Source organism: Novosphingobium aeonii (genome assembly GCF_052279045.1).
GTDB lineage: Bacteria > Pseudomonadota > Alphaproteobacteria > Sphingomonadales > Sphingomonadaceae > Novosphingobium.
The window spans coordinates 1,998,072-2,444,729 of sequence record NZ_CP176832.1; the positions used below are offsets into that span (position 1 = coordinate 1,998,072).

At 64.0% G+C, this 446,658-nt stretch carries 418 protein-coding genes, 6 tRNA genes, 2 pseudogenes and 2 riboswitches; of the genes and pseudogenes, 198 read left to right on the forward strand and 228 right to left on the reverse strand.

What is annotated here, in order from left to right:
* Nucleotides 1-230 precede the first annotated feature (230 nt).
* The 5 genes from ACLIMP_RS09730 to infA all read right to left on the reverse strand — a co-directional run bounded on the left by ACLIMP_RS09730 (nt 231) and on the right by infA (nt 2,439).
* Nucleotides 231-306: transfer RNA gene (locus tag ACLIMP_RS09730), tRNA-Phe, on the reverse strand.
* Between the two features lie 100 nt (nt 307-406).
* Nucleotides 407-574 carry a DNA gyrase inhibitor YacG gene (locus tag ACLIMP_RS09735; RefSeq protein ID WP_082370555.1) on the reverse strand — a complete coding sequence of 56 codons (168 nt, stop codon included), beginning with the start codon at nt 572-574 and terminating at the stop codon, nt 407-409.
* A complete protein-coding gene (locus ACLIMP_RS09740) occupies nt 571-1,545 on the reverse strand; it encodes a ribonuclease E/G (protein WP_324694712.1) in 975 nt (324 codons plus the stop codon). The genes ACLIMP_RS09735 and ACLIMP_RS09740 overlap by 4 nt, the downstream gene beginning before the upstream one ends.
* A gap of 20 nt (nt 1,546-1,565) precedes the next feature.
* Nucleotides 1,566-2,189, reverse strand: coding sequence for a Maf family protein (locus ACLIMP_RS09745; RefSeq protein ID WP_443477809.1), 624 nt, complete (start codon nt 2,187-2,189; stop codon nt 1,566-1,568).
* Between the two features lie 4 nt (nt 2,190-2,193).
* Nucleotides 2,194-2,439 carry a translation initiation factor IF-1 gene (gene infA, locus ACLIMP_RS09750; RefSeq protein WP_054441495.1) on the reverse strand — a complete coding sequence of 82 codons (246 nt, stop codon included), beginning with the start codon at nt 2,437-2,439 and terminating at the stop codon, nt 2,194-2,196.
* A gap of 230 nt (nt 2,440-2,669) precedes the next feature.
* Between infA and ACLIMP_RS09755 the strand changes: the two genes are divergently transcribed.
* The 3 genes from ACLIMP_RS09755 to ACLIMP_RS09765 all read left to right on the forward strand — a co-directional run bounded on the left by ACLIMP_RS09755 (nt 2,670) and on the right by ACLIMP_RS09765 (nt 10,084).
* A complete protein-coding gene (locus tag ACLIMP_RS09755) occupies nt 2,670-5,216 on the forward strand; it encodes a TonB-dependent receptor (RefSeq protein ID WP_443477810.1) in 2,547 nt (848 codons plus the stop codon).
* Nucleotides 5,217-5,298: 82 nt separating this feature from the next.
* Nucleotides 5,299-7,242 (forward strand): excinuclease ABC subunit UvrC, encoded by a 1,944-nt coding sequence (gene uvrC / locus ACLIMP_RS09760; RefSeq protein ID WP_054441501.1) that lies wholly within the window; start codon nt 5,299-5,301, stop codon nt 7,240-7,242.
* Nucleotides 7,243-7,282: 40 nt separating this feature from the next.
* Nucleotides 7,283-10,084, forward strand: a complete 2,802-nt coding sequence (locus ACLIMP_RS09765; RefSeq protein WP_324694718.1) for a M1 family metallopeptidase — start codon at nt 7,283-7,285, stop codon at nt 10,082-10,084.
* Between the two features lie 37 nt (nt 10,085-10,121).
* On the opposite strand, the gene ACLIMP_RS09770 is transcribed toward ACLIMP_RS09765, so the two are convergent.
* From ACLIMP_RS09770 to ACLIMP_RS09805, 8 genes are all read right to left on the reverse strand, one after another.
* The gene (locus ACLIMP_RS09770; protein ID WP_324694720.1) at nt 10,122-10,982 is read right to left on the reverse strand and encodes a JmjC domain-containing protein; all 861 of its coding nucleotides are present in this window, start codon (nt 10,980-10,982) and stop codon (nt 10,122-10,124) included.
* Entirely contained in the window at nt 10,979-12,088 is a 1,110-nt protein-coding gene (locus ACLIMP_RS09775) for a GNAT family N-acetyltransferase (RefSeq protein WP_420719880.1), read from the reverse strand. Before ACLIMP_RS09775 ends, ACLIMP_RS09770 begins: the two co-directional genes overlap by 4 nt.
* A gap of 210 nt (nt 12,089-12,298) precedes the next feature.
* The gene (locus tag ACLIMP_RS09780; RefSeq protein ID WP_443477811.1) at nt 12,299-14,392 is read right to left on the reverse strand and encodes a sodium-translocating pyrophosphatase; all 2,094 of its coding nucleotides are present in this window, start codon (nt 14,390-14,392) and stop codon (nt 12,299-12,301) included.
* Between the two features lie 161 nt (nt 14,393-14,553).
* Nucleotides 14,554-15,513, reverse strand: a complete 960-nt coding sequence (gene thiL, locus ACLIMP_RS09785) for a thiamine-phosphate kinase (RefSeq protein WP_324694726.1) — start codon at nt 15,511-15,513, stop codon at nt 14,554-14,556.
* A gap of 82 nt (nt 15,514-15,595) precedes the next feature.
* Nucleotides 15,596-16,054, reverse strand: coding sequence for a transcription antitermination factor NusB (gene nusB / locus ACLIMP_RS09790; protein ID WP_054441504.1), 459 nt, complete (start codon nt 16,052-16,054; stop codon nt 15,596-15,598).
* On the reverse strand, nt 16,051-17,340 hold the full coding sequence (hisD, locus tag ACLIMP_RS09795) for a histidinol dehydrogenase (RefSeq protein ID WP_324694729.1): 1,290 nt from the start codon (nt 17,338-17,340) through the stop codon (nt 16,051-16,053). The genes nusB and hisD overlap by 4 nt, the downstream gene beginning before the upstream one ends.
* Nucleotides 17,340-17,996 carry an ATP phosphoribosyltransferase gene (gene hisG / locus ACLIMP_RS09800; protein WP_054441505.1) on the reverse strand — a complete coding sequence of 219 codons (657 nt, stop codon included), beginning with the start codon at nt 17,994-17,996 and terminating at the stop codon, nt 17,340-17,342. Before hisG ends, hisD begins: the two co-directional genes overlap by 1 nt.
* A 103-nt stretch (nt 17,997-18,099) precedes the next feature.
* Nucleotides 18,100-18,372: a BolA family protein gene (locus ACLIMP_RS09805; protein ID WP_185998801.1), complete on the reverse strand. Its 273-nt coding sequence runs from the start codon at nt 18,370-18,372 to the stop codon at nt 18,100-18,102.
* Between the two features lie 39 nt (nt 18,373-18,411).
* On the opposite strand from ACLIMP_RS09805, the gene ACLIMP_RS09810 reads away from it, so the two are divergent.
* The gene (locus ACLIMP_RS09810; protein WP_443477812.1) at nt 18,412-19,005 is read left to right on the forward strand and encodes a DnaJ domain-containing protein; all 594 of its coding nucleotides are present in this window, start codon (nt 18,412-18,414) and stop codon (nt 19,003-19,005) included.
* A 44-nt stretch (nt 19,006-19,049) separates the two neighbouring features.
* Here the strand turns inward: ACLIMP_RS09810 and ACLIMP_RS09815 are convergent, their stop codons facing one another.
* The 7 genes from ACLIMP_RS09815 to ACLIMP_RS09845 all read right to left on the reverse strand — a co-directional run bounded on the left by ACLIMP_RS09815 (nt 19,050) and on the right by ACLIMP_RS09845 (nt 23,256).
* Nucleotides 19,050-19,508: an SRPBCC family protein gene (locus ACLIMP_RS09815; RefSeq protein ID WP_324694735.1), complete on the reverse strand. Its 459-nt coding sequence runs from the start codon at nt 19,506-19,508 to the stop codon at nt 19,050-19,052.
* Between the two features lie 10 nt (nt 19,509-19,518).
* Nucleotides 19,519-20,184 carry a glutathione S-transferase family protein gene (locus ACLIMP_RS09820; protein ID WP_324694737.1) on the reverse strand — a complete coding sequence of 222 codons (666 nt, stop codon included), beginning with the start codon at nt 20,182-20,184 and terminating at the stop codon, nt 19,519-19,521.
* A complete protein-coding gene (locus ACLIMP_RS09825; RefSeq protein WP_324694738.1) occupies nt 20,181-20,681 on the reverse strand; it encodes a VOC family protein in 501 nt (166 codons plus the stop codon). The genes ACLIMP_RS09820 and ACLIMP_RS09825 overlap by 4 nt, the downstream gene beginning before the upstream one ends.
* Nucleotides 20,678-21,304 (reverse strand): glutathione S-transferase family protein, encoded by a 627-nt coding sequence (locus ACLIMP_RS09830; protein ID WP_324694740.1) that lies wholly within the window; start codon nt 21,302-21,304, stop codon nt 20,678-20,680. Before ACLIMP_RS09830 ends, ACLIMP_RS09825 begins: the two co-directional genes overlap by 4 nt.
* 85 nt (nt 21,305-21,389) lie before the next feature.
* Nucleotides 21,390-22,190 carry a VOC family protein gene (locus ACLIMP_RS09835; RefSeq protein ID WP_443477813.1) on the reverse strand — a complete coding sequence of 267 codons (801 nt, stop codon included), beginning with the start codon at nt 22,188-22,190 and terminating at the stop codon, nt 21,390-21,392.
* A 2-nt stretch (nt 22,191-22,192) separates the two neighbouring features.
* Nucleotides 22,193-22,579 (reverse strand): DUF1428 domain-containing protein, encoded by a 387-nt coding sequence (locus ACLIMP_RS09840; RefSeq protein ID WP_443477814.1) that lies wholly within the window; start codon nt 22,577-22,579, stop codon nt 22,193-22,195.
* 2 nt (nt 22,580-22,581) lie between these two features.
* Entirely contained in the window at nt 22,582-23,256 is a 675-nt protein-coding gene (locus tag ACLIMP_RS09845) for a glutathione S-transferase family protein (protein WP_443477815.1), read from the reverse strand.
* Between the two features lie 133 nt (nt 23,257-23,389).
* Between ACLIMP_RS09845 and ACLIMP_RS09850 the strand changes: the two genes are divergently transcribed.
* Both ACLIMP_RS09850 and cobS read left to right on the forward strand, forming a co-directional pair.
* Nucleotides 23,390-24,118 (forward strand): winged helix-turn-helix transcriptional regulator, encoded by a 729-nt coding sequence (locus ACLIMP_RS09850; RefSeq protein ID WP_324694750.1) that lies wholly within the window; start codon nt 23,390-23,392, stop codon nt 24,116-24,118.
* Between the two features lie 110 nt (nt 24,119-24,228).
* A complete protein-coding gene (cobS, locus tag ACLIMP_RS09855) occupies nt 24,229-25,233 on the forward strand; it encodes a cobaltochelatase subunit CobS (RefSeq protein ID WP_054441731.1) in 1,005 nt (334 codons plus the stop codon).
* A 108-nt stretch (nt 25,234-25,341) separates the two neighbouring features.
* On the opposite strand, the gene truA is transcribed toward cobS, so the two are convergent.
* Nucleotides 25,342-26,088, reverse strand: coding sequence for a tRNA pseudouridine(38-40) synthase TruA (gene truA, locus ACLIMP_RS09860; protein ID WP_324694753.1), 747 nt, complete (start codon nt 26,086-26,088; stop codon nt 25,342-25,344).
* Between the two features lie 96 nt (nt 26,089-26,184).
* Here truA and ACLIMP_RS09865 point away from each other — a divergent pair, with 96 nt between their 5' ends.
* Complete coding sequence (locus ACLIMP_RS09865; protein ID WP_324694755.1) at nt 26,185-26,697, forward strand: cupin domain-containing protein; 513 nt, start codon at nt 26,185-26,187, stop codon at nt 26,695-26,697.
* Nucleotides 26,698-26,724: 27 nt separating this feature from the next.
* Here ACLIMP_RS09865 and fmt read toward each other — a convergent pair whose 3' ends face one another.
* Nucleotides 26,725-27,633, reverse strand: coding sequence for a methionyl-tRNA formyltransferase (gene fmt, locus ACLIMP_RS09870; RefSeq protein ID WP_324694757.1), 909 nt, complete (start codon nt 27,631-27,633; stop codon nt 26,725-26,727).
* A 102-nt stretch (nt 27,634-27,735) separates the two neighbouring features.
* Here fmt and recR point away from each other — a divergent pair, with 102 nt between their 5' ends.
* The 3 genes from recR to ACLIMP_RS09885 all read left to right on the forward strand — a co-directional run bounded on the left by recR (nt 27,736) and on the right by ACLIMP_RS09885 (nt 30,625).
* The gene (gene recR / locus ACLIMP_RS09875; RefSeq protein ID WP_185997549.1) at nt 27,736-28,332 is read left to right on the forward strand and encodes a recombination mediator RecR; all 597 of its coding nucleotides are present in this window, start codon (nt 27,736-27,738) and stop codon (nt 28,330-28,332) included.
* 62 nt (nt 28,333-28,394) lie between these two features.
* Nucleotides 28,395-28,964, forward strand: coding sequence for a peptide deformylase (gene def / locus ACLIMP_RS09880; protein ID WP_185997548.1), 570 nt, complete (start codon nt 28,395-28,397; stop codon nt 28,962-28,964).
* Between the two features lie 68 nt (nt 28,965-29,032).
* Nucleotides 29,033-30,625 (forward strand): DNA recombination protein RmuC, encoded by a 1,593-nt coding sequence (locus ACLIMP_RS09885; protein WP_324694761.1) that lies wholly within the window; start codon nt 29,033-29,035, stop codon nt 30,623-30,625.
* Between the two features lie 3 nt (nt 30,626-30,628).
* Here ACLIMP_RS09885 and ACLIMP_RS09890 read toward each other — a convergent pair whose 3' ends face one another.
* The 8 genes from ACLIMP_RS09890 to ACLIMP_RS09925 are packed head-to-tail and all read right to left on the reverse strand — an operon-like array spanning nt 30,629 to nt 36,480.
* Nucleotides 30,629-31,060, reverse strand: a complete 432-nt coding sequence (locus ACLIMP_RS09890) for an META domain-containing protein (RefSeq protein WP_324694763.1) — start codon at nt 31,058-31,060, stop codon at nt 30,629-30,631.
* Between the two features lie 49 nt (nt 31,061-31,109).
* A complete protein-coding gene (locus ACLIMP_RS09895) occupies nt 31,110-31,940 on the reverse strand; it encodes a TrmH family RNA methyltransferase (protein WP_324694766.1) in 831 nt (276 codons plus the stop codon).
* A complete protein-coding gene (locus tag ACLIMP_RS09900; RefSeq protein WP_324694768.1) occupies nt 31,937-32,215 on the reverse strand; it encodes an HPr family phosphocarrier protein in 279 nt (92 codons plus the stop codon). The genes ACLIMP_RS09895 and ACLIMP_RS09900 overlap by 4 nt, the downstream gene beginning before the upstream one ends.
* Complete coding sequence (locus ACLIMP_RS09905; RefSeq protein WP_132263101.1) at nt 32,212-32,619, reverse strand: PTS sugar transporter subunit IIA; 408 nt, start codon at nt 32,617-32,619, stop codon at nt 32,212-32,214. The genes ACLIMP_RS09900 and ACLIMP_RS09905 overlap by 4 nt, the downstream gene beginning before the upstream one ends.
* Nucleotides 32,620-32,674: 55 nt before the next feature.
* A complete protein-coding gene (rapZ, locus tag ACLIMP_RS09910) occupies nt 32,675-33,622 on the reverse strand; it encodes an RNase adapter RapZ (RefSeq protein WP_054441540.1) in 948 nt (315 codons plus the stop codon).
* Between the two features lie 56 nt (nt 33,623-33,678).
* Entirely contained in the window at nt 33,679-34,113 is a 435-nt protein-coding gene (locus ACLIMP_RS09915) for an HPr kinase/phosphorylase (RefSeq protein ID WP_324694771.1), read from the reverse strand.
* 2 nt (nt 34,114-34,115) lie between these two features.
* Nucleotides 34,116-35,693: a sensor histidine kinase gene (locus ACLIMP_RS09920; protein ID WP_324694773.1), complete on the reverse strand. Its 1,578-nt coding sequence runs from the start codon at nt 35,691-35,693 to the stop codon at nt 34,116-34,118.
* Nucleotides 35,686-36,480 (reverse strand): response regulator transcription factor, encoded by a 795-nt coding sequence (locus tag ACLIMP_RS09925; protein WP_324694775.1) that lies wholly within the window; start codon nt 36,478-36,480, stop codon nt 35,686-35,688. Before ACLIMP_RS09925 ends, ACLIMP_RS09920 begins: the two co-directional genes overlap by 8 nt.
* Nucleotides 36,481-36,731: 251 nt before the next feature.
* On the opposite strand from ACLIMP_RS09925, the gene ACLIMP_RS09930 reads away from it, so the two are divergent.
* Nucleotides 36,732-38,339, forward strand: a complete 1,608-nt coding sequence (locus ACLIMP_RS09930) for a phosphoenolpyruvate carboxykinase (protein ID WP_165913194.1) — start codon at nt 36,732-36,734, stop codon at nt 38,337-38,339.
* 132 nt (nt 38,340-38,471) lie between these two features.
* Nucleotides 38,472-38,825 (forward strand): hypothetical protein, encoded by a 354-nt coding sequence (locus tag ACLIMP_RS09935; RefSeq protein ID WP_185997543.1) that lies wholly within the window; start codon nt 38,472-38,474, stop codon nt 38,823-38,825.
* A gap of 51 nt (nt 38,826-38,876) precedes the next feature.
* On the opposite strand, the gene ACLIMP_RS09940 is transcribed toward ACLIMP_RS09935, so the two are convergent.
* Complete coding sequence (locus tag ACLIMP_RS09940) at nt 38,877-40,742, reverse strand: DUF885 domain-containing protein (RefSeq protein ID WP_324694779.1); 1,866 nt, start codon at nt 40,740-40,742, stop codon at nt 38,877-38,879.
* A gap of 77 nt (nt 40,743-40,819) precedes the next feature.
* Here ACLIMP_RS09940 and ACLIMP_RS09945 point away from each other — a divergent pair, with 77 nt between their 5' ends.
* On the forward strand, nt 40,820-41,032 hold the full coding sequence (locus ACLIMP_RS09945) for a hypothetical protein (protein WP_324694781.1): 213 nt from the start codon (nt 40,820-40,822) through the stop codon (nt 41,030-41,032).
* A 51-nt stretch (nt 41,033-41,083) separates the two neighbouring features.
* On the opposite strand, the gene ACLIMP_RS09950 is transcribed toward ACLIMP_RS09945, so the two are convergent.
* The gene (locus tag ACLIMP_RS09950; RefSeq protein WP_054441549.1) at nt 41,084-41,740 is read right to left on the reverse strand and encodes an alpha/beta hydrolase; all 657 of its coding nucleotides are present in this window, start codon (nt 41,738-41,740) and stop codon (nt 41,084-41,086) included.
* Nucleotides 41,741-41,868: 128 nt separating this feature from the next.
* Between ACLIMP_RS09950 and ACLIMP_RS09955 the strand changes: the two genes are divergently transcribed.
* Genes ACLIMP_RS09955 through ACLIMP_RS09965 form a run of 3 tightly spaced genes read left to right on the forward strand, consistent with a single transcriptional unit; the run spans nt 41,869 to nt 44,322 of the window.
* The gene (locus tag ACLIMP_RS09955; protein WP_324694784.1) at nt 41,869-42,912 is read left to right on the forward strand and encodes a cysteine desulfurase family protein; all 1,044 of its coding nucleotides are present in this window, start codon (nt 41,869-41,871) and stop codon (nt 42,910-42,912) included.
* Nucleotides 42,909-43,988 (forward strand): cysteine desulfurase family protein, encoded by a 1,080-nt coding sequence (locus ACLIMP_RS09960; RefSeq protein ID WP_324694786.1) that lies wholly within the window; start codon nt 42,909-42,911, stop codon nt 43,986-43,988. The genes ACLIMP_RS09955 and ACLIMP_RS09960 overlap by 4 nt, the downstream gene beginning before the upstream one ends.
* Before the next feature lie 4 nt (nt 43,989-43,992).
* Complete coding sequence (locus ACLIMP_RS09965; RefSeq protein WP_369818345.1) at nt 43,993-44,322, forward strand: 2Fe-2S iron-sulfur cluster-binding protein; 330 nt, start codon at nt 43,993-43,995, stop codon at nt 44,320-44,322.
* A 41-nt stretch (nt 44,323-44,363) separates the two neighbouring features.
* On the opposite strand, the gene ACLIMP_RS09970 is transcribed toward ACLIMP_RS09965, so the two are convergent.
* On the reverse strand, nt 44,364-45,212 hold the full coding sequence (locus ACLIMP_RS09970; protein WP_324694790.1) for a DUF4349 domain-containing protein: 849 nt from the start codon (nt 45,210-45,212) through the stop codon (nt 44,364-44,366).
* 118 nt (nt 45,213-45,330) lie between these two features.
* Here ACLIMP_RS09970 and parC point away from each other — a divergent pair, with 118 nt between their 5' ends.
* Nucleotides 45,331-47,625: a DNA topoisomerase IV subunit A gene (gene parC, locus ACLIMP_RS09975; RefSeq protein WP_443477816.1), complete on the forward strand. Its 2,295-nt coding sequence runs from the start codon at nt 45,331-45,333 to the stop codon at nt 47,623-47,625.
* 54 nt (nt 47,626-47,679) lie between these two features.
* Here the strand turns inward: parC and ACLIMP_RS09980 are convergent, their stop codons facing one another.
* The 7 genes from ACLIMP_RS09980 to ACLIMP_RS10010 form a co-directional block, all read right to left on the reverse strand.
* Nucleotides 47,680-48,336 (reverse strand): retropepsin-like aspartic protease family protein, encoded by a 657-nt coding sequence (locus ACLIMP_RS09980; RefSeq protein ID WP_443477817.1) that lies wholly within the window; start codon nt 48,334-48,336, stop codon nt 47,680-47,682.
* 43 nt (nt 48,337-48,379) lie between these two features.
* On the reverse strand, nt 48,380-49,015 hold the full coding sequence (locus ACLIMP_RS09985; RefSeq protein ID WP_324699032.1) for a retropepsin-like aspartic protease family protein: 636 nt from the start codon (nt 49,013-49,015) through the stop codon (nt 48,380-48,382).
* 2 nt (nt 49,016-49,017) lie between these two features.
* Nucleotides 49,018-50,190 (reverse strand): CCA tRNA nucleotidyltransferase, encoded by a 1,173-nt coding sequence (locus ACLIMP_RS09990; RefSeq protein ID WP_185997534.1) that lies wholly within the window; start codon nt 50,188-50,190, stop codon nt 49,018-49,020.
* Nucleotides 50,183-50,776 (reverse strand): CoA pyrophosphatase, encoded by a 594-nt coding sequence (locus tag ACLIMP_RS09995; RefSeq protein ID WP_324694796.1) that lies wholly within the window; start codon nt 50,774-50,776, stop codon nt 50,183-50,185. Before ACLIMP_RS09995 ends, ACLIMP_RS09990 begins: the two co-directional genes overlap by 8 nt.
* Nucleotides 50,773-51,318 (reverse strand): DUF1285 domain-containing protein, encoded by a 546-nt coding sequence (locus tag ACLIMP_RS10000; RefSeq protein WP_185997532.1) that lies wholly within the window; start codon nt 51,316-51,318, stop codon nt 50,773-50,775. Before ACLIMP_RS10000 ends, ACLIMP_RS09995 begins: the two co-directional genes overlap by 4 nt.
* Before the next feature lie 75 nt (nt 51,319-51,393).
* Nucleotides 51,394-51,912, reverse strand: coding sequence for a GNAT family N-acetyltransferase (locus ACLIMP_RS10005; protein ID WP_054441574.1), 519 nt, complete (start codon nt 51,910-51,912; stop codon nt 51,394-51,396).
* A 65-nt stretch (nt 51,913-51,977) separates the two neighbouring features.
* On the reverse strand, nt 51,978-53,159 hold the full coding sequence (locus tag ACLIMP_RS10010) for a PQQ-dependent sugar dehydrogenase (RefSeq protein WP_324694800.1): 1,182 nt from the start codon (nt 53,157-53,159) through the stop codon (nt 51,978-51,980).
* Here ACLIMP_RS10010 and rnhB point away from each other — a divergent pair.
* From rnhB to folP, 4 genes are all read left to right on the forward strand, one after another.
* Nucleotides 53,158-53,790, forward strand: a complete 633-nt coding sequence (rnhB, locus tag ACLIMP_RS10015) for a ribonuclease HII (protein WP_054441577.1) — start codon at nt 53,158-53,160, stop codon at nt 53,788-53,790. The two genes, ACLIMP_RS10010 and rnhB, sit on opposite strands and share 2 nt — an antisense overlap.
* A 13-nt stretch (nt 53,791-53,803) precedes the next feature.
* Nucleotides 53,804-54,718 (forward strand): oxidoreductase, encoded by a 915-nt coding sequence (locus tag ACLIMP_RS10020; protein ID WP_324694802.1) that lies wholly within the window; start codon nt 53,804-53,806, stop codon nt 54,716-54,718.
* Between the two features lie 351 nt (nt 54,719-55,069).
* Entirely contained in the window at nt 55,070-56,203 is a 1,134-nt protein-coding gene (locus tag ACLIMP_RS10025) for a site-specific DNA-methyltransferase (protein ID WP_132468752.1), read from the forward strand.
* 175 nt (nt 56,204-56,378) lie between these two features.
* Entirely contained in the window at nt 56,379-57,503 is a 1,125-nt protein-coding gene (folP, locus tag ACLIMP_RS10030) for a dihydropteroate synthase (protein ID WP_324694805.1), read from the forward strand.
* Nucleotides 57,504-57,511: 8 nt separating this feature from the next.
* On the opposite strand, the gene ACLIMP_RS10035 is transcribed toward folP, so the two are convergent.
* Complete coding sequence (locus ACLIMP_RS10035) at nt 57,512-58,255, reverse strand: SDR family NAD(P)-dependent oxidoreductase (protein WP_324694807.1); 744 nt, start codon at nt 58,253-58,255, stop codon at nt 57,512-57,514.
* A 333-nt stretch (nt 58,256-58,588) separates the two neighbouring features.
* Between ACLIMP_RS10035 and ACLIMP_RS10040 the strand changes: the two genes are divergently transcribed.
* On the forward strand, nt 58,589-58,960 hold the full coding sequence (locus ACLIMP_RS10040; RefSeq protein ID WP_185997527.1) for a hypothetical protein: 372 nt from the start codon (nt 58,589-58,591) through the stop codon (nt 58,958-58,960).
* A 96-nt stretch (nt 58,961-59,056) separates the two neighbouring features.
* Here ACLIMP_RS10040 and ACLIMP_RS10045 read toward each other — a convergent pair whose 3' ends face one another.
* Nucleotides 59,057-60,481, reverse strand: a complete 1,425-nt coding sequence (locus ACLIMP_RS10045) for a sigma-54-dependent transcriptional regulator (protein WP_132468753.1) — start codon at nt 60,479-60,481, stop codon at nt 59,057-59,059.
* A gap of 247 nt (nt 60,482-60,728) precedes the next feature.
* Here ACLIMP_RS10045 and ACLIMP_RS10050 point away from each other — a divergent pair, with 247 nt between their 5' ends.
* The 12 genes from ACLIMP_RS10050 to ACLIMP_RS10105 all read left to right on the forward strand — a co-directional run bounded on the left by ACLIMP_RS10050 (nt 60,729) and on the right by ACLIMP_RS10105 (nt 71,441).
* Nucleotides 60,729-60,854 carry an aa3-type cytochrome c oxidase subunit IV gene (locus ACLIMP_RS10050; RefSeq protein WP_082370561.1) on the forward strand — a complete coding sequence of 42 codons (126 nt, stop codon included), beginning with the start codon at nt 60,729-60,731 and terminating at the stop codon, nt 60,852-60,854.
* Between the two features lie 2 nt (nt 60,855-60,856).
* The gene (locus tag ACLIMP_RS10055) at nt 60,857-61,990 is read left to right on the forward strand and encodes an NAD(P) transhydrogenase subunit alpha (RefSeq protein WP_132468754.1); all 1,134 of its coding nucleotides are present in this window, start codon (nt 60,857-60,859) and stop codon (nt 61,988-61,990) included.
* Nucleotides 61,991-62,041: 51 nt separating this feature from the next.
* Nucleotides 62,042-62,359: an NAD(P) transhydrogenase subunit alpha part 2 gene (locus tag ACLIMP_RS10060; RefSeq protein ID WP_054441587.1), complete on the forward strand. Its 318-nt coding sequence runs from the start codon at nt 62,042-62,044 to the stop codon at nt 62,357-62,359.
* Nucleotides 62,359-63,831, forward strand: coding sequence for an NAD(P)(+) transhydrogenase (Re/Si-specific) subunit beta (locus ACLIMP_RS10065; protein WP_324694815.1), 1,473 nt, complete (start codon nt 62,359-62,361; stop codon nt 63,829-63,831). Before ACLIMP_RS10060 ends, ACLIMP_RS10065 begins: the two co-directional genes overlap by 1 nt.
* 24 nt (nt 63,832-63,855) lie before the next feature.
* Nucleotides 63,856-64,173: a hypothetical protein gene (locus ACLIMP_RS10070; RefSeq protein ID WP_324694818.1), complete on the forward strand. Its 318-nt coding sequence runs from the start codon at nt 63,856-63,858 to the stop codon at nt 64,171-64,173.
* 41 nt (nt 64,174-64,214) lie between these two features.
* Entirely contained in the window at nt 64,215-65,375 is a 1,161-nt protein-coding gene (locus ACLIMP_RS10075) for a deoxyguanosinetriphosphate triphosphohydrolase (protein WP_324694820.1), read from the forward strand.
* Nucleotides 65,368-66,060 (forward strand): NAD(P)H-binding protein, encoded by a 693-nt coding sequence (locus ACLIMP_RS10080; RefSeq protein ID WP_324694822.1) that lies wholly within the window; start codon nt 65,368-65,370, stop codon nt 66,058-66,060. The genes ACLIMP_RS10075 and ACLIMP_RS10080 overlap by 8 nt, the downstream gene beginning before the upstream one ends.
* A 92-nt stretch (nt 66,061-66,152) precedes the next feature.
* Nucleotides 66,153-66,256, forward strand: a riboswitch (glycine riboswitch).
* A 1-nt stretch (nt 66,257) separates the two neighbouring features.
* A riboswitch (glycine riboswitch) is annotated at nt 66,258-66,380 on the forward strand.
* 34 nt (nt 66,381-66,414) lie between these two features.
* The gene (gcvT, locus tag ACLIMP_RS10085; RefSeq protein ID WP_292636667.1) at nt 66,415-67,548 is read left to right on the forward strand and encodes a glycine cleavage system aminomethyltransferase GcvT; all 1,134 of its coding nucleotides are present in this window, start codon (nt 66,415-66,417) and stop codon (nt 67,546-67,548) included.
* Nucleotides 67,549-67,559: 11 nt separating this feature from the next.
* A complete protein-coding gene (gene gcvH, locus ACLIMP_RS10090) occupies nt 67,560-67,931 on the forward strand; it encodes a glycine cleavage system protein GcvH (protein WP_054441594.1) in 372 nt (123 codons plus the stop codon).
* Between the two features lie 30 nt (nt 67,932-67,961).
* Nucleotides 67,962-69,320: an aminomethyl-transferring glycine dehydrogenase subunit GcvPA gene (gene gcvPA, locus ACLIMP_RS10095; RefSeq protein WP_443477818.1), complete on the forward strand. Its 1,359-nt coding sequence runs from the start codon at nt 67,962-67,964 to the stop codon at nt 69,318-69,320.
* Nucleotides 69,317-70,921 carry an aminomethyl-transferring glycine dehydrogenase subunit GcvPB gene (gene gcvPB, locus ACLIMP_RS10100; RefSeq protein WP_324694828.1) on the forward strand — a complete coding sequence of 535 codons (1,605 nt, stop codon included), beginning with the start codon at nt 69,317-69,319 and terminating at the stop codon, nt 70,919-70,921. Before gcvPA ends, gcvPB begins: the two co-directional genes overlap by 4 nt.
* Before the next feature lie 4 nt (nt 70,922-70,925).
* Nucleotides 70,926-71,441 (forward strand): CcdC protein domain-containing protein, encoded by a 516-nt coding sequence (locus ACLIMP_RS10105; protein ID WP_054441600.1) that lies wholly within the window; start codon nt 70,926-70,928, stop codon nt 71,439-71,441.
* Between the two features lie 98 nt (nt 71,442-71,539).
* Here the strand turns inward: ACLIMP_RS10105 and ACLIMP_RS10110 are convergent, their stop codons facing one another.
* From ACLIMP_RS10110 to ACLIMP_RS10120, 3 genes are all read right to left on the reverse strand, one after another.
* Nucleotides 71,540-71,668, reverse strand: coding sequence for a hypothetical protein (locus ACLIMP_RS10110; protein ID WP_292636669.1), 129 nt, complete (start codon nt 71,666-71,668; stop codon nt 71,540-71,542).
* A gap of 99 nt (nt 71,669-71,767) precedes the next feature.
* Nucleotides 71,768-71,902: an entericidin A/B family lipoprotein gene (locus tag ACLIMP_RS10115; RefSeq protein ID WP_054441740.1), complete on the reverse strand. Its 135-nt coding sequence runs from the start codon at nt 71,900-71,902 to the stop codon at nt 71,768-71,770.
* Between the two features lie 86 nt (nt 71,903-71,988).
* Nucleotides 71,989-72,942, reverse strand: a complete 954-nt coding sequence (locus ACLIMP_RS10120) for a DMT family transporter (RefSeq protein ID WP_324694835.1) — start codon at nt 72,940-72,942, stop codon at nt 71,989-71,991.
* A 44-nt stretch (nt 72,943-72,986) separates the two neighbouring features.
* Between ACLIMP_RS10120 and ACLIMP_RS10125 the strand changes: the two genes are divergently transcribed.
* Entirely contained in the window at nt 72,987-73,193 is a 207-nt protein-coding gene (locus ACLIMP_RS10125) for a hypothetical protein (protein WP_054441604.1), read from the forward strand.
* Between the two features lie 397 nt (nt 73,194-73,590).
* Here ACLIMP_RS10125 and ACLIMP_RS10130 read toward each other — a convergent pair whose 3' ends face one another.
* A complete protein-coding gene (locus ACLIMP_RS10130) occupies nt 73,591-75,111 on the reverse strand; it encodes a TadA family conjugal transfer-associated ATPase (protein ID WP_185997517.1) in 1,521 nt (506 codons plus the stop codon).
* Between the two features lie 141 nt (nt 75,112-75,252).
* On the opposite strand from ACLIMP_RS10130, the gene ACLIMP_RS10135 reads away from it, so the two are divergent.
* Together ACLIMP_RS10135 and ACLIMP_RS10140 are read left to right on the forward strand one after the other, a co-directional pair.
* On the forward strand, nt 75,253-75,546 hold the full coding sequence (locus tag ACLIMP_RS10135) for an HNH endonuclease (protein ID WP_292636670.1): 294 nt from the start codon (nt 75,253-75,255) through the stop codon (nt 75,544-75,546).
* A 73-nt stretch (nt 75,547-75,619) separates the two neighbouring features.
* Nucleotides 75,620-76,930 carry a sulfatase-like hydrolase/transferase gene (locus ACLIMP_RS10140; RefSeq protein WP_443477819.1) on the forward strand — a complete coding sequence of 437 codons (1,311 nt, stop codon included), beginning with the start codon at nt 75,620-75,622 and terminating at the stop codon, nt 76,928-76,930.
* Between the two features lie 95 nt (nt 76,931-77,025).
* Here the strand turns inward: ACLIMP_RS10140 and ACLIMP_RS10145 are convergent, their stop codons facing one another.
* The 5 genes from ACLIMP_RS10145 to ACLIMP_RS10165 form a co-directional block, all read right to left on the reverse strand.
* Nucleotides 77,026-77,283 carry an ATP synthase F1 subunit epsilon gene (locus ACLIMP_RS10145; protein ID WP_054441608.1) on the reverse strand — a complete coding sequence of 86 codons (258 nt, stop codon included), beginning with the start codon at nt 77,281-77,283 and terminating at the stop codon, nt 77,026-77,028.
* 6 nt (nt 77,284-77,289) lie between these two features.
* Nucleotides 77,290-78,747, reverse strand: coding sequence for a F0F1 ATP synthase subunit beta (gene atpD / locus ACLIMP_RS10150; RefSeq protein ID WP_054441611.1), 1,458 nt, complete (start codon nt 78,745-78,747; stop codon nt 77,290-77,292).
* A gap of 24 nt (nt 78,748-78,771) precedes the next feature.
* Nucleotides 78,772-79,653 (reverse strand): F0F1 ATP synthase subunit gamma, encoded by an 882-nt coding sequence (locus ACLIMP_RS10155; protein ID WP_185997515.1) that lies wholly within the window; start codon nt 79,651-79,653, stop codon nt 78,772-78,774.
* A gap of 103 nt (nt 79,654-79,756) precedes the next feature.
* Entirely contained in the window at nt 79,757-81,286 is a 1,530-nt protein-coding gene (gene atpA / locus ACLIMP_RS10160; protein ID WP_132468757.1) for a F0F1 ATP synthase subunit alpha, read from the reverse strand.
* Between the two features lie 13 nt (nt 81,287-81,299).
* Nucleotides 81,300-81,854 carry a F0F1 ATP synthase subunit delta gene (locus ACLIMP_RS10165; protein WP_054441615.1) on the reverse strand — a complete coding sequence of 185 codons (555 nt, stop codon included), beginning with the start codon at nt 81,852-81,854 and terminating at the stop codon, nt 81,300-81,302.
* 563 nt (nt 81,855-82,417) lie between these two features.
* Between ACLIMP_RS10165 and ada the strand changes: the two genes are divergently transcribed.
* Complete coding sequence (gene ada / locus ACLIMP_RS10170; protein ID WP_443477820.1) at nt 82,418-83,470, forward strand: bifunctional DNA-binding transcriptional regulator/O6-methylguanine-DNA methyltransferase Ada; 1,053 nt, start codon at nt 82,418-82,420, stop codon at nt 83,468-83,470.
* A 10-nt stretch (nt 83,471-83,480) separates the two neighbouring features.
* Here the strand turns inward: ada and ACLIMP_RS10175 are convergent, their stop codons facing one another.
* Nucleotides 83,481-85,646 (reverse strand): primosomal protein N', encoded by a 2,166-nt coding sequence (locus tag ACLIMP_RS10175; RefSeq protein ID WP_054441623.1) that lies wholly within the window; start codon nt 85,644-85,646, stop codon nt 83,481-83,483.
* 33 nt (nt 85,647-85,679) lie between these two features.
* Between ACLIMP_RS10175 and ACLIMP_RS10180 the strand changes: the two genes are divergently transcribed.
* The 6 genes from ACLIMP_RS10180 to ACLIMP_RS10205 all read left to right on the forward strand — a co-directional run bounded on the left by ACLIMP_RS10180 (nt 85,680) and on the right by ACLIMP_RS10205 (nt 93,467).
* On the forward strand, nt 85,680-86,423 hold the full coding sequence (locus ACLIMP_RS10180) for a DUF4197 family protein (RefSeq protein WP_443477821.1): 744 nt from the start codon (nt 85,680-85,682) through the stop codon (nt 86,421-86,423).
* 119 nt (nt 86,424-86,542) lie between these two features.
* Nucleotides 86,543-87,193, forward strand: a complete 651-nt coding sequence (fsa, locus tag ACLIMP_RS10185; protein ID WP_132468758.1) for a fructose-6-phosphate aldolase — start codon at nt 86,543-86,545, stop codon at nt 87,191-87,193.
* Between the two features lie 104 nt (nt 87,194-87,297).
* Entirely contained in the window at nt 87,298-89,112 is a 1,815-nt protein-coding gene (gene cobT, locus ACLIMP_RS10190) for a cobaltochelatase subunit CobT (RefSeq protein ID WP_324694852.1), read from the forward strand.
* An 82-nt stretch (nt 89,113-89,194) separates the two neighbouring features.
* A complete protein-coding gene (gene cysS, locus ACLIMP_RS10195) occupies nt 89,195-90,658 on the forward strand; it encodes a cysteine--tRNA ligase (protein WP_324694854.1) in 1,464 nt (487 codons plus the stop codon).
* A 120-nt stretch (nt 90,659-90,778) separates the two neighbouring features.
* A complete protein-coding gene (locus ACLIMP_RS10200; RefSeq protein WP_324694856.1) occupies nt 90,779-91,717 on the forward strand; it encodes a D-2-hydroxyacid dehydrogenase in 939 nt (312 codons plus the stop codon).
* Between the two features lie 76 nt (nt 91,718-91,793).
* Nucleotides 91,794-93,467 (forward strand): acetolactate synthase large subunit, encoded by a 1,674-nt coding sequence (locus ACLIMP_RS10205; RefSeq protein WP_324694858.1) that lies wholly within the window; start codon nt 91,794-91,796, stop codon nt 93,465-93,467.
* A 58-nt stretch (nt 93,468-93,525) separates the two neighbouring features.
* Here ACLIMP_RS10205 and ACLIMP_RS10210 read toward each other — a convergent pair whose 3' ends face one another.
* The gene (locus tag ACLIMP_RS10210; RefSeq protein WP_292636672.1) at nt 93,526-93,918 is read right to left on the reverse strand and encodes a hypothetical protein; all 393 of its coding nucleotides are present in this window, start codon (nt 93,916-93,918) and stop codon (nt 93,526-93,528) included.
* On the reverse strand, nt 93,908-94,096 hold the full coding sequence (locus tag ACLIMP_RS10215; RefSeq protein ID WP_054441636.1) for a hypothetical protein: 189 nt from the start codon (nt 94,094-94,096) through the stop codon (nt 93,908-93,910). The genes ACLIMP_RS10210 and ACLIMP_RS10215 overlap by 11 nt, the downstream gene beginning before the upstream one ends.
* Before the next feature lie 84 nt (nt 94,097-94,180).
* Here ACLIMP_RS10215 and ACLIMP_RS10220 point away from each other — a divergent pair, with 84 nt between their 5' ends.
* Together ACLIMP_RS10220 and ACLIMP_RS10225 are read left to right on the forward strand one after the other, a co-directional pair.
* Nucleotides 94,181-94,843: a LexA family transcriptional regulator gene (locus tag ACLIMP_RS10220; RefSeq protein ID WP_324694860.1), complete on the forward strand. Its 663-nt coding sequence runs from the start codon at nt 94,181-94,183 to the stop codon at nt 94,841-94,843.
* Nucleotides 94,844-94,919: 76 nt separating this feature from the next.
* Entirely contained in the window at nt 94,920-95,576 is a 657-nt protein-coding gene (locus ACLIMP_RS10225; protein WP_443477822.1) for an MBL fold metallo-hydrolase, read from the forward strand.
* 61 nt (nt 95,577-95,637) lie between these two features.
* On the opposite strand, the gene ACLIMP_RS10230 is transcribed toward ACLIMP_RS10225, so the two are convergent.
* Nucleotides 95,638-96,030 carry an MAPEG family protein gene (locus ACLIMP_RS10230; RefSeq protein ID WP_185997507.1) on the reverse strand — a complete coding sequence of 131 codons (393 nt, stop codon included), beginning with the start codon at nt 96,028-96,030 and terminating at the stop codon, nt 95,638-95,640.
* A 161-nt stretch (nt 96,031-96,191) separates the two neighbouring features.
* Here ACLIMP_RS10230 and rpmF point away from each other — a divergent pair, with 161 nt between their 5' ends.
* The 5 genes from rpmF to ACLIMP_RS10255 all read left to right on the forward strand — a co-directional run bounded on the left by rpmF (nt 96,192) and on the right by ACLIMP_RS10255 (nt 99,304).
* Nucleotides 96,192-96,371, forward strand: coding sequence for a 50S ribosomal protein L32 (rpmF, locus tag ACLIMP_RS10235; RefSeq protein WP_082370565.1), 180 nt, complete (start codon nt 96,192-96,194; stop codon nt 96,369-96,371).
* Between the two features lie 27 nt (nt 96,372-96,398).
* Nucleotides 96,399-97,460, forward strand: a complete 1,062-nt coding sequence (plsX, locus tag ACLIMP_RS10240) for a phosphate acyltransferase PlsX (protein WP_054441641.1) — start codon at nt 96,399-96,401, stop codon at nt 97,458-97,460.
* A complete protein-coding gene (locus tag ACLIMP_RS10245; RefSeq protein WP_324694866.1) occupies nt 97,460-98,428 on the forward strand; it encodes a beta-ketoacyl-ACP synthase III in 969 nt (322 codons plus the stop codon). Before plsX ends, ACLIMP_RS10245 begins: the two co-directional genes overlap by 1 nt.
* A gap of 112 nt (nt 98,429-98,540) precedes the next feature.
* Nucleotides 98,541-98,834 (forward strand): integration host factor subunit alpha, encoded by a 294-nt coding sequence (locus ACLIMP_RS10250; RefSeq protein ID WP_054441643.1) that lies wholly within the window; start codon nt 98,541-98,543, stop codon nt 98,832-98,834.
* Between the two features lie 29 nt (nt 98,835-98,863).
* Complete coding sequence (locus tag ACLIMP_RS10255) at nt 98,864-99,304, forward strand: MerR family transcriptional regulator (RefSeq protein WP_324694869.1); 441 nt, start codon at nt 98,864-98,866, stop codon at nt 99,302-99,304.
* Nucleotides 99,305-99,322: 18 nt separating this feature from the next.
* On the opposite strand, the gene ACLIMP_RS10260 is transcribed toward ACLIMP_RS10255, so the two are convergent.
* Complete coding sequence (locus ACLIMP_RS10260) at nt 99,323-99,868, reverse strand: SixA phosphatase family protein (RefSeq protein ID WP_324694871.1); 546 nt, start codon at nt 99,866-99,868, stop codon at nt 99,323-99,325.
* A 29-nt stretch (nt 99,869-99,897) separates the two neighbouring features.
* Nucleotides 99,898-102,618, reverse strand: a complete 2,721-nt coding sequence (locus ACLIMP_RS10265; protein ID WP_324694873.1) for an ATP-dependent DNA helicase — start codon at nt 102,616-102,618, stop codon at nt 99,898-99,900.
* Nucleotides 102,619-102,785: 167 nt separating this feature from the next.
* Between ACLIMP_RS10265 and ACLIMP_RS10270 the strand changes: the two genes are divergently transcribed.
* The 4 genes from ACLIMP_RS10270 to ACLIMP_RS10285 all read left to right on the forward strand — a co-directional run bounded on the left by ACLIMP_RS10270 (nt 102,786) and on the right by ACLIMP_RS10285 (nt 106,191).
* Complete coding sequence (locus tag ACLIMP_RS10270) at nt 102,786-103,568, forward strand: PadR family transcriptional regulator (RefSeq protein ID WP_443477823.1); 783 nt, start codon at nt 102,786-102,788, stop codon at nt 103,566-103,568.
* A complete protein-coding gene (locus tag ACLIMP_RS10275; protein WP_054441652.1) occupies nt 103,565-103,858 on the forward strand; it encodes a DUF2218 domain-containing protein in 294 nt (97 codons plus the stop codon). The genes ACLIMP_RS10270 and ACLIMP_RS10275 overlap by 4 nt, the downstream gene beginning before the upstream one ends.
* 177 nt (nt 103,859-104,035) lie before the next feature.
* Nucleotides 104,036-105,640: a lysine--tRNA ligase gene (locus ACLIMP_RS10280; RefSeq protein ID WP_324694877.1), complete on the forward strand. Its 1,605-nt coding sequence runs from the start codon at nt 104,036-104,038 to the stop codon at nt 105,638-105,640.
* A 20-nt stretch (nt 105,641-105,660) separates the two neighbouring features.
* Nucleotides 105,661-106,191, forward strand: a complete 531-nt coding sequence (locus tag ACLIMP_RS10285; RefSeq protein ID WP_324694879.1) for a DUF1003 domain-containing protein — start codon at nt 105,661-105,663, stop codon at nt 106,189-106,191.
* Nucleotides 106,192-106,222: 31 nt separating this feature from the next.
* On the opposite strand, the gene ACLIMP_RS10290 is transcribed toward ACLIMP_RS10285, so the two are convergent.
* The 3 genes from ACLIMP_RS10290 to ettA all read right to left on the reverse strand — a co-directional run bounded on the left by ACLIMP_RS10290 (nt 106,223) and on the right by ettA (nt 109,913).
* Nucleotides 106,223-106,888: a 2OG-Fe(II) oxygenase gene (locus ACLIMP_RS10290; RefSeq protein ID WP_324694881.1), complete on the reverse strand. Its 666-nt coding sequence runs from the start codon at nt 106,886-106,888 to the stop codon at nt 106,223-106,225.
* A 123-nt stretch (nt 106,889-107,011) separates the two neighbouring features.
* On the reverse strand, nt 107,012-108,025 hold the full coding sequence (locus ACLIMP_RS10295; RefSeq protein ID WP_443477824.1) for an RcnB family protein: 1,014 nt from the start codon (nt 108,023-108,025) through the stop codon (nt 107,012-107,014).
* Between the two features lie 208 nt (nt 108,026-108,233).
* Nucleotides 108,234-109,913 carry an energy-dependent translational throttle protein EttA gene (gene ettA, locus ACLIMP_RS10300; protein ID WP_132468762.1) on the reverse strand — a complete coding sequence of 560 codons (1,680 nt, stop codon included), beginning with the start codon at nt 109,911-109,913 and terminating at the stop codon, nt 108,234-108,236.
* Between the two features lie 400 nt (nt 109,914-110,313).
* Between ettA and ACLIMP_RS10305 the strand changes: the two genes are divergently transcribed.
* The 3 genes from ACLIMP_RS10305 to ACLIMP_RS10315 all read left to right on the forward strand — a co-directional run bounded on the left by ACLIMP_RS10305 (nt 110,314) and on the right by ACLIMP_RS10315 (nt 112,501).
* Nucleotides 110,314-110,553, forward strand: a complete 240-nt coding sequence (locus tag ACLIMP_RS10305; RefSeq protein WP_054441663.1) for a hypothetical protein — start codon at nt 110,314-110,316, stop codon at nt 110,551-110,553.
* Between the two features lie 15 nt (nt 110,554-110,568).
* Nucleotides 110,569-111,036, forward strand: a complete 468-nt coding sequence (locus ACLIMP_RS10310; protein ID WP_324694885.1) for a GNAT family N-acetyltransferase — start codon at nt 110,569-110,571, stop codon at nt 111,034-111,036.
* 79 nt (nt 111,037-111,115) lie between these two features.
* Nucleotides 111,116-112,501, forward strand: a complete 1,386-nt coding sequence (locus ACLIMP_RS10315; RefSeq protein WP_324694887.1) for a M28 family peptidase — start codon at nt 111,116-111,118, stop codon at nt 112,499-112,501.
* An 89-nt stretch (nt 112,502-112,590) separates the two neighbouring features.
* Here the strand turns inward: ACLIMP_RS10315 and ACLIMP_RS10320 are convergent, their stop codons facing one another.
* The 3 genes from ACLIMP_RS10320 to ACLIMP_RS10330 all read right to left on the reverse strand — a co-directional run bounded on the left by ACLIMP_RS10320 (nt 112,591) and on the right by ACLIMP_RS10330 (nt 115,479).
* On the reverse strand, nt 112,591-113,478 hold the full coding sequence (locus ACLIMP_RS10320; RefSeq protein WP_324694889.1) for an HpcH/HpaI aldolase/citrate lyase family protein: 888 nt from the start codon (nt 113,476-113,478) through the stop codon (nt 112,591-112,593).
* 311 nt (nt 113,479-113,789) lie between these two features.
* The gene (locus ACLIMP_RS10325) at nt 113,790-114,719 is read right to left on the reverse strand and encodes an SDR family NAD(P)-dependent oxidoreductase (RefSeq protein ID WP_443477825.1); all 930 of its coding nucleotides are present in this window, start codon (nt 114,717-114,719) and stop codon (nt 113,790-113,792) included.
* A gap of 28 nt (nt 114,720-114,747) precedes the next feature.
* A complete protein-coding gene (locus ACLIMP_RS10330) occupies nt 114,748-115,479 on the reverse strand; it encodes a TetR/AcrR family transcriptional regulator (protein WP_324694893.1) in 732 nt (243 codons plus the stop codon).
* A 75-nt stretch (nt 115,480-115,554) separates the two neighbouring features.
* On the opposite strand from ACLIMP_RS10330, the gene ACLIMP_RS10335 reads away from it, so the two are divergent.
* The 8 genes from ACLIMP_RS10335 to ACLIMP_RS10370 all read left to right on the forward strand — a co-directional run bounded on the left by ACLIMP_RS10335 (nt 115,555) and on the right by ACLIMP_RS10370 (nt 123,834).
* Nucleotides 115,555-116,904, forward strand: coding sequence for a hypothetical protein (locus ACLIMP_RS10335; protein WP_324694895.1), 1,350 nt, complete (start codon nt 115,555-115,557; stop codon nt 116,902-116,904).
* Nucleotides 116,901-118,322 carry an acyl-CoA reductase gene (locus ACLIMP_RS10340; protein WP_324694897.1) on the forward strand — a complete coding sequence of 474 codons (1,422 nt, stop codon included), beginning with the start codon at nt 116,901-116,903 and terminating at the stop codon, nt 118,320-118,322. Before ACLIMP_RS10335 ends, ACLIMP_RS10340 begins: the two co-directional genes overlap by 4 nt.
* A 104-nt stretch (nt 118,323-118,426) precedes the next feature.
* Nucleotides 118,427-119,281 carry an acid phosphatase gene (locus ACLIMP_RS10345; protein ID WP_324694899.1) on the forward strand — a complete coding sequence of 285 codons (855 nt, stop codon included), beginning with the start codon at nt 118,427-118,429 and terminating at the stop codon, nt 119,279-119,281.
* A 105-nt stretch (nt 119,282-119,386) separates the two neighbouring features.
* A complete protein-coding gene (locus ACLIMP_RS10350; RefSeq protein ID WP_185997494.1) occupies nt 119,387-119,617 on the forward strand; it encodes a biotin/lipoyl-containing protein in 231 nt (76 codons plus the stop codon).
* A gap of 77 nt (nt 119,618-119,694) precedes the next feature.
* Nucleotides 119,695-120,237, forward strand: coding sequence for a peroxiredoxin (locus tag ACLIMP_RS10355; protein WP_324694902.1), 543 nt, complete (start codon nt 119,695-119,697; stop codon nt 120,235-120,237).
* A 148-nt stretch (nt 120,238-120,385) separates the two neighbouring features.
* Nucleotides 120,386-121,513 carry a peptide chain release factor 2 gene (gene prfB / locus ACLIMP_RS10360; protein ID WP_132468765.1) on the forward strand — a complete coding sequence of 376 codons (1,128 nt, stop codon included), beginning with the start codon at nt 120,386-120,388 and terminating at the stop codon, nt 121,511-121,513.
* Nucleotides 121,514-121,585: 72 nt separating this feature from the next.
* A complete protein-coding gene (locus ACLIMP_RS10365) occupies nt 121,586-122,350 on the forward strand; it encodes a class I SAM-dependent methyltransferase (protein ID WP_132468766.1) in 765 nt (254 codons plus the stop codon).
* A gap of 77 nt (nt 122,351-122,427) precedes the next feature.
* Complete coding sequence (locus ACLIMP_RS10370; protein ID WP_054441687.1) at nt 122,428-123,834, forward strand: NAD(P)H-dependent flavin oxidoreductase; 1,407 nt, start codon at nt 122,428-122,430, stop codon at nt 123,832-123,834.
* Between the two features lie 168 nt (nt 123,835-124,002).
* Here ACLIMP_RS10370 and leuA read toward each other — a convergent pair whose 3' ends face one another.
* The 8 genes from leuA to miaA form a co-directional block, all read right to left on the reverse strand.
* Nucleotides 124,003-125,676, reverse strand: a complete 1,674-nt coding sequence (gene leuA / locus ACLIMP_RS10375) for a 2-isopropylmalate synthase (RefSeq protein WP_054441689.1) — start codon at nt 125,674-125,676, stop codon at nt 124,003-124,005.
* 248 nt (nt 125,677-125,924) lie between these two features.
* Complete coding sequence (locus ACLIMP_RS10380; protein ID WP_324694907.1) at nt 125,925-126,548, reverse strand: TMEM175 family protein; 624 nt, start codon at nt 126,546-126,548, stop codon at nt 125,925-125,927.
* Nucleotides 126,549-126,624: 76 nt separating this feature from the next.
* On the reverse strand, nt 126,625-126,942 hold the full coding sequence (locus ACLIMP_RS10385; protein ID WP_185997491.1) for an I78 family peptidase inhibitor: 318 nt from the start codon (nt 126,940-126,942) through the stop codon (nt 126,625-126,627).
* A 67-nt stretch (nt 126,943-127,009) separates the two neighbouring features.
* Nucleotides 127,010-127,657, reverse strand: coding sequence for a YceI family protein (locus tag ACLIMP_RS10390; protein WP_324694910.1), 648 nt, complete (start codon nt 127,655-127,657; stop codon nt 127,010-127,012).
* An 84-nt stretch (nt 127,658-127,741) separates the two neighbouring features.
* Entirely contained in the window at nt 127,742-128,761 is a 1,020-nt protein-coding gene (ilvC, locus tag ACLIMP_RS10395) for a ketol-acid reductoisomerase (RefSeq protein ID WP_054441697.1), read from the reverse strand.
* Between the two features lie 115 nt (nt 128,762-128,876).
* Nucleotides 128,877-129,395 (reverse strand): acetolactate synthase small subunit, encoded by a 519-nt coding sequence (gene ilvN, locus ACLIMP_RS10400; RefSeq protein WP_054441698.1) that lies wholly within the window; start codon nt 129,393-129,395, stop codon nt 128,877-128,879.
* Between the two features lie 31 nt (nt 129,396-129,426).
* A complete protein-coding gene (gene ilvB, locus ACLIMP_RS10405; RefSeq protein ID WP_324694914.1) occupies nt 129,427-131,169 on the reverse strand; it encodes a biosynthetic-type acetolactate synthase large subunit in 1,743 nt (580 codons plus the stop codon).
* A gap of 218 nt (nt 131,170-131,387) precedes the next feature.
* Nucleotides 131,388-132,389, reverse strand: coding sequence for a tRNA (adenosine(37)-N6)-dimethylallyltransferase MiaA (gene miaA, locus ACLIMP_RS10410; protein WP_443477826.1), 1,002 nt, complete (start codon nt 132,387-132,389; stop codon nt 131,388-131,390).
* Here miaA and serB point away from each other — a divergent pair.
* The gene (serB, locus tag ACLIMP_RS10415) at nt 132,382-133,266 is read left to right on the forward strand and encodes a phosphoserine phosphatase SerB (RefSeq protein WP_443477827.1); all 885 of its coding nucleotides are present in this window, start codon (nt 132,382-132,384) and stop codon (nt 133,264-133,266) included. The genes miaA and serB overlap by 8 nt on opposite strands.
* Before the next feature lie 14 nt (nt 133,267-133,280).
* Entirely contained in the window at nt 133,281-133,940 is a 660-nt protein-coding gene (locus ACLIMP_RS10420) for a DUF1345 domain-containing protein (protein ID WP_082370568.1), read from the forward strand.
* An 87-nt stretch (nt 133,941-134,027) separates the two neighbouring features.
* Here ACLIMP_RS10420 and purL read toward each other — a convergent pair whose 3' ends face one another.
* Nucleotides 134,028-136,199, reverse strand: a complete 2,172-nt coding sequence (purL, locus tag ACLIMP_RS10425) for a phosphoribosylformylglycinamidine synthase subunit PurL (RefSeq protein WP_324694920.1) — start codon at nt 136,197-136,199, stop codon at nt 134,028-134,030.
* A gap of 139 nt (nt 136,200-136,338) precedes the next feature.
* On the opposite strand from purL, the gene ACLIMP_RS10430 reads away from it, so the two are divergent.
* From ACLIMP_RS10430 to ACLIMP_RS10475, 10 genes are all read left to right on the forward strand, one after another.
* Nucleotides 136,339-136,593 carry an exodeoxyribonuclease VII small subunit gene (locus ACLIMP_RS10430; protein WP_054441751.1) on the forward strand — a complete coding sequence of 85 codons (255 nt, stop codon included), beginning with the start codon at nt 136,339-136,341 and terminating at the stop codon, nt 136,591-136,593.
* A 3-nt stretch (nt 136,594-136,596) separates the two neighbouring features.
* Nucleotides 136,597-137,505 (forward strand): polyprenyl synthetase family protein, encoded by a 909-nt coding sequence (locus ACLIMP_RS10435; protein WP_054441699.1) that lies wholly within the window; start codon nt 136,597-136,599, stop codon nt 137,503-137,505.
* The gene (gene coaD / locus ACLIMP_RS10440) at nt 137,505-138,023 is read left to right on the forward strand and encodes a pantetheine-phosphate adenylyltransferase (protein WP_054441700.1); all 519 of its coding nucleotides are present in this window, start codon (nt 137,505-137,507) and stop codon (nt 138,021-138,023) included. The genes ACLIMP_RS10435 and coaD overlap by 1 nt, the downstream gene beginning before the upstream one ends.
* 100 nt (nt 138,024-138,123) lie before the next feature.
* A complete protein-coding gene (locus tag ACLIMP_RS10445) occupies nt 138,124-138,810 on the forward strand; it encodes a peptidylprolyl isomerase (protein WP_185997486.1) in 687 nt (228 codons plus the stop codon).
* A gap of 66 nt (nt 138,811-138,876) precedes the next feature.
* The gene (queA, locus tag ACLIMP_RS10450) at nt 138,877-139,911 is read left to right on the forward strand and encodes a tRNA preQ1(34) S-adenosylmethionine ribosyltransferase-isomerase QueA (protein WP_324694925.1); all 1,035 of its coding nucleotides are present in this window, start codon (nt 138,877-138,879) and stop codon (nt 139,909-139,911) included.
* A gap of 42 nt (nt 139,912-139,953) precedes the next feature.
* A complete protein-coding gene (locus ACLIMP_RS10455; protein WP_324699033.1) occupies nt 139,954-140,889 on the forward strand; it encodes an ABC transporter ATP-binding protein in 936 nt (311 codons plus the stop codon).
* Nucleotides 140,886-141,659 (forward strand): ABC transporter permease, encoded by a 774-nt coding sequence (locus tag ACLIMP_RS10460; protein ID WP_054441704.1) that lies wholly within the window; start codon nt 140,886-140,888, stop codon nt 141,657-141,659. Before ACLIMP_RS10455 ends, ACLIMP_RS10460 begins: the two co-directional genes overlap by 4 nt.
* A 131-nt stretch (nt 141,660-141,790) precedes the next feature.
* Complete coding sequence (locus ACLIMP_RS10465) at nt 141,791-142,735, forward strand: DUF481 domain-containing protein (protein WP_443477828.1); 945 nt, start codon at nt 141,791-141,793, stop codon at nt 142,733-142,735.
* Between the two features lie 19 nt (nt 142,736-142,754).
* A complete protein-coding gene (gene tgt / locus ACLIMP_RS10470; protein ID WP_324694930.1) occupies nt 142,755-143,879 on the forward strand; it encodes a tRNA guanosine(34) transglycosylase Tgt in 1,125 nt (374 codons plus the stop codon).
* 71 nt (nt 143,880-143,950) lie between these two features.
* Nucleotides 143,951-145,948, forward strand: coding sequence for an alpha/beta hydrolase family protein (locus ACLIMP_RS10475; protein ID WP_443477829.1), 1,998 nt, complete (start codon nt 143,951-143,953; stop codon nt 145,946-145,948).
* 23 nt (nt 145,949-145,971) lie between these two features.
* Here the strand turns inward: ACLIMP_RS10475 and ACLIMP_RS10480 are convergent, their stop codons facing one another.
* From ACLIMP_RS10480 to rpiB, 7 genes are all read right to left on the reverse strand, one after another.
* Nucleotides 145,972-146,196: a hypothetical protein gene (locus ACLIMP_RS10480; RefSeq protein ID WP_324694934.1), complete on the reverse strand. Its 225-nt coding sequence runs from the start codon at nt 146,194-146,196 to the stop codon at nt 145,972-145,974.
* Nucleotides 146,197-146,312: 116 nt separating this feature from the next.
* On the reverse strand, nt 146,313-146,927 hold the full coding sequence (rpsD, locus tag ACLIMP_RS10485) for a 30S ribosomal protein S4 (RefSeq protein ID WP_054441709.1): 615 nt from the start codon (nt 146,925-146,927) through the stop codon (nt 146,313-146,315).
* Nucleotides 146,928-147,283: 356 nt separating this feature from the next.
* On the reverse strand, nt 147,284-148,024 hold the full coding sequence (locus ACLIMP_RS10490) for an RNA methyltransferase (RefSeq protein ID WP_185997484.1): 741 nt from the start codon (nt 148,022-148,024) through the stop codon (nt 147,284-147,286).
* Nucleotides 148,017-148,505 carry a transcriptional regulator NrdR gene (gene nrdR, locus ACLIMP_RS10495; protein ID WP_324694937.1) on the reverse strand — a complete coding sequence of 163 codons (489 nt, stop codon included), beginning with the start codon at nt 148,503-148,505 and terminating at the stop codon, nt 148,017-148,019. The genes ACLIMP_RS10490 and nrdR overlap by 8 nt, the downstream gene beginning before the upstream one ends.
* Nucleotides 148,506-148,536: 31 nt before the next feature.
* Nucleotides 148,537-148,761 (reverse strand): hypothetical protein, encoded by a 225-nt coding sequence (locus ACLIMP_RS10500; protein WP_054441713.1) that lies wholly within the window; start codon nt 148,759-148,761, stop codon nt 148,537-148,539.
* A gap of 4 nt (nt 148,762-148,765) precedes the next feature.
* Nucleotides 148,766-150,064: a serine hydroxymethyltransferase gene (gene glyA / locus ACLIMP_RS10505; RefSeq protein ID WP_132468771.1), complete on the reverse strand. Its 1,299-nt coding sequence runs from the start codon at nt 150,062-150,064 to the stop codon at nt 148,766-148,768.
* Nucleotides 150,065-150,079: 15 nt separating this feature from the next.
* Nucleotides 150,080-150,517, reverse strand: coding sequence for a ribose 5-phosphate isomerase B (gene rpiB, locus ACLIMP_RS10510; RefSeq protein ID WP_185997482.1), 438 nt, complete (start codon nt 150,515-150,517; stop codon nt 150,080-150,082).
* 166 nt (nt 150,518-150,683) lie between these two features.
* On the opposite strand from rpiB, the gene ACLIMP_RS10515 reads away from it, so the two are divergent.
* Nucleotides 150,684-152,396 carry a M28 family peptidase gene (locus tag ACLIMP_RS10515; protein ID WP_324694941.1) on the forward strand — a complete coding sequence of 571 codons (1,713 nt, stop codon included), beginning with the start codon at nt 150,684-150,686 and terminating at the stop codon, nt 152,394-152,396.
* A gap of 3 nt (nt 152,397-152,399) precedes the next feature.
* On the opposite strand, the gene ACLIMP_RS10520 is transcribed toward ACLIMP_RS10515, so the two are convergent.
* From ACLIMP_RS10520 to ACLIMP_RS10535, 4 genes are all read right to left on the reverse strand, one after another.
* On the reverse strand, nt 152,400-152,525 hold the full coding sequence (locus ACLIMP_RS10520; protein WP_443477830.1) for a hypothetical protein: 126 nt from the start codon (nt 152,523-152,525) through the stop codon (nt 152,400-152,402).
* 406 nt (nt 152,526-152,931) lie between these two features.
* Nucleotides 152,932-154,947: an RNA polymerase sigma factor RpoD gene (gene rpoD / locus ACLIMP_RS10525; protein ID WP_324694945.1), complete on the reverse strand. Its 2,016-nt coding sequence runs from the start codon at nt 154,945-154,947 to the stop codon at nt 152,932-152,934.
* A 40-nt stretch (nt 154,948-154,987) separates the two neighbouring features.
* A complete protein-coding gene (gene dnaG / locus ACLIMP_RS10530; protein WP_324694947.1) occupies nt 154,988-156,856 on the reverse strand; it encodes a DNA primase in 1,869 nt (622 codons plus the stop codon).
* Nucleotides 156,857-156,883: 27 nt separating this feature from the next.
* A complete protein-coding gene (locus ACLIMP_RS10535) occupies nt 156,884-157,336 on the reverse strand; it encodes a GatB/YqeY domain-containing protein (RefSeq protein WP_185997479.1) in 453 nt (150 codons plus the stop codon).
* Between the two features lie 163 nt (nt 157,337-157,499).
* Between ACLIMP_RS10535 and carA the strand changes: the two genes are divergently transcribed.
* The 4 genes from carA to greA all read left to right on the forward strand — a co-directional run bounded on the left by carA (nt 157,500) and on the right by greA (nt 163,188).
* The gene (carA, locus tag ACLIMP_RS10540) at nt 157,500-158,666 is read left to right on the forward strand and encodes a glutamine-hydrolyzing carbamoyl-phosphate synthase small subunit (protein ID WP_324694951.1); all 1,167 of its coding nucleotides are present in this window, start codon (nt 157,500-157,502) and stop codon (nt 158,664-158,666) included.
* Nucleotides 158,667-158,832: 166 nt separating this feature from the next.
* Nucleotides 158,833-159,210: a hypothetical protein gene (locus tag ACLIMP_RS10545; RefSeq protein ID WP_054435711.1), complete on the forward strand. Its 378-nt coding sequence runs from the start codon at nt 158,833-158,835 to the stop codon at nt 159,208-159,210.
* A 47-nt stretch (nt 159,211-159,257) separates the two neighbouring features.
* On the forward strand, nt 159,258-162,581 hold the full coding sequence (carB, locus tag ACLIMP_RS10550) for a carbamoyl-phosphate synthase large subunit (RefSeq protein ID WP_054435709.1): 3,324 nt from the start codon (nt 159,258-159,260) through the stop codon (nt 162,579-162,581).
* 130 nt (nt 162,582-162,711) lie between these two features.
* Nucleotides 162,712-163,188, forward strand: a complete 477-nt coding sequence (gene greA / locus ACLIMP_RS10555; RefSeq protein WP_054435707.1) for a transcription elongation factor GreA — start codon at nt 162,712-162,714, stop codon at nt 163,186-163,188.
* 91 nt (nt 163,189-163,279) lie between these two features.
* On the opposite strand, the gene ACLIMP_RS10560 is transcribed toward greA, so the two are convergent.
* From ACLIMP_RS10560 to ACLIMP_RS10580, 5 genes are all read right to left on the reverse strand, one after another.
* Nucleotides 163,280-163,501: a DUF4170 domain-containing protein gene (locus tag ACLIMP_RS10560; protein WP_054435705.1), complete on the reverse strand. Its 222-nt coding sequence runs from the start codon at nt 163,499-163,501 to the stop codon at nt 163,280-163,282.
* Nucleotides 163,502-163,627: 126 nt separating this feature from the next.
* A complete protein-coding gene (locus tag ACLIMP_RS10565; RefSeq protein ID WP_197282925.1) occupies nt 163,628-164,206 on the reverse strand; it encodes a hypothetical protein in 579 nt (192 codons plus the stop codon).
* Complete coding sequence (locus tag ACLIMP_RS10570; RefSeq protein WP_185997476.1) at nt 164,193-164,516, reverse strand: hypothetical protein; 324 nt, start codon at nt 164,514-164,516, stop codon at nt 164,193-164,195. Before ACLIMP_RS10570 ends, ACLIMP_RS10565 begins: the two co-directional genes overlap by 14 nt.
* Complete coding sequence (locus ACLIMP_RS10575) at nt 164,513-164,899, reverse strand: phage holin family protein (protein WP_324694960.1); 387 nt, start codon at nt 164,897-164,899, stop codon at nt 164,513-164,515. The genes ACLIMP_RS10570 and ACLIMP_RS10575 overlap by 4 nt, the downstream gene beginning before the upstream one ends.
* Nucleotides 164,900-164,920: 21 nt before the next feature.
* Complete coding sequence (locus ACLIMP_RS10580; protein WP_185997474.1) at nt 164,921-165,457, reverse strand: hypothetical protein; 537 nt, start codon at nt 165,455-165,457, stop codon at nt 164,921-164,923.
* Between the two features lie 172 nt (nt 165,458-165,629).
* On the opposite strand from ACLIMP_RS10580, the gene eno reads away from it, so the two are divergent.
* On the forward strand, nt 165,630-166,916 hold the full coding sequence (eno, locus tag ACLIMP_RS10585; RefSeq protein WP_324694964.1) for a phosphopyruvate hydratase: 1,287 nt from the start codon (nt 165,630-165,632) through the stop codon (nt 166,914-166,916).
* Between the two features lie 193 nt (nt 166,917-167,109).
* Here the strand turns inward: eno and ACLIMP_RS10590 are convergent, their stop codons facing one another.
* The 6 genes from ACLIMP_RS10590 to ACLIMP_RS10615 form a co-directional block, all read right to left on the reverse strand.
* A complete protein-coding gene (locus tag ACLIMP_RS10590) occupies nt 167,110-167,676 on the reverse strand; it encodes a helix-turn-helix domain-containing protein (RefSeq protein ID WP_054435696.1) in 567 nt (188 codons plus the stop codon).
* Between the two features lie 219 nt (nt 167,677-167,895).
* Entirely contained in the window at nt 167,896-168,060 is a 165-nt protein-coding gene (locus tag ACLIMP_RS10595) for a hypothetical protein (RefSeq protein ID WP_324694968.1), read from the reverse strand.
* Nucleotides 168,061-168,525: 465 nt separating this feature from the next.
* Nucleotides 168,526-168,948: a 6,7-dimethyl-8-ribityllumazine synthase gene (ribH, locus tag ACLIMP_RS10600; RefSeq protein ID WP_185997472.1), complete on the reverse strand. Its 423-nt coding sequence runs from the start codon at nt 168,946-168,948 to the stop codon at nt 168,526-168,528.
* Nucleotide 168,949: 1 nt separating this feature from the next.
* Nucleotides 168,950-170,257, reverse strand: coding sequence for a 3,4-dihydroxy-2-butanone-4-phosphate synthase (gene ribB, locus ACLIMP_RS10605; RefSeq protein WP_132468773.1), 1,308 nt, complete (start codon nt 170,255-170,257; stop codon nt 168,950-168,952).
* Between the two features lie 58 nt (nt 170,258-170,315).
* Nucleotides 170,316-171,119 (reverse strand): crotonase/enoyl-CoA hydratase family protein, encoded by an 804-nt coding sequence (locus tag ACLIMP_RS10610; protein ID WP_185997471.1) that lies wholly within the window; start codon nt 171,117-171,119, stop codon nt 170,316-170,318.
* Nucleotides 171,120-171,243: 124 nt separating this feature from the next.
* Nucleotides 171,244-172,071, reverse strand: coding sequence for a coniferyl-alcohol dehydrogenase (locus ACLIMP_RS10615; RefSeq protein ID WP_324694972.1), 828 nt, complete (start codon nt 172,069-172,071; stop codon nt 171,244-171,246).
* Between the two features lie 316 nt (nt 172,072-172,387).
* Here ACLIMP_RS10615 and ACLIMP_RS10620 point away from each other — a divergent pair, with 316 nt between their 5' ends.
* The gene (locus ACLIMP_RS10620; protein WP_324694974.1) at nt 172,388-173,167 is read left to right on the forward strand and encodes a kinase; all 780 of its coding nucleotides are present in this window, start codon (nt 172,388-172,390) and stop codon (nt 173,165-173,167) included.
* 12 nt (nt 173,168-173,179) lie between these two features.
* On the opposite strand, the gene ACLIMP_RS10625 is transcribed toward ACLIMP_RS10620, so the two are convergent.
* Nucleotides 173,180-174,229, reverse strand: a complete 1,050-nt coding sequence (locus ACLIMP_RS10625) for a YihY/virulence factor BrkB family protein (RefSeq protein ID WP_324694976.1) — start codon at nt 174,227-174,229, stop codon at nt 173,180-173,182.
* Between the two features lie 263 nt (nt 174,230-174,492).
* Between ACLIMP_RS10625 and ACLIMP_RS10630 the strand changes: the two genes are divergently transcribed.
* The 4 genes from ACLIMP_RS10630 to ACLIMP_RS10645 all read left to right on the forward strand — a co-directional run bounded on the left by ACLIMP_RS10630 (nt 174,493) and on the right by ACLIMP_RS10645 (nt 182,064).
* Nucleotides 174,493-176,679: an autotransporter assembly complex protein TamA gene (locus ACLIMP_RS10630; protein WP_443477831.1), complete on the forward strand. Its 2,187-nt coding sequence runs from the start codon at nt 174,493-174,495 to the stop codon at nt 176,677-176,679.
* The gene (locus tag ACLIMP_RS10635) at nt 176,679-180,935 is read left to right on the forward strand and encodes a translocation/assembly module TamB domain-containing protein (RefSeq protein ID WP_324694978.1); all 4,257 of its coding nucleotides are present in this window, start codon (nt 176,679-176,681) and stop codon (nt 180,933-180,935) included. The genes ACLIMP_RS10630 and ACLIMP_RS10635 overlap by 1 nt, the downstream gene beginning before the upstream one ends.
* A gap of 255 nt (nt 180,936-181,190) precedes the next feature.
* Nucleotides 181,191-181,532, forward strand: a complete 342-nt coding sequence (locus tag ACLIMP_RS10640) for a PilZ domain-containing protein (RefSeq protein WP_324699035.1) — start codon at nt 181,191-181,193, stop codon at nt 181,530-181,532.
* 277 nt (nt 181,533-181,809) lie between these two features.
* Nucleotides 181,810-182,064, forward strand: coding sequence for a hypothetical protein (locus tag ACLIMP_RS10645; protein ID WP_324694980.1), 255 nt, complete (start codon nt 181,810-181,812; stop codon nt 182,062-182,064).
* Between the two features lie 88 nt (nt 182,065-182,152).
* Here the strand turns inward: ACLIMP_RS10645 and ACLIMP_RS10650 are convergent.
* The 8 genes from ACLIMP_RS10650 to ACLIMP_RS10685 form a co-directional block, all read right to left on the reverse strand.
* A tRNA-Lys gene (locus tag ACLIMP_RS10650) sits at nt 182,153-182,228 on the reverse strand.
* Nucleotides 182,229-182,256: 28 nt separating this feature from the next.
* Nucleotides 182,257-182,332 (reverse strand) — tRNA-Lys (locus ACLIMP_RS10655).
* Between the two features lie 25 nt (nt 182,333-182,357).
* A tRNA-Lys gene (locus ACLIMP_RS10660) sits at nt 182,358-182,433 on the reverse strand.
* Between the two features lie 111 nt (nt 182,434-182,544).
* Entirely contained in the window at nt 182,545-183,657 is a 1,113-nt protein-coding gene (gene rodA / locus ACLIMP_RS10665) for a rod shape-determining protein RodA (RefSeq protein WP_185998785.1), read from the reverse strand.
* Complete coding sequence (mrdA, locus tag ACLIMP_RS10670; protein WP_054435678.1) at nt 183,657-185,771, reverse strand: penicillin-binding protein 2; 2,115 nt, start codon at nt 185,769-185,771, stop codon at nt 183,657-183,659. Before mrdA ends, rodA begins: the two co-directional genes overlap by 1 nt.
* On the reverse strand, nt 185,768-186,310 hold the full coding sequence (locus ACLIMP_RS10675; protein WP_054435676.1) for a hypothetical protein: 543 nt from the start codon (nt 186,308-186,310) through the stop codon (nt 185,768-185,770). Before ACLIMP_RS10675 ends, mrdA begins: the two co-directional genes overlap by 4 nt.
* Nucleotides 186,310-187,197: a rod shape-determining protein MreC gene (locus ACLIMP_RS10680; protein ID WP_324694982.1), complete on the reverse strand. Its 888-nt coding sequence runs from the start codon at nt 187,195-187,197 to the stop codon at nt 186,310-186,312. Before ACLIMP_RS10680 ends, ACLIMP_RS10675 begins: the two co-directional genes overlap by 1 nt.
* Before the next feature lie 135 nt (nt 187,198-187,332).
* Complete coding sequence (locus ACLIMP_RS10685; protein ID WP_132468775.1) at nt 187,333-188,379, reverse strand: rod shape-determining protein; 1,047 nt, start codon at nt 188,377-188,379, stop codon at nt 187,333-187,335.
* Nucleotides 188,380-188,640: 261 nt separating this feature from the next.
* Here ACLIMP_RS10685 and mutL point away from each other — a divergent pair, with 261 nt between their 5' ends.
* Together mutL and ACLIMP_RS10695 are read left to right on the forward strand one after the other, a co-directional pair.
* Nucleotides 188,641-190,467, forward strand: coding sequence for a DNA mismatch repair endonuclease MutL (gene mutL / locus ACLIMP_RS10690; protein WP_324694985.1), 1,827 nt, complete (start codon nt 188,641-188,643; stop codon nt 190,465-190,467).
* Nucleotides 190,467-190,958 carry a hypothetical protein gene (locus ACLIMP_RS10695; RefSeq protein WP_443477832.1) on the forward strand — a complete coding sequence of 164 codons (492 nt, stop codon included), beginning with the start codon at nt 190,467-190,469 and terminating at the stop codon, nt 190,956-190,958. The genes mutL and ACLIMP_RS10695 overlap by 1 nt, the downstream gene beginning before the upstream one ends.
* 4 nt (nt 190,959-190,962) lie before the next feature.
* Here the strand turns inward: ACLIMP_RS10695 and ACLIMP_RS10700 are convergent, their stop codons facing one another.
* Together ACLIMP_RS10700 and ACLIMP_RS10705 are read right to left on the reverse strand one after the other, a co-directional pair.
* Complete coding sequence (locus tag ACLIMP_RS10700; protein ID WP_443477833.1) at nt 190,963-192,213, reverse strand: alkaline phosphatase family protein; 1,251 nt, start codon at nt 192,211-192,213, stop codon at nt 190,963-190,965.
* A gap of 42 nt (nt 192,214-192,255) precedes the next feature.
* Nucleotides 192,256-193,035: a MauE/DoxX family redox-associated membrane protein gene (locus tag ACLIMP_RS10705; protein ID WP_054435669.1), complete on the reverse strand. Its 780-nt coding sequence runs from the start codon at nt 193,033-193,035 to the stop codon at nt 192,256-192,258.
* A gap of 41 nt (nt 193,036-193,076) precedes the next feature.
* On the opposite strand from ACLIMP_RS10705, the gene ACLIMP_RS10710 reads away from it, so the two are divergent.
* Nucleotides 193,077-193,493 (forward strand): MerR family transcriptional regulator, encoded by a 417-nt coding sequence (locus tag ACLIMP_RS10710; RefSeq protein ID WP_132468777.1) that lies wholly within the window; start codon nt 193,077-193,079, stop codon nt 193,491-193,493.
* 22 nt (nt 193,494-193,515) lie between these two features.
* Here the strand turns inward: ACLIMP_RS10710 and ychF are convergent, their stop codons facing one another.
* Nucleotides 193,516-194,616 (reverse strand): redox-regulated ATPase YchF, encoded by a 1,101-nt coding sequence (ychF, locus tag ACLIMP_RS10715; protein ID WP_132468778.1) that lies wholly within the window; start codon nt 194,614-194,616, stop codon nt 193,516-193,518.
* Nucleotides 194,617-194,756: 140 nt separating this feature from the next.
* Here ychF and ACLIMP_RS10720 point away from each other — a divergent pair, with 140 nt between their 5' ends.
* Nucleotides 194,757-196,286: a tetratricopeptide repeat protein gene (locus tag ACLIMP_RS10720; protein WP_324694993.1), complete on the forward strand. Its 1,530-nt coding sequence runs from the start codon at nt 194,757-194,759 to the stop codon at nt 196,284-196,286.
* 51 nt (nt 196,287-196,337) lie between these two features.
* On the opposite strand, the gene ACLIMP_RS10725 is transcribed toward ACLIMP_RS10720, so the two are convergent.
* The 5 genes from ACLIMP_RS10725 to ACLIMP_RS10745 form a co-directional block, all read right to left on the reverse strand.
* Complete coding sequence (locus tag ACLIMP_RS10725) at nt 196,338-196,721, reverse strand: PEP-CTERM sorting domain-containing protein (protein WP_324694995.1); 384 nt, start codon at nt 196,719-196,721, stop codon at nt 196,338-196,340.
* A gap of 182 nt (nt 196,722-196,903) precedes the next feature.
* On the reverse strand, nt 196,904-197,473 hold the full coding sequence (pth, locus tag ACLIMP_RS10730) for an aminoacyl-tRNA hydrolase (RefSeq protein WP_324694998.1): 570 nt from the start codon (nt 197,471-197,473) through the stop codon (nt 196,904-196,906).
* Between the two features lie 87 nt (nt 197,474-197,560).
* Complete coding sequence (locus ACLIMP_RS10735) at nt 197,561-198,172, reverse strand: 50S ribosomal protein L25/general stress protein Ctc (protein WP_054438835.1); 612 nt, start codon at nt 198,170-198,172, stop codon at nt 197,561-197,563.
* 151 nt (nt 198,173-198,323) lie between these two features.
* Nucleotides 198,324-199,178: a TraB/GumN family protein gene (locus ACLIMP_RS10740; RefSeq protein ID WP_324695002.1), complete on the reverse strand. Its 855-nt coding sequence runs from the start codon at nt 199,176-199,178 to the stop codon at nt 198,324-198,326.
* Between the two features lie 3 nt (nt 199,179-199,181).
* Nucleotides 199,182-200,141 (reverse strand): TraB/GumN family protein, encoded by a 960-nt coding sequence (locus tag ACLIMP_RS10745; RefSeq protein ID WP_324695003.1) that lies wholly within the window; start codon nt 200,139-200,141, stop codon nt 199,182-199,184.
* A gap of 179 nt (nt 200,142-200,320) precedes the next feature.
* Between ACLIMP_RS10745 and ACLIMP_RS10750 the strand changes: the two genes are divergently transcribed.
* The 3 genes from ACLIMP_RS10750 to ppdK all read left to right on the forward strand — a co-directional run bounded on the left by ACLIMP_RS10750 (nt 200,321) and on the right by ppdK (nt 206,155).
* Complete coding sequence (locus ACLIMP_RS10750) at nt 200,321-201,226, forward strand: glycine--tRNA ligase subunit alpha (RefSeq protein ID WP_132468782.1); 906 nt, start codon at nt 200,321-200,323, stop codon at nt 201,224-201,226.
* A 120-nt stretch (nt 201,227-201,346) separates the two neighbouring features.
* Nucleotides 201,347-203,431 (forward strand): glycine--tRNA ligase subunit beta, encoded by a 2,085-nt coding sequence (gene glyS / locus ACLIMP_RS10755; RefSeq protein WP_324695006.1) that lies wholly within the window; start codon nt 201,347-201,349, stop codon nt 203,429-203,431.
* 60 nt (nt 203,432-203,491) lie between these two features.
* Nucleotides 203,492-206,155, forward strand: coding sequence for a pyruvate, phosphate dikinase (gene ppdK, locus ACLIMP_RS10760; protein ID WP_443477834.1), 2,664 nt, complete (start codon nt 203,492-203,494; stop codon nt 206,153-206,155).
* 51 nt (nt 206,156-206,206) lie between these two features.
* On the opposite strand, the gene ACLIMP_RS10765 is transcribed toward ppdK, so the two are convergent.
* On the reverse strand, nt 206,207-206,965 hold the full coding sequence (locus tag ACLIMP_RS10765; protein ID WP_185997456.1) for a class I SAM-dependent methyltransferase: 759 nt from the start codon (nt 206,963-206,965) through the stop codon (nt 206,207-206,209).
* 106 nt (nt 206,966-207,071) lie between these two features.
* Here ACLIMP_RS10765 and ACLIMP_RS10770 point away from each other — a divergent pair, with 106 nt between their 5' ends.
* The 3 genes from ACLIMP_RS10770 (at nt 207,072) to ACLIMP_RS10780 (ending at nt 209,254) form a co-directional block, all read left to right on the forward strand.
* The gene (locus tag ACLIMP_RS10770; protein WP_324695010.1) at nt 207,072-207,851 is read left to right on the forward strand and encodes a ComF family protein; all 780 of its coding nucleotides are present in this window, start codon (nt 207,072-207,074) and stop codon (nt 207,849-207,851) included.
* A 335-nt stretch (nt 207,852-208,186) separates the two neighbouring features.
* Nucleotides 208,187-208,564 carry a phosphoribosyl-AMP cyclohydrolase gene (hisI, locus tag ACLIMP_RS10775; protein ID WP_054438839.1) on the forward strand — a complete coding sequence of 126 codons (378 nt, stop codon included), beginning with the start codon at nt 208,187-208,189 and terminating at the stop codon, nt 208,562-208,564.
* A gap of 411 nt (nt 208,565-208,975) precedes the next feature.
* Nucleotides 208,976-209,254 carry a hypothetical protein gene (locus tag ACLIMP_RS10780; RefSeq protein WP_185997453.1) on the forward strand — a complete coding sequence of 93 codons (279 nt, stop codon included), beginning with the start codon at nt 208,976-208,978 and terminating at the stop codon, nt 209,252-209,254.
* Nucleotides 209,255-209,307: 53 nt separating this feature from the next.
* On the opposite strand, the gene ACLIMP_RS10785 is transcribed toward ACLIMP_RS10780, so the two are convergent.
* The 6 genes from ACLIMP_RS10785 to tyrS all read right to left on the reverse strand — a co-directional run bounded on the left by ACLIMP_RS10785 (nt 209,308) and on the right by tyrS (nt 216,352).
* Nucleotides 209,308-210,027 carry a dienelactone hydrolase family protein gene (locus ACLIMP_RS10785; RefSeq protein ID WP_324695016.1) on the reverse strand — a complete coding sequence of 240 codons (720 nt, stop codon included), beginning with the start codon at nt 210,025-210,027 and terminating at the stop codon, nt 209,308-209,310.
* 2 nt (nt 210,028-210,029) lie between these two features.
* The gene (gene cysK, locus ACLIMP_RS10790) at nt 210,030-210,947 is read right to left on the reverse strand and encodes a cysteine synthase A (protein ID WP_185997451.1); all 918 of its coding nucleotides are present in this window, start codon (nt 210,945-210,947) and stop codon (nt 210,030-210,032) included.
* Nucleotides 210,944-212,260 (reverse strand): MFS transporter, encoded by a 1,317-nt coding sequence (locus tag ACLIMP_RS10795; RefSeq protein ID WP_054438843.1) that lies wholly within the window; start codon nt 212,258-212,260, stop codon nt 210,944-210,946. The genes cysK and ACLIMP_RS10795 overlap by 4 nt, the downstream gene beginning before the upstream one ends.
* A 63-nt stretch (nt 212,261-212,323) precedes the next feature.
* Nucleotides 212,324-214,444, reverse strand: a complete 2,121-nt coding sequence (locus tag ACLIMP_RS10800; RefSeq protein ID WP_443477835.1) for a TonB-dependent receptor — start codon at nt 214,442-214,444, stop codon at nt 212,324-212,326.
* Nucleotides 214,445-214,590: 146 nt separating this feature from the next.
* Nucleotides 214,591-214,929, reverse strand: a complete 339-nt coding sequence (locus tag ACLIMP_RS10805; protein ID WP_324695020.1) for a PilZ domain-containing protein — start codon at nt 214,927-214,929, stop codon at nt 214,591-214,593.
* A gap of 193 nt (nt 214,930-215,122) precedes the next feature.
* Nucleotides 215,123-216,352, reverse strand: coding sequence for a tyrosine--tRNA ligase (gene tyrS / locus ACLIMP_RS10810; protein WP_185997448.1), 1,230 nt, complete (start codon nt 216,350-216,352; stop codon nt 215,123-215,125).
* A gap of 150 nt (nt 216,353-216,502) precedes the next feature.
* Here tyrS and ACLIMP_RS10815 point away from each other — a divergent pair, with 150 nt between their 5' ends.
* Nucleotides 216,503-217,039, forward strand: a complete 537-nt coding sequence (locus tag ACLIMP_RS10815) for a DOMON-like domain-containing protein (RefSeq protein WP_185997447.1) — start codon at nt 216,503-216,505, stop codon at nt 217,037-217,039.
* On the forward strand, nt 217,036-218,235 hold the full coding sequence (locus ACLIMP_RS10820) for an exo-beta-N-acetylmuramidase NamZ family protein (protein WP_324695023.1): 1,200 nt from the start codon (nt 217,036-217,038) through the stop codon (nt 218,233-218,235). The genes ACLIMP_RS10815 and ACLIMP_RS10820 overlap by 4 nt, the downstream gene beginning before the upstream one ends.
* Before the next feature lie 49 nt (nt 218,236-218,284).
* Here ACLIMP_RS10820 and ACLIMP_RS10825 read toward each other — a convergent pair whose 3' ends face one another.
* Nucleotides 218,285-218,845: an outer membrane beta-barrel protein gene (locus tag ACLIMP_RS10825; RefSeq protein ID WP_324695025.1), complete on the reverse strand. Its 561-nt coding sequence runs from the start codon at nt 218,843-218,845 to the stop codon at nt 218,285-218,287.
* Between the two features lie 235 nt (nt 218,846-219,080).
* Nucleotides 219,081-220,262, reverse strand: coding sequence for a vWA domain-containing protein (locus ACLIMP_RS10830; RefSeq protein WP_443477836.1), 1,182 nt, complete (start codon nt 220,260-220,262; stop codon nt 219,081-219,083).
* A 265-nt stretch (nt 220,263-220,527) separates the two neighbouring features.
* Here ACLIMP_RS10830 and ACLIMP_RS10835 point away from each other — a divergent pair, with 265 nt between their 5' ends.
* Entirely contained in the window at nt 220,528-221,523 is a 996-nt protein-coding gene (locus ACLIMP_RS10835; protein ID WP_231635981.1) for an aspartyl/asparaginyl beta-hydroxylase domain-containing protein, read from the forward strand.
* Here ACLIMP_RS10835 and ACLIMP_RS10840 read toward each other — a convergent pair.
* The 4 genes from ACLIMP_RS10840 to ACLIMP_RS10855 all read right to left on the reverse strand — a co-directional run bounded on the left by ACLIMP_RS10840 (nt 221,511) and on the right by ACLIMP_RS10855 (nt 224,878).
* Nucleotides 221,511-222,359, reverse strand: a complete 849-nt coding sequence (locus tag ACLIMP_RS10840; protein ID WP_324695031.1) for a DUF817 domain-containing protein — start codon at nt 222,357-222,359, stop codon at nt 221,511-221,513. The genes ACLIMP_RS10835 and ACLIMP_RS10840 overlap by 13 nt on opposite strands.
* A 29-nt stretch (nt 222,360-222,388) precedes the next feature.
* Complete coding sequence (locus ACLIMP_RS10845) at nt 222,389-222,829, reverse strand: GFA family protein (RefSeq protein ID WP_132468787.1); 441 nt, start codon at nt 222,827-222,829, stop codon at nt 222,389-222,391.
* Nucleotides 222,830-222,839: 10 nt separating this feature from the next.
* Nucleotides 222,840-223,685 (reverse strand): AAA family ATPase, encoded by an 846-nt coding sequence (locus tag ACLIMP_RS10850; RefSeq protein WP_132468817.1) that lies wholly within the window; start codon nt 223,683-223,685, stop codon nt 222,840-222,842.
* 305 nt (nt 223,686-223,990) lie between these two features.
* Complete coding sequence (locus tag ACLIMP_RS10855; protein ID WP_054438862.1) at nt 223,991-224,878, reverse strand: LysR family transcriptional regulator; 888 nt, start codon at nt 224,876-224,878, stop codon at nt 223,991-223,993.
* Nucleotides 224,879-225,008: 130 nt separating this feature from the next.
* Between ACLIMP_RS10855 and ACLIMP_RS10860 the strand changes: the two genes are divergently transcribed.
* Nucleotides 225,009-226,202 carry an MFS transporter gene (locus tag ACLIMP_RS10860; protein WP_324695035.1) on the forward strand — a complete coding sequence of 398 codons (1,194 nt, stop codon included), beginning with the start codon at nt 225,009-225,011 and terminating at the stop codon, nt 226,200-226,202.
* A gap of 58 nt (nt 226,203-226,260) precedes the next feature.
* Nucleotides 226,261-227,346 (forward strand): alpha/beta hydrolase, encoded by a 1,086-nt coding sequence (locus ACLIMP_RS10865; RefSeq protein ID WP_324695037.1) that lies wholly within the window; start codon nt 226,261-226,263, stop codon nt 227,344-227,346.
* A 55-nt stretch (nt 227,347-227,401) separates the two neighbouring features.
* On the opposite strand, the gene ACLIMP_RS10870 is transcribed toward ACLIMP_RS10865, so the two are convergent.
* On the reverse strand, nt 227,402-227,785 hold the full coding sequence (locus ACLIMP_RS10870; protein WP_054438866.1) for a winged helix-turn-helix transcriptional regulator: 384 nt from the start codon (nt 227,783-227,785) through the stop codon (nt 227,402-227,404).
* Nucleotides 227,786-227,946: 161 nt separating this feature from the next.
* Here ACLIMP_RS10870 and ACLIMP_RS10875 point away from each other — a divergent pair, with 161 nt between their 5' ends.
* Entirely contained in the window at nt 227,947-228,369 is a 423-nt protein-coding gene (locus tag ACLIMP_RS10875) for a DoxX family protein (protein WP_443477837.1), read from the forward strand.
* Nucleotides 228,369-229,115: an SDR family NAD(P)-dependent oxidoreductase gene (locus ACLIMP_RS10880; protein ID WP_292636457.1), complete on the forward strand. Its 747-nt coding sequence runs from the start codon at nt 228,369-228,371 to the stop codon at nt 229,113-229,115. The genes ACLIMP_RS10875 and ACLIMP_RS10880 overlap by 1 nt, the downstream gene beginning before the upstream one ends.
* A 212-nt stretch (nt 229,116-229,327) precedes the next feature.
* Here the strand turns inward: ACLIMP_RS10880 and ACLIMP_RS10885 are convergent, their stop codons facing one another.
* The 5 genes from ACLIMP_RS10885 to ACLIMP_RS10905 form a co-directional block, all read right to left on the reverse strand.
* The gene (locus tag ACLIMP_RS10885; RefSeq protein ID WP_324695045.1) at nt 229,328-230,035 is read right to left on the reverse strand and encodes an energy transducer TonB family protein; all 708 of its coding nucleotides are present in this window, start codon (nt 230,033-230,035) and stop codon (nt 229,328-229,330) included.
* Nucleotides 230,036-230,091: 56 nt separating this feature from the next.
* Nucleotides 230,092-232,548 carry a TonB-dependent siderophore receptor gene (locus tag ACLIMP_RS10890; RefSeq protein ID WP_324695047.1) on the reverse strand — a complete coding sequence of 819 codons (2,457 nt, stop codon included), beginning with the start codon at nt 232,546-232,548 and terminating at the stop codon, nt 230,092-230,094.
* Nucleotides 232,549-232,669: 121 nt separating this feature from the next.
* A complete protein-coding gene (locus ACLIMP_RS10895; RefSeq protein WP_443478165.1) occupies nt 232,670-233,650 on the reverse strand; it encodes a FecR family protein in 981 nt (326 codons plus the stop codon).
* A 103-nt stretch (nt 233,651-233,753) separates the two neighbouring features.
* Entirely contained in the window at nt 233,754-234,263 is a 510-nt protein-coding gene (locus tag ACLIMP_RS10900) for an RNA polymerase sigma factor (RefSeq protein WP_324695049.1), read from the reverse strand.
* A gap of 226 nt (nt 234,264-234,489) precedes the next feature.
* The gene (locus ACLIMP_RS10905) at nt 234,490-234,987 is read right to left on the reverse strand and encodes a VOC family protein (protein ID WP_443477838.1); all 498 of its coding nucleotides are present in this window, start codon (nt 234,985-234,987) and stop codon (nt 234,490-234,492) included.
* Nucleotides 234,988-235,076: 89 nt separating this feature from the next.
* Between ACLIMP_RS10905 and ACLIMP_RS10910 the strand changes: the two genes are divergently transcribed.
* The 6 genes from ACLIMP_RS10910 to ACLIMP_RS10935 all read left to right on the forward strand — a co-directional run bounded on the left by ACLIMP_RS10910 (nt 235,077) and on the right by ACLIMP_RS10935 (nt 243,240).
* Nucleotides 235,077-235,688: a TetR/AcrR family transcriptional regulator gene (locus ACLIMP_RS10910; RefSeq protein WP_324695053.1), complete on the forward strand. Its 612-nt coding sequence runs from the start codon at nt 235,077-235,079 to the stop codon at nt 235,686-235,688.
* A gap of 570 nt (nt 235,689-236,258) precedes the next feature.
* Entirely contained in the window at nt 236,259-237,395 is a 1,137-nt protein-coding gene (locus ACLIMP_RS10915; RefSeq protein WP_443477839.1) for an ROK family transcriptional regulator, read from the forward strand.
* Nucleotides 237,396-237,496: 101 nt separating this feature from the next.
* On the forward strand, nt 237,497-239,989 hold the full coding sequence (locus ACLIMP_RS10920) for a TonB-dependent receptor (RefSeq protein ID WP_443477840.1): 2,493 nt from the start codon (nt 237,497-237,499) through the stop codon (nt 239,987-239,989).
* A 100-nt stretch (nt 239,990-240,089) separates the two neighbouring features.
* The gene (locus tag ACLIMP_RS10925; protein WP_324695057.1) at nt 240,090-241,040 is read left to right on the forward strand and encodes a glycerophosphodiester phosphodiesterase family protein; all 951 of its coding nucleotides are present in this window, start codon (nt 240,090-240,092) and stop codon (nt 241,038-241,040) included.
* A 248-nt stretch (nt 241,041-241,288) separates the two neighbouring features.
* A complete protein-coding gene (locus ACLIMP_RS10930) occupies nt 241,289-242,509 on the forward strand; it encodes a glycosyltransferase family 87 protein (RefSeq protein ID WP_324695059.1) in 1,221 nt (406 codons plus the stop codon).
* Between the two features lie 14 nt (nt 242,510-242,523).
* Nucleotides 242,524-243,240: an NYN domain-containing protein gene (locus ACLIMP_RS10935; protein ID WP_185997429.1), complete on the forward strand. Its 717-nt coding sequence runs from the start codon at nt 242,524-242,526 to the stop codon at nt 243,238-243,240.
* Between the two features lie 6 nt (nt 243,241-243,246).
* Here the strand turns inward: ACLIMP_RS10935 and ACLIMP_RS10940 are convergent, their stop codons facing one another.
* The 7 genes from ACLIMP_RS10940 to rsmI form a co-directional block, all read right to left on the reverse strand.
* Nucleotides 243,247-244,020 (reverse strand): hypothetical protein, encoded by a 774-nt coding sequence (locus tag ACLIMP_RS10940; protein WP_132468791.1) that lies wholly within the window; start codon nt 244,018-244,020, stop codon nt 243,247-243,249.
* Nucleotides 244,013-246,010, reverse strand: a complete 1,998-nt coding sequence (parE, locus tag ACLIMP_RS10945; protein WP_132468792.1) for a DNA topoisomerase IV subunit B — start codon at nt 246,008-246,010, stop codon at nt 244,013-244,015. The genes ACLIMP_RS10940 and parE overlap by 8 nt, the downstream gene beginning before the upstream one ends.
* Before the next feature lie 157 nt (nt 246,011-246,167).
* Nucleotides 246,168-246,566 (reverse strand): Rap1a/Tai family immunity protein, encoded by a 399-nt coding sequence (locus ACLIMP_RS10950; RefSeq protein WP_324695064.1) that lies wholly within the window; start codon nt 246,564-246,566, stop codon nt 246,168-246,170.
* 65 nt (nt 246,567-246,631) lie between these two features.
* On the reverse strand, nt 246,632-247,231 hold the full coding sequence (locus ACLIMP_RS10955; RefSeq protein ID WP_324695066.1) for a DedA family protein: 600 nt from the start codon (nt 247,229-247,231) through the stop codon (nt 246,632-246,634).
* 30 nt (nt 247,232-247,261) lie between these two features.
* Nucleotides 247,262-248,248, reverse strand: coding sequence for a glutathione synthase (gene gshB, locus ACLIMP_RS10960; RefSeq protein ID WP_054438888.1), 987 nt, complete (start codon nt 248,246-248,248; stop codon nt 247,262-247,264).
* Nucleotides 248,249-248,366: 118 nt separating this feature from the next.
* A complete protein-coding gene (locus tag ACLIMP_RS10965; protein ID WP_443477841.1) occupies nt 248,367-248,729 on the reverse strand; it encodes a YraN family protein in 363 nt (120 codons plus the stop codon).
* Nucleotides 248,726-249,553, reverse strand: coding sequence for a 16S rRNA (cytidine(1402)-2'-O)-methyltransferase (gene rsmI, locus ACLIMP_RS10970; RefSeq protein ID WP_324695071.1), 828 nt, complete (start codon nt 249,551-249,553; stop codon nt 248,726-248,728). Before rsmI ends, ACLIMP_RS10965 begins: the two co-directional genes overlap by 4 nt.
* A 41-nt stretch (nt 249,554-249,594) precedes the next feature.
* Between rsmI and ACLIMP_RS10975 the strand changes: the two genes are divergently transcribed.
* Nucleotides 249,595-250,755: a penicillin-binding protein activator gene (locus tag ACLIMP_RS10975; protein ID WP_324695073.1), complete on the forward strand. Its 1,161-nt coding sequence runs from the start codon at nt 249,595-249,597 to the stop codon at nt 250,753-250,755.
* A 32-nt stretch (nt 250,756-250,787) separates the two neighbouring features.
* Here the strand turns inward: ACLIMP_RS10975 and ACLIMP_RS10980 are convergent, their stop codons facing one another.
* Genes ACLIMP_RS10980 through ACLIMP_RS10995 form a run of 4 tightly spaced genes read right to left on the reverse strand, consistent with a single transcriptional unit; the run spans nt 250,788 to nt 251,873 of the window.
* Nucleotides 250,788-251,039: a hypothetical protein gene (locus ACLIMP_RS10980; protein WP_443477842.1), complete on the reverse strand. Its 252-nt coding sequence runs from the start codon at nt 251,037-251,039 to the stop codon at nt 250,788-250,790.
* A gap of 8 nt (nt 251,040-251,047) precedes the next feature.
* Nucleotides 251,048-251,326, reverse strand: a complete 279-nt coding sequence (locus ACLIMP_RS10985; RefSeq protein WP_054438895.1) for an antitoxin Xre/MbcA/ParS toxin-binding domain-containing protein — start codon at nt 251,324-251,326, stop codon at nt 251,048-251,050.
* A 60-nt stretch (nt 251,327-251,386) separates the two neighbouring features.
* Complete coding sequence (locus tag ACLIMP_RS10990; protein WP_054438896.1) at nt 251,387-251,605, reverse strand: hypothetical protein; 219 nt, start codon at nt 251,603-251,605, stop codon at nt 251,387-251,389.
* A gap of 58 nt (nt 251,606-251,663) precedes the next feature.
* Nucleotides 251,664-251,873: a cold-shock protein gene (locus ACLIMP_RS10995; protein ID WP_443477843.1), complete on the reverse strand. Its 210-nt coding sequence runs from the start codon at nt 251,871-251,873 to the stop codon at nt 251,664-251,666.
* Between the two features lie 440 nt (nt 251,874-252,313).
* On the opposite strand from ACLIMP_RS10995, the gene aqpZ reads away from it, so the two are divergent.
* Nucleotides 252,314-253,012, forward strand: coding sequence for an aquaporin Z (aqpZ, locus tag ACLIMP_RS11000; RefSeq protein ID WP_054438899.1), 699 nt, complete (start codon nt 252,314-252,316; stop codon nt 253,010-253,012).
* A 6-nt stretch (nt 253,013-253,018) separates the two neighbouring features.
* On the opposite strand, the gene ACLIMP_RS11005 is transcribed toward aqpZ, so the two are convergent.
* Genes ACLIMP_RS11005 through rph form a run of 4 tightly spaced genes read right to left on the reverse strand, consistent with a single transcriptional unit; the run spans nt 253,019 to nt 256,419 of the window.
* On the reverse strand, nt 253,019-253,915 hold the full coding sequence (locus ACLIMP_RS11005) for a tyrosine recombinase XerC (protein WP_443477844.1): 897 nt from the start codon (nt 253,913-253,915) through the stop codon (nt 253,019-253,021).
* Nucleotides 253,912-255,063: a radical SAM family heme chaperone HemW gene (gene hemW / locus ACLIMP_RS11010; RefSeq protein ID WP_324695083.1), complete on the reverse strand. Its 1,152-nt coding sequence runs from the start codon at nt 255,061-255,063 to the stop codon at nt 253,912-253,914. The genes ACLIMP_RS11005 and hemW overlap by 4 nt, the downstream gene beginning before the upstream one ends.
* A gap of 10 nt (nt 255,064-255,073) precedes the next feature.
* On the reverse strand, nt 255,074-255,706 hold the full coding sequence (gene rdgB / locus ACLIMP_RS11015) for an RdgB/HAM1 family non-canonical purine NTP pyrophosphatase (RefSeq protein WP_324695085.1): 633 nt from the start codon (nt 255,704-255,706) through the stop codon (nt 255,074-255,076).
* Nucleotides 255,703-256,419 (reverse strand): ribonuclease PH, encoded by a 717-nt coding sequence (gene rph / locus ACLIMP_RS11020; RefSeq protein ID WP_054438906.1) that lies wholly within the window; start codon nt 256,417-256,419, stop codon nt 255,703-255,705. The genes rdgB and rph overlap by 4 nt, the downstream gene beginning before the upstream one ends.
* 220 nt (nt 256,420-256,639) lie before the next feature.
* On the opposite strand from rph, the gene hrcA reads away from it, so the two are divergent.
* From hrcA to ACLIMP_RS11035, 3 genes are all read left to right on the forward strand, one after another.
* Nucleotides 256,640-257,683: a heat-inducible transcriptional repressor HrcA gene (hrcA, locus tag ACLIMP_RS11025; RefSeq protein ID WP_054438908.1), complete on the forward strand. Its 1,044-nt coding sequence runs from the start codon at nt 256,640-256,642 to the stop codon at nt 257,681-257,683.
* 16 nt (nt 257,684-257,699) lie between these two features.
* Nucleotides 257,700-258,275 carry a nucleotide exchange factor GrpE gene (gene grpE, locus ACLIMP_RS11030; protein WP_054438910.1) on the forward strand — a complete coding sequence of 192 codons (576 nt, stop codon included), beginning with the start codon at nt 257,700-257,702 and terminating at the stop codon, nt 258,273-258,275.
* Between the two features lie 141 nt (nt 258,276-258,416).
* Nucleotides 258,417-258,674, forward strand: coding sequence for a YMGG-like glycine zipper-containing protein (locus ACLIMP_RS11035; RefSeq protein ID WP_054438912.1), 258 nt, complete (start codon nt 258,417-258,419; stop codon nt 258,672-258,674).
* An 86-nt stretch (nt 258,675-258,760) separates the two neighbouring features.
* On the opposite strand, the gene ACLIMP_RS11040 is transcribed toward ACLIMP_RS11035, so the two are convergent.
* Together ACLIMP_RS11040 and ACLIMP_RS11045 are read right to left on the reverse strand one after the other, a co-directional pair.
* Nucleotides 258,761-259,267, reverse strand: a complete 507-nt coding sequence (locus tag ACLIMP_RS11040) for a vgr related protein (protein WP_185998780.1) — start codon at nt 259,265-259,267, stop codon at nt 258,761-258,763.
* The gene (locus ACLIMP_RS11045) at nt 259,267-259,803 is read right to left on the reverse strand and encodes a copper chaperone PCu(A)C (protein ID WP_324695091.1); all 537 of its coding nucleotides are present in this window, start codon (nt 259,801-259,803) and stop codon (nt 259,267-259,269) included. Before ACLIMP_RS11045 ends, ACLIMP_RS11040 begins: the two co-directional genes overlap by 1 nt.
* Before the next feature lie 205 nt (nt 259,804-260,008).
* Here ACLIMP_RS11045 and dnaK point away from each other — a divergent pair, with 205 nt between their 5' ends.
* The gene (dnaK, locus tag ACLIMP_RS11050; protein WP_324695093.1) at nt 260,009-261,919 is read left to right on the forward strand and encodes a molecular chaperone DnaK; all 1,911 of its coding nucleotides are present in this window, start codon (nt 260,009-260,011) and stop codon (nt 261,917-261,919) included.
* 81 nt (nt 261,920-262,000) lie between these two features.
* Nucleotides 262,001-263,131, forward strand: a complete 1,131-nt coding sequence (dnaJ, locus tag ACLIMP_RS11055; RefSeq protein ID WP_324695095.1) for a molecular chaperone DnaJ — start codon at nt 262,001-262,003, stop codon at nt 263,129-263,131.
* Between the two features lie 49 nt (nt 263,132-263,180).
* Here dnaJ and ACLIMP_RS11060 read toward each other — a convergent pair whose 3' ends face one another.
* Entirely contained in the window at nt 263,181-265,481 is a 2,301-nt protein-coding gene (locus ACLIMP_RS11060; protein WP_324695097.1) for a patatin-like protein, read from the reverse strand.
* A 71-nt stretch (nt 265,482-265,552) separates the two neighbouring features.
* Here ACLIMP_RS11060 and radA point away from each other — a divergent pair, with 71 nt between their 5' ends.
* The 11 genes from radA (at nt 265,553) to rnr (ending at nt 278,351) form a co-directional block, all read left to right on the forward strand.
* Nucleotides 265,553-266,926, forward strand: coding sequence for a DNA repair protein RadA (gene radA / locus ACLIMP_RS11065; RefSeq protein ID WP_185997417.1), 1,374 nt, complete (start codon nt 265,553-265,555; stop codon nt 266,924-266,926).
* 10 nt (nt 266,927-266,936) lie between these two features.
* A complete protein-coding gene (locus ACLIMP_RS11070) occupies nt 266,937-267,458 on the forward strand; it encodes a CvpA family protein (protein WP_185997416.1) in 522 nt (173 codons plus the stop codon).
* Complete coding sequence (locus tag ACLIMP_RS11075; RefSeq protein ID WP_324695100.1) at nt 267,458-267,877, forward strand: iron-sulfur cluster assembly scaffold protein; 420 nt, start codon at nt 267,458-267,460, stop codon at nt 267,875-267,877. The genes ACLIMP_RS11070 and ACLIMP_RS11075 overlap by 1 nt, the downstream gene beginning before the upstream one ends.
* Before the next feature lie 59 nt (nt 267,878-267,936).
* Nucleotides 267,937-269,565, forward strand: a complete 1,629-nt coding sequence (locus ACLIMP_RS11080) for an MFS transporter (protein WP_324695102.1) — start codon at nt 267,937-267,939, stop codon at nt 269,563-269,565.
* Entirely contained in the window at nt 269,555-270,598 is a 1,044-nt protein-coding gene (alr, locus tag ACLIMP_RS11085) for an alanine racemase (protein ID WP_324699043.1), read from the forward strand. The genes ACLIMP_RS11080 and alr overlap by 11 nt, the downstream gene beginning before the upstream one ends.
* A gap of 95 nt (nt 270,599-270,693) precedes the next feature.
* Entirely contained in the window at nt 270,694-271,251 is a 558-nt protein-coding gene (gene phaR, locus ACLIMP_RS11090; protein WP_054438930.1) for a polyhydroxyalkanoate synthesis repressor PhaR, read from the forward strand.
* A gap of 53 nt (nt 271,252-271,304) precedes the next feature.
* Nucleotides 271,305-272,888 carry a proline--tRNA ligase gene (gene proS / locus ACLIMP_RS11095; protein WP_420719838.1) on the forward strand — a complete coding sequence of 528 codons (1,584 nt, stop codon included), beginning with the start codon at nt 271,305-271,307 and terminating at the stop codon, nt 272,886-272,888.
* An 18-nt stretch (nt 272,889-272,906) separates the two neighbouring features.
* Nucleotides 272,907-273,491, forward strand: coding sequence for a DUF805 domain-containing protein (locus tag ACLIMP_RS11100; protein WP_443477845.1), 585 nt, complete (start codon nt 272,907-272,909; stop codon nt 273,489-273,491).
* A gap of 40 nt (nt 273,492-273,531) precedes the next feature.
* Nucleotides 273,532-274,872: a M20/M25/M40 family metallo-hydrolase gene (locus tag ACLIMP_RS11105; RefSeq protein ID WP_324695108.1), complete on the forward strand. Its 1,341-nt coding sequence runs from the start codon at nt 273,532-273,534 to the stop codon at nt 274,870-274,872.
* 288 nt (nt 274,873-275,160) lie between these two features.
* Nucleotides 275,161-276,036 (forward strand): sulfite exporter TauE/SafE family protein, encoded by an 876-nt coding sequence (locus tag ACLIMP_RS11110; protein ID WP_054438935.1) that lies wholly within the window; start codon nt 275,161-275,163, stop codon nt 276,034-276,036.
* A gap of 62 nt (nt 276,037-276,098) precedes the next feature.
* The gene (gene rnr, locus ACLIMP_RS11115; RefSeq protein WP_324695110.1) at nt 276,099-278,351 is read left to right on the forward strand and encodes a ribonuclease R; all 2,253 of its coding nucleotides are present in this window, start codon (nt 276,099-276,101) and stop codon (nt 278,349-278,351) included.
* A gap of 51 nt (nt 278,352-278,402) precedes the next feature.
* Here the strand turns inward: rnr and ACLIMP_RS11120 are convergent, their stop codons facing one another.
* The gene (locus tag ACLIMP_RS11120) at nt 278,403-278,858 is read right to left on the reverse strand and encodes a universal stress protein (protein WP_132468799.1); all 456 of its coding nucleotides are present in this window, start codon (nt 278,856-278,858) and stop codon (nt 278,403-278,405) included.
* A gap of 166 nt (nt 278,859-279,024) precedes the next feature.
* Here ACLIMP_RS11120 and ACLIMP_RS11125 point away from each other — a divergent pair, with 166 nt between their 5' ends.
* The 3 genes from ACLIMP_RS11125 to lpdA are packed head-to-tail and all read left to right on the forward strand — an operon-like array spanning nt 279,025 to nt 282,140.
* Entirely contained in the window at nt 279,025-280,335 is a 1,311-nt protein-coding gene (locus ACLIMP_RS11125; protein WP_324695114.1) for a pyruvate dehydrogenase complex dihydrolipoamide acetyltransferase, read from the forward strand.
* A gap of 43 nt (nt 280,336-280,378) precedes the next feature.
* Nucleotides 280,379-280,717: an acyl-CoA thioesterase gene (locus ACLIMP_RS11130; protein ID WP_054438984.1), complete on the forward strand. Its 339-nt coding sequence runs from the start codon at nt 280,379-280,381 to the stop codon at nt 280,715-280,717.
* Between the two features lie 4 nt (nt 280,718-280,721).
* Nucleotides 280,722-282,140, forward strand: coding sequence for a dihydrolipoyl dehydrogenase (lpdA, locus tag ACLIMP_RS11135; RefSeq protein WP_324695116.1), 1,419 nt, complete (start codon nt 280,722-280,724; stop codon nt 282,138-282,140).
* An 84-nt stretch (nt 282,141-282,224) separates the two neighbouring features.
* Here the strand turns inward: lpdA and ACLIMP_RS11140 are convergent, their stop codons facing one another.
* Nucleotides 282,225-282,737: a GNAT family N-acetyltransferase gene (locus ACLIMP_RS11140; RefSeq protein ID WP_054438939.1), complete on the reverse strand. Its 513-nt coding sequence runs from the start codon at nt 282,735-282,737 to the stop codon at nt 282,225-282,227.
* A 258-nt stretch (nt 282,738-282,995) separates the two neighbouring features.
* On the opposite strand from ACLIMP_RS11140, the gene acs reads away from it, so the two are divergent.
* A complete protein-coding gene (acs, locus tag ACLIMP_RS11145; protein WP_324695118.1) occupies nt 282,996-284,945 on the forward strand; it encodes an acetate--CoA ligase in 1,950 nt (649 codons plus the stop codon).
* A gap of 115 nt (nt 284,946-285,060) precedes the next feature.
* On the opposite strand, the gene ACLIMP_RS11150 is transcribed toward acs, so the two are convergent.
* A complete protein-coding gene (locus ACLIMP_RS11150) occupies nt 285,061-285,783 on the reverse strand; it encodes a spermine/spermidine synthase domain-containing protein (RefSeq protein WP_420719839.1) in 723 nt (240 codons plus the stop codon).
* 61 nt (nt 285,784-285,844) lie between these two features.
* Complete coding sequence (locus ACLIMP_RS11155) at nt 285,845-286,159, reverse strand: DUF6481 family protein (RefSeq protein WP_054438941.1); 315 nt, start codon at nt 286,157-286,159, stop codon at nt 285,845-285,847.
* 458 nt (nt 286,160-286,617) lie between these two features.
* On the opposite strand from ACLIMP_RS11155, the gene rsgA reads away from it, so the two are divergent.
* From rsgA to ACLIMP_RS11195, 8 genes are all read left to right on the forward strand, one after another.
* Nucleotides 286,618-287,652 carry a ribosome small subunit-dependent GTPase A gene (gene rsgA, locus ACLIMP_RS11160; protein WP_185997408.1) on the forward strand — a complete coding sequence of 345 codons (1,035 nt, stop codon included), beginning with the start codon at nt 286,618-286,620 and terminating at the stop codon, nt 287,650-287,652.
* Between the two features lie 4 nt (nt 287,653-287,656).
* Complete coding sequence (locus tag ACLIMP_RS11165; protein ID WP_165913197.1) at nt 287,657-287,812, forward strand: hypothetical protein; 156 nt, start codon at nt 287,657-287,659, stop codon at nt 287,810-287,812.
* A 133-nt stretch (nt 287,813-287,945) separates the two neighbouring features.
* On the forward strand, nt 287,946-289,082 hold the full coding sequence (locus ACLIMP_RS11170; RefSeq protein ID WP_443477846.1) for an SWIM zinc finger family protein: 1,137 nt from the start codon (nt 287,946-287,948) through the stop codon (nt 289,080-289,082).
* A gap of 23 nt (nt 289,083-289,105) precedes the next feature.
* A complete protein-coding gene (locus ACLIMP_RS11175; RefSeq protein ID WP_443477847.1) occupies nt 289,106-289,360 on the forward strand; it encodes a hypothetical protein in 255 nt (84 codons plus the stop codon).
* Nucleotides 289,353-290,777, forward strand: coding sequence for a DUF5691 domain-containing protein (locus tag ACLIMP_RS11180; protein ID WP_324695123.1), 1,425 nt, complete (start codon nt 289,353-289,355; stop codon nt 290,775-290,777). The genes ACLIMP_RS11175 and ACLIMP_RS11180 overlap by 8 nt, the downstream gene beginning before the upstream one ends.
* Nucleotides 290,774-291,853, forward strand: a complete 1,080-nt coding sequence (locus ACLIMP_RS11185) for an ATP-binding protein (RefSeq protein WP_324695124.1) — start codon at nt 290,774-290,776, stop codon at nt 291,851-291,853. Before ACLIMP_RS11180 ends, ACLIMP_RS11185 begins: the two co-directional genes overlap by 4 nt.
* A 4-nt stretch (nt 291,854-291,857) precedes the next feature.
* On the forward strand, nt 291,858-294,086 hold the full coding sequence (locus tag ACLIMP_RS11190) for a DUF5682 family protein (protein ID WP_443477848.1): 2,229 nt from the start codon (nt 291,858-291,860) through the stop codon (nt 294,084-294,086).
* The gene (locus ACLIMP_RS11195) at nt 294,083-295,246 is read left to right on the forward strand and encodes a VWA domain-containing protein (protein WP_324695128.1); all 1,164 of its coding nucleotides are present in this window, start codon (nt 294,083-294,085) and stop codon (nt 295,244-295,246) included. The genes ACLIMP_RS11190 and ACLIMP_RS11195 overlap by 4 nt, the downstream gene beginning before the upstream one ends.
* Here ACLIMP_RS11195 and ACLIMP_RS11200 read toward each other — a convergent pair.
* The 4 genes from ACLIMP_RS11200 to ACLIMP_RS11215 form a co-directional block, all read right to left on the reverse strand.
* Nucleotides 295,224-295,748, reverse strand: coding sequence for a (R)-mandelonitrile lyase (locus ACLIMP_RS11200; protein ID WP_324695130.1), 525 nt, complete (start codon nt 295,746-295,748; stop codon nt 295,224-295,226). The two genes, ACLIMP_RS11195 and ACLIMP_RS11200, sit on opposite strands and share 23 nt — an antisense overlap.
* Before the next feature lie 11 nt (nt 295,749-295,759).
* Nucleotides 295,760-296,176: a carboxymuconolactone decarboxylase family protein gene (locus ACLIMP_RS11205; RefSeq protein WP_324695132.1), complete on the reverse strand. Its 417-nt coding sequence runs from the start codon at nt 296,174-296,176 to the stop codon at nt 295,760-295,762.
* Between the two features lie 150 nt (nt 296,177-296,326).
* Nucleotides 296,327-297,412, reverse strand: a complete 1,086-nt coding sequence (locus ACLIMP_RS11210; RefSeq protein WP_185997401.1) for an alpha/beta hydrolase — start codon at nt 297,410-297,412, stop codon at nt 296,327-296,329.
* 133 nt (nt 297,413-297,545) lie between these two features.
* Nucleotides 297,546-298,544 (reverse strand): rod shape-determining protein, encoded by a 999-nt coding sequence (locus ACLIMP_RS11215; RefSeq protein ID WP_185997400.1) that lies wholly within the window; start codon nt 298,542-298,544, stop codon nt 297,546-297,548.
* A gap of 331 nt (nt 298,545-298,875) precedes the next feature.
* On the opposite strand from ACLIMP_RS11215, the gene ACLIMP_RS11220 reads away from it, so the two are divergent.
* The gene (locus tag ACLIMP_RS11220) at nt 298,876-299,016 is read left to right on the forward strand and encodes a DUF2568 domain-containing protein (RefSeq protein WP_443477849.1); all 141 of its coding nucleotides are present in this window, start codon (nt 298,876-298,878) and stop codon (nt 299,014-299,016) included.
* A 1,181-nt stretch (nt 299,017-300,197) separates the two neighbouring features.
* Here the strand turns inward: ACLIMP_RS11220 and ACLIMP_RS11225 are convergent.
* The 3 genes and pseudogenes from ACLIMP_RS11225 to ACLIMP_RS11235 all read right to left on the reverse strand — a co-directional run.
* Nucleotides 300,198-301,946: pseudogene (locus tag ACLIMP_RS11225) on the reverse strand (glycoside hydrolase family 9 protein); the annotation flags it as partial.
* 2 nt (nt 301,947-301,948) lie between these two features.
* Nucleotides 301,949-302,902: a 3-keto-disaccharide hydrolase gene (locus tag ACLIMP_RS11230; protein WP_324695143.1), complete on the reverse strand. Its 954-nt coding sequence runs from the start codon at nt 302,900-302,902 to the stop codon at nt 301,949-301,951.
* A 1-nt stretch (nt 302,903) separates the two neighbouring features.
* Nucleotides 302,904-303,212, reverse strand: coding sequence for a Dabb family protein (locus tag ACLIMP_RS11235; protein ID WP_185997398.1), 309 nt, complete (start codon nt 303,210-303,212; stop codon nt 302,904-302,906).
* Between the two features lie 392 nt (nt 303,213-303,604).
* On the opposite strand from ACLIMP_RS11235, the gene ACLIMP_RS11240 reads away from it, so the two are divergent.
* Nucleotides 303,605-304,246, forward strand: a complete 642-nt coding sequence (locus ACLIMP_RS11240) for a TetR/AcrR family transcriptional regulator (RefSeq protein ID WP_165913198.1) — start codon at nt 303,605-303,607, stop codon at nt 304,244-304,246.
* A gap of 91 nt (nt 304,247-304,337) precedes the next feature.
* On the opposite strand, the pseudogene ACLIMP_RS11245 reads toward ACLIMP_RS11240, so the two are convergent.
* A pseudogene (locus ACLIMP_RS11245) lies at nt 304,338-304,664 on the reverse strand (IS3 family transposase); the annotation flags it as partial.
* 20 nt (nt 304,665-304,684) lie between these two features.
* Nucleotides 304,685-304,774, reverse strand: a tRNA-Ser gene (locus ACLIMP_RS11250).
* Nucleotides 304,775-304,940: 166 nt separating this feature from the next.
* On the opposite strand from ACLIMP_RS11250, the gene ACLIMP_RS11255 reads away from it, so the two are divergent.
* From ACLIMP_RS11255 to mazG, 10 genes are all read left to right on the forward strand, one after another.
* Nucleotides 304,941-305,993 carry a lytic murein transglycosylase gene (locus ACLIMP_RS11255; protein ID WP_054437753.1) on the forward strand — a complete coding sequence of 351 codons (1,053 nt, stop codon included), beginning with the start codon at nt 304,941-304,943 and terminating at the stop codon, nt 305,991-305,993.
* Nucleotides 305,977-306,939, forward strand: a complete 963-nt coding sequence (locus ACLIMP_RS11260; RefSeq protein ID WP_324699048.1) for a septal ring lytic transglycosylase RlpA family protein — start codon at nt 305,977-305,979, stop codon at nt 306,937-306,939. The genes ACLIMP_RS11255 and ACLIMP_RS11260 overlap by 17 nt, the downstream gene beginning before the upstream one ends.
* Before the next feature lie 61 nt (nt 306,940-307,000).
* Nucleotides 307,001-308,164 (forward strand): D-alanyl-D-alanine carboxypeptidase family protein, encoded by a 1,164-nt coding sequence (locus ACLIMP_RS11265; protein ID WP_054437757.1) that lies wholly within the window; start codon nt 307,001-307,003, stop codon nt 308,162-308,164.
* A complete protein-coding gene (gene tmk / locus ACLIMP_RS11270; RefSeq protein WP_324695262.1) occupies nt 308,161-308,799 on the forward strand; it encodes a dTMP kinase in 639 nt (212 codons plus the stop codon). The genes ACLIMP_RS11265 and tmk overlap by 4 nt, the downstream gene beginning before the upstream one ends.
* Nucleotides 308,796-309,770 (forward strand): DNA polymerase III delta subunit-related protein, encoded by a 975-nt coding sequence (locus tag ACLIMP_RS11275; RefSeq protein WP_324695264.1) that lies wholly within the window; start codon nt 308,796-308,798, stop codon nt 309,768-309,770. Before tmk ends, ACLIMP_RS11275 begins: the two co-directional genes overlap by 4 nt.
* A 31-nt stretch (nt 309,771-309,801) precedes the next feature.
* The gene (metG, locus tag ACLIMP_RS11280; RefSeq protein ID WP_324695266.1) at nt 309,802-311,361 is read left to right on the forward strand and encodes a methionine--tRNA ligase; all 1,560 of its coding nucleotides are present in this window, start codon (nt 309,802-309,804) and stop codon (nt 311,359-311,361) included.
* Nucleotides 311,361-312,137 (forward strand): TatD family hydrolase, encoded by a 777-nt coding sequence (locus ACLIMP_RS11285; protein WP_324699049.1) that lies wholly within the window; start codon nt 311,361-311,363, stop codon nt 312,135-312,137. The genes metG and ACLIMP_RS11285 overlap by 1 nt, the downstream gene beginning before the upstream one ends.
* Complete coding sequence (locus tag ACLIMP_RS11290) at nt 312,134-312,913, forward strand: MBL fold metallo-hydrolase (RefSeq protein ID WP_324695268.1); 780 nt, start codon at nt 312,134-312,136, stop codon at nt 312,911-312,913. The genes ACLIMP_RS11285 and ACLIMP_RS11290 overlap by 4 nt, the downstream gene beginning before the upstream one ends.
* An 11-nt stretch (nt 312,914-312,924) precedes the next feature.
* Nucleotides 312,925-313,095: a hypothetical protein gene (locus ACLIMP_RS11295; RefSeq protein WP_324695270.1), complete on the forward strand. Its 171-nt coding sequence runs from the start codon at nt 312,925-312,927 to the stop codon at nt 313,093-313,095.
* Between the two features lie 68 nt (nt 313,096-313,163).
* Nucleotides 313,164-313,952, forward strand: coding sequence for a nucleoside triphosphate pyrophosphohydrolase (gene mazG / locus ACLIMP_RS11300; protein ID WP_324695272.1), 789 nt, complete (start codon nt 313,164-313,166; stop codon nt 313,950-313,952).
* Here the strand turns inward: mazG and hflX are convergent.
* The 7 genes from hflX to dusB form a co-directional block, all read right to left on the reverse strand.
* The gene (gene hflX / locus ACLIMP_RS11305; protein WP_443477850.1) at nt 313,929-315,269 is read right to left on the reverse strand and encodes a GTPase HflX; all 1,341 of its coding nucleotides are present in this window, start codon (nt 315,267-315,269) and stop codon (nt 313,929-313,931) included. The two genes, mazG and hflX, sit on opposite strands and share 24 nt — an antisense overlap.
* 22 nt (nt 315,270-315,291) lie before the next feature.
* A complete protein-coding gene (hfq, locus tag ACLIMP_RS11310) occupies nt 315,292-315,885 on the reverse strand; it encodes an RNA chaperone Hfq (RefSeq protein WP_132469776.1) in 594 nt (197 codons plus the stop codon).
* A 215-nt stretch (nt 315,886-316,100) separates the two neighbouring features.
* Nucleotides 316,101-317,498 (reverse strand): nitrogen assimilation response regulator NtrX, encoded by a 1,398-nt coding sequence (ntrX, locus tag ACLIMP_RS11315; protein WP_132469775.1) that lies wholly within the window; start codon nt 317,496-317,498, stop codon nt 316,101-316,103.
* Between the two features lie 58 nt (nt 317,499-317,556).
* Complete coding sequence (locus ACLIMP_RS11320; RefSeq protein ID WP_324699051.1) at nt 317,557-319,731, reverse strand: sensor histidine kinase; 2,175 nt, start codon at nt 319,729-319,731, stop codon at nt 317,557-317,559.
* Nucleotides 319,732-319,842: 111 nt separating this feature from the next.
* The gene (locus ACLIMP_RS11325) at nt 319,843-321,258 is read right to left on the reverse strand and encodes a sigma-54-dependent transcriptional regulator (RefSeq protein WP_185997387.1); all 1,416 of its coding nucleotides are present in this window, start codon (nt 321,256-321,258) and stop codon (nt 319,843-319,845) included.
* On the reverse strand, nt 321,255-322,382 hold the full coding sequence (locus tag ACLIMP_RS11330) for a two-component system sensor histidine kinase NtrB (RefSeq protein WP_185997386.1): 1,128 nt from the start codon (nt 322,380-322,382) through the stop codon (nt 321,255-321,257). Before ACLIMP_RS11330 ends, ACLIMP_RS11325 begins: the two co-directional genes overlap by 4 nt.
* The gene (dusB, locus tag ACLIMP_RS11335; protein ID WP_185997385.1) at nt 322,379-323,422 is read right to left on the reverse strand and encodes a tRNA dihydrouridine synthase DusB; all 1,044 of its coding nucleotides are present in this window, start codon (nt 323,420-323,422) and stop codon (nt 322,379-322,381) included. Before dusB ends, ACLIMP_RS11330 begins: the two co-directional genes overlap by 4 nt.
* Nucleotides 323,423-323,522: 100 nt before the next feature.
* Here dusB and ACLIMP_RS11340 point away from each other — a divergent pair, with 100 nt between their 5' ends.
* Genes ACLIMP_RS11340 through ACLIMP_RS11350 form a run of 3 tightly spaced genes read left to right on the forward strand, consistent with a single transcriptional unit; the run spans nt 323,523 to nt 325,804 of the window.
* A complete protein-coding gene (locus ACLIMP_RS11340) occupies nt 323,523-324,707 on the forward strand; it encodes a bifunctional 2-C-methyl-D-erythritol 4-phosphate cytidylyltransferase/2-C-methyl-D-erythritol 2,4-cyclodiphosphate synthase (protein ID WP_324695283.1) in 1,185 nt (394 codons plus the stop codon).
* A 10-nt stretch (nt 324,708-324,717) separates the two neighbouring features.
* Nucleotides 324,718-325,275 carry a hypothetical protein gene (locus tag ACLIMP_RS11345; RefSeq protein WP_443477851.1) on the forward strand — a complete coding sequence of 186 codons (558 nt, stop codon included), beginning with the start codon at nt 324,718-324,720 and terminating at the stop codon, nt 325,273-325,275.
* Between the two features lies 1 nt (nt 325,276).
* Nucleotides 325,277-325,804, forward strand: a complete 528-nt coding sequence (locus tag ACLIMP_RS11350; RefSeq protein ID WP_132469772.1) for a CinA family protein — start codon at nt 325,277-325,279, stop codon at nt 325,802-325,804.
* Nucleotides 325,805-325,846: 42 nt separating this feature from the next.
* Here ACLIMP_RS11350 and ACLIMP_RS11355 read toward each other — a convergent pair whose 3' ends face one another.
* Together ACLIMP_RS11355 and lipA are read right to left on the reverse strand one after the other, a co-directional pair.
* Nucleotides 325,847-326,287, reverse strand: coding sequence for a type II toxin-antitoxin system RatA family toxin (locus ACLIMP_RS11355; RefSeq protein WP_054437784.1), 441 nt, complete (start codon nt 326,285-326,287; stop codon nt 325,847-325,849).
* Nucleotides 326,288-326,303: 16 nt separating this feature from the next.
* Entirely contained in the window at nt 326,304-327,257 is a 954-nt protein-coding gene (gene lipA / locus ACLIMP_RS11360; protein ID WP_054437786.1) for a lipoyl synthase, read from the reverse strand.
* A gap of 84 nt (nt 327,258-327,341) precedes the next feature.
* Here lipA and ACLIMP_RS11365 point away from each other — a divergent pair, with 84 nt between their 5' ends.
* Nucleotides 327,342-328,010, forward strand: a complete 669-nt coding sequence (locus ACLIMP_RS11365) for a carbonic anhydrase (RefSeq protein WP_054437788.1) — start codon at nt 327,342-327,344, stop codon at nt 328,008-328,010.
* An 80-nt stretch (nt 328,011-328,090) separates the two neighbouring features.
* Here the strand turns inward: ACLIMP_RS11365 and ACLIMP_RS11370 are convergent, their stop codons facing one another.
* The gene (locus tag ACLIMP_RS11370) at nt 328,091-329,440 is read right to left on the reverse strand and encodes a hypothetical protein (RefSeq protein WP_324695289.1); all 1,350 of its coding nucleotides are present in this window, start codon (nt 329,438-329,440) and stop codon (nt 328,091-328,093) included.
* Between the two features lie 317 nt (nt 329,441-329,757).
* Here ACLIMP_RS11370 and gyrA point away from each other — a divergent pair, with 317 nt between their 5' ends.
* Together gyrA and ACLIMP_RS11380 are read left to right on the forward strand one after the other, a co-directional pair.
* The gene (gyrA, locus tag ACLIMP_RS11375) at nt 329,758-332,586 is read left to right on the forward strand and encodes a DNA gyrase subunit A (RefSeq protein ID WP_324695291.1); all 2,829 of its coding nucleotides are present in this window, start codon (nt 329,758-329,760) and stop codon (nt 332,584-332,586) included.
* Entirely contained in the window at nt 332,583-332,927 is a 345-nt protein-coding gene (locus ACLIMP_RS11380) for a DUF952 domain-containing protein (protein ID WP_324695294.1), read from the forward strand. Before gyrA ends, ACLIMP_RS11380 begins: the two co-directional genes overlap by 4 nt.
* A gap of 4 nt (nt 332,928-332,931) precedes the next feature.
* On the opposite strand, the gene ACLIMP_RS11385 is transcribed toward ACLIMP_RS11380, so the two are convergent.
* Nucleotides 332,932-333,561: a hypothetical protein gene (locus ACLIMP_RS11385; protein WP_324695296.1), complete on the reverse strand. Its 630-nt coding sequence runs from the start codon at nt 333,559-333,561 to the stop codon at nt 332,932-332,934.
* Between the two features lie 99 nt (nt 333,562-333,660).
* Here ACLIMP_RS11385 and trmFO point away from each other — a divergent pair, with 99 nt between their 5' ends.
* Nucleotides 333,661-335,010, forward strand: coding sequence for a methylenetetrahydrofolate--tRNA-(uracil(54)-C(5))-methyltransferase (FADH(2)-oxidizing) TrmFO (gene trmFO / locus ACLIMP_RS11390; protein WP_324695298.1), 1,350 nt, complete (start codon nt 333,661-333,663; stop codon nt 335,008-335,010).
* Nucleotides 335,011-335,050: 40 nt separating this feature from the next.
* On the opposite strand, the gene ACLIMP_RS11395 is transcribed toward trmFO, so the two are convergent.
* From ACLIMP_RS11395 to ACLIMP_RS11440, 10 genes are all read right to left on the reverse strand, one after another.
* The gene (locus ACLIMP_RS11395) at nt 335,051-335,518 is read right to left on the reverse strand and encodes an EF-hand domain-containing protein (protein ID WP_443477852.1); all 468 of its coding nucleotides are present in this window, start codon (nt 335,516-335,518) and stop codon (nt 335,051-335,053) included.
* Nucleotides 335,519-335,601: 83 nt separating this feature from the next.
* Nucleotides 335,602-336,282 carry a hypothetical protein gene (locus ACLIMP_RS11400; protein ID WP_324695302.1) on the reverse strand — a complete coding sequence of 227 codons (681 nt, stop codon included), beginning with the start codon at nt 336,280-336,282 and terminating at the stop codon, nt 335,602-335,604.
* A gap of 124 nt (nt 336,283-336,406) precedes the next feature.
* Nucleotides 336,407-337,768: a pyruvate dehydrogenase complex E1 component subunit beta gene (locus tag ACLIMP_RS11405; RefSeq protein ID WP_443477853.1), complete on the reverse strand. Its 1,362-nt coding sequence runs from the start codon at nt 337,766-337,768 to the stop codon at nt 336,407-336,409.
* Entirely contained in the window at nt 337,768-338,853 is a 1,086-nt protein-coding gene (gene pdhA, locus ACLIMP_RS11410; protein WP_185997376.1) for a pyruvate dehydrogenase (acetyl-transferring) E1 component subunit alpha, read from the reverse strand. Before pdhA ends, ACLIMP_RS11405 begins: the two co-directional genes overlap by 1 nt.
* 161 nt (nt 338,854-339,014) lie before the next feature.
* Nucleotides 339,015-339,341 carry an FtsB family cell division protein gene (locus tag ACLIMP_RS11415; RefSeq protein ID WP_243692748.1) on the reverse strand — a complete coding sequence of 109 codons (327 nt, stop codon included), beginning with the start codon at nt 339,339-339,341 and terminating at the stop codon, nt 339,015-339,017.
* Between the two features lie 176 nt (nt 339,342-339,517).
* Nucleotides 339,518-341,035 (reverse strand): efflux transporter outer membrane subunit, encoded by a 1,518-nt coding sequence (locus tag ACLIMP_RS11420; RefSeq protein WP_324695309.1) that lies wholly within the window; start codon nt 341,033-341,035, stop codon nt 339,518-339,520.
* Between the two features lie 17 nt (nt 341,036-341,052).
* Nucleotides 341,053-342,165 (reverse strand): ABC transporter permease, encoded by a 1,113-nt coding sequence (locus ACLIMP_RS11425; protein ID WP_324695311.1) that lies wholly within the window; start codon nt 342,163-342,165, stop codon nt 341,053-341,055.
* A gap of 4 nt (nt 342,166-342,169) precedes the next feature.
* Complete coding sequence (locus ACLIMP_RS11430; protein ID WP_443477854.1) at nt 342,170-343,312, reverse strand: ABC transporter permease; 1,143 nt, start codon at nt 343,310-343,312, stop codon at nt 342,170-342,172.
* A complete protein-coding gene (locus tag ACLIMP_RS11435) occupies nt 343,309-345,075 on the reverse strand; it encodes an ATP-binding cassette domain-containing protein (protein ID WP_324695315.1) in 1,767 nt (588 codons plus the stop codon). The genes ACLIMP_RS11430 and ACLIMP_RS11435 overlap by 4 nt, the downstream gene beginning before the upstream one ends.
* Before the next feature lie 38 nt (nt 345,076-345,113).
* Complete coding sequence (locus ACLIMP_RS11440; RefSeq protein ID WP_324695318.1) at nt 345,114-346,130, reverse strand: HlyD family secretion protein; 1,017 nt, start codon at nt 346,128-346,130, stop codon at nt 345,114-345,116.
* Nucleotides 346,131-346,269: 139 nt separating this feature from the next.
* Between ACLIMP_RS11440 and ACLIMP_RS11445 the strand changes: the two genes are divergently transcribed.
* Together ACLIMP_RS11445 and ACLIMP_RS11450 are read left to right on the forward strand one after the other, a co-directional pair.
* Nucleotides 346,270-348,147 (forward strand): ABC-F family ATP-binding cassette domain-containing protein, encoded by a 1,878-nt coding sequence (locus ACLIMP_RS11445; protein ID WP_324695320.1) that lies wholly within the window; start codon nt 346,270-346,272, stop codon nt 348,145-348,147.
* The gene (locus ACLIMP_RS11450; RefSeq protein WP_324695322.1) at nt 348,144-348,602 is read left to right on the forward strand and encodes a GreA/GreB family elongation factor; all 459 of its coding nucleotides are present in this window, start codon (nt 348,144-348,146) and stop codon (nt 348,600-348,602) included. Before ACLIMP_RS11445 ends, ACLIMP_RS11450 begins: the two co-directional genes overlap by 4 nt.
* A gap of 80 nt (nt 348,603-348,682) precedes the next feature.
* Here the strand turns inward: ACLIMP_RS11450 and ACLIMP_RS11455 are convergent, their stop codons facing one another.
* On the reverse strand, nt 348,683-350,494 hold the full coding sequence (locus tag ACLIMP_RS11455; RefSeq protein WP_054437818.1) for a DEAD/DEAH box helicase: 1,812 nt from the start codon (nt 350,492-350,494) through the stop codon (nt 348,683-348,685).
* 619 nt (nt 350,495-351,113) lie between these two features.
* Between ACLIMP_RS11455 and ACLIMP_RS11460 the strand changes: the two genes are divergently transcribed.
* The 4 genes from ACLIMP_RS11460 to ACLIMP_RS11475 are packed head-to-tail and all read left to right on the forward strand — an operon-like array spanning nt 351,114 to nt 354,926.
* Nucleotides 351,114-352,304 carry a glycosyltransferase gene (locus ACLIMP_RS11460; RefSeq protein ID WP_324695324.1) on the forward strand — a complete coding sequence of 397 codons (1,191 nt, stop codon included), beginning with the start codon at nt 351,114-351,116 and terminating at the stop codon, nt 352,302-352,304.
* 26 nt (nt 352,305-352,330) lie between these two features.
* A complete protein-coding gene (locus tag ACLIMP_RS11465) occupies nt 352,331-353,257 on the forward strand; it encodes a hypothetical protein (RefSeq protein WP_324695326.1) in 927 nt (308 codons plus the stop codon).
* Nucleotides 353,254-353,778, forward strand: coding sequence for a DUF2141 domain-containing protein (locus ACLIMP_RS11470; protein ID WP_324695328.1), 525 nt, complete (start codon nt 353,254-353,256; stop codon nt 353,776-353,778). Before ACLIMP_RS11465 ends, ACLIMP_RS11470 begins: the two co-directional genes overlap by 4 nt.
* Nucleotides 353,775-354,926 carry a glycosyltransferase gene (locus ACLIMP_RS11475; protein ID WP_324695330.1) on the forward strand — a complete coding sequence of 384 codons (1,152 nt, stop codon included), beginning with the start codon at nt 353,775-353,777 and terminating at the stop codon, nt 354,924-354,926. The genes ACLIMP_RS11470 and ACLIMP_RS11475 overlap by 4 nt, the downstream gene beginning before the upstream one ends.
* Nucleotides 354,927-354,934: 8 nt before the next feature.
* Here ACLIMP_RS11475 and ACLIMP_RS11480 read toward each other — a convergent pair whose 3' ends face one another.
* The 5 genes from ACLIMP_RS11480 to ACLIMP_RS11500 are packed head-to-tail and all read right to left on the reverse strand — an operon-like array spanning nt 354,935 to nt 359,970.
* The gene (locus ACLIMP_RS11480) at nt 354,935-356,380 is read right to left on the reverse strand and encodes an efflux transporter outer membrane subunit (protein WP_054437823.1); all 1,446 of its coding nucleotides are present in this window, start codon (nt 356,378-356,380) and stop codon (nt 354,935-354,937) included.
* The gene (locus ACLIMP_RS11485) at nt 356,380-357,333 is read right to left on the reverse strand and encodes an efflux RND transporter periplasmic adaptor subunit (RefSeq protein ID WP_324695332.1); all 954 of its coding nucleotides are present in this window, start codon (nt 357,331-357,333) and stop codon (nt 356,380-356,382) included. Before ACLIMP_RS11485 ends, ACLIMP_RS11480 begins: the two co-directional genes overlap by 1 nt.
* Nucleotides 357,330-357,545 carry a DUF1656 domain-containing protein gene (locus tag ACLIMP_RS11490; protein ID WP_054437824.1) on the reverse strand — a complete coding sequence of 72 codons (216 nt, stop codon included), beginning with the start codon at nt 357,543-357,545 and terminating at the stop codon, nt 357,330-357,332. Before ACLIMP_RS11490 ends, ACLIMP_RS11485 begins: the two co-directional genes overlap by 4 nt.
* Nucleotides 357,542-359,593 (reverse strand): FUSC family protein, encoded by a 2,052-nt coding sequence (locus ACLIMP_RS11495; RefSeq protein WP_324695334.1) that lies wholly within the window; start codon nt 359,591-359,593, stop codon nt 357,542-357,544. The genes ACLIMP_RS11490 and ACLIMP_RS11495 overlap by 4 nt, the downstream gene beginning before the upstream one ends.
* The gene (locus tag ACLIMP_RS11500) at nt 359,590-359,970 is read right to left on the reverse strand and encodes a MarR family transcriptional regulator (RefSeq protein WP_231635882.1); all 381 of its coding nucleotides are present in this window, start codon (nt 359,968-359,970) and stop codon (nt 359,590-359,592) included. Before ACLIMP_RS11500 ends, ACLIMP_RS11495 begins: the two co-directional genes overlap by 4 nt.
* Before the next feature lie 288 nt (nt 359,971-360,258).
* Between ACLIMP_RS11500 and ggt the strand changes: the two genes are divergently transcribed.
* The 3 genes from ggt to ACLIMP_RS11515 all read left to right on the forward strand — a co-directional run bounded on the left by ggt (nt 360,259) and on the right by ACLIMP_RS11515 (nt 364,964).
* On the forward strand, nt 360,259-361,932 hold the full coding sequence (ggt, locus tag ACLIMP_RS11505; RefSeq protein ID WP_443478166.1) for a gamma-glutamyltransferase: 1,674 nt from the start codon (nt 360,259-360,261) through the stop codon (nt 361,930-361,932).
* A gap of 100 nt (nt 361,933-362,032) precedes the next feature.
* Nucleotides 362,033-363,358 (forward strand): amino acid permease, encoded by a 1,326-nt coding sequence (locus ACLIMP_RS11510; RefSeq protein ID WP_324695337.1) that lies wholly within the window; start codon nt 362,033-362,035, stop codon nt 363,356-363,358.
* Nucleotide 363,359: 1 nt separating this feature from the next.
* Entirely contained in the window at nt 363,360-364,964 is a 1,605-nt protein-coding gene (locus ACLIMP_RS11515; RefSeq protein WP_324695339.1) for a phytoene desaturase family protein, read from the forward strand.
* Nucleotides 364,965-365,003: 39 nt separating this feature from the next.
* Here the strand turns inward: ACLIMP_RS11515 and ACLIMP_RS11520 are convergent, their stop codons facing one another.
* Entirely contained in the window at nt 365,004-366,413 is a 1,410-nt protein-coding gene (locus tag ACLIMP_RS11520) for a M20/M25/M40 family metallo-hydrolase (protein ID WP_443477855.1), read from the reverse strand.
* A gap of 189 nt (nt 366,414-366,602) precedes the next feature.
* Complete coding sequence (gene acpA / locus ACLIMP_RS11525) at nt 366,603-368,282, reverse strand: acid phosphatase (protein ID WP_185997358.1); 1,680 nt, start codon at nt 368,280-368,282, stop codon at nt 366,603-366,605.
* A gap of 349 nt (nt 368,283-368,631) precedes the next feature.
* Between acpA and ACLIMP_RS11530 the strand changes: the two genes are divergently transcribed.
* The 4 genes from ACLIMP_RS11530 to ACLIMP_RS11545 all read left to right on the forward strand — a co-directional run bounded on the left by ACLIMP_RS11530 (nt 368,632) and on the right by ACLIMP_RS11545 (nt 376,086).
* Entirely contained in the window at nt 368,632-371,361 is a 2,730-nt protein-coding gene (locus ACLIMP_RS11530) for a TonB-dependent receptor (protein ID WP_443477856.1), read from the forward strand.
* A gap of 155 nt (nt 371,362-371,516) precedes the next feature.
* A complete protein-coding gene (locus ACLIMP_RS11535; RefSeq protein ID WP_443477857.1) occupies nt 371,517-374,453 on the forward strand; it encodes a TonB-dependent receptor in 2,937 nt (978 codons plus the stop codon).
* 111 nt (nt 374,454-374,564) lie between these two features.
* The gene (locus ACLIMP_RS11540) at nt 374,565-375,083 is read left to right on the forward strand and encodes an RNA polymerase sigma factor (protein WP_082370342.1); all 519 of its coding nucleotides are present in this window, start codon (nt 374,565-374,567) and stop codon (nt 375,081-375,083) included.
* Nucleotides 375,076-376,086, forward strand: a complete 1,011-nt coding sequence (locus ACLIMP_RS11545; RefSeq protein WP_324695350.1) for a FecR family protein — start codon at nt 375,076-375,078, stop codon at nt 376,084-376,086. Before ACLIMP_RS11540 ends, ACLIMP_RS11545 begins: the two co-directional genes overlap by 8 nt.
* Before the next feature lie 46 nt (nt 376,087-376,132).
* On the opposite strand, the gene ACLIMP_RS11550 is transcribed toward ACLIMP_RS11545, so the two are convergent.
* Both ACLIMP_RS11550 and ACLIMP_RS11555 read right to left on the reverse strand, forming a co-directional pair.
* The gene (locus tag ACLIMP_RS11550; RefSeq protein WP_324695352.1) at nt 376,133-377,752 is read right to left on the reverse strand and encodes an alkaline phosphatase D family protein; all 1,620 of its coding nucleotides are present in this window, start codon (nt 377,750-377,752) and stop codon (nt 376,133-376,135) included.
* 22 nt (nt 377,753-377,774) lie between these two features.
* Nucleotides 377,775-380,087, reverse strand: a complete 2,313-nt coding sequence (locus ACLIMP_RS11555; RefSeq protein ID WP_324695354.1) for a TonB-dependent receptor — start codon at nt 380,085-380,087, stop codon at nt 377,775-377,777.
* Nucleotides 380,088-380,321: 234 nt separating this feature from the next.
* Between ACLIMP_RS11555 and ACLIMP_RS11560 the strand changes: the two genes are divergently transcribed.
* Complete coding sequence (locus ACLIMP_RS11560; protein ID WP_443477858.1) at nt 380,322-380,810, forward strand: GNAT family N-acetyltransferase; 489 nt, start codon at nt 380,322-380,324, stop codon at nt 380,808-380,810.
* Nucleotides 380,811-380,820: 10 nt separating this feature from the next.
* Here ACLIMP_RS11560 and ACLIMP_RS11565 read toward each other — a convergent pair whose 3' ends face one another.
* Together ACLIMP_RS11565 and ACLIMP_RS11570 are read right to left on the reverse strand one after the other, a co-directional pair.
* On the reverse strand, nt 380,821-382,314 hold the full coding sequence (locus ACLIMP_RS11565; RefSeq protein ID WP_443477859.1) for a S10 family serine carboxypeptidase-like protein: 1,494 nt from the start codon (nt 382,312-382,314) through the stop codon (nt 380,821-380,823).
* A gap of 39 nt (nt 382,315-382,353) precedes the next feature.
* Nucleotides 382,354-383,619 (reverse strand): aminotransferase class V-fold PLP-dependent enzyme, encoded by a 1,266-nt coding sequence (locus ACLIMP_RS11570; RefSeq protein ID WP_443477860.1) that lies wholly within the window; start codon nt 383,617-383,619, stop codon nt 382,354-382,356.
* Nucleotides 383,620-383,792: 173 nt separating this feature from the next.
* Here ACLIMP_RS11570 and ACLIMP_RS11575 point away from each other — a divergent pair, with 173 nt between their 5' ends.
* From ACLIMP_RS11575 to ACLIMP_RS11595, 5 genes are all read left to right on the forward strand, one after another.
* Nucleotides 383,793-385,253, forward strand: coding sequence for a S10 family serine carboxypeptidase-like protein (locus tag ACLIMP_RS11575; protein ID WP_324695363.1), 1,461 nt, complete (start codon nt 383,793-383,795; stop codon nt 385,251-385,253).
* Between the two features lie 161 nt (nt 385,254-385,414).
* Nucleotides 385,415-388,426: a TonB-dependent receptor domain-containing protein gene (locus ACLIMP_RS11580; protein WP_443477861.1), complete on the forward strand. Its 3,012-nt coding sequence runs from the start codon at nt 385,415-385,417 to the stop codon at nt 388,424-388,426.
* A gap of 80 nt (nt 388,427-388,506) precedes the next feature.
* Nucleotides 388,507-389,676 carry a pyridoxal phosphate-dependent aminotransferase gene (locus ACLIMP_RS11585; RefSeq protein WP_324695367.1) on the forward strand — a complete coding sequence of 390 codons (1,170 nt, stop codon included), beginning with the start codon at nt 388,507-388,509 and terminating at the stop codon, nt 389,674-389,676.
* Complete coding sequence (locus ACLIMP_RS11590) at nt 389,673-391,217, forward strand: S10 family serine carboxypeptidase-like protein (protein ID WP_443477862.1); 1,545 nt, start codon at nt 389,673-389,675, stop codon at nt 391,215-391,217. Before ACLIMP_RS11585 ends, ACLIMP_RS11590 begins: the two co-directional genes overlap by 4 nt.
* On the forward strand, nt 391,214-392,509 hold the full coding sequence (locus ACLIMP_RS11595) for an APC family permease (RefSeq protein ID WP_324695371.1): 1,296 nt from the start codon (nt 391,214-391,216) through the stop codon (nt 392,507-392,509). The genes ACLIMP_RS11590 and ACLIMP_RS11595 overlap by 4 nt, the downstream gene beginning before the upstream one ends.
* Nucleotides 392,510-392,570: 61 nt before the next feature.
* On the opposite strand, the gene ACLIMP_RS11600 is transcribed toward ACLIMP_RS11595, so the two are convergent.
* Together ACLIMP_RS11600 and ACLIMP_RS11605 are read right to left on the reverse strand one after the other, a co-directional pair.
* Nucleotides 392,571-394,661: an amidohydrolase family protein gene (locus ACLIMP_RS11600; RefSeq protein ID WP_324695373.1), complete on the reverse strand. Its 2,091-nt coding sequence runs from the start codon at nt 394,659-394,661 to the stop codon at nt 392,571-392,573.
* The gene (locus ACLIMP_RS11605; protein ID WP_324695376.1) at nt 394,661-395,623 is read right to left on the reverse strand and encodes an ornithine cyclodeaminase family protein; all 963 of its coding nucleotides are present in this window, start codon (nt 395,621-395,623) and stop codon (nt 394,661-394,663) included. Before ACLIMP_RS11605 ends, ACLIMP_RS11600 begins: the two co-directional genes overlap by 1 nt.
* 144 nt (nt 395,624-395,767) lie before the next feature.
* Here ACLIMP_RS11605 and ACLIMP_RS11610 point away from each other — a divergent pair, with 144 nt between their 5' ends.
* The 3 genes from ACLIMP_RS11610 to ACLIMP_RS11620 all read left to right on the forward strand — a co-directional run bounded on the left by ACLIMP_RS11610 (nt 395,768) and on the right by ACLIMP_RS11620 (nt 399,302).
* On the forward strand, nt 395,768-396,247 hold the full coding sequence (locus tag ACLIMP_RS11610; protein WP_231635872.1) for an Lrp/AsnC family transcriptional regulator: 480 nt from the start codon (nt 395,768-395,770) through the stop codon (nt 396,245-396,247).
* 91 nt (nt 396,248-396,338) lie between these two features.
* Entirely contained in the window at nt 396,339-398,051 is a 1,713-nt protein-coding gene (locus tag ACLIMP_RS11615) for a M61 metallopeptidase family protein (RefSeq protein ID WP_324695379.1), read from the forward strand.
* 87 nt (nt 398,052-398,138) lie between these two features.
* On the forward strand, nt 398,139-399,302 hold the full coding sequence (locus ACLIMP_RS11620) for a glycerophosphodiester phosphodiesterase (RefSeq protein ID WP_324695381.1): 1,164 nt from the start codon (nt 398,139-398,141) through the stop codon (nt 399,300-399,302).
* Between the two features lie 45 nt (nt 399,303-399,347).
* On the opposite strand, the gene ACLIMP_RS11625 is transcribed toward ACLIMP_RS11620, so the two are convergent.
* The 4 genes from ACLIMP_RS11625 to grxC form a co-directional block, all read right to left on the reverse strand.
* A tRNA-Arg gene (locus tag ACLIMP_RS11625) sits at nt 399,348-399,424 on the reverse strand.
* A 44-nt stretch (nt 399,425-399,468) separates the two neighbouring features.
* Entirely contained in the window at nt 399,469-399,984 is a 516-nt protein-coding gene (locus ACLIMP_RS11630; RefSeq protein ID WP_324695383.1) for a DUF1178 family protein, read from the reverse strand.
* Nucleotides 399,985-399,990: 6 nt separating this feature from the next.
* A complete protein-coding gene (locus tag ACLIMP_RS11635; RefSeq protein WP_324695385.1) occupies nt 399,991-400,821 on the reverse strand; it encodes a carbon-nitrogen hydrolase family protein in 831 nt (276 codons plus the stop codon).
* A 5-nt stretch (nt 400,822-400,826) separates the two neighbouring features.
* On the reverse strand, nt 400,827-401,090 hold the full coding sequence (grxC, locus tag ACLIMP_RS11640) for a glutaredoxin 3 (protein ID WP_324695386.1): 264 nt from the start codon (nt 401,088-401,090) through the stop codon (nt 400,827-400,829).
* A 157-nt stretch (nt 401,091-401,247) separates the two neighbouring features.
* Between grxC and ACLIMP_RS11645 the strand changes: the two genes are divergently transcribed.
* Nucleotides 401,248-401,718: an Hsp20 family protein gene (locus ACLIMP_RS11645; RefSeq protein WP_054437593.1), complete on the forward strand. Its 471-nt coding sequence runs from the start codon at nt 401,248-401,250 to the stop codon at nt 401,716-401,718.
* 165 nt (nt 401,719-401,883) lie between these two features.
* A complete protein-coding gene (locus tag ACLIMP_RS11650) occupies nt 401,884-402,819 on the forward strand; it encodes an AEC family transporter (RefSeq protein WP_324695391.1) in 936 nt (311 codons plus the stop codon).
* Between the two features lie 74 nt (nt 402,820-402,893).
* On the opposite strand, the gene pyrG is transcribed toward ACLIMP_RS11650, so the two are convergent.
* From pyrG to tpiA, 3 genes are all read right to left on the reverse strand, one after another.
* Nucleotides 402,894-404,522 (reverse strand): CTP synthase, encoded by a 1,629-nt coding sequence (pyrG, locus tag ACLIMP_RS11655; protein ID WP_132469010.1) that lies wholly within the window; start codon nt 404,520-404,522, stop codon nt 402,894-402,896.
* A 142-nt stretch (nt 404,523-404,664) separates the two neighbouring features.
* The gene (secG, locus tag ACLIMP_RS11660) at nt 404,665-405,084 is read right to left on the reverse strand and encodes a preprotein translocase subunit SecG (protein WP_185997336.1); all 420 of its coding nucleotides are present in this window, start codon (nt 405,082-405,084) and stop codon (nt 404,665-404,667) included.
* A 155-nt stretch (nt 405,085-405,239) separates the two neighbouring features.
* On the reverse strand, nt 405,240-405,998 hold the full coding sequence (gene tpiA / locus ACLIMP_RS11665) for a triose-phosphate isomerase (RefSeq protein ID WP_054437602.1): 759 nt from the start codon (nt 405,996-405,998) through the stop codon (nt 405,240-405,242).
* A gap of 323 nt (nt 405,999-406,321) precedes the next feature.
* On the opposite strand from tpiA, the gene ACLIMP_RS11670 reads away from it, so the two are divergent.
* The 9 genes from ACLIMP_RS11670 to lexA all read left to right on the forward strand — a co-directional run bounded on the left by ACLIMP_RS11670 (nt 406,322) and on the right by lexA (nt 415,545).
* Nucleotides 406,322-408,289, forward strand: a complete 1,968-nt coding sequence (locus tag ACLIMP_RS11670; RefSeq protein WP_324695395.1) for a peptidylprolyl isomerase — start codon at nt 406,322-406,324, stop codon at nt 408,287-408,289.
* Between the two features lie 23 nt (nt 408,290-408,312).
* The gene (gene trpE, locus ACLIMP_RS11675; RefSeq protein WP_054437606.1) at nt 408,313-409,824 is read left to right on the forward strand and encodes an anthranilate synthase component I; all 1,512 of its coding nucleotides are present in this window, start codon (nt 408,313-408,315) and stop codon (nt 409,822-409,824) included.
* A complete protein-coding gene (locus ACLIMP_RS11680; protein ID WP_324695399.1) occupies nt 409,824-410,600 on the forward strand; it encodes a phosphodiester glycosidase family protein in 777 nt (258 codons plus the stop codon). Before trpE ends, ACLIMP_RS11680 begins: the two co-directional genes overlap by 1 nt.
* Nucleotides 410,597-411,193 (forward strand): anthranilate synthase component II, encoded by a 597-nt coding sequence (locus ACLIMP_RS11685; protein WP_054437615.1) that lies wholly within the window; start codon nt 410,597-410,599, stop codon nt 411,191-411,193. Before ACLIMP_RS11680 ends, ACLIMP_RS11685 begins: the two co-directional genes overlap by 4 nt.
* Entirely contained in the window at nt 411,190-412,191 is a 1,002-nt protein-coding gene (gene trpD, locus ACLIMP_RS11690; RefSeq protein ID WP_185997332.1) for an anthranilate phosphoribosyltransferase, read from the forward strand. The genes ACLIMP_RS11685 and trpD overlap by 4 nt, the downstream gene beginning before the upstream one ends.
* A gap of 22 nt (nt 412,192-412,213) precedes the next feature.
* The gene (trpC, locus tag ACLIMP_RS11695; protein ID WP_324695402.1) at nt 412,214-413,002 is read left to right on the forward strand and encodes an indole-3-glycerol phosphate synthase TrpC; all 789 of its coding nucleotides are present in this window, start codon (nt 412,214-412,216) and stop codon (nt 413,000-413,002) included.
* Between the two features lie 62 nt (nt 413,003-413,064).
* A complete protein-coding gene (moaC, locus tag ACLIMP_RS11700) occupies nt 413,065-413,544 on the forward strand; it encodes a cyclic pyranopterin monophosphate synthase MoaC (protein ID WP_324695404.1) in 480 nt (159 codons plus the stop codon).
* Nucleotides 413,541-414,752, forward strand: coding sequence for a molybdopterin molybdotransferase MoeA (locus ACLIMP_RS11705; protein WP_324695406.1), 1,212 nt, complete (start codon nt 413,541-413,543; stop codon nt 414,750-414,752). Before moaC ends, ACLIMP_RS11705 begins: the two co-directional genes overlap by 4 nt.
* A gap of 97 nt (nt 414,753-414,849) precedes the next feature.
* Nucleotides 414,850-415,545, forward strand: a complete 696-nt coding sequence (gene lexA / locus ACLIMP_RS11710) for a transcriptional repressor LexA (RefSeq protein WP_132469009.1) — start codon at nt 414,850-414,852, stop codon at nt 415,543-415,545.
* A gap of 55 nt (nt 415,546-415,600) precedes the next feature.
* On the opposite strand, the gene ACLIMP_RS11715 is transcribed toward lexA, so the two are convergent.
* The gene (locus ACLIMP_RS11715; RefSeq protein WP_443477863.1) at nt 415,601-417,814 is read right to left on the reverse strand and encodes a ComEC/Rec2 family competence protein; all 2,214 of its coding nucleotides are present in this window, start codon (nt 417,812-417,814) and stop codon (nt 415,601-415,603) included.
* A gap of 29 nt (nt 417,815-417,843) precedes the next feature.
* Between ACLIMP_RS11715 and gltX the strand changes: the two genes are divergently transcribed.
* From gltX to ACLIMP_RS11730, 3 genes are all read left to right on the forward strand, one after another.
* Entirely contained in the window at nt 417,844-419,298 is a 1,455-nt protein-coding gene (gene gltX / locus ACLIMP_RS11720; protein ID WP_054437621.1) for a glutamate--tRNA ligase, read from the forward strand.
* A 13-nt stretch (nt 419,299-419,311) separates the two neighbouring features.
* On the forward strand, nt 419,312-420,595 hold the full coding sequence (locus ACLIMP_RS11725) for a citrate synthase (protein WP_054437623.1): 1,284 nt from the start codon (nt 419,312-419,314) through the stop codon (nt 420,593-420,595).
* A 267-nt stretch (nt 420,596-420,862) separates the two neighbouring features.
* Complete coding sequence (locus tag ACLIMP_RS11730; protein WP_324695412.1) at nt 420,863-421,087, forward strand: hypothetical protein; 225 nt, start codon at nt 420,863-420,865, stop codon at nt 421,085-421,087.
* 7 nt (nt 421,088-421,094) lie between these two features.
* On the opposite strand, the gene ACLIMP_RS11735 is transcribed toward ACLIMP_RS11730, so the two are convergent.
* The 4 genes from ACLIMP_RS11735 to ACLIMP_RS11750 all read right to left on the reverse strand — a co-directional run bounded on the left by ACLIMP_RS11735 (nt 421,095) and on the right by ACLIMP_RS11750 (nt 425,033).
* Nucleotides 421,095-422,471: a sensor histidine kinase gene (locus ACLIMP_RS11735; RefSeq protein ID WP_324695414.1), complete on the reverse strand. Its 1,377-nt coding sequence runs from the start codon at nt 422,469-422,471 to the stop codon at nt 421,095-421,097.
* Complete coding sequence (locus tag ACLIMP_RS11740; protein WP_443477864.1) at nt 422,471-423,424, reverse strand: hypothetical protein; 954 nt, start codon at nt 423,422-423,424, stop codon at nt 422,471-422,473. Before ACLIMP_RS11740 ends, ACLIMP_RS11735 begins: the two co-directional genes overlap by 1 nt.
* Before the next feature lie 35 nt (nt 423,425-423,459).
* Nucleotides 423,460-424,641 carry a hypothetical protein gene (locus ACLIMP_RS11745; protein ID WP_324695418.1) on the reverse strand — a complete coding sequence of 394 codons (1,182 nt, stop codon included), beginning with the start codon at nt 424,639-424,641 and terminating at the stop codon, nt 423,460-423,462.
* A gap of 89 nt (nt 424,642-424,730) precedes the next feature.
* Nucleotides 424,731-425,033, reverse strand: coding sequence for an Hpt domain-containing protein (locus ACLIMP_RS11750; RefSeq protein ID WP_185997323.1), 303 nt, complete (start codon nt 425,031-425,033; stop codon nt 424,731-424,733).
* 69 nt (nt 425,034-425,102) lie between these two features.
* On the opposite strand from ACLIMP_RS11750, the gene ACLIMP_RS11755 reads away from it, so the two are divergent.
* Nucleotides 425,103-427,760, forward strand: coding sequence for a coiled-coil domain-containing protein (locus ACLIMP_RS11755; protein WP_443477865.1), 2,658 nt, complete (start codon nt 425,103-425,105; stop codon nt 427,758-427,760).
* 40 nt (nt 427,761-427,800) lie between these two features.
* On the opposite strand, the gene ACLIMP_RS11760 is transcribed toward ACLIMP_RS11755, so the two are convergent.
* The 20 genes from ACLIMP_RS11760 to ACLIMP_RS11855 are packed head-to-tail and all read right to left on the reverse strand — an operon-like array spanning nt 427,801 to nt 446,232.
* The gene (locus ACLIMP_RS11760; RefSeq protein ID WP_054437634.1) at nt 427,801-428,091 is read right to left on the reverse strand and encodes a DUF1467 family protein; all 291 of its coding nucleotides are present in this window, start codon (nt 428,089-428,091) and stop codon (nt 427,801-427,803) included.
* Between the two features lie 10 nt (nt 428,092-428,101).
* Nucleotides 428,102-429,727, reverse strand: a complete 1,626-nt coding sequence (locus tag ACLIMP_RS11765; RefSeq protein WP_324695574.1) for a ribonuclease J — start codon at nt 429,725-429,727, stop codon at nt 428,102-428,104.
* Entirely contained in the window at nt 429,724-430,503 is a 780-nt protein-coding gene (locus ACLIMP_RS11770) for a type III pantothenate kinase (protein ID WP_054437641.1), read from the reverse strand. The genes ACLIMP_RS11765 and ACLIMP_RS11770 overlap by 4 nt, the downstream gene beginning before the upstream one ends.
* Before the next feature lie 10 nt (nt 430,504-430,513).
* Entirely contained in the window at nt 430,514-431,230 is a 717-nt protein-coding gene (locus tag ACLIMP_RS11775; protein ID WP_324695576.1) for a biotin--[acetyl-CoA-carboxylase] ligase, read from the reverse strand.
* Complete coding sequence (nuoN, locus tag ACLIMP_RS11780) at nt 431,227-432,690, reverse strand: NADH-quinone oxidoreductase subunit NuoN (protein ID WP_054437642.1); 1,464 nt, start codon at nt 432,688-432,690, stop codon at nt 431,227-431,229. The genes ACLIMP_RS11775 and nuoN overlap by 4 nt, the downstream gene beginning before the upstream one ends.
* Complete coding sequence (locus ACLIMP_RS11785; RefSeq protein WP_054437687.1) at nt 432,690-434,225, reverse strand: NADH-quinone oxidoreductase subunit M; 1,536 nt, start codon at nt 434,223-434,225, stop codon at nt 432,690-432,692. Before ACLIMP_RS11785 ends, nuoN begins: the two co-directional genes overlap by 1 nt.
* 4 nt (nt 434,226-434,229) lie before the next feature.
* Complete coding sequence (nuoL, locus tag ACLIMP_RS11790) at nt 434,230-436,332, reverse strand: NADH-quinone oxidoreductase subunit L (protein ID WP_132469006.1); 2,103 nt, start codon at nt 436,330-436,332, stop codon at nt 434,230-434,232.
* 4 nt (nt 436,333-436,336) lie between these two features.
* Nucleotides 436,337-436,642, reverse strand: a complete 306-nt coding sequence (gene nuoK, locus ACLIMP_RS11795) for an NADH-quinone oxidoreductase subunit NuoK (protein WP_054437643.1) — start codon at nt 436,640-436,642, stop codon at nt 436,337-436,339.
* A complete protein-coding gene (locus ACLIMP_RS11800) occupies nt 436,639-437,256 on the reverse strand; it encodes an NADH-quinone oxidoreductase subunit J (protein WP_054437644.1) in 618 nt (205 codons plus the stop codon). Before ACLIMP_RS11800 ends, nuoK begins: the two co-directional genes overlap by 4 nt.
* Before the next feature lie 12 nt (nt 437,257-437,268).
* On the reverse strand, nt 437,269-437,754 hold the full coding sequence (nuoI, locus tag ACLIMP_RS11805; RefSeq protein ID WP_054437645.1) for an NADH-quinone oxidoreductase subunit NuoI: 486 nt from the start codon (nt 437,752-437,754) through the stop codon (nt 437,269-437,271).
* The gene (nuoH, locus tag ACLIMP_RS11810; RefSeq protein ID WP_054437647.1) at nt 437,751-438,797 is read right to left on the reverse strand and encodes an NADH-quinone oxidoreductase subunit NuoH; all 1,047 of its coding nucleotides are present in this window, start codon (nt 438,795-438,797) and stop codon (nt 437,751-437,753) included. Before nuoH ends, nuoI begins: the two co-directional genes overlap by 4 nt.
* A complete protein-coding gene (nuoG, locus tag ACLIMP_RS11815; RefSeq protein WP_324695584.1) occupies nt 438,794-440,812 on the reverse strand; it encodes an NADH-quinone oxidoreductase subunit NuoG in 2,019 nt (672 codons plus the stop codon). Before nuoG ends, nuoH begins: the two co-directional genes overlap by 4 nt.
* Nucleotides 440,812-442,113 (reverse strand): NADH-quinone oxidoreductase subunit NuoF, encoded by a 1,302-nt coding sequence (gene nuoF, locus ACLIMP_RS11820; RefSeq protein WP_324695587.1) that lies wholly within the window; start codon nt 442,111-442,113, stop codon nt 440,812-440,814. The genes nuoG and nuoF overlap by 1 nt, the downstream gene beginning before the upstream one ends.
* A complete protein-coding gene (locus ACLIMP_RS11825) occupies nt 442,113-442,781 on the reverse strand; it encodes a complex I 24 kDa subunit family protein (RefSeq protein WP_185997316.1) in 669 nt (222 codons plus the stop codon). The genes nuoF and ACLIMP_RS11825 overlap by 1 nt, the downstream gene beginning before the upstream one ends.
* Nucleotides 442,774-442,974, reverse strand: coding sequence for a hypothetical protein (locus ACLIMP_RS11830; protein ID WP_054437656.1), 201 nt, complete (start codon nt 442,972-442,974; stop codon nt 442,774-442,776). Before ACLIMP_RS11830 ends, ACLIMP_RS11825 begins: the two co-directional genes overlap by 8 nt.
* Nucleotides 442,971-443,321 (reverse strand): nuclear transport factor 2 family protein, encoded by a 351-nt coding sequence (locus ACLIMP_RS11835; protein WP_054437657.1) that lies wholly within the window; start codon nt 443,319-443,321, stop codon nt 442,971-442,973. The genes ACLIMP_RS11830 and ACLIMP_RS11835 overlap by 4 nt, the downstream gene beginning before the upstream one ends.
* Nucleotides 443,318-444,529 carry an NADH-quinone oxidoreductase subunit D gene (locus ACLIMP_RS11840; protein ID WP_054437659.1) on the reverse strand — a complete coding sequence of 404 codons (1,212 nt, stop codon included), beginning with the start codon at nt 444,527-444,529 and terminating at the stop codon, nt 443,318-443,320. Before ACLIMP_RS11840 ends, ACLIMP_RS11835 begins: the two co-directional genes overlap by 4 nt.
* Nucleotides 444,526-445,272 carry an NADH-quinone oxidoreductase subunit C gene (locus ACLIMP_RS11845; RefSeq protein WP_054437660.1) on the reverse strand — a complete coding sequence of 249 codons (747 nt, stop codon included), beginning with the start codon at nt 445,270-445,272 and terminating at the stop codon, nt 444,526-444,528. Before ACLIMP_RS11845 ends, ACLIMP_RS11840 begins: the two co-directional genes overlap by 4 nt.
* 7 nt (nt 445,273-445,279) lie before the next feature.
* Nucleotides 445,280-445,861: a NuoB/complex I 20 kDa subunit family protein gene (locus ACLIMP_RS11850; protein WP_054437661.1), complete on the reverse strand. Its 582-nt coding sequence runs from the start codon at nt 445,859-445,861 to the stop codon at nt 445,280-445,282.
* Entirely contained in the window at nt 445,858-446,232 is a 375-nt protein-coding gene (locus ACLIMP_RS11855; RefSeq protein WP_054437662.1) for an NADH-quinone oxidoreductase subunit A, read from the reverse strand. The genes ACLIMP_RS11850 and ACLIMP_RS11855 overlap by 4 nt, the downstream gene beginning before the upstream one ends.
* Nucleotides 446,233-446,658: the final 426 nt, after the last annotated feature.

Genomic DNA, 446,658 nt, shown 5'->3' on the forward strand with positions numbered 1-446,658 from the left:
ACTGACAACTAATGGTTAATATCGTGTTTATACGTACAGGACCCTGCTGAAAAACCCCGTTTTTGCGGATTTTTCGCGGCTTCGGGCGGTTTTTTCGCAGAGATACTGCCCGGCGTGTTCACAAGGTAACGCAGCAAGGCGTTATCCTCCCACTTATCCAGGCACGTCTTTCCGGAGGGATTCGCAAGGGAGCGGGGCAAAGAAAAAGGCACCACCCTTCTTTCGAAGAGTGGTGCCCGGGGACGGGATCGAACCGCCGACACCATGATTTTCAGTCATGTGCTCTACCAACTGAGCTACCCGGGCATCTCTGCTAGAGTGGCCGCCGAAGCGACCGTCTCGTTGTCGGTGGCGGGCCTATGGCGAAGCGCGATCTGCTTGGCAACCCTAAAATGACGAGATGATTTCAATCGTCCTGTGGATAGTTTTGCGGGGCGGCCGGTCCGGGCAGGGCGTAACCGTCCTCAAGCCACTGGAGAAGGTCGCGGTCGCGGCAGCGCTTCGAACAGAAGGGGGTGTGTTCAGCCACGCGCGGCTTGCCGCAGATCGGGCATTTGCGATTGCTCAGGGTCATGACGAGACCGCCTGCGCGAATCCGCCCGTCAGCGCAAGGCCGGTATCCTCATGCCAGCGCAGGGTGCGCCCGGTGCGTCGGGCAAGCTCGGCTTCCCATTCCGCTGGGACTTGCGCACGCACGCGGGGGTGGGCGCTGAGCAGCAGCGTGCCGGGTTCCTGGACGCGCTCCGCCTGCCGCAGCAGGAGCCTTGCGCAGGCGCCTGCGCGATCGTGGCGCAGCCGGTGGAGAATCGAGGGGCGTTCCAGCCGTGCGACAAGCTGGACGAAACCGAAGCCGTTCATCGCCGTGGACTGGTGCGGCCAATGGTCCAGCGCCTGCGCCAGCGCCGCGTCCACGGCGCGGCGGTCGTCCTTGCGCTCCAGCGACGGGAAATCGATGCCGATCGATCCGCCCAGGTCGAACTGGCTCACGGCGCGGGCGATTGCGGGGACTGCCGCCAGCGCGAGCGCGCGGGGGGCAAGGGCGCCGTCGATGTCGATCAGCGTCATCGCCGGGGTCGGGATCACGAGAATCGCCCCGCCATCGAAAGTCAGTTCGCCGTCGAGCGCCTCGCCCGCCAGTTCGGGCCAGGGGTCATCCGGGAACTGCCTGAGCTTGCGCACGGGAAAGCCGGTTCCGCGAAGCGAATCGGCGAGCGTGGGGGCAGGGCGGGGCGCGAGATCGGTGATTTTCGCCTGGGCCCGTTTGAGGCGGCCGGATTCGGCCATGGTGGCACGGGTGACGATCGCGCGCACCGGGGCACCTTCGCTGGCCTGGGCGGGCAGTCCATCTACCAGCGCTTCCTCGCCCGAGGGGAAGCGCAGGGTTCCGCGCGTCGCCCCTTTCGCGCGGGCGATGAGCACGGCGTCCGCCACTTCCCCGGCGACGAGGCTTCCGTACCACTGCAAGCGGGCCGAGAGCACTTCGCCGCCATCAACGAGGATCGCGCGGCTTTCGCCGATCCCGTCCTCGACCAGCCACTCAGGCATCGGGCATTTCTGCGGAAATCTCAGGCAAGTGCGAAGCCCGCCGCCCTGAGGAGGGCGCGGGTCTCGTAGAGGGGGAGGCCGACCACGCCGGAATGGCTGCCGGAGATCGAGGTGATGAGACCCTCTGCACTGCCCTGGATGGCATAGCCGCCCGCCTTGCCGTCCCATTCACCGCCGGCGATGTAGCTGTCTATCTCTTCGGCGGTGAGCGACTTGAAGTGCACGATCGTTTCGGACAGCCGTTCGCGCAGCAAGCCTTCGGGAGACTTCAGCGCGATTGCGGAGAGCACGCGGTGGCGGCGGCCGGACAGCAGCGCCAGACAGGCGCGCGCGGTTGTTTCGTCCTCGGCCTTGGGCAGGATGCGGCGGCCGCAGGCAACCACGGTGTCTCCGGCAAGGACGTGGGCGTCTCCGGCGTTCACCGTGAGGGCCTTTTCACGCGCCATGCGGCGGGCATACTCGCGGGGAATCTCCCGCGCGTGGGCGGTCTCGTCGATATCGGCGGCCATGACGGCGTGAGGCACGATGCCGAGCCGGCCGATCAATTCGCGGCGGCGCGGGCTGGCCGAGGCAAGAATGAGTCGAAGGTCTCGCGGGGCGGGGCAAGCGTCCTGCGAAGCGATGGGGTCACCCGGCGGGGACACGGTTTCAGTACTGACCGGGGCCACCGCGACCTGGCATGAAACGGTAGGTGATGCGACCCTTGGTAAGGTCGTAGGGGGTGAGCTCGACGAGAACTTCGTCACCGACCAGCACGCGGATGCGGTTCTTGCGCATTTTTCCGGCGGTGTGGCCAAGGACTTCGTGGCCGTTTTCCAGCTCCACGCGGAACATCGCATTAGGCAGGAGTTCTACGACCCGGCCGCGCATTTCGAGGAGTTCTTCTTTCGCCATTGGCGATCATTACCCGTAAGCTTGCTGCAACATCGCGCGCGGCATACCCATGACGCGCCAAAAATGGAAGCCTCGCCTGCGGCACGCCTGCAAACTCCCATTGCGACGAATGCCGGTGTTCTTGCGACAAAATGTTACCCCGCAGCGCCTTGAAGCCATTTCGCACTCGCGGCATCAGCGCCGTGGGGACGGGGGAATTCATTTCTTGGCGGAGAGTAGACTTGCGGTGCGTGCATCTCATCCCTTTGGCTGCGGGCGTATGCCTGCCGGCCCTTGCCATGGGGCAGACGATTTCCAATCCGGTGACTGTGAGCGCGGCCGCCGGGCTGGCTGGCAGCGGCGCGGCGGTGCCCGCGGCACAGGATGCGCCTGCGGTTCAGGATGAAGACAAGGACGAAGACCCGCTGGAGGTCAGCACCGGGGACATCGTCGTCGTCGCGCCGCGCATCCGTGGGCAACTCGACGTTCCCAACCAGCCCATCGCCACTTTCGACGAGAACGACATCGCCGCTTACGGGGCGGATTCGATCGGCGACCTGATCGCCGCGATCTCGCCGCAGACCGGCAGCGGGCGTGGACGCGGTTCGGGCACGCCGGTGATCCTCGTCAACGGCCAGCGCATCACCAGTTTCCGCGAGATGCGCAACATCCCGCCCGAAGCCATTCGCAAGATGGAAGTGCTGCCCGAGGAAGTGGCGCTGCGCTTCGGCTATCCGGCGAACCAGCGCGTCGTGAACATGATCCTCAAGGACCAGTTCTCCGCCACGACCGTTGCCGGCGAATACAATCGCCCGACGCGCGGCGGCTTTGACAATTACGAACTGGAAAGCGGCATCGTGAAGATCGCCGGCCCGCGCCGGTACAACTTCAACGCCAAGTACACCGATACCTCGATGCTCACCGAGAGCGAGCGGAACGTGCGGCAGGAGGATTCGTCGCGGCCCACCGTGGCGGGCGATCCCGATCCGGCGCGCTACCGCAGCCTCGCGGCGGCAGACAGCGAATTCGTAGCGAACGGCACGATGACCCAGAGCCTTGGCGAACAGGGCCTTGCCGGGTCGATCACGGCCAACGGCACATTCACGCACTCGGTCACCACCTCGCTGTCGGGTCTGGATACCGTGACGCTGACGTCGCCTTCCGGCAGCAGCGAGATCAGGGCCTTGCCCGATCCGCTGACGTCGCGGGTGGTGACGGACATTTTCGAGGCGGGGCTCGGCTACAATGCCATGATAGGCCAGTGGATGTTCAACATCACCGGCGACGGCAGCTATACGGATGCCGAGACCCGCACCGACCGGCGCCGGGACCTGACCGGATTGCAGGATGCGGCAGAGGCCGGCAGTCTCGACGTAGCAGGCGCCTTGCCCTTCGTGCCGGGCGCCGGTGTGGATGTCGCGCGCAGTCGCACGACCGGGCTGTCCTCTCTCGCGACGCTTTCCGGCACGCCCTTCAGCATGCCGGCGGGGGATGCGAACCTCACCTTCAAGGGCGGGTATGACTTCAGCCAGGTCCGGAGCGAGACGACGGCGATCAACGGCACCGGCAGCAAGCTCACGCGCGGGGACGTTTCGGCAGGCGTCAACCTGGCGATTCCGCTCACCAGCCAGGGCGATTTTCTGGGCGGGATCGGCGATCTTGCGCTGAATGTCAGCGCCGGGCTTGACCATCTTTCCGACTTCGGCACTCTCACTGACTGGAGCGCCGGTCTCACCTGGTCGCCGACCGGCAAGCTGACCTTCCAGGCGAGCTACCTCGTCGACGAGGCCGCGCCGACGCTGGCATTGCTCGGCGCCCCGAACGTGCTCACCTACAATGTCTCGGTCTACGATTTCACGCGGAACACCACCGCGCTGGTGACGGTGCTGACCGGCGGCAACCAGGATCTCGTCAAGGAAAAGCAGCGCGACATCAAGATGTCGGCGACGTGGGAGCTGCCCTTCATGGAGCGCTCGAACCTGCTCGTCGAGTATTTCCACAATCGCTCCTCGAACGTCAGCGAAGCTTTCCCGATGCTCACGCCGGCCGTGGAGGCGGCGTTCCCGGGCCGTGTCCAGCGTGACGAGGCAGGCAACCTGACCTATGTCGACCGGCGCGCGGTGACGTTCGACGAGGAAACCAGTTCGCGTATCCGCTGGGGGCTGAATCTCTCGGGCAATCTCGGTAGCCAGAACGGGCAGGGCGGTCCGGGCGGTCCGGGCGTACCTCCTTCCGGCGGCGGTGCGCGTCCCGGCGGGGCGCCGGGCGGTCGTGGCGGGCCGCCGATGATGGGGCCCGGAGGCCCCGGCGGGAAGGGCGGTCGCTGGAACATCTCCGTCTATCATACCTGGCGCTTCACGGACCGCGTGACGATCGCGGACGGGGTGGAGACGCTCGACCAGCTCAATGGCGAGGCGCTGACGGCCGGCGGCGTTCCGCGCCATGCGATCGAGGCCGAGGGCGGTCTGTTCAAGAACGGCTACGGCCTGCGCCTCAAGGCCGAATGGGAAGCGCCCACGCATGTCAACGGCAGCGGCGCGCCGACCAGTTCCGACTTGCGGTTCGGCAGCACTTTCGACGTGAACCTGCGCCTGTTCGCCGATCTCGGCAGGAACGAGGCCCTCGTGGCGAAGATGCCCTTCCTCAAGGGCGCGCGGCTTTCGCTGACGGCGGACAACCTGCTCGATTCGCGGCAGAAGGTCACCGATCAGAACGGCCTGGTGCCTATCGCCTATCAGGCTGCCTACCGCGAGCCGCAGGGCCGGGTGCTCGGCATAGATTTCCGCAAGATGTTCTGATCGTCCCCTCTTCCCGGACCTGATCCGGGAAGAGGGGAGGAGACCGCTTCCCCTTCGGCGCTTCAATCTCTATCTGGCGCTCATGGCGCGAACACCTGCCGGTACTCCCGAACACCCCAATGGCACCGAACGCTTCAACGAGGAGCGGGCGCGCGACACGCTGCGCGGTTCGGACCAGCCCGATCTGCAAGCCGGCGTGGAGGTCATCCGAGAGACGGTGCGGACCCTCCCGGCCAAGCCCGGCGTCTACCGCATGCAGGATGCCCGCGGCGACGTGCTCTACGTGGGCAAGGCGCGGGTGCTGAGGAACCGGGTGGCCAACTATACCCAGTGGGAGCGCCTTCCCGGACGGCTCCAGCGCATGGTCAGCCAGACGCGTTCGATGACCATCGTCACCACCAATTCCGAGGCGGAGGCGCTGCTGCTCGAAGCGCAGCTGATCAAGCGCTTTCGCCCGGCCTACAACGTGCTGCTGCGGGACGACAAGTCGTTCCCCTTCATCCTGCTGCGCGCCGATCACGACTTTCCGCGCATCATGAAGCACCGGGGCGCGCGCAAGATGAAGGGCAATTACTACGGCCCCTTCGCCAGCGCCGGTTCGGTCAACACCACGATCAACGCGCTTCAGAAGCTGTTCCTGCTGCGCTCCTGCACCGACAGCTTCTTCTCGCGGCGCGACCGGCCCTGCCTGCTCTACCAGATCAAGCGCTGCTCGGCCCCCTGCGTGGGGCGTATCGATGAGGCAGGCTACGGCGAACTCGTGAAGGAGGCCAAGGACTTCCTTGGCGGCAAATCGAGCGCGGTGCAGAAGAAGATCGAGAGCCAGATGGCCGAAGCCGCGGAATCGCTGGACTTCGAACGCGCGGCGATGCTGCGAGACCGTCTGCGCGCGGCAACCTTCATCCAGGGCAGCCAGGCGATCAATGCCGAGGGCATGGACAGCGCCGATATCTTCGCGATGGCCTGCAAGAACGGGCAAGTCGGCGTGCAGGCCTTCTTCATTCGCGGCGGCCAGAACTGGGGCCACCGCGCCTTCTTCCCGACCCATACCGAAGGGCTGTCGGAAGAGGAGGTGTTCCAGAGCTTCCTTGCCCAGTTCTACGAGGAAGTGCCGCCTTCGCGCACGATCCTGGTCGACCGGGAATTGCCCGAGGCCGAACTCATGGCCGAGGCGTTCCGAGAACTGGCGGGCGGCAAGGTCGAGATTTCGGTGCCCCAGCGCGGAAATCGGCGGCGCCTGATCGAACAGGCGATGCGCAATGCCGTGGAAGCGCTTGACCGCCGCATGGCCGAGCGCGGTTCCCAGGCGAAGATCTGGCGCGAGATGGCGGAATTCCTCGAACTGCCGGACCTGCCGCAGCGCGTGGAAGTCTACGACAACTCGCACATACAGGGCAGCAAGGCTGTCGGCGCGATGGTAGTGGCGGGGCCGGAGGGCTTCCTCACCAGCCAGTACCGCAAGTTCAATATCCGCGAGGCGCAGTCGAACGACGATTTCGCGATGATGCGCGAGGTCATGACCCGTCGCTTCGGCCGCGTGCAGGAAGAAGACCCCGAGCGTGAGAGCGGCACCTGGCCGGACCTCGTGCTGATCGACGGCGGCAAAGGCCAGATGAGCGCGGTGAAGGACGCGCTGGAAGAACTCGGCATCGAGGACGTAAACCTCATCGCCATCGCCAAGGGGCCGAACCACGGGCGCGAGGGGCGCGAGGTGTTCCATTTCCCCGACGGGCGCGAGAAGATGCTGCCGGTCAATTCGCCGCTGCTGTTCCATCTCCAGCGTCTGCGCGATGAGGTCCACCGCTTCGTCATCGGGGCGCACCGGGCGAAGCGCAGCCGGGCGATCACCGCCAGCCCGCTTGACGAGATTCCCGGCATCGGCCCGGCCCGCAAGCGCGCCTTGCTGCTGCACTTCGGCACGGCCGGGAAAGTGCGTGCCGCCAGCCTTGCCGATCTCCAGCGCGCGCCCGGCGTCAGCGCGGCGGTCGCGCAGACGATCTACGATTTCTACCATCCGAACGGCTGACCGCTTCCATACGAACGGCCGACTCCCATCGACGAACGACATGGCCGCTACGCGACACTTCGCGCTAGGACGCGCGCATTCGCTTGCGCGCGGGGTGGACCTGCGCATCAGCATCAAAGCCGATTTCCCGGAGCTTCAGCCTCTCATGCGTTCTTCCCTGCGTAACCTTGCCACGGCCGGCGCCGTGATTGCTTTCGCCGTTTCCACGCACGCTTTCGCCGCAGCCGTACCGCCCGCCGCTTCGGGCGCGCCGGTGCCGCTGGCCGACACCGTGCCAAGCGACCTGCCGCGCAGCGCCCGGCCCAGCCACTACCGCATCGAGGTCACTCCCGATGCCGAGAAGCTGACGTTCACCGGCACGGTCTCGATCGATCTCACCGTCTTCACCGCCAGCGATGCGCTGACCCTGCACGGTAACGGCCTCACCGTCTCCGCCGCGAAGCTGGTCGCCGAGAACGGCATGCAGATCGCGCTCCAGACCAGTGCCGACGACAAGGCTCAGACCCTGCGCTTCGCTGCGGGCAAGGCCATCGCGCCGGGCAAGTACCGCCTCGACGTGACGTATGCGGGCAAGATCGGCACCCAGCCTTCCGGCCTCTTCGCGCTCGACTATCCCGACAAGCGCACCGGCAAGGACGTGCGCGGCATCTTCACCCAGTTCGAGGCGCCTGAAGCCCGCCGGTTCGTGCCCAGCTTCGACGAACCCAGCTACAAGGCGACGTTCGACCTTTCCGCGGTCGTCCCCGCAGATCGCATGGCGATCAGCAACATGCCGGTGAAGGGCCAGGAAGCACTCTCCGGAGGACTCAAGCGCGTGACGTTCGCGACGACGCCGAAGATGAGCTCCTACCTGCTGTTCTTCGCCATGGGCGACTTCGAGCGCAGCGCTATGAAGGCGGCGGACGGCCTGGAAGTGGGCATCGTCTCGCCCACCGGCAGCGGCGCGAAGGCGGACTATGCCCGTGACGGCCTCGCCCAGATCCTGCCGTGGTTCGACGATTACTTCGGCGTGAAGTTCCCGCTGCCCAAGCTCGACAACATCGCAGCGCCCGGCTCGTCGCAGTTCTTCGGCGCGATGGAGAACTGGGGCGCGATCATGACTTTCGAGCGCATCCTGCTGCTCGACCCCGCCGTGACCAGCCCCTCCGGCAAGCAGAGCATCTACAGTGTGCAGGCGCACGAAACCGCGCACCAGTGGTTCGGCGATCTCGTGACGATGGCCTGGTGGGACGACATCTGGCTGAACGAGGGCTTTGCGAGCTGGATGGCCGACAAGGTCACCGACCACTTCAACCCCGAGTGGAACTGGAAGCTGAACGGCATCGACGGCCGCGAAGGCGCCATGGCGCTCGACGCGCTGCCGACCACGCACCCGGTTGTGCAGAAGGTTCGCACCGTTTCCGAGATGGAACAGGCCTTCGATTCGATCACCTACCAGAAGGGTCAGGCGGTCATTTCGATGCTGGAAGACTATGTCGGCGCCGATACCTGGCGTGCGGGCATGCAGACCTACATGCGCAATCACGCCTATTCGAACACCAGCAGCCGGGACCTCTGGGGTGCGATGGAATCGGCCGGCGGCAAGGACGTGGACCTCATCGCCGAGGCCTTCACCCACACGCCCGGGGTGCCGCTGCTGCGCGTGAACGTCTCGGCTTGCGCTGGCGGCAAGACCCGTCTCGACCTGACGCAGGATGCCTTCTCGCTCGATCCTTCGGCGCGTGCCTCCTCGACAAACGGCGGCGAGAAGCCGACCTGGCCGATGCCGCTGCTGATCCGCGCCGGTAACGGCGAGCCGACGCGCCATCTGATGAGCGGCCGGACCGAGAGCCTGACCGTTGACAGCTGCGATGCCGTGCTCGTGAACGCGGGCCAGCTCGGCTATTACCGCACACTCTACAACGGCAAGGCGCTCGATGCTCTGGTCTCCTCGTTCGGCTCGCTTGCGCCGATCGATCAGTACGGGTTGCTGCGTGACAATCTCTCGCTGTCGCTGGCCGGGTATCAGGACATGTCGGCGGGCCTGCGGCTGCTGGCCTCGGTGCCCGGAACCGCCGATGCGACGCTGGCGGGCAAGGTCGTCGGCCAGTGGGAGAGTGTCTACGGCTTGCTTGACGATGCCAGGGTGAAGGACAAGCTCGCCGCGCGCATCTCGAAGACCTGGGCCCCGCGTCTCGACCAGCTGGGCTTCGATCCGGTCGCGAACGAGCCGCTGACCGATACCAAGCTGCGTGCGCAGTTGATCGACACGCTCGGTTCCATCGGCGACAAGCGCGTCGTGGCCGAGGCGCGCCGCCGTCTTCAGGGCCTTGCCGCCGATCCCAAGTCGCTGGACGGTCCGCTCAAGGGAACCTGGCTCGGCGTCGCCGCAAGCAACGCGACCCGGGCCGACTGGGACCTGCTGCGCCAGCAGGCGGCCCGGGCCACAAGCTTCGTCGAACGCCAGCTCTACTACACAGACCTCGGCATGGCGCCGGATGAGGCCATCGCCAGGGACGCCCTTGCGCTCGCCATTTCCGGCACGCCGGATGCCACAAGCGCCTCGCAGATCATCACCACGGTCGGCCGCGCACATCCCGAGATGACCTTCGATTTCGTCCGCGAACATCAGGCGGTGGTTGACGGGCTGATCGAACATTCCGGCCGCGCCCGCTTCTTCGCGCGCATTGTCGGGTCCACCACGAACCCGGAGATGGTCGGCAAGATCGAGGCCTATGCCGCCACGCTTCCGGCCGATGAGGGGAAGCCCGTGGTGCAGGCGCTGACCGGGCTGAAGGAGCGTCTGGCCAACCGTCCGCGGCAGCGGGTTGAGGTTGCAGCCTGGGTCAAGAAGGCCAGGTAAAAAGGGGCAGGGGGGGCTATGCTCCCCTGCCTTCCCCCTATTTCTTAAACCTGCGAAGCACGCGCCAGGTGAAGGCCTTGACCCGATTGCGCGCAGGCCAGCGCTTCGTCCGGTGCGGTGACAGCCCCAATCCGCGCAGCCACCCGTTTAAAGCCCGCGCGTCCGCCTCGGCGAAGCTCCATTCCGAGCGCCAGGTAATCGACAGCGAAACCGACGGAGTGCTGCCGTTGCGCACGAAATGCGGCGCCATGACCGGCACGTAGACCGCATCGCCCGGTGAAAGCGCGAATTCCGTGCCGCCGCATAGCAGGTCGTCATGCCATTTGAGTTCGCGGCCGCCGCCGGTGTGATAGGTCTCGTGCACTTCGTCCGGCGCAAAGCGGGGATCGCCTGCGGGGAACTGGGTCATGACCTTGGTGCCGCGCACCTGCAGCAGGATATTGTGCTCGGGGTCGAAGTGGTAGGGTGTGACGCCGCCCGCCGAAGTGATGAAGGCGAAGGCCTGAAGCTTCATCATCCTGCCGGTCCTCGCCTCGATCAGGGGGCGCAGTTCGCCCAGCAGGTCTTCGAGCAGCTGCGCGTAGGCAGGCTCCTGCTCGATGTTCTTGATGACGGCCCAGGAGTTGGTGGTCTCGATCTCGCGGATGGTGCGGCCGATGGGAATGCCGGTGGCGGCAGGTTTGCCATCGACGCCGAGGGGCTGATTGCCGAAATTGTACTCGACCGAAGCAGGCGGAAGCGATTCCGCAAGGCAGGCCAGCGCTTCGAGCGCCATGAGAGGGTGGTCGCCGAGCGCATGAGTCAGCTTGTGGGCCGTTTCCGGGTAGTTCGCCGCAAAACGTTCGCGGGTGCTTTCGGAGAAAACCGGCGAGGAAGCGATCCGCGAGACCACGTTCATCGCCCCCCTCCCGCCGGATTGCGTACGAGTTCGGCGCGGACGAAGCTGCGAAACAGGCGGCGGCGCAGTGGGCCGCCGATGGCGATGGAAAGCCGCGCCATCGTGCGCCGTTCGCGCCACAGGTGGTCGATCATCGGATGATCGGCAGCGGCGCAACTGTCGCTCCACTCGATATCGCCGCGTTCAAGGATGTCGAGGTTCTCGCGCTGGAGCAGGACGCCGGGCGAAAAGCGGGAATAGCGCTCGTCGAAAGCGGTCTTGAAGGAGTATGCGCCCGGCGGGGTCAGGAAGCTGGCGAGCATGGCGATGGGGCGACCGCCCAAGGTGAGCGAGAGGCGTTCGAGGCGCCCGCGTGCCGCCGCGCCTTCCAGGCTTTCGCGAAACAGGGCTGCCGTACCCGCATGATTGGCCAGGGCGGAACCGGCTTTGCCTTTCCAGCCCGAGGCTTCGAGCGCGAGGAACCTCTCGCACCATTCGGGCAGTCCTTCCGTGTCGGAGCGGCGCTCGGCCGCCACGGCGCCCTGTTCGGCGAGGCGAGACGCCTGGCGGCGCAGCTCCTTGCGCTTCTTGGAGGAGAGCGAGGCTTCCAGATAGGCATCGGCCGAAAGGTCCGAAGCGAGCAGGGCACGGTCTTCGCGCAGGACGATTTCGGTCTGGCGCGCCTCCCCGGAAATTGTCGCGGAAAGGGCGGCATGGATCGGTCCATCCACGGGCATGGCGCGTAGATGCAGGAACAGTGCCTGTCCCGCACGGTCGTCCGCCCAGTCCAGCACCGCGCGCCAGAAGTCCCGCTCGGCACCGCACGCGATCAGCGGGACGCCGCAGAAGCAGTTTTCATGAAGCCAGCTTGCGAGATTGGGCACGGGCCACCGGTAATAGCGCGGCGCGCTTACCACGGGCAGGAGGCCGGCAAGTTCGCCTGCCTGCTCGAACAGCAGGACCATGACCTTACCGGTGTCGGGAAGGTGCCGAAGCGAGGGCAGGAGATACCAGCTCTCGAAGAAGGGGTTAGGTTCGCTGGCGCGCAGTGCCAGCCGGTCCCACGCCGCGATCTGGTCTTCCAGCGCGCGCCAGGGCAGGCAGGACAGCGTGCTTTCCGGCGGCATGGGGGCAGGAGCCGCCAAAGCGGTGTCCTTCCGAACCGAAGTTGCCTGCCGGTGAAACATGGTCGAATGCATCAGCCTGAATGGATCGCTGCTGATCCGTCCTAGCGTGGCGGCATCAAGGAATTGCTAACGATGGCCCCGGGGAAAACGATCCCGGCGGATCGCTCCGCGCGGGGCCATTGCCCGAGGCCATCGTTCAGCGTTCCGGGTTCAGCCTCCCGCCAGTGCGGCGAGCAGTAGCAGGGCGACGATATTCGTGATCTTGATCATCGGATTGACCGCAGGACCGGCCGTATCCTTGTAGGGATCGCCGACCGTATCGCCCGTCACCGCGGCCTTGTGGGCTTCGGAACCCTTGCCGCCGTGGTGGCCGTCCTCGATGTACTTCTTGGCATTGTCCCAGGCGCCGCCGCCCGATGTCATCGAGAGGGCCACGAACAGCCCGCCGACGATGACGCCCAGAAGCAGGGCGCCCAGTGCCGCGAAGCCGTTTTCCGTGCCCGCGACCGCGGAGATCACGAAGTAGACCACGATCGGCGCCAGTACCGGCAGCAGTGAAGGCACGATCATTTCCTTGATCGCCGCCTTGGTCACGAGGTCCACGGTCCGTGCATAGTCGGGCTTGGATTCGTAGGTCATGATGCCGGGGTTGGCCTTGAACTGTTCGCGCACGTCCACCACCACGTCGCCCGCCGCGCGGCCCACCGCGGTCATGCCCATGGCCCCGAACAGGTAGGGCAGGAGCGCGCCGAGCAGCAGCCCGACGATGACGTAGGGATTCTCCAGGCTGAAATCGACGTTGAGGTCCGGGAAGAACTCCCGCAGATCATTGGTATAGGCGGCAAAGAGCACCAGCCCGGCAAGGCCGGCCGAGCCGATGGCATAGCCCTTGGTGACGGCCTTGGTGGTGTTGCCCACGGCGTCGAGTGCGTCGGTCTTCTCGCGCACGGCGTCGTCGAGGCCCGCCATTTCGGCAATGCCGCCGGCATTGTCGGTGACCGGGCCATAGGCATCGAGCGCAACGACCATTCCCGCAAGCGCCAGCATGGCGGTAGCGGCATAGGCGATGCCGATGAGGCCAGCGAGCTGGTAGGCGACGATGATGCCGGTGACGATCACCAGCGTCGGCAGCGCGGTCGCCTCAAGACTGATGGCGAGGCCCTGGATCACGTTGGTGCCGTGGCCGGTTTCCGAGGCCTTGGCGATAGAGCGCACCGGGCGGTAGCCGGTGCCGGTGTAGTATTCTGTGATCCAGATGATGAGCCCGGTGATGACCAGCCCCACCAGCGAACAGTAGAACAACGTGCGGCCGGAGAAATCGCTTTCGCCGATGAGGGCGTTGATGTCTCCCAGAGCATATCCGATCGCCCACCAGATCGCCGGGACCGAGAGTACCGCCGTGACCAGGAAGCCCTTGTACATGGCGCCCATGATGTTCTGCGAGGAACCGAGCCGGACGAAATAGGTGCCGATGATCGAGGTGACGATGCAGACGCCGCCGATCAGCAGTGGCAGCGCCATGAGGCCGGAAAAGTTGTCTATGCCCTTCATGAGCAGGGCGGTCAGCACCATGGTGGCGCCGACGGTGACGACGTAAGTCTCGAACAGGTCTGCGGCCATGCCGGCACAGTCGCCTACGTTGTCTCCCACATTGTCGGCGATGACGGCGGGGTTGCGGGGGTCATCCTCGGGAATGCCGGCCTCGACCTTGCCGACGAGGTCGGCGCCGACGTCGGCCGCCTTGGTGAAGATGCCGCCGCCGAGACGCGCGAAGATCGAGATCAGCGAAGCGCCGAAGGCGAGGGCGGTGAGGCCCTGGACCACGGTGCGGTCTTCGCCGCCAACCGTATGTCCGCCGGGCCCGGTCAGGTACCAGTAGAACACCGCGATCGCCAGCAAGGCGAGGCCAGCCACCAGCATGCCGGTGATGGCGCCCGCGCGGAAGGCCAGCGTGAGCCCTTGTTGCAGGCCGGTCTGCGCGGCGGCGGCGGTGCGCACGTTCGAGCGGACCGATATGTTCATGCCGATGAAGCCGGCGACGCCGGACAGGATCGCGCCGACGACGAAGCCGATGGCGGAAACCGTACCGAGCGTAATGGCGATGATGATGGCGACGACGAGGCCGACTACCGCGATCGTCGAATACTGGCGCTTCAGGTAGGCTTGGGCGCCTTCCTGAATGGCGGCTGCGATTTCCTGCATCTTTTCGTTGCCGGCTGGCGAGCCGAGCACTTGGCGGCTGGTGACGAAGCCATAGAGAATGGCCAGAAGCCCCAGGACAATTGCGATCGTGACTGGATTCACAAAACGCCCCCTTTTCCCAACGATGTAACGACGGGTTTTCCCGCTCGATCCGACTATGGCTATAGGGAAGCGGGATTAGTGGCAAGCGCGTTGATGGCGGCGGAATTTACGGAATTGCGCCATCCTGGATCAGGTTCGGCCTGCAACAGGTTCGGCCCGCTTCAATGCTGGTAGCCCAGTCGCTCCGGCAATGGCGTGGGCGCGCCGTTCCATTCCAGCGCAACGCCTTCCCCTTCGTCCACCGTCCCGATCAGATGTACGTGCGAGCCTGCCGAGGCGGCGGCGGCGCGTATGTAGGCGCTGTTCACGGCAGGGGCGGTGAACAGCAGGACATAGTCGTCCCCCGCCGTCATCGCGGCGATGCGCTGGTCGAGCCCGTCACCGGCCGTGGAGACGAGCGCGGGGGAAAGCGGAACCTCGTCCGCGGAGAGGGTGATGGCAACCGCGCTGGCCACTGCCATCCGGCGCGCATCGACAAGCAGTCCGTCCGAGACGTCCATCATCGCCGTCACCAGGGGGGCAAGCGCCACTCCCAGCGCCGGCTCCGGCATGGGGCGGCGGTAGCGATCGGCAAGCCATGCGGCATCGGTGCTCTGCACATCGCGGCCCGAGGACAGCAGGTCGAGGCCCAGCCCGGAATCGCCGAGCGTGCCGCTCACCCACACGAGATCGCCCGCCTGCGCGCCGCTGCGGGAGGGCACGAGGCATTCGGTCGGCCCCAGACCGAGCGCGGTCAGCGAGAAACTGCGTGCGGAACCAGCCGGCATTCGCACGGTATCGCCCCCCAGGAGCGGCATCGCGAAATGGCGGCAGGCACGCTCCAGTCCCGCAAGGAAGGCACGGTCCCAGTCGTCTTCGCCAAGCGCGTGCGACTTGAGGCAGCCGAGCGGGGCCGCGCCTTTTGCGGCAAGGTCCGAAGCGTTCACGGCGACGAGTTTCCAGGCCACGTCCTCGGGCGGGTCGCCGGGCAGGAAGTGGACGGATTCGACCAGGGTATCCATGGTCAGCACCAGCCGCTCGTCGCCGATTTCCAGAACGGCGGCATCGTCGGCAAGGCCGCGCGCAGCCGGGTCCACGGCAATCGCGCGCAAGGCGTCTATAAAGGCGAATTCACGGGTCACGCCGGAGACAATGGGCCGTGGCGGGCCCATTGTCGAGATCACGAGTGAACGCTCATGCTGCGCGGAAACGCGGCATCCAGGATCAGCGGACGACCTTGGCGACGGCGTCGAGCACGCCGTTCACGAACTTGGCTTCGCGCGCATCGAAGAAGGCGTGAGCCACGTCGAGATACTCGCTGATGGCAGCGCCGGTCGGCACGTCGGCGCGGGCGAGAAGCTCGTAGGTTCCCGCGCGCAGAATCTGCAGCATGGTCTTGTCGAGGCGGGGCAGCGCCCAGCCTTCGGCGAGCTTGCCCGAGAGCAGTTCATCGATCTCGTCACGGCGAGAGATCACACCCTTCACCACGTCGTCGAAGAAGGCGACTTCGGCCTTGGCGTATTCTTCTTCGTCGATCGTCATGCCGAGACGGTGGCGGTGGAATTCGTCAAGCAGGGTGGGCAGCAGGGTGCCCTCCATGTCGAACTGGTACAGCGCCTGGACGGCGGCGAGGCGGGCGGCGGCCCTGGCTTGCTTCGAGCCGGCTTGCTTGGAATTGCTCATTGGGAAAGTCTCACGGAAATGGAGCGCGCGTGCGCGGGAAGCCCTTCGGCATCGGCAAGGGCAACGGCGGCGGGGCCGATGGCCTCCAGCGCCGCCTGGTCGAGCTGGATGAAGCTGGTGCGCTTCATGAAATCGAGGACCGACAGGCCCGAGGCGAACCGCGCGCGACGCCCGGTGGGCAGCACGTGGTTGGGGCCGGCGACATAGTCGCCCACCGCTTCGGGGGTCATGCGGCCAAGGAACACCGATCCGGCATGGCGGATCTTGCGGAACAGGCTCTCCGGATCGTCGGTGGCGATCTCGACGTGCTCGGCGGCGAGCGCATCGGCAAGGGCCGGGGCCTCGTCGAGGCTCTCGACAACGACGATCACGCCGTAGTCGTTCCACGACTGGCGAGCGGTTGCTTCGGTGGCGAGGGTGGACAGCTCCAGTTCCACCGCTTCGGCAACAGCGTCGGCATAAGCCGCATCGTCGGTGATGAGGATCGACTGCGAGGTCGGGTCGTGCTCGGCCTGGCTCAGCAGGTCGGCGGCAATCCGGCGGGGTTCGTTCCTGGCGTCGGCGATGACGAGGATTTCGCTCGGTCCGGCGACCATGTCGATGCCGACGACGCCGTAGAGCTGGCGCTTGGCCTCGGCCACCCAGGCATTGCCGGGACCGGTGACGACGTCGACCGCGGCGATCCGATCGGTGCCGTAGGCCAGCGCGCCGACGGCATGGGCACCACCCACGCGCCACACTTCATCCACGCCAGCAAGGTGCGCGGCGGCAAGGACGAGCGCGTTGACTTCGCCCTTGGGCGTAGGCGTGACGACGACGAGACGCTCCACGCCTGCGACCTTGGCGGGGATCGCGTTCATCAGCATCGAGGAGGGGTAGGCCGCGCGGCCGCCCGGCACGTAAAGCCCGGCGGCATCGACCGCGCGCCAGACCGCGCCGAGGCGGACGCCGGCTTCGTCGGTATAGTCGCGGTTTTCCGGCAGCTGGGCGGCGTGATAGGCGCGAATGCGGGTTGCGGCGAGTTCGAGCGCCGCGCGCAGTTCCGGGGCGAGGGCTTCGAATGCGGCGCGGCAGGTTTCCGCATCGATCCGCCAGCCGCTCCGGTCGAGGTCGTGCCCGTCGAAGCGCGCGGTATAGTCGGCCAGCGCCGCGTCACCGCGTTCGCGCACTTGCGCCAGGATTTCGGCCACGTCGCGGGCGACATCGACGGCGCTCTCCCGGCGGTCGGAAACGACGCGCCGGAAGGCTTCCGCGAAGTCCGCGTCCTTGCTGGAAAGGCGCAGCATCAGGCGGCGGCCTTCTGTTCGGCTACCAGCGCACGGAAGGCTTCGACGAGCGCGGCCACGCGGTCGTCGGTCTTGAGCGCGGCACGGTTGACGATCAGGCGCGCGGAAATGTCGAGGATGCGGCTGGTTTCGACAAGACCGTTTTCCTTCAGCGTGCGGCCGGTGGACACCAGGTCGACGATGCGGCTGGAGAGGCCGAGCGAAGGGGCGAGTTCCATCGCGCCGTTCAGCTTCACGACTTCGGCCTGTACGCCCAGCTTCTCGTAATGGCGGCGGGTCAGGTTCGGATACTTGCTGGCGACGCGCAAGTGCGAAGGCAGCGCCCCGCCGACTTCGCCTTCACGTTCGGCCACCGAGAGCCGGCAGTGCCCGATATCGAGGTCCACCGGGGCATAGAGGTCGGGGTAGGCGAACTCTTCCACCACGTCGGAGCCGACGATGCCGACTTGCGCCGCGCCATGCGCCACGAACGTCGCCACATCGAATGCGCGCACGCGGATCAGGCGCATCTCGCTGTTCTCGCACGCAAAAGAGAGCGCGCGGGACTTCTTGTCGTGGAATTCCGCCTCGGGCACCACGCCGGCACGCGCCATCAGAGGCAGCGCTTCGTCGAGGATTCGGCCCTTGGGCACGGCGAATGTCAGGCTTGTCGGCATGGTGCGCGCATTTAGGCTGCCATTGCGCAAAGGGCAACCGGGGATGACGGCGCTATGTTCGGCCTTCAGGTTGCCCCCCGGCGCAAGGCTGCAACGGCGCGCTCTATTCGCCGGGGGCGCTGGCCTTGATGGCGACGGCGTGGACCCGGTTTCCCGGAATGTCGCCGAGTGCCGCATTGACGAGGCGCTGGCGCTGAAGGCGCGAAACGCCTGCGAAAGCGGGACTTTCGATTTCTATGGTGAAGTGCGATTCGCCGGTGCCGTCATCGCCGGTGTGACCGGCGTGGCTGGCGGAATCGTTGACGACATCAAGGCGGGTGGGGGTGAAGGCGGCTTCGAGAAGCTGCCGCATTTCCTGTGCGATCGGTCCGGTCATGTCTTCCATTTACGCGCTCGTTATCCCATCTGGAAGCCGGTGAGACATTCTAGATTTCATGGCAGAGTCGAATCCGGTGGACGCGCGTGCAACTGGCCGGGGTGTGAAGAGGCGGGCGAATTCCGTGCGCCGGGCATGCGCTTGCCCGGTTTTGACGGGCCGGGCGACTATCGCTGGTTCTGTCTCGATCACGTTCGCGAATTCAATTCGGGGTACGACTATTTCGACGGCATGAGCGCGGAGGAAATTTTCCGCGCGCAGTCGCCGCTGCATGGCTGGGAAGCGCAGAGCCGTGCGTTCCGGCCGGATGCCGGCGTGGACGGTACGCCGCGCTGGGCCGACTTTGCCGATCCGCTGGAAGCGATCAGCGGCCGCGCCAAGGCGCACATGCGGCAGCGCCAGTCCGAGATGAAGCCCGAGAACGCCCGCTTCAACCCGGAAGAGCGACGCGCGCTCGGCGTGCTGGGGCTCGATGGCGATATCGACAGCAAGACGCTGCGGCTGCGCTACACGCGGCTGCTGCGCCAGTATCACCCCGATCACAACGGCGGAGACCATAGCCGTGCCGCGCGTTTGCAGGGGGTGGTGGAGGCTTATCAGCTCCTGCGTAAATCGGCGGCGTTGGAGGGGTAGGCCTACTGGCGGAGCGGGGTGACGGTTCCGCCACCCGCTTCGGTTCAGGCCTTTTCCCTTTCGCAGATTTTGGCGAGTTGTTCGGCGCAGGCGGACCAGCCGTCCGTGAAGCCCATGTCCTCGTGCATCTTGCGGTCTTCCTCGCGCCAGTGCCGTGCGCGGGCGGTATAGCGCGTGCCGCTGCCTTCCGGTTCCAGTTCCCAGATACCGATCATGAACGGCCCGGATGGCTGGAAGTCTCCCGTGACGGCATCGGTGGTAACGAAGCGGCGGCCTTCCTCGTATGCGAGGTATATCCCGTCCTGCGGTGCGGTTTCCCCGTCAGGCCCGTACATCGTCATCCGGCAGATTCCGCCGGGGCGGCGGTCCTGCTCCTCGACTTCGACCCGCCAGGGACGGGGGCACCACCATTCCTCCTGCCGGTTGGCCATGACGTCCCATACCTGCGTGATGGGAGCATCGATGTAGCGGGTGATCGACAGTTCGTTACCAGTCTCGCTCACGGGGTTCTCCTCAGTCTCTATCAGGTGCGCCGAGCGGGAAATAGGCGCGGAACGGCCGTGCCTCGTCGACGCAGCGGGCGACGGCGGGCAGCGAGAGCAGATGCGCGCGCCAGGCACGAAGGCGCGGCCTGTCCTCGGGTATCGGGTGGACCCAATCCGCATAGAACAGGGCGGGCGCCGCGGCGCATTCGATCAGGGTGACATGCTCCATCGGCGGATAGAACTGGAGCCAGCCTTCCAGCCAGGCATAGACCCGGTCCAGTTGCGCGCGGGCTTCGGCGCAGCGGGTCAGGTCGGGATTCTCCGGATCGCGGATATACTCGTTCACCACGATCTGCATGACGTTCATCACGTAGTTGTCGAAGACCCGGTCCAGCATGCGGATCGCCGTTGCCGCGTCCGGATCTTCGGGCAGGAGCGTGCCCGGGGCAGCATGGTGCCGATCAATATATTCGATGATCGTGGTGGCTTCGAACAGCAGGTTCTCGCCATCGCGCAGCACCGGGAACTTGCCCAGCGGTCCTGCCATCTGCACGACTTCGGCATGTTCCGGGTGCTCGGCATCGACCACTTGCAGAACGAAGGGCACGTCATGGGCGTAAAGCGCGATCAGCGCCTTCCACGTGTAGGACGAAAAGGGATGGCCGAAGAGTTCGAGAACAGGCTCAGGCGTCATGCGGTGCTTCCTGCAAGGGCGGCCTCGATCGCGGCGACATCGATCTTGCGCATCGTCATCATCGCTTCCATCGCCCGCTTGGCGGCCGCCCGGTCGGGATTGCCCAGCGCCCGTCCCAGCACCCGGGGTGTGATCTGCCAGGAAAGCCCCCACTTGTCCTTGCACCAGCCGCACATGCTTTCCGCGCCGCCGTTACCCACGATGGCGTTCCAGTAGCGGTCGGTCTCTTCCTGGTCCCCGGTTTCCACCTGGAACGAGAAAGCTTCGCTATGCTTGAACGCCGGGCCGCCGTTGAGGCCGATGCATTCTATGCCCATGACCGAGAATTCGACCGTGATGACGTCTCCCGCCTTGCCGTCGGGATAGTCCGCCGGGGAGCGAGTCAGGTCGGTGACCCGGGTGTCGGGAAAGATCGAGGCATAGAAGTTCGCGGCCTCTTCGGCATCGCCTTCGTACCAGAGGCAGACGCGGTTCTTCGCGCGATCCGTGGCGGTCATTTCTTCATCTCCCCGATCAGCGTGTTGTCCACCGCTTTGGCTGCCTTGTAGGCCTCGCGTGCCTGGAAACGCTCGGCATAGGCGACGAAGGCGCGGCGCGGCGGCATCGTGCCGAAAGTCAGCCCCCAGTCCACCGCGCTGCCGACGTAGACGTCGGCCATGGTGAAGCGGGAGCCGCACACATAGTCTGCCTGGTCGAAATGGCTTTCGAGGGCATTCATCGTCCGCTCGAAGTTGCCCCAGCCGACCATCGGCTCCTGTTCGGGCGTCGGCTCGCACTTGAGGTGGCGCGAGGTGATCGCCTGTTCGACCGGGCCGGACGCGAAGAACGTCCAGCGATAGTAGTCCGCCATTTCCCCGTCATTGGGCAGCAGTCCGGCTTCGGGATGCATCTCGGCGAGGTAGAGGCAGATCGCGGCGGCTTCGGTCACGACACGGTCGCCGCCATCGGCGTGGTGGACGATCGTGGGCACCTTGCCCATCGGATTGACCGCGAGGAAACTGGCCGGCTTGTCTTTCCAGTCGATCAGGACCTGCCGGTAATCGGCGCCCGCCTCATGAAGTGCCCAGCGGGCGATCTGCCCACGCGACATCGGGTTGGTATAGAAGGTATAATCGGCCATAGTCCTTCTCCGTCGCGTGGTGCGAGGTTGGAACAATTGCGGAACACGGGGCTGTCGTCAATGGCCTTGAAGTTCCGGTCGTGCCTTAGTCACCTTTAGGGCCGACGAGGCCGAAGCCTGCGCCTTGCGGATCGATCGCGACGACGATCCACTCGCCGCCGGGCACCTCGTGCGGGCCCATCAGCACGGTGCCGCCGTTCGCCTCGATCGCCGCTTGCGCCGCCTCGATCGAAGGGACGCCGAAGTAGAACAGCCAGACCGAGGGCTGGCTTTCCTCCTGGCGCTGCATGATCGCGCCGAGCGTTTGCCCGTGGTGGCCGATGAAGCAGTAGTCTCCCATCTCGCCCATCGACATCTTCTCGTCGAAGGTGAATCCGAAGTGCCTGCCGTAGAACGCCATGGAGGCGGCCTGGTCGGGGCTGGCCAGTTCGTTCCACCGAACCCGCTGGTTTTCGGTGACGGAGAACACGTCGCTCGCTGCATCGGGCTGATCGGCGGGCGGGACAGGGTTCATAAGGTAGATCGGCACGCCCTGCGGGTCGGCAACCATGGCGATGCGGCCCACGGGCAGGTCGGTGGCGGGCATCTGGATCTTGCCGCCTTCCGAGGCGATCGTCTCCACCGCCGCGTCGACATCCTCGACATGGAAGTAGGGCAGCCAGATCGGCCGTGCTCCGCCTTCGGCCATATCCTCGGTGATCTGCATGGCGCCGCCGGCCATGCCGCCATCGTCCCGCACGATCATGCGATAGTCCAGGCCGCCCGCTTCCGGGCTGGCGTGATCGCCGATGGTCCAGCCCACGACCGCGCGGTAGAAGGCCGCAGCCCCGTCGAGGTCGCTGGTGAGCAGTTCGTACCAGATGAAGCTTCCGACTGGATTGGCCATCGTCATTCTCCCGTTTCGGCCTGAGGCAGTTCGACGACGGAATCGAACCCGCCATATATCATTCGCGCGCCGTCGAAAGGCGGCGGGTTGGTGGCGGGGTCGAAGCGCGGATCGTTCTTCATAAGCTCCATCAGCAGGCCCATCTGCCGGTCCCGCGTGGCCTTGTCGGGCCACTCGATCCAACTGAAGCAGACCGTTTCGTCCTCTCTGGCGTCCACCGCGCGGAAGAAGTCGGTCTGCTTGCCGTGCTGGAGATCGTCACCCCAGAATTCGACCACCCGCGTTGCCCCGTATTCGATGAAATAGTCATCGAATTCCCGTGCATGGGAGATGAACCGGTCCTTGTTGGCAAGGGGGACGGCAATCACGAAACCATCTATGTAAGGCATGGCTATTCTCCGGAAGTGGCGGGAGAGGCGTAGCTTTCGAGTTGTTCCGAGAGGGCCCGGCGGAACGCCGGACGGCTTTCTCCGCGCGCCTTGTAGGCGGCGAGCACGGGGAAGCTTTCGAGGATGTCCGTGTGGTCGAGAATGCGCAGCACCGTAACGAGGAGGATGTCCGCGAGCGAGAAGGCGCCGGCCAGCCATTCCCGCTCTCCCAGCGCTTTCTCGGTGCTGGAGAGACGCGATTTCACGAGCTTCAGCGCGCTTGGACGGGCTTCTGCGGCCCATGCCTTTCCTGACTGGAATATGTCGAGCATGCCGATCTGGGCGACGAACGGTTCAATGCTGTTGAGCCCCGCGAACAGCCAGGCGATCGCCTGCCAGCGCGTGGCCGGGTCTGCCGGAAGCAACCGCTCGTCCTGTTCGCCGAGGTAGAGCAGGATCGCGCCGCTTTCGAACAGGCGCTGCTCGCCGTCGTCGAAGGCGGGAACCTGGCCGAAGGGCTGCCATTCGCGGTAGCTGTCCGGGCGCGGGCTGAACACGTCGAGCAGGTCGATCCGGTAATCCCGCCCGATCTCCTCCAGCGCCCAGCGGATGCGCAAATCGCGGACCTGGCCCCGAACGGGCTGGGGAACGTCGGCATAGGCGGTAATGACGGTCGAGGCGGACTCGTTCCGGGGCATCGTCACTCTCCGATGTCGATGCGCCTGCTCGGCGCGATTCGTTATTGCCGGAGCCTGATCTTTCAGGTTACAAAAAGCAACCATGGAGTTAAAAAACGAAACCAAGGGGCGGGCGAAGCGTTCGGGAGGCAGGATGAAAGCCCCGGACGATGGTTCGGAAGGGCAGGGCGCTCATGCCGGATCTCACGGGCGCTGGTACCGCGACGCCTGCGGGGCGGCCTTCGCGATGGAGCTTGTGGGAGAGCGCTGGACCCTGCCGATCGTGCGCGAAATGATGCTTGGTCCGCGCCGCTTCAACGGGCTGCGCGCCGCGCTGCCCGGCCTGAGCGCCAAGGTGCTGACCGAACGGCTGGGCAGCCTCGAAGCCTCGGGCATCGTGCGCCGTGCGGTGCTTCCGCCGCCTGCCTCCGTGCAGGTCTACGCCCTGACCCAATGGGGATTGGGGCTGGAGGCGGTCATGCAGGAACTTGGGCGCTGGGCGGTGCGCTCGCCATCGCACGATCCGTTCCTGCCGCTGACGCCGGTGGCCTTCATGCTCTCCTTGCGCACGATGATCGTGCCCGAGCGGATCGGCGACCTCGAAATCGCCGTGGCTTTCGACGTCGGGGGGCAATGCTTCCTTGGCCGGCTGGAGCGGGGGCAACTGCACATCGTGCCCGCCGGTGAGGAAATCGGCGCGACGGATCTGCGCTTCTGTGCGGAAACCGCCACGGACTTCCTGCCGGTGTTCTATGGCAAGCGCACGGTGGAGGAGGCGGGCGGGCGGCTTTCGGTACTGGGGGACGCAGGCCTTGCCCGCAGGTTCATCGATCTTTTCTCCCTGCCCGCGAAGCTTGCGCCGGGGAACGTGGCGGGGGGCTGACTTTCGCAGCCGGGCCCGTCGGCATGGCCGGCCGCCCGGCGGACCGCATTTCCCGATATGGCTCAAAGCCTGTTGCGGTGCAGCGCTCGCTTGTCTACGCGAGTGCAACGATGACTGAGACCGAGACCATGAAAGCCGAGAACCGCCCCGAGTCACGAGACGCCACCGTGCTGGCTGCTCCCGACATCGAACTCGACGTGCGCGAGACCTTCGGAGTCGATATCGACTGGAAGGTACCTGCCTTCTCCGTCGCCGACGAGCGCGTTCCCGACCTTGACGAGACTTACGTCTTCGACCCGGACACCACGCTCGCGATCCTTGCGGGCTTTGCCTACAACCGCCGCGTCATGGTGCAGGGCTACCATGGTACCGGCAAGTCGACGCACATCGAACAGGTGGCCGCGCGTCTCAAGTGGCCATGCATCCGCATCAACCTCGATGCGCATATCAGCCGTATCGACCTGATCGGCCGCGATGCCATCGTGCTGCGCGACGGTCTCCAGGTCACCGAATTCCGCGAAGGCCTGCTGCCCTGGGCGCTCCAGCACCCGGTGGCGCTGGTGTTCGACGAATACGACGCCGGCCGCCCGGACGTGATGTTCGTGATCCAGCGCATCCTGGAAACCGAAGGCAAGCTGACCCTGCTTGACCAGAACCGCGTGATCCGCCCGGACAGGAATTTCCGCCTCTTCGCCACCGCCAACACGGTCGGGCTGGGCGATACCTCCGGCCTCTATCACGGCACCCAGCAGATCAACCAGGGCCAGATGGACCGCTGGAACCTGGTGGTCGGGCTGAATTACCTGCCGGAACCGGTCGAGACCGACATCGTCACCAAGAAGGTGCCGCAGGTCGATGCCAAGGTCGTCGCGAACATGGTCAAGGTTGCGGACTTCACGCGTCAGGGCTTCATGAACGGAGACATTTCCACGGTGATGAGCCCGCGCACGGTCATCACCTGGGCACAGAATTCGGCAATCTTCAACGATGTGGGCTTCGCCTTCCGCCTCTCGTTCCTCAACAAGTGCGACGAGACCGAGCGCGTGATGGTGGCCGAATACTACCAGCGCGTGTTCGGCAACGACCTGCCCGAGAGCGTGGTCGGCAAGGCCTGAGACTTACCGTCATCACGAACAGGAAAAGGGAGGCTGCGGCCTCCCTTTTTTTGTCCACCGCAGGGCCGTGATCGCAGCCGGCGAAGCGTGGGTGACAGGCGAAGGCGATCAGCCCTCGGGGTAGATCGCCTTCACGAAGTAGAGCCCGTCCGGCGGCGAATTGAGGCCCAGCGCCTGTCGGTCGCGCGCTTCCAGCGCCTCGGCGATCTGGTGCTCCCTCCAGCGGCCCATTCCCACCAGGGCGAGGCAACCGACCATCGAGCGCACCTGGTGATGCAGGAAGCTGCGCGCCTCCGCCTCGATCAGCACCATTTCGCCTTCGCGCCGCACGTCCAGTCGGTCGAGGGTCTTGAGCGGGCTTTGCGACTGGCAATGGGCCGAGCGGAATGTCGTGAAGTCGTGCAGTCCGACCAGCATCTGCGCGGCGCGGTGCATGGCCGCTTCATCAAGCGGCTTGGCCACCTGCCATGCCTTGCCGCGCTCCAGCGTGAGCGGCGCGCGGCGGTTGGCGATGCGGTAGATATAGGCGCGGCCGATGCAGGCGAACCGGGCGTGCCAGTCGTCCGGCACGATCTCGCAGGCGACGACCGCGATGGGATGAGGGCGAAGCCGCGCGTTCATCCCCTCCATGAACTGGAAGGGCGTGAACGGCTTGTCGATGTCGATATGCGCTCTCATGCCCAGCGCGTGGACGCCCGCATCGGTGCGGCCGGCGGCGTGCATGCTCGTGGTTTCCCCGGTGAGGGCGAAAGCCGCTTCCTCGACGCTCTGTTGTACCGAGGGGCCATGCGCCTGGCGTTGAAGGCCCATGTAGGGGGCGCCGTCGAATTCGAGAGTGAGGGCAAAGCGGGTCATCGCGCCGCCGATACAGGACTGCGCGCGCTCTGCAAACGGCTTGGCGCGAGGCGGCGCGCGGGGCATCCTCGTCCCCCGCCGTTGAGGAGAGCGCAAATGGCCGAACAGGCTTCACGTTTCGAGATATTCCGGGGCCGGGAAGCGCCCTCGCTGGATGACTGCGGCTGCATGACGCTTGCGGGTGAGGCCCCGAACATGATCGCCGCGTTGCCGCTGTTCGCCGGGGCCGGTCCGGAAACCGGCGAACATGTCGACGTGCCTTACCGCCGCCCGGGCATGAGCCTGGCGCGGCTCCGGTTGAAGAGCGGCTTCGCGCTTCCGCTCCATAGCCACGATTGCGACTGCCTGTACTACATCGTGGCCGGAAGCGTGGAACTCGGCACGGAAACGCTGGTGTCGGGCGATGGCTTCTTCGTGGGGAGCGAGGTGCCCTATGCCTATGTCGCCGGACCGGAAGGCGCCGAGGTCCTCGAATTTCGCGCTGCCGACACCTTCGACATCCGCGTGCGCGACAAATCTCCGGAAGGCTGGTCCAGGGCCGCGCAGCGTGTCCGCGAGGCGCAGGACCGCTGGGCGAGCGAGCCGCCGCCCGTCCGCCGCATGCCGTGACCTGCGGGGAGCGGGCGGGTTCGGCAATCAGCCCAGATGCGTGCCCGCGGGGATCGGCCGCCCGCGCAGCAGGTCTGCCGTCGCCATCGGCGGCTTGCCCGCGCGCTGGATCCGAGTCACGCGGATCGCGCCCTCTGCGCAGGCGACAGTGAGGGCGTCGTCAAGCGCGGTGCCGGGCTCGCCCGAACCTTCGGCCAGATCGGCCGCCAGCACCTTGTACCGTTCCCCGTCAAGTTCGAAGAACGCGCCGGGCGCGGGCATGAAGGCGCGCACCTGCCGTTCGGCTTGCACGGCGGACTGGGTGAAGTCGATCCGGGCCTCGGCCTTGTCGATCTTGCGGGCGTAAGTCACTCCGTCCTCGGGCTGGGTGACGGCGCGGTGAACGGCAAGATCGCGCAAGGTGCCGACCATGAGCTGAGCACCCTTTTCGGCCAGTTCGGCGGTCAGGTCTCCGGCGGTCTTGCGGTCGATCGTGGTGCGCAGCGTTGCCAGCATCGGTCCGGTGTCGAGGCCGGCTTCCATTTGCATGATGGTGACGCCGGTGGTGGGATCGCCTGCGAGGATCGCCCGCTGGATCGGCGCCGCGCCGCGCCAGCGGGGCAGGATCGAGGCGTGGATGTTGAGGCAGCCCAGCCGCGGCGCATCAAGCACGGCCTGCGGCAGCAGCAGGCCATAGGCGGCGACGATGGCGATATCTGCGCCGAGCGCGGCGAATATCTCCTGCTCCTCCGCGCTCTTGAGCGAAACGGGCGCGCGCACCTCGATCCCGCGTGCTTCGGATTCCTTGTGGACAGGGGAGGGGGTCAGTTCCTTCCCTCGGCGCCCGCCGGGGCGTGGCGGCTGGCTATAGGCGGCCACGACCTCGTGCCCCGCCTCGACCAGCGCGACGAGCGCGGGCACCGCAAATTCGGGCGTTCCCATGAAGACGATGCGCAAAACCGGTTACTCCGCTCACTCTGGGCCCGTCGAAGGGCATTTCGTGCGCAAGTGGCGCATGGGGCTTCGACAAGCAGTTCCCGAGCGGTTAGGGAATTGGCCATGGCATCGCAAGAGATCGAGACGCTTACCGCCGCGCTGTCGCGCCTTCCCGGCCTTGGTCCGCGTTCCGCACGCCGGGCGGTGCTGTGGCTCATCAAGCGGCGCGAGACCTCGCTTCTGCAACTCGTCGATGCTCTGGCTGCCGTAAGGGAAGCGCTCGTCGAGTGCGGGATTTGCGGCAATATCGACACGACGAATCCCTGCGGTATCTGCGCCGATTCGCGCCGCGATGCGGCTTCGCTCTGCGTGGTCGAGGAAGTGGCGGATCTCTGGGCGCTCGATCGTGCGCGGCTGTTCAACGGGCGCTATCATGTCCTGGGCGGTCGTCTTTCGGCGCTGGACGGCGTTCGCCCGGAAGACCTGAGTATCGATCGCCTGCTGCAGCGCGTGGAGGCAGGCGGGGTCGACGAGGTCGTCCTGGCCATGAACGCCACACTCGAAGGCCAGACCACCGCGCACTACATTGCCGAGCGTCTGGAGGGACTTCCGGTCCGCATCACCCAGCTTGCACATGGCCTCCCGGTAGGCGGCGAGCTTGACTATCTGGACGAGGGAACGCTTGCACAGGCGATCCGTGCCCGGCGGCCGGTAAGTTAGCCGATCACTGTCATCGCAGGGCCCATCTTGCGAAAATGGCCGTCCGCGATTATCTGCGGCCCATGGCTATCCGTGAAATCCTCGAAGTTCCCGATCCGCGTCTCAAGCAGGTTTCGGTCCCCGTCGAAAAGTTCGACGACGAGCTCAAGACGCTCGTCGAGGACATGTTCGAGACCATGTATGATGCGCCGGGCATCGGTCTTGCCGCCATCCAGGTCGGCGTGCCGCTGCGCGTTCTCGTGATCGACCTTCAGCCGGACGACGAGGATGCGGAGCCCGAAGTGTGCACCGCTCACGGCGATCATCACCACACGCACCAGCCGACGAAGAACGAGCCCCGGATCTTCATCAATCCGGAAATCCTCGATCCTTCGGAAGAGCACACGGTCTATCAGGAAGGCTGCCTCTCGGTCCCCGAGATCTATGCCGACGTGGAACGCCCCTCGCGCATCCGCGCGCGTTGGCAGGATCTCGACGGCACGGTGCACGAAGAAGACATGGACGGCCTGATGGCCACCTGCCTCCAGCACGAGATGGACCATCTCGAAGGCATTCTCTTCATCGACCACCTTTCGCGCCTGAAGCGCCAGATGGCGCTCAAGAAGCTGGACAAGCTGCGCAAGGCCGCCTGATCCCCGCTTCGGTGGAAAAGCTGCGAGAAGGGCTGGCGTTCTCTAAACGTTCCGGATAGGGTTCCGGAATGGAAATTGCTGTCGCCGCCATTCTCGCACTCGTCGTCGGTCTCGGGGCCGGCTGGTTCTTCGGCTCCCGGCCCGCCGCCGAATGGCGCATGCGGCACGAGACGCGCGACCGCGAGGCGCGCGATCTTGATGAACGTTTCCGGGCCGCCATTCGCGATCTGGCTGGCGCCACCGAACGCGCCAGCCGTGCCGACGATCTGGCCGCCGCGCTGGAACGTACCCGCACCGAACATGGCGCGGCGCTGGAGGTCCTGCGCAAGGACCATGGCGAAACGGTCGAGCGACTCCGGTTCGAGCATGTGCAGGTTCTTGATCGCACGCGCGGCGAGCTCACCCAGGTTCTCGAACGGACGCGCGGCGAACATGCCGGGCTGGTGGATTCCTTGCGCCGCGAACAGCGTGAGCTTGCCTCGGAACTGGCGACCCTGCGTGAAAAATCCGCGAATTTCGACGAACAGAAGCGTCTTCTGCTCGAAGCGCAGGAAGCGCTTCGCAAGGAATTCGAAAACGCCGGCGCCAAGGTGCTGGCCGGTGCCCAGGACGCTTTCCTGCGCCGAGCGGGCGCGCGGTTCGAGGAAAGCGAAAAGGCCAATGCCGAGCGCATCCGCACCATGCTGGCCCCGGTGGGCGAGCGGCTCAAGAGCTATGAGGAGCAGGTCGCCGCACTGGAGGCCAAGCGGGTCGATTCGTTCGGGCAGCTCACCGGACTGATCCAGTCGATGCGCGAAGGGCAGGAAAAGGTGCGCGAGGAAGCGCAGCGGCTCGGCAATTCGTTGCGCAATGCACCGAAGGCGCGTGGGCGCTGGGGCGAACAGCAGCTTCGCAACGTGCTGGAACAGTGCGGGCTTTCCGAACACACCGATTTCGTCACCGAGCATTCCATCGATACCGACGAAGGCCGCCTGCGGCCGGACGCGATCGTCAACATTCCCGGCCAGAAGCGGCTGGTGATCGACGCGAAGGTTTCACTCAACGCCTATCAGGAAGCCTTCGAGGCTCAGGACGAGGTAGCCCGCGATGCCGCGCTGCGCCAGCATGTCGCCTCGATGCGCAACCATGTCCAGACGCTGGGCGCCAAGAGCTACCAGAGCCAGTTCGAGGATGCGCCGGACTATGTAGTGATGTTCGTGCCGGGCGAGCATTTCGTTGCCGCCGCGCTGGAACAGGACCCGGAACTGTGGGACTTCGCTTTCCGCAACAAGGTGCTGCTGGCGACGCCGACGAATCTTGTCGCGATCGCCCGCACCGTGGCGCAAGTCTGGCGTCAGGATGGCCTCGCGCGCGAGGCGCGCGAGATCGGTCGGATGGGCGGGGAGCTTTACGATCGCCTGGCCGTGGCCGCGGATCACATGAAGCGCGTGGGTGCCGGCCTGGAATCGGCGGTCAACAATTACAACAAGTTCGTCGGCAGCTTCGAGCGTAACGTGCTCAGTTCCGGCCGCCGCCTGCGCGACAAGCATATCGAGATCGGCAAGCGTGAGATCGATGAGGTCCAGCAGATCGAATCGACCCCGCGCTACGGTGCCGAAACGGTGGCGGAGGAGATCGAGGCGATCGCCGAGGCCAAGTCCCTGCCGGAAGCGGCCCAGTAGGCGTCAGCGTCCGTTCGCACTGCGGGCGGGGCGCTCGACTGGTCCGCCTTCTCGGACGAGTTCGGCGGTGTGGCCGCTCGATTGCAGGATCATGTGATTGCCGTCGATGGCGAAGCGAGGGGTGGCGACAAGGAGGGCGTTGACCGCTTTTTCCTGATCCCATGCCGGAATGGTGCAGGTCATCTCGGTCAGGGTGAGGGGGCCTGCGATCAGGCGTTCCTCGTCGATGCGCCAGGGCCCGTCCATGCGGTTGCAGCCGACCAGAACGCCCATCTTGCTGCCCGCGAAGGTCAGCCGCGCATCGTTGGATTCAGGCCGCTGTCCGTCGATCAGTGCGAAGCGCCAGCTCGTGCGGGCGAGCGGGGAATCCTCGCCCTGGATCGAGCAAGCGGTGAGCGGCGATAAAAGGCAGAAAGCAAGAAGAACGGCACGCATGATGGCGCCACTCTACACATCCGGGATGATGCCCGGATGAACGCCGCTATCAGTTGCCGCCCTCAAGATGGGCGAGCGCCTCATAAGCCAGCACGGCACCAGCCACGGCGGCGTTCAGGCTGTCTGCCCTGCCGCGCATCGGGATGGTGACGCGCAAGTCGCAAGCTTCCTCGTAAGCCTGCGGCAGGCCTTGCGATTCGTTGCCGACCATCAGGAAGCAGGGCGCCGAATAAGGGGCCTGGCGATAGTCGGTAGGATCGCGCAGCGAGGCCGCCACGAGCTGACCTTCGCCGGAGCGAAGCCAGTCCTGGAATTCGTCCCAGCGTGCAATGGCGATCTTCTGCGTGAAGATGGCGCCCATGCTGGCCCGCACCGCTTCCACGGAGAAAGGGTCCGCGCAGTCGTCAAGCAGGATCAGCCCGCCGGCGCCAACGGCGTCTCCGGTGCGGAGCATCGTGCCGAGATTGCCGGGATCGCGCAGCGCCTGCGCAACCAGCCAGATCGGCGCCGAGGCGCGGTCGAGATTGGCGATGCGCGTGTCGAATTCGGCGAAGACCCCGGCGACGGCCTGGGGATTGTCCTTGCCCGTGACCTTGGCGAGGATTTCGACGTCCATTTCGACGATTTCACCCCCGGCGGCGGCCACGGCGTCTTCCAGCGCGTCAAGCAGGGGATGGGGATCGCGGCCGATGGCCATGACCAGCATTTCCGGCACTATGCCGCATTCGCGCGCGTCGGTCAGCAGGCGCAGACCTTCGGCGAGGAAACGCTCTTCCCGCTTGCGGTGCTTCTTCTCGCGCAGGGAGCGCAGGAACTTGACCAGCGGATTCGAGAAGCCGGTAATTGTGCGGCGGAAGGCCACGCGGTCGGACGGCGTCATTCTTCGCCGAAACCGTCGCGAACGAGTGTGGCGAGAACCGCGAGCGCTTCGGGCGCGCCATCGCCGGAGCAGGCGATCTCGATCGAATCGCCCTTGGCGGCGCCCAGCATCATCAGGCCGAGGATGGAGTTCCCCGCAGCCTCGGTTCCGTCCTTGCCGACCTTGACCAGCACGGTTTCCGGAAGCTCGGCGACGTGGTTGACGAACTTGGCGCTGGCGCGGGCGTGGAGACCGCGCTTGTTCACGATCAGCACCGTTTCACGGCAGTCGATCATGCGGCGTCTTGTCCCAGATATTCGCTGGCGATGGTGATGTAGTTGCGTCCGGCGTCGCGCGCGGCCGCGGCGGCATCGCGCACGGACATGCAGGCGCGGGCCTTGGCTAGGCGGATCAGCATGGGAAGGTTGATCCCGGCGATCACTTCGACCTTGCCGGCCTGCATCAGCGAAATCGCGAGGTTCGACGGAGTGCCGCCGAACAGGTCGGTGAGGATGATGACACCTTCGCCGCTGTCCACTGCAGTAATTGCCTCGGCAATCTCGCTGCGGCGGCGCTCCATGTCGTCGTTCGGACCGATGCAGACGGTTGCCACCGCCGACTGGTCCCCGACGACGTGTTCCATCGCGTGTACGAATTCCTCGGCGAGATTGCCGTGAGTGACCAGGATCATACCGATCATGCTGGGATTAGGCTCCGAATTTCCTGCGAATGCGACCGGGTTATATAATGTTCTTTCACGCCACTGCCCCCCTTCGAGAATTACCCCCCTCGAGAAGATCAGCAGCCCGCGAGCCCAGGTTGCGATGCAACAATGTGGGCGAAAATCCCGCATCGTGCAAGGCCGCAGCCATTTGTTCGGCGGTAAAAACGGAGCGGTGTCGCCCTCCGGTACATCCAAAGGCTATGTGAACATAGGCCTTTCCCTGCGCGCGGTAGCGGGGAAGCAGCAGCAGCAACAGGTCGCGAATCCGCGCAAATGCCTCATCGAAGGCCGGGTCCTTGCGTATATAGTCTCCGACCGGCGCATCCTGCCCGGTCATCGGGCGTAGCTCGGAATCCCAATGGGGATTTTCGACGAAACGCATATCGAAGACGAAATCTGCAAGCGGTGGCATCCCGCGCGAGAACCCGAAACTGGACACGGTGATCGTGAGATCCTCGGGCTCATCGGCGGCGAAGCGTTCGCGAATCGTGCGTTGCAGGTCGTTAGACGTGAACTCGGTGGTTTCCACCAGGATGTCGGCCCAGCGTCGCAGCGGGGAGAGCAGTTCGCGCTCGGCGCGAATGCCGCTGTCCACCGGGGCATCGGCCGCCAGCGCGTGGCGTCGGCGGGTCTCGTTGAAGCGGCGCTCCAGTTCCTTGCTCGAACAGTCGAGGAACAGGGTGGTGACCTCGAGGTCGTGACGCTCGCCCAGCGCCTTGACCTGGGCGATCACGCGGTCAGGATTGAAGCCGCGGGTGCGGCAGTCAAAGCCGATGGCCAGCGGGGAGGGATCGTCCGAAGGCTTGCCCTCGATCATGCGCTCGAGAAGGCGGACCGGGAAATTGTCGATGATTTCCCACCCGAGGTCTTCGAGTACGCGGAGCACGGTCGTCTTGCCGGCACCGAGCATGCCGGTGACGAGCAGGACTTTCTGCTTGTGGGGACGCGCGGGGGGAGCCTGGGGGGAGTCGTCTTGCATCGGGGGCTGTTTGCGCTCGGAACCGGGGAAAGGGAAGGGGGAGACGTGCCGGTCGGTCACTCTGTGAGACCATAATGCAACAGCGCGAGTTCGGTCTTGAGGGGGAGCGAATCGCCATCCGGCCGGAGCCGCAAGTACGGCAGATCGACCCCGAGGAGTGTGATCCGGCCGGGCGAATCGACGAATCGCGGTGCCTCGCGGTCGAGCGAGAGGAAGAGCGCGACGGGCGCTTCATCGCGGCAAGCGAAGGGAAGCACGCCGAGATTGCGCACTTCCATCAGGCCGCGCGTGTTCGGATGGGGCTGTGCGAAGAGCCGGCCGTTCCGCGCTTCGAGCAGTACGCTGTCATCGCCGATCAGTTCGCCGCCGCGGTCTATCAGGCGTAGGGCGAGGCTCGATTTTCCGGTTCCGGAAGGCCCCTCGATCAGCACCGCGCGCCCGCCGATGGCGACGCAGGTGGACTGCCTGGCAATGCGGACGGCGTCGGCCAAGGTCAGGCGCTCTGCCAGGCGGGAAGCGAGATGAGCAACCGGGCGCCCTGTGCGCCATCGGTGCGGTCGGTCGCGCGCAGTTTGCCGTAGTGGGCCTCGACTATGGTGCGGGCGATGGCCAGTCCGAGCCCCGAGTGCTTGCCAAACTCCTCGCCGGAGGGGCGCAGCGAGTGGAACCGCTCGAATATCCGTTCCCGCGCCGCCTCGGGGATGCCGGGGCCGTGATCGGTGACGGCGATCGTGAGGCGGCCTTCGGTGCGGCCGACGGCGATCTCGATCGGCGTTCCCTCGGGTGAGAACGAGACGGCATTGTCGAGCAGGTTCTGCAATACTCGCTCCAGCCGCGAGGCATCGCCCGCCACCAGCAGGTCGCCGTCAGCTTCGCGCACGACCTTGATTATGCTCGATCCGTTGACCCCGCGCTGCTCGCGTTCGGCCACGAGCGCGCGGACCAGCCGCAGCATGTCCACGGGTTCGAAGGTCGTGCGGCTGAGCTGCGCGTCGATCCGGCTCGCATCGGCGATCTCGGTGACCAGGAAGTCGATCCGGCGCACGTCGTCCTTGGCGATGCCGATGAGCTGGCGGCGAAGGGCCGGTTCGTCGACCCGGTCGAGGCTTTCGAGGGCGCTGCGCAGGCTCGTCAACGGGTTCTTGAGTTCGTGCGCGACATCGGCGGCGAAGCTTTCCACCGCGTCGATGCGCTGGCGCAAGGCGCCGCTCATGTCGGAGATGGCGCGGGCGAGCAGGCCGATCTCGTCGCGCCGGTCCGGCAGGCGGGGGACGACTACGCTGCGATCGCGGCCGAGACGAACGCGCACGGCAGCGCGAACCAGCTTGCGCAGCGGCTCGACGATGGTGCGGGCAAGGAACAGCGAGAGCAGGATCGAGACGGTAAGCGCGCCGCCGACGATGATGGCAAGCGTCTGGCGCGCCATGCGCACGTTCTCGGTAATGTCGCGCGCGTTGCGGGTGACGAGCAGCGCCTCGCCGCGATTGCCCACAGGGGTTGCGGCGATGATGACGGGGGTGCGGTCCGGCGCGGCCTTGTGCGAGACCTCGGTTTCGCCGCTGGCGAGCGCGGCGGCCACTTCCGGCCAGGCCGAGGCGCCGGCGCGCGGGGCGTCGTGATAGTCGGCGACGGGCGGCGAGCCGAGCACCCAGTCCATGCCCCGGTCGAGCGCGCGGGCGGCATCCTGGAACCACGGTTCGGTGGCGGGATCGATCAGGGTGTAGGAGGGGCGGGCAAGGGTGAAGCTGTCGGCTTCGAGGGCGCCGTCGTTGCTGAACAGCCTCAGCCGCAATGCCTGCCCCGAGCCGATCCGCGTGATCAGGTCGCGCCGGCGGCCGGCGTTTTCACCGGCAAGGGCGATGGCCACGACTTCCGCTTCCGAACGGGCGAGGCGGAAGCGCTCGTCCAGCAGTTCGCGCCGATAGCTGTCGATGTAGAACAGGCTCCCCGCGAGCAGGGCCAGCGCGATCACATTCACGGCAAGGATGCGCGCGGTCAGCGAGACGCGCCACGGCATCCCGAGCCGGACCGCCAGAGATCCCTTGCGCCGTCCCGGTGTACGTTCAGCCATCGGCGAAGGAATAGCCCGCGCCATAGAGGGTGTCGATCGCCGAAAATTCCGGGTCCACCGCGCGGAACTTGCGGCGCAGGCGCTTGATGTGGCTGTCGATCGTGCGGTCGTCGACGTAGACGTCCTCGCTGTAGGCGGCGTCCATGAGCTGGTTGCGGCTCTTGACCACGCCGGGCCGCAGGGCGAGCGCTTCGAGGATGAGGAACTCTGTAACGGTGAGGGAGACGGGCTCTGCGTCCCATGTCACCTGATGGCGCGCCGGATCGAGGCGCAGACGGCCGCGGATGACGGGTTCGGGCAGGTTCTCCGCCACCGTCTCCTCGCTCGTGCCGCGAACCAGTTCGCTGCGCCGCAGGATCGCCCGGATGCGCGCCACCAGCAGGCGCTGGCTGAAGGGCTTGGTGATATAGTCGTCCGCCCCCATCGCAAGGCCCAGTGCCTCGTCCGGTTCCTCGTCCTTGGAGGTCAGGAAGATGACCGGCAGGCGCGACTGTTCGCGCAGCGCCTGGAGCAGATGAAGCCCGTCCATTCGGGGCATCTTGATATCGAAGATCGCAAGGTCCGGCGGATTGTCCAGCAGGGCCTTCAGCGCGGTTTCGCCGTCGGTATAGAGCCGGGTGGCGAAGCCTTCGGCCTGGAGCCCGATCGACACGGTGGTGAGGATGTTACGATCGTCGTCCACGAGGGCGATCGACTGCTGGCGGACGGGCGCTGGGGGCGGCGTCTCGTCAGGAGCGCCGGCGGATTGGCAGGGCGAATGCTGGGGGTTTGCCGACGGTTCGACCATGGGATTGCCCTGTGTTCCTTCCATTGCAATCGAACGCCGTGACTAGCGATTGGGGCACGTTCCGTCCACGGTTTTGCGACTCGTCTCGAAATTGCCCCGGAATGGTCGAAGTGTTGCCGTTCTACCCCCCTCGGTTGGTTTATCTTTGCGGAAATTTGACGGAAAAGGGGGTGGCGATTATTCGCAGCCCGATTCTTGCGCAAATGTCGGGGCGTGTCCGGTTTCGGTCGGTCGCGCCTTTATTGGAGGAGATGACATTGACCGCTACCCTTAAGTATTCGCTCGCCAGTCAAGGCATAGAAACACGCGCCAATGTGCTCGCGAACCTGGGCACCGCGCCACTGGTCGAGCAGGCGGTCAAGAACGGCGAGGGCGTGCTCGCCGCCGACGGGCCGTTCGTCGTCGCGACCGGTAAGCACACCGGGCGTTCGGCCAAGGACAAGTTCATCGTCAAGGACGCCGAGACCGAAAATACGGTCTGGTGGGGCAAGACCAACGTGCCGATGACGCCTGAACACTTCGCCGCGCTGAAAGAAGATTTCCTCGCTGCCGTGGCCGACAAGGACCAGCTCTACGTTGCCGACCTGTTTGGCGGTTCGCAGCCGGAACACCGCGTCAACGTGCGCGTCATCAACGAGTTCGCCTGGCACAACCTGTTCATCCGCACGCTTCTGGTCCGTCCGACCGAAACCGAACTGGAAAGCTTCGAGCCCGAATATACCATCATCGACCTGCCGAGTTTCCGCGCCGATCCCGAACGGCACGGTTCGCGCTCGGAAACGGTGATCGCGGTGAACTTCACCGAGAAGCTGATCCTGATCGGCGGCACCGCCTATGCCGGCGAAATGAAGAAGTCGGTCTTCGGCATCCTCAACTACCTGCTGCCGGTCAAGGGTGTGATGCCGATGCACTGCTCGGCCAACATCGGCCCCGAGGGTGACACCGCCGTGTTCTTCGGCCTTTCCGGCACCGGCAAGACCACGCTTTCGGCAGATGCCTCGCGCACGCTCATCGGTGACGACGAGCATGGCTGGTCGGACACCGCCGTGTTCAACTTCGAGGGCGGCTGCTACGCCAAGATGATCCGCCTTTCGGCCGAGGCCGAACCGGAAATCTTCGCGACCACGAAGCGTTTCGGCACCGTGCTCGAAAACGTGGTGATCGATCCCGACACCCGCCAGATCGACCTCGACGACAACTCGCTTGCCGAGAACAGCCGCGGTTCCTACCCGATCGACTTCATTCCGAACTGCTCGGAAAAGAACCTCGGCCCGGTTCCGAAGAACATCATCTTCCTCACGGCCGACGCTTACGGCGTGCTTCCTCCGATCGCGCGTCTCACACCCGATCAGGCGATGTATCACTTCCTCTCGGGCTACACTGCGCGCGTCGCGGGCACCGAGATCGGCGTGACCGAACCCGAAGCGACTTTCTCGACCTGCTTTGGCGCGCCGTTCATGCCGCGTCATCCCTCGGTCTACGGCAACCTCCTCAAGGAGCGTATCGCCAAGGGCGGCGTGAAGTGCTGGCTGGTCAACACCGGTTGGTCGGGCGGCAAGGCCACGATGGAAGGCATCAAGCGCATGCCGATCAAGGCGACCCGCGCGCTGCTCAACGCCGCGCTCGACGGCAGCCTCAACGATGCCGAGTTCAAGGAAGATCCGAACTTCGGCTTCGAGGTTCCGGTTGCGGTTCCCGGCGTCGACACCAAGCTGCTCGACCCGCGCGGCGCCTGGGTTGACGGCAGTGAGTATGACAAGACCGCACAGACCCTGGTGAAGCAGTTCATCGACAATTTCGCGCAGTTCGAAGCGCATGTCGACGAAGGCGTCCGCAAGGCGGCACCGGTCGCGGCCTGAGCGGCGATGGCGCCTTTACAGGCGCTGTTCGGCTCGAATTAAGTACAGGGCCTCGGAACTTCGGTTCCGGGGCCCTTGTTTTGTCATCAGGACCGTGCATCCTCGCCATCCCCCTCTCTAGGAGATACGACCATGGGACTTTTCGACGGTATCCTTGGACAAGTCAGCGACCATCCGGATGTGGCTAACCTCGCCTCCAAGCTCGGCCTTGAGCCCGCGCAGGCGGAGCAGGCGATCGCCGCGCTGGGCCTCGCGCATCAGCAGGAGGGCGACACCGCACAACTCGCGGCGGAAAAGACCGGGCTTGGTGTCGGCACGATCCAGCAGGTGATCGCGGCGATCGGCGGCGAAGGCTCGCTCAGCCAGTTCGCCAGTCTGGTGGGCAGCGATCCCGCGAAGTTCACCGCTTTTCTCGACAAGGACGGCGACGGCAGCGTCATGGATGACCTGACCGACCTTGCGAAGGGCTTCTTCGGCAAGAAGTAAGCCGGTCTATCGTCGTCCCGGGCCTGTCCCGGGACGACATTTCAGCTTCGGTCAGTTCGCCTTGCCGGTGGCGATGTAGCTGTCGATGTTCTTCGCCAGCACGTCGAGCGGGACGTTGCCGCCATCGACCACGGCCTGGTCGAAGTCTCGCAGGTCGTAGCGTGCGCCAAGCGCCGCCTGTGCGCGGCTGCGCTGGCGGTTGATCTCGGAATGACCCATCTTGTAGCCGCAGGCCTGGCCCGGCCATGAGCAGTAGCGGTCCACTTCGTTGACCACTTCCTCGCGCTTGTTGCCGTTCTTCTCCATGAAGAAGCGCACCGCCTGTTCGCGGCTCCAGCCCTTGGCGTGGAGGCCGGTGTCCACGACCATGCGGCAGGCCCGGAAAGCGATCGACTGGAGGTAGCCGAGCTGGCCGACGGGATCGTCGGCATAGGCGCCGAGTTCGTCCGCAAGCTGCTCGCCGTAAAGCGCCCAGCCTTCGGAATAGGCGTTGAAGGCCAGGATCGAGCGGATCAGCGGCAGGCGGTTGGCATATTCGCCCTGCCAGACGTGACCGGGGATCGCTTCATGGTGGACCAGGGTCGGCAGGTCGTACTTGCGGTGCAGGTCGGTGGTGCGCAAGTTGATCCACATCTTGCCCGGAACCGAACCGTCGATCGATCCGGCGCCGCCATATGCGGTCGGCGCGCCGGGCTCCTCGGCCAGCGGCAGGCGGCGAACCTCGACGTTCCCCTTCACCGGATCGCGGAAGGCGCGCGGCATCTGGGCGCGGATCCAGTCGATCCGATGGCGGATGAAGGCCATGATCTCGGTGCGGCCGGGGTCGCCTTCGGCGAACATGAAGCGCTTGTCGGTGCCGAGCGCGGTCATCCGTTCGCCAACAGTGCCGGTGGTATAGCCGAGCTTCTGGAGGATGGGGTCCATGCGGCCATGGAGCGCGGCCAGTTCCTCGATCCCGCGCTGGTGGATTTCCTCGGCGGGGACAGGCGTGGTCGTGCTGGCGCGCAGGGCCCAGGCGTAGAACTCGGCGCCGTGCGGGCGTTCGCGCATTCCGGGATCGCTCTTGGCCAGACCGCGCTGGCGCTTGAGTTCGGCAAGCTGGCGTTCGAGCGCGGGCACGACTTCGGCGGACACGATGGCCTTGGCGCGGCGGTCCCAGTCTCCGGGGATCGAGGCGGTGCGGCCCACGAGCGAAGCGACGAGGCCGCCGCCGTTGTTGCGGGCGTCCTCGATCGTGCTGGTCATCTGCGCGATCGCGCGGTCGAGCAGGAAATCGGGCGGGACGAGGCCCTGGTCCGTGGCCTTGCGGATGCGTTCCAGTTCGCCGTCGAGCTGGTCGTCGAACTTGGCAAGACGGGCGAGATAGGCCTCGGCATCGGCGCCGTTCTTCACCGGATGGTCGGCGTCGAGGAACTTGGGCGTGTCGAGATAGGCGCCGACGTTCTGGATCACGACGTAGGGCGTATTGCGCCAGCCGCCCACCGCGACATCGCCGTAGGGCTGCGCAAACCCGTCCAGCGAGGTGCGGTAGGCGCTGCGCACCACGGCGAGGCTGGTCTGCGTGGCATGGTCCAGGCCCGCGGTCGGCACCGCTTCCACGCGGGCGAGATCTTCGCGCAGGGTCCTGGCGAGCGCGGCCTTGCCCGCGAACGAGCGGTCTTCGGCCTTGGCACGCAGGGCGGCATGGGCGCCCACGTCGATGCCCAGTCCGGTCGCCCCTTCGGGGTTGTGGTCGAGCAGTCTCCACGCGGCCGAATCGAGCAGTGCGGCGGCTTTCTGCTGGGCAGGGTTTCCGGAAGCAGCGCCTGCCGCGGCCTGTGCTACGCCGGGCAGGGCGATGCTGGCGGTGCCGGCGGCAAGGAACTGGAGGGTGGTGCGCCGCGAGAGGGATGCGGCCTTGGTCTGGGTGTCTTGCATGGCGGCGAAACTGGCGAGGCGATGTCTTCAAGTCAAACCCGCTCGATTGCGGCAAACGTCTGCGCTAAGAAAAAGCCATGGATATTGCACTCTCACTCATGATCCCGGCCATCATCGCGCTCCTGCTGGGCGCGCTGGCGCTCTACCGACGCGGCGGCAATCGCAAGCAGGCCGGATTGATGCTGGTGCTGGCGGGCGTGCTCACCGTCAACGTGGCGATCTGGACCCTGCCCAATTCCAACGGCGATACGCTGGCGCGCGCGGGAGATGCGAAAACGGCGCCGGAGTAAATCTCCGGCGCCGCTCATCCGTTCGAAACGCCCTGGATCAGGTTCGGGGCGTTACTTGATCGGGCAGTCCGGCGCGAGGCGCATGTCGAGGTAGTTGTCTACCGAGCGCATGAGATCCGGCACTTCGTTTTCGAAGAAGTGGTTGGCGCGCGGGATTTCGTCGTGATGGATGGTGATGTGCTTCTGCGTGCGCAGCTTGTCGACCAGCTTCTGCACGGCGCCCGGCGTAACCACCGTGTCTGCCGCGCCCTGCACGATGATCCCCGATGCGGGGCAGGGCGCCAGGAACGAGAAGTCGTACATGTTCGCCGGCGGGGCTACCGAGATGAAGCCGCGGATTTCCGGGCGGCGCATCAGCAGCTGCATGCCGATCAGCGCACCGAACGAGTAGCCCGCGATCCAGGTGGTCGAGGCTTCGGGATGGATCGACTGCACCCAGTCTAGCGCGGCGGCGGCGTCGGACAGTTCGCCCACGCCATTGTCGAAGCTGCCCTGGCTGCGGCCGACGCCGCGGAAATTGAAGCGCAGGGTGGCGAAGCCGCGCGCCACGAACGTCTTGTAGAGGTGCTGGGTGATGCGGTCGTTCATCGTCCCGCCGGCCTGGGGGTGCGGGTGGAGGATCATCGCCACGGGCGCGCGCGGACGCGGTGCCGGCTGGAAACGGCCTTCAAGGCGACCTTCGGGTCCGGGGAAGATGACTGCGGGCATGTGTCTGCGAACCTGACCTGTTGAAACTCCCGCGAAACGGCGGCGAAATTCTCGCCAGCCATCGCGGGAGTGGAAAAAGGGAAGTTCGCTATATAGAAACCTTGGCTCCGAAAACAACTTTTCAAGCGATGTCAGCTCAACAGATCTATCTCGACCACGCGGCGACCACGCCGCTCCTGCCCCAGGCGCGCAATGCATGGCTGGAAGGTGCGGCTTTCTGGGCCAATCCTTCGAGCCCTCACCGGCAGGGCCGCGCAGCGCGTGCCGCGCTCGAAGACGCGCGCGCCCGGATGAAAGGGCTGCTCGGGTGGCAGGGTGAACTGATTTTCACTTCGGGTGCGAGCGAGGCTCTCGCCATTGCCATTCGCGGGTCGAAACGCGTGCTTTCTGCGGTTTCTCCGATCGAGCATGAGGCGGTGCTGCGTCATGGCGCGGCGGCAGCAAGGCTTGCCGTGGACTCCTCGGGCCTAGTCGATCCGGCGGGTGCGGCGCTGGAGGGGCTGGTCGCGGTGCAGCAGGTCAATTCCGAAACGGGCGTGATCCAGCCGCTGGCCGAAGTCGCAGAGGCGGTGAAAGCCGCCGGCGGCGTGCTGCTTGCCGACTGTGCGCAAGGCGCGGGGAAGCTCTCGTTGCCACCCGCCGACCTCATCGCCCTGGCGGCGCACAAGTTCGGCGGCCCCATCGGCACCGGCGCGCTGCTGGTGCGCGACTGGGCCTTGCTCGAACCGAGCGGTGGTCAGGAGCGTGGCTACCGTGCGGGAACCGAGAACCTCCCCGGCGCACTGGCAATGGTCGCCGCGCTGGAGGCCGGCAGCGAATGGATGGTCGAGGCCCGCAGGCTTCGCGCCCTGCTCGAGACGGAAATCCTGGCGGCCGGGGGTGAAGTGGTCGGCGGCGAAGCCGAACGAAGCCCGACAATCGGCGGTTACCGGATGCCGGGGCTGTCTTCCGCCGCGCAGCTCATCCGGTTCGACGCCATGGGCATCGCCGTCTCTGCGGGAAGCGCCTGTTCCTCTGGATCGCTCAGGACCAGTCACGTTCTGGAGGCGATGAACTATCCGCATCCGACGGAAGTGATCCGGGTGTCGATCGGCCGCGAGACTTGCGAGGCCGATATCGCGCGCTTCCTTGATGCCTGGCGCGCGATTGCCGGAAGCCGGCGCGCGGCATGATCTATCTCGACTATCAGGCGACGACGCCGCTGGCTCCCGAAGCGCGCGAGGCCATGCTGCCATGGCTGGGCGGGCCGGAAGCGGTGGGCTTCGCCAACCCCCATAGCCCGCACCGGCCGGGCCGGGCCGCTGCCGCCATCGTTGAAGTGGCACGCGATCAGGTTGCCGCCTTGCTGCCGCCGGGCGGGCGGGTGATCTTCACTTCCGGTGCGACCGAGGCGATCAATCTCGCCATGGCGGGGAGCAGGGCGCGGAGCCTTGCGGTTTCCGCCATCGAACATGCCGCCGTGCTCGACACGGCGCGGGCGCTCGATCCGGCGGTTTCCATCCTGCCGGTGAACGCGGAGGGGCTGGTCGATCCGGCCACGAAGATCGCGGAAGGGACGGGCCTTGTCGCCGTCATGCAGGTCAACAACGAGATCGGCACGATCCAGCCGGTCGAAGCTCTTGCCCGAGCCGTCCATGCCGCAGGCGCGCTGTTCCTTTGCGATGCCGTCCAGGGGGCGGGCAAGATCGCGGCGCCTGTCGGCGCGGACCTGATCGCGATCTCGGCCCACAAGCTCTATGGGCCGAAGGGGATCGGGGCGCTCTGGGTGCGTGACGGGCTTGAGCTGGCGCCGATGATGCACGGCGGCGGGCAGGAGCAGGGCCTGCGTTCGGGCACGCTCAGTCCCGCGCTTTGCGCCGGGTTCGGCGTGGCCGCATCGCTCGCGGCAGCGCGGATGGAAGAGGACGCCGCGCGTGTCGAGGCGTTGTGGGATGCCGCGCGCGCAGTGCTGGCGCGCTGGACCCTCAACGGCTCGTCCACAGATCGCTGGCGCGGAAATCTCAACTTGCGCTTGCCGGGGCTCGATGTGGCGCGGCTGATGTCCGACCTCAGGAACGTGGCGTTTTCCGCCGGTTCCGCCTGTGCCAGCGGCTCGGGACGGCCCAGCCACGTGCTCAAGGCGCTCGGACTTTCCGATTCCGGCGCCAAAGCCTCTATCCGTCTGGGATTCGGGCGATATAGTGACCTTGGGGAGCTGAAGGATGCCTGCATACGAATAGAAGCCGCAGCAGCGGCGCAGGGAGTCTGAGTTGCTGAACGTGAGGTTTTTGACCGCGGAAGGAAAACTCGTTCTGGCCGAGGCCGAGACGGGAGACGTTCTGCTGCGTGTGGCGCAAGCTGCCGGTATGCCGCTCGAAGGAACGTGCGAGGGGCAGATGGCCTGCTCGACCTGCCACGTGATCGTCGCGCCCGACTGGTTCGACAGGCTGGAACCGGCCTCGATGGACGAGGAAGACATGCTCGACCTCGCCGCCGGAGTTGCGCGGACCAGCCGCCTGTCCTGCCAGATCGAACTGACTCAGGCGCTGGACGGTTTGGAGGTCAGGATTCCGGGCGTTTCACGGGACATGCAGATCGGCTGATCGTCACCCCGGAACAGTCCGGGATGACGACTTCGGCCTGTTCAGGCTTCCTCGCCCGGTTGCGTGCGGCGGCGATACAGGCTCATTCCATAGCGGATGCCCAGTCCGACCAAACCCAGCGGCACGATGACGGCTGCGGCGAGGATGAGGAAGCCGATGACCGCGCCCAGTACGGTCCCCACATTGCCGAGAGCGCCTCGGATCGGTCCCATGAAACCGCCGCTCGACGGTGTTCCGGCTTCGTAGGATATGTTTATCCGGCTGTAATCGACGCGGCCTTGCATTTCCGCGAGCCAGCTTTTCGCTTCGTCGATCTCTTCATTGACCTTGGCGACTCCGCGTTCCGCTTCGACCAGTTCGGCGACGGTGCCCTTGCGGCTGGCCAGCACTTCCATCAGCCGGTCACGCAGCACGGTGCGGGCGCGCAGGCGGGCCTCGGTATCGACGATCTGCTTCGAGAGATCCTCACCCGAAATCCCGCTTGAAACCTCTTCGCCTTCCGCGGCGCCGGCGATTTTGCCGAGTTCGGTTCCGAATGAGCGGGCGCGAGGGGCCGCGACGGCGAGCGAGAGGGAACCCGAGGCATAGTCGCCCTCGGCGCCGCTCTGCTTCATGTCGAGGATCTGGCAGACCTGCGGGCCTTGCTTTTCGCAGAGATCGGCCTGTTTGCGCTGGACTTGCGGGATGGCGGCAGCGCTCAGGCGGTAGCCGTATTCGTAGACATAGGCGATCTTCGGCGCATTCGGTGCGCTCACGGCAATGGGATCGCTGCTCCCTGCAGCGACTTCTTCCTTGCTGTCGGAAGTGGTGACTTTTCGAAGGTCGCGAGGAGACTCGCCTCCGCAACCGGCAAGCGCCAGTAAAGCCAAGGCCATGAATGTCTTGCGCATCGTTTCCCCCTTTTGATGGCGCGCTGATTCGAAGGCAGGCGCTATCCGAGCGGCAAGCTTATGGAAAACGCTGAAAAGCGACTTTGGCACTGGGAAGGGCGCTGCTAGGGTCCGTGCCATGGTGACCACGACCGACGAAGACTCAGATCCTTTCGACGCCATCGTCGATGCGCCTTTCGATGCTGCGCTCTCAGAGCGCTATCTTGTCTATGCCCTGTCCACGATCACGGCCCGTTCGCTGCCGGACTTGCGAGATGGACTGAAGCCCGTGCATCGCCGTCTGCTCTGGGCGATGCGGCAGCTCAAGCTTGATCCGGGCAATGCCTACAAGAAGTCCGCGCGCGTTGTTGGCGACGTGATCGGTAAGTATCACCCGCATGGCGATGCCTCGGTCTACGACGCGATGGTCCGCCTCGCGCAGGACTTCTCGCTGCGCTATCCGCTGGTGCAGGGGCAGGGCAACTTCGGCAATATCGACGGCGATAACGCGGCGGCCTACCGCTACACCGAAGCGCGCCTGACGCGCACGGCGATCCACCTGATGGCCGGGCTGGACGAAGGCACTGTCGACTTCGTTCCCACCTACAACGGCGAGGAAAGCGAGCCGGAGATATTCCCCGGCCTGTTCCCGAACCTGCTGGCGAACGGCGCCACCGGCATCGCCGTGGGCATGGCAACCTCGATCCCCAGCCACAACGTCGCGGAGATCATCGACGCGACCTTGATGCTGATCGACAATCCCCATGCCGAGCATGACCAGCTCATGCAGGTCTTCCACGGCCCGGACTTTGCCACCGGCGGCCTCGTGGTGGACAGCCCGGAGGCGATCAGCCACGCCTATGCCACCGGCAAGGGCGCCTTCCGCGTGCGCGGCCGCTTTTCCTGCGGAAAGGACGAGGCGGGCAACTGGGAGGAAACCGGGGTCGAGAAACTGGGCAGCGGCCAGTGGCAGCTCGTCATTTCCGAAATCCCCTACATGCTGGCCAAGGGCAAGCTGATCGAGCAGGTCGCCCAGCTCATCGCCGACCGCAAGCTGCCGATCCTCGAAGACATTCGCGACGAGAGCGACGAGCAGATCCGCATCGTCTTCGTGCCCAAGAGCCGCAATGTCGATCCGGAACTGCTGAAGGAAAGCCTCTACCGGCTGACCGACCTCGAAAGCCGATTCTCGCTCAACCTCAACGTGCTGGATTCGCACCGCACGCCGGGTGTGCTGGGGCTCAAGCTGCTGCTGTCGGAATGGGTCTACAGCCAGATCGACATCCTGCTGCGCCGTACCCGGCACCGGCTGGAAAAGATCGCCTCGCGGCTGGAACTGGTTGCCGGCTACATCATCGCCTATCTCAACCTTGACCGGATTATCGAGATCATCCGTACCGAGGACGAGCCCAAGCCGGTGATGATGGCCGAGTTCGAGCTGACCGACCGTCAGGCCGAAGCCATCCTCAACATGCGCCTGCGGTCCTTGCGCAAGCTTGAGGAAATGGAGCTTCGCAAGGAGCACGAGGAACTGCTTCGGGAGCAGGAAGAGCTCAACAGGCTGCTCGAAAGCCCGGCGCGCCAACGGACCCGGCTCAAGCGCGACCTTGCCAACTTGCGCAAGGACTATGCCGAGAATACCGAGCTTGGCCGTCGCCGCACCACGATCGCGCAGGCCACGCCAACGGTCGAGTTCAGCATGGACGCGATGATCGAGAAGGAGCCGGTCACGGTGATCCTCTCGGCCAAGGGCTGGATACGCGCCGCCAGGGGGCATGTCGCCCTGGACGGCGATTTCAAGTTCAAGGAAGGCGACGGCCCGGCCTATGCCTTCCACGCGCAGACGACCGACAAGATCCTGCTCGCGGTGGACAACGGGCGCTTCTACACGCTCGGTGCCGACAAGCTGCCCGGCGCGCGCGGCTTTGGCGAGCCGATCCGCACGATGATCGACATCGACACCGAGGCGCATATCGTTGCGGCCCTGCCATACAGGCCCAAGGCGCAGTTGTTGCTGGCCTCCAATATCGGGCGCGGCTTCGCGGCGGAAACCGACGAACTTCTGGCTGAAACCCGCAAGGGCCGTGCGGTCATGTCCACCAAACTGGGCGTGCAGCTGGTCGTCGTTCGGGAAATCCCGGCCGAGCACGATCACGTCGCGGTCGTGGGCGACAATCGCAAGCTGGTGATCTTCAGTCTCGAAGAACTGCCGGTCATGGCAAAGGGGCAGGGCGTGACGCTCCAGCGTTACCGTGACGGCGGCATGTCGGACATCACCACGCTGAAGCTGGAGGACGGCCTTTCCTGGACCATGGGCGGCGAAAGCGGCCGCACGCGGACCGAGAAGGACACGGTGATGTGGAAGGTCGCGCGCGGCGCGGCGGGCCGGCTGCCGCCGGTCGGCTTCCCGCGCGACAACAAGTTCCAGGGCTGAGTTCGCGCGCCGTCCCGGTTCCGTTCCGGGACGGCGCCCCGATCCGTACGAAAATCAGGTTGCCGGTTGCGGGTGATGCGGCACGAGGATCAGCGTGCGCCCCTCGACGCGCCAGCTCGCCAGCCGCGAAAGCAGGTTCATGCCGATGACGTTCTGGTCCTCCAGCCCCGGCGCGACCACCACGTCAAGCTGACGCGCGACGACGCTGCCGAAGCGCAGCTCATCGACCGTGCCGAGCCGGGCCGCGACCGTGCCGTTCGCGGTGCGCATCGCGATGTCCTGCCGCATGGTCTGCGGGCGGACTTCGGCACTATTCGCCACTCTAGGCGAGATCGCGGTGAGCGTGGCGCCGGTATCGACGAGAAAATCGCCCTTCACGCCGTTGATCGTGGCCTTGACCCAGAAGTGACCATCACGCGCCATCGGCACGCGCGTTTCGCCGCCGCTCACGCTCTGGCGCGAAAGGCCGAGCTCGGGCAGTTCGATGCCGGGAAGCGTAAAGTCGGTGCCGCTGGTGAGCCGGGTCGCCTGCGCCACGGTCAGCAGCAGGGCCGCCACGACGCCGAGGTTGCCCGCGCCGCGAAGGAATCCGCCAAGCAGCGGCAACGCGCCGCGTAGCAGACCGCCCAGCACCGAGACGAAAATCGCCGCCAGCGCCAGTGCCAGCAAGGGCTGGCCGGCAAGGAAAGTCAGGAGTCCGGGAAAATCCATTACCCGATCATGCCATGAACATGCTGTCGGAACGCTGACGGAATCACGTTCCCCGCCCATTGCGGGGAACGAGGATCAGCCGGTCTCCCTCGACCCGCCAACTGGCCAGCCGGGACAGCAGGTTCATGCCGATGACGTTGGTTTCCACTTCGTTGTCGGGGCCGATGGCGACGGGCAGGTCGCGGGCGGAGATCGACCCGAAATCCAGTGAGCCGGCCGTCGCCATACGCGCGACGATGGTGCCATTGGCCGTATCGAGCATCACGCCCCGGTCACCGGCATCGGGTTCGATCCCTGCGCGCGCGGCGACCGATTTCGAGATGCCGGTATAGGTCGCCCCGGTATCGACCAGGAAATCAACCGGCTCGCCCTGGAGCCGGGCCTGTATCCAGTAATGACCGTCCGCTCGAAGCGGCACGATGGTTTCGCTGCCTTCGATCGAGGGCGGCCGGGGCTCGTCCAGCCAGAGCGCCGCTTCCGAGCGCGTATTGTGCAGGGCCACTTGCGCTACCGTCAGCAGGAGCGCGGCGATCAGGCCGAAGTGGGAGAGATTGCGCAAGGCATGGCCGAGCCGGGGACGGCGGGCCGCCAGCATCCCGGCCAGCACGGCCACGAGGATGGCGCCGATCGTCAGCGCCAGCAGCGGCTGCCGGTAAAGCAGCCCGCCGAGTTCATTCACGTTCAAGAAGCTTGCCCGGCGAGTTCCGCGTCGAGCAGTTCCGAAATCCGCGCTTCGCCGGGGAAGCCTTCCGCCACCCAGCGCTCTTCCACCTGCCGCAGCACGCGGGCGACCTCGGGCCCGGCACCCACGCCGCGGGCGACGATCTGGCCGCCTTTCAGTGGAAACTGCGGCACGTTCCAGCCCGTCAAGGCGGTGCAATCGGCGCCTGCGATCAACAACCGGTCAAGCGCGCCGTCCATGCCGAGGCGATAGGCAAGGGCGCGCGGCTCGCCGGGGGCGCCGTTTCGCGCAGCGGCGACCGCGAGGCGCTTCTTCTGGGCGCCGGAGAGACGGAAGCGCGAGGCGACCTGTTCGGCCAGTGGCACTTGCGCGGGCAGCAGCGCGGCAAGGCGCCGGACGGGATCGGGCCCGGCAGCCTGCGCCCGTTCGGCGGCGATGAGCGCGGCGAGGGCGGCGGTGTCGGCCTCTGGCAGGATCACTTCCAGCACGCCCAGTTCCGCCATGCGCTGCACGGTCGGCGCCGGGTCGGGCAGGCCGAGCAGATTCATCATTTCCATGCCCACACGCTCGCGCGAGAGACCCTTGAGCGTGGGCGCGAGTTCGGAGCAGGCGCTTTCGGCTTCCTCGTCTGCCGGGGTGGTTCCGAACCGGGCCTGGAAGCGGAAGTAGCGCAGGATGCGCAAGTGATCCTCGCGGATGCGCTGACGGGCATCGCCGATGAAGCGCACGCGCCGGACGGAGAGGTCCTCAAGCCCGCCGAACCAGTCGAACAGCTCTCCGCCCACCGGATCGGCATAGAGCGCGTTCATCGTGAAATCGCGGCGGGCCGCATCCTCGCGCCAGTCGGTGGCGAAAGCCACGGTAGCGCGGCGGCCGTCGGTCGAGACGTCGTGGCGCAAGGTGGTGATCTCCACCGGGCCGCCGGGGAGGACGGCGGTGACGGTGCCATGATCGATGCCGGTGGGGACATGGCGGATGCCCGCTTCCTGCAGGCGGCGCATCGTTTCCTCGGGCGGAAGGACGGTGGCCATGTCGATGTCCTTCACCGGCTGGCCGAGCAGGGTGTCGCGCACGGCGCCGCCCACGTAGCGGGCATTTTCATGGCCCAGCGCGGCAACGAGCGCGGCGAGGTCTTCGCGGGCCATCCAGTCGGCGGTCAGTGTCTCAGTCATTCCAGTTCAGCCTGCGGGCAAGATTGTGAAGGATGGCGCCGGTGACGCCCCAGATGCGGTGGTCGTGCCAGGTGATCTCTACGAAGGCGTGGCGGCCGCCTTCCCAGTCGATCCACCGGGTCTTCTGGTTTGCCGGATTGAGCACGAATTCGACAGGTGCCTCGAACCATTGCGCGACTTCGGCCGGGTTGGGCCGGATTTCGAGATCGGGCGGAACCACGCCGATCACCGGCGTGATCTCGTATCCGCTGCCGGTGCGGTAGAGATCGCTGGTGCCGATCACCTGCACATCGCGCGGATGGATGCCGAGTTCTTCCTCCGCTTCGCGCAGGGCCGCCTCGACAGCGGTTTCGCCCGGATCGAGCCGGCCGCCGGGGAAGGCGATCTGCCCCGGATGCGCGCGCATGGTGGAAGGGCGGTGAAGCAGCAGCATGCCCGGGCGCGGGCGCTCCGTCAGCGCGATCAGCACGGCGGCGGGCTTGAACGTCTCGATCTGGTGAATGCGCGGATCGATCCAGAGTTCGTCAGGCATGGTATCGTGCCCGGCTTCGAACCGTCGCGAAACATCGGCGAAGAGCGCGCTCATGCGGGAACCAGCCCGAAAGTCTCGCCCTGGCTGGAAACCGCAAGCTCGCCCCCGGCCAGCGCGATCTCCACGAGCTGCCCGTAAGTGCTGCGGTTCAGGCGGGCTTCGGCGCCGTTGCGCACGCCAAGATAGATCGCGGGCGTTTCCGGGTCGCCCTCGACGCGGATGGGATGTTCGCGCCCGGCAATCACGAGATCATCGGTGTTGAGGCGGAACACGAGCGAACCTTCGTCCTGCCGCACGTCCACGGCGATGAAAGCGGCATCCTCCACCTCGATCGACAGCTTCTCGACCGGGGTGACCAGCCAGTGCCGGCCATCGGCTTCGCGCAGGATCAGCGACGCGAAGGCGCGGACCATGGCATGGCGCCGGATCTCGCCGCCCTGGTGGAACCAGCGACCATCGGCGCGGATCGTCATCTCGCTGTCGCCGGTGATCCGGGGGGACCAGTCGGCGACGGGGGGAAGCTTGCGGGCGGCCAGCAGGTCGGCCACCTGGGCAAGCGAAAGCGCGTTCAGTTCTGGCGGCGGTTCATAGGGCATCGGTCTGCGATGCCAGATAGGGCCTGATACGCCAAGGTCCAGAGCGCCGGGATCGTATCCCGGCGCCGGAGCGAATTATCGCAGCCAGGGCCCCAGCATGCCTTCGCGCGGCAGGACCGCGGGATTGTCGCAGCGGACCAGCAGGCGATGCCGCTCGAACGGGCCGGGCATGTTCCAGCCTTGCGTCCATTCGTTGGTATAGCCCCAGAAGCGGCCGTAGTACTCGGGATCGCCGACCATGACCTGCGGCAGCGGCGCGCGCGAGTCGATACCGGCCATCGCCGCCGACATCAGCGCTTGGCCGAATCCCTGTCCCTGATGTCCGGGCATGACGGCGACCGGGCCGACCATGATCATCGGATGGGCGCGGCCCTCCGGATCGTTGAGCGCGACCGGCCAGCACTGGATCGTGCCGACGAGCATTTCATCGGCGTCGAGCGCCGCGAAGCTCAGGCCCGGCAGCCATTCCACGCCTTCGCGAACCTTGTAGGCGGTGCGCTGGTGTCGCTCGGGCTCGAACGCGCTATCGAGGAGAGCCTCGACGAGAACGGGGTCGACATTGTCGAGCGGAATAAGGGTGGCAGTCTGGGACATGGCGCGGGCCGATAGGGTCGGCACGCGCTTTTGTCGATTCAATTCGGAATCCGGCGAAAGTCCGGTCAGGACTTCGGGGTCAGCTTCAGCAGGTGCCCGGAAGCATCGGCGGGGCCGTCCTCGAGCAGCCAGATCGTGCCGTCCAGGCCCTGTTCGATCTCGCGGATGCGGTTGTCGAGCGGGTAGCGCGCTTCCTCGGTGGCTTTTTCCCCGTCGATCCGCACGCGCACCAGTCCCGGTACGGTGAAGGAGGCGATCAGGACCTGGTCCTTCCACTGGGGAAACAGGGCGCCGGTGTAGAAGATGAAGTTGCCCGGCGCGATAACTGGGTTCCAGCTTATCGCGGGCGCGGCAAGATCAGGGCGGGTGGCATGGCGCGGGATCGGCTTGCCGTCATAGTGATCGCCGTCCGACACCAGCGGCCAGCCGTAGTTCTGTCCCGGCTTCACGAGATTGAGTTCGTCGCCGCCCGCCGGGCCGTGCTCCAGATCCCAGAGCCGCCCCTCGCCGTCGAAGGCCAGGCCCAGCACGTTGCGGTGGCCGTAGGACCAGATCTGGTCGGTCGGCGCGCCCTTGTCCGCATAAGGATTGCCAGGCGCGGGAGTGCCATCGGGCAGGAGGCGGACGATCTTTCCGAGATTGGTGCCGAGATCCTGTGCGGGCGTGAATTTCTGCCGTTCGCCGGAACTGACGAACAGGTACTTGCCATCCGGCGAGAAGGCGATGCGGTGCGAATAGTGGCCCTGTCCCTTCACCTTGGGCACCTGCCGCCAGATCACCGAGAGGCCTTCGATCGCGCAACTCGCCGGCTGGGGGCAGGAGAGGGTGCCCCGGCCGACCACGGCGCCCCGCGTGTCTCCGGCGCCGGCTTCGGCCCAGCTCAGGTAGATCACCCGGCCGTTCAGGGCAGGGCCGCTTTGCCCCGGGGCGAAGGCTACGTCGCCAAGGCCGCCCTGGCCGCCGTAAGCGACTTTCGGCGCGCCCGAGACGGTGCCCGGCGTGCCGTCCGCCAGGCGCAGCATGATCGTGCCCTTCTTCTCGGTCACGATCATCGCGCCCGTTGCCCTGTCGATGGCCATGGCCCAGGGCTCGTCGAAACCGGCGACCTGTTCGACCTTGAACGGGGGTTCTGCGGATGTTTCCGCCGAAGCCTTCTCCCCGGTGGCCGCCGCGCCGCAGCTTGCCAGCACGAGCGCGACGGGCGATACCGCCGCAACGAAGGGTCTGGAGATCACCCGCTTGGTCATGTCGTTTGAATCCCTGTCTGGTAGTGGTCGTTCCGGTGCCGGCCGTCTTGTCATCGGTGTGGACGAGGCGGGCCGGGGGCCGCTGGCCGGTCCGGTTGTGGCGGGCGCGGTGGTGCTGTGCAAGCCCCGGCCTTCGGGGCTGGACGATTCCAAGAAGCTCACCGGCAAGCGCCGCGCGGTGCTGGAAACGACGATCAAGCGCCGCTGCCGCTGGGCCGTGGGCGTCGTGGAGGTCGATGAGATCGACCGTCTCAACATCTTCGGGGCCACCATGCTGGCGATGACCCGCGCCGTTTCCGCGCTTTGCGCCGGGCTGGACGAGGAGCCGCACGAGGTGCTGATCGACGGCAATCTGACACCGGCGGGCCGCACTGCAGACTGGCGCTGGCAGGCCCGCGCCATCGTGGGCGGGGACGCGATCGAGCCGTGCATCTCGGCGGCGTCGATCATCGCCAAGGAACACCGGGACCGGCTGATGCGCGAACTGGCGTTGGCGCACCCCCACTATGGCTGGGAGCGCAACGCCGGTTACGGTACGGCACAGCACCTGGAGGCATTGCGCCGCCACGGGCCTACCCCGCATCACCGCCGCAGCTTTGCGCCGGTCGCGCAGTTGGAGATGGCTTTATGACGGGATCGATGACGTGACGGGCTTCACCGCTGCCGACGTTCCGGGGCAGGCCGGCAAATGCTTCCTCGTCACCGGCGCCAACACCGGCCTCGGCTTCGAGACCACCCGGGTTCTGGCGGCGCGCGGCGCCCGGGTGCTGCTCGCCTGCCGCAGCGAGGAGAGGGCGCGGGACGCGATGGAACGCATCCGCATGGAACTGCCCGGCGCCAACCTCGCCTTCGTGCCGCTGGACCAGGCCGACCTGTTCAGCGTGCGCGAGTGTGCCGAGCAAGTCGCACGCGACGAGCCGCGCCTCGATGTGCTGGTGAACAATGCCGGCGTCATGGTGCCGCCGCTCGAACGCACGGTGCAGGGGCACGAACTGCAGTTCGGGGTGAACCACCTTGCGCCATTCGCGCTGACCGGGTTGCTGCTTCCCAAATTGTCGGAAGCGCCCGGCGCGCGCGTGGTGATTACCGCCAGCCTCGCGCACATGCGGGGGCGGATCGACTGGGACGACCTCGACGCACACCGCAGCTACAAGGCGCGGCAGCGTTATGGCGACAGCAAGCTGGCGAACCTTCTCCATCTCCTGGAACTGGACCGCAGGTTACGCGCCGCCGGTTCTCCGGTGCGCGCAATGGCCTGCCATCCCGGCATCGCCGAGACCGAACTGGGGCGGCATTCGCTGGGCTTCCGGCTGCTGTTCCCGGTGGCGGGCATCGTGCTCAACACGGCGGAGGAAGGCGCCTGGCCAACGCTCCAGGCGGCGACGGACCCGGATGCCGGGGCGGGTAAATACTTCGGGCCCCGGCGGTTTGGAGGAATGTCCGGTCCTTCGGGCGTAGCGAAGCGCAATGCCTCCGCACGCGACGGCGCCGCTGCGCGACGGCTCTGGGAAGTCAGCGTGCAGATGACGGGCATCGATTGCGGCCTTGCCGGTTTTTGAGACGCCAGTCTTTAAATGGCGGGTGCGGGGTAAATTGAACCTGTCTGCGGCAGTGCCTGCCGAACAAGATTCAGTCGTTCGCAGGCCGCCTCCGGCGCGTTCCTCCGCATCTGCGCGCCGACGCCCGAAAACCTGCGCCGGGACAAATTTTTCGCGGTGAGTCCGGGGAGTCACAACCCCCACATCTAGAGTCTGGCGGATCGATCATGACTCGACATCTTGTGTCGGATTCGTTTTGTTCTGTTTGCTGAACACCTGAATCACAAGGGAATCCCACGAGTCGCGGGTTGACGGCGAGTCTCGAAAGACTCACTAGGGCGTCAATCCACAGTTCAAATTCCCGGAGCAAACATGGGCCAGATACTCGTCAAGCAGAAGATCCGCGCAGCCGCGCCGGCGCCTACGCCGAAGGAACTTCTGCCGCTTGGCCAGATCATCCCGGGCGACTGCATCGAAGCGATGCGCACGATCCCCGACGCCAGCGTTGACATGGTCTTCGCGGACCCGCCGTACAATCTCCAGCTCGGCGGCGACCTTTCGCGCCCCGACGGCAGCCACGTCGATGCCGTCACCAACGACTGGGACAAGTTTTCCAGCTTCGCCGTCTACGACCAGTTCACGCGTGACTGGCTGACCGAGGCGCGCCGCGTGCTCAAGCCCGACGGTTCGCTGTGGGTGATCGGTTCGTACCATAACGTCTTCCGCCTCGGCGCGATCATGCAGGACATGGGGTTCTGGATCCTCAACGACATCATCTGGCGCAAGGCCAACCCGATGCCGAACTTCAAGGGGACCCGCTTCACCAATGCGCATGAAACGCTGATCTGGGCGTCGATGGGCGAAAAGTCGAAGTACACCTTCAACTACCGCGCGATGAAGACCCTCAACGACGAACTGCAGATGCGTTCGGATTGGGTCCTGCCGATCTGCAACGGCGCCGAGCGCCTGAAGAAGGGCGGACGCAAGGTTCACCCGACGCAGAAGCCCGAAGCGCTGCTCTACCGCGTGATGCTGGCCACCACCAACGAGGGCGATGTCGTGCTTGACCCGTTCTTCGGCACCGGCACCACCGGCGCCGTCGCCAAGCGCCTCGGCCGCGAGTGGATCGGCTGCGAGCGTGAGAGCGATTACCGCGAGGCCGCTCTCGAACGCATCGAGATGGCGCTGCCGCTCGACGAACGCTCGCTCAAGACCATGCAGTCCAAGCGCAGCGCGCCTAAGGTTGCCTTCGGCACCCTGATCGAGACCGGCTGGATCAAGCCCGGCACCCGGCTCACCGACAAGAAGGGCCGCTTCGAAGCCATCGTTCGTGCCGACGGATCGCTGGCCTGTGACAAGCTGAACGGTTCGATCCACGGCCTCGGCAAGGAACTCCAGGGCGCGCCCTCGTGCAATGGCTGGACCTTCTGGCATCTGGAACATGAAGGCCAGGTCAAGCCGATCGACGCGATCCGCCAGCTCTACATTCTCGCCACCGAGCCTTGAGGCCATAAGGCTGCTTAGGCGGCAAGGCAGGGTATCCGGAGAGGCCTGCGCCGTTGCGGCCCTCCGGCGCGCTCCTCCATATGGGCGCTTGTTTTGGATAAACGATTAGCGAGAGGTGATGGGGGCTTCCTCAAAACCTGTTCTGCGCCGCCCGCGCCCAGGCTAAGAGGCGACCATGACCCGCACCGTTTACATCCGCCCGATCGCCTTTGCCGACAGCCCCCAGAGCGAGGAGGGAGAGGCCATCCGCCTTGGCGGTTCGATGGCCTGGGCGAGCCGGTTCGCCCTGATCGTGCGCGAGAACAGCAGGGTTCGCTCACGCACGCGCTTCGGGGCTGAGCAGGCTGTCGCGGCGCTGGCGGGGCTTCCCGCCGAACTCGGCGCCAGCGCCGAGCTCCAGTGGGCCAACTTGCGCAAGGTCCATGCGCCGCTTCAACTTCCGCTCAAGGGCGGCGGAGTGCGCACGATCCGGCTCGAACAGCCGCAGATCGCCGGTATCCTCAACATGACGCCTGACAGCTTCTCGGATGGAGGAGCCTTCCTCGACGATGCGCAAGTGGCATCCGCCCATGCCGCCGCTATGCTGGAAATGGGGGCGGCAATGGTGGACATCGGCGGCGAATCCACCCGCCCCGGTTCCGGTGCGGTTTGGGAAGGCGATGAGATCAGGCGCGTGGTGCCGATGGTCGAGCGGCTCGCCGCGATGGGAGCGGCGATCAGCGTCGATACGCGCAGACCCGCCGTCATGGAGGCTTCGCTGAAGGCCGGCGCGCATATCATCAACGACGTGTCCGCCCTGCGCTACGATCCGCGCAGCCTGGAACTGGCGGCGGCCTCGGGCGTGCCGGTGGTGCTGATGCACGCGCCCGGCGACGGCGAGGACCTGCATTCCAACGGCGACTACGCCGATGTCGTGCTCGACGTGTTCGACTGGCTGGCCGCCTGCCGTGACCGGGCCGTGGCCGCGGGCGTCGCCCCCGAGAACATCCTGCTCGATCCGGGCGTGGGTTTCGGCAAGACGCTGGCCGAAAACCTTGCGCTGATGAACGGGCTCGCGCTGTTCCACGCGCTGGGCCAGCCGCTGTTCGTCGGTGCCAGCCGCAAGCGCATGATCGGCGCGCTTTCGAACGAGGCGCCCGCGCACCAGCGGCTCGGCGGTTCCGTCACGCTGGCGCTGAAGGCGATGGAGGCGGGCTCGCATGTCATCCGCGTCCACGACGTGGCGGAGACGGTTCAGGCCGCGCGGGTCTGGCGGGGGCTGCGCGATGCGGCCCTGACCGACTTCGCGCAGCTTCCCTGAAAGCGCGGTCAGACCGCCAGATATCCTCCGTCCACCGGATAGTAGGTGCCTGTCACGAAGGAGGCGCGGTCGGACAGGAGGAACGCCGTCACCGCCGCGATTTCCTCGGGCCGAGCCAGCCGTCCCAGCGCGTGCTTGCCCGCCAGTTCGGCGATGGCCTGCTCGGTCATGTTCTTTTCGAGCGCGGGCGTGGAGACGAAGCCCGGCCCGACCGCGTTGATCCGCACTCCGGCGTCGGCATAGTCGAGCGCGGCAACCTTGGTCATGCCGAGCAGGGCGTGCTTGGCGGTCACGTAAGCGGTCGATCCGGCCCAGCCCACCGCGCCAAGGATGGAGGCCATGTTCACGATCGCGCCGCCGCGCGCCGTCATCGCCGGGATCTGGTACTTCATGGCATAGAATACGCTGTTGAGATCGACGTCGATCACGCGCGACCAGGAATCCAGCGGAATGTCGGCAAGCTTGGCAGCGGGCGCGCCGATACCCGCATTGTTCACGGCAAAATCAAGCCGGTCGAAGCTGCCCAGGGTAAAGGCGACGAGCGCTTCGTTGGCGGCAGGGTCCGCCACGTCCAGCCTGAATACGGCGGTGCTTTGCGCGCCCAGTTCGTCGGAAAGGGCGCGGGCGGCGTCCTCGTCGAAATCGGCGATCACCACGCGGCCGCCCTGAGCGACGAGTTCGCGCGCCACTGCTGCGCCGATGCCCGAAGCGGCGCCTGTCACGATACCGGCCTTGTCCTTGAAATCCTGCATTGCGATCATCTCCTTGATGACCGTTCAACGCAGCCGCCCCGGCGCCGGTTCGCGTGATCGGCGATGACTTTTCCGCATTTCCGGTAGCGCGGAACGCGCCTTATCCGCTTCAAATCCCGCGACAAACATGGACGGGCGATGAACCTGCGATTGCTGCCCGATGAACACGGCCAGGCGCTGTGTCGACCAGCGCACGCATGGCGGGGGACTTCACCGAAATGTCCCATCTACGGCCCGTTTCGTCCCGGACGCGGGACTATAATTGCGTCGGCGTTCGTTTCCCTTTCAAACGCGGGCAATAGTGCCTGCGTCCAAGCGAAAGGGAGAAGTCCCATGAACCAGACCAAGAACCTTCGTAATCGCCTCGTGGCGCTCGTTGCGGTTCCGGCCGTCGCCATTCCTGTAGCCGCTTTCGCCGTTCAGCCGATCATGTACGAGGAATCCGTCGCCCGCCAGGAAGAGGCCCTGATCTTCCAGAATCCCATCGGCGGCGTCCAGAACAGCAAGTGGTACGATTATCGCATCAACGTGAACGAGAGCCAGAAGGAGCTCGCCAGCGATTTGCGCCACTCCACCGACATCGAGGATCGCCGCGATGCCTGGGAGGAATACGCGACCGAACTGCACAGCGAACGCGGGAAGTACGTGAAGTACATGAGCAAGCGCGGCTACCGCGTGCCGCACGTCTATTTCGAGAATCTGTGATCCGGGCTTGAGCCACGGGCTTTGGCCGCAAGGTCGGAGCGTTCACCGATCAATACCGTGCGGGCAGCCGTCAGCGGTTTGCCGGCACGGCCGCGTTCAGGCGGCGTTGTCGATGCCGAGTTCGCCGAGCTTGCGATAGAGGGTGGACCTGCCGATCCCCAGCCGCCGCGCCACTTCGGTCATCCGTCCGCGATAGAGGCCGATGGCGAGCCGGATGACGTCGGCCTCGATCTCGTCAAGCGGGCGCAGGTTGCCGTCGGCCGTGTAGAGCATCACCCCGGAGCTTTCGTGCATGGGGCTACTGGGGCTTGTGGATAAACCTGTGCCCAGAATGTTCGTAAGCTGTGGGAAGTCCTGCGAGGTCAGCGCATCTCCGTCGCAGAAGACGGCGGCACGAAACAGGACTGCCTGAAGCTGGCGGACATTGCCCGGCCAGTCGTAAGCAGCCAGCAGCGAGAGCGCGCCATCGGTGATGCCCAGCGCACGCAGCCCCGGCTGTTCACCGATCCGCGCGAGGAAGAACCGGGCGAGGGCGGCAATGTCGCCGGTGCGTTCGCGCAGCGGCGGCAGGCTCACCTTGGTGGGAGACAGCGCCTCAAGCAGTTCCGGCAGGAAATGGCCTTCGGTCACCAGGTCCTGAAGCGGCAGGTTGCTGGCCGCGATCAGGCGCACGTCGATGCGGAAGGAGTGGCGCGCGCCGATCGGGCGCACGTCGCTCTTGCGGATCGATTCCAGCAGCCGTTCCTGCACGCTGAGCGGCAGCCGATCTATCTCGTCCAGCGCAAGCGTGGCGCCGTCGCAATGCTGGAGCGCGCCCACCTGCCGGTCGAACGCGCCGGGAAAGGCGCCCTTTTCGTGGCCGAACAGGGCGGATTCGATGGAATTGGCCGGAAGTCCGCCGATATTGACTATCCGCAGCGGCGCCTTCGAGCGGGGGCTGGCGGCGTGCATCGCCCGGATCAGCATTTCCTTGCCGGAGCCAGTCTCGCCCTCGATCAGCACGGGGCCGTGCCCGCGCGCGGCCTTGGCGGCTACGGCGAGCGCCTTGCGGAAGTTGGGAGCGGCACCGATCATCGACTCGAAGTCGGGATTGGAGGGCATCTTCTCGGTCAGCGGGGCGAGTTCGTCGCTCGGCGCCTCGCGCGTGGTCGCGGTTCGCAGCGCATGCATCAGCCGGTCCGGTGCAACGGGCTTCACCAGATAGTCGGTCGCGCCCGCGCGCATCGCTTCGACCGCCAGCAGCGGAGAGGTGGAAGCGGTGAGCATCAGGATCGGCAGGGCCGGGCGGCGGGACTTGAGTTCGGCGATCAGGGCGCAGGCATCGTCACCGGGCACCCACTGGTCGAGGATGATGGCCGAAAGCTGCATGCCCTGGCGCGTGCCGAGCGTGGCGATCGCAGTTTCCGAATCGCGTGCGATGACCGTGCGCCAGCCCTCGCGCGCCGCCAGTGCCGAAATCAGGCGGCTTTGCGCGGGTTCGTCGTCGATCAGCATGAAGAGGCGCTGTTCTTGTTCCGCCATTTTCCGCCCGCCGTGTCGCCTCCTAGGTATCTCAGTCCCGAATTAGGGCAAACCAGTAAAGACGAAATTAAGGCTCAATTCGGTTCGTCGCAGAGAAACCGTGAAGGCATTTCTGGTTCGCCCTGCCGTTAACCGAAGCATTTGCCGCCGTTCCGGGCCGATTTGGCGGGGTTCGGGCTTGAGCCCGGCCGATGCGACGTCTAAACATAATGGATCAAACGGCAATAATCACAGGGGATACCAGTTCATGGCTTCAGGCAACGACATGAAGGCCGCCACCGCGACCTACAACGGCTTCGTCAAGGCCGCTACCTGGAGCACGGGCATCGTCATCCTTATCGTGGCATTCGTCGTCAGCCTGATTTCCGCCTGAGCGTGGCGGCAGGCACGCGGATCGCCGTTCTTCGGGAACGGGCGTCCGGCGAAACGCGCGTTTCGGCAACGCCCGAAACGGTACGGAAGCTCACCGCGCTGGGCGCCCAAGTGGCGGTCGAGGCCGGGGCCGGCCTCGCCGCCAGCATTGCCGATGCAGACTATGTCGCCGCAGGGGCCGAACTCGGCCCGGCGGAGCAGGCTGCGGCCGGTGCGGACATCGTCTTCGGCGTTCAGGGGCCCGATCCCGCGCTGCTGGCGGGCGTGAAGCCGGGGGCATGGGTGGTCGGCGCGCTTGATCCATCGGGGCAGCGCCCCCGGATCGATGCCTATGCCGCCGCCGGGCTGGAAGCGCTGGCGATGGAGTTCATGCCGCGCATCACGCGCGCGCAGTCGATGGATATCCTGTCCTCGCAGTCCAACCTCGCCGGCTACAAGGCCGTGCTGGTCGCCGCGAACCTCTATGGCCGGGCCTTCCCGATGATGATGACGGCGGCCGGCACGGTCAGCGCCGCCAAGGCCTTCATCATGGGGGTGGGCGTTGCCGGGCTTCAGGCCATCGCCACCGCCCGCCGCCTTGGCGCGCAGGTTTCCGCAACCGACGTTCGCTCGGCCACGCGGGAGCAGATCCTCTCGCTGGGCGCCAAGCCGATCTTCGTGGAAAACGTGCGCGGTATCGAGGGGGAGGGGTCGGGCGGCTACGCAACGGAAATGACCGAGGAATACCAGCTTGCGCAGGCGGAACTGGTCTCCGGGCACCTTGCGAAGCAGGATATCGTCATCACCACCGCGCTGATTCCCGGCAGGACGGCGCCGCGCCTGATCTCCGACGCGCAGATCGCCACCATGAAACCCGGCAGCGTGATCTTCGACCTCGCGGCGCCGCAGGGCGGCAATGTCGAAGGCTGCGTGGCCGATCAGGTGGTGGAGCGGCACGGCGTCAGGATCGTGGGTTACGCCAATACCCCCGCGCAACTGCCGGCAGATGCTTCCGCCCTCTTCGCGCGGAATCTGCTCAACTTCGTTTCGGCCTTCTGGGACAAGGAACTGGGCAAGCCGGTTCTCGACGAGGAAATCGGCAATGCCATCCGCCTGACGCAAGGCGGGAAAGTGGTTCACGAACGGCTGCTCGGCTGAAAAGGCGCGGAACGAGGCGCCTCGCAGGGCGCCGAAAAGGTTAGGGTGCTCATGGACTTCATCTCGATCCTGTCGATCTTCGTGCTGGCCTGCTTCGTGGGCTATTACGTCGTCTGGTCCGTGACACCGGCCCTGCACACGCCGCTGATGGCCGTTACCAACGCCATTTCCTCGGTTATCGTCGTGGGCGCATTGGTGGCCAGCGCGGCGCAGGGCTCGCCGCTGGCGAAATGGCTGGGGCTGGGGGCGGTGGTGCTGGCAAGCATCAATATCTTCGGAGGCTTCGCGGTCACCGCGCGGATGCTGGCGATGTACCGGAAAAAGGACAAGCCGGCGGCGGGCAGGCCGATATCGAAGGAGGCGAAGTGATGGAGCCTCATGCCGTGAATCCGTGGGTGGCGGTGGCTTACCTCATCGCCGGCATCTGCTTTATCCTGGCGCTGCGCGGACTGTCTTCCCCGGCCACGAGCCGCAGGGGCAACCGCTATGGCATGATCGGCATGGCGATCGCCGTGGTGACGACGCTGGCAACGCATGTCCCGCGGATCGACCTTGCAACCGGGCCCGGCCTTCCCCGTTACGACACTTCCTATATCGATCTGGCGTCCATGGGTGAAATCCTTGTCGCCATCGCCATCGGCGCGGTGATCGGGCTCACCACCGCCCGCAAGATCCAGATGACGGCGATGCCGCAGCTCGTCGCTGCATTCCACTCGCTGGTCGGGCTTGCCGCCGTGCTCGTAGGGATCGCCGCCTATTACAACCCGGCGGCGTTCGGCATTCTCGCACCCGGCGGGCTCGATATCCTGGCAGCCAGCCGGATCGAGATGGGGCTCGGCGTCGCCATCGGCGCGGTGACGTTCTCCGGTTCGGTGATCGCCTTCGCCAAGCTCAACGGCAACATGGGTGGCGCGCCGATCCTGCTGCCCGGCCGCCACGTCATCAATCTTGCGGCGCTGGTGGGTATCGCCGTTCTCGTCGCCCTGTTCCACCGGGACACGCCGGCGCTGTTCTGGGCGATCGTCCTGCTCAGCTTCGCCATCGGCTTCCTGCTGATCATCCCGATCGGCGGTGCGGACATGCCGGTCGTCGTATCGATGCTCAACTCCTACTCGGGCTGGGCGGCGGCGGCGATGGGTTTCACGCTCCACAACACCGCGATGATCGTGACCGGCGCGCTCGTGGGTTCTTCAGGCGCGATCCTCAGCTACATCATGTGCAAGGCGATGAACCGCAGCTTCATCTCGGTGATCGCCGGAGGCTTCGGCGCGGAGGCAGGCACGGGCGGCAGCGTAGCGGCAACGGATCGCCCCTGGAAGCGCGGTTCCGCCGAGGATGCTGCCTTCCTGATGAAGGAGGCGGAGAACGTCATCATCATTCCCGGCTACGGCATGGCGGTGGCGCAGGCCCAGCACGTCGTTCGCGAGATGGCGGACCAGCTCAAGTCCCACGGCGTTGGCGTGAAATACGCGATCCACCCGGTGGCTGGCCGGATGCCGGGGCACATGAACGTGCTGCTGGCCGAGGCGAACGTGCCTTATGACGAAGTGTTCGAGCTGGAGGACATCAACGGCGAATTCGCCCAGTGCGACGTGGCCTTCATCATCGGTGCCAACGACGTGGTGAACCCCGCCGCGAAGACCGACAAGGCATCGCCGATCTACGGGATGCCGGTGTTCGACGTGGAGAAGGCCAAGACGATCTTCTTCATCAAGCGCTCGATGGGCGGGCAGGGCTATGCCGGGGTCGACAACGAGGTGTTCTACATGGACCAGACCATGATGCTCCTCGCCGATGCGAAGAAGATGGTAGAGGATATCGTGAAAGCGCTGGCGGACTGATCGAGGGGCTCTATACGGCCCGCCATGCTGCGCATCCTCAAGCGAATCCTGCTGCTCGTCGGTCTCGTCGTCGTACTCGTGGGCGGTGTGCATCTCTACGCCGGCTGGCGCTTGCATGGCGCTCTGGTGGAAGCAGGCCTGTCGGACCGGGTGGCAAGCTGCATGACCCGGCGTATGGTCAAGCGGCTCAGCCTGCCGCAGCTCGTCCGGCTTCAGAACCTTCAGGGTGACAAGCCCACCATTGGCGCCTGGATCCGCGCGGTGAAGCTGGTCGATGACCGCAAGGTCATCCTCGTGACCACTTCGTCGGCGGCCTTGTGCAAGACCGGGCTTGCTCGGTAAGGGGGACGGGCGAGCAAGCCTGCTCCGGGAAAGATTTCAGCTTGACCCTTGCACCTTACGCTTCCGATCCGGCCCGTTCGCGTGGCCGAGAGTTTCCCATGGACACGGGCCTGCCGCGCGGTCAGCGCAGCCCCTACCAGCGCGACCGGGACCGGATCGTGCATTCGATTGCGTTCCGCCGCCTGCGCTACAAGACCCAGGTCTTCATCGCGCCAGACGGCGATCACTACCGGGTGCGCCTGACGCATAGCCTCGAAGTGGCGCAAGTCGCCCGCGTGATCGCCCGTATCCTCGGTCTCGACGAGGACCTGACCGAAGCGCTCGCGCTGGCCCACGATATCGGCCATCCCCCCTTCGGCCATGCCGGTGAGGAAGCGCTCGACGCGGCGCTCCACAAGGCGGGCGGGTTCGACCACAACGCCAATTGCCTGCGCACGCTGATGCGGATCGAAAGCCCCTATTGCGAGCATGACGGGCTGAACCTGACCTGGGAAACGCTCGAAGGCCTTGCCAAGCACAACGGGCCGGTCACCGAACCGAACTGGGCGCTGGCCGAGCTGGATGGCGCCTACGGCCTCGAACTGGGCACTTACGCATCGCTCGAAGCGCAAGTCGCGGCCCTGTCGGACGATATCGCCTATGACAACCACGATATCGACGACGGGCTGCGCGCAGGCTTCCTCGATCTCGACGAACTGTTGGCCCACCCCTTTATCGTGCCGCGCTGGAACGAGGTGGAGCGCCGCTATCCGGGCGTGCCGCGCGATCGCCAACTCGCCGAGCTGATCCGCAGCCAGATCGGCTTCATGGTCAACGATCTGCTGGCCGAAACGCAGCAGCGGCTAGTCGGCATCGAGAGCGTGGACGAGGTGCGCGCCGCGGGCCGCCAACTCGTCGCGTTTTCGAGCGAGGTCGAGGAGGGGGAGCGCGAGTTCAAGCGCTTCATGTACGAGAAGCTCTACTATCATCCCGAGCAGCTTGAAACCGCCCGTCGCGCCCGTGCGCTGCTGGCGGAGCTCTATTCTGCCTACTCGCAGGAGCCGGTGCTGATGGAGGAGAGCTGGATCGACGGCCTGCCGCGCCACGAACCTGCCCGCAGCCGCCACATCGCCGATTATATCGCGGGCATGACTGACCGCTATGCCATCTCGTGCCATGCCCAGATCTACGGCAGCACCCCGGAAGGGCTGCGCAATGTCTGATGCGATTTCGGCGGCGCGGCGGATCTGCCTCGTCGGCGCCAGCGGACTGGTGGGTTCGGCGGTCATCGAGGAGAGCGTCCGGCGGCCTGAGGTGCGTATCATCGGTGTCGCCCGGCGTGAGGTGCCGCTGCCGGATGGCGCGCGGCTGGAAATCCTCGTGGGAGAAACCGCCAACTGGCCGGTGCTGATCGCCGCAGCCCATGCGGACGTGTTCGTCTGCGCACTGGGCACCACGCGCAAGGCGGCCGGTAGCGACGAAGCCTTTCGCGCGGTAGACCACGATCTCGTGCTGGAAGCCGCCGCCGCCGCCCGCGGGGCCGGTATCCACCGCATGATCCTAGTTTCCTCGGTGGGCGCGGATGCCGAAAGTTCCAACCTCTATCTGCGTACCAAGGGCGAGGTCGAGGCCGCGCTCGGCAAGCTCGGTTTCGCGCGGCTGGATATCCTCCAACCGGGCCTGCTGCGCGGTCGGCGCGAAGAGGATCGGCCGCTGGAGAAAGCCGGGCAGGTGGTTGCGCCGATCGCGGACCTGCTGGTGTTTCATGCAAGACTGCGCCGGTTCCGCTCGATCGCGGCAGTGCGGCTGGCGCAAGTCATCCTCGCGCTCAGCGGTGAGCAGGCGCCCGGAACGTTCGTCCACGAGCACGATTCCATGGCCGATATCCTGAGTCGGCAGCAGTCCTGAGCCGGTTATTCCGACTACTGGTGGAAATTGTGATGCAGTGCAGCGCGATTGCGTTGACTTGCGCGCGGCGCTCAACCAAGTGACCAAATATCGCTGACAGCGCGGGAGAGACCTGCCGATTCGCATTTGCGAAGAAGCAGGCGCCGAAGGAGCAACCGCCCCGGAATCTCTCAGGCAAAAGGACCGCGCAGCGTCGATAGCGAGACTCTGGAAAGTGTCGCTGCCCTCATCGGGCAGAGGCCGCCGACGGTGTAACTTCGGGTTTGTCCTCAGGGGCGGGTCGAGGGAAGCTCTCAGGTTTCCGTGACAGAGGGGGCACCTGAAATGGTGTACCGAACTGTGCGGAGTCATGTCTTGAGCGAATATCCGATTTCCGATTCCGATCAGGAAGAAGCACCCCCGGCGCCGCTGCTGCTGCCGCTTGACGGCTGGCACCGTGAGCGTGGCGGCCGCATGGTCGAATTCGCCGGTTACATCATGCCCGTTCAGTACGAGGGCATCATGGCCGAGCATCTCTGGACCCGCGAGAGCGCCGGGCTGTTCGACGTCAGCCACATGGGCCAGCTCTACATCTCCGGCGAAGGCGTGGAAGCGGCGCTCGAAACGGCGCTTCCCATCGATCTGTCGACCCTGAAGACCGGTTCGGTGCGCTATTCGCTGCTGCTCGACGAGAACGGCGGCATCCTCGATGACCTCATGGTCACGCGCTGGGAAACCGGGTTCTACCTCGTCGTGAACGGCGCGACCAAGTGGGACGATATCGGCACGCTGCGCGAACTGCTACCGGACGACGTCACTCTCAATCACCTTGATGACAGCGCCCTGCTGGCGCTCCAGGGCCCCAAGGCCGCGGAAGCGCTTGAGCGTCTGGTGCCCGGGGTTTCCGCATTGACCTTCATGAAGGGCGGCGCGTTCAAGCTGGGCGGCGTCGATGCCTGGATCAGCCGCTCGGGCTACACCGGCGAAGACGGGTTCGAGATCGCGATCCCCGGCGAATCCGCCGCGATGATCGCCGAGCTGCTGTGCGGAGAGCCGGAAGTGAAGCCGATCGGCCTTGGTGCGCGCGATTCGCTGCGCCTCGAAGCCGGCCTGCCGCTCTATGGCCATGACATGGACCCGGAACGCGGCCCGGTCGAAGCCGGCCTCGCTTTCGGCATCAACAAGCGCCGCCGCCTCGAAGGCGGCTTCCCCGGTGCCGAGCGCGTCCAGCGCGACTTTGCGCAAGGCACCGCGCAGAAGCGCATCGGCCTCAAGCTCGAAGGCCGGCAGGCGGCGCGTGAAGGCGCCAAGGTTTTCCATGGAGAACAGGAGGTTGGAGTGGTAACTTCGGGCGGTTTCTCGCCTTCGCTCCAGCATCCCGTCGCCATGGCCTATGTCGATGCGGCAGTGGCCGCTGACGGCACGGCCCTTTCGATCGAAATCCGGGGCAAGAAGCTCGACGCAACGGTCGCAGCCATGCCCTTCGTCCCCAATCGCTATCACCGCTGAGGAAACTACCCATGACCCGTTATTTCTCGCAGGAACACGAGTGGCTTGAAGTCGAGGGCGACCTCGGCACTGTCGGCATCACCGATTACGCACAGGGCCAGCTTGGCGACATCACCTTCGTGGAGCTGCCCGAAGCTGGCGCTGCGTTCGGCAAGGGCGATTCCGTTGCCGTGGTGGATTCGGTAAAGGCCGCCTCGGACGTCTACACCCCGGTTTCGGGCACGATTGCCGAAGCTAACGCCGCGCTGACCGATGAGCCGGAACTGGTCAACACCGACGCCGAAGTGGGCGGCTGGCTGTTCCGCATCACCCTCTCGGACGCTTCGGAACTCGACGCGCTCATGGATGAGGCCGCGTATCAGAAGTACGTCGAAAGCCTCTGATCCAAATATAGAAATACGGAGTATCGCCGCTTGCGCTACCTGCCCCTGACCCCCGCCGATCGCGCCGAGATGCTCGGCGTCATCGGTGCCGACACGGTGGACGACCTGTTCGTCGACGTGCCCGCCGAGGCCCGGCTTTCCGGCCCCATCGCGGGGCTGCCGCTCCGCGCCAGTGAAATGGCCGTCGAACGGCACATGTCCGCGCTTGCGGCGAAGAACCTCTCGGCCTGTTCGGCCCCGTTCTTCCTCGGCGCCGGTGCCTATCGCCACCATGTTCCGGCCTCGGTCGATCACCTGATCCAGCGCGGCGAGTTCCTCACCGCCTACACGCCTTACCAGCCGGAAATCGCGCAGGGCACGCTTCAGGTGCTGTTCGAGTTCCAGACCCAGGTGGCGCGCCTGTTCGGCACCGACATCGCCAATGCCTCGATGTACGACGGTTCGACCGCGTGCTGGGAGGCGATCCTGATGGCCGCGCGCGTCACCCGCAAGGATCGCGCCGTGCTCTCGGGCGGCCTGCACCCGCATTACGGCGAAGTGGTGCGCACCATGGCGAAATTCACCGAGGACGATATCGTCTCCCTCTCGCCCGAACTGGTGGCAGAGGCGGACGACGCGGCGGTGATCGCGGCGATCGACGACAAGACCTCCTGCGTCGTCGTCCAGTACCCTGACATCCTCGGGCGCATCCCCGATCTCGCTGCGATCGCCGAGGCAGCCCATGCCAAGGGGGCGCTCCTGGTGGCCGTCGTCACCGAGCCGGTTGCGCTCGGCATGATCGAGGCGCCCGGCGTGCTGGGTGCGGATATCGTCGTGGGCGAGGGCCAGTCGCTGGGCGTGGGTCTCCAGTTCGGCGGGCCTTACCTCGGCCTGTTCGGCTGCCGCGAGAAGTTCGTGCGCCAGATGCCGGGCCGTCTTTGCGGGCAGACCGTGGACGCTGAGGGCAAGCGCGGCTTCGTGCTGACGCTCTCTACCCGCGAGCAGCATATCCGCCGCGAAAAGGCCACGAGCAATATCTGCACGAATTCAGGGCTTTGTGCGCTGGCTTTCAGTATTCATCTCACGCTTCTGGGCGGTGATGGACTGGCCCGGCTCGCTGCGGTCAATCACGATCGCACCCAGGCGCTCGTCGAACGGCTCACGGCTGTTCCCGGCGTGACGCTGCTGAATGATGCCTATTTCAACGAAGTCACGCTGGTCCTGCCGCGCGATGCGCGCGAAGTCGTGCGTGAACTGGCGGACCGCAAGGTGCTGGGCGGCGTGTCGCTCGGGCGCCTGTTCCCCGAGGCGAGCGAACTGCATAACGGCCTGCTCGTCACCGCGACGGAAACCGTCACGGACGAGGATATCGAGACCTTCGCCAAGGAACTGGAAGGAGTGCTGGCATGAGCGCGGTAAACGCAGCGGGCTGGCGTCCGTCCATGGGTGAGACGGGCGATTCCGGTGAGAAATTCGTAACGTCGTCAGGCGATTATGGCCTGATGCTGGAGGAGGCACTGAGCTTCGAACTCGGCGCCGAAGGCAAGTGCGGGGTCGATCTCGACACGCCCGCCCGTGCACCGGCAGCGGGGCTTTCCCGGTTTCTGCGCAAGGCCGCGCCCGCCCTGCCGGGCCTGACCGAGCCGGAGACGGTGCGCCACTACACGCGCCTCTCGCGCCAGAACTACGCCATCGACCTCGGGCCGTTCCCGCTCGGTTCGTGCACGATGAAGCACAACCCGCGGCTCAACGAGAAGATGGCCCGCCTGCCGGGCTTCTCCGATGTCCATCCGCTCCAGCCGCAGAAGTCGGTCGAAGGTGCGCTTGAGGTTATCGAGCAACTGGCGGACTGGCTCATCACGCTGACCGGCATGGCCTCGGTGGCGATGAGCCCGAAGGCCGGTGCCCACGGCGAGCTTTGCGGGCTGCTCTGCATCCGCGCCGCGCTCGATGCGCGGGGCGAGAAGCGCGACGTCGTGCTGGTGCCGGAGAGCGCCCATGGCACCAACCCGGCGACCGCTGCGTTCGCCGGCTTCAAGGTCCAGTCGATCCCGGCGACCCCCGAAGGCCGCGTCGATCTCGATGCGCTCAAGGCGAAGCTGGGACCGAACGTCGCGGGCGTGATGATTACCAATCCCAACACCTGCGGCCTGTTCGAGCCGGAGATGAAGGCGATCGGCGATGCTGTTCATGCGGCGGGCGGCTACGTCTATTGCGACGGTGCGAACTTCAACGCCATCGTCGGCAAGGTGCGCCCCGGCGACCTCGGCGTCGATGCCATGCACATCAACCTGCACAAGACCTTCTCCACCCCGCACGGCGGCGGCGGACCTGGTGCAGGGCCGGTGGTGCTGTCCGAAGCGCTGGCGCCTTTCGCGCCGCTGCCGTTTGTCACGCGCGGTGATGATGGCCGTGTCCACCTCGTCGAGGAGGAGAACGCGGGCGAGGGCCATGCGCAGGCGTTCGGCCGCATGGTCGCCTTCCACGGCCAGATGGGCATGTTCACCCGCGCGCTGACCTATATCCTCAGCCACGGCGCGGACGGTCTGCGCCAGGTTGCCGAGGATGCGGTGCTCAACGCCAACTACGTCCTGCGTTCGTGCGAGGACCTGCTGCCGGCACCTTTCGCCAAGAGCGGCCCGTGCATGCACGAGGCGCTGTTCAGCGACGCCGGTCTGGCAGAGGGCTTCTCCACGCTGGACATCGCCAAGGGCCTGATCGACGAGGGCTTCCACCCGATGACGGTCTACTTCCCGCTGGTGGTGAAGGGCGCGATGCTGGTCGAGCCGACCGAGACCGAGAGCAAGGCCGGGCTCGACCGCTTCATCGGTTCGCTGCGCAGTCTTGCCCAGCGCGCCAAGGACGGCGACCAGAGCCTGCACAGCGCACCGCACTTCGCACCGCGCCGCCGGCTTGACGAAACGCTCGCGGCGCGCAAGCCTGTGCTCGTATGGCAGGGCCAGCCGGGTGTGCCGGCAACGCCCTCGCTCAGCGAGATCGGGGGAAGTTGACGATATGGGGGGGAGCGGGTTTGCGGCCTGGTTGCCGTTGCTGATTTTCGTCGGGGTAATGGCCTGGCGTTTCCGCAGCCTCGAAAAGGCGAGGCCGCTCCGTCTTCCCCTCCTTTGGGTCGCGCCGCTGATCGTTTCGGCGGCGGTATCCCTCGCGCTCTACGGCATGCCGCCGAGCATTCTGGGCTGGCTGGCGCTGCTTGCCGGCTTTGCGGTCGGCGGCGGCATCGGCATGCAGCGCTCGCGCCTCATGCGCCTTCATGTCGAGGGGGAGGGCGACGAGGCCCGCGTCATGATGCGCCAATCACCGCTGGCGCTAGTGCTCGTGCTCGCGGTGTTCGCCGTGCGGCGGCTGATCCTGCCGGGCGGAATGGGCGTTCAGGGTGATCCTCATGCCGCCAACGCTCTGCTCATGACCGATGCCATGCTGGGTTTCGTGCTGGGCATGGTGGTAGTGAGCCGCCTGATCCTGTGGCAGCGTGCGCGCTCGATGGTGGCGGATCACATCACCGATAGCTGAGGGCGGGCAGGCATAAGAACAAGGGCTCCTGCTTCACGGCGCGAGAGAACCGAAGGCTGCGGCGCGAAATGGACCATCCATTTCGCGCCGCAGCCGTTTCAGGTTGCGCGATCCACCGAATTCGCGGCAGATTCGAGATCCTGTCCGACGCCGCGCACGGTATTGCAGGCCGCCGCGCCGAGCACGAGGCCCGATACCGCCAGCGCCAGAACCGCTTTCCTGATCATGACTGCGTAATCCTTCCTGTAGCGGCGAGCGAAATGGTCGCCGCTTTTCGGCGCTAATCCATCGGGATTGCGAGGGGAAGGGGTCTGCAGTCAGTCTTGTCAGCGGTTGATGGCGTCATCCCCGGCCTTGCCGACCGATTCGATGTCCTGGCCAGCGCCCTTCACGGTGTTGCAGGCTGCTGCGGAGAAGACGATGCCTCCGGCGACAAGCGCGAGAACGAGTTTCTTGACCATTGTCGGTTTCCTTTTCCTGGAGGTCCCGGCGTTTTCTGCCGGGATCGAAGGACGCAACTCGTGGCCGTGCGTGCGGTTCCCGCCGATCACCTTGCGGTAGGCACGGTTTCCTCGATCGCGCTTTCGTCCAGCGACGAGGTCGGCGAAATTCGCTTCGAAAGATAGTGTTCGCGCCAGGTGATGATGAGCCCGGCGGCGATGATGAGCGGCGCGCCGAGCCAGGTGGAGGCAGGCGGCAGGTCGCCGAAGATGGTGTAGCCATAGGCCGTCGCCCAGATCAGCGCGGTATAGTCCATGACCACGACGGTGGCCACCGCTCCATGGCGAAGTGCTGCGGTGATAAGGAGCTGGGCAAGGGTGCCCGCCAGCCCCACCGCCACAAGCAGCAGCCAGACGCGGGGCTCGTGGGACTGACCGTAGAACGGCAGAAGCACGGCTGCGAAAAGCGAACCGAAGAAGGCGAACCAGAACACGCAGGCGATGGGTGCCTCTGTCCGTGCGAGGTCGCGGATCTGGAAGCTGACCACGGCGACGATCACTCCGGCGCCGAGCCCGGCGGCCAACCCTGCGAGAGGAAGCGCCCCGGTTTCCCCACCGGGGCGGGTGATGACGAGAACTCCCGCGAAACCGAGCACGACCGCCAGCCATCGCCATGGCCCCACTTTGTCGCGCAGGACGATCGCGGTGATGAGCACGGCGAAGAGCGGCGCCGTGAAGCCGAGTGTCGTGCCCACCGGCAATGGCAGCAGCATGGCGGCGGTGACGTTGCAGACGAGGCCGAGCGTGCCCGAGGTCGCCCTGAAGGCATGGGAGGAGACCCGGCGGGTCTTCAACTGGCCGATCCGGCCGGTCGCCAGCAGCCACCCGGCGATGAGCGGCACTGACATGGCCTGCCGCCAGAACACCATCTCGGCTGCAGATACGCCGTGGCGACCGGCCAGCTTGACGAGCATGAACATCGTCGAGAGCATGACCATCGCCATCAGCCGCAAGCCAAGTGCGAGAAGGGGGCGATCCTGACGGGATGGGGCGGCGTTCACCGGCCGGGCTTTAACTTCCTCGCGGAAGTAGGCAAGGGCGCTCCATGAACGATTCCGACAAGATCATGGCCGCCGTGGGCGGTGTCGCCGCGCTGTTCGCGGTCATCGCCTGGATCGGCGACCGCCGCCGGATGAAGCGCCGCGATCTCGACCGCGTGGGCTTCATGCCGTGGACCACGGTGTTCTTCTTCGCGCTGATGCTGGCCGTCCTGCTGCTCGGCGTGGCCGGACGGGACTGGTTCGCCGGGTAGAACGGAAGCGCCCCGCTCTCGTGTAGCCGCGCGGGGCAAGCGATCATCGCGATGTTTAGCCCATCGAAGGGAGCGCTTTCCCACTGCAGGCAAAGCTGTCCTATGTTCGGGGATCAAGAACACCCCTTCTCGCCGCCGCCGCGCCTGCCATGTCCGTTTACCGGCCTTAGTGCCTGTCCGGCCGCGATCCCGTGCCGATGGCTGGACGCCCGCGCGGCAGGCGGCGTTCTCGGGGCGCGCCGGAAATCCGCTGCGCGCGCGCCGCGTGGGGATGACGCGCGAGACTGCCTATCGGCTGCGGCCGCGGCCCGGCCCGGATGTGCCGCCAGCCCGCCGGGCCGCAGCGAAGGCGATCCGGCGCGGCGGGTTTCGTACCCGGTCCGGTATCAACCAGATGTCAGAGGCAGGCTTCGAGGTAGGCCTGGTCAAAGCCGAACTGGCGGGCCTTCTCGAGCGTATAGGGACGCAGGCCCGATGGGCGGAATTCGCCGATGATCTTGCCGTCGTCGGTCTCGTCGAGATACTCGAACTTGAAGAGTTCCTGCGTGACGATGACATCGCCTTCCATGCCGATCACTTCGGTGATGTTGGTGGTGCGGCGCGAACCGTCGCGCAGGCGCTTCACCTGAACGATGATGTCCACCGACTCGGCGATCTGGCGGCTGATGGCTTCCTTGGGGATCTTGATGTCGCCCATCAGGATCATGTTTTCCATACGGCCAAGGCATTCGCGCGGGGAGTTGGCGTGGAGCGTGCACATCGAACCGTCGTGGCCGGTGTTCATCGCGGCGAGCAGGTCGAAGCATTCGGCGCCGCGGATTTCGCCGAGGATGATGCGGTCAGGCCGCATACGCAGGGCGTTCTTCACAAGGTCGCCGATGGTGATAGCGCCCTGGCCTTCGAGGTTCGGCGGGCGGGTTTCCAGCGGCAGCCAGTGGGGCTGTTGCAGGCGAAGTTCGGCGGCGTCCTCGATGGTCAGCACGCGCTCGCCCGGGTCGATCATCTTGGACAGGGCGTTCAGCATCGTCGTCTTGCCCGAACCCGTACCGCCGGAGATGACGATGTTCATGCGGCAGGCGCCGGCGATCTTGAGGGCGGTGGCCATCTTCTCGCTCATCGACCCGAAGTCCTTGAGCATGTCGATGGTGATCGGCTTCTCGGAGAACTTGCGGATCGAGATCGCGGTGCCGCGCAAGCTGAGCGGCGGCACGATCACGTTGACGCGGCTGCCGTCCTTGAGGCGGGCGTCGGCCAGCGGGGTGGTCTGGTCGACGCGGCGGCCGACCTGATTGACGATGCGCTGGGCGATCTGGAACAAGTGCTGTTCGTCGCGGAACTTGGTCGACGCGAGCTGGAGCTTGCCCTTTTTCTCGATGTAGGTCTGGTTCGGGCCGTTGACCATGATGTCCGACACGTCGGGGTCGTTCAGCAGCTCTTCCAGCGGGCCGAAGCCAAGCAGTTCGTCAATCAGCACTTTCTCCAGCGCGAATTGCTCGCGGCGGTTGAAGGTGATCTTGAGCTCGGCCAGCACCTCGATGATGATCGGGCGAAATTCCTCGGACAGCTCATCCTTGGTCAGCGTGGCGGCCGCCTCGGGGTCGACGCGTTCGAGCAGGCGGGGAAGCACCTGCTCCTTGATCTTGTGGATGGAGGCTTCGAAACCGTTCTGGTCGGACTGGTTGTCGTGAACCGCATTGGCGCGGTCGGCCAGGCGAGACATGGCGTCATCGCGGGAATTCGCGGGCGAGGGGGCGTCTATCCCCGGTACCGGCGGGAACGGTTCGCCGCCAGGCATCGGCACGTTGCCGGGCATCGGCGATTTCTCGGCGCCCCCTTTCAGCGGCTTGGCCACGCCGAATGCCGGCCGGGCGCCCTGACCCATGCCGCCGATGCCGTTACGCCGCCCGAATGCCGTCATTGTCTCGTCAACCCTTTCAACGCCCCGGCTCTCGTCCGGCGCGATGTCCCGCGATAAGCGAAGGATTAAGGTTGAAACTTTGATAACTTCCTAATGGCGGCAGGTTGCCGCATCGGTGCAAAGGGTGGAGAAAGGAGCAAAATGTCTCAGGCGGGCGCGGTGCAGGGTTCGGTTTGCTGGCTGTGCCAACGGCCGCTGGGCCGCAGGACGGAGTGGCATCATCCGATCCCGCGAAGCCGAGGCGGGCGAGAAACCGTGCCGCTCCACCCGATATGCCACCGCACGATCCATGCGACCTTCAGCAATGCCGAACTTGCACGCCTGCCGGCCGATCCCGCAGCCCTCTCACGAGACCCGGCCATCGCGCGCTTCCTGCGATGGATAGCGGGGAAGCCCGCCGATTTCCACGCACCGACCCGGAAGCGTCAACCTTGAATTAAGCAAAGTTTCACCGATTGAAACCTAGGTAGTCTGTCAGAAGAGCACGGGGCGGAAAAGCGAGATTGCAATGAGAATTCCGGCCCATCAATGGCCTTGGCGCTGGTGCCTTTACTGGCTGCTGCTGCCGAACATCATCGTGATCGTGATGTGGCCGATCGGCGGGCCGCCGATGGGGCGTCCGATCTTCGTTGCCGGCCTGCTCGCGCTCGCTTTCTCGCAGATGCGCTCGCTCCTGCTTCGCCGGATGGCGGTGGCCGTGCTCGGGCTCGGGATCACGTTCGAATATATCGTGAACTCGTTCAACCTCGAAGCGATGCGCATCGATGCCGCCTCGGAGTTCCTGAAGAATGCCAAGCCGCTGGCGTCGGCGGAATATCTTGCCGGTCTCGTCATTCTTTGCGCAACCCTTGCACTGGCAGTTCGCGGGGCGGGACGGGTCCAGCATTTCGCCAGGCCGTCAAACTGGATTTTTGCGATCTGTGCCATCCTCGGCATGATGCAGATCGATGCCGTCGCGACCGTCGCCACCAGTAATACCTACAAAGGACTGCCGCCGGAAGGGACGCCTTTCGCATCCGGTGTCGAGAGTGGCGGCGTGGCTCAACCCGGCCCGGCCAGACGGCATCTCGTGGTGATCGTCGTGGAAGCGCTCGGCATTCCGACGTTCGAGGAAGGGAAGCGGCTGTTCGCTGCAGACTGGGATCGGCCAGCGTGGCGTGGCAGGTACGAAGTGGCAAGCGGCAAGGTTGCCTACTTCGGCTCGACTACCAATGGGGAGATAAGGGAGCTTTGCGGCGCATTCGCGAATTTCGACGGGTTCGATTTCGCTCATGCGGATTGCCTGCCCCGTCGCTATTCAAAAGCCGGATACGACACTCTCGCGATCCATGCCTTCGAGGGCGGCTTCTTCGAAAGGAGGGCGTGGTGGCCGCAAGCAGGGTTCGCCCGAACCGAATTCGCGCCGGACCTGGTTCGCGGCGGTGCCCGCAAATGTGGCGGGATGTGGCCCGGCGCCTGCGACGTGGATATCGCGGCGCAGATCGGCCAGCGGCTCAAGTCGGCAAGTCGGCCGCAGTTCATCTATTGGGTGACCCTCAATTCCCACATTCCCGTGCTTGCAGGGGCGACACCGGGGCTGGCCGGCTGCGAGGATGGTGCGGCACCGCTCGCTCATGCGTCGCTGCTTCAGTGCCGCCTGTTTCAGGCGCATCACGACATCGCGGAAGCCATTTCGGCGCTGGCGATGGACCCGGCGCTGCCTCCTACTGATTTTCTCATCGTCGGAGACCACATGCCGCCGTTCATGCGCCGCAACGAGCGGCTCGACTTCGACGGTTACAATGTTCCCTGGATCGTCCTTCGCAACCGGCCTGCCTGACAATCGAAAGGGCGAAGCAGGGCCGTAAAACGACGAAAGCGCCGAACCGCGATGTGCGGTCCGGCGCTTTCAGTATCGTCCAACCGGACGGTAGATCAGACCCCGACGTGCTCCGCGAGCACGGTCAGGCCCTTGTCGCCCACTTCGGCGAAACCGCCGGTGATGCGGATCTCTTCCGGTGCGGCGTTCTCGGTCTTGTAGACCTTGAGCGCGCCATCGGCGATCGTCGACATGAAGGGTGCATGACCCTCCAGCACGCCGAACTCGCCTTCGGTGCCGGGGACGACCACCATGTGGACGTCTTCCGAGCGGACGAGCTTGGCCGGCGTGACGAGTTCGAAGTGCAGTGCCATGACTGATTACGCCTCTTCGGCCAGCTTCTTGGCCTTGGCGACCGCTTCCTCGATGCCGCCGACCATGTAGAAGGCTGCTTCGGGAAGGTGATCGTATTCGCCTTCGACGACGGCCTTGAACGACTTCACGGTGTCTTCGAGCTGGACGAACTTGCCCGAGATGCCGGTGAAGACTTCCGCGACGTGGAACGGCTGCGAAAGGAACTTCTGGATCTTGCGGGCGCGGGCGACGGTGAGCTTATCTTCTTCCGAAAGCTCGTCCATGCCCAGGATCGCGATGATGTCCTGAAGCGACTTGTACTTCTGCAGGGTTTCCTGAACCTTGCGGGCGGTCTCGTAGTGCTCGGCGCCGACGACGCGGGGCTCAAGAACGCGCGAGGTCGAGTCGAGCGGGTCGACGGCCGGGTAGATACCCAGTTCCGAGATGGCGCGGTTCAGCGTGGTCGTCGCGTCAAGGTGAGCGAACGATGCAGCCGGAGCCGGGTCGGTAAGGTCGTCCGCAGGGACGTAGATCGCCTGGACCGAGGTGATCGAACCCTTGGTGGTCGAGGTGATGCGTTCTTGCAGCTGGCCCATGTCGGTGGCGAGGGTCGGCTGATAGCCCACTGCCGAAGGAATACGGCCGAGCAGAGCCGACACTTCCGCGCCTGCCTGGGTGAAGCGGAAGATGTTGTCGACGAAGAACAGGACGTCCTGGCCTTCCTGGTCGCGGAAGTACTCGGCCATGGTCAGGCCCGAGAGGGCGACGCGGGCACGGGCGCCCGGGGGCTCGTTCATCTGGCCGAACACGAGCGCAACCTTGGAACCTTCCGAGGTGGCGTTGCCTTCGGCGTCCTTGGCGATAACGCCGGCGTCGAGGAACTCGTGGTAAAGGTCGTTACCTTCACGGGTACGTTCACCGACGCCCGCGAAGACCGAGACGCCGCCGTGGCCCTTGGCGATGTTGTTGATCAGTTCCTGAATGAGAACCGTCTTGCCCACGCCGGCGCCGCCGAACAGGCCGATCTTGCCGCCCTTGGCGTAAGGCGCGAGAAGGTCGATGACCTTGATGCCGGTGACCAGGATCGCCGCTTCGGTCGACTGGTCGACGAACGGCGGGGCTTCGGCGTGAATCGGGGCGAACATGTCCGAACCGACGGGGCCACGCTCGTCGATCGGATCGCCGACGACGTTCATGATGCGGCCGAGGGTCTTCGGGCCGACCGGCACCGAGATCTGGGCGCCGGTGCTGATCACGTCCTGACCGCGGGTCAGGCCGTCGGTGCCGTCCATGGCGATGGTGCGGACGGTATTCTCGCCAAGGTGCTGGGCAACTTCAAGGACCAGCTTCTGGCCGTTGTTGCTGGTTTCCAGCGCGGAGAGAATTGCCGGCAGCTCACCTTCGAAGGTGACGTCGACGACGGCGCCAATGATCTGGCTGATCTTGCCGGTGGCGGTTTGGTTTAGCACGGGGGCGGTGGCCATTTTGGTTTCCTTGCCTGCGATGTCTTAGAGCGCTTCCGCGCCCGCGATAATTTCAACGAGTTCAGTCGTGATCGCGGCCTGACGGCTGCGGTTGTACTGGATGGTCAGCTTCTTGATCAGGTCGCCCGCATTGCGCGTCGCGTTGTCCATGGCCGTCATCGACGCGCCCTGTTCCGACGCGGCGTTTTCCAGCAGGGCGCCGAAGAGCTGCGTGCGCAGGTAGCGCGGCAGCAGCGCGGCGAGGATCTCTTCCTCCTCCGGCTCATACTCGGTCACCGCATCCGCGCCGGCGGTCGCAACGACGGCCTTGGGAGCGGGAACGGGGATGATCTGCTGGTCGGTCGGTTCCTGAACGAGCGCCGAGCGGAACTTCGAGTAGAACAGGTGCGCCACGTCGAACTTGCCGGCCTCATAGAGGGCGACCAGTTCGTTGGCGATGCGCTCGGCTTCGTCGAAACCGGGATCGCGTACGTCCGTGGTATCGAACAGGTGTGCGATCTGCTTCGGGAATTCGCGGCGCAGCGGCGCACGGCCTTTGCGACCCACCAGATAGAACAGGACGGTCTTGCCCTGGGCTTCCAGTTCCTTTGCCTTGACGCGGGCGGCCTTGACGATGTTCGAGTTGAACGCGCCGCAAAGGCCCTTGTCCGAGTTCGCGACGACGAGCAGGTGCACCTTGTCGCTACCGGTGCCGGCGAGCAGCCGGGGGCTGTTCTCGCTGACCGTGATCTTGCTCGCGAGCGAGCCCATCACCTCGGCCAGACGCGCGGCGTAGGGACGCGCGGACTCCGCGGCGGCCTGCGCCTTGCGCAGCTTGGCCGCGGCGACCATCTGCTTGGCCTTGGTGATCTTCTGGGTCGATTTGACCGAGTTGATGCGGCCCTTGAGTTCCTTGAGCGAAGCCACTCGTTGTTCCTCGTTTCGTCATCCTGGACCATGGGCCGGGACCGCTGGCAGCGTCATGCGACCCTGCCGGCAGTCCCGGCTTTCGCCGGGATGGCGGTTGTACTTACGCGAACTGCTTGGCGAAGGCGTCGAGCGCAGCCTTGGTCTTGCTCTTCGCTTCGTCGCCGAAGTCCTTGGTCGTGCGGATCAGCGCGAGGACGTCGGCATGCTGCTCGTGCATGAAGTCGAGCATTTCGGCTTCGTACTCGGTGACCTTCGAAACCGGCAGGCTGTCGAGATAGCCGTTGGTGCCGGCGAAGATCGACACGGTCTGCTCTTCGAACGCAAGCGGCGAGAACTGCTTCTGCTTGAGCAGTTCGGTCAGGCGCGCACCGCGGTTGAGGAGCTTCTGGGTCGAAGCGTCGAGGTCCGAGCCGAACTGCGCGAAGGCCGCCATTTCACGGTACTGCGCCAGTTCCAGCTTGATCGAGCCGGCAACCTTCTTCATCGCCTTGGTCTGGGCTGCACCGCCGACGCGCGACACCGACAGACCCACGTTGATGGCCGGACGGATGCCCTGGTAGAACAGGCCGGTTTCAAGGAAGATCTGGCCGTCGGTGATCGAGATCACGTTGGTCGGAATGTAGGCCGAAACGTCGCCAGCCTGGGTTTCGATGATCGGCAGCGCGGTGAGCGAGCCTGCACCGTTTTCCTCGTTCATCTTCGCAGCGCGCTCAAGCAGGCGGCTGTGGAGATAGAACACGTCGCCGGGATAGGCTTCGCGGCCCGGCGGGCGGCGCAGCAGCAGCGACATCTGGCGATAGGCGACGGCCTGCTTGGAAAGGTCGTCATACACGATCACGGCGTGCATGCCGTTGTCGCGGAAGAACTCGCCCATGGCGGCGCCGGTGTAGGGCGCCAGGTACTGAAGCGGAGCCGGTTCCGAAGCGGTCGCGGCGATCACGATGGAGTATTCCATCGCGCCGTTTTCTTCGAGCTGGCGAACGATCTGCGCGACGGTCGAGCGCTTTTGGCCGACAGCGACGTAGATGCAGTAAAGCTTCTTGGACTCGTCGTCGCCCTTGTTCGCTTCCTTCTGGTTGATGAAGGTGTCGATGGCGACGGCGGTCTTGCCGGTCTGGCGGTCACCGATGATCAGCTCGCGCTGGCCGCGGCCGACGGGGACGAGGGCGTCGATCGCCTTCAGGCCGGTCTGCACGGGTTCGTGCACCGACTTGCGCGGGATGATGCCCGGCGCCTTGGCTTCCACGCGGGCGCGCTTGTCAGCGATGATCGGGCCCTTGCCGTCGATCGGGTTGCCGAGAGCGTCCACCACGCGGCCGAGCAGGCCCTTGCCGACGGGAACGTCGACGATGGTGTTAGTGCGCTTGACGCTGTCGCCTTCCTTGATTTCGGCGTCCGAGCCGAAGATCACGACACCGACGTTGTCGGCTTCGAGGTTGAGCGCCATGCCCTGAACGCCGTTGGCGAATTCGACCATTTCGCCGGCCTGGACCTTGTCGAGGCCGTGGATGCGGGCGATGCCGTCACCGACCGACAGAACCGAGCCGACTTCGGAAACCTGGGCTTCGGTGCCGAAGCTGGCGATCTGGTCCTTGATGACCTTCGAGATTTCTGCTGCGCGGATATCCATTGTTCTGCCTTTCTTAGCCCTTCATGGCCTGGGCGAGCGAATTGAGACGGGTGCGGATCGAGCTGTCGATGCGCTTGGACCCGATGGTGACCACAAGACCGCCAAGCAGGTCTGGGTCGACGTTGGTCCGGACCTTGACCTTGCGGCCTTCGCGCAGTTCCAGCTTCTGGCGCAGCTGTTCGACCTGCTGGTCGTTCAGGGCGTGGGCAGAACTGACTTCGGCGGTCGCCTCGCCGCGCTGGGCGGCGGCGATCGCTACGAAGGCACGGATGATTTCGGGCAGGGCGGAGAGGCGGCGATTGGCCGCGAGCACGCCCACGAAGTTCTTGGTCAGAGGTGCGAGGCCGAGCACGTCGGCGACGGCTTCGATAGCCTTGCCGGCAGCCTTGCGGCTGACTTCGGGGTTGCGAATCAACTCGGCGAGATCGCGGCTTTCGCTGATCGCCAGGCCGATCTTCTCGAGGTCGGATTCGACCGTCGTTACGGTGCCGTTCTCGCTGGCAAGATCAAACAGCGCCGAAGCGTAGCGTCCTTGCAAGCTGGCCTTGATGCCGCCGGAATTCTCCACGCGTGTCCTATCCTTACATCGGGTGGGCTGGGGCACTTTGGGGCGCACGACAATGACGTGCCCCCCGGCCCGCAGACGGGGCGCGCATAGCGACGATAGTGTTACGATGCAAGCTGCCGCAGGCGCGATTGAGACAATGCTTGGGAAAGCGCTTTAAAAGCAAGGGGCGGGAAGTAACAGGATCGCGGGTGCGGCAAGGTCGGGACAAACGATCCTGCGGAGTTTCCCATGACCTGTCGAATCATCGAATTGCCTGTGCTGCAATTCCAGCCCTTATTCGGGATGGATCCCGCGGAATTGGCCAGACACGAAGCGCAGCGTATGACTGCCGATGGACAACCGGCTCATCGCTGCCGCGTCAGAAGGGACGACGCCGGGTTGATCGAGAGCCCGGTGCCGCTCGATTGCGGGAGGCACGATGACGCTAATCCCTATCGTACCGCTTGCACGATATATATTCCGGAGGACGTGCCGGAAGGTGAGCGCTTCGTCGCCCGCTCGCGGTGGCTGCGTGGTTTGCGCGGATGTTTCTCTGCGCGGATCGAGGGTCATGGAGGCCAACAATGAAGTTCGAGGACATCGGCGTGACTGAGGCAGGCATTACGGACGAGCGGGCATGGCAGGCGGTGCTCGAACGGGATCGCAGCTTCGACGGGCGCTTCGTTACGGGTGTGCTTTCGACGGGTATCTATTGCCGGCCGTCCTGTTCGGCCCGGCATCCCCGGCGAGAGAACGTTCGGTTCTTCGCGCAGGTTGGCGAAGCGGAGTGTTCAGGCTTGAGGGCTTGTCTGCGCTGCCGCCCCAACGACGTGTCGCGCGATGAGGAGGCCGTTGCGCATGCGCTGCGGATATTGGATGCGGATGAAGTCTCACCGCGTCTTTCGGAACTGGCCGAAGCGGTGGGATACAGTGCCACCCATTTCCAGCGCGTGTTCAAGCGCTCCGTCGGCCTTTCTCCCTCGGAATATCTGCGCGTACGCCGAGTTGAGCGTGCCGGTGATGCCATGAGTGGAGGCGCCAGTGTGACCGAGGCGATCTACGAGGCGGGGTTCGGCGCGAGTTCGCGGTTCTATCAAGCCAGCGAGGGCAGATTGGGCATGACCCCATCGGCCTGGCGAAACGGTGGGCGAGGCGTGACGATTCATTGGGCCGTGGTTCAGACCAGTCTGGGGCGGATGCTTGTTGCCGCGACCGGAAAAGGCGTGTGCCGTCTCTCGTTCGATGAAGGAGGCGAGGAATTGGCCGGGCGGTTCCCCCATGCGCAGCTCGTCGAGGGGGGTAACGAATTCGAGAGCCTGCTGGAAAAGGTCGTCGCGGCAGTGGAGCAGCCGGGCCAGTCTCGCGCGATACCATTGGACGTGCAGGGGACCGCATTTCAGGAGGCGGTGTGGCGCGAGTTGCAACGTATTCCTGCCGGTGAGACCCGGAGTTACGCGCAGATCGCGGCGGCGGTGGGAAAGCCGGGCGCGGTGCGTGCAGCAGGTTCGGCCAATGGCGCGAACAAGGTTGCAGTGCTCATCCCGTGCCACCGCGTCATCAGGGCAGATGGTTCTATCGGCGGCTATGCCTATGGCGAGGCGATCAAGCGAGAACTGTTGAAGCGGGAACGGGGCTGAACCGCTGGGCTCATACGAACGAGTATGGATCGATGTCGATGTTTACCCTGACGCTGCGCGGGAATTGAAGCGGCTCCAGCCACTCGCGCAGCATCTTCTGCAATTCGGCGGATCGCCGGGCGTTGATGAGCAGGCGGAAACGGTGACGTCCGCGCAGCAGTGAAAGCGGCGCGGGAGCCGGGCCGAGCACCAGCATGTCGGGATGGTTGGGCGCGGTACCGCCGATGGCGCGAGCGGCTGCCTGCGCTTCGGACTGGTCTTCGGAAGACACGATGATCGCTGCCCAGCGGCCGAACGGCGGGGCGCCGGCGTCTCGGCGGGCGTCTGTTTCCGCGGCGTAGAACGCGTCTCGGTCTCCGGCGGCAAGGGCGGCTATAACGGAGGCTTCGGGATGGCGGGTCTGGATCAGCACCTCGCCCGGCTTGTCGCCGCGTCCCGCGCGACCGGCCACCTGAGCGACTTGCTGATAGGTCCGCTCGGCAGCGCGCAAGTCGCCACCTTCAAGGCCGAGATCGGCATCGACCACGCCCACCAGCGTAAGGTCGGGGAAGTGATAGCCCTTGGTGACAAGCTGCGTTCCGACGATCACGTCGATCGCCTTGCCCTCTGCCTTGGCGACGAATTCACCGACGGCCTCGGCCGTATTCATCGTGTCCGACGTGACCAGCGCCACCCGTGCCTCGGGCAGGATTTCCGCTACCTCGTCGGCAATGCGTTCGACGCCGGGCCCGCAGGCGACGAGGCAGTCGCCCGTGCCGCATTCGGGGCAGGCGTCGGGAACCGGCACTTCGTGGCCGCAGTGATGGCAGGCTAGGCGCCCGGAGAAGCGGTGTTCCACCAGCCAGGCCGTGCAGTTCGGGCATTGGAACCGATAACCGCAGTGGCGGCAAAGCGTCAGCGGCGCATAGCCCCGGCGGTTGAGGAACAGCAGCGACTGTTCGCCCTTCGCCAGCCGCTTCTTCATCTCCTCGACGAGGCGGGGAGCAAGCCATTTGCCGCGCTCCGGCGCTTCCTGCCGGAGGTCGAGGATCTGGATATCGGGCAGTTGCGCGCCGCCGAAACGGGCCGGCAGGTCGACCTTGCGATAGACCCCCGCTTCCGCAAGCTGCATCGATTCGAGGGCGGGGGTGGCGCTGGCGAGAACCACCGGAATACCCTCGAACTTGGAGCGCATCACCGCCACGTCGCGTGCGTTGTAGCGCACGCCGTCATCCTGCTTGAACGAGACTTCGTGTGCTTCATCCACCACGATGAGGCCCAGTCGGGCATAGGGTAGAAACAGGGCAGAACGTGCCCCTACGACCACCTGAGCGTCACCAAGGACGATGGAACGCCACGCCCGCCGCCGTTCGCTGGACTTGAGCGAGGAATGCCAAAGCAGCGGAGGGACACCGAAACGATGTTCGAAGCGGCGGAGGAAATTTTCAGTGAGAGCGATCTCGGGAAGCAGCACCAGGACCTGTCGCCCGAGACGCAGGGCTTCGGCCACCGCCTCGAAATAGGTTTCCGTCTTGCCCGAGCCGGTGACGCCGTCGAGCAGGAAGGGGGCGAACTTGTGCGTGCGCACGGCTTCTACGAATATGTCGGCCGCAGCCTGTTGGCCGTCGGACAGTTTCGGTTCGGCGAACTCGGGCAGGGCCCGCGGATAGGGGCGGTCCAGATCGACCACGACGGGCTCCAGCAATCCCGCGCCGACCATCCCGCGCAGCACGCCTTCGGAGACGGATGCCAGTTCCGCAAGTTCCTTGATCGAGCCCTGCTCGCCCTGCAGGGCATCGAGAGCGGCGGCGCGCTGGGGGGTCAGGCGGGCGGGTTCATGCCCCGTCAGCCGGTATTCGGTGGTCGTGCCTCCGCCGCGCAGCGCTGCCATGCTGCCGAGTGCCATGCGCGCGACCGAGGAGAGCGAGGCACAATAGTAATCCGCCGTCCATTCGATCAATCGGCGCAGTCGTTCGGGAAGCGGGGGTACGGGCAGCACTTCGAGAAGTGGACGCAGTTTGGATTCAGGCACTTCCTGCGTGCTCAGGCGTTCCGGCTCCCAGACGATCCCGAGGACCTGCCTTGGCCCGAGGGGCGCGATCACCACGGCGCCGAATTCTATCGCCATGCCTTCGGGGACGCGGTAGTCGAGGACGCCCAGCGCGGCGTTGAAGACGAGGATTCGGACGCGTTTCATGTGGGTTGCATATAGGCACTGGTTGCACGGGGCGTGAAGGAGTTGATGATGGTGAACTGGGGAACAGGGGAAAACGGACTGTCCGAGGGCGAGAATTCGCGCCCTGCCGACTGGAGCCGCCGGGGCGTGCTGGTCGGTATGCTCGCCACCGGCGTGCTGATGCTGCCCGGCTGCTCGACGCTTGGTGGAAGCAGCTCCGCCGGCGCAGATCCGGTGCGCCGCCTCATGCGCTATTCGTCGGAGCGCGCATTCACCTGGCTCGGCCAGCCGGAAGGTTTCTGGACCAGCCCGGTTGCGCGCCTGCCGCTTCCGCTTCTGTTCAGCCGTCCCGGCCGCACCAACAGCGGGGTGCTGAAGTCGAAGGCCTTCCGTGACAAGCTGCAATATCAGCTCAATCTTTTCGCGGCGCCGGGCGCCCGCGCTGCCGGGCCGGTGGCGCTCAAGGCCGTTCAGGATATTCCCGTCCGCGAACCCGCCGAAATCCTCAGCGGAGGCAATACTGCGGCGACGACGTTCCTTCGTCGGAACATGGGCCCGGCTCTCGTCAACGCCATGATCCCCGAGATCGAGCGTGCCATGCGCGAAGCCCAGGATCCGACGCTGAACCAGGCGATCGCCGCGCTCAAGGGCGTGACGATCCAGGATGCCGCCCATGCTCTCGCACTCGATGCAGATAACGGCATCTGGTACGAAGTCGGCGCAGCCGAAGCGGCTATCCGGCAAAATCCGGGGGAAACCAATGACGCAGCGCTGATCGGCGCGCTGAAGCAGGGCTGATTCGCCGGAGCAGCGGGGCCAGGGTGGCGCAGAACGCCGCGCATCCCTATAGGGAGCGCCAGAATCGACGGGCGCGTTAGACTCGCCCGTCGCAGCCCCGCATCCACAGGAACCGCGCCATGAAGTTCTTCGTCGACACCGCCGACACCAACGACATCGCCGATCTGGCCGCCACCGGCCTGCTCGACGGCGTCACCACCAACCCTTCGCTGATCGCCAAGTCCGGCCGCGACTTCCTGGAAGTCACCAAGGAAATCTGCGGCCTGGTCGACGGACCGGTCAGTGCCGAAGTCGTCGCGCTCGACCATGAAGGCATGATGCGCGAGGCCGAAATCCTCCGCAAGATCGCAGACAACGTCTGCATCAAGGTGCCGCTGACGATCGACGGCCTCAAGACCTGCAAGAAGCTGACCAGCGACGGCACGCTCGTGAACGTCACCCTCTGCTTCTCGGCCAACCAGGCTCTGCTCGCGGCCAAGGCCGGCGCCAGCTTCGTCTCGCCTTTCGTCGGCCGTCATGACGACAATGGCTTCGACGGCATGGACCTGATCCGCGACATCCGCCTGATCTATGACAACTACGCCTTCGACACCGAAATCCTCGCTGCTTCGATCCGCCACCCTGTCCACGTTCTCGAATGCGCCCGCATCGGCGCTGACGTGGCGACGATGCCGCCGGCAGTCATCAAGAACCTCGTGAAGCACGTGCTCACCGACAAGGGCATCGAAGGCTTCATGGCCGACTGGGCGAAGACCGGCCAGTCGCTCTGATCCTGCCGATCTGAACAGGAAGGGCATCATTCCGGGGCGAACTCGGAGCGATGCCCTTTCATCCCGGCTTGCACCGGGCGGACTAAGCCGCCATTGAGCGTGCCATGTCCGAAGATACTCCCGTCGATCGCTTCAAGCTGGCCCTGACCGGCGCCTCGCGCGCCATCGCGCACGATGCCGAAGTCGAGGTCAACTGGACTGCCGACGCTCCCAGTTCCAGCGGCCAGACCTTTCGCGTGCCCATGCCGGGCCGCTCGATTCCGCGCGGGGCTGCCATGCAGGCGCGCGGTTATGCCGACAGCTTCGCGCTTCGGCTGCGCCATCACAACGACCGGCTGCACATGCGCAACGCCCCGTCCGATCCTTCGGCCCGGGCCTGTTACGATGCGGTCGAGGCCGTGCGTTACGAAGCGCTCGGCGCCAACAGTTACGAAGGGATGCGGGCCAATCTCGACGCTTCGCTGGAGGCGCGGATAGCCAGCGATCCGATTTCGCGCGCGGATAGCCCGGACGGCGTTCCGATCCCGACAGCGCTGGCGCTCCTGCTGCGCGAACGGCTCACCGGCCAGTCGGTGCCGGAAGCGGCGCAACTTGGCGTGGACATGGTGCGCCGCTGGATCGAATCGAAGGCCGGCGACGATTTCGAGGCTCTGGCCGATTCGATCGAAAACCAGAAGGCTTTCCAGAAGCTCTCGCTCGACATGCTGATGCATCTGGAGATGACCCAGGCCGAGCAGATCGAGCAGCCGCCCGAAGAGTCCGAGGACATGGACGGCGACGAGGAGACCGAGGAAGACGAGACCGGCGACGAAAGCGGGCAGGAACAGCAGCCTGCGGAAATGGCCGCCGAGCCTTCCGGCGGTCAGGACGAAGGCGAGAGCGAGGCCGAGGGCGATAACTCGGAAGACATGGACGACGGCGAGGAAGGCCAGGAGGGCGAGGAGGGCATGTTGCCCGTCCGGCCGAACCGGCCCTGGACCGATATCCCGGACAGCTTCGACTACCAGGTCTTCACCGAGGCCTATGACGAGGTGGTCGTCGCCTCCGAGCTTTGCGACGATGAGGAACTGACGCGCCTGCGCGCCTATCTCGACGCGCAGCTCAAGGGCCTGCAGGGCGTTGTCACGCGTCTTGCGAACCGCCTCCAGCGCCGCCTCATGGCGCAGCAGAACCGCTCGTGGGACTTCGATCAGGAAGAGGGCATGCTCGATGCCGCGCGGCTTGCCCGCGTGGTCGTCTCGCCCGGCCAGTCGCTCTCCTACAAGATCGAGCGCGACGTGGAGTTCAAGGATACCGTCGTCACCCTGCTGCTCGACAATTCCGGCTCGATGCGCGGTCGCCCTATCTCGATCGCGGCGATCAGTGCCGATGTAATGGCACGCACGCTGGAGCGCTGCGGCGTGAAGGTCGAGATTCTCGGCTTCACCACCCGCGCATGGAAGGGCGGGCAGAGCCGCGAGTCCTGGCTTGCGAGTGGCCGTCCCCAGCACCCGGGCCGCCTCAACGACCTGCGCCATATCATTTACAAGAAGGCGGATGAGCCGTGGCGCCGTGCGCGCAAGAACCTCGGCCTGATGATGCGCGAGGGCCTGCTCAAGGAAAACATCGACGGCGAGGCGCTGCTCTGGGCGCACAACCGCATGCTTGCCCGCCCTGAGGATCGGCGGATCATGATGGTGATCTCCGACGGTGCACCGGTGGACGATTCGACGCTTTCAGTGAACTCCGCAGGCTATCTGGAGGCGCATTTGCGCCGGGTGATCGAATGGATCGAGGCCAAGAGCCCGGTCCAGCTCGTCGCCATCGGCATCGGCCACGACGTGACGCGATACTACCGGCGCGCGGTGACGATCATGGACGCCGAGCAACTCGGCGGCACGATGATCGAGCAACTCGCGGGACTGTTCGAGGAAGAGTGATCATTTCCACAAGTCCGAGGAACCGCCGGGCGCATCGCTGATGGCTTGACTGCGCCCGGCTCCTGCCTAATTGCCCTGCGTCATGACCGAGACGCAAAGCCTGACGCTGTTCAACAGCCTGACCCGCCAGCTGGAGCCGTTCCAGCCCGTCCACGAAGGCGAGGCGCGGGTCTATACGTGCGGGCCGACGGTCTACAACTACCCCCACATCGGCAACATGCGTGCCTATGTCTTTGCAGACATTCTCGGCCGTACCCTGAGCCACAAGGGCTACAGGCTCACTCACGTCATCAACATCACCGATGTCGGCCATCTCACCGACGACGCCGACGCGGGCGAGGACAAGATGGAGAAGATGGCGCGGACCCAGGCCCAGTCCATCTGGGATATCGCCGCGCATTATACGCAGGCCTACTGGGCCGACATCGAGGCGCTGAACATCCGTCAGCCCGCCAAGTGGTCCATCGCGACAGATTACGTTCCGCAGATGATCGAATTTGCCGAAAAGATCGCGCCAAGGCACTGCTACGAACTGGAGAGCGGCCTCTATTTCGACGTTTCCACGGTCTCGGATTACGGCCACCTCGCGCGAGCCGTGACCGACGAGGGGGAGGGCCGTATCGAGGCCGTCGAGGGCAAGCGAAACGCCGCCGACTTCGCGATCTGGCGCAAGACGCCCGAGGGCGAGAAGCGGCAGATGGAATGGGATTCGCCGTGGGGCAAGGGCGCGCCGGGCTGGCACCTCGAATGCTCGGTGATGTCCGGCGACTTGCTGGGATTCCCGTTCGATATCCATACCGGCGGGATCGATCACCGCGAAATCCATCACCCCAACGAGATCGCGCAGAACCAGGCGTTCTGCTGCAAGCCCGATGATACTTGCGGCCTCGACGTTCCCGCAAATTCGGGCGCCCGGGTGTGGATGCACAACAATTTCCTCGTTGAGCGTTCAGGCAAGATGAGCAAGTCCTCGGGCGAGTTCCTGCGGCTGCAACTGCTGATCGACAAGGGCTACCACCCGCTGGGCTACCGCATGATGTGCCTTCAGGCGCATTACCGGTCGGAGCTCGAATTCTCGTGGGAAGGCCTTGCCGCCGCGTTGGTGCGCCTCAAGCGCATGATCATCGTGGCCGAACGCCTGGGCGAGGTGGAGGCAGGGGACGCCAATCACCCGAAGCTCGCGCCCATGCTCGAAACGTTCGAGAAGGCGATCGGCGAGGATCTCAACACCGCCGTCGCGTTGACGGCGCTGGAAGATGTGCTCGCCGCCAAGAAGGTGGACCCCTCCGCCAAGCGGGCGGCGATAGAGGCGATGGATTCGGTGCTGGGGCTCGATCTGTTCGGGACGGGCCGTGCCGACTTGCGTATTCGTCCAAAGGCTGCGGCAATCACCGAGGCCGAAATCGAGGATGTGCTCGCTCGCCGTAAACAGGCGCGCGCGGAGAAGGACTTTGCGAGTTCCGATGCCCTTCGCGACGAACTCTCGGCGAAGGGTGTCGAGGTGATGGACGGCGATCCGCTCGGCTGGGAATGGAAGCTCGGCTGAGCGCGTGAGCGGGGCGGGACTGCACTTGCGTTAACCGGGGCATTGGGGGGCTTGCCATTCCATCCGGCTGTCCCGATCAAACGATAAGGGCTTTTAATCGGCCATTTATCGGAGTTCGCCATGACCGTCGCCGTGATCAACGCCCAGTCGCGCCCGCTTCTGGACGGCCGCCTGCCTGATGGCGTGCAGCCGCTCTGGTTCGACAGCGACAGCCAGCTTCTGGAGCTTGCGCCGCAGGCGCAAGTGGCGTGGCTCGATCCGGTCGCGCCTGCTGTCGTGGCGGAATTCATCGAGGCTGCCGAAAGGTTGGCCTGGTACACGGCTCTTTCTTCGGGCGTGGACTGGCTCCCGCTCCGGGTTCTGAGCGAGCGCGGCATCCGGCTTACCAATGGTTCGGGAATTCATGCCCAGTCCGTCGCCGAATATGCCCTTATGGGCATGCTCACGGTGGCGAAGGGCTGGCGCGAAGTGGTGAGGGCGCAGGACCGGCATGAATGGCTGATGGAACCGCCCGGCAAGCGCGAACTGCTTGGCTCGAAGGTGCTGGTGGTCGGATCGGGAGAGATCGGCGGCCGTATCGGCGAGATGCTGCGTGTCTTCGGGGCGGAAGTCACCGGGGTCCGGCGCCGGCCGGGGGCGGGCGAGCTGGGCTCCGACGAGTGGCGGGCCGAGCTTGGCCGGTTCGACTGGGTGATTGCCGTGGTCCCTTCCACACCGGAAACCTTGCGCATGTTCGGCGAGGCCGAGTTTGCGGCGATGAAGCCGGGGGCCGTCTTCCTCAATTTCGCGCGCGGAACGGTGATCGAGCAGGATGCCTTGCTTGCTTCCATCGACTCGGGCCATCTGGGCGGAGCGTTCCTCGACGTTACCGAGCCCGAGCCGCTTCCCGCAGACCATGCGCTGTGGTCGCGTGCAAATATCCATATATCGATGCATCTTTCCGGCCGCGCGCAGGATGCATTGTTCGAGCGCGGATCGGCGCGTTTTCTCGGCAATCTTCAACACTTCGTTCGCGGTGAGCCGCTCGAACACCTGGTCGATCTGTCGAACGGCTATTGAAGCGCCGGCATGAGCGCCATTGAATTGTGCGCCACATTTCCCGAGACATGTGCAAACGGTTTGAGGGAAGGTGCACATGGCAGAGAGCGACAAGCGCAAGGCGTCCGATCTATTCATCGAATGTCTTGAGGCGGAAGGCGTCGAATATATCTTCGGCGTTCCGGGCGAGGAGAACCTCGATTTCCTCGATTCGCTCTCACGGTCGCGGAAGATCAAACTGATCCTCACGCGTCACGAGCAGGGCGCGGGCTTCATGGCGGCGACTTACGGCCGCCATACCGGCAAGGCGGGGGTATGCCTTTCGACCCTCGGCCCGGGGGCAACGAATTTTGTCACCGCTGCCGCCTATGCGACGCTGGGCGGAATGCCGATGCTGATGATTACGGGCCAGAAGCCGATCAAGAAGTCCAAGCAGGGTCGGTTCCAGATCCTCGATGTCGTCTCGATGATGCAGCCGATCACCAAGTACGCGCACCAGATGGCAAGTTCGGACAATATCCCGAGCCGCGTGCGTGAGGCATTCCGCATCGCCGAGGAGGAAAAGCCCGGCGCGACCCATGTCGAACTGCCGGAAGACATTGCCGACGAGTACACCGATTCGCGCCCCATCCTGCGCTCGACGGTGCGCCGGCCAACCGCCGATGTGAAATCGATCGCACAGGCGGTGGCAGCGCTGGAGAAGGCCAAGCGGCCGGTGCTGGTGATCGGAGCGGGCGCCAACCGCAAGATGACCAGCAAGATGCTGGGTGAGTTCGTCGAGAAGACCGGCATTCCCTTCCTCACGACCCAACTCGGCAAGGGCGTGATCGACGAGCGCCATCCCCGTTTCCTCGGTTGCGCGGCGCTGTCGTCGGGGGACTTCGTTCACCGTGCGATCGAGGATGCCGACTGCATCGTCAACATCGGCCATGACGTGATCGAGAAGCCGCCGTTCTTCATGCATAACGACGGTACGCGGGATGACCGCGTGGTTATTCACATCTCGACCAAGACCGCCGAGGTTGACCCCGTCTACTTCCCGCATGTCGAGGTGATCGGCGATATTGCCAACGCCATGTGGCAGATCAAGGAAGCGATCACGCCCTCTGCCAGATGGAATTTCGAAGCCATGCTCGGCTATCGCAAGGCCGAGGTCGAGCATACCGACCGACTGGCGGCTGACGAACGCTTTCCGATCTTCCCGCCTCATCTCGTTCAGCAGGTGCGTGAAGCACTGCCTGATGATGCGATCGTCTGTCTCGACAATGGGGTCTACAAGCTCTGGTTCGCTCGTGGTTATTGCGCCTGCAAGCCGAACACCGTGTTGCTGGACAACGCGCTTGCATCGATGGGGGCAGGGCTGCCTTCGGCCATGGCAAGCGCGATGGTCTATCCGAATCGGAAGATTTTCGCCGTCTGCGGCGATGGCGGCTTCATGATGAATAGCCAGGAGATGGAGACGGCGGTGCGGCTTGGTCTCAATCTCACCGTTCTGATCCTGAACGACAACGCTTTCGGAATGATCCGCTGGAAGCAGGCCAACATGGGCTTTGCCGACTTTGGTCTGACCTATGGCAACCCGGACTTCGTGAAGTATGCCGAAAGCTATGGCGCGAACGGCTACCGAGTTGAAAGCGCCGCGCATCTCAAGGAATTGCTGGCTCATTGCCGGGATACGCCCGGTGTCCACCTGATAGATTGCCCGGTCGATTATTCGGAAAACGACCGGATCCTCAATATCGAGATCAAGGACCTTTCGGCAGCGCTTTGATAATATGAAAAAGGCAGGGTTTTACCCCTGCCTTTTTCATTTCAGCCTTTCGGCGATCTCAGAAATCCTCAAGCAGCAGCAGTTCCAGTTCCACCGTCATGCGTGCAGGCGGCCCGGCTTCGTGCGCGACTTCACCGAGCGCTGCATCGGCGACGAGTTGTCGAGGAATGGTGAATTCGTGTTCGGGCAGGGCTTCGATAAGGTTCTCGCCAGCGGTGATGGCGGCATCGCCGGTAAAGGCCAGAGCGATGGTGTGGCGCGAGCCTGAGAATGTGGCACTGCTCCAGGGGCGCTCGGCATGGCGCAGGAATTCCACTTCCGGCCCTGCCAGCTTCAGCACTGCCGATAGCAGCGGAAGCCAGGGACCGCGTGCGGCGCCGCCCATGGCTTCCCGAGCGGATGCGTGCGCCGAGGCCAGCATCGAGCGGTCATGGGCGAGATTAACGTGCATGGGTGCTCTCCAGGTAGTTCGTCATGAATAGTTCGATCCGCGCCGCCGTTCCGGCGCGGGGCGTACGGCCATTGCGGAGATCGCCGACAAATCGCGGATCATGGGCGGCGAGCCGTCCGAATCTGGTCCAGGCCATGTCTGTCAGGCGCAGGAAGCGTTCGATCTGGCGAATAAGCATCGGGATGAGAGGCTCCGTTCGATGGGCTTGCGTTCTCTTTATGTTCCATCTATTTCCTACTTGTCTAGGAAATTTCCTCTTGTTATGGATTACATTATGGAAAGCCCTGAAGTCCGCTCCCGTCTGCTTGAACTGGCCGAGGCTCGCGGTGCTAGCTTGTCCAGTCTTTCACGCATGATCGGCAAAAATCAGAGCTATCTTCAGCAATTTATCAAGAAGGGCAGCCCTCGCAAACTGGAGGAGGAGGACCGTGGCCTGCTGGCGCGGTACTTCGGGGTGGACGAGGCTGAGCTGGGTAAAGCGAAAGAAAAATACGCCGAAGTCGCGGGAAATGTCTCCGGTGGGGATTGGGTGGAAGTTCCGCGCCTTTCAGTGGGCGCCTCCGCCGGGCCCGGCGCTTTGCCGGATGGCGAGGATGTATTCGGGGCGATTCGGTTTTCGTCCCGATGGTTGCGATCGATGGGGCTGCGCCCGGACATGCTTTCCGCAATCGCGGTCAGCGGCGATTCGATGGAGCCGACCTTGCGTGACGGAGACGAGATTCTCGTGGACCGTGACTGGCGGCCGCTGCGTGACGGTATCCACGTCGTTCGTCTGGATGATTCCGTATTGGTGAAGCGCCTGGCTGCGGGGCGAGGCGGACGTATCACCTTGTTGAGCGACAATTCCGCCTATCGCCCGCTCGAATGTGGGCTTGAGGATATCCAAGTGATCGGCCGCGTCGTGTGGAAGGGCGGGCGCATCTAGCGGCTGTCGGTGACGGTTGCATTGGCCGGGGCTTGCGGCCATTTCCGCAGGCATGACCGATATTCAGGAGCAGCCGATGCGCGTCGGCATCATTCCCGTTACCCCGCTTCAGCAGAATTGTTCGCTGATCTGGTGCACGAAGACCATGCGCGGCGCATTCGTGGATCCCGGCGGTGACCTGCCCAAGCTGCGGCAGGCGTTGGAGAAAACGGGCGTTACTCTGGAAAAGATCCTCGTGACTCATGGTCATCTGGACCATTGCGGCATGGCCGGCATCTTCGCCAGGGAGATGGGCGTGCCGATCGAGGGGCCGCACGAAGAAGACCGATTCTGGATTGCCCAGCTCAATGACGATGGCCCTCGCTGGAACATGGAGGCGCAGACTTTCGAGCCGAATCGATGGCTCGAGGATGGCGATAAGGTAACGGTGGGAGACCTTGAGCTCGATGTCGTCCATTGCCCGGGGCATACGCCGGGCCATGTCGTCTTCCATCATGAGCCCAGCAAGTTCGCCATGGTGGGGGACGTGCTGTTCCAGGGCGGAATTGGCCGCTGGGACTTCCCGCGGGGCAATCTGGCGGATCTCGTCGATTCGATAACCCGGAAGCTCTGGCCGCTGGGTGACGATGTCACGTTCGTTCCCGGTCACGGCCCGATCAGCACGTTCGGGGATGAGCGGCGGACGAATCCCTATGTCGGGGATGCTGCGCTGGAGCGGGGGCTTCCGGGCTGAAGCGGCCGGGCTTTGGTGCTTTTGAGAGGGGCGGCGTCCATGCGCCGCCCCTTTTTGATTCTCAGAACCGTCCCAGCGCGATCAGCAGCGCCATGACCGACAGCCCGAGCAGCGTCAGCACTGTAATGATAACGCCGCCTGCCCGCAGCAGGTTGGGCTTGCCGATGTCCATTCCAAGAGCGTGTGCCACACGGCCCAGCATGAAGATCGAGCCGGCGATCGCCAGCCAGGGGCCGGCCTTGCCCGTCATCTCGATCGCGGCGACGAGGATCAGCAGGAAGGGAGTGCTTTCCACGAAATTCAGCTGCGCGCGCATGCGGCGGCCCAGGCGTTCGTGACCGCCGTCGCCGAAGAGCACCTTTTCGCGCATGCGCAATTGTCCGATCCGCACTATATGCCAGAAGGTGATGACACCGGCGGCGGCCGCAAGGCACAGTGTGGTCTGCAGAATCATTGGTGCAATTTCCTCTTTGTCGATTTCGCGTTCATGCGGCGGGGCGGAACGGGTTGCAACTCGTGTGAAATCGGTTATAGGCGCGCCTTCGCAAGCCGCCGGTCCGCGAACACGGTTTCCGGCGGCCTTTTTGACATTCAATTCCAGGAACAGGTGCCGAAATGGCTGTCCCTAAAAGAAAAACGTCCCCGTCTCGCCGGGGCATGCGCCGCAGCCACGATGCTCTGCAGGTTGAAGCGTTCCACGAATGCCCCAACTGCGGTGAGCTGAAGCGCCCGCACAACCTCTGCAACGCTTGCGGCCACTACAATGGTCGTGAAATCGTCGCGGTTGAAGTCTAAGATTACGACGATTCCCGGAGAGTGCCCATGAGTCTGCCGCGTATCGCGATCGATGCGATGGGCGGCGACGAGGGCGTGCGCGTCATGATTGAGGGCGCTGCGCTCGCGCGCCGTCGTCATGATCGTTTCAAGTTCCTGCTGGTCGGTGATGAGCCGCGGATCAAGGCCGCGCTCGAAAATCATCCGAATCTCAGGGCTTCTTCCGAGATTCTGCATACCGAAGGCGTTATCAGCGGTGAGGATAAGCCCAGTCAGGCCTTGCGCCGGGCCAAGGGCACCTCGATGGGACGCGCGATCGAGGCGGTGAAGGCGGGTGACGCCGGAGCCGCCGTCAGCGCCGGCAACACCGGCGCGCTGATGGCGATTTCCAAGCTGACCTTGCGGACCATGCCCGGAATCGATCGCCCGGCGCTTGCAGCCCTGCTGCCGACGCTTGGGGACAACGATCTCGTCATGCTCGATCTCGGCGCCAATGCCGAGTGCGATGCCCGCAACCTCGTGCAGTTCGCGATCATGGGCGCTGCCTATGCCCGCGTCGCCACGGGGCGCGAGCAGCCGCGCGTGCGTCTTCTGAACATCGGTTCGGAAGAAACCAAGGGCACTGACATGCTGCGCGAAGCGGCGGCGACCCTCAAGAAAGCGGCTGGCGACCTGTCGATGTCTTTCGACGGGTTCACCGAAGCGGACAAGCTCGGCAGCGGTTCGATGGATGTCGTCGTAACCGATGGGTTCTCGGGCAACATTGCCCTGAAGGCGGTCGAGGGTACGGCGCGATTCGTGGCGGACCTGCTGCGGCGCGGATTTACCAGTTCGCTCCGCTCCAAGATCGGTTTCCTGATCTCGAAGCCTGCTACCGAGCTGCTCAAGCACCACCTCGATCCCAATAACCATAATGGCGCGGTCTTCCTGGGCCTCAACGGTATTGTCGTGAAGAGCCATGGCGGCGCGAATGCCGCGGGCGTCGCAAATGCCGTGGCGGTGACCGCGCGGCTCCTGGAGGAAAACGTGACCGAGCGGATATCCGCCGACCTTGCCCGCGTGGGCGGGGCGTCCCTGCGCAAGTCGCGTGTCCAGGAAGAGAGTGCCTGATGATTCGTTCGGTTCTGGTCGGTACGGGTTCCGCCCTGCCGCGCCGCTCGGTCAGCAACGCGGAACTTGCCGAACAGGTTGATACGAGCGACGAGTGGATCGTCGAGCGTACCGGCATTTCCAACCGGCACATCGCCGCGCCCGACGAGACCACGTCGAGCCTGGCAACGGATGCCGCACGCAAGGCGATTGAGGCTGCCGGGATCGACGCCTCCTCGATCGACCTGATCGTGCTCGCCACGGCAACACCCGACCAGACTTTTCCGGCAACGGCTACCATCGTTCAAAGCAACCTCGGTTGCCGGGGCGGAATCGCTTTTGACGTGGCAGCGGTGTGCTCTGGATTCCTTTACGCCGTGGGCGTTGCCGATTCGATGTTGCGCTCCGGCATGGCCAAGCGTGCGCTGGTAATCGGTTCGGAAACGTTCAGCCGCATCCTCGATTGGGAAGATCGCACCACTTGTGTCCTGTTCGGAGATGGTGCGGGAGCAATCATCCTCGAAGCGCAGGAGCAGGACGGTGATGCGCCGCGCGGCGTTCTTGCCACGCGTCTTCATGCTGACGGTGCGCACAACCAACTCCTTTATGTCGACGGCGGTCCGTCAACCACGGGGACGGTCGGCAAGCTGCGCATGAAAGGCCGCGAGGTCTTTCGTCATGCGGTGGTCAATCTGGCTGAGGTCCTTAAAGAAGTCCTTGAAGAAGTTGGTCTTTCTTCAAACGATATCGATTGGCTCGTGCCCCATCAGGCCAATGCGCGCATTCTGGAAGCCACCGCCAGGAAGCTTGATCTTCCACGTGAGAAGGTCGTCATGACGGTGGGGCAGCATGCCAATACCTCGGCAGCTTCGGTCCCGTTGGCGCTGGATCAGGCGGTTCGCGACGGACGAATTGTGCAGGGCGACCTGGTCGTTCTGGAGGCGATGGGCGGCGGTTTCACCTGGGGCGCCAGCCTGATCCGGATGTGAATTTGCTCCGGTATGGGGGAGTGCCCGCAATTGCTGCGTGCGGCATTGCTTTTCCCGCATTTTTTCATATTATCTTCGTGGGGGTTTGTCGCACGGAGGGGATGCGGGACTGATGCGTTCCACGGACACACTGACGAGGGCGGAGATCGCTGAAGCCATCCACAGGAAGCTCGGACTGTCCAGGTCCGAGTCGCTTGCGATGGTCGAAGCGATATTGCAACACATGTCGGAGGCCCTCGCCGAGGGCGAAAACGTTAAGATTTCCGGGTTCGGAACGTTCCTCTTGCGCGATAAGGGCGAGCGGATCGGACGTAATCCGAAAACCGGGGTCGAAGTGCCTATCACGCCGCGCCGGGTCATGACTTTCCGGGCAAGCCAGATGCTGAAGGACCGCATTACTGGCTGATTGCGGCCAGGAATGCGGAGATTTTAGCCATGGCAGCAAGTGAAGCGGGCGGCGAAACCGGTTCCGGTTTCGACCCTTTTGGCTTTGACGATGGCAAGGCGCCTGATGCGCTGCGCACGATCGGCGAGGTGACCAAGGCGTTGGGCATCCGGCAACATGTCCTGCGCTACTGGGAAGAGCAGTTTCCGTCGCTTCAACCCATCAAGCGCAGTGGCAATCGTCGCTATTATCGGCGCGAGGACGTCGTGCTGATCGCGGCGATCGACCGGCTGGTCAATCGTGAGGGTTATACCTTGCGCGGCGCCCGGATGGCGCTTGAAGAGCAGCCGGCCACGGTCTTGGCCACGGCGTCCATTTCGGTCGGCGTCGACCCTTCTACGAATCCGAAGCCTGTAGAAGCTATCGACGCTTTCGAAAAAGCGCTGCAGCAAATTCGCGAGCGATTGGCCCAGGCCCTCGTCGAGGTGTGAGGCGGGCTTGCCCGCTATTCAGAATTGAATGTCCGGTCCCAGTTCGGGGTCTAGATCCCGGGGACGGGTCAGGTGGGCGAGGCGCCCGATGCCTTCGCGGATCTGGTCCCAGGAATCGATGTCCAGTTCCAACACCGCATATGCAGCGGTGGGAAACTTTTCTTCGACCACATCGCGCATCGGACTGCTGCCGTCATCCGGCACGAGGTCGAAGATCAGATCTTCCAGTCCGGGGTTGTGGCCAACGAGCATGATCGAACGCGGGTCACCCGTCTGTTCGCGCAGCAAGTCTATCAGCGTTGCCGAACTTGCAAGGTAGATGCGGCGGTCCCAGGTGATGGGCGGCATTTCACCTGCAGCTTCGCCTGCGAGTTCGATCGTCTGCGTGACGCGGACGGCAGGCGATGCGAGGACGCGCTTCCAGCCTATCGCATGATCCCGGATGTGCAATCCCATCAAGGCAGCGCCTTTTCGTCCGCGCTTGTTGAGCGGGCGATCGAAATCCCGCAGGCGGGCGTCGTGCCAGTCGGACTTGGCATGTCTGAAGATTCCGAGAGTTTTCATCGAGTAGTTCGGTTCACACTAGTTCGGGGTCAAACGGAAGGTCGGGCCGCATCGCTCTGCTTTTCGCTTTCTCCTGAAACATTCCAGGCGACGCGATGCAAGGCTTCCTCCAGCGAAATTCGAAGCACCGGCGTTCCTTCAGGGAAAGCGCTCAGCAATCGCGAGGGGAAGGCAGAGGAGAGGACGACAAAATGCCCGCGATCGCCGCGACTGCGGATCAGGCGTCCAAAAGCCTGCGCCAGTTTTGCGCGGATCAGACTGTCATCATAGGCGGAGCCGCCGCCGGCAACGCGCCGGGCACGGTGCAGGATGGTGGGGCGCGGCCAGGGCACTTGCTCCATCACCACCAGTCGCAGCGATTCGCCCGGCACGTCCACGCCGTCGCGCAAGGCATCGGTGCCAAGCAGGGATGCGGCCGGATCGTCGCGGAAGATATCCACCAGCGTGCCGGTGTCGATGGGGTCGACGTGCTGCGCATAGAGAGGCAGGCCCGCGCGGGCGAGCCGGTCGGCAATGCGGCCATGGACGGCGCGTAAACGGCGAATGGCCGTGAACAGGCCGAGCGCGCCTCCACCTGCCGCTTCGATCAGCCGCGCGTATGCGCCGGCGAGCGCGGGAATATCGCCGCGAGGCACATCGTTGACGATGAGGACTTCGGCCTGTGCAGCATAGTCGAAGGGGCTGAGATGTTCCGAAAGCTTCGGGGCAACTTCGATATGACGGACGCCCGAGCGCGCGATGGCCTTATCCCAGTTCTCGCCGTCACGCAGGGTTGCCGAGGTCATCACGACGCCGTGTGCCGGTTCGAGAACGACGCTGGCGAAAGGCTTCATCGGATCGAGCCAATGACGGTGGATGCCGACATCGTATTCGCGCGCTTCCGAACGATCGAGTGCCAGCCAGTCCACGAATTCGGGATCGGCGGGGCCGGCGAGTCTGCCGAGCATCGCTTCCCAGGCCAGAAGGATATCCACACGCCAGCCGAGCGATTGCCGGGCTCCTTCGATGCGCGCTCGGCCGGGACCATCAAGCCAGTCGGGCCCATCTTCCATCAGCGCTTCCAGCCTGAGGCCGAGACGGACGAGAGGTTGACGCAGTTCGCCCAGGGCCTCGCGCGCGGCTTCCGCGATCTCGACGAAGGCGCCGTCCAGTCCGGCCGCCTCGGTTTCGAGTCCGTAGCCGGCTTCCTGTCCGCCGCTCTCGTCGCGGGCGTAGACGGTTGCGCGCACGGCAGCGAGCAGTTCTTCGATCGGGCCGGAGGGCGCGCCTTCGGTGAGGCGCTGCATCCAGCCATCGCCGGGAAGCGCTTCGGCCGCGGCGCGGGCGGCGTTGATCGCCTTTGCGCCAGCTTCGTCATAGCTGGCGACATCGGCGAGCCGGGCGGAGAGGCCGCGCCGTCGTCCCCGCGAGGCTTTTTCCGGCCCGATTACCCAGCGGCGAAGTTCGATCGCCTCGGCGCCGGTGAGCGCGGCGGCGAAAGTGGAATCGGCGGCGTCGAAGACATGATGGCCTTCGTCGAAGACGATCCGGGTCGGCCGGGCAGCGTGGTCGCGGCCGCGCGCGGCGTTGATCATGACGAGTGCATGATTGCCGATCACGAGGTCGGCCCCGGCGCTGGCCCGTGCGGCACGCTCGATGAAGCACTTCCGGTAGTGCGGGCAGCCGGCATAGACGCATTCGCCGCGCCGGTCGGTGAGGGCTGTGATGCCGCGTTGACGGAACAGGGTACCGAGCCAGCCCGGCAGGTCTCCGCCGATCATGTCGCCGTCCTGTGTATAGGCGGCCCAGCGCGCGACGAGTTGCGCCATGATTGCCGCGCGCCCGGCGAAGCCGCCCTGCAGGGCATCCTCGAGATTGAGCAGGCAGAGATAGTTCTCACGGCCCTTGCGAACGACGACGGGCTGGCTGCCGTCCGCGCGCCGTTCCGGCCATGCGCGGCGGCTCTCCTTGCGGAGCTGGCGTTGCAGTGCCTTGGTGTACGTGGAAACCCAAGTGGTGCCGCCGGACAATTCGCTCCATAGCGAAGAGGGGGCCAGATAGCCGAGCGTCTTGCCGATTCCGGTACCTGCCTGCGCGAGCAGGACGTGCGGGCGTCCGGAGGATTGGCGCGGGGCAAATGCAGCCGCGGCTTCTGCGGCATAGGCCTGCTGGGTGGGGCGCTGCTCCGCGCCGCTGCCCGTCAGCCGCGCAAGGCGTTGAAGTACTTCATCTTTTTCCAGCGTAATCTGCCGGGGTTGTGGAAGTTCGGGGCTTTCTTCCCATTCGGGCAGGCGCGTGAACAGCCAGCGTTCGGCGCGTTCGGGACGAGCGATGCGCGATTCCAGCAGATTCGACCATGGCCAGCGCATGCGGACGAGCGATTGTAGCGACGTCCATGCCCCTTCCCGTTCGGGCCAGGTCGGGCTTTCGCAAATGGCGAGCAGGGCGCCGGCGGCTTCCTGAAGCAGGCGCGGGACGTCGGCATCGTCTTTCGGGATTTCGAGATCGAGCGCCTGGCCGAGACCCTTGGGCGTCGGCACGACGAAACGCGCAGGATGCACGAAGGCGTAGAGTTCGAGCAGGTCGAGGCCGGACAGGTCGGGATAGCCCAGTCGCGTGGCGACCAGGGGAGCGTTGAGGATCAGCAGCGGCGTGTCTGCCGCCGCCATCACCGATTCGCCCTTCGAGACAGGCCGGGTGTTGCCGGATCCGTCGCGAAGCCACGAGCCGCCGTGGCTGGCATGGAGTGCGGGAAGGGGCAGGGCGGCCATGCCGCTCGTCTTAGGCAAGCTGCGGACAAAAGGGAAACCTTGCGAAGCCGGCTATCGTCGAAAACCGCAGTGTCGGAACAAAAAATACATCAAGATACATTTTAGGCTCTTGCGAATTTCCCTTTAAGATATATTTTGAGGCCATCATGAATTGGAAAGAAATCGAAATGAGAGATATGCATTCTCACAAGCGCGGCAGGGGCCGCGATCATGGCCATGGCATCGAGCGTGGTGAGGGCCGTTGCGGCCGTCGCGGGCATCACCGCGAGCACTATTCTTCGGACGAGTTTGCACCGCGCGGCATGCGTGGCCGCGGCGGGTTCGGAATGGGCCGAGGGCCCGATGGCGACAGCTTTGGCGAAGGTTTCGGCGGCGGATTTCCCGGCGGACGGGGACGCGGGCGTGGCGGCCGTGGCGAAGGCTTTGGCGGATTTGGCGGTGGTTTCGGCGGCGGATTTGGAGGGGGTCCGGGTGGCGGACGCCGCAAACGGTTGTTCGATCAGGCCGAACTCCAGATCCTGCTGCTAGCCTTGATCGCCGAGACGCCGCGCCATGGCTATGACCTGATCCGCGAGATCGAAGGGCTGTCGGGTGGAGATTATGCGCCCAGTCCGGGCGTCGTTTACCCTGCGCTCACTTACATGGAGGAATCCGGGCTGATCGCGCCGGCTAGCGGTGAAACCTCCCGCAAGTCCTATGAAGCAACCGAGCAGGGCAAGGCCCAGGCAGAAGCGGATGCCGATAAGGCGGTTGCATTGAAGGCACGGCTTTCGGCTCTTGCCGAAGCGCGCGAGAAGGTTGATCCCGCTCCGGTGCGCCGGGCGATGCATGCGCTGAAAATCGCGATGTTCGACCGGCTCTCGAAAGATGGCGCCAATCGGGATGTCATCCTGCAGATCGCAGATGCACTCGACGAGGCCACTCGCAAGATCGAAAGGATCGAGGGATGAACAGCATCGCTACCCGTGTCGCGACCGAAAGCGGTGGCAAATACGTCCGTCAGCTTTGCAAGCACTGGAGCCACAAGCTCCAGACCGAAGTGGATGGTGATACCGGAACCGTGACCTTTCCTTCCGCCGTGGCCGTCATGGCTGCGGACGAGGGCGGTATCGCGATCACCATTACCGGTGAGAAGCGCGAGGATGTAGAGGGCCTGACCGACGTGGTCGCGCGCCACATCGATCGCTTTGCTTTCCGTGAGGCCCCGCTCGCTTACGACTGGCAGTGGCAGGAAGCCTGAGTTATCCCGTTATCCCGGACCTGATCTTCCATTGCCGACGATTGGAGATGCTTCGCTGCGAGCGATGAGTCTCTTTGAGAGCGGCCTTCGATCAGGTTCGGGATGAGGGCACTTTCGAAGGCGAGGCGCATGCCTTCTTGCTTGCGAAATGCGCGCTTTTCGCCAAAGAGCGCTGCCATGACTGAAAACGCCCTGATTGAAGCCGCACGCGTGTCCAAGGCCTGGCCCTTCCAGGAGGCCCAGAAGCTCCTCAAGCGTTATCCGAACGGCAAACCCGGCGATGCGCCGATGCTGTTCGAGACCGGCTACGGTCCGTCGGGCCTTCCGCATATCGGCACTTTCCAGGAAGTCCTGCGTACTACGCTCGTCCGCCGTGCCTACGAAGCGCTGACGGGCGGAGCGCCGACCCGTCTTGTCGCCTTTTCGGACGACATGGACGGCCTTCGCAAGGTCCCCGACAATATCCCGAACGGGGAAGTGCTTGCCGCCAACCTCGGCAAGCCGCTCAGCCGCATACCCGATCCATTCGGCACGCACGAAAGCTTCGCGCATTACAACAACGCGATGCTGCGCGACTTCCTCGATCGCTTCGGCTTCGATTACGAGTTCGTCTCGGCCAGCGATCGCTACAATTCCGGCGAGTTCGACGCAGCGCTGACGCGCGTGCTCGAGTGCAACCAGGCGATCCTCGATGTCATGCTGCCGACGCTGCGCGAGGAGCGCCGCAAGACTTATTCGCCGGTGCTGCCGGTTTCGCCCACCAGTGGTGTTGTGCTCCAGGTCCCGGTCGAAGTGCTCGATTCCGCCACCGGCCTGATCCGTTTTACGGACGAGGATGGCACCGTCGTCGAGCAGTCCGTATTCGGAGGAAAGGCCAAGCTCCAGTGGAAGGTCGACTGGGCCATGCGTTGGTATGCGCTCGGCGTCGATTACGAGATGTGCGGCAAGGACTTGACCGACTCGGTGACCCAGTCCGGCAAGATTGTGCAGATTCTGGGCGGTCGTAAGCCGGAAGGGCTGATCTACGAGCTGTTCCTCGACGAGAATGGCGAGAAGATTTCGAAGTCGAAGGGCAACGGTCTCACCATCGAGCAGTGGCTGACTTATGGCACGGAGGAGTCGCTGGGCTTCTACCTGTTCCGTGAGCCCAAGAGCGCCAAGCAACTTCATGTCGGGGTGATCCCCAAGGCTGTCGACGAGTATTGGCAGTTCCGCGGCAATCTCGCCGGTCAGGCGCTCGACAAGCAACTCGGCAATCCCGTGTGGCACCTGCTGCGCGCGAACGGCGAAGATGAAGGTGCTGGCGACACTGTGCCGGTGACGTTCTCGTTGCTGCTCAACCTCGTCGGGGTTCTCGGCGCGGAGGCGACTGCAGAGCAGGTCTGGTCCTATCTCGGTAACTATGTCGCCGATGCCACGCCCGAGGCGCACCCGGAACTGGGGGAGATGGTCCGCGCCGCGCTCGCCACCAATCGTGACTTCATTGCACCTACCCTGAAGCGCCGTGCGCCGACTGCGAACGAGGCCGAAGCGCTGAAGGTGCTGGACGCCGAACTGGAGAAGGCCGGCTCGGAAGCGACCGCAGAAGCGCTTCAGAACGTGGTCTACGAGATCGGCAAGAACGAGACCTATCAGTTCGAGACGCTGCGTGACTGGTTCAAGGCGCTTTACGAAACGCTGCTCGGTTCTTCGCAGGGGCCGCGCATGGGCAGCTTCATTGCCCTTTACGGCGTGCCTGAAACGCGCAAACTGATCGCGGAGGCCCTTTCGGCCGCTGGCTGAACGGAAAGATCGGGGCCTGAATGCACAAGAACCCCAAGACGCCCGAGGAACTCGCCGAAGAGCTGCTCGGGCGTCGGTTCGATGATCTCGACAGGGAGGACCGGGAGGTCCTCAACCGCATTGCGACCGGCAGTATCGTTGGCCCCAATGCCGATGAGCTGGCCGCGCTTCATGCAACCCGCGCGGACCGGCTGGCCGACCGGGTGGCGGCGGTCGGCGGAAGCTGGGGCTTCATCATCGCTTTCGGCGTGGTGCTGTTCGGCTGGATGCTGCTGAACAGCACGATCCTTCAGGCGATCGGAATCAAGCCCTTCGACGCCTACCCCTACATTTTCCTGAACCTGATGCTTTCGATGCTGGCCGCCATCCAGGCGCCTGTCATCATGATGAGTCAGAACCGGCAGGCCGACAAGGATCGGATCACCGCGCGGCACGACTATGAGGTCAATCTGCGCACGCAGCTTGAGATCATCCGGCTGCACCGGCGTTTCGATCATCTCATGGAGTATCTGGAGGCTCGCCGCTCGGCCGAAGACGGCGAGGAGTGTTAGGTCTTTAACTCATGACCCGGTGCCATCGCGTTCAGGACCAGTAACGCGCGCGGAACCACTTCGTGACGACATACTTTACGCCGCGCACCACGGGCCGCGCGGCATGCATGGTCAGGGGGTTGGGAGTACCGTCAGGCAGGGCATTGTTCCAGATCAGGAGCGTTCCCGCGATCGGTTGAACCTTGAGGCCGAGGTGGACGAAGTCCGTCATCCCGCCTTCGTCCACGGTGTTGAGATAGATCATCGCCGTCCAGCTTCGCTGTCCGCCATTACGCTTTTCGCGCGGCCAGTAGGGCGCGCTCGTGTCGAACCAGTCCCAATGCTCGTGGTAGAACTCGCCTCGATTGTAGCGCTGACCCTGCGCGGATTCGCCGCAGGCGCTATCGATCCCGGTGAGTTCGCTCAGTTTTGTGTCGAGTGCGCGGACGATAAGGTCGTTCGGATCGATGTCGCCCGAAAAACTCGTGCGGTAGCCTTCCCAATCCTTTTCTTCGGCCAGGCGGGATGGGCAGGCGACAGCGTCTATCAGGCCGATGAGATGGGAGCAGTGCACCGGCGAGAGGAATTGCTCGGCCGTGTAGATTTCCGCCCCTTCCACCGGAACGCGCCTTATCGCCGGGCTCTCGGACAATCGCCCGCGCACGCTGCTGCCTATCCTCGTCAGGGTTTCGCTGTCCGGATGGATGGTTTTCTGCATGAAGGCAGGCAGACTACGCGCGCGGCGGGGCCAATCAATTGCTGCTATTCACAAAGTTGTGGCTGAATTGCTGGGCTCAAGAAAAACGCCCCCGGATCATGCGATCCGGGGGCATCAGGGATTCTACCAGAAGAAGTCGTAGATCACGTCGACCACTTCGCCGGAATAGGTATCTACCAGCAGTACGTCGTCGTAATACCGGACCCAGCGATAAGGGCCGTAGACCGGCGGCAAACGGTAGGACCACGGATCGTCCAGCCAGTAGTTGCTGCCATAGAACATCGAGCCCAGGGTAAAGCCGATGCTCAGGCGGCGGTACGAATAGCCTCGATAGGGCGCATAGTAACCGCCGATATGATAGGCCGAGCGATTGCGGTCGCGGTAGCGCTGCCAGTCGTAACGGTTGTCGCGGCGCCAGTTATCGCGATCCCAGCGGTGGTTGTCGCCATTGGACCAACGACGATCGTTGTCCCGGCGATCCTTGCCCCATGCGTTGCGGTCGGGACGATTGTCCTTGCCATTCCAGGCGGGCCGATCGTCCGGCCGGTCGTTCCCCGGACGGGTGCCCGGACGGCCATCCGGGCGCCCATCGGGGCGATCACGGCCATTGCCAGCGTTCCAGCGCCGATCGTCGTCGCGGCGGTCGGCATCGCCGCGGTCAATATTGCCCTTGGCTCTTTGCCAGGCGCTAGGGGTGCCGTTTCCTTGCCAGCGGTTGCCGGATTTCCAATTCGGCTGCTGATCGGGGCGCTGCTGACCCTGCTGCGGAGGGCGGGCGTTCGACCAGGAGCGATCCCCTTGCTGCTGGGGGACGGGCCGGGCCTGCTGCTGGCGCTGATCGTTTCCGCGCCATGCGGACTGGGCCTGAGGGCGCTCGGGCGCCTGCGGGCGTGCCATGTCGGGCCGGGCCTGCTGCATCTGCGGGCGCGGGGCTTCGGGGCGCGGTGCGGGGCGAGACGCGCCGCCGTTTCCGCTGGGGCGTTCTCCACCGCTGCGCTCCTGCCGGGGCGCACGATCCTGGCGGGGCTCCGCCATTGCGGCTGCGGGAAGGGCCAGACCTGCTACAGCAATCGCCATTGCGCCGATCGCGCCCGCAGAGAGAAGCCTGCTCGCCTTCAGAGTATGTTCCTTTTTCATTTTTCCGGTCTCCAAACCGGATTTGCCGCCCGGCGATGGCGGTTCATCCTGAGTGTATTCCTATATGAGATGCGCTGTCGCAGAGGTGAACCGTGGTAATGCCTTCTGTTCATCTTCAGTGCTACCGAAATGAACAAGCCGCCGCCCCGGAGTTTCCGGAGCGACGGCTCGTGTTCTTCCGCCGAAGCTGTTCAGCGAAGTGCCGAAATCAGCGCGTCAGCTTCTTGTAGGCGAGGCGGGTCGGGCGATCCGCGGCGTCGCCAAGGCGGCGGCGCTTGTCTTCTTCATAGGCCTCGAAGTTGCCTTCGAACCATTCGACGTGGCTGTCGCCCTCGAACGCGAGGATGTGCGTGGCGAGACGGTCAAGGAAGAAGCGGTCGTGGCTGATGACCACGGCGCAACCGGCGAAGTTCTCGATTGCTTCCTCGAGCGCACCGAGCGTTTCGACGTCGAGGTCGTTGGTCGGTTCGTCGAGCAGGAGGACGTTGCCGCCCAGCTTCAGCATCTTGGCCATGTGGACGCGGTTGCGTTCACCGCCCGAGAGCTTGCCGACGTTCTTCTGCTGGTCGGCGCCCTTGAAGTTGAACGCGCCCACATAGGCGCGGGTCGACATGTCGTGACCGTTGACCTTCATGTAGTCGAGCCCGTCGGAGATTTCCTCCCAGACGTTCTTCTTGGGGTCGAGGTGGTCGCGGCTCTGGTCGACGAAGCCGAGGTGCACGGTCGAACCGATGTCGATCGAACCCTCGTCCGGGGTTTCCTTGCCGGTGAGCAGCTTGAACAGGGTCGACTTGCCGGCGCCGTTCGGGCCGATCACGCCGACGATGCCGCCCGGCGGCAGGATGAACGAAAGGTTCTCGAACAGCAGCTTGTCGCCGTAAGCCTTCGAGATATCCTTGACCTCGATGACCTTGCCGCCAAGTCGCTCGGGCACCTGGATGACGATCTGCGCCTTGCCGGGCTTGCGGCCGGACTGGGCTTCCTGGAGCTGCTCGAACTTGCGGATACGCGCCTTGGACTTGGTCTGGCGGGCCGCAGGCGTCTGCCGCATCCACTCCAGTTCGTCCTTGAGCGCCTTCTGGCGGCCGGATTCTTCGCGGTCCTCCTGCTCCATGCGCTTGGACTTCTTCTCGAGGTAGGTCGAGTAGTTGCCCTCGTAAGGGAAGTATTTTCCGCGGTCGAGTTCGAGGATCCAGTCAACGACGTGGTCAAGGAAGTAGCGGTCGTGGGTGATCATCAGCACCGCGCCGGCGTATTCCTTGAGGTGGTTTTCCAGCCATTCGACGGATTCTGCGTCGAGGTGGTTGGTCGGTTCGTCGAGCAGCAGGATCGAGGGCTTCTGGATCAGCAGGCGGGTCAGCGCGACGCGGCGCTTTTCACCGCCCGAGAGCTTGTCCACCGGCCAGTCGCCCGGCGGGCAACGCAGTGCTTCCATGGCGATTTCAAGCTGGTTGTCGAGCGTCCAGCCGTCAACCGCATCGATCTTGCCCTGAAGGTCGCCCATCTCTTCCATCAAGGCGTCGAAGTCCGCGTCTTCCGGCGGATCGGCCATGAGGTTCGAGATCTCGTTGAAGCGGTCGACGAGGTCGGCGGTTTCGCGTGCGCCGTCCTTGACGTTCTCAAGCACGCTCTTGCTCGTATCGAGCTCCGGTTCCTGCTCGAGGTAGCCGACGGTGATGTTCTCGCCCGCCCAGGCTTCGCCCGTATAGTCGGTGTCGATGCCGGCCATGATCTTGATCAGGGTCGACTTGCCTGCGCCGTTCGGGCCGACGATGCCGATCTTGGCACCCTGGTAGAACTGCAGGTTGATGTCGGACAGCACCGGCTTGGGGGCGCCGGTGAAGGTCTTGGTCATGCCCTTCATGACGAAGGCGTATTGGGCAGCCATCGGTTTCCTCTGGAAATAGGATCTGGATCTGAAAAGTTGCGCTCGCTCTACAGGTGCGAGGCCCCGTTGCCAAGGGCAGGGCCGGACGCCCGGAGCGTGTGGCGCGGCGGTTTACACGGAACGTCCGAAATGTGTCGTGCCGCCGGATTTTCAAGTGGCCGTCATCTGCTGAAAACCGCAGGAAATGCCGGTCGGCCACGACAGGAGGGTGTGAACTTCGGGCAAACGGGAATGTGAAGGGCCATTGGAAGCGGGTTTCGCGGAGAGAGAATGGTCTCAATCCTCTCAGAATTGCGCCGGGTAGGAAAGCGGCCGGGCCGAGGGCGACAAAGGGGCTTGATCGCAAAGCCGGCAGCGGGCAGGGCCTTGCCCCCCCTATCCGATCCCCGACGGAGAAAAAATGCAGAAATTACTAAAGGTTGTCACCGTGTTTGTGGTTGCCGGAGCGGTGATGTTCGGTGGCCGCTGGTACATGTATGTCGCTCAGGGTGATACGCCTTATGATGAAGTCGGCATCGCGCTGAACGGCTATGCCCCCTCGCCGCTACGCAGTTGGGGATGCCACAAGATGCAGGCCCGCTTCCCGGGCCAGTTGCCGCCCTATGGCTGCGGCACCCCCGATGGCCGCAACTGGCTGTAGCAGGAACCACGGGACATGAGCACAATGCACATCCGGCAGGACGATCCCACGGCGGCCCATGTCGCTCCTTTGCTGGAGCATCATCTTCGCGAATTGCAGGAGGTCATGGCCGAACATGCCTTCGCACTCGATGCGAGCGGCCTTTCGGTGCCGAGCGTGACCTTCTGGACGGCGTGGAACGGAGAGATGCTGGCCGGTTTCGGCGCGCTAAAGGAACTGGATGCGCGCCGGGGCGAGGTGAAGTCGATGCGTGCAGCGCCCTCCGCGCGCGGCACCGGCGTGGGGCGGGCCCTGCTCGCCCATATCGTCGAGCAGGCGCGGGCAAGGGGGTACGATTGCCTGTACCTCGAAACCGGCACGGCACAGCTCCATGTCCCGGCGATTTCGCTTTACCGGAGCGCCGGCTTTATCTCGTGCGAGGCATTTGCCGACTATGAGCCGAGCCCGCACAACCAGTTCATGCGGCTTGATCTGGTGTCCTGATCGAAACCCGGCTGGCCCCCCGGTCCGGGATCGAGATGGACCGGTTGGCAGGAGCGACGGGGCGCGTTAGGCATCTGTCATGCAACGCAGATTCTCCCCAGCGGCGCTTCTCGCCGCCTCCTCGCTCCTTGCCGCCGCTTCGCTCCCGGTTCCCGCTCTGGCCACGCCTGCCGAAGGCTCGGGCGTGGCCTGGGAAATCGTCGAGGGGCTGACCACCGAGATTGGTGCGCGGCTCGCCGGTTCGCCCGAAGAGGGTCAGGCCCGCCTCTGGGCAGAGGCCAAGCTCAACGCGCTGGGTTTCCAGAACGTCAAGATCGAGCCGTTCAAGACCCTCGTCTGGACGCGCGGAGAGGAACGCGCGAAGCTGACCGCACCTTATGCGCATTCGCTGGCGATCACGGCCCTTGGCCTTTCGGCCCCCACGCCGGCCAAGGGCCTTCAGGCCGAACTCGTCTACTTCCCCACGCTCGATGCCCTGCGCGCGGCGCCGGACGGATCGCTCAAGGGCAAGATCGCCTTCGTGGACCACGCAATGCGCGCGGCGCAGGACGGCTCGGGCTATGGCCCTTACGGCGATGTGCGCCGCCGGGGTCCGTCGATCGCTTCCCAGAAGGGGGCTTCGGCCATTGTCATCCGCTCGGCCGGTACCGACAGCCATCGCAATCCGCACACCGGCGTTACCGTATTTGCCAAGGACGTGGCCGCGATTCCGGCCGGCGCGGTCTCCAACCCCGATGCCGACCTGATCGCCCGCATCGCCAAGCGCGGCAAGCCGATGAAGATCGACCTGACCATGCTCGGCAAGCCGTTCCCCGATGCGCCTTCGGGCAATGTGATCGCCGACCTGCCGGGGCGCGACCCTTCGCTGCCGAAGATCGTGCTCGCCTGCCATCTCGATTCGTGGGACCTGGCGACGGGCGCGATCGACGATGCATCGGGTTGCGGCATCGTCACCGCAGCCGCGCTTGCCGCGCAGAAGGACGGCAAGACCCTGCGCACGATCCGCGTGCTCTGGGCGGGTAACGAGGAAATGGGCGTCACCGGCGGTGGCAGCAAGGCCTATGCCGAGATGCATGGCAATGAACCCCATGCCGTGGCGATGGAGAGCGACTTCGGTGCCGACAAGGTGTGGCAGTTCCGCCTGACCCTGGCCGAAAGCAACAAGGCCGTGGCCGAGAAGATCAAGGCCGCGCTCTGGCCGATGGGCATCGTCCAACACGACGGCGCGGCCACCGGCGGAGCGGACGTCTCGGCCATCATCGCCAGGCAGGAACTGGCGGTGGTCGATCTTGGGCAGGACGGGATGCACTATTTCGACCTGCATCACACGCCCGACGACACGCTCGACAAGGTCGATCCGGCAGCACTTCAGCAGAACGTCGATGCCTGGACGGCGGTGCTCAAGGTGATCGCCAATGAGCCGGGCGAGATCGCCCGCGTGCCCGGATCGAAGGGCGAAGGCTGACGGGGAGGGAAGGGGGCTATTGCCCCCTTTCTGACGGTGGCGCCACGATCGCGCCGGAAGACGGATGGCTTCGTCTTGCCGAGGTCGTGCTACTTCATCGCTTGAATGAGGCCGGCAACCTCCACCAGCCGCCGCGCCTGTTCCAGGTGGAGCAGCTCTGTCATCTTGCCGTCCACCCGGATCGCGCCCTTGCCCTGGTTCTCCGGGAGGGCGAACGCCGCGATCACGGCCTGCGCCCATGCGAGATCGGTCTCGCTTGGGGAGAAGACGGTGTTGCAGGGCTCGATCTGCGCGGGGTGGATCAGGCTCTTGCCGTCGAAACCGAACATCAGCCCCTGGCGCGCTTCGGCCTCGAACAGGCCGATGTCGCGAAATTCATTGCATACGCCGTCGAGGATCGCGATCCCCTCGGCGCGTGCAGCGGCAACCGCCATCGACAGGAAGGGCAGGAACGGCGTGCGGCACGGCGTGAGCTGCGCCCGCATCTCCTTGGCAAGGTCGTTGGTGCCCATGATCCAGAGCGACAGCCGCGTGGTGCGGGCCATGGCGGCGATCCGGGGCAGGTTGCCCACGCTTTCGCAGGTCTCGATCATCGCCCAGAGCTGCATCTGCGGGGCCGCGCCAAGGAGCGCCGCATCGTACCGGGCGATATCCTCGGGCGAATTGACCTTGGGGACGAGCACGGCCGCGGCCTGCGATCCGGCGATGGCGGCAAGGTCGGCCGCGCCCCATTCGGTATCGATGCCGTTTGCGCGGATCGCGACTTCGCGGTGGCCGAAGCCCCCTTCGGCAACGGCGGCGATGGCGGCGGCGCGGGCCTCCTCCTTCGCTTCGGGCGCCACGGCGTCTTCAAGGTCCAGCACCACCACGTCGCAAGGCAGCGTGCGCGCCTTGGCCAGGGCCTTGGCGTTGGAGGCGGGCAAATAGAGCGCGCTGCGGCGTGGGCGATGGGCAGTATCGGAAGCTGAGGCGGTCATCGGCAGGGTTTCCTCGCAGTTGCGGACGCATTGCGGAGAGGGGCCGGCAGGTCAAGGCTGCCCGGGCGCTGACCACGGGGGCGATTGGCGCGGGGCGGAATTCGCGCCACGGACAAGCGAGAGGTTATTCGGTGATGCAATCGTTTGAAACATGCGCTAACGACTGATTCGTCGTTAACGATCGTTCGCATGAGTGATCGAATTAAGCGTTGCCGGAACTTTTCGGCTGCTGCTGCGATAGCCCTTTACGGGTCGCATATCGTCCCGCGACCGCTCCGGATACAGGCGCGGCGCGGGACGGTAATTTGCCCTCAGCCGGCTGGTTCCAGGATTTTCTCCAAGATTATTTCGCTTTCCTGCCATAGCTTTGCGGCCGCAACATCATCTTGCGCCTGAGCTGCCGGTTGCTCCTCCGCCAACTCGTGGAAATAGCGTCCGCCTTTGCCGCCTAGTTCCTCGGCAGTGGCCAGCCAGACGATCGTTCGCGCGGGTTGCTCGGGCGCTGCGCATTCGTTGGCGGCCATGTAGCTCTGCATCGCCTCGTCGCCGTGGCTGGCGAAGTTCGAACCGACCCGGCCGGGATGCATGGAAAGCGCGACAATACCCTTGTCGATCAGCCGGCGATCCAGTTCGCGCGTGAACAGCAGGTTGGCTAGCTTGGCCTGGCAGTAGGCGGCACTGGCGTCGAAGGCGGTTTTCATCATCAGATCGTACCAGCGCATCCCCGCACAGGCGCGGTGCCCGCTCGACGAGACGGCGATCACCCGCACCAGTCCCGGAGGTGCATCCCCGGCCGCGCGTTCGAGCAGCGGCTGGAGTTCGCGCGTGAGCAGGAACGGGGCGAGGTGATTGGCCGCGAACGTGGATTCGAGGCCTTCGGAGGTCTCATGCCATCCATCCCGCACGCCGCCCGCATTGTTGACGAGAACATCGACCTTGTCGGTTAACGCGCGAATTTCCCCTGCGACGCGGCGGACCTCGTGCATTTCGGCGAAGTCGCCCCGGAGCATGTCGATGCGGGCGGCTCCCGTTCCGGCAGCGCGGATTTCGGCCTCGGCCTGTTCGCAGCGGCGGGGGGCGCGTCCCGTGCCGATAACGTGCCAGCCCATGCGTGCGAAGGCCTGCGCGGTGGCCTTGCCGATGCCGGAACTGGCGCCCGTGACGACCGCGCATCGCTGGCGGGCATCGGACTTTTCGGCGGGCGGCTTGCTGAGGTCCGGCTGGCCGTCTGATTGCGACATTATCGTTACTCTCCCTTTGAATTCTCTCTCAGCGCGGCTCCGCGCCCCGGAGGAACAGCCGCACTGCGAAGCGTACCCTGCGATCCACATCCTGCGCCGGAAGCTCGTTCCCCGAAATCAGGAAACGTACGGGGGCGCTGACGACCATGCTCATGAAGACATTGGCCGAAAGCATCGCATCCTCGATGGCGAGTCGCCCGGCGAGGGTCTCTTCTTCCAGAAGCTCAGCGAGGAAGCGCACGGTGGGCAGGGCGGCGATCTCGTAATAGGTCTGGAAGATGTCCGGGAAGCGATAGGCTTCGGTATTGATGAGGCGCTGCAGCTTCACGCCTTCCGGCGTTCCGGCCAGCTGAATGCGCAGCAGCGCGATACGCACGAGCGTTTCTTCAAGCGTATCGGCGCGCGTTGCCTTAATCGCCTCGGGGCTCGCCGCGCGGCGTTCCGTTCCGCGGCGGATTGCGGCGCGGAACAGCGCGGCCTTGTCCGGGTAGCGAGCGTAGACGGTCCGCTTGGTCATGCTCACTTCGGCGGCGATGGCCTCGATAGTGGTGGGCTCGAACCCCTTTTCAAGGAAATTTTCGAAGGCGCAGTCAAGCAGTTGCGCGTGGCGGGCCTGCGCCTGTTCCCGCGTCGGGCGTCCCGCACGAACGGCGACTGGAGCGGAAGTGGCGGCTTCGATCACGTCGGTCTTTTCGGTCATTTCGGCATTGGAACCGATCGGGCTTGCGCTGCCAAGGGGATCGTGAATAATGAAACGCATGAGTTGCCATTAATCGAGTCGCGGGCCGATGTCCATCTGGACCGGGCTGCGAAGAAAAGAACGGGAGAGCACCACATGGCCGAAGCCGCCGACAAACTCATGGCCCTTGTCGCCGATCCGCAGCGTTTTACCTTCAGCGCCGAAGAACTGCGGGCCACGCAGGTCGCCGCGCTCGATGAGCGTTTCCAGGAGCGCAAGGACCGTATCAGGCTGCTTGGCCTGCGTGCGCGTGACGCCGGGGTGGAGAGGATTGGCTCGGTTGCGGAGGTGGTGCCGCTGCTGTTCCCGCACACCGCCTACAAGTCCTACCCGGAGGGTTATCTGATCGAGGAGCGCTGGGACCGGCTGACCAAGTGGCTCGGCACGATTTCGCCCTATCCGATCGAGGGGCTGGAGCTTGATGGCATCACAGGGATCGATGACTGGATCGCGCGGCTGGCGGCGCTGGGCCATTTCATCTCGTGCTCCAGCGGTACCACCGGCAAGTCCGCCATGTTGATCGCGTCGCAGAAGGACATGGACTGGTCGAAAATCGATACGGTCAACGTCTTTGCATGGGGTTCCGGCGTGGCGCCCGCGCAGGACCGCCTCATCGTTGGCTGCGCGCCGGTCGCCACGGTGCCCAAGAACGCGACGATAGCGCAAGCCCAGTACGAGGCTTTCGCCAATCCCGAGTATCCGCGCTGGAGCTATCCGGTGCCGCCGATCACCGTGGGGTCGCTGACCTCGATGGTGGTCATGCGCAAGAAGATCGCAGAGGGCACGGCGCGCCCCGAGGAGATTGCCGCCTTCGAGGAGACTTCTGCCGCGCGGGGGAGGGCAGTGGCCGACGCCATTCCGGCCACGGCGCAGTTCATAATCGAGAACCGCCATCGCAAGCTCCAGCTCTCGGGTCTCTGGAGCGGGCTATGGCAAGTGGCGAAGGAGGTGCGCGATGCGGGCTACGGCCGGGACGATTTCGATCCGGACAACTCGATCTACGTCGGTGGCGGGTTGAAGCGTGCGCAACTTCCCGATGATTATCAGGAATATGTGTTCGATACCTTCAACATTCCCGAGGATCGTCACTTTCAGAACTATTCCATGCAGGAACTGAATTCCGGGATGCCCAAGTGCCGGGAGGGCGGACGCTATCATGTGCCACCCTGGGTGGTTCCGATCCTTCTGGACAAGACCGGCGACAATGCACTCGATCACGGACAGGGCGAGATGGAGGGCCGCGCGGCGTTCTTCGATCTTTCGCTAGACGGGCGTTGGGGCGGCATCATCACCGGGGACCGGATTTCGCTGGACTACAGCCCCTGCAAGTGCGGCAACCACGGCCCTTCGGTCCGGGACAACATCGTTCGTTACGCGGACCTGGAAGGTGACGACAAGATCGGTTGCGCCGGTACGGTCGATGCATACGTGCGAGGTGTGGCATGAACTCCGTTATCCAACCTATTGAAAATAAAGAACTAGTTTCTGCGCCGTTCTTCCTGCGCGGCGAAGTGCTTCACGGCACCGATGTGATCCAGACATCGCGCGACCTTGGCGTTACCTTCGCCACCCCGCGCATACCCTTCGACCGGGCTGTGCCGCCGCGTACCGAGGTGCCGCCCCTGCTCAATGTTCCGCTGGACGAGATCATCGACTTCCTCGTCGAGACCGGCCAGCGGCTTACTGCTGCCGACAACGATCACATGCAGGAATGCATCGAGAGGATGTGCCGCACGCATATCCTGCCGCGGGCGGTGGTGGAGAATACCGCCCGCCATGCCGCGGCCTATCTCGACAAGAAGGTACTTCGGGCCGAGGTAGAGCAGAACTTCCTCGATCCGCGCGCACTTGATGAATGGGTGCCCAAGGAGGATTTCACCGGCCGCAGAAGCTTCGTGCGCGCCTTCGCGCCGCGCCTGATCCATGTCCTGCCGGGCAATTCGCCCGGCGTGGCGGTAAAGTCGGTGGCGCAAGGCTCGATGGTCAAGGCGATCAACCTGTTTAAGATGAGCAGCGCCGACCCCTTCACCATGGTCGCGATCCTGCGGACCATGGCGGATATCGACCCGAACCATCCGATCGTCCGCTCGATGTCGGCGGTCTACTGGCGCGGGGGTGACGACGCGACCGAGCGCGTGCTCTATCGCCCGCAGTACTTCGACAAGATCGTCGCCTGGGGCGGCGGCGATGCTATAAACAATGTTATCAAATATTTGGGTCCAGGATTTCAGCTCGTTTCGTTCGATCCCAAGACGTCGATCTCGTTCGTGGGGCGCGAAGCCCTGGTGGATGATGAAACGGTAGATCGGGTTGCCGATCTCTGCTCGGCGGACGTCATGACCCTCAATCAGGAGGCTTGCGTCGCCAGTCGCTTCCAATTCGTGGAAGGCAGCGAGGCGGACGTTGACCGTTTCTGCGAGCGTCTGCACCATCACGTCGCCCGGCGCGCCGCCGAAAGCGGCGATGTCCGCCCGCTGGACCGCGACATGCGTGAGGCGGTGGAGATGATGATCCTGATGGACGACGAATACGGCGTCTGGGGCAGGACCGACGGCAAGGGGCTGGTGATCCGCTCGGATGAGCCGGTGGATTTCCATCCGATCAACAAGACCGCCAATGTCGTGCGGGTGGACAGTCTCGACGAGGCGGTGAAGTGGATCAACGTCGCCACGCAGACCGTGGGGTTCTACCCCTTCGACCGGATGGCGGACTACCGCGACCGGCTGGCGGCGGGCGGCGCGCAGCGCGTCGTCCATCTGGGCGAGGCGGGGCCTTCGACGATCGGCAACCCGCACGATGCGATGTATCCTCTCCACCGCTTCGTGCACTGGATGGCGCACGAGGATGGAAAGGCGCCGGGCTAAGGGGAATTGCCCGGGCGATACCGGCACGATGCCTGATGGCCTGCCGGTACGATCCTGTTACTCAAGCTGGAAAAGCGTGAATAACAGAAAAAGGGAGTTCGGCGATGAAGGGTGCAAGGCTGGCAACGCGTATCTGCGGGGTGATCGCAATCGCGGCTGGGGCTGCCGGGGTAGCCATGGGTCAGGCGCAAGTCGCGGCGCCTGCCCAGAGTTCGGTTTCCCCGTCCGATGCCAACAAGGCGGCGATGGCGGAGATAATGCGCCACGGCAGCTACCTTCCGCGAGGCGGCGCGCCGAACAGCCTGCTCTATAACCCGGCGCCCCCGGCACCCGGCTCCGCAGCCATGGCGCGGGACGAAGAGGCGGCGAAGGCGGCCCTCGCCCTGCATGGCACGCCGCGCTGGGAACAGGCCAAGATCGATGCCGATCTCTTTACGCCGAAACTCACCGATACGTTTTCCTGCGCTGCCGGTTTCCGCATCGGCGCGGACACCACCCCGCGGGTTCAGGCCCTGCTGTTCAAGGCCATGATGGACTTCGGCCTCGCCAGCTATCCCACCAAGAATCATTATAAGCGGGCGCGTCCGTTCATGGAAAACGGCAAGGCGATCTGCACGCCCGATCAGGAGGGGATCCTGCGCAAGGATGGCTCCTACCCCTCGGGGCACAGCGCCATCGGGTTCGGCATGGGGCTGATCCTTGCCGATCTGGTGCCTGATCGCGCCGGAGAACTGGTCGCGCGGGGGCGTGCCTTCGGGGAGAGCCGCCGGATTTGCAATGTTCACTGGCTGAGCGATGTCGAGGAAGGAAGGATCGTTGCGACCACTGTCTTCGCCCGTTTGAATGCCGAACCGGCTTTCACCGCCGATATCGCTGCTGCGCGGGCAGAACTGGCTGAAAAGCGCGCCTCGTTGCCCGTACCGGACTGCGCGCGAGAAAACGCGGCGCTGGCGATGTAATCGTACCGGCGAAACCTGCACGCGCCCAGGCTCTCGGCCCTATGCCAGTGCACGGGCGCGCGATAGGCAATGGTCAAAGACATTCGCAAAGGATCGAGAAAGACCATGGCCGTTGAAATCCTGCTCCCCAAGATCGGCTTCTCCATGCAGGAAGGGCAGATCGCAGAATGGCTCGCCAAGGACGGGGACGCGGTTTCCGAAGGTCAGCCGCTTTTCTCGCTCGAAGCGGACAAGTCGACCAACGAGGTGGAAGCGCCGGCTTCGGGCACGCTCAAGATCGTGGCCGCCATCGGTGAAACCTACGAGGTGGGAACCGTACTCGGCTACATCGAGTAAGAGGGGTAATTCCAACCGATAATGGCAACGGGGAAGGGGGCTGGACAGGCCCTCTTTCCAGGTCCAGATTGCGCCTCATGCGCAAGACTTTTTCCGCCGTCGCCGCCGCTCTGGCTCTCGCTTTTTCTGCCGGTGCCGCCGATGCGGCGCTGCCGGTCGGCGCCAAGGCGCCCGCCTTTTCGACGCAGGGCGCGAAGGGCGGCAAGGCCATGTCGTTCGATCTCAAGGCGGCGCTGAAAAAGGGGCCGGTCGTCCTCTATTTCTACCCCAAGGCCTTCACACAGGGTTGCACGCTGGAGGCGCATGCCTTTGCCGATGCAACGGATGATTTCGCCAAGCTCGGTGCCACCGTGGTGGGCATGTCGAACGACGATCTGCCCACGCTCCAGAAATTCTCGACCGAAGCCTGCCGCGACAAGTTCGCGGTTGCCGTTGCCACGCCGGCGGTGATCAAGGCCTACGACGTTGCGTTGAAGCGCGAAGGCGCGCCGGCCGGCATGACCGATCGTACCAGCTATGTGATCGCGCGGGACGGAAGGATCGTCATGGTCCATTCCGACCTCGACTATCGCGACCACGTGAAGCTCACGCTGGAAGCGGTCAGAAAGCTTAAGGGCTGAGAGAGCCTTTCACGGCTCTTGAACAGCACCCCCATCAGCGGGTAATAGCGCCGCTTTCGCACGGCTTGCCTGACGATGGGCATCGCGCGCGCTTTACTTACGTCGCCACTGCGCTATGCGCGGCGCTCGTTTCTGGGAGTTTGAAGTCATGCGTGCCGAAGGGCAGGCCCACATTGCGCGTATCGAGAAGGCCCTCGCGCTGGTCCGCAAGTTCCTCGACTGGGACCGCGCCCTGCGCCGGTTCGACGAGCTGAACGCGCGCGTCGAAGACCCCACGCTCTGGGACAAGCCCAAGGAAGCCGAAGCGGTGATGAAGGAACGTCGCCGTCTCGAAGCCTCGATCGGCGCCGTGAACGACATCAGCCGCGAGATGCAGGACGCTGTCGAGTTCGTGGAACTGGGCGAGATGGAAGGCGACGAGGATACCATCAACGAGGGTATCGCGACGCTGGCTGCGCTGGCTGACCGTGCCGACCAGGACAAGGTCACCGCGCTCCTCTCGGGTGAGGCGGACAGTAACGACACTTATCTCGAAGTTCACGCCGGGGCCGGCGGAACCGAAAGCCAGGATTGGGCCGAGATGCTCCAGCGCATGTACACGCGCTGGGCGGAGCGTCATGGCTACAAGGTCGAACTGGTCGATTATCACGCCGGTGAAGCCGCGGGCATCAAAAGCTGCACGCTGCTCATCAAGGGCGAGAACGCCTATGGCTATGCCAAGACCGAGAGCGGCGTCCACCGCCTGGTCCGCATCAGCCCTTACGACAGCTCGGCGCGCCGCCATACGAGCTTCTCGTCGGTATGGGTCTATCCGGTGATCGACGATACTTTCGAGATCGACATCAACCCGTCCGACCTGAAGATCGATACCTATCGCGCTTCGGGTGCCGGCGGGCAGCACGTCAACACCACCGATTCGGCCGTGCGCATCACGCACCAGCCATCGGGCATCGTCGTGGCGAGCCAGATCGACCGTTCGCAGCACAAGAACCGTGAAATCGCGATGGGCATGCTCAAGGCACGCCTGTTCGAGGAAGAAATGCGCAAGCGTGAGGAAGCCGCCAGCGCCGAACACGCGAGCAAGAGCGATATCGGCTGGGGCCACCAGATCCGTTCCTATGTGCTCCAACCCTATCAGCAGGTGAAGGACCTGCGCACCGGTGTCGTCTCGACCGCGCCCGGCGACGTGCTGGACGGCGCGCTCGATCCGTTCATGGCCGCTGCCCTGTCGCAGCGCGTCACGGGCGAGAAGGTCGAGGTCGAAGACGTAGACTGAGTTCGAAGCGCGTTCGGACCGCAGCTTGGCAGCCGATTTTGCCAAGCGCGGGCCGAACCGCTAAAGGGCCGCATGCGCTTGTCATCCCGCCTTGTCTGTCGCGCCGCCATCGCGGTCTCGACGCTTGCTCTGGGGCTTGCCCTGGGGGCGTGCCATCGCGAGCCGGTGGACGAATCGCGCCCTGAAACCGCGCGGGCCTTTCCGGTGGCGGATCGCCCGATTTCCAAGACGCCAGACGGCGCCGTCGGCACCGAAGTCCAGCGTGACAGCATGAACGAGGCGCAGGTCGTCATGGACCTCGCCCGGATCGAGCCGGGCATGAGCGTGGCCGATCTCGGCGCAGGCGAGGGATATTACACGGTTCGTCTGGCCCAGCGCGTCGGCTCCAAGGGGCGCGTGCTGGCTGAGGATATCGATCGTGAAGCGAACGAGCGGCTGGGCAACCGCGTCATGCGTGAAGAGCTGGAGAACGTCTCCATCAAGCTCGGCACGCAGGATGATCCCAAGCTGCCCGAAAACAGTTTCGACCGTGTCTTCCTGGTACATATGTACCACGAGGTCACGGAGCCTTACGCCTTCCTCTGGCGCCTGCGCCCCGCGCTGCGCAAGGGAGGCCGCGTGGTCGTGGTCGATGTCGACCGCGCGAGCGACAGCCACGGAATTCCACCGCAGCTGCTTTTCTGCGAATTCGCGTCCTTGGGCTTTCGTTTGACGGAATTTGTCCGTAAGCCGGAGTTACAAGGCTACTACGCGCAGTTCGAGGTCGCAGGAGCGCGGCCGGAACCCGCAAACATCGTACCTTGCCGGATGTCCGGCAACACCACGGCGCAAAAGTAGTGAGCGTCAGTAGCACAGGGCGTATATAAGGCCGCTGAACCAGCGTGCCCGACGCCGGGGGAAAGACGAAAGAGAAGATGGGTTTCAAGGGTCTCAAGCCGATTGTCTATGGTGGACGCGAAGTCTGGCCGCTCGTCGAGGGCGGCAAGGGCGTTGCCGCGACCAATCACATGAGCTCGGGCGCCTGGGCGGCGGCTGGCGGCATCGGCACGGTCAGCGCCGTCAATGCCGACAGCTATGACGCCGAAGGCAAGATCGTCCCGCAGGTCTACAATGCCCTGACGCGCAAGGAACGCCATCAGGAGCTGATCGACTACGCCATCGACGGCGCAGTCGAGCAGGTTCGCCGTGCCTACGAGATTTCCGGTGGCAAGGGTGCAATCAACATCAATGTCCTGTGGGAAATGGGCGGCGCCCAGGCCGTGCTGGAAGGCGTGCTGGAAAAGACCAAGGGAATGGTCACCGGCGTCACCTGCGGCGCGGGCATGCCTTACAAGCTGTCCGAGATCGCCGCGCGTTTCAACGTGAACTACCTGCCGATTGTCAGCTCCGCCCGTGCTTTCCGCGCGCTGTGGAAGCGTGCCTATCACAAGGTCTCTGACCTGATGGGCGCGGTGGTCTACGAGGACCCCTGGCTGGCCGGCGGTCACAACGGCCTGTCCAACGCGGAGGATCCTCTCAAGCCGGAAGATCCCTATCCCCGCGTGAAGGCGCTGCGCGATACCATGCGTGCAGAAGGCATTCCGGACAGCGTGCCGATCGTCATGGCCGGCGGTGTCTGGTTCCTGCGTGACTGGGAAAACTGGATCGACAATCCTGAACTCGGCTCGATCGCGTTCCAGTACGGCACGCGCCCGCTGTTGACGCAGGAAAGCCCGATCCCGCAGGCGTGGAAGGACCATCTGCGCACGCTGGAACCGGGCGACGTGCTGCTGCACCGCTTCTCGCCGACCGGGTTCTATTCCTCGGCCGTGCGCAACCCGTTCCTGCGGAACCTCGAAGCGCGTTCGGAGCGCCAGATTCCCTATTCGAAGGTCGAGGCCGGAGAGCACACCGTGCGTCTCGACGTCGGCGTGAAGGGCAAGAACTTCTGGGTCGCGCCCAAGGATCTCGACCGTGCGCGCAGCTGGTCGGCCCAGGGGTTCACGGACGGCCTGCGGACGCCTGACGATACGATCATCTTCGTCAATCCGGCCGAGCGTGACGAGATCCGCAAGGATCAGGCGGACTGCATGGGCTGCCTGTCGCACTGCGGGTTCTCTTCGTGGAAGGATCACGACGACTATACCACGGGTCGCCTTGCCGATCCGCGCAGCTTCTGCATCCAGAAGACGCTTCAGGACATTGCCCATGGCGGCCCGGTCGACGAAAACCTGATGTTTGCGGGCCATGCGGCCTACAAGTTCAAGCAGGACCCGTTCTATTCGAACGGCTACACGCCGACGGTGAAGGAACTGGTCGACCGCATTCTGACCGGCGACTGATCGAAGCCGGTGACGGAAAAAGGAAAAGGGCGGCTTTGGGCCGCCCTTTTTCGTTTCCCGCCCTAGGGGCGCGCGTCCCTTGCTTCGCAAATCTAAAGGCGGAACGCAAAAGCGGCGGAAAGCACATCGTGCTCCCGCCGCTTATGTTCAAACGCGTATGTCTTGCGGTCAGATGCGTGCGGTGTTCGCAGCGCTGAGTACTGCGCGGACGCTGGCGGTGGCCACGTCCTCGTCGATGCCGACGCCCCAGATCACGCGGCCATCGGGGGCCACGCATTCCACGTAGGCCGCTGCACGCGCGTCGGAGCTCTTGCCCATCGAGTGCTCTGCATAGTCGCGCACGTCGAGCGTGACACCGAAGCTCTCGGCCAGCGTGGCCGTAACCGAAGAGATCAGGCCGTTGCCGCGTCCGGATACCGACTGCTCCTTGCCGTCCACGCCGATCTTACCGGCGAAGACGCGGGTGCCGTCGGCGGCCTTGGCTTCTTCCCAGTCGATGAGCTGGAAGTGCTGCGGGTCGTCGATGCGGTAGGCCTTGCGGAAGACCTCCCAAATGTCCGAGGCCTGGAGTTCGCGGCCCAGTTCGTCAGCCAGTTCCTGCACATGCTTCGAGAAGTGCGCCTGCATGCGCTTGGGCAGTTTCAGGCCCTGGTCCTGTTCGATCACCCAGGCGAAACCGCCCTTGCCGGACTGCGAGTTGACGCGGATCACGGCTTCGTAATCGCGGCCGAGATCGGCGGGATCGATAGGCAGGTAGGGCACGGACCAGATTTGGTCGTTGCGCTTTTCCTGCGCGGCGAAGCCCTTCTTGATGGCGTCCTGGTGGCTGCCCGAGAAGGCGGTGAAGACCAGTTCGCCGCCATAGGGATGGCGTTCGCCGACCTTCAGCTGGTTACAGTATTCCACCGTCTGGATCACTTCGTCGATGTCCGAGAAGTCCAGCTCGGGGTTCACGCCCTGCGTGTACATGTTCATTGCCACGGTGACGAGGCAGCAATTGCCGGTACGCTCGCCATTGCCGAACAGGCAGCCTTCGACCCGGTCCGCGCCAGCCATCAGGCCCAGTTCGGCGGCAGCGACGCCGGTGCCGCGGTCGTTATGGGTGTGCAGCGAGATCACTGCCGATTCGCGGTTCGGCAGGTTCCGGCAGAAATACTCGATCTGGTCGGCATAGACGTTGGGCGTTGCCGCCTCGACCGTTGCCGGCAGGTTGAGGATGATCGGATTTTCCGGCGTCGGCTGGAGAATTTCCATCACCGCCTCGCAGACCTCGATCGAGAAATCGAGTTCGGCGGTCGAGAAGGTCTCGGGCGAGTATTCGAACTGCCACTTGGTGGCGGGATACTTCGCCGCCTGATCGCGCAGGATCCTGGCGCCGCCTTGCGCGATGCCCTTGATCTCTTGCTTGTCCATACCGAACACCACGTTGCGCCACAGCGGCGAGACGGCGTTGTAGAGGTGGACAATCGCGGCGTGGACGCCTTCCAGGCTCTCGAACGAGCGGGTGATCAGGTCTTCCCGCGACTGGGTCAGCACCTGCACCAGCACGTCTTCGGGAATGCGGTCGTTCTTGACGAGGCCGTTGATGAAGTCGAACTCGGTCGCACCCGCGCTGGGAAAGCCGACTTCAATTTCCTTGAGGCCGACCTTGACCAGCAGGTCGAAGAAGCGGTTCTTCTTTTCGGCGCCCATCGGGTCGATCAGTGCCTGGTTGCCGTCCCGCAGGTCGGTCGAGAGCCAGCGCGGCGCCTTGGTGATGACCTGCGAGGGCCACTGGCGGTTCGGCAGGTCGATCTGCGGGAAGGGACGGTACTTGACCGAGGGGTCTTGCAGCATGGTCATGGGTAATCTCGCTCGGAAAAACTTCTTCGGTTAAAAGGCTTGCCGGTCCAGTTCAGGCCGGTCTTTCCGGGTCCCCTTGAGCGCCGAGCGCGCCGCAGGACCGACGCGTCAACTCACGCCCAAGGGCGGGTAAGTCGCAGGGTAAGGCCTAGAAGAAGGTTCATTGCCGGAGCCTATGGGCATTCGCTTGGTCGATGTAAAGCGAAAAGGGCCTTTTCCTTCCCGCAGAGGACGACGCACTTCATGATCTAGGCAGGCGGAACCCTGTCGAGGAACAGACGGTCGAGCACGCTCCAGGGCAGCATCCAGAATACGGCGACAAGTGCCGCGCAGACGATGCCGAGCCACGGGGATACGAAAGTCAGCGGAATGCCGAGGGCATATACTGCCGAAGCGGCGATCCCCTTGCGGTGCGAGGCCTTGTGATAGCGGCGGCTGGCAGCGGTGCGTGTGCCGGTGGCCGCGATCCGTCCTTGCAGCAGGACATAGGCGAGGGCAGGCGTCAGCATCGTTGCCAGATAGAGCAGGGTCGCCTCGCGACTGAAGTGATGCTCGCCGAGATAGGCGGTGGAGAAGGGGATCAGCGAGAGGGTGAACAGCAGCAGCATGTTCGACCACAGCAGCCCGCTGGTCACGACCCGCGCATGGCCGAGCAGGCGGTGGTGATTGACCCAGTAGATCGCGACGTAGGCATAGCTCAGCACATAGGCGATGAAGATCGGCCAGAGTTGCCAGAGCGCCTTCAGTCCCTCGGTGACCGGGGTTTTCAACTCCAGCACCATGATGGTGATGATGATGGCGAGCACGCCGTCCGAGAACGCCTCGACGCGGGCGAGGCCGTCCTCGCGCTCGATATCGTCAGCTTCGTTCATCCGGGGCTCCGTTACATTCCAGCAATGGTGCTTGGAGGAGCGGAGCGCCCGGATCAAGATGTCAGATGGTATGGGATCAGGTGCAGGTGAAGCCCTTGATCTTGCCGTCATCGCCGACCTGGACGTTCAGGCGGTCGGGCCGGTAGTCCATGGTCACGGCAGAGCCGGGCCTGATGACGCGCATCGGCTTGTCGCCGCGCGATGCGGTGATTGCGGCGATAACCTCGTCGCTGGCAGGCTGGCCTACGTAGGAAGCGAACTGTTCGGCGCCGCAGCTCGGCTCCATCGACGGCGGGGTTGCATCGGCCACTTTGTCGTTCCCGGTACTGGCGCAGGCAGAAAGGGCGAAGAGGGCCGTGGCCAGGGTGATAGTCGCGGTCAGTCTGGTCTTCATGCCGATCTCCTTTCGAGCGTTCATGCCATGAGCCCATGGCGCATGGGCCGTGAACGGTCGATGACGCTTATTGCTTCTCGAAGGCGGCGTTGATGACCAGTACGGTTTCGTCGGAGACCACCGGCACGTACTTGGAAACGCCGAAGTCGGAGCGTTTGATCAGGGCGCGGCCGAGGAAGCCGATCGAATCCTTCTTGCTCATCGGGTTCTGTGCGGCGCCGAAGAAGCGCGCGATAATGGTGATCGGCTTGCTGACACCGTGGAGGGTCAGCGTGCCGTCGATCGAGGCGCTATCGGGCCCGCGCGGCGTGACCGACGTGGCGACGAAAGTGGCAGTCGGGAACTTGCCGGCATCAAGCCAGTCGGCGCTGACGAGTTCTTCGGAAAGCTTGCTGCTGGTCGTCTGCACGGAGGTTGTGGGGATGGTGACGCTGAGCTTGGTGGCCGACAGCTTGTTGGGATCGAGCGTCAGCGAACCGCTCGCGCCCGAGAACGTGCCGGCGAAGGGCGAAATGCCCATGTGCGAGACGCTGAAGGTGACTTGCGTATGGGCCGGCTCAACGGCGTAAGTCCCGGCCTTGACGTCGGCGGGGGTGCCCGATCCGTGCAGCATTTCCATGCGGTCGCGTCCACCGCCGGGGCCAGGCTGGGCGATGACGGGGGCCGCAAGCGCGGCAGCGGCAACCAAAGCGAAAGCGATATGCGGACGGCGCATCGGGTCTGCTCCTGAACAAAAGAGGCGGCGCATTTCTGCGCCGCCTCCGATGTTTCGTCAAACGCCAAAGCGTCTGGACGGAACTTAGTTCTTCGCCTTGTCCACCAGCGCGTTGGCGCCGATCCAGGGCATCATGGCGCGCAGCTTCGAGCCGGTTTCCTCGATCGGGTGACGCTTGGCGGCGATGCGCGAAGCCTTCAGTTCCGGCTGGCCGGCGCGGTTGTCCAGCACGAAGTCCTTCACGAAACGGCCCGACTGGATGTCTTCCAGAACGCGCTTCATTTCCTTCTTGGTCTCTTCGGTGATGATGCGCGGACCGGTCTTGATGTCGCCGTATTCGGCGGTGTTCGAGATCGAGTAACGCATGTTGGCGATGCCGCCTTCATACATCAGGTCGACGATCAGCTTCAGCTCGTGGAGGCATTCGAAATAGGCCATTTCCGGTGCGTAACCGGCTTCGACCAGCGTTTCGAAGCCGGCCTGGACCAGCGCGGTGGTGCCGCCGCAAAGCACGGCCTGCTCACCGAACAGGTCGGTTTCGCATTCCTCGCGGAAGTTGGTCTCGATGATGCCCGAACGGCCGCCGCCGACGCCCGAAGCGTAGGCCAGAGCGACGTCCTGCGCATTGCCGGTCACGTCCTGATGGATCGCGACGAGGCAGGGCACGCCGCCGCCCTTGACGTATTCGCCGCGAACGGTGTGGCCCGGGCCCTTCGGCGCGATCATGATCACGTCGATGTCGGCGCGGGGCTCGATCAGGCCGAAGTGGACGTTGAGGCCGTGGGCGAAGGCGAGTGCCGCGCCGGGCTTCAGGTTCTCATGGATGTCGGCGGCGTAGATCGCGGCCTGATGCTCGTCGGGGGCGAGGATCATGAGAACGTCGGCCCATGCGGCCGCTTCGGCGTTGGCGAGCACCTTGAAGCCGGCGCCTTCGGCCTTCTTGGCCGAGGGCGAACCCGGACGAAGCGCGATGGCCACTTCCTTGACGCCCGAGTCGCGCAGGTTCTGCGCGTGGGCGTGGCCCTGGCTGCCGTAGCCGAGGATCGCGACCTTCTTCTCGGTGATCAGGTTGATGTCGCAATCGGCGTCGTAATAGACCTTCATCGTAGTACCCTTTCGACGGCCCGTTCCCGTAAGGCGGGGCCTGATTGATATGCGCCGTGGGCGCGTGGTTCGTTGTTTCCGGCACCGTGTGCCGGAGGATGGATTAAGCTCGGTTCTAGGCCTCGTGCGGCCCGCGGATCATGGCGACGATGCCGGTGCGGCCGACTTCGACAAGCCCGAGGTCGCGCATCAGCTGCACGAAGGTATCGATCTTGTCCGGCGCCCCGGTGAGTTCGAAGATGAAGCTCCCGGTGGTGGTATCGACTGCCTTGGCGCGGAAGATATCGGCCAGACGCAGTGCCTCGACGCGCTTTTCGCCGAGACCGGCCACCTTGATAAGCGCCAGTTCGCGGGCGACGTGCGGACCGACTTCGGTCAGGTCCACCACCTTGTGCACCGGTACCAGGCGTTCGAGCTGGGCGTGGATCTGGTCGATCTGGCTCGGCGGGCCGTGGGTGACGATGGTGATCCGGCTCACCGCGTGGTTCTCGGTGATGTCGGCCACGGTCAGGCTGTCGATGTTATAGCCGCGTGCGGTGAACAGGCCGGCGATCTTGGCGAGAATGCCCGCCTCGTTATCGACGGTGATGGTGAGGACGTGGCGTTCCTCGGCCTCTTGCTTGATGTGCATCATGATATGTCTTTCGGATCCTGCGCGCGCGTTGTCAGACCAAAGCCTTGGCTTCGTCGTCCATCGTGCCGGCGACGGTATCGCCATAGAGGATCATGTCCGTATGGGCCGCGCCCGAGGGGATCATCGGGAAGCAGTTCGATTCCTTGGCGACGAGGCAATCGACGATGACGGGGCCGTCGTAGTCGATCATCTCCTGGATACCGGCATCGAGCTGGCTTTCGTTCTCGATGCGGATGCCCTTCCAGCCATAGGCCTCGGCCAGCTTCACGAAGTCCGGCAGGCTGTCCGAATAGGACTGCGAGTAGCGGCTTTCGTACGTCAGCTCCTGCCACTGGCGGACCATGCCCATCCACTCGTTGTTGAGGATGAAGATCTTCACCGGCAGGCGGTACTGAGTGGCGGTGCCCAGTTCCTGGATGTTCATCTGGATCGAGGCGTCGCCCGCGATGTCGATGACGAGGCTGTCCGGGTTGCCGAGTTGCGCGCCGATCGCGGCGGGCAGGCCGTAGCCCATGGTGCCGAGGCCGCCCGAAGTCAGCCACTTGTTCGGACCGAAGAAGTGGAAGTACTGCGCCGCCCACATCTGGTGTTGGCCGACTTCGGTGGAGATCACCGGGTCCTTGTCCTTCGTCAGCTCGAACAGGCGCTGGACCGCGAGCTGCGGCATGATCGCCTTCTTCGAGAGCGGGAAGTAGAGGCTGTTCTTGCCGCGCCATTCCTCGACGCGGGCTTTCCAAGGCGCCAGGTCCTGGCCTTTGCGATCACCCCAGAGCGTCAGGATCTGGTCGAGCACGGTGGCGCAATCGCCGATGATCGGCAGGTCGACGCGGACCGTCTTGTTGATCGATGCGCGGTCGATATCGATGTGGATCTTGGTCGAATTCGGCGCGAATGCGTCGAGGCGGCCGGTCACGCGGTCATCGAAGCGGGCGCCGATGCAGACGATCAGGTCCGCCTGGTTCATCGCCAGGTTGGCCTCGTAGGTGCCGTGCATGCCCAGCATGCCCAGCCAGTCGGCATGGTCGGCCGGGAAGGCGCCGAGGCCCATCAGCGTCGAGGTGACGGGCGCGCCGGTCTTCGCCTGAAGCTCGCGCAGCAGCTCGGTAGCACGCGGGCCGGAATTGATGACGCCGCCGCCGGTATAGAGCACCGGGGCCTTGGCCTTGGCGATCAGTTCGACGGCCTGCGCGATCTCGTCCGCCGTGCCTTCGGTGCGCGGCGAATAGCGCTGGCGGCGCTGCGTCGGCGTGTCGTTCCAGATGGCGCTGGCGATCTGGACGTCCTTGGGAATGTCGATCAGAACCGGGCCGGGCCGCCCCGAAGTGGCGATCTGGAACGCCTCGTCGATGGTCGCGGCAAGGTCTGCCGGATCCTTCACCAGGTAGTTATGCTTGGTGCAGTGACGCGAGATGCCGACGGTGTCCGCTTCCTGGAACGCGTCCGAGCCGATCAGCGCGGTGGGAACCTGGCCGGTGATGATGACCAGCGGAATCGAATCCATGAAGGCGTCGGCAATGCCGGTGATGGCATTGGTGGCGCCAGGGCCCGAGGTGACGAGAACGACGCCGGGCTTGCCGGTCGAGCGCGCGTAACCTTCGGCCGCGTGGGCCGCGCCGGCTTCGTGACGGACCAGGATGTGCCGAAGTCGCTCGTCGCCGAATAGAGCATCGTAGATCGGTAGCACGGCGCCGCCGGGATAACCGAATACGAATTCGACTCCCTGCTTGACCAGGCTTTCGACCAGGATGTTCGCGCCGCTGCGCTCTTCAGTCACAACATATTCCTTTTCCGACTCGTGGGCGTTTCCCGAGGGATGGGCTGCCCTTCGAATGTTGCGCGCCAATCACGGTGCACATTACCAAAAAACCACAGTTCGCTTGTTGGCGAACTATAATGAAACCGACCCGACACGACGGGCGCCGTGCCGGGTCCTCCCTCTCCTCCCTGCATACTTTCATCAGCAGGTGAGGGGGCTCTAAGGGGACGAAAATATTACGTCAACCCCATAACGTGAAATAATCTATCTTGTATGGATTTTTCGTCGAAATATTCGAACTCAATCCTTGTCCAATCTTGCGGAGGTTGGTGCCGCAGCCAGGTGAACTGACGCTTGGCATAGTTCCGCGTGACCTGTGATCCGCGGGCAATCGCTTCTTCCAGCGTGCTTTCTCCGCGCACCACGGTGGCAAGCTCGGGAACGCCGATCGCACGCATTACCGGCAGGTCGGGATCGAGCCTTCTTGCGAGCAGGGCTTCCACTTCGCGCAGGGCTCCGCGCTCGATCATGCGTTCGAACCGCAAGTTGCAGCGTGCGTAGAGCGCTTTTCGCTCGGGCAGGAGGATCGCGGCGTGAAGCGAGACATCGCCGCCGATGCCGCCGCTGGTCCGGGCCTGCCAATGGGCGATGGTCAGCCCTGTAGACCGCACGACCTCAAGCGCGCGCGCGATGCGGGCGGCGTCTGCCGGGGCAAGCCTGGCGGCGCGTTCCGGGTCTTCGGTCTGCAGGGCGGCATAGGCATCTGCAACGGGCAGGGCGCGCACCGTCTCGCGTACATCGGGATCGATGGCCGGTACGGGGGCGATGCCCTCCAGCAGCGTGCGTATATAAAGCCCGGTGCCGCCAACGAGGACCGGTATGGCGCCTTCGGCATGGACCCCCGCGATGGTTTCGCGTGCGGCCCGTGCCCAGTCGGCGGCGGAACAGGTTTCGGCGCCGTCCCATGTGCCGAACAGGCGGTGATCGATGCCGCCCATCTCCTCGGGCGCGGGGCGGGCGCTGAGAACCGTCAGGTCTGCATAGACCTGCGAACTGTCGGCATTGATGACGACCGCGCGCTTTCCGCGCCTTTCCAGTTCCTGCGCCAGGGCAACGGCACAATCGCTCTTGCCGCTGGCGGTCGGCCCTGCAATGAGCGCGAGCGGCGGTTTTTGCCCGTTCGGCACATCGCTTGTGGAATTTTCATACGCAGCTTCAAGGGAATTCGCAGTGCTCATTGCGCGGCTGATAGCAGAACCGGACCACCTCACGGCAAGAATCGATGCGGCCCGCACCGAAATGCAGGAAAGAGGCGTACGTCTCGCTTCGGCGGCGATGCTCGATTTCTGCGGGCAGACCATGCAGCTTGCCTCGCCGGACGAGGATGCGGCGGCGCTGCGCAAGGCGCTCGACGATCATTTTGCGCCGACCGACGGTCTCGTCTCCGATCATGAGCCGATCCTGCCGGGCGTTTTCATCTCCGACATGGATTCGACCATGATCGGACAGGAATGCATCGACGAACTGGGTGATTTCGCCGGCCTCAAGGACCGCATTGCCGAAATCACCGAGCGCGCCATGCAGGGCGAACTCGATTTCGAACAGGCGCTGCGCGAACGGGTCGGCCTGCTCAAGGGGCTTTCCGTCAGTGCCATCGACGAGTGCCTTGCCACCCGCATCAAGCCGATGCCGGGTGCGGAAACCTTGGTGGCGACACTTCGGAAGTTCGGCTGCCGCACGGTGCTCGTCACCGGCGGTTTCCACCACTTCGCCGATCCCGTCGCCGGGCGGCTCGGTTTCGAGCATGTCGTCGGCAACCGGCTCGAGGTGGCCGACGACATGCTGACCGGCGGCCTGGTCGGACCGATCGTCGACAGCTCGGTCAAGAAGGCCACGCTGCTTGCCGAGATCGCGGCAGCAGGAGAGGGCGTCACCAGCCTTGCCACCGGTGACGGCGCGAACGACATTCCCATGCTTGAAGCGGCGACTTACGGTATCGCCTATCATGCCAAGCCCAAGGCGCGTGCCGCGTCGAACGGCTGGATCGATCGGGGCGACCTCACCAGCGTCCTGCGCCTTCTCGGCATCGACGAACAGGAATGGGGCCGCAGCTAAGGGAGCGACACGCGATGGCCGGTAGCGGAACTTCGATCCTGAGCCGGCTGTCGCATCCGCGCTACCTGCTGTTCCTTGGCGTGCTGGCGATCTCGGTCTGGCCGCTGATCCCGGCGATAGGGCTGGTCGAGGCGATCGTTACCGCCTTCGACCTCGCCGTGATCGCCTTCGTGTTTTCCTGCATCCCCTTGTGGCGGGATGGCAATCCCGATGTCATGCGGCGTCAGGCCAAGCGTGACGACGCCGGGCAGGTGATGCTGCTCCTGCTGACAGGGGTGATCTCCACGGTGATCCTTGCCGCGCTCGGCACGCTGGTGCTCGACAACAAGAGCCTCGTTCCCGGCGAGATCGCGCTGCTGGTGGTGACGCTGCTGGCCTGCTGGACATTCGCCAACCTGATCTACGCCTTCCACTACGCCCGGCTTTATTACTCGTCGCGCGGCGGCGCGGATCACGAGGGTCTCGATTTTCCAGGCGACTGTGTGCCGGACTTTGCCGATTTCGTGAACTTCGCCCTCGTGATTGGCATGACCTGCCAGACCGCTGATATCGAGATTACCGATTCGGATGTGCGGCGGGTTTCCACCTTTCACGGGCTGTTCGCCTTCGCCTTCAACCTCGGCATTCTGGCGTTGACGGTGAATGTGCTCGCCTCGTCCTCGGGCGGGCACTGAGGCGTCGTATCCTCAAACTGTCGGCACCAACCAAAAAGGGCGCCCACAAGGGGCGCCCTTCCGGTACTGTGTCAGGCGGGAAGGCGATCAGCCCTCCATCCAGTCCTTGAAGAAGGCCTCGTTGGCTTCGCGAAGTTCGGTCACTTCGTTGCCAAGGACCTTGGTGCCGGCGACCGTGCCGATGCGGACGGCGCCCGGAAGCTCCGTGCCGGCAGTTGCGGTGACGACATAGCGGCTCTGGTCTTCGCCGAAGGCCTCGGCGGTGGTCAGTTCCACTTCGAGATTGCAGCCCAGGCCGCTGGCCAGCGCCATTTCCGCCAGCGCGACGACGAGGCCGCCGTCGCTTACGTCATGGACGGCCGTGACCTTGCCGGCGCCGATCCACTCGCGGATCGTGGCGCCGTTGCCGGCCTCTGCCTTGAGATCAACCTTGGGCGCTTCGCCCGCTTCCTGACCCGCGATTTCGCGCAACCAAAGCGACTGGCCGAGGTGCGAGCCGAGCTTGCCCTCGCCAGCGCCCAGAACGAAGATATCGTCGCCGGCGTTCTTGAACGCCACGGTGGCCATCTTGTCGTGATCGACAAGGATGCCCACGCCGCCGATGGCCGGGGTCGGCAGGATCGCCGAGCCGCCGCCGGTGGCCTTCGATTCGTTGTAGAGCGAGACGTTGCCCGAGACGATCGGATAATCGAGCGCACGGCAAGCATCGCCCATGCCGTTCAGGCAGCCGACGATCTGCGCCATGATTTCGGGGCGCTGCGGGTTCGCGAAGTTCAGGCAGTTGGTAATGGCGAGCGGAAGGCCGCCGACGGCGCTGATGTTGCGATAGGTCTCGGCCACGGCCTGCTTGCCGCCCTCGTAAGGGTCTGCGTAGCAATAGCGGGGCGAGCAGTCGGTGCTGATCGCCAGCGCCTTTTGCGTGTTGTGGATGCGGACGACCGCGGCGTCGCCGCCGGACTTCTGCATCGTGTCGCCGCCGACCTGGCTGTCATACTGTTCCCAGATCCACTTGCGCGAGGCGAGGTCGACCGTGCCCATGAGCTTGAGCAGGTCGGCGCCGATGTCGGCGCTTTCGCCCACTTCGCCGAGGGCCGGAACCTTGGCCCAGGCCTTGTATTCCTCAGGCGAGACGTAGGGGCGCTCGTATTCCGGCGCGTCGTCCGCAAGCGGGCCGAGCGGAATGTCGCAGACCACTTCGCCGTTGAATTCGAGAACCATGTGGCCGGTGTCGGTCACTTCGCCGATCACGGCGAAGTCGAGCTCCCACTTCTTGAAGATCGCTTCGGCCATGGCTTCCTTGCCGGGCTGAAGCACCATGAGCATGCGCTCCTGGCTTTCCGAGAGCATCATCTCGTAAGGCGTCATCGCCTCTTCTCGGCAGGGCACGTTGTTCATGTTCAGGCGAATGCCGGCGCCGCCCTTGCTGGCCATTTCGACCGACGAGGAGGTGAGGCCGGCCGCGCCCATGTCCTGGATCGCGACGATGGCATCGGTGGCCATGAGTTCGAGACAGGCCTCGATCAGCAGCTTTTCGGTGAAGGGATCGCCCACCTGCACGGTCGGGCGCTTCTCGTCCGAATGCTCGTCGAAATCGGCGGAGGCCATGGTAGCGCCGTGGATGCCGTCGCGGCCGGTCTTCGAGCCGACGTAAACGATGGGATTACCGAGGCCGGTGGCGGCCGAGTAGAAGATCTTGTCCGTATCGGCGACGCCCACGGTCATGGCGTTGACGAGGATGTTGCCGTCGTAAGCCTTGTGGAAGTTGGTTTCGCCGCCCACGGTCGGCACGCCGACGCAGTTGCCATAGCCGCCGATGCCGGAGACGACGCCCTGCACGAGGTGCTTCATCTTGGGATGATCAGGGCGGCCGAAGCGCAGCGCATTCATGTTGGCGACCGGGCGGGCGCCCATGGTGAAGACGTCGCGAAGTATCCCGCCAACGCCGGTGGCCGCGCCCTGATAAGGCTCGATGTAGCTCGGGTGGTTGTGGCTTTCCATCTTGAAGATGGCGGCCTGGCCGTCTCCGATGTCGATCACGCCGGCATTCTCGCCGGGGCCGCAGATGACCCAGGGGGCCTTTGTGGGGAGCTTCTTCAGGTGGAAGCGGCTCGACTTGTACGAGCAGTGCTCGGACCACATGACCGAGAAGATGCCAAGCTCAACCAGGTTGGGCTCTCGGCCGAGCGCGTTCAGGACCCGCTCGTATTCCTCGGAATTGAGGCCATGCGCCTCGACGACATCGGGGGTGATTTCGGACATGCGACGCGCCTTAGCGCCGAGCGTGGCTCTTCGCTAGACGTAAAAAGGGGTGTTTTCGCGGCGGCCGATACCGCGCGCCGGGGCAGTGGCGCATAGTCCCGCCTTGACCGGTGAACGCGCCCGCTCCATTGCGGTGATCATGACTGAGAACAGTGCCGAAATCGCCGAGATGAGTTTCGAGGATGCGCTGAGGGCGCTTGAAGACGTGGTCCGCCGTCTGGAAAGCGGCGACGTGCCGCTCGACGATTCGATCACGCTCTACGAACGCGGGGAAGCGCTGCGCCAGCACTGCCAGAAGCGTCTCGACGCGGCGCAGGCCCGGATCGAGCGTATCGTCGCCGGTCCCGACGGGGTGCCCGCCGGCACCCAGCCGTTCGACGCGGCGGATCGCTGATTCGTGGGTGAGGTCGCCGTGACCGACCCGATCCTCGCCGAAGGCCTCTCGCGGATCGCGCGGGAGATCGACGGAGCGTTCGATGCGATGCTGCCGGTGCCGGACGATGCCCGCGCGCGCCTGCTGGAGGCGATGCGCTACGCCGCGATCGGCGGCGGCAAGCGGTTGCGGCCGCTCCTGCTCACAGCCGTTGCGGATATGTACGGCGTGGTTCGCGAAGCCGCGATCCGGGCCGCCATCGCCATCGAATCGATCCACGTCTATTCGCTGATCCACGACGACCTGCCGTGCATGGACGATGACGCGCTGCGCCACGGCAAGCCGACCCTGCATATCGCCTTCGACGAGGCGACCGCCGTGCTCGCGGGCGATTCGCTCCATGCATTCGCGTTCGAGGTGCTGGCCGATCCCGCGACGAGCGCGGATCCCTTCACCCGCATCGAACTGGTGCAGGCGCTTGGCCATGCCAGCGGCGCGCAGGGCATGGCCGGCGGGCAGATGATGGATCTGGTGGCAGAGACGAGCGAGTTCGATCTTCAGACCGTAACCCGGCTCCAGCAGCTCAAGACCGGCGCGCTGCTTGGCGCGGCGGTGGAAATGGGCGCGATCCTGGGCCGCCTGCCGCCGGAAGGTCGCGCACATCTGCGTGGCTATGCCCGCGATATCGGCCTGGCCTTCCAGATCGCCGACGACCTTATCGACCATGAAGGCGATGCATCGGTGGCCGGCAAGGCCGTTGGCAAGGATGCCGAGGCGGGCAAGGAGACGTTCGTCTCGCTGCTCGGCCCCGAACGCGCCCGCGAACAGGCCCGCATGCTGGTGGAGCAGGCCATCGGCCACCTTGCCCAGCACGGCAAGGAAGCCGACCTGCTGCGCGCAGTGGCGCGCTACATCATCGAGAGGGATCATTGATGAGCCTTGGTGAACGCATCGGTGTCTATCCGGGCACGTTCGATCCGATCACGCTGGGTCACGCCGATATCATCCGGCGCGGCGCCAAGCTGGTCGATCGCCTTATCATCGGGGTGACGACGAACCCTTCGAAGAACCCGCTCTTCACGCCCGAGGAGCGCATGGCCATGGTCGAACGCGAAGTGGCGGCGCTCGGGATCGAGAACGTCACCGTGGTCGGCTTCAACGCGCTGTTGATGAAGTTTGCGCAGAAGCAGGGCGCCAGCGTCATCATCAGGGGGCTGCGGGCCGTCGCGGACTTCGAGTACGAATACCAGATGGCGGGGATGAACCAGCAGCTCAACCCCACCATCGAGACCGTGTTCCTGATGGCGGACGTCAGCCTTCAGCCGATCGCCTCCAAGCTGGTCAAGGAAATCGCCACGTTCGGCGGAGAGATCGCCAAGTTCGTCAGCCCCACGGTGCGCGCCGATGTCGTCGCGCGGATCGCCGAGACCGGGCTTCTCGGCGACTATTGAGAACGCCCAAGAAACGATTGCGACAAATTCATTCATTGTCACGTCAGCAGCGGGGCACTATCGCCCCTGGCCTGAGCGGCTTCCTTCCTGTGAGTATTCGATGACGTTTCGCCTGACCCTTACCGCGACGATGATCGGCCTGGCGCTGGCGGCTACGCCCGCCATGGCCAAGAAGAAGGAAGACCCGACCCCGACGCCGCCGGTGGCGGTGCTGCCGACTTTCGTCGATCCCGATGTAACCCATCAGCCCGAGAACGTGCTCCTGCTCGATCTCTCGGACGGTGGCCGTGTCGCCATTCGTCTCATGCCGGAATGGGCGCCCCATCACGTGGAGCGGATCAAGACGCTCGCCGGGCAGGGCTTCTACAACGGCCAGATATTCCACCGCGTGATCGACGGTTTCATGGCGCAGACGGGCGACCCGACGGGCACCGGGCAGGGCGGTTCGCAGCTTCCCGATCTGGCAGCCGAATTCAACGCGATGCCGCACGTTCGCGGCACCGTGTCGATGGCGCGCACCAACGAGCCGAACAGCGCGAACAGCCAGTTCTTCATCGTGTTCTACCCGCGTTTCTCGCTCGATCGGAAGTATACCAACTTCGGCCGCGTGATCTCGGGCATGCAGTATGTCGACGCGATCCAGCGCGGCGAACCGCCCCAGAACCCGACCAGGATCGTGCAGGCCTCGCTGGCATCCGAGAACAAGGCGCCGCCGCCGCCCGCCCCGGTCGCGCCGCCGCCTGCGAAAATCACGGCCGACCAGCTCAGCAAATCGAAGTCCAGGTAACCTGACCCGGTGACCTGAAGCGAAAAATGGATGACGCCGCGTGAGTGCGCCCCTAGAGGGCGGCTCATGCGCGTTGACCTTTTCGACTTCGACCTTCCTCCCGAGAATATCGCCCTCCGCCCCGCGCGTCCGCGCGATTCGGCGCGGATGCTGGTCGCGCAGGGCCGCGACGAAGGGGCTCTGGTCGAGCGCGTCGTGCGCGATCTTCCCGGAGAACTGCGCCCCGGCGACATCCTCGTGTTCAACGACACCCGCGTCATTCCTGCCCAGCTCGAAGGGCGCCGCGGCGAGGCCCGCATCGGAGCCACGCTTCACAAGCGGATCGACCTTCGTCGCTGGCAGGCTTTCGTCCGCAATGCCAAGCGCCTGAAGGCGGGCGATCGCATCGAATTTCCCGCAGACGTCACTGCCGTGGCCGAAGTGCGCCACGATGACGGCAGCTGGACCTTGCTGTTCGAGGGCGACGAGCCCGTCGAGGTCTTGCTGGAGCGGGCAGGGCGCATGCCGCTGCCGCCTTACATCGCCGGCAAGCGCGAGACCGACGAGCAGGACGCCAGCGATTACCAGACGATGTTCGCGCGCGAGAAGGGTGCCGTTGCCGCTCCCACCGCCGCGCTGCACTTCACGCCCGAACTGATCGAGCGGCTGGATGCGGCGGGCGTGAAGCGCGAGACGCTGACGCTTCACGTGGGTGCCGGCACTTTCCTGCCGGTCAAGGCGGATGAGACGCAGGACCACAAGATGCATGCCGAATGGGGCCGCATCGATGCCGAGACCGCCGATCGCCTGAATGCCGCGCGCGCGGGCGGCGGAAGGGTCATCGCGGTGGGCACCACCAGCCTGCGCCTGCTGGAAAGCGCGACGGGCGAGGACGGCGTGATTCGTCCCTTCGAAGGGGACACCTCGATCTTCATCACGCCCGGCTATCGCTTCAAGGCGATCGACGGGCTGATGACCAACTTCCACCTGCCCAAGTCCACGCTGTTCATGCTGGTTTCGGCGCTGATGGGGCTGGAGCGGATGCAGGCGGTTTACGCCCATGCGATCGCGCAGGGTTACCGTTTCTACTCCTACGGGGATTCCAGCCTTCTTTTGCCCTGAGGGGACTTGGAACTGTCACCGGTTTCGCGCATCACGCGGGCCATGGAACCCATTCTCGAAATCAGCGGTCTGACCAAGACTTACGCCGGGGGCTTCACCGCGCTCCAGGGCGTGGACCTCACGATCAACAAGGGCGAGATATTCGCGCTGCTCGGGCCTAACGGTGCGGGCAAGACAACGCTGATCGGCGCGGTCTGCGGCCTCGTGCGGCCGACCAGCGGCACCATGCGCGCCTTCGGCGAGGACATGACTCACAACTGGCGCTCCCTGCGTGCCCGCATCGGACTGGTTCCGCAGGAACTGGCGACCGACATGTTCGAGACGGTCATCCACTCGGTGAACTATTCGCGCGGCCTGTTCGGCCTGGCGCCGGACCCCGCGCGGGTCGAGGAAATCCTGCGTGCGCTCAGCCTCTGGGACAAGCGCAAGGCGCAGATCCGCGCACTTTCGGGCGGCATGAAGCGCCGCGTGCTGATTGCCAAGGCGCTGGCGCATGAACCCGACCTGCTGTTCCTCGACGAGCCGACCGCCGGTGTCGATGTCGAGCTTCGCCGCGACATGTGGGCGCAGATCGCCGAGCTTCGCGACCGCGGAACCACGATCATCCTCACCACGCACTATATCGAGGAGGCCGAGGAAATGGCCGACCGCGTGGGCATCATCCAGGCGGGCAGCATCCGCATGGTGGAAGAAACGCGCTCGCTGATGAAGCGGCTCGGCCGCACCGAAGCACATATCGGCCTGGCCACGCCTCTGGCGCTCGTCCCCGAAGCGCTGGCCCCGTACAATCTCTCGCTGGGCAATGGAGGGCTCGAACTCGTCTATCGCGGCGGCGACGGTTCGGGCGGAGGCAAGGCGCAAGTGGCTCAGCTCACCAAGGATCTCGTGGCAAACGGCATCGATTACACCTCGATCGAAATTCGCGAATCGAGCCTTGAGGAAATCTTCGTCGATCTTCTGGAAGGAGCGGCGGCATGATCGCCTTCAACGCGCGCAGCACCTGGACCATCTACAAGCGCGAGGTCATGCGGGCCATGCGCACCGCCATGCAGTCCATCCTCGGACCTGTTCTGACTACGGTGCTCTACTTTGTCGTGTTCGGCGCGGCGATCGGCAGCAAGATGGATTCGGGCATGGCCGGCGTCAACTACGGGGCCTTCATCGTGCCGGGCCTGCTGCTGCTGACCCTGCTGAGCGAGAGCACGTCGAACGGCAGCTTCGGCATCTACATGCCGCGCTTCACCGGCGCGATCTACGAATTGCTTTCGGCGCCGGTGGGCGTTGCCGAAACGCTGATCGGCTTCGTGGGAGCAGCGGCCACCAAATCCCTGATCCTGGCGGCGATCATCCTCGTGACGGCCACGTTCTTCGTCGACTACACGATTGCCCATCCATTCTATGCGCTGGGCTTCATCCTGCTGGTTTCGGCAAGCTTCTCCTTGTTCGGGTTCATTCTGGGGATCTGGGCGGACAGCTTTGAAAAGCTGGGCATCGTTCCGGTGCTGTTCATCGTGCCGCTGACATTCCTTGGCGGTACGTTCTACTCGATAGACCTGCTGCCCGAACCTTGGCGTTCGGTCGCCATGGCCAATCCGGTGGTCTATCTGGTGAACGGGCTGCGCTGGTGCTTCTACGGCAGTTCGGACTTCCCCATCGGCCTGTCGCTCGGCATGACGCTGGGCTTCCTCGCGCTCTGTGTGGCGTTCATCGCCTGGATCTTCCGCACAGGGTGGCGCCTGCGCGCCTGAGTCGGTAATATCGTGTCATGACAATGCGTTTGGCTGTTTCGATTGGTGTGCCTGCCTTGCTGATTGCCGTCCCGGCTCAGGCGGAGCCGCCCCAATCCTTTCAGTTCGAACCCTTCCCGGATATCGAGATCGTGTCGGTGGTTCCTGTCGTGGAGCTGCCGCTTCGTCTCGTGCTGCCGGACTATGTCTCTCCGCCGCCGTTCATCCCGGCGCCGCCGCCGCGTCTTCCCCGCAATGTGAAGGCCATGATCGAGGCGGCGGTGAAGACGAAGGATTCGGCCACCGTTGCAGCGGTGGTCAAGGCGGCGCTTGCCACACAGCCTTATGACAAGGAAGAAATCCGCACGATGCAGCAGGCGTTCCTCGATGCGAACGCCCGCGAAATCGCGGAGAAGGCGAATGCGGAAACGGAGCGGATCCGCCGCGCCGCGCTGCTCGAACTCTGGACCGGCAAAGTCGAACTCGGCGCTTTCCGCGCGACGGGAAACACCAGCAATTTCGGCTATACCGGGGCGGTCAAGCTGGACCGTAAAGGCATCGACTGGCAGCATACGATCCAGCTCAACGCGGATTTCCAGAAGGATCGCGGCTCGGTCACGCGTGAGCAGTACGGGGCCAGCTACCAGCCGCGATATACCCTGAACGACGGCTTCTTCACTTATGGCCGAATGCAGTACGAAAAGGACCGCATTCAGGGCTATCTGGATCGCTACTCGCTGTCGGGCGGGCTCGGCTACCGTGTGCTCAAGCGTGACAATGTGACGCTGTCGATGGAAATCGGCCCGGCGCTTCGCCGCACGCGCTATGTCACCGTGCCCAAGGAAACGACGTGGTCGACGCTGACCTCGCTCGATTTCGACTGGCAGGTCAGCCCGACGATCAAGCTCACGCAGGATGCCTCGTCCTATGTGGAAACCGGCAATAGTACCTTCACCTCGGCTACCGGCCTTGAAGCGGGAATGAGCAAGGGGCTGAAGGCGCGCCTGTCCTATTCGATCGAGCACGAAACCTCTCCGCCGGACGGTTCGCTCCAGACCGACACGATCTCTCGCTTCTCACTGGTCTACGGCTTCTGAAGTCTGTAACGGGCGGGTCATGAACCCCCGTTTCGAATTCTCCATCCACGCCACCGACGGCAAGGCCCGTACCGGCACGATCAAGATGCGCCGCGGCGAAATCCGTACGCCAGCCTTCATGCCGGTGGGCACGGCGGCAACCGTGAAGGCGATGAAGCCGCAGGATGTGCGCGCCACCGGCGCCGACATCATCCTGGGCAACACCTATCACCTCATGCTGCGCCCCGGTGCCGAGCGTGTCGCCCGGCTCGGGGGATTGCACAAGTTCATGAACTGGGACCGCCCGATCCTGACGGACAGCGGCGGCTATCAGGTCATGAGCCTGTCGGACTTGCGCAAGATCACCGAGAACGGCGTCACTTTCGCCAGTCATCTCGACGGTTCGCGCCATCTGCTGACGCCAGAGCGTTCGATGGAAATCCAGCGCCTGCTGGGGTCCGACATCGTGATGTGCTTCGATGAATGTCCCAAGATCGATCAGCCCCGCGACGTGATCGCACGGTCCATGGAAATGTCGATGCGCTGGGCCCGGCGCAGCCGCGACGGTTTCGACAGCGGCGGCGAGCATGCGGCCAATTCCTCCCTGTTCGGCATCCAGCAGGGCGCGCTCGACGAAGGCCTGCGCAAGGCTTCGGCCGATGCGCTTACCGAGATCGGTTTCGATGGTTACGCCATCGGCGGACTTGCGGTGGGCGAAGGGCAGGAGGCGATGTTCGCCACGCTGGAATTCGCGCCCGGCCAGCTTCCGGTCGATCGTCCGCGTTATCTCATGGGGGTCGGCAAGCCCGACGATCTGGTCGGTGCGGTGGAGCGCGGCGTCGACATGTTCGACTGCGTGCTGCCCAGCCGCTCGGGCCGCAACGGCCAGGCCTTCACCTGGAACGGCCCGCTCAACTTGCGCAACGCCCGCCATGCGGAGGACAGCAACCCGCTGGACGATCGCTGCAAGTGCCCTACCTGCGCGACCTACAGCCGCGCTTATCTGCATCATCTCGTGAAGGCGGGAGAAATTCTGGGTTCCATGCTGATGACCGAGCACAACATCTCGTTCTACCAGCAACTCATGCAGGGCATGCGCGACGCCATCGCCGCCGGCACTTTCGCCCAGTTCGCGGCAGACTTCCGTCGCGAGTATCTCCATTGATCTACCAGCAGATTTAACTGGAAGAGGTTCTCTCTCAAGGATAGTCGATGGCTATCCACTGGGGGGATTACATGAAGAAGATTTGGCTCGCCGGCCCGGCTTTTGTGCTGGGCATGGCAGGATGGGGAACGGCCCAAGCCGAAAGCGTCGAAAAACTGGCGGCTGCTTTCGGCGCTCGGCAGGATATCACGGATATAAGCCTTGCTCCGGGCGGCGCACTTGCCGCTATTGTCGCGCCTTCGGGCGGGCGTGGTGACAAGGTCATGATCGCCGACCTGGTAAAGGGCGGTGCTCCCCGGACGATCCTGAACGCGTCCGGACAGGGAGAACATGTCAGCTATTGTTCTTGGCCCAGCGACGCGCAACTGGTTTGCAGTATCCTCGTCCAGGACAAGAGCACTGGGAACGTCTTGTCGTTCAGTCGCCTTCTTTCGCTCAGTCTGGACGGTTCGCCTGCCAAGATGCTCACGCAGAGCGCTAACAGCCGTTCGTTGGGGGTGGCGCGATACGGGGGCGACATCATCGATTGGCAGGGCGGGAAGCCGGAAGAAGTGCTGATGCTGCGTCAGTACATTCCCGAAAATACGATAGGGACGCGGCTGGCCCAATCAGGGGAAGGGCTCGGTGTCGAAAGCCTGAATGTTCGCACCCTGCGCCGTGCTACCGTGGAAAAGCCGAACCGGACAGCCGCCGGCTACATAACCGACGGGATGGGCAATATCCGCATCATGGCGAGCACGCCTGCAATGGGCATAGGCTATGATCGCAATTATACCGATTATTTCTATCGCCTGGTGGGGCAGCACGGCTGGAACCCGTTGGGAAGGGTCACCGTCAATCCTTCCGGCACCTATTCGGGTTTCCGGCCCGTGGCAGTCGACCCGGAGAGCAATTCGGTATTTGGTTTCGACAACAAGAACGGCTTTTCCGCACTTTACCGGCAGAGCCTCGATGGCTCCAACCGCCGGGAGGAAGTCATCTCGAAGCCCGGTGTCGATGTTGACGAATTGATCCGCATCGGTCGATCAAGGCGGGTGGTGGGCGTCTCATTCGCCACGGATTATCGCCAGATCGAGTATTTCGACCCCAAGCTGGCAGCCTTGCGCTCGGCGCTCTCGAAGGCGCTGCCCGGTGATCCTTCGGTGACGATCGTCGATTCCAGCGCTGATGAGAGCAAGCTGCTCATGTTCGTGGGGAGCGATATCGATCCGGGGAAATATTATATTTTCGACAAGGCCACACGCAAGCTGGAGGAAGTCCTCCCGCTACGGACAGCCATGTCCGGACGCACGCTCTCGCCCATGAAATCCATTCAGTTTCGGGCTTTTGATGGTACGATGGTCCCGGCTTACCTGACCCTGCCGCCCGGCAGCGATGGGAAAAATCTTCCCGCCATCAACATGCCGCACGGCGGACCCTCGGCACGCGACGAATGGGGTTTCGACTGGCTAGTGCAGTTTTTTGCGGCACGTGGTTTTGCCGTTCTTCAGCCGAATTTTCGCGGATCGTCGGGCTACGGCGAAGCCTGGTTCGAAAAGAACGGATTCCAGTCCTGGCGCACGGCTGTGGGTGATGTCACCGATGCAGGAGATTGGCTGGTATCGAACGGGATCGCTGCGAAAGGCAAGCTGGCGATCTTCGGGTGGTCATATGGTGGATATGCAGCGCTGCAATCGGGGGTGCTGAAGCCGGATCTGTTCAAGGCGATCATCGCTGTAGCACCGGTCACCGACCTTCAGCAGCTGCGCAACGATCATCTCAACTATTCGGACTACAAGCTGGTCGACGCCATGATCGGCAACGGGCCGCATGTTTCGCAAGGATCACCCGCGCAGAACGCCGCGAAAATTCAGGCGCCTGTCCTGATGTTTCATGGCGACTGGGATACCAACGTCGATATCGACCAGTCAGAGCTGATGCAGCGGCGCCTGCTCGATGCCGGGAAGCGGGCCGAACTGGTCACCTTCAAAGGTCTCACGCACTCGCTGGTTGAAGGCGAGGCGAGGGCCAGGATGCTGGCTCAGAGCGACGCTTTTCTGCGCGAGAACCTGGGGATGCCGAAAGAGTGAGCTCTCCGGGCCTGAGTGTAAGCTCAGGCCGGTTGCAGCGCCTCTCCGGCTTCTTCGTGAAGTGCGCCGATCTCGAGCTTCGTGCCGACATAGGCGACGAAACGCCCGGTGCGGGAATCGAGAAATCCGGCGCCGATTTCCGCCGCGAACTGCTTCGCGGTCTCGAGGTCGGGATACCATTTGCCGGTGCGGTTGGGGGTAATGAATCGATAGCGTGACATGGTGACTGTCCAATGCACGAGAACCATGTCCGTTCCCTGACAAATTCCTCGATTTACCGCGCTTTCCGGCGGTTCGTCGCACAAAAGAAAAGGGCGGCCCGTGAGGGCCGCCCTTCGCATGTCTTGTCCGGTGGACCGGGACCTTAGCGCGAGTAGAACTCGACGACCAGGTTCGGTTCCATCTTCACCGGGTAAGGCACTTCGTCGAGCGTCGGAACGCGCACGAAGGTCACCTTGTCGGTGCCGTCGGTCGAAACGTAGTCAGGAATCTCACGCTCGGGCAGGTTCTGCGCTTCGATGATGAGAGCCATTTCCTTGGCCTTGTTGCCGAGGCTGATGACGTCGCCAACCTTCACGCGACGCGAAGCGATGTTGCACTTCACGCCGTTGACGCGGATGTGGCCGTGCGAAACGATCTGGCGAGCCGCGAAGATGGTGGGTGCGAACTTCGAACGGTACACGACCATGTCGAGACGCTGTTCGAGCAGACCGATCAGGTTCTGACCGGTGTCGCCCTTCATCTTCGAAGCTTCCTGGTAGGTGCGCTTGAACTGCTTCTCGGTCACGTCGCCGTAGTAGCCCTTGAGCTTCTGCTTGGCGCGCAGCTGGATGCCGTAGTCCGAAAGCTTGCCCTTGCGGCGCTGGCCGTGCTGGCCCGGGCCGTAGCTGCGGCGGTTGACCGAGCTCTTGGGGCGACCCCAGATGTTCTCGCCCATGCGGCGGTCGAGTTTGTACTTGGCGCTTTTACGCTTCGACATAAGTCGTCTCCTGTTCTGCTGCCGCCTCCGACCTGAAGGCGATCCGTGTTGTCCCGGGGCGCACCATCCAGCCTACTTTGCGGGATGCGGCCGCCGCTTCACCGGGGTGCGGGGCCGAATGGACGGGCTGCCGAAACAGGCAGGCGCCATGTGAAGGCGTGCCCCTTACGGACTGGGGCCGGAAAGTCAAGCCGCATCGGTGGATTTGCGGTCTCGAATGCGTCGTAACGACATGCCTTCGGCACATCTTACGGCGGCGCCGGCCCGCTACCCCATCCGCCTTGTGTGAGCCCACCTGAAATGGCGGCCCTGCAGGACGGCTGATGGGGGAGCGGGCTGGCGCCGCAATCCGCAGATCAATCGCGGTTGCGGCGCTCTTTCTCCAGTGCGGAGAGGACACCGCGCAGGGTCCGTACTTCGAGGTGGTTCCATGCCGGCTTGGTCAGCAGGTTGCGCAAGGTCAGCCGGTTGGCGGCGGCACGTGTTTCGGGCCAGAAGTAGTTCTTGGGTTCGAGCATCCGCTCGAAATGACCGATCAGGCCTTCCAGTTCGTCCTGCGGGGCGGGGGGGAGCAGGTCCTCGACGGTCGGCTGGGCCAGTTCACCTGACGAGACCGCGCCCTTCGACCATTCGTAGGCGCAGAGGATCACTGCCTGTGCAAGGTTCAGCGAGGCAAATTCGGGATTGATCGGCACCGTCAGGATCGCACGGGCAAGCGCAACGTCTTCTGTCTCCAGCCCGGAGCGCTCGGGGCCGAAGACATAGGCGGAGCGGCCCTGCGCGGTATGGACTTCGCGTGCCGCTTCCTCGGGGGTGACGACAGGCTTGGTGACGCCGCGCTTGCGAACGGTCGTGGCGAAGACATTGCCGCAATCGGCAACGGCCTCTGCCAGGGTCTCGAAGACTTCGGCGCGTTCCAGGACCAGGTCGGCACCTGCCGCGGCGGGACCGGCGGAGGGGTTGGGCCAGCCGTCGCGCGGTGAAACGAGGCGCATTTCGGTAAGGCCGAAGTTCAGCATGGCGCGTGCGGCCTTGCCGATGTTTTCCCCGAGCTGCGGGCGGACCAGCACGATGACCGGCTTCTTAACGTCAGTCATCGTTGCGACCTTCCATGTGGCCCGGACCCGCGACATCGCGAACCGTCCCGGCGAATTCCTCGAAGTCGCGCGCCTCGTTGAAGGCGCGGTAGACCGAGGCGAAGCGAATATAGGCGACCGAATCGAGCTGGCGCAGACCTTCCATCACCATCTCGCCGACTTCGCGCGACGAGACTTCGGATTCGCCGAGCGTTTCCACCTGGCGCTGCACGCCGGACACGAGCTGGTCGATCTTCTCACGCTCGATCCCGCGCTTGCGGCAGGCGAGAGTGGCGGACTGCTCGATCTTGGCCCGGTCGAAAGGCTCGCGGGAATCGTCGTTCTTGACGACGGTGATCTCGCGAAGCTGGACGCGTTCGAAAGTCGTGAACCGCGCGCCGCAGCTTGAACACTGGCGGCGGCGACGGATCGCCGTGTTGTCCTCGGTCGGGCGGCTGTCCTTGACCTGGGAATCGTCGTGGGCGCAAAAAGGACAGCGCATTCAGTAAGATACTTTCAAGACTTGAGAGACTTCAGGGGCGCACGCGCTTGTAGAACTGATATCCTGCACCGGCGGCAAGGCCGAGCGGGATCGATACGAACGGCAATACCGCGCCGGCCACCGCCCCCAACGCGCCCCAGACGAGCACCGGCTTGGTCGAAGGATGGTCGAGACCATCCTGGAGCATTCCGGCGATTTCATGGCGTGCATCGGTGATGAAGTCGCCATTGTCGTGGGGGCGGTTGGGGTCGGTCATGGCATCAGTCCTCGTAGATCGGGAAACGGTCACACAGGGCTTCAACGCGCGTGCGCACGTTCTGCTCCACCTGAGCGTCGCCCGCCTCGCCGCACTTGGCAAGGCCGTCCAGAACGTCGGCAACCATGTTGCCGATTTCGCGGAATTCTTCCGGACCGAAGCCGCGGGTGGTGCCGGCGGGCGAGCCCACGCGGATGCCGCTGGTCTTCATCGGCGGCAGCGGATCGAAGGGGATGCCGTTCTTGTTGCAGGTGATGCCCGCACGTTCCAGCGCCTCGTCCGCGTCCTTGCCGGTCACGCCCAGCGGCGAGAGGTCGATCAGGGCGAGGTGCGTGTCGGTGCCGCCCGAAACGATCGCGGCGCCGCGCTCCTTCAGGGTTTCGGCGAGGACCTTGGCGTTCTCGATCACGCGCGCGGCATAGTCCTTGAACTCGGGACGCAGCGCCTCACCGAAGGCCACGGCCTTGGCAGCGACGACGTGCATCAGTGGGCCGCCCTGAAGGCCGGGGAACACCGCCGAGTTGATCTTCTTGGCCAGCGCCTCGTCATTGGTGAGGATCATGCCGCCGCGCGGACCGCGCAGCGTCTTGTGCGTGGTGGTGGTGGCGATATGTGCGTGCGGGAAGGGCGAGGGGTGCAGGCCAGCGGCCACGAGGCCGGCGAAGTGCGCCATGTCGACCTGGAACAGGGCGCCCACGGCGTCTGCGATTTCACGCATGCGCTTGAAGTCGATCACGCGCGGATAGGCCGAGCCACCGGCGATGATCAGCTTGGGCTGGTGTTCCTTGGCCAGGGCCTCAACCTCATCGTAGTCGATCAGGTGGGTGTCCTTGGTCACGCCGTACTGCACGGCCTTGAACCACTTGCCAGAAAGCGCGGCGCGGGCGCCGTGCGTCAGGTGGCCGCCGGCATCGAGGCTCATGCCCATGATGGTGTCACCGGGCTTCACGGTGGCGAGCAGAACGGCGCCGTTGGCCTGCGCACCCGAGTGGGGCTGCACATTGGCGAAGCCGCAGTCGAACAGCTGCTTCGCGCGTTCGATGGCGAGCGTTTCGACTTCGTCCGAGGGCTCGCAACCCTGGTAGTAACGCTTGCCGGGGTAGCCTTCGGCGTACTTGTTGGTCAGCACCGATCCCTGCGCTTCGAGCACGGCCTTGGAGACGATGTTCTCCGAGGCGATCAGCTCGATCTGCTTGCGCTCGCGCTTGAGTTCGTGGCCGATGGCCTTGGCCACGGCGGGATCGCTTTGCGCGATGCTGTCGGTGAAGAAGCCGGGTGAACGGATGGCGGTTTCAACGGTCATGTTCTGAAAGCCCCTTCAGAAGGACGGATTGGAAAGTTTTTCGACGCGTCCGGCATGGCGGCCGCCGCCGAATTCGGTCGAAAGGAAGGCGTCGAGGCAGGCCTTGGCCATGTCGATCCCGGTCAGTCGTGCGCCCATGGCGATGCAGTTGGCATCGTTGTGCTCGCGCGCCAGCGCTGCGGAGAGCGGCTCGGAAACAAGCGCGCAGCGGCAGGCCGGGTCGCGGTTCACGGCAATCGAGATGCCGATGCCGGAGCCGCACAGAGCGACGCCGAACTGCACCGTGCCGTCAGCGACGACCGATGCGAGCTTGTAGCCGTAGTCGGGGTAATCGACGCGGTCAGCGGTTTCCGGGCCGAGGTCGGCCACTTCGTGACCTTGTTCGATGAGGTATTCGCGCAGTTCGGCCTTGAGGTCGACTGCGGCGTGGTCTGATGCAATCGCGATGCGCATGGAATCGGTTCGCCTGTCCTGGATGCGAGGATTCTTTCGCGCTCCCCTTAGTCGCGAGTTCGTCGCTTTGCCAGTCTTGCGCGCATCTGGAGTCGAAAGGGACTGGCGAGCGGTGAAGGACGTGGCATTGTCGGCCCGACTTGTTCCCGAAAATCAGGAGGATCGCGTGAAGAGCGGCAAATGGTTCCTTGTGGCATTGCTTCTCGCCGTGGGGCTGGCGATCCTGGGAACGACGCCGCCGAGACCCGCTCAGGTCACGGCAGCCGCCCGGGATTTCTCCGCCTTGCGGGCGATGGGCGATGTGGAGCGCATCGCCCGCGCGCCGCATCCCAGCGGATCGGCCGAACATGCGGCTTTGCGTGGCTACCTGATGCAGCGGCTTGGCGAACTGGGCCTGACGGTGCGCACGCAGGAAGGGACTTTTCCGGAGGACGCACGCCGGGGCCTGAATGCCCGCAGTGGCGGTAATGCCGCGCGCATCCCGTTGACGAATGTACTCGGCCTTCTGAGGGGATCCGAGCCGAACCTGCCCGCCGTGGCGCTGATGGCGCATTATGACAGTGTCTGGGGGTCTCCGGCTGCGGCCGACGATGGGGCGGGAGTTGCGTCGATCCTGGAGACCGTGCGTGCGCTCTCGCTGGACCGGGAGCGTCGGCGGGATGTCGTGGTGATTCTCACGGATGGGGAGGAATCCGGGCTGCTGGGGGCGAGGATGTTCTTTGCGCAGGCCCCTGAAGCGCGGCGGATCGGCGCGATCGTGAACCTGGAAACGCGCGGCGGTGGCGGCAAGGCGAATCTGTTCCAGACATCCGCGCTGAACGGCGATGTCGCGCGGCTCTGGGCGGATACGGCACCGCATCCGGCGGGTACGTCGCTGGCGACTTTCATTTACAGCGTCTTGCCTAACGATACCGATCTCTCGGTGGCGCTGCCGCATGGTTATCCGGCGTGGAACTTCGCCTTCATCGGAAGGCCGGGGCTTTATCATTCGCCGATGGCGACGGCCGACAGGCTCGACCGAGGCTCTCTTCAACAGATGGGGGAGCAGACCCTGGGACTTGCACGGGCCCTTGCCCGCAGCGCGGAACTGCCGGGCCGGGCGCCGGACGTGGTGTTCTTCGACGTTTTCGGCCTGTTCGTGGTGCATTATGCGGTCTGGTGGGGCTGGGTGATGCTGGCCGTGGGCTTCGTCGGCCATGGGCTGCTGTCGCTACGCCGGTTCGAGGGCAGGGCCTTCCTGGACGGTGCTGTGCGAATGCTTGGGCTTGTTCTGGTGACGGCGGGCGCGCTCTATCTGCTCAACCTGTTGTCCGGTGCGGATGGCCCGGTGAACTATTACGACCGCCTTGCTGCTATCCCGAGGCTCCAGATCGTGGCGTTTTGCGCCAGTGTGGCCGTCTTTGTACTCCTGCTGGGCCGCAAGCCGGACGGCGAGGCGGGGGAGGCCGGATTGGTGCTGCCCTTGCTTCTGGGCGGCACCGCGTTTCAGGCTTACGCTCCGTCAGCCGCCTATGTGCTTGCGGTGCCGCTGATGCTGGGAGGCGTAGTGGCGCTGCTGCGAGCGTTCGGGCTTGGCGGTCTGGCGCGGGCGGCGGGAGCGACCGTTGCAGGTGTGGTAACAGGCTACGCGCTCATGCTCGGCTATTCGCTGTTGCAGGCAGTGGGGCCGACGATGCCGATGGTGGCGGTTCTTCCGCTGGCGATCGCCGTTTGCGCATTGGTGCCGCTACGGCCTGCGCTACCTTTACGCGGTTCGCGGGTGCTGGCGGCACTGCTGCTGCTGATGGCCATCGGTGTTTCCCTGTGGGTGCGGCTGGATGCTCCAGCGGTCAGCATCGCGGCCTATTCGGACGCCAGGAAGAGCCACGGCAAGACCTGAGCGCTATTCGAAGAACTCGGGCGGCGGCTCGCGCAGGTTCCGCGCGCCGCGCATACCATGCAGGACCAACTTGCTGACCACGGCAGCCAGCGTGGCAATCGGGATGACAGCAAAGATACCCCGCTGCATCGATGCTCAAAGCCACGAAAGATGTCGCGAGAACGCTGGCCAGAAGGGCCAGGAGCATCAGGTAGCCTGCACGCTCACCCTTCTGCTGGGAGAAGCGAAAAGCGCAGGCGAAGGATGTCGCAAGGATTGCAGCAAGGAGCATGAGTAACGGAGGCGGCAGTGTGAGCAGGAAGGCGGGGCCGGCGATCCGCAGCACTGCCAGCAGGCCCATCAGGATCAACGATGGGAAAGTTATGCAGGCACCTGCGGCGCAGAGCGTTGCTTCGCGAGCGCCCGCTTCGCTGACAATATCGGTATCCCCGAAGGCCATGGCTTATCGTTCTTCCAACCGGGAGGGAGCATCAGGGGATGATGTCCATAAAAAAGAGCCCCGCCGAAGCGAGGCTCTTGTATCTTCGTGCAGTTGTTACTGATCGAGGAACGAGCGCATCTTGCGGCTGCGGCTCGGGTGCTTGAGCTTGCGCAGGGCCTTGGCTTCGATCTGGCGGATACGTTCGCGGGTAACCGAGAACTGCTGGCCGACTTCCTCAAGCGTATGGTCGGTGTTCATGCCGATGCCGAAGCGCATGCGCAGCACGCGTTCCTCACGCGGGGTGAGCGAGGCAAGGACGCGGGTCACCGTCTCCTTGAGGTTCGCCTGGATCGCCGCGTCCACCGGGATGATCGCGTTCTTGTCCTCGATGAAGTCACCCAGATGCGAATCTTCCTCGTCGCCGATCGGCGTTTCGAGCGAGATCGGCTCCTTGGCGATCTTCATCACCTTGCGCACCTTTTCGAGCGGCATGGACAGGCGCTCGGCCATTTCTTCCGGCGTGGGTTCGCGGCCCTGCTCGTGAAGGAACTGGCGGCTGGTGCGGACCAGCTTGTTGATCGTCTCGATCATGTGCACCGGGATGCGGATCGTGCGGGCCTGATCCGCGATCGAGCGCGTGATCGCCTGCCTGATCCACCAGGTGGCATATGTCGAGAACTTGTAGCCGCGGCGGTACTCGAACTTGTCGACCGCCTTCATCAGGCCGATGTTGCCTTCCTGGATGAGGTCCAGGAACTGAAGGCCGCGGTTGGTGTACTTCTTGGCGATCGAGATCACCAGACGCAGGTTCGCCTCGACCATTTCCTTCTTGGCGATGCGCGCCTCGCGCTCGCCCTTCTGGACCATGTTGACGATGCGGCGGAACTCGGGAAGCGCCATGCCGGTAGCGGCGGCGATGTCGGAGACTTCCGAACGGATGCGTTCGACCGGTTCGGCCTCGGCCTCGGCGAAGGCGGCCCACTTCTTGTCCTTCTTCGCCATGTCGGTGAGCCAGGTATCGTCCAGCTCGCGCCCAACATAGGTTTCGAGGAAGTCGGTACGCTTGACCTTGTGACGCTCGGCAAGGCGCAGCATCTGGCCGCCCAGCGTGGTGAGGCGGCGGTTGAAGGCATAGAGGTTGTCGACGAGATACTCGATCTTCGTCGCATGGAACTTCACCGATTCGACCTGCGCGGTGAGGTCTTCGCGAAGCTGCTGGTACTGGTCTTCCTTGGCGGCCGGGAAATCGATGCCCAGCGCCAGCGCGTCGAGGCGCTCGGACTGGAGGCGCTCGAAGGCTTGGAACAGCTCGGTGATGAGCATGAACTTCTCAAGCGCTTCGGGCTTGAGGGCCGCTTCCATCTGCGCGAGGCTGAGGGTGTTGTCTTCTTCCTCTTCCTCGGCTTCGCGCTTCGGAATGGGATTGCCGTCCTCGTCGACCTCGGAGGTTTCCTCCTCGACGTCGTCCTCGTCCTTGAAGGAGGGACCGGCGGTCTTTTCGCTGATCTCGCCGTCGTCGTCGCCTTCACTGTCTTCCGACAGGCTTTCGGGCGCGGGCTCCTTCGAAAGCATCGCGTCGAGATCGAGGATCTCGCGCAGTTGCATCTCGCCGTTGTTGAGCGCTTCCGACCACTGGATGATGGCGTGGAAGGTGATCGGGCTCTCGCACAGGCCCAGGATCATCATGTCGCGGCCGGATTCGATGCGCTTGGCGATGGCGATTTCGCCTTCGCGGCTGAGCAGTTCGACCGCGCCCATTTCGCGCAGATACATCCGCACCGGGTCGTCGGTGCGCTCGACGGTTTCCTTCTTCTTGGCGTCGACCACCATGCGGGGCGAGACATCGTCGGAATCCGATTCCTCGTTGTCGCGATCGTCGTCCTGCTGGCCTTCGGAATCCTCGTCGCTCTCGACAATGTTGACGCCCATTTCCGAGATCGCGGCCATGATGTCCTCGATCTGCTCGGAAGACATCTGGTCCTGCGGAAGAGCCTCGTTCAGTTCGTCGTAGGTGATCACACCCCGGCGTTTGGCACGGGCGATAAGCTTCTTGATCGCGCCTTCGTTGAGGTCGATCAGCGGTGCGTCAGTGCCGTCGTTGGTGTCGCCGGTGTTGTCGTTTTTGCTCATTCTTCGCCGTTATCCCCGTGCATTCACCCCAATTATAATATCAGGAAGAAGCCGCCTGTCTTGTCGCCATTTGCCTGAGGCGACTGTCAAATTCCAGCTTTCTCTTGAGTAGCCGCTGTTGATCGGCAAAAGCCTCGTCAGACAACTCGCTTTCGAACCGTGCCGTCGCTTGCGCCAGAGCGGCATCCAGAACCGGACGCTCCACCAGGAGATCAATTGCCTGGGCCAAATCCTCTGCCGCCTGATCCGCGCCTGTTCCGGAATTGAGGAAACCGAAGCGCAATCCTGAGTATTCTGCGGTGCCGGGGATCTCCAGGCCATTCTCGACCAATATGGTGGCCAAACGGGTGCTTTCAAGCGCTTCGTTCGTGTCGCAGCAATCGAGCAGCAAACCGAAGCGCGGATCGAGGCCGGGGGTCCGCGCGAGGGCTTCGGCGTGACGCCTGATCTGTGCCGGCCACTGGATCAGCCCGGCCACGACTGCCGCCGACAATGCATCGCGCGCGCCGCCGCCGATGGCCTTGCGGAGGCGTTCGAGGGATTCGGGGCTCGATTCGGGCTGCGGCGTCCATCGCCCTTTCTGGTTTCCGCGTTGGCCGGGGCGGAATGCGGGGCGATCCTGTTGCTGCCAGCGGTTCTCCCGCTTCGGGAAGGCGAATTCGGAATAGCGGTCCTGCAGTTCGCGCCTGTAAAGGCTGGCGATATCGGGGTTCTGGATCGCATCGACATGGGCCATGAGCCGGGCCTTGAGGCCGGCCTTGTCTTCCGGTGTGATAAGCGGCTGGGCATCGCGTTCCGCTTCCCACAGCACTTCGACAAGACTGCGGGCTTCGCCGAGCAGGTCTCCCATGGCTCGGGCGCCGCGCTGCCTGATGAGGTCGTCTGGGTCGAGCCCCTCGGGCAGGCGAACGATTCGCAGGCTATGGGCAGGGCGGAGCAGGGGCAGGGCGCGGGTGACGGCGCGCATGGCTGCGCGCTGGCCGGCGGCGTCGCCGTCGAAGCACAGGATCGGCGTTTCGACATGGCGCCAGAGCATCTCGATCTGTTGCTCGGTGAGTGCGGTGCCAAGCGGGGCGACGCATTCGCCGAAGCCTGCTGCGGCCAGCGCGATCACATCCATGTAGCCCTCGACCACCACCATCCGCCCCGACTGGCGGGCGGCCGGCGCGGCGCGGTGCAGATTGTAGAGGGTGCGGCCCTTGTCGAAAAGCGGCGTATCCGGGGAGTTCAGGTACTTGGGCGCATCCGTCTTGTCCTTGGCGAGGATGCGCCCGCCAAAGGCGATGACACGGCCGCGCGCATCCTCGATCGGCAGCATGAGCCGGCCGCGGAAACGGTCGTAAGGGTCGCGGTTCTCGACCTCGATGCGCAGGCCTGCCTCGACGAGCATGTCCTCGGGGAAGCGGCCCAGGGCTTCCTTCATCGCCTGCCGTCCCTCGGGCGCGAAGCCGAAGCCGAAGCGCTGGAGGGTATGAGCGTCGAAGCCGCGCGTTGCGAGATAGGCTTTTGCCGCCGCGCCGCCGGGCGCGGTCAGGTTCTGCACGAACCACGCCTGTGCCGCCGCCATCACGTCGTAAAGCGTGTCGCGCTTTTCGGCCGCCTTGGCTGCGCGCGGATCGGGCGCTGGCACATCCATCCCCGCTTCGGCCGCGAGTTCCTTGACCGCGTCCATGAACGACAGGCCCTGATGGTCTGTCATCCAGCGGATCGCATCTCCATGTGCGCCGCAGCCGAAGCAGTGATAGAAGCCTTTTTCGTCGTTGACGGTAAAGCTTGGAGACTTCTCGTTGTGGAAGGGGCAGCAGGCCTTGAACTCACGCCCCGCCTTCTGAAGGCGCGTGGAGCGACCGATCAGCGCCGAAAGCGTCGTCCGGGCGCGGAGCTGGTCAAGCCATTGAGGGGTAAGCACGGTCCTGCCGCCCGGTTTCGTGTCAGCTCAGGCCAGCGCCGCCTTCACCCAGCCCGAAGCCTTGCCCATGTCGAGCTGCGAGCCGTGGCGGGCCTTGAGCGCGGCGACGACCTTGCCCATGTCCTTCATGCTCTCGGCGCCGACTTCGGCCTTGATGGCGTCGATCAGGGCCTTGGTCTCTTCCTCGGAGAGCTGGGCGGGCAGGAAGGTCTCGATCACGTCCAGTTCGGCCTTCTCTTCGGCGGCCTTCTCGGGGCGGCCGCCTTCTTCGAAGAGCTGGATCGATTCGCGGCGCTGCTTCACCATTTTCTGGAGCACGTCGATGATCATGGCATCGTCGTCCGGGAGGGAATCGGCGGTGCGCAGTTCGATGTCGCGGTCCTTGATCTTGGCAAGGATGAGGCGAACCGCTGCAAGGCGCGGCTTGTCGCCCGCTTTCATCGCAGTGATCTGGGCGGCCTTGATCGAATCACGAAGCATTGGTTTCCTGCTGTTCTGATAGGTTTTGGGGAGTGTCGTGGCGCAAAACTAGCAAGTCGTGCGCCAAATTGCACCCTTGCCGCCTTGACGCGGTGCACAACCCTCTCTAGCGGGCAGGCCTTAGCACACATAGTCAGAAACGCCGTCAACGGAGCGACCCACCATGGCCGACGCCGCATATACGCTTGCGCCCAAACCTGAAGGGGCGACAGGCGTTCTCGTCCTGAGCGATGGACACGTGGTCTGGGGCCGCGGCTTCGGAGCCGTGGGCGAAGCAGTCGGAGAAGTCTGCTTCAACACCGCGATGACCGGTTATCAGGAAGTGATGACCGATCCGTCCTACGCGGGCCAGATCGTTACTTTCACGTTTCCCCACATCGGCAATGTCGGCGTCAACGACGAAGACCTTGAATCCAAGGTCGACGGCGCGGTCGGCTGCGTCGTTCGCGAGGACGTGACGCCGTCTTCTAACTTCCGCTCGGCGGGCGAGTTCGGTGACTGGCTTGCCGCCAAGGGCAAGGTCGGGCTCGCCGGGGTCGACACCCGCGCGCTGACCCGCCGCATCCGCCTTCAGGGCGCGCCGAACGCGGTGATCGCCCACAACCCCGAAGGCGAGTTCGACATTCCCGCGCTGATCAAGCGCGCGCAGGAATGGCCGGGCCTCGAAGGCATGGACCTTGCCAAGATCGTCAGCCGCGAAATCCAGGAGGGCTGGGAAGGCTCGACCTGGGAACTCGGCCAGGGCTTCGGCGCCGGGGAAGGCGAAACCCGCCCGCACGTCGTCGCCATCGACTACGGCGCCAAGGACAATATCTTCCGCAACCTCGTGAAGGCCGGCGCCCGCGTGACCGTCGTTCCCGCCGAGACTTCGCTCGACGCGATCCTCGCGCTTGAGCCCAAGGGCGTGTTCCTCTCGAACGGCCCGGGCGATCCGGCGGCGACCGGCGAATATGCCGTTCCGGTGATCCGCGCGCTGCTGGAGCGCGACGTGCCGATCTTCGGCATCTGCCTCGGTCACCAGATGCTCGGCCTCGCGGCCGGCGCCAGGACCTCGAAGATGCACCAGGGCCACCGTGGCGCCAACCATCCTGTGAAGCGCTTGGACGACGCCGTCGTCGAGATTACCTCGATGAACCACGGCTTCGCGGTCGACAACCAGACGCTGCCCGACAATGTCGAGGAAACCCACGTTTCGCTGTTCGACGGTTCGAACTGCGGCATCTCCATCAAGGGGAAGAAGGCCTTCGGCGTGCAGTATCACCCCGAAGCCAGCCCCGGTCCGCAGGACAGCTTCTACCTCTTCGAGAAGTTCGTGGGTATGCTGGCCTGATGGGTATAACGGGTCGGTCTCTCTTCGCGGCGTTCGCGCCGCGCCCCGCATCGGCGATCATTGCCGGTGCGGACCAGCGAGTTTTCGACCCGCCAGCACAGTTTGCCTATGCAGTCGAGTGTCCGGCCTTAGCGGCCGGAGCCCATGCAAAGCAAGGTGATGCCCAATGACCGACCTTATCGACCACATGCTCGCTTACTATATTGCCGGACAGGCTGCCGAACTCACGGTTGCGCCGCGTTTCTACCCTTACGGTGAATTGCAGCTCATCTTCGAGGACAAGGTCTCGGTCGCCGTTCGCAAGTTCGGCCCCAAGGTGCGCAAGCACGCCAAGGAAGCCGGCAAGGTCTTCATCGACCGGATGCTCGAAACGGGTGCCTGGTCGACCACAGAGGGCGAGTATGGCGGTTCGATGCACCAGTTTCAGGCTGACCGATACCGCGCGGTGATCCGCGAGGAGCAGGACAGCAACCCGATCATTCTCAAAGCCAAGGCCGAAGGCCCAGATTACTGGGACAAGGCGTTTGGCGAACTGGTGGCCTAGGCCGCCAGTCCGACATACAAGACACACAGGACACCCCAGGACAGCCCATGCCCAAGCGCACAGACATCTCCTCGATCCTCGTCATCGGCGCCGGCCCGATCATCATCGGCCAGGCCTGCGAATTCGACTATTCGGGAACGCAGGCGATCAAGGCGCTCAAGGAAGAGGGCTACCGGGTCGTCCTGGTGAACTCCAACCCGGCGACGATCATGACCGACCCGGACATGGCCGACGCCACTTATGTCGAGCCGATCACCCCGGAAGTGGTCGCCAAGATCATCGAGAAGGAGCGCCCGGATGCGGTGCTCCCGACGATGGGCGGTCAGACCGCACTGAACTGCGCGCTGGCGCTGTTCAACGACGGAACGCTGGAGAAGTTCGGCGTCCAGATGATCGGCGCCGACGCCGACGCCATCGACAAGGCCGAGGATCGTCAGCGTTTCCGCGACGCGATGGATAAGATCGGCCTCAATTCGGCCCGCTCGGGCGTGGCTCACACCATGGACGAAGCCTTCGCGGTGCTCGAACGCACCGGGCTGCCTTCGATCATCCGTCCCAGCTTCACGATGGGCGGCACCGGCGGCGGCATCGCCTACAACAAGGCCGAGTTCGAGACGATCGTCCGCTCCGGCCTCGACGCTTCCCCGACCACCGAGGTCCTTATCGAGGAATCGCTGCTCGGCTGGAAGGAGTATGAGATGGAGGTCGTGCGCGACAAGCACGACAACTGCATCATCATCTGCTCGATCGAAAACGTCGATCCCATGGGTGTCCACACGGGCGACTCCATCACTGTCGCGCCGGCGCTGACGCTGACCGACAAGGAATACCAGATCATGCGCAACGCCTCGATCGAGGTGCTGCGCGAGATCGGCGTGGAAACCGGCGGTTCGAACGTGCAGTTCGCGGTCAATCCGAAGGACGGCCGCCTGATCGTCATCGAGATGAACCCGCGCGTTTCGCGCTCGTCGGCGCTGGCTTCGAAGGCCACCGGCTTCCCGATCGCGCGCGTCGCGGCGAAGCTGGCCGTGGGCTACACGCTCGACGAGATCATGAACGAGATCACCGGCGCCACGCCGGCCGCGTTCGAGCCGACCATCGACTACGTCGTCACCAAGATCCCGCGCTTCGCCTTCGAGAAGTTCAAGGGCGCCAAGAATGACCTCACCACCGCGATGAAGTCGGTCGGCGAAGTCATGGCGATCGGCCGCAACATCAAGGAATCGATGCAGAAGGCCCTGCGCGGTCTCGAAACCGGCCTTGACGGTTTCAACCGCGTGGTCGAGCTGGAAGGCGCGGGCCGCGACGTGATCACCGCTGCCCTGTCCCGTGCGACGCCGGAGCGTCTGCTGCATGTCGCGCAGGCCTTCCGCGAAGGCTTCACCGTCGATGAGATCCACGCGATCGCGCACTACGACAAGTGGTTCCTGCGTCACATCGAAGAGATCATCGCCGAAGAGGCGAATATCATGAAGAACGGCCTGCCGGTCGATGCGCAGGGTCTGCGCCGCGTCAAGGCGATGGGCTTCTCGGACAAGCGCCTTGCCACGCTGGCTGTGCGTTCGGTTGGCGTCGCGGGCGGCATGGGCGAGACCCAGGCCAAGCGCTCGGGCCTGCTGCACGACGCGCTGCGCGCCATGGCCGGCGCCACCAGCGAGGACGAGGTGCGCGCACTGCGCACCAAGCTGGGCGTCCACCCGGTATTCAAGCGCATCGATTCCTGCGCGGCCGAGTTCGAGGCGGTGACGCCCTACATGTACTCGACTTATGAAGCCCCGATCTTCGGTGAGCCCGAGAACGAGGCCAATCCGTCGGATCGCCGCAAGGTCGTGATTCTCGGCGGCGGTCCCAACCGCATCGGCCAGGGGATCGAGTTCGACTACTGCTGCGTCCACGCCTGCTTCGCGCTTGCCGAAGTCGGCTACGAGACGATCATGGTGAACTGCAACCCCGAGACCGTCTCGACCGACTACGACACCTCGGACCGCCTCTATTTCGAGCCACTCACCGGCGAGGACGTGCTGGAAATCCTGCGCGTCGAACAGTCGAAGGGCGAGCTCGTCGGCGTTATCGTGCAGTTCGGCGGCCAGACCCCGCTCAAGCTGGCGCAAGCGCTGGAAGACGCCGGCATTCCGATCCTCGGAACCTCGCCCGACGCGATCGACCTTGCCGAAGACCGCGAGCGGTTCTCGGCGCTGGTCGAGAAGCTGGGCCTCAAGCAGCCGGCCAACGGCATCGCCCGCAGCCGTGACGAAGCTGTCGCCGTTGCCAATCGCATCGGCTACCCGGTTCTCATGCGTCCCAGCTACGTGCTCGGCGGCCGCGCCATGGAGATCGTCGACAGCGAACAGCAGCTCGACGACTACATCGCCACCGCCGTTCAGGTCTCGGGCGACAGCCCGGTGCTGATCGACCAGTACCTGCGCGACGCCATCGAGTGCGACGTCGATGCGCTTTGCGATGGTGACCAGGTCGTCGTCGCTGGCGTCATGCAGCATATCGAGGAAGCGGGCATCCACTCGGGCGACAGCGCCTGCTCGCTGCCGCCCTACAGCCTGCCTGCCGAAATCATCGCCGAGATGGAGCGCCAGGCTGAAGCACTGGCCTTCGGGCTCAGCGTACGCGGCCTGATGAACATCCAGTTCGCGGTGAAGGACGGCGAGGTCTACCTCATCGAAGTGAACCCGCGTGCCTCGCGCACCGTGCCCTTCGTCGCCAAGGCGCTGGGGCAGCCGGTCGCCAAGATCGCCTCGCGCATCATGGCCGGCGAAAAGCTGGCAGACTTCCCGCCGTTCAAGCGTGACCTGCCTTATGTGGCGGTCAAGGAAGCGGTCTTCCCCTTCGCGCGCTTCCCGGGCGTCGATCCGGTGCTGAGCCCCGAAATGAAGTCGACCGGCGAAGTCATGGGCATCGATGCCGACTTCCCGCGCGCTTTCCTCAAGGCCCAGCTTGGGGCCAGCATGCGCCTGCCCGACAGCGGTCTCGTCTTCGTTTCGGTGAAGGACAGCGACAAGCCGGTCATCCTTCCGGCGGTCCAGATCCTGGTGAAGGAGGGCTTCCGCATCATCGCCACGTCAGGCACGCACAAGTACCTGACCGAAGCCGGCCTGCCGGTGGAACTGGTCAACAAGGTTGCCGAAGGACGTCCGCACATCGTCGACAAGATCGTGGATGGCGACATTGCGCTGATCTTCAACACGACCGAAGGTTGGCAGAGCCTGAAGGACTCGCAATCGATCCGCGGATCCGCGCTTACCGGCAAGGTGCCGTACTTCACGACAGCGGCCGCCAGCGTCGCTGCTGCACAGGCAATTTCTGCGCAAAGCGGGAGCCAGCTTGAAGTGCGTTCGTTGCAGGATTATTATAGCTGAAATCGATCTAGCCTCCCCACATCGCTGCAGATCGGCCCAGTCCCCGGGAATATCCTGTGGGACGGGACAGGAAACTAGTCTCCCTCGACTGGTTTCGCGGAGCGGGGAGGCAGCAGGAAGGAAGTAATTGATGGCCAGTATCGAAAAGCTCCCCATGCTCGCCGAGGGGTATGAGAAGCTGACCGCCGAGATCAAGGCGCTGCGTGAAGAGCGCCCCCGGATCGTCGATGCGATCGAGGAAGCGCGTGCCCACGGCGATCTCTCGGAAAATGCCGAGTATCACGCCGCAAAGGAACGCCAGGGCCAGGTCGAAGCAACGATCGCCGATCTCGAAGACAAGATCACCCGTGCCCAGATCGTCGATCCGGCCACGCTTTCCAGCGACAAGATCATCTTCGGCGCCACAGTCACGCTACTCGACGAGGACGACAAGCCGGTGAAGTACCAGATCGTCGGTCCTTATGAAGCGGATGCCCGGGTAGGCCGCATCAGCTACAATTCGCCGCTCGGCAAGGCGCTTATCGGTCGCAAGATCGAAGAAGAAGTCGAAGTGACAGTGCCATCGGGCGACAAGTTCTACCTCGTGCAGAAGATCGAGTTCATTTGAACCGATCTATCTGACAAGAGCAAAGAAAAGGCCGGCGGAAGCCGGCCTTTTTCGTTTCTGCTCTGGCCCGGAAGTCAAACCGGGAAGCCGTTCAGGCTTCCGATTGGTCTGGCTGAAGCAGGCGGTGCAGGTGGACGATCACGTACTTCATTTCCGCATCATCGACCGTGCGATGAGCGGCCGAGCGCCATGCATCCTCGGCCGAGGCGTAGTCGGGATAGACGCCGACCAGGTCGAGGGCGCTGAGGTCGGAGAATTCAAGGCTGCGCGGGTCTGTGACCCGGCCGCCCATCACGAGGTGAAGCTTCTGCATGGGACCGCTTTCGTGAGTGGGAGAGATGCGGTCCCATACTTTTTGCCGGGGGACAGGGCAAGAGCGGATCGTGAGGGCGATCCGCTCTTATTCATGATATTGAAAACCAATAGCAAGAACCTGCGTTCAGTGGGAGAGGCGCTGGGCGACTCCGCTCACGATATCCGCGAGCTTGTGCGAACGGGTACTTGCGGTCTCGCTGGCCGAATGCCCCAATTTCTGCGCCTGACGCGCTGCAGCTTCGCCCGCTTCGCTGACGCGCTTGGCGGAAGCCCGTCCGAGCGCGCTCGCCGCCGCTAGTGCTGCCATGCCGTATTTCTCAAGTCGCTCGGCAGCAATTTCACCGCTCTTTTCGGCGCGATCGGCAAGAGTTCCAGCCTGCTTGCGCGCGCCGGAGCGGAGATCATTGGCCCTAGTTGCGGCTTCCTTGCCAAGAAGCGCGGTCGCAGCACCCGCAGCTTCGGCAAGGTGCGCCGTTCGCGAGAGTACGCCGCGAGTCATTCGCCGGGGCAGTAGGGCACTTACCAGTACGCCTGCGGCAACGCCGCCTGCAACCACGAGGACGGGGTGCCGCTTCACGAAACTGACCAGTTTCTCCGACGGACGTTCGTCCCGCCGGGGCGCCAGCGCCACGACCTGACCTATGTTTCCATCGGTGGCCGAGGTCGCCGGAATGGAGGGAGTGGTCTTTTCAGTCTTGCTCACCGTCGGACTCCTTGTTCCGGTGTCTGCCCGAACCGAACAGTCGTTCGATCCCGGCCATGATCGGGTTACGCAAAAACCAAAGCACCAGCGCTGTGAAGGTTCCGCCCGCCGCGACGGGATGCTCCTCCACGACGGCGACTGCCTCGTCGAGCATGTCGGCGACATGCCCGGCGGCTTCGTCGAGGACACGGCCGGCAAGGCCGCGCGATTCGAAATCGGCCTTGAGGGCGCCGTATCTCGTGTCGAAGGTGGCCTTGGCCGCGTCGCGCGCACCGCGGTCTTCGATCAGTTGCTGAATGAGCCTGCTCATTCGGCCGCTCCCTTCTCGGAAAGGAGTGCTTTCATGCGCCTCATGCGGTTTCGCGCCGAAAGGCCGCACATCGCAGCTATGACAATGACGACGAGGGGAACGAGGAGCATTGCCAGCCACGGACCTACAAGCGTGCCCACCGCGATCACGGCGCCGAGTACGAGCCCCATGAGTGCGAAGAACACGAGGCCCGCCGCCAGCAGGCCGAGCATCGCGATCGCGCGCGCCTCTGCTCCGGCATAAGCGGCGCGGCTCTTCTGATAGGCCAGTTCCGCCTGCGCGAAAGTGCGCGCTTCGGAGGCGAGCAGGCGCAAGTCCTGAGCGAGGGAAAGGTCCTCGTCCTCCCGAAGGGAGGAAGCGAGGTTCACCGGGGTGTCGAGCATCGTCGTGCGAACGATAGGCGCTTACTTGCCGCTCTTGAAAAGTCGGCCGAACAGGAAGCCCGCAGCCACTGCCACGCCGATGGCGACGCCGGGGCTCTTTCGCACGAATTCCTTGGCTTCTTCCCCGAGTTCGTCGAGAGACTTCTCGTCGAGCCGTGCGGCGGCATCGGCCATCGACTTGGATGCCGTGCGGGCATAATCGCCGTACTTGGGGCCAACCTTCTCGTCGATCAGGCCGGCGTTATCGTCGATCACCTTGGAAAGGCCGACAATGGCCTGGCTGGTCTTTGCCTTGCCCTGGTTGGCGAGGTCCGCGGCCTTGATCTTTGCGTCACCCGCAAATGCACTGGCTTTTGCGGAGGCCTCATCGGAGCGGACCTTTGCTTCGCTCGACCATTCGCTCTTCGCCTTGTTCAGCTTTTCAAGGCATCCCTCGGCCGCGACCTGGGCTTCCTTGCCAAGTGCCTGAGCACCAGCCTTGGCTTCCTCGACGGCCTTGGTGAAGTGGCTCTTGGCGTTTTCGGTGCCGTTTCCGGTGCTGGTGTTCGGTTCGGACATGGCGAATTCCTTCCTTGCTGACCGTTACGCCGTTTTACCCGCGTGCAGGCGATGTGCATTCAGAGTAACACAACTTGCTGTCGATATTGCAACGCAACTTGTCAGGCGTGGTTCCCCTGCTAAGACGCCCGGCATGAGCGCGTCAGCGCCTTTTCAGGAGGAAATTTCCAGTATGACCGCGATCATCGATATCCACGGCCGTGAAATTCTCGACAGCCGCGGCAATCCTACCGTCGAAGTCGACGTTCTCCTCGAAGATGGCAGTTTCGGCCGCGCAGCGGTTCCTTCGGGCGCTTCGACCGGTGCGCACGAAGCAGTCGAACTGCGTGACGGCGACAAGAGCCGCTACCTCGGAAAGGGCGTGCTCAAGGCCGTTGATTCCGTGAACGGCGAAATCGCCGAAGCGCTTGTCGGCATGGATGCCGAGGACCAGCGCGACCTCGACCTCACCATGATCGAACTCGACGGAACCGAGAACAAGGGCCGCCTGGGCGCGAATTCGATCCTCGGCGTCAGCCTCGCGGTGGCCAAGGCTGCCGCCAATGCGCGCGGCCTTCCGCTGTATTCCTATGTGGGCGGCGTTTCCGCGCATGTGCTGCCGGTGCCGATGATGAACATCATCAATGGCGGCGAACATGCTGACAACCCGATCGATTTCCAGGAATTCATGATCGTGCCGGTCGGCGCCGATTCGCTCGCCGAAGCGGTGCGTTGGGGTTCGGAAATCTTCCACACCCTCAAGAAGGGCCTGCATGAGAAGGGCCTTGCGACCGCAGTGGGCGACGAGGGCGGTTTCGCACCGAACCTCGCCAGCACCCGTGATGCGCTTGATTTCGTGATGGCCTCGATCGAGAAGGCCGGTTTCAAGCCCGGTGAAGAAGTTGCCCTTGCGCTCGATTGCGCGGCAACCGAGTTCTTCAAGAACGGCAAGTACGAGATCAGCGGCGAAAATCTGTCGCTTTCGCCGACCGAAATGGCCGACTACCTTGCCGATCTTGCCGCCAATTATCCGATCCGCTCGATCGAGGACGGCATGGGTGAAGACGATTTCGAAGGCTGGGCAGCGCTCACCGCAAAGATCGGCGACAAGGTGCAGCTGGTCGGTGACGATCTCTTTGTGACCAACCCCAAGCGCCTGACCATGGGTATCGAGAAGGGCCTTGCCAACTCGCTGCTGGTGAAGGTCAACCAGATCGGTTCGCTTACCGAGACGCTGGAAGCTGTTTCGATCGCGCAGAGCAACGGTTACACGGCCGTGATGTCGCACCGTTCGGGTGAAACCGAGGATGCGACCATTGCCGATCTCGCGGTCGCCACGAATTGCGGCCAGATCAAGACCGGCTCGCTTGCGCGTTCGGACCGGCTTGCGAAGTACAACCAGCTCATCCGCATCGAGGAAGAGCTGGGCAAGGCTGCCCGTTACGCCGGCGCATCGGCATTCGGCCGTCTTGCGCGCTGATCGTTGATGCCGAGCGGTTATCCGCTCGGGTATCCGCCAATGGAAAAAGCCCGGCTTCCGTGAGGGAGCCGGGCTTTTTCATGGCATGAAGCCGGGTGGCCGGCCCGGTCAGGATGAACCGGCCACCCGGTCACCTCCGGTATCCCTGTGCCTGATACCCCCCTTTGGGGCGGAACGGGTTGGCTGCAGGCGCCTATCGCGCGGCCGAGATCCCTGGGCGGGGATCGTCGAGCAGGACGACGGAGCGGGACGAGGAGGCGAAGTATTCGAGCATGGCGGCATAGCCGCGCGCACTCAGCTTTACGTAGACACGCCGCGCATCGCCCGGATCGGCTTCGCGGACGAGCAGGCCCTGTTTTTCGAGGATCGTGATCCAGCGCAGGGCCGTTGTTGAGGGAACCGCAGAGCCGATGCAGGCGCTTGTCACGGAAACCCGGCGCCGTTCCTTGGCGGCGATGAAGAGGTCCAGCAGGATATCCCAGGCCGGTTCGCCAAACAGTTCTTCCGACTGGAAGATCTTGGTTCGCCGCCGGCGGTCGTCATAAGTCTGGCGTGCCAGTTCCACCCAGATCGGGTGGTCCTGGCTGGCGGAGGTCTTCGAGCCTTCCCGATCCTCCACCAAGGCGTCGAATCCGGCCAGATCGGCGGCCGGGCTTTGTCCGATTTCGAGTTCGCGTGCCATGGCGAGAAGTTCGTTCGCAATGCCGATTAGGCGAATGGCCTTCGCCCGGCTGCGCATCAACTGATCGGTCTTCTCCATAACCTAGTTTCGCCAGTGCCAAGGCTGCCAAAAGCATCGAGCGCCCGAAATTGTGCGCGCACGAAGCTATTCACAGCGATTACTCCCCAAGATCGTGAAATGGTCCATCTTATTGTACCGGATCTTCGGATGAGAATTCCAGGTACGGGTCAGGACGATGAATCTCTTCACGAACTGGAATAGGGATAACCACAGTACGATGGAGGCGTCTTGTTCAGCTTAATCCGCTTTGGAGCGATCTTCTTCCTCTTTCGGGGTCATGCGCAGGCAGTCGATGGCCGATTGGAGATGAGCGGCGGCGACGAGTTCCCCGATCTGGTCAAGCTCGTCTAACCTGGCGACAAGTTCTCCGATCAGTCGCTGCACTTTTGCTTCCCTGTTCATCGTATGGTTCTCCGGCAGGCAAAGACCTTGGTCCCGCCTGGATCCTGTTGTCCTGGATCCGTGATTGCGACCCGCCCCGTTAGAGGTGCGAGATGAGATTATCTAATCCATCCAAATACGATCAATATCGGACGAATTACGCCCTCAATTACAGAATTTTCATCGCTTTGGAACAGAGGTGTTGGCTCTGTCCGAAATGTGGACAAGTTGTATTCCGTAAATAAACGGCGACGAAGGGGGAATTCGTCGATAAGACTTCATAGTTATAGGTGTAAACACGTAATTTGCAGAATTAATGCGTGATATCCGCATTGCTTTCAGGCGATTTTGCGTGGTTTTCTGCGATCCGATAAATGGTGTTGCCGCCTCTTGTCGCGCGACCTTTCCTCGTTGAAACGAAAAAGCCCTGCATCCGGACAAATGCCGGATGCAGGGCTTCCTTTGATGCTCGGCGTGAGCGGGGGGTCAGGCCCCGAACTTTTCCTTCAGGCCGAGGAGGGCGATCGCGGCCTTGGCTGCTTCGCCGCCCTTGTCCTTCTGGGTCGGTTCGGCACGGACCAGGGCCTGTTCCTCGTTCTCGACGGTCAGGATGCCGTTGCCGATCGCGATGCCGTCCATGGTCAGAGCCATGATGCCGCGTGCGGATTCACCGGCGACGATCTCGAAATGATAGGTCTCGCCGCGAATGACGACGCCGATGGCGACGTAGCCCTCGTAATCGCCCGTGGCGTCTGCCAGCGAGATCGCGGCGGGGATTTCAAGCGCGCCGGGTACGGTCACGACATCGGCCGTATGGCCTGCCGCCTTGAGCGCCGCCTTGGCGCCGGCAATCAGCTTGTCGTTCAGATGGTCGTAGAAGCGGGCTTCGACGATAAGGAAACGGGCCATGTCAGTTCGCTCCTTCAAGGGCGGGGATAGCGCGTTCGCCGGCAATGTTCAGGCCATAGCCTTCCAGTGCGACGAGCGAGTGATGGGTGTTGGTCAGCAGGATCATGTCGTGGATGCCGAGTTCGGCAAGGATCTGGGCTCCTACGCCATAGTCGCGCAGTTCCTCAAGGTCCGGGTTCTCTCCGGCGCGGAACTGGTGCTTGATATCCATGACGCGCGAGATCGGATTGTTCATCTGACGGTTGATGACAACGATCACGCCCGCGCCTTCCTCTGCGATCATTTCCATCGAACGATGCAGGAGATCGCCGCGATCGGTCGATTCTTCGCCCAGAACGTCGACGAACATCGAAAGGGTGTGCATTCGCACCAGGGTCGGCTGGTTCGGATCGATGCGGCCCTTGATCAGGGCCATGGTCTCTTCGCCGGTCGCCTTGTTGTAGTAGCTGCGGGCAAGCCACTGGCCGCCGTGGCGGCTCTGGAATGTGATCTCGTTCTTCTTCTCGACCATGCGGTCATGCTTGCGGCGATAGGCGATGAGGTCGCGGATCGTGCCAATCTTGAGGTCGTGAATGCGGGCAAAGGCGATCAGGTCGTCCATGCGTGCCATGGTGCCGTCGTCCTTCATGATCTCGCAGATCACGCCCGAAGGATTGAGCCCGGCGAGGCGCGAAATGTCGACAGCCGCCTCGGTGTGGCCGGTGCGCACGAGCACGCCGCCGTCACGGGCGCGCAGCGGGAAGACATGCCCGGGGGTGACGATGTCGGCCTTGGTCTTGGTGCCGTCGATCGCGACCGAGATGGTGCGCGCGCGGTCGCCCGCCGAAATGCCGGTGGTCACGCCTTCGCGGGCCTCGATGGAAACGGTGAAGGCGGTTTCGTGGCGCGTGCCGTTGTGCTGGCTCATTAGGTTAAGGCCGAGTTCCTCCACCCGCTGGCTGGTGAGTGTGAGGCAGATCAGTCCCCGGCCGTGAGTGGCCATGAAGTTCACGGCCGCCGGCGTCGCCATCTGCGCCGGGATCACGAGGTCGCCCTCGTTTTCGCGGTCCTCGTCGTCGACCAGGATGAACATGCGACCGTTGCGGGCCTCGTCGATGATTTCCTCGATCGGAACGAGGACCGGACGGTCGTCGTTCGAAAGCAGGAAGCGTTCGAGCTTGGTGAGCGTCTCGGCGGTTGGGTTCCAATCGGGCTCGGTGCAGTCACGCAGGGTGTTGGCGTGCAGTCCGGCGGCTCGGGCGAGGCCGGCCTTGCTCATGCCGCCCTCGTTCACGAGCCTGCGAACCTGTTCGATCACATTACCAGCCATGGGGAAATCCATTCTCACATTTCGATGTGATCGCCATATGAGCTGATCACATCGAAATTCAAGACCCCTTGAAAGCCGGCTTGCGCTTTTCAAGGAAGGCGTCGACCGCTTCCGCGTGATCGTCGGTCGCGTGAGCGGCGGATTGCATGGCGGCGGCCATTTCCAGAAGCGTTGCGAGGTCGCTGCGGCGTCCTTCCCAGAGCAGGCGCTTGGTCATGCGCACTGCGTGGGGCGGATTGGCGGCGATACGGCGGGCGAGTGCACGGGCTTCGTCCATCAACCGGTGATCCGGCACCACTTTGGAGACCAGCCCGCAGGCCAGCGCCTCGGCAGCGTCGATCATGTCGCCGGTAAGCGCCATTTCCGCCGCTTTGGACCAGCCGATAACGCGCGGCAGCAGCCACGAGCCGCCGTCACCGGCGATCAGGCCGATCTTTACGAAGCTTTCGGCGAAGCGCGCGCTTTCCCCGGCGATGCGAAGGTCGCACATGCAGGTAAGATCACATCCGGCGCCGGCCGCGGCCCCGTTGACGGCGGCGATCACCGGCACTTCCAGGGCGGCGAACGCGAGAGGAAGGCGCTGGATTCCGCGTTTGTAATTAAGGCGGGTGCGTGTGGGCACGCCGCCGTTGACGTTGCCGCCGGGCTTCATCTCATTGATATTGCCGCCGGAGGAGAAGCCCTTGCCCGCACCGGTAAGGATCGCCACGCGGGCCGCAGGGTCGTTTTCGAGCCGTTCGAGCGCGCCGAGCAGCCCCTCGATCACTTCGGGATCGGAAATCGGATTGCGCAGTTCGGGGCGGTTGAGCGTCAGCGTGACGATGCCTTCGTCGTCGATCTCGTAAAGTACCGCTTCGTTCATGCGCGTTGATCCTTCTCCGTTTGCCGACGCCTTAGCAGGTTGACGCATAGGGAAAAGAGGGAGGAAAAAAGGGGCCGGACGACATGTCGCCCGGCCCTTCTCAAAATCGCGATGCCAGGCCGCGTCAGGCGGGCTGCTTGCTCATCATCCGGGTGATGTCGACCTGCCCGGTGGCAAGGCCGCCCATGAAGCCCCCGTCCACCGGCATGACGATGCCGTTGACGACGCCTGCGAGATTCGAATTGATCAGCACCAGCGGGCCGGCCTGTTCTTCGGGCGTGGTGTAGCGGCCGAGCGGTTCTGCGGCGGCATCCACGACGTCCTTGCCCGAAGTGGCGTGGAAGGTCGCCATCATCGGAGTCTGGGTGGGGGAGGGCAGCGAGCAGTTGATGCGGATGCCCTTCTTGATGAGCTGCGCGCCCATGAACTGCGTCCACACGATGACGGCTTCCTTCGAGAAGGCATAGCCCTCTGCCACCTGGTCGAGGTTGGCTTCACACCATGCAAGACCGGCATCGAATCCCTGCGTGGCGAGAAGCTGCATATGCACGGGAATGCGGCGGCTCCACCCCAGGCCGCCGGTCGATGCGATGGAGACGATGGCAGCGCCTTCGCCCATCAGCGGAACGACCTGATCGGTCAGGTGGCGAGTGCCGAGGAAGTTGACCTTCATGACGTCAAGCGGCGGGAAGCCGCCGCCGCCGGGCAGGCCAGCGCAGTTGAACAGGGCGTCTACCTTGCCGCCCACGCCGGCAACCGCGGCTTCGATCGTGGCGGGATCGCGCAAGTCGATCTGCGTGAACGAGGCCATCGGCACGGCGCTTTCGCGAAAATCGAACCCGTGTACTTCGGCGCCTAGTTCGACCAGCATCTTTGCCGTCGCCTCGCCCATGCCCGAGAAGCAGCCGCTGACGATTACCCGCTTGCCTTGATATCCCAGAACGTCGGTCATCTCGGTGTCCTTTCCCTCTCCCATCGCGGGCGTGCGGGATCGCATCGGGCCGCGCGTGCATTCTTGTGGGTGTAGCTAGTCGCAGTGAGGGGGAGGCATCAACAGCCCTTCCGGCTGATCGCCGCGACGATGGCATGGACGATGGCATTTCGGGCCGCAGAGCGGCGGGTTCGAGGCGAAGTCTCGCCATCGTGCACCCGCTTCTCTACGGCTAAGGTCCCCACGCTGCAGCAGGAAAGAGATGATGGACCGAAAGTTTCACTGCAGCGCCGATCGTCCTGCGCCTTCTCCTGATCCCGCCATTGTCGAGGCGATCATGGAGCAGGTGCATTCGGCTCTGGCTGGTCGGCGGATGTGGCCTGTGGTCATCGGTATTTGCGGCGCGCAGGGGTCTGGGAAATCGACTGCCGCGCGCGCTTTGATCGAAGCATGCGGCGAGGCCGGGCTTTCCGCTGCCGCGCTCTCGCTCGACGACCTCTATCTTGGGCACGAGGAGCGGCAGGAACTGTCGCGCGCCGTCCACCCCCTCCTCGCGACCAGAGGGGTTCCGGGCACGCATGATGTCATGCTCGGGCTGGATATTCTTGATGCGCTGGAGATTGGATTTCCGGTGGCGCTGCCGCGTTTCGACAAGGCCAGTGACGACCGGCTGGCCGAGCGGGACTGGCCTATCGTGCAGCCGGGCTGCCACGTGCTGGTGTTCGAGGGCTGGTGCGTCGGTGCCTTTCCGCAAGCTTCGAGCGCGCTGGTCGACCCGGTCAACGCGCTGGAGGCGAAGGAGGATGGCGATGGCAGATGGCGCCGCTACGTCAACGATGCGCTGGGCGACGTCTATCAGCGACTGTTCGCGCGGATCGACCGTTTGGTCCTGCTTGCCGCGCCGGGATTCGAGGTGGTCCACGACTGGCGACTGGAACAGGAGCGCGACCTTGCCGGAGAGGAGCACAAGGGCGTGCATGTCATGGACGAGGACCGGATTGCGCGCTTCATCGCCCATTACGAGCGGCTCACGCGCTGGATACTCTCGGAGATGCCGGCTCGCGCCAATCTGGTCATCCAACTCGACGCCCGGCGGCGCCCGCTCAGGATTGCCTGACCCGACGATTCCCTATTCGGTTTCCTGGCGCGCCTGCTCCGCACGGCGGCGCTTGCGGCGCTCAAGATCCCCTATCGAAGGCACGCGGTTGTCCACGAGGTCGGCCAGGACGGCGCCGCGTTCCCCGGCCGGGAGGGTAGGGCCGACGGTCGTATCGCAGTAGGTCTGGCGCTCGATCTCGGCATTCACCAGCGCGCCGAGAAGGACGCCGTATGCGGAGAGGAACAGCCACATCAGGAACACCACAATGGCCGACAGCGACCCGTAAGTGGCATTGTAGTCGCTGATATAGGCGACATAGAGCGAGAAGCCGAACGATACCCCGATCCACAGCAAGGTCGCCAGCAGCGACCCGGGAGCCAGCCAGCGCCACTTCGCGGGACGTCTGTCGGGGCCATATCGCATGATGAGGGCAAAACCCGCGCTGCCGAGGGCGACAGCGGAAATCCAGGTCAGCCACTTGAACAGGATCGCCGTCGCATCACCGAGGTAGACGCTGGTCTGCGTCTGCAGCCATGCGAAGACGCCGCCGGACAGCACCCCGGTCAGCGCGATAAGGATCGCCGAAACAGTGAGGCCGAGAGCCCTCACGGTCAGCGAGATCATTCCGCGGGTCTCTCGCTCCTCGTTGATGACATTCAGCGCACTGATCATACCGTTCGCCGCGCGCATGCCGCCGAATATCGCAAAGAACAGCGCGATCAACAGCGCGAACCCGGTTACGCCTCGGCTGGTGGTGACGATCTGGAGCAACTGTTCCTCCAGCATCCGGGCCACTTCGGGAGGAACGACTTCGACAATGCTCTGCATCTGATCGTGCACGGTGGCGACATCGCCGATTAGGCCGTAGATCATCACCGTGGCGCCGATCAGCGGCGTCAATGCGAGAAAGCAGTAGAAGGCAAGGCCTGCGGAAAGCAGGCCCAGTTCGTGAAAGCCGCTCATGCGGTAGACCCGCTTGACGATTTTCAGCCAGGCGGAACCGGGGATTTGCCACGGTGCGTTGGCGTCGGTTCCTGCCAGGGATCCGATGTGAAGAGTGTCTCCGGTGGTCTCCGGCATTGACGTCGGTGATCCTTCATCAGATTTCATTACAAACCCACTTGCGACAGGGAACTTTCGCTGTTGCAATGCGATAGGGTAATCCACGAGGGGGCCTGTTGCCCATACTCGACAGGGGGTGTTACATCGCGCTGCTCATGCCTTGGCTAATCTCTCAGAAGCCGGCTTGTTCCCTTTCGCTGCGCGACGGTGCGGGACTTGCCACCATTTCCATCCTGCTGGCCCTGTCGGCAGCGCCTGTGCATGCGCAGGAAAGTAGCGCCGTGCAGCCGCAAGCTGCAGCGCCCGCTCCGGCCTCGCCTGCTGCGTCCCCGGCGATCGAGGATGACGGGGTTCAGGCCGGCAAGATCGTCGTGCCGGCTCCGCCTGCAAACCTGCCGCTGCCGGAAGTGAAGACGATCATCCCCGATGACGAATTCAACAAGGCGATCCCCAGGCTGGATCCGCAGGACGATTCGGAACTCGACAAGCCGCTGGAATCGATCGAGGCGTTCGAGCGCCGGATGGCGAGCGAACAGAGCGGTGCCAAGCCACAGGAAGGCCAGTCTGCTCCGCTCGGCAATCCGGCCCTGTCGGATGGCGATACGACCGAGGAGATCGGCGATGCGCCGGTTCGCGATGCTGAACTGAACGCGCCGCTGCCCGCGATCGACCAGTTCGAGGTGACGCCAGTCCAGTTCGCGGAAAAGAAAGAAGATACCAAGGACGTCGAAGTCGCTTACGAAACCCGGATCGACGGGCTGGCGACCGCTGACGACGAGACCGAAACGGACATGCGCAGCGAGTTCCGGTCGCTTTCCGCCCTGAAGAAGGGCGGCGGCAAGGCGGCGAACGTGGCGATGCTCAATGCCCGGCTCACCGAAGACAGCGCGCTGATGCAGACCGTGCTGGCGTCCGAGGGCTGGTATTCGCCCGTGGTGAACACCCGCATCGAACCGGCGGCCGAAGGCGGGCTGGTCGCGGTCGTTTCGGTGGCACCGGGTAAGCGCTATACTTTCTCCGATATCGTGGTGAAGGCCGATCCGACAGTGCCGGCGGACCTGATCGCCCGGAACCTTTCCATCAAGGTCGGTGAGCCGATCGTCGCCCAGCGCGTTCAGGGTGCCGAAGCGCAAGTCGCGTTGGCGCTGCCTGAAAACGGCTATGCCTTCGCCAAGGTGGGTGACCGTGACATCCTGCTCGATCAGGAAAGCGCCGACGGCGTCTACACGCTGCCTGTCGACGTCGGCCCGCGCGGTCGGTTCGGCGGTTTCACCACTTCGGGCGACCTGGCCTTTGATGCCGAACATGTTGGCGTACTCGCCCGTTTCAAGCGCGGCGAACTTTATGACAGCCGAAAGGTGGACGACCTGCGCAAGGCGCTGGTGGCGACGAGCCTGTTCTCCACCGTTTCGGTCGAGCCGCGCAAGACCGGCGAGGCAGTTGGCGACGGTACGGAATACGTGACGCTGAACGTCCAGCAGGATGCCGGGCCGCCACGCACGATCGCCGGTTCTCTGGGCTATGCCACGGGCGAGGGCATCACCGCTCAGGCGACCTGGACACATCGCAACATGTTCCCGCCGGAAGGCGCGCTGATCGCCAAGGCCATAGCCGGTACCCGGCAGCAGGGCGCGGGCGTGACCTTCCGTCGTTCCAATTCGGGCAAGCGAGACCGGACGTTCGAACTGGTGGCCGAGGCCTTCCACAACGACTACGACGCCTACAGTGCCTACACCGGCCGCATCGCAGCGCGTATCGCGCGCGATTCCACGCCGATCTGGCAAAAGAAGTATACTTACGCATTCGGCATCGAAATGCTGGGAACGGCGGAAACCGACTATAACCGCACGACCGGCAACCGCGACCGCAAGCTCTATTACGTCGCAGGCGTGAACGGCCAGATCGGGCTCGACCAGACGGACAGCCTGCTCGATCCGACCAAGGGTTACCGCCTGACCACGCTGATCCAGCCCGAAGCCACCGTGCGCAACGGCTTTGACCCCTATGTTCGCGCGCGGGTAGATGCTTCGGCCTATTACCCGGTGACTGACAGCCTCGTTCTCGCCGGCCGTGTGCGCTTCGGTACGATCCAGGGCGCTGGCCTGTTCGACATTGCGCCGTCACGCAGGCTTTATGCAGGCGGCGGTGGCTCCGTTCGCGGCTATGCCTACCAGGCGCTTGGCGAACAGGCGGCAGACGGTACCGCCGTGGGCGGACGCAGCCTCAACGAAGGTTCGGTCGAGGCGCGCTATCGCTTCGGCAATTACGGCGTGGTGGCATTCGTCGACGCGGGGCAGGCCTATCGGGAGACGATGCCGCAGTTCAACAACTTGCGCTACGGCGTGGGTCTTGGCGGCCGTTTCTACACCAACTTCGGCCCCGTGCGCCTCGACATCGCGACGCCGATTGCCCGGCAACCGGGTGAATCGCGCTTCAACCTCTACGTTTCGATTGGGCAGGCATTCTGATGTCGGAAGAAGACACCATGATCCCGGCCGACGAGCCCGAAGCGCCGGTCGAAAACGGCAAGCCGCGTCCCACGCTCGGACGCCGCCTGCGCATTCGCGTGCTCAAGACGGTGGTCGGGCTGGTGCTCGGCGTGATCGTGTTGGTCGCGGCGGTCATCTTTGGCATCGATACCGGGCCGGGTCACCGTTTCGTGGCAGAACAGATCGCGGGGCTGCAGTTCCAGAACGGCATGAGGATCAAGGTCGGCCGGATCGAGGGTTCGCTCTACAAGCGCATGACCTTGCACGATCTTTCCGTCAGCGATCCGCAGGGCGAATTCCTGTTTTCGCCCGAAATCGATGTGGACTGGCGCCCCTTCGCCTATCTCGAAAACCATGTGGACGTGCGCAGCGCCACGGCGCAGCGGATGATCCTGCGGCGTGTCCCCAAGTTCAAGCCGACCCCGCCCAGCAACGAACCGCTGCTGCCCGACCTTGACGTGGACGTGGGCGTGTTGCGGATCGACCGCTTCATTTCGGAGCCGCCGGTTTCCGGCAATCGCCGTATCGTCACCATCGATGGGAAGGCGCACATTTCCGATGGCCGCGCGCAAGTGTCGGCCAAGGGCGGCACGATTGCGATCGAGGGCAAGGAAGGCGGGGACCGCTTCAACCTGCTGCTAGACGCGGTGCCTGCCAAGAACCGGCTGGCAATCGACGTTGACCTCGATGCCCCGACCGGTGGGGTCATCGCCGCTCTCGGCGGGCTCAAGCAGCCGCTGCGGCTCAAGCTGGGCGGCAAGGGCGACTGGAAGGCGTGGAACGGCCAATTCGATGCTGATCTCGGTGATGGCGAACTGGCCCGGCTGGCGCTGACCGCGCGGAACGGGACATTCGCGATCAAGGGGCCAACGCGTGTCGCGCGGCTGCTCACGGGGCCGACCGCAAGCCTGCTTGGCCCGATCACCAACCTCGATGTAACGGCGGCATTGGCCGAACGACGCGCGACGCTGACCGGTAGGGTCTGGAGCGATGCTTTTACGCTGACCCCGGACGGGGTGATCGACCTTTCCAACAACAGTTTTCAGGACCTGAAGCTGAACTTCGCCCTGCTCAAGCCGGCAGCGCTGGCGCCGAACCTCAGCGGTTCGGGCCTGACCGCGGCCCTCGCGCTTGACGGTGCGTTCACCACGCCGAAGGTTGCCTATCGCATCAATGCCGCCCGCGTGGTCATGAACGACATGGGGCTCGAGCGCCTGTCCGCCAGCGGCGCGGCGCGCGTGGATGCCGACAAGATTCTGATCCCGGTGTCCGCACGCGTGCAGCGGGTGACGGGGCTGGACACGGTTGCAGGCGGTTCGCTAGCCAACGTCACGCTGAACGGCGATCTCGCCATCGACGGGACGCGCGTGCTGTCGGACAACATGCGGCTGAAATCCGATCGTATCGATGCCGGGCTGATCCTGGTGGCGGACGTCGCCAAGGGTTTCTACACCGGCGCCATTGACGGCAAGATCGACAATTACCGGCTGGACAGCGTCGGCATCTTCAACATCCGCACCAACATGGACCTGAAGAGCGAAGGCAGTGGCTTCGCGCTGGACGGGACCGTGCGTGCGCGTTCGACCAAGCTTCTGAACGAGAGCCTCCAGACCTATCTGGGCGGCAATTTCGCGGCATCCTCACGCGTTCATTATGGGCCGGACGGCGTCGTGCGCTTTTCCTCGCTGCAGCTCAACGCGCCCGAACTCAAGGTCCAGGGCGGGCAGGGAAGCTGGTCGCCCAATGGCCGCATATCGCTGGCCGCGCGTGGCAGTTCCACCCGTTACGGCGCCATCGGCGTGCGCGTGACGGGCACGATCGCAAACCCCGATGCGCATGTCACGGCGGAACGTCCGGGCCTCGGGATCGGTCTTGCCAACCTCGATGCACGGATCAACGGCATTCGTGGCGGCTATCGCTTCGACATGACCGGGGACACCGATTACGGCCCGCTCAAGGCCGATGTCTCGCTGGGGCTCGGCAAGCAGATGGCGGTAGACATCAACAGCGCCAACCTTTCGGGCGTCGATTTCGCCGGACGCATGGTGCAGACCGCCTCCGGCCCGTTCGCGGGCGAATTGACCGCCAAGGGCAACGGCATCGGCGGTGCGCTGAGGCTGGACGCCGAGGGCAAGTACCAGGCTGTCGACTTCAACTTGCGCGCCAAGGATGCGGTCTTCGCTGGACCCGCCAATCTCACGATCGGTTCAGCGATCATCGACGGCCGCGCCGTGCTGTATGACCAGCCTGCAGTCGTCGCCGATGCGCAGATTGCGGGCACGACCATCGGCGCCTTCAATCTCGCTGCGGCGCGTGTCCTCGTGGATTATCGCGATGGGCGCGGCAAGGCGAAGGGTCTTGTAGAAGGCGTCAGCGGCGTTCCGTTCCGGGTCGCGCTTAACGCCGATCTTGCCCCTGAACTCTGGCGCGTGGCGCTGGAGGGCAAGGTACGCGGCCTTACCCTCAAGACGCAGTCTCCGGCACGGATTCTGCCCAAGGACGGCGGCTACGAACTCCTGCCCACCACGATCGGTTTCGGACAGGGCACGGCAAAGGTCGCCGGTACTTACGGCGCCGGCATGAAAATCCAGAGCCGGCTTGAGAACGTCGATGTCGGGCTAATCAATGCATTCGTTCCCGGCTATGGCCTGGGCGGCAAGGCCAGCGGCAGCTTCGATTTCGAACAGGCCAGTTCCACGGCCTTCCCGCGCGCCGACGCACGCATGAGCCTTGTGAATTTCACCCGCACCAGTTCGAGCACGGTAAGCCAGCCGGTCGACATCAACTTCGTTGGCAAGCTCTTGCCCGATGGCGGCGAGGCGAGGGCGGTGTTCCGCAAGCAGGGCAGCGTGATCGGCCGTATGGTCGCCAGCCTGCGACCGTTGCCGCCGGGCGAGGGGGCGTGGAGCACACGCCTGTTCCAGGCGCCGCTGGGTGGTGGCATCCGCTACAACGGTCCTGCCGACACGCTGTTTTCTTTCGCGGGACAGCCGGGGCAGACGCTCACCGGTTCGGTTGGCGTGGCGGCGGATTTCTCCTGCCGCCTTACCGATCCTTGCATAACCGGCCTGGTGAAGGGCAAGGACCTTACTTACGAATATCAGGCCTATGGAACCCGGCTCAGCAACATGACGCTGGACGGCAAGTTCAACGGCAACTCCTTCGAACTGACCTCGCTCAACGCCAATGCCGGCAGCGGCACGGTCAGCGCGAGCGGTCGTCTCAGCCTGGCGGCTGATGCCGGCTATCCGATGGATCTCGACGTCAAGCTCGACCGGGCAAGGTTGGCGCGCAGCGATTCTCTTTCCGCCAGTGCGACGGGCACGCTCAACCTCACCAAGCGTGCGGGCGAGACACCGCTTCTGAGCGGTGACTTGCGGCTTCCCGAAACCCGTTACGAGATCGTCCGCCAGGGCGCTGTCGAAGTGCCGCATCTCACCGGGGTGCGCTTCAAGCCGCGTTCCGGTCCGATGCGCGTTACCGGCGACGAGCCCGCCGTGCCGATGTCGAGCGCGTTTTCCTCGGTCCGGCTGGATCTTCATCTCAAGGCGCCCGAAAAGCTTTATGTCTCGGGCATGGGGCTGGAATCCGAGTGGAGCGCAGATTTCCGCCTGAGCGGAACCAGTTCGGCGCCGAGCATGGCGGGCGAGGTCAAGCTCGTGCGCGGTACTCTGGGTTTCGCGGGTCGTTCCTTCGAACTTTCCGACGGTCTCATCTCGTTCAACGGCGGTCAGACGATCGACCCCACCGTTGCCATCACCGCCACAGAGACGATCGACGATATCGACGTGACCGTTTCAGTCAGCGGCCGGGCTTACAATCCGCAGATCGATTTCAGTTCCGATCCCAGCCTGCCTGATGACGAGGTTCTTTCGCGCATCCTGTTCGGCAGTTCGATCGCGAACCTCTCCGCGATCCAGGCGGTGCAGCTTGCATCGTCGCTCAATTCGTTGCGGGCCACCGGCGGCGGGATCAACCCGCTCGGCAAGTTGCGGTCTGCGGCGGGGATCGACCGGCTGCGGATTCTCAGCCCCGACGAGGCGAGCGGACGCGGGACGGCGCTGGCGGCAGGCCAGTACCTCACCGATGACATCTACGTGGAGCTTATCACTGACGCGCGCGGCTTCACCGCCACGCAGCTCGAAGTCAGCGTGACCAAGTGGCTGTCGGTTCTCAGCCAGGCCGGCGGATCGGGCGTCAACAGCCTCAACGTGCGCATCAAGAAGGATTATTGATGCGCCGTTGCAGCCTTCTCCTGGTGGCGATCCTGGCGCTTTCCGCCTGCCACCGGGAGCCGAGTTTCGATGAGCGGTATGAGACCGCCAGCAAGAAGATCGGCGAGACCGCGAAGGATATCGATGCCCAGATAGCGGGTACCGGAACTCCGCCCGGAGAAGCCGGCGCTTCGCCTCGGCCAGTTCCTGTATCGCAACCGTAGATTTACCTGTCGCTGCTAGTGATCCGCTCCATCGGCAGGATCAGGGGCGGTGATGCGGACGGAAGGTTTTTGCGACAGGCTCAGCGAGCGTCATGAAGTGCTGCTGCGCGCGAGGTGCCGCAAGTCGAGCTGGCATGTCTTCGCTGTGGAACTGTCCGACATTTCCGAGGGCGGGTGCTGCATTGTCGGCAACGCGGATGATTTCGAGCCGGGCCAGAGCGTGGCGCTGCGCATCGCGCACCTCAAGGCGATCCCTGCGCATGTCCGCTGGATTCGCGAGAGCCGTGTCGGCATCGAGTTCCTTTCGCCTCTGGGCAGCCGCGTGATCGGGGATCTCGACAAGGCATACGGTATCCGCGGTGCGCGCAAGGATACCCTGTCGGAAGGGTTCTGATCCGGGGAAGCATCGCTTCGCGAAAGGGCGGTGAAGGCTGATGTCCCTGTTTACATCCCGGCCGGAAAGGCGGCCATTCACCAGGAAGCTTGCCGTAAAGGCAGCTCAGTGGCGCTGATTCGCGCGCGGGTTCCGGGTATCGTTAAGCCGGCGTTATGCGGTCTTCTAAGGGTTCTTCCGAAAGCGCGATGAAACCATGCCCTGCCGATAATGGTATGCCGGCCTCGTGGGATGCCCCCGCCTGGCCGGTGTCCATCATCTTTCGATAGGGACCGCAATGAAGAAAACAGTGATCGCTGCAATGGCCCTGGGCCTTGCGCTGTCGGCATCGGCCCAGGCCAATGCCGGCACCAAGGCTTATGGGAGCACCTTCGGGAAATCGTCCTATGCGCAGGAGCGATTCGGGAAATCCCCGTTCCGTCCCGGCCCGCTCAAGGGCAGAGATAAATACCATTGGGGTAATGGCCGCCCGGACAAGGGCCATGGAAACGGGAACAGCCACAATGACCACGACAAGTCTCGCGGGTGCTGATCCGGCTGACTGAATAATTCGGGGAGAGGGGCCTGGAAGGCACCGCGCGTTGAAGCGGGGGCTGTGTCAGGACTGCAGGGTAAGGAAATGGTGGACGCACTTGGGCTCGAACCAAGGACCCGCTGATTAAGAGTCAGCTGCTCTACCAACTGAGCTATGCGTCCACGCGTTTTCCGCGCAAGGTAATGGAAATGGTGGACGCACTTGGGCTCGAACCAAGGACCCGCTGATTAAGAGTCAGCTGCTCTACCAACTGAGCTATGCGTCCACACGTTTCCGTGCTTGGACAGGGATGGTGGACGCACTTGGGCTCGAACCAAGGACCCGCTGATTAAGAGTCAGCTGCTCTACCAACTGAGCTATGCGTCCACATACCCTGACCTGGGCTGCCGTGTCAGGCCTTGCGAGCCCGACCATCCGGCGGCGGAGAGGCCCCTATAGCGTGTGTTTTCAGGATGGGAAGGGGAAAATTCAAGAATTTTACAAGATTGAACCGGGGCGCCGATTCCAGCGGTTCACCGCCATAAGTGTGCCGAGGCAGATCATGTTGGTAAGCATGGAGGTGCCGCCGTGGCTCATGAAGGGAAGCGGGATTCCGACGACCGGGGCCAGCCCCATGACCATCATCAGGTTGATCGCCACATAGAAGAAGATCGTGGCCGACATCCCCGCCGCCAGCAGGCTGGAGAAGCGATCCGGTGCACTTCGCGCGACGCGCAGACCCCATGACAGCACCACGGCGAAGACGAAGAGCACGAACAGCCCTCCGGCCATGCCCCATTCCTCGGCCATCGTGGCGAAGACGAAGTCGGTATGCGATTCGGGGAGGTATTGCAGATGGCTCTGCGTGCCATTGCCGAACCCCTTGCCGAACAGGCCGCCCGAGCCGATGGCGATCTTGGACTGGGTGATGTGATAGCCGGTGCCGAGCGGATCGCTTTCGGGGTCGAGGAACACGAGCACGCGGTTGCGCTGATAGTCGTGGAGCAGGGTGAAGAATGCGATCGGCGCGGCGATGGCGCCGGTCAGGCCGGCCCCGAGGAACCAGGAGATCGGCAGTCCCGCAAGGAACATTGTCACCACGCCGCCGAAGCAGATCGCCAGGGCCGTGCCGAGATCTGGCTGGATCATCACGAAAAGCGCTGGAATTCCGATCAGGACACCCGCCGGAACCAGTCCGCGCCAGCTTGCCGTCATTGCATGCGGAAGCGTTTCGTAGAAACGCGCAAGCACGAGCACGATGGCGGGCTTCATGAGTTCGGAAGGCTGAAGGGTCATGAAGCCCAGGTTGAGCCAGCGCTGGCTGCCGCCGCCCACGGCGCCGATAGCCTCGACCAGCACGAGCAGCAGGACGATCGCGCCGTAGACCGGATAGGCCACCGTTCTGAAGAAATCGCGGCTGAACCGGGAAATGACGATTGCCATGACCAGGAAGATCAGGAAGCGCATCACATGGCTGAGCGCATAAGGCTGGAGGCTGCCGCCTGCCGCCGAATAAAGCACTGCAGCGCCCAGCGATACCAGTCCCATCAGGGGGATCAGCATGTGCCAGGGCTGGCGCGCGATGGCTTCCGGTACGATGGAGCGGCTGATCACTGCGTGCCTCCCGGTCCGGTTTGCGGGGCGGTCGTGGTAGCCGGCGACGGCGCGCTTGCAGGCGGTGCGGCAGGAGGCGGATCGTTGGAGCCGGGCTCCGGTGCCGGGGCCTGGGCTTCGTTGACGATAGGCTGCGCCGGGTCCTGACCCGATTCGGCGCCCTGGAGCTTGCGATTCTCCTCCTCGGCCGAAACAGCCGGGGCGCCGACGCCATATTGCGCGGAATAGGTGCGGTAGCGCGCATCCAGGCGTTCTGTAGGGGTTCCGCCCCACTTCTTCTCAAGCTCGGTCAGGATATCCATGCCCTTCTGCTTGTCGAAGACGTAAGTCAGCACGTCGCGCGCGATCGGATAGGCCGCGCCTGAGCCGCCGCCATGTTCGACCACGACGGAGCAGGCATAGCGCGGATTGTCGACCGGCGCGAAGCAGATGAAATGGCCGTGGTCGCGGTGCTTCCACAAGCCGCCCTTGCCGTTGCCGATGTTGAGGCCGACGACTTGCGCCGTGCCGGTCTTGCCGGCGAGCTTGATATCGGGGAAGGGCAGGGCCGCGTGGCGGGCGGAGCCGGGGCCGTTGGCGACATCCGACATGGCCTGCCGGACATAGGCGAGGTGGTCGTCGGGAATGCCCAGTGATGGGGCGACTTCGTGCTCATGCCCGTGAACGAGGCGCGGCATGATGACGCGGCCCGTGGCGATGCGGGCTGCCTGAATGGCCTGCTGCAGCGGGTTCACCAGGAAGTAGCCTTGGCCGATCGTGGCGTTGACCGTGTCGAAGGTCTGCCATTCCTTGCCGTATTTCTTCAGTTTCCACGCCGGATTGGGCACGGTGCCGTACGACTGGCCGGATACCGGCAGCGGGAAATCGTGGCCAAGGCCCAGCCGGCTCGCCATCGCCGCGATCGGGTCCATCCCCATGCGCTGGGCGAAATGGTAGAAGTAGACGTCGCAGCTCTGGTAGATGCCCTTGGCCATGTTGACCTGGCCATGCCCGCGCCGGTTCCAGCAGTGGAACACGCGGTTGCCCACCCGCAGGCCGCCGCCGCAGAATACCGATTCCTTGGGATCGAGCCCGGCTTCCATGAAGGACAGCGCTACCATCGGCTTTACCGTCGAACCGGGCGGATAGAGCCCGCGCAGAACCTTGTTGCGCAGCGGCACATGGTCGTCGTCGGACAGCATCTTCCATTCGAGGCGGCCGATGCCGTCCGAGAAGCTGTTGGGATCGAAGCTGGGCATCGAGCACATCGCGAGAATATCGCCCGTCTGGCAATCCATCACCACCACTGCCGCCGATTCGGGGCCGATCCGGCGCGAGGCATATTCCTGGATACCGGCGTCGATCGTGAGCTTCAGCGTCTTTCCGGGAACGTCCTCGCGGGTATCGAGGTCGCGGACGATCCGGCCCGAGGCAGTGACCTCCACACGCCGGGCGCCGGGCTTGCCGCGCAGGTCCTTCTCGTAGAATTTCTCGAGCGCGTCCTTGCCCACCTTGTAGCCGGGCGTGATGAGGACCGGATCGTGGTCTTTCTCGTACTCCTCGGCGGAGGCCGGACCGACATAGCCGATGAGATGGCCGACCGATGGCCCCAGAGGGTAAAAGCGGGAAAAGCCGCGCTGGGTGACGACGCCCGGCAGATCGGGCAGCCGCACGCTGACGGCGGCAAAACGCTCCCAGTCCAGCCCGCTGGCGACTTCGACCGGGGCGAAGCCCCGTGCCTTGTCGAGCTTGTCCTCAAGATCCTGAAGCGCGATCGGGGACAGGTTCAGCAACTTGCCCAGGGTCTGGATAGTATGCGGGATATCCTGCAGGCGCTCGGGAATCAGGTCGACCCGGAAGTCGGCCCGGTTGGAGGCGAGCGGCGTGCCGGCACGATCGAGAATCCAGCCGCGACGCGGTGGGATCAGCGAGAGGTTGACCCGGTTGCTTTCCGCTTCGAGCTCGTACTTGGCGTTCTGCGCGACCGCGAGATAACCGAGGCGGGTGGCCAGCAGCACGCCGATTCCGCCCTGCATGGTGCCCAGCACGATGCTGCGCCGGTCGAAGCTGTTTCGCAGCGTGCCCGCACTGACATGGCGTTGCGGAAAGAACCGCTTGAAGCTGATCTTCATCGCAGGAGTACGATCGGCGTAAGCCGGAGCCGGTCCAACATGGCCACGATACGGCCGACGAGGGGATAGGAAAGCACGGAGATGACGACCTGCGGCACGATGACTTGAAGAGGGGAAGCAGCGCCTGCGATGTTGGCAAGGGCGAGGCTCAGCAGAATATAGGCGACGATGAGGCCCATGGCCATGAGCCATTCCGTGACGAAGTTTCGCCAAGGCAGGCGCGCTTCGACGATTTCCAGCGCGATGGCGGTGAGCGACCATAGCAGGACTGCGCAGCCGAACGGTTGTCCGGAGAACAGATCATCGAACAGGCCCAGCGGCAGCCCGGCCCAGATCGGCAGCAGGCCCGGGCGAAGTTGACGCCAGCCGAGATAGACGAGGAACCCCAGCGGGGGCATGACCGGCGCGGAGGCGATCATGAACCAGCCGGGGACCAGCGATCCGAGCATGATCGTCAGCCAGGGAAAGCCGCGAGCCAGCAGCCGCGATGGCGCGTGATTTATGCGCTGGCGGGAGCGGGGGCCGTTGCGGGAAAACATCAGGGCTTCTTGACCGTACCGTCGTTTGCAGGGGGTGGGGGCGGCGGGGGAGACCAACTCTTCTCGACCATGACGTAATCGGTGTCGGAAGGATTGCTGAGCACGCGGGCAGTGGCGCCGTCGCGGATCAGTTCCGTCACGATGGCGATCGGCGTTCCGGGACGGTAAAGTCCGCCCGAGCCCGAGGTCACGAGGACATCACCCTTCCTGAGCGGATTGATGCCAAGGTTGATGAGCCGGATGCGCAGTGTGCCGTCGCCGTTGCCCTGAGCGAAGGCGGCAACGCCGTCGGTCGCCCGGCGCACCGGCACGACGCTTTCGCTATCCGTCACCAGCAGGACGCGGGCACTGGAGGTGCCCACTTCGAGAACCCGGCCGACGAGACCCATCTGCGATCTTACGGGCATGCCCTTGGCCACATTGCGGTCCGCCCCGGCGCCGAGTGTGGCGTAGCGGCGCGAACTGGCGCTGGTGGACGAGGTCAGCCGAGAAAAGGTCACGGCGCCGCCGTCCTTCTCGGACAGATTCATCAGATCCTTGAGGCGCTGGTTCTCGGCTTTCGTGGCCGCTGCCTCGAACAGGCGGACCTTGGCTTCGGCAAGTTCGCGCTTGAGGCGAGCGTGTTCGTTCCCCGAATGGAGGAAGCCCGTGGCCGTGGCCCAGGCGTCCCGACCCATGTCGCGCCCTTGCGCGGAAACCTGCGCAGCCGGCTCCGACGCATCGTCGGCAAGGCCGCGCAGCGCTGAAAAGGCATCGGGGTTGACGAGTGAGACGACCACGAGTCCCAGCCCGACCACGGCGCCCAGGACGCCTGCGGTGTAGCTCAGGAAGGTGGTGTATTGCGCTCTGCGCGAATAGCTGGAGCGCCTGTTTGCTGGCGGCGCCATGCGCCATGCACTCCTTCGTAGTGGCGGCCCTGCCACTTCACGTGCAAGGGCCGCTCGAACCTCAAGACCGGCGGCAATACCGCCGGGACATCAGCGGGGTGGCGGACCGTAGGGCCGCTGCCACCCCGAACTCGATCAGGCGGACATCAACACGCCGCGATAGATCGGATCTTCCATCGCACGGCCGGTGCCGAGTGCGACGCAGGACAGCGGATCTTCGGCGACGCTGACCGGCAGGCCGGTTTCTTCGCGCAGGTAATCATCGAGGCCCTGGATCAGCGCGCCGCCGCCGGTGAGCACAATGCCCTGGTCAACGATGTCAGCGGCGAGTTCCGGCGCGGTGTTTTCAAGTGCGATGCGGACGCCTTCGACGATGGCGCCGATCGGTTCGGCCAGTGCCTCAGCGACGTTTGCCTGGGAGATGGTGATCTCCTTCGGGACGCCGTTCACAAGGTCGCGGCCTTTGATGTGGATCGTTTCGCCGATGCCGTCCGCAGGCATGACGGCGATGCCGTAGTCCTTCTTGATGCGTTCGGCCGTGGCATCCCCGATCAGGAGATTGTGGTGGCGGCGGACGTAGGAGACGATCGATTCGTCCATCTTGTCACCGCCGACACGGACCGAGGTGGTGTAGGCGAGACCGCGCAGCGAAAGCACGGCGACTTCGGTGGTGCCGCCGCCGATGTCGACCACCATCGAACCCACCGGTTCGGTAACCGGCATGTCGGCGCCGATCGCCGCGGCCATCGGTTCGAGGATCAGGTAGACCTGGCTGGCGCCGGCGTTCGAGGCAGCATCGCGGATGGCGCGGCGTTCGACCGAGGTCGAGCCCGAGGGAACGCAGATCACGATTTCCGGATAGCGGAACAGGTTCTTCTTGCCGTGCACCTTGCGGATGAAATGCTTGATCATTTCTTCCGCGATTTCGATGTCGGCGATGACGCCGTCGCGCAGCGGGCGGATGGCCTCGATGTTGTCGGGGGTCTTGCCCATCATCATCTTGGCGTCGTCACCGACGGCCTTGACCTTCTTGACGCCGTTAAGCGTTTCGATCGCCACCACCGAAGGTTCGTTCAGCACGATTCCGCGGTCCTGAACGTAGACGAGCGTATTGGCGGTCCCAAGATCGATCGCCATGTTCTGTGAGCCGAGTTTGAAGAATCGCGAGAAGGGCGAGGCCATCAGTAATCCGTTGTCTTTCCGGTTGCTTGCCACAGGAATTTCCCGTGGAGCGACAGGCAGGTTGGCATGGGAGCGGTCCCCTTAGCCCATCGATTCGGGAAACGCCAAAAATTTGTGTCGATTTCATGGGGGAATCGTACGGAGCCTGTCTCGAATTCCACGCGTTTCGTCGCTAGTCTTTCGAACAAATCGAGATTGTGGCGAGATCGCCCGTCCGCCGGCGGTTTGACGCTTTGCGCGCAACCGGACAAGAGACCCTGCATGCCAACCATCCGTCGCCTTCCCGAACACCTCGTAAACCGCATCGCTGCGGGAGAAGTGGTGGAGCGTCCGGCTTCCGCGCTCAAGGAGCTTGTCGAGAATGCGGTGGATGCGGGCTCCACGCAAATCACCGTTAGGATCTCCTCGGGCGGCCTCGACCTGATCGAGGTGACCGACGACGGCTGCGGCATGGAGCCGGAACAGATCGCCCTGGCGCTGGAGCGCCACGCGACCTCCAAGCTGCCTGACGAGCATATCGAACTGGTCGCCACGCTCGGCTTTCGCGGCGAGGCATTGCCCTCGATCGGATCGGTTGCGCGGCTGACCATCGAAAGTCGCCCGCATGAGGCGGCGGAAGGCTGGAAGCGTGTGGTTGACCACGGACTGGTCGCCGCCGACGGTCCCGCTGCATTGCCGCCCGGCACGCGAATCCGCGTTGAGGATCTGTTCGGCAAAGTGCCCGCCCGGCGCAAGTTCCTGCGCTCGCCGCGTTCCGAATATGCGGCATGCCAGGATGTCGTGCGGCGCCTGGCCATGGCGCGACCTGACATCGGGTTCGTGCTGGAACATGACGGCCGCCGCGTTATCGCGGTGCAGCCGCGCGAGGAACTGGCGGCGCGCGTGGCCCGTCTCGTTGCGCGTGAACTGGCGGAAGACGGTGTCCTGATCGAAGCCGAGCGCGGCACTGCCCGGCTCACCGGGGTGGCGGGCTTGCCGACCTACAATCGCGGCGTTGCCGATCACCAGTACCTTTTCGTCAACGGCCGCCCGGTGAAGGACCGCCTTCTGGTAGGGGCGGTGCGCGGCGCCTATTCCGACATGCTGGCGCGCGATCGCCATGCGGTGCTCGCGCTGTTCCTGGAGATTCCGCCCGAGGACGTGGACGTCAACGTCCATCCCGCGAAGACCGAGGTTCGTTTTCGCGATCCCGCCTTTGTGCGCGGTTTCCTGGTCGGCGCGTTGCGCCATGCGCTGGAATCTTCGGGTCAGAAGAGTGCGCAGCCCGCCTCGGTCGCGGCGATGGGGATGTGGCAGGTCGAACCTGTAGCGCCTGCACCTGCGCCGGCGCTGGGTTCTCTCTTCGCCCGCGAGTATTCGACGCCGCAATCCCGCTCCGATTTCCGCCCGGCGCCTTCGCGCGTCGGTGAAGCAGGGGAAGTCTGGCGTTCCTATGAGGCTGAAGTGATGGCCCAGCCGTCCGGACGCGCAGAACCCGTGCCCGACGAACCGGAGGATGCGCTGCGCTATCCGCTGGGTGTGGCCCGGGGGCAGGTGGCCGGCACTTATATCGTGGCCGAAGCGGACGACGGCCTCGTCATCGTCGATCAGCACGCCGCGCACGAGCGCCTCGTGCTCGAACGGCTCAAGGCCGCCGGTGCGGAGGACGCGATGGTGCGGTCTCAGGCCCTGCTGCTGCCCGAAGTGGTCGAGCTTGAGGAAGCGGCGTGCGATGCGCTGGACGACAAGATCGCCGATCTCGCCCGGTTCGGACTCGTGCTCGAGCGTTTCGGCCCTTGCGCGATGCTGGTGCGCGCGGTGCCCTCGGTGCTGGGCAAGTCCGATGTCTTCGCGCTCGTGCGCGATATTGCCGACGATCTTGCCAAGAACGGCGATGCGTTGCTGCTTGGCGAGAAGCTGGATCTCGTGCTCGCGACGATGGCCTGCCACGGATCGGTCCGCGCGGGCCGTTCGCTTTCTGTCGCCGAAATGAACGCGCTGCTGCGCGAAATGGAGCGCACCCCGCGTTCGGGCCAATGCAACCATGGCCGCCCCACGTGGGTTAAACTTGCCCATCAGGACATTGAGAAACTCTTCGGGCGAAAATGATGAAAAATGCGATCCTTGGGCTGGCCGTCGTCACTCTTCTCTCCGCCTGCGGGCAGGAAGATCCGGGGGGGCAGACGGCGGAGGATGCGCAGGATATCGCGAAGGTCGAACGGATGAGCAAGGAGCCGTTCAAGCCGATCATTCCCCGGCCGATCACCGAGATCGACGTGGCCCGCTACGGTCTAGACAAACCCGGCTGCGCTTTCCGCAAGCCGGACCAGAAGGACCCGATCTTCATCGCCAACGAGGAAGAGGGCTTCATGCGCATCGCAGGAGACCTCAAGCGCTACGCTGCCAAGGTCGAGAGCGCGCAGCTTCCGGGCAATGCACGCTCCACTTACGTCGGTCTGGCCAGTTGGGTCGATCTCGTGAGCCTGCCCGGCAAGGGCAGCGGATCGGACACGATGCACTGGCCGGCAAAGCTCATTCTTCATGACGCACAGGAACGCGTTGCCTTCATGGCCGAGGGCGAGGTTTCCTGCCGGGGCTGAGTACCTAACGCTGCTTCACGATATTGCGGAACGGTGCATCGTTGCCGTCGCCGTCGCTCGCCTGCGGCAATTTGAGGAGGTCACGCAGCAGCGGGGCAACGTCGACATTGTCGAACGGCGCCAATTTGCCGCGCTTCGCGAAGTCCGGCCCGCTGGCAATGAACAGCGCGGCCATTTCCGGTGCGGCATTGTCATAACCGTGAGTGCCGCCGGTGGAGGCTTTCGCAGGCAGCTTCGCGCTGATCTGCCAGCCGGTTTCGGCTAGGCAGAAGAACGGCGCGATCCGAGGATTTGTGCCATATCGCAGCCGAGCCGGAATGTCCTGCTTGCGCCAGCACTGCATGTGGTCATGTGCTTTCAGCAGCGCTGCGGCAAGCGCGGCTTCGTTGCCCGGCGTTGGCGCAAGCGCGGCGAACGGCCCGGTTTCTCCCAGCTTGTAAAGCGCGGGATCGGCAACGGCGTCCAGCGGGATGGTACGTTCGCTGGAAACCGAGGCCATGCCGTGATCGGCCACAACGATGAGGTTCGCCCGCTGCCCGAGTTCGCGCAGGCCAGCGACGAGCGCGCCGATATCGCGGTCGATTTCCGCTATCGCGGCATTCGTGCGGGGATCGTCGGGGCCGAAGCGATGCCCGGCCGTGTCTACATCGTCGAAATAGAGCGTCACCAGTCGGGGCCGGATGGCGGCGGGACGCCGCAACCAGTCCAGCACCGCGTTAACCCGCTGGACCGGGCTCGCCGCCTGGTTGAACTGCTGCCAGTCGCTTGGCCGGGTGCCGCCGGTGATCTGTTTCCAGGGTTCCGTAACAAGGGTTCCGCCCCAGGCTACGTTCGAGCCGGGCCAGAACATCGTTGCGGTGCGGATTCCGGCCTTTTCCTCAGTGACCCAGATCGGCTCGGCCTCATCCCACCAATAAGGCTCGTCGCTCGACATCGTGAACTTCTGGCCGGGATGTGCCGGATCTTCGAAGCTGTTGGCGATGATGCCGTTGTGGTCCGGCACCTTGCCTGTCACCAGGGCCCAGTGATTGGGGAAGGTCTTGCTAGGAAACGAGGGGCGCATGGCGGCACTGATGCCGCTGGCCGCAAGCTTCGAGAGGCTCGGGGTTATGCCGCGGTCGAGATAGTCTGCACGGAATCCATCGATCGAGACGAGAATGACGACCGGATCGCGGCGGTCTTTCGCCGGTCTGGCGGACGCGGGTGAGGCAAGTACGGCAAAAGTGCCCAGCAGCAGTGCGACGAGTCTTTTCATGCCTGCCCTCTAACCCGCGTTCCGTGACAGGTCGATGTCGTGTTATATCATCCGCGCCAGCATCCACAGCCCCATGGCCACCATGAACAGGTTCTCGGTAAGCGAGACGAAGCCGAGTGGAACCGCGCCGGAACCGCCGACGCAGGCGCACTTGAGTTCCCGCTTCTGGATATAGACAGCGTAGAAAACCGAAATGCCGCCGATACCGCCGATCGCGAGGCCGATCGGGATCGAGAGCCAGGGCAGGGCATGGGCGGTCATGAGCGCGCCCGCCGTCCATTCCAGCACCGGATAGGCATAGGCATAGGGCACGAAGCGTTTGGCCAGCAGGTCATAGCCCAGGAACATGGTCGAGAATTGTTCGACGTCCTGCAGCTTCAGCATGGCGAGCAGCATCATCGTCATGGAAACGAACCATTCCGCCGCCCGCAGCGTGAACGGCGTGCCGAATGCCGCCCAGCTTGCTGCAAGCGCAAGTCCGGCCCCGGTGGCAAATACCGCAAGCACGGGGCGATAGCTCGTCGCTTTCGGGTCCTGGAGCCTCAGGCCGAAATGGGCGCGAAGGTCGGAATGGCCGCCGATCCGCTTACCGCCGATGAAGGTCTGGGGTGTAGTGGTCACCCCATGCCGGGCCTTGAAGGCGTCCACTTGCTCGCGGGTCGTCAACCAGTGGTCCTCGACCTCGTAGCCGAGCCTTTCGAGCAGGTACTTCGACTTGAGGCCCCAGGGGCAGGTGTGCTTGTCCATGACCATGCGGTAGAGCACGGCCTTCTTGGCTTTTGAACTTTCGGTGGCCTGGTCGAGCGTCTGGTCATGTATCATGGGACGGCTTATAGCTCCCGTACCATGGTACGGAGTCAAGCATGGCTTTGACGATTTCTGAACTTGCCCGGTCTAGCGGCGTCGGCGTTGAAACCGTGCGCTTCTACCAGCGCAAGGGGCTGCTGTTCGACCCTCGTCCGGCTGCAACGGGAGGTGTCAGTGGGCAGAGGCACTACGGCGAGGAGGACGTGAAGCGTCTGCGCTTCATCCGTTCAGCCAAGGCGGCGGGGTTTATCCTCGACGAGATCGCCGAGCTCATCAGTCTCGATCACACCGGCGACCGGCCAAGAGCGCGGGAGATGGCGCAGGCGCGGCTGGTTCACCTGGATCAGGAGATCGCTCAACTGGAGGGGGCCCGCCAGTCGCTGCGAAAGCTGGCGCGGGAATGTGCGGGGTCGGACATCGGACCTTGCCCGATCCTCGAGGCGTTCGAGGACAATTCGTCGTCCCGGACCTGATCCGGGACGACGATGGTATCGATCAGACGTTGAACCGGAAGTGCATCACGTCGCCGTCGTGGACGACGTATTCCTTGCCTTCCTGGCGCAGCTTGCCGCCTTCCTTGGCGCCCGCTTCGCCGTTCAGCGCAACGTAGTCGTCATAGGCGATGGTTTCGGCGCGGATGAAACCGCGCTGCATGTCGGAGTGGATTTCGCCTGCGGCTTCGGGAGCTTTCGCGCCCTTGTGCACGGTCCATGCACGCGCTTCCTTCGGGCCGACGGTGAAGAAGGTCAGCAGGTTGAGCAGTTCGTAGCCGGCGCGGATGATCCGTGCGAGCCCGGTTTCGTGCAGGCCCATCTCTTCGAGGAAGACCATGCGCTCCTCTGCTTCCATGCCGACGAGTTCCGATTCGATCGCAGCCGAGACGATCACGGCGGTGGCGCCGTCCGCCTTGGCCTTCTCGAAGACGCGGGCGGAGAATTCGTTGCCTTCGGCAGCGGCTTCTTCTTCCACGTTGCAGACGTAGAGCACCGGCTTCGCGGTGAGGAGCTGGGCCTGGCGGAACACGCGTTCCTCGTCCTCGTCCTTGGGCTGGGTCAGGCGCGCGGGCTTGCCTTCGCGAAGCAGTTCCAGCGCCTGCCCGAGGACGGAGGCGATGATCTTCGATTCCTTGTCGCCCTGCGTCGCCTTCTTCTGGGCGGCGGGGACGCGCTTTTCGAGGCTTTCGAGATCGGAAAGCAGCAGCTCGGTCTCGACCGTTTCGGCATCCGCGATGGGATCGACCTTGTTGTCGACGTGCTGGATGTCGTCGTTTTCGAAGCAGCGCAGGACGTGGATGACGGCATCCACTTCGCGAATGTTGCCGAGGAACTGGTTGCCGAGGCCTTCCCCCTTCGACGCGCCGCGCACAAGGCCGGCGATGTCGACGAAGGAAAGCTGCGTCGGGATGATCTTCGCCGATCCCGCGATCGAGGCGAGCTGATCGAGGCGCGGGTCGGGTACGCCGACCTGGCCGACGTTCGGCTCGATGGTGCAGAACGGATAGTTGGCCGCCTGCGCCGCCTGCGTCTCGGTCAGCGCATTGAACAAGGTCGACTTGCCGACATTGGGCAGACCCACGATTCCGCAACGGAAACCCATCTTTTACTCCGGAATAAATGTATGGGCCGCGCCTTAGCGCCTGTCTGCCCGCTTTACCAGTTACCGTGACGCCTGTTTGCAAGAGTGTTTGCACGAGAGGCTTCACGGAAACTTCAGGGCTTGGCTTTAAGGGGCAGGGTATGAAGCCGCTCGTTCGCCTGTCGCTTGCCGTTCTGGTCGCGGTCTCGCTGACCGCATGTGGTGACGATGCCGCTGGCCAGCTCGACACGGCGCAGGTGCGCTATGCGGAGCAGGACTATCAGGGCGCCCGTGCCGCGCTGATTTCCGCGCTGGAGGATGAGCCGGGAAATCGCGCGGCTCTGGCGTTGTTGGTGCGCACGCAGATTGCGCTTGGAGATCCCGCGTCCGCCGAGCGCGCGCTCGGACGTCTCTTGCGGGCCGGTGGTGGTGGCGGGGGCGCTTCCGTGCTTCGGCTCAAGGCGGGGATCGCCCTGTTGCAAGGTCGCCCGGGCGAAGCCACGCGCCTGCTTGCGGGCGACGGCAGCACGGAGGCGTGGAACATGCGCGCTCAGGCATGCCTTGCGCTGGGTGATGAGCGCGGCGCAGTTTCTTCCTTCGACAAGGGCATGGCGGCGGGAAAGGATATTGCCCTGGCCGTGGCCTATGCCCGCTATCGGCTGGAAACCGGCGATCTTGGCGGTGTGGAGCGCATTCTTGCCCGTATGCAATCGTTCGCTCCCGGCGCGTACAACACGCTGGTTCTGGCCGGTGATCTTGCGAATGAGCGCGGCCGGACCGACGCTGCGATTGCGGCTTATGAAAAGGCGGTCTCCGCCTTTCCCGCCCGTGTCGTGCCGATGCTGGCGCTCGCCAATGCCTACGACGCGCAAGGCAGGGTCGATGAGGCCATGGCCGTTGTCCTGAAGGCGCAGAAGATCGCGGCAGGCGATCCCGCTGTCGATGATCTTTACATCCAGCTGCTTTCCGAGAAGGGGAAGTGGGAGGAAATACGCCTCGCGCTGCAAGGGCGCGATACGCAGCTCGATCCGTCCTCCGGGCTCGGCATGACTTACGCGGAGGCCTTGCTTCATCTTGGCCAGGCCGAACAGGCGCGCGTCATGTTCAGCCGCGCCCTGCTGCTCCAGCCCGGAAACCCCTATTCGCGGCTGCGACTGGGCGAGGCGCAACTGGCGACGGGCGATGCGGGTGGGGCGTGGGAGACGCTGCGCCCCCTTGCGGCGAGCGCGCTGGCGCGGCCGGAAATCCTCGATGCGGCGCAGGAGGCTGCCAGATCGGTGGGCGATCCCCAGGCGGAGGTATTGAAGGCGCGGCTCGATCCGGTGAGGCTCAAGGCTGCGATGGCGCAGGCCGACAAAGGGCAGGCGGCGCTGGCTGCGCAGGACTGGTCCGGTGCCGTGGCTATATATCTTCCGTTGCTCGGGCAGGGCGAAGACCCCGAAGTGCTCAAGCGACTGGCATTTGCCTCGTTGCGACTGGGCCGGGCGAAGGAGGCGCTCGCCTATGCCGACCGGGCGCTGGCCGCCGATCCCGACAATCCGGACTGCCTGCGTACGGCGGGGGTCGTTCGTCTGGAAGCAGGCCGCGACATTCCAGCTGCGCGAAGGCTTCTTGAGGCTGCGGCCGCAGCCGATCCGCGCAACCAGGACATAGCGCGCGACCTTGCAAAGGCGAAAGCCGCCGCCGGCTGAGCGCCGGCAGCGGCTATGTCATGCGCGGATGAGCGGGGCCGGCCCGCGTGATCAGGCGCGAGCCTTGCGACGGCGCGCGTAGGCGAGGCCGAGGAGGCCCATGCCCATCATGCCAAGCATGCCGGGCTCGGGAACATCGGTGCTGCCGCCCGAAGTTGAGCCGCCCGAACTGCCGCCCGACGTCGTCGTCGTACCGCCTGACGTCGTGGTTCCGCCGCTGGTCGTGCCGCCGGAAGTCGTGGTCGTGCCACCCGAAGTGGAGGTGGTGCCGCCAGAAGTGCTGCTGGAGCCGCACTGCTTGTTTCCGGCAGAGTGACCGCAGTTGCAGTAGTGCGTATGGTTCTTGTCCTTGCCCCAGGTGGCCAGTGCCGGCGTGCTGAAGGCGAGGGTGCTGCCGGCGGTAAGCGCCAGGACGAGCATGGTCTTGCGGAGCATTCGTATTCCCCTTGTTGCCCGAATGGGTTGCCCCCGATTGGGTTGCCAAGGAATACGCAAGGCACGTGCCAGATACGTTTTTATACGGAGTTCGTTGGTTAACGCGTCAGAGCTGATAACGATTGTGTAAACTAACCCGACGCGCATCCCGCATGAAAATCAGTTAATCAGACTCACCAGTTTCAATCCTGCTGGCGCAGTGCCACGTCGTTCATGAAGCGGGTATCGTCGCCCGCCGAAAGCCGGTCCGCTTCGCCGGCAATGGCGCCCAGCATGTCTGCGAGCGGGTCCATCTCGGCCTTGGCATAGTTGCCGAGGACGTAGCCGCTTACGCGGTCCTTGTGTCCGGGGTGCCCGATCCCGAGCCGAACACGGCGGAAATCGGCGCCGAGATGTTGGTCGATCGAGCGCAGGCCGTTGTGTCCCGCATGGCCTCCGCCGTGCTTCACTTTCACCTTGAACGGCGGCAGATCGAGTTCGTCGTGGAATACGGTCAGGTCGGAAAGAGCCAGCTTGTAGAAGCGCATGGCTTCGCCAACGGCGCGGCCGCTCTCGTTCATGAAAGTGGCGGGCTTGAGCAGGAGGATCTTCTGTGTGCCGATGCGGCCTTCCTGCGACCAGCCCAGGAACTTCTTCTGGACAGCACCAAAGCCATGGATTTCGGCGATCGCATCGACGGCCATGAAGCCGACGTTATGGCGATTGAAGACGTATTGCGGTCCGGGATTACCGAGGCCGACCCAAAGCTGCATGATTTTCCTGGTCCCCAGAATGACAAAAGGCCCCTCCCGCGCGCCGGGCTGGCCGGGGCGGGAGGGGCCGATTGATTGATCGTCCGATTACTCGGCTTCGGTCGTGGCCGTGTCGCCTTCCGAGCTCTTCAGAGCCGAGGGAGCAGCGATCGTCGCGATGGTGAAATCGCGGTCGGTGATCGCGCTCTCGGCACCGGCCGGAAGCTTGACGTGGCTGATGTGGATCGATTCACCCACTTCGAAGCCGGTCACGTCGATAACGATCTCGTGCGGGATCTTCTCGGCGTCGCAGACCAGTTCGAGGTCGTGGCGAACGATGTTGAGCACGCCGCCGCGCTTCAGGCCCGGCGAGGCGTCTTCGTTGGCGAAGACGACCGGCACGTTGACGTGCACAGTCGCGCCCTTGACGACGCGCAGGAAGTCAGCGTGGAGCGGACGATCCGAAACGGGGTGGAAGGCAACGTCCTTGGGCTGCGTCCGGTAGGTCTTGCCGCCCACTTCGACTTCGATGATCGAGTTGAAGAAGTGACCGGTCATGAGCTGACGGGTCAGCTCCTTTTCCTCGACGTGGATCGCGAGGGGTTCTTCGTTGCCACCATAGACAACGGCGGGGACGCGGCCATCGCGACGCAGAGCACGGGAGGCTCCCTTGCCAGCCCGATCACGCGTCTCGGCCGGCAGGTTAAGCGTATCGCTCATGTGGACTTGCCTTTCGAAAACTGGATAAAAATCGGATAGGGACCGCTTGCCGATCCATACCGTCCCGCCACGCCTCCAGGGATGACCATGACGGGAAGCGCGCGCCCTTAATGTGAAATGGGCGGAAATGCAAGCGCCCGGCGCATGGGCATCACTCGATCCGGGTCACCTTGTACCCTTGCCCGGCCAGCATCGCCGGCAGTCCTTCCGGGCCTGCCATGTGCGCGGCGCCGACCGCCACGAACGGGCGCTTGCCCTGCCGCATGGCGGCGGAGACCTTGCCTGTCCAGTCCCGGTTCCGGCCGACGAAAAGAACCGTACGCAGTTCCGGGTCGGCAAGCAGGCCCTTGCGGGTTTCCGCCTCGATCCGCGCCATGTCGCCTTCGCGCCAGCTTGCAGCGATGTCGCTGTCCGAACTCTGCGCTTCGGTGACGACGGCGGCGAGCAGTTCGCGTTGTTCCCGTTCGGGCAATGCGTCGAACAGGCCCAGTTGCCGGGCGGCACCTTCGAGTTCGATCACGGGCCGGTTGCCTGCGGCCACCATGACGGCGCGGTCCACGCCGTTGCGGGCCTGATCCTTGTCGGCCCCCGCCTGAGCGATGGTGAGGGCCGCGGCCCAGGTATCGATCGCGGCGAAATCGCCATCGGAATAGCCGCCTCGCTTGAGCAGTGCGGCAAGCGCAGGGCGCTTGTCCGGCGCGACCCGGCTGGACAAGGGCGGCTCTCCCTCGCTCCGGGCAAGCCGCGCGAATGTGGCCGCCACTTCAGCCTCATTCGCGAGATTGGCAACTTCCACCATGACGGTGTCGGCTGCGTCCATTGCTTCGCGTACTTTCGGGGTCTGCCATTGCAATGGGCGCTCGGCGCTGTGGATCGTGCCGAAGAGCCAGGCTACCTCGCCGTGCGGCCCTTCCACGCGCCAGAGCGCCGGATTGGCGGCCTCGGGCGCCGGACTGCATGCGAACAGCGCCAGAGCCGCAAGCGCGGGGAGGGCGGCGCGCCTCATCGGTTATTGTACCCGCACCGAACGGATGCCGGCTTTGGCAAGCTGGTCCTGCACGCTGCCCTTGCCTGCAAGATGTCCCGCACCCACCGCCACGAAGACCACCCCAGGCTGCGAGAGCCGGGTCTTCAGCCACTTGGCCCAGCTCCTGTTACGGTTGGTGATGAGCGCCTTGCGCATCAGTTCGTCCGATTCGTCTTCATTGAGCAGCTTGGCCAGTTCGTCCGCCCGGCCCAGTTTCCATGCCTCCACAACCTTGGCGATATCCTCGCGCAGGGTGGGAAGCTGCTCGAGCACTTCGGCCAGATAGCGTTGCTGGCTCTTTTCGGGCAGGTCGGCGAAAAGACCGATCTGGTAGTCCGCCGTTTCGAGCGGGTGCCGGGCGATCCCGCTGGACGCGGCTTTGGCTTCGATCTGCGTTTCCACGCCGTTCGCCTGATCGTATCCCGCTGCCTTCAGCGGCAGCAGGGACAGGAGAAGACCCGCATACCAAGGCTGGAATGCATCGAAGGTTTCTGCCGGAAGTCCAAGATTGGAAAGCCCTTTTTCCAAATTGGTGCGCTCCAAAGGTGCCAGGCTCTCACGCAGGGTCTTGCCGTCATGCCGCATTCCCCGGTCCACGAAGACCTTCTCAAGCGTTGCGGGCGAATCGAGCATGGTCTCCGTCACCAGCAGGTCTGCCGACTCGAATGCCTGCTGCACGGGGCCCTGAAACCATGCGGCGTTCTGCGGGAGGATGTGGATCGTGCCGAAAAGGTAGATCGTGGTGTCCTTGTCGGCGATCTTCCACATCGCCGGCCGTGCCGGAACGGGAACTGCGGTTTCCGACACGGGAGCGGAGACTGCCGGAGTGGCGGTCTGCGCCAGCGCGGGAGGCGCGGCGAACAGGAAAAACGAGGCGGTGGCGGCGATGCCCCATGATGTTTTTGCACCCATGCCGGGCCGGGTCTTGCTGGAAAAGATCATCGCGTTTCCATGGAAGGAGAGGGGCAAACAGGGCCTTAACGGACTTCGACTGGCCGGGAGATAACGGCAGGTCGTCGTTTGAGGTAGCGGTAACTGTCATTTTAGTGCGGCTTGCGCGGTTGATTTGCCCGGTTCGATCCGCCAAAGGCCGCGCAGCCAAGAGATTTGACGGGATTTCGATGTCGACCGCCGCCAAACAGCCGCTCAGCTTCCAGGACATGATCCTGACGCTCCACAATTTCTGGAGCGCGCAAGGCTGCCTTATTCTTCAGCCCTATGACATGCGCATGGGAGCAGGTACTTTCCATCCGGCCACGACGCTTCGCGCGCTTGGGCCTGAGCCTTGGAAAGCTGCCTATGTCCAGCCTTCGCGCCGTCCGACCGACGGCCGCTACGGCGAGAATCCGAACAGGCTTCAGCACTATTACCAGTATCAGGTGATCCTGAAGCCGAACCCGGAGAATCTCCAGGAACTCTACCTCGCCAGCCTCGCCGAGATCGGCGTTGATCCGCTGGCGCATGACATCCGCTTCGTCGAGGACGATTGGGAAAGCCCGACCCTGGGCGCCTGGGGCCTTGGCTGGGAAGTCTGGTGCGACGGCATGGAAGTGACGCAGTTCACGTATTTCCAGCAGGTCGGCGGGTTTGACTGCAAGCCGGTAGCCGGGGAACTGACCTACGGGCTCGAACGCCTCGCCATGTACATCCAGGGCGTGGACCGCGTTTACGACCTGCGCTTCAACAACGAGGGCGTGAGCTACGGCGACGTCTTCCTTGCCAACGAACAGCAGATGTCGAAGTACAACTTCGAGATCGCCGACACCGAAGCACTCTTCGCCGGCTTCAAGGCCGCCGAGGCTGAATGCATGCGCTGCATCGAGGCGGAAATCCCGCTCGCCGCCTACGATCAGGCGATCGAGGCCAGCCATCTCTTCAACCTGCTTCAGGCACGCGGCGTGATCTCCGTGCAGGAACGGGCCAGCTATATCGGCCGCGTGCGTGATCTGGCGAAAGGTTCGTGCGAGGCGTGGATCGAGAAGAACAAGGCCGAATGGGAAGCCAGGTTCCCGGGGTGGACGGTATGAGGCCTCGGCAGCCCCGCACTGAGCGGAATGAGGCAAATGCCGCATTTCCGGCCCCGCTCGTCCTGAGCTCGTCGAACGACGCCGCAGCTGCCCCATCAACCCGTCAAACGGCGTACTGACATGACCGACTTCCTTCTCGAACTCCGCTCGCAGGAAATCCCGGCCCGCATGCAGGCTGGCGCCCGCGCCGATCTCGAAAAGCTGTTCCGCAAGGACATGGCGGCGGCCGGCGTCACCGTGGGTGAAGTGACCGTCTGGTCCACCCCGCGCCGCCTGGCGCTGATCGCGCACGGGTTGCCGCTTGCCACCGAAGCGGTCCGCGAAGAGACCAAGGGGCCGGCCACCAGTGCGCCCGAACAGGCTCTGGAAGGCTTCCTGCGCAAGACCGGGCTGAGCAAGGACCAGCTCGAAGTTCGCGATCTCAAAGGCAAGGATACCTACTTTGCCGTCGTCGAGAAGCCCGGCCGCGCCGTGGCCGAGGTGCTTGCCGAAGTGATCCCCGCGATCATTCGCAACTTCCCGTGGCCCAAGTCGCAGCGCTGGGGCGCCGCCTCGATCTCCACCGAATCGCTGCGCTGGGTGCGTCCGCTTTCCGGCATCGTCGCGATCTTCGGTGAACAGCTCGTGGCGTGCGAAGTGGGCGGCATCGCGTCCGGCTACGTAACGCTTGGACACCGTTTCCACGCCCCCGGCGAGATCACCATCGGCGGCGCGCATGACTATGCCGACAAGCTGCACCTCGCCCATGTCCTTGTGAACCAAGAGGAACGGCAGGACATCGTCCGCACCAAGGCGCGTGAGGCGGCCGAGGCTGCGGGGCTCGTGCTGGTCGAGGATGAAGGACTGGTGATCGAGAACGCGGGCCTGACCGAATGGCCGGTGCCGCTGCTCGGCCGGTTCGAGGAAGATTTTCTCGAGGTTCCCCCCGAGACTATCCAGCTGACCGCGCGCGTGAACCAGAAGTATTTCGTTTGCGAAGATGCTGCAGGTTCTCTGGCCAACGCCTTCATTTGTACGGCAAATATCGTCGCCACCGATGGCGGTGCAGCCATCGTCGACGGTAACCGCAAGGTGCTGGCCGCGCGTCTGTCGGATGCTCGTTTCTTCTGGCAGCAGGACCGCAAGACGCTGCTGTCGGAGCAGGCGAAGAAGCTCGAGCGGATCACCTTCCACGAGAAGCTGGGCACTGTCGCCGACAAGGTCGAGCGGGTGGCCAAGCTGGCGGAATGGCTGGCAGCCGAAGGCATCGTCCCGAACTGCGATCCGGCGCTCGCGCGCCAGGCGGCGGAACTTTGCAAGGCCGATCTGGTCACCGAAATGGTGGGGGAATTTCCTGAACTTCAAGGGCTTATGGGTGGTTATTATGCCCGTGCTGAAGGTCTTCCCAACGCCGTGGCCGATGCTATCCGCGATCACTACAAGCCGGTCGGGCAGGGCGACGAAGTTCCCAGCGCGCCGGTAACGGTAGCTGTGGCATTGGCGGACAAGCTGGATACGCTCCGCAGCTTCTTTGCGATCGACGAGAAGCCGACCGGCTCGAAAGACCCGTTCGCGCTCCGCCGGGCGGCGCTGGGCATCATACGGCTCATCACGGACAACCGCTTGCGCTTCGGCGTTGCCGAGAGCGATCTGCTCGATTTCTTCGTGGACCGCCTCAAGGTGCAGCAGAAGGAAGCGGGCGTTCGGCACGACCTTATCGACGCGGTGATCGCGCTGGGCGGCGAGGATGATCTCGTCCGCCTGCTGGCCCGCGTTCATGCGCTTCAGGCTTTCGTCGCCACGGACGACGGCGTGAACCTGCTTGCCGGCTACAAGCGCGCGGCCAATATCCTGCGCAAGGAAGATTGGAAGGATAAGGTCGATCCCTCGGGTGACGAAGATCCCATGGAAAACGTCGACCATCCCGACATGAAGGGCGTCTACGCCGCGCAGCAGGACGTGACCTACGCGCCCGAGGCTGCCGAACAGGCGCTTCTCGGCGCGGTGGCGGCGGCTGAACCTCAGGCCGCACGGGCGGTGGAGGCAGAGGACTTCGCTTCGGCCATGTCCGCGCTGGCCACGCTCCGCGCGCCGATCGATGCTTTCTTCGATCAGGTCATCGTCAACGACAGCGACCCGGTAAAGCGCCATGCAAGGCTGGCCTTGCTTGATCGGTTCCGTGCTGCAGTGCACAATGTTGCGGATTTTTCGAGGATCGAGGGCTAGGGAGCTTTCCCTGAAACTCGTGAAACTTTTATCAACCAGGACAGGAAAGTCAGGGGATAGATGAGCAGACAGGTCTACACGTTCGGCGGCGGTGTTAAGCATGAAGATGCCCGCGCCCGTGACAAGGTCGTCGTCGGCGGCAAAGGTGCGAACCTCGCTGAAATGGCGGGTATCGGCCTTCCGGTGCCCCCCGGCTTTACCATCACCACTGAAGAGTGCGTGAAGTATCTCGCCGAGGGCGGTGACTTCTCGGACCTGCTGCGCGCCGATGTAGCCGAAGCGCTCACCCACATCGAAAAGACCGTGGGCAAGAACTTCGGCGATGCCGCAGATCCCCTGCTGGTCTCGGTCCGCTCGGGCGCGCGCGTTTCGATGCCGGGCATGATGGATACCGTCCTCAACCTCGGCCTCAATGACGATACCGTCGAAGGCCTGTGCAAGACCTCGGGCGACGATCGTTTCGCCTGGGACAGCTATCGCCGTTTCGTTCAGATGTACTCCGACGTCGTTCTCGGCCTCGATCACGATCGCTTCGAGGAAGCGCTCGAGATCGCCAAGGAAGACAACGGCTACATGAACGATGTCGAGATGACCGCCGACAACTGGCGCGCCATCGTCAAGGAATACAAGGGCATCGTCGAGGAAGAACTCGGCCGCCCGTTCCCGCAGGACGTCCATGAGCAGCTCTGGGGCGCGATCCAGGCCGTGTTCGATTCCTGGGATTCGGACCGCGCGAAGGTCTATCGCCGCCTGAACGACATTCCCGGCGACTGGGGAACTGCGGTAAACGTGCAGGCCATGGTCTTCGGCAATATGGGTGATACATCGGCCACGGGCGTTGCCTTCACGCGTGATCCGGCTACCGGCGAAAAGGCCTATTATGGCGAATGGCTGGTCAATGCGCAGGGCGAGGACGTCGTCGCCGGCATCCGCACCCCGCAGTACCTGACCAAGGCTGCGCGCGAGCGGGCAGGGGCAAAGCCGCTGTCGATGGAAGAAGCGATGCCGGACGCCTATGGCGAACTGGCCGCGGTGTTCGAGCTGCTCGAAAAGCACTACCGCGACATGCAGGACATCGAGTTCACCGTCGAACGCACGAAGCTTTGGATGCTCCAGACCCGCTCGGGCAAGCGCACCGCCAAGGCCGCGCTGAAGATGGCGGTGGACATGGTGGAAGAAGGCCTGATCGACGAATCCACCGCGATCCTGCGGGTCGATCCCATGGCGCTCGATCAGCTCCTGCACCCCACGCTCGACCCCAAGGCGCCGCGCGACATCCTCGGCAAGGGCCTTCCGGCCTCGCCGGGCGCGGCTTCGGGTGCGATTGTGCTCGATGCCGATACCGCTGAAAAACGCGCCGAGCGCGGCGATGCGGTGATCCTCGTCCGTGTCGAGACTTCGCCTGAAGACATTCACGGCATGCATGCCGCGAAGGGCATCCTCACCGCGCGCGGCGGCATGACCAGCCACGCGGCTGTGGTGGCGCGCGGCATGGGCCGTCCCTGCGTTTCCGGCGCTTCGGGCCTTTCGATCGACATGAAGACCCGCACCCTGCGCATGGGCTCGCGCGAGTTCAAGGAAGGCGACGTGATCACGCTCGACGGCGCCACCGGCGACATCATGGCCGGCGAAGTACCGACCATCGAGCCGGAACTGGCGGGCGATTTCGCCACGCTGATGGTCTGGGCCGACAAGCACCGCCGCATGAAGGTGCGCACCAACGCCGAGACGCCGGCCGACTGCAGGATGGCCCGTCAGTTCGGCGCCGAAGGCATCGGTCTTTGCCGTACCGAGCACATGTTCTTCGACGCGGGCCGGATTTCGGCCGTGCGCCAGATGATCCTGGCCGAGGACGAGGCCGGTCGCCGCGCGGCGCTGGAGAAACTGCTGCCCGAACAGCGCGCGGACTTCATCGCGATTTTCGAGGTGATGGCCGGCCTGCCGGTCACCATCCGCCTGCTCGATCCGCCGCTTCACGAGTTCCTGCCCCACGGCGATGCCGAGTTCGCGGAGCTTTCGGCAACGATCGGCATCGGTGTGGACACGCTGAAGCGCCGTGCGGACGAACTGCACGAGTTCAACCCGATGCTCGGCCATCGCGGTTGCCGCCTTGGCATCACTTTCCCCGAAATCTACGAGATGCAGGCGCGCGCCATTTTCGAGGCCGCCTGCGAAGTCGCAGCGGCTTCGGGTGAGGCGATCGTGCCGGAAGTGATGATCCCGCTCGTCGCGACCAAGCGTGAGCTGCAGATCCTCAAGAAGGTGGTAGACGAGGCTGCGGCGAAGGTCTTCGCCGAGAAGGGCCGCACGCTCGACTATCTCGTGGGCACCATGATCGAACTGCCGCGCGCAGCGCTCATGGCCGGTGAGATCGCCGAGGAGGCCAAGTTCTTCTCGTTCGGCACCAATGACCTGACGCAGACCACGCTGGGCGTATCGCGCGACGATGCCGCGCGCTTCCTCAGCCCCTATGTCGAAAAGGGTATCTACCCGCGCGATCCGTTCGTCAGCCTCGATATCGAGGGTGTCGGCCAGCTGGTGCAGCTCGGTGCCGAGCGTGGCCGTGCGACTTATGCTGATCTCAAGCTCGGCATCTGCGGCGAGCATGGCGGCGATCCCGCTTCGATCGCGTTCTGCGAGAAGGTCGGGCTCGACTACGTCAGTGCCTCGCCGTACCGCGTGCCGATTGCACGTCTCGCAGCGGCCCAGGCCGCTCTGGCCTGAAGCGGCTCGCGCGAAAGAGAAAAGGCCGGGGTGGAAGCCCCGGCCTTTTTCTTATTTTTTCCAGCCCGATAGGGTCAATATCTCGAAGCGTTCGACAGTCCGGCCATCTTTGCCGGCTGCTTCGAACGCCTCCAGCGCCCGCGCCCGCGCCGCCTTGCCCAGAGCCGGCCCCGGGTCGGCCAGCACGCTGCCCGCGGCCTGGGCCCGGATATCGGCGATCAGCCGGTCGAAGCTGCGGAAGCCAACCTGGAGCGGGCGGTGGTCTATCACCGGATCGGCGAACAGGGTGCGCTGGAGCAATTGCCCGCCCGCCCGCACGTCGACCATCGGGTGAACGCGTCCGGCGGGGCGATCCCCATCGGCTGCGAGCATGATTTCGCGCAGGACCGGCAGGCTTCCCAGCGACAGGAAGCTCGCGATCATCAGTCCACCCGGCGCCAGGGCCTTGCGGATATGGATAAGCGCGCCGGGAAGGTCGTTCACGGTATCGAGCGTGCCAAGGCTGACGATCAGATCGAAACCGTCGAAGGGGTAGGGCGCTTCCTCGTCGAAGCCGTGGACCGGATCCACTTCCGTGACTTCCGCGCCGCTGGCGCGAAGGTTGCGCGCAAGGTTGCCCGTCCAGTCCCCCACGACGAGGGCGCGCCGGGGTTCGAAGCGGAGGAACGAAAGGCGTTCGGGAACATCCTCTACCATGTCCTCAAGCAGGTAGCGGGGGGCGTCTGGCGACCGCTGGAGGACGAGGGCGCGACGGCGGGCGGCGAGGCGGCGGTCGGGCGAGAAGATGCGGGGGGGAGCTTTGCTGGCCATGGCCGCCCAACTGCCGCGTCTCGCGCTTCGGCGCAACTGCGCTTCGTGCAAGTGGGTTAACACCTTGTAGCTTGCCGCCCTGGTTCCGGCGGGTAAGCATCGGCGCATGTCCTTCGCTCAGGCCGTGATGCCGGTCGTCGACCTTGTATTTCCGCCGCGCTGTCCTTTGTGCGGCGACGGACTGATCGCGCATGGCGGCCTGTGCCCGCCGTGCTGGATGGAGCTGGCGATTCCCGGAGAGCCGAGCTGTGCTGCGTGTTCACGCCCGTTTGGCGGCGGGGTGCCACAGGGGGCAACCTGCGCGCCGTGTCTTGGCGATCCGCCCCGACATGACGGGATCGCCGCGGCGACATTGTACAATGAGGCATCGCGCAAGTTGGTACTGGCCTTGAAGCATGGCAATCGCCTCTCGCATGCGAAACTGATGAGCAGGTTGATGAGCGCCAAGTTGCCCTTCGTCGAAGAGGATTGGCTGGTCGTCCCGGTTCCCCTGCATCGCTGGCGGATTTGGAGGCGAGGTTACAATCAGGCGGCCGAACTGGCGCGGGAAATATCGGCAGTGGCCGGCGGCGTGCTTGTCATCGATCTGCTTGAGCGCCGCAAGGCGACTCCATCGCTTGGTGGACTGGGAAAGAAGGCTCGGCGGAGAGCGCTTTCGGGGGCGATCGGGGTTCACCGCAAGAGGAAGGATCGGCTGAAGGGCGCGAAGGTCTTGCTTGTGGATGATGTGCTCACCAGTGGCGCGACGAGCGATGCCTGCGTTTCCGCGCTCAAGCGGGGCGGTGCCGCCAAAGTTGTGATCGCTTGTTTCGCACGCGTTCTGGACGAAGCACTGGAGCATACGCGCGGAGGAGATCGCGAAGTACCATTTGAGGAAGGGCTCTAACGAAAACGCCCGGAGCTGGTGGCTCCGGGCGTCCTCGTGACGAAACTGTTGGACCCTGCTTTCGCAGTTCGGCGGTCCCCCTGTCGGCCGCCTGGCCCGATCCCTCATTCAACTGAACCAGACCACCCGTAGTGTATTCCAGTCTTTCCCTGAACCGTGGCGCTTGTATCTCAGCGACCTGTGGGTCAGAAGCAGCCCCCCAGCTGCAGGCCGACAATCCTACGAAACCCGGGGGTTGAAAAGAGGCGTCGCGGGGCTACGAGGATTTTGGTCAACGGCTGTGGTTATCGTGCAACAACCACGTTCAATGTATTCAATTCAGGGAAATTTCCGGCATGTCCGAAGTAACCAAGGCTGAACGGGAACACGGAAAAGCGTTTCTTCCGCGATTCGACGCGCAAGGTTTGCTGATCGCCATCGCCGTCGACTCGCAGACTCGCGAGATATTGATGGTAGCGTACATGAACGAGGAAGCGCTTCGGAAGACCCGCGAAACCGGCCTTGCCCATTTCCATTCGCGTTCGCGCGGGAAGCTCTGGCTCAAGGGTGAAACATCGGGCCATTTCCTTCGGATCGACGAGATTCGGGTGGATTGCGATCAGGATGCGATCGAGCTGAGGGTCACTCCGCAGGGCCCGGCCTGCCACACCGGCGCCCGCAGTTGCTTTTACCGTGCATTGGAAGGCGATTCGCTTTCGCCCGTGGATGGTTAACTGTTTCAGGATTAACCCGGAAAATCCTTTAAATGCAGGGACGCGTGTTTTTCCGTAAGAACATGCACTTGCTGGCCATTCGTCCAGGATTAACCGTATTAAGCCGAGTTTTCAGCATCTTCGGCTGAGCGGATGGAACGGACAAGTCGTCGCAATCGGCTCGCAACACGCGAACGGCCAAGCGACTATCCAGGGTGACAGGGTGCAAGGGCCGTTTCCGGCCGCACCCGTCCCATAAAAAACGAACATTGTTATAGGCTTCAGCCGGCGTTTCGTGCCCCGGCCGATGGCTGTCGCCTGGCCTCGCCCCTACTTCCGTCATTCGCGATGAATGCCGGACCTGAAGGGGTGTGCAAAGGGAGCAGGGCGCCTGCGAGGCGTTCGGGGCGTATGGAAATGGAAGGGAAGCAAATGAAGCACAGAGCTTTGACAGCTGCCGTGACGGCCGGCCTTATGGCCGTGCCGACCGCTGCAATGGCGGATACCAAGTCATCCGCATCCATCGTCAACCCGCGCGCCTCGGCGAAATCCTACCGCTTCGGTGGAAACCACGCGTTCCGGGACCATTTCGCGCGGCTCTTCGGGCGCGGTAACCCGCATGGCGACAAGTGGGGCGGCGGCAGGCCCGGAAAGGGCCACGGAGACTGGGGTGGCCATCACCCGGAGGACGGCAAGTCACGCGGCTGCTGACGCGCTGAAACCGATGCCGTGGCCGTCCCGAGGGGCGGCCACGGCATCGAGGATCATCCCCGCGCTTCGTCGAAGCCCAGGATCTCGGCGAAGAACGCGAGCATTGCTGCCCAGCTCTGCCGGTCGGCACTGGCATCGTAGCCGATCGCGGCCATGCCGCGTTCGTCGCTGCCGGGATCGGTGAAGCCGTGACGGACACCGGAATAGGCATGGAAATGCCAATTGGCGCCGGCGCGATCCATTTCTTCCCAGAAGCCGATCACCTGCTCGCGCGGGACAAGGGGGTCGGCATCGCCGTGACAGACGAGGATACGGGGCTTGATCGCACCCGGTTCGGCTGGGTTGATCGTGGAGAGCGTTCCGTGGAAGCTCACGGCACCGAGCAGGTCCTGCCCATCCCGCGCAGCTTCGAGCACGGCCTGACCGCCCATGCAGTAACCGATGCCGATCAGCGGCAGCCCGGCGGCCTCGGGAACGGCCCGCAGCGCAGCGATGGCCGCCGCGATCCGGGCGCGGTAATGCCCGTTGTCGGCGCGCAGCTTCTCGGCCATCGGGAACGATGCCTCGAAGCTGGCGACATGCTCGCCATAGAAGTCCGCGATCAGGACGAGGTAGCCGAGATCGGCCAGCATCGCCGCTCGCCGTTCCATGGCCGCGTTGACGTTCGCTATCGTCGGAAACAGGACCACGGCAGCGCGCGCGTCTTGTTCGGGACGCGCCAGGTGGCCGGTCAGATCCTGACCGGCGTGGCTGTAGGCAATCGTTTCGAGCATGGTCACTCCGGCAGGAAGTCCGGCACCGACAGGTAGCGTTCGCCGGTGTCGTAATTGAAGCCGAGTACGCGGCTGCCAGCAGGCAATTCTTTCAGCTTCTGCGCGATGGCGGCAAGCGTTGCGCCCGAGCTGATGCCGACGAGCATGCCTTCCTCGGTGGCGCAGCGGCGTGCCCATTCCTTGGCATCCGCCGGATCGACCTGAAGCGCACCGTCGATCGACTGGGTGTGCAGGTTGGCAGGCACGAAGCCGGCACCGATGCCCTGGATCGGGTGCGGCCCAGGCTGGCCTCCCGAGATGACCGGGGAGAGGGTAGGTTCGACGGCATAGGCCTTGAGCGTGGGCCAGGTCAGCTTGAGCGTTTCCGCGCAGCCGGTCAGGTGGCCGCCGGTGCCCACGCCGGTGATCAGCACGTCGATCGGCGTTTCGGCGAAATCGGCAAGGATTTCCTGCGCGGTCGTCTTCACGTGGACTGCGATGTTGGCCGGATTCTCGAACTGCTGCGGCATCCACGAGCCGGGCGTGGTCTCGATGAGTTCCCTGGCGCGCTCGATGGCGCCCTTCATGCCCTTTTCACGCGGGGTGAGATCGAAGGTCGCACCATAGGCGAGCATGAGGCGGCGGCGCTCGATCGACATCGATTCGGGCATGACCAGCACGAGCTTGTAGCCCTTGACCGCAGCAACCATGGCAAGGCCGATGCCGGTATTGCCGGAAGTCGGCTCGATGATCGTGCCGCCGGGTTTGAGCGTGCCTTCGGCTTCCGCAGTCTCGATCATGGCCAGCGCGATGCGGTCCTTGATCGATCCGCCGGGATTGGTGCGTTCGGCCTTTACCCAGACTTCATGGTCGGGGAACAGCCGTGATAGGCGGATATGCGGGGTATTGCCGATCGTGGCGAGGATGCTGTCGGCCTTCATGTCTCATGCTCCCATCGTGGTGCGAAGGTACGGGCACGGCGGATCTCCGGAAAGCTCCAGGCCCAGATTGCGGTAATGACTATGGCAGCGCCGCCGCCGAAGACAACAGCCCCGGTGGCGCCAAGCAGGGCTGCGGCCACCCCGGATTGCATCTCGCCCAGCTCGTTCGATGCAGAAATGGCAAGGCCGGAGATGGCCGAAACGCGGCCGCGCTTGTCGTCCGGCGTGCGCAGCTGGACCAGCGAGCTGCGGATGAACACCGAAATCATGTCGGCCGCGCCGAGCATGGCGAGGAAGCCCAGCGACACCACGAAGCTGCGCGAAAGACCGAAGCCCACCGTCATCGCACCGTAAGCCGCAACCGACAGCAGCATCTTCACGCCGACGTTTTTGGCCAGCGGCCTGAACGAGAGCCAGAGCGCAACAATGGCGGCACCGGCAGCGGTTGCAGCGCGCATCTGGCCAAGGCCCTCCGGGCCGACATGGAGAATATCGCGTGCGAAGACGGGCATCAGGGCGGTCGCCCCGCCGAGCAGCACTGCGAAAAGGTCGAGCGTGATGCAGCCCAGCAGGAAGCGCTCGCGCCAGATGAAGTGGAAGCCGTCCACGATCTGGCGGATCGGATGATCCCGGCGCGCATCCTTGGGAACCGGCGGCAGATTGCGGATGCTGGTGATGCTGAAGGCGGCCACCGCCATGAGCGCGGCGGCGATCCAGTACGGCGTTGCGTGGTGGCGCGCGAAGAGGAAGCCGAAGGCGGCCGGGCCGATGATCGTTCCGGCCTCGATGGCGATCGAGTTGAAGGCGATCGCGCGGGGAATGAGGCTGGTGGGAACGATGTTCGGCGCGATCGCGGTCATCGACGGGCTGACGAAGACACGCGCAATGCCGTGGAGCGCGGCGAAGACGTAAAGGACCGGCAGGCTGCGCAGATCGAGTTCGGTGACGAGGGCCAGGCCGATGGCGACGAGGATGTCGACCGCCATGGCGAGACCCGCAACCTTCCGCCGGTCGAATCGGTCGGCAATGACGCCTGCCACCGGGGTCAGCAGGAAGATCGGAAGGAACTGTGCAAAGCCCAGCAGGCCGAGCTGGAACGAGGCTTCCGCGATCGACATGCCGTAGTCGGTGCGGGCCACGTCGTAGAGCTGGTAGCCGATGATGACGACCATGCCGGTAGAGGCGAAGACGACCGCAAAGCGGGCGAGCCAGAATTTGCGATAATCGGCGATGCGCAGGGGCGAGGAAGGTTCCGGCCCGGAACTCGGGGCGGACGGGCTGGGGGGCTGGATCGTGCTCACGGATCGCTGCATGGCAGCATGTCAAAGCATTGCCAAGACATGCCGCTCATGCGGAACGATAGGTTATGTTTTGGATCAATAAGTAAAGCGCGCGGTGATACGCACGTCGCGTCCGGCGATGGGCACGAAGTCGCGCGTTTCGGAAGCGGCGAGGCGCCCGGTGACGTCGAGCAGGTTGTCCGCGGCGAGGATGAGCGAGAGCGGGCCCTGTTCGCCGAACGGACGCCAGGTCGCGCTGGCGTTCACCAGCGTGAAGGCGTTCGTCGGGTTTTCGTTTTCGGTCACGCGGTCCTGCTTCGCGTTCCATTCGACTTCGCCGCGAAGGGTGAAGGCGGAGGAGTCGAACTCAAGGCCGCCGCGCGCGCGCAGCGGCGGGATGCGCGGCACGGGGCCCATGTCGACCAGGCGCGCGCGGGTATAATCGACGCCGCCATCGGCCTTGATCGACTTGTCGCCGCCCCAGTGCGCGAACGTTACACCGCCCTCGGCCTCGATACCGCGGAAGCGGGCGCTGGCCTGAAGATACTGGTAGACCGGGAAGTCCTCGATCACTTCGCCGGTTGGCACGGCAGTGATGAAGTTCGAGAAGTTGGTGCCGAACACGGTAACCGATCCCGCCACGTCGCCGCCGTTATAGCGCATGCCAGCCTCGATGCCGTTGCTGCGCTCGACCTTGAAGTCAGGATTGCCGCGTTCGTAGGACTGGGTGGCGTCGTGCAGGCCGTCGACGAAGAGTTCTTCGGCCGAGGGCGCGCGTTCGCCGTGCGAATAGTTCACCGAAAGGGTGACATGGTCGATCGGGTGCCAGGCGATACCGGCGACGCCCGAATACTGGTCGAAATTGCGCTTCTCGTCGGCCGGGATCGTGCGGATGCGCGTGTTTTCGTAACGCAGCGCGCCTTCGAGGTCGAACTGGCCCACTTCGAGGTGCTGCAGCGTGAAGACGGCGAAGCGGTCGGTGTTGTTGTCGGGCAGCAGCATCTCGTCGCCGCTGATGTCGAGCCGGGCGGACGAATACTGGATGCCGCTGGAGCCGCTCCAGATGCCGCGCTTTGCCTGGTCCGCCTGGACGCGCACTTCCACAGCCTTGTTGTGGAACTGGGTGCCGATGTTGCCATCCTCGATCTCGGCGTGCTCGTAGTCGCCATAGGCGCCGCGCAGTTCGAGGCGCTTGAGGAAGCCTTCGAGGTTCAGCCCGGCGCGAAGGTCCACGCGGGTCTGGCGCAGCGAGATACTGGTTGCTTCGGGATCGGCCGAGGGACGCGGGGGAATGCCGTAGTCGTTGGCGAGGCGCTGCACCGAGATGCCGATGTCGCCGCCGTCGTCGATGAATGCGAGACCGCCGCCCAGCGTCCAGCCTTCGGTGCCGCTGTTGGCGATCTTGCCGCGCTGGTTGGCCTGCTGGGTCAGCGTGGCCGCGCCGGTGAGATCGCCTGCATCGGCAAGATCGCCAGCCTGCGTCAGGGTCTGCGCGCGCAGTTCCGGCGACAGGACGTAGCCGCCGACGTGGAGGTCGTCGCTGTGGTAATAGGAAGCGTCGAAGTGCGCCACGAGGCGGCTGGCGAGCCGGATATCGGTGGCAACGCCGCCGTTGACCATGTTCGCGGCCGTTCCGAACGAGCCCAGAGCATCGAGGCTGAAGGCCTTGTCCGGCACTTTGCGCGGGATCCGCTTGTCCACGGCATTGACGACGCCGCCCGAAGGATCGCTGGCATAGAGCAGCACGCGCGGGCCGTGCAGGACCTCGATCCGGTCCACGTTGAGCGTGTCGAGTGACACGGCGTGGTCTGCCGAGACGGAAGATGCGTCGAGCGAGCCGATGCCGTCCAGCAGCACCTGCACGCGCGGGCCGTCAAAGCCGCGCAAGACCGGGCGCGACACGCCGGGCGCGAAGCCGGTGCTGGAAACGCCCGGAAGGCTGGCAAGCATTTCGCCGATCTGCGGCTTGAGGTCACGGGTCAGCGCCTCGCCCGAGAGCACGACCGGCGCGGCGATGGGATCGGCATTGCCGGAGATCAGGCGGCCGGTGACGATGATTTCCGGGCCGTTTTCCTGCGGATGCCCGTCCGTGTCGGCCGCCGCGCTCGGCGCGGGTGAGCCGGTCTGTGCCGCAGCGGTGCCGGGCATGACGGCGAGCGTCGAGGAGAGGGCGCTGGCAGTCACCAGCAGGGCGATTCGGGCGGTTGGGAGCGTCATGCTCAACCGGCTAATTGCGAGGATATAACATATCAATGCTGAAATGTTTCGCGACGACAAGGCGTTTCATACGCGCGATGAATGGAGTTTCGTTCTGAAATTCCCGGATAAATGGCGCCCTTGATCGCGGCGCCGGCAGCCAAGCCTTAGCGGCGCGGGCGCAGGCGCGGGTTCGGCTGAACCGTATCAACGAGCTTCAGGAAGTCGTCGATGCGGATGATGCGCTCGAACTGGAAGCCGGCGCGGCCTTCGTGAGCCCAGATCAGATGGGCCTCGATCCGGCCGATCACCGGGAGGCGCATGACCAGGCGTTCGCCGCGTTCGAGCGGTTGTTCGCCTTGCGCCATGAAGCCCTGCGCAGAGAGATTGACGATGTGCAGATGGAGGTCGCCGAGCTGGCGATGTTCAGCAATCACCTTGTAATCGACGGGGTGCCGTGCCGCGCGACGCTTGTCGGTTACAGTGAGCTGCGCTCCTGCAGTCATCTCTAAATGCCTCATGATGGTGTTGTGACTGTGAGCGACAACGGTGCATCGAAATGGCAAAGAAACGGTAAACCTGTTCACTTTTGCGCGGTATGCGGCGGTCGAACGTGCCGCATATACGTTAAAATGCCCCGGTTCGGGGAACCGGGGCATTCTTGTGAGTAGAACTGCGTAAGGGCTGTGGAACGGTGGTTCAGGCGCCCTTGAGCACGGCGTGCTTCTTCTTGCCGAGGCTGAGTTTGCGGGTTTCGCCGGCGGGGATCGCGATCAGATATCCCGGATCGTCCATCGTCACGTCGTCCAGCTTCACCGCGCCTTCGCCGATCTTGCGCTTGGCCTCGCCGTTGGAGGCGGTGAAGCCGAGGTCGGTCAGCGCCGAACCAAGGCGCACGCCCTCGCCCGTCACTTCGAGCGTGGGGAGATCCTGTCCGAGCCCGCCGCCCGCGAAAGTGGCCTTGGCGGTCGCTTCGGCGGTGACGGCTGCGTCCTCGCCGCGGCACAGCCTGGTCACTTCGTTGGCGAGGACGACCTTGGCATCGTTGATCGCGGCGCCTTCGAGCGTTTCGAGGCGTGCAATCTCGTCCAGCGGCAGGTCGGTGAACAGGCGCAGGAACTTGCCGACGTCGCGGTCGTCGCAGTTACGCCAGTATTGCCAGAAGTCGTAGGAGGGCAGCATGTCCTCGTTGAGCCAGACCGCACCGGCCGCCGACTTGCCCATCTTGGCGCCGTCGGCTGTGGTGAGCAGCGGCGTGGTGATCCCGAAGACTTCCCTGGAATCCATTCGGCGGGTCAGTTCGATGCCGTTGATGATGTTGCCCCACTGATCGGAGCCGCCCATCTGCAACGCCACCCCCATTTCCCTGGAAAGGTGGCGGAAATCGTAACCCTGCAGGATCATGTAGTTGAATTCGAGAAAAGTCATAGGCTGCTCGCGTTCAAGGCGCAGGCGCACCGAGTCGAACGAAAGCATGCGATTTACGGTGAAATGCGTGCCGACTTCCTGAAGCAGCTGGATATAGCCGAGCTGCCCGAGCCAGTCGTGGTTGTTGACCATGACCGCGTCGGTCGGCCCGTCTCCGAACTTCAGCAGGCGCGAGAAGATCGAGAAGATGCCCTTGATATTGGTCTCGATCGCCTCGTCGCTCAGCATCTTGCGGCTTTCGTCGCGGCCGGTGGGATCGCCGATACGGGTGGTGCCGCCGCCCATGAGCACGATCGGCTTGTGGCCGGCCTGCTGGAGGCGGCGCAGCATCATGATCTGCACGAGGCTGCCGATGTGGAGCGACGCGGCGGTGGCGTCGAAGCCGATATATCCGGGCACGACCTGCTTCGCCGCCAGGGCATCGAGGCCCTCCGCGTCCGTCATCTGGTGGATGTAGCCGCGCTCGTCGAGGAGGCGGAGCAGGGAGGAATTGTAGGTCATGATGGCCCAGTGCTTCTTTGGCTTGGATGGATCTAGAGCGGCGCGCGTAGCACGCACGGCGCCCAAGATGAAGCGGTTGGTCGCCCTGCCGCGGGCATCCGGCCGAATCCGCATTGCCAGCCCCCCGGCTCACCTTCTACCCGAACAGGCATGGCCGACCTGACCCGCCACCCGGCGCACCCCTCCACCCTCGTCCGTTCCATCGAAACCCGCGTAATCGGCTTCGACACCGCCTGGCTGCGGGTTCGCTGGCGCATCCTCGGCGCCGGCAAGCTCGTGGTGCCCTCCTTCGCGGGCAAGGGCAGGGCGGACGAACTCTGGCGCACCACCTGCTTCGAACTGTTCCTGCAACCCGCGCAAGCCGCGGGCTATACCGAGTTCAATCTTTCGCCGTCGGAGCGCTGGAACGTCTACGATTTCTCGGGTCGCCGCGAGGGGATGGCCGAAAGGCCGATGCCCCGCGAGCCGGAATGCGCGATGCGCAAGGGTTCCGACATCGCCGTGTTCGACGCCGCCATTCCGGCGGGCGGCCTTCCGGAAGGCCCGCTGCGCTGCGGCTTCACGGCGGTGATCGAGGAGGAGGGCGGCGTGAAAAGCTACTGGGCACTTGCCCACAAGGCAGATGCGCCCGACTTCCACGATCCGTCTTGCTTCACGCTTGAGCTTGCGGCACCCACCGCCTCATGAAATTCGGCATCGATCGCCTGCTGGCGGACCCTGAACTGCGCGCTGCTCTCGAAGGACGCCGTGTCGCCCTCGTGGCCCATCCCGCCTCGGTAACCGAGGATCTGGTTCATTCGCTCGACGCGCTGATCGCCGCCGGCGTCAACGTGACGAGCGCGTTCGGGCCGCAGCACGGGCTCAAGGGCGACAAGCAGGACAACATGGTCGAGACGGCGAACGAGCTCGACCCGACTTACGGTATCCCGGTCTACAGCCTCTACGGTGAAGTACGCCGGCCGACCGAGGAGATGATGGCGAGTGCGGACGTGTTCCTGTTCGACCTCCAGGACCTCGGCTGCCGCATCTACACTTTCGTGACGACACTGCTCTATCTGCTCGAAGCGGCGCAGGAGCAGGGCAAGGCCGTCTGGGTGCTTGACCGGCCCAACCCGGCGGGGCGCCCGGTGGAGGGCACGATCCTGCTAGCTGGGCAGGAGAGCTTCGTCGGCGCCGGTCCTATGCCGATGCGTCACGGATTGACGCTGGGCGAGATGGGGCACTGGTTCGTGCGCCGCTTCGGTCTCGACGTGGACTACCGCGTGATCGCCATGGATGGCTGGGAACCGGAAGGTCCGGGCTTCGGCTGGCCGCAGGACCGGATCTGGATCAACCCGAGCCCGAACGCGGCCAATCTCAACATGGCGCGCGCCTATGCGGGCACGGTAATGCTGGAAGGCGCACTGCTCTCGGAGGGACGCGGGACCACGCGCCCGCTCGAAGTGCTGTTCGGCGCGCCGGACGTCGATGCCAGGGCCGTTCTTGCCGAAATGGAGCGTATCGCGCCCGAATGGCTGGCCGGCTGCGCGCTGCGGGAATGCTGGTTCGAACCGACGTTCCACAAACATGCCGGAACCCTGTGCAGCGGACTGATGATCCATGCCGAGGGCACGTTCTACGATCACCATGCCTTCCGGCCCTGGCGCCTGCAGGCGCTGGCCTTCAAGGCGATCCGGAACCTCTATCCGGACTACGCGATCTGGCGCGACTTTCCTTACGAATACGAATTCGATCGCCTGGCCATCGACGTTATCAACGGCGGCCCGGCACTGCGTGAATGGGTGGAGGATCCGGCCTCGGTTCCGGCCGATCTCGAAGCGATCGCGGGAGCGGACGAGGCGGCATGGCGCCAAGAGATCGCCGACCTGCTGATCTATCGCTGAAACAGGATCGAGGGCTCCCGAGCGGGAGCCCTCTCCATTGGTGCGCTGCTTAGAAGCGCATGCCACCGGTCAGGGCGACCTGGCGGCGCTGGAAGTTCACGCCTTCAAAGCTGCCGAGATCGGCATAGTTGAATTCGACGCCGACATAAGTGGCGGCGGAAAGATTGTAGTCGAAGCCGATCGCGCCCTGGATGCCGTCAAGCGTTTCGGAGTCGGAGTCACCGTCGAAGGTCGCCTTGAGCTTCATGCGGTCGTAGCCGACCTTGGCGTAAAGCTGCGAACGGGTGCCCAGGTTCAGGCCGATGCGGCCGCCGGCTGCGAAGTTGCCGGCCGAACCGAGGCAGAGGCCGCTGTCGCATTCCTTCGAGCGGGCGTATTCGTAATTGACGTAAGGCCCCACGGTGACTTTCGTGCTGACCGGAAGGTCGTAGCCGATCTCGCCGCCAAACGAGACAGACTGGCCCAGCTTGTAAACGTCGCCGTCGCTGACGGTGGGCGTTTCCCAACCGACGCGCGCTTCCGCGCGAAGACCGGAGAGCTTGGTCTCGTCGGCCAGAGCGGGCTGGGCAAGCAGAGCTGCGGCCACGAGGCCGTACTTATAAAAATTCATAATTTCCCCCTTTGGAGAAGCGCACCCGCTTCGCCAAATTACCGATTAAAGAACTGTAATACCTTTATTTTTATGCGCCCGAAGCGAGCGCGCAGCTAGCGGCTCTCGTGGCGGCTTTCAATCGACAATTTCATGAATTGCGACGGGCATGTTGTTTTTGGGATGGTGATGCAGTCGTGCAACAATCGCAGCGATATTTGCCTCTGCCCGTTCTATTCATGCGGGCAATGCCGCGTCAGGCTTTCTTTCGGCTGAGTTCGCGCATGGCGCCGTCCAGACCGTCGAGCGTCAGCGGGAACATGGCCCCGCCAACCAGTTCGCGGATCATCCGGGTCGAACTGGAGTAGGCCCACTGCTGCTCGGGCGTGGGGTTGAGCCAGACCGTTGCCGGATAGGTCCGGGCGATACGGCCCAGCCACACCGCCCCCGCTTCGTCGTTCATGTGCTCCACCGAACCGCCAGGGTGGCTGATCTCGTAAGGGCTCATCGCGGCGTCGCCCACGAAGATCACCTTGTAGTCGTGCCCGTACTTGTGAAGCACGTCCCAGGTGGGCGTGCGCTGGGACCAGCGGCGGCGATTGTCCTTCCACAGGCCTTCGTAGATGCAGTTGTGGAAGTAGAAGAACTCCATGTTCTTGAACTCGGCGCTGGCCGCGCTGAACAGTTCCTCCATGAGCTGGATGTACGGGTCCATCGATCCGCCGACATCGAGGAACAGCAGCACTTTCACGGCATTGTGCCGTTCCGGCCGCATGACCACGTCAAGCCAGCCCTGCTTCGCCGTGCCCCGGATGGTGCCTTCGAGGTCGAGTTCCTCGGCCGCACCTTCGCGTGCAAAACGGCGCAGGCGCCGCAGGGCAACCTTGATGTTGCGGGTGCCGAGATCGCGGGTGTTGTCGAGATTGGCGAACTCGCGCTTTTCCCAGACCTTGATGGCACGGCCGTGCGCGCCTTCGCCGCCGACGCGGATGCCCTCGGGGTTGTAGCCGGCATGGCCGAAGGGCGAAGTGCCGTTGGTTCCCACCCACTTGTTCCCGCCCGAGTGACGTTTTTCCTGCTCAGCCAGACGCTTCTTCAGCGTCTCCATGATCTCGTCCCAGGAACCGAGCGACCTGATCTGCTGCATTTCCTCCTGCGAGAAATAGCGCTCGGCGACTTTTTTCAGCCAGTCCTCGGGAATTTCGACCGGCTGCTGGCCGTAATCGGTGAGAACGCCCTTGAAGACCTTCTGGAACACCTGGTCGAACCGGTCGAGCAGGCCTTCGTCCTTCACGAAAATGGCGCGACTGAGGTAGTAGAAGGCTTCCGGCGTCTGTTCGATCACCCCGCGGTCGAGCGCTTCGAGAAGCACGAGATGCTCCTTGAGCGAGGCCGGAATACCGGCGGCGCGCAGCTCGTCGACGAAATTCAGCAGCACGGCAGCATCTCCATTCCCCGTGACTTCTGGTCGCGCCCTCCCGCCTCGTCAATCTTCGCGCTCGAAGAACCGGCAGTGCGATTGTGACGTTCGAACGGGCGGCTATAAACGCGGGGTGCAGCTTACATCGAATCAGGTCGCTCGATATCGCGAAGACGCCGTCAGGGCCTTGCAACGCGGGGATGGCAGGGCCGCCCTGGCCGCTCTGGAACCATTGGCCACGCTACCCGACCCACCGTTGCTCTCGATTGCGCAGGCACATCTCATGGCCTCGGACCCGGCTGGTGCCGAGGCGGTGCTTGAAAGAGTTCTCGCCGCCGATCCCCGCAACATCGGCGCGTTGCTCCTGAAGGGCGATTCGCGGACCCGGCTCGGAGACAGCCGCGCCGCGATCGCGTTCTACAAGGCCGCACTGGACGCCGCTTCGCGTCTCTCGTCGGTGCCGCCTGCATTGCAAGCGGCACTGGGGCAGGCGCAGCGACAGATCGCGGCGTTTTCCGCGCGCTACGAAGACGAACTGCGCGCTCGCCTTGCCAACGATATCGGCGGCGTCTCGATAAGTCCGCGGATCGCCGAGGCGCTGGACATTCTGACCGGCAAGCGGGAAGTTTTCGTCCAGCAGCCGCAAAGCTTCTATTTTCCGGGCCTGCCGCAAATCCAGTATTACGAACGCGAGCAGTTCGATTGGGTTTCTGCCGTAGAGGCGGAAACGGAAGCGATCCGGGAAGAGCTGCTCGCCGTACTCGCGCAGGACGGTGCATTTCGTCCCTACGTGGAATCCGAACCGGGACGGCCCGCCAAGCAGAATTCCATGGTTGGAGATCCGCGGTGGGGGGCCTGGTACCTGTGGCGGGGCGGCGAAGCAGTTGCCGGGCAAGCAGAACGTTGCCCCCGGACGATGGCGGCGCTGGAACATGCGCCCATCCCGCGTGTCACGGGGCGCTCGCCGATGGCGCTGTTTTCCCGCCTTCAGCCCGGCATGCATATTCCGGCCCATACCGGCTTCCTGAACACGCGACTGATCTGTCACTTGCCGCTCGTCGTTCCGGCGGGGTGCCGGTTCCGCGTGGGTAACGAGACGCGTCAGTGGGAAGAGGGAAAGTTGCTCATCTTCGATGACAGCATGGAGCATGAGGCCTGGAACGATGGTTCGCAGGACCGCGTCGTCCTTCTGTTCGAAGTCTGGCGGCCCGAGATCAGCGCGGAAGATCGCGCCGCGCTTACCGTGATGTTCGAGTACATTTCCGCTTACGACGCGTAAGCCGCTTCGGTTCGGCGGCGGATACCGTGGACGGCGGCCACCAGTACGAACGAGATGTACATCAGGAGATACCATGCCCCCAGCTTCGCCGGATGCACCAGTGTCCAGCCGGACTGCTGGTCCGGGTAGATCCAGGCGCGCGAGAACGTGCCGAGGTTTTCGGCGAACCAGATGAACAGGCTGACCAGCAGCCATCCCAGCAAGAGCGGCATCCAGCGGTCCGCACGCCAGACCCGGAAGCGGATGCGAGTGCGCGCGAAAAGGACGGCCAGCGCCGCGAACAGTCCGATCCGGATGTCGCGCAGCCAGTGGTGGGCGAAGAAGTTCACATAGACGGCGATCGCCAGGAGCCATGTGGCGGGGATGGGCGGGTAGCGGGTGAAGCGAAAGTCGAAGATCCGCCAGACGCGGGCGATATAGCTGCCCACGGCGGCATACATGAAGCCGGAAAACAGCGGCACGCCGCCGATCCGCAGCAGGCTTGCCTCAGGATATTGCCAGGATCCGTAAGCGGTCTTGAACAGCTCCATCACCGTGCCCACGACGTGGAAGGCGAGGATCACTTTCGCCTCGTCGTAGGTCTCCAGCCGCAAGGCGAGCATGGCCACCTGGATTGCCAGTGCGGCCAGCGTCAGGAAGTCGTAGCGGGCCAGCGCTGCATCGGCTGGGTAGAACAGGTGAGTGGCTACCAGCAGCGCCAGCAAGACGCCGCCATAGAGGCAGGCCCAGCCTTGCTTGAACCCGAACAGCAGGAATTCATACAGCCAAGACTGCCATCCGGCTGCGGGTGTAAAATCCTCTAGTTGCTGCCGGATGGCGGCAAAACGGGTCTGCATGACAGGATATGTTCGGCCCGGCAGCTCGATCAGGAGCCTGTCGGCGCCGGAGACGCGGGAGCGGGCGGCTGGCGGGGCCAGCTTTCCAGAGCCTTGTCGAAGCTGGCCCATTCGGGCGCGTCTTCCGTCCAGATCACGGTTTCCGGGTGCAGGCCATGGCCCGCATCGAGAGCGCCGAGGCGCACGGTTGCGAGGTGCGGGCGCGCCGAGCTTTGCGCATAGACCTGCGTGCCGCACTTCGGACAGAAGTGAAAGGCAAGGGTATTGCCGCTTGCCGCCGTCCACGCCGAGTGGGCGAGTTCGCCTTCGATCGCGACATCCTCGACCTTGAAGATGGCGTTGTTGGTCGGCCCACCGGAGGCGATCTGCTGGCACTGGCGGCACCAGCACTGGCGCGTGCCGATCGGTTCGCCTGTTACTTCGAGCGTGACGGCGCCACATGCGCAGCGGCCGGGATAGGGGGCGGTCATGGCGTTCTTCTCAATTTCCCCGGCGCGCCATGAAAGCGAGCCGTTCGAAGAGCATGACGTCCTGTTCGTTCTTGAGCAAGGCTCCGTGCAGAGGCGGGATCGCCTTCGTCGGGTCCTGGTTCTGAAGGACGTCGAGCGGCATGTCCTCGCTGAGCAGGAGCTTCAGCCAGTCCAGCAGCTCGCTGGTGGAAGGCTTCTTCTTGAGGCCGGGAACCTCGCGCAGTTCGTAGAAGATTTCCATCGCGCGGGTGACGAGGGTCTTCTGAATGCCGGGGAAGTGGACATCGACGATGGCCTGCATCGTCTCGCGGTCGGGAAAGCGGATGTAGTGGAAGAAACAGCGGCGCAGGAACGCGTCGGGCAGGTCCTTCTCGTTGTTCGAGGTGATGACCACGATGGGGCGGTCCTTTGCCGCCACGCGTTCGCCGGTCTCGTAAACGTCGAAAGCCATTCGATCGAGTTCGGCGAGGAGATCGTTCGGAAACTCGATATCGGCCTTGTCGATCTCGTCGATCAGGAGGACAGGCAGGCGCGGCGAGGTGAACGCCTCCCACAGCTTGCCCTTGCGGATATAATTGTTGATGTCATGGACGCGCGCATCGCCGAGCTGACCGTCGCGCAGGCGGGCCACGGCGTCGTACTCGTAGAGGCCCTGATGGGCCTTGGTGGTGGACTTGACGTTCCAGGTGATGAGCGGGGCATCGAGGGAGGCGGCGATCTGCTCCGCCAGCACCGTCTTGCCGGTGCCCGGTTCGCCCTTCACCAGAAGGGGACGGCGCAGCAGGACGGCGGCGTTCACCGCGACTTTCAGGTCATCGGTCGCGACGTAGCTGCTGGTGCCTTCAAAACGCTGCAAACTGCCGGAATTATCGTCCACGCCTATCCGTCCTTATCCGCAAAAACCCTGCTTTTCCGCCAAGTTCGTCCACTGCTGTCTGAGCCTGTGCAGATGCGCATGTTTGACGCATCTTTGACGACTTGACGTGGACAATATGGCAAAAAAGCGCTCAAAAAGGCCCCGCTTGCAACCCGCGCCGCGCGGGCGAAACTTGCCGAGGGTGTGCACTGGCGGGGCGTAAATGCGCAAGAGCATTTAGGATACCGGCGCGGGAAGCGCGGGGGCGTTTGGTTGGTGCGTTGGCGTGGCTTACAGGGAAACCCTTATATTCGTAAGGCATCGACGACGATCTTGAATGCGGGCAGGTTCTGACGCCGGCTCGGATAGTAGAGGAAGTAACCGTCGAACAGGGGCGACCAATCGTCCAGGATCTGAACCAGCGCGCCTGACGCGACATGCTGCTCCACGATGTTCTCCGGGACGTAGGCGATGCCGTAGCCGCTTACCGCCGCGTCGATCATCGCGTAGGAATTGTTGAAGGTCACTTGCCCGCTCACCCTGACGCGTAGCGCCTGACCGTCTTTTTCGAATTCCCAGGCATAAAGCCCCCCGGCGCTTTCATGCCGCATATTGATGCAGACATGCCCCACAAGTTCGTGCGGATGTTCCGGTGCACCATGCGCGTCAAGATAAGAGGGTGACGCCACCGCAACCAGACGCCAGTCCGGACCGATGCGGACGGCGATCATGTCCTTTTCAACCGCCTCTCCAAGCCGGACGCCTGCATCGAAACCCTCTTCGACGATGTTGCGGAAAGTGCTGTCGAGGATCAGTTCGACGCTGATGTCGGGATAGGCGCTGAGAACCGGTTTGAGCTTCGGCCAGACGACGCTCTCCAGCGCATGGTCGGACAGGGTTAGCCGGATCGAGCCGGACGGCTTGTCCCGGAACGTCATCAACGCGGCGATCTCATCCTCGATCTCGCCAATTCGCGGGGCGATGGTCTGGAGCAGCCGCTCTCCGGCGATGGTTGTCGCGACACTGCGCGTCGTACGCGACAGCAGCCTTATCCCCATACGCTCTTCGAGCTGCCTGATCGCATGGCTCAGCGTCGATTGTGAAATGCCCAGTTTCGCCGCTGCCCGCGTGAAGCTGTGTTCTTCGGCGACGGCCTGAAACCAGGCAAGTTGGTTGAGGTCGGTCTTGGCCACAGGTGCCCTTCCACTGTCGCGCCAGGTGATTATTCGGCTGTGTCGATAAGTTCATGCGAATTTGCATGTCTAATCGCATGATCGCTTGATGGCTAGATTGGCTCTGTAGATCGAAGCAGGAGTCTGTTTAATGGTGGTCGCGACCACATCCGATGCCCGGAGTAGGCCCGTCGGCGCCTGGGGTGCAGTACTGTCCATGGCGCTGTGCGTGGCGATGCTGATCGCTTCGGAATTCATGCCGGTCAGCTTGCTTACGCCGATGGCGGAAGGGCTTCACGCATCCAGCGGCCAGACCGGACAGGCCATTTCGATCAGCGGACTGTTTGCGGTGTTGTCCAGCATGCTCATCACCACTGCCGCCGGTACGGTAAACCGGAAATCGGTTCTGGTCGCGATGACCGCCCTGATGCTGATTTCGCTCATCCTGGTCGCGGCGGCGCCAAATTTCGCAATGCTCATGATCGGCCGCACCCTGCTCGGCGTCTGTATCGGAGGCTTCTGGGCATTGGCCACCGCCGTGATCATGCGCCTGGTGCCCGAGGCCGACGTGCCGCGCGCGCTGGCCCTGATGTACGGCGGACAGGCCATAGCCGCAGCCTTTGCCGCGCCGATCGGCAGCTATCTGGGCGGCATTTTCGGCTGGCGCGCGGTGTTCTGGGCGCTGACGCCCATCGTCGCGGTCAATCTCTTCTGGCATCTGGTAGCTCTGCCCTCGCTTCCCGCGAGCCAGCCCCAGGACTTCAGGTCGATGTTCGGCCTGCTCAAGCGGCCCCACTTCCTGCGCGGCCTGATTGCGGCGATGCTGACCTGGGGTTCGGCCTTCACGATGTTCACCTATCTTCGGCCTTTTCTGGAACAGGTGACGGGCGTGGGCCTCTCGGCCCTGTCGATCCTTTTGCTGATCCTGGGCTGTGCCGGGTTTATCGGCACCTGGGCGGCCGGGCGCTTCCTGACCGGCAATGTCGCCCCCCTCTTGAAGTTGCCGGCTCTCCTGATGGGCGGTTGCACGGCGGGACTGCTGCTGCTCGGCCACTGGGTAGTGGCTGCCAGCATCTTCCTTGCACTTTGGGGTGTCATGAACACCGCCATGTCGGTGATCTGGATGACATGGATGTCTCAGAATGTGGATGATGCGCCGGAAGCTGCAGGCAGCCTGATGGTCGCCGCGATCCAGGCCTCGATACTGCTCGGCGCGGTTGTCGGCGGCCTGCTACTGGACGGTCTGACGATCGTTGCGACTTTTACCGGCAGCGTGATTCTTGCCGGTCTCGCGCTTGCTCTCATCGGCAGCGGCCAGCGGCTGCTGAAGCCCGCCCGCGCGTAGCTACCGCTCCTCTCCCGCAAATAACGAACCTCCACAAGTCGCACGATTGGAGATGCCCATGAGTACCCCTGAGACGAATGCGCCAGCCCCCGGCCTTCATCGGCGTGAACTTCTGAAACTGACGGGTGCAGGCATCGCCGCATTCGGTGCGGCTTCAATCATCGCCTCCTCCAACGCAAAGGCTCAGACTATGACAAACGAATGGGACAAGACCTTCCCGAAAAGCGCCAAGCTTGACCACCAGAAGGTCACGTTCAAAAACCGCTACGGCATTACGCTCGCCGCCGATATGTATCTGCCGAAGAATCCAACCGCCAAACTGGCCGCAATCGTGGTCAGCGGCCCGTTCGGCGCCGTGAAGGAGCAATCCTCGGGCCTCTATGCGCAGGCCCTGGCGGAACGCGGGTTCGCAACGCTGGCGTTCGATCCCTCCTATACCGGCGAAAGTGGCGGCGAGCCGCGTAACGTCGCGTCCCCGGATATCAACACCGAGGATTTCAGCGCGGCCGTCGATTTCATCGGGCTGCGGCCGGAAATCGATCGCGAGCGGATCGGCGTCATCGGTATCTGCGGCTGGGGCGGTATGGCGCTCAGCACCGCGGCGATCGACAAGCGGATCAAGGCCGTCGTCGCCAGCACCATGTACGACATGACCCGTGTCATGTCGAAGGGCTATAACGACAGTGTGACCCCGCAGCAGCGCACGGAGACGCTTGAGCAACTGAGCCGCCAGCGCTGGACGGACGCCGAAGAGGGCAGCCCTGCTTATGGCCCCGTATCGTTGGAACTGAAGGGCGGTGAGCCGCTGTTCGTCGTGGAATATGCGGCTTATTACAAGACGAAGCGCGGGTTCCATCCCCGGGCCATCAACTCGAACGCGGCATGGTCTCTCACTACGCCCCTGTCGTTCATGAACCTGCCGATCCTCACTTATATTGCTGAAATCTCACCCCGGCCGATCCTGCTTATCCATGGCGAGAAGGCTCATTCCCGCTATTTCAGCGAGACGGCCTTTGCGTCAGCGGCTGAGCCCAAAGAACTGATGATCATTCCGGGTGCCACCCACACCGACCTCTACGACCAGGTAGACATCATACCGTTCGACAAGCTGACCAGCTTCTTCCAGGAGCATCTCGGCGCCTGACCGGATGAGGACACGCGGCCGCGCGCGACGAATGGTCGGGCGCGGCCGCCTTGGCCTAAGCGGACCCCGACCTGTCGTTCGGCGACTTCTTCCGTCCTCGTGCGGCAGGCTTTTCCGGCAAGGTCTTTCCATACTCTTCCCACCACGCCGTCAGCGCCTCCATGGTGGGGCCAAGCCCGCGCGCCTTGGTCGTCATCTCATATTCGACGCGCGGCGGCACTTCCGCGAAGACGGTGCGCGAGACCAGGCCATCTGCCTCCAGTTCGCGAAGCTGGGCGGTGAGCATGTGCTGCGTGATGCCCGGGATGCCCTTTCGCAACTCCCCGAACCGATGCACCCGCTGATGCAGCAGCCACATGATCTCCAGTTTCCATTTGCCCGAGAGCATCGCGAAGGCGCGGCGCATCTCGTCCTGCATGGTGAAGCCATCGTCAGCCATTAGTATGATTTTCCATACTTAGTGTCACGAATTCATCCTACTTGTAGCATCTCATCCTAGATGACATTTCGATACAGGTTCAGGTCGCTGTTGGGAATCCTCAAGTCCGCCGAACGTCAATCAACCGGATCGTCGCCTGCATTGGCGGCGGGGGGAGTGTTATGTCCGCAATCTACACATATTGGATCAGCACGGGATTGCTTGTCCTGCTCTATCTCACGTCCGCTTTCTTCTACGCCACCAGGAAAGACTGGGTCAGGTCAGCCCTCGTCGAATTGAATTATCCGGCGCCCTATTTGCTGACTTTCATGATCGCGGTGAAGATCGTTGGACCTGTAGCGATCCTGTCCCGCGTTAGCGGGGCACTCAGCGACCTCGCCTATGCCGGCATCTTCTATCACCTCGTGCTCTCCGGGATGGCCCATCTCGGCGTGGGCAAGCCGAAGGGCGCCATGCCTGCGGCTGTGGCGCTGGTGCTTCTGGCCGCGTCGTTCGCCACGCAGAACGCCGCACGCGACATCCCATCGCCTTACGCGCCGGCTTTCGGCGTGCACCAGTCAACACATATCGAAAGGAATTCATAATGGGTCGTCTTGACGGAAAGGTCGCCATCATCACCGGCGCAGGCCGCGGTATCGGCCGCGCTACCGCCAGGCTATTCGCCGCAGAGGGCGCGAAAGTCGCGGTCCTCTCGATCACGCCCGCGAATGTCGATGCGGTCGTCGCGGACATCGAGGCCGCCGGTGGAACCGCACTGGGCGTGCCGACCGACGTCAGCGACCCGGATCAGATCAGGGCCGCAGTCGACACGGTGGTCGCCGCCTGGGGACGGATCGACATCCTCGTGAACAATGCCTTCGATCCCGGAGTGGTCATGTCGCCGATCAACGATCTTTCGGTCGAGCAGCTTCAACGCAACTTCGATACCGGCCCGATCGCCAGCCTGCGGGCGATGCAGGCCTGCTATCCCTATCTCAAGGCCAGCGGCGAAGGCCGGGTCATCAATTTCGGATCGCCCGCGGCCACGCTCGGGATGTCGCCCTATGGACCGTACAACATGGCCAAGGAAGCCACGCGGGCGCTCACGCGTACAGCGGCGCGCGAATGGGGGCCGGACAACATCACCGTCAACAATGTCCTGCCCGTGGCCGACACCTGGGGTGCGGCGGAAGCGAATGCGCCTGCGCCCGATAGCGCGCTTGCGCGGTTCGGTTCGCCTGAAGAGGACATTGCCCCGGTGGTGCTGTTCCTCGCCAGCAAGGATGCCCGGTTCCTGACCGGCTACAGCCTCACGCCCGACGGCGGAATGATCATCGATACTGCGCGCTAAGCGGTGAAATGGAGCACTTTTCTATGAGTGCTCCTTCCCGCCACGACGAGTTGGGGTGGCTTTTTGCGGGAGCCCCGAGGCTGGATGTGACCCTTGTCGGTCATTCAGGCGCGGATTTCCACTTCCCACGCGGATGCCGGCGGCTTTTCCGTAGGCTTCCCGTTCCACGGCAGCAACTCGTCGCTCCGGTTTATGGGATAGCCGTTTCACCTTCAACGAATGAAGAATTCGACCGGAACGACCAGTTCCAGCGTATCACCGGGTTTGTCTTCCGGCGGCCGGGGCAATGGCTGGGCACGTTTCGCCAGTGTCAGCGCTTCGCGATCGAGTTCAGGGAAACCGCAGGAGCGCTCGAGGCTGGTCGACAGCACACGCCCGTCCCGGTCCATCGTGAAACGGATATAGGGAACGCCCTGCTGACGGCGGGCATGGGCTCCAGAGGGATAGCGCCGATACTTGTTGAGCCGTGCAAGAACCCGTCCTTCCCAGCGATCTGCGGCATTGCTCGAGACCTGGGGAGCGGGCGGTGCCGGGACGGTCTCGGGCGCGGCAGTTTCGGGCCGCGGGGGAGCCGGGTCAGAGGGCTTTGGCGGTGTGACGGTAGCCGGAGTCTGAAGCGGGGACAGGGCGATCGCCACGGGTTCGCGCGGTTCAACCTTCGGCGGTGGCGGCGCGGGCTCCTGCTTTTCGACAGGCCGCGGCGCTTCCTTATCCTTGGGCGGGGTTTCCTCGGGCGAGGCAAGCGGCACTTGCTCGACCATCAGCGCGGCCGAAGCCCTGGGGGGCTCGACCATGGTCCGGAAGGTCGCGAAAAGGCACACGAGCACCAGTCCATAGAGGCCGGCAGTGCCGACAAGGCCCAGCCAGCGGCTGCCCCCGTTCGTGCGATAGCGCTCGGGCGCATCGACGAGGAGGGACATGCCGGAAAACGGCGACGGAAGTTCCGATACCATCGAAGTCAGGCGCCGCCGTTCGCTCACAGTTTGTAGCGGGCCGTGAACAGCACGTTGCGCGGCGCGCCGTAGGTGTAGGATGTGTAGAGGCCGTATCCATCGTAATACGTCTTGTCGAAGAGGTTGTTGAGCACGATCGAGAGCGAGAGGTGATCGTTCACCTCATAGCCGCCGATCAGGCCGACAACGCCGACATTGCCCTGCTTCGCGGTACCATAGGAGGTCGCGTAGTGGGTAGCGTCCTGCCATGTCAGGTTGGCCCCGATCATCGCGCCGTCGAGAGTGCCCGTGTGGAAGCGATAGGAGGTTGCCAGCTTGCCCTGGTTTTGCGGCAGGCCGGTGTTCACGCGGCTTCCGGCGGCGGTGCGGGCGTGCAGATAGGTGTAGCCGCCCTGCACCTGCCAACCGGGCAGGATCTCGCCCGAGACTTCGAACTCGATACCCTTGCTGGTGACGCCGTCCTGCCCCTCATAGGCCTGCGCGCCGGACGGTGTGGTTTCACCGGGAACGGCAACCGCCACGTTGTTCTGCCTGATGTAGAACCCGGCGATGCTGGTGTTGAGCTTGCCGTCCAGGAATTCGCCCTTGATGCCGGCCTCGTAATTGTCGCCGGTGACCGGATCGAGCACCCTGTCGTTGGCGTCGTAGACCGACGCGGGCGAGAAGATTTGGGCATAGCTGGCGTAGACCGAAAGGTTCTTCGCAAAGTCGTAGACCACGCCGGCATAGGGCACGAACTTGCCGCTTTCATCGAGCTTGCGGCTGAGCGTGCCGTTGACCACGTCGCGCAGCTTGTAGGTCGTGAAGTTGGTGCCGAGGATTACCGAGAGGCCGTCAAGCGGGCGCAGGCGCGCTGTGGCATAGGCACTGCTCTCGCGCTCCATCGTGCGGCGCTGCACGACCGAAGCGCCAGACCAATCGTCGAGCGGCGCGATCTCGCCGTCCCAATCAGCCAGCAGGGTGGTCGGTTCGTCCTTGGTCGTATCCGTGCGGTGCAGGACGCCGCGGGTCCAGGAGTAACCGGCCACGACATCTGCGTCCCAGCCGCCGAGATCGACATGACCGGTGACTTGTGCGTCCAGACCCTTGGCCTTGCGATCAGGGGTCAACGTCGTGTTGTAGATCGTCGCCAGGCCCGTCTGCCGGTTCGGTGCGACGGCGCCATAGATCTGGCGCACCAGCATGTCGCGGATCAGTCGCGAATCCGTGAGGCGGAGGCGGGCCTGCCAGTCGGGCGAGAAATCGTGCTTCACGTCCACGAAGACCTTGCGGCTCTTCGATTCCAGATAGGCGCCCTTGCTCGACGGGCTCCATGATCGCTTGGCGATGAAGCGCGTACCGTCCGACCAGAACAGCGGGATCGCACCGTAAGTCGAACCATCGGTGTGCGAATACTGGTACTCGATCCCGGCATCGACCACCGTGTCGGGGGTCAGGTCGTATTCGAGAATGCCGTAATAGGTCTGGGCTTCCTTGTGGTAGTAATTTGAAAAGTTGTCGCGACTCTCGAAGGCGGCAACGGCGCGGGCGCGCAATGTCCCTTCCTCGTTGACCGGACCCGAAATATCCGCCTCGCCGCGATAGCGGTTCCATGATCCCGCGCTGACCGAGGCATGGCCCTGCAATTCGCTGGTCGGGCGCTTGAGCACGAGGTTGATCGCAGCGGACGGGTTACCCACGCCCTTGAGCAACCCGCTGGCGCCGCGCACCACCTCAACGCGGTCCAGCGTCACGGTGTCGACTTGCGTCAGGAAGCTGGCGCTGGCGTCCTGATCGTAGGAACGCAGTCCGTCGACCTGGACGATAGTGGTCGAAAACCCGCGCGAATAGAGGAAGTGGCGGTCGCTGTCGTCGTGCGAGAGGACGATGCCGGGTACCACGCGCAGCGCATCGGTAACCGAGATCAGTTGCTGGTCGTCAAGTTGTTGGCGGGTCACGACCGACATCGATTGCGGCGTCTCGCGCGGCGAGAGGTCGAGGCGGGTCACGCCCTTGGTCTGGCGGATCGTGTAAGAGCCGGTGCCTTCCGTGGCATTGGGATCGCTCGTCAAACTGGCGGGAATGCCGTAGTCGCCGCCATCCCCCTGAACCTGTACCGGGCCGAGCTGGATCGTGCCGCTCGCCGACTGCGGAGCGCGCTCCAGCGTGGCGGTGCCCGCACCTGTGAAGCGGAAGGTAAGGCCGGTACCCCCAAGCAGGCGCGAAAGCGCTTCTGCCGAACCGAACTCTCCCTTTACCGCAGAGGCGTTTACGCCCTCGGCAAGGTCGGCCGGGTAGGCGACCTGAATGCCGGACTGCTGCATGTACTGGCGAATTGCGCCGGGAAGCGGCTGGACCGCAATATCGAAATTGCGGGCGGCCGAACGGGCGTTCTGGGCGAGCGCCGGGGCACTGGCGGCAAGCGCGAAGACCCCTCCCGATGCCAGTAGTGACAGGCGAAGCGTGGCGCCGGCAATTCGGCGGTACGATGGCAACGACATTCTATTATCCCCTGCTCGACAAGCGGGACGCGCCTAATTCTGCAAATAATCCGCATTAGCAGCGCATCCATTGTGTCTGACGTCGGGCAGGGGTGGCTTCCTAACATGGCGATGAAAAATTTTACCGGGCTGGACGCAAAACGGCGATTCCTGCCAAGCGGTAGACATCGAACCCGGACATCTGGGCAATGGCGTCGATGGCTTCCTCAGGCTTGTCGGCACGGAATGCGGCGCTGATCCGCGCGGTTTTCTCAACGCTACCCATGACCAGAACGGGGCCGCGCCGATAGCGACCGATCGCGGCGATGGCGTCGCTTACCGCCACCCTGTCGAGCAGTAGTTCGCCATTGCGCCAGACGGCGATATCACCGGTTGCCGCATCGCCGAGCCGCAAGGCCGGGCCGCCACGTTCATAGCGCGCGCGCTGCGCCGCCTGCAGAACAAGCGGTGAAGCGGGGGTGCCAGAGCGGACTGCCACTTCACCCTGCGTCACGCTGACAAATACACTATCGCGCTCTCGGCGCACCTCGAAAGCCGTGCCGACATCCTGCGTAACCCCGCCCAGCGCCTCGACCCGGAACGGGCGAGCATCGCCATGGCGCACGTCGAACCATACATCGCCTTTCAGCACCGATACGCGTCGCTCGTTGTCGCTGAAACGCACGGCGATGGCGGAATCTGCGTCGAGAACGGCGGCGCTGCCATCGGGCAAGGTCAGGCTCTCCACGGCGATCCCGGAGCGGTGATCGGCCTGCAACGAGAGCATCAGTTCGGGAAAGGCCAGCACGGCGGCCAGTGCGGCAACTCCAGCGACGGCGATCCTCGGCCATGCACGGCGAGGAACGCGCGCTTGCTCGCGCCGCGACCACGGCAAGCGCCTTGGGCGTTGCGGACCGCCCGGTGCAGGCGCGCTTGCCCGTCCGAGGGCGCGCCAGAGCGCGCGCTGATGCTCGAACGCCCGGTTGTGGTCGGGGTGAGCCGCCCGCCACTGCTTGAAGCGGTCGAGTTCTGCGCTGTCCATTTCTCCCGACGCCAGCCGCGCGACCCAGCCGCGTGCCGTTTCTGCCAGAGCTTCGGCCTCCAGTGCCTCTTCGGGATCCATCACGCCCTTGTCCCCAGTGCGGCCCGCAGCGGCGTAAAACCGCCTGCCACAAGGTACGACGTTTCAGGGATGGGATCTCCAAACAGGCGCAGCGATATTTTCGTCACGGTGCATTCCGAACATCGTCGAGCGCCTTGAGCGCGCGGCGGATATGGCGTTCGACGACGGTGGTCGAAACGCCGTACCGCGCGGCGATTTCGCGCTGGGTCAGACCTTCGAAGCGGTTGAGGCGGAAGATCGAGCGGGTCGGTTCGGGTAGCGAGGCCAATGCCGCCATGATGCGCTCCAGCATGTCGCGCCCGATGGCGATCCGGTCGGGCGCGGGGCTGTCATCCTCTACCCAGAGCAAGTCGGCCACTTCCGCCTCGACCAATGCCCCGCGCCGTTTCGAGGCGCGCAGGGCATCGGTCGCCGCGTTCATGGCGAGACGGTGAAGATAAGCGCCGGGATTGTCTATCGGCGGATGATCGTGGACGGACTGGATCTTCAGCCACAAGCCCTGCGTCACATCCTCCGCCGCGCGCTCATCGCGCAGCATCCGCCGCAGCCGCTTCAGCAGCGACGGCCGCTCTCGCAGCAGCAGATGGGACAGGACGAAAGCGTTCGTGGACATCGTTTCCGCTCGACGGGAACGGGGCCACTAATCCAGTTGCGAGTAATTCGCAACGAGTCGGCTCTCCCATGTTCCCTGTTTCCCGGCCTTGCGGGAAAGTACTTGCCCGAAATCCGGCCAGCGATGGCGATGATCAGAAAGGCTGTGCGGAACGTCAGGTCCGCGAAGGCACCGTCGGAAACGATGCCTCGCCAATGCGCCGCGCGCCAAGTGGGCTGGCTAAGCATCAGTCGAAGGTGCCGCGATATCGGGTGTCCGCATCGGAGCGGGTGTTGAATTCGACCATAATGCCCCCCGGCGCGCGCAGGAAAAATCGCGAACCGCGTTCATGGTGGAACACTGGCGTTTCGGCGACGAAGCCATCCGCCGCAAACCTGTCGTGCAAGGCGCAGACATCGTCATAGCCGGGCAGTTCAAGGCCGATGTGAAATGACATTGGCCAGCGAAGACCGGAAGGGTCGGTGGAAACGCATTCGCCAAAGGGGCGGTCCGGCTTGTCGGCGCCGATCGTGCGGATCGTGGGCGCGTCCGGGGCCGCATTCTCGATCACGACGTCGAGGCCGGGGCGCTTCAGGATAGCGAAATGGGGCTCGACGAATGCCGAGAGCGTGAAGCCTAGATAGTTCTCGAAGAATGCAGATGTGGCCGCGACGTCGTTGGTCGGGAAGCTCATGTGGTTGAGTTTGGCGGGAAAAACATGCTTTTCCGTAACAGACTTTTGCATTCGGGGAGCCTTTGTATCTCAGTGGACGCCGAAAAAATGCGAGCTTAAACTCACTTTCACAACTCGCATTCCAAAAGGAGGCTCGCGCCTTGCCAGAAACGCCGATCGAGCCCCGCAAAACGCCGCGACAAGCGCGGTCCTCAGAGACCGTGCGCGCGATCCTGGAGGCTGCTGCTCGCATTCTGGAGACGAAGGGCTTCGACGGCTACAACACCAATGCCGTAGCTGAACTCGCCGGGGTCAGCATTGGATCGCTGTACCAGTACTTCCCCGGCAAGGATGCCTTGACCGCGGGGCTAATCCAGCGGGAAAAAGCACAGCTGCTCGAGGACGTCACGGCGATTGAAATCACCGTTCCGCGCTCGGCGCTGTGCGCCGTCATTGCCGCCTGCGCCGCCCACCAGATGCGCCGTCCGGCTCTCGCTCGCCTGCTGGATTTCGAGGAATTGAGGCTGCCGCTGCACGACCAGCAGTCTCATGCGGAAAACAGCCTCACGGCTGCCCTTGCGTCGATTCTGCGTCTGCTTCCAGGCCCGCTACCCGATCGGCTGGACACTACGGCTGCCGACTGTCTGGCGATCATCAAGGGCATCAACGATGCTGCAGGAGAGCGAGGTGAGACGGATATGGCGGGACTTGAAAAGCGAGTGAAGCGGGCCGTATTCGGCTATCTCGGGTTGGATATCTCTATCGCCATCTGACATCCGCGAGGATCCAATCTGGACGGCGGCGACATACCCCGCCGCCGTCGGTGATGGATTCGCGGGATGGGCCGACAGGCAAGACCGAGATCGCACTGCGATTCGTAGGCGGTTTTGATCCCGAGCGCATGGCAGGGGCCTCCGGCAGAAAGCGCCTCCTTCCAGACGCAGGTGGTCTACAGCGGCAATCCCGAAAGCGGCCGCTTCGCCGAACGCCTCGACCAGCGATGAACCAGCAGCAAGCAGCTCGATCCAAGCATGAGTTTACGACCTGGCTGCAGTGATCAGAAAGTGAGGCATCCCGGCGGTTGGGTGATCCAGCCCTGAACTCGACAAAATCATCGATAACATAGGAAACGGCAAGGTCGGCCAATCCGTCCCAGACCATCAGGATCGTCAACAGGCTTCCAGCGAGAACAATGGGAATGCCCGTCCGGACGGTGAGGAAATAGAGCAGCGAGACGCGTTCTCGGCAGGATGCAGGGTTGCGGGAGAGCCGGCCATGCACGCGCGCTCCAAACCCGTTTGCCTTCATTTTTTTGACGCAATGAAAATATATGGGCGGCGGCCATGCCGGTCATGATGCGCCCCCAGCTCCAACTCAGCGATGCCCAGCGCCGCGTCGTACAGCATCTGCGGATTCACGGGCCCACCGCCCGGGTTCATCTGGCACAGACGCTGGATATCAACGCGGCGACCTTGACGCGCCTGACCCAGCAACTCTCCGCTCTTGGACTGGTGGAGGAGACCCCGGCCAGCCCGGTGACGGTACGGGGACGTCCGACCGTTCCGGTATCCATCGCGGGGCACGGGGGCTGGTCCGTCGGCGCCACTGTCCATCCCGGCTGGCTGGAACTGGCGGTCATCGATTTCCGGGGGCAAGTGCTGTTCGAGGATTCGCGGCCCTTCGCGCAAGGCGATCCCAAGGTCTTCGCACGTACCCTGGACGAGCGGCTGCGGGCATTGGCGGCCGAGCGCGGCTTCATGCGCGGCCGATTTCTGGGGCTTGGCGTTGCGGTGGCGGGATATGCCATCGGCGGCGATCGCAACCGCCGCAGTGTGGTCGACTGGATCGCGCCTTGGGACGACATCCCGTTGCAGCAGGTACTGGAAAGCGTTCTCGACATGCCCGTCTGGATCGAGAACGATGCAGCCGCTGCCGCGCTTGCCGAATACTATCGCCCGGAGATCATCAGCCGCCATCGTTCGATCCTGGTGTTTTTCCTCGGCCACGGCGTTGGCGGTGGACTGATTGCCGAACGGGATCTCTTTGTGGGAGAATTCCATAACGCCGGCGAAGTCGGACGCCTGTTTCCCGGAGATCAGCCGCGTCCATCCGGCATCGACCTGCTCCAGACCCTGCGCGACGCCGGTGCAGAGGCCAGTTCGCTGGCCGATCTGGAGGGGGTGATGGACAGCCATCGCGCGGTCTTCGATGCGTGGATCGAGCGGGCGTCGGCACAATTGGCCACGGCGGTTCACAGCGGCGTCGCCTGGCTCGATCCTGGCGCGGTGGTCATCTCGGGCGCCTTGCCCAGGGCCGTTCTGGCCGCGCTAGCCGAGCAGGTGGAGGCCCACTGCGGCCGGCTTTTCGCCGGATATCGGGCCCCTACGCCGCGCATCTATGCGTCCTCGCTCGCCAGCAAGGCGGTGGTGCTCGGCGCTGCGCTCGCGCCTCTGCACGACGTTCTGGGGGCGCGAGGTTGAGCCGCCAGCGACGCCGCCCATTTAATTTCATGAAAGCAATTAAAACCGTCACGGAACGCGCCGAGAGCGCCCCTCGAGAACGCAAGCTCATGAGGGATTCCATGCAACCGAAGTCATTCCTGCTAATGAACGCCGCAGCGGCAGCGCTGCTTACCGGCGCGCCCGCGCTCGCCCAATCGGCGACGGACACGGCGACCGCGTCCCAAGATGCCCGGCCGACCGACATCATCGTTACCGGTTCCGCCCGTGCGCAGCGCCGGTTCGATGTGTCCTATGCCGTCAACACGCTGTCCGAAGACGATATCAAGAAGCTCGCTCCGCAGAGCATGGCCCAGCTTTTCAGCGTCGTTCCCGGCGTTCAGGTCGAATCGACCGGCGGCGAAGTGCAGAACATCACCCGCGTGCGCGGCATTCCCACCGACCGCGGCTACCTCTATTTCCAGCAGGACGGCCTGCCGCTGTTTCACGATCTGGACGGCTACTTCTTCAATTCCGGAGACGGCATGAACCGTACCGACCTGATGACGCAGCGGGTCGAAGTGGTGCGCGGCGGCCCGGCACCGATCTATGCCAGCGGCGCGGCGGCCATCGCCAACGTCATCACGCGGACCGGCAGCGATACGCCGCAGGGTGAAGCGCAAGTGACGCTGGGCACCAGCGGCCTCTACCGCCTCGATGCCTATCAGTCCGGTCCGCTGGGCAAGGACACGTACTATGCCGTCGGCGGCTTCCTTCGCCAGAACGACGGGTATCGCGATGCAGGCTTCCCTGCCGATCGCGGGGGCCAGATCCGCGCCAATCTGAAGCATGATTTCGATAACGGTTCGATCAAGGTGTCGGGCCAGTACACCAACGATCACAACATCTTCTATCTCTCGCTGCCCACCGCCGATCCGCGCGATCCTTCGGTCAGCCTGAACCCGTACCTCAATTCGCTGACCGGCACGCTCGATACCCCGGCGCTGCGCGCCGCCAACATTGCCTATCGCGACGGTAGCGGACAGGTCCAGAGCAACACTTACGACCTTGCCAATGGCCGCCACATGCGGTTCGGCAATGTGCAGGTCGATTATGAAGGCGATTTCGGCGAGTGGCACGTATCGGCCAAAGCCGGATATACGCAGGGGCGTTCGACCTTCGATGCCCTCTACACGACCTCCAATCCGGTGGATGCGGATACGTTCGCCGCCGGCTATCTGTCGGCAGCACAGTCCGCGTTCGGGAACGTCGCGTCGCTGGGCTATGCCATCGCCGGCACCAGCGGCGCGACTGTCTACGATCCGAACAGCGAATCCGGCCTCGTGCTTTCGGCGCAGTATCGCCACACCGACGCCAAATTCTATTCCGGCCAGGGCGACCTGAGCGTCACCCGCAAATTCGAAACCGGCCTGGGCAGCCACGATGTTCGCGTCGGCGTCTACGGGGCGACCTGGGGCAGCACGATCTTCGGGGTCTATCAGAACTATCTGCTGCAAGTGGCCAATCAGCCGCAGGTACTCGACCTTGTCGCTTATGGTGCGACCGGCTCGGTCAGCGGCTATGTTACCGATAACGGCGCACTGACCGATGCGGCGTCGCTGATCGGCGGCAAGTACGAGGCGAGGATGTTCGCAGTCTACGGCACCGATAGCTGGGACGTGACCGACAAGCTGCGCATCGATCTGGGTTTGCGCCAGGAATGGTACGACTACAGCGGATTTTCGCGCACCACTGCAGCCTATGATCTGGGCGATGCCACCACGCTGGCGGACAATGCCACGCGCGGCTTCACCGGCGCCATCGTCAACACGACGTTCAAACCCAAGGCGACCAATTGGACTGTCGGCGCGAATTATGACCTGACGGACAATTTCGGCCTCTACGCCCGCGCGTCGCAGCTTCAGGTGCCTGCCAATGGCTCCGTAGTCGGCTCTGCCGGAGCTTCGTACACGGCATCGAAGGCCAAGCTCTACGAAGCAGGGGTCAAGGCTGTATTCGGCCGCTCCTACCTCTACCTCACGGGGTTCTACACCAGGTTCGACCCGCTCAATGCCAGCTTCGCCACCTACAACCCGGTGACGGGCCGCAGCGATCAGCCGATCCAGTTCCTCGGATCGGCAGAGGACAAGGGCGTGGAGGCAGACGGGCTGCTGCGCGTGGCGGGACCGTTCTCGATCGCGGGCGCCGTCACGGTGCAGGATCCCAAGTACATCAACTTCACCAGCAGCACCGGCGCCGACGCCGGGGACGTGCTGGGCAAGCAGATCGTGCGCCAGCCGAAGGTCTACGGCAACATCCGCCCGAGCCTGGATTTCAACCTTGCGGGCGGCGATCACCTGAGCCTCTACGGTCGCTACGATTACGTCGGCAAGCGCTATGTCGACGTCACGAACACCACGGCCTTGCCCGCTTATGGCTACTTCAGCGCGGGCGCGACCTTCAACCACGGGCGGTGGAGCCTTCAGGTCGTGGGCGACAACATCACCAATGCCCACGACTTCCCCGAAGGCAACACCGCCGGCGATACTCTGACCGGTCAGGGCACGCCGGAGGCAATCTTCGGGCGTCCGCTGTGGGGCCGTAACGTGCGCTTCGTGCTCGGCCTGAAGTGGTGACGATCACGCGCTGACTGTCCGGCCCGGACCTTTGTGTTCGGGCCGCTTCCGCCGCGCCGCCAAGGCCGCGGCACTCCCTTTTCGATACTGGAAACGCTCGATGAAGATCATTCTTCTTGCCGCGGCCGCGCTGTCGCTGGCCGCTACGGCTGCACATGCCGCACCCACCCATCGTTCCACCGGCGAGATCATGGCCCAGATCCGCGATCCGCATGGCCGGCTCATCGTGGTCGCCCATCGCGGCTGCCACGAACCGGCGCCTCTTCACGGCTTCGGCGCGGCGCCTGAAAATTCGGTGCAGGCTCTCGAAAAGTGCGCGGCGATGGGCGTCGATATGATGGAAACCGACGTGCTCGAGAGCAAGGACGGCTACCTGGTCATCATGCATGACGAGACTGTGGACCGCACGACCACCGGCACCGGCAAGGTCGCCGATCTCACCCTGGCACAGATCAAGAGCCTGCGACTGCGCCAGGACGAGGGCGGCAGCGATGCCGCGGCAACCGACCAGTTCGTGCTCACGCTGGATGAGATGCTGGCGCTCGCCAAGGATCGCATCACGCTCAACCTGGACGTCAAGGACGCCATCTACCCGCAAGTGATCGCCGCCGTGCGCAAGGCGGGCGCCCAGAACCGCGTGACGCTGAAGACGCGGGTCGGCGTGGGCTCGCAACCGCTGGCCCCGATGGCGCCTTATGATGAGGTGCCTTTCCTTGTCATCCCAAAGGACGGCGACGACAGCGGCAAGAGCATTCCCGACATGATCGCCGCGCAAATGTCCGGCAAAATCAAACCCGTCGGCATCGAGCTTCCCTACCGCCTCCCGCGCGAGGCGCTGCCAGCCATTGTCAAGCGCGCGCAATCGCTGGGCGTTCGCCTGTGGGTGAACATGCTCGACGGCAATTTCGTCCTTGGTGCTGGGAGCGACAGGGATGCCTTGCGCGCGCCGGATGCCGTATGGGGCAGTCTGGTGCGCGAAGGTGTTTCCATGCTGCTGACCGACGAGCCCGAAGCGATGCTGGCGATGCGTGACGCAAGCGGTCGGCGGTAATGATCGGGGAGGGGCTTCCAACAGCGGGGCCCTCCACGCAGTGCCCGGCCCCGTACCAAGGCTGCCCGCACCAACAGCACAATCAGCCGGAGCGGAACTGAGAAAGGCCCTCGTTCCCTTCAAGAACTCCAGTCGGTTGCAGGACGCGCTGCGAGGTCCATGTTTTGCGAGCCGGCAAGGCAAGCGCGGAGCCCGCTACCTCGGGCGAGGCATGGACTTCGCCGCCGGGGCGTTGCAGACAGCGGGGCATGGGGGCTGATTTCCTGAAACGGATGGACTGGCTGGGCGCCGCGCGCGTCACCGGATACCTGCGACTCTTCGCGGTGCTTGCCGCCGTCATGCTGGCCTGGCTGGTGGGAACCTCGCACGGGGGGGTAGATGCCAACGGCTATCTGCTCGGCAGCGACTTCATCAGTTTCTGGACGACGGGCCACATGCTCTTCGCCCATGGCGACCCATACGACGGGGCCGCGCATATCGCGGCGCAGCGCACCTATTTCTCGGCGGAAGGCGCCTATACCGCATTCTATTACCCGCCTTCGTTTCTGCCGTTCTGCTGGCCGCTTGGCGGGCTGCCCTATTTTCCGGCGCTCGGGGCATGGTTGCTGATGACGGGCGCGTTGTACCTCGGCGCGGTGCGGTGCTGGTGGGAACGGGCGGCGACCGGGGTGCCGCTGTGGCTCCTGTTCGCGGCCTTCCCCGCAGTGCCGATCGTCGTGACACATGGGCAGACGGCATTCCTTGTTTGCGGCCTGCTTGGGCTGGGCGCCTGGCTGGTGCCGACCCGGCCCTGGATCGCGGGCGCCTTGTTCGGGCTGGCGACGATCAAGCCGCAGTTCGGGCTGCTGCTCCCCCTTGTGCTGGTGGCGACGGGGCAATGGCGGGTCATCGCCTCGGCCTGCATCACGGCCGCGGCGCTGGCCTTGCTATCCGCATGGGCATTCGGCGCGCAGGCCTGGATCGGCTGGCTGGGGGCGAGCGAGCGGGCGCAGGCGGCGATGGCCCATGGGCAGATCGGCTACGGCAAGATGATGAGCCCGTTTGCGGGAATGCGCCTCATCGGCACCTCGATGGGCCTGAGCTATGCCGTGCAGGGGCTGGTGACGCTGGCGGTGGCCGGGCTGGTGCTGTGGGCCTGCCTGCGCAAGGGACGGGCAGGGGCCTGGACGCCGGGGCTGGCCGCGCTGATGCTGGCCGGCGCCCCCCTGGCGACGCCCTATGTGCTGGACTATGACATGGTGCTGCTGGCCTTCCCGATGCTCTGGCTGGTGGGCGAGGGGCTGCGCAGCGGCTTTGCGCCTTACGAGAAGCTGGCGCTCGTGCTCGCCTTTGCCGCGCCCGCGCTGGCGCGCCCGCTGGCGCTTGGCTTCGATATCCCGGTCATGCCTCTGGTCCTCGTGCTGTTCTTCGGGGTAGTCTGGCGGAGGGCAACCTCGGAAGCTTCCGGGCATTCCAGGGCAATACCCTGATAAAGGAGCCAAAAGTGCCCGAACCCAAGCCCCGCATCGGCCGCAACATCGCGCTGCTGATCGATGCCGACAATGCCTCTCCCGCCAATCTCGATGCGGCGCTGACGATCCTGGGCGATCTCGGCACGGTCAACGTGCGGCGCATCTACGGCAACTGGAGCAAGCCCGCGCTCAAGGGCTGGTCCCGGCTCGTGCATCGCCACGCGCTGGAGCCGCAGCAGCAGTTCGACCTGACCAAGGGCAAGAACGCCACAGACATGAAGATGACGATCGACGCGATGGACCTCCTATACGGAGGCCATGTCGACGGTTTCGGACTGATGACGAGCGACAGCGACTTCATGCCGCTCGCCATCCGCATCCGTCAGAACGGCACGCCGGTCTATGGCTTCGGCACCGCCCGCACGCCCGAGGCGTTTCGCGAGGCCTGCACGCGGTTCATCGATCTCGACGCCATGCCGGACGAGGACGCGGTCGAACCGGCGAGCGAAGCGGCAAAGCCCGCCATCGACGACGAACTGGTGAAGCTGCTGGGGGAGGCGTGGAAGGCCAGCAAGCGGGACGAAATGGGGTTTGCGAGCCTGTCCGAAGTGGGGCAGCGCGTGGCGAACCGCTCCAGCTTCGATGCCCGCAGCTATGGTTTCTCGCGCTTGTCGGAACTGGTGCAGACACTGCCCAATTTCGCGACCGAGCGGCGGGAAAGCGGGCTGTTCGTCAAGCGGACGCGCTAGAGCCGCTTAATTTGCGGAGGTGTCCAGCTTGGTCTTGCGCACTTCCGCCGCCACTTCGGGATCGGTCTTGGCGATGTGCTGGGCCATGGCCTCGATCACCAGCGGGCCGACTTCGGCCTCTGCTTCGGGCGAGATATAGTTCGACCACCTGGCGTCGATCTGGATCTTCTGCGCATTCAGCGCCGACATCCGCTTGCCCAGCGGCGTGGCGAAGAAGTCCTTGATGAACTTCATGTCCGCACCGTCTACCTGAAGCGAGGCATCGATCGCGGCGGAACCTATATCGGCCGAAAGGCTCTCCGCCGATATTTCCCTGGAAGCCATCGCATCGCGGGCGGTGGCGCCCATCGCGTTGCGTTCGGCCACGGTCGAGATGAAGCGCGTCATTTGCGGGGAACGGAGGAAAACCCCGATTTCGGCCGCCTCCGAGGCGGACAGGTTCGCCTTGTAGAGCGCCGCGAGATCGCTGCGGTACAGTGGCACGATCCGCTGGGCTTCCTGCACCATCATCGGCTTCAGGGCATCGGAAAATGCCCGGAGCAGGCCGGGATAAGCGGTTTCGAGTTCGGCCATTTCCTCGTCGGCGGCCAGACCGTCAACCATGGCCTTCAGCATGGCGTTGCTCGACCGGGCCATCTGCTCGTCAGTGACGACGATACCGGCAAGCTCGTCCCAAACCGCCTGCTGCGAGACGGCCGCAGTGGCGGCAAGCGAGGGGACGGCCCCGGCCGGGGTGAACGAGATCGCGGCCAGCGCCGCGAGCATAAGAGCGTTACGCATCGATCAGCTCCGGGTCGATCTCACCGGCGCGGTTCTGGATGAACATGAAGCGATGTTCGGGATTGCGGCCCATCAGGCGGTCCACAAGGTCCTTCACCGCCGCGCGGCCCTCGTATTCCGGCGGCAGGGTGATGCGGATGAGCGAGCGGCTTTCCGGCGCCATCGTCGTTTCACGAAGCTGCTGCGGGTTCATTTCGCCCAGACCCTTGAACCGGCCCACTTCGACCTTCTTGTTCTTGAACACCGTTGCTTCCAGTTCGGCGCGGTGTGCGTCGTCACGGGCATAGGCCGAAGTCGAGCCTGCGGTGAGGCGGTAAAGCGGCGGCTGCGCGAGGTAGAGGTGCCCGCGCTTCACGATGTCCGGCATCTCCTGGAAGAAGAAGGTCATCAGCAGCGTGGCGATATGCGCACCGTCCACGTCGGCGTCGGTCATGATGATGACGCGGTCGTAGCGCAGGTTGTCGGCGTTGCAGTCCTTGCGGGTGCCGCAGCCGAGCGCGAGGCCGAGGTCGGCGATTTCCGAGTTCCCGCGGATCTTGTCCGCCGTGGCCGAGGCCACGTTGAGGATCTTGCCCCGGATCGGCAGGATGGCCTGGGTCTTGCGGTTGCGCGCCTGCTTGGCCGATCCGCCTGCCGAATCGCCTTCGACGATGAACAGTTCGGTCTCGCCCGGCCCCTCGCCCGAACAGTCCGTCAACTTGCCGGGAAGACGCAGCTTGCGGGCATTGGTGGCGGTCTTGCGCTTGACCTCCCGCTCGGCCTTGCGGCGCAGGCGATCGTCCATGCGTTCCATCACCGCGCCGAGCAGCGCCTTGCCGCGATCGAGGTTGTCCGTGAGGAAGTGGTCGAAATGGTCGCGCACCGCCGCTTCCACGAGGCGGGCGGCCTCGGGGCTGGTGAGGCGGTCCTTGGTCTGGCTCTGGAACTGGGGATCGCGGATGAAGACCGAGAGCATGACTTCGCTGCCGGTCACCACGTCATCCGGGGTGATGTCCTTGGCCTTCTTGGCCTGCCCCACCAGGTCCGCGAAAGCGCGGATGCCCTTGGTCAGCGCGGCGCGAAGGCCCTGTTCGTGCGTGCCGCCGTCCGGGGTGGGGATGGTGTTGCAGTACCAGGAATAGGAACCGTCGGAATAGAGCGGCCAGGCGATCGCCCATTCGACGCGGCCCTGTTCGGAACCGTCATCGCCGCGCTGGAAATCCTGGCGCCCGGAGAAGAACTGCGTGGTCACGCATTCACGGGTGCCGATCTGCTCCGCCAGATGATCGGCAAGGCCGCCGGGGAACTGGAAGGTCGATTCGGCGGGAACATCCTCGGAAGCGAGCGAGGGCGCGCATTTCCAGCGGATTTCGACGCCCGCGAAAAGATAGGCCTTCGAACGCACCAGCTTGAACAGGCGCGCGGGCTTGAACTGCTGGTCTCCGAAAATCTCGGTATCGGGCGTGAAGCTGACCGCCGTGCCGCGCCGGTTGGGCGCCGCGCCGACTTTCTGGAGCGGCCCGAGCGTGACCCCGCGCGAAAATTCCTGCGCGAAGAGTTCCTTGTTGCGGGCCACTTCGACGCGGGTAAGGCTGGACAGGGCGTTGACCACCGAGATGCCGACGCCGTGCAGGCCGCCCGAAGTGGCATAGGCCTTGCCGGAGAACTTGCCGCCCGAGTGCAGCGTCGAGAGGATGACCTCCAGCGCCGACTTGCCGGGAAACTTGGGGTGTTCGTCAACCGGGATACCGCGACCGTTGTCGGTGATGGTCAGCCGGTTGCCTTCGTCCAGCGTGACTTCGATGCGGTTGGCGTGGCCGGCCACGGCCTCGTCCATCGCGTTGTCCAGCACTTCGGCGGCGAGATGGTGCAGCGCGCGCTCGTCGGTGCCGCCGATGTACATGCCGGGACGACGGCGGACGGGCTCGAGCCCCTCCAGCACTTCGATCGCGGAACCATCGTAGGATTCCCCGCCCGCAGACGGGAGCTTGTCGAACAGGTCATCGGACATGGCCGGGACTATAGGGCGGCTAAACCCGCGATCAAGCACGGCTTCGTGCTTATCCGCAAAGAGATGTTCGCGGTCTGATCTTTTTCGGGATTCGGGCAGGCGCGGGGAGGGGAAGCACCGCGTGGCCGATGGCGATTCGCGGGGGTGTTTGCCGGGTCTATTTCTTCCTGGTCTTGCCCGTCTTGCCCGCGGGTTTCGTTGCGGCCCCGGCGCAGGGCCAGGCGCTACGCGTGGCGGCAAAGACCACGTCGGAGCCGGATTCGCTGTGAACCTTGGGATTGTCGTGCAGGTAGCCGACCGTGGCTTCCCGGAGCTGGCTGATCGTCACCCCTGCCGGAATGCAGCTCTTGGACTTGTGCGCGGTATTGAAGGCATCCACCGCGCCGGTGATGTAGGCGATGCATTCGTAGGTCTTCTCGACGTAGCTGTTGCTGCCGCGCTGGGCGGTGCAGCTCTCGTAGAGCTGGGCGCCGGTATAGAAACTGGCATTGGCGGCGCCGGGCACGAACCCCAGCGGCAGGATCAGGGCAAGGCAGGCCAGCTTCCGGGACATCATTCTTGAAACTCTCCAACCCATATGCGAGCCGTTTTTCGGCGGCCCTCGGCGCTTGAGGCGCGCCCTCAGTTCGACGGCTTCCACGAGATCACGCGCCAGAGATACCAGGCCACGGTGCCCAGCGCGAAGGCGAGCGTGCCCCATCCGATCCAGGTTTCGGCCTCGGCGAAAGTATGGCCCAGCCACCGGCCCGCCATCAGCAGGATCGTGTTCCAGATCGCCGCGCCGGCCGCGGTGTAAAGCAGGAAGGGCAGGTGCCGCATGTGGGCGAGCCCGGCCGGAACCGAGACCATGGTGCGGAACATGGGCATGAAGCGCATGACGAACACCACCCAGTGGCCGTGCCTGCGGAAGAAATGCCCGGCTTTCTCCACGTCGCCCCATTCCAGCGTCAGCCAGCGGCCCCAGCGATCTATCAGCGGTCGGAGACGCTCGTAGCCGAGGCGGTCGGCGGCGAGGAACAGCACGTAGTTGCCGAGCGTGGCGCCTGCCGTTCCCGCGAGCAGGACCGGCAGGAAATCCATGCGGCCATGCGCGATGGCGATCCCGGCGAGGCCCATGATAAGCTCCGAGGGGATCGGCGGCACGATGTTCTCCAGCGCCATGAGGAACAGGATGCCCCAATAGCCGCCGCCCTCGACGAGGGAGATCACCCATTCATTCATGCGGCGCTGCTCCGGCCTGGCGGTAACCGCCTACATCGCGGCGTGGCGGACCTCGATGGCGTCCCAGATCATGGCGCCGGTGTCGGTTCCATTGAACCGGTCGATCGCGACGATGCCGGTGGGGGAAGTCACATTGATTTCGGTCAGCCATTTCCCGCCAATCACGTCGATACCGACGAAAACCAGCCCCCGCGCCTTGAGTTCCGGGGCAAGCGCCGCACAGATTTCCTCTTCCGCCGAAGTGAGGCCGGTGGCCTCGGCCGAGCCGCCCACCGCGAGGTTGGAGCGGAATTCGCCGGCACCGGGCTTGCGGTTGATGGCGCCTGCGAACACGCCGTCCACCAGGACGATGCGCTTGTCGCCCTCGGCAACGTCGGGGAGGAAGGGCTGGACCATGAACGGTTCTACCCAGGCGTTCTCGAACATCTCGATCAGCGCGCCCAGGTTGCTGCCGTCGGCGGGCACGCGGAACACTGCCTTGCCGCCGTTGCCGTGCAGCGGCTTGATGACGAGGTCGCCGCCGAAACCGGCTTCGACGTTGCGCTGCTGGAACAGGCGCACGTCCTCGATGCGGCGGGCGATGAAGGTGGGCGGCATGAAGCGCGCATAGTCCAGCACGAAGACCTTTTCGGGCGCATTGCGGACCGAAGCCGGATCGTTGACCACCAGCGTCTGCCCGGCCAGCCGCTCAAGCAGGTGCGTGGCGGTGATGTAGCCGAGGTCGAAAGGCGGGTCCTGCCGCATCAGCACCACGTCGATATCGGCCACGAGGTCGATCAGGCGATACTCGCCGCGCGTGAAGTGCGCGCCTTCCACGCGCTGAACCGTAACCGGGGCACCCCAGCAGGTGAGGCGTCCGGCCGCGCCAGAGGACGCGTCATAGGCGAGCGTGCGAACGTCATAATGGAACAGTTCGTGCCCGCGCGCCTGCGCCGAGAGCATGAGCGCGAACGAGGAATCACCCGCGATCTTGATCGATTCCAGCGGGTCCATCTGAACGGCGATGCGTAAGGTCATGAAAAGTCTGGTCCTCGCGGATATGTACCGAGCGGTATCTTTCGGGAAGGCGGCTTAATCGGAATCGGCGCCGGGCGCGAATGATTTTGGGGCCGGTCCTGCAACTTTGCGGATCGGGCTACAGGTCCGGCTGCCAGGCATTGGCGATCCGGCGCGGCCAGCAGCCGGGCGCCATCAGCAGGACGTCCACCCTCAGGCTGTCGCCCGGCTTCCGGTACCGGTGGGCGACGGCCTCGGCGGCGGCCGCCACGCGGCGCAGGCGGTGATGATCTATCGCATGGTCGAGATCGGCGCGGCGCGCGCGCCACTTCACCTCGACGAAGCACAGCGTGCGGCCGCGCCGGGCGACGATATCGACCTCGCCGCGACCGGTCTTGACCCGCCGGGCGCGGATGCTCCAGCCGGTGAGCCGCAAGTACCATGCGGCCAGAGCCTCCCCCCGGCGCCCCTTGCGCTCCGCTTCGGCGCGCTGCCTGTTCACTTCAGCTCCATCGCCCGGGCATAGAGCACCTTGCGGTCGAGCCCGGTCGCCTTCGCCACCGTTCCGGCCGCCTGTGAGGGCTTCGCCAGCGCCAGTTCGGCGCGGAGCAGGGCATCGACATCCACCTCGCCGATCGGTTCCTCGCCGGGAGGGGCGACGAGCAGGACGATCTCGCCCTTGGGCGGGTGCGCCGCGTAATGGGCGATAAGCTCGCCGGGCGTGCCGCTGCGGCATTCCTCGAACTTCTTGGTAAGTTCGCGCGCCACCGCGACTTCGCGGCCGGGCAGGACCGCGCCGATGGCCTCAAGCGCATCGCCGAGACGGGGGGCGGTTTCGTAGAAGATCAGCGTGGCGGGCACTCTGGCGAGATCCGCCAGCACCGTCTCGCGCGCCTTGGCCTTGTTGGGCAGGAAGCCGGCGAACAGGAAGCGGTCGTTCGGCAGGCCGGAAAGCGTCATGGCCATGACCGCCGCATTCGCGCCCGGCAGGCTGGTGATGGGAATGCCCCGTTCCCGCGCGATCCTGACGAGGCGATAGCCGGGGTCGGAGATCAGCGGCGTTCCGGCATCGCTGACCAAGGCCACCGGCTCGCTTTCCATCAGCGCCAGCAGCCGCTCGCGGTCGGCTTCGCCGGCGTGATCGTCATAACGGATCATCTTCTGCTTGATGCCGAGGTGATGCAGGAGCTTCCCGGTGATGCGCGTGTCCTCGCAAGCGACCGCGCTCACGCCTTTGAGGATCTCCACGGCGCGAAAGGTAATGTCCCCAAGGTTGCCAATCGGGGTTGCCACTATGTAGAGGCCTGAGGTGAGAGTGTGTTCCATCGCAGGGACTCATGGCCCAAGCACTATGGGAGCGGCAAGCAATGTTCTATAATCGCCTGAACCGGCGCAATCTTCTCGCGGCGGCAGCGATGGCAGCCCTCGCGGGTTGCGCAGTGGTCCCCAAGGCGCCCGCGCCGGCTCCCGCCCCCACGCCAACGGCGCCGGAAAGCGAGATTCCCACCGATACCGAACGTCACCGCGTGGCGCTGCTGGTGCCGATCAGCGGGCCCAACGCGGGCGTCGGCCAGTCGCTCGCCAATGCGGCGAACATGGCGCTGCTCGATACCGGCGCGAAGAACCTGCGCATCACCACTTACGACACCGGCACGAATCCGGGCGAAGCCGCCCGCCGCGCCATCGCCGACGGCAACAAGCTGATTCTCGGTCCGCTACTGTCTGACGACATCGCATCGGTCGCGGCTGTCGCCAAGCCTGCGCACGTGCCGCTCATCTCCTTCTCGAACGACGAGAAGGCGGCCGGCAAGGATGTCTTCATCATCGGTAACCTGCCGGGCCAGTCGATCGCCCGCACGGTCGGCTATGCGCGGGGCAAGGGCATCAGCACCTTCGCGGCTCTCGTACCCAAGGGCGATTATGGCGAACGCGTGAGCAGCTCGCTCCTCGCCTCGGTGCGGGACAGCGGCGGCTCGGTCGTGGCCATGGAAACCTATGATCGCACCCCCGCCTCGATCGGTGCGGCGGCCAATCGCATCAAGGCCAAGAGCGGTTACGGCGCGCTGCTCATCGCTGACAGCGGCAGCCTTTCGGCCAGGGCAGCGGTTTCCTACCGCGCGGCCGGTGGCGGTGCGGGCGTGCGCCTGCTCGGCACCGAACTGTGGGGCGGTGAGCGCGAACTGGCCACCAGCCCGGCGCTCAACGGCGCCTGGTTCTCCACCGTGTCCGACGTTCGCTTCGCGCAGTTTTCCAAGAGCTATCGCAGCCGCTTCGGCGCCGCGCCCTTCCGCATCGCAACGCTTGGCTACGATGCCGTGCTGCTGACCCTGCGCGTTACCCGCGCCTGGGTTCCCGGCAAGGCGTTCCCCACCGGCGAGATGCTGGATCCGGGTGGCTTCCTCGGCATGGACGGTCCGTTCCGCTTCAACCGGAACGGCCTGATCGAACGCGCTCTGGAGGTTCGCGCGGTGGACGGCGGCGCGATCAAGGTCATCAGCGCTGCCCCCAGCGGTTTCGCCAAGGACTAGGTCTCGCGATCCGGCTGCGTTCGGGGGGCCGGCTAGGACGGCGGCTTGCCGCCGTCCTCGGGTAACATCTTCGAGGCTTTTCGCCGGTCCGCAGCGGTTTTGCCGATCTGGCGTTCCAGTTTCGCCTGAAAGCTGGCGATGTCCAGAATCTCGAGATCGGGATCGGGGCGGCGCCAGCTTTCGTTTTTTGCGCGCGACCGGCGTAGCGCCCTTATGATCAGGCAGACGATCCCGGTGCCTATCGCGGCGATCAGAAGACAGGCCAGGATCAGCCCGCTGGTCATGGCCGGGCCTATCCGATCGCGGGCGAGGGAGCCGGAAGGTCCGCCAGATGGGCGACGACGCGCCTGAAGCCTTCGGCAGTGGCCAGCGCCAGATCGATGGGCCGCCCGCCAAGGTCGTCCCGGTCCTCGTTGAGATAGGCGATGGCCGCGTCCTTGTTTCCAAGCGTGAGGAGCGCGCACCGCGTCACGTCACCTTGCCGCCGCGCTTCATCCTGCGTGAGCGGGTTGCGGGCTTGCCAGCGGTTCCTGTTCTTGCGCGGGGCCGGATCGGGGGGAGTATCCGTCATCGTCGTGTTCCCTTCAGAATGAGCGCGCAACCGAAGCCGGAAATGTTCCGCGACGGGGCCTCAAGTGGGCTGTTCGGTATGCTCGGTGGTTTCGGTCTGGGCACGCTCCGCCTCGCGGAGAGCGCGGCTGGCTTCCATCTTGCTGATACGGTCGGACATCGCTCTCCACGCGGCTTCGGAGCGCAGTTCGCGCTCCCGCACATTCGAGAGCATCGCCTGCTGGGCGGCAGAGGCCGCCTCCTGCGCCCTTGCGTCGCAGAATGCTTTGGTCAGGCTCATCAGCTGCGCCATGGGCCCGACCCGGGTTGCCGGGGTTGTGTCAGGGGGGCGCCGGGCATCAGGCCAGCTTCACCAGATTGACGGCAGAGGCTTTCCCGTTGCGCGCGATCTGAATGTCGTAAGTGAAGCGATCGCCCAGTGCCAGGGTCTCAAGCCCCACGGCATGAGCGCTCGATATGTGGACGAAGTTGTCTCCGCCGGCGTCCTCGGGACGCAAGAAGCCGTAACCTTTTTCAAGGCTAAGGAATTGGACAATTCCGGTTTGCATGTTTTCCCTCTCATGAAAAACGTCCCGCAAAAGCGAGAATGTGGAGAGAGATTTTCAAAAACGATTAATCGAAATGGCCAATAAAGGCGTGATTCCCGATTTCATGGGAGTGCCGTTGCGGCCATCGAAATCTGAAAGATCAAATCTATCGGGCGAGTGTAACACGGCCCGAAGGTCTGTCCTATTTAATTATGCCGCCGCAGGCCCGGCACAGATCCACTCTGAAATCGCCCGCCGCGCATTTTCGGGATCGCTTCCGGGCAAGCCGGACTTCCGCCGCCACTTTCATGAAAAATTACTTCCCCCAAGAGAGCGACCGGCCGGGGGGAGAAGGTCGTCTTTTTCCATCAGAATAAAGAACGGCGCTTCCCGAAAGTACACTTTCATACGCAGTAATAGTGGAGTACCCATGGCGCGCAACCATTTGGGGAGCAGGCGTTATGTCGAAGCGACTGGCAGCGGAATTCTTCGGTACATTCTGGCTCGTCTTCGGAGGCTGCGGTTCGGCCGTTCTTGCAGCAGCCTTTCCGGAGCTTGGCATCGGCTTTGCCGGTGTCGCCCTGGCTTTCGGCCTTACGGTCGTGACCATGGCCTATGCAGTGGGCAGCATATCCGGCGGGCATTTCAACCCGGCGGTTTCCTTCGGCATGGCGATCGGCGGCCGACTGGACTGGAAAGACCTCGTTCCCTACTGGATTTCGCAGGTTCTCGGCGCGATCGTGGCGGCGGGCGCACTTTACGCGATCGCCTCGGGCAAGGCGGGCTGGACGCCCGAAGGCTTTGCGACGAACGGCTATGGCGCGCTTTCGCCCGGTGGCTATGCGCTTCATTCGGCGCTGCTGATCGAAACGATCCTGACGGCGGGCTTCATCATCGTCATCCTCGGGTCGACCTCGAAGATCGCTCCGGCCGGGTTCGGCCCGCTGGCGATCGGCCTGGCGCTGACGCTGATCCACCTCGTGTCGATCCCGGTAACCAATACCTCGGTCAACCCCGCCCGGTCGACCGGGGTGGCGCTCTTCGCCGAAACCGCTGCGCTGGGGCAGCTATGGGCCTTCTGGCTGGCGCCGCTGATCGGCGCGGCCATCGGCGCCCTCATCTGGCGCACGCTGCTGGCGCCTAACGAAGGCGCTCTCTAGAATGGATCAACCCTGCTCGCGCGGATGCGCATTGCGGTAGACGTCGAGCAGGGTTGCCGCATCCACCTTGGTATAGATCTGGGTCGAGCCGAGGCTGGCATGGCCGAGCAGTTCCTGGAGACTGCGCAAGTCCGCCCCGGCGCCGAGCAGGTGGGTGGCGAAACTGTGGCGCAGGGCATGGGGCGTGGCGCTGGCAGGCAGGCCAAGGGAAATGCGCGCGCGCGCGACCGCCTTCTGGACCATGCCTTGGGCAAGCGCTCCGCCCTTGGCCCCGCGGAAGATCGAACTGCCCGCTACCATCGGCCATGGACACTTGTGGATGTAGTCTGCCACGCCATCGCGCACGATCGGCAGCAAGGGCACCATGCGCTGCTTGCCGCCCTTGCCGGTCACCATCAGGGTCTCGCCCAGGGGCAGGGCGCTGCCTTCGATCGACAGGGCCTCGGCAATGCGCAGGCCCGCGCCGTAGAGCAGGAGCAGGACCGCGCGGTCCCGCGCGCCGATCCACGGCTCGCGCGCGTCTTCCTCCACCGTGGCGGCGAGATTGACGGCTTCGTCCGGCGTGACCGGGCGCGGCAGGCCTTTCTTGAGGCGCGGCCCCCTGAGCCGCGGCGGCGCGGCATGGGCCACGCCCATCTGTTCCCGGGCGAAGGCGAGGAAGCTCTTCAGTGCGGAAAGTTCGCGCGCGGCCGAAGCGTTGCCGATGCCCTGTTCGCGCCGGTCGGCAAGGTGAAGACGCAGCTCCGCCGCTTCGAGCCGGGCCAGGGTATTCCAGTCCTCCGCCCCGGTCCGGTCGATCAGGCGGGCCGCGGTCGCGAGATAGGCGCGCAAGGTATGGGGGCTGCGGCGCCGCGCGTTGCCGAGGTGATTGCCCCAGGTTTCGAGCAGGTCCGCCTTGGTCAAGGTTCGACGAGGTCTTCGGGCACGATTTCGCCCAGCAAGCCGTCAAGCAACGGCATTCCCGATTCGGTGACGTGCAGCCGCAAGCCGCTGCGCCGGATCAGCCCCTGCTTCTCGTAGAATGCGGCCTTGGCGGGATCGCAAAGCTGCGCCGCGTCCAGCCCGAACCGCGCGGACATCGCGCCAAGGTCCACGCCTTCGCGCAGGCGCAGGCCCATCAGCATGGCCTCGCTCGCCTGCTCGCGGCGGCCGAGTTCGCGGCTCTCGTTGATGCCGTGCGCGGCGCGGTCGATGGCTTCAAGCCAGTTTTCGGGCTTGCGGTGGCGGGTGGTGGCCACCCCGCCGCGCCGGCCATGAGCGCCCGGGCCGATGCCGCAATAGTCCTGATAGCGCCAGTAGGTCAGGTTATGGCGGCTTTCCTCGCCGGGGCGGGCGTGATTGCTGATCTCGTAGGCGGGCAGGCCGGCACCAGCGGTCATCTCGCGGGTGAGGGCGAACATGTCGGCGCAGGCGTCCTCGTCCAGCGGCTCGAATTCATGCTGGCGAACCATGGTCGCGAACTTGGTGCCCGGCTCGATGGTCAGCTGGTAGAGCGAGAGGTGTCCGGTGCCGAAGGACAGGGCATGGGACAGTTCGGCATGCCACTGGTCCGGCGTCTGGCCGGGGCGGGCGTAGATCAGGTCGAAACTGACGCGCTCAAAGCGTTTCTGTGCCACTTCAAGCGCTTTCAGTCCCTCTTGCGCATCGTGAAGACGGCCAAGAAACCGCAGAGTTGCGTTGTCCAGCGCCTGAAGGCCGAGCGAGACCCGGTTTACACCGGCATCGGCAAGCGCCGCATAATTGCCGGCCTCGACGGAGGAAGGATTGCCTTCCAGCGTGATCTCGATTCCATCCGCGAAACCCCAGAGTTTCTGCGCCTCGTCAAGCAGCCGCGCAACGAGGGCAGGGGGCATCAGCGAGGGCGTGCCCCCGCCGAAGAAGATCGAATCGAGCGGTTCCCCGCCTGCCACCGCATGCTCATGCCGCATGTCGGCCAGCAGCCCCGCCTCCCAGCGCGCGATCTCGACCCGCTCGCGGACATGGCTGTTGAAGTCGCAGTAGGGACACTTTGCGAGGCAGAACGGCCAGTGGATGTACAGCGCGCGGGCCATGATCGGCAGATTAGCTCGGGAACTGCTCCGCGACCAGCTTGGCGAAAGCATCGGCGCGGTGGCTGATCTCGTGCTTCTTTTCAGGCGCGATTTCGGCAAAGGTCTGGTCGAGGCCGTCCGGCACGAAACAGGGGTCGTAGCCGAAACCCAACTTTCCGCGCGGAGGCCACGTGAAAGTCCCGTTGGAGCGGCCTTCGTAGACCGCTTCATCGCCGTTCGGCCAAGCGATCGCGAGGACGCAGGAGAACCAGCACGAACGGTCGGCTTCAGGGCCCTGTTCGCAAAGGAGGCCTTCAACCTTGCCCATCGCCATGAACCAGTCCCGGCCGGGTTCGCCCTCGAACCACTGCCGTTCGGCCCAGTCGGCGGTGTAGACGCCGGGCTTTCCGCCCAGCGCCGTTACCGACATGCCGCTATCGTCAGCCAGCGCAGGAAGCTGCGCGGCTTTCGCGGCGGCATGGGCCTTGAGCAGTGCGTTCTCGACGAACGTCGTGCCGGTCTCCTCGGGCTCGGGCAGGCCGAGTTCCCCGGCGGAAACGCACTCGATCCCGTAAGGGGCGAGCAGGGCGCCGATTTCCCTCAGCTTGCCCGCATTGTGCGTGGCAATGACGAGGCGTTCGCCCTGGAGACGGCGATTGCTCAACGGCCGACTGCCTTGGCCTGGGCGGCGAAGATCTGGTCGCAGCCGATGCGGGCGAGGCGAAGCAGGCGCAGGAGGCCTTCCTCGTCATAAGTCGCGCCTTCGGCAGTGGCCTGTGCCTCGGCGATCTTGCCGCCCTCGATCAGCACGAAGTTGGCGTCGGCATCGGCGGCGCTGTCCTCGATATAGTCGAGATCGAGCACCGGGGTGCCGTTGCAGATGCCGCAGGAAATGGCGGCAACACGGGCCTGGATCGGGTCTTCCTTGATCTTGCCGTCCGCCATCAGCTTGTCGACGGCAAGACGCAGCGCAACCCACGCGCCCGAGATCGAGGCGGTGCGGGTGCCACCGTCCGCCTGAAGCACGTCGCAGTCGAGCACGATCTGGCGTTCGCCGAGCTTCTTCATGTCGACCACGGCGCGAAGGCTGCGGCCGATGAGGCGCTGGATTTCCTGCGTGCGGCCGGACTGCTTGCCCTTGGCCGCTTCGCGGCTACCGCGGGTATGCGTTGCGCGGGGCAGCATCGAATATTCGGCCGTTACCCAGCCTTCGCCCTTGCCGCGAAGGAACGGCGGCACCTTCTCTTCGACGGAGGCGGTGACGAGGACGCGGGTATCACCGAAGGAAATCAGCACCGAACCTTCGGCGTGCTTGGTGAAACCGGTCTGGATATCGATGGTGCGCATCTCGTCGGGCGTACGGCCGGAAGGTCGCATGGAGGTTCCTTTGGTCTAGTTCGGATCGTCGATTACCCGCGCCCCCTAGAGCATTTTCAAGTCAGGTGGAAACACCTGACGGTTCGGAAAATGCGACAAACGGTAAACTTGCATTTTCAAGTCAGGTGGAAACACCTGACGGCTCGGAAAATGCGACAATCGGGAAACAGGCTGCGCATTGTGCTTGAGGCTGCAATCCCAATCCCTAGATTGAAGGTACATGCCGACGACGCCCATCAATGAACTGACCGCCCGCGCGCGGGAGATTTTCCGCCTAGTCGTGGAGGGCTATCTGGCGACCGGAACCCCGGTCGGATCCAAGGTATTGGCGGGGCCGGGCGGGGTGCAGTTGTCTTCGGCGTCGATCCGCTCGGTTCTGGCAGACCTCGAATCGCTTGGACTTCTGGCCGCGCCGCACACCAGCGCCGGACGCCTGCCGACCGAGGCCGGGCTTCGGTTGTTCGTGGACGGCATCATGCAGGTGGCCGAGCCCACCGCCGAGGAACGCATGGCGATCGAGAGCCGAATCGCCGCACCCGGCCCGATCGAGGCCGCGCTCGAAGCGACCAGTTCCCTGTTGTCGAACCTTACTTCCGGAGCTGGCGTCGTGATGGTGCCGCGCCGCGAGCCGCGCCTGATGCACTTGCAACTCGTTCCGCTGGCTGCGGGGCGAGCGCTGGCAGTGCTGGTGGGAGAAGATGGCGCTGTAGAGAACCGCATCGTCGAATTTCCCGCGATATTGCCGCCGGGCGCTTTGGAGGAAGCTTCGAACTACATTTCGTCGCACCTCGCTGGCCGTACGCTGAGCGAGGCCGCAAGGGCGATGCGCGCCGATATCGCCACCGGCAAATCCGCCCTGGATTCGGCGAGCCGCGATCTCGTGGAGCGGGGGCTTGCGGTGTGGAGCGAGGATGCCATGGCGCGCCCGGTGCTGATCGTGCGCGGACAGGCCAACCTTCTCGACGAGACCGCGCTGGTCGATCTCGAACGGGTGCGTTCGTTGCTTGACGATCTCGAGAACAAGCAATCCGTGGCCGAACTCCTCGACCTTGCCCGCGAAGCCGAATCGACCCGTATCTTCATCGGTTCCGAGAACCGTCTTTTCGCTCTGTCGGGCTCGTCCGTGATCGCCTCGCCTTATCGCGACCGCGAAGGCCGCGTGGTGGGCGTCGTGGGGGTAATCGGGCCGACTCGGTTGAATTATGCGCGCGTCGTCCCCATGGTGGACTTCACCGCCCAGAGCCTGGGCAAGCTCATCGGATAGTTGGAACAACAGAATAATGACTGACGACAAGACCCAGCCGCCAGAGGGTCAGACTGTAGATCCCGCGATCGCGGAAGAACTGAAGGGCGTGCCCGAAGACATGATCGACAGTGGTAAGGACAGCGGTGAAATCGCGAAGCTTCGCGAGGAAATCGAAGTCGCCAAGCAGGACGCGCTTTATGCGCGCGCCGAGACACAGAACGTGCGTCGCCGTCTCGAAAAGGACATTGCGGACACGCGCGCCTATGCGGCGACCGGTTTTGCCCGCGATATCCTTTCGGTTGCGGACAATCTGACGCGGGCGCTCTCGGCGATCCCCGCCGAACTGCGCGAGGACGAGAAGCTGAAGAGCCTCGTCGCCGGTATCGAGGCCACTGGCCGGGAGATCGAAAAGGTGTTCACGAACCACGGCATCAGCCGCATCGCGGCGATGGGCCTGCCGCTAGACCCCAACCAGCATCAGGCGATGATCGAGATTCCCTCGGCCGACGCGGAACCCGGCACTGTCGTGCAGGAGCTTCAGGCGGGCTACATGATCAAGGATCGCCTCCTGCGCCCGGCCATGGTCGCCGTCGCAAAGAAGCCTGACTGATCCCTTCGCGCCCCGCCTGCCGTCAAGTCCCGCAGGGACGAACGGGGGCGGGGCGTCGATGTTTGACGGGGCGACATGGAACCCGTCCGCGCCGGAGCCGTTGAGCAGGTAGACAAACCTGACTTTCAGCGGAGAGATTCCATGCGCAAGCTCATACTTCCCATCCTCGCCGCCGGGGCATTCAGCATCGCCGGTTGCGCCAGTAACTACGCGGGCGAAGGCGCCCTTGCCGGCGGCGCTCTCGGCGCGGGCGTCGGTGCCATTACCGGCGGCGACGTCGGCACCGGCGCGGCCATCGGGGCAGCGGCAGGCGCTGTCGCGGGCTCCACTGCAAAGAAGCACGACGGTTGCTATCGCTACGACCGCCGCGGGAACCGTTATTGGGACCGCGATTGCTGAAAACTTGGGGTCATCCAACGAAAAGAGGCGCGCGGAACGTTTCGCGCGCCTCTTTTCGTGGCGCCTTTTCGTCGGGATAGCCGGGCTCAGGCAGAAAACGGAAGAATTCCGCAATAGCTGGCCAGTGGCGGCGCGCCCGGAATTTGCCAGCCTCGTTCGAGCATGAAGACATGGCGCACGATTTCCGCCTGCTGTTCGATCCCGTACCTGGCGAGCGTCCAGCCCGGTCGCAGCGCATAATCGTAGCGGCAGAAGGGGTGGCGCATCAGTGGAAGATACCATCGACCTCGTTGTTGCGCCTGCCAGACATGCGTGATTTCGTGAATGAAGAGGCCCTGCATCCCAATCGGCGCGTCTGAAAAATCATCGCGATAGAGGTCCGAGGCGCCGGCGAAATGGATATGGCCGCAAGGCGCCATCGCCACATTGGCGGGCTGGAAAGGAAACCACCGCCTGCGCCGGATGCGCACGGGCCTGCAGTCCACCGCTTCTCCGAATATCGAGCGCACTAGCGCCGTTTCGCCGGCGGTCAGCTTGCGCTCTCCTCCGGGTGGGCAGGGGCTGTCCGGGAGCGCGAGTGGAAGGCCCGCGATCAGTGGTTCATCCCCGGCATGTCTCCGCCTCCGGGCATGTCCCCGCCCATCGTTTCCACCCGCAAGGGCATCGACAGCTTGTCTCCATCGGAGAAGGTGAGGGTGAGTTCAGCGGTTCCGCTGGATTTCACGCTTTCGCCGATGTCGAACGCCATGACGTGAAGGCCGCCGGGTGCAAATTCGACCTGTGCACCGGGTGCGATTTCAAGCGAATCGACAGCCGCCATGCTGCCGCCGTCGGTCTTGTGCATCTGGGCGCTGCCTGCCCCCGTGACGTGTACGCCGATAAGCTTCACGGCGGCCGGACCATCGTTGCGCACAGAGAAGTAGACCGCGCCCGGGCGGCCGCTTACCACGGGAAGGACCAGGTGCCCGTCGCTTGCGCTGATGCCCGGCTTTGCCGTTGGGCCGACAGCGCCTTCAGCCGACTGTGTGGCGGTTTCCTGCGACGTTGGGGCTTCGCCCTGCTGGCAGGCGGCGAGCACGAAAAGCAGGGCGGGGGCACTGGCAAGGGTCAGCAAACGAAGCGGCTTCACGGCAGGTCGATCCTCTCGGGCAGGCTCATGACGGGGCACTGAAAATTTCCCCGGCGTAATGCCATCGAGACAGACTTGTTCCAAGCGAAACCACACCTATATGCCGGTGCGACGACTTGAACGTCATCGAGCCGTGCAAGCCGCCTTGCCTTATGGAGGGAGGCGATCCGCATGGTGTCATCCACTGACGTGAGGAATGGGGATAATGGCAAAAGTAATTGGTATCGACCTTGGCACCACCAACAGCTGCGTCGCCGTCATGGACGGCGGCAAGCCCAAGGTAATCGAAAATTCAGAAGGCGCCCGCACGACGCCCTCGATCGTCGCTTTCACCAAGGATGGTGAGCGCCTGATCGGGCAGCCGGCAAAGCGCCAGGCCGTGACCAACGGCGACAACACGATTTTTGCGGTAAAGCGCCTCATCGGCCGCCGCTTCGACGATCCGGTGACCAAGAAGGACACCGAGCTGGTTCCGTACCACATCGTCAAGGGCAAGAACGGTGACGCCTGGGTCCAGGCCGGCGGCGAAGACTACAGCCCGTCGCAGATCTCGGCCTTCACTCTGCAGAAGATGAAGGAAACCGCCGAATCGTACCTCGGCGAGACCGTGACGCAGGCCGTCATCACCGTGCCCGCCTACTTCAACGACGCACAGCGCCAGGCGACCAAGGACGCCGGCCAGATCGCCGGTCTGGAAGTGCTGCGCATCATCAACGAACCGACCGCGGCCGCACTGGCCTACGGCCTCGACAAGCAGGACGGCAAGACCATCGCCGTTTATGACCTTGGCGGCGGTACCTTCGACGTTTCGATCCTCGAAATCGGCGACGGCGTGTTCGAAGTGAAGTCGACCAACGGCGACACGTTCCTGGGCGGTGAAGACTTCGACACCAAGCTGGTTGAATGGCTGGCCGACAAGTTCAAGGCCAAGGAAGGCATGGACCTGCGCAGCGACAAGCTCGCCCTGCAGCGCCTGAAGGAAGCGGCCGAGAAGGCGAAGATCGAACTGTCGTCCACCGCGACGACCGAGGTCAACTTGCCCTTCATCACCGCACGCATGGAAGGCGGTGCCACCACCCCGCTACATCTCGTGGAGACGATCACCCGCGCCGACCTTGAAAAGATGGTTGCGGACCTGATTCAGCGCACGCTCGAGCCCTGCAAGAAGGCTCTGGCTGACGCCGGTGTCTCGGCCAAGGACATCGACGATGTCGTGCTGGTTGGCGGTATGACCCGCATGCCCAAGGTCCGTGAAGTCGTGAAGGACTTCTTCGGCAAGGATCCGCACACCGGCGTGAACCCTGACGAAGTCGTCGCCATGGGCGCCGCGATCCAGGCCGGCGTGCTTCAGGGCGACGTCAAGGACGTGCTGCTGCTGGACGTGACCCCGCTGTCGCTGGGTATCGAGACGCTGGGCGGCATCATGACCAAGATGATCGACCGTAACACGACGATCCCGACCAAGAAGAGCCAGGTCTACTCTACCGCCGAGGACAACCAGCAGGCGGTGACCATCCGCGTGTTCCAGGGCGAGCGCGAGATGGCGCAGGACAACAAGATGCTCGGCCAGTTCGACCTGGTGGGCATTCCGGCCGCGCGCCGGGGCGTGCCGCAGATCGAAGTCACTTTCGACATCGACGCGAACGGCATCGTCAACGTTTCGGCCAAGGACAAGGGCACTGGCAAGGAGCAGCAGATCCGCATCCAGGCATCGGGCGGTCTGTCGGACAACGACATCGACCAGATGGTCAAGGATGCCGAGAAGTTTGCCGAGGAGGACAAGAAGCGTCGCGAGGCTGCCGAGGCCAAGAACAACGCCGACAGCCTCGTCCATGCGACCGAGCAGCAGATCGTCGAACATGGCGACAAGATCGACGCCGGCCTGAAGGCGGAAGTCGAAGCGGCCATCGCCGCGACCAAGGCCGCGATCGAAGGCGGTGAGCCCGCCGAGATCACTGCCAAGTCGCAGGCTCTGACCGAAGTCGCGATGAAGATGGGTCAGGCCATCTACGAGAAGGAGCAGGCCTCTGCCGCTTCTCCGGAAGCCGCTCCGGCCGGTGGTGACGACGATGTCGTCGACGCCGAATTCTCGGAAGTCGACGAAAACAAGGGCTGATCGGTCCTCATGACAAGCGTGGCCGCCATCGTTACCGGACGTAACGGTGGCGGCCAGGTCGCACGCGGGGAATAACGAGACGTGTCAGCTACCGAAATCGACTATTACGAACTGCTTGAAGTAGAGCGCAGCGCCGACGACAAGACTATCAAGTCGTCATATCGCCGGCTCGCGATGCGCTATCATCCCGACAAGAATCCGGGGTGCGACGATTCCGAAGCGCGCTTCAAGCAGATCAGCGAGGCATACGATTGCCTCAAGGACCCCCAGAAGCGGGCTGCCTACGACCGTTATGGTCATGCGGCGTTCCAGCAGGGAATGGGCGGTGGCGGTCATGCCGGTGGCGCCGAGTTCGGCGACATCGGAGACATCTTCGAATCCATCTTCGGCAGTGCCTTCGGTGGCGGCGGTCGGCAGCAGGCGCGTCGCGGCGCCGATCTGCGCTATGACATGGAAGTCAGCCTCGACGAGGCGTTCCATGGCAAGCAGACCGAAATCACCATCGAAGTGTCGCAGAGCTGTGAGCCTTGCGGCGGTTCTGGCGCCGAACCGGGCACAGGCAAGCGCGCGTGCAACATGTGCGCGGGCCACGGCAAGGTTCGTGCCCAGCAGGGCTTCTTCGTGGTGGAGCGCACTTGCCCGACCTGTCACGGCCGGGGCGAAGTGATCGAGAAGCCATGCCGCTCCTGCGGCGGTGAAGGGCGCGTGGACAAGCCGCAGACCTTGCAGGTCGACATCCCGCCAGGAGTCGATTCGGGCACGCGCATTCGCTTGTCCGGCAAAGGCGAGGCCGGGCCTTTCGGCGCGCCTCCCGGAGATCTCTACATCTTCCTGCACGTCAAGCGTCACCGGGTGTTCGAGCGAGACGGAACGACACTGCTCACACGCGTACCGATCACCTTCACTACGGCAGCACTTGGTGGGTCGATCGAGATTCCGAACATCGACGGTGATCCGATCACGATCGATATTCCCGCGGGCATCCAGTCAGGCAAGCAACTGCGCAAGCGCGGTGCAGGCATGCCGGTGCTTCAGGGGCGCGGCCGCGGCGATCTCGTCGTCGAGATCAGCGTGGAAACACCGACCAAGCTCTCCGCTCGCCAGAAGGAATTGCTGCGCGAGCTTCAGGCAACCGAAACCGGCGATGAATGCCCGCAGTCCAAGGGCTTCTTCGACCGGATCAAGGAAGCCTGGAACGATCTGACCGAATGAGGTTCATATCGTCGTCCCGGACCTCTTCCGGGACGACGATGTGGTTCCTCTAGCCGCCCCGCAAAACATCTTCGCGAAGGTCGCGAAGCAGCGCCGGATCGGCGGTCAACCTGTTCTTTTCCTCATCAAGCACTGCAAGGAAGGCGTCCCGCTTGAATGCGGCCATTTCGCCCTGTGAGAGTGCATGTTCGCCTTCAAGTGAGGAGGCGATCAGGTCGACCATACGCTCCGCACCGTGGAGCCTTCCCCACAAGTAGTCGTTCTCGCGGTAGGCGCGGCTGAAAAAGGCGCCGAAGTTGTAGAATTCGGTTCCGCGCAGCACCGGCCCCTTGCGGATCATGTGGCAATCCTCGGGCGAGATGCGGTCGACGCGAACCGGGTCGAACTCGGTCAGCCCTTCGCCGCGCAGCAGCGGCAGGGTTACAGTATCGTAGAACGGGAATCCCAGATAGGCGAGCAGCACGCGCCGGCGCAGAGCTTGGGGCATGTCGGCCAGTGCCTCGGCCAGCATGACATCTACCCGTGCATCGATCTCGACCAGGTTTCGAGCTTTCCAGACGTGATCGACCACGGCTGCAGGGTCCGCAAAGACACCGGCGGCCAGTGCTGGAAAATCTTCTCCCAGTGCAGCGGCGGGCTCTCGGTCGAGATAGAGCGCAAGCGCGGCGTAAATCGCTTCGCGCGCCTTGTCCCGCTCGGCCTCGGTTACGCTGGCTTCCTGCTGCCATTCCTGCGTGACGCGGCGTGCCAGAAGCCGCAGGCGGCGCACCCTGAAGGCGAGATCGTGACTGCGGAAGAACCCGATCATTCCCGGAGAACCGTCTCCCTTGAGGCCTTCGATCCGATCCAGCCCGCTGAGCGTGAAATGATCGTGCAGACGCTGGACGACAGGTTGGCTGGACGACAGGCCAAGGTCGGGCGCCGCCTCGTGAACCAGTCGCGCCAATGTCGCGACAATGCCCGAGAACTTGACCTGAACGTAGCCGTGATAGGCGAAACCGGCCTGTTCGAGGGCGGCGAGCTGTGCCTTGTTGCGCCACGCCGCGAGCCGCTTCGGGGTGGGCCGGTCTAGGAAGAAGGTATTGCCGAACAGGCGATCTACCGTTTCCTCGATTTCGGGCCGCAGGGCGAGGATGATGGTGCGCATCGTCGCCATCTCCTGCGACTGGCGCTCGAGCGCTTCGAGGTTGTCGCGGATAGGCTGTTCGCGCGGAATCGAGGAAAGCGAGCCGAAGATCGTCGAGAAAAAACCGGGCGCCGTCTTTTGTCGGCGTATCGAGGCGCCGATACGATCGGGCGTGGGATCTATGTAGACGAAGCGTCGGTCCACTTCTCGCGTTGCCGGACGATCGCGCAGCACGGCCATGGCATCGGCGAACGGTGCATTGTTGAGTACGGAGCCGTCGATCAGTGCGACCTTGTCGAGATCTCCGCGCAGGCTGTGCTCTGGCATGATGCGACGGAAGAACGCCTCGCGATCCGGCCACTCAAGGCTCAGTTCGGACACGAGATTGTCGATTTCCTCGATCTGCAGAGGCGGGAACGCGCCGGGAAAGCTAGCGGTCGAACGCGAGGCTAGCAGGAGCTCCGGCATGGGGGCGAGATTTGCCGAGCCCGACAAAGCCTCGAACCCGATAGTCAGTCGGTGTTCGCTTTCGAGCACCAGCTCGGGGGAATGGAGCCTCAGGGTTTCGAGGTGGCCCTTGAAGTCGGTGGCGGTGACGAACAGATTGATCGGGTGTCCGTGTGGAAGGAGCGCAGGTCCCGCGTTTGCGCGTTCCATCGCCGAAAAAGCGCCCGCCAGCAATCGTGACAGGCCGATACCGCTGAAGGGGGGCTCGAACCAGCGTGATCGGATCAGGCGCGAGAGTTTCTCGCGTACTTCTTCCCGTGTTTCCGGCGCTACGCTGGTGCTCACCGCGTTGCCGGGGCGGTGCAACAGGTAGGATACGATCGGTCTGGCCCAGAACTTGGTCGCCTGCGACCGTGCGCGCGCTTCGGGATCGAGCAGCACATCGATATCGGCATTTTCCAGCCAGAGTTCGGTCAGCGGCTCGAGCGACTGGCCTGAATGGATCGCCTGGGAAAGGAACACGCTGTTGATCCCGCCCGCGCTCGCGCCGGCGACGATATCCGTCAGCACCCGTAGTCGCAGGTTGCTTCCTTCTTCCAGCCGCTGCAGCAATCGTCGGTAGACGCGGGCGGTTCCTTCGGGAGCTTCTTCGCCCGCCCAGAACGCGCGGCTTGCCTGAAGGGTCTTCCACAACTCCTTGGTAACGCCGTGCATGTAGACGGCCAGACTGATACCACCGTAGCAGACCAGCGCGATCCGCAGTTCCTTTTGCCGCATGGCTCCATGTTGGCGGCATATTGGAAGAAAGGCAATTGCGTTCTCATTCCGTTCCAGATACCCGGAACCTCATGGCAAAGCCCAAACGTCGATATGTCTGCCAGTCCTGCGGGGGAGTTTCCAGCCGCTGGCAAGGCCAATGCGCCGATTGCGGCGAGTGGAACACATTGGTCGAGGATGCGCCGCAAACGGTGTTTTCGTCCAAGCATGATCTGTCTTCGGGCGGCCGTCCGATCCAGTTCACGCCGCTCGATGCCCCCGGCGAACTGCCCAAACGCCGCGCGAGTGGATATGCGGAATTCGACAGGGCTCTGGGCGGAGGTCTTGTCCCGGGCTCCGCCATCCTGATGGGCGGCGATCCGGGCATCGGCAAGTCGACGCTGTTGCTTCAGGCTTCCGCGCATATCGCAAACTCGGGTGGCAGCGTCGTCTATGTAAGTGGTGAAGAGGCGGCAGGGCAGGTCCGGCTGCGGGCGGAGCGGCTTGGCCTATCGAAATCCCCGATCCTGCTGGCTTCGGCAACTTCGGTACGGGACATTCTCACCACGCTGGGCATGATGGATGCGCCAGCCCTGCTGGTCATCGATTCGATCCAGACCATGCATTCCGATTCGATAGAGGGCGCTCCCGGCACAGTCAGCCAGGTGCGCGGCTGCGCGTTCGAATTGATCCGGTACGCCAAGGAAAACGACGTCACGCTCGTGCTGGTCGGTCACGTTACCAAGGATGGTTCAATCGCCGGTCCGCGCGTCCTTGAGCACATGGTCGACGTGGTAATGAGCTTCGAGGGTGAGCGTAGCCATCAGTACAGGATCCTGCGCAGCCTGAAGAACCGGTTCGGCCCGGTCGATGAGATCGGGGTCTTTGCCATGGAAGGGGCGGGTCTGACCGAAGTCGGCAATCCTTCCATGTTGTTCCTGTCCGGTCGCGATCAGGAAATGCCCGGGAGCGCGGTTTTCGCTGCCATGGAAGGCACGCGGCCTGTGCTGGTCGAAATCCAGGCGCTGATCGTGCGACTCCAGAGCGGGGCGACTCCGCGGCGTGCGGTAGTGGGGTGGGATTCGGGACGCATGGCGATGCTGCTTGCGGTTCTGGAAGCGCGCTGCGGGCTCAACTTTTCCAGTGCCGAAGTCTATCTGAACGTCGCCGGCGGCTATCGGCTTGCCGATCCGGCCGCCGATCTGGCCGTGGCTGCGGCGCTTGTTTCGGCACTGGGCGATCGCCCGCTACCGAAGAATGCCGTCTGGTTCGGCGAGGTTTCGCTGGCAGGAGAAATCCGGCCGGTTTCCCATTCATCTATCCGTCAGCGCGAATCGGCCAAGCTTGGATTCGGGCGCGCGATAGGTCCGGCAGGCGGTGCAAAAGCGGAATCCGCCAAGGACATCGACTTCACCGGACTTGCGATGCTGCCCAATCTCGTTGACCGTATCCTGGGGGATGCCTAGTTCGTAGCTTATGACCGGTTTCGATATTGCTGTTCTGGTGTTTGTCGGCGTGGGGGCCGCCACCGGGTTTCTTCGTGGTTTCGTGCAAGAGATACTGGCGCTGGGCGCCTGGGTCTTTGCGGTGTTTGCCATCCGCGCTTTCCATGAGCCGGTGTCGCTCCTGCTCGAGCCCTATTCCGGCACGGGATCGGCGACACCCGTCCTGGCATTCGCGCTTCTGCTGCTGGTTCCGTTCTTTGCCGTAAAGCTGATCGCAGGCTGGGCAGGCAAGCGGAGCCGCGCGTCGGTGCTTGGCCCGATCGATCGCGTGCTGGGTTTCGGTTTCGGGGCGGTGAAGGGCATGATTATCGTGGTTCTCGCGTTTTCGGTGCTGGTGCTTGGTTATGACACGATCTGGGGTGCAGGCGGCCGGCCGGACTGGATAAAGCAGGCGCGAACCTATCCGTTCGTCAACGCGAGTAGCGAAGCGCTCGTCAAGATGATTGCCGAACGCCGACACGAAGCCGCAGCAAGCGAAGCGGCAGACAATTGATGTCGACGGCAGTGCTCTATACGCCAGAAGTCCTGGGGCTAGCCGTTCAATTGGCGGGCCACCCCTGGGACGAAGCACTGTCGCTGAAGGCAGAGGCGCGCTCGCAAAGCTGCGGCAGCACGATCGCGCTGGGTCTCGACCTGGACGCTGAAGGCAGGATCGTGCACGTGGGGGTCCGCAGCCAGGCCTGCGCGATCGGACAGGCTGCCGCTGCAATTTTTTCAGACGCTGCAATCGGCCGGACTTCTGCACAAGTGCATGATGCGGCTGCGAAAATTACACGGTGGTTGGCGGGTGAGGAAGGTCTTCCCGATTGGCCCGGCTTTGTTTTGATCGCTGCTGCGCGTGATTATCCGGCACGCCATGGTGCGGTCATGCTCCCTTGGAAGGCGGCGACGCAGGTTCTTCCCATCGGCTGAAAGCGCGGTTAGATCGCGTTGACGGATCTCGAAATCGGGACCGGCGGGGGAAGATCGAAATGGCAGAGGTAGCACCTGGGAAACCGGTTCAGCCGAGCGTGTCCGACATCAGGCTGGTAATAGCCGCGTCCTCGATGGGCACGGTTTTCGAGTGGTACGATTTTTTCATTTACGGCACGCTTGCTGCGGTTATCGGCAAGACCTTCTTTCCTTCCGGCAATGCGACTTTGGAGACCCTGTTGGTCTGGGCCGGCTTCGCCGTGGGCTTCGGGTTCCGGCCGCTTGGTGCGATCCTGTTCGGATATCTCGGCGACAAGTTGGGTCGCAAGTACACGTTTCTCGTGACGGTCACACTGATGGGCGTGGCGACAGCCGGCGTGGGCCTTATTCCCTCCGCCGATGCCATAGGCTGGGCGGCTCCTGCGATTATCCTGGTGCTCCGCGTGCTGCAGGGGCTCGCACTCGGCGGGGAATATGGGGGCGCCGCGATCTACGTGTCCGAGCATTCGCCGCCGAACAGGCGCGGGTTCTACACCGGCTTCATTCAGGCCAGCGTCGTCGGAGGTTTCGTGCTGAGCCTGATCGTGGTGCTTGGCTGTAAATCGGTCATGAGCCCAGCCCTATGGGAGGCGTGGGGCTGGCGCCTGCCATTCATCCTCAGCCTCGCATTACTGGCGATATCGCTCTGGATGCGCCTCAAGCTATCGGAAAGCCCGGTCTTCAAGGCGATGCGGGCGCAGGGCGAAATTTCCGGTAACCCCTTTATCGAAAGTCTCACTTACCCCGGTAACAGGAAGCGGATTTTCATCGCTCTCTTCGGGATCGCCGCCGGACTGACCGTGATCTGGTATACCGCGATGTTCTCCGCTCTGAGCTTCCTCAAGGGAGCCATGCGCATGGAGGACAGGCCGGCGGAACTGATCGTTGGTGCGTCCGCGGCGCTGGGCATGGTCTTCTTCGTAATATTCGGCAGCCTGTCTGACCGTATCGGTCGCAGGAAGCCGATCATATGGGGCTATGCCCTGACCTTGCTCCTGCTGTTTCCCGCTTTCTGGTTGATCGGGAGTCATTCCAATCCCCAGCTTGCGCATGCGGCTCGGGAGGCGCCGGTCTTCGTTGTCGGGCCTGACTGCAGCTACAATCCCTTCGATATCGAGCAGAAGTCGAACTGCGGGAAATTGCTTGGAGATCTCGCCGGAGCGGGCGTGACCTATCGCCTGTCCGCCGCGCCGGAGCTTGTCTTGCAGGTCGGCGGCAAGGCGCTTCCGCTCGAAACCTATCCGTGGGGCGACAGGAAAGGCCGAGGCGCTGTCCTGCAGGGATGGCTGCGCGAGGCGGGCTACGATTTCGCCAAAGTCACGCCAGGCGCGCGAGATGCCGTGACGATCGGAGTTGTGCTAATCGTGCTGATGGCCTTGTCCGGTGCCACTTACGGTCCGGTAGCGGCCCTGCTTTCGGAAATGTTTCCGCCGCGCATCCGGTACAGTTCGATGTCCATCCCCTATCACATCGGGACGGGCTACTTTGGCGGTTTCCTTCCGCTGATTTCCAGCTACATGGTCGCGAGCAGCGGCAACCCCTATCAGGGTCTCTGGTATACGTGGGGTGTTGTCGCGATGGCCCTCGTCGTCTCGCTGTGGGGGCTGCGAGGCGGCCCTCCGCGCGATTATGGTGACGATGCTTCCTGAAGTTCCTGCTTCCGCCCTCCGCCTCTCCTTTGATGGGGAGGCCCTGAAATCAAACTGGCAAGCGCTGGACCGTCTTTCGGGAAGTGCACTGGCAGGGGCGGCGGTGAAGGCCAACGGTTATGGTCTTGGCGCGCGCGAAGTCGTGCCGGTCCTGCGGGAGGCTGGTTGTCAGGATTTCTTCGTAGCTCATTGGGGTGAAGCCGCCGATCTGCTCGACTGTATCGGCTCTGCCGGTCTTTCCGTTCTGCACGGCCCGCTTAGTGCAGGGGATGCCGCCTTTGCCCGTGCAACAGGAACGGTTCCGGTGATCAATTCGATTGCGCAGGCCCGGCGCTGGATCGAATGCGGCGGTGGGCGTTGCCATTTGATGGTGGACACCGGGATGAACCGTCTCGGCGTTTCGCTTTCCGAACTGGGTGACGAGGCGGTCGAAGCGCTGGATGTCGACATCGTGCTATCGCATCTCGCATCGGCCGAGGAAGAAAGCGATCTTAACGAACGGCAGCGGCTTCGCTGGCGGCAGGCGCTCGGACAAGTGCGTCATGAACGCGCCAGCCTTGCCAACAGCGCCGGGATTGCACTTGGCAGCGCTTACCACGGGGACATCACGCGGCCGGGAATCGCGCTTTACGGCGGCGTGCCACGGGCGGAGATGGCGGACGATCTCAGGCAGGTGGTCCTGCCGGAAGCGGCCATCCTTCAGGTGCGTTCGGTCTCCGCCGGAGAAACGATCGGCTATAATGCTACGTATGAGGTTACCTCCCCCATGCGCGTGGGAACCGTCGCGCTGGGTTATGCCGACGGCTATCTGCGGTGCTGGTCGGACAGGGGTGTGTTCCGCGCCGGGGGACACGTATTGCCAGTGCTCGGCAGGGTCAGCATGGACATGACCGTAATCGATCTGACCCATGCTCCTGAACTGGGAGAGGGCGATTGGGTCTCCGCAGACTATGCACTTCCCGAGGCTGCTGCAAAGACGGGATTGTCGCAATACGAACTGCTCACGCTTTTGGGGCGCAGGTTCGGTCGCTAACGCGATTAACCCGGAGTTTTGCTGCGCAGCAATTTGTGTTGCGTTGCGACAACACCGGGTGGTAACATGTTGTCATTCTGGACTGGGGATTGGCAATGGCTGAAACGGCGTCGCAGGACGACAACACGGTAATCATAAAAAAGTACGCAAACCGTCGTCTCTACAATACACGTTCCTCGAGCTACATCACGCTCGATCATCTTGCGAAGATGACCCGTGAAGGTGTCGATTACAAAGTGCTCGATGCCAAGAGCGGTACCGACATTACGCACACGATCCTCACGCAGATCATCATGGAGGAGGAATCCAACGGAGAGCAGATGCTTCCGGTGAATTTCCTTCGCGAACTTATCAGCATGTACGGCAATTCGATGCAGTCGCTGGTTCCGCACTATCTCGAAGCTTCGATGGACAACTTCCGGGCCAATCAGACGAAGCTCCACAAGGCTTTCGAGGACAGCCTCGGCAACAACCCGTTGGCGAAGCTGGCCGAACAGAACATGGCGATGTTCAAGGCCGCCGCCGCCGCGTTCATGCCGGGAGCGGAAAAGCCCGAGCCCAAAGCCCCTCCAGCCGGAGAGGCAGGCGATCTTTCGGCACTGCGCGATCAGATGGCCGAAATCCAGAAGAGGCTTGACGCGCTGGGCAAATAAGGGTCTGCGCATGGTCCTTCGCGGCGCGAACAAGGCGCCGCGAATTGCCTTGAATGCAACGGATGGTCCGTCGCATCGCAGATCAGGAAGAAGCAATCGTGTCCGCCATTCGTCACGCCCTCTCGACCAAGCGCGAGGACGACTTCGCCCAGTGGTATCAGGAAGTCATTTCCGAGGCCGAAATGGCCGAGGAATCGGGCGTTCGCGGATGCATGGTGATCAAGCCGTGGGGCTACGGTATCTGGGAGCGCATCCAGCGCCTGATGGATGACCGCATCAAGGCTGCCGGCGTCACGAACTGCTACTTCCCGCTGTTCATTCCGCTTTCGTACTTCGCCAAGGAAGCCGAGCACGTCGAAGGCTTTGCGAAGGAAATGGCGATTGTCACTCACCATCGCCTCGTCGGTGACGGCAAGGGCGGCCTTGTGCCCGATCCCGAAGCGAAGCTGGAAGAACCGCTGATTGTCCGCCCGACTTCGGAGACGGTGATCGGCGCTGCCATGGCGCGTTGGGTGCAGTCCTGGCGCGACCTGCCGCTCATGGTCAACCAGTGGGCCAACGTCGTACGCTGGGAAATGCGCACCCGCATGTTCCTGCGGACGAGCGAATTCCTTTGGCAGGAAGGGCACACTGCCCACGCCGACCGTGACGATGCCATGATCGAGACGCTGCGTGCGCTCGAGATGTATCGCGACTTTGCCGAGAACGAGCTGGCCATGCCGGTGATCGCGGGCGAAAAGCCTGAGAATGAACGCTTCCCCGGCGCGGTCGCGACTTACTCGATCGAAGCCATGATGCAGGATGGCAAGGCGCTTCAGGCGGGCACCTCGCACTACCTGGGGACGGGCTTCGCCGAAGCGGCAGGCATTCAGTATCAGGACAAGGAAGGCACCCAGCAGTACGCGCATACGACGAGCTGGGGCACTTCCACGCGCATGGTCGGCGGTGTCATCATGACGCACGGCGACGATGATGGTCTTCGCGTGCCGCCGATGATCGCGCCGCACCAGATCGTCATCCTGCCGATGCTGCGCGACAACGACGAAGACGCAGCATTGCTCGCTTACTGCGAGGAACTCCGCAAGGCGCTCGTCACGCAATTCGCACTTGGGGAACCGCTGCGCGTCCTGCTCGACAAGCGTCCGGGCAAGGCGACCCAGAAGCGTTGGGCCTGGGTCAAGAAGGGCGTTCCGCTCATCCTCGAGATCGGCGGCCGCGATGCTGCCGGCGGGCAGGTCTCGATGCTGCGCCGCAACAAGCTCTGGAACGAGGCGGCCAAGGCTAACTTTGCTGCCATGGCGAAGGAAGATTTCATCGCCCGCGCGGCCACAGAAATCGAGGATATCCAGACCTCGCTCTTCGCCGAGGCGAAGGGCAAGCTCGATGCGAACATCTCGCGCGCTGCGAGCTTCGACGAACTTGCTTCCTTCTTCTCGGAAGGCAAGCGTTATCCGGGCTGGGTCGAGGTCGAATGGTCGCGGCCGACCGGTGCCGAACTCGAAGCCGTGGTGCATAAGCTGAAGGCGCTGAAGCTCACCATCCGCAACACCCCGCTGGACGCTGCGCCGGTCACTGGCCCTTGCGTATTCTCCGGAGAGCCGGCGGTCGAGCGGATCTACGTCGCAAGGTCCTACTGATCTGAAGGGGAAGAGGGCGTGCTGGGATCGATCAAGTACAACCTGTCGAACCTGTTGAACTTCAGGGGACGTGATGCCCGCCAGACGTTCTGGCTCTACGTCCTCTTCCTCGTCGTCATCCAGTATCTCGTCGGCATGGTCATGGCCATGCCGATGATGGGTGGAATGATGAAAGGCGCTTTCAGCGCCGCTCAACAAGGTGCCACTGCGGCCGACATGCAGGTCCGCCTGATGGCCCAGATGGCCGGTTACATGAGGACGTCGATGACGGTGTCCTCCATCGTTTCGGTTCTGGCCGGCCTCCTGCTGATGGCCGCTTTCGCCCGCCGCCTGCACGATTCCGGGAGGCCGGGCTGGATATCGGTTCTGACGTTCCTGCTCTCACTCTCTTCGAAGGCGATTGTCTGGTCGAAAATGAACGAGATCGTTTCGACTATGCGCTCCGTTTCGCCGGAGAATTTTGAAACGGCATTCGCGATGCAATCGAAATTGGTGGGCGCCAGCCGGCTCGGTTACGCGGCCATTTTGCTTGTCATCGTGTTCGGCGTATGGCCTTCCAGCCCAGGGACCAATCGCTACGGACCTCCGCCGGTTCGCGTCTGACCTCTTGCCAACCCGGATATCCGGCGTGACAAGCGCGTACATGAACAAGCTTCTGGCCGCGACTGCGCTTTCCGCCTCGATCATTTACGCCGTCCCCGCTTCAGCCGGTGATTCGGCCGAAGTTTCCGAAGGCCGGATGCGCGCCGATGTGGAAAAACTGGTGTCCTTCGGCACCCGCCACACGCTTTCATCGGATACCGACCCAAAGCGCGGGATCGGCGCGGCCCGGCGCTGGGCCGCCGACGAGTTCCGCAAAACCTCCAAGGCTTGTGGCGGTTGCCTCGAAGTCACCATGCCGGAAGCCATTGTGAGCGGTACGCGCATTCCGACGCCAGTCAGGATGGTGGACGTGGTTGCGATACAGCGCGGTACCGAACGGCCCAATGAAGTGGTGATCGTCCAGGCTCATATCGACAGCCGCGTGACCGATGTGATGGACATCAAGAGCGATGCACCGGGTGCCAATGACGATGCTTCAGGCACCTCGCTCGTTCTCGAGGCCGCCCGCGTGCTGTCCAGGCGAAAGTTTCCGACCACGATCGTCTACGCCGCCCTTTCGGGCGAGGAGCAGGGGCTATATGGCGGCAAGCTGCTGGCGGAGTACGCCAGAAAACAGGGCTGGACTGTCAAGGCCGTCTTCAACAACGATATCGTTGGCGGCACTCATGGTTCCGACGGCCTCGTGGATGATCGGCATGTGCGCGTGTTTTCCGAAGGGCCGCGTGCCGACGCAACGGACAAGACACGCGCTGATGCCCGCCGTTTTGGTGGTGAAAACGATAGTCCCGGCCGCAATATCTCTCGCTACATTGCCGCTCTGGCAGGAGGCGTTCAGGATGATCTCGCGGTTCGGCAGGTCTGGCGCGCCGACCGTATGGGGCGCGGCGGCGATCAGATTCCGTTCCTGGAGCAGGGAAATCCGGCGGTGAGATTCTCGGTCGCGATCGAGGATTATGACCATCAGCATCAGGACCTGCGCACCGAAAACGGCGTGAAGTTCGGCGATACCATCGATGAGATGGATTTCCCCTATCTCGCCAAGGTCACGCGCCTCAACATCGCAGGTCTGGCTGCGCTCGCCAGCGCACCCATGCCACCGGAGCCGGTGGCGGACGCCGCGGTCAAGACCTGGACCGACGTGACCTGGAAGGCAGTGGCGGGGGCTGCCGGCTATTCGGTATGGCGCCGACGCACCGATGCGCCGGAATGGGAAGCGCAGCCGTTGGTGGCGAAGACTTCGCAAACCAGCGTGAAGCTTGAAGGACTGCGCGGCGACGACTGGATACTCGGCGTAAGATCGATCGCGGCTGACGGCAGCGTCAGTCCGATTGCAGCCGCCGTTCCGGGCGGGGGTTTTACTCCGCTTGCGCAATTGCCTTGAAACGGATGTTTCAGGCATTGCCGAGGGAAGATCCGATGCGTCCAATTCGGTTGCCAATGCCTGCAATCGGGAGTGTGCTGACCGAGGATGGTGCATTCTCGGTTCGCAGCTCGCGGATAGGCTTGTTATGCAGCAGTGATGCGGGAAATTCGGGCTGAAGGGGATCTGGATGACAATCGCAAGGCCGGGGCACAACCCGGGATATATCGCAACAACTTGCCATTATCGCTTGCCAAAGCGTGGGAATATCTGGACGGCGCCGTTATCCAAGGGAAACGGTAAGCGATCATGGGCCTGACACAACATTTCGACCTGTTGCATGCCTTGGCCGGTATGCTGGTGGGTATTTTGGTGGGGCTGACCGGGGTTGGCGGAGGCTCGCTCATGACGCCGCTGCTGGTGCTTTTGTTCGGCGTAAGCCCGCAGACAGCGGTAGGCACCGACCTGTTGTTCGCCGCGGTGACCAAGATCGCCGGTTCCGCGGTTCACGGCAAGCGCAACACTGTCGACTGGACGATCGTGCGCCGCATGGCTTGCGGCAGCGTGCCGGCAGCCATCGTAACTCTCGGTTTCCTGTCGTACTTCGGCAAGATCGGCAATTCCACCGAACATCTCATCATGATCTCGCTGGCGGTCCTCCTCGGCCTGACGGCGGTGGCGGTTGTCTGTCGGAAATGGCTGCTCAAGTTCGCGCATGACATTAATCCGGACCAGCCCCGCTCTCGGGTCGTGGGAGGGACGGTGCTGCTCGGAGCGGCAATCGGCGTTGCGGTATCGATTTCGTCGGTAGGAGCGGGCGCGATCGGCATGACTGTGCTGCTCATGCTCTATCCCAAGCTGCCCGTCGCCCGCATCGTCGGCTCCGATATTGCCCATGCCGTGCCGCTGGCTCTTATCGCCGGCGTGGGGCACTGGTTTATCGGTGATGTGGACTTCGGACTTCTGGCGGTATTGCTGCTGGGATCGATCCCCGGGGTCATTCTTGGAAGCTACCTCTCGTCCCATGCGCCGGACAGGATTCTGCAGCCTCTTCTGGCCTGCGTTCTCGCCGTTTCCTCCTGGCAACTGTTCCTGAAGGCCAATTCGGCAGACAAGGCGCTGCCAACGCCGGCAACAGCCCATGCCGCAACAATCGAGGGTGAAATTCCCGAACAGCACCCGTGATGACGGCGCCGCAATGATGCGGCGCCATTGCAATAAGCCCTGAACGGGCGCATGGCGCTGTCATGCCTCCCAAGAACCGGCCCGAGCCTGGCCTGCCGACACGCCAGCAAATCCTCGATCTCATTCAGAATTCGTCCGACCCCGTCGGCAAACGCGAAATTGCGCGTGAATTCGGCTTGAAAGGGCAGGAGAAAATTCAGCTCAAGTCGCTGCTGAAGGACATGGCCGAGGAAGGCCTGATCGACGGCAAGCGCACAGCATTTCATCGGATGGGCGGTATGCCCAAGGTCACTGTTCTTCGCGTGGTCCAGATCGAGGAAGGCGAGGCGATCGCCATTCCCGACACCTGGACACCGGACGATGCAACGCCGCCACCGCGCATTCGCCTGGTGGAGAAGGGGCGTGGTTCAGCGCTCAAGAAGGGCGATCGCGTACTTTCGCGCACCGAGGAAACTCCCACCGGGTGGCGCGCCTGGCCGATGAAGAAGCTCACCCTGCGATCCGAGCAGCTTCTCGGGGTCGTCGAGATCGACGGTGCGGGCAAGCCATGGTTGGCACCTGTTGACAAGCGTGTCCGCAGTTCTGCCCCGATTTCCGACCTTGGCGGCGCCGAAAAGGGCGAGTTGGTTCTGGCCGAACCGATCGGGCGATCCGCGCGTCCATCGGTGAAGGTCACGGAAATCCTGGGCGAGCCACTGGCGCCCAAAGCGTTCAGCCTTATCGCCATTCACAAGCACGGTATCCCGAACCGCTTCAACGAAGAGACCATCGAGGAAGCCGAGGCCGCGGCGAAGATGCCGCTCAGCGCCGAGAAGCGCGAAGACCTGCGGCATCTGCCGATAGTCGCCATTGATCCTTCGGACGCCCGCGACCATGACGATGCGATCTGGGCCAAGCCGGACGGCGAGGGCGGATTCGATGCACTCATCGCCATCGCCGATGTCTCTTTCTATGTGCGGCCGGGTGGTGAGATTGACCGCGAGGCGCGGCGGCGTGGCAATTCGGTCTATTTCCCCGACCGCGTCGTGCCGATGCTGCCCGAAGTGCTCAGTGCCGACGTGTGTTCGCTGCGCTCGGGAGAGGACCGCGCGGCCATGGCGTGCCACCTCAAGATCGATGCACAGGGGAAGGTCGTTGGTTGGCGGTTCACACGCGCGCTCGTCCGCATCCATGAAGTGATCGCTTACGAGGAGGCCCAGGCAAGCATTGATGAAGGCCGTGCCGAATCGCACCTTCAGGATCTGTGGGCTTGCTGGAAGGTGCTCGCCCAGGCGCGCAGCGACCGCGATCCGCTCGAACTTGAACTGCCCGAGCGCAGGGTAAAGCTGGACGATCAGGGCCGCATTGCCGAGATCGCCCTGCGCGAGCGTCTCGACGCGCACCGCGTGGTCGAGGATTTCATGATCTCCGCCAACGTTGCAGCAGCCAAGGCCCTTGAAGCCAAGGTTGCGCCGGTGGTCTACCGTGTCCATGAAGTGCCCAGCCGTGAAAAGCTCATGGCGCTGAAAGACTATCTTGCCACCTTCGGGCGCAAGCTTTCGCTTGGGCAGGTCATCACGCCGGGCCTGTTCAACCGCATGCTCAAGGACATCGCGGATGAGAGCGAGAAGGCGCTCATCATGGAAGCGGTGCTGCGCAGCCAGACACAGGCCTATTACGGGCCGCGCAACGAAGGTCACTTCGGCCTCGCGCTCGGTTCTTACGCCCATTTCACGTCGCCGATCCGTCGCTATGCCGACCTTCTGGTCCACCGCGCGCTGGTCGATGCCTATGGACTGGAGCAACCGGCGCCCAAGGGCAAGATTCCCGCGACCTCCGGCTTGTCCGAGCGCGACCGTGACGATCTCGGCCGCGTCAGCGAGGCCATCAGCGCCGCCGAGCGCCGCGCCATGGAGGCCGAGCGCGAGACGATCGACCGATACGTTGCGGCATGGCTTTCCGCCCGTGTCGGTGATGTGTTCGACACGCGCATCACCGGAGTTCAGAAGTTCGGGTTCTTCGCCACGATCATCGGCCTTGGTGGCGATGGTCTGGTGCCGGTTTCGACTCTGGGCGCGGAACGCTTCTCTTATGACGAGAAGGCACAGATTCTCGAAGGCGAAAGCACGGGCACCACTTATGCAATGGGCCAGATCCTGCGGCTGCGCCTGGCCGAGGCCAATCCGCTTACCGGTGCGCTCAAGTTCGAGCTGGAAGAGGGTGGCGGCCGTATCGAGCCGCGCGGCAAGCCCCAGGAATTGAAGAAGAAGGGCAAGCACTTCGTCGGCAAGCGCGGGCGGCCCGGCAACATTCGCCATCAGGGGCGCAGGAAGTAGTCGGTCGTTTCGTCCCGAATTCGCTTCGGGACGAACGCCGCTTTTGCGATCCTAGCTCAGGCGCTCGATCGCTTCGGCATCGAGGGTGCCGGGAATCACGAAAACGGGGCAGGGCATCTGCCCCAGTCCGGCGCCGGTGAAGTGCGCAACGAGTGGGCCCGGCCCGCCTTCCCGGGCGGCGCCGAGCACGAGTGCCGAGACCTCGGCGTGCTCTTTCAGGTACTGCCGCACGATCTTGATGTCCTCGCCCATGCGGACCGAGATTACCGGCATCTTAGCGCCTTGTGATAAAAGGTTGCCGGCGGCGGCCGTCACCAGCGTTTCCGCACGGGCGCGGGCCTCTTCCTCGATGGTAGCCTGAACCCCCCCGAAGGCATTGAACGGCTGGGGCGGCACGAGGGCCAGCAGATGCAGTGCACCATCGGTCTTCGCGGCGCGGCGCGCCGCGAATTGCAGCGCCACCAGCGCTTCTTCCGTTTCGTCGACGATGACCAGGTAGATGCGCATAGTGTTCCCTCTTGAACACGGGTTATCGGGCTATTCAGGTCACGGTGCAAGCCATCACGAATGCGAAAAAAGGCGTGCGAAGGCGCTTGTGCGCGCGGCTCAACTTGTCCAAGGAAAGGCGGACCCCGCACACCTCCCCAGGAAAACAAGGGACACACAAGCTTCCATGCCCATCGAGATCAAGATGCCCGCCCTGTCCCCCACGATGGAAGAGGGAAAACTGGCAAAATGGCTGGTTAAGGAAGGCGACACCGTCAGCTCCGGCGATATCATGGCCGAAATCGAAACCGATAAGGCCACGATGGAGTTCGAAGCCGTCGACGAAGGCACCATCGGCAAGATCATGATCGCCGAAGGTACCGAAGGCGTGAAGGTTGGAACCGTGATCGCCGTCCTCGCCGGTGAAGGTGAAGACGTCAGTGCCGTTTCCGCCGCACCTGCCGCCGCCAAGACCGAGGCCCCCAAGGCAGCCGATGCCGCTCCGGCTCCGGCTGCCGCCGCGCCTGCCCCGGTCGCCTCTGTGCCTGCTGCCAAGGACGGCCGCGTTGCCGCTTCGCCGCTTGCCAAGCGTATCGCTGCCGACAAGGGCGTAGACCTTGCCACCGTGAAGGGTTCCGGCCCGAACGGCCGCATCGTCAAGGCAGACGTCGAAAGCGCGCAGCCCGGTTCGGCCAAGCCTGCGGCCGCCGCTCCGGCGCCTGCTGCCGCCGCGCCCGCCGCCGCCGAAGCCAAGGCTCCTCCCGTCGACATGGCACCGGAAACCCGTGCGCTGCTCGACGATCGGGTTCCGCACGCGGTCACCAAGCTTTCGGGAATGCGCAAGACGATCGCCAAGCGCCTTACCCAGTCCAAGCAGGAAGCGCCGCACATCTACCTTTCGGTCGATGTCCGCCTCGACAAGCTTATGGCGCTGCGCGCCGAACTGAACGCCATGCTCGAAAAGCAGGGCGTGAAGGTCTCGGTCAACGACATGCTGGTCAAGGCACTTGGCCGCGCGCTGATCGACGTGCCGGAGTGCAACGTGACCTTCGCCGGCAACGAACTGATCACTTACGCCCGAGCCGACATCTCTGTCGCAGTCTCGATCCCCGGCGGGCTCATCACCCCGATCGTCACCGATGCGAGCGGCAAGTCCTTCTCGCAGATCGCCAAGGACATGAAGGATCTTGGCACGCGTGCCCGCGAAGGCAAGCTTGCTCCCGGCGAGTATCAGGGCGGCACCGCCTCGATCTCGAACATGGGCATGATGGGCATCAAGCAGTTCTCGGCCGTCATCAACCCGCCGCAGTCGACCATCCTGGCGATCGGCGCGGGTGACAAGCGCCCGTGGGTCATGCCCGACGGCACGCTCGGCGTGGCGACCGTCATGAGCGCAACCGGCAGCTTCGACCACCGCGCGGTGGACGGCGCCGATGGTGCGCGCCTGATGGCCGCGTTCCGCGAATACGTCGAGACCCCGCTCGGGATGGTCGCCTGACGTGAGCGAGCATCCACGCGATCCGGTGATCCGGGTCACGGCCATGCCGGCTGACGCCAACGCCTATGGAGACATCTTCGGCGGCTGGCTGATGAGCCAGATGGACATGGGTGCCGGCCTCGTCGCCGCCCGTCGCTCGCGCGGACGCGCGGTGACGGTGGCGATGGACGGCATGCAGTTCCACCTGCCGGTCAAGGTTGGCGACGAGGTTTCGGTCTACGGCGAAATTCAGCGCGTGGGCCGTACTTCGCTGACCATCGCCATCGAGGCATGGCGTCGGCACCGGCATGAAGAGGAAGAAGTGAAGGTGACACAGGCGGTGTTCACCTTCGTCGCGGTGAACGAATTCGGCAAACCGCGCGTCATCGATCAGGAGAAATAACTCAGTGGCTGATACTTACGACGTCATCGTCCTCGGTTCCGGCCCCGGCGGCTACGTTTCGGCGATCCGCTGTGCGCAACTCGGACTGAAGACCGCCATCGTCGAGCGCGAACGCCTCGGCGGCATCTGCCTCAACTGGGGTTGCATCCCGACCAAGGCGCTGCTGCGCTCGGCCGAGGTGTTCCACCAGATGAAGCACGCCAAGGATTACGGCCTGGCGGCGGACAACATCACCGCCGACCTCGACGCGGTGGTCAAGCGCTCGCGCGGGGTAGCCGACAAGCTCAATCAGGGCGTTACGCACCTGATGAAGAAGAACAAGATTGCCGTGCACTTCGGCAACGGCAAGCTCGTGGCTCCGGGCAAGCTCTCCGTCACCGATGCCGACGGCAAGGCGACCGAACTGGCCGCCAAGCACATCATCATCGCCACGGGTGCCCGCGCGCGTGACCTTCCCAAGCCCAAGGCCGACGGAGAGCGCGTGTGGACCTATCGCCACGCGATGACGCCGAAGGAAATGCCGAAGAAGCTCCTGGTCATCGGTTCGGGCGCGATCGGTATCGAATTCGCCAGCTTCTACAACGACATGGGTGTCGATACGACCGTCGTCGAGATGATGGACCGTATCGTTCCTGTTGAGGACGCCGACGTCTCCACCTTCCTCGAGAAGGCGCTGACCAAGCAGGGCCTCAAGATCATGACGGGCGCCAAGACCGGCGATATCGCGGTCGGCAAGGACGGCGTGAAGGTTGCGTTGACCGACAAGAAGGGCAAGACCGAAACGGTCGAGTTCAGCCATGTCATCGTCGCGATCGGCATTGTCCCCAATGTCGAGAACATCGGGCTGGAAGATCTCGGTATCGAACCCGACAAGCGCTTCCACATCAAGGTCGATCCCTACGGCCGCACCAACGTCAAGGGCGTGTGGGCCATTGGCGACTGTGTGGAAGGCCCCTGGCTGGCACACAAGGCCAGCCACGAAGGTGTCACCACTGCCGAAACCATTGCTCAGGAACTGGGCAACAAGGACGTTCACCCGCACCCGCTCGATCGTAACAACATCCCGGGTTGCACCTACTGCCACCCGCAGGTGGCGTCGGTCGGCATGACCGAGGCCAAGGCCAAGGAAGCGGGCTACGAGCTGAAGGTCGGCAACTTCCCGTTCGTCGGTAACGGCAAGGCGATCGCTCTCGGCGAGCCGGAAGGCTTCATCAAGACCGTGTTCGACGCCAAGACCGGCGAATTGCTGGGGGCTCACATGATCGGCGCGGAAGTTACCGAGTTGATCCAGGGCTACGTGGTCGGCAAGACCCTCGAAACCACCGAGGCCGAACTGATCCAGACCGTGTTCCCGCACCCGACACTGTCGGAAATGATGCACGAGGCGACGCTCTCGGCTTACGGTCGCGCTATCCACTTCTAAGGATCGCGTCTCCGGACGAAAATGAGAAGGGCGGGTCCTTGCGGGCCCGCCCTTTCTCTTTGGTTCGGTAGCGGAGGATCGCGCTCAGCCGAAGTTCTTGGAGAGTATGACCAGAGTGGGATCGCCGATGAAGGGTTCGGGGATGAAACCCTTGTCACGTTCCACCTCGATGGCAGCGCTGTTTTCGCGGCTTTCGATGGCGATGATGCGCTTGCAGCCGCGGGCATCGGCCTGTTTGCCGAGGAAGTCGAGCATGGCCCAGCCGACGCCCTTGCCCTTGTGATCCGCTCGCACTGAAATCGCTACTTCGGCGGAATCGCTGTTGTCGTCGAAGGCGAGCACGCCCGAGGCGATGATCCCGCCGTCTTCAGAGAATCCCAGCCACGATTCGGTACGGTAATGGTCCGCTTTGACGATGGGTGCGATCTGCTGCGGGCTGACCCTGTCGGCGGCGGCGAAGAAGCGGAACCGCCGGTCGTCATCGGTTACCCGTTCGAAGAATTCCGCCAGAGCCTCGGCATCGTTCTGGGTGGCCGGGCGGACGTCGAGCACGATCCCGGAACGGGTTGGCAGCGTGATGGCGTCATTGAGGGACATGGGTCGAACTCCACTGGAATTGTGTCGGTTCCTTAGGCGCTTGTACCATGATCCGGCATTGATCGGGATCATCGAACGCCGTCGCCTGCGGCCAAGGCTAACACGACCTGTCGGTTATGTCCCGCTAGTGGGACAAGTCGTTGCAAGACAGGTAGCGCTTGGCGATTCATCGGTTAATGTAGGGAGGAACCGGCCGCTCGCGAAGCTGGCCTAGAAAGTCGTTTGCCGGGCAGTGCCTGGCGAGAGGAGTAGGAAGTCATGGCCGAGGCCATCTATCCAGTGCCCGCCGAATGGGCCGAGAACGCCCTGATCGATGAGGCGCGCTATCAGCAGATGTACGCCCGTTCCATCGAGGATCCCGAGGGTTTCTGGCGGGAAGAAGCGCAGCGGGTGGACTGGATCAAGCCTTTCGAGGTGGTGAAGCAGACCAGCTTCAACGAGGCGGACTTCGGCATTTCATGGTTCCCGGACGGCACGCTCAATCTCTCGGCGAACTGCCTTGATCGACACCTAGAGGCACGAGAGAACGACATAGCGATCCTCTGGGAGCCGGACGATCCGAAGAATCCCGAGCGCCGCATCACATACGGCGAGCTTCACGAATCCGTTTGCCGTTTCGCCAACCTGCTCAAGGCACGCGGCGTCAAGAAGGGCGAGCGCGTCACCATCTATCTGCCGATGGTGCCGGAGGCAGCCGTCGCCATGCTGGCCTGTGCGCGCATCGGTGCGATCCACTCGATCGTCTTTGCCGGCTTCTCTCCGGATGCGCTGGCGGGGCGCATCCAGGATTGTGACAGCCGCATCGTTCTCACCAGCGACGAAGGGCTGCGCGGGGGCAAGAAGGTTGCGCTCAAGGCCAATGTCGATGAGGCGCTGAAGGCGTGTCCCGGTGTCGACAGCGTCATCGTGCTGGCGCATACCGGCGCCGAAGTGCCGATGGTCGAAGGGCGCGACATCGACTGGGCTTCCGCCGCGGCCGGGCAGTCCGCCGATTGCCCGCCAGAGGAGATGGGCGCCGAAGACCCGCTGTTCATCCTCTATACCTCCGGCTCCACCGGCAAGCCCAAGGGTGTGCTCCATACCACCGGCGGTTACGCCGTCTGGGCTTCGATGACGCATGAATACGTCTTCGATTACCGACCCGGCCAGATCTACTGGTGCGCGGCCGACATCGGCTGGGTCACGGGGCATTCCTATGTCGTCTACGGGCCGCTGATGAACGGCGCGACCACGGTGATGTTCGAAGGCGTTCCCAACTTCCCCGACGCCAGCCGGTTCTGGCAGGTGGTCGACAAGTTCGGGGTCGAGATATTCTACGGTGCTCCCACGGCCCTGCGCGCGCTGATGCGCGAGGGGGACGAATTCGTGAAGAAGACCAGCCGCAAGAGCCTGCGCCTGCTCGGTTCGGTGGGCGAGCCGATCAATCCCGAAGCCTGGTCCTGGTATCACGAGGTCGTGGGCGAGGGCCGCTGCCCGATCGTCGACACCTGGTGGCAGACCGAGACGGGCGGGGCCATGATAACCCCGCTGCCCGGCGCCACCGCGCTCAAGCCGGGTTCGGCCAGCAAGCCGTTCTTCGGCGTGAAGCCCGTGCTGCTGGACAACGACGGCACCGTCCTGGAAGGAGCGGCCGACGGCTGCCTGGTCATCGCGGATAGCTGGCCCGGCCAGATGCGCACGGTCTGGGGCGATCACGAGCGTTTCTTCCAGACCTATTTCAGCACTTTCCCCGGCACCTACTTCACCGGCGACGGCTGCCGCCGGGACGAGGACGGGTACTTCTGGATCACCGGGCGGATCGACGACGTCATCAACGTATCGGGCCACCGGATGGGCACCGCCGAGATCGAATCGGCGCTGGTCGCGCATCCGGCGGTGGCCGAGGCGGCGGTGGTGGGCATGCCGCACGAGATCAAGGGGCAGGGGATCTACGCCTTCGTCACCTGCAATGCCGAAGTCGAGCCGGACGAGGCCCTGCGCCGCGAACTCATCAAGTGGGTCCGCCATGAAATCGGGCCGATCGCCACGCCTGACGTGATCCAGTTCGCGCCGGGCCTGCCCAAGACGCGTTCGGGCAAGATCATGCGCCGCATCCTGCGCAAGATCGGCGAGAACGACTTTTCGAACCTCGGCGATACCTCGACGCTCGCCGATCCTTCGGTGGTCGACAACCTGATCGCCAACCGGCCCCAGCCAGCGGCGGCCTGAAGATCCCAGGACCGCAGCGAAAAGGGGCGGGAGGCGAATATGAAAGATTCGCCTCCCGCCCCTTTTGCAAACGGTCTGTTCGATCAGGCTTTCGCCCGGCCTGCGGCCGGACTGATCACGGCTTCTGCGCAAACAGGATGACGTGCTCCAGCGGTTCGTCGCCGGGTGCCTCCTGGCCGGGCGCTTCGCCGATGCAGGCTTCGACGGAGACGACCGTCACTTCGAAACCCATCGCGGCGAGCAGCGCCGAAAACTCGGCGTCCGGCGTTGCCGACCAGATCGCCAGGATACCTTGTGGCTTCAGCGCCGTCATGGCGGCCCTGAGGCCCATTCGCGAATAGAGCCAGTCGTTCACCCGGCGGGTGAGCCCTTCGGGACCGTTGTCGACATCGAGCAGGATCGCGTCATAGGCGCTATCCGCCGCATTTATCAGTATCGCGACGTCGTCCTGCACGAGCTGGACCCGGGCGTCGTCCAGGCAGCCGGCCGTGAAGGCCCGCATCGGTCCGCGCGCCCATTTTATGATCTCGGGCACGATCTCCGCCACGATGACCTGAGCGTCGGACGCCAGGGTTTCGAGGGCGGCGCGCAAGGTGAAGCCCATGCCATAGCCGCCGATGAGCATCTGCAGGTCGGCACGGGTGCCGAGCCGCTCGCAGGTCATCGTGGCAAGTGCCTCTTCCGACGAAAAGAGATCGGTACTCATGAGCTCGTGCTTGTCGAGCAGAATGACAAAATCGTCACCGTTGCGCACGAGCCGTAAACGGTCGCCGTTCGGAACGTGCGCTATATCGATGAGCTCGTCGCCGGGCAGAAGGTCGGAAACAGGAGCGTTCAACTCCTGATCCCGGCATCGGTCGCGGAATGGACGATTGCGGACTGGGGGTGAGGGTGCAGAATTACTTCCCGCGTGCCTTGCGCGCGGCGTAGCGGGCGTCACGCGCCGCCTTGCGCTCTTCCTCGGTAGGCTCGGGCTTGGGCGCGGCTGCTGCGGCCTGTTCCGCCTTGGCTGCAAGGTCACGCTCGCGCTTTTCCTTGGCCGCCTTGCGCTTTTCCGCAAGGGCCAGCTCGCGCGCTTCAGCCTTCGCCACGCGTTCCGCCTGGACGGCCGGATCGATCGGAGCCTTCGCCTTCAGCGCTGCGAGCGCCTTGGCCCGCGCCTCAGCCGCGGCGTTCTGCCGGGCTGCCACGCCCGGCTCCTTGTATGCTGCCATTGTATTCTACCTAATTGCGTCGTCGCCACCGGCTGCGGATGTGATGGGATCATCATCCTTGGAGGTGTTGAAGAACGGGATGGTTCCGGACGATCATGGACATCGTCCCTGATCTTTTGTTGACGGGCCTGGTCCAACGCGGCGCAGGCCCTGCTTGCAGCGTCTTGAGGACAGGTGAGGTGCACGTCGCACCCAGCCATTATCCTTCAAAGGGCGACATCAGTGGAATCGCCCATTATCAAGACATGCGCTTTCTGTCACGGACTGTTGCTTCGTGCAGGAATGGCCCTCCCGCCGTACCGGCCGGACAGGCGCCGCAAAGGTAATGGTGTTCCCACGGCGCAACAATCTGTATGCGACCTGCAAAGCCGCTCCCGCGGTTCCACGATGCCGCGCCGGCATTGCCCGGGCCAGGACGAAAACCTGGACCCGGATCAAAGAAAGTCCCTGCCGAGTTCATGGAAGCCTCTGACGCCATTCTCGAAGACCTCGGCTGGAATGCCTTCTTCAGCAGCCAGCTTGTCCCCGGTGAAGAACAGGGCGAAGCGTGCGTCGTGCGGGTGATGGCGGTGCACCGGGGCATGATCGAGATCGCGGGGGTCGGCCAGGAAGGAATGATCTCTTCCACTCTTCCGCATTCGAAGGGGCCGGAGGATCGCCCCACCGTTGGCGACTGGCTGATGGTAAACCGCGAAACGCGAGAGCCGCTGCGCCTGCTTGAACGGATGAACCTGTTCAAGCGCAAGGCTCCGCTGGACCAGCGGCGGATTCAGCTCATTGCAGCCAATGTCGATACGCTGTTCATCGTCACGTCGTGCAACCAGGATTTCAATATCGCGCGCCTCGAACGCTATCTCGTGCTTGCGCGGGACGTGGGCGTGAAGCCGGTGATCGTGCTGACGAAGATCGATCTTGCGGAAGATCCGGAACGCTTCCTCGAAGCCGCGCGCGCCTTGCAGCCGGGGCTGGAGGTCGAGATGGTCAACGGCCGCGATCCGCAGAGCGTGTCGAACCTCGCGCCGTACTGCGGCAAGGGCAAGACCGTTGCCTTGCTCGGATCGTCGGGCGTGGGCAAGTCCACCATGGTCAATACCCTGCGCGGGTCGAAGAGCATCGCCACCCAGTCCATCCGCGAGATCGACGGCAAGGGCCGGCACACCACCACCGTGCGGCAGTTGCACCGGCTGGACGGCCCGATCAAGGGCGGCTGCCTGGTGGACACTCCCGGCATGCGGGAGTTCCAGTTGCCTGATGCCGCTTTCGGCATTGCCGAAGTGTTCGACGATATCGTCGCCCTCACGCTGGAATGCCGCTTTACCAATTGCAGCCACGGTTCGGAGCCGGGATGTGCGGTGCAGGCCGCGCTGCGGCAGGGATCGCTGACGCCCGAACGGCTTGAACGCTGGCGCAAGCTCATCATCGAGGACACCGAAGGCACCGCCAGGACGGCGGGACGCCGGTCGGGTCCGAAAAATCCCCGAAAGAGGAAATGAAACAATGGCAGATCTCTACCTCAAGGCCCTCGAATCCGAGCGCCGGAGCCTGTGGGCCGAATGCCGCCTGAAGGGCCTTGCCAAGGGCACGCCCGAGCGGCTCCGGATCGACGAACTCGACAAGCTCCTCGCTGAGCACAAGGCCAGGAAGGCGGACTGAAACAGCCGTGCCCCCGGCTTGGCCTGATGGGGTCGGGCCGGGGCCGGGCATTGCCTTTTACCGTTCCCTATCAATGTCGTTGAGGTTTCATCGCCGCGGCCTATCATCCTGATGGGGTAGATTCGGGGGTAGCGTGGCGATCGAGTTGCAGGCGGTGGAAAAGCTCGCCGCCGACCAGGCATCGCTCAAGGCGGCCGCCGGGCTGGCCCGGCCGGGAAAATGGTCGGGCGTGGGCGCCAGTCACGATGCAGCCCTGATCTGGGGCGAGTGCGCGGGCTCGGGCGCCAATCCCTACCGCGTCATGGCCGATCTGCGCGATCTCGGGAACAAATGTACCTGTCCCTCGCGCAAGTTTCCCTGCAAGCATGTGCTCGCGCTGCTCTGGCTCCGGGCAGAGGCAGTGGTTCCTTTCCCCGGCGGCGAAACGCCGGATTGGGTGAGCGACTGGCTGGGACGTCGCCGGCCTTCCGGCACTTCCGCCCGCCCGCCTGCCGAAAGCGCGCCCGCTGCGGAAAAGGATCTTGCGGCGGCGCGCCGCGCGGAACCTGCGGCGGCTGAAGACCCCAAGGCAGCGGCCCGGCGCGAGGCCGCTTCGGCGAAACGCGCCGAGGATACGCACCAGGCGATCCTCGATGCACTCGGCGCGCTGGAGCAATGGGTGAGCGACCAGCTTCGCCTCGGCCTCGGCGGTTTCATCGAGGATGCGACCTCGCGGTGCCGCCGCATCGGCGCCCGCCTTGTAGACGGCAAGGCAGCGGCACTTGCCGGTCATGTCGATGAACTTCCGGCCCGTGTCCTTGCCTTGCCGGCGGGAGACCGCATTCGCGGAGCCACGGTGGAGCTGGCGCGGCTCGTCATGCTGTCCCGCGCCTACCGCGCCTACCGCGCCTCGCCCACCGATCCCGAGATCCGCCGCGCCGTTGCCGCCGCCGAAGCCCGCGAGGCGCTGCTGGCGGACGGCGCGGCCCTTCGCGTCTCTTCCACCTGGGAAGTGCTGGGCGAGCGTGTGCGCACGCGGCGCGACGGGCTGGTGTCCCAAACCGGCTGGCTGTTGAACCTTGGCGAGAGCGGACCGCGCTTTGCGATGCTGCTCGATTTCTTCCCCGCCGGCACCGGGCGCCGCGGATCGGTTTTCACGCCGGGCGAACAGTTCGAGGGCGAACTGGCGTTCTATCCGGCGCGTCATCCCTTGCGCGTCATCCCTTGCGCGCCGTGCTGGTGCAGCGGGGCACTGCGCCCACCGATGACCCGCCCCTCCGATGGCCGGTGACCTCGGCGGCGCTGGAAGACGTGTTGACGGCGCCCTTCCTGGAGGAACCCTGGGCGATCGAGCGGCCGATCTTGCTTGGCCGGGGGCGCATCGGTTTCGACAGTGCCGACCTGCCATGGTGGCAGCCGAGCGACGGGGGCGCGGCGCTTCCGCTGGCCGGCGAGGTCAGCGGGGTCATCGCCGGAACCGAGCTGACGCAGGCCGCCGTGCTCTGGTCGGGCGGGCGGATCGAACTGCTCGCCGCGCACACGCCGTGGGGGCGCATCGGCCATGGTTGACGGGATTCCCGGCGCACTGGGGTCGGTGCTGACGCGCTGGACGATGGGCGGCAGCGCGGTTGACGCTGCTCCTGCCGCGTGGCGCGGACCGATGGGAGATGAAGCGCAGGAGGCGGAACTGCGGCTGCTGGCGCTGTCCGGCCAGTTTCTCGGCGTGCTCACGCTTGCCGAACCGACAGGTGAAGTCCGCATGCTGGCCGATCTGCCCCGGCTGACGGACCCGCCGCTTGCGGAGAACCTGCGTCCACGCGCACGCCGCCTGCTGCAGCAGGTTCGCGAGCCGGGCTATCTCCGGGCCTTTCTTGCATTCCTGAACTCTCGCGGCTGGACGCTCCATCCCGGAGACTGGCTGCCCGGCGCGAATGACGATGTGCCGGACATCTACGCACCGTGGCAGGACTGGGCCGCCTCGGCGGAGCGGGCTACATCGTCCCATCGGGCGGAAGCGGACGGCGAGGGCCTGACGGCCGAGAACTGGAGCCTGTGGCAGCCCGCCGTGCGGCGGGCGGCATTCGCCGTGCTGCGAGGGAAAGAGCCGGAGCGCGCGGTGGCCCTGCTGTCCGCGAAGATCGGCGGCGAAACCGCAGACCTGCGTGTGAGGCTGCTGGAACTGCTCGACTGCGGCCTGTCGGAGGCCGATATCCCGTTTCTCGAAGGGCTGGGCGGGGATCGAGCGCCCCGCGTCAAGGCTCTTGCCGCTTCGCTGCTGGCGCGGCTCGGCCATGGGGTCCGGGGCGGCGAGGATGCGGCGGAGCTTGCCGGTTTCTTTTCCGTGCAGGCCAGGGGCCTGCTCCGGCGTGGGCGCGTTGTCGTGCCGCAAGCGCTCAAGACGCCCGCCCAGCGCAATCGCCGAAACACCTTGATGGAGGCGCTCTCCTTCGCCGCTTTCGCTCAGGCTCTGGACCTTGAACCGGAACGGTTGATCGCTGCCTGGCCGTGGAACGGCGATGCCATGGCCGACCGTGCCCTGGCGGAGATGGCTGCGCGCTCTGCTTCCGATAGCATCGTCGCGCTGCTTGCCGAGGCGCTTACGGGCAGCGATGCCCTTGATCCGTTCCGGTTCGGCCCGCTGGTCCCGCGTCTCGCGCCCGGGCAGCGCCGCGCCGCCGCGATGCAGGCGCTGCGCGGTGCGGGCGCCAGCTTCGCGCAGGCGCTCGGCATCATGGGCGGCGATGGCAGCATGGAGAATGTCATCGCCACGCCTGCCGGCGCCGCCTTGCGGAAAAAGCTCGGCGAGGATGGCGCGCGGCCCGGCGATCACGCGGCCGAACTGCTCGCGCTGGGCCTTGTGGCCTCGCGCGCGGCAGCCGCGCAGGCACTGGAACATCTGGCGGCGGCGGGGATGCTCGCATCCGATCCGCGTCTCGACATGCTGAGATTGAACGCCGCACTGGACGATAGAGGAGCGATACCATGAGCGAGATTCTGCGTCTCCCGGCGGAGACCATCCATGCCGGCGAACTCGCCGCACTGGCGGCGGGCGACAGCGATCGTCGCCCTCCCGGCTGGGCACTATCCCCGCAGCGCGTGGTCACTTACCTCATGGGGGGAACCACGGCGGACGGAACCGTCATCACCCCCAAGTACGTCGGCAACCGGCGGCTGATCGAGACGGCGGTGGCCACGCTCGCCACCGACCGTGCGCTGCTGCTGCTGGGTGTGCCGGGTACGGCCAAGAGCTGGGTCTCGGAACATCTCGCCGCCGCGATCACCGGCGATTCCACGATGGTGATCCAGTGCACTGCCGGGACGGACGAGAACCAGGTGCGCTATGGCTGGAACTACGCCCAGTTGCTCGCGCACGGGCCGAGCCGCGAAGCCCTGGTACCCACGCCGATGATGCGGGCCATGGAAGCGGGCAAGCTCTGCCGTCTGGAGGAACTGACCCGCATGGGCAGCGACGTGCAGGACACGCTCATCACCGTGCTCTCGGAAAAGATGATGCCGATCCCCGAACTCAACAGCGCCGTCTATGCGCAGCGGGGGTTCAATATCATTGCCACGGCCAACAACCGGGACAAGGGCGTGAACGAGCTGTCTTCCGCGCTGAAGCGGCGATTCAACGTCGTGGTCCTGCCGCTGCCGGACAGTGCGGACGAGGAAGTGGCGATCATCGTCAAGCGCGTGGGCGAAATGGCGCAGAGCCTCGATCTGCCCGCCCCCCGGAACGTTGCCGAGGAAGTGGCGCGGGTCGTTTCGATCTTCCGCGAACTGCGCTCCGGATCGACGGAGGACGGCAAGGTCGCGCTCAAATCGCCGTCGGGCGGGCTCTCCACGGCAGAGGCCATCGGCGTGATGGTCGGCGGGATCAGTCAGGCGACCTTCTTCAACGACGGCAGGCTGACGCCGGAAACGCTGGCGGCCAACATGATCGGCGCCGTGGTGAAGGACCCGGTGCAGGACAGGGCGGTGCTGGGCGAATACCTGGAAACGGTGCTCAAGAAGCGGCGCGGCTTCGAGAGCTATTACGCCTCACTCACCGAGATGATCTGAGCCCATGGCGGCAGAGGTATCGCTGTTCGGCATCCGCCACCATGGCCCCGGCTCCGCGCGCCGGCTGGTGGAGGCGCTCGACCTGCTCCAGCCGGCTACCGTGCTGATCGAGGGACCGTCCGATGCCTCCCACCTGCTGCCGATGCTGGCCGACCCGGCAATGGAAACGCCGGTCGCGCTGCTGACGTATGCCGAGGACAATCCCTCGGAGGCCAGCTTCTTCCCCTTCGCGGATTATTCGCCGGAGTATCAGGCGGCGCGCTGGGCAATGGCGCGGGGCGCGGGGCTGCGTTTCATCGACCTGCCCGCGTCTGACCGTCTCGGCAAACACGCTGGCAGCGCCGGGCAGGAAGCGGCCGCCTGTGCGGGTGACGATCCGATCAGCCACGATCCCATCGGCGTGCTGGCCGCCGCGGCGGGTTACTATGACGGCGAAAGCTGGTGGTCGGACGTGATCGAGGAAACGCCTTCATCGGGGCCAGTGTTCGATGCGGTGGCCGACGCGATGACCGCGCTGCGCAGCGAAGCGGGCGCTATCCCCGCGCGTGAAGCGGCACGGGAGGCGCACATGCGGATCGAGATCGCGCGGGCCGCAAAGGAGAGCGAGGGACCGGTTGCGGTCATATGCGGGGCCTGGCACGTGCCCGCACTCGCCGCGCGGCACAGCCTCACCGCTGACCGTGCCTTGCTGAAGGGGCGTGCGAAAGTCAGGATGCGGGCAACCTGGGCACCGTGGACGGAACCGCGTCTCGCCCGGGCGAGCGGTTATGGCGCCGGTGTGGTGGCGCCGGGCTGGTGCGCGCATCTCTGGAACACCCGCGATGCCTCCGACCGGGATGCGATCTGGCTGGCCCGCATCGCCCGCATCATGCGCGAACGCGGCCATTTCGTCTCCACCGCCTCGGTGATCGAGGCGCAGCGGCTGGGCCATGCGCTTGCGGCAATGCGGGCGCGGCCGCATCCCGGCTTCGAGGAATTGCGCGATGCAGCCGTCGCCTGCCTGTGCAACGGCGAGCGGGCGGTGTGGGACGATATCGCGGCGGAACTGCTGGTGGGGTCAGGTGTGGGCACGATCCCGGCCGACACCCCGCTGGCTCCCCTGCTGGAAGATCTGCAGCGCCAGCAGAAGGCGGCGCGGCTCAAGCCCGAAGCGCTGGAGCGCGCGCTGACGCTGGACCTGCGCAGCGAGAGCGGGCTTGCCCGCTCGACCCTGCTTCACCGGCTGGCGGCGCTGGACGTGCCGTGGGGCAGGGCGGCCGATGCCGGGCGGAGCAGGGGCACCTTCCGGGAGAACTGGCTGCTGTGCTGGGAACCGGAATTTGCCGTGCGGCTGGTGGAGAACCTCGTCCACGGCTCGACGATCGCGGAGGCGGCGACCGGGCGTCTGACCGATGCGATACGCGCCGAACCCGATCTCGCCGCGCTAGCCGGGCTGGTTCGCAGCGCGATGATCGCCGGTCTGCCCGCTGCAGCGGAGTTCGGCACCGGGCTGCTCGAAACGAAGGCGGCGCTCACCAGCGACTGTCTTGCCTTGCTGGCCGCGCTGCCCGCCATGGCCGACATTTTGCGCTACGGCGAAGCGCGCAGCGGCATGGCTGGGCATCTTGCCGATCTCATGCCGCGCATGGTCGTCCAGGCGGCCCTGGCGCTGCCCTACGCGGCGCGCGATCTCGATGCCGAGCCGGCGGCCGCCCTGCGCGATGCCATCCTCGCGGCCGAAGCGGCCATCCAGCTTGCCCAGCTCGGCGGCGCGATCGCCGGAACCTGGCACGATGCGCTTCGCAGGTTGATCGGCGATGACCGGGCGACGCGCCTCATTGCCGGTGCCGCCGCGCGCCTGCTCTACGAGGCCGATCTGCTCACCGCGGAAGAAGCGGCCACGCTGCTAGGCCGGATGCTGTCGCCGGGGACACCGGTTCCGCAGGCGGCGGGTTTCTTCGAAGGTTTCCTTGCGGGCATGGGTGAGCGACTGGTCCATGATGCGCCCCTGCGCGATGCCGTAGACGGTTGGCTTACCGGGCTTGACGAAGAGACGTTCATCACCAACCTGCCACTGTTTCGCCGCGTCTTTTCCAGCCTTGACCGCAGCGCGCGGCGGCGGCTCATGGATGCGGCGCTGGGCCGCGGCGCATCGAATGCGCGCGGCTATCGGCTGCTGCCCGGCGCCGACGCGATCTGGCCCGCGCATGAAGCCCGCGTCCTGGGCCTCATGAACGCAGGAGCACCGCGATGAGCGACATGGAGCGCGACCGCCGATGGACGCTGGCGCTGGGAACCGAAGCCGAGGAGGGTACTGCGGCGCTGTCCGACGGCGACCGGCGGATGTCCCGGGCGCTGTCCGCGCTCTATGGCGATGGCACTGAGATGAAGGGACGCGGCGGGCTTGGCGGATCGGCTCCGCGCGTCGCCAAATGGCTGGGCGACATCCGCGAGTTCTTTCCCGGCTCCGTCGTGCAGGTGATCCAGAAGGACGCGTTCGAGCGCAAGGGCCTGCGCCAGATGCTGCTCGAACCCGAATTTCTCGCCACGGTCGAGGCGGACGTGAACCTCGTCGCCGATCTGGTGGCGCTGCGCGGCGTGATGCCGGAAAAGACCAGGGAAACCGCCCGTGTCGTCATCGGCAAGGTCGTTGCGGAACTGATGGAACGGCTGGAGCGGCGCACTGCAGAGGCCATTCGCGGCGCGCTGGACCGGTCTCGCCGCACCAGCCGCCCGCGCTTCTCGGATATCGACTGGCCGCGCACCATTCGCGCAAACCTCAGCCATTATCAGCCGGAGCATCGGACCGTCGTTCCGGAACGGCTGATCGGCTTCATGCGCCAGCAGCGACGGATCGTGGATCTGGATGAGGTCGTGCTCTGCGTCGACCAGTCCGGCTCGATGGCAAGTTCGGTGGTCTATGCCTCGATCTTCGCGGCGGTGATGGCCTCGCTGCCGGTGGTGACCACCCGGCTGGTCTGCTTCGACACGGCAATCGTCGACCTGACCGGGGAACTGGCCGATCCGGTGGAAGTGCTGTTCGGAATCCAGCTCGGCGGCGGCACCGACATCAACCGCGCCGTGGCCTATTGCGAGGACCGGATCGAACGTCCCTCCAAGTCTCACCTGATCCTGATTACCGACCTTTACGAAGGCGGGAACGCGGAAGCGCTGGTTGACCGTCTGGCCGCACTGGTGCTGTCGGGCGTCAATGTCATCGTCCTGCTCGCGCTGACCGACAGTGGCCGCCCGTCCTACGATCCCGCCCTGTCCGCACGGGTGGCGGCGCTTGGCATCCCGGTCTTTGCATGTACGCCCGACCAGTTTCCCGGCCTCATGGCGGCCGCGCTGCGCCGGGAGGACATAAACGGCTGGGCCGCCGATCAGGATATCAAGACGGTCCGCGCGGAATGACGGCCGCCGCTTCGCGGTATTGTTCTTCGCTGACCGGCTCCATCCACGTGACGGAGCTGCCATCCTGAACTTCGGCAATGGCGACATGGGTCATGCCGTCATCCGGGGCCGCGCCGTGCCAGTGCTTGGTCTGGGGCGGTATCCAGACGACGTCCCCGGGCACGAACGCCTGCGCGGGGCTCCCCCATTCCTGGACGAGGCCACGGCCGCGCGTGACGACCAGCGTCTGTCCCAGCGGATGCCTATGCCACGCCGTGTGCGCGCCCGGTTCGAAGGTCACGGTTGCTCCGCCCACCCGCGCCGGCGCTTCACGCTGAAAGCGACCTTCCACGCGGACCGTCCCCGTGAAGTTCTGTGCCGGCCCTTTTGCCGCAGGACCAGTTCCCGCCCGGATGACCGAAACGCCCCGCCGTTCGGCTTTTTCGGGTTCTTGCGCCAGAGCGGTGACGGACAGGCAGGCCATTCCCAGTGCCGCGATCGTGCGGCCCGCCCGATTGCTCATCCCAAGATACCTCATTTTGAATGAAAGACCTCGCGAGCGATGCCGACGGCGGCGATGGCGTTTGGCCAGCCCGCGTAGAACGCAAGCTGCGTAATCGTTTCCACCAGTTCGGCTTCGGTCACGCCGTTCTGCCGGGCAAGCCGCATGTGGGAGCGAAGCTGCTCAGGCCGGTTGAGCGCGATCAGCGCGGCGACGGTGATGAGGCTGCGATCGCGTTTGGCGAGGCCGGGACGTTCCCACACGTCGCCCAGCAGCACTTCGTCGGTGAGTTCGGCGAGCTTGGGGGCAACATCGCCCATCAATTGCTGCGCCCGCGATGGCGGCTTGTCGTCCGGTTCGGGAGCGGTCTGGGCCCCGGCCATCGTCGAAGCGCTTCCGGCAAGCAGCACCATCGCGGCGAAAAACAGGTTTCGGGTCTTCTTGCTCACTCGGGCGGCTCCTTTTTCAGTGTCGGGGATCGCGGCGTCAGCGCTCGGCTCAGCCGCTCAGCGCTGCGGGAAAAGAGCGGGGCAAGTTGTGCCAATGCAGCTTCGTGGAGGTGAGGACGAGCGGTGGGCTGCGATGGAGGATGGAACCGGTCATTCCGGGTGCTCCGACTGATCGAGCCCCTTTTCGGCAAGGAACTTCGATACCTCGTCCGCGATCTGGAGGTTGTTCAGGTCGGACATCATGAAGTGCGTGTTCCCGCGAATGCCGAGGTCGGGCAGATGGATGAGACGGGCATCGCCGCCATGCCGGTTGACGCAGTCCACCCACAGTCTCGCCATGGCCAATCGGACCCGCCAGTTATCCTTTCCGCGCTCCGCGGTCGGATCGGCGGGGATATTGTCGCCGTAGAAGATCGCGATGGGAATGCGGGTGAGCAGGGCGAAGTCCGCAGGCGCTATTTCCACCGGTTTCAATGTCCCGGCGGCACTGGGCATTTCCGGCGGCGCCTCCCCCTTCGGAAAGACGAACCCGCTGCCCGGCTCGAATGCCACCACGGCCTTTACATTCGGGCTTGCCATGGCGGTCAGCCACCCGGGCTCGCCGCCCTGCGAATGCGTGAAGAGGATTGCAGGCCCGGTCTTTTCGAGCAGCGCGGTCATGGCGCTCGAAATGACCCTGGCATCGTAAGGGCCGGTGTTCGGCGTGACGGAACGGAAGAACTGCTCCAGCGTCTCCGGCCGGCGATCGAACTGCACGCCGCCGAAGAATTCCGGCCAGGCCCCCAGGCGGAACTGATCGAAAAAGAGCTGGTCGTTGGGCGCGGGCTCTATCGCCGCCGCCACGCTGCTGTTGCCGGCTCGCCCCCTGCGCGGCTGGTCCACGACATATGTCGTGAAGTGGCGGCGCAGGAAAATCGTCTGGAAACCTTCGCGGCCATCCGGCGTGGTTTCCCAGCTCCGCCCCGACTGATAGGCACCGTGAAGCATCACGACAGGCAGCCGCCTCGGCTTTTCAGGCACCTGATAGAACGCATAGAGATGGTCTGCGTGGAGACTTTGGCCCGCTGCCGTCGGAGCGTTGTTGGCGAAGGTGCCGGGTTCGGTGTGTATCGTTCCACCGACCGCGAAACTGCCTTGTTCGCTGATGACGAGGGGGGAGGGCGCGGCCTGCGCGGACACGGCGAACAACGCCAACAGGAGCGGCATCGCTGCAGATGTGATCGCGCGTCGCGACATGGCGTTTTCTCCTGTTTTCCGGGAGAAGGTAGCGCCAGGAAAATTCCATGATTAGATGGCTAAATGCGCATGTAGTAGTAAGCGCTGCTAATCAATGGCTTGCCTTCCGTACCGTGGCCTCTCTCTTCGAGGCTCAATGCAACAGCATCGCCTGCAGTCCTCGCACCACGCATCCGCACGCATCGGCTGCCGTCCGCACCGAAAGGCCGGTTTCCTTTGACATGAGCGAGCCGAGCAAGGGCGAAAGCGCGCCTCCGCCGGTCAGCACGATGCCGTCCGCCAGAATGTCATGGCTGAGTTCCGGCGGAGTTTCGCTGAGCAGTTGACGTACGGCTTCGATAATCACGCGGAAATGCTTCTCCGCGACAAGATCGAGTTCTGCGCAGGAGAGCGACAGGATAGCCGGCATCTGAGTGCGAAGGCTGCGTCCCTTGACCTCGATCGGTACGGAACGATCGCCGTTTTGCGCGTGGTTGCTGTACTCCTCCATCACGCGTTCCGCGGTGAGATCGCCGACGAGCAACTTGTGCCGCAGGTGCAGATCGTCGGCGATGGCACGGGCCAGTGATGCACCGCCGACACGTACCGATCGCGTCCCGCAGATGCCGCCAAGCGATATTATCGCCACTTCGCTGGTACCGGCGCCGCATTCGACGATCATGGTTCCGGAGGGACGCTCGATGGGCAATTCGGCACCGATCGCGGCGGCCAGCGGTTCGGGGACAAGCCGGACCGAGGCCAGGCCAGCGTCGCTTGCCGCGGTAAGAAGCGCTGCCCGCTCCGCCTGAGTGGCATCCGAAGGCACCCCGATCAGGACGCGCGTCCGGCCCAGCCGCGTGCGTCCCATCGCGCTGCGCAGCGCATAGCTGAGCATGTGCGTGGCCGCATCGATGTCCTGCAGGACTCCGCGACGAAGCGGACGCTTGATCCGCATGTGGCTTGGCGTGCGATCCACCATCGCCCGCGCGCTTTGTCCGGCTGCAAGAAGTCGCTCGGCACCCGAAGGACCAGTGAAGCAGCAAAGCGAAGGTTCATCGAACAAAATGCCATCGGAGCGATGAACCACGCGAACATTCGCAGTGCCGAAATCAATCGCGATTTCCGGCTTTTTCAAGGAAAAAATTGAAGCCATGGCTGCCCTCTAGCAGCCCGCTGGATCGTTGTCTTCAACAACTCTCCGGACGTTTTCGGGCGTTTCTCATTGGACGGACCAGCTTTCTATGGGCCTGCTGCCCGATGCACGGACGCCTTCGTCCCATCGGCTTCAGCCGTTACGGGGGCCTCTTCAACGGCAACCGCCGCGCGGTAAAGTATCAGCCCATTCGTTGATCGGCATTCTCTCTGCAGCCACGATCGTCCTGGTTCTTTTCAGCCTTTTCGTGCTGCCGGCTTTTGCCAGATAAGGCAGGCCAGCCCCGCCAACGTTGCGCATCGATCTTGCGCAACGTTGGCGTAACAAGTAATTGTATCCAGAAACAGGAATTGGTATAATATTCCAAGTTTACTTACCGCTGATCGTCATAATATTGTGGGGTTCATTCGCTGTACCAAACGCGACGATCCACGGTTTTGACGGATCAGTGATTTCAAGTGAAATCGGATAGGTTTTTGCCGTTTGTGTTGCGATGACCTGCTTGGGACCGCTCACTGCAGCGTTCCACGTCCGGACCGTCAGTTCATGTGTACCCGCACCGGAAACTGTCAGATCGATTTGGTGCCGTCCGCCCTCAGTTAGGCGCGAAGTTGCCGAAAGGATTGCAGTGCGCAGTGGATCGAGCGACAGAACCACAGAAGAGGCGTCGGCGACGGCAAGTTGCCTTTCGATGGAGCCATATCGGACATCGTAACGACCGGCATCGAGTTGCAGATCAAACTTGCCCGGACGCACCCGAGTCGTCTTCTTTGTTCGCGAGTTCCGGAACTCGGCTCCCTGTGGTGCTGTTCCCTTCAGCCGAGCGCCAATTCCCACGCGGGAAAAATTCATCGCCATGCGACAGCTCGAGTAAACCCACATCTCCTTGTACGGGAACACCGCATTGTTACCCCAGGCGGGCGCGTCTTCCTCATAGGAATTGAACCCGAGCGACATGCCACCAACGAAGTTTGGCAGTGCCACTGTGAAATTCTGCCAAAACGCGTTGCCTACGCCGTACAGAAGCGAGCGGGAAAATGGGTTTGCGCCGAGGACCCACTGAACCTGACGCGCTGCCAAGTCGGAGAGGTCGGCTCGTTGGAGCGTCGCGGCCGCTGCACCGAGACCGATGGTCTTGCTCATATGAACCGTACTCGATCCCTTACGAACGTGATCGTACCAGAGCGGGAAGATGCGCAAGGTATGATTGGGTCCGAGCGAGGTTCCAGCATCGTACTGCTGTTGCATTTGGCGGCGGATCACGTCCGGCATGGGCGGTGTGGGGAACACAGCGCTGGGCTTTTGCGCTAGCATCATGCCCGTCCGATCAAGAGGTTGCGGAGCGTCTAGGTCAGACTTGCGCCAGACCGCCGCTGGAATGATGTTGAATGGACCCGATGCCTCTGAGCCGGTCACACAGAAATGATCGGCGTAGATTGCCAACCCCGCGTACCAGTCCATCCAGTCAGGGTGATCGGGCAGCGCATCACACAGCGCCGAGAACGCGAGAAGACCGCAATCCTCGAAGCTGTTGTGGTATTCGTGGACTATGCGTGTCCTTCCAGCGTCTTCGTAAAAATAGCCGGTTATGCCAATGCCGTCGATAAAGGTGCGTTCCTGGATGGCCACGAGCCATTTGGCAAAGCGAGCCGCTTCGGTTGCATATTGCCGCTCGCCCGTTGCGCGGTACATTTCGACGGCAGCCAGCGTCGCATAGCCGATAAAGTCCCGCCAACTCGGCTGGTTGATCTCGAGCGGAGGAGCATCCTTCGGAGGTTGGATTGCCGCCGCAACGAGAGCGAAGTCCTCGCGCGCAGCCTTGAGCACATTCGATGCAAGCTTGGCATCCCGCGTCCGCAAAGTTCGCACAGAGCGTGCACCAGCAAGAACACCGAGGATGTTCTGGAAATCATCCCGGCCAACTGAACTGCGCTCGTCGTCCTGAATGACATCGTCTGCGGTGCCGACCTTGCTGTCGGTCCAGTAGGACACATGGTTGTAGAGCGCGCGCTGAGCCGGAGCGAAGCGGGTACGAACCGACCAGTCCAAGCCCCAGAGAGCTTCTTCCAATGCGCGCTCGGCCAGCGCCGACTTCCCGCGCAGTTTCAACGCATCGTGCAAATCAAGCAGCGCGTAGATCGAGAGGTGGGTTCGATAGGGGCTCTGGGTCAGGTTTGCGGCATCATGCCATCCGCCTTCGACGCTGCGCTTTTCTCCTTTGTAGAGCGCAAAGACGTCCCGATGGCACGCATCCTGGACACCTGGCACAGGGAAGCCGCACCTCAACCCGTAAAAGGCGTTGAGCGTGGCTTCGATCACTGGCTCCCAGGCGTCGTCGGAAATCAGGAAGGGATCGCTGTTGGTCGAGCCATGCCGCAGCCGATAACGCCCAGGCTTACTGAATGAGGTGAAGTCCAGCTTACGATAGGAGCCGCGCGAGTTAATGACCGGGGCGGCGTCCAAGGTCGCCACTACCTGGTTGCTATCAGCTTCAACAATCTGAAACGAGTGGGAGCCCTCGTGTGCGATGGCGATCTTTGGTCCGGCAGGTTGATAGCCGACGTGGCTGAAGGCGATGGTTCCAGGGGCAATGGCCCAGCCCTTAGGCTGCTCAGCATCGATCCTCTCGACTGCCAGCTCATCAAAATCATAAGTGATACGCGTGTCTGCTCCGCCGATGCTGACACCGGAAAGCGTTTGGAAAATCATAAACTCGGAAACGCGATCGCGGTGCTGCTCGGGAATTTCCCACACCAAATGATTCCACTCACCCGGTTTCAGGTCGCCAATATAGTGCACTGCAACCGGATCGAGTGGGCCTGCTGGGGCGCCTTCACAGGTGAACTGCAGCGATATCACATTGACCGGATTAGTAGTCGGGTGGACGTAAGCCCACATGGAAATGCGATTGAACGCGCTCCAGTCCTGTGGCTCCTTGAAGGTGCGTCGTGCGAAAGCTGCGAATGGCTGCCCTTCAAAGAGCACACCCTCACCATGGAACGTGCCGTTGGGACGGCGCGCCGCCCGAATGTAGTCCTCGTTACGTAGCAACGTGCTGAACCGAAGCGAACGGCTACCGGATCGCGCCCGTTCGCTGGTGTAGCTTAGCGAGACCGCCGCAGATGCTACCCAGCCATTGTCAGACTCCATGTCATCGATCAGCCTGCGCTCATGGACAGGCTTGGCGCGACCTTTCTCGTCCAGAAGCTTTGACAGGTCCGCCTTGAGCAAAGGACGGATCGGCCAGCGCCCTTGCCACATCGCTGGAGTGGAAGTTCCACGGCCTATGCCCGCGGCGGCCAGTTGGCCCGGCATCAAACTAATGACGGCCAGCGTCGAAGTAGATTTGAGAAGTCCTCTGCGGGTTACATCGAACCGAGGCGCGGCTTGCGTTACCTTCATGTTCAATTCCTAACAACAATCTGCGGAACGGTCGTGATCGGTTCGATCCGAATGTCGCGGAAATAGATTTCGGTGCCTTCGGACTGGAGCTGGATCATTCCGCTGGTGAGCGGCCGCGCTTTACCGTCGTCTCCGATGGCCTTGAGATTGGACAATGCCATCACCGGTTCGCCGTTGATGACGTGGACAGAGTTCTCGCCGGCGACATATAGATCGAGCCGGTTCCACTGCCCGAGTGGATGCTCGGCATCGGTTGCCTGCCGGACCTGGGTCGGCATACGGATGGTGGCAAGCCTGCCCCCGGCTAGGAAACGATAGTCGGGTCCGCCCATCGACCCTTTTTCAGAACCTTCACCGATTGTCACATCCATGCGGACACCTAGCCCGACCGGCATGACCATGCCTGTCCTGGGTGGGGAAATCTCGAACTCAACCGAGCTAGCCAAAGCACCCAGTATGGCGCCCTCCTTGCCAAAGCTATGATACAACACGCCGCTGTTCGGCGGTGTCTCGGGCGACCATTGCCTGCCGAATTTATAAGACAGGCTGAGATGGTACTTCGAGTAGGCTCGCCGCGTATTGAGTGCCCCCCATGTACGACCGGAGACATAGATCGCGGGAGCCCCGTCTACCCGGACAACACGGAATATGTCGCCGATACCGGTCCTTCCCAGCGGTTGCTCCGGGGCACCGGGAAAGATCATGCCGCCCCCTGGCTTGCCGAGCCACGGCGTGAATGCGCTGAGATCGCGGCCGTTAAAGAGCGATTCCGCTTTTCCGCTCGGTCGCGGAACTTCGGCCAGCGCCAGCTTTTGGATTTTGAATGGCGGAGTGCCTGGAATAATCTGAATCGGTGGAAGATCAGCGGCCGGCGGGGGAGCAGCCAGGATGGTCTGGGTCACTCCTGCCGCGGCAACGCTTAGTCCGGCCATCGCGACCGCCAATCTGGTGCTCATCTCAAGGTGTTCCTTCGAACTTGCTGGGATTGAGGTCGAGTTCCACAGCCTCGATCAGCGGCAACAGCCATTCGAGAAGCGCTACGTGGAGAGGATGGTCTGCATACGCTGCGCAAGCCGCTGCGTTCGCAAACTTCATATATCCGCCAAAACCGTAGCCCCCGTGGTTGACTGCAACGTTCGGTCCAACTGCAACTTCGAGCAGCCCGGGAATCTCGCCGCGGAAACCTTCGATTGCGTGGGTCGCACGCGAGCAGTCATCGGCTGTCGCATCAGGCTTCCAGCGAAACAAAAAGATGTGAATGTACATCGGCTTCCCTCGGTTTCGGAGCGGCGGAACTGATCGGTAATTTGACCTTGTCGGTGCACGCTCGGGTAATCGACAAAGCATTCGTACCATTCGCGAATGGGCCGGCGGGCTTCCGACCCAAGCGCCAGTCTTTTCTTGTGGGTCGTCACCTGCGGGGGCTGTAGGTAGCCGCGCCGACGATAGCTTGCGGCCCGATCAGCCGAGACACGCAGTCCTCGCGATGCCCCATAAAATCTCTCCCAAACAGCAAGGATTTGTTCGGTGATGTGACGAATCACGACCCGTTGATCTCTCGTTGACAGGGTCTGCATATTGACATTTGTACGGCCGTACAAATCATAATTCGAGTGGTGGCATTGATGGCAGGGGCGCCAGCAGCCATGGGAGGACTGATGGCAAATCCCGAACTTTCGACCCGGCAGCGGATCCTCCAAGCTGCAGAACCCCTGTTCGCAAAACTGGGATTTGCGGGCGTATCAATGCGAGCAATTGCTGGAGCCGCAGGTGTTCACCTGGGACAACTGCCGTATCACTTCGGTACGAAAGAGACGCTCTACCGTGAAATTTGGGAGAATTGGATCAGCCAAGTGGATGCAGGCACTTTACTCTTGGAGAAGCAGCCTGCTTCTGATGCGCCGCAAAAGGAGCAACTTCGGGCCGTAGTGCGGGCTTTTTTTGATGGCCCCGCCCGGATGCTTAGTGATCCGCGCGGCAGGCACTTCGTCGCGATCATGGTCAAGGAGGCACATGACCCTGCCAGTGCCTCTCGCGGTTTGCTGGAAGAATTCATCTATCCAAACGGCAACAGATTCCGCCTCGAGCTTGCTCGACTTTTCCCTGAGATGGATGCGACGTCACAAGACGCCGGCTTTGAAATGATCCTGGCAGCGCTGCGGATAGTGATCGAGCGAGATCGGCCGACTGCGGACGGACAATTGCACCCCGACGAAGCAGCCCACTTAGTCGGGCTTTTGACTCATTTCATTGTCGACGGGTGGATGGCATTGGCTGAGATTTCGCAGAGAAGCGTCTAAAGTTCACCACTCAAAACGCAGAACGGTACGAGGAAAAACACCTGCAACAGGTCAGCGCGGCCTTGTGGAGGGCTGAGTAGCCCCTAGTTTTCTAGACGCCTTCCGCTTTCAAAATCTGCAGCCGCTCGAACTGTGCGGGTGACAGCATCCCGTTCCTGACCTGCTTGCGGAGCGGATTGTAGAACATCTCGATGTAATCGAACACGTCCTGCCGGGCTTCGTCGCGCGTTTTGTAGGTTCGGCGCCGGATGCGTTCTCGCTTGAGCGACGAGAAGAAGCTCTCTGCCACCGCATTGTCATGGTAGTTGCCGCGCCGGCTCATCGAATGCTCAAGATTGTGAGCCCGGATGAAGGCCGCCCAGTCCATGCTGGTGAACTGCGAGCCTTGATCCGAGTGGATCAATACCCGTTGTTTTGGGATGTCTTGGGAAGGACCGTTGGCGGACAGGGTGGGATTCGAACCCACGGTGAGCTTGCACCCACGGCGGTTTTCAAGACCGCTGCCTTAAACCACTCGGCCACCTGTCCGCACGGATTGAGCGCATAGAGAAAACAGCGCGGCTTGCAAGGGGTATGCTTGTTGTCCCACAACGATTGCGGATTGGGACGGATGGCAGTTGGCTTGCGATGACTGTCCACGGCCATGACGCTCAAGGCATTTGCAACTCAGCCGCATTGTGCGAGATTTGCCGGGATGACTGTTTCTTCGAAGCTTCGTTCCCTGCGTCTCCCTTTCCTTGCAGCCGCCCTTGCCGCCATGCCGATGGCCTCGGTTCTCGAGGCGCAGCCAGTGGTTCAGAGCGTGGGAGGGCAGAGCTTCGACAGCTATTTGCAAGCGGTGGGCGCGCGGGCGCGCCGGGAGGGCGTTTCCGAGGCGACCATTTCGCGGGTGCTCACCGGGCTCACGCCGAACCAGCGAGTGGTCGAACTGGATTCGGCGCAGCCAAGCCGCGCGACAACGCCTCCGCCGGTTGCTCCCTATATTGCCCAGCACGTCGGGCCGAGCATCATTGCTCGTGGACGTGCGCGTTATGCAGACCTTTCCGGCATCGTTCCCTCGATAGAGCGTAGATATGGCGTTCCTGCGCCCATACTGTTCGCGATCTGGGGGCATGAGACGAACTACGGCAGCTATGTCGGCGATTTCGACCTGGCGCGCTCACTCGCGACACTGGCCTGGGAAGGGCGCCGTCGGGCGCTGTTCGAGGGCGAGCTTGTGGCGCTGCTCAAGATGGTGGATCAGGGCGTTCCCACTTACCGTCTCAAGGGAAGCTGGGCAGGGGCCTTCGGCTACCCCCAGTTCCTGCCGAGCGTGTACCTGCGGCTGGCTGTCGATGGTGACGGCAATGGAACCCGCGATATCTTCACCAGCCCGGCAGACACTATCGCGTCGATCGCAAATTATTTTCGCGATGCAGGATGGCGTGCGGGGCAGCCATGGGGCGTTCGCGTATCGGTGCCTTCCGGGCTCAATGTCGATAGTTACGCCAGCAAGCTTGCAGCGCCTAGCTGCGACCGTGTCCACGCCCGTCATTCCCAGTGGAAGACCGTTTCGGAATGGCGGGCTCTCGGCGTGACACCGCAGCGCGCGATTGCCGACAACGTGCTGACATCGCTGTTCCAGCCTGACGGGCCGGGCACGCCGGCCTATCTGTTAACCGGGAATTATCGGGTCATCCTTCAGTACAACTGCTCGAACTACTACGCACTGTCCGTGGGGTTGCTTGCAGATGAGATTGCCCGTTAACCATGCGCTGCCACTTGCGGCGCTGATTCTATCGATTGCCGCTCCGGCGTTTGGCAAGGACCGTGGTCCCGTCCTGCCTGCAAGCGGGCCTGCCGGCGACTATCCGGTCGTCCTCGGCGATCCGTTCACCATTGGCGGGACGACGTGGACGCCGATTGACCAGCTCAACTACGATGCCGTGGGAATGGCTTCTGTGGGCCAAGGCAGCGGAGTGACCGCCGCTCACAAGACCTTGCCGTTGCCGGCTTATGTCGAAGTCACCGCACTGGGAACCGGTCGTACGATCCTGGTCCGGCTGGAGCGGCGGGGGCCCATGGTGAACGATGCACTCATCGAACTTTCGCCGGAAGCAGCGGCGCAGCTCGGCATCGCGGGCGGTGCCCATGCACCTGTTCGCGTGCGACGCGTCAATCCTCCCGAAGTGGAGCGGGCCATGCTGCGAAGCGGCGGCAAGGCGCCCGAGCGGATGGAAACGCCGGAAGGCTTGCTCAAGGTCTTGCGGCGCAAGCTCGAAAGCCAGTCGCCGTTGCTGCCGCCGCCGTCCACACCCCCTACGATGCCGAAGGGGCCGGCAGTCCAACCCGCTGCCACGCCGGAAATTCATTCGCAAAAAGCGAATCCCGGCCCCGTCGCGGTAGCGGTGCCGCCGAAGGTTGAGAAAAAATCTCCCGCCACGCAGCAACCCCAGGAAACAGTAGCCCATGTGCCTGCCAAACCTGCGCCATCGGTTGTAAAATATGGCTCGCAAGTTGTTCAGATTGGCGCATTTTCTGTTGAAGAAAATGCTCGCAAGGCAGCGCGTCCTCTTGGTGCAAGCGTGAGCAGGGCGGGCAAGTTCTGGCGTGTGCAGATGGGGCCCTTCGCAAACAGTGCACAAGCCGCCGCAGCGCTGGAGAAGGCCCGGGCGGCAGGGTATAGCGACGCACGAATCCAGCGCGCGAATTGATTTCGGGTCGTTTCGCGCAGGCCAACGCGTCCGTTCCGGATGCGCGGGGAGAAGTCGCGCCTTGAAGTCCTTCCTGAAGTTTGCCCTCCTGCTTGCGGTCCCCGCGAGCGTCATCGCAGCAAGTGCGGCAGGAGCAGCCATTCCCACTCCGCCGCCGGAACTCGCGCCGATCCCGGTAAGCATCCTGGTCGACATCGGTTCAGGGCAGGTTCTTGTCCAGCGCCGCCCCGACGTGCCGTTCCTGCCTGCCTCCGTTACCAAGGTGATGACCGCTTTCGTCGCGTTCGAGGAAATCGATGCGGGCCGGCTCAGCCTTGATCGGCAAATGTCGGTTCGGCCTGAAACGGCGCGGGAATGGTTCGCAAAGGGTACGTCCATGTACCTGACGGAAAAGGATCATCCTACCGTTCGCGATCTGCTCCACGGCGTGATGACGGCATCGTCGAACGACGGCGCCGTGGTGCTGGCGCAGGGGTATGCGGGAAGCGTGCCGGCATGGACTGCGATGATGAACGATGCCGCGCGCCGGATCGGCATGACCGGCAGCCACTACAACACGCCGAATGGCTGGATGGATGACGGCCACACATACATCACCGCCAGCGACATGGTGAAGCTGGCGGACGCCATGATCACGCGCCATCCGCAACTTTACCATGAATTTTCAGGTGTTAAGCACTACTTCTGGCGCGACGTTGCCATGCGCAGCCATGACCCGACGGTTGGCGTGGTTCCAGGCGCGGACGGGATCAAGACCGGCTACACGCGTGAAGCAGGCTACAACTTCCTCGGCACTGCCGAACGAGATGGTCGCCGTCTCGTCATGATGTTGGCCGCTTCGCCAAAACCCAAGGTGCGCGACGATGCCGCCAAGGCGCTGCTGGAGTGGGGCTTCTCGGCATGGGAAGCGCGCCATCTGTTCGATCAGGGGCAACCCGTGGCGCAAGCCAGCGTGCAGGGCGGTGCAGCCCGTGAGGTGCCGCTGGTCGCCAATCGCGAAGTCCACGCCACCTTGCCTCGAGGCGGGCACGAGAAAGTCTCGCTTGCGGTGCATTACAAGGGGCCGTTGGTGGCGCCGATCCGCAAGGGCGACCAGGTCGGCGAACTGGAAATCAAGGTTGAAGGTCTGGCGCCGGGGCATATCCCCTTGTTCGCCGGAAAGGATGTTGGCGTGGCCGGTCCTCTGGACAGGCTGATGAACGGGATTATCAGCTTCTTCTCATGAGCCGGGGAAAATTCATCGCGCTGGAAGGCGGGGAGGGGGCGGGGAAATCGACCCAGTCGCGCCTGCTCGCCGAGGCATTGCGCGCACGAGGACTGGACGTCGTGACCACTCGCGAGCCCGGGGGAACCGGAGGAGCGGAAGCGATCCGCGAGCTTTTGCTCCATGGCGATGGTGATGGCTGGGGAGCCCGCGCCGAGGCGCTGCTGTTCGCCGCTGCGCGTTCGGATCACGTCGAGAAGCTGATCCGGCCCGCTCTCGCTCGAGGGGCCTGGGTCGTCTGCGATCGTTTTCTCGATTCAAGCCGTGCCTATCAGGGCGGCGGCGGCGGTCTCTCGGATGGTGACATTCGCACGCTTCATGCCATCGGCAGTGAAGGAATGCTCCCGGATCTGACCGTGCTGATCGAAGTGTCTCCCTCCGTCGCGGCCAAGCGGCTCGCATTGCGCGACGTTGACGGAACCGATCGGATCGGCGGCCGCGAGGCGACCTACCACGCCCGGGTGGCGCAGGCATTCGCGCGGTTCGCGGAAGGCGAACCAGCACGTTTCGCACGGATCGACGGGGACGGGACGCCCGAGGAAACGCGGGACCGTGTACTCGCCGCGCTGACCGGCCTGATGGGCGAAGGCACATGAGCGAGGAACTCCCGTTCGTCGGCCAGCACGCCGCGTGGCAAGAATGGCTGGCCGCGATCGATTCCGGGCGCATGCACCATGGTTGGTTGCTGGCTGGCGGCAAGGGCCTGGGCAAGCGCGGTTTCGCGCGGGTGGCCGCGGCCGAACTGGTGCGATTGCCCGGCGCGCCGAGGCCCGACCCGGACACCCATCCGGACATTCACATCCTCGAGCATCTTCCCGCCAACGACGACGAGGCGAAGAAGAAGGCCGAGGGCAAGCCTTACCAGACCAAGCGCAATATCTCGGTCGACCAGGTGCGCGAAATGATCCGCCGCCTTGCGACGAAGCCAACGCTGGGCGATCGCCGCGCCATCATCATCGATCCGGCCGACGATATGGAGAAGAGCGCGGTCAACGCCCTGCTGAAAGCGCTTGAGGAGCCCCCTACGGGAACCTACTTCCTGCTGCTGGCCCATCAGCCGGGGCGCCTGCTGCCGACTATCCGCTCGCGCTGCCGGGTCTTGCGCTTCGCCGCTTTGAACGAGCAGGAACTCGATGAAGTCCTTCGCCGGGATGCGCCTCATTCCGATGCAGAGACGCGGCGTGCCGCAGTGGCGGCATCGCATGGGTCGCCGGGCATCGCCATCAGTTTCGTCGAACATGATCTTGGCCCCATTCACCGCCTGATGATGCAGATCCTGCGAGAAGGTGATGCAGATTATCATCTGCGCGGCAGCCTTGCCGAAGAGATGGGTGCTCGCCCGGCTCGGGATCGCCAACTGGCCACGCTGGAACTGGCGCGAACGGCGCTCGCCAACGAACTGGCCGGCGCATCGCCCGCGCGCCAGATGCGGCTGATCGAGGCACATGGCACCCTGACACGCCTATCTACGCAGGCGCCGACCTACAATTTCGACGCGGGCCTCCTGATAATGGAAATTGGCGGGTTGCTGGCTTCGGCCGCTATGCCTAGAGAGACGGCTCGCTAAGACACTCCTGGAAAAGAAAGCGCGACGCCGCATGGGCGAGCCCTATTATATAACGACAGCGATCAGCTACCCCAACGGCAAGCCGCATATCGGCCATGCCTACGAGGCGATCGCGGCCGACGTCATTGCCCGTTTCAAGAAGGCCGAAGGCTTCGATGTCCGGTTCCAGACCGGTACGGACGAGCATGGCCTCAAGATGGCGCAAAAGGCACGCGATCTGGACACGACACCTGCGGATCTGGCAACGGAAATGTCAGGTCATTTCCGTGAGATGTGTGATGTCTTGAATGTCGGTTATGATGTTTTCATTCGCACGACGGAGCCACGCCATCACGCCGCGACACAGGAACTGTGGCGCCGGATGGAGGCCAACGGCGACCTCTATCTCGATCGTTACGAGGGGTGGTACTCCGTCCGTGACGAAGCCTATTACGATGAAGGCGAACTGGTCGCAGGCGAAGGTGGGGAAAAGCTTTCCCCGCAGGGAACGCCGGTAGAGTGGACGGTCGAGGAATCGTGGTTCTTCCGCCTTTCCAAATATCAGGACAAACTGCTCGAACTCTACAATTCGACCGACTTCATCCGTCCCGAGACGCGCAAGAACGAAATCCTGCGTTTCGTCGAGGGCGGCCTTCGCGACCTTTCGGTTTCCCGCACCAGTTTCGACTGGGGTATCAAGGTGCCCGGCAGCGAAAATCACGTGATGTACGTCTGGGTCGATGCGCTCACCAACTACATCACCGGCCTTGGCTTCCCCGAAGAAACGAGCGAATTCGCCAGGTTCTGGCCTGCCGACGTTCACCTCATCGGCAAGGACATCGTCCGTTTCCACACCGTCTACTGGCCGGCCTTCCTGATGAGCGCCGGGCTGGAGCTTCCCAAGCAGGTGTTCGGCCACGGCTTCCTGCTTAACCGGGGACAGAAGGAATCGAAGTCACTCGGCAATGTTACCGACCCGATCGGTCTGGCCGAGACATATGGCGTCGACACGCTCCGCTATTTCTTCCTGCGCGAAGTGGCATTCGGTCAGGACGGATCGTGGTCCGCCGAAGCCATCGTGACGCGGGCCAATGCCGAACTCGCAAACAGTTTCGGCAATCTTGCTCAGCGCAGTCTTTCCATGATTTTCAAGAACATGGATGGAGAACTTAAGGGCGATCTTCCGAAGGCCGAAGCTGATCTGGCCCTGCTTTCGGCCGTTGCCGAAGGCATTGCCGGCCTGCGCAAGGCGTTCGACGAACTGTCGTTCAGCGAAGGCCTCGAGGCATGGATGCGCGCCGTCTTCGCCTGCAACCAGTATGTCGATGAACAGGCTCCGTGGACCCTGCGCAAGACCGATCCCGCGCGCATGGAAGCAGTGTTGATGATGCTGTTCCAGGTCGTTCGCGACCTCGCGATCGCGGTTCGTCCCGTGGTTCCCACTTCCATCGACAAGTTGCTGGACCAGATGGGCCAGCCTGCCGAAGCGCGCAGTTTCGCGGCTCTTGCCGACGATGGCTGGTTCGCGGCTCTCGCCGCCAGCGGTTTCAAGGTCGACAAGCCGGTCGGCGTTTTCCCGCGCCTTGAACTGCCGGAGGAAGCCGCCGCGTGATGCTCATCGATTCGCATTGCCACCTCGAATACGAAGGTCTCGTCGAGGACCAGACAGGTGTTCTCGACCGGGCCCGCGCGGCGGGCATTCGCGGATTTCTGAACATCTCGACGCGCCGCAGCGAATGGGAGAGGGTGGTCGCCACTGCTGCTCGTGAACCCGATGTATGGGCCTCGGTCGGTATTCATCCGCATGAGGCGGATCAGCATGCCGACCTTGGCGAGGCCGCGCTTCTCGAAGCGACCCGGCATCCCAAGGTCATCGGCATCGGCGAAACCGGTCTCGACTATTATTACGACAAGTCCGACCATGAGGTGCAACAGGCCTTGTTCCGCACGCATATCACGGTGGCCCGCGAAACCGGGCTGCCGATGATCATTCACACGCGGGACGCCGAAGCGGACACGTTCCATATCCTTGAGGACGAGATGGGGAAGGGGGCGTTCCCGGCCCTGATCCACTGTTTCACCGCCAGCGCCGATTTCGGCCGCAAGGTGCTGGATCTGGGACTGACGATTTCGATTTCCGGCATTGTGACATTCAAGAATGCCAAGGACTTGCAGGAGGTTGTTGCCACCATTCCGGAGGATCGCCTGCTGGTCGAAACGGATTCGCCGTTCCTTGCGCCGGTGCCACATAGGGGCAGGCGCTGCGAGCCGGCATTCACGGCCGATACGGCGCGTTTCGTAGCCGATCTGCGCGGCGTTTCCGTGGAGGAACTCGGCGAAGCGACGACGCGCAACTTCTTTTCGCTGTTCACGAAGGCCGCAGCGTGAAGGTTACCATTCTCGGCAGCGGCACTTCGACCGGCGTTCCTCGTCTTGGCGGCGAATTCGGCGCCGACTGGGGCCTGTGCGATCCCGACGAACCCAGGAATCGACGGACCCGCGTTTCCATCCTTCTGGAAAGCGATGCCGGCGCCAGGATCCTGGTGGACACCTCCACGGATCTGCGCGCGCAGCTTCTTCAGAACGAAATCCACCGCATCGACGCCGTGTTCTGGACGCACGACCATGCGGACCACTGCCACGGAATCGATGATCTGCGCCCGCTTCGCTACGGCCGCGCAGGCCCGATCCCCGGCTTTGCGAACTCCGAGACCGTCAGGCGGCTGCGCCAGCGTTTCGGATATGTCTTCGCCGGGCAGTTCGGCTATCCGACACTGATTTCGCTGGATAATCTCGACACGCTGAGGCTCTGCGAAGGGTTTCGCGTGGATCATGCGCAAATGCCGCACGGTCCTGCGGAATCGACTGCGTTTCGGTTTGATTGTGACGGAAAATCAGTCTGTTACATGACAGACTTCAGTGAAATTACCCGCGACATGATCGACTTGTGCTACGGCGCCGATCTTCTCGTGGTCGACTGCCTGCGCCGCGAACCGCATCCAACGCACGCTCATCTTGGCATGGCGCTGGAACTCGCGGAAGTCTGCCGGGTCGGACAAGCGGTGTTGACCCATCTCGACAAGAGCATGGATTATGCGACACTGAGCGCTGAAATTCCCGAGAATGTTCGGGTTGCCTATGACGGAATGGTGATCGAGCCGTGAACCAGACAGGAATGATCGTCGGCATCATCTCGGTGATCGGGGCGCTCATTCTCGTTACGAGCAATTCCCGTTTTCGATCCTTGCCTCAGAGCAGGATGCTCAAGATGGCGTTGATCTGGGCCGTGATCATCATCGGGTTTGTCCTGCTGATCCAGGTGACGGGCTTCAGGATAAAGCCGTGACACCGCGCTCAGCGGCGCATGGTTTAACATAATCTCTATTATCAATCTTGCATATGCGCTCGGGGAAAATGACAGAAACTCGCCATCAGCAGCTTGACCGGCTCCTCTCGATCATGGCGCGGCTTCGCGATCCCGTGTCCGGTTGCGAATGGGATGTCGCGCAGAGTTTTGAAACCATCGCGCCCTATACCATCGAGGAAGCCTACGAGGTTGCCGATGCCATTGCTCGGCAGGATCTGGCCGATCTGCGTGATGAACTGGGCGATCTGCTGCTTCAGGTCGTTTTCCATGCCCGCATGGCCGAGGAAGACGGGCATTTTGCTTTCGGCGATGTGGCCGCCGCGATCTCCGACAAGCTCGAAGCCCGTCACCCGCATATCTTTGCCGACGAAGCCACGGGAGATGCCCAGACGGAGCGTTGGGAAAAGCTGAAGGCGAAAGAGCGCAAGGCCAAGGGTGAAACCAGCGCTGTCGATGGCGTGGCGATATCGCTTCCCGCGCTCATGCGTGCCGAAAAGTTGCAGAAGCGAGCTGCGCGGGTCGGCTTCGACTGGCCCGACCCAAGCGGCGCGGCCGACAAGGTGCATGAGGAAATGGCGGAACTGGCGGAAGCCTCACCGGCCGAGAAACTTGAAGAAGCCGGCGACCTGCTGTTCGCCGCTGTCAATCTGGTGCGGCTCAACGGCATCGCCCCGGAAGATGCCTTGCGCGCAGCCAACGCCAAGTTCGAGCGTCGGTTCCGGGCGATGGAAGCGTTCGCCCATCGGGACGGCTTCCTGTTCGACAAGCTCTCGCTCGACGAACAGGAAGCCTATTGGCAGGCGGTAAAGGCTTCAGAGCGCGCTGAAACGGCCTAGTTCACGCTCGGCAAGGCGGACCTGGAGGCGGAGCATCGGACCTTCAGGCCCCTCACCCACGTCTTCTTCGGCCACTACTTCGCCCCGTGCATGTAGGAATGCGAGCCGCTGGCCATCGGCCGCCGGCAGCACGAAGCTGTAAAGCTTGGCGTCAGCCGTCAGCGTCCTGCCGACAGTTTCGAGCAGGAAATCGCAGCCCATGCCGGTAAGCGCGGACAGCGGAACGATGGTCTCGTCCGAACGCTGGGCCATGGCTTCGCGCAGTTCCTGGGCATGCGTGGCCTCAAGCAGGTCCCACTTGTTCCAGACTTCGATGATCGGGATCGCGGGCGCGGCCTCCTCACTCTCTTCGACCTGCCCTTCCCCGGTCGCCACGCCGAGATCGGCCAGAACTTCCAGCACCTGGCGCTTCTGCGATTCGGTATCCGGGTTGGCGATGTCGCGAACGTGGAGAATGATGTCGGCCGCGTTCACTTCTTCCAGCGTTGCGCGGAAGGCCGCGACGAGCTGGGTGGGAAGGTCGGAAATGAAGCCCACCGTGTCCGACAGGATCGCCTTCTCGACAGCCGGTAGACGGATCGCCCGCATTGTCGGGTCTAGCGTGGCGAACAGCAGGTCCTGCGCCATCACGCCCGCGCCGGTCAGGTAATTGAACAGCGTGGACTTGCCCGCATTGGTATAGCCCACCAGCGCAACGACCGGCCATGGTGCTTTTTCGCGGCGATCGCGGTGAAGGCCGCGGGTGCGGCGCACCTGCTCCAGCTCGCGCCGGATGCGGGCCATGCGATCGCGGATCATGCGGCGGTCGGCCTCGATCTGCGTTTCGCCCGGACCGCCCAGGAAGCCGAAGCCACCGCGCTGGCGTTCGAGGTGGGTCCAGCTGCGTACGAGACGGCCTGCCTGATAGTCCAGGTGAGCCAGTTCGACCTGGAGACGGCCTTCCGCCGTCGCCGCACGCTCGCCGAAGATTTCGAGGATCAGGCCGGTACGATCGATGACCTTGCGCTTGAACTTCTCTTCGAGATTGCGCTGCTGGATCGCCGAAAGCGAGCCATCGACGATGATGAGTTCCGCTTCGTGCAGTTCACAGGCAACTGCGATGTTCTGGATCTGCCCTTCGCCGAACAGCGTTCCGGCGCGCGGTTCCCGGATGGGTATGGCCATGGCATCCGCCACGATCAACCCGATCGCCAGAGCGAGGCCCTTGGCCTCTTCGAGACGCGCTTCGGGATCGAGATCCCCTCTGCCGCGCATCTGCGGATAAACGACGAGGGCACGCGCACCGCGCGTGACCTCGCCCTTGAGTTCTTCGTTCAAATCAGTTCAGCTTCCGCAAGTTTCAGTCGTCGGATTCTTCATGCGCCTGAAGATCGACCGGAGTCACGGGCTGAATCGTCGAAACCGCGTGCTTGTAGGCAAGCTGGACGTAGCCTTCGCGCTCCAGCAGCATGCAGAACAGATCATAGGCAGCCACGCGGCCCTGCAGCATGACGCCGTTGATCAGGAACATGGTGACCTGCACGCCCGCGTTGCGGATGCTGGAAAGGAACACGTCCTGAAGGACGCGGGTCTTCTTTCCATTGTCGGCGCCGCTCGCGAACTGGCGCGCATCGACCGGGGTCGAGGGCATGATCGTCGAGATGGCGTGCTTGTAGACGAGCTGCGACTGGCCGTCGCGGCGAAGAAGGATGGAGAAGTTGTCGAACCAGGTGACGATGCCCTGAAGCTTCACGCCCTTCACGAGGAACATGGTCACGGGCGTCTTGTTCTTGCGCAGGAGGTTCAGGAACTGGTCCTGGAGGTTCTGCCCCTTCCCTGCCGAAGTGCCGGCGGTGACGGGAGGAGCCACCGAACCGGAAGGCGACGGTGCCGCTTCGGGTTCTTCCACTGCGGGAGTGGTTCGCGGGCGCGCGGTCAGCGTACGGCCGGCCATATCATTTTCTCCTTCTTTTTGGCGGCCGCTGTGCGGTCCGCGATCTGGTCACCGGAAAATCCCAATGCCGTTCTCGAATCGAAATCTATCGACTTGCTGCAATGCAGTAAACGCGAAAAATGTAGCATTCTTGTGACAGGTGCCCGGATACACTTGATGGAGGATGCGTCCGGGCCATGCCGTGGCCTTGAAAAATCGCGGTAACTTGCGGTTCTTCAGGCCTGTTCCTCGCTTTCGTGTTCCCCTTCGCGGCGCTCGGCCATGCCCAGGAGCTTCAGTTTCCGGTGGAGCGCCGAACGTTCCATGCCGATGAAGGAGGCGGTCTTCGAGATATTGCCCGAAAATCGGCGGATCTGGACACGCAGGTACTCGCGCTCGAAGCTTTCCCGTGCTTCGCGCAAGGGGGCGCTCATCATCACCGTGACGCCGGCGTCGCCGCCGCCGCGGCTGTTGAAGATTTCCGGCGGCAGCATGTCGGCATCGATCCGCGCCAGCTTCTCGCGCGGGGCCATGATGACAGTCCGCTCGACCACATTGCGCAGTTGCCGCACGTTGCCGGGCCATTCATATGCCTGGAGCGCGGTCATCGCCTCTCCGGTGACTTGCGGCGGGGGAACCCCCTGCTCGTTGGCATAGCGCGCGAAGAAATGGTCGATCAGGGCGGGAATGTCGTCCCGCCGCTCCCGCAAGGCCGGGATCGTTACCGGCACCACGTTGAGGCGATAGAACAGGTCTTCGCGGAAGCGCCGCTCGGCGATTTCCTTTTCCAGATCGCGCGAGGTCGAGGATACGACCCGAACATCGACGCGAATCTGGCGGGTGCCGCCAACCCGGACGAACGCCTGATCGGTCAGGACCCTCAGGATGCGGGCCTGCGTGGACAGCGGCATGTCGGCCACTTCGTCGAAATAGAGCGTGCCGCCATCCGCTGTTTCCAGAAGCCCCGGCCGGATCAGGGCGCCGTCCGCTTCCTCCCCGAACAGTTCCTGCTCGAAGCGTTCCGGCGTGATCCGCGCGGAATTGACGCTGACGAAAGCGTTCCCGGCCCGCGCGCTCCAGGCATGGAGCTGGCGCGCGGCCACTTCCTTGCCCGAACCGGCCGGTCCGGTGATGAGCAGGCGGCTTCCGGTGTTGGCCACCCGCTTGAGGGTGGCGCGGACCTGATTGATCGAGCCGCTCGACCCGGTGAACTCCTCACCCATCGAGAAGTCGTGCCGAAGCTGCGCGTTCTCGCGGCGCAGGCGCTCTGTCTCGGTGGCACGGCCGACGAGATGGAGCAGCTTCTCCGCCTCGAACGGCTTTTCGATGAAGTCCACCGCGCCCCGGCTGATCGCGGCCACGGCTGTATCGATGTTCCCATGACCTGAGAAGATGATGACCGGCAGTTCCGGTTCGCGCGCCTTGATCGCATCCAGCACTTCCAGACCGTCCATGGGGCTGCCGTGCAGCCAGACGTCGAGGAGGACCAGCGAGGGACGGCGGGCGTCGATGGCGTCAAGCGCGGAACCGCTGTCGCCCGCAGTGCGGCATTCGTAGCCTTCATCGCTGAGAACGCCGGCCACCAGTTCGCGGATGTCGCGTTCGTCGTCCACGATCAGGATTTCTAGAGCCATGGCAATGTCTTCTTGGTCAGGAGGATGGGAGTGGCAGGCAGGGTGCGGCAAGCCGGGATCATTCGGCGGCCTCCTGCTTGCGTGTATGGGCGAGCGGATCGGTGGCGAAGCGCATGGTTACCGTCGTGCCGCCGCCGGCGGTCGGCAGGAACAGCATTTCGCCGCCATGCTCTTCGATGATCTTGTTCACGATGGCGAGACCGAGGCCGGTGCCCTTCTCTCGCGTGGTGACGTAAGGTTCGATAATGCGTTCGCGGTCCTGCGAAAGTCCGATGCCGTTGTCGGCAATGCGGACGAGGATCGCCTCGGGCAGCGCCTCCACGGTGACGGCGATTGCGCCGCGATAGTCGGCCGGGGCATCCTTGGCCTTCGCCTCGATGGCCTCGACCGCGTTCTTCAGCACGTTGGTCATCGCCTGGCCATACTGGTGCCGGTCGCAGTCGATCGAGCCGATGGCGGGATCGCCGGCGAAGCTGAAGGCGATATCCGGCCTTGCGACTTCCTGGAGGAACAGTGCCTGCCGGGTCAGCGCAACCGGATCTTCGGCGCGGAACACCGGCTTCGGCAGGCGGGCGAAGGAGGAGAACTCGTCGACCATCTTGCGAAGATCGCCCACCTGGCGAATGATCGTGCGCGTAAGGTCTTCGAATAGCTCGGGATTGTCGACGATCTGCTTGCGATAGCGCCGGCTGAGACGTTCGGTGGCAAGCTGGATCGGCGTGAGCGGGTTCTTGATCTCGTGGGCGATGCGGCGGGCCACGTCGGACCATGCCGCCGTGCGCTGGTCGAGCAGCTGGCGGGTGATGTCCTCGAACGTGATGACATGCCCGGTCACGTCGCGCGTCACCTTGACGGCGAAGGTCAGCAGGTCTCCGTGGCGGTTGTACTGGACCAGCCCGCCAGAGCCACCCTGCTCGATCAGGGCGGCAAACTGCGGCGCCAGATCGGAAAGCGGCATGTCTTCCGGCAGTTCGGAGCGCTGGGTCAGGAGCTTCTGCGCCGTGCTGTTCATCAGCAGGATGCGCCCTTCCGTATCGAGCGAGATGATGCCCGAGGTCACCGATTCCAGCACCGCTTCGATGAACACGCGGCGTTCGTGAAGCTGGCGGTTGGCCCCCAAAAGAGCCTGGGTCTGCTTTTCGATCTGCGCGGTCATGCGGTTGAACGCGCGATTGAGCAGGCCGATCTCGTCAGCGCCGGTACGGCCTTCGATCCGCAAGGCGAAGTTGCCGCTGCCAACCCTTCGAGCCGCATCGACGAGTTCGTAGAGCGGCTTGACCTGACGGTCGGCGAAGCGGAGCGCGAACCATACGGCAAGCCCGACGAGTGCCAGCGACGCAACGAACAAAGCCACGTTGAAGCGCAGCTGGAGTACGCGGGCGCGGCTCGTCAGCACTTCGTAGGCCTGGACGATGTTCTCCGCGTTTTCGGCGCGCTGCCCCTGGCTGAGTGCGAGCAGGTCCGAACTGCGGGCGGCATAAAGATAGACGCCTGCCTCCCGTTCGATCGGCACGACGGCCACCACCCGGTCGGCGTTCGAGGTTACGACCAGCGGCTCCCCTTTGTTGAGGCGGGCCTGGACTTCGGGAGTGATTCGCTTGTCATCGGTCTTCCCCTCGGGATCGACGATGATCGGCGTGCGCTGGCTACCGTCGTTCGCGACCTGGATGATCGCGGCTACCGACAGGTTGCGGCGGACCACCTGGCTGGCGAAGAACTGCTGGAAATAGGCGCTGGCAACCGGCGATTCGCCGAGAGTGACGCGGGTGTCGTTGGCCATGGCGGCGGATTCGTAGCCGACGTCACGCTGGGTCTGCTCGTAGTAGCCGCGCGCCAGCTTGTTCGCATTTTCCAGCAGCCCGCGCGAGGAGTCCGAGAACCAGAATTCGACGCCGGACTGGAACAGCCAGGACGCGAAAACCACCACCAGCAGCGTGGGAACGGCCGAAATCAGCGAGAAGATGAACACCAGGCGGACGTGCATCTGGCCGGTGCCGCCAATGTTTTCGGCGGCGCGGCGCAGTGCCATCCGGCGCCCCAGCAGCACGAGGATGGCCATGGCCGGAACCAGCGTGCCGACCAGCAGCGTTGCCGTGAGGTTGGAGGGCAGCAATTGCCCCTTGTCCCGCGAATTCAGCGCGACCCAGGTGATGCCGGTCATCACCAGGAAAGCGACGATCGAGAGCACTTCCATCATCGCGAAGAAGTTCGCGCGGCGGGCTGCAACCTGCATGCGCCGCCACCATCGTGGCCAGGCGCGTTTGTGGATCATGATCTCGCTCATCGTTGCGCTGTTACAACGCCGGTGTTGCCTGTTTGCAAGAGCAAATCCATCAATGCCCGATCAGGAACGACGAGTGAAGTCCTCGGGGTCGAGTGCAAGCTCGCCAAGACGTTTGCGCAAGGTGTTGCGATTAATCCCGAGTGCCTGGGCTGCACGAAGCTGGTTTCCGCCTGTCTCTTTAAGCACTTCCGCAAAAAGCGGACGCTCGAATGCGGCTGCCGCCGTTTCGTAGATCGTGCCGTTCGCCGGGCGCGTAGCAGCCAGCCAGCGGCTGACCGCCTGCGCGATGTCGTCGGGTTCGCTGACGTCAGCAGGCGCCGACGAAGTATCCGCGGCCAGCAAAGGCAGGATGCTCTCGGGATCGATCGCATCCTCGCGTGCCAGCAGGGCAAGCCGGTAGATGAAATTCTTGAGCTCGCGCACATTGCCGCGCCAGGGCTGGCGGCTGAGCAGTTCCGCCGCTTCGGCGGTCAACTGCCGGCGCGGCAGCCCCTCGTTGGCGGCGTGCTGGAGGAAATGGCGGGCCAGTACCTCGATGTCGTCCCGGCGGTCGCGCAGCGGCGGCATATGGATCGGCACGACATTGAGTCGGTAGTACAGGTCTTCGCGGAAGCGCCCGGCAGCGATCTCCGGCTCCAGATCCTTGTTGGTGGCAGCGATTATGCGCACGTCCAGCCTTATCTCGTCCCGCCCGCCGACACGCCGCACCGTCCCCGACTGGAGCGCCCGCAACAGGCGGGTCTGGGCCTGCATCGGCATGTCGCCGATTTCGTCGAGGAACAGGGTGCCGCCCGCTGCCTGCTCGAACTTGCCGACATGCCGGGCGACCGCGCCGGTAAAGGCGCCCTTTTCATGGCCGAACAGCTCGCTCTCGATCAGCTCGGCCGGAATTGCCGCCGTGTTCACGGCGATGAACGGACCTGCCCGGCGGTGCCCGAGATTGTGGACCGCTTCCGCCACCAGTTCCTTGCCGGTGCCGGATTCGCCAAGGATCAGCACGGTCAGATCGTTGCGCAGGACGCGCGTGATCATGCGGAATACCGTTTGCATGGCAAGGCTGCGGCCGACCAGCGGCAGGCCGTCGCCCAGCGGTTCGTCGCCTTCGGGGGCGCTGCCCTGCCCTGCACCTGCCGCCTGGCGCACGGTTCGGGCCAGTTCGTCGATATCGAAGGGCTTGGGGAAGTACTCGAAGGCCCCGGTATCGGTTGCGCGAACGGCGGTATCGAGGGTGTTCTGGGCCGAAAGGATGACGATCGGCATCGCCGGATGCAGCGCCCTTACCCGGTCGATCGTCTCGATTCCGTCGCCGTCAGGCAGCATGACGTCGGTGACGAGGGCCTGATAGCTGCCCTCGCCCAGCAGCCGGTCCCGCTCGCCGATCGACTGGCAATGGACGACGGTGAAACCCTCGGCCTCCAGCGCGGCGGTAATGACGATGGCGATCGAAAGGTCGTCCTCGACGAGCAGCACGCTCATGCAGCCGGCCTCCTTCTGGTTGAGCGGCTGCGGGTTTCGCGGGCCAGGGGCAAGTGGACACGGAAATGGGTGAACCCGCCTTCCTCGTCGCGTTCGTGCGTGATGCGTCCGTTCATGTCGCGCACCAGCTTGCGTACGAGGGGAAGGCCCAGCCCCTGACCAGACTTCTTGGTGGTGACGAAGGGCTCGAAGATATGATCGCGCATCGCCGGCTCCACGCCCGGCCCATTGTCCGACACGCGCAGTTCCACCGGCAGGCGCACCGGCTCTCCGGAATCGCTGGTGTGGAGCTGGAGGCCGCTGGCGAAGCGCGTGCGGATCGTCACGCGGGGCGCCTGTTCGGCGGCGCAGGCCTCGGAAGCATTGGCCACGAGGTTGATGATGACCTGCACCAGCGCATCCGGGCTGCCGAGCACGGCGGGCAGCGAAGGGTCGAATTCCTCGACAAGACGCACCCGCTCCGGCGCATCACCGCGCGCGGCGGACATCACGTTGATCGCGCGCCGCGCGGCTTCGTGAAGGTTGCAGGGTTCGACCGGCGGAGCCGTGCGGCGGCTGAGCTTCTGCATCTGGTCGATCAGATTGGCGATGCGATCGACTTCGAGCGTGATAAGCTCGGTCAGTGCGCGGTCCTTGTCCTCGATCTTGCGGGCAAGGAGCTGGGCCGCGCCGCGAATGCCGGCCAGAGGGTTCTTGATCTCGTGAGCCATGATTTCCGGCCCGCGCAGCACTGCATTGTCCGGGCCTCCGGAATCGTCGCCCAGCGCCTCGGTGGCGGTGTTGTCATGGATCGTAAGCACCTGCCAGCCCGGCGTATCGGCCACCGGGGCGACGTTGATGTCGATCCTTCGTGCGCCCTTGCCCTTGAGCGTGACCACGACTTCGCGCGCCGAAACCGGCGTTTCATAATCGTCGAGACGCTCCAGCAGGAGCTGGTCGGAAAACGTCAGGATCTCGCGCAAGGGCGTACCGACCAGCAAGCGCAGCGATTGCCCGAAGAACTGCTCGGCGGCGGGGTTGAGCGATGCGATCCGCAGCCCCGGTTCCAGCAGCACGACAGCCTGGGGAAGGCTTGCGAGAAGCCGCGAAGCCGCGGGCAAGGCCGTGTGCGGCGCGAGGCTCATGCAGCCTGACGGTCTGCCGATGCGGTTTCGCTGCCCTGATCGCGGTAAGGCGCATAGAATTCAGCTAGCAGACGCAGCACTTCGTCAGGATCGTTGACGAAATTGATGCGGTTGCGGAACTCGGCCGAACCCTTGATGCCCTTGATGTACCATCCCAGGTGCTTGCGGGCCATCTTCACGCCCGTATCGCTGCCGTAGTGGGAGAGCATGTCCTCGTAGTGTTCGCGGATGATTTCGTACTGCTTGCCGAAACCGGGCTCTTCCATAAGCCCGTTGCCGCGCCACCACTGCATGACTTTGGCGAGAATCCACGGCTTGCCGTAAGCGCCGCGACCGATCATCAGGCCATCGGCACCGGACTGTTCCAGCGCCCTGGCGGCATCCTCGATATCCAGGATATCGCCATTGACGATGACCGGGATCGAGACCGCGTCCTTCACGCCGCGCACGAAAGCCCAGTCGGCCGAGCCCTTGTACATCTGGTTGCGGGTGCGGCCGTGGACGGTGATCATCTTGGCACCGAGGTCTTCGGCGATGCGCGCTAGTTCGGGGGCGTTGAGACTGTCATGGCACCAGCCCATGCGCATCTTCACGGTGACGGGAACCTTCACGGCCTTGACCGTGGCTTCGATCAGCCGGGTTGCGAGAGGAATGTCGCGCATGAGCGCCGATCCGGCATCGCCGTTGACGACCTTGCGGACCGGGCAGCCCATGTTGATGTCGATGATGGCGGCGCCCCGATCCTCGACGAGTTTGGCGGCTTCGGCCATCTGTTCCGGCTCGCAGCCGACGAGCTGCATCGAAACCGGATCCTCGATCTGGTCCCACATGGCCTTCTGAAGCGAAACGCGCGTCTCACGGATGGCGGCCGGGCTGGCGATCATCTCGGTGACGTTCAGACCTGACCCGAATCCGCGCACCATGCGGCGGAACGGCAAATCGGAAACGCCCGTCATCGGGGCGAGCACGACCGGACAGTCGATCGTCACGGGACCGACTTCGATCGGCTTCAGAGCCGGAGGAGTAGGCAGTGTGTTCATTGCGCGAGCCCGGAATTGCCTAAAAAACGTATAGTGCCTAAAAAACAGGCAGCGCATAGTGGATTGCCCTCGCCTCGGCAAGCGATTACCGGCAACGACAATGTCGCAAGACCTGTCAGAAACGCTCCCGCGTCCCGCCGAACATCCCCGCACAGCCGCTATCGTGGTGGCTGCAGGCAAAGGACTGCGCGCAGGCCAGCCTGTTCCCAAGCAATTTGCGCTCTGGCGCGGCAAGCCGGTGGTTCGCCATTCGGCCGAAGCGCTGGCCCGCGCGGGGGTTTCGCCGATTCTCGTCGTGATCCCCCAGGGCGCCGAGGAAATCGCCGCCGAAGCGCTGGCCGGCATCCCCGGTGTCCAGTTGGCGAACGGCGGCGAAACCCGGCAGAAATCGGTCAGACTCGGGCTCGAAGTGCTTGTGAGCAGCCATCCCGACCGGGTTCTGATCCACGACGCGGCCCGGCCGATTCTCCCTGGCCCCGTGATCGACAGGCTGATGGATGCCCTGGCGGTTCATGAGGCGGCGATTCCCGTGCTGACCGTCGTGGACAGCCTCGCTCACGCCGAGCCCGGCGAGGTTTGGCAGATGATGGGCGCCCCTGCCCGCCGCGAGGATCTTCGCCGCGTACAGACCCCTCAGGCCTTCCGCTTCCCCGAAATCCTCGCCGCCCACCGCGCATGGGACGGGCCGACCACCGCCGGAGACGACGCGCAGGTGGCGCAGGCGTCCGGCATGGGTATCGCGCTCGTCGAAGGAGACGAAGCCTTGCACAAGCTGACATATGCCGCGGACTTCGCCGGCGCCCTGCCGCCGATCCGCGTCGGCACCGGTTATGACGTCCACCGTCTGGAAGAAGGCGAGGAACTCTGGCTTTGCGGCGTGAAGATCGCCCATACCCACGGACTATCCGGCCATAGCGATGCCGATGTCGCCATCCACGCGCTGGTCGACGCTTTACTCGGCGCCGTGGGCAAGGGCGACATCGGCCAGCACTTCCCGCCCAGCGACCCCCAGTGGAAGGGCGCTGCATCCGACCGGTTCCTGGCACATGCCGCGAAGCTCGTGGCCGAGGCCGGCTATGCGCTTGGCAATGCGGACGTGACGATCATCTGCGAAGCGCCCAAGATCGGCCCGCACCGCGAAGCCATGCGGGCTCGCCTCGCCGAAATCCTCGGCGCCGATCCCTCCCTTGTCAGCGTGAAGGCAACCACGACCGAGAAGCTGGGTTTCACTGGCAGGGCAGAGGGAATCGCCTGCCAGGCTGCGGTCAGCCTGGTCAGGATTTAAGGAGCCTACGATGCCTGCTTTCCGCAAGATGCTCACTTTAGCCGCGGTGTCCGCGCTCGCGATCCTGCCCGGCGTGGCAAGTGCCCAGCAGTCCGCCTGCCTGACCAAGGTCGAGGCGCGATCCCTGTTCGGCTATGCCCTTCCCCAGGTCATTTCCGGCACCAGCAAACGGTGCGCCCAGGTCTTGCCCAGCGATTCCTACCTGCGCAATCACGGCGCCGAACTCGTCGCCCGCTATACGGCGCAGAAAAGTCGTTACTGGCCTGAAGCCAAGATCGCCTTCCTAAAGCTGGGCGAAGGCAAGGATGCGCAAGTCGGCCAGTTCGCGCGCAATCTTCCCGACGAATCGCTTCGTCCGCTCGTCGACATCACTGTCGAGGGGATGGTCTCGCAGGGTCTTCCGCTGAAATCCTGCGACAAGGTCGATCTCGCGCTCGACCTGCTCTTCCCTCTCCCGCCCGAAAACACCGCCGGCCTCATCGCGCTGCTCATCGAAGTCACCTCGAAGGCTGACGAAGTGGCGCCCGGCAAGGCGAAGCTCGGCGGCTTCACTCTCTGCAAGGACTGACATGTCTGGCAACATCCTATTCCCGCAGGACCTCTACGATCTCGCCGTGCGCGTGATCGCCGAAAACAAGGCGATCGGCCGCAAGGTCGCACTGGCCGAGAGCTGCACGGGTGGCCTCGTCTGCGCCGCGCTGACCGAAGTGGCCGGCTCCTCCGCCGTGCTCGACCGCGGATTCGTGACCTATTCGAACGAATCGAAGCAGGAGATGCTGGGGGTCGCGTCGGATATCATCGACACGCTTGGCGCGGTTTCACCGGCTACGGCATGGGCGATGGCGCAAGGGGCGATCACGCACAGCAATGCCGACGTGGCGGTCGCGATCAGCGGCATTGCCGGGCCCGAAGGCGGCAGCGAACTCAAGCCGGTGGGAACCGTGGTCTTCGCCCGCGCGCATCGCGGCGAGGAAGAGGTCCATGCCGAACAGAAGCTGATCGAAGGTGCGAACCGCGCTGAAATCCGCCACCACGCGGCAGTGGTCGCGCTGGAACTGCTGCTGCCTGGAACCGAGTTGCCCGCCTACGCGGACTGAGCGTTCATCGTCCCGGATCGCTCCGGGACGATGCCTGTCCGGTCAGACCGGTTCGCCGTAAAGTTCGTGGGCGCGGGTTTCGAAGGCGGCCACCATCTTGCGGAAGGCCTTGTCGAAATACTGGCCTGCCAGCTTCTCGAACAGGGCGTTGCGGAAGCTGAAGCGCACGTCGAATTCGATATCGCAGCTATGCGCATCGACCGGATGGAACGTCCAGTGGTTGTGCAGGTCCTTCATCGGCCCGTCGACATAGTGGACCTTGATCTCGCGCGCGCGAACCTTCTCGACGCGCGAGGTGAACTTTTCGCGCAGGGCCTTGAAGCCGACCAGCATGTCCGCGACCATTTCGGTTCCGGTGTCGGACTTCACCCGGGTGGCGACCACCCAGGGCAGGAATTCCTGATAACGGCCGACATCGGCTACGAGGTCGAACATCTGCTCGGCGCTGTAGGGCAAGCGCTGGGTTTCGTGGATTCCGGGCACAGTAACGTCTTCCGGCTCAGCGCGGCGTCTTTGTCAGCGCGGCCTTGGCCAGTTGCGCTTCGCGGGCGGCGCGCATTTCGGCGAAATCCTTGCCGGCATGATAGCTCGAACGCGTCAGCGGCGAGGATGCGACCTGCAGGAAACCCTTCGCACGGGCGATGGCGCCATAGGCATCGAACGCCTTGGGGGTCACGAATTCCTTGACCTCGGCGTGCTTCGGCGTGGGACGCAGGTACTGACCCATGGTCAGGAAATCGATATCGGCGCAGCGCATGTCATCCATGACCTGGTGGACTTCGAGGCGCTCCTCGCCCAAGCCCAGCATCACGCCGGACTTGGTGAAGATCTTCGGATCGTGGGCCTTGACCTCTTCCAGCAGGCGCAGTGACGCATAGTAACGGGCGCCGGGGCGGATGGTGGGATAAAGGCGGGGCACGGTCTCGAGGTTGTGGTTGTAGACGTCGGGGCCGGCCGCCACGATCGCCTCGATCGCGCGGCGCATCTTGCCGCGGAAATCGGGCGTGAGAATTTCGATCGTGGTCGACGGAGTCGCGGCGCGCAGGGCCTGGATCACCTTCACGAACTGGTGGGCGCCGCCATCGGGCAGGTCGTCCCGGTCGACCGAGGTGATGACGATGTGCTCAAGACCCGTCTTGAGCGCCAGTTCGGCGACATGTTCCGGTTCGGAAGGGTCCACGCGGCCGGGCATTCCGGTCTTCACATTGCAGAACGCGCAGGCGCGTGTGCAGGTGTCGCCCAGAATCATCACCGTGGCGTGCTTCTTCGTCCAGCATTCGCCGATGTTCGGGCAGGCCGCTTCTTCGCAGACCGTGTTGAGCTTGAGATCCCGCATGAGCTGGCGCGTTTCGCCATAACCCTTGCTGGTCGGCGCCTTGACGCGGATCCAGTCAGGCTTGCGCTGACGTTCGGGCTTCTGCTCGGGGCTCGGCACGGAGGAAAGGTCGTTCATGGCGTCCAGATAGTCGCAAGCTTGCCTGCTTGCCAGTGCGAATATCCGCTCTATGGGTTGCGTGCGTTTCAATGGAGGCAACCCATGACAGATTCCAACGCCCCGCAATCAGAACAACGCGTCCTCGATACCCTGATCGACGGCTATCGCCGGTTCCGCAACAGCGGGTGGAGCCCCCACCGAGAGCGTTGGGAGCGTCTCAGCGAGGGGCAGCAACCCGAAGTGATGATCGTGGCCTGTTCCGACAGCCGCGTTGACCCTTCGCAGATCTTCGACGTCGATCCGGGCGAAATCTTCGTGGTCCGCAATGTTGCGGCGCTCGTTCCGCCCTTCGAGACCACGCCCGGCCACCACGGTGTTTCCGCTGCTCTTGAATTCGCGGTACAGGTGCTGAAGGTGAAGGAAATCGTGGTCATGGGCCACGGCATGTGCGGCGGCTGCAAGGCGGCGCTCACGCAGGAGCTCCACGGCGCCGAGCCGGGACAAGGCGGTTTCATCGCTGACTGGATTTCGATGCTGGATGAGGCCCGCGCTCCCGTCGCCGCGCAATTCGGCACGACCGGACGCCCGGCGGAACGCCAGATGGAGCAGGCCGCGGTGCGCGTCAGCATCGACAATCTGATGACGTTCCCCTGCGTTCGCCACAAGGTGAAGACCGGTGAACTCAAGCTGCGCGGCGCGTTCTTCGCGATCTCAGACGGGCAGCTTCATCTGATGGATGACGCCAGCGGAAAATTCGCACCGATTTCCTGACCCTTCGGGAAACGGCAAAAGAAAAGGGCGGCGGGTTATTCCCGCCGCCCTTTTCGTGTTTTTGGCCAGGTTACGTCGGCTTACGAGGCCGGCGTAGCCTTGGAAGCGGCATAAGCCGACCAGAGCTTGGCGATCGGTGCGCGCGTGCCGGTGACCTTGGCGAGGCTGGCCTGCGCATCGGCGGCCTTGCCCTGCATGGCCTGAGCCATGCCGAGGCGGAGATTCGCCTTGTTGGCATCGACGCCGGGCTTGCCGAGCGCGACCTTGTAAAGTTCTTCGGCCTTCGCGTACTGCTCGTAGCTCAGGAAGACGTCCGCCGAGCCGGTCACGGAGGCGGCCGTTGCGGCAGGCTTGAGAGCGTCGCGTTCGGCGGCCGGAAGCGATGCCTTGTCCGCAGCAACGCGGCCAGCGCTGTTGGCACGGTCCTGGCCGACCTCGGCCTGGGTCAGAAGACCCTTCGCAAGGCCCTGGTCCATGACCTTGACGGCTTCGCCCGGGAACGCGCGCGGATCGACGTTCTGGATATATTCGAAGTAGTCCCGCTTGTCCTTCATCGAGCCCGTCGCGAACATCAGGCGCATCAGGTCGATGTTTTCCTGGTTCTGGAGCGAGGCAAGCTGGCGCACGATCGAGATCGAGATATTCCACGACGCCACGCTGGGGTAGTACTGCGCCAGCATGGCGGCATATTCGGTCGACGGCGCAAGTTGCTTGGCGTCGTAGGAGGCCTGGAGCGCGCTACGGATCGAGCTTTCGTTCGGCTTGGTGCCGTTTGCCTTCGCCGCCTCAAGCTCCTTCTGGACCATGGCCAGAGCCGCCTGCGGGTTGTTCGAACGCTTGTAGGAATCCGCCAGCAGCGGCTGGATCATGTTCTGCTGGTCACGGTAACCCGCGTCGAAGGACTGCTGGAGATAGCGTGCGGCAACGTCGTACTGCGCGCTCTGATAAGCGGTGACGCCGGCAAGATACTGGACCTGACCCAGCGTTTCCGGGCTGGTCTGGCCGCTGTCGAGCATCATGACGAGACCCTTGTGCTGCAAGGCGGGGTCATTCATCAGAACGCCGACATTGCGCGTCATCTCGCCCTGCTTGAGCTTGTCGATCGGCTGCTGCGCGGCTGCGCCCGCCGTCTGGAGCTGCGCCAGGATACCGCCCATGGCCGCGTCCACTTCGGCGCGCGCGGCAGCCTTCTCGGCATCCGTCTGCGCGGCCTTGGCCTTGTCCGAGGCGGCCTTCACTGCGGGATTTGCCTGGGCGTCGGCAATAGCCTTGTCCACCGGAGCGGCGACGGCGGCGTATTCCTTCGAGAACGTCGCCTTGGCAGGCGCCTTTTCCTTGGCGACAGCAGCCACGGGAGCAACCGCGGCGGCCATTCCGCCAGTCATGGCCACAGCCAGGGCAACACGGGAAATCAGGAACTTGCGAGCCATCCAGGCCTACTCCTCATCAAGACACGTGGAGGCGCGCCCGAAAGCGGGACTCCGTAAAAATTGCAGTGCCGGTTTGGCGTCGAATTGAACGCTTGGCAACCTCGCCCGGCGATTAGAAGGCCGCCACTGAACGCTGATTGAATGCAATTCGTCGCAGCCCGAACGGTTCCCTGCGCCTCGCAAGACCAACTCGCCCCATAAGTGTGGAAAAAGAGCGCCTCCTTGGCGCGGTGGCACCTGTTCAGGTGGCTTTCCCCCCGCGCATGTCCTAGGGCGATCCATCACCCTTTGTCCCGCAGCAACGAACGATCCAGCGCGTGAGCGACGACACCGACATTAACGGCCCCGAGCATATCGGTCCCGAAGGCGAATACACCCGCATCGACATCGTCGATGAGATGAAGACGAGCTATCTCGATTACGCGATGAGCGTGATCGTGAGCCGCGCCCTGCCCGACGTTCGCGACGGTCTGAAGCCGGTGCATCGCCGTATCCTCTACGCCTGCCAGGAAGCGGGCTACGTCGCCGGTCGTCCTTATCGCAAGTCGAGCCGTATCGTCGGTGACGTCATGGGTAAGTATCACCCCCATGGCGACAGCGCGATCTACGACGCGCTGGCGCGCATGACGCAGCCGTGGTCGATGCGACTGCCGCTGGTCGATGGTCAGGGCAACTTCGGCTCGATGGATCCCGATCCGCCGGCCGCCATGCGTTACACCGAAGCGCGCCTCGACAAGGTGGCGAACGAGCTTCTCTCGGACATCGACAAGAATACCGTCGATTTCGCCGACAACTACGACGGCTCCGAAAGCGAGCCCACCGTGCTTCCGGCGCGCTTCCCGAACCTGCTGGTCAACGGCGCGGGCGGCATCGCGGTCGGCATGGCGACCAACATCCCGCCGCACAACCTCGGCGAAGTCGTCGATGGCTGCCTTGCCATGATCGACAATCCGGGGATCACCACCGAGGAACTGATCCAGATCATTCCCGGGCCGGATTTCCCGACCGCACCGCTGATCCTGGGCCAGGGCGGCGCTCGCAACGCTTACCTCACGGGCCGCGGCTCGGTCATCATGCGTTGCCGTCACGAAATCGAAGAAGGTCGGGGCGACCGTCGCTCGATCGTGCTCACCTCGATCCCCTATCAGGTCGGCAAGTCCAACCTCGTCGAGAAGATCGCCGAGGCCGCCAAGGACAAGCGGATCGAGGGCATCTCGGACATCCGCGACGAATCGAACCGCGAAGGCATGCGCGTCGTCGTCGAACTGAAGCGCGACGCGACCCCCGAAGTCGTGCTCAACCAGATCTGGCGCAATACGCCCGCACAGTCGAACTTCGCGGCCAACATGCTGGCGATCCGCGGCGGACGTCCCGAAGTCTTCAACCTTCGCGACATCATCCACGCCTTCATCCAGTTCCGCGAAGAGGTCATCACCCGGCGCACCAAGTTCGAACTGAACAAGGCGCGTGACCGGGCGCATATCTTGCTCGGCCTTGTCGTTGCGGTGTCGAACCTCGACGAAGTCGTGGTGATGATCCGCAGTGCCCCGAACCCGGCCGAAGCGCGTGCGCGCCTGCTTGCGAAGGAATGGCCGATCGGGGACATTGCGCCCTACATCCGCCTCGTCGAGGCGATCGAGCCCGACGCGGAACAGGATGGCGGCTCCTATCGCTTGTCCGAAGTCCAGGTGAAGGCCATCCTCGACTTGCGCCTGCACCGCCTCACCGCGCTCGGCCGCGACGAGATCGGTGACGAGCTCAAGATCCTGGCCGCCGCGATCGAGGAATATCTCTCGATCCTCGCCGACCGCGTGAAGCTCTACGGCGTCATGCGCGGCGAACTGACCGCGGTTCGCGAACTCTATGCCACGCCCCGCGTCTCGCAGATCACCGGTGCCGCCGACGGCATCGAGGACGAGGACCTGATCGAGCGCGAGGAAATGGTCGTAACCGTCACGATGGACGGTTACATCAAGCGTACCCCGCTCTCGACCTTCCGCGCCCAAGCGCGCGGCGGCAAGGGCCGTGCAGGCATGTCCACGAAGGACGAGGATGTCGTGACGACGATGTTCGTCACGTCGACTCACAATCCTGTGCTGTTCTTCTCCACCGCCGGCAAGGTCTACCGCCTCAAGGTCTACAAGCTGCCCGAAGGCGGCCCGACCACGCGCGGCCGCCCCATCGTCAACCTCCTGCCGTCGCTGGACAAGGACGAGACGATCCAGACCGTCCTGCCATTGCCGGAAGATGAGAAGGAGTGGAGCAAGCTCTCGGTCGTATTCGCGACCGCGAAGGGCAATGTTCGCCGTAACTCCATGGACGCCTTCGCGAACATCCCGTCGAACGGCAAGTTCGCGATGAAGTTCGAACCCGACGCCGATGGCACGCCGAACGATGACCGCCTGATCGGGGTCGCCCTTCTCGCGCATTCGGACGACGTGCTGCTGGCAAGCCGCCAGGGCAAGGCGATCCGCTTTGCCGGTGAACTCGTTCGCGAATTCGCGAGCCGCACGTCCACCGGCGTCAAGGCGATGACCCTGAAGGACGGCGACGAGGTAATCTCGCTTTCGATCCTTCACCGCGTCGGCATGAAGGACCAGGACGAGCGCGATGCCTACCTGCGCTTCGCGCCGTGGAAGGGTGACAAGGACGGTGAAAACCCGATCGACGAGGAGCGTTTCGCGTATCTCGCCGAGAAGGAGCAGTTCATCCTCACCGTCTGTGCCAATGGTTACGGCAAGATGTCCTCCGCTTACGAATACCGCCGTACGGGCCGCGGCGGCCAGGGCATCACCAATATCGACAATATCGGCCGCAACGGTCTGGTCGTCGCCAGCTTCCCGGCCACCCGTGCCGACCAACTCATGCTGGTGACGGATCAGGCAAAGCTTATCCGCCTGCCGCTCGAATCACTGCGCGTGATCGGGCGCGGTTCGGCGGGCGTGCGCCTGTTCAACGTATCGGGTGACGAGCACGTCGTCAGCGCCGTGCGGCTTGATGAGCCGGCTGAAGAAGAAGTGCTGGAGGGCGAGGCACCTTCGGCCGATGGCGCTGCAGCCGCCCAGACCGCGCCTGACGCCACCGAAGGCGATACGCCGCAAGCCGACACTGCCGAAGACAGTGATTCTTCGGAAGACGAAGAGTGAGCGATACCGTCGCCTACAAGATTCTGAACGGGGAGCAGCTTGAACGGCTGCTCTCCGACGGGGTCTTCACCGGCGCGCCTGTCGATCTGGCGGACGGTTACATCCATATGTCGACCGCCGATCAGGCGCAGGAAACGCTGGACAAGCACTTCGCCGGACAGACCGGCCTCGCTATTGCCGTGGTAGACCTCGGCGTGCTGGGCGATGCGGTGAAGTGGGAAGTCTCGCGTGGCGGCGCGCTGTTTCCGCACATCTATGCCGATCTTCCGCTCTCTGCCGTGCTTGCTCACGGGCCCGTGGTTCGTGGTGATGACGGGAATCTGATCCTGCCCCCGGCCTGAACGTTCAGTCCGGGCGTGACCGCAATTCGCCGGTCACCCCCGTTGCCAGCACCAGATTTCCGACAAAGAACAGTGGCCAGGCGAATTGCCAGGACGGCCATTCCAGCGCGATCAGGCAGGCCACGACCACGATCAGCGCGCCGCTTCCGACCCGCGCACGCACGAAAGTGCTGGCCCAGGCGCTTGCCGCCATCCCGCCGAGTGCCAGCCCTTGAAATGCCGGCGCCGCTCCTCGGTCGGTGTTCGTCAGTAACAGGAAAACAAGCGGGGTCAGCAGTAGCAGCGCTGTGGCGAAGATCTTCCGGGCCATCGCAAGATCGCGGCGCAAATGGTTCAGAAACAGAGCAATTCCCATGACGTGCCCGATAATCATCAGAACCGTGGCCGGGTAGTCGTAGAGGTCATGGAGCGCCGCACCTGTCCCTTCCAACACCAGCATCGCAGCCAGAGTCCGGGTGTCCTTCCCGCGATGCCGCAAGACCGCATAAACGGCCAGAAGGAGGAAAGGCAGCGCCTTGAGCGCCAGCAGATAAAGCCCCGGCATCGTGCTGTTGCGACACCATAGGAACAGAACCGCCGCGACTATGGCCGCAAGCAGCCAGGGGCGGCGTTCGATCAGGGCGCGCTTGGGCATTCGCTGAACTCTCCGGTTGCGGCGCGGCTTCGGGATTTGCCTTTTTAGCCGCAGCACCACCCTTCCCTGATGCCACGCAAAGGTCTAGGCGCAAGCGCCATGACACAAGACGTCCACATCATCGGCGGCGGCCTGGCCGGCAGCGAGGCCGCCTGGCAACTTGGGCGGCGCGGTTTCCGCGTCCGTCTCTCGGAAATGCGCGGAACCGGAGAGCGTAGCCCCGCCCACCAGGGCGACGGTCTGGCAGAACTGGTCTGCTCCAATTCCTTCCGCTCCGACGACCACGAGAAGAACGCCGTAGGCCTGCTGCACCATGAGATGCGCGGCTGCGATTCGCTGATCATGTCTGCCGCGGCCAAGGCACAGGTGCCTGCCGGTTCGGCACTGGCAGTGGACCGCGATGTCTTCTCCGCCGAAGTGGAAGCTCGGCTGTCGGCCTTGCCCAATGTCGAGATCGTGCGAGAGCGGATCGACACGCTCCCCGAAACCGGAACGACCATCGTTGCCACCGGTCCGCTGACGGCGGAAATGCTCGCCGGCAGCATCGGCCGCGCGACCGGAGCTGACAGCCTTGCCTTCTTCGACGCCATAGCGCCGATCGTTTATCGTGACTCGATCGACATGGACGTATGCTGGATGGCTTCCCGCTGGGACAAGGGCGAAACCAAGGACTACATCAACTGCCCGATGGACAAGGACCAGTACCTTGCGTTCCATCAGGCCCTCCTCGACGGCGAGAAGACCGCCTTCAAGGAATGGGAAGAAAATACCCCCTACTTCGACGGATGCATGCCTATCGAGGTCATGGCCGAGCGCGGCGTCGAAACGCTGCGATTCGGACCGATGAAGCCGGTCGGGCTCGACAACCCGCACTGGGCGACCCCGGAACATCCCAATGGCCGCTGGGCCTATGCGGTCGTCCAGCTCCGCCAGGACAACAAACTCGGCACGATCTGGAACATGGTCGGCTTCCAGACCAAGCTGAAGCATGCCGAGCAGGTTCGCCTGTTCCGAACGATCCCGGGCCTGGAGAATGCCGAATTCGCGCGGCTCGGCGGACTTCACCGTAACACGTTCCTCAACTCGCCGATCCTGCTGGACCGCCAGCTTCGCCTCAAGACCGCACCCCATGTGCGGTTCGCAGGCCAGATCACCGGCTGCGAAGGCTATGTCGAAAGCGCCGCAGTGGGGCTGATGGCCGGACTGATGACGGCAGCCGAACTCTCCGGTCGGGACTGGCAGACGCCGCCGCGAACGACGGCACTGGGCGCTCTGCTCTCCCACATCACCGGCGATGCCGAGGCGGAGACCTATCAGCCGATGAACGTGAATTTCGGCTTGTTCCCGCCGCTTCACGACGTGAAGAAGAAGCAGCGCAAGGAAGCCTATACCTCGCGCGCCAAGGAAGAGATCGCGCCCTGGCTTGAAGGTCTGGTGCCGACAGCCTGACCTCGAAATCCTAGCGTCCCGGACTCGATCCGGGACGTCTCTAGGATCCGCAACTGCACTTGGGTTTGGGCTTGGCCGGGGGCGGCGCGGTCTTTCTGAATTCGCCCGGTGTCAGCGATTGATCGCGATTCGTATCGGCGCCATCGAATTTCGTGATGGTCGCGACCGCCCATTCCTCAAACGTCAGCAGGTTGTTGCCGTCCTTGTCGAGCTTTCGGAAGGCATCGACTCGTGTCGACAGCATTTCGTTGCGGGTGATCCGGCCGTCGCGGTCACGATCGTAGCGGCCAAAGCGGCGCTGTTCGCGCGTCTGCTCGGTAGCTTCCGGAAGGTCCGGCCCTTCAATGTCGGTGAGATCAGCACTTGGCACGCTCTGCGGGTCAGGTGGAGCGACCGACGCCAGCGGCAACGGCGCTGCCTTTTCCACCTCGGCCCGGCCCTGTAGCCAGAACAGACCCAGCGACAGCATCACGAACACCGTGAGGCCGCCGAGGATGAAGCGCTGCATCGCCAAATCTCCCTCAAACGCGCGCGGCTTATCCGCTTACTGCCGCGCCATCGGGAAATTACATCTCTGTTATCGTTGGAATGTCAGCGGCCAAGCAGGCCGATGCGCATGGCCTTGAAGACACTGCGCGCCGATCCGCTGCCGCCGCGAGCCAGATTGTCCCGGGCCAGCCCTTCAAGGACGGCCAATGGACGCAGGCTCCTCGAAACGCGTGGGGACGCACCCTTTTCTCCCTGGACAAGTCGGCGCACGACCACGCTTTCGCCAGGATGATTGAGCTTGGTCGCAAGATCCGCAAGGGCCCAGCGCCGCCCCAGGACCAGCGCCGCATCTGCCTCGTCTTCCCGGCCAAGCGTTCTTGCAAGCGCGGCGAATGCGGCAGCCCGCCCGTCGACCATCTCCTCAAGCACGGCCGGAGCAAGCGGAGCTTCGCCGGTGAGCGCCTCCCAGCCATTCACCAGCGGGACGAGCATGGCGTTCGCGCCTTTCCAGCTACGCAGCACCGCAAGCAGGGGCTCACCCTCAGGCCATTCGCTGGCGTCGCGTCCCAGCGTTTCCCGCCACCAGGCAAGCCGGATCTGCGCCATCATCGGCTCGCGCGAATGCCGCAAAAGCCCTGCAAGGCGTTGATCGAGCGCGAGCAGTGCCAAAGTCGGCAGACGTGCGCGAGATGGCGCATAGGCGAGCGCCAGTTGCATGGTCTGCGGCAGCATCGGCAGAAGCTGATCTTCCGGGCGGCTTTCGGGGGCGGGTTGCTTGGGCACGGCGTCTCTCTAGCCCGCCCTGCCCCTTGCGCAAGTGCGTAACACGCCAAACGCAAGACGGCGGCGGAACCTTCGTTCCGCCGCCGTCTCGATTGTCACTGCCTGGGCAGCTTCAGCGCAAGGATCAGCGATAGCAGACCTTGCGGACAGCCTCGACGATGCGCGGCGTGTCGATAAGCGCAAGCTTTTCGAGGTTGGCCGCGTAAGGCAGCGGCACGTCCTCGTTGCAGACGCGGACAACCGGTGCGTCGAGATTGTCGAAGCCTTCCTCCATGCAGATCGCGGAAATTTCCGAAGCGATCGAGCAAACCGGGAAGCCTTCTTCGGCCACGACGATGCGGTTGGTCTTGGCGAGGCTCGCCAGCACCGTTTCCTTGTCGAGCGGACGCAGGGTGCGAAGGTCGATGACTTCGGCATCGATGCCTTCACCGGCCAGCTGCTCGACCGCTTCGAGAGCGAGGCCGACGCCGATCGAGTAGGACACGATGGTCACGTCCTTGCCTTCGCGCATGATCCGCGCCTTGCCGATCGGCAGGACGTGATCGTCGAGTTCGGGCAGTTCGAAGGTACGGCCGTAGACCAGTTCGTTCTCAAGGAACACGACCGGGTCTTCGCTACGGATCGCCGCCTTCAGCAGGCCCTTGGCATCCGACGCGTCGTAAGGCGCGATCACGACCAGGCCGGGCACGTTGGCATACCACGGGCCGTAGTTCTGCGAGTGCTGCGCGCCGACGCGCGATGCCGCGCCGTTGGGGCCGCGGAACACGATCGGGCACCGCATCTGGCCGCCCGACATGTAGTTGGTCTTGGCCGCCGAGTTGATGATGTGATCGATCGCCTGCATGGCGAAGTTGAACGTCATGAACTCGATCACCGGACGCAGACCGCCCATGGCGGCGCCGGTGCCGATGCCGGCAAAGCCATATTCGGTGATCGGCGTATCGATCACGCGCTGCGGGCCGAACTCTTCCAGCAGACCCTGGGTAACCTTGTAGGCACCCTGATATTCCGCGACTTCCTCACCCATCACGAAGACGCGCGGATCGCGGCGCATTTCCTCGGCCATGGCGTCGCGCAGTGCTTCGCGGACGGTCGAGGTCTTCATGTTGGTGCCGAAGGGAACTTCGGGATCCTTCTTCGCGGGAGCCGGTGCCGGTGCTTCGGCCTTGACAGCCGGCGCGGCTTCGGCGGCGGGAGCAGCCTCTGCCTTGGGGGCCGGAGCGGAAACCGCCGAAGCGTCTTCGCCTTCACCGGCGAGCACGGCGATCACCGTGCCGACCTTCACGCCCTCGGTGCCTTCGGCCACGAGGATCTTGCCGACGGTGCCCTCGTCTACGGCTTCGAATTCCATCGTCGCCTTGTCGGTTTCGATTTCAGCCAGGATATCACCGGAAGCGACTTCGTCGCCTTCCTTGACCAGCCAGCGGGCAAGCTTGCCCTCTTCCATCGTCGGAGAGAGCGCCGGCATCTTGAGTTCGATCGCCATCAGTAGCGCTCCACCAGGACGTCAGTATAGAGTTCGGAAAGTTCGGGCTCGGGCGAGTTTTCCGCGAAGTCGGCCGATTCCGCGACTTGCGCGCGGACGCGCTTGTCGATTTCCTTCAGCGCGGCCTCGTCCACGCCAAGGGCGACGAGGTCGTTCTTCACGTGCTCGATCGGATCGCGCTTCTCGCGCACGTCCTGCACTTCCTCGCGGCTGCGATACTTGGCAGGGTCGGACATCGAGTGACCGCGATAACGGTAGGTGTTCAGTTCCATGAGAACCGGGCCATTGCCGGCGCGCACGTATTCCAGCGCCAGTTCGGCCGCCTTGCGGACTTCGAGCACGTCCATGCCGTCAACCTGCATGCCGGGAATCCGGAACGCGGTGCCGCGGCGGTAGAAGTGCGTTTCAGCCGAACCGCGCTTCACGGCGGTGCCCATGGCGTAGCCGTTGTTCTCGATCACGAAGATGATCGGGAGCTTCCAGAGAGCCGCCATGTTGAAGCTCTCGTAGACCTGGCCCTGGTTGGCAGCGCCATCACCGAAGTAGGCCATCGCGACACCGCCGTCTTCACGGTACTTGTGCGCGAAAGCGAGACCTGCGCCGAGCGAGACCTGCGCGCCGACGATGCCGTGGCCGCCGTAGAACTTATGCTCCACGCTGAACATGTGCATCGAGCCGCCCTTGCCACGCGAGATACCCGCGGCGCGGCCGGTCAGTTCGGCCATGATCACCTTGGGGTCGATACCATAGGCAAGCATGTGGCCATGGTCGCGATAACCGGTGATGACCGAGTCGCGGTTGGAATCGAGCGCGGACTGAAGGCCCACGGCAACGGCTTCCTGGCCGATGTAAAGGTGACAGAAGCCGCCGATCAGGCCGAGGCCGTAAAGCTGGCCTGCCCTTTCCTCGAAGCGACGGATAAGAACCATCTGCTCGTAAAGGTTGAGCAGTTCCTCCTTGTTCGGCGTGTAGCGCCGGTCGGCCGCGAGTGCCTCCTGGAGGCTGTGCAGCGCGAAGTCTTCGTCCTGTGCCGGAGTTACGGCAGGCTCGGCGCCGGAACCGGCGTCAATCTTGGCTTTGGGCAACGGGACTCCCCATCGTTGGTGCGATTGATTTCGGGCCGCTTATAGGACCCCGCGCGGAAATCGAAAGCGCGTTGAAGGAAATTTGCCGTCAATGGCACAAAAATTATGGCTGCCCGCAATGCAGCAGCCACAAACCGCGCCGAAAACCGGCGCGGACGGCTTCATTTGCCGATGAGCATGACCATTTCGTCAGGACGGGCAACATTGAGGTTGCTGCGCAGCAGTTCGCCGGCAAGATCGGGATCGACGCGGCGCTGGTCCAGCAGATTCACGCGGTTCTTCAGGCGATCCCGGTCGAGACGGAGCTCCGCCAGCTTGACGCGGCGTTCTTCCAGGAGATGCTGGTTCTCGGTCCAGGCGATGATGCCGCTTGGCCCCGCGATCACGAACGCACCCATCAGCAGCAGCACCGCAAGAGCGATGCCCTGGACCAGGCGTTCCTTGGCGAGGCTGGCTTCCTGTCGCATGATCTTGGGCTGGGACCTCATGGAAATCGATAGAATCACAAGTGATTCCGCGTTGCAAGCCGAAACAATAACCGATTCGCGGCGATGCGGAACAGGCTTGCGGCACGCCAGCTATCGCATGCCGGGGCATATTGGTGTTGATAACTTTTTGAAACATGCGCTGCACGTTCACGGGTGAACACATCGCCCCTTTCGGACTAATCCTTTGGAGGTATTCCCGGCGCTGAGGGGGCATTGCCTATCGCCTTGTTCACCGCTGCAAAGTGCGTGCGCAGACGCCCTTCGCTGTCTGCCACATCGCGAGCGGCCTGAAGCAGCCCGCGGCGGGCGTCGATGACCGGCAGGTAGTTGGCGGAACCAGCCCGATAGCGCGCCTCGACATTCTGCCATGCTGCTCGCGCGCTGCCTTCGCGGGCGATGAATTTCTCGCGTCGCTGCCACTCGGCAGTGTAGTCGTTCAGGGCATCGTCGATTTCCTGCCAGGCCTCCAATACGGTCGTCTGGTAGTTCACAAAGGCCTCGCGCGCTTCGAGCTTGCGGACCTGCACGGCGGCGCGGCGGCGACCTCCATCGAAGATCGGCAGGCTGAGGCCGGGCCCTATCTGCCATGTGCGGCTCGCCCAATCGAACAGGTTATCCTTGCGGTAGCTCTCCAGGCCGAACCCGCCGCCAAGCCGGATGGCGGGATAGAGATCGGCGATGGCAATGCCGATCTCGGCGGTGGCGGCGTGAAGTTTCGATTCGGCCGCCCGCACGTCCGGTCGGCGCTGGGCGACTTCGGAGGGCAGCCCTAGCGAAAGGTCCGGCGGCGCGGGAATTACGGTTGCATTTCGGGTAGGTAGTAGGAGATCGCGCAGGGAGCCCGGCTGCTGCCCCAAGGCCAGAGCGATACGGCCAATTTGCGCCGCTTCCTGCGCCTGAAGTGCGGGAAGGCTTGCCTCCAGGGCGCGCAGTCCGGCCCGGTCGGTTTCGAGGCCGGTATGGTTTTCCATGCCGCCATCGGCTCGCGCGGCGACCAGCGAAACCTGGTCTGTGAGCAGCGCGATGTCTTCCTTAGCCAAAGCGATCTGTGCCTGAGCGGTGCGCAGCGCAAAGTAGGCCTGGGCGACCTCGCTGGCGACGGACAGTCGTGCAAGGTCCAGCATGGCGCCCTGCCCCGCCACTTGCGCATCTGCCGATTCGATTGAGCGACGAACCCTGCCCCAGAGATCGATCTCCCATCCGGCATCGAAGCCTCCCTGATAGAGCGTGAAGGGATCGGCAAGGAACTTCGCCAGTTCGTCGCGACTAGCCCCCGATGCACTGCCCCCGATAGCGTCGAAAAGGCGGGTGGAGGCGCCATACTCGCTCATGCGCTCGCGGTTGACCTGGGCGCTCGCGTTGACTTGCGGCAAACTTGCGGACGCGGCGATACCTCGCTGCGCGCGGGCCTGCGCGAAGTGAAGCGCAGCGGTTTCGATATCGGGGCTGGCGGCCATGGCCTGCCGCTCCAGACGATCCAGAACGGGGTCGCCGAGTATGGTCCACCAGTCCGCCGGAATGGTTACGCTACCCGAAGTGGGCGCGATCAGGCTCGGGTCGCCTCCGCGCCAGCTTGCCCAGTCATCCGGGGCTGCGGGCGTGGGTGCCTTGAAGTCCGGACCGACCGTGCAGGCGGGAAGACAGAGGGCCAGTGACGTGGCTGTGAGTGCGGCAGTCAGGAACCTTGAGGTCATGCGCATTGGTCCTGGGATCAGGCGAGACGATGGCGGAACAGCCAGGCGGACAGAGGCAGCGTTATCGCCGCAACCACAAGCAAAGGCACGAAATCGAGCGCGATGTCTCCGAGCACTGCGCCTTCGAGATAGACCCGCCGGACGATGGCGACGCCGAAGCGCAGCGGGTTCGCGTAAGTCGCGATCTGGAGCACTTCCGGCATGTTGCGCACCGGCGTCAACATGCCGGAAAGCAAGGTCAGCGGCATGATGATGAGAAACGAGTAGAGCATCGCCTGTTGCATGTTCAGCGCCAGCGCCGAGATCGACATGCCGATGCCCACCGAGGCGAGGTTGAACACGAAAAGCCCGAAGTACAGCAGCAGTGGCGATCCGCTCATCGGGATCTGGAACCAGAAGCGCACGATCATCAGTACGATCGTCGATTGCAGCAATCCGACGACGATCGAGGGGAGCGCTTTCCCCACCAGTATCTGCAAAGGGGTGAGCGGTGTGACGAGAAGCTGGTCGAATGTTCCCTGCTCTCGCTCTCGCGCCACGGACAGCGCCGCCAGCAGCAAGGTCTGCAACATCGAAAGTGTGGCGATCATGGCGGGCATGATCTGCCATCGCGATTCGAGGTTCGGGTTGAACCAGGCCCGCCGGATCACGCTTACGCCCTGCATTCCGCTTCGCGCCGCATTGAAGCCCTGCGTCACCGAAGACACGTAAGCCGCAGCCGAACCCGCCGTAGTCGAGTTTCGGCCATCCAGGACGATCTGTACTTGTGCGCTTTCCCCCGCAGCCAGTCGGCGGTCGAAATCGGCCGGGATCGTTACCGCCATGAGCACTTTCCCACCATCGATCAACGACGCGATCTGGGCGGAGCTCGTCAGGGTGGCCTCTCTTGCGAATACCCCGGTACCATCCAACCGGGCGATGAACTCGCTCGCCGCCTGTCCCCTGCTCTGGTCGAGCAGCGCATAGGGCACATAGTCGAGATCGAGGATCGCGCCGTAGCCGAACAGCATGGACTGGATGAATGCCGGGGCCACCAACAACAGGCGGTTGGCCGGATCCTTGAACAGGGCCAGCACTTCCTTGCGGCACAGCACCGCGATCTGGGCGAACCATGCGATCAGGTAGTCCATCCCGTCAGTCCAGACGCTTGCGCAGGGTGCGCTGCGTCAGCAGGGTCAGCACCACGACGTAGCCGATCAGGATCGCGCAGTTGCGCAGGACCATTGTCCAGTCCGTACCGGCGAGAAACAGGCTCTTGATAACGCTCATGAAGTGCGTTGCCGGCAGCAGTTCGCCGACGATCCTCACCGCAAGAGGCACATTGCGCAAGTCGAACACGAACCCCGAGAGCATGAGCGCGGGCATGAAGCTTGCCAGAAGCGCCACCTGGCTCGCCGCGAACTGGTTGCGTGTCGCGCCTGAAATCAGGAGCCCGACCAGCAGCGAAACCAGCAGGTAGAGAAACGAGCAGAGCACGATCGCCACCATCGAGCCTCTGATCGGGACATCGAACAGGAAGCGCGCCGCCAGCAGGCACATCACCAGATCGATCATCCCCACCACGAGATAGGGCGCGATCTTGGACAGTACCATTTCGACGGGGCGAACCGGCGTGACGAACAGCGATTCGAGCGTGCCGCGCTCCCACTCCCGCGCAATCAGCAGCGAACTGAGGAAGGCGCCCACCAGGGTCATGACAAGCACGATCAACCCCGGCACAAGATACCAGCGACTGTTGCCCTCCTCGTTGAACCAGGTCCGCTGCATCAGCGTTACGCTGCCGCCGGCCCCGACCGAACCTGCGCGGTCGGACTGCCGCAGCACGACCGTGCCGATCGCGCCTTGCACATAGGCCTCCAGTGTCTGTGCGGTCGTGGAATCGACGCCGTTGAGGATGAGTTGGATCTGGCCGCCTGCACTTCCCCTGCCAACCGCTTGTGCCCGCGCGAAGTCGACCGGCACCCGCACGATGGCGTCGACCCGGCCGCTGCGCAGCATTTCGCTGGCCTCCTCCATCGTCTCGACATCGACAGGGGAGAGATAGGGCGATCCCCGGATGCCCGAGACGATCTCGCGCGCAGTATCGGAACGGTCCTGAAGCACCAGCGCGACAGGCGCATTCTTCACGTCGAACGAGAGCCCGAAGCCGAACAGAAGGATCAGCCCGACCGGCAGGAGCAGCCCGACCATCAGGTTGCTGCGGTCACGCAGCATCTGGCGCGTTTCCTTGCGAGAAAGAGCGGCCAACCTCGACAGGAAGGTGCTGTCCGCTGTCACGTCGCTACCTTGCTGTCATGATCGGCGGCGCGCCCCTGTTCGACAATGGCGATAAAGGCCGCATCCATGTCGATGTCGCCGCCGCCTGCCTGCTCGCGCACTTGCTGCGGAGTGCCGAGCGCAAGCATCCGTCCAGCATCCTGGATGGCGATACGATCGCAATATTCCGCTTCTTCCATGAAGTGCGTGGTGACAACCACCGTCACGCCGGCCTGCGAAAGCGCCGTGATCGTGCGCCAGAAGGATCGCCGCGCCAGCGGATCGATGCCGCTGGTCGGCTCATCGAGGAACAGGATTTCCGGTTCGTGCACGAGCCCTGCCGCCATGGCGAGCCGCTGCTTGTAGCCATGCGGCAGTTCTCCACTGACAGCCGCCGGATCGAGATCGAATTGCCCGATGATCGCCTTCACCCGTTCGCGCAGGATGGTGCCGCGAAGACCGTAGGCGCCCCCGAAGAACTCAAGGTTCTCGCGCACGGTGAGATTTGCATAGAGCGAGAATTTCTGCGCGACATAGCCGATCCGCCGCCGCGCCTGCGCCCGTGCGCGGCGCAAGTTGACACCCGCCACTTCGAGCGTCCCACTGGTCGCCGGAAGCAGCCCGCAGAGCATCCGGAAGGTCGTGGTCTTGCCCGCGCCGTTGGGACCGAGCAGCCCGAATATCTCGCCGCGCCGCACGTCGAACGAGGTGCTGGCGACGGCGGTGAAATCTCCGAAACGCCGCACCAGGTCGCGTACATGGATGACGGCCTCGTCATCTTCCGCCCCTCCCGGTTCGGGTTCTATCGCAACGATGGGCGCCTTGCTCTCCGCCTCGCGCACGCCATCGTGTTGGCGCAGCAGAAGCATGAAGGCATCCTCCAGTTGTTCGGCTCTCGGCTCCGCTTCAACGCCGTCGAGCAGGTCTTCCATGTCTTGCAGTTCGGCGTCGGGCGACCGGATGAAGCGCACCGCACCGCCTCTCGGCACCGCGTCTATGATCCGGTCGGGCGCATCGATCAACCTGGCCTGCAGATCGCGCGCAGGCATATTAGCAGGCGGTGCGGCCACGAAAGTCAGACCGCGGGCCTTTTTCGTCAGTTCACCCGGTGTGCCCTGATCCAGCAGGCGGCCGTGATCCATGACCAGCACCTCGTCGCAGCGCCCAGCCTCATCCATGTAGGCAGTGCTGACGATGATGCTCAGCCCCTCCGCCTCGATCAACTGCTCGATGATCTCCCAGAGATCGCGCCGCGACAGCGGGTCGACCCCGACGCTCGGTTCGTCCAGCAGGAGAAGATCGGGCACGCGCACAAGCGTGCAGGCGAGCCCGAGCTTCTGCTTCATCCCGCCTGAAAGCTTCCCCGCCGGACGTCCGGTGAAACGGGCCATGTCGGTCATTTCCAGCATTCGCGAGAAGCGCTCGGCGCGCAGCTCCTGCGGCACGCCGTGGAGATCGGCGTAGAGATCGAGGTTCTCCTGAACGCTGAGATCCTCGTAGAGACCGAAGCGCTGCGGCATGTAGCTGATTCGGTCCTGCACCGCCTGCGGACGCCGTGTCACGTCGATGCCCAGTACATCCAGAGTGCCACCGTCGGGAGCCAGCAATCCGGTCATCATCCGCATCAACGTCGTCTTGCCTGCCCCATCCGGCCCGACGAGCGCCGTGATCGTCCCCTCGCGGATGTCCAGACAAAGATCCTGCACGGCATCGAACGCTTTACCGTCCGCGCCGATGAAACTCTTTCGCAGGTTCCGGCTCCGCACCGTCAGTGCGCTTGTCATCCTGCCTGTCCCGGCGTCTTCGGTCTCGGCCGGGCCGTTCACCGGGCGTGCCCTTCACTTGGCGCACCAGTATTGATCCGCACCGTCACCGGTTGCCCGAGCCGCAAGGTCCCGTTGCGGTCATCAACCCTGACGCGCACTTCGTAGACGAGCGCAGTGCGCAGCGATTCGGTCTCTACCGACTTGGGAGTGAATTCCGCGACCGAGGAAATATAGCCCACCGTGCCCGCAACCGGCTTGTCGGGAAAACTGTCGCTCGTCACCCTCGCCTTCATGCCCATGCGGACACGGCCGAGATCGGCCTCCTCAACGTAGACGCGCACCCATTTCGGACTGGTCAGAGCCAGTTCGTAGACCGGCTTTTGCGGCGTGGCCATGTCCCCCACTTCGAGCAGGCGTGAACGGACCACCGCGTCACCGGGAGCCTTGAGTTCGCCTTGGGAAACCTGATGCCTGAGCAGCGCGAGCTGGGCCTCGGCGCCCTTCATCTGCGCATCGGCGGCCGCGACATCCTCAGCGCGAGGTCCGCGAATGGCGAGCTTGAGCGCTTCTGCCGCTTCCTTGGCCCGCGCATCGGCGACGGCGGCAAGATTTCTTTCCTGATCGAGTTCCTGCGCGCTGACGGCGCGGCCCTGCGTGGTAGAGGATACCTCTCGGGCCCGGCGCAAGTCGTCAGCGGCCTTGACTGCATCCGCCCTTGCAGCGGCAAGCCGCGCGCGCGCTTGCTGGAGTTCCTCGGGCCGGGTGCCGTTGCGAAGTTTGAGCAGGCTTTCCCGGGAAGCCGCGACCTGCGCCTCTGCATTGTCGGCCTGCAAGCTCAGGGTAGCCGTATCGAGTTGCGCCAGCACTTGTCCCGCCTTGACGGAATCGCCCTCCTCGACAGTCATCCGGGTGACCCGCCCACTACCGTCGAACGCCAGGGAGACCTGCCGAATGTCCACATTGCCGTGGAGAACGATCTCGTTCGGGTCCTTTTGGCTGCGGGTCATCCACCAGATCGCGGCAGCAGCAAGAACAAGCGCCACGACAATTGCGGCCCCCACGGTCTTCTTCATTCAGATTCCCCGGCCTGTTTCGGTGGAGCAACTCAAGAGATACCAACGACATACTTACATCGCATTGCGGCAAATCAAGCGCCATTTTCCAGTGAAGAGCGCGGTTTTGCTTTTTGCCCGGCGCTGCTAGAGGCAGCGCATGCTGACGATCCGTGACATTACCGTTCGCCTTGGCGGGCGCACCATCCTCGACCAGGCCGCTGCCACGATTCCCAAGGACGGCAAGGTGGGCCTGATCGGCCGCAACGGCGCGGGCAAGTCCACGCTCGTCAAGGCGATCATCGGTGAACTGGAGCCCGACGAAGGTTCGGTGGACATGCCGCGCCGTGCCCGTCTGGGCTATATCGCGCAGGAAGCACCCGCGGGGCACAAGACCGCGCTCCAGGCTGTGCTGGATGCCGACGCCGAGCGGATGTCCTTGCTTGCCGAAGCCGAGACCTGCACCGATCCCAACCGCCTGGGCGACCTCCACGACCGGCTTATCGCGATCGACGCCTATACCGGCGAAGCGCGCGCCGCGCGCATTCTCGTCGGCCTCGGCTTCGACGAGGCGATGCAGGCAAGCCCGCTGGACAGTTTCTCCGGCGGCTGGAAAATGCGTGTGGCGCTTGCGGGCCTGCTGTTCTCGCAGCCCGACGTGCTGCTGCTCGACGAACCCTCAAACCACCTCGACCTCGAAGCGACACTCTGGCTGGAGAACTTCCTCCAGACCTACCCCAAGACGCTGATCGTCATCAGCCATGAACGCGACCTGCTCAACAACGTGGTCGATCACATCCTGCACCTGCAGCAGGGCAAGCTGACGCTCTACCCCGGCACTTACGACAGCTTCGAGCGCATCCGCGCCGAACGCGCCGCGCAGGCGGTTGCCGCACGTGCGAATCAGGACGCCCAGCGCAAGAAGCTGGCCGACTACGTTGCCCGCAATTCCGCCCGCGCCTCCACCGCGAAGCAGGCGCAATCGCGCGCCAAGATGCTGGCGCGAATGCAGCCGATCGCGGCCATGGCCGAGGATTCCTCGCTGAGTTTCGATTTCCCGAGCCCGGATGAACTGCGCCCGCCGCTCGTCACGCTCGACCTCGCCTCGGTCGGCTACGTCGCTGACAAGCCGATTCTGCGCCGCCTCAACTTGCGCATCGATCCTGAGGACCGCATCGCCCTGCTCGGCCGCAACGGCAACGGCAAGACCACGCTGGCCCGCCTGCTCGCCCGCCAGCTCGAACCGATGGAAGGTTCGCTCACCTTCTCGCCCAAGATCCGTATCGGCTACTTCACCCAGTATCAGGTGGAGGAACTCCCCTCTGACTCAACCCCGCTCGAATTGATGACCCGTGCCATGGCTGACAAGCCGCCGGTCGCGGTGCGCGGACAACTGGGTCGCTTCGGGTTCTCCGGCCCGCGCGCGACGGCCGGGATCGGCACCCTTTCCGGCGGCGAACGCGCGCGTCTTGCCCTGGCGCTGGTGACGCGCGACGCGCCGCACATGCTGATCCTCGACGAACCGACCAACCACCTCGACGTCGACGCCCGCGAGGCGCTGGTGCAGGCGCTCAACGATTTTGCCGGCGCGGTGATTCTCGTCAGCCACGACCGGCACATGGTCGAACTGGCGGCGGACCGTCTGGTACTGGTCGATCAGGGCACGGCGGACAACTACGACGGCTCGATGGAGGACTACATCGACTTCGTGCTTGGCCGGAACCAGCCCAAGAGCGGCGACAGGCAAGGCGAGGGCAAGCCGGCACGCAAGAATGGCACCGTCGCCCGCGAGGAACTCAAGGCCCTGCGCAAGAAGGTCTCGGAGACCGAAACCCGCATGAAGCGCATCCAGCAGCAGCTTGACGCGCTCGATGCCGTGCTCGCGGACCCCGGCTCCGCCAAGGGCGACCTTGCCAGACTGGGCATCGGCGAGATCGGCAAGCGCCGCACGCAGGCGGCAGAGGATCTGGAAGTGGCCGAAGCCTTCTGGTTCGAAGCCAGCGAGGCCATGGACCAGTACATGGGCGGCAACGCATGAGCGTAGCCTTCCGGCGCGACGGTGACGAAGAACATCTCGAACCCAAGTTCGAAGTGCCGATCCCGCCCGGCCCCAATCTCGTGACGGCCGAAGGCGTGGCGATTATCGGTTCGCGGATCGCTGGTCTGGAGGCGCTGGTTCCGACATTGACCGAGGATACTGCTCTCAATACCGCCAAGCGTGATCTGCGCTACTGGCGCAAACGGCTGGCGACAGCCGAAGAGCAGCCCGCGCCCGCCGGCGATACCGTGATGTTCGGTCACCGCGTGCGCTTCACCCTGAAGGGGCAGACGCGCGAAATCCGGATCGTCGGGCATGACGAAGCCGATCCGGCCAAGGGCGATCTCGCCTTCACTGCCCCGCTCGCCCGCGTCCTGTTGGGCTCCGGGGCGGGTGAGTTCGTCGATTTCAACGGACAGGAAGACGCAATCGAGGTCCTCGAAATTCTGGCCTGAACCGGAAAACATCCCCGAAAACCAAAAACGGGGCCTTCGCGGGCCCCGTTTTCGTTTTCAGTGTCCTGAAAAAGCCGTTCTTAGAACGACTTCCTCGGCTTCTTGTGGAACGGCTTACCGCCCGCGCCGGGGCCACCGGGACCACCGCGATCATTGCGCGGACCGCCGGTCGGACGGGGCTTGTGGTGACGCGGGCCATCGAAACCGCCACGTCCACCTTCCTCGCGCCCATAAGGCTTGCGGCCACGACCCTGCGGTCCGTCACGACGACGATCGCGTGCGATATCGCGCGGTGTTTCGGTCGCGACTTCGATGCGGATCGTGTTTTCGACGTCGCCGCTCTCATCATGAGAGGTACGCTCGACCGAACGGATGAACTGGTCGGCCATGTCCCGCGGGATCTGGAAGTGGGTCTGGTCGGCGCCGATGCGGATCTGGCCGACCGCATTGCGGGTGACGTGACCACGGCGGCAGAGCAGCGGCAGGATCCAGCGCGGATCGGCATGCTGTTCGCGGCCAACATCCATCGTGAACCAGACCACATCGTCGAAACCGGGACGCTGGCGCGCTTCGCGGGCTTCCGGGCTGTTGCCGATGAGTTCCTCGGGCTGCGGCAGACTTGCGCGGTGGGCGCGAACAAGTGCGACGGCGAGGTCTTCCGGGCTCACCTTTTCAAGCAGGCCGCGCGCGATTTCACGGTCCTCGTCGTCCGCTTCGACCGGGGCCAGCAGCTTGTCCATCAGACGGCTGCGATCGGCTTCGCGGATCGCTTCGGGGCTCGGCGCGGAAATCCACTCGGCCTCGATGCGGGCACCGCGAAGCATACCCTCCACGCGGCGACGACGCGGGAACGGCACGACGATGACGGCAGTGCCCTTCTTGCCCGCGCGGCCGGTACGGCCCGAACGGTGCTGGAGCGTTTCGGCATCGCGCGGAATCTCGACGTGTACGACGAGGCTCAGCGAGGGAAGATCGATGCCGCGTGCAGCGACGTCAGTGGCGACGCAGACGCGGGCGCGCTTGTCGCGAAGCGCCTGAAGCGCGTTGTTGCGCTCGTTCTGCGAATGCTCGCCCGAAAGCGCCACGGCCGAGAAGCCGCGTTCCGTCAACGTGGAGTGAAGGTGCTTCACATTGTCACGGGTGGCGCAGAACAGGATCGCGGTTTCCGCGTCATGAAGGCGAAGCAGGTTTACCACCGCGTTTTCGACATCGGCCGGCGCAACGGTAACCGCTTGATAGGTGATGTCACCATGGCCGCGGTTCTCGCTGACCGTCGAAATGCGCAGGGCATTGGTCTGGTAGCGACGGGCCAGCGCTTCGATCGGACGCGGCATGGTAGCCGAGAACAGCAGCGTGCGGCGGCTGGCCGGCATCGCGTCGAGCAGTTCCTCAAGGTCTTCACGGAAGCCCATGTCGAGCATCTCGTCCGCTTCGTCGAGCACGACGACCCGCAGCGAGGAGAGGTCCAGCTTGCCACGTTCGAGGTGATCGCGCAGACGGCCCGGCGTGCCAACGACGATGGTGGCGCCGCGCTCAAGCTGCTTGCGCTCGCGAACGGGGTCCATGCCGCCAACACACGTGACGATGCGAGCGCCGGTCGAGGCGTAGAGCCAGGTCAGTTCGCGGCTAACCTGCAGCGCAAGTTCGCGCGTGGGCGCGATAGCAAGTGCGAGCGGCGCTTCGGCATAAGGAATGGAGCCGTCGGCCAGCAGTTCGTCGCCCATGGCGATGCCGAATGCGACGGTTTTGCCGGAACCGGTCTGCGCCGAAACCACGAGGTCGCGTCCACGCGCTTCGGCTTCGGCGACAGCGGCCTGAACCGGGGTCAGATTCTCATAGCCATGCGCGGTAAGCGCTTCGGCGAGAGGCTGGGGGAGCTGGGAAAAAGTCATGAGTTTGTCGAATCGTCCTGTGCCGCTTGCGCGGTCTGATCTGGTAAGGCCTGATGAGGGGTGCGCGACCCCAACGGGCCTGTTGACGGGCTCCATAGACAAAAAACTCGCGTTTGGCGCGCACCAATTTCATAAAAAGCAACAACGGGCTTGCGCGGGCGGCAAATTTTCGGTCGTCGGACGCTTCGAACAGCAAGTTCGCCGCGCATAATGCAGGGTGCCTGCCGGGCTCTTCTGCGCTGCAGCCAGAGCCCGGACAGCCTGCAAATCCACGCATGACCACCCCGGCTTTCGATCAACGGCGGCAGCTTTGAGCGTGCAGGTCTTACATTCAAATATCTGATAATATTAAATAAATATCTTTAAGTCGGCGCTTCCTGATGCGTGCGGGCTATGGCACCGGGCGTCAACTGCTGCCGAGCACCGTCGTTTGCCCGGTCGATGACAGTTTCCCAGCAATTTCACGTCTCGCAGATGACGGTGAGAACGACCGTCACAAACCCGAAATCAGGCCGCCATATCAGCCCGTCTCGCGCTGGAATTAATCGGCATGCCTGCTGCGGGTCGCGTGGTTCGGCGGAGTCTTCCCGAAGATCCAGGCCATGACAGCAGGAGCCACATGACGGACGCGCTCAGGATTCTGGTGCCGCTGCACAGCCCCGATCCGGGCGGAGTTGAACGCGTGGCGCTGGGGCTCGCTGCGGAATGGGATCGCAGCGGGCACCAGGTGACCGTGGTGCTTGGCCGGGCAAGCGGCTGCGATCTCTCCAGGCTGCCCGAACTGGATTATTGGCAGATCCCCACCCGCCTTCCCACGGCGTCGTGGGAGACGCCCTGGATGATCCACTCGCTATACAGCTACCTCGTCGATCAGGGCGCCGACGTGCTGTTCCTGCCCGGCAACACTTATGCCGTGGTCGGTGCGGCGATGCGCCTGTTGCTGGGTGAACACGCGCCGCCCATGGCGCTCAAGGTCAGCAATGCCCTGCACCGGCCCGACATGTCTCCCTGGGTGCGGCACGGATACGGCGCATGGCTGCGCGTCCAGGGCCGCATGTTCGATCGGCTGATCGGCCTTTCCGAACCCATGGCGCGTGAAATCCGGGAAACGACGCGGGCCAGGGCAAGCCAGGTGGAAGTCATCGCAAACCCGATCCTGTCCCGTGCTCGCCTTGCCCGTCTCACTCGGTTCGACAGGCGACCCGGCTCGGTCTGGGGAACGCGCTATCTCACAGCCGGACGCCTCGCTCCGCAAAAGAACCATGCCATGATGCTGCGCGCCTTCGCACGCGCCGCCCGCCCGGCCGATACCCTCACGATCGCAGGCGAAGGCCCGGAACGCGGAGTCATCGAAAATCTGGTCCGACAGCTCGGCCTCGATGGAAGGGTCTTCCTCACCGGCTATCTTGGAACGATCGATACCCTGCTGGCCGATGCAGACGTTTTCGTGCTGAGTTCCGACTACGAAGGCCTGCCCGGCGTCGTCGTGGAAGCACTGGCGGCAGGTCTGCTGGTACTGTCAACGAACTGCTGCGTCAGCATGGAATGCCTGATCGAGGAAGGTCGCACCGGCCTGCTGGTACAGCCGCGGGACGAAGGCGCGTTTGCCGCAGGGCTCACGCGCATCAGGGAGCTCGGCGGAGACCCCGACCGAGCCCGGGACATTGCCGCGCGCTACGAGGTCGAAAGCGCGGCGCGGCGCTATCTCGAAATGATGACGCAGCTTCACCGCCAGCGCGAACACAACCGCCGCCGCAATCTTGGGCTCAGTGCATGGACGGGGCACGCGTCCCGGCAGCGCACGCTCTGACCCCTCCCCTATTCGCGGAGACTTTCGTGACAGAGACCGCCGCCATTCTGGCGCCAGATGCCCCGGCCCTTCAACTGACGCCGCAGGACCGCGATCCGCGTCGTGGCCGTAACGCCGCGTTTTCCATTATTCTTTCGCTCGCTGTCGTTGCCGCGGTCTTCCATGAACTGGGCGGGCTCGACCTCCGGAATCTCATCGCGATGGTGCCGGCGACCCCCGGCTTCTGGGTGGTCTTCACGCTGAGCTATCTTGTGACGCCGGCCAGCGAATGGCTCATTTTCCGGCGGCTCTGGGGCATCCCAGGCTCCGGCATGCTCGCGCTGCTGCGCAAGAAGGTCTACAACGAACTGCTGCTTGGCTACCTGGGAGAGGCGTACTTTTACACTTGGGCGCGGCGCCGGGTCGCGCTGGGAGCAGCGCCGTTCGGAGCGGTGAAGGACGTGGCCATCCTGTCGGCGATGACCGGCAACGGGGTGACCATGGCTCTGCTGGCGGTGATGGTGCCGGTCATGGGCACAACGCGGCTCGGGCTCGACAGCCGGATGATGACCCTCTCTCTCGGCGTCCTGCTGGTCGTTTCTGCGGCCGCCATGCTGCTCCGCCGCCGCGTCTTCTCGCTGCCTCAGGCCGATCTCGTCATGATAACGCAGATCCACTTCGGCCGGATCGCGCTGACGACGTTGTTCAATGCCCTGCTCTGGCATCTGGTTCTTCCCGAAGTGCAGCTTTCCTGGTGGCTTTTCCTTGCCACGCTGCGTCTGCTGGTCTCCCGGCTGCCGTTGATACCCAACAAGGATTTGCTGTTCGCAGGGGTCGCAGTGCTCGCCCTAGGCCACGAGCGTGACATCGGCGCGCTCATGACCTTGATGGCGGGCCTGATTCTGGCGGCGCATCTCGTGCTAGGGGCGCTGCTGGCAGGCAGAGACCTGGCAATCCCCGAGCAGTCGGCATGAACGCACCGGCCTTCATCGTGCTGCTTGCCGCCGCCCTCATTCCCTCCACGCCCGATCTGGGCAAGGCCGAAGGCCGGTGCCGGCCGAACGAGAGCGGTCCAGCCTTCGTCGTCGAGCCCGTGGGCCTCAAAGACAGGAGCGGCAGGCTCCGGCTGGAGGTCTACCCCGCCAACGAGAAAGACTTCCTTGCCGACGACAACGTCCTCGTCAGCGCCGGGAAGACCTTCCGCCGCGTCGAGGCGGCGTTGCCTCCCAGCGGCGTCCCGAGCCTTTGCATCCGTGTGCCCGCGCCCGGCACTTACGCCGTCAGCCTGCTTCACGACCGCGACGACGACCGCAAGTTCGACTGGAAGATCGACGGTATCGGCTTCTCAGGCAATCCGAAGCTGGGTTGGGGCAAGCCGAACGTGCGCAAGGCGAGCGCCGCCGCCGGCACGGGGCTCACGAGCCTGCGCATCGTCATGAATTACCGCAGCGGGCTCGGTGTCGCGCCCCTTCAGGCAAAGGTCTTGAGCAAATGAAAATCGTCGACGTCTGTGCCTTCTATTCGCCCCACGGCGGCGGCGTACGCACTTACGTGGAACAGAAGCTGCGGATCGGCCCCGCCATGGGCCATGAGATCGTCATCCTTGCCCCCGGGGACGAGGATGCTGTGATCGAACGTGGCCCCGGCGCCCGCATCGTCCTGGTAAAAAGCCCGCGCTTCCCGCTGGACCGGAAGTACTGGTACTTCAACGAGCCCGAGCGGCTCCACGCCGCGCTCGATGCCGAAGCGCCCGATTTCGTGGAGGCGACATCACCCTGGCGGAGCGCCGGGCTCGTGGCGGACTGGCCGGGCGATGCACCGCGCAGTCTGGTCATGCATGCCGATCCGCTGTCCGCCTACGCCTATCGCTGGCTCGGCAACGTCTTCTCTCGCGAGACCATAGACCGGCAGTTCTCGGTATTCTGGGAGCACCTGCGCCGCCACAGTCGCCGGTTCGATCACGTCGTCTGCGCCAACAGCGATCTTGCAAGGCGGCTTGGCGAAGGCGGCGTATCGCATACCGTGACGATCCCGATGGGTGTCGAGGGAGGCTGCTTCTCACCCGCTCACCGCGACCCTGCGCTTCGGGCCGAATTGCTCGCGGCCTGCGAACTGCCGGAGAGCGCCGCGCTCTTGCTGGCGGTTGGCCGTCTCGCACCCGAAAAGCGCTGGCCGCTGGTGATCGATGCTGTGGGCATGGCAAGCCAGCGGACGCCAATCGGCCTCGTCATGCTGGGCGAAGGCCGCGAGCAGCGCACGATCCTGCGTCACATCGCCGGCAATCCGCATGTCCGCCTCTTTGCACCCGAGCGCGAGCGCGCGGCATTCGCCCGCATCATGGCGAGTGCCGATGCCCTGGTGCACGGCTGCGAGGCGGAGACCTTCTGCATGACAGCTGCAGAGGCCCGTGCAAGCGGCACTCCGGTGATCGTCCCGGACGCGGGCGGCGCGGCGGACCATGCAGCAGGAGGCGCGGGCCGGACTTATGCCGCCGCCGATGCGCAGGCCGCAGCCGAAGCGATCCTCGCCGTCGTGCAGGAGCGGCCCCGCCCTGCGGTCACCGCAAGGACCATGGACGCCCACTTCGAAGACCTGTTCGCGGCTTATGCAGCCTGCCTCGACAAGCGCCGCAAGGCAGCTTGAGGTAGAGCCTACTGGCTCTGCTGCCACCCCCCGCCAAGTGCGAGGAACACCGCGATCTGGTCATCCACCAGAGCCGCTTCGGCAGCGGCATGGTTGACCTGCGCCGTCGCCAGCGCACCTTGCGCACTTAGCAGATTGAGGAAGTCGCTGCGACCGAAGCGGAACAGCTTGCCCGCCTGCTGCGCGGAAAGACCTGCGCTGTCGCTCGCCCGGCCAAGCGCGTCGGTCCGGTCGGCATCGCGGGCGTAAGTCTCCAGCGCAGTCTCGGTGCCGCGCAGGGCGTCCAGTACGGTCTGGTCGAACTTCGCGATATCGGCTTCGACCTGGGCGTTGGCCGCGTCGATCCGCGCGTGAATGATCGGGCGATTGGGGAACGACCAGCTCAGCAACGGCCCAAGGCTGAAGCCGAAACTGTGCGTCTTGCCGATATTCTCCAGCTTGCCGTCGTTGATGATCCCGCCGCCGATGCTGACCGTCGGGTAAAGATCGGCGGTTGCGACCCCGATGCGCGCCGTATCGCCAGCAATCGTGCGCTCGGCCTGGCGAATGTCCGGACGTCGCCGGATCAGCGCCGCACCATCGCCCACCGGCATCGGCTGCGAAAGTCGCGGAAGCGTAGCGCAGCCTTCGACTTCCCTTGGATAGTCAGCGGGTGCCCTGCCGAGCAAGGTTGCCAGCAGGTAAAGCGCCGACTGGCGCTTGGCCTGGAACGCCGGAAGGTTGGCCCGGCTGCTTTCTACCGCGGTACGTGCCCGGCTCACATCGAAGGCGGTGCCGCGCCCTCCTCGCTGGAGGCGTCCGGTCGCATCCAGGGTCTGCTGTTGCAGGGTGATGACTCTCTGGACTGTCGCGATCTGATAATTGGCCGCGCAGACATCGGCGTAAGCCTTGGTCGTGGCTGCCGCCACGCTGATCCGCACGGCGTCTCGCGCCGCCTCCACCGCTTCGCGGTCAGCAAGACTGCTTTCGATGGCGCGCTTGATCTTGCCGTTCAGGTCGAGCGGATAGGATAGCGTCAATCCCAGATCGTACGTCAGCACGCCGGGCATGTTGGTCCCGGCCGAAGTGGTCGAATAGTCTCGCTCGAGATCGGCATCGGCGCCGATAGTCGTGGCCAGCGTCTTCTGGCCGGTATATTCCCGGATGACGGCGTCCGCCTTGCGCAGGTTCGCGTCCGCCGCCCGGATATTGGCGTTTGCGGCGAGCGCCTGCTCGACAAGACCATCAAGCCGAGGATCGTCGTAGAGCCGCCACCAGCGGTCCGGCAGTTCGGCTTGCGAGAATGCCTGCCCCTGCCCGGATACGAACGGCCCGTTGGCCGCAGGCGCACTGGCCACCGAATTTTCAGGCGGCGCATAGTCGGGCCCGGCCGTGGCGCAGCCCGCCAGAAGCGCAGGGCCCAGAAGCGCGGGGGCCAGAAGCGCGGGGACCAGAAGCGAAACGCGGTTCCTCATCACTGCGTCGCCTCCACGGCCGGCGCGGAAGGCGCAGCCTGAACCTGACGCTGAGACGGTGCCTTGGTGCGGCCGCGTGTTCCGGCACCGGGCTGTTCGATGGTAACGGTCGCCGTGCGGCCGGAAATCAGGTTCACGCCCTTGGGTACTTCGGTTAGGCGCACGCGCACGGGAATGCGCTGGGCAAGGCGGACCCAGGTGAAGGTGGCATCGACGCTGGGCAACAGGTTGCGCGAATCGGTGCGTGTCGTATCGTTGATCCCTGCCGCAATGCTTTCGACCACGCCCTTGAGCGGACGCTCCTCACCCATGAGCACGACAGTTACCGGCGAGCCGACATGGATGTTCGGCAGCTTGGTTTCCTCGAAATAGCCTTCGACACGAATGGAATCGCTGTCGATCAGGGCCATGGCCTGATTGCCGGGCGCCACATAGTCGCCGGGATGCAGATCGAGGTTGGTCACGGTGCCGTTGACCGAAGCGTGCACGTTGGTGCGGGCAAGGTCGAGCTTGGCCTTGTCTAGCCCGCTGAGCGCCTGGTCGAGCGCAGCGCGGGCCGTGGCGACGGCGGCGACGTTCTGCTCATGGGTTTCGGTGGCCACGAGATCGCCAAGCGCCAGGTCGCGCCTGGCCTCGCGCTGGGCCTGTCCCAACCGGGCCTGGGCGCTTGCTACTGCCGCCTGCGCCTGCTCCACGGCCAGCGAATAGCGCGGGCGGTCGATCACGAACAGCAGGTCGCCAGCCTTGACCGTCTGGTTGTCCTTCACCTCCACCGAAGTGACGAGGCCGCCGATGTCGGGCGTGACGCGCACGACGTCGGCACGGACGCGGCCGTCGCGGGTCCAGGGACTGTCCTCATAATGGCGCCAGAGCCAGATCGCGATCACGGCGGCAAGAATGACGAGGACAGTGGTGGCAAGGCTGGGCGCGAGCCGGGCAAGAAAGCGCTTCATTGGCGGAAACCGATCAAGGGAGAGGCCCAGACGAGAAGCCCGAGCACGAGGATGTAGAGGCACAGGTCCACCGCCGCACGATAGGCGAACAGGCGGTAGAAACCGATGACATTGGCAATGCGCATCAGCACCAGGGTGATGACCGAGGCAATGACGGCAAGAACCAGCAAGGTGGGGAGGAAAACCCCGTCGATGGAGACTTCACCCCTCATGCCGCCAGCGCCTTCGGCGTGGGGCTCGAAGCCGGAAACAGGTTGCGGCGCAAGCTGACCAGACCCAGCGCACCGGCGCGGCTCAACTCGGGGTCTTGGTCGTTCAACACGGCAGTCATGGCGATGTCGATATCCTCAAGCAGGATGGGGTCGGCAGGAGCGGGACGGTCGGGATCCAGGCCGCGATAGTATTCGCCCACTTTCTGAAGAACTTCCGTAAGCGGCCCGCGTTTGGTCGGCGGAAGGGCAAGGCGCAGTTCGCGCAGTTCGCCGATCGCCACGCCTGTGCGCAGATCCCTCAGGGCGTCGTAAAGCGGTTGACCGGGGGAACGGCCTGCCATGGCGAGACGGGGGGCCAGCAAGGCGATCCGGTCGAGCATGCGATTGATCCAGGCCCGCACGTCCGGCGGGCTCATCAGGTTTGCGCGCTCGGCGATATCGGCCCACCCTGCCCGCACGGTGCTGCGGATCGCCGCATGGCTCCCCGTCGAGTTGAGCAGGCGGATGACGACAATGGCGTAGATGATGCCGACAAGCTGGGCGAGCGCGCCGTTCACGAAACCGGCGAACCCGCCGACATACTGGTCCGAAACGAGAACCGGCGAACCCAGTCCCAGCAGCATGGGCAAGGCGATGCCGCCCCACCGGGGAGACTGCATAAGCGTTCCCAGCATGAGCAGCATCGGCGCCATGGCCAGGGCATATTCAAGGAACCCGTCGAGCCGCGGCATTATGACGAAGCCATAGAGCAGCCCGATCAGCGTCGCGATCAGCGTTCCCAGGAAGAAAGCGCGCAGCGGGGCAAGCGGATCGGGAGCAGCCGCGAACAATGCCGTGAAGACACCCGCCAGCATGACCGCCGTGGCTCCTTCATGCCAACCGCTGCCGATCCAGAGAGCACATCCGATGCAGATCGTGAAGAATGCGCCGATGGCGCCGCGCGTCGCCCCGCCGAAATCGCGGTGCAGTTCACGGCCGCGACGTCCTTCCACGAGTTCGGAAGCACGCGGACTGATCGGGCGAGTGCTCGGCGTGGAAAGCTGCTCGGCGAGCAGGCGGCAGTCGCGATGGGCGCCGATCAGGGACGCAAGGCGCGAAAGCAGGCTGAGCAGGATAAGCTCGTCCCACGAGGAATCAGGGCCAACACGCGGTTCCAGCGCGCGGCTGCGCTCCTGAAGCGCGGTGGCCGCGCTCTCGCGCTCGCCGAGCGGCATCGCGTCGAGCCGGGAAAACCAGTGACGGGTATCGGCCAGCAGGCTCTCGACTTCGGCGGAAATGCTTCCTGCCGCGCGCAATTGCCCGATCCGGTCCGTCACTGCGGCGCCCAGCGGCATGATGAGCGAGAGCTGGTCCTGCAAGGCGCGTACCGTGCGGATACGCGGCGCGATGCGGGTGCTCTCGTAAGGGAGGTGAATGGAAAGCTGGTGCAGTTCGGTCACGTCAAGCGCAAGGCGCTGGCGTTCCTTGTCGATTGCCGGGTCGCCATCGAGCAACAGGGAATCGCTCGACCAGCGCTCGGCATCGGCGAGAATGTTGGCCACCCGTTGCAGCATGAAAGCGGAAACCGAGCGCGGCAACACGAGCGCGTGGACGAAACTGCCACAGAGGATGCCGATGGTGATTTCCTGCACGCGCAGGGTCGCCACCGTGAAGATCGTGCCGGGAACGTCCACGCTCGGCAGCACGATAAGCACTGCGGTATAGCCGGCCAGAACAAAGGCATAGGAACGCGGCGTGCGATCCAGCAGGGAAACGAAGACGCAGAGCGCCAGCCATGCCCCTATCGCGATCGTCAGCAATTCCGGTGCGTTGACGAGCACGGGCACCATGATGACCGCCATCCCCGCGCCGATAAATGTGCCGATCACGCGGAACATCGCCTTGGACACGACAGCCCCCGCCAGCGGCTGTGCGACAATGTAGGACGTGAGGAAGGCCCAATAAGGACGTTCGAGCCCGATCGACAGCGCAATGTAGATGGCCAGCATCGAGGCCATGTAGGCCTTCACGGAAAACAGCGCTGCGTCCAGTCCGAAACGTTTCGTCATTGCCGGGCGGCGCTTTCCGCAATGCGTGCGGCGATGCGGTCAAGCACGCGCACGACAGTCTCGACGTCTTCCGTCGGAATGCCATCGAGCAGCGTTGCACGCAACTCGATCAATCGTTTGTCGATCCGTTTTGCAACGATAGATCCTTCTTCGGTCAGCCGCAGGTGCTTGGCCCGGCGATCGCTGTCGTCGGCATGACGCTCCACCAGGCCTGCGTCTTCGAGCAGGTGCAGCGTGCGGACCAGCGAAGGCTCCGTCACGTTGATGACGCGCGCCAGATCGCCCTGCCGTACCTCGTCTCCGAGACGAAGCAGGTGAACGAGCGCCCATGCCGAGGAGTTCGAAACTCCCAGGGAGGACAGGGCCGAATCAGCCATTTGCTGCCAGGAACGCGAAACCGGCCCCAACCTCGCGGCCAGAGCCTTTTCGCTCGATCGTCGTTCTTGCATGAGACGGGTAATTAGAGTGCTAACTAATTCGCGCAAGATGCTTTGACGTGGATTTTATGTCAGTTGCAGTGAGTTTATTGCAATGCCGCATGGGGGTGGCGCAGCCGCAAGGGCGACGCTAAGCCGCTGCAAATGCCTGCTCTCACCTTCCGGAGAATGCCCTTGCGCCGCTCGTCTCTCGCCCTTGGCCTGTCTGCGCTGATGTTGACGGCAGCCATGCCCGGCGATGGCAGGACGCCTCATGCCGTCTCCGCGACGGCCGAGCCGACCGGCCAGTCGGCGACGGCACGACATGCCATGGTCGCCGCCGCAAACCCGCTGGCGGTCAAGGCAGGAGTGGACGTTCTGAAGGCAGGCGGTTCAGCCGTGGACGCAGCGGTCGCAATCCAGGCCGTGCTCGGTCTGGTCGAACCGCAAAGCTCGGGTCTCGGCGGCGGCTCGTTCATGGTCTACTACGATGCGAAGACGCGCAAGGCGACCGCCTATGACGGCCGCGAAGTCGCTCCGGCCAGAGCGACGGACCGGCTTTTCCTGGGTGCCGATGGCAAGCGCCTGCCGTTCGTCGAGGCGGTGCTCGGGGGAATCTCTACCGGCGTGCCCGGCGCGGTGGCCATGCTGGACATGGCGCATCGCGATCACGGCAAGCTGGCGTGGTCGGAATTGTTCGGCGAAGCGCACAAGCTCGCGCAGGACGGCTTTATTGTCAGCCCGCGGCTCGCTGGAATGATCTCCCAGCGCAAGGCGCCCCAGGCCTCGGCTCCAGACGCAAGGCGCTACTTCACCAAGGCGGACGGCATGCCCTATGCGGCGGGCGACCGTCTGAAAAACCCGGATTACGCCCGTTCGCTCGAACGGATCGCGAAATTCGGCGCTTCCGGCCTGCTCACCGGCCCGATAGCCCAGCAGATCGTCGATCGGGTAAGCCAAGGGCCTTATCCCAGTGCGATGACGCTGGCGGACCTTGCCAGTTACCGTCCGCGTTCTGGACCAGCCCTTTGCCGCACCTACCGTGTGTACCTGGTCTGCACGCCGCAGGCTCCGTCCGGCGGGCCGGGCCTTCAGATGGCGCTCGGCATTCTCGAACATACCGACATCGACAAGCGCAGCGCCAGCGATGAAAAGGCATGGTTCGAATTCGCGCAGGCAAGCCGCCTCGCCTATGCCGACCGCGACCGCTATGTCGGCGATCCGGCCTTCGTGAAAGTGCCGCTCGAAGGTCTGCTCGACCCCTCATACGCTAAGGAGCGCGCGGCGCTGGTGGGCGAAAAAGCTGGGCCGGTCACTTTCGGCAAACCGAAGGGAGCGCCGGAATTCGGCCCCGATGGCACCAATGAGCCCGGCGGCACCAGCCATATCGTCATCGTCGATACGCAAGGCAATGTCGTCTCGATGACCACGACGGTTGAAAGCATCTTCGGCTCCGGACGAATGGTAGGCGGGTTCTTCCTCAACAACCAGATGACCGATTTCTCGTTCAGCCCGACGGACGACGACGGGGCGAAAGCCGCGAACGCGCCGGCCGCCGGCAAGCGTCCGCGTTCCAGCATGGCTCCCACGATCGTCCTGACCCCTCAGCACAAATTCGTCGCTGCCGCCGGCTCGCCCGGTGGCAGCGCCATTCAGGCCTACAATCTCAAGGTGCTGGTCGCCCTGCTCGACTGGAAGATGTCCCCGCAGGATGCAGTGACGCTGCCCAACCTCGTCGCCAAGGGCGACAGCTACAGTGCCGACGTCTTCCCCGCGCCGATCATGGAAGGGCTGGCGGCAAGGAACATGCCCCTGTCGACCGCAAGGGGCGAGGAATCGGGCCTCCAGGCGATTGTCGCCACGCCGAACGGCTATATCGGCGGCGCAGATCCCCGGCGCGAAGGCGTGGCAAGAGGGTTCTAGGCGGCGTGGATCGCCCCGCACTTCCTCCCCCCACTTCCTCCCCGTTGAAAATAGCGTAGTCATGCCATAGGGGCCGCTGCCTTTCATTCAGGGATACAGCATGGCAGGCGATTGGGACGAGGCGGAACAGGCAGGGGGCGGCAAGGCTTCCGTTATAGCCACATCGTCGGGAAGCCTCGGCCTGATGGCGGCGATCGCCTTGGTCATGGGAAACATGATCGGCTCAGGCGTGTTCCTGCTGCCGGCCAGCCTGGCTCCGTTCGGCTGGAACGGCGTGATCGGCTGGCTGACGACGATCAGCGGCGCTCTCGTCCTCGCCTTCGTTCTCAGCCGCCTGACACATGCCCGTCCAGAAGCCGGCAGCCCCGCCGGTTTCGTCACCGACGCCTTCGGCAAGACCGCCGGGTTTTTCATAAGCTGGATTTATCTCGTCTCGCTGTGGACCTCGGTGGTTACGATCGCGGTGGCCGCGGTCAGCTACCTGTCCAGCATGGTACCGTTTCTTGGACGGGGCGAACATGTCCCCGCCCTTGCCGCAATCGCCCTGCTCTGGCTGGTGACGCTGATAAACCTGCGCAGTACGCGCGCTGCGGGGAACTTCCAGATCGTCACGCTGGCGCTCAAGATAATTCCCCTCCTGGTCGTCATAGTGCTGGCCGTCCATATCCTTGCCAGTGGCAAGGCCCAACTGCCCTCCTTCGATCCCTCCGAAGTTCGCTCCGGCGCCATCAACGGCGCCGCCACCCTGACGCTATGGGCCTTGCTCGGCTTCGAATCCGCCAGCGTCGCAGCCGCGCGCGTACGCAACCCGAAAGTGAACGTCGCGCGGGCCACGCTTTGGGGCACCGCGCTGACCGGTGCGCTTTACCTGATGGTTTGCTCTGCCATCGCCCTGCTCCTGCCCAGCGACCTCGCTTCGCATTCGGCAGCGCCGTTCGCCACTTTCGTCGCCCGTTTCTGGGACGGTAACGCAGCGATGCTCATCGCCGTCTTCGCCGTCATCAGTTGCATCGGCGCGCTGAACGGGTGGACCCTGCTTGAAGCAGAAATGGTGCGGGACATGGCCAGTCGTCGCCTGTTACCGCACTGGCTCGCCGAAACCGACGCGCGCGGAACGGCGAGGCGGGCTCTTCTGGTTTCCGCCGTTGTCGCCAGCTGCTTTGCCGCCTTGAACGCCAGCAGGACCATGCAGGCCCTGTTCGAATACCTCCTTCTTCTGTCGACCTCGGCAACGCTATGGCTCTATCTTGCCTGCGCGCTTGCCGCGCTCAGGCTCGGCGTTGCGCGCATCCCCGCGCTGCTCGGCGCGCTCTATGCTCTGTGGACCCTATGGGGCGCCGGGATCGGCGCCAGCGGCCTCAGCTTCGTCCTGATGGCGCTGGGTCTTCCCATCTGGCTCTGGCTCAAGCACAACGAGATCGACTAGCATGACGAAGAGATACGATGCCCTCATCATCGGTGGCGGACACAACGGCCTGGTCTGCGCGTTCTACCTCGCCCGTTCCGGACTGAAGGTACGTATTCTCGAGCGGCGCGGTGTCGTCGGCGGCGCGGCGGTTACGGAGGAGTTCCATCCGGGTTTTCGCAATTCGGTCGCCAGCTATACCGTAAGCCTGCTCCAGCCCAAGGTCATTACCGACATGAAGCTGGCGGAGCATGGCTACCGCGTGATCGAGCGACCGATTTCGAACTTCCTGCCGCAGGAAGACGGCCGCTACCTCAAGCTCGGTGGCGGGCTGGAGCGTACTCAGGCCGAGTTTCGGCGCTTTTCCCCGCATGATGCGGATATCCTCCCGGCCTACTACGATGCACTTGAAGGCGTTGCCGAAGTTCTGCGCGACCTCGCCCTCAAGTCTCCTCCCAATGCCGGAGACGGCTGGCGCGGCCTGATCGATGCAGCGCTGCAAGGGCGACGAGTTGCGGGCCTCCCGATCGAAGCTCAGCGAGACGTGCTCGACCTGTTCACCAAGTCTGCACGTACCCTGCTTGACGGCTGGTTCGAAAGCAAGGCGGTGAAGGCTGCCTTCGGTTTCGATGCGGTCGTCGGAAACTATGCCTCGCCCGATACGCCGGGCAGCGCTTACGTCCTGTTGCATCACGTCTTCGGCGAAGTGAACGGTAAGAAAGGAGCATGGGGCCACTCAGTGGGCGGGATGGGTCAAATCACCCGCATCATGGCAGAGGTGTGCCGCGGTCTCGGTGTAGAGATCAGTCTGGAAAGTCCGGTAGAGCAGGTCCTTGTCGATGGCGGCAAGGTCGCGGGGATTCGGCTCGAAAGCGGCGAGGAGATTGCCGCGCCGCGTGTCATCGCCAATGTCGGCCCAAAGCTTCTCTATGGGAAGATGATGGCAGCAAGCGATCTCTCGCCCGACTTCGCCCGCCGGATGAAAGGGTTCAAGGCGGGCAGCGGCACCTTCAGGATGAACGTGGCCCTATCCGAATTGCCGCGCTTCACTTGCCTGCCGGAGCCAGGCGAACATCACAGGTCCGGCATCATCATCGCGCCAACTCTGGACTACATGGACCGGGCGTTCCTTGACGCAAAAACCTACGGCTGGTCGCGAAAGCCCATCGTCGAGATGCTGATCCCCTCGACCATCGACGACAGTCTGGCCCCGCCGGGCCAACATGTAGCCAGCCTGTTCTGCCAGCAGTTCGCCCCCGAACTTCCCGGCGGCAGGGACTGGGATGACGAGGAGGACAAGGCCGCCGATACGATCATCGATACGGTCGAAGCCCAGGCCCCCGGCTTTCGTGCCTCGATCCTGGGACGGCAGATACTGAGCCCGAAGGGGCTGGAGCGCAAATTCGGCCTTGTGGGCGGCGACATCATGCATGGCAACCTGACGCTGGACCAGATGTGGTCGGCGCGTCCGGTGCTTGGCCACGGATCCTATCGCGGCCCGATCAGGGGGCTCTACATGTGCGGTGCGGGCACGCATCCCGGAGGCGGCGTCACCGGAGCGCCGGGACACAACTGCGCGCACGAAGTTATTGCCGACGGCGCCCGAATGAAGCGCTTTCGCATCTAGAAAATACCGGGCGGGATCACGCCCGCCCGGCGTATTCCCTCACTTGCCGGCAAGGTCCCTGTAAAGGCTGAGATAGTAAGTGATGCCCGGACGGACGTTGAGCAGCGGCAGTCGCTCGTTGAGGCCGTGGGCGAACTCATCGGAGTCCTTCATCATCGACGCACTCGCGCCGTAGCTGGGCACACCCACCGCGCGGTACCACATCGAATCCGAAGCACCCGAGGCCTGTGACGGGATGATCGGGATCGGTCCCCAGGCTGCCGTCACCGCCTTGCGCGTGGCGGCCACGAAGTCCGGTCGCATCGGTGATGCGGGCGACATGGTGGAGGCATCGCCGGTCACGTCGGAGAACTTCGCCGCCGGTACGTTCGCGACTTTCTGCAATTCAGCCATGATCTCCTCGCGGGTATGGCCGGGGAAGATGCGGCAATTGATATTGGCGGTGGCCCGCTGCGGCAGCGCGTTCTGCGCATGCCCGCCGGCGATCATCGTTGGCACGCATGTGGTGCCGGTACGCCCGACCATGGAGGGATTGGCCCGCAGCACCTTGAGCGCCGCCTCGTCGTTGGGGTCGGCTGCGAAGGCGCGCATGGCGCCGGCCAGCGCCGCGTCGGGCTCCAGCTTGGCAGCCTCCACCCAGTAGGCACGGGTAATGTCGTTCAGTTCCGGCTGAAAGTGATAGTGCCCGATCCGCTCAAGCGCTTCCGAAAGCTGGACGATGGCGTTTTCCGTGCGCGGCGCGGAACTGTGCCCGCCCGCGTTCGTCACCTCGATCTGGTAATCGACATAGGTCTTTTCAGCCCCCTGCCATGACCAGAACGACGGCTTGCCGGTCTTCTCGGAAAGCGTGCCCGAAGCCCCGTCGACGTTGAGTACGAGGTCCGCGTTCTTCAAGCGTTCGGCAATCAGCTTCGAGGTCGCCATCGAGGTTTCCTCATCGCCGGAATACGCGATCACGAGGGTACGCTTCGGCCGGAAGCCCTGACGGCGCAGTTCGATCATCGATTCCATCGCGAGCACCGCTTCGAACTTGGTGTCGCTAGCGCCGCGTCCGTACAGGTAGCCGTTCTCGACTACGGGCGTGAAGGGGTCGCGCTCCCAGTCGGCGGGCTTGGCTTCCACCACATCCATGTGTGCGGAAACGACCAGCGGCTTGAGCGAGGGATCGCTGCCTGGCCATGTCGCGATCAGGTAGGCAGTGTCCTTGTGGGGCACGATCTCGATGTCGCCCGCGTTCCAGCCGTTCGCGAGCAGCTCCTTGCGGAACAGTTCGGCGACGTCGCCTGTCTTGTTGCCTTCACCCTCCACGGAACGCAGCGCGATGGCTTGCTTCGAGATTTCGAGAACCTGCTTCTCGGCCTCCGGATGAGCCTTCGGTGCAGCTTGCGCGCCGGTTGCCGCCAGCATGGCGGCCGCCAAGGAAGCAGCGGTAAGTGGAATATGCCGCATGGATCTGATGCCCCTGTTTTTCTGAAAATGCGATCCGAAGTTCGTGCTTGACCGGAGGCGATGGAGAATCGCTCCGAACCCCGGCACTCTGTCGCATTCGCAGGTGCAACGCACCTGTTTTGCGGACTTTCCTGCACGGTTTGAAGCAAACGGCAAGAGTAGGCGCCATTGGCCGCCCACCCTGCCGGCTCAGGCGATATCCAGCGCGTTCGTAAGGTCACCTGGCGCGACACCGCCGGCCGCGATCATCGCATCTTCGCGCGTTTGCAGGCCCGGCAGTTTCTCCAGCCCGAACCGGCGGGTGAGGAAGCGCGCGATGGAACCTGTGTCGTAGATCGTGTGATCCACCGCACCCTTCTTTGCATGGGGCGAAACGATGACGGCGGGAATGCGCGTGCCCGGCCCCCAACGATCCCCTTTTGGAGGGGCCACGTGATCCCACCAGCCGCCGTTCTCGTCGAAAGTGATCACGATCAGCATTCGTTCCCACTGGGGGCTCGCGCGTAGGCCGTCGATGACAGCGGCAATATGGCGATCTCCTGCATCGATATCCGAATAGCCGGCATGCATGTTGAGATTGCCCTGCGGCTTGTAGAAGCTGACCGCCGGAAGTTTACCCGTCTCGGCATCGGCCAGGAAGCGATTGGTGCGGGCCGTGCTGCCTTCGCCGCCGTCGCGCAGATGCTTCGCACGTTCCGCGGTGCCCGGCGCGAACCGATCATAATAATTGAACGGCTGGTGATGCGGCTGGAAATTCGGGCGCGAAGGGAAAGAGGCATCGTTCAGACGCCCTTCCATCGCTGCGTTCCACCCTCCGGCATACCAGGCCCATTCAACACCCTTGGCCGAGAGCATATCGCCGATAGTCTTGTGCTGTTGCGGCACCAATGTGTGACTACTGCCGGCATTGGCGAAACCGGGTTTCTCGGGGTCGAGTTCGTAGGTCGGCGCGTAAGGCGGCAGCATCGTGTTCACCGCCCAGAAGTCCGGCGAGAGTGTGCTGGTAGAGAACATCGCAGGACCGTCCATCGCACTGGCCGCATTCCTGGGATCGAGCTTGAGCTTGATGCCCTTGGGATCGTCTCCCTCGATATGCGCGATACGCTTGGCGACGGGGCTCTTGTCGGCATCCGGATAGAACGGCGGCTGCGCGGCGATGAGGTATTGGTGATTGAGGAACGAGCCGCCGAAAGCACCCATGAAGAAATTGTCGCAAAGCGTGAATTCGCGGGCGACCTGCCAGAGCCGCAACTGCGCGCGCATATCGCCGTAGTGGCCCATGACCAAGGCGCCGCTATCCCCCCAGGCGACGAAACCGTCGTTCTTGCCACCATTGATCTGCCACTGGTTCTGATAGAACGCATGGACGAGATCGCGGGTGACGAGCCCATGCGGAAGCGGATCTCCCTCCGGCGTCTTGAGCGCGAAAGGACCGTTGGCGATCGGGCCGAGGTCATCCGGGCCAATCTGATATTCGGTATGTTCGACGACCTGCTTGCCAGGAACAAGCCCCTCCCAGATCTTCGGGAGCCTGTCCATGATCTTGCCGTCACGGTCACGCTGGGCGGTGCGCTCTGCCGGGACGGATGCGAGCGGTTGCTCCAGGCCGGGAAAATCGGCGAAGAGATTGTTGAAGCTGCGGTTTTCCGCAAAGATCACGACCACGGTATCGATCGCATCACGCAGTTTCGCATCGCTTACCCGAGCACGGCTTTTAAGCCCCTTCCCGGTTGCGGCAGCAGCCTCTCCGGGAGCGCCGGCAACGGCAGCGGCACCAAGCGCAGCGGCAAGGCCGCCCAGAAAGTCGCGGCGGTCGGAGCGCACAATGGGCTCGTCTGCCTGCGGCTTGGGAAGGTCGGAATCGGTCATGGAAGCTCCGGCGGGAGGAGAAATTTCTTCGGCTGTTTGCGTTTACCGATAAGGCAAGTCAACCACCCGCCATCATCCACGCGATCCAGATTTACAGAACACTAATAGAAACTTCACCAAATATCACAAAAGAACAATAGTTTTATATTTTAAAGTTCTAATACCTTACCAACAATTGAAAATTATTATTTATATATTTATTCAAAAAATTCCTTTGAAATAAAAATGTAATCAAAGTTACTCCGAACTTTCACAAAATTCTTCTGTCCCCATCGCGTCGATCACGCGCTCTCCACCCCCGACCGCCGCAGGGCCTTCCGCTCACGGCATCCATCGGGGAGTTATTCGAATGTGGACCAAACGCAGCCTCTGGCTGGTATCGACAGCCATCGCCTTCGGCACGATGGCAGCTCAGCCGGCTTACGCCGAGGGCGAACCTGCAGCTTCTCCTGAAAACGATATCGTCGTCACCGGCTTCCGCGCCAGCCTTCAGGGCGCTCGTGACGTGAAGCGCAATGCGACAATCATCCAGGATTCGATCGTTGCCGACGACATCGCCGCCTTCCCCGACCTCAACCTTGCCGAAGCGCTCCAGCGCCTGCCAGGCGTCGCCATCAACCGCGAAGCCGGCGAAGGCCGCAGGGTCAGCTTGCGCGGCCTTGGTCCGGACTTCACCCGCGTCCAGCTCAACGGCATGGAAGTGCTGGGCAACGTGGACTCTCCGCAGGACAGCCGCGGCCAAGGCACGCGCGACCGCGCGTTCGACTTCAACATTTTCGCCGCCGAACTGTTCAACCGTGTGGATGTGCGCAAGTCCTTCTCGGCAGAGCAGACCGAAGGCGGCCTTGCCGGCACAGTGGGGCTCTATACCGCGCGCCCGTTCGACTATGAGGGCACGAAGGTAGCCTTCTCGGCCTCGGCCGGCACCAATACGCTGACCAAGGATTTCCAGCCGCGCCTGACCGGCCTCGTCTCGAAGAACTGGGGCGATTTCGGCATCCTCGTCTCCGCCGCCTACAGCCACCGCCAGACCCGGGAAACCGGCCTCGATACCTATCGCTGGCGCCTCAACAAGGCGAACGGCTCGGATATCTCGGGCCTGACGCAAGAGGAACAGGACAAGATCAACTCTGGTGAACTGCGCTTCGCGCGCGGCAACCGACTTTCGGTCTGGGACAGCACGCAGGACCGCCTTGGCGTAACGGCTTCGGCGCAGTGGAACCCGTCCGAAACCGTGCATCTCACGCTGGACGGCCTTTACGGCAAGTACAAGGCCGACCGCTTCGAGACCCATCTCGCCTCGCGCGGCAGCGGCGGTTCCACCTGGCTTGGCGGCGGGCAGACCTTCGCGGGCGTGAACTATCCGAACTCGACCATCAACGACATCGAGTGGAACGACCAGAACGAGGTTACCTACCTTGACGTTTCGGGCGCACAGACCGCTACCGAAACCCGTATCCAGAAGACCACCAACACGTTCAAGCAACTGGTCCTCAGCGGCGACGCCGAGATCGTGCCGGGCCTCAAGGCGACGTTCCTGGGCGGCATCGAGCGTTCCAGCTACGACATGCCGGTGGACGACCATTTCTACACCGAAGCCTATGGCGACGTGATCTCAGACTATCGCGGCGGCAACTACTCGCTCGTCAACACTTATGGCTGGGACACGAGCGATGCGTCGAACTACCACGCGCATGAAATCGACATGAACCAAAGCTTCCAGGATACCGCCTTCGACAACATCAAGGGCGCCCTCGCCTACGAGTTCACGCCCGACGACAAGATCTCCGTCGGCGGCGAATGGCGGCGGTTCAAAAACTCCGGCTTCAAGCGCACCTACAACGATGCCCTGCTGAACGATTTCAAGTCAGGTGCAGTAAGCGCAGACATCGGCGATTATTCGCAGGTCTACACCGGCTACAAGGGCCAGGACTGGGTGATCGTCGATTATGACAAGGCCCTCGACGTGCTCGGCATCGACCGGGGGAACTACCTGACCTCGAAGAACAGCGTCTTCGCGGTGGAAGAGCGTACCGCCGCCGGATACGTGCAGTACGACTGGAACCATCAGCTCGGCTCCCTGCCCTTCCGCGGCAACATCGGCGGCCGCTACTATCATACGGACATCCTTTCGGCGGGCATCGGCACCGTGAGCGGCGCGAATACGCCCATCGCGGTTTCAGCGAGCTATCAGGGCTTCCTGCCCGCCGTGAACATGATCTTCGAGCCGGCTCGCGATCTTGTTGTCCGCGCTTCGGCTGCGCGCAACATCAACCGTCCCTCGCTCGGCTCGCTGGCCGTCAATGGCACCGTTTCGGTCGGTGACAACGGCGAACTGTCTGTCTCGGTCGGCAACCCTGCCCTCAAGCCCTACAAGTCCACCGACCTCGATCTTTCGGTCGAGTACTATTTCGGCAAGGTCGGCTCGGTCAGCGGGGCCCTGTTCTACAAGACGCTGGACGGCTTCATCACCACCCAGACCGTCACCGACGTACCCTACAGCCAAACCGGCCTTTCGACCGATCTTGTCCCTGGCGCGACCGGCAACACCATCGTCACCTCGTTCTCGCGTCCGGTGAACCTGGGCAAGACGGACCTGTGGGGCCTCGAACTTTCGGCGCAGACGGATTTCACTTTCCTGCCCGCACCGTTCGACCACCTCGGGACAGTGGTGAACTTCACATATGTCGATTCCAGATACGATTACTCAACGATGTACAGCGGCGGCGCCAACACCACGCTTGAAGGCTTGAGCAAGTACAACGGCAACGTCACGCTCTACTATCAGGATGCAAAGTTCGACATTCGCGGATCGGCCAATTACCGCAGCAGTTACGTCTATAGCGCAGCACCGATCACGAGTTCGCTGGGGCTCGACCAGGATCTCTCGGGCTATGCGGCAACTGTCTATGTCGACATGTCCGCCCACTACAAGGTGACTGATGCCATCCAGCTCACGCTCGATGCGATCAATCTCACCAACCAGCACGAACGGCAGTACTCGGACAGCACCAAGCGCCTTTATGTGAATACCCGTTCGGGTACGACCGTTATGGGCGGCGTCCGCTTCGAGTTCTGATGGAAAGGGCGCGAGGCACATCTCTGTCTCGCGCCCCAACCGGCATGGCGAACAAACGATAGCGCAAGGTCACATAACCGTCATCGAGCCCTGATAGCGGCCGCGCCGGAGGGCTTGTGTTTCCCAGCGGTCGCGTTCGGCTCATCACATCCTGCATGGTTCTGGCACTGGCCGCACCGCTTGCGGCCGGAAGCGCACATGCACGTGCTGGAAAGCCTGCGCTTCCAACATCGCGGCCAAAGCCGCGCAGCATTGCCTTCAAGATCCCCTCCGGCCGCGTTGTCGATGTTCTGAGGGCGATTTCCCAGCAATCCGGCGTACAGATCGTTACCTCGGTGACACGGGACCTGAAAATCCGTCGTGCTGTACGAGAGCGGCTGACGGTCGAAGAAGCCCTGGCAAGGATCGCCACCGAGGTTCCGGTAACGGTAAAACGGATGCCGGACGGGTTCGTGGTCACTCAGGGCATATCATCCGCATCTCGCAGCCCTGCACCTTCTCCGGCTGCGACTGCCGCGACATCGGAACCGGAAGCGCCGCCCATCATCGTCACCGGCTACCGTGAAAGCCTGAGGCAGGCGGTGGCGGAAAAGCAGGGGGCGCAGTCCATCCTCGAGGTCACCCGTGCCGAGGATATCGCCGCTTTCCCCGACCACAATGCTGCTGACGCTCTGCAACGCCTGCCGGGAATTGCCATCAGCCGTGACAATGGCGAAGGCAGGCAGGTTTCGCTGCGCGGTCTCGGACCGCTTTTCACCCGCACCACACTGAACGGGATCGAGGCGCTCGCCACCACCGCATCGGGTTTGGACAATCGCGGTTCGGCCAGTCGCCAGCGCCGGTTCGACTATTCGGTGTTCGATGCAGGGCTGTTCTCGGAAGTCGAAGTGCTCAAGAGCTGGTCGGCGGATCGCGAGGCCGGCGGCGTCGGCGGGACAGTGGCCCTGCGCACGGTTCGTCCCTTCGACCAATCCGGCGACGTCACCCTGCTTTCCATGCAAGGCCGCGCAGGTGCCAACAGCAGTGCCGTCACGCCGCAGCTCACCGCCGAAATCTCGCGGAGAAACGATCGATGGGGTGCGCTTCTGGCGTTGTCCTGGAGCCGGAATCGGGTTTCCGAATACGGCTACCGCAACTGGGACTGGGTTCCCGTCGTCTTCGGAGAAGCCAACGTCGGCTCCGGGGTGAGCAGCGAAGACCGGGCGCGCCTTACCGGCCATGGCGATCCACTGTACATGTCGCGCGCGCAAACTTACTCGACCTGGACTAACCGTTTCGATCGGCTGAACCTCGTTGCCTCGCTCCAACATGAGAGTGACGGTGGGGTCACAATAGCGCTGGATCTCGTTCACGCGCGGCTGTCCAATCATCGCGAGGAATACTCGCTGGCCGCAGCCGGAACCAACGGGCTGACTGCGGATGTCGATGGCACCCAGTTGCTCAACGCGGTAACGGTCGTGGGGAACACGATCACCGCGGCGGATTTCAGCAGGGTGGACTTCCGCTCGGAGCACAAGCTGACGGAAGATCACACCGATTTCAGTCAGGCGGTGTTCTCGCTCGACGCACCGATCGGAGAACGCACGAAGGTCGCCGCGCGGATCGGCTATGCCCGCAGCGATTTCGAGGAGCCGGTGTTCGACAAGGTTTTCCTCGAAGCCGTCGGCAAGAACTTCAGCTATGTCGCGACCGGGCATGGCGCACGCAACGCCTATGGTTTCGACCTCACCCAGGCTTCCCAGTGGAGCCTCATGCGGGCGGACACCCGCGAAGATTCGATCGTCAATCAGAACGTCACAGCAAGGGTCGAACTGAGCCACACCATCGCTTCGGGGCTCGAATTGCGCCTCGGCGGCTCCTATCGCTACTTCGGCAACGACGGGTACGAACGGCGTGTAAGGGTTGACTACGAGGAAGGCAGTCCCGCTCTGACATCCCTGTTCAACGGCCAGACGCTGGCCCCTTATATCGTCGCCGATGTCGATGCCACTTTCGCCGCGACCGGGCAGCAGCGCGATCTCGGCGGCGGCGATGACATGCCCGGCACCGCCTACGCATTGCATGAAAACACTTATGCCGCTTTCGCACTCGCCGCGGTCGGTGGACAGCTTGGCGCAATGCCGCTCAGGGCCGAGTTCGGGCTTCAATACCAGCGCGTGGATACCCTTTCCTCAGGCAAGGCCAGTACCGACGTCAGCCAGTATCCGGTTTCCCTTCGCAGTAGCCGGGGGGCGTGGCTACCCTCGATACAGGCGCGCCTGGAACTCCGTCCCGACCTGCTGCTGCGTCTTGCCGCCAGCCGTAACCTGAACCAGCCCGACGTCGCCGACCTGCGCGCCGCGGCACAGGTCAATGCGACGCCGTTCGGCGGCACCATCACCTCGGGCAATCCGGCCCTGAAGCCCTTCACGGCCGATGCGCTGGATCTGTCGATCGAGCACTACTCGGGCCGAGATGGCTATGTCTCTCTAGGCCTGTTCTACAAGCACCTGGATTCGTTCATCACCTCTCAGACCAGCGTTACGCCCTATTCGGAAACCGGCTATCCGCTGGAGTTCCTCTACGCCGATCAGGCCCCCTCGATCCTCTACAACGTCGTGCGCCCCGTGAATGGGTCGGGTGCCTCGATCTTCGGGCTGGAGGCAGCCGTCCAGCGTGACCTGCGCTTCCTGCCCGCTCCGTTCGACGGTTTCGGAATGGCCGCAAACATCACTTTCGCCTCAGGCAGGAGCGACGTGACCTACGGCACCGATACAGTCGACCTGCCCCTGATCGACCTGTCTCGCTGGTCGGGCAACGCTACGCTCTATTACACGGGGCAAAAGTGGGATGCGCGGATCGCCGCCGCATACCGCGGAACGTACCGGGTTGGAGTGGGCAATAACGGCAACATCGGGGAATGGATCAAGCCGAGCCTGACACTCGATCTCGCCGCTCACTTCGCACTTGGTGAAAAGCTGCAGGCATTGGCGGAGGCCCGTAACCTGACCGACGCTCCGATCGCCCAGTACACCGACCGCGATGCCCGCCGACTGCTCGCCAGAACCCGCAGCGGGCGGGTGTTCTCCGCCGGGCTCAGGTACAGATTTTGAGGATGCGATGACCATCCTGTCCCCACCCGGCCGCCTCGACGCTCTTACTTCGCAAACCGCATTGGAATTGCCGGACATGCCGCGCTCATCACCGGGCCGTCGACAATGTACATGACCGATGCCGCCAGCCAGCTTTCCGCCGGGCTCGGGCGGCTGCGCAGCTATGTTCGCAAACGGATGCGCGACCCGGGCGGCATGGAGGACGTGGTGCAGGAAACGCTGGTACGCGTGATCGAACAGGAACGCCGACAAGTGATCGAGCAGCCTCTGGCCTATGCCTTCAGAGTTGCAGACTCTGTCATCATGGCAGGCGCCCGCAAGGCCGCGCGCGAAACGGAACTGGATGAATTCGAACTGGTCTGCAACCTGCCGCTGGCCGACGAGGTGCTCGATTACCGCCAGCGCCTCGGCCGGTTCGAAGCCGCCCTCGAACGACTTACCCCGCAACGCCGCACAGTGTTTCGCATGCGCCATATCGACGGAAAATCGCGGCAGGATATTGCGGCTGAAATGAACCTCAGCGTGGAGGCCGTGAAGAAGCACCTCGTGCGCGCAATGGCCGACCTCACCCTCTCCCTCGGCGACGACTGGGCGCCGGAAGCCGGGGCAGGAACCAACCATCATGGATGAACGACAGCTGGAAATGATTGAAACCGCCGCCGACTGGGCGGATCGCTACGATGACCTTGACGAGGCCGGTCGCCGAGAACTGGCGCGCTGGCTGGAGCAATCCCCTGAACATGGCCGGACCTTTGCCCGCATGAGGCAAATGCTCCAGGACGGAGCGCTGGCGGAAGCGCTCGAAAGCACAGCGAGCGTCGTGGAGGTGCCCATTCCCGTACTGCCGCGTCAGCGGCCTTCGGCAATGAGGCCCGGATTGCGGCGCACTGGGCAGGAGGCGCCGGGTCTCGGTAGGCGGCAGGCTCTCGCTGCCGGTCTGGCCGCGCTCGCAGTTGTACCCCTCGGCAGCTATTTCCTATTCCGGAACGACAAAGACGTGCCAGCCTCACCGCTCCGTTTTGCCAGCGCCGTCGGCAAGCGGCGCCATTTCACGCTGCCTGATGGCTCGGGCCTCTTGCTGGATGCCGCTTCCTCGGTCGCCGTTCACTTCACAGCCGACATGCGCGCAGTAGAGCTGGAGCGCGGAGCTGCCCGCTTCGATGTCCGCCACGATGCCGCGCGCCCTTTCGAAGTCCGCACCCCCGGGGCGAGCATGACCGCGCTCGGCACCAGCTTCAGCGTCGATCGATTGACTGGTGCGTCGGAACTGCGCGTCTTTTCCGGACGGGTTCGGATGGCGGCGGACGGCCATGACGCGTTCGTCGTCCCGGCCCGGGAATGGGCGTTGTTCGACGGCAGTGCGACAAGCCGGGGGAATTTCGATGCCGAGACCCGGCCGGACTGGCAGAACGACTGGCTCGACGCAGATTCCATGCGGCTCGGCTTCGCGATAGAGCGGCTCGCCCGGTATAGCGAAACACCCATCCGGCTCGGCGATCCCGCACTGGCTAGCCGCACTTTCAGCGGCCGCTTCCGGCTGGACCGGCCAGAACAGTCGCTGGCCCTGATCGGCGCCCTGTTCGGCCTTGAAGCAAGCCGCCGCGCCGATGGTATCTACCTTGTAACTGCATGAAACGGAAGGGCGATCCTGCACCTTGCCGGACCGCCCGCCGATAACGTCATGCTTTCGCGAAGCGCCGCTCGTTCCAGTTTACCGAAAGTCCGGTACTGGTAGTACCTGCGGTGGAACGTCCGGCAATGGTGTTCATGAAATGCCACTGCCCATTCACCCTTTCAGGCGTCAGATCCAGCGAGACATAGCCCCGGCGGCTGGTGTCGGCGAATGCCAGCCCCGGATTTGCTCCCCGAAGCGCAGCGGCAAGGTCAGCGGGCGGCACGGAGGGCAAGTATGCCTCATAGCCGGGCGAGGTGACCGAATGCCCGGCATATTCCACACCGGCCGCGCGTCCGTCGAGCGAGAGTTCATTGCCCCAGGCATTGTGGCTGTCGCCAGAGAGCACGACGAGGTTGCAATCCGCCTCACGCGCAGCGCGCAGCAGGCGTTCACGTGCGGCAGGATAGCCGTCCCAAGAGTCCATGTTGAACGGCAGGCCGGCCTTCGATGCGGCGGCAATGGCCATGAGCGCTTGCCGCACTTTCGGGTCTGCCCCTGCCGGAACGAGATCCGCCATCTGCGGCGGGGCCTTGAGCGACCCCATCACCACCTGCTGCGCCAGAACCTGCCAGCGCGTGCCGGACCTCGCCGAGTCCGCCAGCCCCTTGTATAGCCACGCTTCCTGCCTGGCCCCCATGAGCGTGCGGTCGGCGGACATCCATGGGCCGTCGCGGAATTCTGCGAGAGCCTTGGCGATGTCGTTTTGTCCAGCCATGGCCGAACCGAAATCGAGTTGCTGCGTGCGCTCGCTTACGCGGGTTTCCGGGCGGAACAGAGTTGCCAGCGAACCTATCTGGAAACTGTCATAGAGCGCATCCGACACCGGCATCCATTCGCGATAGGCCTTCTCGGCCGCCGCACGGCGTATCGCCCATGGGCCTTCCTTGTCGCTCTGGTGGTTCTCTGCCCCGCCTTTCCAGGTGTCATTGGCGAATTCGTGGTCGTCCCACTGGGCAATCATTGGAAATCGCTGGTGAATCCGGCGCAGGTCGGGATCCAGGCGGTAGCTGGCGAAACGCAGGCGATAGTCGGCAAGCGTCACCGTTTCGTTATGCGGCTCGATCGCGCGACCCGCCATCGGGTGGTCGGGATAGTGGCCGTATTCGTACTCGTAGAAGTAGTCGCCGACATGAACGATCAGGTCGAGATCGTCGCGGGCGGCGGCGTGGGCATAGGCGTTGAACCAGCCGAACGGCATGTTCGAACAGGAGAAAAGCCCGATGCCGAAGCGTTCGACCTCACCCACCGGCAGGGTCCGGGTCCGGCCGACTTCGCTTTTGGTGCCGTCCGGCGCGATGAAGCGATAGAAGTACCATTGCCCCGGCGCGAGGCCGGAAACCACCAGCTTGGCGCAATTGTCGTGCGCGGGAGAAGCGACGACCTCGCCGCCTCCCGCCACTTTCCGGAAAGTGTCGTCCGCCGAAAGTTCGCAGCGCAGTTTCGTATCACCGCTGCCGACATAGCGGGTCCATAAGAGCACCGAGTTCGCCGCCGGCTCCCCGCTCGCCACGCCGTGCGTGAAGCCGCGCGCGGTGAGTATCTGCGCCACTCCCGGTGTGGAAAGGGCGGCGAGCCCGAAGGCGCCTGCCTGGAGCAGCAGGCGGCGGTCGAGTTGAAGCGTCATGTCTATTCCTCGGGCTGTTCGCTCAGTAGCGCGCGGTGATCTCGATGCCGTAAGTGCGCGGTTCGGCCGGGATAAACGTGGGGTAACCGAAGGAGCCCCCGGTATTGCCGGCATCGAGCAAGTACTTCTTGTCCGTTAGGTTACGGGCATAGCCGGCGATGCGGAACTTGCCCTCCATCAGCGAAACGCCGCCGCGCAGGTTGACCAGCGTGACCGGGCCCTGGCTGATCGCGTCCTTGTTGGGGATCTCGAAGTAGATCTTGCTGCGGTAGGTTACGCTTGGCGTCAGGAACAGGCTGGTGTTCCGGGTCAACGGCAAATTGAGATTGAAACCCGCCGCCCATTGCCATTTCGGCTGCAGACGGAACTGGTCCCCCGCATAGACACCGTTGGATTCCTTGTCGTCGATCCCACCGCTGATGAAACCAACATTGCCGAAGGCGCTCAGCCAGTCGGTGAAGCGAGCCTCGAGTTCGGCTTCGACGCCCAGGTTGGATGCCGACCCGGCGCTCTCGGTGCGTGCGACCCCGGTAGTGGCGTCAAGGACCGAGACCTGGAAATTGCTGTACTTGTCGTAGTAGACGCCCAGCGAGCCGGAAAACATGCCGACTGAGCCCTTGATGCCCGCCTCGTAGTTCCAGACCGTCTCCGACTTGATGAGATCGAGATCCGCAACCGGCCCCGCCGCTGCCGACAACTGGACGACCGGCGAACGGCGCCCCTCCGAAATCGTGGCGTAGAGATTGAGGCTCGGGGTCAGGTGATAGAGTGCGTTGAAGCGCGGCAGCACCGCCGCGTAGGACTTGCGGGCATAGAAGGTCTGTCCGTCCGTATCGACGAGCGGCAACAGCGGCTGACCGTAGACCGGCGCGTCAGGCTGATACGCGGAGTAGCCCGATCGCCGCTTCTCGATCAGCACGCGGGCACCTGCGGTCAGTTCAAGAGCGGGGGCCGGTTTCCAGCTCACGTCACCGAACATCGACCAGGACTGGTTGCGGCCCTCGTTCTTGTACCAGCTCGAATAGGGCACTGCTGAATAGGCCCCGCCGGTGAGCAGCCCGGTCGCAGAAGCGGCGGGAACGCTGTTGTCCGGCGCGACGCAGCCGAGCCCCGGAATGACGTTGGCGCTGCACTGGAGGTAGGTACCCAGTTCCGACGACATCGGCACATACTGGTAGCTGTCCTCGATGAAGTAGTTCCAGCCGAACGAGGCGCGCCACTGGTCGTCGCTGTAAGTGAAGCGGCCTTCGTGGCTCGCCTGCCAGCCCTTCGCGCGTTCCGCGAATTCAAGATACCAGGCAGCGGAACCGTCCGCATCGAACACTTCCAGCGCATCGAAGTGGCGGTAGCCGTTGACTGTGGTGAAATTCCAGCCATCCGCGAAGTCCCACGCCAGCGTGAGGTTGCCGTCGTAGACATCGCGATCGAGCCCGAGCTTGTCGGAGCCCAGCACTTCCGCCGAATAGGGCGAACCGCCGAGATAAGCGGCGTCGTAGAGGCCGTCCACCGAAGTCGATCCGAGATTTTTCGAAAGGAACGGGGTTCCCGAATTACGCTGGCGATCGTAAGTGAAAGTCAGGTCAGCGGTGAAATCGCTGGTCGGGGTGTAGCGCAGGGAGCCACGAAGGCCGAGCTGGTCCTGCGCGTAGAGATCGTCCTGCCCCGGGGCGAGGTTTTCGATATAGCCGTCACGCTTCTTCCATTGCCAGGCGATGCGTCCCGCCAGCACGTCGTTGCCAGCGTTGACGAAGCCCTCTACCCGGTAGGCATCCAGATTGCCGTAAGCGCCGGTCACTTCGGCAGAGACACCGGGCTGCGGCTTGGCCGAAACGAGACTGATCGCACCGATCGTGGCCGCCGTACCGAACAGCGTGGCCTGCGGGCCTTTCACCACTTCGATGCGGTCGAGATCGTAGAGGCCCTGATATGCGCCCCGCGACCGGGAGATGTCGACACCGTTGTAATAGAGCGTGACGCGGGGGCCCTGCTGCGCGGAACCGCTGTCGGAAGTGATGCCGCGAATGACGAAACCGGGGTTGTTCGCGCTCTGGACCTGTACATTGAGACCCGGAACGTAGTTCGAAAGTTCTCCGATATCGGTCACGCCCAGTTCGCGCATCCGCTCACCCGTCTGCACGCTGAGCGTGATCGGCACGTCCACGGCGCGCTGCTCGATCTTTTGCGAAGTGACGATGATCGAGTTGGCGCTTTCATCCCCGGCGTTCCCGCCGGTCGCTTCCGCGCCGGCCTCGGCTTCCGCCGCGAAGACCGCCGAAGGCATTCCGGCAAACGCCGTTCCGACAAGAAGAGCTGCCGAGCAAGTAACGAATTTCATTGCCGTTTCCCCTGGACCCGATTGGGTGATGGGACGGCGGGTTACGCCTCGCAGATTAAGTTTCCATGGCATTCCAATGACGGTTTAAGTCAGTGGATGAAGGCAAATGGCAATCGGTTGCAGCGTATCTGGGTATCGTCTGACCGCCTTGGATCGGCGAAAGCCCGTGGTTGCCCCGGTGGTGGTGTTCTGGCTTACGGTTCCCCACAGACGTGAACCAAGGGAAACGCGAAGATGCGCTGGCGCGAGATGCGGGAAGACGATGTGGCTGGTGTTGCCACAGTGGCGGATGCGGTTCATCTCGATTACCCGGAGAATCCGGAGGTCTTCGCCGCCTGCCTCCGCCATTATCCTTCCGGCTGCCGCGTACTGGAAGACGATGACGGGCAGGTCGCCGGCTACCTCGTATCGCATCCCGGCAGGCAGGATCATCCGCCCGTTCTCGACACGCCGATGGAAGCCCTGGCTGAACCTTTCGACTGCTACTTCCTTCACGACCTCGCCCTCGGCGCGGCTACGCGCGGGCGAGGGTTCGCAGGTGAAGCCGTGGGGATTGCGCTCGGCGAAGCAAAGGCGCTGGGCCTTGACCGGGGGGTACTGATCGCCGTCGGGGATGCTCACAGCTTCTGGAAGAGACAGGGCTTCGAGTTGCTCGGCGACGGGCTCCTCGATCCGGCCAAGGGATATGGTCGCGAGGCACGGATGCTTGTGCGCCGATTCTGAAGAACTGCTTCTAAAGCGTCTTTGCCCAAGCCCGCATGTCAGTTGCAAAGCGCGTCAGTTCCCCCTCGTCCTCGAATACCGAATGCCCCGCAGCATAAGTCTTCGAAGTACGGTGCTCCGGTCCGATCCCGGCATGGTCGAGCGCAAACTGTCCGGCGGCGACAGGCGTGGTGATGTCGTAGTAGCCGCCCACCGTCATCAGCTTCATTCCTGGCTTGTCCGCCAGTGCCTTGGCGAGGAACGGTGCGAAACGGACGGTGCGATAGACTTCTTCGCGACCCCAGTCCCACTTGAAATTGATCCCGAGATTGAGCGTGCGATAGGCGCTCGGCAACGCATAGCCGAGATCCTTGCCGATATAGTCGGCGATCAGGTGCCCGGTTTCCGCGCCCAGCGTCATCGAGGGATCATCGAAAGGCGGGTGCATGTTCGATTCCGCCACGGCGCGGGTTACGCGGCCGTCAAGCTGTCCAGTGCGCAGCCCCTTCGCGGAGAGGAGGCCCAGCATGAAGCCCTGGCGATCGAGTTGCAGCCCGTCCTTCTCAAGCGTGGCGGCAGGCAGCCCGATGAGCGCCGATATGCGTGCGGCTACCTTTGCCCGTTCGGCCTCGGGAAGCGAGGCTCCTGCGATCAGCGCGCGGGCGTAATCGTTCTCGGCAAAGGCGCGGGCTGCGGCGAAATGCTGCTCCACGGTCGTGCCCTTGCGGTCGATGGCCTGATGATACCAGGCGACAGCGGCCAGGGTCGGCAACAGGGACACGTCGGAGATCACCGGCCCGTCGTTGTCGCCAAGCGAAAGGGAAAACAGCGCCACGCCGTCGGGCAGCGGCAGCTTCGCCTTGCTCTCGGCATCGAGCATCGCCAGCGCGCGGGCGGTACCATAGCTCTCGCCTACAAGCGCGAAGGGAGATTCGGTGCGGCCATTGGCCTGCCGCCAGGTCTGCACCACCTGGGCCACGGCTGCCGCATCACCGGAAACCGAGAACAGGCTCGTCGCATCCGCGCCCTTGACCGGCATCGACGCGCCTGTGCCCGGCGGATCGATGAAGACGAGGTCTGCTACGTCCAGCAGGCTGTGCGGGTTGTTCTCCATATGCGCGCCCTCACCCTTGCCGACGATGCGACGCGGGCCGAATGCATTCATGTGCAGCGGAGAGGACGAGGCTCCCGGTCCGCCGTTGAACACGAACAGCACTGGCCGCCTCGCGCTGCCTGCATCGCGCGCAACGTAAGCGTAAGTGACGACAACCGCCGCAGCCTCCCCCTTGGCATTCTGCACCGGCGTTTCGCTTACGATGGCGTCATAGGCCAGCTTCCTGCCGCCAAACTCGCCCTTGTGCCGGGTTACGACCACTTTGCGGCTGACGGCGGCACGCTCCACCATCGGCTCCATCGCTTTGAGGAACACCGGCGGCATCGGCAGGCTCTCGTCCTGTGCCAGAAGCGGCGTGGCGGGGAGCAACGTCGCCAGGACGGGAGCAAGGGCAAGCAGGCTGGAACGCATGAAAACGGTCTTCTTGGCGGACATTGCGTCTGGTTCCGATCAGGAGGAAATTGGCAGGGCGTCGATCAGGTGCTCGATGTCGTCCATCGAGTTGAACCACGAAGGACAGATACGGAAACGGTTGCGACTGAGCGTGATTGCAACGCCCGCGCGGGAAAGCGGCTCGGACAACCTCTTGTAGGCATCGGGCAAGACACAAGTGAGCAGCGAGCTTCGACAATTGGCGGGCGTTACCACGTCATAGCCCTTTGAGGGCAGCGCCTCATGCAGACGGCGGAGCATCGGCTGGCGATGCACCATGATGTTGTCGATCCCGAGTTCGAGCAGCCTCGTCAGCGACCAGTCGAGTTGCGCCATCACCGCATGGGAATGCGTGCCCATCGCGAACATGCCTTCGGCATCGGGCCGCGGGGTCATGTCGGCAATGCTCTGGCCTGCCTCGTCGAACGGGTAGACGTGCGGCTTGAAGCTATCGAGCTGATAGTAACCGAACCGCTTGCGTTTGAGCCGTGCCAGACGATCGGGCCGGACGTAAAGGAAACCTAGCCCAAAGTCGCCCATCAGCCACTTGTAGCTGGCCGTCGCCGCGAAATCGACGCCGCTTGCCTTCACGTCGATCGGCACGGTTCCGGCGGCATGAATGATATCGGCATAGACCAGCGCTCCGCGAGCATGAGCGATTTCGCAGATGCGCTTGAGGTCGTGCTCGAAGCCGTTGTAGGTCGAAACCAGTGAGAGACTGACAAGCCGTGTGTCCGGGCCGATCGCCTTTTCGTAGGCATCCGGGTCTATGCGTCCGTCTTTCGGCCGTATCCAGCGCACGTCAACGCCTTGCTTTGCAAGCTGATCGTAGAGCCAGAACGAACCGAAGAAATGGAGCGTATCGGTAACGACGCTGCCCTTCGCCGCCGGAAGATCGAGCGCATCGACGATCGACTGTTCGCCTGCAGTCGTGCTCTGGACGAAAGCCAGATCTTCCGGCGCGGCATTGATGAGGCGCGCGAAAGCAGCCTTGATCCGAACCTCCGTATCGTGGCTGGACCATTCCCGCATTTCGGCACGGGACTGGAGATAGGCATCGACCGAAGCCTTCGCGGGCAAGGGCACCGGATGCATCGTGCCGGAATCGAGATAGACCCTTGGCATAGCCGCAAAGTCGCCGGGGCGAGCAAGCGATACCCCCTTTACGGAAGCGGCCAGAGCTTCGCCTGCCATCGCCGGAGCCAGCGGCAGAAGCGTTGAAGCCCGCAGGATATTTCTGCGAGAGAGGCGCGGCGAAGGGGGCGAATCGGTTCGCTGGATCATTTACGCATCCTATGCAAAGGCTGGCGCATAAGAATTGCGCATTTCAAAGCTTCAGCCGCTCTCATGTCCCCGGTGGATGAGGGCGTCACAGCGGCGGAAATCCATTTCGCGCATAATCTTGCCTGGGCAACTGGGCTAGGCTCTCACCGTTGTCGAACCAAAAAGGCCCGTCCATGCCGTCAAAGTCCGCTCGCCTGCTGGCTTCATCACTGTCTTTCCTTGCGCTTGTCGCTTGCCAATCGATCGGCACCGCGGAGAGGCAGGCCGGCAGCCTCCCTGGCGACCTCTGCGGAAAGGGCATTGTCGGTGCGGCTTCCAAGCTTGGCGGTCTGGACTACACGACATGTGCCGGAACGATCGAGATCGACGATGCGAATGGCGTCAAGGCGGCGGACCTGTTCTACACCGCCTACTTCGCGAAAGCCGCTTCCCCCCAAAAGCCGCGCCCCATTGTTTTCATCTGGAACGGCGGTCCGGGCGCGGATTCCCGCCTGCTCCAGTTTCATGCCCTTGGACCGCGCACGCTCCAAGGCGACGTTCTGGGCGATAATCCGGCAAGCCCCCTCCCCGTCGCCGACCTCGTGTTCCTCGACCCTGCCGGAACCGGCTTCAGTCGCGCCGTTTCGGAAGGAGCGGCCAGGCAGCTCTATTCGACGAACGGCGATCTTGCCGCCACCGCTCAGTTCATCCAGCGCTTCCTGAAGTCCCACGAGCGTGAGGGCGCACCCGTCTACCTCGTTGGCGAAAGCTTTGGCACATGGCGCGCCGCGGGCGTGGCGGAGGCGCTGATCGACCGTGGACAACCGGTCGCGGGGATCGCGCTCGTATCCGGCGGCATTCCGATGGGCGAGGAACGCGACCGCGCCCTGATGCGTGCGCTTACCCTTCCCAACCGCACTGCGACGGCTCTGGCGCTCGGCAAACTCGATGCCGCGCTCACAGCCGATCGCGCCAGAACCCTCGCCGATGCGGAAACATGGGCGCGCACGGTCTGGTATCCCGCGCTGGCCCACCCGGATAGGCTGGACGACACTTCCCGTACCAACGTCGTCGCCGGACTGTCGCGCTTCATGGGCCTCGCACCTTCGATGATAGATCCCAAGACGCTGTGGGTTTCGCCCAGAGAGTTCCGAACCAAACTCCTGGGCGCGGAAGGCAAAACCCTGGGCGTATTCGATATGCGGCAGACGGCACCGGCATCCGACGAAAAAGCAGGAAGCGCCGCAATCATCGCATTCTATCGGGAGGTTTTGAACTATCGCGCCGGTCAATATGCCGGGATCGATATCCCAGAACTCCCCGTTGGCAACGACTGGCAGTATGACCAGTCACCCATCACCAAGGAATCGCTGGCCCGCGCCATGGCGGGCGAAGGTCCGCCCAGTGCCTCCCAGCCCTGGGTGCTTCGCGCTCTGGAAAAGGCACCGACGATGAGGGTGTTCGTCGCGACAGGCCTTTACGATTCACTCAATGGCTGCGCAGCCAACGGCCAGGCCGCTCGCGATTTTCCCGATCCTCTCGCGCAACGGATCGAGGCACACTGCTACGGCGGTGGCCACATGATGTACGAGGAAGCTTCGGAAGCCCCTCAATTTGCAAAAGACCTATCCAGCTTCTTTAGCAAGTCGCATTGATCGGCGATATCGGGTTAGAAAATTCACACCTTCACCATTTGAGGTAATTTTAATTTAATCGCAGTTCACACCGCCCCTCACTTCGCAAAACCCTCGCTTGCTGCATGCGCTAGGTTCTCCTCAGGGAAAGAACACGCAGACAGAACATGAGGGGTAGTTCGATGATCCAGTCACGCATCGAGAGGGCGGGCTTTGCCGCGCTCATGGTTTCCACCGCAGCGGCCGCGCTGCTGGCCGGCGCACCGGCGCAGGCGCAGGATCTGGCGCCCAGCGCCGACGACAGCGTACCTGCTGCGGACATCGTCGTTACCGGCTCGCGCATTCGCCGCGACGCTGCCGACGAGACCGCGCCGCTCAATATCGTGGACAGCCAGACCATCTCGGATCGCGGCTACATCAGCGCTTCCGACGCGCTCAACCAGCTCACGTCCAACAGTCCGATGCTCAGCCAAGCAGATGGCAGCGGCGAAGGCAGCGGGTCGGGGCAGCAGTTCCCCAATCTCTTCGGCCTTGGCGCTGGTCGCACGCTCACCCTGCTGAACGGCCGCCGAATGGTGACCAGTTCCTCTGGTCTTGGCGACGCGCAGGTCGATGCCAACATCATCCCGCTCGGCCTGCTCGACCGCGTCGAAGTGGTTCAGGGTGGTGGTGCTGCCGTCTACGGTTCGGATGCCATCGCGGGCGTGGTCAACTATGTGCTCAAGGACAAGTTCGAGGGCCTCGAACTCGATGCGCAGAACGGCATCTCCTCGCGCGGCGATTATCATACCTACAGCCTTCGCGGCACCGCGGGTAAGAACTTCGCGGACGGACGCGGCAATATCGCGATCGACGTGAACTACGCCAGGACCCCCACGCTGATGTTCGCGGACCGGCCGCTTTCGGCACTGGGCCGCCTCACGGTCAGCAACCCCGCCGACCAGTCCGCAACCGACGGGATTCCGGCGGTGAAGGAACTGCTCGATGCGCACTTCTGGGAGTTCAACTCCAACGGCGTCCTGTTCAACGCGCCCGCGCCGTTCACCCGCTTCCTCACCCAGTCGAACGGTACGCCGCTCCAGTTCGACTCCAGCGGCAATGTCGTTTCCTACGATCCGGGAACCGATGTTGGTATCCCGTTCTCCAGCGGCGGCCAGGGCTTCTCCTACCGCGACCTTGCGGGGCTGCGAACCGGCGTCGAGCGCTTCACGGGCAACCTGATCGCGCATTACGACCTGACCGATGCGATCACCCTGCGCACCGAACTGCTCTATGCCCATACCGCCGGAACCGAGATCCCGCAGGGCCAGAGCCGCACGATCCTGAACTACGGTACTTACGCCGGTCCGGTGATCTTCACGATCAATAACCCCTATCTCACCGATCAGGCGAAAAGCGTGCTTTCGTCAGCGAACCCCGGGTTCGCCGCCGGTGCTCCGCTGTTCCTGTCGAAGTACTTCTACGATCTGACCCCGGACAACCTGCAAAGCTACAAGACCGACACCTACCGCGGCCTGCTCGCCGTTGACGGAGAGTTCTCGGCCGGAAGCCGCAACTTCTACTGGACGGTCTCGGGAAGCTATGCCCGCGTCGATGGTTCGCAGCGCCGCTGGGAAGTCGACAATGCCAAGTACAGCAACGCGATCAATGCCGTGCTTTCGGGCGGCCAGATCGTCTGCGGCATCAATGCCGACGCCGATCCCGCCAACAATGACGCCTCGTGCGCCCCCATCAATCCGTTCGGCAACGGCAACGTCTCCAGCGCCGCGCAGCAGTATGTGAGCGTCCGCGCCGGCCTGGACTATCGTAACGAGCAGACCGACTTCCTCGCCACGCTTGGCGGCGACGTAATCCAGCTTCCCGGCGGCACCGCCAAGTTCAGCCTGGCATACGAGCACCGCGATGAGCAGGTGTCCTACACCCCGCTCGCAGCGAACCAGCAGGGCCTGTTCGGCGGCGGCACCATGGAAGTCGCCCAGTCTGCCGGCTACAACACGGACGAACTTTCGGCAGAACTGCTGATCCCGCTGATCGACAGCGCGATGAACGTACCGATCGTGCGCATGCTCGAAGCAAGCGCGGCGGGCCGCCTCGTCGACAATTCGATCGCCGGCAAGGAGCAGGTCTGGGATCTCGGACTTCGCTGGCAGCCGCTCGACGGGATTACCCTGCGCGTAAGCCGCAGCCGTAACTTCCGCGCGCCCACGCTTGCGATGAAGTTCTCGCCGACGACTACCTCGCTCGGTTCGGTGGGCTACGATCCCTGCGATGCCGACCGCATCAACAGCGGTTCGAACCCTTCGGTTCGTTATGCCAACTGTCTGGCGGCCTTCACCGCCAATCCGAACTACGGCGTGGAAGCAGATGGCACCAATGCAGGAAAGAGCGCGGCCGAGCGTCTCGCGGCGTTCCAGGACCCCGCCGAGAACTTCGAGCGCGCGACCATCACCAGCGGCGGCAACGCAAACCTGCGCAACGAGATCTCCGACACCTTCACGTACGGCGTGGTCCTCCAGCCCCGGTTCATTCCGGGCCTGACCATCAGCGCAGATCGCATCGAGATCGACCTCAAGGACGGCCTCTCGGCCTTCACCACCGAGGACTTCACGGCGGCCTGCTATGATAATACCAACCCTGATCCCGCCGTCTGCAATGCCTTCACCCGCATTGCCTCTTCGGACGGCGTGAGCCCGGGCGGCACGATACTCGCCGGCACGACGACCACCTTCAACGCAGGTGTCGTGAAGTACCGCGGCGAAGTCTACGCCGTCGACTACACCTTCGAACCCGGGAACATCGGCGCATTCCACCTCGGCGTGAACGCGACGCACAACACGCTCCTGACCACTTCGGTCACTGGCGAGAACTACGTCCGCACCGACAACACCTATGAAAAGCCGACCTGGGAAGGCCGTTTCAATCTGGATTGGACCAAGGGTCCGGTCCGGCTGAGCTACCAGGCCTATTACCTCGACAAGACCAAGGCCGCTTACGACGCGACCATCGAGACCACGCCCAACCCGCTGCTCGACAGCAACCTCACGCACTCGATCTCGATGCAGTTCGATACAGGCCGCATGATACTGCGCGCCGGCATCGACAACTTCACCGACGAGGCGCCTTCCTATCCGCAGATCGCCTATGGCGACATCCTCGGCCGCCGCTTCTGGGTCGGCGCCAAGCTGAAGATGTGACGGATTCTGGCGGCGCCGGGACCATTCCCCCCGGCGCCGCCTCCATCCACAATCCAGCTCTATCCGGCAGATTCGAGAACATGGCTTCCAGCCCAGACGACCAGACTTCGAAGTCCTACGCCCAATGGGTGAGGCGCTCGATCATCCGGAACAGCAATTCCCGCAGCCTTCTCGTCAGCCTGTTCGAAAGTTCGGTACCCGAGCCCAAGGACCTGCTGCGCGAAGTGCTTCTCGAAGGTTTCGAGAATGGCATAAGCTCCCGCTATGCCAGTACTTTCGTGAAGGGGAACCCCTTCCTCGTCGCCGCGCTGGCGCGCGATTACGGTGTGCGTGAGGAACAGGTCCTGACCACCACCGGCGCAACCGGCGCACTTTCGCTGATCTACCGCGCCCTGCTCAAGGCAGGTGATCGCATCCTTATCGAGAACCCCAGCTTCGAGCTGTTCGGCAGTCTTGCGCAGTCCGTCGGCATCGCCGTCGATACGTTCGAGCGCCCCGCTCCCTACTTCACGATCGATCCCGCCGAAGTCGAGGCACGCATCCGGCCCGAAACACGGATGATCGTCCTTTCGAACCTGCACAATCCGTCCGGAATGCCGGTCTCGGATGATACCATGCGTGCGCTCTGCGCCGTGGCGGATCGGCATGATGTGGTGCTGGTTGTGGACGAGGTCTATGCGCCCTATGCCGGGGACCGGTTGAAGCCTGCCGCCTCACTTGGCGCTTCGCCGCGCGTGCTTTCGGTCAACAGCCTGACCAAGATCTTCGGTCTCAGTACCCTGCGCTGCGGATGGATCGTCGGCGATGAAAGCCTGGTGGCGCCGGTTCGCGAACTGGCGCGAGAGGTGGAGTTCGCCATCTCGAACCTTGCGCACGCGGTTGCCGCGCTGGTTGTCGAAAATCCGGCGCGCTTTCAGGAGAACACCTTCTCGGTGATCGCAAAAGCCAGGCCGATCATAGAATCCTATCACGCCTACTGGACCGCTGAAGGACTGGTGGAAGGGACATTGCCCGAAAGCGGCTGCATCGCCTTCCCCCGCCTCGTCGGGATCGGAGATACCGAGCATTTCTCCGGCTGGCTTTCCGATCGCTGCGGAGTACTGGTGGCTCCGGGGGAATACTTCGGCGCGCCCGGACATATCCGCCTCGGTTTCGCAATGGAGCCGTCGCGCCTCGATTATGGCCTTCAGGCTCTGACCGACGGCCTCCTGACCTACCGGGAAACCCATAGACTTCTGGAATTGCCATGATCCTGACGCCGCAGCAGCCCTTCGGTCGCAAAAAGAAGTCTCCGCGTCGCCTTTCGGCGTTGACGGGGATCGCGCTTGTCGCGGCGTCTGCCGGACCCATTCCGACGCAAGCGGCCGAGCCGCCGGCCGAGAGGGTCCTCATCGATGCGCGGGTTTCGAAACCCGATCCCGCGCATCCTGTCCGCGCCGAGCTGAGGCTAGTCCCTGTCTCAGCCGGCGCGGACAGTTCACCCGCAACTGCGGGCTACATTTCCTATTCCCGCCCTCAGACCGGCAGGAATGCAAAGACCGAACGGCCGGTGATCTTCGCCTTCAACGGTGGACCCGGCGCTTCGGCCGCCTATCTCCACATGGGCCTGCTCGGCCCCGTGCTCGCGCATGTTCCGCAAGACCCTGCCGATACGAACGCCGGCGCCGGCGACACCCTGCCCGGCCCGTCAAAACTCTATGACGTGGCTGACGTGGTCTTCATCGACCCACCCGGTACCGGATTTTCGGAGCGCCCCGCCGGTGCGGCAGGCGCGCCCTACAGCACGGTTGAGGGCGATGCGAATGCGGCGGCGGACGTCGTGCGCCAATGGCTCACCAGCCACGGGCGGCAGAACTCACCGTTCTATATCCTCGGCGAAAGCTACGGCACGATCCGCGCGGTTGCGATGCTCGATGCGCTGGACCGGCAGGACCTGGCTGCGAACGTGCGCGGCGTCGTCCTGCTGGGGCAGGCGCTCAACATGATCGAGACCTCGCAGCGCCCCGACAATGTGGTGACTTACGCGGTGTCGCTGCCAACGCTGGCCGCCATCGCCTGCTACCACGGCATGGTGAAAGCGCCCTGCACGGCGGCAGGCGTGACCGACGCGGCGGCAAGCTTCGCCCGCGAGGACTACCTCCCCGCCCTCTATCGCGGCCGCGACCTGCCGCAGGCCGATCGTGAGAGGCTTGCCGCGCGGCTCGCCGAACTAACTGGCATCCCGGCGGCGTTCTACCTCGCAAACGACCTGCGCATTTCCAAGGAACGCTTCCGCGTCGAACTACTGCGCGCGAAAGGCAAGGTCATGGGTCGTTACGATGCCCGCTATCTCGCAGATCGTCCCGGAAACGTGACAACGATGATGCCGGGCGATCCCTCATCGTCGATCTCGGACATTTTCGGCAAGGCGATGACCGTCTATCTGGGCGACACGCTCAAAGTCCCCGGCGCCGATACATACAAGGTGATCGCCCGCTTCGAAGGCGGATGGAGCTACGGCGCAGAGGATTCACCTTTCGCCGACTGGCCGTTCATGTCCGTGGTCGAGCGCCACGCGGCAACCAACGCTTGCCTGCGGCTTTTCGTCGGCACCGGGATCTACGATACCACCACGACCATCGGCGCGGCCGATTACCTCTTCGCACAATCCAGCCTGCCGAAGACGCGCTATCGCAACGAGCGTTATGTCGGCGGCCATGTATTCTATTCCGACGATGGCAGCCGCGCGCGGTTCCAGTCGGATCTCGTCGATTTCATCAATGCGGATAGCTGCCGGGGGGCGCAAAAGTGAGTGAAGCTGAACATGCCCTGCGCAAGGGCATAGGCCTGTGGGGCGTGGTCTCACTGGGGCTTGGCACGGCAGTCGGTGTTTCGATCTTCTCGGCCGTCTCCCCCGCCACCGCTCTCGCCGGACCGGGAATGTTGCTATCGGTGGTGATCGCGGCGTTGCCGATGTACCTCATCGCCGTCAGCTATGCCTACCTGGGCTCTGCCGATCCGGTTTCCGGCGCAAGCTTCGTCTGGCCCTCACGCTATCTTCATCCGACACTCGGGTTCTTCATCGCCTGGATGCGGATCATCGCCAACATGGGGGCAATGGTCGTGCTGGCGCTGGTGCTGGTCCGATACGTCTCGATGCTCGTGCCGCTACCGGTCAAGCCGACAATGTTCGCGGTACTGGTACTGGCGTTGCTCGCCAATCTGGTCGGCGTCCATGTCGCCACCCGCGCGCAAACTGTTATGGTCGGCGGGCTGATCCTGTTGTTCGGCCTGTTCGTGATCTGGGGCGGCATCACCGTGTCCGAGCCGGCCCGGCTCGAACCGTTCCTTCCCCATGGCCTGCACGGCGCCTTTGCCGCCGCGCCTCTTCTCATGGGTCTGTTCTTCGGGATCGAGGCAGCGACGGAAGCGGGCGGCGAAGTGGCCAACAGCCGCCGCAACATCCCGATCGGGATCGCGGTCGCCATTGGTTCGGCCACGGTTCTCTACGTAGCCGTGGCCTTCGTGGCGCTGACCGTGCTCGGCCCCGCCACGCTGGCCGGCAGCGAAGCGCCGATCCTCGAAACCGCCAGTCGCTTCATGGGACCGCTCGCCGTGCCGGCGATCGTGCTGGCCGCCATCGCCGCGATCGGTACCAGCCTCAATTCCATCTTCACGATGTTCAGCCGCAGCCTTTTCGCGATGGCCGAAGCGGGAGTTCTGCCCCGGGCGATCGCCAGCGTTCATCCCCGCTCGCACGTGCCGCACGTGGCACTGTTCACCGTCTTCGGAATCGGCTGTGCCGGCCTGCTGATGCCGATGGAACTGACCTTCCTGTTCCTCGCGGTCAACATCCCCAATCTGGTGAAATATGGCAGCATCTGCCTGTCCGCCGCACGAGTGGCGAGGAGCTATCCCGAACTGCACAGCGGCGCCGGGTTCCGTCCGGCACGCGGCGTGATGATGACACTGGGCTGCGCCGGTACGGTCTGCGCGCTTGCCCTCATCGTGATCGGCCTCGAAGCGGATTGGCGGCCCTATGTCCTTCTGCTGGGCTGGGGCTTCCTGGGCGCGGTATGGTACTTCGCCCGTCGGCGCAGCTAGAAGCTCAAAAACCGGTTCACGAGAAAAGAGGCAGGTGGCGACGCCCCCTGCCTCTTTTCGTTCAAAACGCGAAGTCCTCGTGCGCCTCCGCTCCCGATCCGCCCATCAGCGCGACGGGCTTCGCGGCTGCTGCCGGTGCAACGACCTTGGGCGGCTCCGCAAAAGGCTTCACGCCAACCTCGCCCCAGATTTCCGACGGGAAGTACACCGTCCCCCCCTTCACGACCATGGCCATGCGGTGGATCGCCGAGATATCCTCCAGCGGGTTTCCGTCAAGCAACACGAAGTCGGCATACTTGCCCTTTTCGACCGAGCCATAGGACTGGTCGCGATGCATGTACTGTTCCGGTCCAAGCGTGCCGATCTTCAACACATCGGCCACGGGAAGCCCAGCCTCCGCGTAGATTTGCAACTCGCGGTGGACCGACAGGCCCGTGGCATCGTCGGTCCCCGGCAGGAGCGTGATGCCGCGCCTGTGCATGTCGCGCAGCAGCGCCTTGATCGTCACGAAGGCGCCGTCGTAACCGGCGGCATCCTCGGGCGTCTTGATCGGGGCAATGCCCTGGCGGCGATTGCGCTGCACGCCAACCGGCAGATGGTCGAAATAGCCCGCGACGGCCGGACTGATCTTGCCGTCCCGGCTCATCATCAGCAGTTCGAGCGTCACCGCCGTAGGATCGAGCGCGATGTGCTTCGCCTCCATCGTGTCGAGCGTCGAAGCGACGCGCGGCGAGGTGATGTCCAGCCCTGCCGTCCGCCGCATGGCGGTGAGCCGCAGCGGCGTGCGGGTATCTTCCTTGGGATCGAGCACCCAGCCCAGCATGAGCTGGTTGATGTGCGTCACTTCGTCATAACCCGCCGCGATCATCGCATCGGCATTCGTAAAGGCCGGGATATGCCCGGTTACCCCCATGCCGAGCCGCCTGGCTTCACTGACCACGCTGGGCACCCATTCGGGATTGAAGCTGTTATAGATCTTCACCTGCCAGTAGCCGCGCGCACCGTACCAGCGCACCGCGTCGAGCGCCTCGGCCTCGCTACCGGCGATGAAGCCGTTGCGCGAACTGTAGGGGCTTCGCCCTTCGAGGAAGCCATTGCGCACGATGCGTGGCCCCGCCACTTCGCCCGCATCGATGCGGCGCGTCAGGTCGATTAGGAAGGCGTTCTCGTTGCCCATGTCGCGCACGCTGGTCACGCCCGAGGCGATGTACAGCAATGCCGATTGGAGCGAGACGTGAGCATGCATGTCATGCAGCCCGGGGATGACCACTCTTCCCGCACCTTCGACCGTGGCCTCGCCGGGCGAGGCAGGGCTGTCGAGCGGTTCGACCGAGGCGATCCTGTCTCCGAACACGACTATCGAAACCGGATCGCCCAGCTTGCCGCTGGCCGGATCGAAGACTCGGACGTCACGGATGCGGATCGGCGCGTCGTAGTTATGCGCGACCTTTTTCTGGATCGCGGCGAAACGGGCAGCCGAACGCTCTGCCGCGATTTTCGCCAGTTCGCCGGCATAAGGCGCAAGACTTTCGCGGACGGTGGCATTGGTCGGCGAATAGGCCGCCACCAGAGCGCCCTTGTCATCGAGCAGGATGGCGCTCGGCGTAAGACCGATACCTTTGACGAGGAAGGCGCGATAGGCAATGGCGCCCAGCGAGACCGGCGCTTCCTCTTCCAGCGAAAGCGTGCCGCCGGGGGCTGCCGGCAAGGCATGATCGCTATCGGCCAGCAATGCGCGGGCATAGATGCCCAGTGAGAACGGGCTTCCTTCCTGCGCGACATAGAGCGTGGGTGACCTGGCCTGCATGGCGCCCTTGCCGGTCGTATCGACCCAGGAGAGGCGCTTGCCTCTGGCAGTGAACTGCTCGTCCACCTTGTTGCCGAACGTCGAGGTACCCTGAAGGGTCCAACTCGTGGGCAGCCCTTTGTCGTCGAGCACGATCGTCTCGTGCATGGTCGGGCCTCGGCCATTGCTCTTGACGTCATGGTCGATCGAGACGGTATTGCCCTGAACGTCCGCATAAACGTGGCCGACGTTCTCGCCGTTGTCGATCACCGCGAAGCGCTCGGCCTCGGCGTGAAGGGCAGTGGCCGAAAGCGCGATCGTGGAACAGGCGAGCAAGCGCAAGGCCGCAGTTCGTTTGAGGTGCATCAGTTCGAATTCCGGCTTGCGTGAAAGATATGGGCAGCGGATGCAAGATCCTGCACCGCATGGCCGAGCGACTTGTAAACGGTGATTTCGTCGGCACTGCGCCGACCGGGGGCGCGCCCAAGCAGCACTTCACCGATTTCGGCAACGATGTGATCGTCACTCACGACGCCCTCCGCCCTGGCCACCAGGAATTCCGCTGCCGCATCGAGCGCGGAGGCCTTGCTGTCGGCGATGAAGCGGGCGGCCAGAACCAGATCATTGTCGACCTCGACCGGGCCCGGGCCGCTTGATCCCACGATATTGACATGCGTTCCTGCGCGCACCCATTCGCCGAGCAGGATCGGCTGCCGGGCGCCGGTCAGCGTGCAGATCACATCTGCTTCGGCCGCTGCGGTCCTGGCATCGAAAGCCACTTCCACCGGCAGGCGCCCGCTCCAGGCATCGACGACGGCCTGCGCTTTCGCGGCATCGCGGCCCCAGATGAGAATGCGTTCGAAACGGCGCACCAGCGGCAGCGCCTCAAGGTGGGAATGGACCTGACCGCCGGTGCCCATCAGCAACAGCACTTTCGCATCCTCACGCGCCAACGCGTCCGTGCCGACGGCCGTTGCTGCAGCGGTGCGGATATGCGTGATCTCCTCGGCATCGGCGACGCAGACCGGGCGCCCCTCCACCGGCTCGAACAGGGTCACGACGCCGCGATGGCGGCGTACGCCGGGGTTGTCCGGCTCGGCGAAGACGCTGATGAGCTTTGCCCCGAACATGCCCTGATCGGAGAGCGCCCCGGGCATCAGGCCGAAAGTCCGGCCCTCTCCCATGTGGATCATCGTTCGCAGCAACTGGCGCGTCTCACCGCGCGAAAGCGCTTTCATCGCTTCCCGCACGACTTCGATGCAAGAAGGGTAGCCGAGCAGGGCGCGCACGTCCTCTGCATCGAAGATCGACAGTTCGCTCCGTTTCATATCCCTGATCCGTCCCTGTTGCCGGCTATCGGCTCCTCAAGCATCACTGATAGCGCGCTGTGGCGAAATATCTCGACCTTTGTTGCGCTCATGCGCAATTGCGTGGCATGTTCAAACCAACAAACCAGAACAGGGAGCATAATCTTGCCTGCCGAACTTGACCGGCTCGACATGAAGATCCTCGATCGCCTTCAGATCGACGCCTCCGAATCTTCCAGCGAGATCGCTGACCGCGTGGGGCTTTCCCAATCGCCCTGCTGGCGCCGCATGCAGCGGCTCAAGGAGGAGGGTTATGTGCGCCACACCGTGGCGATCCTCGACCGTGAAAAGTTCGGCGAAAGCATGTTCATCTTCGCCCAGCTCAAGATGTCTCGCCTGTCGGACGACGACCGTGACCGGTTCGTCCACGCAGTGGAGGCAACACCGGAAATCCTCGAAGCCTACACTCTGTTCGGTGAAATGGACGTGATGCTCAAAGTCCTGGCCCCCAACATCGCCTGGTACCAGAACTTCACGTTCCGCACCCTGCTCCGCCTGCCCGGTGTGGAGGACGTGCGCTCCACGGCAACGCTCTCGGAACTCAAGTGCACGCACCGGCTACCGCTGCCGTCGTTGCCGGGTTGAATTCCCCACCAAGCATATTTCATGCGCACGCCTGCCGGCAAGCGATGCTCTTTGCACATTTTCCTTCGGTACAGCCTGTTAGCCTCGTTTCATGACATCGCTTCGCAACGCCCTGCTCGCCGCGCTTCTTTCCTCCACGCCGCTCGCCTCCGCCACGGCGGCCGAAGCGACCGATGGCCCCGCGCCGGAAATTTCAATCGCACTTGCGCCGGTTGCCGATGAACAGGGCGCGCTTACACGTCTCGACGTGGCGATCCGCTTCGAAGCACCTCCACAAGGCGACGCGCTTGCTGCCATTGCAGTCACCGCCAATACCGTGGAGACTTCCGCGAGGAACCTGCAAGGTCTGGTCTTCTCCGATACCCGCGGCCTGATTCCGGTCGAAATGCATGACACGGCGCGGGACGGAGACAACCTCGAACGCTCGTGGAAAGCGCTGCGCCCGGTCGAAGGCGCGGTAACTGTCGCCTACCGCTTGCCTGTAGACCCGGCCCAGCCTGAAATGGCACGCCCGCAATACGAACTGCGGGCTGCCGACGCCGGGCTGTCCGGCGCAGGCAACGCTTTTCTCATACTGCCGGCCGACGCACGCGCCCGAGACCTGTCGGTAAGCTGGGACCTCGCGCGGGCAGGCAAGGACGCACGCGGCGTCTCCAGCCTGGGGATCGGGAATAGCCATGGCAGCCGCCCTCTCCGGCCCGACCAGATCGGCGGGACATACTACATGGCCGGCCGCATCGGATCTTACGCCAAGAGCACATTCTTCGGTGCCTGGCAGGGACAATTCAGCTTCGCCGGGCCTCAACTGATGGATTGGGCAGCCCGCCTTCAGAAATTCTACGGAGAATTCTTCGACCAGCGCCCAGCCAGCTTCGGGGTGTTTGCGCGAACCAATCGGCTCAATCCCGGAAGCGGCATCGGCCTGACAGACAGTTTCGCTTTTACCTTCAGCGAAAAAACGCCCCTCTCCGACCTCGAAAGCCTGCTGGCGCATGAAATGGTCCATGCCTGGATCAACTCACTCGGCGATTCGATGGACGCGGCGGGCGGGCTCGGTCTTTCGTGGTTCGGTGAAGGTCTCGCTGTCCATTATCAGCGCATGCTGCCTTATCGCGCCGGACTGATTTCGCGGCAGGCCTTCCTGGACGACCTCAACTCCACAGCCGGACGCTACTATACAAACGCCCTGATCGGCACTCCCAATGACCGCATCGCGGACGGGTTCTGGAAGGACACCCGAATCCGCGTGTTGCCCTACGATCGCGGTTCGCTTTACTTCGCCTCGGTGGATGCGCAAATCCGCGCCGCCTCGGGTGGAAAACGTTCGCTCGACGATCTCGTGCGCCGCATGCTTGCCGAGCGCCGCGCCGGCCATGCCATGGACCTTGCGCTCTGGAAGACACTGCTGGGCCAAGAGCTTGGCGCCCGGGGCATCGCCGATTTCGAAGCGATGCTGGCGGGTCGGACCGTATTACCTCCGGCAGATGCCTTTGGACCCTGCTTCGACCGCGTTATCAAGCCACTCAAGCGCTTCGACCTCGGGTTTGATCCGCTGATCCTCGTCACGCCGGAGCGCGTGGTGCAGGGCCTCAAGCCCGGCTCCGCCGCAGAAGCCGCAGGGCTGCAAAACGGTGACCGCATCCTGAACCGTTTTCCGCAAGACGGCCTGCAAGGCGATCAGGACGCCAGCCTGACCCTTGACATCGAGAGGGACGGCCAGAAGCGCAAGCTGACCTATCTGCCGCGAGGAGAGACTATGGATGCGTACCAGTGGCAGGCGAAGCCCGGCGTCTCCTGCCACTGACGCAAACTCATGCCGGAGCTGTCGTCATGCTGTCACCTGCCCTGAATAGCCGGCGGAAACAGAGCCGGTTTCCCGAAGGTTTTCAGCATGATCGAATCTCCGCTTTCCCGTCGCTCGCTGATCCGCGGCAGCGCCGGAGCGACGCTTGTCGGGATGGCAGCGTCAATCGTGCCTGACGGGCTTGCAGCCGCAAGCAACGCAAGACCAAGGGCCCCGCGCCCGGCAAAGCCTCTGGTGATCGGCCATCGCGGCGCCAGCGCGCTGCGCCCCGAACACACGCTCGCCTCCTACGCCAAGGCCATTGCAGACGGCGCGGACTTTATCGAACCCGACCTTGTCTGCACAAAGGACGGCATTCTTGTGGCCCGGCACGAAAACAACATCGCCGACACAACCGATGTCGCCGACCATCCAGAGTTTGCAGGCCGGAAAGCCACGAAAGTCATCGACGGCGAGAATGTTACAGGCTGGTTCACCGAGGACTTCACGCTTGATGAAATCAAGCGCCTGCGCGCGAGAGAACGACTCGGCCCGCTACGGCCGGAGAGCCATGGGTTCGACGGCCAGTTCCAGGTCGTTACCTTCGAGGAAATCGCCGAGTTCGTCGCTGCCGAGGCCCGTGCCCACGGCCGCTTGATCGGCGTCATTCCCGAGATCAAGCACTCTACCTACTTTGCCACTATCGGCATTCCGCTTGAGCAGCGCGTTCTCGACCGCCTCCACGCCAGCCCATACCTCTGCACTGCCCCGGTGATCCTCCAGAGCTTCGAGGTATCGAACCTGAAATGGCTGCGCGAGCGGCTTGATGGGCTCCGCAACGTCCAACTCATGCAACTCACCGTACCCGGTGCAAAGCGCCCGGCCGATCTTGCAGCAAAGGGCTCTGGCCCCAGTTTCGACGATCTCCATAAGCCAGCAGGCCTCGCTGAAATCGCGACTTATGCGGATTGGATATCGCCCTACAACCTCGCCCTTGTCCCGCGCGACAAGGACAATCGCCTTGCAGCCCAGCCCAGCGGTCTGGTCGCCAACGCACACGAGGCCGGCCTTCTGGTTTCCAGTTGGACTTTCAGGCCGGAAAATTACTTTCTTCCCGCCGATTTTCGCAACGCATCAGGCGATGCCGCGCGCAACCCGGCAGGCAGCATCGCCGAAATCCGCCGTTATCTTGAACTGGGGCTCGACGCTTTCTTCACGGACGATCCGGCACTGGGCCGTGAAGCGGTTGACGGCACAAGGCTTAAGGCCTGACCCTCAACCACGAAAAAGCCCGCGAAAATCGCGGGCTTTTATTGTTGGTGCGCCCGACGGGATTCGAACCCATGGCCCCCAGATTAGGAATCTGGTGCTCTATCCGGCTGAGCTACGGGCGCACTCGAGGGCCTCCTAGCTTGCGGCGAATGCCTTGGCAATTGGTTCAATTGGTCTGTTCGGGCGGAACCACCGGAAACGGCAAGGGCATGACCGGAATGCCTTCCTCCATAAGCTCCTGCGCCTGCTCGGGCGTGGCACGGCCATGGATCACTTCGGCATCGCGCTCGCCATAATGCATGGCCCGGGCATCTTCCACGAAGGTCTCACCGACAAAACGACTGGACCTGAGCGCCTCGACCTGCATCAGCGCAAGCTTCTGGAGCAGTTCGACCGCCTGCGGCGGGATTGCTTCCGCCTGCTGGAGCGAGGCCGGCTCTGAAGGCACTACCGCAGAGGAAACTTCCGGTTTCTGCGGCGGTGCGTCTGACGCAGCAGTCCGCTGGTTCCCCTTGCGGGCAAGGTGAGGCGCCTGAACCGCCTTTCCAACGTCGTCCGACCCGCAACGGGGACAACTCAGCAATCCCCGTTCCTGCTGCCGCGCATAATCGTCCGAGGACTTGAACCAGCCCTCGAAACGGTGATGCGCGGAACGGCATTCGAGATCAAAGACAATAGGCATCGCGGCCTATTTGGCGATCTCGCGGCGGTTGGCAAGGCTTGGCAACTGCGCGCGCACTTCCGCGATGCGGCCAGGATCAAGATCGACGAAGCCGAGACCGGCCATTTCCCCGCCCATATCGAGCAGAACCTCGCCCCAGGGGTCGATCGCCAGCGAATGACCGTAAGTCTCGCGCCCATCCTCGTGATGGCCCACTTGCGCTGCGCTGAGCATGAAAGCGCTTGCTTCCACGGCCCGTGCGCGCTGCATCAGGTGCCAATGCGCCCGGCCGGTAGGCACGGTAAATGCGGCCGGAGCGGCGATGACATCGCACCTCGCACGGCCGAGCGCCTCGAACAGCGCCGGGAAACGGACGTCGTAGCAAATCGCCAGACCCAGGCGCCCAAGCGGTGTTTCCACCGTCACCACCTTGTCGCCCGGCGCGTAAGCATTCGATTCGCGCCAAGATTCGCCCGTCGCCAGATCCACGTCGAACATGTGCATCTTGTCATAGCGAGCGCGAATCTCGCCCGAGGCATCGATGACGAAAGCGCGGTTGGCGTAGCGCCCATCGCCCTGCCCATCGTTTCCGGGACGCACGGCCAGCGAGCCGAGATGGACCCAAACCCCTTCCCGCGCCGCAGCCTCTCGCACGGCGGCCAGTACCCGATCCTCGCCCTCCGTAACTATGTTGACGGCTGCACGCTCGCGCTTGCGGTCAAGCAGGCCGGACATCTCGGGGGTGAAGACCATGACCGCACCGCCCGCCTTCGCCTCGGCAAGGGCGGAAACGATCGCGGCAGCGTTGACGTCGGGATCGATGCCCGTGGTCATCTGGAACAGGGCGGCGCGGACCATTCCGGTCAGAGCCCGAGAACGGGGTCTAGCTTGCCGGCGCGGTCCAGCGCGCTGATGTCGTCGAAACCGCCGTAGGGCTTATCGTCCACCAGCACCTGGGGAACGGTCAAGGCACCGGGAACCCGCTCAACCATTTCGGCCCGCTTCGGCCCGCCCATCGTGATGTCATACTCTTCGTAGGTCACGCCTTTGCCGTCGAGCAGCGACTTGGCCATGACGCAATAGGGGCAGCCCCACTTGGTGTAGATCTCGACCTTCGGCTGGCTCATGAATACGGTTCCTTCAATCTCTTTGCGACCCTTGAAAGGGCGCCGCGCTATCATATCTAGGGATGCAAGTCATGGCCCGCCAAGGGGATGGCTTGCCAAAGAGGCGCCGGAGTCCGGGCCTCGTCACACGAAGATTGCTCAAGCGAGGATTTTTGTCATGAACCGTATCGATTTTTCGCCCTACCGCCGCACCATGGTCGGTTTCGACCGCCTGTTCGACATGATCGAGAACCAGGGCCGCGTGAATCCGGGCGATAAATATCCCCCCTTCAATATCGAACGTCGCGGCGCCGATGCCTATCGCATCACGCTGGCGGTCGCCGGTTTCAAGCCTGCCGACATCGATATCACTGCGCAGGCCAACCTGTTGGTGGTCAAGGGCCACAAGCCCGAAGAATCCGTCGAAGGCGAGATGCTGCACGTCGGCATCGCCCAGCGCGGGTTCGAGCGACGCTTCGAACTGGCAGATTATGTTCGCGTCGATGCCGCTGACCTGGCTGACGGCCTCCTTGTGATCGACCTCGTGCGTGAAGTGCCCGAGGCGATGAAGCCCAAGAAGATCGCGATTGGCGGCAATACGCTCACCGTGGTCGAGGGCAGCGCCGAAGAAGGTTCCGCTGCCGCCTGAATAGCCGGGTGAATTGCAGAATTGGGGGCGGTCCGGAAATGTCCGGGCCGCCCTTTTTGATGGTAAATTGCGCACTTCGCACGGAATGCAATTAAAACAGCGATGGACAGGCCAGGCCCAGCGCTTAATCCGCATGCTTTGCAAAGCAATGGGCCGCACTTTTCCATGATTTCGATCCTGTCGGTCGTCCTGCCGATCTTCGCCCTGACATTCGCAGGTTGGCTGACGCGGCGCTTGGGCATCTTCAGTCCGCAATCGACCACTGAACTGAACCGCTTCGTGGTCTATCTCGCCCTGCCTGCGCTGCTTTTCGATATCGTAGCCAAGGCCGACGCGGCCCAACTCTGGCAGCCCGGTTTCGTCGCGGTGTTTGGGCTGAGCACGTTCTTCTTCTTCGCGCTTACCGTAGCCATCAGCCGACTGGCCGGCGCAGAGATCGGCAATGCCGCAATCCATGGCCTCAACGGCGCTTATTCCAACGCAGCGTTTCTCGGCTTTCCACTGCTGCTGGCAACGCTGGGGCCGGCCTCCCAGACACTCACCCTGATCGCGACGATCAACACCGTCTGCGTGCTCTTTGCGGTTGCCATCGTACTGATCGAATTCGGAAACCAGTCAGGCGGCGGTGGCCCCTTGATCGTACTGCGCGTGCTACAGGCACTGTTTCGCAATCCGCTCGTATTGGCACCGCTACTCGGCGCTGCCGTGATGTCGAGCGGGATAGGCGTTGCCGCGCCCCTCGATGCATTCCTCAAACTGCTTGGATCGGCCGCAAGCCCTTGCGCCCTCGTCTGCCTCGGCATGTTCCTCGCCGAGCCGCGCGAACCAGAACCCGGCAGCGCGAGGATGACGGCCCTGCTGGTCGCTCTCAAGCTGTTCGTCTACCCGGCGATCACGCTGGCGCTCGCCCTCTGGGTCTTCCCCCTGACCGCACCTCTGCGCAATGCCGCCGTGCTCCTGGCCGCCCTGCCGACCGGAACCGGCCCCTTCATGTTGGCCGAGTTCCATCGCCGGGAAGGTGCGCTTACAGCCAGGGTTATTCTGATCTCGACAGTGTTTTCGGTCGGGACGATCACGCTGCTGCTCACCCTCCTCACCTGAAACGGGACATCCGGAATCGAAGAGGGGCGGGCTCTTGCGAGCCCGCCCCTCTTCATAATTCGGCCGCTACCGGCTCAGACCAGTCGCGCCTGCCGCAAGGCTGCCGCGATGAATCCCGCGAAAAGCGGATGCGGTTCGAACGGCCGCGACTTGTACTCCGGGTGGAACTGCACGCCCACGAAGAACGGATGATCCGGACGCTCGACGATCTCGGGCAGCAAACCGTCAGGCGACATGCCGGAGAAGATCAGTCCATTACCTTCAAGCGTTTCGCGGTATGAAGCGTTCACCTCGTAACGGTGACGATGGCGTTCCGAAATCTCGGTCGCATTGTAGATCGAGGCAACGTGGCTGTTGGGCGAAAGCTCGGCCTTGTAGGCTCCGAGACGCATCGTCCCGCCCAGATCGCCGCCTTCGGCGCGCTTTTCCAGGCCGTCCTTGCCCATCCACTCGGTGATGATGCCGACAACGGGCTCCTCGGTGGGGCCGAATTCGGTCGAGTTGGCCTTTTCGACACCAGCAGAGCGGGCGCCTTCGATACAGGCCATCTGCATGCCGAGGCAAATTCCGAAGAAGGGAACTTCACGCTCGCGCGCGAAGCGCACCGAGGCGATCTTGCCCTCCGTCCCGCGTTCGCCAAAGCCGCCTGGCACGAGAATGCCGTGCATCGGCTCAAGGGCAGCGGCGATCTCGGAATCTTCCTTCTCGAAGATCTCGGCATCGATCCAGTTGACGTTGACCTTGACCCGGTTGGCCATGCCGCCATGAACGAGTGCCTCGTTCAGCGACTTGTAGGCATCCTGAAGGCCGACATACTTGCCCACGACACCGATGGTGACTTCACCTTCGGGATATTCGAAGCGATCGGTAATGTCGTTCCAGCGCGAAAGATCAGGGGCTTCGGAAGCCATGCCGAAGTGATGAAGCACTTCCGCGTCAAGGCCCTCGTGATGATACTGCAGCGGCACTGCGTAGATGTTCGGCGCGTCAAGCGCGGGAATGACCGCCTGCGGACGCACGTTGCAGAACAGCGCGATCTTGCGGCGCTCGCTCTCCGGCAGTTCCCGGTCGCAGCGGCACAGCAGGATATCGGGCTGGATGCCGAGGCCGGTCAGCTCGCGCACGGAGTGCTGGGTAGGCTTGGTCTTCAACTCGCCGGCTGCCGCGATGTAGGGCACCAGGGTGACGTGCACGAAACAGGTCTGTTCACGGCCGAGTTCATTGCGCATCTGGCGCAGAGCCTCGACGAAAGGCAGTCCTTCGATATCGCCCACGGTGCCGCCGATTTCGCACAGGACGAAGTCGAGATCCTCGGTCTCCGTCATCGCGAAGTCCTTGATCGCGTCAGTGACGTGCGGGATCACCTGTACGGTGGCGCCCAGATAGTCGCCGCGGCGCTCCTTGGCGATGATGTCCTGGTAGATACGGCCAGAGGTGATGTTGTCAGCCTGGCGCGCCGATACGCCGGTATAGCGTTCGTAATGGCCGAGATCGAGGTCCGTCTCGGCGCCGTCGTCAGTGACGTAGACTTCGCCGTGCTGATACGGGCTCATCGTACCCGGATCGACGTTCAGATAGGGATCGAACTTGCGGATGCGGACGCGGTAACCGCGTGCCTGCAGGAGAGCCGCGAGGCTCGCCGCCATGAGACCTTTGCCGAGCGAGGAGACCACGCCGCCGGTGATAAAAATATGCCGCGCCATGGGAGTCGGCCCTTAAATTGCATGGGGGCACGAGCGCAAGAGCGCTGTGCCTGAATCCACAGTTCAAAACGAATGAAATGCCGCCTGCCAGAGCCAGACGGCATTCCTGTTACGATGATGCGCCGTAGTGTGCCCTGCCGGATTACCGGCCGGCAGCACCCGAAAGCGGATCATTGGCCGGAGTCGTGCCCGCAGGAGCAGCACCGGCCGGAGCCGGGCTCGCGCCATCCGCCGGAGCCGCGGCGGGAGCCGCCGGGCCGGCGAGCGGGTCGGCCGGCTGCGCGGGCGCGGCCGGAGCCGTCTCGCGCTGAAGGGAAGTATCGATATCGCGGCCCGTGGTTTCGTTCACCGCAAGCGCCGCAAGCACGATCGAGAGAATCACGAAAACCGCAGCAAGAATTCCAGTGGCGCGGGTAAGGAAGTTGGCCGCGCCGCGTGCGGACATGATGCCCGAGGGGCTGCCGCCCACGCCGAGACCGCCGCCTTCCGACTTCTGCATCAGGATGACGCCGACGAGAAGGAGGGCGACAATCGCCTGGACCACGGTCAGGAAAAGAAACATCGTGCGTTTTTCTCAGTGTTCTCGGGGGCCAAGGCCCGCATCTCAAGTCGCGCAGATAGGCGCTAGTCCGTCTCTGCGCAAGTCATCACCCGAAGCAGCTGCACAGTGCCCGCTGCCCGGCCGACTTTCGGGGCATTCTCGCCCCGTTTCCGTCGTCAGTCGTTGCCCAGCGAAGCTGCAGCGCCAACGATGGCGAGGAAACTTTCCGCGGTCAGGCTTGCACCGCCCACCAATGCTCCGCCCACTTCCGGCACGGACAGCAGTTCATTCGCGTTGTCCGCCTTGACCGAACCGCCATAGAGAATGCGCACATCCGCACCGCCCTCGCCGTAAATGGCCTTGAGCTTGTCACGAATGGCCTGGTGCATCGCGGCCACGTCCTCGATCGAGGGCACGCGGCCCGTGCCGATGGCCCATACCGGCTCATAGGCGACCGAAAGCTTCTCAGGGGCGCCGTCCGTGCGCGGGCACGAACCTTCGAGCTGCGCGGCGACCACGGCTTCGGCGTCGCCCGCATCGCGTTGCGCTTCGGTTTCACCGACGCAGAGAATCACCGCGAGGCCCGCCGACAGCGCGGCCTCCGCCTTGGCCTTGACGTCGCCGTCGCTCTCGCCGTGGAGAGTACGGCGCTCGGAATGTCCGACGATGGTGAAATCCGCGCCCGCATCCTTGAGCATGGGCGCGGAAATGTCGCCCGTGAAGGCGCCGCTGTCTTCCGCACGGCAGTCCTGCCCGCCAACGCCGATCAGTTCGACCGCATCGCGGATGCGGTAGAGCAACGTCGCCGGCGGCGCGACCGCCACCTGCACCTTCGGGAAGCGTGCGGCAGCCCGGTCGATCGCGCGCGCCTCGTTAAGCATCGCGCGCGTGCCGTTCATTTTCCAGTTACCGACGATGTAGGGCAGACCAGCCATGTTATTAAGAAACCTTGATTTCGGGGCGCATCGACCTTCTGACATACCGCAGAGGACGGGAATCGCAGGCCGCGCTTTCGTGGCGCTGCTAGGGCACGCAGGGCCTTCTTGTCAAAATCCGTGGATCTACCGTTCAGGCAAAACTTGCCGCCCGCCGCCATTCTTCGCGAGTCGCGCCCATCAGCAAGGACATCGGATAGAACCTTGCCATTGCAGGATGTCACAAGCCCCCCTAAAGCCAGCCCCGTTTTCGTACGAAGGCCGTCATCACGCTCGGCCGTCGTGCTCCGGTTGAACCCAAATCTCGCTGATCGGCACGGTCCATGCTCTCTTTCTTCCGTAACTTCCTGAAGTCCAAGATAGGTGCCGGCATCGCGCTGCTGGTCCTGGTGCTCATTACCCTGGCTTTCGTCGGCGGCGATATCACCGGCCAACGCGATTCCGCGGGCCTGGTGTCCGGTGCTTCCGTGGCCACAGTCGGCAAGGACGACGTAGAAGAAGGCGAGCTCGCACTTGCCGCCAAATCCGCGCTGACCCGCGTGCAAGGGCAGGACCCGACGATGACCATGAAGGCGCTCATCGCGCAGGGTGGTCTCGAGCAGGTTCTCGACGAACTGATCGACCGTACCGCCACGGCGTTTTTCGGCAAGAAAGTCGGCGTGGTCGCCGGTGATCGCCTGATCGACAGCGAAATCGCCCGTATCCCCGCCTTCCAGGGCGTCGACGGCAAGTTCGACCAAGCCACGTTCCGCCAGCTTCTCGCTCAGCAGGGACTGTCCGAGAAGTCGCTGCGCGAGGATATTGCGCAGGGCCTGATCGCGCAGCAGCTCATGCTGCCCGCGCAGTTCGGCACCACGATGTCGAGCTTCGCCGCCAAGCGCTACGCTTCCCTCCTTGACGAGAACCGCTCGGGTTCGGTCGTGGCGCTGCCCTCGCAGGCGTTCTTCCCCGAGAAGGCCCCGACCGACGCGGAACTCCAGGCATTCTACAAGGCTCACACAAACGCCTTCATCCGTCCCGAACGCCGCGTGATCCGTTACGCAGCCTTCGGCGAGGACGCGGTTGGCAACCTGGCCGCACCCACCGCAGCGGAAATCGCCAAGCGCTACGAGACCGACAAGGCTCTTTATGCCCCGCAGGACAACCGCAAGATCACGCAGTTGATCGTGCCTACCGAAGCTGCCGCCAAGGCGGTCGCCAGCGAAGTCGCCGGGGGCAAGACCCTCGAAGCGGCCGCGCAGGAAAAGGGCCTTTCGGCTGCGAAGCTTGAATTCTTCAGCAAGCAGCAGCTTGCCAGCCAGTTCTCTCCGGCCGTCGCAGACGCCGTCTTCGCGACCCCGACAGGCAAGCTGACCTCACCGCAGAAGAGCGCGCTCGGTTGGCACCTGATCCGCGTGGAGGAAGAACAGAAGAAGCCTGAGCGCCCCCTCGCCGCTGTCTCGGACGAAATCGTCGCGAAGCTGACCGAGGAAAAGAAGCGCACCGCCTTCACCGACCTGCTCGCCAAGATCGAGGACGAGTTCGCGAATGGCGCCAGCCTCGTCGAAGTCGCCAAGTCGGTCGGCGCCACCGTCGAAACCACCGCGCCGATCACCGCCAACGGACAGGTCTACGGCAAGGCCGGGGAAACCGCGCCTGCGCAGCTCCAGCCCGTTCTCGCCACCGCGTTCGGCATGGATCAGGAAAAGCCGCAGGCATCGCAGGTCGGCAAGGATGCGACCCAGTTCGGCGGCAAGAACTACATCGTCTACGACGTGACCCAGATCACGCCGTCGGCGCCTGCTCCGATCAAGGAAATCACCAACGACGTGAAGGCCGCCTGGGCGCTGGACAAGGGCTCGGCCGCAGCCAAGGCCGCTGCGCTCAAGGTTCAGGCAGCAATGCGTCAGGGCAAGACGCTGGAACAGGCCATTGCCGCCAGCGGCGCCAAGGTACCACCTGTCGAACAGGTCTCCATGTCGCGCGCCACGCTCACCGCCGCACTGCGTTCGGGCCGTCAGGTACCGCCGCCGGTGTCGCTGATGTTCCACATGGCCAAGGGCACCGTGAAGGTGCAGGCAGCCGGACAGGATCGCGGCTGGTTCGTCGTCGTCCTCAAGGAGGTCGTGCCAGGCAAGGTCGATTCGCCGGTCCTCGTCGAAGGCACCCAGCGTGAGCTGGGCGGCCAGCTCGGCCAGGCCTATACCGACGCCCTCGGCAAGGCGATCCGCAAGGAAGTGGGCGTCACCAAGCACGACAAGGCTATCGCAGCCGTTCGCCGCCAACTCGATGGCGCCGGCAGCGCCGAGTAACAACTGAGATGATGACCGGGGTTATGGAACGCGAATCGGATCGCCTTGCAGCATTGGCGCAGCTCTCTGAAGGCAAGCCTGCGCTGCTCTGGCGCAAGCTTGTCGCCGACACCGAGACCCCGGTCGCCGCCGCGCTGAAGCTCTTCGAGGAAGGGCGCGGGGATTTCGTGCTGGAATCCGTCGAGGGCGGCGAAACGCGCGGGCGCTACAGCCTGATCGGCCTTGACCCCGACCTGGTGTTCCGCGCCGAAGGCCACGCCTGCGAGATCAACCGCAACTGGCAGCACGACCGGGAGAGCTTCACCGCCCTTCCCGGCGACGCCCTGGCGGAACTGCGCGCGCTCGTCGAAAGCTGCCGGTTCGACGTGCCGCCGCAACTTCCCCCGGCACTTGCCTGCCTCGTCGGCTATTTCGGCTACGAGACGATTGGCCTGGTCGAGAAGCTGCCGCGCGCGCCGCAAAGCGCGCTTTCCTTGCCTGACATGTTGTTCGTGCGCCCCTCACTGATCCTCGTGTTCGATCGCCTTAGCGACGAACTGTTCTGTGTCGCGCCGCTCTGGCCGGAAGCAGGAGCGCCCGAGCGTCTGGTCGAACTCGCAGCGGAACGCATCGACGAGGCCCTGCGCAAGCTGGCCGCGCCGGTGCCCGCCGCGCCCACCGCTACGGATCTCGCCGAGCCGGTACAGACCCCGGTCATGGCTGCTGCCGACTACGAAGCCATGGTCCTCAGGGCAAAGAACTACATCGAGGCCGGCGACATATTCCAGGTGGTGTTGGCCCAGCGCTTCACTTGCGACTTCCCGCTGCCGCCCCTCGCGCTTTACCGCTCGCTGCGCCGCATCAATCCTTCGCCATTCCTCTATTTTCTCGACATGCCCGGCTTTGCGCTGATCGGATCGAGCCCTGAGATCCTCGTGCGCGTGCGCGAGGGCGAAGTGACGATCCGCCCGATCGCCGGCACCCGCCCGCGCGGCAAGAGCGCTGCCGAGGACAAGGCCAACGAAGTGAGCCTCCTCGCGGATCCCAAGGAACGCGCCGAGCATCTCATGCTGCTCGACCTCGGCCGCAACGACGTGGGCCGCGTGGCGGCCGCCGGTTCCGTTGAAGTGACCGACAGCTACACGATCGAGCGCTACAGCCACGTCATGCACATTGTCTCGAACGTGGTCGGCCAGCTCGACACGGAAAGGCACGATGCCATCGACGCCGTCTTCGCGGGCTTCCCGGCCGGCACTGTCTCCGGTGCCCCCAAGGTCCGCGCCTGCGAGATCATCGCGGAACTCGAACCGGAAACGCGCGGAGCTTACGCAGGCGGCGTGGGCTATTTCGCGCCGGACGGTTCTGTCGATTCCTGCATCGTCCTGCGCACCGGTGTCCTCAAGGACGGCGTGCTCCACGTGCAGGCGGGAGCCGGTATCGTTGCCGACAGCGATCCCGTCTACGAACAGCGCGAATGCGAGGCCAAGTCCGGCGCGCTGTTCGCCGCCGCCCGCGAAGCCGTGCGCGTCGCCGGGGAGCCGGGTTTCGGCCAGTGATGCGCGCCGCCGCCGCGGCCGTATTGCTTCTCGCTGCCTGCTCGTCGGGCGATGCGCGGCAGGAGGCCGCCGCGCCGCCCCCGCCTCCATGTGAAGGCGCCACCTTCGAAGGCGCCTCCTTTACGCATTGCACCGCCGATCCCGCGCGGCACACCATCCAGATGGTGCTCGGCCCGAAGGGCGGCGCCCCTTACCGCAGCCTCTCGCAATTGGCGGTGGATCGGCCCGGCAAGAACCACGCCGTCGCCTTCGCGATGAACGGCGGCATGTTCGACGAGAAGGGACAGCCGATCGGCTACTATGTCGAGGACGGCGTAAGACTGCACAAACTGAACACGAACGAGGGTTGGGGCAATTTCCACCTCCAGCCCAACGGCGTGTTCTATGGCGATGCGGATGGCCACTGGGCCGTGCGAGCCACGAACGATTTCGCCAGGAACATCGTCAACCGCCCGGATTTCGGCACCCAGTCCGGCCCCATGCTGGTGATCGGCGGCAAGCTTCATCCAAAGATCGACGCGGACGGCCGATCCAGGAAACTGCGCAATGCCGTGGGCGTGGACCGCAAGGGCCGCGCCCATTTCGTAATTTCGGACGAGCCGGTTTCCTTCGGGAAGCTTGGACGCTACTTCCGTGACAAACTCGATTGCCCCAATGCGCTGTTCCTCGACGGCAGTGTATCCTCGCTCTGGGACCCGGAGCACGGGCGCGTGGACGGCGGGCCTCCGCTGGGCCCCTTGATCGTCGTCGAGAAAGCGACGAAAGGCAGTACATGATCCTCGTCATCGACAATTACGACAGCTTTACCTGGAACCTGGTCCATTACGTGATGGAACTCGGCGCCGAAGTGGAAGTGGTGCGCAACGACGCCCTGACCGCCGCGCAGGCCATAGACAGCGGCGCGCAGGGTTTCCTTCTCTCGCCCGGCCCCTGCACGCCGAACGAGGCGGGTATCAGCCTCGATCTCGTGGGCGCCGCTGCCGACGCCGGCAAGCCGCTTCTCGGTGTCTGCCTTGGCCATCAGTCGATCGGTCAGTACTTTGGCGGCAAGGTCGTGCGCGGCGGCCTGATGCACGGCAAGACTTCCCCTGTCACCCATGACGATACCGGCGTCTTCCAGGGCATCCCCTCGCCCTTCACCGCGACGCGCTATCATTCGCTCATTGTCGAGGACATTCCGCAGGCGCTCAAGGTCAATGCCCGTTCGGACGATGGCCACGTCATGGGCTTCCGCCATGCCACGCTGCCGATCCACGGCGTGCAGTTCCACCCGGAAAGCATCGCGACCGAACACGGCCACGCGATGCTGGCAAACTATCTCAAGCTCTGCGGCCTCGACCCGAAGCTTCCGGCCCGCCTCGCCGCATGACTGTGGCAAGCCTTCCCGATCCGCTGCACCCTATCGAGGAAGCCGAAGCCGAAGAGGCTTTCGGTGCTATCCTCGATGGCAAGGTCGATGACGAAGCCATCGTTCGCTTCCTCATTGCCCTGACCGACCGCGGCGAAACCGCCGGCGAGATCGCCGGCGCTGCTCGCGCGATGCGGGCACGGATGATCCCCATCGCAGCGCCCGGCAACGCTATCGACGTTTGCGGCACCGGCGGCGACGGGCACCATACTCTCAACGTCTCCACAGCGGTCTCGCTGGTGGTAGCAGCCTGCGGCGTCCCGGTCGCCAAGCACGGCAACCGTGCGGCCAGTTCCAAGGCCGGCGCGGCCGATACCCTCGAAGCGCTGGGCCTCAACCTGGACCGGGCTGCCGAAACCGCGGAAGAAACGCTCGGCGACCTTGGCATCTGCTTCCTGTTCGCCGCGCGCCACCACCCCGCGATGGGCCGCATCATGCCCATCCGCAAGGCGATCGGCCGCCGCACGATTTTCAACCTCATGGGCCCGCTCGCCAACCCCGCGAACGTCAAGCGCCAGCTCGTCGGCATTGCCCGCCCTGCCTATGTGCCGATCTATGCCGAAGCGCTGATGCACCTCGGCAGTGAGCACTCGTTCGTCATATCCGGGGATGAAGGGCTCGACGAACTCAGCCTCGCCGGCGGCAACGAAGTGGCCGAGATCAGGCATGGCGAACTCTCAATGCGCCGGATATCGCCGGAAGATGTCGGCCTGCCGATATCGCCGGTCGGCGCCATCCGCGGCGGCGACGCCGCTCACAACGCCGATGCCCTGCGCCGCCTTTTGCTGGGTGAAACCGGCGCTTATCGCGATGCCGTGCTGCTGAACGCCGCCGGCGCACTGATCGTCGCCGGTGAAGTCGAAACCTGGCAGGAAGGCGTCGAGGAAGCGGCGGAAGCCATCGACAAGGGCCTCGCCAATGCCCTGCTCAACTGCTGGATTTCAGCGCTCAAGTCCTGACCCAGACGGTCCCGAGGAAACCATGTCCGACAAGCTTACCGAAATCTGCGACACCAAGCGCGTGGAAGTCGAAACCCGCAAGGGCTTCGCCACCGTGAACGACCTCGACGCTCGCGCCGTGGGCCAGTCCGCTCCGCGCGGTTTCGAGGCTGCGCTGCGCCGCAAGGCCCAGGATGGCTTTGCCCTGATTGCGGAAATCAAGAAAGCTTCGCCGTCCAAGGGACTGATCCGGCCTGATTTTCGCCCGGCAGAACATGCTGTCGCCTATGAGCGCGGCGGCGCGGCTTGCCTTTCGGTCCTCACCGACGCTCCCTATTTCCAAGGCCACGAGGACTATCTGGAGGATGCTCGCGCTGCATGCGCATTGCCGGTCATCCGCAAGGACTTCATGGTCGATCCCTGGCAGGTCGCAGAGGCCCGCGCGATCGGCGCGGACGCCATCCTCATCATCGTTGCCGCTCTCGACGACGTCCTGATGGCTGAACTCGAAGCAGCTGCTCACGAACGGGGCATGGATTGCCTCGTCGAAGTTCACAACGAATCTGAAATGGAGCGTGCAAGCCGGTTGAAATCGCGCCTGATCGGGGTCAACAATCGCGATCTCAAGCACTTCGTCACGGATATCGCCATTACCGAACGTCTGGCCCCCCTCGCACCCGGAGGGACCCTGCTCGTCAGTGAAAGCGGGATCAACGCCCATTCCGATCTGATCCGTCTGTCAGGTTGCGGTGCGCGGACGTTCCTGGTCGGCGAAAGCCTGATGCGCGAAGCTGACGTGGAAGCTGCGACCAAAGCACTGCTTTTCGGCTGATCCGCGACTTCAGACCGTTTCGAGATTAGCGTAAGCACGCAGATCCATGGAGAGGTGAGGCGATGAGCAAGAGCCTGACGCACATCGATACCGAAGGGACCGCACGCATGGTCGACGTCGGCTCCAAGAATGAGACACGGCGTGTCGCGGTGGCCTCCGGCCGCATCGTGATGACGCAGGATGCGCTCGAAGCGATCCAGGCCGGCAATGCCCCCAAGGGAGATGTCCTGGGCACTGCCCGTATCGCCGGCATCATGGCCGCTAAGAAGACCGGTGACCTTATCCCGATGTGCCACCCGCTGTTGCTTGATGCCGTAAACCTCGATTTCACGTTTGACGCACAAGCCATATCCGCCAAGGCAACGGTAAGTCTAAGCGGCAAGACTGGCGTTGAAATGGAAGCGATTACAGCGGTTTCCGTCGCACTCGTAACAATCTACGACATGGCGAAAGCGCTTGATAAGGGCATGATCATCGGCGACATTCGCCTGATCGAGAAGACAGGTGGAAAATCGGGCCACTGGCGAGCTGAAGCGCTGTGAAGCCGCACCTTTCCCTCGAGGAAGCGCAGTCCCGTCTTCTTGCACTTGTCGAGCCTCTCCCCATCGAGCGGGTCGATATCGACGGCGCGCTCGGACGCTTTCTAGCGGAACCCTTGCGCGCTCATCGCAGTCAGCCTCCGGCTGATCTCTCGGCAATGGATGGATATGCCGTAACCGCCGACCTGTCGGGGCCTTGGCGCGTTATTGGCGAGAGCGCGGCCGGCCATCCTTACGAAGCGTCAGTCGGCGCGGGCGAAGCAGTAAGGATTTCGACCGGTGCGATGCTGCCTGAGGGCGCCCAAGCCGTTATCCTTCAGGAAGACCTCGCTCGCGAGGGGCAACAGATCACCCTGACGGGAGAGGCACCCGAACCTAGCCACCGCCATATCCGGCGCTGCGGCATGGACTTTGTGGAAGGCCGCGAACTTCTCGCCGCCGGTACTTTGATCGGCCCGGCGCAAGCCGCGCTCGGCATTGCCGCCGGCCATCGCCACCTGCCCGTCCGACGGATTCCGCGGGTAACCGTCATAGATAGCGGCGACGAACTCTCGACCGACCCTGAGTTCTGCGCCAACCATCAAGTTCCTGCCAGCAACGGCGTCATGCTGGTTGCCATGGCCCGCTCTCTTCCGGTGGATGCGAACCGGATAGGCCCCGTGGCCGACAAGCTCGATGACCTCATCGCCGCCTTCGAACAGGCGAGCGATTCTGACGTCATCGTGACCAGCGGGGGTGCCTCGGTCGGCGATCACGATCTTGTCCGCCCGGCCCTCGAAGCATGGGGCGCACAGCTGGACTTCTGGCGCGTGGCCATCAAGCCGGGCAAGCCCCTGCTCGTGGCGACCCGCCAGCGCGCTACCGGGCCGCAAATTATCATCGGATTACCGGGGAATCCGGTATCCAGCCTTGTGACAGCCTATCAGTTTCTCCTGCCTGTCCTGCGGGCCCTGTTGGGGGCTTCACGGCCAATCCCACAGCCGGTTGCAACCCGGCTTTCGGCCCCCCTGCCCGCTGCGGGCAACCGCCGGGAGTTTTTGCGCGGTTACTGGAACGGCGAGACGGTCTGCGCGAACCCGCTTCAGGACAGCGGCGCTCTGGCATCGCTCGCGGCAAGCAATGTACTGATCGATCGCCCCATTGGCGCGCCGGCCGCGAATGCAGGAGATGTTGTTGAAGTGTTCTTGCTCCAAAATGGCGGTATTGCTTGACGATACCGGATTCGTTGCATAATTGTTCCCTCATTGTTCGCAGGCAAATCGCCGGACGAGACAGGGCCATGGGCCGCAGAACGAAGAGGCAACGCAGATGTTGACGCGCAAGCAGCACGAATTGCTCCGGTTCATTCAGGTCCGGCTTGAGGAAAGCGGCATCTCGCCCAGCTTCGAGGAAATGAAGGAAGCGCTGGACCTCAAGTCCAAGTCCGGCGTTCACCGCCTGATTTCCGCCTTGGAGGAACGGGGTTTCATTCGCCGCCTCCCCAATCGCGCTCGCGCTCTCGAAGTCCTGCGCCAGCCTGAGGATGCAACGTCCAAACCTGCAAGATCGACTCCGGCGGCGAACAGCAACGATACTGCAGCGCCTGTCCGCGCACCCCAGATCGCACCTGCCCCCGCGAACGATGTCATCGAAATCCCACTCCACGGCCGCATCGCCGCCGGCGTGCCGATCGAGGCCTTCGAAGGACAGTCCATGCTCCCGGTTCCCGCAGCGCTGCTTGGTTCGGGCGAACACTATGCGCTCGAGGTTTCGGGTGATTCGATGATAGACGCGGGCATCCTCGACGGCGATTTCGCCTTGGTGAAGCGCACCAATACCGCTCGCGACGGTGAAATTGTCGTCGCTCTCGTGCGAGGGGCTGAAGCCACGCTCAAGTATCTGCGCCGCGAAGCCGGAATGGTGCGCCTTGACCCTGCCAATGCCGCTTACGAACCGCAGATTTATGGGCCTGACGAAGTCGAGGTTCAGGGCAAACTGGCCGGACTGCTACGCCGCTATCACTGATGCGGCTCAAGCGTGAGACGATGTCCGGTTGTTCCGCCGTCTCGCCGCCGCGTTATTACCGGGCCTTGGCGATGACGCCATAAGAAAGCGGCGGCGAACGCCACCACCCATGATCACCTTGCGCATCTGCCACTGAATGTACCGTGCGGCGCTTCAGGTCGATCGCCACGCCGCCCGTCTTGCTCAGCATGTTGCGATCCGCCTTCAGCCAGATTGGCTGACAACTTCGCGGCAGACGTCGGCCCGCAATTACGAGATAGGCGCGCTGGCAGGCCCGAGCCAAAGTGTCTTCCGGCACGATATCCCGGCCCCTGGCGATCAGTATGTGGCGCGCCTTCCCGCCACGTTCCAGCATCAACGCACAGAAATCCGGGTTGCATCGCACGCCCGGCCAGTCTGCAATCAAGACGGGTTTTGACTGAACTCCCGCTACTTCCATCAGATTGTCCAAAACGTAATCGCTCGAGCTGTCGCGCAGCATGACAAGGCGCCTCCCCGGACCGTCAATCAAAGCAACTTGGCGGCCATCTCCCGAAACGACGATGTCCGGCGGGGTCAGCAGGAGCAGGCCGATAAAGCCGCTGGCGACTGGAAGCAGACCCCAGAGCCTGGCTTTTCCGTGCCAAAGCCCCAGCCAAAGTCCTCCAGTCACGAAAAGTAGAAACTGCCATCCGCCCATCGTCGGCGCCATGCTCACCGCACCGGGCCGCGAGGCGATGAACCGTGCCAGACCGATCAGCAGATCGATGGCTACTCCAGCAAGCCACCAGACCGGCGATCCGGCCCCAACGATATCGAAAAGCAGCGCCGCGCCGACCAGGGGCATGACAAGAAAGGTCGTGAGCGGGATGGCAACCACATTGGCGATCGATCCATAGAGTCCGGCGCGGTGAAAATGATAAAGTCCGATCGGCATCAGCGCGAGTTCGATGGCTACGCCCGTGACGAGGATCAGGGATAGGCTGCGCAGCGCCTTGAAAGGCAATGCTTCGTCACGGGCCGAGAACCAATGCCGGATGGGCACCGCATTGCCTAACGCGATCAGCACGACAACGGCGGCAAAGCTCATCTGGAAGCTAGCGCCCACAATCGATTCGGGCCAGATCAGAAGGACGATGAAGGCGGCCGCCGCAAGCAATCGCATCGACAGCGCCTCACGCCCCATCGCCAATGCGGCAAGTACCAGTAGCGCGCTCACGCAGGAGCGTATGGTCGGCACCTGCGATCCGCTCAGCAAAGTGTAACCAACGCCCGCCAATGCCCCGCTAGCCGACGCAAGGACAGGCAATCGCACCCGCAACGCCAGCGCGGGAGATAACGCCAGCAGGCGCAGCGCGAGGATATAGACCGCACCGACAACTGCGCTGACATGCAGGCCGCTGATCGAGAGCAGATGCGCAAGTCCGGCATCGCGCATCGCCTGGGCCTCTGCCTTGCCGATCCCGCCCATGTCCCCTGTGACGAGCGCCGAGGCGATCCCGCCGGCGGATCCTTCAAGGCTTGCAGCGATATGACGGGACAGCCGCATTCGCTGCTCGCCAAGCCAGTCGTCACCCGCTCCGGGGGAAAGCACCTCCACAGGGGAAAGCACGGCGCCGGTTGCGGATATCCCGGCGAACCAAGCCGCCCTGGCGAAATCGTAGGCGCCAGGCAGCATCGGAGGTGCCGGAGGCATCAATCTCCCGCGGAATCGGATGATAGCGCCGGTTGAAAGTGCCGGAGACCGCGCCGATGCGGGCAAGTTCACGCGAAACTTGATCGGCCTGCCGGTCCCCGGCTCCCGCAGTGCCAGAATCAGTCTGTCCCGCTTCAGCGCCGGCTGCTCCTCGATCGCGAGAACGCGGGCCGTGAATGTTCCGAACAGCGGCCTTGCGATCGCCGGCTGACCAACCGTTTCCGAGCGCGCCCAGACAACGAGACATCCCGCCATGACGAGAAGCGAGCAAGCGATCATCGCCTGCCTGATATATGGAATCCGCGTAGCACCCTGAAGGCAGTACAGTGCGAATAAAGCAACTGCGACGCATACTACGCAAAGGGTGACCCACTCCTCGGCTGTAGGCAGGAAAAACCACGCAGTTATGCCGGTTCCGAAGGCTACGGTGAGCCATGGTCCTCTAGCGAAACCGCAGTTCGAAAGAAAACACTCGACACCGGCCAAACTGCTCGACAAGTGGCTCTGGCTGATCCATGGGCGATGCTGCAATGCAGCGGTTCCGGCAAGATCCGGATGCTCTGAATCAAGTGACGTGGCGGCTTGGCTGGCCATGGCGCGCATAGGACAGGAAGGTTACAATAATGGCAAGCGGCAGTGCATCGAGCGGACCAGACGGCAGCAAGGCCGTCGTCACGCGCTTTGCCCCCTCGCCCACGGGTTATCTCCATATCGGCGGCGCCCGTACCGCACTTTTCAACTGGCTCTTCGCCCGCCATCACGGCGGCAAGTACCTGCTTCGCATCGAAGATACCGATCGCGCTCGTTCGACCGAGCCCGCGATCGAGGCGATCTTCGACGGCCTGACATGGCTCGGGCTCGAAGGCGATGAACCGGCCGTGTTCCAGTTCGCCCGTTCCGACCGCCATGCCGAAGTGGCTGCCGAACTGCTGGCCGGCGGTCATGCCTATCGCTGCTACCTCACTTCCGAGGAACTGGCCGAGCGCAGGCAGAAGGCCCAGGAAGAACGCCGTCCGTTCCGCATCGACAGCGAATGGCGCGATGCCGATCCCTCGACCTGGCCTGCTGACAAGTCCTACGTCGTGCGCGTGAAGGCCCCGCGCGACGGCGAAACGACGATTAACGATCTCGTGCAGGGCGAAGTTACCGTCAGGAACGAGGAAATCGACGATTTCGTCATCCTCCGCTCCGACGGCACGCCTACCTACATGCTCGCCGTCGTCGTGGACGACAACGACATGGGCGTCACGCACGTCCTGCGCGGAGACGATCACCTCAACAATGCCTTCCGGCAGCTTGTGATCATTCACGGCATGGGCTGGGACGTGCCTGTCTACGGCCATGTCCCGCTCATCCATGGCTCTGACGGCGCAAAGCTGTCGAAGCGTCACGGCGCGCTGGGCGTGGACGCCTATCGTGACGATATGGGCGTGCTTCCGGAAGCGCTGTTCAACTACCTGCTTCGCCTTGGCTGGGGCCATGGCGACGAGGAATTCATCAGCCGCGAGAAGGCGGTCGAATGGTTCGACATGGCGGACGTGGGCAAGTCGCCCTCCCGCTTCGACCTCGCCAAGCTCCAGAATCTCAACGGCCACTACCTTCGCGAGGCCAGCGATGCGCGTCTCGCCGAACTGGTGCTGCCGCGACTGGTGCAGGCCGGCTACGAAGACCCCGACCTCGCCCTGCTCACGCAGGCGATGCCGGTACTGAAGGTCCGCGCAAAGGACCTCAACGAACTTGCAGAAGGCGCCGCCTTCCTTTTTGCCAAGCGTCCGCTCGCATTCAGCGAGAAGGCGCAGGCGCTTCTGACGGACGAGGCGCGGGGGCGCCTTGCCGCCATTCACGAGCGTCTGTCCGCGCAGCCCGAATGGGCTCTGGAGGCATTGGAAGCCAGCCTGAAGGCAATGGCCGAGGATCTGGGATTGGGCCTCGGCAAGCTCGCGCAACCCTTGCGGGCGGCCCTGACTGGTCAGACGACCTCTCCGGGTATTTTCGACGTATTGGTTTTGCTCGGCCGGGACGAAAGCCTCGCACGCATTGGCGCGCAAGCGGACGCCACGACCGGGTCGCACATATAAGGAGTAAGAACTGGTGGGTGATCAGGTCAAACTGAATGCTGGTGGCACGGAATTCGACTATCCCGTGCTCAAGGGCAGCGTCGGCCCGGATGTCATCGATATCCGCAAGCTCTATGCCCAGACGGGCAAGTTCACGTACGATCCGGGGTTCACGTCGACGGCGAGCTGCGAGAGCGCGCTGACCTACATCGACGGCGACGAGGGCGTCCTGCTCCATCGCGGTTACCCGATCGGTCAGCTGGCCGAGAATTCGTCGTTCATGGAAGTCTGCTATCTCATGCTGAACGGCGAACTGCCGAACGGCGGTGAGCTCGACAACTTCTCGAACACCATCACGCGCCACACCATGCTCCACGAGCAGCTGGCGAACTTCTACCGCGGTTTCCGCCGTGACGCCCACCCGATGGCGATCATGTGCGGTGTGGTCGGCGCCCTTTCGGCGTTCTACCACGATTCGACCGACATCTCCGATCCCGAGCATCGCAAGATCAGCTCGCACCGCCTGATCGCCAAGATGCCGACGATCGCCGCTGCGGCCTACAAGTACTCGGTCGGACAGCCCTTCCTCTACCCGGATAACTCGCTGAGCTACACGGGCAACTTCCTGCGCATGACCTTCGGCGTGCCTGCGGAAGAGTATGAAGTGATCCCCGCCGTCGAAAAGGCGATGGACCGTATCTTCATCCTCCACGCCGACCACGAGCAGAACGCCTCGACCTCGACCGTGCGCCTTGCCGGTTCGTCGGGCGCGAACCCGTTTGCGTGCATCGCGGCCGGTATCGCCTGCCTCTGGGGTCCTGCCCATGGTGGCGCGAACGAAGCCGCGCTCAACATGCTCAAGGAAATCGGTACGCCGGACAAGATCCCGCACTACATCGAGCGCGCGAAGGACAAGAACGATCCGTTCCGCCTGATGGGCTTCGGCCACCGCGTCTACAAGAACTACGATCCGCGCGCCACGGTCATGCAGAAGACCGTCCGCGAGGTGTTCGACGCGCTCAAGGTCACCGACCCGCTGTTCGAGACGGCCCTGCGCCTCGAGGAAATCGCGCTGAGCGATCCGTACTTCGTCGAGAAGAAGCTCTTCCCGAACGTCGACTTCTATTCGGGCATCATCCTCTCGGCCATCGGTTTCCCGACCACGATGTTCACCGCGCTCTTCGCTCTCGCCCGCACCGTGGGCTGGGTCGCGCAGTGGAACGAAATGATCTCCGATCCCGGCCAGAAGATCGGTCGTCCGCGCCAGCTCTACACCGGCCCGACGCAGCGCGATTACATCCCGCTCGACAAGCGCTGAGACTGAGCAGCAAAGTATCGCGAGACATTGCGATAATTCGAAGAGGCCCTCGCGAAAGCGGGGGCCTTTTTCGTTGTGCTTCGGCTGACGTCGCAGCGGCGAACCGGCTCTTCGAAAAATCGGGGTGTCGCACGCGATGAGCGGGGAGTATCCTGCTGGCAGGAACAACTTGCGAATCAATTGCGCGGCGTCCGCAGGAACTTCACAGATCCAGCCACATTCTCGCCGCAAGTTGCTGTCAGGTGTCAAAATTCCTTTGGAGGAATCATGATGCTGTTCCTCAGAATTCTTGTGATCCTTGTTGGACTATGCGCCATCGGCATGGGTATCCTGCTCGTCGGCCAGGGTACGGGCGTCGTCCCATGGCCATTGGACAGCTTCATGCTGGATGACCGTGGATGGGCGATACGCGGCGCCGTGATGGCAGCCGTGGGCGGCATCCTGATCTGGCTCGCCCGTCGCGGGAATGGCGCCAGCAACAACCACCTCTAGGTGAGGTTCAGGCCTCGGGGTCTGCCGGCACTTCCAGAATGAAACGAGCCCCCTGCCCCGGAGCGCTTTGCACCGACAGTTCGCCGCCCATCGCGCGGGCCAGACTGCGCGATATATAGAGGCCGAGCCCGGAACCGCCGTCGCCGCTGCGGCCAAGGCGCTCGAATTTCTCGAAGACCTTCTCCTGGCTCTCCTGCGAGATCCCCGGCCCCTGGTCAGCCACGATCACGCGCGCACGGTCGCCGGCCGCTTCCAGTCGGAGCCAGATGTGGGACTGTTCGGGAGAATAGCGGATCGCATTGCCGATGAGGTTGAGCAAAACTTGAAGAACGCGGCGATATTCCGCCACGGCGGGAAGCGCCTCCGCTGCGTGCGGGGCCTCGATCACGATGTTCTTCTCCCGCGCCCGTACATTCAGGATGCCCGCTGCCTGCCGCGCAAGTTCGGACAAGTCCACATGGTCCGGCGCGGTGCTGAAGCCTTCGGTCTCCACGACTTCGAGATCGGCAAGATCGCCGAGGAGATCGAGCAGCAGCTTTCCTGCGCCCGCAATTTCTCCGGCATATTCCGCGTAGGCATCCGGCAGTGGCCCGGCGAGGCGCGTGCGGATGGTCTCGGCATTGGCGATGATGCGCGAGATCGGCTGCCGCAGGACCGGTGCCAGATCCTGCCCGACAAGACTCCGGCGAAGCATGGGCTCCATCGGCTCACGCGCCGGCGCGGCGGTGGAAGCCGGGGTATCGGAGACCAGCAGCAGTTCGAAACCGGCAGGGTCGAAGCCCGGGCGCATGTGCGGAACCAGCGAGACGCGCCAGGATCGCTGCGAACCCGGCACCGCGACCCGCACGCCGTCAAGAAGGCGCCAATGCAGCGGCTGCTGATGCGTGACATTCTCGGGGGGAAGAAATTCCGTCCAGAGTTGCCCGAACCCCGTTTCCATCGCCGCCGTCACGTCAGCGAGTTCCGCACTGTCCGACATGACGGCAAGCACGCGCTGCCCGGCGTCAAGCTGTGCGCTCAATTCGGCAAGGTGGCGATCGATCATGGTCCGGCGACGTTCGACCGACGCGGCATCCTCCACCGGTGCCGGCGCAGTCTGCCAGTTACGAACCACGATCTGGCAACCTTCGCCCCGTCCCTGCGGCTCGACTTCGACCCAGGCGGTGATCACGTCGCCGCCGTCGTGCGCGCTGACGGCGCGCGCGAGGCGAAAACCATAGCGACGGGCCTTGCGAACGAGTTCGAGAAGTTCGGGCACGGCGATAGTACCGGGCAGTTCCCCGCCGCAACGCTCCTGCAAACCCGCCAGCGGTTCGTCCGCTTCCAGCAATCGGTCCTGCGCATCGCAAACAGCGCGGGCGATGATGGTGCCTTCCATCAGCATCAGCCGCCGTGCCGCCCGGTTGCCAGAATAGATGCGGCCAGATCGCTGCCGAGCCTCTCAAAGCCGTCTGGCAACATCGCTTCGGGGTGAATGGCCAGAAACTGCTTTTCGATGTCGGCAGCCTTCAGCCCCGCTGCGCGCAAGGCAAGGGCGAGACGCGCCAGTTGCGCCTCATGGGTGGCGAGCACCGCTGCCTCCCGGCGCAGGCCGGAACCGATCGCCAGAGCCGTAAGGAACAGCGCGGCGCCGGCATGTCCTACCGAAAGCGCGGCGTGGAACGCGGCGCCAAGGCCGGTCACCAGCCTTGCCGAAAGGCCAAGGCGGGTCGCGCCTTCATCGTAGCGGCGGCGCACATCGGCCTCCACCAACGCAAGACGCTCCATCCGTTCGGGACTGCCCGCTACCATGCCGCGAACAGCCAGCAGCGCTCGGTGCAGCAGTTCACCCGGCAGTTCGGTAAGGCTGAGGCTCATGCGGCGCTGGCGCTGGCACCAGCGCGCCTGTGACGCGAGCCATTTGACGGCAATCCCCTGCACAGTGCTGTCGGGCGAAGAAGCCATGGCCTGCACCAGCGGTGAAACGACGGGATCGAGCGCCAGACGCGACTGCAGGCGCTCGGTCATTTGCCATTCGAGTGCAAGCGCATGAACGTGCGAGAGAATCAGCGGGTCGCCCATGAACATCCGCGCCAGATCCTCGATATCTTCGGACATCTGGACGGCTGTGGATCCGTCAGCGTGAAGAGGCTCGATCACTCCGCGCGCCAGTTCCGCCAGCATCCCGCGAACCCGCGCAAGAATTTCGTCACTGAACAGCGCGCTGTCTTCCGCCGCCAGCAGATATTGGAGGATCGGAAGTACGCTCTCGGCCATGGCGTCGCCGCGCGCGAGGTCCGCGCGAAGCAATGCCTCCGCGGTCTGGTCGTCGGCCGGATGAACAGCGTTGTCGATCATCCGTCCCGTTTACCTTGTATCTGGTTAAGCCCCGGTTAGTTCTTCCGACGTAGCGGAAGAACCATGCCGATCACAACGAGCACGATCGCCAGAACTTCCACCAGCGGCTCAACTTGCCCGAATCCTGCGGCAAAAGCCAGCACCAGTCCCAATGTGGCACGGTCCGCCGCGAGAGATGCCGCCGTTCCGGATACGAAACGCGGGATCATCACCAGCAGCATCATCAACATGGCCGGCGGGAACATCCAGGAGATGAGTGATTCTCCACCAAGCCGAGCGATCCCTGCCAGCAAGGAAAGCCCGAAAGCAGTGTCCACCAGCCATCCCAGCACATCGGCACGCGGGATTGCGGGAGGCAGTTGTCCGAGCGCATGACGCTCGGCAGACCGCAGCAGGCGGCTCGCCTCCACCAGCACCGATGCAAGCGCGAGGAACAGGAAACCGGCGGCCACGAAACTGAACCAGACGAGACCGCCCGCGATCGCCAGTGCCCCAAGTACCGCCGCGCTGAGCACATTGCTGGCATTGCCGGCATGCAGCAGCGAGGAGCCGAAGTTGAGCACGCCGTAACGAGCGACCGCGCGCCCGGGCGAAACCTTGTCCCCACCCTCGAACCGGCCGCGCAGCCATTCCATCTCAACCGCGTGAGCTTCGCCCTCATCGCGGATCAGGCGCCAGTCCACACCGCTCCGTGCCGCAGCAGGGACTTCGCGCATCGGCACACCGGACTGCAGGGCAATGCGCATCAGGGCGGAGATAACGTCGCAATCGGCCGGAAGTTCGTGAAGATTTTCAACCAGATGTCCAGGAATTCTCATAATTCCCGCAGATGCACGGCTGATGTCGATACGTTCGAAACCCGCCGCCAGCGCCCCTTCGACCGGCTGCACGAGGACTGCCGGCGATCGTCCTTCGAACAAGGGCACGACGCCGGAAGGCTCCGCGAAAAGGCCCTCGCCAATCACCACGAGTTCGTCATTCGCCGTGACAAGCCCGGAAAGGGGTCGCGATCCCGTGGCGATGTAGAATTGCAGCCCGGCATCTTCTGCCATGTGCTGCAAGGCAATCAGATCTGGAGACGGGCCGCGTGCAAGGCAGATCACCCGCTGGCAGTCGAGCGCAAGGGCCATGCCCAGCTGGTGCTGCGCCAAGGTCGCGCCGCCCACCCGCAGGAAGGCGCGCGGGATCGACTGGCCCGCCACGGCGGGCTCCATCATGGCGAGCAAGGCAATACGCAGTTTGGTAAACTCCAGCGACCGTCAACCTGTAGGCAATGGCCGTGCCAGTGCCAAGCACCGCAGGCACATCAGTCGGCGGAAAACTCCGTGAGATAGGCCTTGAGCTTGCGAATGACGGCCGGCTCGCCCGGCGCAGACTGAAGCGCCTCCTCTGCCAGTACCAGAAGCTTCATGGAATGGAAGCTCGCCGCGAGCCCCTTGAGCCGCATCGCGGCAAGATGCCAGTTCCCATCACATCGCGACCGCGCGAGAAGGTCGGCCTGCCGCATCACGCTTTCTGCGTAGGATGCGCGCAATTCGGCAAAAAGCGCAGAATCCCCGCCTGCCGCGGCGGCGAGGGTCGCTTCGAGGGCACCTGCTTCGTAAGCCATTTCCCCAGCTTAATGACGAACGGGTTAAAGGAGGGTTTATCGCAGCTTCGCGCGTGGTATCCTGCGGCCATGGCTGGGGAAAACAGGATCATCGCGTTCGGCGCGAACGGCAATGACGGCAATTCTGTCGAAGGCAATCCGGACCGGACCGAAGGGGCTCCCCCTTCCTCCGAGGCGCACGGCGAGATGACCGTCCCGGAAGAGGCCTGGCACGAAGCCTGGGTTGCCTCCGAAGGCGAGGCATCGCCGCCGCACAGGTTCGACTGGACCGTGCCGGCACTCGCCGGCGCAGCCGCGATCGGCTGGACAGCATTCTTCCTCTATGCCCAGTGGCCGGTCCTGCGTGCAGGGATCACCGCCGACGCGGTTCCGCCGCTGATGGTCCAGTTGACGGTTCCGCTGCTTCTCATTGCGGTAGGCTGGCTGCTGGCGCTGCGTCACAGCACCCGCGAAGGGCAGCGCTTCGGCGACGTGGCGCGCATGCTTTCCACCGAATCCGCGCAGCTTGAGACACGCCTCACCGCCGTGAACCGCGAACTTAGCCTCGCACGCGAATTCATAGCCGCCCAGTCCCGCGATCTCGAAGCGCTCGGCCGCATCGCCGCCGAACGGCTCTCCAGCAATGCCGAACGGCTCCAGGACCTGATCCGCGATAACGGCGCCCGTGTCGATTCGATCAGCGGCGTCAGCCAGGCCGCGCTCGACAACATGGAGAAGCTCCGCGGGCAATTGCCCGTCATCGCCAGTTCGGCCAAGGACGTCACGAACAATATCGGCAATGCCGGGCGCGCAGCACATGTGCAGCTCGAAGACATGATAAACGGCTTCAACCGCCTCAACGAATATGGATCTGCAAGCGAACGGCAGGTCGCAAACTTGCGAGAAGCGGTCGATGGTGCACTGGGCGAGATCGCCGCGCGCTGCGAGCAGGTCGGCGCCCTCGCCGATGAACGCTTTGCCGCACTTACCGAACGCGGCCAGACCTTCCGCCTCGATCTGGACCGTCACGAAGTCGAAGCCCTCGCCTCGATCCGCACTCGCGCTGCTGCCTTGGAAGACGAGATTTCCCAGTCCCGCGCACAGCTTGATCTGCATGAAGCGGAAAGCCTGACCTCTCTCCGTGCCCGCCTCGTCGCCCTGCGCGAGGAAAGCGATGTGGTTTCGCGAGCCCTGCGCGACGGCGAAGGACGCGCCGCAGCGGCCTGGCGCCAGGCTCTCGACGAATTGCATGAGGAACAGGGGGAAGTCGCGCGCGGCATCGCTCTTACCCAGGATGCCGCCGTTTCCGCCTTGCGCGGCTCCGTCGCCGCCATCGGCAATGATGCCCAGGCGCTTGACCGTGCGATTGCCGAGCGCCGCGAGCAGCTCGACAAAGACACCAGCGAGCGCCAGTTGCGCCAGGCCGAGCAGGAACGCCGCGCCATTACCCGCATCGAACACATGCTCGGCGAACTCGACAATGCCATGTCCGAAAGGCTCGAACGCCAACGCCTGCAGGCGGCCACTCTCGGCGAACGTGCTGCCGCCATCACCGGGGAACTGGGCACTTACGAGGCGCGCTTCGGCGCCATCGCCACCAGCAGCGAGGCTCTGGAAAACCGTCTGCGCGGTAGCCTGACTTCGCTTACCGAACGGCTGACTGCCGCCCGTGCCACGCTTCTCGCCACAGACGGCGATGCAGAGAAACTGACCGAGACTAGCGTGCGGCTGCTCGAACTGATCCAGGGCAGCGCCCGGTACGCCCATCATGACTTGCCCGAAGCTCTTGCAGTTTCGGAAGATCGGCTCAACCGGCTTCAGGCCGGCGTCGCCACCGTGCTCGAAGCGCTTCGCCAATCCGCGCAGAGCGGTGCGGAACTGGCCGGCGGCGTCGAACAATCGGGCGAAAACCTCAAGTCGCTTGCAGACGAACTCTCGGCGATGCACTCCGAGCTTTCAGAGCACGGCGTGGCCCACGGAAAGTTGCTGGACGTCCTTCGCACCACGATAGCCGATATCGGCAGTGCGACACAGAACGCTGCCGGTAAGGCCAGCGGCGAGTTGAGCAATGCACTGGCCGCGCTGGACAAGACGATCCACGAAGTCGTTGCGAATATCGAAACCGACGCGGCTGCGCGAATTGCAAAAGTCGCTGACGAGCTCGGAGCCGAAAGCGCCAGCGCCATCGACAAGTCCATGCGGACCCGCGTAGCGGAAGTGACCGGCCAGCTCGATCAAGCCGTAGCGCATGCCTCCGGCGCCGCTCGTGAGGCCACGATCCAGCTTCGCGACCAACTCACCAAGGTCGACGAACTGGTCGGCAATCTCGAAAGCCGCGTCACCCATGCGCGCGAGCGTGCCGAGGAGCAGGTGGACAATGACTTCGCACGTCGTGTCGCGCTCATCACCGAATCGCTCAATTCCAATGCGATCGACATCGCCTCAGCCCTGTCCAGCGAAGTTTCCGATACGGCCTGGGCATCCTATCTTCGCGGTGATCGCGGGATCTTCACGCGCCGCGCGGTTTCCCTGCTCGACGCGGGCGAGGTCAAGTCGATCCAGCAGCTCTTCGAACGTGACGATGCCTTCCGCGAGCATGTGAGCCGCTACATTCACGATTTCGAGTCGATCCTGCGGCAGATACTGTCCACTCGCGACGGCAACGCACTGGGCGTTACCCTGCTCTCGTCCGACATGGGCAAGCTCTACGTAGCGCTGGCCCAGGGCATCGAGCGGCTGCGGAGCTGAAAGGTCAAGGCGGCTGGAGCTGGCTCAGCCGCCCATTTCCTTAGTAACCGAGGTCCTGAACCGGCGGCTTACCGAAGAAATTAAGATCACTGACAGTGATCCATTGCTGCGCATAATTGACGTAGTAGAGGCCGAACAGCACCATGGCGAGAACCGTGGCGCGCTTCGCGATCAAGCGAGGGCGGAAGTTCACGGGCGCACTGTCCGCATGACCCTTCTCAACCCGATATCCCTCGACTTCGTTCGGCGTGCGCAGGCCGAAAGGCATGACGAGGAAGGCGCTCAGGACCCAGAACAGGCCGTAGATCGCCACCATCGAAGTCCACTGCATCGCCATATCGTCAGTCCTCCAGCAGCATCACCTGCACTTGCGGCTTCTTGCCCGACCAGCGGGTAGCGGCACGCCGGGCGGCAAGGCGCGCAGCCTCGACACGCACTTCGCGATCGGATTTCTTGGCGCGGCCGAGTGCATCGGCAACGTCGCGCTGCGCTTCCTCGACGAACTTGGGATAGTCCTCGTCAAGCGGAAGGCCGATAGCCGCAACCTTCACATGCCCGCGCCGGTCCGCAGCCACCGAGACCACGCCGTTGGACGCGATCCGGCGGCGCATGATCATGGCATCGCCGTCAGCCGGGGCAATGATGTCGCCGTCGAGGATCAGCCGCCCAGCGCGCACTTCGCCGAACTTGCCCGGATTTCCGGGAGCAAGCCGAACCAGATCGCCGTTCTTCTGGAAGACCGCCTTGGGAATTCCGCTTTCAAGCCCAAGCCGGGCCTGTTCGCGCATGTGGCGGATTTCGCCGTGAACGGGCAGCAGGATTTCAGGACGTATCCAACCATAGAGCGCGACCAGCTCCGGCCGTCCGGGATGACCCGAAACGTGGATCATGCTCTGCCGGTCCGTGACGATCACGATGCCTGCGTCCGAAAGGCGGTTCTGGATACGACCGATGGAGATTTCATTGCCGGGAATCTGGCGGCTTGAGAACAGGACGACGTCGCCCTTCTCAAGCTTGATCGGATGATTGCCGTCGGAGATACGCGAGAGCGCCGCACGCGGCTCGCCCTGCCCGCCCGTGGCCACGATAAGCACTTCGCCGCGCGGAAGATCCATCGCGGTTTCCACGTCGATCAGTTCGGGCAGCTTCTTGAGATAGCCGCTGGCCTGACCGGTCTCGATTATGCGGTCCAGCGAGCGCCCGGCCACGCAAAGCTTGCGATTGGTCTTGCGCGCGACTTCGCCCAGCGTCTGCAAACGGGCCACGTTCGAGGCGAACGTAGTGACCAGGACACGCCTGCCGCGATGCATCTTCACTTCCTCCAGCAGCCCGCGATAGACATCGCCTTCGGAACCGGACGCCTGCGGATTGAACACGTTGGTAGAATCGCAGACAAGCGCGAGAACGCCGTCATCGCCAATCGCCGTGAGTTCGGCCTTGGTCGCAGGCGTGCCGACTTGCGGTTCATCGTCCAGCTTCCAGTCGCCCGTGTGGAAGATGCGGCCGAACGGCGTATCGATCAGCAGCGCGTTGCCTTCGGCGATCGAATGGGCCAGCGGAACGTAGCGGATACCGAAAGGACCGATCTGGAACGCGTCGAGGTGATCGATCACGATCAGTTCGACTTCGCCGAGGATACCTGCTTCTTCCAGCTTGGCAGCGACGAGGCGCGCGGTGAAAGGCGTCGCATAGATCGGAACATCGAGTTCCTGCGCGAAATAGGGAACCGCGCCGATATGATCCTCGTGCGCGTGCGTGAGAACGATGCCCAGAAGGTTCTCGCGCTCGCCTTCGATAAAGTCGAGATCGGCGAAGACGAGGTCCACCCCCGGGTATTCGTTCATCCCGAAGGTCATGCCCAGGTCGACCATCAGCCACTTGCCCTGGCAGCCGTAGAGATTGACGTTCATGCCAATCTCGCCCGACCCACCGAGCGCACAAAACAGCAGTTCGTTACCTGGAATCACTTCTTGGATGCCCTTTCGGCAAGAATTGCGAGGCCTTCGAGCGTCAGGTCGGGATCGACCGCGTCGAAAATACTGGAAGCCTCGTCGAACAATACGGCTAGCCCGCCGGTCGCTATGACCTTGGCGGGGCGCCCGATTTCGGCGCGCATGCGGGCGATCAGGCCCTCCATCATCGCCACGTAACCCCAGAACACGCCGATCAGCATCTGGTCCTCGGTATTACGGCCGATCACGCTCTTCGTCGCAGGCACCGCGATGGCGATACGCGGCAGCTTGGCCGTATTCCCCACCAGAGCATCAAGCGAGAGATTGATGCCCGGCGCGATGATGCCGCCCTTGTAGGCGCCGCGATAGTCTACCACGTCGAAAGTCGTCGCGGTGCCGAAATCGACGACGATGAGATCGCCGCCATGGCGTTCATGCGCGGCGATGGCATTGACCGCGCGGTCTGCGCCGAGCGACTTGGGCTGATCGACATCGATGTCGATCGCATAGTCCGCCTTGCCAACGCCTGCGACCAGCGGTTCGACATCGAAGTAATGCCGGCAGAGAATTTCGAGGTTGTGCAGCGCACGCGGAACCACGGTGGAAATGATGATGCTGTCGATCTCATCGGCGGCAACGCCGCGGATCGAGAGAAGCTGCATCAGCCAGACCGCATATTCATCACCCGTGCGGCGCGGATCGGTGGCGATGCGCCAGCGACCGCGCAAGGTGCGGCCCTCGAACAGCGCGAAGACGACATTGGTGTTGCCGGCATCGATGGCAAGCAGCATGGAATTTCCTTCAGGCGAGCGAGACGTCACCGGCGTGGGCGACACGTAGGGACCCGTCGGCAAGACGCAAGCGCAATGCTCCATCCGGGTCAAGCCCGGCAAAGGCGCCCGGGACCATCCCTTCCTCATCCATGGCCACCAACAGTGGAGTGCCCTGCGGATGGGCGTGGCGGGTCCATTCGGCCAGCGTGGATGCCAGTCCTTCGGATCGCCACCGCACCAGACGTGCGGCAAAGCAGGACGCCAGATCGCCCAGGACGGCCTGTGCATCGCCGCTATGGGCAGGGTTTTCCGAAAGGATCGAAGTGGTTGCCCGGTCCGGCAGCCGAGGCGCGCTTACCACGTTGACGCCGATGCCGGCGATCACATGATCGCCCGTGCGCTCCAACAGGATGCCGCAGATCTTGGCGCCGCCGACCAGTACGTCGTTCGGCCACTTCAACTGGCAATCCGTGCCCCCGCGAAGCCGCAGGGCCATGAGATCGCGCACGGCAAGCGCGGCGACGAAAGCCAGCGTGTGGACGGGAGGGTCATCGGCTCTCAGCGCGATAACGGTGCTGGCGTAGAGATTGCCCTCAGGCGAAGACCATTGGCGACCGCGGCGGCCGCGTCCGGCGCTCTGCCTGACCGCACGCAGCCAGAAACCTTCCGCAAGCCCCTCCCCGGCGCCGAGGCGCCGGGAAAGGTCCGCGTTGGTGGAAGCGGTCTCTTCGACGACCTCGATCAAAGGCCGGTGAACAGAGCGGCCGAAGCCGTTTCAGTCAGGTGGCCGAGCCACTTGGTGAGCAGGAAGCCGAGCGGCGAGATAAACACGCACGAACCCACGAGGATCAGCTTGTGCCAGATGTCGCTCTCTCCCTGCACCACGTCGGCAGGTTCGTCGAAGTAAACGACCTTGACGACCTTGAGGTAGTAGAAAGCGCCGATCACCGAGGCCGCGAAGCCGATGGCGGCAAGCGCAATCATGCCGCCGTCCACAGCCGCCTTGAACACCAGGAACTTGCCCCAGAACCCGAAGAGCGGCGGAATACCGGCAAGGCTGAACATGATCATCGCCAGCGCCAGGGACAGGCCCGGACGGCTGCGCGAAAGGCCGGCCATCTTGGCGATGTCCTCGACCGGGTTACCGTCGGCATCTTTGAGCATGAGGATCACGACGAAGCCGCCCACCGTCATCGCAACGTAGATTGCGAGGTAGAACAGCATGGCCGAAATGCCCTGCGGGGTTGCCACGGCAAGGCCGACGAGCATGAAGCCGACGTTGTTGATCGACGAATAGGCCATCAGTCGCTTGATGTTCGACTGGCCGATGGCGCCAAGGGCACCCACGACGATCGAGGCGAGCGCGGCGAAGACCACGATCTGCTGCCAGGCAGCCGCCTGGTCGCCAAAGGCTTCGACGGCAACGCGCATGGTCAGGCCGAGCGCTGCGACCTTGGGGGCCGTGGCGAAGAGCGCGGTAACCGGGGTCGGCGCGCCTTCATAGACGTCCGGCGTCCACATGTGGAACGGAACGGCACTGATCTTGAAGGCAAGGCCGGCGAAGACGAAGACGATGCCGAACAGCGCGCCGTTCGAGAGACCGTGCACCATCGAGGCACTGATACCGGCAAACGAGGTGGTTCCGGCGAAGCCATAGGTCAGGCTCATGCCGAAGAGCATGATACCCGAAGCCAGCGCGCCCAGCACGAAGTACTTGAGGCCGGCTTCGGCCGAACGACCGTCAGTGCGCAGGAACGCCGCGAGGACGTAAGCGGCCAGCGAGTTCATTTCGAGGCCGATGTAGAGCGTCAGCAGGTCGGTAGCCGAGACCATCATGCCCATGCCCAGCGAGGCGAGGAGCACGAGAACCGGATACTCCGCACGCATCGCCTTGAAGCGGTCGAAGTAGGCCGGGGCGATCACCAGCGACACGGCGGCCGAGAGGTAGATCAGGATCTTGGCATAGGACGCGAAGGCGTCGGCACGGAACTGGCCGAAGAAGGCCGAGGTTTCGGCACCCATGGCGCCGCCGCAAAGCGCGGGGGCGACCAGGATGCCGGCGGCGACGAGCGCCGCCACGGCGAGAACGGAGATCAGCCTGGCTGCCTTGTCACCGCCCCAGGCGGCAATGAGGAGCAAGACGAGGCTTGCGACGCTAAGCGTTTCTTCCGGCGCGATAAGGCGCAGCGACTGTGACCAGTCCATCAGTGTGCCCCCTCATGCGCGGCTGCTTCTTCATGTGCAGGCTTTTCCTTGCCCATGACCAACTTGGCGTCTCCTTCCGGCTTTGCGCGAGCGAGCCGGGCGTCGAGTGCGGCAATATCTGCGCGCATCGGAGCGATGAAGCTCTCGGGATAGACGCCCATCCACAGGACCGCGAGGCCGAGCGGGATCACCATCAGGTATTCACGCAGGTCGAGGTCGGCCATGGCGGCGGCATCGGCATTCTTCTGGTCGCCAAAGACGACACGGCGATAGAGGTAGAGCATGTAGGCGGCACCCAGGATGATGCCGGTGGTGCAGATCAGCGCCGTCCAGCTCGATGCCTGGTAGATACCGCCGAGGCTCAAGAATTCGCCGACGAAACCGCTGGTGCCCGGAAGGCCGATCGAGGCCATCGTGAAGAGCAGGAAGAACAGCGCATAACGCGGCATGTTGATGGCAAGACCGCCGTAGCGGCTGATCTCACGGGTGTGCAGGCGATCGTAGATGATGCCGACGCTGAGGAACAGCGCGCCCGAGACGAGACCGTGGCTCAGCATGACCAGCATCGAGCCTTCGAGGCCCTGCGGATTGAAGGCGAAGAGACCGATGGTCACGATCGCCATGTGCGCGACCGACGAATAGGCGATCAGCTTCTTCATGTCGTCCTGCACCAGCGCGATGAGCGAGGTGATGACGACAGCGGCCATCGACAGGCCCCAGACCAGCGGCGCGAAGTAGGCCGAAGCTTCCGGGAACATCGGCAGCGAGAAGCGGATGAAACCGTAGCCGCCCATCTTCAGCAGCACGCCTGCCAGGATCACCGAGCCCGCGGTCGGCGCCTGAACGTGCGCCGCCGGGAGCCAGGTGTGGACCGGCCACATCGGCATCTTCACCGCGAAGCTGGCGAAGAAGGCGAGCCACAGCCAGGTCTGGACCTGCGGATCGAAGTCATAGGTCATCAACGTGGGGATGAAGGTCGTGCCGGCGGTGTGGACCATCCACAGCATCGCCACGAGCATCAGCACCGAGCCGAGCAGCGTGTAGAGGAAGAACTTGTAGGAGGCGTAGATGCGATCCGCGCCACCCCAGATGCCGATGATCAGGTACATCGGAATGAGGCCGGCTTCGAAGAACATGTAGAACAGGAAGATATCCTGGGCCGTGAAGACGCCGATCATCAGCGTTTCGACGAGCAGGAACGCCGCCATGTATTCGCCCACGCGCTTCTCGATCGAGTTCCAGCTCGCGCCGATGCAGATCGGCATGAGGAAGACGGAAAGCTCGATCAGGAGCAGCGCGATACCGTCGATGCCGAGGGCGTAGGAGAAGCCCGAGAACAGCTCGTGCCGTTCCTGGAACTGCCACTGCGCACCGCCGACGTCGAAGTTCAGCCAGAGGACGACACCAAGGGCAAGGTTCGCAAGGGTGGCGAGAAGCGCCACCATGCGTGCCGATTTGGCATCAAGGTAGAGACATGCCAGCGCCGCCGCGAGCGGCACCAGCAACATCAGACTGAGGATCGGAAAACCACTCATCATCTTATCCCGCGATCACCCAGCTGATGGCGCCGACAAGGCCCAGCAGCATGACAAGAGCGTAGCTGTACAGATAGCCCGACTGGACCTTCTGCGCGTAAGTCGAACCCCTGGCGACGACCCAGGCCGCACCGTCGGGACCGAACTTGTCGATCACGCCGATATCCAGGATCTTCCAGAACACCTTGCCGAGCCAGAATGCGGGACGGACGAAGATGATGTTGTAGAGCTCGTCGAACATCCACTTGCGGTACACGAAGGTGTAGACCGGCCCGAGCTGTTCGGCGACTGCCTTGGGGAACGAGATGTTCTTGATGTAACCGTACCATGCGGTCAGCAGGCCCAGCGACATCACGGTGAACGGCGCCCACTTCACCCAGGTCGGCACGCCGTGCATGGCGTGGATCAGGTGTTCGTGGAAGACCAGCGCACCCTTCCAGAACTCACCCGTCCCTTCCGAGACGAAGGCATGCTGGAAGACGAAGCCGGCAAGTACCGCGCCCGTTGCCAGGATCAGCAGCGGCAACAGCATGACCAGCGGGCTCTCGTGCGGGTGATAGCCACCCGTACCGTCGCCATGCGCCGTGTAGTCCGGACCGCGCGAACCGAGTTCGGGAGCCGCGTGAGCATGTGCATCATCGGCATGGTCGTCATGTGCGTGATCGTCATGACCATGGTCGTCGTGACCGTGGCCGTGCGCATCATGCACCGCGTGCTGGATATGCTCCGACTGGATCCAGCGCGGCTTTCCGAAGAAGGTCAGGAAGACCAGGCGCCAGGAGTAGAAGCTGGTCATCAGCGCAGCGGCGATGCCCATCCAGAAGGCGAAACCGCCAACTGCCGTGCCCGAACCGAACGCCGCCTCAAGGATGGCGTCCTTCGAGTAGAACCCTGCGAAGCCGACGAAGCCCGCGATACCAACGCCGGTGATGGCCAGCGTACCCGCCGTCATCGTCCAGAAGGTGATCGGGATGTGCTTACGCAGAGCGCCGTAGAAGCGCATGTCCTGCTCATGGTGCATCGCATGGATCACCGAGCCCGCACCGAGGAACAGCAGTGCCTTGAAGAAGGCGTGCGTGAACAGGTGGAACATGGCCGCGCCATAGGCGCCGACGCCGGCGGCGAAGAACATGTAGCCGAGCTGCGAACAGGTCGAATAGGCGATGACGCGCTTGATGTCCCACTGCGTGCAGCCGACGGTGGCCGCGAAGAAGCAGGTGCAGGCGCCGACGAAAGCCATGACGTGCATCGCCGTTTCGCTGGTCTCGAACATCGGGGACAGGCGGCAGACCATGAAGACGCCCGCGGTGACCATGGTGGCCGCGTGGATCAGCGCCGACACCGGGGTCGGGCCTTCCATCGCGTCCGGAAGCCAGGTGTGCAGGCCGAGCTGCGCCGACTTGCCCATCGCGCCCACGAACAGCAGGAGGCAGATCACGGTCATCGTGTCGAAGCGATAGCCGAGGAACCCGATGGTCGAACCGGCCATGCCGGGCGCCGCGTGCAGGATCTCGGGGATCGAGACCGTGCCGAACACCAGGAAGGTGGCGAAGATGCCGAGCATGAAGCCAAGGTCACCCACGCGGTTGACCACGAAGGCCTTGATCGCGGCGGCACCGGCCGAAGGCTTGCGGAACCAGAAGCCGATCAGGAGATACGAGGCAAGACCCACGCCTTCCCAACCGAAGAACATCTGCACCAGGTTGTCAGCGGTCACCAGCATGAGCATGGCGAACGTGAAGAGCGACAGGTACGCGAAGAAGCGCGGCTGATCCGGCTCCTCGCTCATGTAGCCCCAGGAATAGAGGTGAACGAGCGCGGAAACGGAAGTCACGACGACGAGCATGACCGCAGTCAGCGAGTCCACGCGCAGCGACCAGTCGAAGGTCATCGCGCCCGACTGGACCCACTTGAGCACCGGGACAACGGCAGCTTCGGCGTTTCCGGTCAGGAAACCGATGAAGATCGGCCAGCTCAACGCACAGGCGACAAACAGCGCGCCGGTCGTCAGGACCTTTGCGGGGACGTGGCCGAGCTGCTTGTTGCCCAGCCCGGCGATGATCGCTGCCAGTAACGGCAGGAAGACGATGATCAGGATCGGGTGCAAGGCCTTATCCCTTCATCCGGTTGACGTCGTCGACGGCGATGCTGCCGCGGCCACGGAAATAGATCACGAGGATAGCAAGCCCCACTGCGGCCTCGCCGGCAGCGACCGTCAGCACGAACATCGCAAAGATCTGGCCCGTGAGGTCGTGCAGGAACGCGCTGAACGCGACGAGGTTGATGTTGACCGCAAGCAGGATCAGTTCGATCGCCATGAGCAGAACGATGACGTTCTTGCGGTTCAGGAAAATGCCGAGGACGCCGAGCACGAAGAGGATCGAGCTCACGACCACGTAATGTTCGACGCCGATCACAGCGAAACCCCCTTGCCGACTTCCGGCTTGACGTTGACGGTCGCCTCATCAGGGCGACGCGCGATCTGCTTGCTGACCTTCTGGCCGCGCGTGTCACCGCGCTGACGGTGAGTCAGGACAATGGCGCCAACCATCGCGACGAGCAGGATCAGGCCGGCCGCTTCGAACAGGAACAGATAGCGGCTGTAGAGCAGTCCGCCGATGGCCTCGATGTTGGATGCACCGGTCGGCGTCGCTGCCGTACCGTCAGGCGTGCCGAGGTTCAGGGCGCCGGCCTTGTAGGCACCAAGGCCCAGCACCATCTCGGCAAGCAGCACCACGGCTACAAGCATCCCGAGCGGGAAGTTCTTGACGAACCCTGCCCGCAGTTCGGCGAAGTCGATGTCGAGCATCATGACGACGAACAGGAAGAGCACCGCGACCGCGCCGACGTAGACGATGACGAGCAGCATGGCGATGAACTCGGCACCGGTGAGCATCATGAGCCCGGCGGCGTTGAAGAACGCCAGGATCAGGAACAGCACCGAATGGACCGGGTTACGGGAAAGGATGGTGGCGGCCGCCGAAGCGATCGTCAGCACCGCAAAAAGGTAGAAGGCGAAAGTCTGGATCATGTCCGCGGCCCCCTATCGGTACGGTGCGTCGGCTTCAAGGTTAGCGGCGATAGCACGCTCCCACTTGTCCCCGTTCGCCAGCAGCTTGGCTTTGTCATAAAGCAGTTCTTCGCGCGTTTCGGTCGCATATTCGAAGTTCGGCCCCTCGACGATGGCGTCCACCGGGCAGGCTTCCTGGCAGAAGCCGCAGTAGATGCACTTCGTCATGTCGATGTCGTAGCGCGTGGTACGGCGCGAACCGTCATCGCGCGGCGCGGCTTCGATCGTGATCGCCTGCGCCGGGCAGATCGCCTCGCAAAGCTTGCAGGCGATGCAGCGTTCCTCGCCGTTGGGATAACGGCGAAGGGCGTGCTCACCACGGAAGCGGGGCGAAAGCGGGTTCTTCTCGAAGGGGTAGTTGATCGTCGCCTTGGGCTTGAAGAAATACTTCAAGGTCAGCCAGTGCGCCTTCACGAACTCCCAGAGCGTGAAGCTCTTTATGAGTTGTCCGACGGTCATTGGAAGTGTCCGGTAGCCATGAGGTAGCCGCTGACGAGTACGACGAACAGCAGCGATACGGGCAGGAAGACCTTCCAGCCCAGGCGCATCAACTGGTCATAGCGGTACCGGGGAACGGTAGCCTTGATCCAGCTGAACACGAAGAAGAAGAAGAAGACCTTGAGCAGGAACCATACGAAGCCCGGCACGAGGTAGAGAACGGGGATGTCGAGCGGCGGCAGCCATCCGCCCCAGAACAGCGTCGCATTGAGCGCGCACATCAGGAGCACGTTGGCATATTCGCCCAGCCAGTATGCGGCGAATGCCATCGACGAATATTCGGTCTGGTAACCGGCGACGAGTTCCGATTCCGCTTCGGCAAGGTCGAAGGGCGCGCGCTGCGTTTCCGCAAGGCTCGAAATCAGGAACATGACCCACATCGGGAACAGCAGCGGGTTAGCGACGAAACCGTTGATGATGCCGAAGACGTGGCCCTTCTGCGCCCAGACGATGTCGTTCATGTTGAACGTGCCCGCCCACAGCACGACGCAGATCAGGATGAAGCCGATCGAGACTTCATACGAGATCATCTGCGCCGAAGCGCGCATCGCCGAGAAGAACGGGTACTTCGAGTTCGAAGCCCAGCCCGCCATGATCGTGCCGTAGACACCCAGCGAACTGATCGCGAGGATGTAGAGCAGGCCGATGTTGATATTGGCCAGGATCGCGCCCGAATTGAACGGGATCACCGCCCAGGACAGCAGCGCCAGCGTGAAGGTCACGATCGGCGCGATCAGGAACAGGCCCTTGTTCGCAGCCGAGGGAACGATGGTTTCCTGAAGGAAGACCTTCAGGCCGTCCGCGAAGGACTGAAGCAGGCCGAACGGGCCGACCACGTTGGGGCCGCGGCGCAGCGCCATGGCAGCCCAGATCTTGCGGTCGACATAGATGATCATGGCGACGGCCAGCATCAGCGGCAGCGCTATGAGCAGGATGCCGCAGACGGTGGACACGAACCATGCCCACTCGTAGCTCATCCCGAGATTCTGGAAGAAAGCGGTCATTCCGCGGCCTCCGCCAGGTCTTCACCGTGAAGCAGTTCGGCCGAGCAACGCTGCATGACGGCGCTCGCGCGGGCGATCGGGTTGGTCATGTAGAAGTCCTTGATCGGATAGGCGATCTGGCCGGCAGCGGAACCGCCCCCGGCAGGCAGAACGCTCCCGTAGTCGGCGAGGCCTTCGCTGCCAAGTGCAGGAACTTCCTCGATCATTGCGTTTCGCAACTGATCGAAGCTGTCGAACCCGACCGAGACGCCGAAAGCGTCGGCAAGGGCGCGAAGGATCGTCCAGTCCTCGCGGGCATCGCCCGGAGCGAACACGCCCTTGTCGGACCACTGCACGCGGCCTTCGGTGTTGACGTAAGTGCCGGCCTTTTCGGTATAGGCCGAAGCCGGCAGGATGACGTCAGCGGCATGAGCGCCCTTGTCGCCGTGGTGACCGATGTAGACGATCATCGAACCGGCGAACTGGGTGAAGTCCACTTCGTCGGCGCCGAGCGCGAGCAGAACCTTGGGCTTGGCGGCGACGAGATCGGCAATGCCGCCCTTCTGCGCGTAACCGAGCATCAGGCCGCCCATGCGGGCCGCTGCCATGTGGAGGACGTTGAAGCCGTTCCAGTTGGTGCCGTCTTCAAGGTCGCGAACCAGGTTGAACTGGGCGGCGAGCGCGAGGCCCGCTTCCAGACCGCCACGGCCGAGCGCCGCACCGCCAAGGATGACCGCCGGACGCTTCGCGTTCGACAGCGCATCGGCGACGTTCTGCGGAAGGTTGCCGAGGACCGAGAGGTCTTCGCCGAGGAATTCGCCGCCGAAGGTGGTTTCCCACTCGGGACCGACGAGGAACACCTTGGCGCCCCGCTTCACCGCCTTGCGCAGGCGGACGTTGAGAAGCGGCGCTTCCCAGCGCACGTGGCTGCCGGCGATCAGGATCGCGTCGGCGGTCTCGATCCCTGCGAACGTGGTGTTGAAGTTGACGGCGGCGAGGCTGTCGGTTGCATAGTCCATCCCGGTCTGGCGACCTTCGATGAGCGTCGAACCGAGCGCGCCGACCAGCTTCTTGGCGGCGAACATCGTTTCGCAATCGACCATGTCGCCGGCGACCGCAGCGATCGAGTTGCCCGGGTTCAACGTGGCGATGGCAGCGAAGGCCTCGTTCCAGCTGACCGCGACGAGCTTGCCGTCACGGCGCAGGAACGGCTTGTCGAGACGGCGCTTGGTAAGGCCGTCGACCATGTAGCGCGCCTTGTCGCTGATCCATTCCTCGTTGACGTCGTCGTTGTTACGAGGAAGCACGCGCAGCACTTCGCGGCCGCGCGCATCGATGCGGATGTTGGCGCCGGTGGCGTCCGACACGTCGATGCCCAGCGTCTTCTTGAGTTCCCAGGGGCGGGCCTCGAAGGCGTAGGGACGCGAGGTAAGTGCGCCAACCGGGCAGAGATCGATCACGTTGGCCGACATCTCGTGCTTGGCAGCATGTTCGAGATAGGTGGTGATCTGCATGGACTCGCCGCGATAGAGCGCGCCGATCTCGTCCACACCGGCGATCTCTTCCGAGAAGCGCACGCAGCGGGTGCAGTGGATGCAGCGCGTCATCGTCGTCTTGATGAGCGGGCCCATGTACTTTTCAGTGACCGCGCGCTTGTTCTCGTCGTAGCGCGAAGCGCCGCGACCGTAAGCGACGGACTGGTCCTGAAGGTCGCACTCGCCGCCCTGATCGCAGATCGGGCAATCGAGCGGGTGGTTGATGAGGAGGAACTCCATCACCCCTTCCCGCGCCTTCTTGACCATTTCGGAATCCGTGCGGATTTCCTGGCCTTCGGTAGCCGGAAGCGCGCACGAAGCCTGGGGCTTGGGCGGTCCGGGCTTCACTTCGACCAGGCACATGCGGCAATTGCCGGCGATGCTCAGGCGCTCGTGATAACAGAAGCGCGGGATTTCCTTGCCGGCAAGCTCGCAGGCCTGCAGCACGGTTGCGCCGTTGGGGACGTCGATCTCGACGCCGTCGACTTTGACCTTGGGCATTACTCGGCAGCCTCGCGGACGTTTTCGGCGATCCGGCGCTCAAGCTCCGGACGGAAATGACGGATCAGGCCCTGGATCGGCCACGCCGCAGCGTCGCCCAGAGCGCAGATGGTGTGGCCTTCGACCTGCTTGGTCACCTGCTGCAGCATGTCGATTTCCTCGACTTCCGCGTCGCCGGTGCGCAGGCGCTCCATCACGCGCCACATCCACCCCGTGCCTTCGCGGCAGGGGGTGCACTGGCCGCAGGACTCGTGCTTGTAGAAGTACGAGATCCGGCTGATGGCGCGGACGATGTCGGTGGACTTGTCCATGACGATGACGGCAGCGGTGCCGAGGCCCGAGCCGACAGCCTTCAGGCCGTCGAAGTCCATCGGGGCGTCCCAGATATCGGCGGCCGGAACCAGCGGAACCGACGAACCGCCGGGAATCACCGCCAGCAGGTTGTCCTTGCCGCCGCGAATGCCGCCGCAATGACGCTCGATCAGTTCGCTGAACGGGATCGACATCTCTTCCTCGACCACGCAGGGACGGTTCACGTGCCCGCTGATCTGGAAGAGCTTGGTGCCCTTGTTGTTCTCTCGGCCGAAGCTGGAGAACCAGGCTGCGCCGCGACGCAGGATGGTGGGCGCAACAGCGATCGATTCCACGTTGTTGACCGTGGTCGGGCAGCCGTAGAGGCCTGCGCCGGCCGGGAACGGCGGCTTCAGGCGGGGCTGGCCCTTCTTGCCTTCGAGGCTTTCGATCATCGCGGTTTCTTCGCCGCAGATGTAAGCGCCGGCGCCGCGGTGGACGAAGACGTCGAAATCGTAGCCCGAACCGCAGGCGTTCTTGCCCAGCAGGCCGGCTGCGTAAGCCTCTTCACGCGCCTTGAACAGCGTCTCGGCTTCACGGATGTATTCGCCGCGAATGTAGATGTAGGCCGCGCGCGCACCCATGGCGAAGCCGGCGACCAGCGCACCTTCGAACAGGAGATGCGGGTCGTGGCGCATGATCTCGCGATCCTTGCACGAACCGGGCTCGGATTCGTCGGCATTGATGACGAGGAAGCTGGGCTTCGGGTTGCCGGCCTGGTCGAGCGGCGGCTGCTTGGGCATGAAGGACCACTTCATGCCGGTGGGGAAGCCCGCACCGCCGCGACCGCGCAGACCCGATGCCTTCATCTCGTCGATGATGGCGTCACGGCCGCGCTCGATCAGCGCCTTGGTGTTGTCCCAGGCGCCGCGCGCCTGCGCTTCCTTCAGGTTCCACGGCTGATAGCCGTAGAGGTTGGTGAAGATGCGATCCTTGTCGGCGAGAGCCATTACCACTCACTCCGATAGTCATGATTGGCCGTGATCATCGCGGCCAGGTTAGTCGGCTCACCGACGGGCTCGACGGTGTGTCGGGCAGGATCCTGCGTCCCGGCCTTCGGCGTTTCACCACGCGCCAGCGCGTCGAGCACCGCGTTCAGACGGTCCGACGTGAGGTCTTCGTAGTTGTCGTCGTTGATCTGGACCATCGGAGCCGAGGCGCAGTTGCCCATGCATTCGACCTCGGTGAACGACCAGAGGCCGTCTTCCGAAATGTGGCCCTTCTTCATGCCGCGCGACTTGCACGTGGCGAGAAGGTCGTCCGAACCACGCAGCATGCACGGCGTCGTGCCGCAGACCTGCACGTGAAAGCGGCCGATCGGCGCGATGTTGTACATCGTGTAGAACGTCGCGACCTCGACGACGCGGATTACCGGCATGTCGAGATAGGCGGCGATGTATTCCATCACCGGGATCGGCAGCCAGCCCTGCGTGTTCAGCTCTGCACCGACCTGGCGCTGGGCGAGGTCGAGAAGCGGCATCACCGCCGAGCGCTGGCGCCCGTCGGGATAGCGGGACACGACTTCCTTCGCCTTTTCGGCGTTTTCGGCGGTCCAGGCGAAATTGCCCCAACGGGCCCGAAGTTCGGGCGAGTCGGGTTCGATATAGCGGTCAGCCATGCTTACCCCTGCGCTTCAGCCACTGGTCCTGGCCGAAAAGAAACAATTCGAAACCGCCGATCGCGGTTACCAGCATCGGCAGCACGGCCGTGGGCTGGAGACCGATATAGACGGCAGCAAAGTACCAAACCGCAAGGGCCACGCCGGTGACGGCGGCCCAGATGCGGGTCAGTTCGAGCGTGTTGAATTTCATCGGATGAACTCAACCCGCGAGCACTTGTCACCCTCGAAGCTGTAGACCGCGAGAACGTCGAAAGGCTCGACAAGATCGGAACCGTCCGTTGCCGGACCGCGCGTCACGTGTTCACGGAAAACGACATAGTTGTCGGTTTCTTCACGCGAAACGATCTCGGCCTTGTTCTCGGGCCACCTGGCGAAAGCCGCCTTGAGACCCGAGCGCGTGCCCTCCTTGCCCTCGCGAACCACAGCGCCGCGATAGTTCGCTTCGCTGGCTTCGTCGGTCATGTAGGTCACGTAGAGATCGGCATCCTGCGCGTTGTAGGCCGCGATCATGGCTTCGGCGATTGCGAGGCGGCTCAACGGTCGCACTCCCCGAACACGACGTCGATGGCGCCGAGGATGGCGGTCGCGTCAGGAAGCATGTGGCCCTTCGACATGAAGTCCATCGCCTGGAGGTGCGAGAAGGCGGTCGGGCGGATCTTGCAGCGATACGGCTTGTTGGAGCCGTCCGAGACGAGATAGACGCCGAATTCGCCCTTCGGGCTCTCGGTGGCGACGTAGACTTCACCGGCAGGCACATGGAAGCCTTCGGTGTAGAGCTTGAAGTGATGGATCAGCGATTCCATCGACTGCTTCATCTCGCCGCGCTTCGGCGGCGAAACCTTGCGGTCGGAGGAGGCGATCGGACCTTCCGGCATCTCGGCGAGGCACTGCTTCATGATCCGGGCCGACTGACGCACTTCCTCGACGCGGACCATGAAGCGGTCGTAGCAGTCAGAGTTGGTGCCGACGGGGATCTCGAAGTCCATGCGGTCGTAGACGTCGTAGGGCTGCGACTTGCGCAGATCCCAGGGAATGCCCGCGCCGCGGATCATCGGGCCGGAGAAGCCCCATGCCAGCGCGTCTTCCTTGCTCACCAGCGCGATGTCGACATTGCGCTGCTTGAAGATGCGGTTGTCGACCACGAGGCTCATCGCGTCCTCGAACAGCGTCGGCAGGCGGGTATCGAGCCAGTCGGCGATGTCGGTCAGCAGCTTGAGCGGCACGTCCTGATGAACGCCGCCTGGACGGAACCACGCGGAGTGCATGCGCGCGCCCGAAGCGCGTTCGAAGAAGTTGAGGCAATCCTCGCGGATTTCGAACAGCCACAGGTTCGGGGTCATCGCGCCCACGTCCATGACGTGGGAGCCGATGTTGAGCATGTGGTTGCAGATGCGCGTCAGCTCGGCGAACAGCACGCGAAGGTACTGCGCGCGGATCGGCACTTCGAGGTTGAGCAGCTTCTCGATCGCCAGGACGTAGGAATGCTCCATCCCCAGCGGCGAGCAGTAGTCCAGACGGTCGAAATACGGCAGCGCCTGGAGGTAGGTCTTGTGCTCGATCAGCTTTTCGGTGCCGCGATGCAGCAGGCCGACGTGCGGATCGATGCGCTCGATGATCTCGCCATCGAGTTCCATGACCATGCGCAGAACGCCGTGCGCCGCAGGGTGCTGCGGGCCGAAGTTGATCGTGTAGTTGGTGATGACTTCATCGCCGGTGGTCGGCGACTGCTCGAGCTGGATGCTCACTTGTCGTCTCCCTTCGCGGAATCGCCGGACTTCTCGGCAGCCTTGTCGTTCGCCTTGTCACCGGCGCCGGTATCAGCCTTGCTGTCGGTAGTCTTCGGCTTCTCGACCGGCGGCGGCGCAGGCTGCTGCGCAGCCTTCTCGTCGCCGGGAAGAACGTATTCGGCGCCTTCCCACGGGCTCATGAAGTCGAACTGGCGCAGGTCCTGCGCAAGCTTGACCGGTTCGTAGACGACGCGCTTGTCCTCTTCGGAATAGCGCAGTTCCACGTAGCCGGTCAGCGGGAAGTCCTTGCGGAACGGATGGCCTTCGAAACCGTAGTCGGTCAGGATGCGGCGCAGGTCCGGGTTGCCAGCGAAGATCACGCCGTACATGTCGAACACTTCGCGTTCGAGCCAGCCCGCGTTCGGCCACAGCGTGGTCACGGTGGGAACCGGCGTGTTCTCGGCCGCGGAAACCTTCACCATGAGGCGATGGTTCTTCGTCACCGAAAGCAGCATGTAGACGACTTCGAAACGCTCGGGCCGCGACGGGAAGTCGACGCCAGCCATTTCCATGAGCTGCTGGTATTCGTGATGGTCACGCAGCAGGCGCAGGGCGTTCTCGATCTGGTCGCGCGCGACGGTGAGCACGACTTCGCCGTGCTCCTCGCGGGCAGCGGTCAGCACCGGACCGAGTGCGGCCGAGAGAGTCTCGATCACACCTTCGTTCGAGGCGAATTTGGGGGCGGAATGCAGAACGGTCATCGTGCCCTTACCTCTCGAGCGTGCCGGCGCGGCGGATCTTGCGCTGCAACTGCATCACGCCATAGAGCAGCGCCTCGGCGGTCGGAGGGCAGCCCGGCACGTAGATGTCGACCGGAACGATGCGGTCGCAGCCGCGCACGACGCTGTAGCTGTAGTGATAGTAGCCGCCGCCATTGGCACACGAGCCCATCGAGATGACATACTTTGGGTCCGACATCTGGTCGTAGACCTTGCGGAGCGCCGGAGCCATCTTGTTGCACAGCGTGCCGGCCACGATCATCACGTCCGACTGGCGCGGAGAAGCGCGCGGCGCGGCGCCGAAGCGCTCCATGTCGTAGCGAGGCATGTTGACGTGGATCATCTCGACCGCGCAGCAGGCGAGACCGAAGGTCATCCACCACAGCGAGCCGGTACGGGCCCACTGGAACAGTTCCTCGGTCGAGGTGACCAGGAAGCCCTTGTCGGATACTTCCTGGTTGAGGTCCTTGAAGAATGCCTGATCGGGCTGCGTGATAGCGCCGCCCTGAACGTTGGCTGATGCGAGTGCCGGAGCGAGGGGCTGGCCGGCGGAGTTGACGAGCGTGCTCATTCCCAGTCCAGAGCTCCCTTTTTCCATGCGTAGGCGAGGCCGATGGCCAGTTCGCCGAGGAACACCATCATCGTCAGCCATCCGGCCCAGCCCGTCAGCTTCAGCGAAACGGCCCAGGGGAACAGGAACGCGGCTTCAAGGTCGAAGACGATGAAGAGGATCGCGACGAGATAGAAGCGGACATCGAACTGGCTGCGCGGGTCCTCGAACGCGGGGAAGCCGCATTCGTACTCGCTGTTCTTGTCGGCGCTTGGGTTGTGGGTGCCGGTCAGGCGAGCGACGCCCATCGGCAGCAGCACGATCACCGACGAGAGCGCGAGCGCGATCGCGAGAAAGATCAGGATCGGCAGGTATTGTGACAGATCAGTCAATGGTTCTGGCCTTCATACCGGATACGGCAAGCCGGACTCATGCCAATGGCAGTGCCCGGTTGTTGCGGGCGCTCTTAGGCCAGCCCTCCCCCCTCTGCAAGGTGTCCGAAGGGAATAAATGGCGGAACTCTGCGGTGTTGCAAGTCATTCGCAACAAGCCCTGAGCGGGACACGGTTCGTCATGATGCCGCATCAAGTCGAAACCCGCAGAAGTCGGGAGATTGGGCAATTTCGGAGCAAAAACAGCAAGCCGCCTCATTGATGCAAGATTTAGCATCCAGCTTGCGAAAATCGCCGCTGTCGAAGGCCTGCAAAGCGCTGGGCCAACGCCATGGGGATGGAGCATGCTTGCCCTGCGCTGAGGAGGAGTCACCAATTGCAATTGGTGCAGTGCAACACTACGTCGCTTCCGAAGGATACCTGATT

What these genes read in the sequence shown, in the direction of transcription:
- ACLIMP_RS09735 (WP_082370555.1), bottom strand. Translation starts at nt 574, where the DNA reads ATGACCCTGAGCAATCGCAAATGCCCGATCTGCGGCAAGCCGCGCGTG.
- ACLIMP_RS09740 (WP_324694712.1), bottom strand. Translation starts at nt 1,545, where the DNA reads ATGCCTGAGTGGCTGGTCGAGGACGGGATCGGCGAAAGCCGCGCGATC.
- infA (WP_054441495.1), bottom strand. Translation starts at nt 2,439, where the DNA reads ATGGCGAAAGAAGAACTCCTCGAAATGCGCGGCCGGGTCGTAGAACTC.
- uvrC (WP_054441501.1), top strand. Translation starts at nt 5,299, where the DNA reads ATGGCGCGAACACCTGCCGGTACTCCCGAACACCCCAATGGCACCGAA.
- ACLIMP_RS09765 (WP_324694718.1), top strand. Translation starts at nt 7,283, where the DNA reads ATGGCCGCTACGCGACACTTCGCGCTAGGACGCGCGCATTCGCTTGCG.
- ACLIMP_RS09770 (WP_324694720.1), bottom strand. Translation starts at nt 10,982, where the DNA reads ATGAACGTGGTCTCGCGGATCGCTTCCTCGCCGGTTTTCTCCGAAAGC.
- ACLIMP_RS09775 (WP_420719880.1), bottom strand. Translation starts at nt 12,088, where the DNA reads ATGCCGCCGGAAAGCACGCTGTCCTGCCTGCCCTGGCGCGCGCTGGAA.
- nusB (WP_054441504.1), bottom strand. Translation starts at nt 16,054, where the DNA reads ATGAGCAATTCCAAGCAAGCCGGCTCGAAGCAAGCCAGGGCCGCCGCC.
- hisD (WP_324694729.1), bottom strand. Translation starts at nt 17,340, where the DNA reads ATGCTGCGCCTTTCCAGCAAGGACGCGGACTTCGCGGAAGCCTTCCGG.
- hisG (WP_054441505.1), bottom strand. Translation starts at nt 17,996, where the DNA reads ATGCCGACAAGCCTGACATTCGCCGTGCCCAAGGGCCGAATCCTCGAC.
- ACLIMP_RS09805 (WP_185998801.1), bottom strand. Translation starts at nt 18,372, where the DNA reads ATGACCGGACCGATCGCACAGGAAATGCGGCAGCTTCTCGAAGCCGCC.
- ACLIMP_RS09820 (WP_324694737.1), bottom strand. Translation starts at nt 20,184, where the DNA reads ATGACGCCTGAGCCTGTTCTCGAACTCTTCGGCCATCCCTTTTCGTCC.
- ACLIMP_RS09825 (WP_324694738.1), bottom strand. Translation starts at nt 20,681, where the DNA reads ATGACCGCCACGGATCGCGCGAAGAACCGCGTCTGCCTCTGGTACGAA.
- ACLIMP_RS09830 (WP_324694740.1), bottom strand. Translation starts at nt 21,304, where the DNA reads ATGGCCGATTATACCTTCTATACCAACCCGATGTCGCGTGGGCAGATC.
- ACLIMP_RS09835 (WP_443477813.1), bottom strand. Translation starts at nt 22,190, where the DNA reads ATGGCCAATCCAGTCGGAAGCTTCATCTGGTACGAACTGCTCACCAGC.
- ACLIMP_RS09840 (WP_443477814.1), bottom strand. Translation starts at nt 22,579, where the DNA reads ATGCCTTACATAGATGGTTTCGTGATTGCCGTCCCCCTTGCCAACAAG.
- ACLIMP_RS09845 (WP_443477815.1), bottom strand. Translation starts at nt 23,256, where the DNA reads ATGCCCCGGAACGAGTCCGCCTCGACCGTCATTACCGCCTATGCCGAC.
- ACLIMP_RS09850 (WP_324694750.1), top strand. Translation starts at nt 23,390, where the DNA reads ATGAAAGCCCCGGACGATGGTTCGGAAGGGCAGGGCGCTCATGCCGGA.
- cobS (WP_054441731.1), top strand. Translation starts at nt 24,229, where the DNA reads ATGACTGAGACCGAGACCATGAAAGCCGAGAACCGCCCCGAGTCACGA.
- truA (WP_324694753.1), bottom strand. Translation starts at nt 26,088, where the DNA reads ATGACCCGCTTTGCCCTCACTCTCGAATTCGACGGCGCCCCCTACATG.
- ACLIMP_RS09865 (WP_324694755.1), top strand. Translation starts at nt 26,185, where the DNA reads ATGGCCGAACAGGCTTCACGTTTCGAGATATTCCGGGGCCGGGAAGCG.
- recR (WP_185997549.1), top strand. Translation starts at nt 27,736, where the DNA reads ATGGCATCGCAAGAGATCGAGACGCTTACCGCCGCGCTGTCGCGCCTT.
- def (WP_185997548.1), top strand. Translation starts at nt 28,395, where the DNA reads ATGGCTATCCGTGAAATCCTCGAAGTTCCCGATCCGCGTCTCAAGCAG.
- ACLIMP_RS09885 (WP_324694761.1), top strand. Translation starts at nt 29,033, where the DNA reads ATGGAAATTGCTGTCGCCGCCATTCTCGCACTCGTCGTCGGTCTCGGG.
- ACLIMP_RS09890 (WP_324694763.1), bottom strand. Translation starts at nt 31,060, where the DNA reads ATGCGTGCCGTTCTTCTTGCTTTCTGCCTTTTATCGCCGCTCACCGCT.
- ACLIMP_RS09895 (WP_324694766.1), bottom strand. Translation starts at nt 31,940, where the DNA reads ATGACGCCGTCCGACCGCGTGGCCTTCCGCCGCACAATTACCGGCTTC.
- ACLIMP_RS09900 (WP_324694768.1), bottom strand. Translation starts at nt 32,215, where the DNA reads ATGATCGACTGCCGTGAAACGGTGCTGATCGTGAACAAGCGCGGTCTC.
- ACLIMP_RS09905 (WP_132263101.1), bottom strand. Translation starts at nt 32,619, where the DNA reads ATGATCGGTATGATCCTGGTCACTCACGGCAATCTCGCCGAGGAATTC.
- rapZ (WP_054441540.1), bottom strand. Translation starts at nt 33,622, where the DNA reads ATGCAAGACGACTCCCCCCAGGCTCCCCCCGCGCGTCCCCACAAGCAG.
- ACLIMP_RS09920 (WP_324694773.1), bottom strand. Translation starts at nt 35,693, where the DNA reads ATGGCTGAACGTACACCGGGACGGCGCAAGGGATCTCTGGCGGTCCGG.
- ACLIMP_RS09925 (WP_324694775.1), bottom strand. Translation starts at nt 36,480, where the DNA reads ATGGTCGAACCGTCGGCAAACCCCCAGCATTCGCCCTGCCAATCCGCC.
- ACLIMP_RS09930 (WP_165913194.1), top strand. Translation starts at nt 36,732, where the DNA reads ATGACATTGACCGCTACCCTTAAGTATTCGCTCGCCAGTCAAGGCATA.
- ACLIMP_RS09935 (WP_185997543.1), top strand. Translation starts at nt 38,472, where the DNA reads ATGGGACTTTTCGACGGTATCCTTGGACAAGTCAGCGACCATCCGGAT.
- ACLIMP_RS09940 (WP_324694779.1), bottom strand. Translation starts at nt 40,742, where the DNA reads ATGCAAGACACCCAGACCAAGGCCGCATCCCTCTCGCGGCGCACCACC.
- ACLIMP_RS09945 (WP_324694781.1), top strand. Translation starts at nt 40,820, where the DNA reads ATGGATATTGCACTCTCACTCATGATCCCGGCCATCATCGCGCTCCTG.
- ACLIMP_RS09950 (WP_054441549.1), bottom strand. Translation starts at nt 41,740, where the DNA reads ATGCCCGCAGTCATCTTCCCCGGACCCGAAGGTCGCCTTGAAGGCCGT.
- ACLIMP_RS09955 (WP_324694784.1), top strand. Translation starts at nt 41,869, where the DNA reads ATGTCAGCTCAACAGATCTATCTCGACCACGCGGCGACCACGCCGCTC.
- ACLIMP_RS09960 (WP_324694786.1), top strand. Translation starts at nt 42,909, where the DNA reads ATGATCTATCTCGACTATCAGGCGACGACGCCGCTGGCTCCCGAAGCG.
- ACLIMP_RS09970 (WP_324694790.1), bottom strand. Translation starts at nt 45,212, where the DNA reads ATGCGCAAGACATTCATGGCCTTGGCTTTACTGGCGCTTGCCGGTTGC.
- parC (WP_443477816.1), top strand. Translation starts at nt 45,331, where the DNA reads ATGGTGACCACGACCGACGAAGACTCAGATCCTTTCGACGCCATCGTC.
- ACLIMP_RS09980 (WP_443477817.1), bottom strand. Translation starts at nt 48,336, where the DNA reads ATGGATTTTCCCGGACTCCTGACTTTCCTTGCCGGCCAGCCCTTGCTG.
- ACLIMP_RS09990 (WP_185997534.1), bottom strand. Translation starts at nt 50,190, where the DNA reads ATGACTGAGACACTGACCGCCGACTGGATGGCCCGCGAAGACCTCGCC.
- ACLIMP_RS09995 (WP_324694796.1), bottom strand. Translation starts at nt 50,776, where the DNA reads ATGAGCGCGCTCTTCGCCGATGTTTCGCGACGGTTCGAAGCCGGGCAC.
- ACLIMP_RS10000 (WP_185997532.1), bottom strand. Translation starts at nt 51,318, where the DNA reads ATGCCCTATGAACCGCCGCCAGAACTGAACGCGCTTTCGCTTGCCCAG.
- ACLIMP_RS10005 (WP_054441574.1), bottom strand. Translation starts at nt 51,912, where the DNA reads ATGTCCCAGACTGCCACCCTTATTCCGCTCGACAATGTCGACCCCGTT.
- rnhB (WP_054441577.1), top strand. Translation starts at nt 53,158, where the DNA reads ATGTCGTTTGAATCCCTGTCTGGTAGTGGTCGTTCCGGTGCCGGCCGT.
- ACLIMP_RS10010 (WP_324694800.1), bottom strand. Translation starts at nt 53,159, where the DNA reads ATGACCAAGCGGGTGATCTCCAGACCCTTCGTTGCGGCGGTATCGCCC.
- ACLIMP_RS10025 (WP_132468752.1), top strand. Translation starts at nt 55,070, where the DNA reads ATGGGCCAGATACTCGTCAAGCAGAAGATCCGCGCAGCCGCGCCGGCG.
- folP (WP_324694805.1), top strand. Translation starts at nt 56,379, where the DNA reads ATGACCCGCACCGTTTACATCCGCCCGATCGCCTTTGCCGACAGCCCC.
- ACLIMP_RS10035 (WP_324694807.1), bottom strand. Translation starts at nt 58,255, where the DNA reads ATGCAGGATTTCAAGGACAAGGCCGGTATCGTGACAGGCGCCGCTTCG.
- ACLIMP_RS10040 (WP_185997527.1), top strand. Translation starts at nt 58,589, where the DNA reads ATGAACCAGACCAAGAACCTTCGTAATCGCCTCGTGGCGCTCGTTGCG.
- ACLIMP_RS10045 (WP_132468753.1), bottom strand. Translation starts at nt 60,481, where the DNA reads ATGGCGGAACAAGAACAGCGCCTCTTCATGCTGATCGACGACGAACCC.
- ACLIMP_RS10050 (WP_082370561.1), top strand. Translation starts at nt 60,729, where the DNA reads ATGGCTTCAGGCAACGACATGAAGGCCGCCACCGCGACCTACAACGGC.
- ACLIMP_RS10060 (WP_054441587.1), top strand. Translation starts at nt 62,042, where the DNA reads ATGGACTTCATCTCGATCCTGTCGATCTTCGTGCTGGCCTGCTTCGTG.
- ACLIMP_RS10065 (WP_324694815.1), top strand. Translation starts at nt 62,359, where the DNA reads ATGGAGCCTCATGCCGTGAATCCGTGGGTGGCGGTGGCTTACCTCATC.
- ACLIMP_RS10070 (WP_324694818.1), top strand. Translation starts at nt 63,856, where the DNA reads ATGCTGCGCATCCTCAAGCGAATCCTGCTGCTCGTCGGTCTCGTCGTC.
- ACLIMP_RS10080 (WP_324694822.1), top strand. Translation starts at nt 65,368, where the DNA reads ATGTCTGATGCGATTTCGGCGGCGCGGCGGATCTGCCTCGTCGGCGCC.
- gcvH (WP_054441594.1), top strand. Translation starts at nt 67,560, where the DNA reads ATGACCCGTTATTTCTCGCAGGAACACGAGTGGCTTGAAGTCGAGGGC.
- gcvPB (WP_324694828.1), top strand. Translation starts at nt 69,317, where the DNA reads ATGAGCGCGGTAAACGCAGCGGGCTGGCGTCCGTCCATGGGTGAGACG.
- ACLIMP_RS10105 (WP_054441600.1), top strand. Translation starts at nt 70,926, where the DNA reads ATGGGGGGGAGCGGGTTTGCGGCCTGGTTGCCGTTGCTGATTTTCGTC.
- ACLIMP_RS10110 (WP_292636669.1), bottom strand. Translation starts at nt 71,668, where the DNA reads ATGATCAGGAAAGCGGTTCTGGCGCTGGCGGTATCGGGCCTCGTGCTC.
- ACLIMP_RS10115 (WP_054441740.1), bottom strand. Translation starts at nt 71,902, where the DNA reads ATGGTCAAGAAACTCGTTCTCGCGCTTGTCGCCGGAGGCATCGTCTTC.
- ACLIMP_RS10125 (WP_054441604.1), top strand. Translation starts at nt 72,987, where the DNA reads ATGAACGATTCCGACAAGATCATGGCCGCCGTGGGCGGTGTCGCCGCG.
- ACLIMP_RS10130 (WP_185997517.1), bottom strand. Translation starts at nt 75,111, where the DNA reads ATGACGGCATTCGGGCGGCGTAACGGCATCGGCGGCATGGGTCAGGGC.
- ACLIMP_RS10135 (WP_292636670.1), top strand. Translation starts at nt 75,253, where the DNA reads ATGTCTCAGGCGGGCGCGGTGCAGGGTTCGGTTTGCTGGCTGTGCCAA.
- ACLIMP_RS10140 (WP_443477819.1), top strand. Translation starts at nt 75,620, where the DNA reads ATGAGAATTCCGGCCCATCAATGGCCTTGGCGCTGGTGCCTTTACTGG.
- ACLIMP_RS10145 (WP_054441608.1), bottom strand. Translation starts at nt 77,283, where the DNA reads ATGGCACTGCACTTCGAACTCGTCACGCCGGCCAAGCTCGTCCGCTCG.
- atpD (WP_054441611.1), bottom strand. Translation starts at nt 78,747, where the DNA reads ATGGCCACCGCCCCCGTGCTAAACCAAACCGCCACCGGCAAGATCAGC.
- atpA (WP_132468757.1), bottom strand. Translation starts at nt 81,286, where the DNA reads ATGGATATCCGCGCAGCAGAAATCTCGAAGGTCATCAAGGACCAGATC.
- ada (WP_443477820.1), top strand. Translation starts at nt 82,418, where the DNA reads ATGAAGTTCGAGGACATCGGCGTGACTGAGGCAGGCATTACGGACGAG.
- ACLIMP_RS10175 (WP_054441623.1), bottom strand. Translation starts at nt 85,646, where the DNA reads ATGAAACGCGTCCGAATCCTCGTCTTCAACGCCGCGCTGGGCGTCCTC.
- fsa (WP_132468758.1), top strand. Translation starts at nt 86,543, where the DNA reads ATGAAGTTCTTCGTCGACACCGCCGACACCAACGACATCGCCGATCTG.
- cobT (WP_324694852.1), top strand. Translation starts at nt 87,298, where the DNA reads ATGTCCGAAGATACTCCCGTCGATCGCTTCAAGCTGGCCCTGACCGGC.
- cysS (WP_324694854.1), top strand. Translation starts at nt 89,195, where the DNA reads ATGACCGAGACGCAAAGCCTGACGCTGTTCAACAGCCTGACCCGCCAG.
- ACLIMP_RS10200 (WP_324694856.1), top strand. Translation starts at nt 90,779, where the DNA reads ATGACCGTCGCCGTGATCAACGCCCAGTCGCGCCCGCTTCTGGACGGC.
- ACLIMP_RS10205 (WP_324694858.1), top strand. Translation starts at nt 91,794, where the DNA reads ATGGCAGAGAGCGACAAGCGCAAGGCGTCCGATCTATTCATCGAATGT.
- ACLIMP_RS10210 (WP_292636672.1), bottom strand. Translation starts at nt 93,918, where the DNA reads ATGCACGTTAATCTCGCCCATGACCGCTCGATGCTGGCCTCGGCGCAC.
- ACLIMP_RS10215 (WP_054441636.1), bottom strand. Translation starts at nt 94,096, where the DNA reads ATGCTTATTCGCCAGATCGAACGCTTCCTGCGCCTGACAGACATGGCC.
- ACLIMP_RS10220 (WP_324694860.1), top strand. Translation starts at nt 94,181, where the DNA reads ATGGATTACATTATGGAAAGCCCTGAAGTCCGCTCCCGTCTGCTTGAA.
- ACLIMP_RS10225 (WP_443477822.1), top strand. Translation starts at nt 94,920, where the DNA reads ATGCGCGTCGGCATCATTCCCGTTACCCCGCTTCAGCAGAATTGTTCG.
- ACLIMP_RS10230 (WP_185997507.1), bottom strand. Translation starts at nt 96,030, where the DNA reads ATGATTCTGCAGACCACACTGTGCCTTGCGGCCGCCGCCGGTGTCATC.
- rpmF (WP_082370565.1), top strand. Translation starts at nt 96,192, where the DNA reads ATGGCTGTCCCTAAAAGAAAAACGTCCCCGTCTCGCCGGGGCATGCGC.
- plsX (WP_054441641.1), top strand. Translation starts at nt 96,399, where the DNA reads ATGAGTCTGCCGCGTATCGCGATCGATGCGATGGGCGGCGACGAGGGC.
- ACLIMP_RS10245 (WP_324694866.1), top strand. Translation starts at nt 97,460, where the DNA reads ATGATTCGTTCGGTTCTGGTCGGTACGGGTTCCGCCCTGCCGCGCCGC.
- ACLIMP_RS10250 (WP_054441643.1), top strand. Translation starts at nt 98,541, where the DNA reads ATGCGTTCCACGGACACACTGACGAGGGCGGAGATCGCTGAAGCCATC.
- ACLIMP_RS10255 (WP_324694869.1), top strand. Translation starts at nt 98,864, where the DNA reads ATGGCAGCAAGTGAAGCGGGCGGCGAAACCGGTTCCGGTTTCGACCCT.
- ACLIMP_RS10260 (WP_324694871.1), bottom strand. Translation starts at nt 99,868, where the DNA reads ATGAAAACTCTCGGAATCTTCAGACATGCCAAGTCCGACTGGCACGAC.
- ACLIMP_RS10265 (WP_324694873.1), bottom strand. Translation starts at nt 102,618, where the DNA reads ATGGCCGCCCTGCCCCTTCCCGCACTCCATGCCAGCCACGGCGGCTCG.
- ACLIMP_RS10270 (WP_443477823.1), top strand. Translation starts at nt 102,786, where the DNA reads ATGAGAGATATGCATTCTCACAAGCGCGGCAGGGGCCGCGATCATGGC.
- ACLIMP_RS10275 (WP_054441652.1), top strand. Translation starts at nt 103,565, where the DNA reads ATGAACAGCATCGCTACCCGTGTCGCGACCGAAAGCGGTGGCAAATAC.
- ACLIMP_RS10280 (WP_324694877.1), top strand. Translation starts at nt 104,036, where the DNA reads ATGACTGAAAACGCCCTGATTGAAGCCGCACGCGTGTCCAAGGCCTGG.
- ACLIMP_RS10285 (WP_324694879.1), top strand. Translation starts at nt 105,661, where the DNA reads ATGCACAAGAACCCCAAGACGCCCGAGGAACTCGCCGAAGAGCTGCTC.
- ACLIMP_RS10290 (WP_324694881.1), bottom strand. Translation starts at nt 106,888, where the DNA reads ATGCAGAAAACCATCCATCCGGACAGCGAAACCCTGACGAGGATAGGC.
- ACLIMP_RS10295 (WP_443477824.1), bottom strand. Translation starts at nt 108,025, where the DNA reads ATGAAAAAGGAACATACTCTGAAGGCGAGCAGGCTTCTCTCTGCGGGC.
- ettA (WP_132468762.1), bottom strand. Translation starts at nt 109,913, where the DNA reads ATGGCTGCCCAATACGCCTTCGTCATGAAGGGCATGACCAAGACCTTC.
- ACLIMP_RS10305 (WP_054441663.1), top strand. Translation starts at nt 110,314, where the DNA reads ATGCAGAAATTACTAAAGGTTGTCACCGTGTTTGTGGTTGCCGGAGCG.
- ACLIMP_RS10310 (WP_324694885.1), top strand. Translation starts at nt 110,569, where the DNA reads ATGAGCACAATGCACATCCGGCAGGACGATCCCACGGCGGCCCATGTC.
- ACLIMP_RS10315 (WP_324694887.1), top strand. Translation starts at nt 111,116, where the DNA reads ATGCAACGCAGATTCTCCCCAGCGGCGCTTCTCGCCGCCTCCTCGCTC.
- ACLIMP_RS10320 (WP_324694889.1), bottom strand. Translation starts at nt 113,478, where the DNA reads ATGACCGCCTCAGCTTCCGATACTGCCCATCGCCCACGCCGCAGCGCG.
- ACLIMP_RS10325 (WP_443477825.1), bottom strand. Translation starts at nt 114,719, where the DNA reads ATGTCGCAATCAGACGGCCAGCCGGACCTCAGCAAGCCGCCCGCCGAA.
- ACLIMP_RS10330 (WP_324694893.1), bottom strand. Translation starts at nt 115,479, where the DNA reads ATGCGTTTCATTATTCACGATCCCCTTGGCAGCGCAAGCCCGATCGGT.
- ACLIMP_RS10335 (WP_324694895.1), top strand. Translation starts at nt 115,555, where the DNA reads ATGGCCGAAGCCGCCGACAAACTCATGGCCCTTGTCGCCGATCCGCAG.
- ACLIMP_RS10340 (WP_324694897.1), top strand. Translation starts at nt 116,901, where the DNA reads ATGAACTCCGTTATCCAACCTATTGAAAATAAAGAACTAGTTTCTGCG.
- ACLIMP_RS10345 (WP_324694899.1), top strand. Translation starts at nt 118,427, where the DNA reads ATGAAGGGTGCAAGGCTGGCAACGCGTATCTGCGGGGTGATCGCAATC.
- ACLIMP_RS10350 (WP_185997494.1), top strand. Translation starts at nt 119,387, where the DNA reads ATGGCCGTTGAAATCCTGCTCCCCAAGATCGGCTTCTCCATGCAGGAA.
- ACLIMP_RS10355 (WP_324694902.1), top strand. Translation starts at nt 119,695, where the DNA reads ATGCGCAAGACTTTTTCCGCCGTCGCCGCCGCTCTGGCTCTCGCTTTT.
- prfB (WP_132468765.1), top strand. Translation starts at nt 120,386, where the DNA reads ATGCGTGCCGAAGGGCAGGCCCACATTGCGCGTATCGAGAAGGCCCTC.
- ACLIMP_RS10365 (WP_132468766.1), top strand. Translation starts at nt 121,586, where the DNA reads ATGCGCTTGTCATCCCGCCTTGTCTGTCGCGCCGCCATCGCGGTCTCG.
- ACLIMP_RS10370 (WP_054441687.1), top strand. Translation starts at nt 122,428, where the DNA reads ATGGGTTTCAAGGGTCTCAAGCCGATTGTCTATGGTGGACGCGAAGTC.
- leuA (WP_054441689.1), bottom strand. Translation starts at nt 125,676, where the DNA reads ATGACCATGCTGCAAGACCCCTCGGTCAAGTACCGTCCCTTCCCGCAG.
- ACLIMP_RS10380 (WP_324694907.1), bottom strand. Translation starts at nt 126,548, where the DNA reads ATGAACGAAGCTGACGATATCGAGCGCGAGGACGGCCTCGCCCGCGTC.
- ACLIMP_RS10385 (WP_185997491.1), bottom strand. Translation starts at nt 126,942, where the DNA reads ATGAAGACCAGACTGACCGCGACTATCACCCTGGCCACGGCCCTCTTC.
- ACLIMP_RS10390 (WP_324694910.1), bottom strand. Translation starts at nt 127,657, where the DNA reads ATGCGCCGTCCGCATATCGCTTTCGCTTTGGTTGCCGCTGCCGCGCTT.
- ilvC (WP_054441697.1), bottom strand. Translation starts at nt 128,761, where the DNA reads ATGAAGGTCTATTACGACGCCGATTGCGACATCAACCTGATCACCGAG.
- ilvN (WP_054441698.1), bottom strand. Translation starts at nt 129,395, where the DNA reads ATGATGCACATCAAGCAAGAGGCCGAGGAACGCCACGTCCTCACCATC.
- miaA (WP_443477826.1), bottom strand. Translation starts at nt 132,389, where the DNA reads ATGAGCACTGCGAATTCCCTTGAAGCTGCGTATGAAAATTCCACAAGC.
- ACLIMP_RS10420 (WP_082370568.1), top strand. Translation starts at nt 133,281, where the DNA reads ATGGCCGGTAGCGGAACTTCGATCCTGAGCCGGCTGTCGCATCCGCGC.
- purL (WP_324694920.1), bottom strand. Translation starts at nt 136,199, where the DNA reads ATGTCCGAAATCACCCCCGATGTCGTCGAGGCGCATGGCCTCAATTCC.
- ACLIMP_RS10430 (WP_054441751.1), top strand. Translation starts at nt 136,339, where the DNA reads ATGACTGAGAACAGTGCCGAAATCGCCGAGATGAGTTTCGAGGATGCG.
- coaD (WP_054441700.1), top strand. Translation starts at nt 137,505, where the DNA reads ATGAGCCTTGGTGAACGCATCGGTGTCTATCCGGGCACGTTCGATCCG.
- ACLIMP_RS10445 (WP_185997486.1), top strand. Translation starts at nt 138,124, where the DNA reads ATGACGTTTCGCCTGACCCTTACCGCGACGATGATCGGCCTGGCGCTG.
- queA (WP_324694925.1), top strand. Translation starts at nt 138,877, where the DNA reads ATGCGCGTTGACCTTTTCGACTTCGACCTTCCTCCCGAGAATATCGCC.
- ACLIMP_RS10455 (WP_324699033.1), top strand. Translation starts at nt 139,954, where the DNA reads ATGGAACCCATTCTCGAAATCAGCGGTCTGACCAAGACTTACGCCGGG.
- ACLIMP_RS10460 (WP_054441704.1), top strand. Translation starts at nt 140,886, where the DNA reads ATGATCGCCTTCAACGCGCGCAGCACCTGGACCATCTACAAGCGCGAG.
- tgt (WP_324694930.1), top strand. Translation starts at nt 142,755, where the DNA reads ATGAACCCCCGTTTCGAATTCTCCATCCACGCCACCGACGGCAAGGCC.
- ACLIMP_RS10475 (WP_443477829.1), top strand. Translation starts at nt 143,951, where the DNA reads ATGAAGAAGATTTGGCTCGCCGGCCCGGCTTTTGTGCTGGGCATGGCA.
- ACLIMP_RS10480 (WP_324694934.1), bottom strand. Translation starts at nt 146,196, where the DNA reads ATGGTTCTCGTGCATTGGACAGTCACCATGTCACGCTATCGATTCATT.
- rpsD (WP_054441709.1), bottom strand. Translation starts at nt 146,927, where the DNA reads ATGTCGAAGCGTAAAAGCGCCAAGTACAAACTCGACCGCCGCATGGGC.
- ACLIMP_RS10490 (WP_185997484.1), bottom strand. Translation starts at nt 148,024, where the DNA reads ATGACTGACGTTAAGAAGCCGGTCATCGTGCTGGTCCGCCCGCAGCTC.
- nrdR (WP_324694937.1), bottom strand. Translation starts at nt 148,505, where the DNA reads ATGCGCTGTCCTTTTTGCGCCCACGACGATTCCCAGGTCAAGGACAGC.
- ACLIMP_RS10500 (WP_054441713.1), bottom strand. Translation starts at nt 148,761, where the DNA reads ATGACCGACCCCAACCGCCCCCACGACAATGGCGACTTCATCACCGAT.
- glyA (WP_132468771.1), bottom strand. Translation starts at nt 150,064, where the DNA reads ATGACCGTTGAAACCGCCATCCGTTCACCCGGCTTCTTCACCGACAGC.
- rpiB (WP_185997482.1), bottom strand. Translation starts at nt 150,517, where the DNA reads ATGCGCATCGCGATTGCATCAGACCACGCCGCAGTCGACCTCAAGGCC.
- ACLIMP_RS10520 (WP_443477830.1), bottom strand. Translation starts at nt 152,525, where the DNA reads ATGCAGCGGGGTATCTTTGCTGTCATCCCGATTGCCACGCTGGCTGCC.
- rpoD (WP_324694945.1), bottom strand. Translation starts at nt 154,947, where the DNA reads ATGAGCAAAAACGACAACACCGGCGACACCAACGACGGCACTGACGCA.
- ACLIMP_RS10535 (WP_185997479.1), bottom strand. Translation starts at nt 157,336, where the DNA reads ATGCTTCGTGATTCGATCAAGGCCGCCCAGATCACTGCGATGAAAGCG.
- carA (WP_324694951.1), top strand. Translation starts at nt 157,500, where the DNA reads ATGGCCGACGCCGCATATACGCTTGCGCCCAAACCTGAAGGGGCGACA.
- ACLIMP_RS10545 (WP_054435711.1), top strand. Translation starts at nt 158,833, where the DNA reads ATGACCGACCTTATCGACCACATGCTCGCTTACTATATTGCCGGACAG.
- carB (WP_054435709.1), top strand. Translation starts at nt 159,258, where the DNA reads ATGCCCAAGCGCACAGACATCTCCTCGATCCTCGTCATCGGCGCCGGC.
- greA (WP_054435707.1), top strand. Translation starts at nt 162,712, where the DNA reads ATGGCCAGTATCGAAAAGCTCCCCATGCTCGCCGAGGGGTATGAGAAG.
- ACLIMP_RS10560 (WP_054435705.1), bottom strand. Translation starts at nt 163,501, where the DNA reads ATGCAGAAGCTTCACCTCGTGATGGGCGGCCGGGTCACAGACCCGCGC.
- ACLIMP_RS10570 (WP_185997476.1), bottom strand. Translation starts at nt 164,516, where the DNA reads ATGAGCAGGCTCATTCAGCAACTGATCGAAGACCGCGGTGCGCGCGAC.
- ACLIMP_RS10575 (WP_324694960.1), bottom strand. Translation starts at nt 164,899, where the DNA reads ATGCTCGACACCCCGGTGAACCTCGCTTCCTCCCTTCGGGAGGACGAG.
- ACLIMP_RS10580 (WP_185997474.1), bottom strand. Translation starts at nt 165,457, where the DNA reads ATGTCCGAACCGAACACCAGCACCGGAAACGGCACCGAAAACGCCAAG.
- eno (WP_324694964.1), top strand. Translation starts at nt 165,630, where the DNA reads ATGACCGCGATCATCGATATCCACGGCCGTGAAATTCTCGACAGCCGC.
- ACLIMP_RS10590 (WP_054435696.1), bottom strand. Translation starts at nt 167,676, where the DNA reads ATGGAGAAGACCGATCAGTTGATGCGCAGCCGGGCGAAGGCCATTCGC.
- ACLIMP_RS10595 (WP_324694968.1), bottom strand. Translation starts at nt 168,060, where the DNA reads ATGAACAGGGAAGCAAAAGTGCAGCGACTGATCGGAGAACTTGTCGCC.
- ribH (WP_185997472.1), bottom strand. Translation starts at nt 168,948, where the DNA reads ATGGCCCGTTTCCTTATCGTCGAAGCCCGCTTCTACGACCATCTGAAC.
- ribB (WP_132468773.1), bottom strand. Translation starts at nt 170,257, where the DNA reads ATGGCTGGTAATGTGATCGAACAGGTTCGCAGGCTCGTGAACGAGGGC.
- ACLIMP_RS10610 (WP_185997471.1), bottom strand. Translation starts at nt 171,119, where the DNA reads ATGAACGAAGCGGTACTTTACGAGATCGACGACGAAGGCATCGTCACG.
- ACLIMP_RS10615 (WP_324694972.1), bottom strand. Translation starts at nt 172,071, where the DNA reads ATGACCGACGTTCTGGGATATCAAGGCAAGCGGGTAATCGTCAGCGGC.
- ACLIMP_RS10620 (WP_324694974.1), top strand. Translation starts at nt 172,388, where the DNA reads ATGGAGCAGGTGCATTCGGCTCTGGCTGGTCGGCGGATGTGGCCTGTG.
- ACLIMP_RS10625 (WP_324694976.1), bottom strand. Translation starts at nt 174,229, where the DNA reads ATGCCGGAGACCACCGGAGACACTCTTCACATCGGATCCCTGGCAGGA.
- ACLIMP_RS10635 (WP_324694978.1), top strand. Translation starts at nt 176,679, where the DNA reads ATGTCGGAAGAAGACACCATGATCCCGGCCGACGAGCCCGAAGCGCCG.
- ACLIMP_RS10640 (WP_324699035.1), top strand. Translation starts at nt 181,191, where the DNA reads ATGCGGACGGAAGGTTTTTGCGACAGGCTCAGCGAGCGTCATGAAGTG.
- ACLIMP_RS10645 (WP_324694980.1), top strand. Translation starts at nt 181,810, where the DNA reads ATGAAGAAAACAGTGATCGCTGCAATGGCCCTGGGCCTTGCGCTGTCG.
- mrdA (WP_054435678.1), bottom strand. Translation starts at nt 185,771, where the DNA reads ATGAAGATCAGCTTCAAGCGGTTCTTTCCGCAACGCCATGTCAGTGCG.
- ACLIMP_RS10675 (WP_054435676.1), bottom strand. Translation starts at nt 186,310, where the DNA reads ATGTTTTCCCGCAACGGCCCCCGCTCCCGCCAGCGCATAAATCACGCG.
- ACLIMP_RS10680 (WP_324694982.1), bottom strand. Translation starts at nt 187,197, where the DNA reads ATGGCGCCGCCAGCAAACAGGCGCTCCAGCTATTCGCGCAGAGCGCAA.
- ACLIMP_RS10685 (WP_132468775.1), bottom strand. Translation starts at nt 188,379, where the DNA reads ATGGCCTCGCCCTTCTCGCGATTCTTCAAACTCGGCTCACAGAACATG.
- mutL (WP_324694985.1), top strand. Translation starts at nt 188,641, where the DNA reads ATGCCAACCATCCGTCGCCTTCCCGAACACCTCGTAAACCGCATCGCT.
- ACLIMP_RS10695 (WP_443477832.1), top strand. Translation starts at nt 190,467, where the DNA reads ATGAAAAATGCGATCCTTGGGCTGGCCGTCGTCACTCTTCTCTCCGCC.
- ACLIMP_RS10700 (WP_443477833.1), bottom strand. Translation starts at nt 192,213, where the DNA reads ATGAAAAGACTCGTCGCACTGCTGCTGGGCACTTTTGCCGTACTTGCC.
- ACLIMP_RS10705 (WP_054435669.1), bottom strand. Translation starts at nt 193,035, where the DNA reads ATGATACATGACCAGACGCTCGACCAGGCCACCGAAAGTTCAAAAGCC.
- ACLIMP_RS10710 (WP_132468777.1), top strand. Translation starts at nt 193,077, where the DNA reads ATGGCTTTGACGATTTCTGAACTTGCCCGGTCTAGCGGCGTCGGCGTT.
- ychF (WP_132468778.1), bottom strand. Translation starts at nt 194,616, where the DNA reads ATGGGTTTCCGTTGCGGAATCGTGGGTCTGCCCAATGTCGGCAAGTCG.
- ACLIMP_RS10720 (WP_324694993.1), top strand. Translation starts at nt 194,757, where the DNA reads ATGAAGCCGCTCGTTCGCCTGTCGCTTGCCGTTCTGGTCGCGGTCTCG.
- ACLIMP_RS10725 (WP_324694995.1), bottom strand. Translation starts at nt 196,721, where the DNA reads ATGCTCCGCAAGACCATGCTCGTCCTGGCGCTTACCGCCGGCAGCACC.
- pth (WP_324694998.1), bottom strand. Translation starts at nt 197,473, where the DNA reads ATGCAGCTTTGGGTCGGCCTCGGTAATCCCGGACCGCAATACGTCTTC.
- ACLIMP_RS10735 (WP_054438835.1), bottom strand. Translation starts at nt 198,172, where the DNA reads ATGAGCGATACGCTTAACCTGCCGGCCGAGACGCGTGATCGGGCTGGC.
- ACLIMP_RS10740 (WP_324695002.1), bottom strand. Translation starts at nt 199,178, where the DNA reads ATGAGGCGCGCCGCCCTCCCCGCGCTTGCGGCTCTGGCGCTGTTCGCA.
- ACLIMP_RS10745 (WP_324695003.1), bottom strand. Translation starts at nt 200,141, where the DNA reads ATGATCTTTTCCAGCAAGACCCGGCCCGGCATGGGTGCAAAAACATCA.
- ACLIMP_RS10750 (WP_132468782.1), top strand. Translation starts at nt 200,321, where the DNA reads ATGTCGACCGCCGCCAAACAGCCGCTCAGCTTCCAGGACATGATCCTG.
- glyS (WP_324695006.1), top strand. Translation starts at nt 201,347, where the DNA reads ATGACCGACTTCCTTCTCGAACTCCGCTCGCAGGAAATCCCGGCCCGC.
- ppdK (WP_443477834.1), top strand. Translation starts at nt 203,492, where the DNA reads ATGAGCAGACAGGTCTACACGTTCGGCGGCGGTGTTAAGCATGAAGAT.
- ACLIMP_RS10765 (WP_185997456.1), bottom strand. Translation starts at nt 206,965, where the DNA reads ATGGCCAGCAAAGCTCCCCCCCGCATCTTCTCGCCCGACCGCCGCCTC.
- ACLIMP_RS10770 (WP_324695010.1), top strand. Translation starts at nt 207,072, where the DNA reads ATGTCCTTCGCTCAGGCCGTGATGCCGGTCGTCGACCTTGTATTTCCG.
- hisI (WP_054438839.1), top strand. Translation starts at nt 208,187, where the DNA reads ATGTCCGAAGTAACCAAGGCTGAACGGGAACACGGAAAAGCGTTTCTT.
- ACLIMP_RS10780 (WP_185997453.1), top strand. Translation starts at nt 208,976, where the DNA reads ATGAAGCACAGAGCTTTGACAGCTGCCGTGACGGCCGGCCTTATGGCC.
- ACLIMP_RS10785 (WP_324695016.1), bottom strand. Translation starts at nt 210,027, where the DNA reads ATGCTCGAAACGATTGCCTACAGCCACGCCGGTCAGGATCTGACCGGC.
- cysK (WP_185997451.1), bottom strand. Translation starts at nt 210,947, where the DNA reads ATGAAGGCCGACAGCATCCTCGCCACGATCGGCAATACCCCGCATATC.
- ACLIMP_RS10795 (WP_054438843.1), bottom strand. Translation starts at nt 212,260, where the DNA reads ATGCAGCGATCCGTGAGCACGATCCAGCCCCCCAGCCCGTCCGCCCCG.
- ACLIMP_RS10800 (WP_443477835.1), bottom strand. Translation starts at nt 214,444, where the DNA reads ATGACGCTCCCAACCGCCCGAATCGCCCTGCTGGTGACTGCCAGCGCC.
- ACLIMP_RS10805 (WP_324695020.1), bottom strand. Translation starts at nt 214,929, where the DNA reads ATGACTGCAGGAGCGCAGCTCACTGTAACCGACAAGCGTCGCGCGGCA.
- tyrS (WP_185997448.1), bottom strand. Translation starts at nt 216,352, where the DNA reads ATGACCTACAATTCCTCCCTGCTCCGCCTCCTCGACGAGCGCGGCTAC.
- ACLIMP_RS10815 (WP_185997447.1), top strand. Translation starts at nt 216,503, where the DNA reads ATGGCCGACCTGACCCGCCACCCGGCGCACCCCTCCACCCTCGTCCGT.
- ACLIMP_RS10820 (WP_324695023.1), top strand. Translation starts at nt 217,036, where the DNA reads ATGAAATTCGGCATCGATCGCCTGCTGGCGGACCCTGAACTGCGCGCT.
- ACLIMP_RS10825 (WP_324695025.1), bottom strand. Translation starts at nt 218,845, where the DNA reads ATGAATTTTTATAAGTACGGCCTCGTGGCCGCAGCTCTGCTTGCCCAG.
- ACLIMP_RS10835 (WP_231635981.1), top strand. Translation starts at nt 220,528, where the DNA reads ATGGCCTCGGACCCGGCTGGTGCCGAGGCGGTGCTTGAAAGAGTTCTC.
- ACLIMP_RS10840 (WP_324695031.1), bottom strand. Translation starts at nt 222,359, where the DNA reads ATGCAGACCCGTTTTGCCGCCATCCGGCAGCAACTAGAGGATTTTACA.
- ACLIMP_RS10845 (WP_132468787.1), bottom strand. Translation starts at nt 222,829, where the DNA reads ATGACCGCCCCCTATCCCGGCCGCTGCGCATGTGGCGCCGTCACGCTC.
- ACLIMP_RS10860 (WP_324695035.1), top strand. Translation starts at nt 225,009, where the DNA reads ATGGTGGTCGCGACCACATCCGATGCCCGGAGTAGGCCCGTCGGCGCC.
- ACLIMP_RS10865 (WP_324695037.1), top strand. Translation starts at nt 226,261, where the DNA reads ATGAGTACCCCTGAGACGAATGCGCCAGCCCCCGGCCTTCATCGGCGT.
- ACLIMP_RS10870 (WP_054438866.1), bottom strand. Translation starts at nt 227,785, where the DNA reads ATGGCTGACGATGGCTTCACCATGCAGGACGAGATGCGCCGCGCCTTC.
- ACLIMP_RS10875 (WP_443477837.1), top strand. Translation starts at nt 227,947, where the DNA reads ATGTCCGCAATCTACACATATTGGATCAGCACGGGATTGCTTGTCCTG.
- ACLIMP_RS10880 (WP_292636457.1), top strand. Translation starts at nt 228,369, where the DNA reads ATGGGTCGTCTTGACGGAAAGGTCGCCATCATCACCGGCGCAGGCCGC.
- ACLIMP_RS10885 (WP_324695045.1), bottom strand. Translation starts at nt 230,035, where the DNA reads ATGTCCCTCCTCGTCGATGCGCCCGAGCGCTATCGCACGAACGGGGGC.
- ACLIMP_RS10890 (WP_324695047.1), bottom strand. Translation starts at nt 232,548, where the DNA reads ATGTCGTTGCCATCGTACCGCCGAATTGCCGGCGCCACGCTTCGCCTG.
- ACLIMP_RS10895 (WP_443478165.1), bottom strand. Translation starts at nt 233,650, where the DNA reads ATGGATCCCGAAGAGGCACTGGAGGCCGAAGCTCTGGCAGAAACGGCA.
- ACLIMP_RS10900 (WP_324695049.1), bottom strand. Translation starts at nt 234,263, where the DNA reads ATGTCCACGAACGCTTTCGTCCTGTCCCATCTGCTGCTGCGAGAGCGG.
- ACLIMP_RS10905 (WP_443477838.1), bottom strand. Translation starts at nt 234,987, where the DNA reads ATGCAAAAGTCTGTTACGGAAAAGCATGTTTTTCCCGCCAAACTCAAC.
- ACLIMP_RS10915 (WP_443477839.1), top strand. Translation starts at nt 236,259, where the DNA reads ATGCCGGTCATGATGCGCCCCCAGCTCCAACTCAGCGATGCCCAGCGC.
- ACLIMP_RS10920 (WP_443477840.1), top strand. Translation starts at nt 237,497, where the DNA reads ATGCAACCGAAGTCATTCCTGCTAATGAACGCCGCAGCGGCAGCGCTG.
- ACLIMP_RS10925 (WP_324695057.1), top strand. Translation starts at nt 240,090, where the DNA reads ATGAAGATCATTCTTCTTGCCGCGGCCGCGCTGTCGCTGGCCGCTACG.
- ACLIMP_RS10930 (WP_324695059.1), top strand. Translation starts at nt 241,289, where the DNA reads ATGGGGGCTGATTTCCTGAAACGGATGGACTGGCTGGGCGCCGCGCGC.
- ACLIMP_RS10940 (WP_132468791.1), bottom strand. Translation starts at nt 244,020, where the DNA reads ATGCGTAACGCTCTTATGCTCGCGGCGCTGGCCGCGATCTCGTTCACC.
- parE (WP_132468792.1), bottom strand. Translation starts at nt 246,010, where the DNA reads ATGTCCGATGACCTGTTCGACAAGCTCCCGTCTGCGGGCGGGGAATCC.
- ACLIMP_RS10950 (WP_324695064.1), bottom strand. Translation starts at nt 246,566, where the DNA reads ATGATGTCCCGGAAGCTGGCCTGCCTTGCCCTGATCCTGCCGCTGGGG.
- ACLIMP_RS10955 (WP_324695066.1), bottom strand. Translation starts at nt 247,231, where the DNA reads ATGAATGAATGGGTGATCTCCCTCGTCGAGGGCGGCGGCTATTGGGGC.
- gshB (WP_054438888.1), bottom strand. Translation starts at nt 248,248, where the DNA reads ATGACCTTACGCATCGCCGTTCAGATGGACCCGCTGGAATCGATCAAG.
- rsmI (WP_324695071.1), bottom strand. Translation starts at nt 249,553, where the DNA reads ATGGAACACACTCTCACCTCAGGCCTCTACATAGTGGCAACCCCGATT.
- ACLIMP_RS10975 (WP_324695073.1), top strand. Translation starts at nt 249,595, where the DNA reads ATGTTCTATAATCGCCTGAACCGGCGCAATCTTCTCGCGGCGGCAGCG.
- ACLIMP_RS10980 (WP_443477842.1), bottom strand. Translation starts at nt 251,039, where the DNA reads ATGACCAGCGGGCTGATCCTGGCCTGTCTTCTGATCGCCGCGATAGGC.
- ACLIMP_RS10985 (WP_054438895.1), bottom strand. Translation starts at nt 251,326, where the DNA reads ATGACGGATACTCCCCCCGATCCGGCCCCGCGCAAGAACAGGAACCGC.
- ACLIMP_RS10990 (WP_054438896.1), bottom strand. Translation starts at nt 251,605, where the DNA reads ATGAGCCTGACCAAAGCATTCTGCGACGCAAGGGCGCAGGAGGCGGCC.
- ACLIMP_RS10995 (WP_443477843.1), bottom strand. Translation starts at nt 251,873, where the DNA reads ATGCAAACCGGAATTGTCCAATTCCTTAGCCTTGAAAAAGGTTACGGC.
- aqpZ (WP_054438899.1), top strand. Translation starts at nt 252,314, where the DNA reads ATGTCGAAGCGACTGGCAGCGGAATTCTTCGGTACATTCTGGCTCGTC.
- hemW (WP_324695083.1), bottom strand. Translation starts at nt 255,063, where the DNA reads ATGGCCCGCGCGCTGTACATCCACTGGCCGTTCTGCCTCGCAAAGTGT.
- rph (WP_054438906.1), bottom strand. Translation starts at nt 256,419, where the DNA reads ATGCGACCTTCCGGCCGTACGCCCGACGAGATGCGCACCATCGATATC.
- hrcA (WP_054438908.1), top strand. Translation starts at nt 256,640, where the DNA reads ATGCCGACGACGCCCATCAATGAACTGACCGCCCGCGCGCGGGAGATT.
- grpE (WP_054438910.1), top strand. Translation starts at nt 257,700, where the DNA reads ATGACTGACGACAAGACCCAGCCGCCAGAGGGTCAGACTGTAGATCCC.
- ACLIMP_RS11035 (WP_054438912.1), top strand. Translation starts at nt 258,417, where the DNA reads ATGCGCAAGCTCATACTTCCCATCCTCGCCGCCGGGGCATTCAGCATC.
- dnaK (WP_324695093.1), top strand. Translation starts at nt 260,009, where the DNA reads ATGGCAAAAGTAATTGGTATCGACCTTGGCACCACCAACAGCTGCGTC.
- ACLIMP_RS11060 (WP_324695097.1), bottom strand. Translation starts at nt 265,481, where the DNA reads ATGCGGCAAAAGGAACTGCGGATCGCGCTGGTCTGCTACGGTGGTATC.
- radA (WP_185997417.1), top strand. Translation starts at nt 265,553, where the DNA reads ATGGCAAAGCCCAAACGTCGATATGTCTGCCAGTCCTGCGGGGGAGTT.
- ACLIMP_RS11070 (WP_185997416.1), top strand. Translation starts at nt 266,937, where the DNA reads ATGACCGGTTTCGATATTGCTGTTCTGGTGTTTGTCGGCGTGGGGGCC.
- ACLIMP_RS11075 (WP_324695100.1), top strand. Translation starts at nt 267,458, where the DNA reads ATGTCGACGGCAGTGCTCTATACGCCAGAAGTCCTGGGGCTAGCCGTT.
- ACLIMP_RS11080 (WP_324695102.1), top strand. Translation starts at nt 267,937, where the DNA reads ATGGCAGAGGTAGCACCTGGGAAACCGGTTCAGCCGAGCGTGTCCGAC.
- alr (WP_324699043.1), top strand. Translation starts at nt 269,555, where the DNA reads ATGCTTCCTGAAGTTCCTGCTTCCGCCCTCCGCCTCTCCTTTGATGGG.
- phaR (WP_054438930.1), top strand. Translation starts at nt 270,694, where the DNA reads ATGGCTGAAACGGCGTCGCAGGACGACAACACGGTAATCATAAAAAAG.
- proS (WP_420719838.1), top strand. Translation starts at nt 271,305, where the DNA reads ATGCAACGGATGGTCCGTCGCATCGCAGATCAGGAAGAAGCAATCGTG.
- ACLIMP_RS11105 (WP_324695108.1), top strand. Translation starts at nt 273,532, where the DNA reads ATGAACAAGCTTCTGGCCGCGACTGCGCTTTCCGCCTCGATCATTTAC.
- ACLIMP_RS11110 (WP_054438935.1), top strand. Translation starts at nt 275,161, where the DNA reads ATGGGCCTGACACAACATTTCGACCTGTTGCATGCCTTGGCCGGTATG.
- rnr (WP_324695110.1), top strand. Translation starts at nt 276,099, where the DNA reads ATGCCTCCCAAGAACCGGCCCGAGCCTGGCCTGCCGACACGCCAGCAA.
- ACLIMP_RS11120 (WP_132468799.1), bottom strand. Translation starts at nt 278,858, where the DNA reads ATGCGCATCTACCTGGTCATCGTCGACGAAACGGAAGAAGCGCTGGTG.
- ACLIMP_RS11125 (WP_324695114.1), top strand. Translation starts at nt 279,025, where the DNA reads ATGCCCATCGAGATCAAGATGCCCGCCCTGTCCCCCACGATGGAAGAG.
- ACLIMP_RS11130 (WP_054438984.1), top strand. Translation starts at nt 280,379, where the DNA reads ATGCCGGCTGACGCCAACGCCTATGGAGACATCTTCGGCGGCTGGCTG.
- ACLIMP_RS11140 (WP_054438939.1), bottom strand. Translation starts at nt 282,737, where the DNA reads ATGTCCCTCAATGACGCCATCACGCTGCCAACCCGTTCCGGGATCGTG.
- acs (WP_324695118.1), top strand. Translation starts at nt 282,996, where the DNA reads ATGGCCGAGGCCATCTATCCAGTGCCCGCCGAATGGGCCGAGAACGCC.
- ACLIMP_RS11155 (WP_054438941.1), bottom strand. Translation starts at nt 286,159, where the DNA reads ATGGCAGCATACAAGGAGCCGGGCGTGGCAGCCCGGCAGAACGCCGCG.
- rsgA (WP_185997408.1), top strand. Translation starts at nt 286,618, where the DNA reads ATGGAAGCCTCTGACGCCATTCTCGAAGACCTCGGCTGGAATGCCTTC.
- ACLIMP_RS11165 (WP_165913197.1), top strand. Translation starts at nt 287,657, where the DNA reads ATGGCAGATCTCTACCTCAAGGCCCTCGAATCCGAGCGCCGGAGCCTG.
- ACLIMP_RS11180 (WP_324695123.1), top strand. Translation starts at nt 289,353, where the DNA reads ATGGTTGACGGGATTCCCGGCGCACTGGGGTCGGTGCTGACGCGCTGG.
- ACLIMP_RS11185 (WP_324695124.1), top strand. Translation starts at nt 290,774, where the DNA reads ATGAGCGAGATTCTGCGTCTCCCGGCGGAGACCATCCATGCCGGCGAA.
- ACLIMP_RS11190 (WP_443477848.1), top strand. Translation starts at nt 291,858, where the DNA reads ATGGCGGCAGAGGTATCGCTGTTCGGCATCCGCCACCATGGCCCCGGC.
- ACLIMP_RS11195 (WP_324695128.1), top strand. Translation starts at nt 294,083, where the DNA reads ATGAGCGACATGGAGCGCGACCGCCGATGGACGCTGGCGCTGGGAACC.
- ACLIMP_RS11200 (WP_324695130.1), bottom strand. Translation starts at nt 295,748, where the DNA reads ATGAGCAATCGGGCGGGCCGCACGATCGCGGCACTGGGAATGGCCTGC.
- ACLIMP_RS11210 (WP_185997401.1), bottom strand. Translation starts at nt 297,412, where the DNA reads ATGTCGCGACGCGCGATCACATCTGCAGCGATGCCGCTCCTGTTGGCG.
- ACLIMP_RS11215 (WP_185997400.1), bottom strand. Translation starts at nt 298,544, where the DNA reads ATGGCTTCAATTTTTTCCTTGAAAAAGCCGGAAATCGCGATTGATTTC.
- ACLIMP_RS11230 (WP_324695143.1), bottom strand. Translation starts at nt 302,902, where the DNA reads ATGAGCACCAGATTGGCGGTCGCGATGGCCGGACTAAGCGTTGCCGCG.
- ACLIMP_RS11235 (WP_185997398.1), bottom strand. Translation starts at nt 303,212, where the DNA reads ATGTACATTCACATCTTTTTGTTTCGCTGGAAGCCTGATGCGACAGCC.
- ACLIMP_RS11240 (WP_165913198.1), top strand. Translation starts at nt 303,605, where the DNA reads ATGGCAAATCCCGAACTTTCGACCCGGCAGCGGATCCTCCAAGCTGCA.
- ACLIMP_RS11255 (WP_054437753.1), top strand. Translation starts at nt 304,941, where the DNA reads ATGACTGTTTCTTCGAAGCTTCGTTCCCTGCGTCTCCCTTTCCTTGCA.
- ACLIMP_RS11260 (WP_324699048.1), top strand. Translation starts at nt 305,977, where the DNA reads ATGAGATTGCCCGTTAACCATGCGCTGCCACTTGCGGCGCTGATTCTA.
- tmk (WP_324695262.1), top strand. Translation starts at nt 308,161, where the DNA reads ATGAGCCGGGGAAAATTCATCGCGCTGGAAGGCGGGGAGGGGGCGGGG.
- ACLIMP_RS11275 (WP_324695264.1), top strand. Translation starts at nt 308,796, where the DNA reads ATGAGCGAGGAACTCCCGTTCGTCGGCCAGCACGCCGCGTGGCAAGAA.
- metG (WP_324695266.1), top strand. Translation starts at nt 309,802, where the DNA reads ATGGGCGAGCCCTATTATATAACGACAGCGATCAGCTACCCCAACGGC.
- ACLIMP_RS11285 (WP_324699049.1), top strand. Translation starts at nt 311,361, where the DNA reads ATGCTCATCGATTCGCATTGCCACCTCGAATACGAAGGTCTCGTCGAG.
- ACLIMP_RS11295 (WP_324695270.1), top strand. Translation starts at nt 312,925, where the DNA reads ATGATCGTCGGCATCATCTCGGTGATCGGGGCGCTCATTCTCGTTACG.
- mazG (WP_324695272.1), top strand. Translation starts at nt 313,164, where the DNA reads ATGACAGAAACTCGCCATCAGCAGCTTGACCGGCTCCTCTCGATCATG.
- hfq (WP_132469776.1), bottom strand. Translation starts at nt 315,885, where the DNA reads ATGGCCGGCCGTACGCTGACCGCGCGCCCGCGAACCACTCCCGCAGTG.
- ntrX (WP_132469775.1), bottom strand. Translation starts at nt 317,498, where the DNA reads ATGGCTCTAGAAATCCTGATCGTGGACGACGAACGCGACATCCGCGAA.
- ACLIMP_RS11320 (WP_324699051.1), bottom strand. Translation starts at nt 319,731, where the DNA reads ATGCAGGTTGCAGCCCGCCGCGCGAACTTCTTCGCGATGATGGAAGTG.
- ACLIMP_RS11325 (WP_185997387.1), bottom strand. Translation starts at nt 321,258, where the DNA reads ATGAGCGTGCTGCTCGTCGAGGACGACCTTTCGATCGCCATCGTCATT.
- ACLIMP_RS11330 (WP_185997386.1), bottom strand. Translation starts at nt 322,382, where the DNA reads ATGAGCCTCGCGCCGCACACGGCCTTGCCCGCGGCTTCGCGGCTTCTC.
- dusB (WP_185997385.1), bottom strand. Translation starts at nt 323,422, where the DNA reads ATGAACACACTGCCTACTCCTCCGGCTCTGAAGCCGATCGAAGTCGGT.
- ACLIMP_RS11340 (WP_324695283.1), top strand. Translation starts at nt 323,523, where the DNA reads ATGTCGCAAGACCTGTCAGAAACGCTCCCGCGTCCCGCCGAACATCCC.
- ACLIMP_RS11345 (WP_443477851.1), top strand. Translation starts at nt 324,718, where the DNA reads ATGCCTGCTTTCCGCAAGATGCTCACTTTAGCCGCGGTGTCCGCGCTC.
- ACLIMP_RS11350 (WP_132469772.1), top strand. Translation starts at nt 325,277, where the DNA reads ATGTCTGGCAACATCCTATTCCCGCAGGACCTCTACGATCTCGCCGTG.
- lipA (WP_054437786.1), bottom strand. Translation starts at nt 327,257, where the DNA reads ATGAACGACCTTTCCTCCGTGCCGAGCCCCGAGCAGAAGCCCGAACGT.
- ACLIMP_RS11365 (WP_054437788.1), top strand. Translation starts at nt 327,342, where the DNA reads ATGACAGATTCCAACGCCCCGCAATCAGAACAACGCGTCCTCGATACC.
- ACLIMP_RS11370 (WP_324695289.1), bottom strand. Translation starts at nt 329,440, where the DNA reads ATGGCTCGCAAGTTCCTGATTTCCCGTGTTGCCCTGGCTGTGGCCATG.
- ACLIMP_RS11385 (WP_324695296.1), bottom strand. Translation starts at nt 333,561, where the DNA reads ATGCCCAAGCGCGCCCTGATCGAACGCCGCCCCTGGCTGCTTGCGGCC.
- trmFO (WP_324695298.1), top strand. Translation starts at nt 333,661, where the DNA reads ATGACACAAGACGTCCACATCATCGGCGGCGGCCTGGCCGGCAGCGAG.
- ACLIMP_RS11395 (WP_443477852.1), bottom strand. Translation starts at nt 335,518, where the DNA reads ATGCAGCGCTTCATCCTCGGCGGCCTCACGGTGTTCGTGATGCTGTCG.
- ACLIMP_RS11405 (WP_443477853.1), bottom strand. Translation starts at nt 337,768, where the DNA reads ATGGCGATCGAACTCAAGATGCCGGCGCTCTCTCCGACGATGGAAGAG.
- ACLIMP_RS11415 (WP_243692748.1), bottom strand. Translation starts at nt 339,341, where the DNA reads ATGAGGTCCCAGCCCAAGATCATGCGACAGGAAGCCAGCCTCGCCAAG.
- ACLIMP_RS11420 (WP_324695309.1), bottom strand. Translation starts at nt 341,035, where the DNA reads ATGACCTCAAGGTTCCTGACTGCCGCACTCACAGCCACGTCACTGGCC.
- ACLIMP_RS11425 (WP_324695311.1), bottom strand. Translation starts at nt 342,165, where the DNA reads ATGGACTACCTGATCGCATGGTTCGCCCAGATCGCGGTGCTGTGCCGC.
- ACLIMP_RS11435 (WP_324695315.1), bottom strand. Translation starts at nt 345,075, where the DNA reads ATGACAAGCGCACTGACGGTGCGGAGCCGGAACCTGCGAAAGAGTTTC.
- ACLIMP_RS11440 (WP_324695318.1), bottom strand. Translation starts at nt 346,130, where the DNA reads ATGAAGAAGACCGTGGGGGCCGCAATTGTCGTGGCGCTTGTTCTTGCT.
- ACLIMP_RS11445 (WP_324695320.1), top strand. Translation starts at nt 346,270, where the DNA reads ATGCTGACGATCCGTGACATTACCGTTCGCCTTGGCGGGCGCACCATC.
- ACLIMP_RS11450 (WP_324695322.1), top strand. Translation starts at nt 348,144, where the DNA reads ATGAGCGTAGCCTTCCGGCGCGACGGTGACGAAGAACATCTCGAACCC.
- ACLIMP_RS11455 (WP_054437818.1), bottom strand. Translation starts at nt 350,494, where the DNA reads ATGACTTTTTCCCAGCTCCCCCAGCCTCTCGCCGAAGCGCTTACCGCG.
- ACLIMP_RS11460 (WP_324695324.1), top strand. Translation starts at nt 351,114, where the DNA reads ATGACGGACGCGCTCAGGATTCTGGTGCCGCTGCACAGCCCCGATCCG.
- ACLIMP_RS11470 (WP_324695328.1), top strand. Translation starts at nt 353,254, where the DNA reads ATGAACGCACCGGCCTTCATCGTGCTGCTTGCCGCCGCCCTCATTCCC.
- ACLIMP_RS11475 (WP_324695330.1), top strand. Translation starts at nt 353,775, where the DNA reads ATGAAAATCGTCGACGTCTGTGCCTTCTATTCGCCCCACGGCGGCGGC.
- ACLIMP_RS11480 (WP_054437823.1), bottom strand. Translation starts at nt 356,380, where the DNA reads ATGAGGAACCGCGTTTCGCTTCTGGTCCCCGCGCTTCTGGCCCCCGCG.
- ACLIMP_RS11485 (WP_324695332.1), bottom strand. Translation starts at nt 357,333, where the DNA reads ATGAAGCGCTTTCTTGCCCGGCTCGCGCCCAGCCTTGCCACCACTGTC.
- ACLIMP_RS11490 (WP_054437824.1), bottom strand. Translation starts at nt 357,545, where the DNA reads ATGAGGGGTGAAGTCTCCATCGACGGGGTTTTCCTCCCCACCTTGCTG.
- ACLIMP_RS11495 (WP_324695334.1), bottom strand. Translation starts at nt 359,593, where the DNA reads ATGACGAAACGTTTCGGACTGGACGCAGCGCTGTTTTCCGTGAAGGCC.
- ACLIMP_RS11500 (WP_231635882.1), bottom strand. Translation starts at nt 359,970, where the DNA reads ATGGCTGATTCGGCCCTGTCCTCCCTGGGAGTTTCGAACTCCTCGGCA.
- ggt (WP_443478166.1), top strand. Translation starts at nt 360,259, where the DNA reads ATGCCCGGCGATGGCAGGACGCCTCATGCCGTCTCCGCGACGGCCGAG.
- ACLIMP_RS11510 (WP_324695337.1), top strand. Translation starts at nt 362,033, where the DNA reads ATGGCAGGCGATTGGGACGAGGCGGAACAGGCAGGGGGCGGCAAGGCT.
- ACLIMP_RS11515 (WP_324695339.1), top strand. Translation starts at nt 363,360, where the DNA reads ATGACGAAGAGATACGATGCCCTCATCATCGGTGGCGGACACAACGGC.
- ACLIMP_RS11520 (WP_443477855.1), bottom strand. Translation starts at nt 366,413, where the DNA reads ATGCGGCATATTCCACTTACCGCTGCTTCCTTGGCGGCCGCCATGCTG.
- acpA (WP_185997358.1), bottom strand. Translation starts at nt 368,282, where the DNA reads ATGACCGATTCCGACCTTCCCAAGCCGCAGGCAGACGAGCCCATTGTG.
- ACLIMP_RS11530 (WP_443477856.1), top strand. Translation starts at nt 368,632, where the DNA reads ATGTGGACCAAACGCAGCCTCTGGCTGGTATCGACAGCCATCGCCTTC.
- ACLIMP_RS11535 (WP_443477857.1), top strand. Translation starts at nt 371,517, where the DNA reads ATGGTTCTGGCACTGGCCGCACCGCTTGCGGCCGGAAGCGCACATGCA.
- ACLIMP_RS11540 (WP_082370342.1), top strand. Translation starts at nt 374,565, where the DNA reads ATGACCGATGCCGCCAGCCAGCTTTCCGCCGGGCTCGGGCGGCTGCGC.
- ACLIMP_RS11545 (WP_324695350.1), top strand. Translation starts at nt 375,076, where the DNA reads ATGGATGAACGACAGCTGGAAATGATTGAAACCGCCGCCGACTGGGCG.
- ACLIMP_RS11550 (WP_324695352.1), bottom strand. Translation starts at nt 377,752, where the DNA reads ATGACGCTTCAACTCGACCGCCGCCTGCTGCTCCAGGCAGGCGCCTTC.
- ACLIMP_RS11555 (WP_324695354.1), bottom strand. Translation starts at nt 380,087, where the DNA reads ATGAAATTCGTTACTTGCTCGGCAGCTCTTCTTGTCGGAACGGCGTTT.
- ACLIMP_RS11560 (WP_443477858.1), top strand. Translation starts at nt 380,322, where the DNA reads ATGCGCTGGCGCGAGATGCGGGAAGACGATGTGGCTGGTGTTGCCACA.
- ACLIMP_RS11565 (WP_443477859.1), bottom strand. Translation starts at nt 382,314, where the DNA reads ATGCGTTCCAGCCTGCTTGCCCTTGCTCCCGTCCTGGCGACGTTGCTC.
- ACLIMP_RS11570 (WP_443477860.1), bottom strand. Translation starts at nt 383,619, where the DNA reads ATGATCCAGCGAACCGATTCGCCCCCTTCGCCGCGCCTCTCTCGCAGA.
- ACLIMP_RS11575 (WP_324695363.1), top strand. Translation starts at nt 383,793, where the DNA reads ATGCCGTCAAAGTCCGCTCGCCTGCTGGCTTCATCACTGTCTTTCCTT.
- ACLIMP_RS11580 (WP_443477861.1), top strand. Translation starts at nt 385,415, where the DNA reads ATGATCCAGTCACGCATCGAGAGGGCGGGCTTTGCCGCGCTCATGGTT.
- ACLIMP_RS11585 (WP_324695367.1), top strand. Translation starts at nt 388,507, where the DNA reads ATGGCTTCCAGCCCAGACGACCAGACTTCGAAGTCCTACGCCCAATGG.
- ACLIMP_RS11590 (WP_443477862.1), top strand. Translation starts at nt 389,673, where the DNA reads ATGATCCTGACGCCGCAGCAGCCCTTCGGTCGCAAAAAGAAGTCTCCG.
- ACLIMP_RS11600 (WP_324695373.1), bottom strand. Translation starts at nt 394,661, where the DNA reads ATGCACCTCAAACGAACTGCGGCCTTGCGCTTGCTCGCCTGTTCCACG.
- ACLIMP_RS11605 (WP_324695376.1), bottom strand. Translation starts at nt 395,623, where the DNA reads ATGAAACGGAGCGAACTGTCGATCTTCGATGCAGAGGACGTGCGCGCC.
- ACLIMP_RS11615 (WP_324695379.1), top strand. Translation starts at nt 396,339, where the DNA reads ATGACATCGCTTCGCAACGCCCTGCTCGCCGCGCTTCTTTCCTCCACG.
- ACLIMP_RS11620 (WP_324695381.1), top strand. Translation starts at nt 398,139, where the DNA reads ATGATCGAATCTCCGCTTTCCCGTCGCTCGCTGATCCGCGGCAGCGCC.
- ACLIMP_RS11630 (WP_324695383.1), bottom strand. Translation starts at nt 399,984, where the DNA reads ATGCCTATTGTCTTTGATCTCGAATGCCGTTCCGCGCATCACCGTTTC.
- ACLIMP_RS11635 (WP_324695385.1), bottom strand. Translation starts at nt 400,821, where the DNA reads ATGGTCCGCGCCGCCCTGTTCCAGATGACCACGGGCATCGATCCCGAC.
- grxC (WP_324695386.1), bottom strand. Translation starts at nt 401,090, where the DNA reads ATGAGCCAGCCGAAGGTCGAGATCTACACCAAGTGGGGCTGCCCCTAT.
- ACLIMP_RS11645 (WP_054437593.1), top strand. Translation starts at nt 401,248, where the DNA reads ATGAACCGTATCGATTTTTCGCCCTACCGCCGCACCATGGTCGGTTTC.
- ACLIMP_RS11650 (WP_324695391.1), top strand. Translation starts at nt 401,884, where the DNA reads ATGATTTCGATCCTGTCGGTCGTCCTGCCGATCTTCGCCCTGACATTC.
- pyrG (WP_132469010.1), bottom strand. Translation starts at nt 404,522, where the DNA reads ATGGCGCGGCATATTTTTATCACCGGCGGCGTGGTCTCCTCGCTCGGC.
- secG (WP_185997336.1), bottom strand. Translation starts at nt 405,084, where the DNA reads ATGTTTCTTTTCCTGACCGTGGTCCAGGCGATTGTCGCCCTCCTTCTC.
- tpiA (WP_054437602.1), bottom strand. Translation starts at nt 405,998, where the DNA reads ATGGCTGGTCTGCCCTACATCGTCGGTAACTGGAAAATGAACGGCACG.
- ACLIMP_RS11670 (WP_324695395.1), top strand. Translation starts at nt 406,322, where the DNA reads ATGCTCTCTTTCTTCCGTAACTTCCTGAAGTCCAAGATAGGTGCCGGC.
- trpE (WP_054437606.1), top strand. Translation starts at nt 408,313, where the DNA reads ATGGAACGCGAATCGGATCGCCTTGCAGCATTGGCGCAGCTCTCTGAA.
- ACLIMP_RS11680 (WP_324695399.1), top strand. Translation starts at nt 409,824, where the DNA reads ATGCGCGCCGCCGCCGCGGCCGTATTGCTTCTCGCTGCCTGCTCGTCG.
- ACLIMP_RS11685 (WP_054437615.1), top strand. Translation starts at nt 410,597, where the DNA reads ATGATCCTCGTCATCGACAATTACGACAGCTTTACCTGGAACCTGGTC.
- trpD (WP_185997332.1), top strand. Translation starts at nt 411,190, where the DNA reads ATGACTGTGGCAAGCCTTCCCGATCCGCTGCACCCTATCGAGGAAGCC.
- trpC (WP_324695402.1), top strand. Translation starts at nt 412,214, where the DNA reads ATGTCCGACAAGCTTACCGAAATCTGCGACACCAAGCGCGTGGAAGTC.
- moaC (WP_324695404.1), top strand. Translation starts at nt 413,065, where the DNA reads ATGAGCAAGAGCCTGACGCACATCGATACCGAAGGGACCGCACGCATG.
- lexA (WP_132469009.1), top strand. Translation starts at nt 414,850, where the DNA reads ATGTTGACGCGCAAGCAGCACGAATTGCTCCGGTTCATTCAGGTCCGG.
- ACLIMP_RS11715 (WP_443477863.1), bottom strand. Translation starts at nt 417,814, where the DNA reads ATGGCCAGCCAAGCCGCCACGTCACTTGATTCAGAGCATCCGGATCTT.
- gltX (WP_054437621.1), top strand. Translation starts at nt 417,844, where the DNA reads ATGGCAAGCGGCAGTGCATCGAGCGGACCAGACGGCAGCAAGGCCGTC.
- ACLIMP_RS11730 (WP_324695412.1), top strand. Translation starts at nt 420,863, where the DNA reads ATGATGCTGTTCCTCAGAATTCTTGTGATCCTTGTTGGACTATGCGCC.
- ACLIMP_RS11735 (WP_324695414.1), bottom strand. Translation starts at nt 422,471, where the DNA reads ATGCTGATGGAAGGCACCATCATCGCCCGCGCTGTTTGCGATGCGCAG.
- ACLIMP_RS11740 (WP_443477864.1), bottom strand. Translation starts at nt 423,424, where the DNA reads ATGATCGACAACGCTGTTCATCCGGCCGACGACCAGACCGCGGAGGCA.
- ACLIMP_RS11745 (WP_324695418.1), bottom strand. Translation starts at nt 424,641, where the DNA reads ATGATGGAGCCCGCCGTGGCGGGCCAGTCGATCCCGCGCGCCTTCCTG.
- ACLIMP_RS11750 (WP_185997323.1), bottom strand. Translation starts at nt 425,033, where the DNA reads ATGGCTTACGAAGCAGGTGCCCTCGAAGCGACCCTCGCCGCCGCGGCA.
- ACLIMP_RS11755 (WP_443477865.1), top strand. Translation starts at nt 425,103, where the DNA reads ATGGCTGGGGAAAACAGGATCATCGCGTTCGGCGCGAACGGCAATGAC.
- ACLIMP_RS11760 (WP_054437634.1), bottom strand. Translation starts at nt 428,091, where the DNA reads ATGCAGTGGACTTCGATGGTGGCGATCTACGGCCTGTTCTGGGTCCTG.
- ACLIMP_RS11770 (WP_054437641.1), bottom strand. Translation starts at nt 430,503, where the DNA reads ATGCTGCTTGCCATCGATGCCGGCAACACCAATGTCGTCTTCGCGCTG.
- nuoN (WP_054437642.1), bottom strand. Translation starts at nt 432,690, where the DNA reads ATGGACTGGTCACAGTCGCTGCGCCTTATCGCGCCGGAAGAAACGCTT.
- ACLIMP_RS11785 (WP_054437687.1), bottom strand. Translation starts at nt 434,225, where the DNA reads ATGAGTGGTTTTCCGATCCTCAGTCTGATGTTGCTGGTGCCGCTCGCG.
- ACLIMP_RS11800 (WP_054437644.1), bottom strand. Translation starts at nt 437,256, where the DNA reads ATGATCCAGACTTTCGCCTTCTACCTTTTTGCGGTGCTGACGATCGCT.
- nuoI (WP_054437645.1), bottom strand. Translation starts at nt 437,754, where the DNA reads ATGACCGTCGGACAACTCATAAAGAGCTTCACGCTCTGGGAGTTCGTG.
- nuoH (WP_054437647.1), bottom strand. Translation starts at nt 438,797, where the DNA reads ATGACCGCTTTCTTCCAGAATCTCGGGATGAGCTACGAGTGGGCATGG.
- nuoG (WP_324695584.1), bottom strand. Translation starts at nt 440,812, where the DNA reads ATGCCCAAGGTCAAAGTCGACGGCGTCGAGATCGACGTCCCCAACGGC.
- nuoF (WP_324695587.1), bottom strand. Translation starts at nt 442,113, where the DNA reads ATGGCTCTCGCCGACAAGGATCGCATCTTCACCAACCTCTACGGCTAT.
- ACLIMP_RS11825 (WP_185997316.1), bottom strand. Translation starts at nt 442,781, where the DNA reads ATGGCTGACCGCTATATCGAACCCGACTCGCCCGAACTTCGGGCCCGT.
- ACLIMP_RS11830 (WP_054437656.1), bottom strand. Translation starts at nt 442,974, where the DNA reads ATGAAATTCAACACGCTCGAACTGACCCGCATCTGGGCCGCCGTCACC.
- ACLIMP_RS11845 (WP_054437660.1), bottom strand. Translation starts at nt 445,272, where the DNA reads ATGACCGTTCTGCATTCCGCCCCCAAATTCGCCTCGAACGAAGGTGTG.
- ACLIMP_RS11850 (WP_054437661.1), bottom strand. Translation starts at nt 445,861, where the DNA reads ATGAGCACGCTCGTCAACTCCGCCGGCCAGCCCCTCGCTCCGGCACTC.